This window comes from Janibacter terrae NBRC 107853 (genome assembly GCF_001591405.1).
Lineage (GTDB): Bacteria > Actinomycetota > Actinomycetes > Actinomycetales > Dermatophilaceae > Janibacter > Janibacter terrae.
In genome coordinates this window covers 333501-790380 of sequence record NZ_BCUV01000007.1, presented here as the reverse complement: position 1 = coordinate 790380, position 456880 = coordinate 333501, and the positions used below count along the sequence as shown (strand labels likewise).

The 456880-nt window shown below is 71.4% G+C and carries 451 protein-coding genes, 8 tRNA genes, 8 pseudogenes, 2 riboswitches and 1 other annotated feature (2 of these 470 only partly in view); of the genes and pseudogenes, 247 read left to right on the top strand and 220 right to left on the bottom strand.

Annotation, left to right across the window (positions count from 1 at the left end; genetic code table 11):
• On the top strand, positions 1-1060 hold the 3' portion of the coding sequence (rsgA, locus tag JT1_RS13460) for a ribosome small subunit-dependent GTPase A (protein ID WP_068327426.1). The gene continues 26 nt to the left of window position 1, outside the view; only the last 1060 of its 1086 coding nucleotides appear in the window; its start codon lies off the left edge, out of view; it ends in the stop codon at positions 1058-1060.
• Between the two features lie 7 nt (positions 1061-1067).
• On the opposite strand, the gene JT1_RS13455 is transcribed toward rsgA, so the two are convergent.
• Both JT1_RS13455 and JT1_RS13450 read right to left on the bottom strand, forming a co-directional pair.
• On the bottom strand, positions 1068-2177 hold the full coding sequence (locus JT1_RS13455) for a DUF2330 domain-containing protein (RefSeq protein ID WP_068327423.1): 1110 nt from the start codon (positions 2175-2177) through the stop codon (positions 1068-1070).
• A 66-nt stretch (positions 2178-2243) separates the two neighbouring features.
• Positions 2244-3266, bottom strand: a complete 1023-nt coding sequence (locus JT1_RS13450; protein WP_068327420.1) for a pirin family protein — start codon at positions 3264-3266, stop codon at positions 2244-2246.
• A 190-nt stretch (positions 3267-3456) separates the two neighbouring features.
• On the opposite strand from JT1_RS13450, the gene JT1_RS13445 reads away from it, so the two are divergent.
• Both JT1_RS13445 and JT1_RS13440 read left to right on the top strand, forming a co-directional pair.
• Complete coding sequence (locus JT1_RS13445) at positions 3457-4380, top strand: pseudouridine synthase (RefSeq protein ID WP_068327416.1); 924 nt, start codon at positions 3457-3459, stop codon at positions 4378-4380.
• A gap of 171 nt (positions 4381-4551) precedes the next feature.
• On the top strand, positions 4552-5661 hold the full coding sequence (locus tag JT1_RS13440; protein WP_068327413.1) for an SMP-30/gluconolactonase/LRE family protein: 1110 nt from the start codon (positions 4552-4554) through the stop codon (positions 5659-5661).
• 72 nt (positions 5662-5733) lie between these two features.
• Here the strand turns inward: JT1_RS13440 and JT1_RS13435 are convergent, their stop codons facing one another.
• The 4 genes from JT1_RS13435 to JT1_RS13420 all read right to left on the bottom strand — a co-directional run bounded on the left by JT1_RS13435 (position 5734) and on the right by JT1_RS13420 (position 9163).
• A complete protein-coding gene (locus JT1_RS13435; protein WP_082807674.1) occupies positions 5734-7356 on the bottom strand; it encodes an MDR family MFS transporter in 1623 nt (540 codons plus the stop codon).
• A complete protein-coding gene (locus tag JT1_RS13430) occupies positions 7353-7865 on the bottom strand; it encodes a MarR family winged helix-turn-helix transcriptional regulator (RefSeq protein WP_068327410.1) in 513 nt (170 codons plus the stop codon). Before JT1_RS13430 ends, JT1_RS13435 begins: the two co-directional genes overlap by 4 nt.
• Before the next feature lie 70 nt (positions 7866-7935).
• Positions 7936-8565 (bottom strand): VOC family protein, encoded by a 630-nt coding sequence (locus JT1_RS13425; RefSeq protein WP_068327407.1) that lies wholly within the window; start codon positions 8563-8565, stop codon positions 7936-7938.
• Between the two features lie 7 nt (positions 8566-8572).
• Entirely contained in the window at positions 8573-9163 is a 591-nt protein-coding gene (locus JT1_RS13420; protein WP_068327404.1) for a mycothiol transferase, read from the bottom strand.
• Positions 9164-9276: 113 nt separating this feature from the next.
• Between JT1_RS13420 and JT1_RS13415 the strand changes: the two genes are divergently transcribed.
• The gene (locus tag JT1_RS13415; RefSeq protein WP_068329268.1) at positions 9277-10248 is read left to right on the top strand and encodes a helix-turn-helix transcriptional regulator; all 972 of its coding nucleotides are present in this window, start codon (positions 9277-9279) and stop codon (positions 10246-10248) included.
• On the opposite strand, the gene JT1_RS13410 is transcribed toward JT1_RS13415, so the two are convergent.
• The 6 genes from JT1_RS13410 to JT1_RS19090 all read right to left on the bottom strand — a co-directional run bounded on the left by JT1_RS13410 (position 10245) and on the right by JT1_RS19090 (position 16414).
• Positions 10245-11003, bottom strand: coding sequence for an SDR family oxidoreductase (locus JT1_RS13410; protein WP_068327402.1), 759 nt, complete (start codon positions 11001-11003; stop codon positions 10245-10247). The genes JT1_RS13415 and JT1_RS13410 overlap by 4 nt on opposite strands.
• Before the next feature lie 29 nt (positions 11004-11032).
• Positions 11033-12097 carry a phosphotransferase family protein gene (locus tag JT1_RS13405; protein ID WP_255218326.1) on the bottom strand — a complete coding sequence of 355 codons (1065 nt, stop codon included), beginning with the start codon at positions 12095-12097 and terminating at the stop codon, positions 11033-11035.
• Between the two features lie 42 nt (positions 12098-12139).
• Entirely contained in the window at positions 12140-13042 is a 903-nt protein-coding gene (locus tag JT1_RS18465; RefSeq protein WP_068327395.1) for a diacylglycerol/lipid kinase family protein, read from the bottom strand.
• Between the two features lie 209 nt (positions 13043-13251).
• Entirely contained in the window at positions 13252-14841 is a 1590-nt protein-coding gene (locus tag JT1_RS18460; RefSeq protein WP_068327392.1) for an ABC transporter permease, read from the bottom strand.
• The gene (locus JT1_RS13390) at positions 14838-15749 is read right to left on the bottom strand and encodes an ABC transporter ATP-binding protein (RefSeq protein WP_068327389.1); all 912 of its coding nucleotides are present in this window, start codon (positions 15747-15749) and stop codon (positions 14838-14840) included. Before JT1_RS13390 ends, JT1_RS18460 begins: the two co-directional genes overlap by 4 nt.
• Complete coding sequence (locus tag JT1_RS19090) at positions 15746-16414, bottom strand: TetR/AcrR family transcriptional regulator (RefSeq protein ID WP_082807673.1); 669 nt, start codon at positions 16412-16414, stop codon at positions 15746-15748. Before JT1_RS19090 ends, JT1_RS13390 begins: the two co-directional genes overlap by 4 nt.
• A gap of 62 nt (positions 16415-16476) precedes the next feature.
• Here JT1_RS19090 and JT1_RS13380 point away from each other — a divergent pair, with 62 nt between their 5' ends.
• On the top strand, positions 16477-17319 hold the full coding sequence (locus JT1_RS13380; protein WP_068327383.1) for an SCO6745 family protein: 843 nt from the start codon (positions 16477-16479) through the stop codon (positions 17317-17319).
• A gap of 34 nt (positions 17320-17353) precedes the next feature.
• The gene (locus JT1_RS13375; protein ID WP_068327380.1) at positions 17354-18871 is read left to right on the top strand and encodes a DHA2 family efflux MFS transporter permease subunit; all 1518 of its coding nucleotides are present in this window, start codon (positions 17354-17356) and stop codon (positions 18869-18871) included.
• A 101-nt stretch (positions 18872-18972) separates the two neighbouring features.
• Here the strand turns inward: JT1_RS13375 and JT1_RS13370 are convergent, their stop codons facing one another.
• Positions 18973-19308, bottom strand: a complete 336-nt coding sequence (locus JT1_RS13370; RefSeq protein WP_068327375.1) for an MGMT family protein — start codon at positions 19306-19308, stop codon at positions 18973-18975.
• Between the two features lie 2 nt (positions 19309-19310).
• Positions 19311-19976: a peptidylprolyl isomerase gene (locus JT1_RS13365; protein WP_068327372.1), complete on the bottom strand. Its 666-nt coding sequence runs from the start codon at positions 19974-19976 to the stop codon at positions 19311-19313.
• A gap of 46 nt (positions 19977-20022) precedes the next feature.
• Between JT1_RS13365 and JT1_RS13360 the strand changes: the two genes are divergently transcribed.
• Positions 20023-20943 (top strand): NAD(P)H-dependent flavin oxidoreductase, encoded by a 921-nt coding sequence (locus JT1_RS13360; protein ID WP_068327369.1) that lies wholly within the window; start codon positions 20023-20025, stop codon positions 20941-20943.
• Between the two features lie 31 nt (positions 20944-20974).
• Positions 20975-22456, top strand: coding sequence for a hypothetical protein (locus tag JT1_RS13355; protein WP_068327366.1), 1482 nt, complete (start codon positions 20975-20977; stop codon positions 22454-22456).
• A 125-nt stretch (positions 22457-22581) separates the two neighbouring features.
• Here JT1_RS13355 and JT1_RS13350 read toward each other — a convergent pair whose 3' ends face one another.
• The 5 genes from JT1_RS13350 to JT1_RS13330 all read right to left on the bottom strand — a co-directional run bounded on the left by JT1_RS13350 (position 22582) and on the right by JT1_RS13330 (position 26924).
• Positions 22582-23220 (bottom strand): FMN reductase, encoded by a 639-nt coding sequence (locus JT1_RS13350; protein WP_068327364.1) that lies wholly within the window; start codon positions 23218-23220, stop codon positions 22582-22584.
• On the bottom strand, positions 23217-24365 hold the full coding sequence (locus JT1_RS13345; RefSeq protein ID WP_068327360.1) for an LLM class flavin-dependent oxidoreductase: 1149 nt from the start codon (positions 24363-24365) through the stop codon (positions 23217-23219). Before JT1_RS13345 ends, JT1_RS13350 begins: the two co-directional genes overlap by 4 nt.
• Before the next feature lie 69 nt (positions 24366-24434).
• The gene (locus JT1_RS13340) at positions 24435-25082 is read right to left on the bottom strand and encodes a hypothetical protein (protein ID WP_068327358.1); all 648 of its coding nucleotides are present in this window, start codon (positions 25080-25082) and stop codon (positions 24435-24437) included.
• A gap of 9 nt (positions 25083-25091) precedes the next feature.
• The gene (locus JT1_RS13335; protein ID WP_068327355.1) at positions 25092-25934 is read right to left on the bottom strand and encodes an SMP-30/gluconolactonase/LRE family protein; all 843 of its coding nucleotides are present in this window, start codon (positions 25932-25934) and stop codon (positions 25092-25094) included.
• Positions 25935-25967: 33 nt separating this feature from the next.
• The gene (locus tag JT1_RS13330; protein ID WP_082807672.1) at positions 25968-26924 is read right to left on the bottom strand and encodes a 5,10-methylenetetrahydrofolate reductase; all 957 of its coding nucleotides are present in this window, start codon (positions 26922-26924) and stop codon (positions 25968-25970) included.
• 92 nt (positions 26925-27016) lie between these two features.
• On the opposite strand from JT1_RS13330, the gene JT1_RS13325 reads away from it, so the two are divergent.
• Positions 27017-27775 (top strand): SDR family NAD(P)-dependent oxidoreductase, encoded by a 759-nt coding sequence (locus JT1_RS13325; RefSeq protein WP_068327353.1) that lies wholly within the window; start codon positions 27017-27019, stop codon positions 27773-27775.
• Between the two features lie 103 nt (positions 27776-27878).
• On the opposite strand, the gene JT1_RS13320 is transcribed toward JT1_RS13325, so the two are convergent.
• Positions 27879-28343: an aminoacyl-tRNA deacylase gene (locus tag JT1_RS13320; protein WP_068327350.1), complete on the bottom strand. Its 465-nt coding sequence runs from the start codon at positions 28341-28343 to the stop codon at positions 27879-27881.
• 87 nt (positions 28344-28430) lie between these two features.
• On the opposite strand from JT1_RS13320, the gene JT1_RS13315 reads away from it, so the two are divergent.
• Positions 28431-28928 carry a DUF4395 domain-containing protein gene (locus tag JT1_RS13315; protein WP_068329263.1) on the top strand — a complete coding sequence of 166 codons (498 nt, stop codon included), beginning with the start codon at positions 28431-28433 and terminating at the stop codon, positions 28926-28928.
• A 75-nt stretch (positions 28929-29003) separates the two neighbouring features.
• Here JT1_RS13315 and JT1_RS13310 read toward each other — a convergent pair whose 3' ends face one another.
• Positions 29004-29750 carry an enoyl-CoA hydratase/isomerase family protein gene (locus tag JT1_RS13310; protein WP_068327346.1) on the bottom strand — a complete coding sequence of 249 codons (747 nt, stop codon included), beginning with the start codon at positions 29748-29750 and terminating at the stop codon, positions 29004-29006.
• Positions 29750-30928, bottom strand: a complete 1179-nt coding sequence (locus tag JT1_RS13305; RefSeq protein WP_068327343.1) for a thiolase family protein — start codon at positions 30926-30928, stop codon at positions 29750-29752. The genes JT1_RS13310 and JT1_RS13305 overlap by 1 nt, the downstream gene beginning before the upstream one ends.
• 74 nt (positions 30929-31002) lie before the next feature.
• Here JT1_RS13305 and JT1_RS13300 point away from each other — a divergent pair, with 74 nt between their 5' ends.
• Both JT1_RS13300 and JT1_RS13295 read left to right on the top strand, forming a co-directional pair.
• Positions 31003-31317: a hypothetical protein gene (locus tag JT1_RS13300; protein WP_068327340.1), complete on the top strand. Its 315-nt coding sequence runs from the start codon at positions 31003-31005 to the stop codon at positions 31315-31317.
• A complete protein-coding gene (locus JT1_RS13295; RefSeq protein ID WP_068327337.1) occupies positions 31314-32147 on the top strand; it encodes an SDR family oxidoreductase in 834 nt (277 codons plus the stop codon). Before JT1_RS13300 ends, JT1_RS13295 begins: the two co-directional genes overlap by 4 nt.
• Here JT1_RS13295 and JT1_RS13290 read toward each other — a convergent pair whose 3' ends face one another.
• The 13 genes from JT1_RS13290 to JT1_RS13235 all read right to left on the bottom strand — a co-directional run bounded on the left by JT1_RS13290 (position 32148) and on the right by JT1_RS13235 (position 47220).
• Positions 32148-32660, bottom strand: a complete 513-nt coding sequence (locus tag JT1_RS13290) for a GyrI-like domain-containing protein (RefSeq protein WP_068327334.1) — start codon at positions 32658-32660, stop codon at positions 32148-32150.
• 28 nt (positions 32661-32688) lie between these two features.
• Positions 32689-33996, bottom strand: a complete 1308-nt coding sequence (locus tag JT1_RS18450; RefSeq protein WP_169702006.1) for a glycoside hydrolase family 15 protein — start codon at positions 33994-33996, stop codon at positions 32689-32691.
• A 76-nt stretch (positions 33997-34072) separates the two neighbouring features.
• Positions 34073-36427, bottom strand: coding sequence for a GNAT family N-acetyltransferase (locus tag JT1_RS13280; protein ID WP_068327328.1), 2355 nt, complete (start codon positions 36425-36427; stop codon positions 34073-34075).
• Entirely contained in the window at positions 36424-37758 is a 1335-nt protein-coding gene (locus tag JT1_RS13275; protein ID WP_068327325.1) for a lysine N(6)-hydroxylase/L-ornithine N(5)-oxygenase family protein, read from the bottom strand. The genes JT1_RS13280 and JT1_RS13275 overlap by 4 nt, the downstream gene beginning before the upstream one ends.
• On the bottom strand, positions 37755-39221 hold the full coding sequence (locus JT1_RS13270) for a pyridoxal phosphate-dependent decarboxylase family protein (protein ID WP_169702005.1): 1467 nt from the start codon (positions 39219-39221) through the stop codon (positions 37755-37757). The genes JT1_RS13275 and JT1_RS13270 overlap by 4 nt, the downstream gene beginning before the upstream one ends.
• 35 nt (positions 39222-39256) lie before the next feature.
• A complete protein-coding gene (locus JT1_RS13265) occupies positions 39257-40423 on the bottom strand; it encodes a serine/threonine-protein kinase (RefSeq protein ID WP_068327322.1) in 1167 nt (388 codons plus the stop codon).
• A 58-nt stretch (positions 40424-40481) separates the two neighbouring features.
• Complete coding sequence (locus tag JT1_RS13260; RefSeq protein ID WP_068327319.1) at positions 40482-41666, bottom strand: zinc-dependent alcohol dehydrogenase; 1185 nt, start codon at positions 41664-41666, stop codon at positions 40482-40484.
• 61 nt (positions 41667-41727) lie between these two features.
• Positions 41728-42519: a hypothetical protein gene (locus JT1_RS13255; protein ID WP_068327315.1), complete on the bottom strand. Its 792-nt coding sequence runs from the start codon at positions 42517-42519 to the stop codon at positions 41728-41730.
• A 1-nt stretch (position 42520) separates the two neighbouring features.
• On the bottom strand, positions 42521-43750 hold the full coding sequence (locus JT1_RS13250; RefSeq protein WP_068327314.1) for an NRAMP family divalent metal transporter: 1230 nt from the start codon (positions 43748-43750) through the stop codon (positions 42521-42523).
• On the bottom strand, positions 43747-44193 hold the full coding sequence (locus JT1_RS13245) for a hypothetical protein (RefSeq protein ID WP_068327311.1): 447 nt from the start codon (positions 44191-44193) through the stop codon (positions 43747-43749). Before JT1_RS13245 ends, JT1_RS13250 begins: the two co-directional genes overlap by 4 nt.
• Positions 44194-44367: 174 nt before the next feature.
• Entirely contained in the window at positions 44368-45354 is a 987-nt protein-coding gene (locus JT1_RS13240; RefSeq protein ID WP_068327309.1) for a DNA topoisomerase IB, read from the bottom strand.
• 36 nt (positions 45355-45390) lie between these two features.
• Positions 45391-45522, bottom strand: coding sequence for a putative transporter small subunit (locus JT1_RS18730; protein WP_211596828.1), 132 nt, complete (start codon positions 45520-45522; stop codon positions 45391-45393).
• 15 nt (positions 45523-45537) lie between these two features.
• Complete coding sequence (locus JT1_RS13235; protein WP_068327305.1) at positions 45538-47220, bottom strand: sodium:solute symporter family protein; 1683 nt, start codon at positions 47218-47220, stop codon at positions 45538-45540.
• Between the two features lie 254 nt (positions 47221-47474).
• Between JT1_RS13235 and JT1_RS13230 the strand changes: the two genes are divergently transcribed.
• Complete coding sequence (locus JT1_RS13230; RefSeq protein ID WP_169702004.1) at positions 47475-48320, top strand: hypothetical protein; 846 nt, start codon at positions 47475-47477, stop codon at positions 48318-48320.
• 2 nt (positions 48321-48322) lie between these two features.
• Positions 48323-48937: a maleylpyruvate isomerase family mycothiol-dependent enzyme gene (locus tag JT1_RS13225; protein WP_068327299.1), complete on the top strand. Its 615-nt coding sequence runs from the start codon at positions 48323-48325 to the stop codon at positions 48935-48937.
• Here the strand turns inward: JT1_RS13225 and JT1_RS13220 are convergent.
• From JT1_RS13220 to JT1_RS13205, 4 genes are read right to left on the bottom strand one after another with little or no spacing between them, the layout of a single operon-like run.
• Entirely contained in the window at positions 48921-49568 is a 648-nt protein-coding gene (locus tag JT1_RS13220; protein ID WP_439645749.1) for a class I SAM-dependent methyltransferase, read from the bottom strand. The genes JT1_RS13225 and JT1_RS13220 overlap by 17 nt on opposite strands.
• Positions 49565-50263, bottom strand: coding sequence for an iron-sulfur cluster repair di-iron protein (ric, locus tag JT1_RS13215; RefSeq protein ID WP_169702003.1), 699 nt, complete (start codon positions 50261-50263; stop codon positions 49565-49567). The genes JT1_RS13220 and ric overlap by 4 nt, the downstream gene beginning before the upstream one ends.
• 43 nt (positions 50264-50306) lie before the next feature.
• Positions 50307-50705: an RrF2 family transcriptional regulator gene (locus JT1_RS13210; protein WP_068327292.1), complete on the bottom strand. Its 399-nt coding sequence runs from the start codon at positions 50703-50705 to the stop codon at positions 50307-50309.
• A gap of 17 nt (positions 50706-50722) precedes the next feature.
• Positions 50723-51280, bottom strand: a complete 558-nt coding sequence (locus JT1_RS13205) for a 2'-5' RNA ligase family protein (protein ID WP_068327288.1) — start codon at positions 51278-51280, stop codon at positions 50723-50725.
• Positions 51281-51706: 426 nt separating this feature from the next.
• On the opposite strand from JT1_RS13205, the gene JT1_RS13200 reads away from it, so the two are divergent.
• Both JT1_RS13200 and JT1_RS13195 read left to right on the top strand, forming a co-directional pair.
• A complete protein-coding gene (locus JT1_RS13200) occupies positions 51707-52633 on the top strand; it encodes an oxidoreductase (protein WP_068327285.1) in 927 nt (308 codons plus the stop codon).
• Positions 52634-52812: 179 nt separating this feature from the next.
• Positions 52813-54210 (top strand): HNH endonuclease signature motif containing protein, encoded by a 1398-nt coding sequence (locus JT1_RS13195; RefSeq protein WP_068327282.1) that lies wholly within the window; start codon positions 52813-52815, stop codon positions 54208-54210.
• Between the two features lie 48 nt (positions 54211-54258).
• Here JT1_RS13195 and bioB read toward each other — a convergent pair whose 3' ends face one another.
• Both bioB and JT1_RS13185 read right to left on the bottom strand, forming a co-directional pair.
• Entirely contained in the window at positions 54259-55317 is a 1059-nt protein-coding gene (gene bioB / locus JT1_RS13190) for a biotin synthase BioB (protein WP_068327279.1), read from the bottom strand.
• Positions 55318-55403: 86 nt separating this feature from the next.
• Entirely contained in the window at positions 55404-56441 is a 1038-nt protein-coding gene (locus tag JT1_RS13185; protein WP_068327276.1) for a zinc-binding dehydrogenase, read from the bottom strand.
• Positions 56442-56538: 97 nt separating this feature from the next.
• Here JT1_RS13185 and JT1_RS13180 point away from each other — a divergent pair, with 97 nt between their 5' ends.
• Entirely contained in the window at positions 56539-57915 is a 1377-nt protein-coding gene (locus tag JT1_RS13180) for an MBL fold metallo-hydrolase RNA specificity domain-containing protein (RefSeq protein ID WP_169702002.1), read from the top strand.
• Positions 57916-57935: 20 nt separating this feature from the next.
• Here the strand turns inward: JT1_RS13180 and JT1_RS13175 are convergent, their stop codons facing one another.
• Positions 57936-59687, bottom strand: a complete 1752-nt coding sequence (locus tag JT1_RS13175; RefSeq protein WP_255218325.1) for a SulP family inorganic anion transporter — start codon at positions 59685-59687, stop codon at positions 57936-57938.
• Positions 59684-60661 carry a magnesium transporter gene (locus tag JT1_RS13170; RefSeq protein WP_068327266.1) on the bottom strand — a complete coding sequence of 326 codons (978 nt, stop codon included), beginning with the start codon at positions 60659-60661 and terminating at the stop codon, positions 59684-59686. The genes JT1_RS13175 and JT1_RS13170 overlap by 4 nt, the downstream gene beginning before the upstream one ends.
• A 124-nt stretch (positions 60662-60785) precedes the next feature.
• On the opposite strand from JT1_RS13170, the gene JT1_RS13165 reads away from it, so the two are divergent.
• Positions 60786-61124, top strand: coding sequence for a hypothetical protein (locus JT1_RS13165; RefSeq protein ID WP_068327264.1), 339 nt, complete (start codon positions 60786-60788; stop codon positions 61122-61124).
• Here the strand turns inward: JT1_RS13165 and JT1_RS13160 are convergent, their stop codons facing one another.
• The 3 genes from JT1_RS13160 to JT1_RS13150 form a co-directional block, all read right to left on the bottom strand.
• Positions 61125-62339, bottom strand: a complete 1215-nt coding sequence (locus tag JT1_RS13160; protein ID WP_068327261.1) for an ATP-binding protein — start codon at positions 62337-62339, stop codon at positions 61125-61127.
• Positions 62340-62418: 79 nt separating this feature from the next.
• Positions 62419-62766 carry a helix-turn-helix transcriptional regulator gene (locus JT1_RS13155; protein WP_082807670.1) on the bottom strand — a complete coding sequence of 116 codons (348 nt, stop codon included), beginning with the start codon at positions 62764-62766 and terminating at the stop codon, positions 62419-62421.
• Positions 62767-62769: 3 nt separating this feature from the next.
• On the bottom strand, positions 62770-63210 hold the full coding sequence (locus JT1_RS13150; RefSeq protein WP_068327255.1) for a hypothetical protein: 441 nt from the start codon (positions 63208-63210) through the stop codon (positions 62770-62772).
• Between JT1_RS13150 and JT1_RS13145 the strand changes: the two genes are divergently transcribed.
• From JT1_RS13145 to JT1_RS13125, 5 genes are all read left to right on the top strand, one after another.
• Positions 63211-64686, top strand: coding sequence for an NAD-dependent malic enzyme (locus JT1_RS13145; RefSeq protein WP_068327252.1), 1476 nt, complete (start codon positions 63211-63213; stop codon positions 64684-64686).
• Between the two features lie 67 nt (positions 64687-64753).
• Positions 64754-65533 carry a fructosamine kinase family protein gene (locus JT1_RS13140; protein ID WP_068327249.1) on the top strand — a complete coding sequence of 260 codons (780 nt, stop codon included), beginning with the start codon at positions 64754-64756 and terminating at the stop codon, positions 65531-65533.
• An 88-nt stretch (positions 65534-65621) separates the two neighbouring features.
• On the top strand, positions 65622-66911 hold the full coding sequence (locus JT1_RS13135) for a sensor histidine kinase (protein WP_169702001.1): 1290 nt from the start codon (positions 65622-65624) through the stop codon (positions 66909-66911).
• Positions 66908-67582: a response regulator gene (locus JT1_RS13130; RefSeq protein WP_068327243.1), complete on the top strand. Its 675-nt coding sequence runs from the start codon at positions 66908-66910 to the stop codon at positions 67580-67582. The genes JT1_RS13135 and JT1_RS13130 overlap by 4 nt, the downstream gene beginning before the upstream one ends.
• A gap of 3 nt (positions 67583-67585) precedes the next feature.
• On the top strand, positions 67586-68443 hold the full coding sequence (locus JT1_RS13125; RefSeq protein WP_068327240.1) for a DUF4097 family beta strand repeat-containing protein: 858 nt from the start codon (positions 67586-67588) through the stop codon (positions 68441-68443).
• Between the two features lie 23 nt (positions 68444-68466).
• Here JT1_RS13125 and JT1_RS13120 read toward each other — a convergent pair whose 3' ends face one another.
• From JT1_RS13120 to JT1_RS13105, 4 genes are read right to left on the bottom strand one after another with little or no spacing between them, the layout of a single operon-like run.
• Complete coding sequence (locus JT1_RS13120) at positions 68467-69111, bottom strand: LutC/YkgG family protein (RefSeq protein ID WP_068327237.1); 645 nt, start codon at positions 69109-69111, stop codon at positions 68467-68469.
• On the bottom strand, positions 69108-70574 hold the full coding sequence (locus tag JT1_RS13115; protein WP_068327234.1) for a LutB/LldF family L-lactate oxidation iron-sulfur protein: 1467 nt from the start codon (positions 70572-70574) through the stop codon (positions 69108-69110). The genes JT1_RS13120 and JT1_RS13115 overlap by 4 nt, the downstream gene beginning before the upstream one ends.
• Positions 70571-71335, bottom strand: coding sequence for a (Fe-S)-binding protein (locus JT1_RS13110; protein WP_211596829.1), 765 nt, complete (start codon positions 71333-71335; stop codon positions 70571-70573). Before JT1_RS13110 ends, JT1_RS13115 begins: the two co-directional genes overlap by 4 nt.
• On the bottom strand, positions 71332-73065 hold the full coding sequence (locus tag JT1_RS13105) for an L-lactate permease (RefSeq protein ID WP_068327231.1): 1734 nt from the start codon (positions 73063-73065) through the stop codon (positions 71332-71334). Before JT1_RS13105 ends, JT1_RS13110 begins: the two co-directional genes overlap by 4 nt.
• A gap of 171 nt (positions 73066-73236) precedes the next feature.
• On the opposite strand from JT1_RS13105, the gene JT1_RS13100 reads away from it, so the two are divergent.
• Positions 73237-73965, top strand: a complete 729-nt coding sequence (locus tag JT1_RS13100; protein ID WP_068329250.1) for a FadR/GntR family transcriptional regulator — start codon at positions 73237-73239, stop codon at positions 73963-73965.
• Here the strand turns inward: JT1_RS13100 and JT1_RS13095 are convergent, their stop codons facing one another.
• Together JT1_RS13095 and JT1_RS13090 are read right to left on the bottom strand one after the other, a co-directional pair.
• Entirely contained in the window at positions 73966-74826 is an 861-nt protein-coding gene (locus JT1_RS13095) for an Fpg/Nei family DNA glycosylase (protein ID WP_068327228.1), read from the bottom strand.
• The gene (locus JT1_RS13090) at positions 74819-75880 is read right to left on the bottom strand and encodes an App1 family protein phosphatidate phosphatase (protein ID WP_068327225.1); all 1062 of its coding nucleotides are present in this window, start codon (positions 75878-75880) and stop codon (positions 74819-74821) included. The genes JT1_RS13095 and JT1_RS13090 overlap by 8 nt, the downstream gene beginning before the upstream one ends.
• Before the next feature lie 65 nt (positions 75881-75945).
• Between JT1_RS13090 and JT1_RS13085 the strand changes: the two genes are divergently transcribed.
• On the top strand, positions 75946-76263 hold the full coding sequence (locus JT1_RS13085) for a putative quinol monooxygenase (protein ID WP_068327222.1): 318 nt from the start codon (positions 75946-75948) through the stop codon (positions 76261-76263).
• Positions 76264-76270: 7 nt separating this feature from the next.
• On the opposite strand, the gene JT1_RS13080 is transcribed toward JT1_RS13085, so the two are convergent.
• The 3 genes from JT1_RS13080 to JT1_RS13070 are packed head-to-tail and all read right to left on the bottom strand — an operon-like array spanning position 76271 to position 77906.
• Complete coding sequence (locus tag JT1_RS13080; RefSeq protein ID WP_068327219.1) at positions 76271-76627, bottom strand: ArsC/Spx/MgsR family protein; 357 nt, start codon at positions 76625-76627, stop codon at positions 76271-76273.
• A gap of 56 nt (positions 76628-76683) precedes the next feature.
• Positions 76684-77595, bottom strand: coding sequence for an exodeoxyribonuclease III (locus tag JT1_RS13075; protein WP_068327216.1), 912 nt, complete (start codon positions 77593-77595; stop codon positions 76684-76686).
• The gene (locus tag JT1_RS13070; protein ID WP_068327214.1) at positions 77592-77906 is read right to left on the bottom strand and encodes a GNAT family N-acetyltransferase; all 315 of its coding nucleotides are present in this window, start codon (positions 77904-77906) and stop codon (positions 77592-77594) included. The genes JT1_RS13075 and JT1_RS13070 overlap by 4 nt, the downstream gene beginning before the upstream one ends.
• A gap of 109 nt (positions 77907-78015) precedes the next feature.
• On the opposite strand from JT1_RS13070, the gene gdhA reads away from it, so the two are divergent.
• Entirely contained in the window at positions 78016-79371 is a 1356-nt protein-coding gene (gdhA, locus tag JT1_RS13065) for an NADP-specific glutamate dehydrogenase (protein WP_082807668.1), read from the top strand.
• A gap of 44 nt (positions 79372-79415) precedes the next feature.
• Here the strand turns inward: gdhA and JT1_RS13060 are convergent, their stop codons facing one another.
• Positions 79416-79676, bottom strand: a complete 261-nt coding sequence (locus JT1_RS13060; protein ID WP_068327211.1) for a hypothetical protein — start codon at positions 79674-79676, stop codon at positions 79416-79418.
• Between the two features lie 337 nt (positions 79677-80013).
• Between JT1_RS13060 and JT1_RS13055 the strand changes: the two genes are divergently transcribed.
• Positions 80014-81531, top strand: a complete 1518-nt coding sequence (locus tag JT1_RS13055) for a DEAD/DEAH box helicase (RefSeq protein WP_068327207.1) — start codon at positions 80014-80016, stop codon at positions 81529-81531.
• An 84-nt stretch (positions 81532-81615) separates the two neighbouring features.
• On the opposite strand, the gene JT1_RS13050 is transcribed toward JT1_RS13055, so the two are convergent.
• From JT1_RS13050 to JT1_RS13035, 4 genes are read right to left on the bottom strand one after another with little or no spacing between them, the layout of a single operon-like run.
• Positions 81616-82401 (bottom strand): acyl-CoA thioesterase, encoded by a 786-nt coding sequence (locus tag JT1_RS13050; protein ID WP_068327204.1) that lies wholly within the window; start codon positions 82399-82401, stop codon positions 81616-81618.
• A 23-nt stretch (positions 82402-82424) separates the two neighbouring features.
• The gene (locus JT1_RS13045; protein WP_068327201.1) at positions 82425-83261 is read right to left on the bottom strand and encodes a Rossmann-fold NAD(P)-binding domain-containing protein; all 837 of its coding nucleotides are present in this window, start codon (positions 83259-83261) and stop codon (positions 82425-82427) included.
• Positions 83262-83288: 27 nt separating this feature from the next.
• The gene (locus JT1_RS13040; RefSeq protein ID WP_169702000.1) at positions 83289-84026 is read right to left on the bottom strand and encodes a hypothetical protein; all 738 of its coding nucleotides are present in this window, start codon (positions 84024-84026) and stop codon (positions 83289-83291) included.
• Between the two features lie 46 nt (positions 84027-84072).
• Entirely contained in the window at positions 84073-85053 is a 981-nt protein-coding gene (locus JT1_RS13035; RefSeq protein WP_068327195.1) for a hypothetical protein, read from the bottom strand.
• 106 nt (positions 85054-85159) lie between these two features.
• Between JT1_RS13035 and JT1_RS13030 the strand changes: the two genes are divergently transcribed.
• From JT1_RS13030 to JT1_RS13000, 7 genes are all read left to right on the top strand, one after another.
• Positions 85160-85960, top strand: a complete 801-nt coding sequence (locus JT1_RS13030; protein ID WP_068327193.1) for a maleylpyruvate isomerase family mycothiol-dependent enzyme — start codon at positions 85160-85162, stop codon at positions 85958-85960.
• Positions 85961-86001: 41 nt separating this feature from the next.
• Positions 86002-87012, top strand: a complete 1011-nt coding sequence (locus tag JT1_RS13025; protein WP_068327190.1) for an aldo/keto reductase family protein — start codon at positions 86002-86004, stop codon at positions 87010-87012.
• A 136-nt stretch (positions 87013-87148) separates the two neighbouring features.
• Positions 87149-87595, top strand: a complete 447-nt coding sequence (locus tag JT1_RS13020) for a methyltransferase family protein (RefSeq protein ID WP_082807666.1) — start codon at positions 87149-87151, stop codon at positions 87593-87595.
• 83 nt (positions 87596-87678) lie between these two features.
• Positions 87679-88152 (top strand): pyridoxamine 5'-phosphate oxidase family protein, encoded by a 474-nt coding sequence (locus JT1_RS13015; protein WP_068327187.1) that lies wholly within the window; start codon positions 87679-87681, stop codon positions 88150-88152.
• A gap of 103 nt (positions 88153-88255) precedes the next feature.
• On the top strand, positions 88256-89506 hold the full coding sequence (gene egtB, locus JT1_RS13010) for an ergothioneine biosynthesis protein EgtB (protein ID WP_255218323.1): 1251 nt from the start codon (positions 88256-88258) through the stop codon (positions 89504-89506).
• On the top strand, positions 89503-90444 hold the full coding sequence (gene egtD, locus JT1_RS13005; protein ID WP_068327184.1) for an L-histidine N(alpha)-methyltransferase: 942 nt from the start codon (positions 89503-89505) through the stop codon (positions 90442-90444). The genes egtB and egtD overlap by 4 nt, the downstream gene beginning before the upstream one ends.
• 4 nt (positions 90445-90448) lie before the next feature.
• The gene (locus JT1_RS13000; protein WP_169701999.1) at positions 90449-91072 is read left to right on the top strand and encodes a hypothetical protein; all 624 of its coding nucleotides are present in this window, start codon (positions 90449-90451) and stop codon (positions 91070-91072) included.
• On the opposite strand, the gene JT1_RS12995 is transcribed toward JT1_RS13000, so the two are convergent.
• Genes JT1_RS12995 through JT1_RS12980 form a run of 4 tightly spaced genes read right to left on the bottom strand, consistent with a single transcriptional unit; the run spans position 91054 to position 94296 of the window.
• Complete coding sequence (locus tag JT1_RS12995; protein ID WP_068327181.1) at positions 91054-92403, bottom strand: cryptochrome/photolyase family protein; 1350 nt, start codon at positions 92401-92403, stop codon at positions 91054-91056. The genes JT1_RS13000 and JT1_RS12995 overlap by 19 nt on opposite strands.
• The gene (locus JT1_RS12990; RefSeq protein WP_068327179.1) at positions 92403-93413 is read right to left on the bottom strand and encodes an NADP-dependent oxidoreductase; all 1011 of its coding nucleotides are present in this window, start codon (positions 93411-93413) and stop codon (positions 92403-92405) included. The genes JT1_RS12995 and JT1_RS12990 overlap by 1 nt, the downstream gene beginning before the upstream one ends.
• A gap of 5 nt (positions 93414-93418) precedes the next feature.
• A complete protein-coding gene (locus JT1_RS12985) occupies positions 93419-93841 on the bottom strand; it encodes an organic hydroperoxide resistance protein (RefSeq protein WP_068327176.1) in 423 nt (140 codons plus the stop codon).
• On the bottom strand, positions 93838-94296 hold the full coding sequence (locus JT1_RS12980) for a MarR family winged helix-turn-helix transcriptional regulator (protein ID WP_068327173.1): 459 nt from the start codon (positions 94294-94296) through the stop codon (positions 93838-93840). Before JT1_RS12980 ends, JT1_RS12985 begins: the two co-directional genes overlap by 4 nt.
• An 86-nt stretch (positions 94297-94382) precedes the next feature.
• Here JT1_RS12980 and JT1_RS12975 point away from each other — a divergent pair, with 86 nt between their 5' ends.
• Genes JT1_RS12975 through JT1_RS12960 form a run of 4 tightly spaced genes read left to right on the top strand, consistent with a single transcriptional unit; the run spans position 94383 to position 96220 of the window.
• A complete protein-coding gene (locus tag JT1_RS12975; protein WP_068327170.1) occupies positions 94383-94709 on the top strand; it encodes an ArsR/SmtB family transcription factor in 327 nt (108 codons plus the stop codon).
• Entirely contained in the window at positions 94709-95212 is a 504-nt protein-coding gene (locus JT1_RS12970) for an SRPBCC family protein (protein WP_068327167.1), read from the top strand. Before JT1_RS12975 ends, JT1_RS12970 begins: the two co-directional genes overlap by 1 nt.
• Complete coding sequence (locus tag JT1_RS12965; RefSeq protein ID WP_068327164.1) at positions 95209-95733, top strand: DinB family protein; 525 nt, start codon at positions 95209-95211, stop codon at positions 95731-95733. Before JT1_RS12970 ends, JT1_RS12965 begins: the two co-directional genes overlap by 4 nt.
• A gap of 4 nt (positions 95734-95737) precedes the next feature.
• A complete protein-coding gene (locus JT1_RS12960; protein WP_068327161.1) occupies positions 95738-96220 on the top strand; it encodes a mycothiol transferase in 483 nt (160 codons plus the stop codon).
• A 22-nt stretch (positions 96221-96242) separates the two neighbouring features.
• Here JT1_RS12960 and JT1_RS12955 read toward each other — a convergent pair whose 3' ends face one another.
• The 6 genes from JT1_RS12955 to JT1_RS12930 are packed head-to-tail and all read right to left on the bottom strand — an operon-like array spanning position 96243 to position 103616.
• Complete coding sequence (locus JT1_RS12955; protein WP_082807665.1) at positions 96243-99869, bottom strand: transglutaminase family protein; 3627 nt, start codon at positions 99867-99869, stop codon at positions 96243-96245.
• 48 nt (positions 99870-99917) lie between these two features.
• The gene (locus JT1_RS12950) at positions 99918-100652 is read right to left on the bottom strand and encodes a hypothetical protein (RefSeq protein ID WP_068327158.1); all 735 of its coding nucleotides are present in this window, start codon (positions 100650-100652) and stop codon (positions 99918-99920) included.
• On the bottom strand, positions 100649-101368 hold the full coding sequence (locus JT1_RS12945) for a hypothetical protein (RefSeq protein ID WP_068327155.1): 720 nt from the start codon (positions 101366-101368) through the stop codon (positions 100649-100651). Before JT1_RS12945 ends, JT1_RS12950 begins: the two co-directional genes overlap by 4 nt.
• Positions 101365-102075 (bottom strand): hypothetical protein, encoded by a 711-nt coding sequence (locus JT1_RS12940; RefSeq protein WP_068327152.1) that lies wholly within the window; start codon positions 102073-102075, stop codon positions 101365-101367. Before JT1_RS12940 ends, JT1_RS12945 begins: the two co-directional genes overlap by 4 nt.
• Before the next feature lie 45 nt (positions 102076-102120).
• A complete protein-coding gene (locus JT1_RS12935) occupies positions 102121-102873 on the bottom strand; it encodes a hypothetical protein (RefSeq protein ID WP_068327149.1) in 753 nt (250 codons plus the stop codon).
• Positions 102870-103616, bottom strand: coding sequence for a hypothetical protein (locus JT1_RS12930; RefSeq protein WP_169701998.1), 747 nt, complete (start codon positions 103614-103616; stop codon positions 102870-102872). The genes JT1_RS12935 and JT1_RS12930 overlap by 4 nt, the downstream gene beginning before the upstream one ends.
• 83 nt (positions 103617-103699) lie before the next feature.
• On the opposite strand from JT1_RS12930, the gene JT1_RS12925 reads away from it, so the two are divergent.
• A complete protein-coding gene (locus JT1_RS12925) occupies positions 103700-104524 on the top strand; it encodes a hypothetical protein (protein ID WP_068327144.1) in 825 nt (274 codons plus the stop codon).
• Between the two features lie 34 nt (positions 104525-104558).
• Here JT1_RS12925 and JT1_RS12920 read toward each other — a convergent pair whose 3' ends face one another.
• A complete protein-coding gene (locus JT1_RS12920; protein ID WP_068327141.1) occupies positions 104559-105221 on the bottom strand; it encodes a 4a-hydroxytetrahydrobiopterin dehydratase in 663 nt (220 codons plus the stop codon).
• A gap of 62 nt (positions 105222-105283) precedes the next feature.
• Here JT1_RS12920 and JT1_RS12915 point away from each other — a divergent pair, with 62 nt between their 5' ends.
• The 3 genes from JT1_RS12915 to JT1_RS12905 all read left to right on the top strand — a co-directional run bounded on the left by JT1_RS12915 (position 105284) and on the right by JT1_RS12905 (position 108736).
• Entirely contained in the window at positions 105284-106723 is a 1440-nt protein-coding gene (locus tag JT1_RS12915; protein WP_068327138.1) for an HAD-IB family hydrolase, read from the top strand.
• Positions 106724-106751: 28 nt separating this feature from the next.
• On the top strand, positions 106752-107306 hold the full coding sequence (locus JT1_RS12910; protein WP_082817226.1) for a nucleotidyltransferase family protein: 555 nt from the start codon (positions 106752-106754) through the stop codon (positions 107304-107306).
• Between the two features lie 62 nt (positions 107307-107368).
• Positions 107369-108736, top strand: a complete 1368-nt coding sequence (locus tag JT1_RS12905; RefSeq protein WP_082807664.1) for a cation:proton antiporter — start codon at positions 107369-107371, stop codon at positions 108734-108736.
• On the opposite strand, the gene JT1_RS12900 is transcribed toward JT1_RS12905, so the two are convergent.
• Entirely contained in the window at positions 108681-109400 is a 720-nt protein-coding gene (locus tag JT1_RS12900; RefSeq protein WP_068327135.1) for a FadR/GntR family transcriptional regulator, read from the bottom strand. The genes JT1_RS12905 and JT1_RS12900 overlap by 56 nt on opposite strands.
• Positions 109401-109534: 134 nt before the next feature.
• Here JT1_RS12900 and JT1_RS12895 point away from each other — a divergent pair, with 134 nt between their 5' ends.
• Together JT1_RS12895 and JT1_RS12890 are read left to right on the top strand one after the other, a co-directional pair.
• The gene (locus JT1_RS12895) at positions 109535-110935 is read left to right on the top strand and encodes a GntP family permease (RefSeq protein ID WP_068327132.1); all 1401 of its coding nucleotides are present in this window, start codon (positions 109535-109537) and stop codon (positions 110933-110935) included.
• Position 110936: 1 nt separating this feature from the next.
• Positions 110937-111452: a gluconokinase gene (locus JT1_RS12890; protein WP_082807663.1), complete on the top strand. Its 516-nt coding sequence runs from the start codon at positions 110937-110939 to the stop codon at positions 111450-111452.
• 44 nt (positions 111453-111496) lie between these two features.
• Here JT1_RS12890 and JT1_RS12885 read toward each other — a convergent pair whose 3' ends face one another.
• Positions 111497-112627, bottom strand: a complete 1131-nt coding sequence (locus JT1_RS12885) for a diacylglycerol/lipid kinase family protein (RefSeq protein ID WP_068329220.1) — start codon at positions 112625-112627, stop codon at positions 111497-111499.
• 96 nt (positions 112628-112723) lie between these two features.
• On the opposite strand from JT1_RS12885, the gene serS reads away from it, so the two are divergent.
• Both serS and JT1_RS12875 read left to right on the top strand, forming a co-directional pair.
• Positions 112724-114046: a serine--tRNA ligase gene (gene serS, locus JT1_RS12880; RefSeq protein ID WP_068329211.1), complete on the top strand. Its 1323-nt coding sequence runs from the start codon at positions 112724-112726 to the stop codon at positions 114044-114046.
• Positions 114047-114144: 98 nt separating this feature from the next.
• Positions 114145-116880 carry a LuxR C-terminal-related transcriptional regulator gene (locus JT1_RS12875; protein ID WP_169701997.1) on the top strand — a complete coding sequence of 912 codons (2736 nt, stop codon included), beginning with the start codon at positions 114145-114147 and terminating at the stop codon, positions 116878-116880.
• 48 nt (positions 116881-116928) lie between these two features.
• Here JT1_RS12875 and JT1_RS12870 read toward each other — a convergent pair whose 3' ends face one another.
• From JT1_RS12870 to JT1_RS12860, 3 genes are read right to left on the bottom strand one after another with little or no spacing between them, the layout of a single operon-like run.
• A complete protein-coding gene (locus JT1_RS12870) occupies positions 116929-117729 on the bottom strand; it encodes an ABC transporter permease (protein WP_068327126.1) in 801 nt (266 codons plus the stop codon).
• A complete protein-coding gene (locus JT1_RS12865; protein WP_068327123.1) occupies positions 117726-118691 on the bottom strand; it encodes an ATP-binding cassette domain-containing protein in 966 nt (321 codons plus the stop codon). Before JT1_RS12865 ends, JT1_RS12870 begins: the two co-directional genes overlap by 4 nt.
• Positions 118692-118726: 35 nt before the next feature.
• Positions 118727-119374: a DedA family protein gene (locus tag JT1_RS12860; RefSeq protein WP_068327120.1), complete on the bottom strand. Its 648-nt coding sequence runs from the start codon at positions 119372-119374 to the stop codon at positions 118727-118729.
• 91 nt (positions 119375-119465) lie between these two features.
• On the opposite strand from JT1_RS12860, the gene JT1_RS12855 reads away from it, so the two are divergent.
• Positions 119466-120098: a TrmH family RNA methyltransferase gene (locus tag JT1_RS12855; protein WP_068327117.1), complete on the top strand. Its 633-nt coding sequence runs from the start codon at positions 119466-119468 to the stop codon at positions 120096-120098.
• Between the two features lie 15 nt (positions 120099-120113).
• Here JT1_RS12855 and putP read toward each other — a convergent pair whose 3' ends face one another.
• On the bottom strand, positions 120114-121640 hold the full coding sequence (gene putP, locus JT1_RS12850; protein ID WP_068327114.1) for a sodium/proline symporter PutP: 1527 nt from the start codon (positions 121638-121640) through the stop codon (positions 120114-120116).
• 134 nt (positions 121641-121774) lie between these two features.
• Here putP and JT1_RS12845 point away from each other — a divergent pair, with 134 nt between their 5' ends.
• The 8 genes from JT1_RS12845 to JT1_RS12810 all read left to right on the top strand — a co-directional run bounded on the left by JT1_RS12845 (position 121775) and on the right by JT1_RS12810 (position 129392).
• Positions 121775-122980: a pyridoxal phosphate-dependent aminotransferase gene (locus tag JT1_RS12845; RefSeq protein ID WP_068327111.1), complete on the top strand. Its 1206-nt coding sequence runs from the start codon at positions 121775-121777 to the stop codon at positions 122978-122980.
• A gap of 134 nt (positions 122981-123114) precedes the next feature.
• The gene (gene fbaA, locus JT1_RS12840) at positions 123115-124149 is read left to right on the top strand and encodes a class II fructose-bisphosphate aldolase (RefSeq protein WP_068327109.1); all 1035 of its coding nucleotides are present in this window, start codon (positions 123115-123117) and stop codon (positions 124147-124149) included.
• A complete protein-coding gene (locus tag JT1_RS12835) occupies positions 124149-124550 on the top strand; it encodes a DUF3151 domain-containing protein (protein WP_068327106.1) in 402 nt (133 codons plus the stop codon). The genes fbaA and JT1_RS12835 overlap by 1 nt, the downstream gene beginning before the upstream one ends.
• 203 nt (positions 124551-124753) lie before the next feature.
• The gene (locus tag JT1_RS12830) at positions 124754-125551 is read left to right on the top strand and encodes a helix-turn-helix domain-containing protein (protein ID WP_169701996.1); all 798 of its coding nucleotides are present in this window, start codon (positions 124754-124756) and stop codon (positions 125549-125551) included.
• A gap of 79 nt (positions 125552-125630) precedes the next feature.
• A complete protein-coding gene (locus tag JT1_RS12825) occupies positions 125631-126920 on the top strand; it encodes an adenylosuccinate synthase (RefSeq protein ID WP_068327099.1) in 1290 nt (429 codons plus the stop codon).
• A 106-nt stretch (positions 126921-127026) separates the two neighbouring features.
• Positions 127027-127206, top strand: a complete 180-nt coding sequence (locus JT1_RS12820) for a DUF5302 domain-containing protein (protein WP_068327096.1) — start codon at positions 127027-127029, stop codon at positions 127204-127206.
• A 98-nt stretch (positions 127207-127304) separates the two neighbouring features.
• Entirely contained in the window at positions 127305-127796 is a 492-nt protein-coding gene (locus tag JT1_RS12815) for an SRPBCC family protein (protein ID WP_082807661.1), read from the top strand.
• Between the two features lie 3 nt (positions 127797-127799).
• Positions 127800-129392, top strand: a complete 1593-nt coding sequence (locus JT1_RS12810; protein WP_068327093.1) for a phytoene desaturase family protein — start codon at positions 127800-127802, stop codon at positions 129390-129392.
• 8 nt (positions 129393-129400) lie between these two features.
• Here JT1_RS12810 and JT1_RS12805 read toward each other — a convergent pair whose 3' ends face one another.
• Entirely contained in the window at positions 129401-131605 is a 2205-nt protein-coding gene (locus tag JT1_RS12805; RefSeq protein WP_068327090.1) for a HelD family protein, read from the bottom strand.
• A gap of 417 nt (positions 131606-132022) precedes the next feature.
• Between JT1_RS12805 and purD the strand changes: the two genes are divergently transcribed.
• The 4 genes from purD to JT1_RS12785 are packed head-to-tail and all read left to right on the top strand — an operon-like array spanning position 132023 to position 136247.
• The gene (gene purD, locus JT1_RS12800) at positions 132023-133309 is read left to right on the top strand and encodes a phosphoribosylamine--glycine ligase (protein ID WP_068327086.1); all 1287 of its coding nucleotides are present in this window, start codon (positions 132023-132025) and stop codon (positions 133307-133309) included.
• A gap of 49 nt (positions 133310-133358) precedes the next feature.
• Positions 133359-133754: a hypothetical protein gene (locus JT1_RS12795; protein WP_068327083.1), complete on the top strand. Its 396-nt coding sequence runs from the start codon at positions 133359-133361 to the stop codon at positions 133752-133754.
• A gap of 22 nt (positions 133755-133776) precedes the next feature.
• Positions 133777-134673, top strand: a complete 897-nt coding sequence (locus tag JT1_RS12790) for a phosphoribosylaminoimidazolesuccinocarboxamide synthase (protein ID WP_068327080.1) — start codon at positions 133777-133779, stop codon at positions 134671-134673.
• Positions 134674-134696: 23 nt separating this feature from the next.
• Positions 134697-136247: a fatty acyl-CoA synthetase gene (locus tag JT1_RS12785; RefSeq protein ID WP_068327076.1), complete on the top strand. Its 1551-nt coding sequence runs from the start codon at positions 134697-134699 to the stop codon at positions 136245-136247.
• A 20-nt stretch (positions 136248-136267) separates the two neighbouring features.
• On the opposite strand, the gene JT1_RS12780 is transcribed toward JT1_RS12785, so the two are convergent.
• Together JT1_RS12780 and JT1_RS12775 are read right to left on the bottom strand one after the other, a co-directional pair.
• Positions 136268-136534, bottom strand: a complete 267-nt coding sequence (locus tag JT1_RS12780) for a type II toxin-antitoxin system RelE family toxin (protein ID WP_068327073.1) — start codon at positions 136532-136534, stop codon at positions 136268-136270.
• Complete coding sequence (locus JT1_RS12775; protein WP_082807750.1) at positions 136531-136827, bottom strand: type II toxin-antitoxin system Phd/YefM family antitoxin; 297 nt, start codon at positions 136825-136827, stop codon at positions 136531-136533. Before JT1_RS12775 ends, JT1_RS12780 begins: the two co-directional genes overlap by 4 nt.
• Before the next feature lie 116 nt (positions 136828-136943).
• Here JT1_RS12775 and JT1_RS12770 point away from each other — a divergent pair, with 116 nt between their 5' ends.
• On the top strand, positions 136944-137483 hold the full coding sequence (locus tag JT1_RS12770) for a DUF1697 domain-containing protein (protein WP_068327069.1): 540 nt from the start codon (positions 136944-136946) through the stop codon (positions 137481-137483).
• Here the strand turns inward: JT1_RS12770 and JT1_RS12765 are convergent, their stop codons facing one another.
• Positions 137484-139139, bottom strand: a complete 1656-nt coding sequence (locus JT1_RS12765) for an ABC1 kinase family protein (protein ID WP_068327065.1) — start codon at positions 139137-139139, stop codon at positions 137484-137486.
• A 67-nt stretch (positions 139140-139206) separates the two neighbouring features.
• Here JT1_RS12765 and purS point away from each other — a divergent pair, with 67 nt between their 5' ends.
• From purS to JT1_RS12745, 4 genes are read left to right on the top strand one after another with little or no spacing between them, the layout of a single operon-like run.
• Positions 139207-139497, top strand: a complete 291-nt coding sequence (gene purS / locus JT1_RS12760; RefSeq protein ID WP_068327062.1) for a phosphoribosylformylglycinamidine synthase subunit PurS — start codon at positions 139207-139209, stop codon at positions 139495-139497.
• On the top strand, positions 139494-140165 hold the full coding sequence (gene purQ, locus JT1_RS12755) for a phosphoribosylformylglycinamidine synthase subunit PurQ (protein ID WP_068327059.1): 672 nt from the start codon (positions 139494-139496) through the stop codon (positions 140163-140165). The genes purS and purQ overlap by 4 nt, the downstream gene beginning before the upstream one ends.
• Complete coding sequence (purL, locus tag JT1_RS12750) at positions 140162-142450, top strand: phosphoribosylformylglycinamidine synthase subunit PurL (RefSeq protein ID WP_068327057.1); 2289 nt, start codon at positions 140162-140164, stop codon at positions 142448-142450. The genes purQ and purL overlap by 4 nt, the downstream gene beginning before the upstream one ends.
• A 1-nt stretch (position 142451) precedes the next feature.
• Complete coding sequence (locus JT1_RS12745) at positions 142452-143117, top strand: HAD family hydrolase (RefSeq protein WP_068327054.1); 666 nt, start codon at positions 142452-142454, stop codon at positions 143115-143117.
• On the opposite strand, the gene JT1_RS12740 is transcribed toward JT1_RS12745, so the two are convergent.
• Together JT1_RS12740 and JT1_RS12735 are read right to left on the bottom strand one after the other, a co-directional pair.
• Positions 143118-143930, bottom strand: a complete 813-nt coding sequence (locus JT1_RS12740) for a spermidine synthase (protein ID WP_255218322.1) — start codon at positions 143928-143930, stop codon at positions 143118-143120.
• 88 nt (positions 143931-144018) lie between these two features.
• A complete protein-coding gene (locus JT1_RS12735) occupies positions 144019-146163 on the bottom strand; it encodes a bifunctional metallophosphatase/5'-nucleotidase (protein ID WP_068327052.1) in 2145 nt (714 codons plus the stop codon).
• A 148-nt stretch (positions 146164-146311) separates the two neighbouring features.
• On the opposite strand from JT1_RS12735, the gene JT1_RS12730 reads away from it, so the two are divergent.
• The gene (locus JT1_RS12730; protein ID WP_068327049.1) at positions 146312-146686 is read left to right on the top strand and encodes a sterol carrier family protein; all 375 of its coding nucleotides are present in this window, start codon (positions 146312-146314) and stop codon (positions 146684-146686) included.
• On the opposite strand, the gene JT1_RS12725 is transcribed toward JT1_RS12730, so the two are convergent.
• Positions 146683-147747 carry a Gfo/Idh/MocA family protein gene (locus tag JT1_RS12725; protein ID WP_255218321.1) on the bottom strand — a complete coding sequence of 355 codons (1065 nt, stop codon included), beginning with the start codon at positions 147745-147747 and terminating at the stop codon, positions 146683-146685. The two genes, JT1_RS12730 and JT1_RS12725, sit on opposite strands and share 4 nt — an antisense overlap.
• Positions 147748-147769: 22 nt before the next feature.
• Between JT1_RS12725 and JT1_RS12720 the strand changes: the two genes are divergently transcribed.
• From JT1_RS12720 to JT1_RS12705, 4 genes are read left to right on the top strand one after another with little or no spacing between them, the layout of a single operon-like run.
• The gene (locus JT1_RS12720) at positions 147770-148003 is read left to right on the top strand and encodes a hypothetical protein (RefSeq protein WP_068327046.1); all 234 of its coding nucleotides are present in this window, start codon (positions 147770-147772) and stop codon (positions 148001-148003) included.
• Positions 148004-148036: 33 nt separating this feature from the next.
• On the top strand, positions 148037-149563 hold the full coding sequence (gene purF, locus JT1_RS12715) for an amidophosphoribosyltransferase (RefSeq protein WP_068327043.1): 1527 nt from the start codon (positions 148037-148039) through the stop codon (positions 149561-149563).
• Positions 149560-150681: a phosphoribosylformylglycinamidine cyclo-ligase gene (purM, locus tag JT1_RS12710; protein WP_068327040.1), complete on the top strand. Its 1122-nt coding sequence runs from the start codon at positions 149560-149562 to the stop codon at positions 150679-150681. The genes purF and purM overlap by 4 nt, the downstream gene beginning before the upstream one ends.
• A 5-nt stretch (positions 150682-150686) precedes the next feature.
• Complete coding sequence (locus JT1_RS12705) at positions 150687-151283, top strand: response regulator transcription factor (protein ID WP_082807658.1); 597 nt, start codon at positions 150687-150689, stop codon at positions 151281-151283.
• Between the two features lie 7 nt (positions 151284-151290).
• Here the strand turns inward: JT1_RS12705 and JT1_RS12700 are convergent, their stop codons facing one another.
• Positions 151291-151491 carry a DUF3073 domain-containing protein gene (locus JT1_RS12700; protein ID WP_068327034.1) on the bottom strand — a complete coding sequence of 67 codons (201 nt, stop codon included), beginning with the start codon at positions 151489-151491 and terminating at the stop codon, positions 151291-151293.
• Between the two features lie 200 nt (positions 151492-151691).
• On the opposite strand from JT1_RS12700, the gene JT1_RS12695 reads away from it, so the two are divergent.
• On the top strand, positions 151692-152837 hold the full coding sequence (locus tag JT1_RS12695) for a glycosyltransferase (RefSeq protein WP_169701995.1): 1146 nt from the start codon (positions 151692-151694) through the stop codon (positions 152835-152837).
• Positions 152838-152944: 107 nt separating this feature from the next.
• Here JT1_RS12695 and JT1_RS19170 read toward each other — a convergent pair whose 3' ends face one another.
• From JT1_RS19170 to JT1_RS12680, 3 genes are read right to left on the bottom strand one after another with little or no spacing between them, the layout of a single operon-like run.
• Positions 152945-154714, bottom strand: a complete 1770-nt coding sequence (locus tag JT1_RS19170) for an ATP-binding cassette domain-containing protein (RefSeq protein ID WP_218005602.1) — start codon at positions 154712-154714, stop codon at positions 152945-152947.
• Positions 154707-155612, bottom strand: coding sequence for an ABC transporter permease (locus JT1_RS12685; protein ID WP_068327031.1), 906 nt, complete (start codon positions 155610-155612; stop codon positions 154707-154709). Before JT1_RS12685 ends, JT1_RS19170 begins: the two co-directional genes overlap by 8 nt.
• Complete coding sequence (locus JT1_RS12680; protein WP_068327028.1) at positions 155609-156865, bottom strand: nucleotide sugar dehydrogenase; 1257 nt, start codon at positions 156863-156865, stop codon at positions 155609-155611. The genes JT1_RS12685 and JT1_RS12680 overlap by 4 nt, the downstream gene beginning before the upstream one ends.
• Before the next feature lie 121 nt (positions 156866-156986).
• Between JT1_RS12680 and JT1_RS12675 the strand changes: the two genes are divergently transcribed.
• Complete coding sequence (locus JT1_RS12675) at positions 156987-158423, top strand: glycosyltransferase (RefSeq protein WP_169701994.1); 1437 nt, start codon at positions 156987-156989, stop codon at positions 158421-158423.
• Here JT1_RS12675 and JT1_RS12670 read toward each other — a convergent pair.
• Positions 158405-158953, bottom strand: coding sequence for a hypothetical protein (locus JT1_RS12670; RefSeq protein WP_068327023.1), 549 nt, complete (start codon positions 158951-158953; stop codon positions 158405-158407). The two genes, JT1_RS12675 and JT1_RS12670, sit on opposite strands and share 19 nt — an antisense overlap.
• Before the next feature lie 41 nt (positions 158954-158994).
• On the opposite strand from JT1_RS12670, the gene JT1_RS12665 reads away from it, so the two are divergent.
• From JT1_RS12665 to JT1_RS12655, 3 genes are all read left to right on the top strand, one after another.
• On the top strand, positions 158995-160131 hold the full coding sequence (locus JT1_RS12665; RefSeq protein WP_068327020.1) for a glycosyltransferase: 1137 nt from the start codon (positions 158995-158997) through the stop codon (positions 160129-160131).
• A 90-nt stretch (positions 160132-160221) separates the two neighbouring features.
• Positions 160222-161322 carry a non-hydrolyzing UDP-N-acetylglucosamine 2-epimerase gene (gene wecB / locus JT1_RS12660; protein WP_068327017.1) on the top strand — a complete coding sequence of 367 codons (1101 nt, stop codon included), beginning with the start codon at positions 160222-160224 and terminating at the stop codon, positions 161320-161322.
• Positions 161319-163439 carry an acyltransferase family protein gene (locus JT1_RS12655; protein ID WP_068327014.1) on the top strand — a complete coding sequence of 707 codons (2121 nt, stop codon included), beginning with the start codon at positions 161319-161321 and terminating at the stop codon, positions 163437-163439. Before wecB ends, JT1_RS12655 begins: the two co-directional genes overlap by 4 nt.
• Before the next feature lie 73 nt (positions 163440-163512).
• Here the strand turns inward: JT1_RS12655 and JT1_RS12650 are convergent, their stop codons facing one another.
• From JT1_RS12650 to JT1_RS12620, 7 genes are all read right to left on the bottom strand, one after another.
• The gene (locus JT1_RS12650; protein WP_068327011.1) at positions 163513-165669 is read right to left on the bottom strand and encodes a glycosyltransferase family 4 protein; all 2157 of its coding nucleotides are present in this window, start codon (positions 165667-165669) and stop codon (positions 163513-163515) included.
• Positions 165670-165709: 40 nt separating this feature from the next.
• Positions 165710-167533: a glycosyltransferase family 2 protein gene (locus JT1_RS12645; protein ID WP_068327008.1), complete on the bottom strand. Its 1824-nt coding sequence runs from the start codon at positions 167531-167533 to the stop codon at positions 165710-165712.
• A 96-nt stretch (positions 167534-167629) separates the two neighbouring features.
• Positions 167630-167703, bottom strand: a tRNA-Phe gene (locus JT1_RS12640).
• Positions 167704-167729: 26 nt separating this feature from the next.
• A tRNA-Asp gene (locus JT1_RS12635) sits at positions 167730-167803 on the bottom strand.
• A 23-nt stretch (positions 167804-167826) separates the two neighbouring features.
• Positions 167827-167899, bottom strand: a tRNA-Glu gene (locus tag JT1_RS12630).
• 97 nt (positions 167900-167996) lie between these two features.
• Positions 167997-169046 carry a PHP domain-containing protein gene (locus tag JT1_RS12625; RefSeq protein ID WP_068327005.1) on the bottom strand — a complete coding sequence of 350 codons (1050 nt, stop codon included), beginning with the start codon at positions 169044-169046 and terminating at the stop codon, positions 167997-167999.
• 4 nt (positions 169047-169050) lie between these two features.
• Positions 169051-170487 (bottom strand): GuaB1 family IMP dehydrogenase-related protein, encoded by a 1437-nt coding sequence (locus JT1_RS12620; protein ID WP_218005601.1) that lies wholly within the window; start codon positions 170485-170487, stop codon positions 169051-169053.
• Positions 170488-170527: 40 nt separating this feature from the next.
• On the opposite strand from JT1_RS12620, the gene JT1_RS12615 reads away from it, so the two are divergent.
• On the top strand, positions 170528-171784 hold the full coding sequence (locus JT1_RS12615) for a DUF445 domain-containing protein (protein WP_082807655.1): 1257 nt from the start codon (positions 170528-170530) through the stop codon (positions 171782-171784).
• Between the two features lie 97 nt (positions 171785-171881).
• Here the strand turns inward: JT1_RS12615 and JT1_RS12610 are convergent, their stop codons facing one another.
• From JT1_RS12610 to JT1_RS12590, 5 genes are all read right to left on the bottom strand, one after another.
• Entirely contained in the window at positions 171882-172985 is a 1104-nt protein-coding gene (locus JT1_RS12610; protein WP_169701993.1) for an acyltransferase family protein, read from the bottom strand.
• A 109-nt stretch (positions 172986-173094) separates the two neighbouring features.
• Positions 173095-174456, bottom strand: a complete 1362-nt coding sequence (locus JT1_RS12605) for an FAD-dependent oxidoreductase (protein ID WP_369407440.1) — start codon at positions 174454-174456, stop codon at positions 173095-173097.
• Between the two features lie 21 nt (positions 174457-174477).
• Positions 174478-175092, bottom strand: a complete 615-nt coding sequence (locus JT1_RS12600; protein ID WP_068326993.1) for an AmiS/UreI family transporter — start codon at positions 175090-175092, stop codon at positions 174478-174480.
• 67 nt (positions 175093-175159) lie between these two features.
• Entirely contained in the window at positions 175160-176368 is a 1209-nt protein-coding gene (locus tag JT1_RS12595) for an acetamidase/formamidase family protein (protein WP_082807654.1), read from the bottom strand.
• Positions 176369-176422: 54 nt separating this feature from the next.
• Positions 176423-176881 (bottom strand): MarR family winged helix-turn-helix transcriptional regulator, encoded by a 459-nt coding sequence (locus JT1_RS12590; RefSeq protein ID WP_082807653.1) that lies wholly within the window; start codon positions 176879-176881, stop codon positions 176423-176425.
• Between the two features lie 59 nt (positions 176882-176940).
• On the opposite strand from JT1_RS12590, the gene JT1_RS12585 reads away from it, so the two are divergent.
• From JT1_RS12585 to JT1_RS12570, 4 genes are all read left to right on the top strand, one after another.
• A complete protein-coding gene (locus JT1_RS12585; protein ID WP_068326987.1) occupies positions 176941-178014 on the top strand; it encodes a substrate-binding domain-containing protein in 1074 nt (357 codons plus the stop codon).
• Between the two features lie 372 nt (positions 178015-178386).
• Positions 178387-178459 (top strand) — tRNA-Lys (locus JT1_RS12580).
• Between the two features lie 24 nt (positions 178460-178483).
• Positions 178484-179683 (top strand): MarP family serine protease, encoded by a 1200-nt coding sequence (locus JT1_RS12575; protein ID WP_068326984.1) that lies wholly within the window; start codon positions 178484-178486, stop codon positions 179681-179683.
• Complete coding sequence (locus JT1_RS12570) at positions 179680-180930, top strand: MFS transporter (RefSeq protein ID WP_255218320.1); 1251 nt, start codon at positions 179680-179682, stop codon at positions 180928-180930. The genes JT1_RS12575 and JT1_RS12570 overlap by 4 nt, the downstream gene beginning before the upstream one ends.
• On the opposite strand, the gene JT1_RS12565 is transcribed toward JT1_RS12570, so the two are convergent.
• A complete protein-coding gene (locus JT1_RS12565; protein ID WP_169701992.1) occupies positions 180905-182599 on the bottom strand; it encodes a S8 family peptidase in 1695 nt (564 codons plus the stop codon). The genes JT1_RS12570 and JT1_RS12565 overlap by 26 nt on opposite strands.
• 60 nt (positions 182600-182659) lie before the next feature.
• Positions 182660-182848, top strand: a riboswitch (cobalamin riboswitch).
• 44 nt (positions 182849-182892) lie between these two features.
• Here JT1_RS12565 and JT1_RS12560 point away from each other — a divergent pair.
• The 9 genes from JT1_RS12560 (at position 182893) to pstB (ending at position 191386) form a co-directional block, all read left to right on the top strand.
• Positions 182893-183951, top strand: a complete 1059-nt coding sequence (locus tag JT1_RS12560; protein WP_068329181.1) for a FecCD family ABC transporter permease — start codon at positions 182893-182895, stop codon at positions 183949-183951.
• Positions 183948-184751, top strand: coding sequence for an ABC transporter ATP-binding protein (locus JT1_RS12555; RefSeq protein WP_068326977.1), 804 nt, complete (start codon positions 183948-183950; stop codon positions 184749-184751). Before JT1_RS12560 ends, JT1_RS12555 begins: the two co-directional genes overlap by 4 nt.
• Positions 184748-185794 (top strand): ABC transporter substrate-binding protein, encoded by a 1047-nt coding sequence (locus JT1_RS12550; RefSeq protein WP_082807651.1) that lies wholly within the window; start codon positions 184748-184750, stop codon positions 185792-185794. The genes JT1_RS12555 and JT1_RS12550 overlap by 4 nt, the downstream gene beginning before the upstream one ends.
• 14 nt (positions 185795-185808) lie before the next feature.
• Positions 185809-186531 carry an enoyl-CoA hydratase/isomerase family protein gene (locus JT1_RS12545; RefSeq protein WP_169701991.1) on the top strand — a complete coding sequence of 241 codons (723 nt, stop codon included), beginning with the start codon at positions 185809-185811 and terminating at the stop codon, positions 186529-186531.
• 2 nt (positions 186532-186533) lie between these two features.
• A complete protein-coding gene (locus JT1_RS12540; protein WP_082807650.1) occupies positions 186534-187136 on the top strand; it encodes a hypothetical protein in 603 nt (200 codons plus the stop codon).
• Between the two features lie 196 nt (positions 187137-187332).
• Entirely contained in the window at positions 187333-188451 is a 1119-nt protein-coding gene (gene pstS, locus JT1_RS12535) for a phosphate ABC transporter substrate-binding protein PstS (protein WP_169701990.1), read from the top strand.
• Positions 188452-188567: 116 nt separating this feature from the next.
• Positions 188568-189521, top strand: coding sequence for a phosphate ABC transporter permease subunit PstC (gene pstC / locus JT1_RS12530; RefSeq protein WP_068326970.1), 954 nt, complete (start codon positions 188568-188570; stop codon positions 189519-189521).
• The gene (pstA, locus tag JT1_RS12525; protein WP_068326967.1) at positions 189521-190582 is read left to right on the top strand and encodes a phosphate ABC transporter permease PstA; all 1062 of its coding nucleotides are present in this window, start codon (positions 189521-189523) and stop codon (positions 190580-190582) included. The genes pstC and pstA overlap by 1 nt, the downstream gene beginning before the upstream one ends.
• A gap of 24 nt (positions 190583-190606) precedes the next feature.
• On the top strand, positions 190607-191386 hold the full coding sequence (gene pstB, locus JT1_RS12520; RefSeq protein WP_068326964.1) for a phosphate ABC transporter ATP-binding protein PstB: 780 nt from the start codon (positions 190607-190609) through the stop codon (positions 191384-191386).
• A gap of 99 nt (positions 191387-191485) precedes the next feature.
• On the opposite strand, the gene JT1_RS12515 is transcribed toward pstB, so the two are convergent.
• The 6 genes from JT1_RS12515 to JT1_RS12490 all read right to left on the bottom strand — a co-directional run bounded on the left by JT1_RS12515 (position 191486) and on the right by JT1_RS12490 (position 198191).
• Complete coding sequence (locus JT1_RS12515; protein ID WP_281178006.1) at positions 191486-192487, bottom strand: inorganic phosphate transporter; 1002 nt, start codon at positions 192485-192487, stop codon at positions 191486-191488.
• Positions 192488-192492: 5 nt separating this feature from the next.
• Positions 192493-193119 carry a DUF47 domain-containing protein gene (locus tag JT1_RS12510; protein ID WP_068326961.1) on the bottom strand — a complete coding sequence of 209 codons (627 nt, stop codon included), beginning with the start codon at positions 193117-193119 and terminating at the stop codon, positions 192493-192495.
• A gap of 242 nt (positions 193120-193361) precedes the next feature.
• Positions 193362-194318, bottom strand: coding sequence for an NUDIX hydrolase (locus JT1_RS12505; protein ID WP_068326957.1), 957 nt, complete (start codon positions 194316-194318; stop codon positions 193362-193364).
• 2 nt (positions 194319-194320) lie between these two features.
• Positions 194321-196597, bottom strand: a complete 2277-nt coding sequence (locus JT1_RS12500) for an RNA degradosome polyphosphate kinase (RefSeq protein ID WP_068326954.1) — start codon at positions 196595-196597, stop codon at positions 194321-194323.
• Between the two features lie 5 nt (positions 196598-196602).
• The gene (gene mshD / locus JT1_RS12495; protein ID WP_068326952.1) at positions 196603-197490 is read right to left on the bottom strand and encodes a mycothiol synthase; all 888 of its coding nucleotides are present in this window, start codon (positions 197488-197490) and stop codon (positions 196603-196605) included.
• Positions 197487-198191: a response regulator transcription factor gene (locus JT1_RS12490; protein ID WP_068326949.1), complete on the bottom strand. Its 705-nt coding sequence runs from the start codon at positions 198189-198191 to the stop codon at positions 197487-197489. Before JT1_RS12490 ends, mshD begins: the two co-directional genes overlap by 4 nt.
• A 40-nt stretch (positions 198192-198231) precedes the next feature.
• Here JT1_RS12490 and JT1_RS12485 point away from each other — a divergent pair, with 40 nt between their 5' ends.
• Both JT1_RS12485 and JT1_RS12480 read left to right on the top strand, forming a co-directional pair.
• Positions 198232-199074, top strand: a complete 843-nt coding sequence (locus JT1_RS12485) for a hypothetical protein (RefSeq protein ID WP_169701989.1) — start codon at positions 198232-198234, stop codon at positions 199072-199074.
• Between the two features lie 18 nt (positions 199075-199092).
• Entirely contained in the window at positions 199093-199587 is a 495-nt protein-coding gene (locus JT1_RS12480) for a heme-binding beta-barrel domain-containing protein (protein ID WP_068326943.1), read from the top strand.
• A gap of 147 nt (positions 199588-199734) precedes the next feature.
• Here the strand turns inward: JT1_RS12480 and JT1_RS12475 are convergent, their stop codons facing one another.
• Positions 199735-200745 carry an LCP family protein gene (locus JT1_RS12475; protein ID WP_068329170.1) on the bottom strand — a complete coding sequence of 337 codons (1011 nt, stop codon included), beginning with the start codon at positions 200743-200745 and terminating at the stop codon, positions 199735-199737.
• A 55-nt stretch (positions 200746-200800) separates the two neighbouring features.
• On the opposite strand from JT1_RS12475, the gene JT1_RS12470 reads away from it, so the two are divergent.
• From JT1_RS12470 to JT1_RS12435, 8 genes are all read left to right on the top strand, one after another.
• Entirely contained in the window at positions 200801-201232 is a 432-nt protein-coding gene (locus JT1_RS12470; protein ID WP_068326939.1) for a Fur family transcriptional regulator, read from the top strand.
• Positions 201229-202248 (top strand): CAF17-like 4Fe-4S cluster assembly/insertion protein YgfZ, encoded by a 1020-nt coding sequence (ygfZ, locus tag JT1_RS12465; protein WP_068326934.1) that lies wholly within the window; start codon positions 201229-201231, stop codon positions 202246-202248. Before JT1_RS12470 ends, ygfZ begins: the two co-directional genes overlap by 4 nt.
• 73 nt (positions 202249-202321) lie before the next feature.
• Positions 202322-202948, top strand: coding sequence for a helix-turn-helix domain-containing protein (locus JT1_RS17965; protein ID WP_082807648.1), 627 nt, complete (start codon positions 202322-202324; stop codon positions 202946-202948).
• The gene (locus JT1_RS12455; RefSeq protein WP_068326932.1) at positions 202945-203571 is read left to right on the top strand and encodes a hypothetical protein; all 627 of its coding nucleotides are present in this window, start codon (positions 202945-202947) and stop codon (positions 203569-203571) included. Before JT1_RS17965 ends, JT1_RS12455 begins: the two co-directional genes overlap by 4 nt.
• Before the next feature lie 16 nt (positions 203572-203587).
• Positions 203588-204574, top strand: a complete 987-nt coding sequence (locus JT1_RS12450) for an asparaginase (protein ID WP_068326929.1) — start codon at positions 203588-203590, stop codon at positions 204572-204574.
• 10 nt (positions 204575-204584) lie between these two features.
• Positions 204585-205013, top strand: a complete 429-nt coding sequence (gene dtd / locus JT1_RS12445) for a D-aminoacyl-tRNA deacylase (protein WP_068326926.1) — start codon at positions 204585-204587, stop codon at positions 205011-205013.
• A gap of 9 nt (positions 205014-205022) precedes the next feature.
• Positions 205023-205316, top strand: a complete 294-nt coding sequence (locus JT1_RS12440) for a DUF2516 family protein (protein WP_068329167.1) — start codon at positions 205023-205025, stop codon at positions 205314-205316.
• 58 nt (positions 205317-205374) lie between these two features.
• On the top strand, positions 205375-205740 hold the full coding sequence (locus JT1_RS12435) for a phosphomannose isomerase type II C-terminal cupin domain (RefSeq protein WP_068329164.1): 366 nt from the start codon (positions 205375-205377) through the stop codon (positions 205738-205740).
• On the opposite strand, the gene JT1_RS12430 is transcribed toward JT1_RS12435, so the two are convergent.
• Positions 205728-206549 (bottom strand): methylase, encoded by an 822-nt coding sequence (locus tag JT1_RS12430; RefSeq protein ID WP_068326923.1) that lies wholly within the window; start codon positions 206547-206549, stop codon positions 205728-205730. The genes JT1_RS12435 and JT1_RS12430 overlap by 13 nt on opposite strands.
• A 60-nt stretch (positions 206550-206609) precedes the next feature.
• On the opposite strand from JT1_RS12430, the gene JT1_RS12425 reads away from it, so the two are divergent.
• From JT1_RS12425 to JT1_RS12410, 4 genes are read left to right on the top strand one after another with little or no spacing between them, the layout of a single operon-like run.
• The gene (locus tag JT1_RS12425) at positions 206610-207365 is read left to right on the top strand and encodes a hypothetical protein (protein ID WP_169701988.1); all 756 of its coding nucleotides are present in this window, start codon (positions 206610-206612) and stop codon (positions 207363-207365) included.
• 34 nt (positions 207366-207399) lie between these two features.
• On the top strand, positions 207400-208644 hold the full coding sequence (gene mshA, locus JT1_RS12420; RefSeq protein ID WP_068329162.1) for a D-inositol-3-phosphate glycosyltransferase: 1245 nt from the start codon (positions 207400-207402) through the stop codon (positions 208642-208644).
• Entirely contained in the window at positions 208641-209162 is a 522-nt protein-coding gene (locus JT1_RS12415; RefSeq protein WP_068326915.1) for a type III secretion system chaperone family protein, read from the top strand. Before mshA ends, JT1_RS12415 begins: the two co-directional genes overlap by 4 nt.
• A 22-nt stretch (positions 209163-209184) precedes the next feature.
• Positions 209185-209916, top strand: a complete 732-nt coding sequence (locus tag JT1_RS12410) for a phosphoglyceromutase (protein WP_068326912.1) — start codon at positions 209185-209187, stop codon at positions 209914-209916.
• A gap of 50 nt (positions 209917-209966) precedes the next feature.
• Here JT1_RS12410 and phoU read toward each other — a convergent pair whose 3' ends face one another.
• The gene (phoU, locus tag JT1_RS12405) at positions 209967-210644 is read right to left on the bottom strand and encodes a phosphate signaling complex protein PhoU (protein WP_068326909.1); all 678 of its coding nucleotides are present in this window, start codon (positions 210642-210644) and stop codon (positions 209967-209969) included.
• A gap of 160 nt (positions 210645-210804) precedes the next feature.
• Here phoU and JT1_RS12400 point away from each other — a divergent pair, with 160 nt between their 5' ends.
• A complete protein-coding gene (locus JT1_RS12400) occupies positions 210805-211977 on the top strand; it encodes a sensor histidine kinase (protein WP_068326905.1) in 1173 nt (390 codons plus the stop codon).
• 17 nt (positions 211978-211994) lie between these two features.
• Positions 211995-212675 carry a response regulator gene (locus tag JT1_RS12395; RefSeq protein WP_068326902.1) on the top strand — a complete coding sequence of 227 codons (681 nt, stop codon included), beginning with the start codon at positions 211995-211997 and terminating at the stop codon, positions 212673-212675.
• A gap of 95 nt (positions 212676-212770) precedes the next feature.
• On the opposite strand, the gene JT1_RS12390 is transcribed toward JT1_RS12395, so the two are convergent.
• On the bottom strand, positions 212771-213286 hold the full coding sequence (locus tag JT1_RS12390; protein ID WP_068326899.1) for a hypothetical protein: 516 nt from the start codon (positions 213284-213286) through the stop codon (positions 212771-212773).
• Between the two features lie 189 nt (positions 213287-213475).
• Between JT1_RS12390 and JT1_RS12385 the strand changes: the two genes are divergently transcribed.
• Positions 213476-213958: a CarD family transcriptional regulator gene (locus tag JT1_RS12385; protein WP_068326896.1), complete on the top strand. Its 483-nt coding sequence runs from the start codon at positions 213476-213478 to the stop codon at positions 213956-213958.
• A gap of 38 nt (positions 213959-213996) precedes the next feature.
• Positions 213997-214668, top strand: a complete 672-nt coding sequence (gene ispD / locus JT1_RS12380) for a 2-C-methyl-D-erythritol 4-phosphate cytidylyltransferase (protein ID WP_068326893.1) — start codon at positions 213997-213999, stop codon at positions 214666-214668.
• Between the two features lie 60 nt (positions 214669-214728).
• On the opposite strand, the gene JT1_RS12375 is transcribed toward ispD, so the two are convergent.
• Both JT1_RS12375 and JT1_RS12370 read right to left on the bottom strand, forming a co-directional pair.
• Positions 214729-215766 (bottom strand): IS481 family transposase, encoded by a 1038-nt coding sequence (locus tag JT1_RS12375; protein WP_068321680.1) that lies wholly within the window; start codon positions 215764-215766, stop codon positions 214729-214731.
• A 138-nt stretch (positions 215767-215904) separates the two neighbouring features.
• Positions 215905-216975 (bottom strand): NAD(P)-binding domain-containing protein, encoded by a 1071-nt coding sequence (locus JT1_RS12370; RefSeq protein ID WP_068326890.1) that lies wholly within the window; start codon positions 216973-216975, stop codon positions 215905-215907.
• A gap of 56 nt (positions 216976-217031) precedes the next feature.
• Here JT1_RS12370 and ispF point away from each other — a divergent pair, with 56 nt between their 5' ends.
• Positions 217032-217544, top strand: a complete 513-nt coding sequence (gene ispF, locus JT1_RS12365) for a 2-C-methyl-D-erythritol 2,4-cyclodiphosphate synthase (RefSeq protein WP_068326887.1) — start codon at positions 217032-217034, stop codon at positions 217542-217544.
• A 16-nt stretch (positions 217545-217560) separates the two neighbouring features.
• On the opposite strand, the gene JT1_RS12360 is transcribed toward ispF, so the two are convergent.
• From JT1_RS12360 to JT1_RS12350, 3 genes are read right to left on the bottom strand one after another with little or no spacing between them, the layout of a single operon-like run.
• Complete coding sequence (locus JT1_RS12360) at positions 217561-218277, bottom strand: type 1 glutamine amidotransferase (protein WP_068326884.1); 717 nt, start codon at positions 218275-218277, stop codon at positions 217561-217563.
• Entirely contained in the window at positions 218274-218600 is a 327-nt protein-coding gene (locus JT1_RS12355) for a hypothetical protein (RefSeq protein ID WP_068326881.1), read from the bottom strand. The genes JT1_RS12360 and JT1_RS12355 overlap by 4 nt, the downstream gene beginning before the upstream one ends.
• A 37-nt stretch (positions 218601-218637) precedes the next feature.
• Complete coding sequence (locus JT1_RS12350) at positions 218638-218955, bottom strand: transcriptional regulator (RefSeq protein WP_068326879.1); 318 nt, start codon at positions 218953-218955, stop codon at positions 218638-218640.
• A gap of 166 nt (positions 218956-219121) precedes the next feature.
• Here JT1_RS12350 and JT1_RS12345 point away from each other — a divergent pair, with 166 nt between their 5' ends.
• The 4 genes from JT1_RS12345 to rlmB are packed head-to-tail and all read left to right on the top strand — an operon-like array spanning position 219122 to position 223251.
• A complete protein-coding gene (locus tag JT1_RS12345) occupies positions 219122-220210 on the top strand; it encodes an S-(hydroxymethyl)mycothiol dehydrogenase (RefSeq protein ID WP_068326875.1) in 1089 nt (362 codons plus the stop codon).
• On the top strand, positions 220207-220836 hold the full coding sequence (locus JT1_RS12340) for an MBL fold metallo-hydrolase (protein WP_068326873.1): 630 nt from the start codon (positions 220207-220209) through the stop codon (positions 220834-220836). The genes JT1_RS12345 and JT1_RS12340 overlap by 4 nt, the downstream gene beginning before the upstream one ends.
• A gap of 40 nt (positions 220837-220876) precedes the next feature.
• Positions 220877-222310, top strand: a complete 1434-nt coding sequence (cysS, locus tag JT1_RS12335; RefSeq protein ID WP_068326870.1) for a cysteine--tRNA ligase — start codon at positions 220877-220879, stop codon at positions 222308-222310.
• Entirely contained in the window at positions 222310-223251 is a 942-nt protein-coding gene (gene rlmB / locus JT1_RS12330) for a 23S rRNA (guanosine(2251)-2'-O)-methyltransferase RlmB (protein ID WP_068326867.1), read from the top strand. Before cysS ends, rlmB begins: the two co-directional genes overlap by 1 nt.
• A 31-nt stretch (positions 223252-223282) precedes the next feature.
• Here the strand turns inward: rlmB and JT1_RS12325 are convergent, their stop codons facing one another.
• The 4 genes from JT1_RS12325 to JT1_RS12310 all read right to left on the bottom strand — a co-directional run bounded on the left by JT1_RS12325 (position 223283) and on the right by JT1_RS12310 (position 227427).
• Complete coding sequence (locus JT1_RS12325) at positions 223283-223921, bottom strand: RDD family protein (RefSeq protein WP_068326864.1); 639 nt, start codon at positions 223919-223921, stop codon at positions 223283-223285.
• Positions 223918-225168, bottom strand: a complete 1251-nt coding sequence (locus JT1_RS12320) for a DUF4032 domain-containing protein (protein ID WP_068326862.1) — start codon at positions 225166-225168, stop codon at positions 223918-223920. The genes JT1_RS12325 and JT1_RS12320 overlap by 4 nt, the downstream gene beginning before the upstream one ends.
• A gap of 65 nt (positions 225169-225233) precedes the next feature.
• Entirely contained in the window at positions 225234-225986 is a 753-nt protein-coding gene (otsB, locus tag JT1_RS12315) for a trehalose-phosphatase (protein ID WP_068326859.1), read from the bottom strand.
• 1 nt (position 225987) lies between these two features.
• Complete coding sequence (locus tag JT1_RS12310; protein ID WP_068326856.1) at positions 225988-227427, bottom strand: alpha,alpha-trehalose-phosphate synthase (UDP-forming); 1440 nt, start codon at positions 227425-227427, stop codon at positions 225988-225990.
• Between the two features lie 86 nt (positions 227428-227513).
• Here JT1_RS12310 and JT1_RS12305 point away from each other — a divergent pair, with 86 nt between their 5' ends.
• The 6 genes from JT1_RS12305 (at position 227514) to JT1_RS12280 (ending at position 233354) form a co-directional block, all read left to right on the top strand.
• Positions 227514-227942, top strand: coding sequence for a CBS domain-containing protein (locus JT1_RS12305; RefSeq protein ID WP_068326853.1), 429 nt, complete (start codon positions 227514-227516; stop codon positions 227940-227942).
• 71 nt (positions 227943-228013) lie between these two features.
• Positions 228014-229768 (top strand): serine/threonine-protein kinase, encoded by a 1755-nt coding sequence (locus JT1_RS12300; protein WP_068326850.1) that lies wholly within the window; start codon positions 228014-228016, stop codon positions 229766-229768.
• Positions 229765-231357, top strand: coding sequence for a threonine/serine exporter family protein (locus JT1_RS12295; protein WP_068326845.1), 1593 nt, complete (start codon positions 229765-229767; stop codon positions 231355-231357). Before JT1_RS12300 ends, JT1_RS12295 begins: the two co-directional genes overlap by 4 nt.
• A 122-nt stretch (positions 231358-231479) precedes the next feature.
• Complete coding sequence (locus tag JT1_RS12290; protein WP_303621117.1) at positions 231480-232247, top strand: transglycosylase family protein; 768 nt, start codon at positions 231480-231482, stop codon at positions 232245-232247.
• A 224-nt stretch (positions 232248-232471) separates the two neighbouring features.
• Positions 232472-233206 (top strand): transglycosylase family protein, encoded by a 735-nt coding sequence (locus JT1_RS19085; protein ID WP_068326839.1) that lies wholly within the window; start codon positions 232472-232474, stop codon positions 233204-233206.
• A gap of 75 nt (positions 233207-233281) precedes the next feature.
• Positions 233282-233354 (top strand) — tRNA-Thr (locus JT1_RS12280).
• Positions 233355-233374: 20 nt separating this feature from the next.
• Here the strand turns inward: JT1_RS12280 and JT1_RS12275 are convergent.
• From JT1_RS12275 to JT1_RS12245, 8 genes are read right to left on the bottom strand one after another with little or no spacing between them, the layout of a single operon-like run.
• Positions 233375-234595, bottom strand: a complete 1221-nt coding sequence (locus tag JT1_RS12275; RefSeq protein WP_068326836.1) for a tyrosine-type recombinase/integrase — start codon at positions 234593-234595, stop codon at positions 233375-233377.
• A gap of 3 nt (positions 234596-234598) precedes the next feature.
• The gene (locus JT1_RS12270; RefSeq protein WP_040880612.1) at positions 234599-234784 is read right to left on the bottom strand and encodes a helix-turn-helix transcriptional regulator; all 186 of its coding nucleotides are present in this window, start codon (positions 234782-234784) and stop codon (positions 234599-234601) included.
• Between the two features lie 38 nt (positions 234785-234822).
• Positions 234823-236301 (bottom strand): replication initiator, encoded by a 1479-nt coding sequence (locus JT1_RS12265; RefSeq protein ID WP_068326833.1) that lies wholly within the window; start codon positions 236299-236301, stop codon positions 234823-234825.
• Positions 236298-236594, bottom strand: a complete 297-nt coding sequence (locus tag JT1_RS12260; protein WP_068326829.1) for a hypothetical protein — start codon at positions 236592-236594, stop codon at positions 236298-236300. The genes JT1_RS12265 and JT1_RS12260 overlap by 4 nt, the downstream gene beginning before the upstream one ends.
• Positions 236594-236857 carry a hypothetical protein gene (locus JT1_RS17960; RefSeq protein ID WP_082807647.1) on the bottom strand — a complete coding sequence of 88 codons (264 nt, stop codon included), beginning with the start codon at positions 236855-236857 and terminating at the stop codon, positions 236594-236596. The genes JT1_RS12260 and JT1_RS17960 overlap by 1 nt, the downstream gene beginning before the upstream one ends.
• The gene (locus JT1_RS12255; protein ID WP_255218347.1) at positions 236854-237108 is read right to left on the bottom strand and encodes a WhiB family transcriptional regulator; all 255 of its coding nucleotides are present in this window, start codon (positions 237106-237108) and stop codon (positions 236854-236856) included. Before JT1_RS12255 ends, JT1_RS17960 begins: the two co-directional genes overlap by 4 nt.
• Positions 237098-238492, bottom strand: coding sequence for an FtsK/SpoIIIE domain-containing protein (locus tag JT1_RS12250; protein WP_068326824.1), 1395 nt, complete (start codon positions 238490-238492; stop codon positions 237098-237100). The genes JT1_RS12255 and JT1_RS12250 overlap by 11 nt, the downstream gene beginning before the upstream one ends.
• Positions 238492-238929 carry a plasmid replication, integration and excision activator gene (locus JT1_RS12245; RefSeq protein WP_068326821.1) on the bottom strand — a complete coding sequence of 146 codons (438 nt, stop codon included), beginning with the start codon at positions 238927-238929 and terminating at the stop codon, positions 238492-238494. The genes JT1_RS12250 and JT1_RS12245 overlap by 1 nt, the downstream gene beginning before the upstream one ends.
• Before the next feature lie 109 nt (positions 238930-239038).
• Between JT1_RS12245 and JT1_RS12240 the strand changes: the two genes are divergently transcribed.
• The 7 genes from JT1_RS12240 (at position 239039) to JT1_RS18440 (ending at position 247698) form a co-directional block, all read left to right on the top strand.
• On the top strand, positions 239039-239827 hold the full coding sequence (locus JT1_RS12240; protein ID WP_068326818.1) for a GntR family transcriptional regulator: 789 nt from the start codon (positions 239039-239041) through the stop codon (positions 239825-239827).
• The gene (locus JT1_RS17955; RefSeq protein WP_082807646.1) at positions 239824-240372 is read left to right on the top strand and encodes a GNAT family N-acetyltransferase; all 549 of its coding nucleotides are present in this window, start codon (positions 239824-239826) and stop codon (positions 240370-240372) included. The genes JT1_RS12240 and JT1_RS17955 overlap by 4 nt, the downstream gene beginning before the upstream one ends.
• Positions 240365-241567 (top strand): hypothetical protein, encoded by a 1203-nt coding sequence (locus JT1_RS18445; protein ID WP_169701986.1) that lies wholly within the window; start codon positions 240365-240367, stop codon positions 241565-241567. Before JT1_RS17955 ends, JT1_RS18445 begins: the two co-directional genes overlap by 8 nt.
• A gap of 99 nt (positions 241568-241666) precedes the next feature.
• The gene (locus JT1_RS12235) at positions 241667-242659 is read left to right on the top strand and encodes a hypothetical protein (RefSeq protein ID WP_169701985.1); all 993 of its coding nucleotides are present in this window, start codon (positions 241667-241669) and stop codon (positions 242657-242659) included.
• Between the two features lie 1209 nt (positions 242660-243868).
• Positions 243869-244864 (top strand): AAA family ATPase, encoded by a 996-nt coding sequence (locus tag JT1_RS12230; RefSeq protein WP_068326812.1) that lies wholly within the window; start codon positions 243869-243871, stop codon positions 244862-244864.
• Between the two features lie 149 nt (positions 244865-245013).
• Complete coding sequence (locus tag JT1_RS17950; RefSeq protein ID WP_169701984.1) at positions 245014-247422, top strand: S8 family peptidase; 2409 nt, start codon at positions 245014-245016, stop codon at positions 247420-247422.
• A 111-nt stretch (positions 247423-247533) separates the two neighbouring features.
• Complete coding sequence (locus JT1_RS18440) at positions 247534-247698, top strand: hypothetical protein (protein ID WP_169701983.1); 165 nt, start codon at positions 247534-247536, stop codon at positions 247696-247698.
• 113 nt (positions 247699-247811) lie between these two features.
• Here JT1_RS18440 and JT1_RS12215 read toward each other — a convergent pair whose 3' ends face one another.
• Positions 247812-248222, bottom strand: coding sequence for a transglycosylase SLT domain-containing protein (locus JT1_RS12215; RefSeq protein ID WP_169701982.1), 411 nt, complete (start codon positions 248220-248222; stop codon positions 247812-247814).
• Between the two features lie 32 nt (positions 248223-248254).
• Here JT1_RS12215 and JT1_RS12210 point away from each other — a divergent pair, with 32 nt between their 5' ends.
• The 3 genes from JT1_RS12210 to JT1_RS12200 are packed head-to-tail and all read left to right on the top strand — an operon-like array spanning position 248255 to position 250724.
• Positions 248255-249202: a glucosyl-3-phosphoglycerate synthase gene (locus tag JT1_RS12210; RefSeq protein WP_068329159.1), complete on the top strand. Its 948-nt coding sequence runs from the start codon at positions 248255-248257 to the stop codon at positions 249200-249202.
• Positions 249199-250059: a dihydropteroate synthase gene (gene folP / locus JT1_RS12205; protein ID WP_068326801.1), complete on the top strand. Its 861-nt coding sequence runs from the start codon at positions 249199-249201 to the stop codon at positions 250057-250059. Before JT1_RS12210 ends, folP begins: the two co-directional genes overlap by 4 nt.
• Entirely contained in the window at positions 250056-250724 is a 669-nt protein-coding gene (locus JT1_RS12200) for a class III extradiol ring-cleavage dioxygenase family protein (protein ID WP_068326797.1), read from the top strand. Before folP ends, JT1_RS12200 begins: the two co-directional genes overlap by 4 nt.
• A gap of 10 nt (positions 250725-250734) precedes the next feature.
• On the opposite strand, the gene JT1_RS12195 is transcribed toward JT1_RS12200, so the two are convergent.
• Genes JT1_RS12195 through JT1_RS12185 form a run of 3 tightly spaced genes read right to left on the bottom strand, consistent with a single transcriptional unit; the run spans position 250735 to position 252452 of the window.
• Positions 250735-251112 (bottom strand): GntR family transcriptional regulator, encoded by a 378-nt coding sequence (locus JT1_RS12195; protein WP_068326794.1) that lies wholly within the window; start codon positions 251110-251112, stop codon positions 250735-250737.
• A gap of 39 nt (positions 251113-251151) precedes the next feature.
• Positions 251152-251529 (bottom strand): GntR family transcriptional regulator, encoded by a 378-nt coding sequence (locus JT1_RS12190; RefSeq protein WP_068326791.1) that lies wholly within the window; start codon positions 251527-251529, stop codon positions 251152-251154.
• A complete protein-coding gene (locus JT1_RS12185; RefSeq protein WP_068326788.1) occupies positions 251526-252452 on the bottom strand; it encodes a hypothetical protein in 927 nt (308 codons plus the stop codon). The genes JT1_RS12190 and JT1_RS12185 overlap by 4 nt, the downstream gene beginning before the upstream one ends.
• A 106-nt stretch (positions 252453-252558) precedes the next feature.
• Between JT1_RS12185 and JT1_RS12180 the strand changes: the two genes are divergently transcribed.
• Complete coding sequence (locus JT1_RS12180; RefSeq protein ID WP_068326785.1) at positions 252559-253908, top strand: MFS transporter; 1350 nt, start codon at positions 252559-252561, stop codon at positions 253906-253908.
• A 6-nt stretch (positions 253909-253914) separates the two neighbouring features.
• On the opposite strand, the gene JT1_RS12175 is transcribed toward JT1_RS12180, so the two are convergent.
• Positions 253915-255075 (bottom strand): acyl-CoA dehydrogenase family protein, encoded by a 1161-nt coding sequence (locus JT1_RS12175; protein WP_068329156.1) that lies wholly within the window; start codon positions 255073-255075, stop codon positions 253915-253917.
• A gap of 34 nt (positions 255076-255109) precedes the next feature.
• Here JT1_RS12175 and JT1_RS12170 point away from each other — a divergent pair, with 34 nt between their 5' ends.
• Entirely contained in the window at positions 255110-256252 is a 1143-nt protein-coding gene (locus JT1_RS12170) for an LCP family protein (RefSeq protein WP_068326782.1), read from the top strand.
• Here JT1_RS12170 and JT1_RS12165 read toward each other — a convergent pair.
• The 9 genes and pseudogenes from JT1_RS12165 to JT1_RS12130 all read right to left on the bottom strand — a co-directional run bounded on the left by JT1_RS12165 (position 256245) and on the right by JT1_RS12130 (position 264666).
• Positions 256245-257294, bottom strand: a complete 1050-nt coding sequence (locus JT1_RS12165; RefSeq protein ID WP_068326780.1) for a sulfate/molybdate ABC transporter ATP-binding protein — start codon at positions 257292-257294, stop codon at positions 256245-256247. The two genes, JT1_RS12170 and JT1_RS12165, sit on opposite strands and share 8 nt — an antisense overlap.
• Positions 257291-258067, bottom strand: coding sequence for an ABC transporter permease (locus JT1_RS12160; protein ID WP_068326777.1), 777 nt, complete (start codon positions 258065-258067; stop codon positions 257291-257293). Before JT1_RS12160 ends, JT1_RS12165 begins: the two co-directional genes overlap by 4 nt.
• The gene (gene modA / locus JT1_RS12155; RefSeq protein WP_068326774.1) at positions 258064-258822 is read right to left on the bottom strand and encodes a molybdate ABC transporter substrate-binding protein; all 759 of its coding nucleotides are present in this window, start codon (positions 258820-258822) and stop codon (positions 258064-258066) included. Before modA ends, JT1_RS12160 begins: the two co-directional genes overlap by 4 nt.
• Complete coding sequence (locus JT1_RS12150) at positions 258819-259220, bottom strand: TOBE domain-containing protein (RefSeq protein WP_068326772.1); 402 nt, start codon at positions 259218-259220, stop codon at positions 258819-258821. The genes modA and JT1_RS12150 overlap by 4 nt, the downstream gene beginning before the upstream one ends.
• A gap of 72 nt (positions 259221-259292) precedes the next feature.
• Positions 259293-259952, bottom strand: a complete 660-nt coding sequence (locus JT1_RS12145; RefSeq protein ID WP_082807644.1) for an SGNH/GDSL hydrolase family protein — start codon at positions 259950-259952, stop codon at positions 259293-259295.
• Positions 259846-261144: pseudogene (locus JT1_RS17945) on the bottom strand (ISL3 family transposase); the annotation flags it as partial. The pseudogene JT1_RS17945 and the gene JT1_RS12145, both read right to left, overlap by 107 nt.
• A gap of 427 nt (positions 261145-261571) precedes the next feature.
• Positions 261572-262788 (bottom strand): IS3 family transposase gene (locus JT1_RS12140; protein WP_169701937.1). Its coding sequence is split into 2 segments (ribosomal slippage): positions 261572-262501 and positions 262504-262788, totalling 1215 coding nucleotides; the frame shifts between segments, so codons are not numbered across the junction.
• 455 nt (positions 262789-263243) lie between these two features.
• Positions 263244-263396, bottom strand: coding sequence for a hypothetical protein (locus JT1_RS18435; protein ID WP_019158463.1), 153 nt, complete (start codon positions 263394-263396; stop codon positions 263244-263246).
• Positions 263397-263427: 31 nt separating this feature from the next.
• Complete coding sequence (locus JT1_RS12130) at positions 263428-264666, bottom strand: alpha-D-ribose 1-methylphosphonate 5-triphosphate diphosphatase (protein WP_019481141.1); 1239 nt, start codon at positions 264664-264666, stop codon at positions 263428-263430.
• A gap of 172 nt (positions 264667-264838) precedes the next feature.
• Between JT1_RS12130 and phnC the strand changes: the two genes are divergently transcribed.
• From phnC to JT1_RS12105, 5 genes are all read left to right on the top strand, one after another.
• Positions 264839-265639 (top strand): phosphonate ABC transporter ATP-binding protein, encoded by an 801-nt coding sequence (gene phnC, locus JT1_RS12125; protein WP_019481142.1) that lies wholly within the window; start codon positions 264839-264841, stop codon positions 265637-265639.
• A 100-nt stretch (positions 265640-265739) separates the two neighbouring features.
• Positions 265740-266618, top strand: coding sequence for a phosphate/phosphite/phosphonate ABC transporter substrate-binding protein (gene phnD, locus JT1_RS12120; protein WP_245634795.1), 879 nt, complete (start codon positions 265740-265742; stop codon positions 266616-266618).
• Positions 266615-267451 (top strand): phosphonate ABC transporter, permease protein PhnE, encoded by an 837-nt coding sequence (gene phnE / locus JT1_RS12115; protein ID WP_019481144.1) that lies wholly within the window; start codon positions 266615-266617, stop codon positions 267449-267451. Before phnD ends, phnE begins: the two co-directional genes overlap by 4 nt.
• On the top strand, positions 267448-268485 hold the full coding sequence (locus JT1_RS12110; protein ID WP_019481145.1) for a phosphonate dehydrogenase: 1038 nt from the start codon (positions 267448-267450) through the stop codon (positions 268483-268485). The genes phnE and JT1_RS12110 overlap by 4 nt, the downstream gene beginning before the upstream one ends.
• On the top strand, positions 268482-269237 hold the full coding sequence (locus JT1_RS12105; RefSeq protein ID WP_245533279.1) for a GntR family transcriptional regulator: 756 nt from the start codon (positions 268482-268484) through the stop codon (positions 269235-269237). Before JT1_RS12110 ends, JT1_RS12105 begins: the two co-directional genes overlap by 4 nt.
• Before the next feature lie 56 nt (positions 269238-269293).
• Here JT1_RS12105 and JT1_RS12100 read toward each other — a convergent pair whose 3' ends face one another.
• The 5 genes from JT1_RS12100 to JT1_RS12085 all read right to left on the bottom strand — a co-directional run bounded on the left by JT1_RS12100 (position 269294) and on the right by JT1_RS12085 (position 273182).
• A complete protein-coding gene (locus tag JT1_RS12100) occupies positions 269294-271030 on the bottom strand; it encodes a type IV secretory system conjugative DNA transfer family protein (protein ID WP_068326763.1) in 1737 nt (578 codons plus the stop codon).
• Positions 271030-271920, bottom strand: coding sequence for a putative type IV secretion/conjugal transfer ATPase (locus tag JT1_RS12095; protein WP_169701980.1), 891 nt, complete (start codon positions 271918-271920; stop codon positions 271030-271032). Before JT1_RS12095 ends, JT1_RS12100 begins: the two co-directional genes overlap by 1 nt.
• Before the next feature lie 87 nt (positions 271921-272007).
• Positions 272008-272151, bottom strand: a complete 144-nt coding sequence (locus tag JT1_RS18430; protein ID WP_169701979.1) for a hypothetical protein — start codon at positions 272149-272151, stop codon at positions 272008-272010.
• Between the two features lie 39 nt (positions 272152-272190).
• A complete protein-coding gene (locus tag JT1_RS12090; protein WP_068326757.1) occupies positions 272191-272871 on the bottom strand; it encodes a uracil-DNA glycosylase in 681 nt (226 codons plus the stop codon).
• Between the two features lie 77 nt (positions 272872-272948).
• Positions 272949-273182 carry a three-helix bundle dimerization domain-containing protein gene (locus JT1_RS12085; protein ID WP_169701978.1) on the bottom strand — a complete coding sequence of 78 codons (234 nt, stop codon included), beginning with the start codon at positions 273180-273182 and terminating at the stop codon, positions 272949-272951.
• Between the two features lie 191 nt (positions 273183-273373).
• On the opposite strand from JT1_RS12085, the gene JT1_RS12080 reads away from it, so the two are divergent.
• The 15 genes from JT1_RS12080 (at position 273374) to JT1_RS12010 (ending at position 291198) form a co-directional block, all read left to right on the top strand.
• A complete protein-coding gene (locus tag JT1_RS12080; RefSeq protein ID WP_068326752.1) occupies positions 273374-274018 on the top strand; it encodes an arsenate-mycothiol transferase ArsC in 645 nt (214 codons plus the stop codon).
• Between the two features lie 9 nt (positions 274019-274027).
• Positions 274028-275386, top strand: coding sequence for a pyridoxal phosphate-dependent decarboxylase family protein (locus JT1_RS12075; protein WP_068326749.1), 1359 nt, complete (start codon positions 274028-274030; stop codon positions 275384-275386).
• Between the two features lie 146 nt (positions 275387-275532).
• Positions 275533-275823, top strand: a complete 291-nt coding sequence (locus JT1_RS12070; RefSeq protein WP_068326746.1) for a DUF3263 domain-containing protein — start codon at positions 275533-275535, stop codon at positions 275821-275823.
• A 35-nt stretch (positions 275824-275858) separates the two neighbouring features.
• Positions 275859-276320, top strand: coding sequence for a hypothetical protein (locus tag JT1_RS12065; RefSeq protein ID WP_068329153.1), 462 nt, complete (start codon positions 275859-275861; stop codon positions 276318-276320).
• A 229-nt stretch (positions 276321-276549) separates the two neighbouring features.
• Positions 276550-278184, top strand: a complete 1635-nt coding sequence (gene groL, locus JT1_RS12060; RefSeq protein ID WP_068326743.1) for a chaperonin GroEL — start codon at positions 276550-276552, stop codon at positions 278182-278184.
• Between the two features lie 97 nt (positions 278185-278281).
• On the top strand, positions 278282-279154 hold the full coding sequence (locus tag JT1_RS12055; RefSeq protein ID WP_068326740.1) for an AAA family ATPase: 873 nt from the start codon (positions 278282-278284) through the stop codon (positions 279152-279154).
• Positions 279151-280284, top strand: coding sequence for a vWA domain-containing protein (locus tag JT1_RS12050; RefSeq protein ID WP_068326739.1), 1134 nt, complete (start codon positions 279151-279153; stop codon positions 280282-280284). Before JT1_RS12055 ends, JT1_RS12050 begins: the two co-directional genes overlap by 4 nt.
• Positions 280277-281407: an XdhC family protein gene (locus tag JT1_RS12045; protein ID WP_068326736.1), complete on the top strand. Its 1131-nt coding sequence runs from the start codon at positions 280277-280279 to the stop codon at positions 281405-281407. The genes JT1_RS12050 and JT1_RS12045 overlap by 8 nt, the downstream gene beginning before the upstream one ends.
• Before the next feature lie 84 nt (positions 281408-281491).
• Positions 281492-281974, top strand: a complete 483-nt coding sequence (locus JT1_RS12040; protein ID WP_068326733.1) for a (2Fe-2S)-binding protein — start codon at positions 281492-281494, stop codon at positions 281972-281974.
• Positions 281971-284445: a xanthine dehydrogenase family protein molybdopterin-binding subunit gene (locus JT1_RS12035; protein WP_068326730.1), complete on the top strand. Its 2475-nt coding sequence runs from the start codon at positions 281971-281973 to the stop codon at positions 284443-284445. Before JT1_RS12040 ends, JT1_RS12035 begins: the two co-directional genes overlap by 4 nt.
• Positions 284442-285296 carry an FAD binding domain-containing protein gene (locus JT1_RS12030; RefSeq protein ID WP_068326727.1) on the top strand — a complete coding sequence of 285 codons (855 nt, stop codon included), beginning with the start codon at positions 284442-284444 and terminating at the stop codon, positions 285294-285296. Before JT1_RS12035 ends, JT1_RS12030 begins: the two co-directional genes overlap by 4 nt.
• A gap of 10 nt (positions 285297-285306) precedes the next feature.
• Positions 285307-286017, top strand: coding sequence for an SRPBCC family protein (locus tag JT1_RS12025; RefSeq protein WP_068326723.1), 711 nt, complete (start codon positions 285307-285309; stop codon positions 286015-286017).
• A gap of 82 nt (positions 286018-286099) precedes the next feature.
• The gene (locus JT1_RS12020) at positions 286100-287755 is read left to right on the top strand and encodes an alkaline phosphatase D family protein (protein WP_068326720.1); all 1656 of its coding nucleotides are present in this window, start codon (positions 286100-286102) and stop codon (positions 287753-287755) included.
• Positions 287756-287920: 165 nt separating this feature from the next.
• Positions 287921-288664, top strand: coding sequence for an ABC transporter ATP-binding protein (locus JT1_RS12015; RefSeq protein WP_068326717.1), 744 nt, complete (start codon positions 287921-287923; stop codon positions 288662-288664).
• On the top strand, positions 288664-291198 hold the full coding sequence (locus tag JT1_RS12010; RefSeq protein WP_068326714.1) for an ABC transporter permease: 2535 nt from the start codon (positions 288664-288666) through the stop codon (positions 291196-291198). Before JT1_RS12015 ends, JT1_RS12010 begins: the two co-directional genes overlap by 1 nt.
• Before the next feature lie 78 nt (positions 291199-291276).
• Here JT1_RS12010 and JT1_RS12005 read toward each other — a convergent pair whose 3' ends face one another.
• From JT1_RS12005 to JT1_RS11985, 5 genes are all read right to left on the bottom strand, one after another.
• Positions 291277-291573, bottom strand: a complete 297-nt coding sequence (locus JT1_RS12005; protein WP_068326711.1) for a WXG100 family type VII secretion target — start codon at positions 291571-291573, stop codon at positions 291277-291279.
• Between the two features lie 46 nt (positions 291574-291619).
• On the bottom strand, positions 291620-293539 hold the full coding sequence (locus JT1_RS12000; RefSeq protein WP_169701976.1) for a DUF2339 domain-containing protein: 1920 nt from the start codon (positions 293537-293539) through the stop codon (positions 291620-291622).
• A gap of 249 nt (positions 293540-293788) precedes the next feature.
• A complete protein-coding gene (locus tag JT1_RS11995) occupies positions 293789-295054 on the bottom strand; it encodes a S1C family serine protease (RefSeq protein ID WP_245634797.1) in 1266 nt (421 codons plus the stop codon).
• Between the two features lie 172 nt (positions 295055-295226).
• A complete protein-coding gene (locus JT1_RS11990) occupies positions 295227-296702 on the bottom strand; it encodes a sensor histidine kinase (RefSeq protein WP_245634798.1) in 1476 nt (491 codons plus the stop codon).
• A 2-nt stretch (positions 296703-296704) separates the two neighbouring features.
• Positions 296705-297421 carry a response regulator transcription factor gene (locus JT1_RS11985; protein ID WP_068326705.1) on the bottom strand — a complete coding sequence of 239 codons (717 nt, stop codon included), beginning with the start codon at positions 297419-297421 and terminating at the stop codon, positions 296705-296707.
• Positions 297422-297618: 197 nt separating this feature from the next.
• Here JT1_RS11985 and ehuB point away from each other — a divergent pair, with 197 nt between their 5' ends.
• From ehuB to ehuA, 4 genes are read left to right on the top strand one after another with little or no spacing between them, the layout of a single operon-like run.
• Positions 297619-298506 carry an ectoine/hydroxyectoine ABC transporter substrate-binding protein EhuB gene (gene ehuB, locus JT1_RS11980; protein ID WP_218005599.1) on the top strand — a complete coding sequence of 296 codons (888 nt, stop codon included), beginning with the start codon at positions 297619-297621 and terminating at the stop codon, positions 298504-298506.
• Positions 298503-299204: an ectoine/hydroxyectoine ABC transporter permease subunit EhuC gene (gene ehuC / locus JT1_RS11975; RefSeq protein WP_068326699.1), complete on the top strand. Its 702-nt coding sequence runs from the start codon at positions 298503-298505 to the stop codon at positions 299202-299204. Before ehuB ends, ehuC begins: the two co-directional genes overlap by 4 nt.
• Positions 299204-299872 carry an amino acid ABC transporter permease gene (locus JT1_RS11970; RefSeq protein WP_169701975.1) on the top strand — a complete coding sequence of 223 codons (669 nt, stop codon included), beginning with the start codon at positions 299204-299206 and terminating at the stop codon, positions 299870-299872. The genes ehuC and JT1_RS11970 overlap by 1 nt, the downstream gene beginning before the upstream one ends.
• On the top strand, positions 299856-300671 hold the full coding sequence (gene ehuA, locus JT1_RS11965) for an ectoine/hydroxyectoine ABC transporter ATP-binding protein EhuA (RefSeq protein WP_303621116.1): 816 nt from the start codon (positions 299856-299858) through the stop codon (positions 300669-300671). The genes JT1_RS11970 and ehuA overlap by 17 nt, the downstream gene beginning before the upstream one ends.
• 21 nt (positions 300672-300692) lie before the next feature.
• Here ehuA and JT1_RS11960 read toward each other — a convergent pair whose 3' ends face one another.
• Together JT1_RS11960 and JT1_RS11955 are read right to left on the bottom strand one after the other, a co-directional pair.
• Positions 300693-302327: a DNA repair helicase XPB gene (locus JT1_RS11960; RefSeq protein ID WP_068326693.1), complete on the bottom strand. Its 1635-nt coding sequence runs from the start codon at positions 302325-302327 to the stop codon at positions 300693-300695.
• Entirely contained in the window at positions 302324-302779 is a 456-nt protein-coding gene (locus JT1_RS11955; RefSeq protein WP_068326690.1) for a hypothetical protein, read from the bottom strand. The genes JT1_RS11960 and JT1_RS11955 overlap by 4 nt, the downstream gene beginning before the upstream one ends.
• A 70-nt stretch (positions 302780-302849) precedes the next feature.
• Here JT1_RS11955 and JT1_RS11950 point away from each other — a divergent pair, with 70 nt between their 5' ends.
• Positions 302850-303788 carry a hydroxymethylglutaryl-CoA lyase gene (locus JT1_RS11950; protein WP_068329140.1) on the top strand — a complete coding sequence of 313 codons (939 nt, stop codon included), beginning with the start codon at positions 302850-302852 and terminating at the stop codon, positions 303786-303788.
• A 13-nt stretch (positions 303789-303801) separates the two neighbouring features.
• On the opposite strand, the gene JT1_RS11945 is transcribed toward JT1_RS11950, so the two are convergent.
• Together JT1_RS11945 and JT1_RS11940 are read right to left on the bottom strand one after the other, a co-directional pair.
• Complete coding sequence (locus JT1_RS11945) at positions 303802-306003, bottom strand: helicase-associated domain-containing protein (protein ID WP_169701974.1); 2202 nt, start codon at positions 306001-306003, stop codon at positions 303802-303804.
• Between the two features lie 15 nt (positions 306004-306018).
• Positions 306019-307332, bottom strand: a complete 1314-nt coding sequence (locus JT1_RS11940) for an MFS transporter (protein WP_068326685.1) — start codon at positions 307330-307332, stop codon at positions 306019-306021.
• 123 nt (positions 307333-307455) lie between these two features.
• On the opposite strand from JT1_RS11940, the gene JT1_RS11935 reads away from it, so the two are divergent.
• The 5 genes from JT1_RS11935 to JT1_RS11915 all read left to right on the top strand — a co-directional run bounded on the left by JT1_RS11935 (position 307456) and on the right by JT1_RS11915 (position 312011).
• Positions 307456-307851 carry a cold-shock protein gene (locus JT1_RS11935; protein WP_068326682.1) on the top strand — a complete coding sequence of 132 codons (396 nt, stop codon included), beginning with the start codon at positions 307456-307458 and terminating at the stop codon, positions 307849-307851.
• Between the two features lies 1 nt (position 307852).
• Positions 307853-308626 carry a DUF3027 domain-containing protein gene (locus JT1_RS11930; RefSeq protein WP_068326679.1) on the top strand — a complete coding sequence of 258 codons (774 nt, stop codon included), beginning with the start codon at positions 307853-307855 and terminating at the stop codon, positions 308624-308626.
• Positions 308627-308637: 11 nt separating this feature from the next.
• The gene (locus JT1_RS11925) at positions 308638-310128 is read left to right on the top strand and encodes an NCS2 family permease (RefSeq protein ID WP_068326675.1); all 1491 of its coding nucleotides are present in this window, start codon (positions 308638-308640) and stop codon (positions 310126-310128) included.
• 165 nt (positions 310129-310293) lie between these two features.
• Entirely contained in the window at positions 310294-310731 is a 438-nt protein-coding gene (locus JT1_RS11920; RefSeq protein WP_255218319.1) for a MarR family winged helix-turn-helix transcriptional regulator, read from the top strand.
• Positions 310728-312011, top strand: a complete 1284-nt coding sequence (locus tag JT1_RS11915; RefSeq protein ID WP_068326672.1) for an MFS transporter — start codon at positions 310728-310730, stop codon at positions 312009-312011. Before JT1_RS11920 ends, JT1_RS11915 begins: the two co-directional genes overlap by 4 nt.
• 173 nt (positions 312012-312184) lie before the next feature.
• Here the strand turns inward: JT1_RS11915 and JT1_RS11910 are convergent, their stop codons facing one another.
• The 4 genes from JT1_RS11910 to JT1_RS11895 all read right to left on the bottom strand — a co-directional run bounded on the left by JT1_RS11910 (position 312185) and on the right by JT1_RS11895 (position 316862).
• The gene (locus tag JT1_RS11910) at positions 312185-313567 is read right to left on the bottom strand and encodes an ArnT family glycosyltransferase (RefSeq protein ID WP_068326670.1); all 1383 of its coding nucleotides are present in this window, start codon (positions 313565-313567) and stop codon (positions 312185-312187) included.
• Positions 313568-313650: 83 nt separating this feature from the next.
• On the bottom strand, positions 313651-314772 hold the full coding sequence (serC, locus tag JT1_RS11905) for a phosphoserine transaminase (protein ID WP_169701972.1): 1122 nt from the start codon (positions 314770-314772) through the stop codon (positions 313651-313653).
• 55 nt (positions 314773-314827) lie between these two features.
• Positions 314828-315730 carry an LppX_LprAFG lipoprotein gene (locus tag JT1_RS11900; protein WP_068326664.1) on the bottom strand — a complete coding sequence of 301 codons (903 nt, stop codon included), beginning with the start codon at positions 315728-315730 and terminating at the stop codon, positions 314828-314830.
• Positions 315731-315752: 22 nt separating this feature from the next.
• Entirely contained in the window at positions 315753-316862 is a 1110-nt protein-coding gene (locus JT1_RS11895; protein ID WP_068326662.1) for a citrate synthase 2, read from the bottom strand.
• A gap of 129 nt (positions 316863-316991) precedes the next feature.
• On the opposite strand from JT1_RS11895, the gene JT1_RS11890 reads away from it, so the two are divergent.
• Genes JT1_RS11890 through pdxH form a run of 3 tightly spaced genes read left to right on the top strand, consistent with a single transcriptional unit; the run spans position 316992 to position 321677 of the window.
• Positions 316992-318971, top strand: a complete 1980-nt coding sequence (locus tag JT1_RS11890; RefSeq protein ID WP_068326659.1) for an acyltransferase family protein — start codon at positions 316992-316994, stop codon at positions 318969-318971.
• Positions 318968-320962, top strand: a complete 1995-nt coding sequence (locus tag JT1_RS18425) for an acyltransferase family protein (RefSeq protein WP_068326656.1) — start codon at positions 318968-318970, stop codon at positions 320960-320962. The genes JT1_RS11890 and JT1_RS18425 overlap by 4 nt, the downstream gene beginning before the upstream one ends.
• Before the next feature lie 10 nt (positions 320963-320972).
• The gene (pdxH, locus tag JT1_RS11880) at positions 320973-321677 is read left to right on the top strand and encodes a pyridoxamine 5'-phosphate oxidase (protein ID WP_068329134.1); all 705 of its coding nucleotides are present in this window, start codon (positions 320973-320975) and stop codon (positions 321675-321677) included.
• A gap of 39 nt (positions 321678-321716) precedes the next feature.
• Here the strand turns inward: pdxH and JT1_RS11875 are convergent, their stop codons facing one another.
• The 3 genes from JT1_RS11875 to JT1_RS11865 are packed head-to-tail and all read right to left on the bottom strand — an operon-like array spanning position 321717 to position 324486.
• Positions 321717-323015: a hydroxyacid-oxoacid transhydrogenase gene (locus JT1_RS11875; protein WP_068326653.1), complete on the bottom strand. Its 1299-nt coding sequence runs from the start codon at positions 323013-323015 to the stop codon at positions 321717-321719.
• Positions 323015-323755, bottom strand: a complete 741-nt coding sequence (locus tag JT1_RS11870) for an SDR family NAD(P)-dependent oxidoreductase (protein ID WP_068326650.1) — start codon at positions 323753-323755, stop codon at positions 323015-323017. The genes JT1_RS11875 and JT1_RS11870 overlap by 1 nt, the downstream gene beginning before the upstream one ends.
• A complete protein-coding gene (locus JT1_RS11865) occupies positions 323752-324486 on the bottom strand; it encodes a hypothetical protein (protein ID WP_169701971.1) in 735 nt (244 codons plus the stop codon). Before JT1_RS11865 ends, JT1_RS11870 begins: the two co-directional genes overlap by 4 nt.
• Before the next feature lie 44 nt (positions 324487-324530).
• On the opposite strand from JT1_RS11865, the gene JT1_RS11860 reads away from it, so the two are divergent.
• The 3 genes from JT1_RS11860 (at position 324531) to JT1_RS19080 (ending at position 327640) form a co-directional block, all read left to right on the top strand.
• On the top strand, positions 324531-325727 hold the full coding sequence (locus tag JT1_RS11860) for an MFS transporter (protein ID WP_169701970.1): 1197 nt from the start codon (positions 324531-324533) through the stop codon (positions 325725-325727).
• A gap of 8 nt (positions 325728-325735) precedes the next feature.
• Positions 325736-326446, top strand: a complete 711-nt coding sequence (locus JT1_RS11855) for an iron-dependent transcriptional repressor DtxR (RefSeq protein WP_169701969.1) — start codon at positions 325736-325738, stop codon at positions 326444-326446.
• A gap of 112 nt (positions 326447-326558) precedes the next feature.
• A riboswitch (cyclic di-AMP (ydaO/yuaA leader) is annotated at positions 326559-326735 on the top strand.
• A 2-nt stretch (positions 326736-326737) separates the two neighbouring features.
• A complete protein-coding gene (locus JT1_RS19080) occupies positions 326738-327640 on the top strand; it encodes a C40 family peptidase (protein ID WP_068326638.1) in 903 nt (300 codons plus the stop codon).
• 83 nt (positions 327641-327723) lie between these two features.
• Here JT1_RS19080 and mnhG read toward each other — a convergent pair whose 3' ends face one another.
• Genes mnhG through JT1_RS11820 form a run of 6 tightly spaced genes read right to left on the bottom strand, consistent with a single transcriptional unit; the run spans position 327724 to position 333790 of the window.
• A complete protein-coding gene (gene mnhG / locus JT1_RS11845) occupies positions 327724-328083 on the bottom strand; it encodes a monovalent cation/H(+) antiporter subunit G (RefSeq protein ID WP_068326635.1) in 360 nt (119 codons plus the stop codon).
• A complete protein-coding gene (locus JT1_RS11840; RefSeq protein WP_068326632.1) occupies positions 328080-328346 on the bottom strand; it encodes an MrpF/PhaF family protein in 267 nt (88 codons plus the stop codon). The genes mnhG and JT1_RS11840 overlap by 4 nt, the downstream gene beginning before the upstream one ends.
• Positions 328343-328921 (bottom strand): Na+/H+ antiporter subunit E, encoded by a 579-nt coding sequence (locus JT1_RS11835; protein WP_068326629.1) that lies wholly within the window; start codon positions 328919-328921, stop codon positions 328343-328345. Before JT1_RS11835 ends, JT1_RS11840 begins: the two co-directional genes overlap by 4 nt.
• Positions 328918-330549 carry a Na+/H+ antiporter subunit D gene (locus JT1_RS11830; RefSeq protein ID WP_068326626.1) on the bottom strand — a complete coding sequence of 544 codons (1632 nt, stop codon included), beginning with the start codon at positions 330547-330549 and terminating at the stop codon, positions 328918-328920. The genes JT1_RS11835 and JT1_RS11830 overlap by 4 nt, the downstream gene beginning before the upstream one ends.
• Positions 330546-330989 carry a Na(+)/H(+) antiporter subunit C gene (locus tag JT1_RS11825; protein ID WP_068326623.1) on the bottom strand — a complete coding sequence of 148 codons (444 nt, stop codon included), beginning with the start codon at positions 330987-330989 and terminating at the stop codon, positions 330546-330548. Before JT1_RS11825 ends, JT1_RS11830 begins: the two co-directional genes overlap by 4 nt.
• Positions 330986-333790 carry a Na+/H+ antiporter subunit A gene (locus JT1_RS11820; protein ID WP_068326620.1) on the bottom strand — a complete coding sequence of 935 codons (2805 nt, stop codon included), beginning with the start codon at positions 333788-333790 and terminating at the stop codon, positions 330986-330988. The genes JT1_RS11825 and JT1_RS11820 overlap by 4 nt, the downstream gene beginning before the upstream one ends.
• 132 nt (positions 333791-333922) lie before the next feature.
• Here JT1_RS11820 and JT1_RS17920 point away from each other — a divergent pair, with 132 nt between their 5' ends.
• From JT1_RS17920 to JT1_RS11795, 5 genes are all read left to right on the top strand, one after another.
• Complete coding sequence (locus JT1_RS17920; RefSeq protein ID WP_245634805.1) at positions 333923-334996, top strand: sigma-70 family RNA polymerase sigma factor; 1074 nt, start codon at positions 333923-333925, stop codon at positions 334994-334996.
• Positions 334993-335883, top strand: coding sequence for an STAS domain-containing protein (locus JT1_RS11810; protein ID WP_068326617.1), 891 nt, complete (start codon positions 334993-334995; stop codon positions 335881-335883). Before JT1_RS17920 ends, JT1_RS11810 begins: the two co-directional genes overlap by 4 nt.
• 1 nt (position 335884) lies before the next feature.
• Complete coding sequence (locus JT1_RS11805; protein ID WP_082807640.1) at positions 335885-336262, top strand: STAS domain-containing protein; 378 nt, start codon at positions 335885-335887, stop codon at positions 336260-336262.
• Positions 336259-336570, top strand: coding sequence for a phosphatase RsbU N-terminal domain-containing protein (locus tag JT1_RS11800; RefSeq protein ID WP_068326614.1), 312 nt, complete (start codon positions 336259-336261; stop codon positions 336568-336570). Before JT1_RS11805 ends, JT1_RS11800 begins: the two co-directional genes overlap by 4 nt.
• Positions 336571-336724: 154 nt before the next feature.
• Positions 336725-337261: a hypothetical protein gene (locus tag JT1_RS11795; RefSeq protein WP_068326611.1), complete on the top strand. Its 537-nt coding sequence runs from the start codon at positions 336725-336727 to the stop codon at positions 337259-337261.
• A gap of 115 nt (positions 337262-337376) precedes the next feature.
• On the opposite strand, the gene JT1_RS18415 is transcribed toward JT1_RS11795, so the two are convergent.
• Both JT1_RS18415 and JT1_RS11785 read right to left on the bottom strand, forming a co-directional pair.
• Positions 337377-337434, bottom strand: a tRNA-Ser gene (locus JT1_RS18415).
• Positions 337435-338432: 998 nt separating this feature from the next.
• A pseudogene (locus JT1_RS11785) lies at positions 338433-338654 on the bottom strand (transposase); the annotation flags it as partial.
• A gap of 12 nt (positions 338655-338666) precedes the next feature.
• Between JT1_RS11785 and JT1_RS11775 the strand changes: the two are divergent.
• Positions 338667-339934 (top strand): IS3-like element ISTesp1 family transposase gene (locus JT1_RS11775; protein ID WP_143445633.1). Its coding sequence is split into 2 segments (ribosomal slippage): positions 338667-338970 and positions 338970-339934, totalling 1269 coding nucleotides; the frame shifts between segments, so codons are not numbered across the junction.
• Positions 338966-339100: a sequence feature (AL1L pseudoknot), on the top strand. It overlaps the preceding gene by 135 nt.
• A gap of 31 nt (positions 339935-339965) precedes the next feature.
• Here JT1_RS11775 and JT1_RS11770 read toward each other — a convergent pair.
• Positions 339966-341037: pseudogene (locus tag JT1_RS11770) on the bottom strand (IS256 family transposase); the annotation flags it as partial.
• Between the two features lie 4 nt (positions 341038-341041).
• Here JT1_RS11770 and JT1_RS18410 point away from each other — a divergent pair.
• From JT1_RS18410 to JT1_RS11740, 5 genes and pseudogenes are all read left to right on the top strand, one after another.
• Positions 341042-342586: a chymotrypsin family serine protease gene (locus JT1_RS18410; RefSeq protein WP_169701968.1), complete on the top strand. Its 1545-nt coding sequence runs from the start codon at positions 341042-341044 to the stop codon at positions 342584-342586.
• 534 nt (positions 342587-343120) lie between these two features.
• Positions 343121-343690: pseudogene (locus JT1_RS11765) on the top strand (IS256 family transposase); the annotation flags it as partial.
• 18 nt (positions 343691-343708) lie between these two features.
• Positions 343709-344771 (top strand): annotated as a pseudogene (locus JT1_RS17915) (IS3 family transposase); the annotation flags it as partial.
• 243 nt (positions 344772-345014) lie between these two features.
• Positions 345015-346160: an IS110 family RNA-guided transposase gene (locus JT1_RS11745; protein ID WP_068326595.1), complete on the top strand. Its 1146-nt coding sequence runs from the start codon at positions 345015-345017 to the stop codon at positions 346158-346160.
• 26 nt (positions 346161-346186) lie between these two features.
• Positions 346187-346414: pseudogene (locus JT1_RS11740) on the top strand (integrase core domain-containing protein); the annotation flags it as partial.
• Here the strand turns inward: JT1_RS11740 and JT1_RS11735 are convergent.
• Positions 346378-347370, bottom strand: a complete 993-nt coding sequence (locus JT1_RS11735) for a cation diffusion facilitator family transporter (protein WP_082807638.1) — start codon at positions 347368-347370, stop codon at positions 346378-346380. The pseudogene JT1_RS11740 and the gene JT1_RS11735 sit on opposite strands and share 37 nt — an antisense overlap.
• Positions 347370-347747 carry an ArsR/SmtB family transcription factor gene (locus JT1_RS11730; protein WP_068326588.1) on the bottom strand — a complete coding sequence of 126 codons (378 nt, stop codon included), beginning with the start codon at positions 347745-347747 and terminating at the stop codon, positions 347370-347372. Before JT1_RS11730 ends, JT1_RS11735 begins: the two co-directional genes overlap by 1 nt.
• A gap of 85 nt (positions 347748-347832) precedes the next feature.
• Between JT1_RS11730 and cmtR the strand changes: the two genes are divergently transcribed.
• The 6 genes and pseudogenes from cmtR (at position 347833) to JT1_RS11700 (ending at position 352928) form a co-directional block, all read left to right on the top strand.
• Positions 347833-348213, top strand: a complete 381-nt coding sequence (gene cmtR / locus JT1_RS11725) for a Cd(II)/Pb(II)-sensing metalloregulatory transcriptional regulator CmtR (protein ID WP_068326586.1) — start codon at positions 347833-347835, stop codon at positions 348211-348213.
• A 2-nt stretch (positions 348214-348215) separates the two neighbouring features.
• Positions 348216-350181, top strand: a pseudogene (locus tag JT1_RS11720) (heavy metal translocating P-type ATPase).
• Positions 350178-350822 carry a DsbA family protein gene (locus tag JT1_RS11715; RefSeq protein ID WP_068326583.1) on the top strand — a complete coding sequence of 215 codons (645 nt, stop codon included), beginning with the start codon at positions 350178-350180 and terminating at the stop codon, positions 350820-350822. The pseudogene JT1_RS11720 and the gene JT1_RS11715 overlap by 4 nt, the downstream one beginning before the upstream one ends.
• The gene (locus JT1_RS11710) at positions 350803-351435 is read left to right on the top strand and encodes a vitamin K epoxide reductase family protein (RefSeq protein WP_068326580.1); all 633 of its coding nucleotides are present in this window, start codon (positions 350803-350805) and stop codon (positions 351433-351435) included. The genes JT1_RS11715 and JT1_RS11710 overlap by 20 nt, the downstream gene beginning before the upstream one ends.
• A gap of 282 nt (positions 351436-351717) precedes the next feature.
• Complete coding sequence (locus tag JT1_RS11705; protein ID WP_068326577.1) at positions 351718-352173, top strand: TlpA disulfide reductase family protein; 456 nt, start codon at positions 351718-351720, stop codon at positions 352171-352173.
• Positions 352170-352928, top strand: a complete 759-nt coding sequence (locus JT1_RS11700) for a cytochrome c biogenesis CcdA family protein (RefSeq protein ID WP_068326574.1) — start codon at positions 352170-352172, stop codon at positions 352926-352928. Before JT1_RS11705 ends, JT1_RS11700 begins: the two co-directional genes overlap by 4 nt.
• A 180-nt stretch (positions 352929-353108) precedes the next feature.
• On the opposite strand, the gene JT1_RS11695 is transcribed toward JT1_RS11700, so the two are convergent.
• From JT1_RS11695 to JT1_RS17910, 10 genes are all read right to left on the bottom strand, one after another.
• A complete protein-coding gene (locus tag JT1_RS11695) occupies positions 353109-353534 on the bottom strand; it encodes a DUF2752 domain-containing protein (protein ID WP_169701967.1) in 426 nt (141 codons plus the stop codon).
• Between the two features lie 254 nt (positions 353535-353788).
• Positions 353789-355222 carry an NADH-quinone oxidoreductase subunit N gene (locus tag JT1_RS11690; RefSeq protein WP_218005598.1) on the bottom strand — a complete coding sequence of 478 codons (1434 nt, stop codon included), beginning with the start codon at positions 355220-355222 and terminating at the stop codon, positions 353789-353791.
• Between the two features lie 2 nt (positions 355223-355224).
• A complete protein-coding gene (locus tag JT1_RS11685) occupies positions 355225-356715 on the bottom strand; it encodes a complex I subunit 4 family protein (protein WP_068326558.1) in 1491 nt (496 codons plus the stop codon).
• A 2-nt stretch (positions 356716-356717) separates the two neighbouring features.
• Positions 356718-358628 (bottom strand): proton-conducting transporter transmembrane domain-containing protein, encoded by a 1911-nt coding sequence (locus tag JT1_RS11680; RefSeq protein ID WP_068326555.1) that lies wholly within the window; start codon positions 358626-358628, stop codon positions 356718-356720.
• The gene (locus tag JT1_RS11675) at positions 358625-358927 is read right to left on the bottom strand and encodes an NADH-quinone oxidoreductase subunit NuoK (RefSeq protein ID WP_068326552.1); all 303 of its coding nucleotides are present in this window, start codon (positions 358925-358927) and stop codon (positions 358625-358627) included. The genes JT1_RS11680 and JT1_RS11675 overlap by 4 nt, the downstream gene beginning before the upstream one ends.
• A complete protein-coding gene (locus tag JT1_RS11670) occupies positions 358924-359487 on the bottom strand; it encodes an NADH-quinone oxidoreductase subunit J (RefSeq protein WP_068326548.1) in 564 nt (187 codons plus the stop codon). Before JT1_RS11670 ends, JT1_RS11675 begins: the two co-directional genes overlap by 4 nt.
• Before the next feature lie 3 nt (positions 359488-359490).
• Entirely contained in the window at positions 359491-360408 is a 918-nt protein-coding gene (locus tag JT1_RS11665; protein WP_255218318.1) for a complex I subunit 1 family protein, read from the bottom strand.
• Positions 360409-360418: 10 nt separating this feature from the next.
• Positions 360419-361561, bottom strand: coding sequence for a hypothetical protein (locus JT1_RS18955; RefSeq protein WP_068326543.1), 1143 nt, complete (start codon positions 361559-361561; stop codon positions 360419-360421).
• Positions 361552-361893 carry an NADH-quinone oxidoreductase subunit A gene (locus JT1_RS11655; protein ID WP_218005597.1) on the bottom strand — a complete coding sequence of 114 codons (342 nt, stop codon included), beginning with the start codon at positions 361891-361893 and terminating at the stop codon, positions 361552-361554. The genes JT1_RS18955 and JT1_RS11655 overlap by 10 nt, the downstream gene beginning before the upstream one ends.
• Positions 361894-362034: 141 nt before the next feature.
• Positions 362035-362610: a YdhK family protein gene (locus tag JT1_RS17910; protein ID WP_082807635.1), complete on the bottom strand. Its 576-nt coding sequence runs from the start codon at positions 362608-362610 to the stop codon at positions 362035-362037.
• A 181-nt stretch (positions 362611-362791) separates the two neighbouring features.
• Between JT1_RS17910 and JT1_RS11645 the strand changes: the two genes are divergently transcribed.
• Positions 362792-363199, top strand: coding sequence for a four-helix bundle copper-binding protein (locus JT1_RS11645; protein WP_068326538.1), 408 nt, complete (start codon positions 362792-362794; stop codon positions 363197-363199).
• Between the two features lie 104 nt (positions 363200-363303).
• On the opposite strand, the gene JT1_RS11640 is transcribed toward JT1_RS11645, so the two are convergent.
• From JT1_RS11640 to JT1_RS11630, 3 genes are all read right to left on the bottom strand, one after another.
• On the bottom strand, positions 363304-364035 hold the full coding sequence (locus tag JT1_RS11640; protein WP_255218317.1) for a F510_1955 family glycosylhydrolase: 732 nt from the start codon (positions 364033-364035) through the stop codon (positions 363304-363306).
• Between the two features lie 158 nt (positions 364036-364193).
• Complete coding sequence (locus tag JT1_RS11635; protein ID WP_068326531.1) at positions 364194-365690, bottom strand: multicopper oxidase family protein; 1497 nt, start codon at positions 365688-365690, stop codon at positions 364194-364196.
• 34 nt (positions 365691-365724) lie between these two features.
• Positions 365725-365958: an SHOCT domain-containing protein gene (locus tag JT1_RS11630; protein ID WP_068326527.1), complete on the bottom strand. Its 234-nt coding sequence runs from the start codon at positions 365956-365958 to the stop codon at positions 365725-365727.
• Between the two features lie 187 nt (positions 365959-366145).
• Here JT1_RS11630 and JT1_RS11625 point away from each other — a divergent pair, with 187 nt between their 5' ends.
• Both JT1_RS11625 and JT1_RS11620 read left to right on the top strand, forming a co-directional pair.
• Positions 366146-366841, top strand: coding sequence for a response regulator (locus JT1_RS11625; protein WP_068326522.1), 696 nt, complete (start codon positions 366146-366148; stop codon positions 366839-366841).
• On the top strand, positions 366838-367956 hold the full coding sequence (locus JT1_RS11620; protein WP_068326519.1) for a sensor histidine kinase: 1119 nt from the start codon (positions 366838-366840) through the stop codon (positions 367954-367956). Before JT1_RS11625 ends, JT1_RS11620 begins: the two co-directional genes overlap by 4 nt.
• 441 nt (positions 367957-368397) lie before the next feature.
• On the opposite strand, the gene JT1_RS11615 is transcribed toward JT1_RS11620, so the two are convergent.
• Positions 368398-368784: a heavy metal-responsive transcriptional regulator gene (locus JT1_RS11615; RefSeq protein WP_068326516.1), complete on the bottom strand. Its 387-nt coding sequence runs from the start codon at positions 368782-368784 to the stop codon at positions 368398-368400.
• Positions 368785-368961: 177 nt separating this feature from the next.
• Here JT1_RS11615 and JT1_RS11610 point away from each other — a divergent pair, with 177 nt between their 5' ends.
• Positions 368962-370152: an MFS transporter gene (locus JT1_RS11610; protein ID WP_068326513.1), complete on the top strand. Its 1191-nt coding sequence runs from the start codon at positions 368962-368964 to the stop codon at positions 370150-370152.
• Positions 370153-370582: 430 nt separating this feature from the next.
• Here the strand turns inward: JT1_RS11610 and JT1_RS18715 are convergent, their stop codons facing one another.
• Complete coding sequence (locus tag JT1_RS18715; RefSeq protein ID WP_068326511.1) at positions 370583-370909, bottom strand: hypothetical protein; 327 nt, start codon at positions 370907-370909, stop codon at positions 370583-370585.
• A gap of 208 nt (positions 370910-371117) precedes the next feature.
• Positions 371118-372293: a zinc-dependent alcohol dehydrogenase gene (locus tag JT1_RS11600; RefSeq protein WP_068326507.1), complete on the bottom strand. Its 1176-nt coding sequence runs from the start codon at positions 372291-372293 to the stop codon at positions 371118-371120.
• A gap of 707 nt (positions 372294-373000) precedes the next feature.
• Here JT1_RS11600 and JT1_RS11595 point away from each other — a divergent pair.
• Together JT1_RS11595 and JT1_RS11590 are read left to right on the top strand one after the other, a co-directional pair.
• A complete protein-coding gene (locus JT1_RS11595; RefSeq protein WP_068326504.1) occupies positions 373001-373795 on the top strand; it encodes an MBL fold metallo-hydrolase in 795 nt (264 codons plus the stop codon).
• Positions 373796-373973: 178 nt separating this feature from the next.
• The gene (locus JT1_RS11590; protein WP_169701966.1) at positions 373974-374693 is read left to right on the top strand and encodes a GAF and ANTAR domain-containing protein; all 720 of its coding nucleotides are present in this window, start codon (positions 373974-373976) and stop codon (positions 374691-374693) included.
• 96 nt (positions 374694-374789) lie between these two features.
• On the opposite strand, the gene JT1_RS17900 is transcribed toward JT1_RS11590, so the two are convergent.
• Positions 374790-375152 carry a DUF2188 domain-containing protein gene (locus tag JT1_RS17900; RefSeq protein WP_255218316.1) on the bottom strand — a complete coding sequence of 121 codons (363 nt, stop codon included), beginning with the start codon at positions 375150-375152 and terminating at the stop codon, positions 374790-374792.
• Between JT1_RS17900 and JT1_RS11580 the strand changes: the two genes are divergently transcribed.
• A protein-coding gene (locus tag JT1_RS11580) for an IS3 family transposase (RefSeq protein ID WP_169701965.1) occupies positions 375045-376237 on the top strand; the annotation gives its coding sequence in 2 pieces (ribosomal slippage) (positions 375045-375329 and positions 375332-376237; 1191 coding nt in all). The genes JT1_RS17900 and JT1_RS11580 overlap by 108 nt on opposite strands.
• Before the next feature lie 293 nt (positions 376238-376530).
• On the opposite strand, the gene JT1_RS11575 is transcribed toward JT1_RS11580, so the two are convergent.
• The 5 genes from JT1_RS11575 to JT1_RS11555 all read right to left on the bottom strand — a co-directional run bounded on the left by JT1_RS11575 (position 376531) and on the right by JT1_RS11555 (position 379707).
• On the bottom strand, positions 376531-377280 hold the full coding sequence (locus tag JT1_RS11575; protein ID WP_218005596.1) for a DUF305 domain-containing protein: 750 nt from the start codon (positions 377278-377280) through the stop codon (positions 376531-376533).
• Positions 377277-377642 (bottom strand): ArsR/SmtB family transcription factor, encoded by a 366-nt coding sequence (locus tag JT1_RS11570; RefSeq protein WP_240312410.1) that lies wholly within the window; start codon positions 377640-377642, stop codon positions 377277-377279. Before JT1_RS11570 ends, JT1_RS11575 begins: the two co-directional genes overlap by 4 nt.
• Positions 377643-377692: 50 nt before the next feature.
• Complete coding sequence (locus tag JT1_RS11565; RefSeq protein ID WP_068326493.1) at positions 377693-378313, bottom strand: DUF4396 domain-containing protein; 621 nt, start codon at positions 378311-378313, stop codon at positions 377693-377695.
• 310 nt (positions 378314-378623) lie between these two features.
• Positions 378624-379028 carry a four-helix bundle copper-binding protein gene (locus JT1_RS11560; protein ID WP_068326490.1) on the bottom strand — a complete coding sequence of 135 codons (405 nt, stop codon included), beginning with the start codon at positions 379026-379028 and terminating at the stop codon, positions 378624-378626.
• Between the two features lie 289 nt (positions 379029-379317).
• Positions 379318-379707, bottom strand: a complete 390-nt coding sequence (locus tag JT1_RS11555) for a heavy metal-responsive transcriptional regulator (protein ID WP_007928756.1) — start codon at positions 379705-379707, stop codon at positions 379318-379320.
• Positions 379708-379812: 105 nt separating this feature from the next.
• On the opposite strand from JT1_RS11555, the gene merA reads away from it, so the two are divergent.
• The 8 genes from merA (at position 379813) to JT1_RS11515 (ending at position 388643) form a co-directional block, all read left to right on the top strand.
• Complete coding sequence (gene merA, locus JT1_RS11550; protein WP_017838447.1) at positions 379813-381213, top strand: mercury(II) reductase; 1401 nt, start codon at positions 379813-379815, stop codon at positions 381211-381213.
• Positions 381214-381434: 221 nt separating this feature from the next.
• Complete coding sequence (locus tag JT1_RS11545) at positions 381435-382022, top strand: recombinase family protein (RefSeq protein WP_007928758.1); 588 nt, start codon at positions 381435-381437, stop codon at positions 382020-382022.
• 321 nt (positions 382023-382343) lie between these two features.
• Positions 382344-384053 (top strand): TnsB C-terminal domain-containing protein, encoded by a 1710-nt coding sequence (locus tag JT1_RS11540; RefSeq protein WP_068326486.1) that lies wholly within the window; start codon positions 382344-382346, stop codon positions 384051-384053.
• Positions 384050-384982, top strand: a complete 933-nt coding sequence (locus JT1_RS11535) for a TniB family NTP-binding protein (RefSeq protein ID WP_439645748.1) — start codon at positions 384050-384052, stop codon at positions 384980-384982. The genes JT1_RS11540 and JT1_RS11535 overlap by 4 nt, the downstream gene beginning before the upstream one ends.
• Complete coding sequence (locus tag JT1_RS11530; RefSeq protein ID WP_068326480.1) at positions 384979-386250, top strand: TniQ family protein; 1272 nt, start codon at positions 384979-384981, stop codon at positions 386248-386250. Before JT1_RS11535 ends, JT1_RS11530 begins: the two co-directional genes overlap by 4 nt.
• A 77-nt stretch (positions 386251-386327) precedes the next feature.
• Entirely contained in the window at positions 386328-386987 is a 660-nt protein-coding gene (locus tag JT1_RS11525; RefSeq protein WP_068326478.1) for a recombinase family protein, read from the top strand.
• A gap of 33 nt (positions 386988-387020) precedes the next feature.
• Entirely contained in the window at positions 387021-387869 is an 849-nt protein-coding gene (locus tag JT1_RS11520; protein ID WP_218005594.1) for a phosphotransferase, read from the top strand.
• Between the two features lie 48 nt (positions 387870-387917).
• Positions 387918-388643, top strand: coding sequence for a class I SAM-dependent methyltransferase (locus JT1_RS11515; RefSeq protein ID WP_018155884.1), 726 nt, complete (start codon positions 387918-387920; stop codon positions 388641-388643).
• Positions 388644-388984: 341 nt separating this feature from the next.
• Here the strand turns inward: JT1_RS11515 and JT1_RS11505 are convergent, their stop codons facing one another.
• Positions 388985-389455: a cytidine deaminase family protein gene (locus tag JT1_RS11505; protein WP_218005593.1), complete on the bottom strand. Its 471-nt coding sequence runs from the start codon at positions 389453-389455 to the stop codon at positions 388985-388987.
• A 275-nt stretch (positions 389456-389730) separates the two neighbouring features.
• On the opposite strand from JT1_RS11505, the gene JT1_RS11500 reads away from it, so the two are divergent.
• From JT1_RS11500 to JT1_RS11475, 6 genes are all read left to right on the top strand, one after another.
• On the top strand, positions 389731-391020 hold the full coding sequence (locus tag JT1_RS11500; RefSeq protein WP_032492314.1) for an ISL3 family transposase: 1290 nt from the start codon (positions 389731-389733) through the stop codon (positions 391018-391020).
• Between the two features lie 97 nt (positions 391021-391117).
• On the top strand, positions 391118-391852 hold the full coding sequence (locus JT1_RS11495; protein ID WP_068329110.1) for a class I SAM-dependent DNA methyltransferase: 735 nt from the start codon (positions 391118-391120) through the stop codon (positions 391850-391852).
• Between the two features lie 275 nt (positions 391853-392127).
• Positions 392128-392730, top strand: coding sequence for a recombinase family protein (locus JT1_RS11490; protein ID WP_068326471.1), 603 nt, complete (start codon positions 392128-392130; stop codon positions 392728-392730).
• A gap of 35 nt (positions 392731-392765) precedes the next feature.
• Positions 392766-393590: a hypothetical protein gene (locus JT1_RS11485; protein WP_169701964.1), complete on the top strand. Its 825-nt coding sequence runs from the start codon at positions 392766-392768 to the stop codon at positions 393588-393590.
• 889 nt (positions 393591-394479) lie between these two features.
• Positions 394480-394683 (top strand): HEAT repeat domain-containing protein, encoded by a 204-nt coding sequence (locus tag JT1_RS17895; RefSeq protein ID WP_169701963.1) that lies wholly within the window; start codon positions 394480-394482, stop codon positions 394681-394683.
• Positions 394684-394694: 11 nt separating this feature from the next.
• Positions 394695-394961: a hypothetical protein gene (locus JT1_RS11475; protein WP_068326463.1), complete on the top strand. Its 267-nt coding sequence runs from the start codon at positions 394695-394697 to the stop codon at positions 394959-394961.
• Between the two features lie 105 nt (positions 394962-395066).
• Here the strand turns inward: JT1_RS11475 and JT1_RS11470 are convergent, their stop codons facing one another.
• Positions 395067-395906 (bottom strand): protein phosphatase 2C domain-containing protein, encoded by an 840-nt coding sequence (locus tag JT1_RS11470; RefSeq protein WP_068326459.1) that lies wholly within the window; start codon positions 395904-395906, stop codon positions 395067-395069.
• Positions 395882-396706 carry a hypothetical protein gene (locus JT1_RS11465; RefSeq protein WP_068326456.1) on the bottom strand — a complete coding sequence of 275 codons (825 nt, stop codon included), beginning with the start codon at positions 396704-396706 and terminating at the stop codon, positions 395882-395884. Before JT1_RS11465 ends, JT1_RS11470 begins: the two co-directional genes overlap by 25 nt.
• A gap of 118 nt (positions 396707-396824) precedes the next feature.
• Here JT1_RS11465 and JT1_RS11460 point away from each other — a divergent pair, with 118 nt between their 5' ends.
• From JT1_RS11460 to JT1_RS19165, 3 genes are all read left to right on the top strand, one after another.
• Entirely contained in the window at positions 396825-397262 is a 438-nt protein-coding gene (locus JT1_RS11460) for a plasmid replication, integration and excision activator (protein ID WP_068326453.1), read from the top strand.
• A gap of 110 nt (positions 397263-397372) precedes the next feature.
• Positions 397373-398866 carry a type IV secretory system conjugative DNA transfer family protein gene (locus JT1_RS11455; protein WP_169701962.1) on the top strand — a complete coding sequence of 498 codons (1494 nt, stop codon included), beginning with the start codon at positions 397373-397375 and terminating at the stop codon, positions 398864-398866.
• Positions 398826-399137, top strand: a complete 312-nt coding sequence (locus JT1_RS19165; RefSeq protein WP_082807632.1) for a WhiB family transcriptional regulator — start codon at positions 398826-398828, stop codon at positions 399135-399137. The genes JT1_RS11455 and JT1_RS19165 overlap by 41 nt, the downstream gene beginning before the upstream one ends.
• On the opposite strand, the gene JT1_RS11450 is transcribed toward JT1_RS19165, so the two are convergent.
• Positions 399082-400329: an IS256 family transposase gene (locus JT1_RS11450; RefSeq protein ID WP_068326446.1), complete on the bottom strand. Its 1248-nt coding sequence runs from the start codon at positions 400327-400329 to the stop codon at positions 399082-399084. The genes JT1_RS19165 and JT1_RS11450 overlap by 56 nt on opposite strands.
• Positions 400330-400591: 262 nt before the next feature.
• On the opposite strand from JT1_RS11450, the gene JT1_RS11440 reads away from it, so the two are divergent.
• The 4 genes from JT1_RS11440 to JT1_RS11430 all read left to right on the top strand — a co-directional run bounded on the left by JT1_RS11440 (position 400592) and on the right by JT1_RS11430 (position 403820).
• Positions 400592-400855, top strand: coding sequence for a hypothetical protein (locus JT1_RS11440; protein WP_068326439.1), 264 nt, complete (start codon positions 400592-400594; stop codon positions 400853-400855).
• A gap of 96 nt (positions 400856-400951) precedes the next feature.
• Positions 400952-402451 carry a replication initiator gene (locus JT1_RS11435; RefSeq protein WP_169701960.1) on the top strand — a complete coding sequence of 500 codons (1500 nt, stop codon included), beginning with the start codon at positions 400952-400954 and terminating at the stop codon, positions 402449-402451.
• Positions 402448-402678 carry a helix-turn-helix transcriptional regulator gene (locus JT1_RS17885; RefSeq protein WP_082807631.1) on the top strand — a complete coding sequence of 77 codons (231 nt, stop codon included), beginning with the start codon at positions 402448-402450 and terminating at the stop codon, positions 402676-402678. Before JT1_RS11435 ends, JT1_RS17885 begins: the two co-directional genes overlap by 4 nt.
• Positions 402679-402719: 41 nt before the next feature.
• Positions 402720-403820, top strand: a complete 1101-nt coding sequence (locus JT1_RS11430; RefSeq protein WP_169701959.1) for a tyrosine-type recombinase/integrase — start codon at positions 402720-402722, stop codon at positions 403818-403820.
• 3 nt (positions 403821-403823) lie between these two features.
• Here the strand turns inward: JT1_RS11430 and JT1_RS11425 are convergent.
• Positions 403824-403895, bottom strand: a tRNA-Arg gene (locus tag JT1_RS11425).
• Between the two features lie 95 nt (positions 403896-403990).
• Between JT1_RS11425 and JT1_RS11420 the strand changes: the two genes are divergently transcribed.
• Together JT1_RS11420 and JT1_RS11415 are read left to right on the top strand one after the other, a co-directional pair.
• Positions 403991-407620, top strand: coding sequence for a PDDEXK-like endonuclease domain-containing protein (locus JT1_RS11420; protein WP_068326429.1), 3630 nt, complete (start codon positions 403991-403993; stop codon positions 407618-407620).
• Positions 407617-407841, top strand: a complete 225-nt coding sequence (locus tag JT1_RS11415) for a hypothetical protein (protein WP_068326426.1) — start codon at positions 407617-407619, stop codon at positions 407839-407841. Before JT1_RS11420 ends, JT1_RS11415 begins: the two co-directional genes overlap by 4 nt.
• A gap of 148 nt (positions 407842-407989) precedes the next feature.
• Here the strand turns inward: JT1_RS11415 and mscL are convergent, their stop codons facing one another.
• The 5 genes from mscL to JT1_RS11390 all read right to left on the bottom strand — a co-directional run bounded on the left by mscL (position 407990) and on the right by JT1_RS11390 (position 411336).
• Entirely contained in the window at positions 407990-408352 is a 363-nt protein-coding gene (gene mscL / locus JT1_RS11410; RefSeq protein ID WP_068326424.1) for a large conductance mechanosensitive channel protein MscL, read from the bottom strand.
• A 95-nt stretch (positions 408353-408447) separates the two neighbouring features.
• Entirely contained in the window at positions 408448-408906 is a 459-nt protein-coding gene (locus tag JT1_RS11405; RefSeq protein WP_068326421.1) for a hypothetical protein, read from the bottom strand.
• Between the two features lie 41 nt (positions 408907-408947).
• A complete protein-coding gene (locus JT1_RS11400; protein ID WP_068326418.1) occupies positions 408948-409220 on the bottom strand; it encodes an FmdB family zinc ribbon protein in 273 nt (90 codons plus the stop codon).
• Between the two features lie 11 nt (positions 409221-409231).
• Positions 409232-410755: a potassium/proton antiporter gene (locus JT1_RS11395; RefSeq protein ID WP_068329107.1), complete on the bottom strand. Its 1524-nt coding sequence runs from the start codon at positions 410753-410755 to the stop codon at positions 409232-409234.
• The gene (locus tag JT1_RS11390; RefSeq protein WP_068326413.1) at positions 410752-411336 is read right to left on the bottom strand and encodes a 5-formyltetrahydrofolate cyclo-ligase; all 585 of its coding nucleotides are present in this window, start codon (positions 411334-411336) and stop codon (positions 410752-410754) included. Before JT1_RS11390 ends, JT1_RS11395 begins: the two co-directional genes overlap by 4 nt.
• Positions 411337-411359: 23 nt before the next feature.
• Between JT1_RS11390 and JT1_RS11385 the strand changes: the two genes are divergently transcribed.
• The 3 genes from JT1_RS11385 to JT1_RS11375 are packed head-to-tail and all read left to right on the top strand — an operon-like array spanning position 411360 to position 414303.
• A complete protein-coding gene (locus JT1_RS11385) occupies positions 411360-412757 on the top strand; it encodes a UTP--glucose-1-phosphate uridylyltransferase (protein WP_068326410.1) in 1398 nt (465 codons plus the stop codon).
• Positions 412754-413407, top strand: a complete 654-nt coding sequence (locus JT1_RS11380; protein ID WP_068326407.1) for a GNAT family N-acetyltransferase — start codon at positions 412754-412756, stop codon at positions 413405-413407. The genes JT1_RS11385 and JT1_RS11380 overlap by 4 nt, the downstream gene beginning before the upstream one ends.
• 41 nt (positions 413408-413448) lie before the next feature.
• Positions 413449-414303 carry a SepX/GlpR family protein gene (locus JT1_RS11375; protein WP_068326404.1) on the top strand — a complete coding sequence of 285 codons (855 nt, stop codon included), beginning with the start codon at positions 413449-413451 and terminating at the stop codon, positions 414301-414303.
• 81 nt (positions 414304-414384) lie between these two features.
• On the opposite strand, the gene JT1_RS11370 is transcribed toward JT1_RS11375, so the two are convergent.
• Positions 414385-415665: an AI-2E family transporter gene (locus tag JT1_RS11370; protein WP_068326401.1), complete on the bottom strand. Its 1281-nt coding sequence runs from the start codon at positions 415663-415665 to the stop codon at positions 414385-414387.
• Positions 415666-415752: 87 nt separating this feature from the next.
• On the opposite strand from JT1_RS11370, the gene JT1_RS11365 reads away from it, so the two are divergent.
• Positions 415753-415828: transfer RNA gene (locus tag JT1_RS11365), tRNA-Ala, on the top strand.
• Positions 415829-415886: 58 nt separating this feature from the next.
• Here JT1_RS11365 and JT1_RS11360 read toward each other — a convergent pair.
• Positions 415887-416771, bottom strand: coding sequence for a tyrosine-type recombinase/integrase (locus tag JT1_RS11360; RefSeq protein ID WP_255218315.1), 885 nt, complete (start codon positions 416769-416771; stop codon positions 415887-415889).
• Between the two features lie 56 nt (positions 416772-416827).
• On the opposite strand from JT1_RS11360, the gene JT1_RS18400 reads away from it, so the two are divergent.
• From JT1_RS18400 to JT1_RS11345, 5 genes are all read left to right on the top strand, one after another.
• Complete coding sequence (locus JT1_RS18400) at positions 416828-416971, top strand: hypothetical protein (RefSeq protein WP_169701945.1); 144 nt, start codon at positions 416828-416830, stop codon at positions 416969-416971.
• Between the two features lie 235 nt (positions 416972-417206).
• On the top strand, positions 417207-417563 hold the full coding sequence (locus JT1_RS17880) for a hypothetical protein (protein ID WP_218005592.1): 357 nt from the start codon (positions 417207-417209) through the stop codon (positions 417561-417563).
• Positions 417564-417664: 101 nt separating this feature from the next.
• Positions 417665-418036 carry a hypothetical protein gene (locus tag JT1_RS11355; protein WP_169701958.1) on the top strand — a complete coding sequence of 124 codons (372 nt, stop codon included), beginning with the start codon at positions 417665-417667 and terminating at the stop codon, positions 418034-418036.
• 1323 nt (positions 418037-419359) lie between these two features.
• Positions 419360-419926 (top strand): DUF1990 domain-containing protein, encoded by a 567-nt coding sequence (locus JT1_RS11350; RefSeq protein WP_255218314.1) that lies wholly within the window; start codon positions 419360-419362, stop codon positions 419924-419926.
• Between the two features lie 39 nt (positions 419927-419965).
• Entirely contained in the window at positions 419966-420367 is a 402-nt protein-coding gene (locus JT1_RS11345) for a DUF5655 domain-containing protein (protein WP_068326391.1), read from the top strand.
• 20 nt (positions 420368-420387) lie between these two features.
• Here the strand turns inward: JT1_RS11345 and JT1_RS11340 are convergent, their stop codons facing one another.
• Positions 420388-420642 (bottom strand): SHOCT domain-containing protein, encoded by a 255-nt coding sequence (locus JT1_RS11340; protein WP_082807628.1) that lies wholly within the window; start codon positions 420640-420642, stop codon positions 420388-420390.
• A gap of 143 nt (positions 420643-420785) precedes the next feature.
• Here JT1_RS11340 and JT1_RS11335 point away from each other — a divergent pair, with 143 nt between their 5' ends.
• From JT1_RS11335 to JT1_RS11325, 3 genes are read left to right on the top strand one after another with little or no spacing between them, the layout of a single operon-like run.
• Positions 420786-421499, top strand: coding sequence for a response regulator (locus tag JT1_RS11335; RefSeq protein WP_068326388.1), 714 nt, complete (start codon positions 420786-420788; stop codon positions 421497-421499).
• Positions 421496-422641, top strand: coding sequence for a sensor histidine kinase (locus tag JT1_RS11330; RefSeq protein ID WP_068326385.1), 1146 nt, complete (start codon positions 421496-421498; stop codon positions 422639-422641). The genes JT1_RS11335 and JT1_RS11330 overlap by 4 nt, the downstream gene beginning before the upstream one ends.
• A gap of 55 nt (positions 422642-422696) precedes the next feature.
• The gene (locus JT1_RS11325) at positions 422697-423263 is read left to right on the top strand and encodes a dihydrofolate reductase family protein (RefSeq protein WP_068326382.1); all 567 of its coding nucleotides are present in this window, start codon (positions 422697-422699) and stop codon (positions 423261-423263) included.
• Positions 423264-423303: 40 nt separating this feature from the next.
• Here the strand turns inward: JT1_RS11325 and JT1_RS19160 are convergent.
• From JT1_RS19160 to JT1_RS11305, 5 genes and pseudogenes are all read right to left on the bottom strand, one after another.
• A pseudogene (locus tag JT1_RS19160) lies at positions 423304-423798 on the bottom strand (DUF2231 domain-containing protein); the annotation flags it as partial.
• A 99-nt stretch (positions 423799-423897) separates the two neighbouring features.
• The gene (locus JT1_RS11320) at positions 423898-425133 is read right to left on the bottom strand and encodes an MFS transporter (RefSeq protein WP_068326380.1); all 1236 of its coding nucleotides are present in this window, start codon (positions 425131-425133) and stop codon (positions 423898-423900) included.
• A 47-nt stretch (positions 425134-425180) separates the two neighbouring features.
• Positions 425181-425972 (bottom strand): DUF3152 domain-containing protein, encoded by a 792-nt coding sequence (locus JT1_RS11315; protein ID WP_169701957.1) that lies wholly within the window; start codon positions 425970-425972, stop codon positions 425181-425183.
• A gap of 26 nt (positions 425973-425998) precedes the next feature.
• Positions 425999-427516 carry a TM0106 family RecB-like putative nuclease gene (locus JT1_RS11310; protein WP_068326374.1) on the bottom strand — a complete coding sequence of 506 codons (1518 nt, stop codon included), beginning with the start codon at positions 427514-427516 and terminating at the stop codon, positions 425999-426001.
• Between the two features lie 26 nt (positions 427517-427542).
• Positions 427543-429096: a dolichyl-phosphate-mannose--protein mannosyltransferase gene (locus JT1_RS11305; protein ID WP_068326371.1), complete on the bottom strand. Its 1554-nt coding sequence runs from the start codon at positions 429094-429096 to the stop codon at positions 427543-427545.
• A 58-nt stretch (positions 429097-429154) separates the two neighbouring features.
• Between JT1_RS11305 and rsmI the strand changes: the two genes are divergently transcribed.
• The 7 genes from rsmI to JT1_RS11270 are packed head-to-tail and all read left to right on the top strand — an operon-like array spanning position 429155 to position 434985.
• Entirely contained in the window at positions 429155-429991 is an 837-nt protein-coding gene (rsmI, locus tag JT1_RS11300) for a 16S rRNA (cytidine(1402)-2'-O)-methyltransferase (protein WP_245634824.1), read from the top strand.
• A gap of 18 nt (positions 429992-430009) precedes the next feature.
• Entirely contained in the window at positions 430010-430780 is a 771-nt protein-coding gene (locus JT1_RS11295) for a histidine phosphatase family protein (protein WP_082807626.1), read from the top strand.
• Between the two features lie 10 nt (positions 430781-430790).
• On the top strand, positions 430791-431384 hold the full coding sequence (locus tag JT1_RS11290) for a TlpA disulfide reductase family protein (RefSeq protein WP_068326367.1): 594 nt from the start codon (positions 430791-430793) through the stop codon (positions 431382-431384).
• Positions 431385-431425: 41 nt separating this feature from the next.
• Positions 431426-432160 carry a cytochrome c biogenesis CcdA family protein gene (locus JT1_RS11285; RefSeq protein WP_068329093.1) on the top strand — a complete coding sequence of 245 codons (735 nt, stop codon included), beginning with the start codon at positions 431426-431428 and terminating at the stop codon, positions 432158-432160.
• Positions 432157-433716 carry a cytochrome c biogenesis protein ResB gene (gene resB, locus JT1_RS11280; protein ID WP_068326364.1) on the top strand — a complete coding sequence of 520 codons (1560 nt, stop codon included), beginning with the start codon at positions 432157-432159 and terminating at the stop codon, positions 433714-433716. The genes JT1_RS11285 and resB overlap by 4 nt, the downstream gene beginning before the upstream one ends.
• Complete coding sequence (gene ccsB / locus JT1_RS11275; RefSeq protein WP_068326361.1) at positions 433713-434675, top strand: c-type cytochrome biogenesis protein CcsB; 963 nt, start codon at positions 433713-433715, stop codon at positions 434673-434675. The genes resB and ccsB overlap by 4 nt, the downstream gene beginning before the upstream one ends.
• Before the next feature lie 16 nt (positions 434676-434691).
• Complete coding sequence (locus tag JT1_RS11270; RefSeq protein ID WP_068326358.1) at positions 434692-434985, top strand: DUF4229 domain-containing protein; 294 nt, start codon at positions 434692-434694, stop codon at positions 434983-434985.
• Positions 434986-435204: 219 nt separating this feature from the next.
• On the opposite strand, the gene JT1_RS11265 is transcribed toward JT1_RS11270, so the two are convergent.
• From JT1_RS11265 to JT1_RS11255, 3 genes are read right to left on the bottom strand one after another with little or no spacing between them, the layout of a single operon-like run.
• A complete protein-coding gene (locus JT1_RS11265; protein WP_068326355.1) occupies positions 435205-436095 on the bottom strand; it encodes a 1,4-dihydroxy-2-naphthoate polyprenyltransferase in 891 nt (296 codons plus the stop codon).
• 22 nt (positions 436096-436117) lie between these two features.
• Positions 436118-437266 (bottom strand): o-succinylbenzoate--CoA ligase, encoded by a 1149-nt coding sequence (gene menE / locus JT1_RS11260; RefSeq protein ID WP_068326352.1) that lies wholly within the window; start codon positions 437264-437266, stop codon positions 436118-436120.
• A gap of 15 nt (positions 437267-437281) precedes the next feature.
• Entirely contained in the window at positions 437282-438238 is a 957-nt protein-coding gene (locus JT1_RS11255) for a 1,4-dihydroxy-2-naphthoyl-CoA synthase (RefSeq protein WP_068326349.1), read from the bottom strand.
• 96 nt (positions 438239-438334) lie between these two features.
• Here JT1_RS11255 and JT1_RS11250 point away from each other — a divergent pair, with 96 nt between their 5' ends.
• Positions 438335-438787 (top strand): DoxX family protein, encoded by a 453-nt coding sequence (locus JT1_RS11250; RefSeq protein WP_068326346.1) that lies wholly within the window; start codon positions 438335-438337, stop codon positions 438785-438787.
• Positions 438788-438846: 59 nt separating this feature from the next.
• Here the strand turns inward: JT1_RS11250 and JT1_RS11245 are convergent, their stop codons facing one another.
• Complete coding sequence (locus JT1_RS11245; protein ID WP_068326343.1) at positions 438847-440319, bottom strand: GntP family permease; 1473 nt, start codon at positions 440317-440319, stop codon at positions 438847-438849.
• Between the two features lie 147 nt (positions 440320-440466).
• Between JT1_RS11245 and JT1_RS11240 the strand changes: the two genes are divergently transcribed.
• The 6 genes from JT1_RS11240 (at position 440467) to menD (ending at position 446220) form a co-directional block, all read left to right on the top strand.
• The gene (locus tag JT1_RS11240) at positions 440467-441174 is read left to right on the top strand and encodes a hypothetical protein (protein ID WP_068326341.1); all 708 of its coding nucleotides are present in this window, start codon (positions 440467-440469) and stop codon (positions 441172-441174) included.
• Positions 441175-441202: 28 nt separating this feature from the next.
• Complete coding sequence (locus JT1_RS11235) at positions 441203-441610, top strand: VOC family protein (RefSeq protein WP_068326338.1); 408 nt, start codon at positions 441203-441205, stop codon at positions 441608-441610.
• Positions 441607-442596, top strand: a complete 990-nt coding sequence (locus JT1_RS11230) for an o-succinylbenzoate synthase (RefSeq protein WP_068326335.1) — start codon at positions 441607-441609, stop codon at positions 442594-442596. Before JT1_RS11235 ends, JT1_RS11230 begins: the two co-directional genes overlap by 4 nt.
• Before the next feature lie 85 nt (positions 442597-442681).
• Entirely contained in the window at positions 442682-442984 is a 303-nt protein-coding gene (locus JT1_RS11225) for a hypothetical protein (RefSeq protein WP_068326331.1), read from the top strand.
• The gene (locus tag JT1_RS11220; RefSeq protein WP_068326329.1) at positions 442981-444423 is read left to right on the top strand and encodes a hypothetical protein; all 1443 of its coding nucleotides are present in this window, start codon (positions 442981-442983) and stop codon (positions 444421-444423) included. Before JT1_RS11225 ends, JT1_RS11220 begins: the two co-directional genes overlap by 4 nt.
• A gap of 51 nt (positions 444424-444474) precedes the next feature.
• Positions 444475-446220: a 2-succinyl-5-enolpyruvyl-6-hydroxy-3-cyclohexene-1-carboxylic-acid synthase gene (menD, locus tag JT1_RS11215; protein ID WP_082807625.1), complete on the top strand. Its 1746-nt coding sequence runs from the start codon at positions 444475-444477 to the stop codon at positions 446218-446220.
• An 83-nt stretch (positions 446221-446303) separates the two neighbouring features.
• Here the strand turns inward: menD and JT1_RS11210 are convergent, their stop codons facing one another.
• Positions 446304-447605, bottom strand: coding sequence for an isochorismate synthase (locus tag JT1_RS11210; protein ID WP_068326323.1), 1302 nt, complete (start codon positions 447603-447605; stop codon positions 446304-446306).
• Positions 447606-447646: 41 nt separating this feature from the next.
• Between JT1_RS11210 and JT1_RS11205 the strand changes: the two genes are divergently transcribed.
• From JT1_RS11205 to JT1_RS11165, 9 genes are all read left to right on the top strand, one after another.
• Entirely contained in the window at positions 447647-448342 is a 696-nt protein-coding gene (locus JT1_RS11205) for a demethylmenaquinone methyltransferase (RefSeq protein WP_068326320.1), read from the top strand.
• A 118-nt stretch (positions 448343-448460) separates the two neighbouring features.
• Positions 448461-449771, top strand: a complete 1311-nt coding sequence (locus JT1_RS11200; protein ID WP_068326317.1) for a geranylgeranyl reductase family protein — start codon at positions 448461-448463, stop codon at positions 449769-449771.
• Between the two features lie 75 nt (positions 449772-449846).
• Complete coding sequence (locus JT1_RS11195; RefSeq protein ID WP_068326314.1) at positions 449847-450209, top strand: NADH-quinone oxidoreductase subunit A; 363 nt, start codon at positions 449847-449849, stop codon at positions 450207-450209.
• An 18-nt stretch (positions 450210-450227) separates the two neighbouring features.
• Entirely contained in the window at positions 450228-450815 is a 588-nt protein-coding gene (locus tag JT1_RS11190) for a NuoB/complex I 20 kDa subunit family protein (protein WP_068326311.1), read from the top strand.
• Positions 450812-451642, top strand: a complete 831-nt coding sequence (locus JT1_RS11185; protein WP_082807624.1) for an NADH-quinone oxidoreductase subunit C — start codon at positions 450812-450814, stop codon at positions 451640-451642. Before JT1_RS11190 ends, JT1_RS11185 begins: the two co-directional genes overlap by 4 nt.
• Positions 451642-452994 (top strand): NADH-quinone oxidoreductase subunit D, encoded by a 1353-nt coding sequence (locus tag JT1_RS11180; RefSeq protein ID WP_068326308.1) that lies wholly within the window; start codon positions 451642-451644, stop codon positions 452992-452994. Before JT1_RS11185 ends, JT1_RS11180 begins: the two co-directional genes overlap by 1 nt.
• The gene (nuoE, locus tag JT1_RS11175) at positions 452991-453860 is read left to right on the top strand and encodes an NADH-quinone oxidoreductase subunit NuoE (protein WP_068326305.1); all 870 of its coding nucleotides are present in this window, start codon (positions 452991-452993) and stop codon (positions 453858-453860) included. The genes JT1_RS11180 and nuoE overlap by 4 nt, the downstream gene beginning before the upstream one ends.
• The gene (gene nuoF, locus JT1_RS11170; RefSeq protein WP_068326302.1) at positions 453857-455170 is read left to right on the top strand and encodes an NADH-quinone oxidoreductase subunit NuoF; all 1314 of its coding nucleotides are present in this window, start codon (positions 453857-453859) and stop codon (positions 455168-455170) included. Before nuoE ends, nuoF begins: the two co-directional genes overlap by 4 nt.
• Positions 455167-456880, top strand: the 5' portion of a protein-coding gene (locus JT1_RS11165) for an NADH-quinone oxidoreductase subunit G (RefSeq protein ID WP_068326300.1). The gene runs 668 nt beyond the window's last position; the window shows 1714 of its 2382 coding nt (coding positions 1-1714); its start codon is at positions 455167-455169; its stop codon lies off the right edge, out of view. The genes nuoF and JT1_RS11165 overlap by 4 nt, the downstream gene beginning before the upstream one ends.

Below are 456880 nucleotides of genomic sequence, written 5' to 3'. Positions count from 1 at the left end.
CCTCGGCTGGGACGAAGGGAGCGCCGCTGCCCTCGACGAGATGGCGACGGGCGCCCCCTTCGTCCTCGTGCCGGGACGCGTCGGCCGCGTCGACCGCGGCCGGGTCACCGTGCACACCGCCGACGGCGCCGTGCCGGCGCTCGTCCGCCTGCCCGCCGGCAGCGCCCTCGAGGACCAGCCGACGACCGGCGACTGGGTCGGGCTCGAGCGCCGTCCCGACGGTGACGTCGTCCGCGCCGTGCTGCCGCGGCGGAGCGCGATCGTGCGCAAGACCGCCGGCGAGCGGTCCGACGCGCAGGTCATGGCCGCCAACCTCGACCACGTGCTCGTGGCGGTGCCCTTCGAGACCCGGGTCAACCTCTCGACGATCGAGCGCTACCTCGTCGTCGCGTGGGAGTCCGGGGCGCATCCGCTCGTCGTGCTCACCAAGGCCGACCTCGCCTTCGACCCCGACGCCACGGTCGCCGAAGTGCGGGCCGCGGCGCCCGGGGTGGGCGTGCTCGTCGTCTCCGCCGAGACCGGCGAGGGTGTCCCCGAGCTCGCGGCGGCGCTCGCCGGTGGCACGACCGCCCTCATCGGGCAGTCCGGCGCGGGCAAGTCGACGCTCGTCAACGTCCTCGCGGGGCAGCCGGTCCAGGCCGTCTGCGACACCCGGCAGGACGGCAAGGGGCGCCACACGACGACCGCGCGCGAGCTCGTCCTGCTCCCCGACGGGGGCGTGCTCATCGACACCCCCGGGCTGCGCTCGATCGGGCTGCACGAGGACGGCGAAGGGGTCTCCCTCACCTTCCCCGACGTCGAGGAGCTCATCGCCGCCTGCCGCTTCACCGACTGCGCGCACGAGACCGAGCCGGGCTGCGCGGTGCGCGCCGCGCTGGAGGGCGGCGAGCTCGACGAGCGGCGCTGGCACAGCTGGCAGAAGCTGCAGCGCGAGGCCGAGTGGATCGCCATGCGCACCGACCCCGTCGCCCGGGCGGCCGCCCGCAAGCGGTGGGTCGCGCTCGGTCGCGGGGGCAAGGCGCAGGCGGCGCTCAAGCGGGGGCAGGACCCCTTCGGCTGAACCGGTCTCAGCGCCGCGCGGACCGCGGTCCCCGGACCAGGCGCACGGCCAGTGCCGGCACCCCGACGAGCAGGGCCAGGACGGGCAGGACCACCACCCAGAAGAAAAAGGTCCCCCACGAGGGCACGAACACCCTGAGGTACCAGGGGTAGTCGACCTCGACGAGGGTCTGCCGGCGGTAGGTCCGGTCGGTCGCGGAGCGGGTGAGGGTCATGTCGCTCGTGACGTCGTCCGGCCGGACGTACGCGTCGAACCGCGTGACGAAGGGGGCGCCCTGCGTGAGCTCGGCCAGGGTCGAGCCCCGCGGGACATCGGCCGCACGCAGCGGTCCGGCGAAGGCGACCTCGGGCTCGATCGCCCCGAAGTCGACCTCCGTGCGGTGCTCGGTGAGGGTGTAGACCCGCAGCGTGCTGACCGATATGGCCTGCGCCTGCATCCGCATCGGGTAGACGATCTCGCGAGAGGGGAAGGTCGCCCGGATCGGCTGGAGCTCGCCGTCGAGGGCGTGGGGTGCGTCCGGGCCCGCCGTGAGGCGGATGGCGGCGATGACCCAGCCCTCGCGCAGGTACGGGCGGGTCGACTCGACGACCTCGTCACGCACGCGGTAGCCGTTGTCCTGCAACCACTGCGTCAGCGTGCCCGTGGACGTCGACGTCAGCTGGGTGGCCGTGAAGGGTCCGAGCTCCCGCTGCTCCAGGACGCGCACGCTCGGCGGCGCTCCGGCCGTGGTGCCTTCGCCGGCCGGAGCGCCGCCGATCACCGGGAGCTGCAGGCCGCGCAGCACCTTGCGCTCGACGACCTCCGGGCGGGTGGCCCGGGCCAGCTGGCCCAGGGTGTCGACGTCGGCGAGGTCGAGCTCGGCCCTCGCCGGCAGGGGCAGGATGAGCGCGACGTCCTGGGCCGAGGTGAACATGTCGAAGCTGAGGACGATGTCCTCCGTCTCGCCGTCGTGCCGCACGACCGCCGACTCCTCGTTGACGGACACGCTCTCGCCCTCCGGCGCCTCGACGCCTCCGCACGCGCAGGCCACGGCGGGCGCGGCCACGCCGACGGCCTGCACGAGCGTCACGAGCAGCGCGATCGCCAGGGCCCGCAGGCCCGTCCTCGAGATGGTCACGTCATCCCCCTTCGTCCCCGCCAGTGTGGTGCACGGGCGCGGCGGGACGAAGGGGGAGGGCTCCCCTCAGAGGACGTCGTGACCGGGGCGGTCGCCCCGGGACATGGCCTCGGCGATCTCGAGCGCCGAGCGGACCCTGGGCGTCTTGGGGATGACCCCGAGGCGCCCGGCCTGGAAGTCCTCGAAGGCCGTGACGAGCTCCTCGCGGGTGTTCATGACGAAGGGGCCGTACGCGGCGACGGGCTCGCGGATCGGGCGGCCGCCGAGCAGCACGACCTCGAGCGAGGGGCTGCGCGAGTCCTGGTTGTCGTCGGCGGCGATCTCGAGCGCACCGCCGGCGCCGAAGACGGCGAGCTGGCCCTCGCGGATCGGTCGGCGCTCCGGGCCGACGACGCCCCGTCCGGACAGGACGTAGGCGAGACCGTTGAAGTCCTCGCGCCACGGGATGTGCATCCGGGCGCCGGGCGCGATCGTCGTGTGGATCATCGAGATCGGGGTCGTCGTGATGCCCGGCCCCTCGTGGCCGTCGAGCTCGCCGGCGATGACGCGCAGCAGCGTGCCGCCGTCGTGGCTGGAGAGCAGGCCGACCTGGCCGGAGCGGATGTCCTGGTAGCGGGGGTCGGCCATCTTCTGGTGGCTCGGCAGGTTGACCCACAGCTGCAGACCGTGGAAGACCCCGCCGCTCACGACGAGCTCCTCCGGCGGGGCCTCGATGTGCAGCAGGCCGGACCCGGCGGTCATCCACTGGGTGTCGCCGTCGGTGATCAGGCCGCCACCGCCGTGGGTGTCCTCGTGGGCGAAGGTGCCGTCGATGATGTACGTGACGGTCTCGAAGCCGCGGTGCGGGTGCCAGCTCGTGCCGCGGGCCTCGCCGGGGGCGTACTCGACCTCACCCATCTGGTCCATGTGGATGAAGGGGTCGAGGCGGGCCATGTCGACGCCGGCGAAGGCACGGCGGACGGGGAAGCCCTCGCCCTCGTGGCTCTGGGGCGCCGTGCTCACCGAGAGCACCGGGCGCGAGACGGTGTCCGGCAGCGGCTGGGTCACGCGGGGGAGGGTGAGGATGTTGTCGACGGTCACGGCGGGCATCGGGTGCTCCTTCGGGGTTGCGGTCCCTTGGTCCAACAGTAGTTGAAAATCAAACATTCCGTGGTCCCTGAGGAGGTTGCGCAGCAACCGTCCCCCCCGGTCCCTGAGGAGGTTGCGCAGCAACCGTCCCCCCGGTCCCTGAGGAGGTTGCGCAGCAACCGTCTCGAAGGGCCGGTCTAGTCTCGCGTGCGTGCCCCCACGTTCACCCCTGCCTGCGCGCCACGGTCTCGCTGCCGCGTGGGTGCGCACGCTCGACCTCGACCACGGTCGTCCGCGGCCGTGGTCCACGATGTCGGCCTGGCTGCGGGGCACCTCCCCCGAGGGTGTCGACGTGGACGGGATGCTCGCCGCGGGGAGGTTCGTCTACGAGGACGCCACCCCGGTCCTGCCCGGGGACGTCTACCGCCCGCACACCTTCGTGTGGTTCCACCGCGACCTGCGCGACGAGGTCGAGGTGCCCGGCGAGCTGACGGTCCTCCACCGCGACGAGCGGCTGCTCGTCGTGGACAAGCCGCCCTTCCTCTCCACCATCCCGCGCGGCCGGCACGTGCGGCAGAGCGTGGTGGTCCGGCTGCGCGACGAGCTCGGCCTGCCCGAGCTCTCCCCGCTGCACCGTCTGGACCGGGTGACCTCGGGCGTCCTCATGCTGGCGACGGAGCGACGGTGGCGGGGGCCGTACCAGTCGCTCTTCGAGCAGCGACGGGTGCGCAAGACCTATCTCGCGCTCGCCCCGTGGCGCGAGGACCTGGCCCTGCCCGTCACGGTCAGCAACCACATCCGCAAGGAGCGCGGGGTGTGGCAGGCGCAGGTCGTCCCCGACGCACCGGTCAACGCGGAGACCCTCGTCGAGGTCGAGTCCCGCACCGGCGACCTCGCGCTCTACCGGCTGACGCCGCGGACCGGACGCACCCACCAGCTGCGGCTCCACCTGCACGACCTCGGCATCCCGATCGTGGGGGACCCGCTCTACCCCGACGTGCTCGACGTGTCCGTCGACGACTTCACCCGACCGCTCCAGCTCCTCGCCAGCACCGTGGAGCTCGTGGACCCGGTCGACGGGCGCGAGCGGAGGTTCGTCAGCGCCCGGCAGCTGCCGCTCTCCGCGCAGGCCTGAGTCGCGATCGCTGACGACGGCGACCCACCCGCCGACCGCTTGCCGAACGCCGGCATCCGTGCCACTCTCGATCTCCATGTAGCGAGTGCTACATGGAGTCTGCAAGGACGCAGGCCGACGGTGCGCGTCGTCCGTGGCGTCCCTGCACCGATGTGACCAGGAGCGCCACACATGACAGCACGCCCCAGACTCGCCCTCCTCGCCACCGCGGTCGTCGCGGTCGGCGGGCTGGGCGCCGCCGCCACGGCCACCGCGGCCCCGGCGGGACCCCCTTCGCCCGCCGTGTCCTTCTTCGACGGTCCGGCGAGCCCCGAGGACCTCGTCACCCTCCCGGGCACCGACACCGTGCTCGCGAGCGGGCTCGCCGCCGACCCGCTGTCCGACTCCTCGGTCGGCCACCTGTACGCCATCGACAGCCGCACCCGTGAGGCCACCGAGATCTGGCCCGACAGCACGTGGGGCGTCGACCACGACCGCGCGCTCTACGGCGACTGCCCCGGCCCGCCCGACCCGAGCCTCGCGTCACCGCACGGCATCGCCGCCGAGCGGGGCGAGGGTGGGACCTTCGACGTCTACGTCGTCAACCACGGCGGGCGCGAGGCCATCGAGGTCTTCACCCTCGACCCGCGCGCGGACAGCCTCACGTGGCGCGGCTGCGTCGAGATGCCCGCGGGCACCTTCGCCAACGGCGTCGCGCCGCTGCCGCAGGGCGACGGGCTGGTGGCCACCGACTTCTTCGACCCGACGCTCTCCGACCCCTTCAGCCAGATCTTCAGCGACACCGCGACCGGCAGCCTCCAGCGCTGGGAGCCCGGCACGGGCTGGTCGACGGTCCCGGGCTCGAGCACCTTCGGGCCCAACGGCGTCGTCGTGAGCCAGGACGGGTCGAGCGCCTACGTCGCCGAGTGGGGGCGCAACCGGATCCACCGCATCCCGCTCGAGGGGTCGCGGCCCGGGACGACCCGCGCGGTCGCCGACGTCGACCTCATGCCCGACAACCTGCGGTGGTCGCGCTCGGGCGAGCTGCTCGTCACGGGCCAGGACTTCACCGTCGCGGACGTGCAGGCCTGCCAGCGCGACGACCTGGCCAACTGCCCCACCGGTCTGGACGTCTACGCGATGGACCCGCGCACGATGGACGTGCGCACGGTCTGGTCCGGGGACCCCGCGGGCTTCCGCGCGCCCACCGTCGCGACCCAGGTCGGCGGGGAGCTGTGGGTCGGCGCCGTGAAGGGTTCGCGCATCGGCGTGGTCGCCCCCTTCGCCGGCCGCTCCCGCTGACCACCTGACGACGCCTTCGCCCCCACGTCACCCGGTCGGGTGGGTGGGGGCGAAGGGCGTGGTCCGGGGGCGTCAGGGGCGGCGCGCGGTAGCCAGCTGCGACTCGTCGTCGACGGCCCCCGCGTCGGAGGCGTAGGCGTCCAGCGTGTGCTGGGCGGCGTCCTCCACCGGGTGGTCCTCGTTGGTCTCGCGCAGCGGCGTGTTGGGGATGAAGAGCGTGGCGAGGAAGACGACCGCGAGGATCGGCAGGCCGAGCATGAAGGCGTCGTTGAGCTTCTCCGCCAGGCCCCAGCGCACGGCCTCGGCGACGGTCGGGGGCAGCGTGGCCAGGGCGCTCGGGTCGAGCACCGCGCCGGCGTCCATGTGGGCGCCTGCGCCCGCCGGCAGGCCGTCGGGCAGGTGCGACGCGATCCTCTCCTGCAGGCCGCTCGACATCACCGTCCCGAAGACCGCGATGCCGACGGTCGAGCCGACGTTGCGGAAGAACTGCGTCGAGGACGTGGCGACACCCATGTCGGCGCGGGAGACGGAGTTCTGCACGACGAGGGTGAACTGCTGCATCGCCATGCCGAGCCCGATACCGAGGACGACCATCGAGCCGGTGAGCTCCAGGCTCGTCGCGGTGTGGTCCAGGCGGGTCAGCATGAGGACGCCGGCGGCCATGACCACGATGCCGGTGAGCATGAAGGGCAGGTAGCGCCCCGTGCGGGTGATGAGCATCCCGGTGACGATGCCGCAGACGATGAAGCCGAGCATGAGCGGCATGAGGATCAGCCCGGAGTTGGTCGCGTTGACGCCGATGACGCCCTGGGCGAAGACCGGGATGTAGATGATCGCGCCGAACATGACCATCGAGATGCCGAAGGCCGCGACGAGGCTCAGGCTGATCGTGCGGTTGGCGAAGAGGCGCAGCGGCAGCACCGGCTCGACGGCCTTGCGCTCCACGACGACGAAGGCGACGAGGGCGACGGCGCTCAGGGCGAACAGGCCGAGCGACTGGCTCGAGCCCCAGGCCCAGCTCGACCCGCCGAAGGAGACGGCGAGCAGCAGTGCCACGAGGCCGGTCGAGAGCGTCGCGATGCCGAGGTAGTCGATCGGCGCGCGGCGCGGGGTGTGCGGGACGTGGAGGAACTTGGCGATGAAGACCAGCGCGACCAGGCCGATCGGCAGGGAGGCGAAGAAGAGCCAGCGCCAGCCGAGGTGGTCGGTGATGACGCCGCCGAGCAGCGGGCCGGCGACGGAGGTGACGCCGAAGACCGCGCCCATGAGGCCCTGGTACTTCCCGCGCTGACGCGGCGGGATGATGTCGCCGATGATCGTCTGCGACAGCGGCATGAGCGTGCCCATGCCGAGGCCCTGGACGGCGCGACCGGCGACGAGCATCCAGAAGCTCTGGGAGAACCCGGCGATGACCGAGCCGACCATGAAGACGACGATGCCGGCGAGGTAGAACTCGCGGCGGCCGTAGAGGTCGGAGAACTTGCCGACGATGGGCACGGTGACGGCGGAGACGAGCATGGCCGCGGTGGCGACCCAGCTGTAGTGCTCCATGCCGCCGAGCTCGGAGACGATGCGCGGCAGCGCGGGCCCGACGATGGTCTGGCTCACGGAGGCGACGAGCATGCCGAGCATGAGCCCGATGAAGACGCGCTGGTCCTGCGGGCTCAGCTTGTAGGGGGCGGGGGAGGTGCTCAAGAGGCGGTCCTTCCGGTGCTCTGGAGGGGCGAAGGGGGGTGCGTCGCCGACTGCGCGTCGGCGGCAAGATCGGTGGCCAGCCGGGTGAGGAGACGGTCGAGGTCCTCGAGGTCCTCCTGCGGCCAGTCCGCGAGGATCTGGCCCAGGAGGCCGGCGCGGTTGCCGCGCTCGTCGCTGAGCGTCTGCTGGCCGCTGGGGCTCAGGCGGATGGTCGAGGCGCGCCCGTCGGTCGGGTCCGGCAGTCGCTCGACGAAGCCGTGGGACTCGAGGTGGGTGACCCGGCGACTGATCGTCGACAGGTCGTGACCGAGTGCCTCCGCCACCTTGGAGATGCGGATGCCCGGCTCGCTGCGGCAGTGTTCGAGCGCGCCGAGGAGGGCGTAGTCGGTGCGGCTCATGGCCTGCGGGTCGAGCGCCTGGCGGCGCAGGACCATCTTCGAGAAGAGCCCGAAGACCCGGCCCAGCGTCTCCTGCAGGTGGACTGCGACGGCAGGAGTGGTTGCGTGCATTCCGCAACTATATACCTGCGTGAGGCAAGCAATCAAGTGAGAGTCTGCATTCCCCTAGGGCAATGCGGGATCAGGTGCCGTGCTCGATGAGCAGGGTCGGCGTGCCGAGCGCCCGGTCGCGGATCGTCGCGACCCGCGTACCCGGCTTGCGGCCGGCCCGGGCCTGCGAGACCTCGACCCCTGAGGCCATGAGCCGCTCGCGCGTCGCGTCGAGGTCGGTGGTGCGCCAGGCGAGCCCGCCGAAGCGGTCCGGGCCGTCGACCCCCTTCGTCGGGGCCACCACCTCGACCACCGCGTCGCCGCAGCGGAAGAAGAGCCCGCGGAAGCCGTGCTCCTCGAGCCGCCGGTCGAGCCGCAGCTCCAGACCCAGCCGCGCGCCGTAGTTCGCCGCGGCCCGCTCCGCGTCGCCCGTCTGCACGACGACGTGGTCGAGCACCACCTCGCCCGTGCTGCCCGGGAGGAAGGGAGCCAGTCGCCACTCCAGCCCGCCCACGTCGAAGCCCTTGGCGTCCCGGACGAGCCCGCGCCGCTCGAGCAGTCGCTCGGTCCCGGGGACGTCGTCGACGCCGAGGACGACGGCGGCCAGGCCGCTCTCGCCCACCTCGTAGCTGATCTCGCTGCCGCTCGCGCCGAGGCGCCGCCACGCGTCCTGCGCGGCGGCGACGTCGGGGGTGCTGATGACGAAGCCGGTGATCCTCACCCGCCCATCATGGCGTGGCGGGCTCCGTGGGTGTCCACGGCTGGGCGAAGGGGGTCGCCGGCCGGCCCGTGTCGGCGAGCGTCAGCTCGAGGGTGGTCGCCCCGTCGATCTGCTCGCGGATGATGTCGGCGTGGCCGGCGTGGCGGGCCAGCTCCTCGACGAAGTGCACGAAGGAGTACCTCAGGGTCGTCCGCGACGGGCTCATCAGGCCGTACCACGGGGCCGGTGGGACGGTGATCTCCTGCGCGGGGTCGCTCGCCCGGATCCACTCGACGACCGCCACGCGCCGCCGGTCGAAGACCTCGATCGTCGCGGCGAGCGTCTCGTCCTCCCGCAGTGCGAAGCCTGCCATGAAGGCCGCGTAGGCGGCCTCGGTGACCTCGCCGTCGTCCTCGACGCGCGGCCCCTTCTCCTCCGGCGGGGCGATGACATGGCTCGTGTGCTTGACCAGGCCACCGATGGACAGCGTCGAGCGGGTCGGGGTGAGCCGGGCCTGCTCCTCGGTCAGCCCGTGGGCGCTCGCCCGGATCGCCTCGAGCTGCTGGTCGACGTACTCGGCGTAGCCGGTGACCTCGTCGTGGACGGCGGGTGCGTACATGGCGTGCTCCTGGGCTTGGGTGGTCGAAGGGGGCGGTCCCTCCCTTCGTCTGCGACCCACGGTCCCGCCGATCGCGGACACCTCCTGTCACCGATCGGAGGAGACTCGTGGACATGGCCGAGACGACCGAACGCGCGCTGCGCCTGCTGGGGCTCTTCGAGACCCGGTCCGTGTGGACCGGGCTCGAGCTCGTCGAGCTCCTGGGGGTGACGACGCGGACGCTGCGTCGTGACGTCGGGCGGCTGCGCGACCTCGGCTACCCCGTCGAGGCGACGTCGGGGGTCGGCGGCGGGTACCGGCTCGGGACGGGTGGCCGCCTGCCCCCGCTGCTCCTCGAGGAGGACGAGGTCGTCGCGGTGACCGTCGCCCTGCGCGTCGGCGCGCAGGGGATCTCGGCGATCGGCGAGCCCGCCGTGCGCGCCCTCACCAAGCTCGACCAGGTCATGCCGCCGCGGCTGCGCGGCGAGGTCGCGGCGCTCGCCGACGCCACGGTGCTCCTGCCCGGCGCGACGGACGACGTCGACACCGGCGTGCTCGTGGTCCTCGCCCACGCGATCCGCGACCGGGTCCGGGCCCGCTTCGGCTACACCGGCCGCGGCGGCGAGCCCACGGAGCGGGACGTGGAGCCCTACCGCCTCGTCGCGACCGGCCGACGGTGGTACCTGCTCGCCTGGGACGGGCGAAGGGAGGACTGGCGCACCTTCCGCCTCGACCGGATGGCCGGGGTGCGCGCCTCGACCTTCCGCTTCATGCCGCGGGAGGCGCCCGACGCCGTCGAGCACGTGCGCCGCGCCGTGACGCGGGCCGGGTACGCGCACCGGGTCCGGGTGCGCCTGACCGCCGACGTCGAGGCGGTGCGCCGCCGGGTGCCCGCGGCGTACGGGGAGGCGAGCGAGGTCTCGCCCGGGGTGACCGACCTCGAGTCGCACGCCGACGACCTGGCCGACCTCGCCAGGCACCTGACCATGGCGGCGCACGACCTCGGGGCGCGCCTGGTCGTCCTCGACCCGCCGGAGCTGGCGGACGCGATCGACGAGTTCGTGGGCGCGCTGGCCGGCACGCGGGTCCCGAGGCTCGAGCCCTAGAGCAGCCTGCGCACCACGGACAGCGGCAGCACCCGCATCGCGCCGCCGACGGCGACCCACGGCTTGGCCGGCACGAGTGCCTTGGCCTTGCGGGCCTCGATGGCGGCGACCATCGCGCGCACGCCGGTCTCGGTGTCGACCATGAACTTCGTCTTCTGCTCGACCTTCTCGTTCATCTCCGAGCGGATGTAGCCGGGGAAGAGGACGGTGACGTCGATGTCGAGGTCGGGCTTGCCCATCATCTCGCTGCGGATGCCCTCGCCGAGCGCGGCGAGGAAGGCCTTGGACGCGCCGTACGTCGTCATCGACTTCGGCATGCCGCGCAGGGCGGTGACGGAGGAGATGAGCACGAGGTGGCCGGCCCGCTGCTCGCGGAAGATCGCCATCGCGGCCTCGGTCTGCATCGCGGCGCCGAGGACATTGGTCTCGATCGTCTCGCGGTTGGCGTAGTGGCTGCCCTTGCCGTACGGGGCGCCCTTGCCGAGGCCGGCGTTGACGACGACCCGGTCGAGGCGGCCGAGGTCCCCCTTCGCCTGCTCGAAGACCCGGGTGACAGCCGCGTCGTCGGTGACGTCGAGGGCGTAGGTCTCGACGCGACGGTCGGGGTGCGCCACGGCGATCTCCGCCCGGAGGGCGTCGAGCCGGTCGGTGCGCCGCGCGGTGAGCGCGAGGTCGTGGCCGAGGGCGGCGAACTGGCGGGCCATCTCGGCGCCCAGCCCCGAGCTGGCACCGGTGATGAGGGTCGTGAAGGTCATGAGTACTCCTGGGTGCGACGAAGGGAAGGTCAGCCGATGAGGGATCGGCAGCGGGCCCCGAGGTAGGTGACCATCGGGCCGAAGACGGCGAAGCGTGGGTTGGTCGTGGCACCGGCGCGGTAGCGCTGGTAGATCTGCTGGGCGATGCCCGCGAGGCGGAAGAGCCCGAAGACCTCGTAGAAGGCCCACTCGCGCTCGCTCACCTGCAGCCCCCGCGCGGCGCAGTAGCGCTCGACGACCTCGGCCCGCGTGAGCATGCCGGGCAGGTGCGTGGGTTGCAGGCGAAGGGAGCGCATCGTCTCGTCGTCGTCCGCCTGGGCCCAGTAGGCCAGCGCCCCGCCGAGGTCCATGAGGGGGTCGCCGACCGTCGCGAGCTCCCAGTCGAGGACGCCGACGACGCGCGTCGGGTCGTCGGCGTCGAGGACGAGGTTGTCGAGGCGGAAGTCGTTGTGGATCAACGCGTGCGGGCGATCGGCCGGCTCGTGCTCGGCGAGCCAGGCCATGACGTCCTCGAAGTCCGGGACGTCGTCGGTCGCCGCTGCGCGGAAGCGGCGGGTCCATCCTTCGACCTGGCGGTGGACGTAGCCGTCACCGCGGTCGAGGGCCGCGAGCTCGGGGACCGCGGTCACGTCGACCTCGTGCAGCTCGACGAGGGTGGCGAGGGCGTTGTCGCACAGGGCGGTCGCCTGCTCGGGGGAGAGGGTGACGCCCTCGGGCAGGTCCTTGCCGAGGATCGTGCCCTCGAGCTTGTCCATGACGTAGAAGTCGCTGCCGAGCACCGACGCGTCGGTGCACAGCGCGATCATGCCGGGCGCGTGCGGGAAAACGGGGCCGAGCGCGGCCTGGATGTCGTGCTCGCGGCGCATGTTGTGCGCGCTGCCGCCGAGCGCCCCGTGCGGGGGCCGTCGCAGGACGAGCGTCCTTGCCGGCCAACGCAGCTCGTAGGTGAGGTTGGAGGCGCCCGAGTCGAACTGGCGGACCTGCGGGTCGCCCTCGAGCTCGGCCGCCAGGTCCGGCGTGACCTGGGCTCGCAGCCACTGCGCCACCCTCGTCGCGTCGAAGGCGTCCTCCGGCCGCACCGCTCCGGCACCCATCGCCACTCCCTGTGCTGAATCCGAGTTCATGTCAGCCCGACCCTACCCGGGATCGGTGGACGACCCTCGGACGAGCAGGGCGTGCTGCTCGCACCTCACCCGCAGGCGGGTCGCGGGGCCGAGCACGTCACCGTCGAGCTGGACGTGCAGCGGCACCTCGCTGACCACCTCGACCTCGCGGGAGGCGCGGGTGGTCAGGCCGGCGACGTCCCCCTCGAGGCGGAAGACCCCCTTCGCCGCGACGCCGAGCCAGTGGGTCGGGCGCTGCACGACCACCTCGAGCACGTCGAGGAGCCCGTCGTCGACGAGCCCGACCGGCGCGATGTGCACGCCCGCGCGCACCCGGCCGCAGTTGGCCGCGAGCACGCTCCACACCCGCAGGTGCTCGGGGTCGCCGCCGTCGTGGCGCACCGCGACCGGCACCGGACGACGCAGCGCGCTCACCGCCGCCGGGGCGAGGTAGGCGGGCCAGCCGATGCGGTCCTTCAGCCCCGGTCGGGTCGCCGCCACGGTCGCCGCGTCGTGGCCCATCCCCGCCAGCACGACGAAGGGGAGGTCCTCCGAGTCGTCGACGCGCGCCAGGCCCAGGTCCACCGGTCGGGCGCGGCCGGTGAGCGCGACCCGCACGGCGGCGTCGAGCACGCGGGGCAGGCCGAGGTTGTGGGCGAGCAGGTTGGCCGTGCCGGTCGGCACGATGCCGAGCTCGACCCCGGACCCGGCGACGCCGTGGGCGACCGCGCGCACCGTGCCGTCCCCGCCGGCGACGACGACGAGCTCGGCGCCCGCGGCGACCGCGGCCGCGGCCTGGGCGCGCCCGGTCTCCGCGCGGGTCGTCAGGTGCACCGCGGGATCGGGCCAGCCGGCCTGCGCCGCCGCGGCGGTGACCCCGTCGAGCACGCGCTCCCAGCCCCCCTTCGCGGGGTTGAGGACGAGTGCGGTCCTCACGATGTCCTGGAGTCGTCGGAGACGACGCTCGAGCGGGCCGGCTCGTCGTAGGGCACGCCCGTCGCGACGCGCCGACGGCGGACGTGGACCGGGTCGTTGTTGATCTTCACGAGGCACCTCGGAGTCGGTTCCTGCGAACCTACGGCCGGGCGGCGAGCCTGCGGTGGAGGCGCACCGCGCACGGGCTGCGGGCCACCCGCGCGTCAGGATCAGCGGTGCGGCACATCCCGCCGGCTGAACCCGACGAGACCGAGGGCGACGAGCAACACCCCGCCCACCCCGGCGACGAGCGCGCCGGTGACATGGAGGTCCTCGGCCGGGACGTTGCCGACGAGGCCGAAGGGCGCCCACTCCACGAGCGTCGTCGGCAGGTCGAGGCCCGGTCCCATGTAGCCGATGACCGCCGCGACGGCGAAGACCGCCCAGGCGGCCGGCTGCAGGCGCGGCAGCCAGCCGAAGAGGGTCAGGCTCAGCCCGGCGAGCAGCAGCGCGACGGGGAGGTGGGCCGCAGCGGCGCCGGTGATCCGCGCGACCCAGGACGCGTCGTCGAGGACGACCGCGGTCGATACGGCGAGCGCCAGGGCCCCGACGATCCCGACGACGAGGGTGCCGATGGCGATGACGAGCAGGTGAGGGGTCAGCCAGGCGGTGCGGCTGCGTGACTCGCTCAGCTGCAGCTCGAGGCGCCCGGAGACCTCCTCCTTGCGCAGGGAGCCGAGGGACTGCAGGACGTAGCCGACGACGACCATGGCGAGCAGGAGGACGAACATCGCCGCCATCGGCTCGATGATGCCCTGCGCGCCGCCCCCGGAGAGGAAGACCTCGAGGTCCGGGTTGCCCTCGAAGGCGTCGATGACCGTCTGCGACAGCGACCCGTACGTGCCCATGAGGATGCCGGCGACGACGGCCCACCCGAGGGTGACGGTCCGGTGCTCGCGCAGGGCCAGGCCAAGCGGGGTGAGCAGCCCGCTGCTCGCCCGGTGGGGGCCGGGGCGCGCGGCGACGAGCGAGCCGCCGACGTCCCGCCCCGCGGACAGGCGGAGGGAGAGCACGACGAGGGCCGCGGTCACGACCGAGGCGAGGACGAAGGGGGTGACCCGCGGCTCCCCGAAGGGTGCCACCTCGTCGTACCACCCGTGCGGCGAGAGCCAGACGAGCCAGGTCCCGTCGACGGCACCGATGCCCCGCACGAGGTAGGAGACGACGACGACCGCCAGAGCGGCGCCCCACACGGAGCGCTGGTGGCCGAGGGCCTGCGCCAGCACGGCGGTCACGCCGACGAAGACGGCGCCGAGCATGACGACCGCCGCGCCGTAGACGAACGACCCCGTGGTCTGCGCGCCGGCCACGAGGAAGGCGGCGGTGACGAGCCCACCGAGCGCGACGAGGGTCGCCAGGGCGAGGACGACGGAGGCGACGAGCGGGGCCTGCCGGCCCACGCGGCTGGCGAGGAGGAGCTCGAGACGGCCGGCCTCCTCATCCCTTCGCGTCCCGCGGACGGTCATCGCGACCGCCATCAGCGGCACGGCGAAGGCGACCGCGAAGCCGAGCTCGTTGACGAGCACGCCGCCGAGGGTGTCGACGCCGGCGACGTCGCCGTTGAGCATCCGCAGCGCGGGCGTCGCGATCGACGCGGAGTAGCTGCGCAGCTTGTCCGGGGTGTCGTAGAGACCGGTGATCGAGGTGGTCGTCGTGAGGACGACGGCGGTGAGGCCGAGGACCCAGGCGAGCGAGGCCCGCCAACCGGTGCGCCACTGCACCCGCAGGCTCGTCCCGACGCCGCCGACGTGGACGCTCATCGCACGGTCTCCGCGACCCCACCCCGGTACTGCTCGAGGAACAGGTCGTCCAGGCTCGGCGGCGTGATCGTCAGCGTGTGCACGCCGGCGGCGTGGACGCGCCCGACCAGCTCGGCGACGGCGGTCGCGTCGACGTGGCAGCGCAGGTCGTGCCGCCCCTCGACGTCCCCGGCGACGAGGCCGGTGACCCCGGGGACGTCGGCGAGGTCGAGCGGTCGGTCGGTGACGGCGTGCAGGACGCTGCTCGTGCTGCGGCGCAGGTCCGCGAGCGTCCCGGTCGTCACCGTGCGGCCGCCGCGGATGATGCTCACCCGGTCGGCGAGCGCCTCGACCTCGCCGAGGATGTGGCTCGACAGGAGCACGGTCGTGCCGTCGGCGACGCGCTCGCGGACGACGTCCTGGAAGACCTGCTCCATGAGCGGGTCGAGGCCGGAGGTCGGCTCGTCGAGGAGGAGCAGCTCGACGTCGGCGGCGAGGGCGGCGATCAGCGAGACCTTCTGCTTGTTGCCGGTCGAGTAGTCGCGCGTCTTCTTGCTCGTGTCGAGGTCGAAGCGCTCGACGAGGTCACGTCGTCTCCCTTCGTCCAGCCCACCGTGCGCCCGTCCGAGGACGTCGATGCACTGGCCGCCGGTCAGTCCCGGCCAGAGCGTGACGTCGGCGGGGACGTACGCGAGCCTCCGGTGCAGCTCGACGGCGTCGTGCCACGGGTCGCCACCGAGGAGGCGCGCCTCTCCGGAGTCGACCCGGGTGAGACCGAGGAGGACGCGGATCGTCGTCGACTTGCCGGCGCCGTTGGGGCCGAGGAAGCCGTGGACCTCACCTGCGGCGACCGTCAGGTCGAGGCCGTCGAGGGCGTGGGTGCGGCCGTAGGCCTTGCGCAGGTCGCGGGTGCGGATGACGTCGTTCACGAGGTCTCCTCCGACGAAGGGGGCGGGGTCGCGATGTGGCTTTCTGCGGCTGTATCGGGCGGAGGCAAGATCGCGGCATAGAACCGCATCGCCTCGTCGGCCCAGCGGGCGAGGCCCGCGCCGTGGAGCGGGTCGTAGCCGAGGACCTGACGCCAGTGGTCGGCGAGGAAGAGGGTGCCGAGGTCCGAGGTCATGACCAGAGCGGCCCGGGTCTCGGGGTCGGGGCCGGCGACGAGCCGGCCGGCGGCGTCCCAGGCCGTGAAGATCTCGACGGTGCGGCGGTGCCAGACGGTGAGCAACTCGGTCCCGAGCGGGTCGCCGGACATCATCAGGCGCCGCAGGTAGGGGACGATCGGCGATCCCTCGGGCAGGGCCTGCTGGAGCACCTCGCCGATCGAGGACCACTCCCCGGCCTGCATGTCGCGCGCCATGTCGGCGTCGGCGCCCAGGTCGAAGAGCTCGTCCATCCACGCGCGCACGTGGTCGACGACCGCCTCGCGCAGGCCGGCCTTGGAGCCGAAGTGGTGGACGACGAGAGCGGGGGAGACCTCGGCGAGCTCGGCCACCTGGCGCATCGTCACCCGGTCCTCGCCGTGGGCGGCGAAGAGCTCGAGCGCGGCGTCACGCACCCTCGCCCGTCCCGTGCGGTCCTCGGCTGAACCCATGTTCAGCAGACTAAACCTGTGTTCAGCGAGTGGTCAAGGCCCGCTGACGGTAGACAGGGGGCATGGACCCCCGTGCCGCTGGCTCCGTCGCCCGCTCCCTCGAGACACTGCATGCCTTCGGGTACTTCGCCCCGGAGGTCGGCGCGGAGCTCACCGAGCTCGGGCTGCGCCCAGGTCGCATGTGCTACTTCGCCTCGCGCTCGGCGCCGATGGGGGCCGTCTCGCCGGGGACGGTGGCGGCGACCTTCTTCGTGTTCAACCCCGAGCTCGTGGAGCGCCACCTGAGCGACGCGTGGACCCTGGCGTCCCCGCACGAGGTCACGGCAGCCCGCTACCGGGGCGTCGCGAGCGCGTGGAGCCGGCTCCTCGGCGGTCTGGACCCGGACGAGGTCGCCGAGGCGGCGGAGCTGGCGCGCACCGCTGCGGTCGCCTGCTCGGTGGCTGGTCGCCCGCTCTCTGCCGCCCACGCCGGGCTGTCGTGGCCGAGCGAGCCACGCCTCGTGCTCTTCCACGCCCTGACGATCGTGCGCGAGCACCGCGGGGACGGGCACGTCGCGGCTCTCCTCGGCGAGGGCCTGTCCGGTCTCGAGGCCCTCATCACCCACACCGCCACAGGCCGTGGATTCACGGTGACCGCTGCCCAGACCACCCGTGGCTGGAGCGAGGACGAGTGGGGTGCGACGGCAGCCGACCTCGTCGAGCGTGGCGTGCTGACGACGCAGGGCGGTCTGACCGAGCAAGGGCAGGCCCTGCGACGGCGGGTCGAGGAGGCCACCGACCGGATGGCCGTGGGGCCGTGGGACGCACTGGGGGAGGACGGCGCCACCCGGCTCGCGGAGCTGGGACGCCCGTGGGTCCGACAGGCGCTGGCGAACGGTGCCTTCCCGGAAGGCGTCTTCGCCTGACAGGCTGTCCGTCCGCAGGCGTAGCGTCCTCCGTATGACTGTCGAGAGGGCGCCCGTAGGTACCGCCCGGGATGACCAGCCCGACAACCCGTGGCCGGCGCTGTGGGCCCTCGTCGTCGGGTTCTTCATGATCCTCGTCGACGTCTCGATCGTCTCGATCGCGACACCTGCGCTCATGGAGGACCTCGACGCCGGCATCGAGCCCGTGCTCTGGGTGACCAGTGCCTACCTGCTCGCCTACGCGGTGCCGCTGCTCATCACCGGGCGCTTCGGCGACCGGTACGGCCCCAAGAGGCTCTACCTCGTGGGGCTGGCGATCTTCACCCTCGCCTCGCTCGCCTGCGGCCTGTCCCCGACGATCGGCTGGCTCGTCGGGGCCCGGGTCGTCCAGGGACTCGGCGCGTCGATGATGACCCCGCAGACGATGGCGGTCATCACCCGCACCTTCCCGCCGGAGCGAAGGGGGTCGGCCATGGCGCTGTGGGGCGCGACCGCCGGTGTGGCCTTCCTCGTCGGGCCGCTGCTCGGCGGGGTCCTGCTCGACGCGCTCGGCTGGGAGTGGATCTTCTTCATCAACGTGCCGGTCGGCATCGTCGGCTTCGTCGCCGCGCTGCGGCTCGTCCCGCGGCTGGAGGTGCACGCCCACGCGATGGACTGGGTCGGCGTGGCGCTGTCGGCCGTCGGGCTCTTCTTCGTGATCTTCGGTCTGCAGGAGGGCGAGAGCCACGACTGGGGCCAGTACGCCGGACCGGTCACCGTCCCGATGCTCATCGGCGCCGGCCTGCTCGTCCTGATCGGGTTCATCGCCTGGCAGGCGCGGGGTCCGCGCGAGCCGCTCGTGCCCCTCGGACTGTTCCGGGACCGCAACTTCTCGCTGTCCAACCTGGCGATCACGATGATGGGCCTGGCCGTCACGGCGATGATGTTCCCGATGCTCATCTGGTTGCAGACCGTGCGCGGGTACTCGCCGACCGGCGCCGCGCTGTGCATCGCGCCGCAGGCAGTGGCCTCGATCCTGCTCGCCCGGCCCGTCGGCCGGCTCGTCGACCGCATCCACCCGCGCCTGCTCCCGACCTTCGGCCTCGGGGGCTTCGCGGTCACCCTCTTCGTGCTCTCGCGGCTGATGACCCCCGACGCGCCGATGTGGGCGGTCCTGGTGACGATCACCTTCATCGGCGTGACCGGCGCGTGCATCTGGGGCCCGCTCGCCACGACCGCCAACCGCAACCTGCCGGTCGAGCTCGCCGGCGCCGGTGCGGGCATCTACAACACGACCCGTCAGGTCGGCTCGGTCGTCGGTTCAGCGGCCATCGCGGCGCTGATGTCGGCGCGGATCAGCTCGCACCTCGGCCCGCAGGCGGCCACCTCGTTCGGGGGCGGCGGGCCCGAGGCCTCGTCGGCCGGCCCGGTCGAGCTCCCACCCCACGTCGCCGACGCGCTCTCGGCGGCCCTGTCGGACTCGATGCTCCTGCCCGCCGCGGTCCTCGTCGTCGGCGCCCTCGCCGCTGTGACCCTGGAGCGCATGAAGCACGTCGGCCGCCCCGGGGCCTGACCTCTGAGCAAGACTTTCGTCGCCTTCGCAGGAGTTTCAAACCCTTGCGAAGGCGAGGTTTATCGGGTGACCCGATAAACCTGGGACTCCTGGGACCAGCCTCAGGCCAGGTCGTCGGTGGCCGCGGCGTGAGCACGGCCGAGCTCGCCGAGGTCGACCCGGTACTCGGTGATGCGGCAGCCCAGCCCGTTGGGCTTGACCCCGATGCCCTCCTGCCGCCAGTGCTCGAAGACGGCGGACCGCTTGTGCTGCGGCGCGTCCCCAGAGGCGTTGACGACACGCCACCACGCGACCCCGCTGCCGTACTCACGCAGGACCCAGCCGACCTGCCGGGGCCCGGTCCCGACGAGCGCCGCGATGTCCCCGTAGGAGATGACCCGCCCACGGGGGACGAGCTCCACCGCACGCAGCACCCTCTCGACGAGGACGTCGTCCATGCTCACTCCTCGCTGACCGTCACGCTCTCGATGCGGTGGACCTTCGCCGGGGCGCCGTCACCGCTCGACCCGTCGGCCTCGATCGCCTCGACGGCGTCCATCCCCTCGGTGACCTTGCCGAAGAGGCTGTAGCTCGGCGGCAGTCCCACGCCCGCGTCGCCGGTGATGATGAAGAACTGCGAGCCGTTGGTGTCCGGCCCGGCGTTGGCCATCGCGACCGAGCCGATCTCGTAGTCCCCGGCCTGCGGCAGCTCGTCCTCGAACTCGTAGCCGGGGCCGCCGCTGCCGTCGCCCGACGGGTCACCGCCCTGGACCATGAAGTCCTTGATGACGCGGTGGAAGGTCAGCCCGTCGTAGTACCCGTAGCGCGCGAGGACGACGAAGTTGTTGACCGTCGTCGGCGCCCCCTCGGCGTCCAGCTCGATCGTCACGTCACCGGCGTCGGTGGCGAGCGTCGCCGTGTAGGTCTTCGCCTCGTCGATGCACATCGGCGGCGCCTCCTCGAAGGAGGTGGCGCGCACCTTGGCCCCGCCCTCGGGCGGGCACTCGGTCGCGCCGCTGACCGCCGTGGTCTTCGCGTCGGTGCCGCCGTCGCCGGAGCCGGAGCCGCACCCGGTGAGGGCGAGCAGGACGGCGGCGGCGAGGGCGGGCAGGGCGCGTCGGGTCATGGCCGGAGTCTACGAACCTGCCTGCTCGCAGGCGCATGATGAGGGCATGGCCTCGCTCACCCGGACCCTCGCCATCACCCACCCGATCGTCTGCGCGCCGATGGCCGGCGTCGCCGGCGGCCGTCTGGCGCATGCGGTCTCGACCGCCGGTGGCCTCGGCATGATCGGCGCTCGGGGTGCCTCCTCGCCCGAGTGGATCACGGAGCAGGCGGCGATCGCGGGGGCGGGAGGGACCCCCTTCGGCATCGGCCTCATGGCGTGGGTGGACGAGGTCGACGACCAGATCGACGCCGTCCTCGCGCTCGAGGGGGAGCGCCGTCCGGCGCTCGTGTCGGTGTCCTTCGGCGCACTCGCCGCGCCCGTCGCCCGGCTGCGGGAGGCCGGGCTGCGCACCGCCTGCCAGGTCGGCAACGCGGCCGACCTGGCGGAGGCGATCGACGCGGGCGCGGACGTCCTCGTGGCCCGCGGGGGCGAAGGGGGCGGACACGGGCGTGACGAGGTGGCCACCGCCGACATGCTCGCCCGTGCGCTCGCCGAGACCGACCGCCCGGTCCTCGCCGCCGGCGGCATCGCCACCGGGGGCGACGTGGCCCGGGCCCTCGCCGCGGGAGCCGCCGGGGTCTGGTGCGGCACCCCCTTCCTCACCTGCGTCGAGGCCGACAACACCCCGGCCGCGCGCGCCGCGATCGTCGTGGCGAGCTCGACGACGTACTCCCGGGTGCACGACGTGGCCCAGGACCTCGCGTGGCCGCGCGAGTTCGGCGGGAGGGCCGTGTCGACCCCCTTCGTCCGGCAGTGGGCGGGGGGCGAGGACGCGATGACCGCGGACGCCCGCGCCGAGCACGCCGCGGGGCGGGCGGCCGGCGACCCCGGCTACGCGCCGCTCTACGCGGGCACCGGTGTCGACCGGCTCAGCGCGGAGACCGACGCGGCCGCCGTCGTGCGGGCTCTGGCGGACGGCATTTGATGTCGTGTGACTCGTCCCACAGGATGAGGGCATGAGCGACGAGACCTCCGCGGGCGTGCACTTCCCGAGCGACGACCAGGGCCGACGGACGACGACCCCGACGACGAAGGGGGTCCTCGCGGACTCCGTCCGTGCCGTCGACCCGGCCCTGGCCGAGCGCGTCGACGGCGCACGCGACTGGCGCAAGGACTACGCCGACCTCGTCCACGCGGTGACGCTCGCCAGCGCCGCCTCGCCCGACGCCGCGACCCGCATCGCGGCCGACGGGCTGGCCTCGATGCGCCGCCGGATGGTGCTCGTCGACGCGGGCGGTGCCGAGGTGCCGCTCGAGGAGGCGGAGCCGGGCGGGGCGAGCGAGGCGACCTTCGGGACCGAGTCCGTGCGGGGCACCGCGCGGCCGGTCACCGAGCTGCGGGTGCCCTACGAGGGGCGTGAGCTCGCCGGCGATCAGCTGCGCGGTCAGCTCGCCGCGTGGGTGGACCGCGGGATCGTCGAACCCTCCTTCGCGGCGGCGGTCGAGGAGGTCGTCGACCACCCGGAGTGGCTCGCGCTGCCGGGCCACCGCGCGCTGCTCATCGGGGCCGGCGCCGAGATGGGGCCGCTCGAGACCCTGCTGTCCTGGGGCCCCGACGTGCTCGCGATCGACCTGCCGCGCAGCCGCGCCTGGCGGTACAAGAAGGGCCTGGCCTCCCGCGGCGCGGGCACGCTGACCTTCCCCGTCGACCCGGCCGGTGAGGAGGGCGGCGACGTCGTCCACCAGCTGCCGCAGGTCCTCGAGTGGGTCCGGCGGCAGCAGGGCGACCTGCCCCTGGCCGTCGGGATGCACGCGTACGCGGACTCCGGGGTGCACGTGCGCCTCACGGCGGCGGTCGACCTGCTGATGGACGAGCTGACCGCTGCCGACCCCGGCACCGCGCTCGCGTGGCTGGCGACCCCGACCGACGCCTTCGTCGTGCCGCCGGACGTGGTCGCCGATGCCCGGCGGCGCTGGGACGCGCGGGGGCTCGGGCTCAGAGGTGTCCAGGCGCCGGCGCGCGCGGTCGGGCGCGGGCGGCTCTTCGAGCCGGCCTATCGCGATGCGCCGGAGGGGCACTGCGGTATCGCCGACGTCATCGTGCCCCAGCAGGGCCCCAACTACTCGCTCGCCAAGCGGCTGCAGCGCTGGCGCGGCGTCGCGGCCGAAGGGAGCGGGCAGACCGTCTCCTTCAACGTCGCCCCCGCCACGTGGACGCGCTCGGTGACGAAGAACCCGGTGCTCGGGGCCGCGTACGGCGGTGCGCACCACTTCGGCGTCGAGGTCTTCCGGCCGGAGACGGTGCGCCCGCTCATGGCGGCGCTGCTCGTGCGCGACCTCGTCCGCGGGGTGCCGCAGCGGGCGCACCCGGAGGAGCTCTTCAGCGATGCCGCGGCCCACGGCGGCCTGTGGCGCGTGGCCTACGAGCCCAAGACCGCCCTGGGCGTCGCCGCCGTGGCCGGCCTGCCCGGCTCGGTGAGGCGGCGCCTGCGGGGCTGAGGCCGGCTGGGTACACCCGCCTCATGAATATCGGGTCACCCGATAAACCTCGGGTTCGCAAGAGTTTTAAACTCATGCGAACCCGATGAATATCGGGTGACCCGATAATCCTGGGACGAGCCCCCTCAGCCCCCGTCGTGCCCCCGCAACAACTGGCTGAAGTCCGTCACCGGCCCGAGGGGCCCCGGCTCGTCGGCGCCCTGGGCGAAGCCGGCGACCCCGGTGCGCTCGGCCACCACGAGGGCGGCGAGCTCCTCGGCGGCGCGCTGCACGCGGCGGTCGAGGTCGACCTCGCCACCGAAGTCCTCGGTCGCCGCGAACACCGCGGTCGGCACGACGACGGCCCGCAGGTAGGCGAAGAGCGGGCGCAGGGCGTGCTCGAGCACCAACGAGTGCCGGGGCGTGCCGGCGGTCGCCGCGACGAGCACGGGCGTGCCGGTGAGCGCGTCCTTGTCGAGCAGGTCGACGAAGGTCTTGAACAGACCGGAGTAGCTGGCCGTGAAGACGGGCGTGACGGCGATGATGCCGTCGGCCGCCGCGACCTGGCGCTGGGCGGCGCCCAGGGCCGGAGTGGGGCGTCCTCCGGAGACCATCGACTCGGCCATCTCGACGGCCAGCTCGCGCAGCTCGACGAACTCGACGTCGAGGGACTCGCCCCGCCCACCGACCGCGGAGCGCGTGGCGTCCGCGAGCTGGTCGGCGAGCAGTCGGGTGCTCGAGGGCTGCGAGAGCCCGGCGCTGATGACGACGACGCGGCGGCTCACCGGGCTGCCATCTCCTGCTCCTGCTGGGCGATCGCGACCGGGCTGGTCACGACCTTGCGGTGCGGGCTGTCGGGGCCCTCGGCGACGAGCGACGCGTGCGTGGGCGGCTCGCTCGGGACACCCTCGGGGCGGCGCGCCTCGAACTCCCGGCGCAGCACCGGCACGACCTCGCGGCCGAGCAGCTCGACCTGCTCCAGGGCCATCTCGAGCGGCAACCCGGCGTGGTCCATGAGGAAGAGCTGGCGCTGGTAGTCCCCGACGTGGTCGGCGAAGGACAGCGTGCGCTCGATGACCATCTCGGGCGTGCCGACGGTGAGCGGCGTCTGCCGGGTGAAGTCCTCCATCGAGGGACCGTGCCCGTAGACCGGCGCGTTGTCGAAGTACGGACGGAAGACCCGCTTGGCCTCCGCCTCGGTGCCGGCCATGAAGGCCTGCCCGCCGAGCCCGACGATCGCCTGGCTGGCGTCACCGTGGCCGTAGTGCTCGAAGCGGCGGCGGTACAGCTCGACCATCTGGGCGGTGTGCTCGAGGTTCCAGAAGATGTTGTTGTGGAAGAACCCGTCGCCGTAGAAGGCGGCCTGCTCGGCGATCTCGGTGGAGCGGATCGACCCGTGCCAGACGAAGGGGGCGACGCCGTCCAGCGGTCGGGGGGTCGAGGTGAAGCCCTGCAGGGGCGTGCGGAACTGGCCCTTCCAGCTCACCGACTCCTCGCGCCACAGGCGGCGCAGCAGGTGGTAGTTCTCGACCGCCAGCGGGATGCCCTGGCGGATGTCCTTGCCGAACCACGGGTAGACGGGGCCGGTGTTGCCGCGGCCCATCATCAGGTCCAGACGGCCGCCGGACAGGTGCTGGAGGAAGGCGTAGTCCTCGGCGATGCGCACGGGGTCGGTCGTCGTGATGAGGGTCGTGGACGTGGAGAGCTTGAGCCGCTCGGTCTTCGCCGCGATCCAGGCGAGGTGGGTCGTCGGTGCCGACGGGACGAAGGGAGGGTTGTGGTGCTCGCCCGTCGCGAAGACGTCGAGCCCGACCTCCTCGGCCTTGAGCGCGATCTGCGTGATCGCGTCGATGCGCTCGCCCTCGCTCGGCGTGCGGCCGGTCGTGGGGTCCATCGTGACGTCACCGACGGTGAAGATGCCGAACTGCATGACCGCTGCCTCCTGGGTTGTTGATGATTCAACTATACCAACAGGGGGCCCCGCGGTTCCATTCCATGGTCAACGGGTGGATCTCTGCCGGGCGGCCTGGACGTACGAGGGCCGGCGCAGCAGGGCCATGGTCCGGTACTGGCTCAGCCCTCGGGGCAGCTCGTCCACAGGGTCGAAGGGGTCCGCGGGTGCGGTGTCGCCATCGATGGTCAGGCTGCCGAAGGTGTGCCACCGTCCTCCCGGTCTCGACCACGACAGCTCCCAGGCCGTGGCGGCCGTGCCTCGTGGCGTCAGGCGCAGCAGCAGGGGTCCGGTGCCCGTGGCCATCGGCACGAGGGTCGAGCACGTGCCGGCGGACACGCGCGGCAGCAGCAGGTGGCGGCTGACGCGCCCGCTGCCGGTGCCGGCGAGCAGGAGGTCTCCTCCGGACGGCCCGTCGAGGTGTACCGCCATGCCCTCGATGTCAGGCGTCCCGGCGGGCAGCCCGATGGCGCGACTGCGTCGCACCACGCAGGTCCACGTGCCCTGCTGGTCGCACACGGCGACACCGACGGGTACCTCCGCGTCCTCGGTCACGGACCACGTCCCCCGGAAGACCTCCCCGTCGGGATGCAGGGGCCTGGCTCCGCCACGGCCGTAGATCCTGTTGATCAGCACCGACAGCGCGTGGCCGCCCAGCTCGGCACCGCCGTCACGGATGACACCCAGAGTCCTCATCGATCCAGACTAGGACCGCGGGAAGGGGGTGACCCCCTTCCCGCGCACCCCCGGGGACGCGACGAAGACCGACCCGGCGGCGGGGTCCTCGCCCGCGTCGAGGCCCTCCCGCGAGGTCGTGATGTACAGCTCGTCGAGGTCCGCGCCGCCGAAGGTGCACGCAGTCACCTGCCGCGCGCCGACCTCGACCACCGCGTCGAGCGTCCCGTCCGGGGAGCGGCGCTCCACCCGGCCGTCCCCGAAGAGGGCGGTCCAGACACCCCCTTCGGCATCGACGGTCAGGCCGTCGGGGTTGCCGTCGACGTCCGCGAAGGTCCGCCCGTCGACCAGCCCGCCCTCCGGCGTCCAGTCGAAGACCGTGATCCGTCCGGTCGCCGTGTCGTCGTAGTAGGCGAGCGTCCCGCCCGGTGACCAGTCGATGCCGTTGGAGACCGTCACCGCGGGCAGCGCGGTCTCGACGGACAGGTCGGCGCCGACGCGGTAGAGGCGCGCGGCCCCCTTCGCCTGGTCGTAGGCCATCGACCCGACGTAGAGGGTGCCGTCGGGCGCGACCCCGCCCTCGTTCATCCGGACCGCGTCCGTGGTCCACAGCGGGCGAAGGGGATCCACCCGCCAGTCCTCGTCGGCGAGCGCCAGCCCCCGCTCGACCGCGATGACCGCACCCCCGCCCACGCGGGGCCGGATCATCGCGGCGACGTCGCCGACGTGGGTGCGGGAGATCGCGCCGCTGTCGTCGAGGGCGAGGACGTCGCCGGCGAGCATGTCGACCCAGCGCAGGCCGCCCCACCCGGGCCACCAGCAGGGGCCTTCGGCGTGGTGGGCGACGGCATCGGTGAGGCGGGTGGCGCGCATGCCCTCGAGGCTAGCCGGGGGCCGTGGTCCGGCTCAGTCCCGCTCGAGCAGCTCCGCGATCTGGTGCGTCAGCTCCACGGCCGCCTCGATCTCGACCTTGCGGCTGGAGACGGACTCGATGTTGAAGCCGAAGGGGATGCCGAGGTAGCGGCAGAAGCTGGACAGCTCGCGTGCGGCGTTGAGCGCGTGGAGCTTGGACCAGGCGAGCGGGTCGTCGGCGTGGAGGATCTCGTTGCGCACCCAGCTCGGCACGTCGACCCCGAGCCACTCGAGGAACTGCAGCGTCTTGGGCGACCCGCACAGCGAGAGCGTGAAGATCAGCGGCGCCGGGTCGAGCCGGTCCTCCACGACCGCGTAGCGGTAGTCGGACGCGAGGTTCTTGGCGGCACCGATGTCGTAGACGATCTGGCTGATGAAGAAGCTCGACCCGGCGTGCTGCTTGCGCAGGATCCGCTCGTGCTCGTCGCCGCGCCCGGCGTGGCGCTCGGGGATCGTCACGCCACCGAGCGGCAGGAGGGGGCGCACCGTGCGGTGCAGCTCCACCGCCTCCGCGAGGCTGGTGCGCATCTCGGCGTCGCGGGTCGAGGACCCGACGAAGACCGTCAGCACGTTGTCTGGCGCGGACTCCAGCCAGGTGCGCAGCTCGTCCTGGGCGTACTTGCCGACCGCGCGGTAGACGATCGCCGGACGGTCCCAGCGGTGCAGCTGCCGGCACAGGTACTCGCCCGGGTCGAGCATCGCGGCGAAGGGGAAGGGCCGCGGCGCGTCGTTGCGGTCGGCCTCGTCGGTGATGTCGTAGAGCACGAGCGCGTCGACGGGCAGCGCCTCGACGCGCTCGAGCGTCCGGGCCGCGATCTCGGCGACGCGCTCGGGGGCGGTCTCGGCGCGCGGGGGCGTCAGGCCGAAGAGCAGGACCTCCCGGGGGTTGCGCGCGGGCGCGGGGAAGGCTCCGGGGGAGGGGGTGTGCGACTCCGACTCGGGCTGCTCCATGGCTGCACGCTATCCGCCCGGGAGGGGCACCCGCGGGGGCGTCCGCTGGTTAGGCTCGGCCCGAGCCATCCCGGCCTCGTCGAAGGAGAAGCATGCAGATCACGGACACCGCAGCCATCGTCACCGGCGGGGCCTCCGGCCTCGGCGCCGCCACCGCTTCCGCGCTCGCCGCGGCCGGGGCGAAGGTCTACGCCTTCGACCTGCCGACCGCCGTCGAGACCGCGCCGCAGGTCGAGGGCGTCGAGTACGTCGCGGTCGACGTCACCGACCCGGAGCAGGTCCAGACCGCCGTCGACACCGCCGCCGGTGCGGGCGTGCCGCTGCGCACCGTCGTCAGCTGTGCCGGCATCGGCCCCTCGATGCGCATCCTCGGCAAGAAGGGCCCGCACGACCTCGCCTTCTACGCCAAGGTCGTCCAGGTCAACCTCATCGGCTCCTTCAACGTCATGACGCTCGCCGCGGAGAGGATCGCGGCCACCGAGCCCCTCGAGGACGGCGCCCGCGGCATCGTCATCAACACCGCCTCGATCGCCGCCTACGACGGCCAGGTCGGTCAGGCCGCGTACGCCTCGAGCAAGGGCGGCATCGTCGGCCTCACCCTGCCCGCCGCGCGCGACCTCGCCCAGCACGGCATCCGCGTGATGACGATCGCGCCCGGCATCGTCGAGACCCCGATGCTCGCGACGGTCTCCGAGGAGTTCCGCGCGGGCCTCGCCGCCGGCGTCCCCTTCCCGCAGCGCCTCGCCCGCCCCGACGAGTACGCCCAGCTCGCGCTCGCGATCATCGACCACGACTACCTCAACGGCGAGGTCATCCGCATGGACGGCTCGCTGCGCATGGCCCCCCGCTGACCCCCGCTCCCTGAGGACGCCCCCGCTGAGCCCCGCTCCCTGAGGAGCTTGCGCAGCGCCGTCCCGCTCCCTGAGGAGCTTGCGCAGCAAGCGTCTCGAAGGGTCAGGCCGGCTCGGTGACGTCGGCGACCTGCGCGCCGAGGTGGGCGATCATCGCGTCCGCGTCGAGGGTGGCGGCGAGGCCGTGCTCGCCGGCGCCGATCGAGACGGTGCGACCGGCGACGGTCGTGTCGGCGATCACCGGCAGCGCGGTCAGGGAGCCGAAGGGGGTGATCGTGCCCCTCTCGTAGCCGGTCACCTCCTGCGCGACCTCCTTGTCCGGCAACGAGATCCTGTTGACGGAGAGGAGGGTGCGCAGCTTCGGCCAGGAGATCTGGCGGTCGCCGGGGACGAGGACGAAGAGGTGGTCGCCCTCCCCCCTTCGCACCACGAGGGTCTTGATGATGTCGCGCGGCTCGACCCCGCGGGCGGCGGCTGCCTCCTCGAGGGAGCGCACCTTGCCGTGCCGCGTGATCGTGTGCTCGATGCCGCTGTCGCTCAGGGCCTGCGTCGCCCGGGTGCCGTCCATGATCCGACCCTACGACTGGGGGACCGGGGCCGTCTCGTGCATCACAGGATGTTATGTCTGGCCAAACATGCTCTTATGCTTGACGGCATGGGCTTCTTCGACTTCCCCGACCCGGTCAACGAGAAGGCGGCGCGCACGGTCGCGACCGGCGTCGTGCTGCTGAGCGTGCTGACGCTCGTGACCGGCTGGTGGTGGCTCACCGTGCCGCTCGCGCTCGGGTTCCTCGGCCGGGTGCTGGCGGGTCCGCGCCTCAGCCCCCTCGGCTGGCTCGCGATGAAGGTCGTCGGGCCCCGTCTGGGTGCGCCCAGGTTCTCGCCCGGCCCGCCCAAGCGCTTCGCCCAGGGCATTGGTGCCGCCTTCTCGACGACGGCGGCCGTGCTCGCTCTCGGGTTCGGTCAGACGATGGCTGCCGGCATCGTCCTCGGCGTCCTCACCCTCTTCGCCATCCTGGAGGCGGCGCTCGGCTTCTGCGCCGGCTGCTTCGCCTTCGGCCACCTCATGCGCTGGGGCGTCGTCCCCGAGGACACCTGCGAGGCCTGCGCGGACATCTCCCTTCGCCGGCCCCAGCCCTCTGCATTGCCCTAGGGCAATGCAGCCTCTCGCGACCGTTCGTCTGCATGGCCCTAGGGGAATGCAGACGAACGGGCGAGCGGGAGCGGGTCAGCGACCGAGGAACTGCGCGAAGAGCGCCCGGGCCTCCTCGCCCTGCCCACGGCTGCTCAGGGTCGCGGCCTCGTCGACGGCGGACGCGGCCCGGTCCCGGGTCCACGAGGCGCGCAGCAGACGGCGGCTGTCACCGAAGGCGCCGGCCGCCCCCTTCGCGAGGCTCGTCGCCAGCTCGAGCGCGCGGGCCTGCGCGTCCTCGACGACCTCGGCCACCAGACCCTGGGCCAGCGCGTCCTGGGCCGACATCGGCCGACCCGAGAGGGCGAAGGCGAGCGCCCGCTGCTGGCCGATCGCGCGCGGCAGCAGGTACGAGGCACCGCAGTCCGGCGTCAGGCCGATCGCCGGGTAGGCGAAGACGAACTTCGTGCCCTCCTGGGCGACGACCACGTCCCCACCCAGCATGATCCCGAGGCCCCCGCCGGCGACGGCGCCCTGCACGGCCGTCACGACCGGCTTGGCGAGGTCCTCGAGCGCGATGACCGCGGCGCCGGCCTCCTCGGCGAGCCGCTGCAGGTAGGCAGGGTCCTCCTCGTCGACGAAGCTGCGGATGTCGCCGCCGCTGCAGAAGCGCTTCCCGGCCCCGGTGAGCAGGACCGCGCGCACGGCGTCGTCCTCCGCGGCCGCGGCCACCGCTCCGCGTAGGCCGGTGGCCAGCGCCATGTCGACGGTGTTGGACGCGTCGGGCCGGTTGAGCTGGATGCGTGCGACCCCGTCGGCGACGGAGTACTCGACGGCTGCCATCAGATCCGCCGGAAGAGCGCCGCGAGGGCCTGGCCGCCACCGATGCACATCGTGACGATGCCGTACTCGAGGTCCGCGCGGACCATGTGCTTGGCGGCGCGGACCGTGAGGATGCCGCCGGTCGCGCCGACGGGGTGGCCGAGCGCGATGGCCCCGCCGTAGGGGTTGACCTGCGCGGGGTCGAGGCCGGCGTCGCGGATGACGGCGACGGCCTGCGAGGCGAAGGCCTCGTTGAGCTCGATGACCCCGATGTCGGACGGCTGCAGCCCGGTCTTGTCGAAGAGGGCCTTGAGCGCGAGCGTCGGCGCGTAGCCCATGAGCTCCGGCTCCATCGCGGCGGTCGTCACGGCCTCCAGGCTGACGAGCCCGCTCAGCCCGCGCTCCTGCACGGCCGACTCGCGGCCGAGGACGACGACACCGGCGCCGTCGTTGATCCCCGAGGCGTTGCCGGCCGTGACGGTGCCGTCCTTGGTGAAGGCCGGGCGGAGCCGGGCGAGGGTCTCGAGGGTGGTGTCCGGCTTGGGGTGCTCGTCCGTGTCGGCGGTGAAGGGCTTGCGGCCACCGACCTCGACCGGGGTGATCTCCTCGGCGAAGGCGGCCCGCGCCTCCGGGGTCGCCGCGCGGCGCTGCGACTCCAGCGCGAACTCGTCCTGCTCCTCGCGGGAGACGCCGTACTTCTTCGCGACGTTCTCCGCGGTGACGCCCATGTGGATGTCGTGGAAGGGGTCGGTGAGCATGAGGACGGTGCCGTCCTGCAGCTGGCGGTTGCCGAGCCGGTACCCGTTGCGGGCGCCGAAGTCGTAGAACGGCATCCGGGTCATCGACTCGTCACCGCCGGCGAGGGTGAAGTCGAGGTCGTTCCAGCGCATCTCCATGGCCGCGGACCAGATGGCCTGCAGGCCGGAGCCGCAGAGCCGGTTGACCGTGTAGGCCGGGACATTCGCGGGCAGGCCGGCGGTCACGGCGACACGCCGCGCGTTGTAGGCGTCGGGGCCGACCTGGCCGATGCAGCCCATGACGACCTCGGAGATGTCCTCGCCCGCAACGCCGGCGCGGCGCAGCGCCTCGCGGCTCGCGGTCGCGCCGAGCTCGTGGCCCGGGACGTCCTTGAACATGCCACCGAAGCTGCCGGTGGGGGTGCGGGCGCCGTCGACGACGACGATCTTCTCGTTGCTCATGGTGGCTCCAGGGTCGGGTGCAGTGCTCACGGCAGCATCCCATCCCCCTTCGCCCCGGTCGTAGCCTTGTCCGCATGGCACTTCGTGACGCTCACCTCGTCCAGACCGCCCCCGTGACCGCCCTCGGGCTGGTCGGCGGTTACCTCACCGCGCGCGAGAGCGGCATCCGCCCGCTCGGCGGCCTCGTCCTCGGCGGGGCCGGCCTGCTCGCCGGCCGGAGCTGGCTGGCCAAGACCGACCCCGCGACCACCGCGGCGCTGTCGGCGATCTACCTCGGCGGCTTCGGCGCCTCGCACCCGCTCGCCAAGAAGGTCGGCGCCTGGCCGGCCGTCCTCGGCGTCGCCGCCCTGTCCGCCGCCGCCTCGTACGTGCTCTCCGACCGGCGATGACCCCCGTCGCCCTCACCGGCGCGACCGGTCGCATCGGTGGTCGGGTGGCGCGGCGCCTCGCGACGAAGGGGGTCCCCCTGCGCCTCCTCGTCCGCGACCCCGACCGGGCACCCGACCTGCCGAGGTCGAGTGCCGTGGTGGCCCCCTTCGCCGATGGTCCGGCGGTGCGCGCGGCGCTCGAGGGCGTCGAGACCGCCTTCATGGTCTCCGCCTCGGAGGCGGCGGACCGGGCCGAGCAGCACCGCACCTTCGTCGACGCTGCGGCTGCCGCCGGGGTGCGGCACCTCGTCTACCTGTCCTTCCAGGGGGCGAGCCCGGGGTCGACCTTCACCTTCGCCCGCGACCACGCGGTGACCGAGGACGCGATCCGGGCGTCCGGCATGACGTGGACCTTCCTGCGGGACGGCTTCTACGCCGACTTCATGCCCGGCCTCGTCGGCGAGGACGGTGCCATCCGCGGTCCCGGCGGTGACGGTCGGGTGGCCGTCGTCGCGCAGGACGACATCGCCGATGCCGCCGCAGCGGTCCTCGCCGACCCGGCTGCGCACGCCGGTGCCACGTACACGCTCACGGGGCCGGCAGCCCTGTCCTTCACGGAGATCGCGACGATCCTCGGCGAGGTCGAGGGGCGTGACATCAGGTACGTCGACGAGACCCTCGCCGAGGCCCGCGCCTCCCGGGCGGCCTACGGCGCCCCCGACTGGGAGGTCGCCGGGTGGATCTCGACGTACACCGCGATCGCCGCGGGCGAGCACGCCGAGGTGACCGGTGACGTCGAGGCGTTGACCGGGCACCCGGCCACGCCGCTGCGCGAGGTGCTGCGCGGCTGATCAGCCCTCGTACGGCAGGAACAGGTCGGTCCGCAGCGTGCTCGGGTCCATGTCGGGCCGCGGCTCGGTGACGTAGACCTCCCAGAAGGGCAGCGCCGGCTGCCGGCCGTCGGCCGCGGCCTGCTGCATGAGGCGGGACCACGCCTGTCCCAGCCCGTCGTAGCCGCCGAGGTAGGACATCGTCGCCACCTGGGTCGCGGGCAGGACCGAGGGATGGAAGGCGATGCCGCCCGCCTCGAGCTCGCCGTCGAGGGGCGCGGCGAGCGGGAAGCCCAGCTCGAAGGTCATCGTCGCCCCCGGCATGCGGCGGTGCATGGAGAAGGCGGGTCCGGCGACCTGGATCCCCTTCTCCTGCAGGGCGGGCACGAGCGCGCCGAAGCTCTCGTCGAAGATCCCTGCCAGGTCACCGGGCAGGACGTCCTCGGCCAGCCGGACGACGGTCGGGACCGCCTGGGTGCTCAGGTAGGTGACCTGCTCGTGGGGCGCGGCCGGGTGGGTGGGGGTGTCGCTCACGAGGTCCTCCTCGGGGTGGTGGGGTCCTTCACCCTCCCACGCTGGCCCCCGCCGTGAGGGTGACAGCGGCCGTCCAGGCGAGCGGTGACGGCCCGGCGGGGGACCCGTCGTCGCGCACCTTCTCCGGGAGCGACCCGGCGGAGGTGCGGTGACGGGCGAGCCAGACGAGCGTCTCGCGGGCCCGGTCCCGGGTCGCCTCCGAGGTCGCCCACGCCGCTGCGAGCACCGCGGTCTCCGGGGTCCAGGCGACCCCGTCCTCTCGCCAGCCGCCCCCGGGCGCGTAGCCCCCGTTGGGTCGGCGCATCTGCTCGGCGGCCCGGTCGAGCGCGGCCCGCAGGTCTGCGCGGTCGGTCAGGCGGTAGGGCGGCAGCATGAAGGCAACCGCGGTGTCGCTGCTCCCGCCGGCGATCTCGCGGGGCCATCCCCGCGCGCCGAAGGTCTCGTCGATGCGCGTCGCCATCCGCTCGGCCGCGGCGGCGCAGCGCTCGCGCAGCCGGCTCGGCCCGAGCAGCTGCACCGCGCGCTCGAGCCCGACGAGCAGGGGTGCGGCCGTGCCGAGCGTGAGGTGGTCGGCCTCCAGCTCCCAGTAGTCGGGCGAAGGGAGCGGCAGCCCGTCGTCGTCGAGGCGCGTGAGCAGGGTCGCGGCGCAGTGCCGCACGAGCGCCTCGACCCGCGGTCCGTGCGCATCGCCCCGCCACGAGCCGGCGGTCGTGTGCGCGGCCCACAGCACCCAGCCGAAGCCGTCGTCCTGCGGTGGCCGGTCGTCCGGTGTGCCCCCGTCGAGCGCGTAGCGCGCCTCGATCCGAGCGGCCCGGCCGACGCGGGAGGCGAGGGCGGAGAGCTGGCGGGTCGCCCCCTTCGCGTCCCCGAGGTGGTGGAGGGCGACGGCGACGTGCGCGGTGTCGCGGGGCCAGGCGTGCCGCCACATCGGCGACCACCCGGCGACGGCCATCGGCAGGCCGGCGGAGAGCACCCACACGTCGAGGGCGGCCTGGCGGAAGAGGTCGCGCGGGGTCCCCGGCACGTGGTCCGGGAGCGCGACGCTGCCGAGCCACTCCTCCTGCGCGTCGAGCAGGCGCTCCTGCTCGGGGCCGGCGAGCACGCGGGTGCCCGGGAGGAGCAGCTCGAGGCCGTCGGCGGGGACGAGCTCGCGGGTCTGCCGCCACGGGCCGCTGGTCGAGCGCATGGCCACGGTGAGCCCGTAGGACGCGGGCACCTCGTGACGGTCGCGGTACAGGGCCAGACCGCCCGTGCCGGTCGCGGCGAGGGCGACCGCGCCGAGCGAGCCGGTCACGAGGGTGCGCCGGCTCGGCGGCTGCGGCGTGTGCCCCATCACCCCGTCACGGTACCGGTGCCCAGGGGCGAAGGGAGCGTGTGCCAGCACGGGCCGCGCAGCCCGCGCCGGTGTCGGCTCATCCGGCCACGTCCCCTTCGTCGGACCCCGAACCCTGCATCGCTCTGGGGGGGTGCAGCGGGTTGGCCAGGTCGCCGACGCGGATGAGGGAGCCCTCCGGCTCGGTCAGGTCGACCATCTGCAGGGTGTTGCGCAGCTGCAACCGGTTGAGGCACGAGTGCTCGAAGCTCGCGCGCAGCAGGTCCAGGCGCGCGGCCCGGGGGTGCTCCTCCGCGTGCTCGGCGATGCACTCCGCGACGAGCGACCAGAACTGGTCGCCCGGGAGCACACCGTCGTCGGTGAGGATCTCGGCGATGAAGCGCAGCACCCCGTCCAGGACGTCCGTGAGCACCGACAGCGACTGCACCTGCGGGTCGAGGACGTGCCGGATCCGCTCGACGTCTGCGGGCAGCGGTCGGTCGGACATGACGACGACCTCCTCACCGATGTCCTTCATGAAGATGCCGGTGGGCACATGGTCCTCGAGCACGAGGATGACGTTCTCGCCGTGCGGCATGAAGGCCAGGTCGTGCACCCCCAGGCAGTGCACGACGGGCCGCAGGTAGGCCCGGAGCATCCGGCGGACCCACTCGGTGGCGCCGATCGGGCTGGCCGAGATCAGCTCGGTGATGAGCGCGCCGCCGTCGGAGTCGCGGTGCAGCAGACCCGTGAAGGACTGGAGACGTTGTCCCACGCCGAGCTTCGGCACGGGCGACTCGCGCCACAGCGCGGCGACCATCTTGGTGTGCGGGTTGGGGACCCCGAGCTGGTGGTACGCGTCGCCCGTGTAGCCGATCGCCGCGACCTCGCGCAGCACGCGGAATCCGCAGTCGGCGAGGTCTGGGTCACCCGCGACGATCCGCGCCACCCAGTCGTTGATCGCGGGCGTCGCGGCCATGTAGTGCGACGACAGCCCGCGTAGGAAGCCCATGTTCTGGATGGCCAGCGCGGTCTTGACGTAGTGCCGCTCCGGTCGGTCGGTGTTGAAGAACGTCCGGATCGACTGCTGCGCCCGGTACCGGTCGGTGCTCGGGCCGAGGTGGACGACGTCGCGCCGCGCGAGGTCCGCTGCGAAGGTCACCGCGAGCTTGTGGTCCCACTGCCAGGGGTGGACGGGCAGGTAGAGGTAGTCCGCCGGCTCCAGACCCAGCGTCTCGAGGTGGAGGGAGAAGCGCGCCCGGTCCGCCTCGTCCAGCTCACCGTCGTAGAGGTCCGCCTCGGTCACGCCGTCGGCGAGGGCGAGATGGGCGACGCTGCGGCGGACCGCGACCCACACGAGACGTACCTCGGATCCGGCCTCGGGGGAGTAGGCCGCGTGGTCGGTCGCGGAGAACCCGATCCGGCCGTTGTTGGCGACGAAGGCAGGGTGCCCCTCGGTCATCGCGCCCTCGATCGTCTGGAAGTCGGCGCCGACCAGCTCGCGGCTGGTGTGCTGCTCGTGGTGCCACTTGTGGGCCAGGCTCGCGAGGGTCCCGCTGAGCTCCTCGAGGTAGGTCGAGCGCAGGTGGTCGGGGGTACCGAGGTCCTCGTGCAGGTCGGAGACGACCGTCAGGGCGTCGACCTCGGTCGGCTCGCCGTCGAGGCTCCGCTCCAGGCTCGTCGGATCGACCCGCCAGTGCTCGAGCGCGTGCCGGGTCGCGGCGAAGGTGTAACGGGCGTCTCCCGCCGCGATCGTCCAGCGCCCGTCACCGGTCGACTCGGGAGCGAGCAGCCGCTCGTGGGCGAACTCACCGATCGCCTTGGCCGCGACGTGGCGGTGGGCACGCGCCATCACCTCTGGCTGCAAGTGGGCGACGTCGGGCGAAGGGAGGCCCCCGCCGCCTTCGAGCCGGCTCGTCGCGAAGTCCACGGCCGTGCAGAAGCTCAGCAGGGCCTCCTTGTCCGGCAACGAGATCCGCCGGTCGACGACGAACCCGGCGGCGGCGTTCTTCGAGTGGATCGGATGGTTGCGCGCGTCCGGCTCGACGACGACGCGCGTGGTCGCGGGGTGGCGAAAGCAGAAGTGCATGACCGCGCGGAAGACCTGCGAGGTCAGCCCACGCACCGGGGTGCCGGTCGGTGCGACGAGCACGTGCATGCCGAGGTCGCCCGCGGCGACGGGGTAGTGCGCGGCGAGTGCGCTGTGCGCGGGGTCGTAGGTCTCAGTGAGGAAAACGGGCTCGTCGTCGACCCGACCGAGCCAGGCGTCGTGGTGGGCGTCGGCGTCGATCTCGTCGAAGGCTGCCCGTGACTCCGCGCGCGTCGATCCCTGCATGCCCCAGAAGGCGGACCGCGGGTGCGTGACCCACGTGTGCAGCAGCGCGCCGTGCTCGGCCGGGACGACCGGCTCGATGGTGATCCGTCCGATCCGGGAGAGATGGTGCCAGGTCGTCATCGGCCCACCTCGACGAGCCGCGCACGCTCGACCACTGGTGACTCGATCTCGTGGACCCCGAAGTGCTGGAAGGCGATCCGCTCCTCCACCGGGTACACCTCGCGTCTCGCGACCGCGTTGACGATCACCGAGTTGCGGTGAGCGCCCATGCCGAGGTCGGGGGCGAGGACGGAATGGGTGTGCTCCTCCGCGTTCTGCACGAAGATCCTCCTGTCGACGTCGACGCTGTAGTCGTCGCCGGTGTCGTAGCGGTCCCGGGCGTCGCGCCGGATGCGGTCCTCGACGGGCGCGAGGAAGTGCGGTGTCCGCGGGCGGTAGCCGGTCGCGAGGACCAGGCCTGCGCTCGTGACGTGCACCGCCGCCTCCTGCTCCTCGTGGTGCACGACCAGGCGGTACCTCCCTTGGTCCTCGTCCCAGCTGGCCTCTTGCAGCTCGCTGCTGGACAGCAGGGTGGTGGGCACGGGACCTCCGGTCTCGACGCGCAGCCGGTAGAGCGTGTCGTAGATGACGTCGACGAGGTCACCGCTGATGCCCTTGTGGAGGTTGCGCTGCTCACGCGTGAGGACGTCGCGGCGCGCCATGGGCAGACCGCGGAAGTACCGGGCGTACTCGGGCGAGGTCATCTCGAGCGTGAGCTTGGTGTACTCCATGGGGAAGAACCGCGGGGAGCGCGTGATCCACGTCAGGTGGTAGCCGTGGGCCATGCAGCCCTCGAGCAGGTCGAGGTAGATCTCGGCGGCGGACTGCCCGCTGCCGATGACCGTGATGCTCTCCTTGTCCTGCAACGCTGCTCGCGCGTCGAGATAGCCCCCGGAGTGGGTCACGGGTCCGCCGAGGCCTTCGGTGACGGGCGGGACGGCGGGCTCCGTGCCGATACCCAGGACGATGTGCCGGGCGCGTAGCGGGATGAGCGTCCCGTCCCCGCGCCGGGCGGTGACGGTGTAGACCCCGTCGGTGTCGCGCTCGACCGCGGTCACCTCGTGGCCCCAGCGGATCGTCTCGAGCTGGTCGGCGACCCACCGGCAGTACTGGTCGTACTCGGCGCGCAAGGGGTTGAAGTCCTCGCGGATGTAGAAGGGGTAGAGCCGTCCGACCGCCTTGAGGTGGTTGAGGAAGCTGAATCGCGAGGTCGGATCGGCCATCGTCACCAGGTCGGCCATGAAGGGCACCTGGATCGTGGCGCCCTCGAGCAACATCCCGGGGTGCCACGAGAACTCGCCGCGGGACTCGAGGAAGACGCCGTCGACGTCCGGCAGGTCGTGGATCAGCGCGGCGAGCCCGAGGTTGAAGGGCCCGAGGCCGATGCCGACGAGGTCGTGCACCCGGCTCATCGCGCCACCTCCAGCGCCGGGAGCCGGCCCTCGTCCAGCGCGTCCTCTGCCACCAGCAGCTCACCGGTGGCGGCGATCGCCTCGAGGATCCCGCGCAGGTGGGCCAGGGTGGTCTGCGGGTTGAGCAGGGTGAGCTTCAACCACGCCCGGGCGTCGATCGTCGTGCCCGCGACCATGACGTCGCCCCGGTCGAGCAGGGCGTGCCGGATGCGGGGGTTGAGCGAGTCGGCGTCCTGCGGGTCCAGCCGCGGCGGGCGGTACCGCAGCACGACGGTGCTGAGCATCGGCTCGGCGGCGACCTCGAAGCGGTCGTCGGCGACGAGCACCGACCACACCTCGTGCGCGCGGTCGATGACCTCGTCGAACATCTCGCCGACGGCGTCGGCGCCGGTGACGCGCAGGGTCATCCACAGCTTGAGCGCGTCGAATCGGCGCGTCGTCTGCAGCGACTTGTCGACCTGGTTGGGCGTCACGGCGGTGGCTGGGTTGAGGTAGTCCGCGTGGTGGGTGACGTGGGCGAGCGTCGCCCTGTCACGGACGATGATCGCGCTGGAGCTCACGGGCTGGAAGAAGGTCTTGTGGAAGTCCACGGTCACCGAGTCCGCGCGCTCGATGCCCGTGAGCAGGTCCCGACGGCGGTGGGAGGCGAGCAGCCCGCCCCCGTAGGCGGCGTCGACGTGCAGCCAGGCGTCGTGCTCGGCGGCGAGCTCGGCGATGCCCGGGATCGGGTCGATGGCGCCGAGGTCGGTCGTGCCGGCGGTCGCGACGATCGCCATCGCGCGCTCGCCGCGCATGCCCATGCGCTCGAGCTCGCTGCGCAGGGCCGTGAGGGACATGCGGCCGCTCGCGCCGGTCGGTACGGCGATGACGTCGTCCGGGTGCATCCCCATGACCCGGGCCGCCTTGATGACGCTGAAGTGGCTGTGACCGGTGGCGAGGACGCGCAGGCGGGGGGTCGCGCCCTGCGCCTCGGCTCGACGCTGCGCCTCGCCCCGCGCCAGGAGCAGGCCCTGGAGGTTGGACTGCGTGCCGCCACTCGTGAAGACGCCGTCGGCCTCGTCCCCGAAGCCGATCCGCTCCGCCGTCCACCGCACGAGTCGCTGCTCGATGAGGGTGCCGCCGGCGCTCTGGTCCCAGGTGTCGACCGAGGTGTTGACCGCCGCGATGATCCCCTCCGCGAGCACCGCCGGCAGTGCGACCGGGCAGTTGAGGTGCGCGACGTAGGAGGGGTGGTGGAACCAGATCGCGTCGCGCAGGTACAGGTCGGTGACCTCTTGGAGGGCAGCGTCCAGGTCAGCTGCAGGCCGGTCGAGGTCGATGGCGTCCACAGCGGGGGAGAGGTCGGCGACGGTTGCGCCGCTCGAGGGGGCGTTCGTGGCCAGGTGCCGGGCCACGAGGTCGGTGACCCGGGACATCCCGGCGCGGTAGTCGTCAGCGGTGTCGTGCGTCAGCAGGGACTTCACGGAGCTCCTCGAAGTTAGGTAATCCTTAGTTAGGCTTACCTAACATAGACGCTGGCTCCGTCGCTGTCCTCCTGTGCCCACGCTCGGGGCGAAGGGGGCGAGCGCCAGCCCCTGCTCCCCGCCCCCTCGTCGGTGGTCGCCACGACGACCCGACCGTCGGGTTGCGCGGCCAGGCCGACCAGCCGACCGGGCAGGTTCGCGGCAGAGGCGTCCTCGTGGAGCTGCGCGACGTGGGTCGTGCCGCCGTCGCTGTGCGCCACGGTGTCCACCGACCCGGCGACGACGGCGATGGTCGGGGACTGGGAGGTCAGCACGTCGGCCGCCACCAGCTCGGGCGGCGCGACGCGCGTCGGCAGGCCCTCGCCGAGCGGCACCCGCCACACGACGACGTCGTCGTCGCGGCGACCGGCCGCGGCGCAGTGGTCCACGGCGCACGAGACCGCAGTCGGCCGCTCGACTCCTGCGTCGTCCGCGGGGAAGCGCACCTCCCGCCACGGTCCGGCGGGCGCGCTCGCCGTCCACAGGACCGCGACGTCGCGGATCGCCGGCTCGAGCTCGGTGACCCACCCGACCGCGAGGTAGCCACCGGGCACGGTGGTCACCGCGCCGGGTGAGGGCTGCCGGGCGTCCGAGGCCCGCAGGTCCGCCCCGGCGTCGCGCGGCTGCGACCACCGGTCACCCGACCGCGTCCACACCGCCACGTCGCTGCCGTGCTTGCTCGCGCTGACCCAGCTGCCGAGCACCACGGGTCCGCGCGGGCCGACCGCGGCCCCGACGAGCCCGCCCGCGTCCCACCCGCCGAAGGTCTCGAACCGCTGCGGCTGCTCGACCACCCGCCGGGTGTCGCCGCTCCAGATGGTCCACCGCACGTTGCCGTGCGCGCCGGCGCGATGGCCGCCGACGGCGACGGTGCCCCCTTCGCCGGAGGCCACGGTGAGCAGCTCGGCCTCACGACCGGCCCACTCCCAGCGCGTCTGCATCCCGACGGCCCGGGTCGTGTCGTCAGGCCGCAGCAGGTGGATCGAGGTGCGCTCGGTGGCGTCCTCGTCGTAGCGCCCGACGAGCACGCCCTCGGGCGTACCGGTGAGGGTGACGACCCGACCGGGGCCGGGGAGCGCGACCGGCTCCCAGGTGGGTGCGGGCGAGCCGCAGCCGGCGAGGAGGGCGACCGCGGCGGCGCCGAGCGCGGTGACCCGCCGCACGGGTCACCGCTCCTGCGCGGGGCGCGTCGGCGCGGTCATCTCCCCAGTGTGGTGCGCGTCAGGGGGAGAGCACCACCTTGATGCAGCCGTCCTCCTTGTCGCGGAAGGTGCGGTAGGCCTCCGGGGCGTGCGAGAGCGGCACGCGATGCGTCGCCAGGCCCTCGACGTCGAAGACGTCCTCCTCACGGGTCACCATCTCGAGCAGCTCGTCGCTCCAGCGCCGGACATTGGCCTGGCCCATGCGCACCGTGACCTGCTTGTCGAACATCCGCATGAGCGGCATCGGGTCGGCCATGCCGCCGTAGACGCCGCTCAGCGAGACCGTGCCGCCGCGCCGGACGATGTCGAAGCACTGGTGCAGCACCTTGAGGCGGTCGATGCCGATCGTCTCGATGGCCTTGCGGGCCAACGGCTTCGGCATCCGGCTCGTGGCACCGATGACCCGCTCGGCGATCGGGTTGCCGTGCGCCTCCATCCCGACGGCGTCGATGACACGGTCGGCACCCCGGCCGTCGGTGATCTCACGGACGGCCGAAGGGAGGTCGTCGACGGTCCGGATGTCGATCGTCTCCATGGCATGGGCCGCGGCCATCGCGAGGCGCTCGTCGACGAGGTCGACGCCGATGACGCGCTCGGCGCCCTGCAGCCGCGCGGCCCGTGCGGTCATCTGCCCGATCGGGCCGAGCCCCATGACGACGACGGTGTCCCCCTCGCCGACGTCGGCGTACCGCGCCGCCTGCCACGAGGTGGGCAGCACGTCGGAGAGGTAGAGGTAGCGCTCGTCGGACCCGCTCTCCGGCAGCCGCACCGGTCCGTACTGCGCCTGGGGGACGCGCAGGAGCTCGGCCTGGCCACCGGGGACGGAGCCGTAGAGGCTCGAGTAGCCGAAGAGCGCCGCCCCCTTGCCCTGGTCGCGCACCTGCGTCGTCTCGCACTGCGACTGCAGCCCGCGGCGGCACATCCAGCAGTCCCCGCAGGAGATGTTGAAGGGGACGACGACGCGGTCGCCGACCCGGAGGTCGCCGGCGTCGGGGCCGACCTCCTCGACGATGCCCATCGCCTCGTGGCCGAGGACGTCCCCCGGCTGGAGGTAGGGGGCGAGCACTCCGTACAGGTGCAGGTCGGAGCCGCAGATCGCCGTGGACGTGACGCGCACGATCGCGTCGGTCGGCTCCTCGATCCGCGGGTCGGGGACGTCGATGACCTCGAGGGTCTCGGGGGACTGCCAGGTCACGGCCTTCATGGGTGCCTCCTGGGGCATCGAGTGGCATCGGGTCCGCTACCGCTACCCGCCCGGGCGGCCCTCAACCGTCCCCGTGCCCGCTGGCCTCCCCGCGCAGCCGCACCCACCCCTGCGGCCACGAGATCTCGGCCAGGTCGGCGACGTCGTGCCAGTGCGCCTCCCGGTGCACGGCGTCGACGATCCAGCGGATCACCCGCGGCCCGTCCTGCTCCTCCGAGGAGTAGCCCAGGCTCGAGCCCACGACGCGCGGCCCCACGAGCACCCGCGTGAGGCGCGGGCCGGACCCGACGAAGGCGGTCCGCGCCTCCAGGTCCGTGATGTGCCGGCCCGCCTCGTGGCCCTCGTCGATGACGGCCATGGCGAAGAGCTCGGTCATGCGGTGCACGTCGCCGTCGCTGCCCCGCTGCGGGATCGGGCCGTGCCGGCCCCCCGACCACGGCGAGTCGTCGTCGAACTGGTCGCCGTCCCCCTTCGCCCCCGGGATGCGGCCGATGAGGTGGCGACGCAACCACCGCTCGAGGCCGAAGGAGGCGAGCAGCTCGGCGCCGGCCCGGTCCACCACCTGGATCGCCGAGCCGAGGTCGGTGATCTCGCGCCAGGGGACGAGGACGACGCCGGGGTCGTCGGGGTGGTTGAGCCGTCGCCAGATCGCCCAGCCCCAGCGACCGAGCACGCCGGGGTAGCGCGGTGCGAGCGCCCCGGGGCCGATGAGCAGGCCCTCGACGACGAGCCCGTCGCCGTCCTCGCGCAGGGCGAGGTCGTCGACCTTGCCGAGGAGGCGGCCCTCGCGGTCGACGACCTGGTGGTCGAGCAGGCGCTTGACGAGGCTGTCGTGGAAGGCGTGGATGGTCATGTCACTGCCCCACCCGGGTGATGAGCATCAGCGGCACGGCGGCCGCGGACGCGACGAGCACGGGGACGAGCACGGCGGTGCCGCACACGTTGGCCAACCACCCGTTGACCCGGTCGCCCATGTACGTGCGGTCGTTGGCGACGATGAGGATGGGGATGTACGTGAGCGGCAGGGCGACGGCGCTGAAGACGACCGAGTACTCCGTGACCATGATCGGGTCGACGGTCGTGAGCAGCACGCCCGGGCCGAGGATGCACAGCAGGAGCAGGATCGTGTGGAACCGGGTGGCGTGCAGCGGCTCGGCGTACTTGCCCCACTGCCAGCCGAAGTACTGGCAGACGCTGTAGCCCACCGACAGACCCGTCTCGCAGGCCGCGCCGAAGGTGGCGGCGAAGAGGCCGAGCAGGGCGATGGCGATACCGATCTTGCCCAGCGCCATGCCGACGGGCAGCACCGTCTGGCTCAGCTCGCCGACCTCGATCGACAGGGGGAGGAAGACGATGGCCGCCGACGCGGTGATCGCGACCGAGAGCACCGCGCCCAGGGGGAAGCCGAGGAAGACGTTGGCGCGCATCGTGGGGATGTCCTTGCGCGTCCACCCCTCCTCGACGCCGCCGGAGGAGAAGAAGAAGACCTCGTAGGGCGTCATGGTCGCGCCGAAGATCGCCACCGCGTAGTACCAGTAGGTCGGGATCCCCTCCGGCTGCGGCATCGTCGCCGTCGACGCCTCGTGCCACATCTGCGACCAGTCCGGCGAGAGCTGCCAGACGGCGACGGCGAAGACGACGAGGGCCAGGCCGCCGAGCCCGAAGGTGTCCTCGAGCGCGGAGAACTTCACCCGCCAGAACACCAACCAGAGCGCGGCGGCGACGACGGGGATCCACAGGTAGGGGTTGACGCTCGTCGCGAGCTGCAGTGCGAGCGCGACGCCACCGATCTCGGCGATGAAGGTCAGCAGGGTGACGGCGATGGAGCCGACGAGGTTGAGCAGCCCGACCCGTGGCCCGAGGCGCTCGCGGATGAGGTCGAAGGTCGGCCGTCCACTCACGGCCGCGACCCGGCCGCTCATCTCGGCGAAGACGCAGATGCTGAAGGTGCCGACCACGAGGACCCAGGCGAGCGACAGGCCGAAGCGCGAGCCGACGACGCCGGCGGTCACGATGTCACCGATGTCGACGAAGCCGCCGATCGCGGTCAGCAGGCCGAGGAGGAGGGCGAGGGCCTTCTTCATCCGAGGTCCTGCTCGAGCTTCTCGAACTTCCGTACCGTCGCCTCGAGGTCGTGCAGCGCCTGCCGCAGACCGCTCGTGTCGTGCCGGCGGGCGGCGATGCGGGCGTCGGCGATCGCCTCGTCCGCGTCACCGAGGGCGCTCAGCACGTCGGAGCGAAGGGGGTCGTCCCGCCTGTGCGGGGGTTGCACCTTGCCGAAGCTGTCCTCGATGGGCCCGATGGCGTCCTCGCAGCCGCTCAGGCTCGTGTCCGCGACGGCGTCGGTGACGCGGTCCTGGAGGACCTGCCGGACGACGAGCTCGGCGGTCGCGGTCTCGGAGAGCCCCGAGCCGACGGCGCCACGGGCGTTCTGCCGGAAGGCCCCCGAGTCGAACGCCGGGGTGACGCAGCCGGTGAGCGCGAGCACCACCCCGATCGTCGTCGCCACGACCGTCCGTCGCGTCATCGTCGCTCCCGGAGCACGACGTACGCGAGCAGGCAGACGAGGCCGATGAGCATCAGCCAGCCCAGACCCAGGGGCCAGCCCTCGATCATGGCGCACCGGTCGCAGCGCGGGACATGCCCCCTGCCTACCCCGTCCTGCACCGATCATGCGCCACCGCAGGGGTGCCCGCGCGTGTCAGGTCGCCCTGAGCAGCGCCACGAGCTCGCGCTCGACCCGTCGCCGCACGGTGTCGCTGTGCTCGAGCGGCTGGCCCCGCGTGGGCCGGACGTGGCGCCCCGCGCGGTGCGCCGCCAGGACGCGTGGGTCGACGTAGCTTTCGCGGGCGACCGTGAGGGTGTCACCGAGCGAGTCCGCGGCGGCCTGCAACGCCGCGCGCTCGATGTCGTCGGGGTCGCCACCGCCGCGGGCGGCGCGCGCCAGGGCCTCTGCGGCGGTGACGGTCGCCGCCCACGTGCGCAGGTCCTTGACCGTGTGCTCCTCGCCGACGAGCTCGACGAACCGGTCGGTGACGTGGCGTGGGGCGAGGTCGTGGCGCTCGCCCCCTTCGCGGTAGCGCATGAGGTGCTCGCCGCGACGACCGGCGCGGCGCAGGCCGCGCAGGGTCCGGGTCACGTCCTCGTCCTGCACCGCGACCGAGGCGGCTTGGCCCCCCTTCGCCGGGAACTCGAGGAGGACGCCGTCGCCGCGGTCGTGGAGGTGCTCGGTGAGCAGTGTGGTGGCCCCGTGCGACCCGTGCTCCGCCTCGTACGCGGTCGACCCGACCCGCAGCCGGCCGGTGTCGAGCAACCACAGGGCCAGGCCGGTGACGCGAGCGCGGGTCAGCCCCGGTGACCGCAGGTCGGCGCGCACGGCACGACGCAGGGTGGGCAGGGCCGGCGCGAGGGTGAGGACCCGGTCGAACTTGTCCCGGTCCTGCTGCTCGCGCCACCGCGGGTGGTACAGGTACTGAGTCCGGCCGGCGGCGTCGACGCCGGTGGCCAGGAGGTGGGCGTCGGGGTCGGTGCAGATCCACACGTCCTGCCAGGCAGGAGGGATGACGAGGTCCTCGATGCGGGCGCGTACCTCGGCGCCGACCCGGCGCCCGTCGGGGTGGACGTACGTGAACCCCCGTCCGGCGCGTCGCCGGCGGATGCCGGGCTCGTCGGGGCTGCTGCGTCGCATGGTCCTGTCATACCCGACGCGGGGGCCGGTGACCCGTCAGATGATGTCGCGTCCCTCGTCCCTGGCCGCCCGCCACGCCCTGTAGAAGGCGACGCAGATGACGGTGAGGACGACGGCCACGACGACGGGCCAGACGAGGATGTAGGCGGTGAGTGCGGTGATGGACATGCGGGCTCCCAGAGGTCAGGCGCGGGCGGGCTGGAGGTCGGGGTCGTCGTGCTCGGTCGCGACCTCGTCGTCGGTGAAGTCGCTCGTGCGACCCGCGATGAGCGCGAAGTCGAAGGGCGCCTGCCGCGACCGCAGCGACATGACGACGCAGACGATCGTCGAGACGGCATAGGCGCTGAGCGACCCGGACAGGGCCGGGTGCTGCGAGATGACCCCGATGGCGAAGGGGGCGACCCCCACCGCGAAGACCGTCCCGATCGTGATCCCGGCCCGTGCCCCGAAGAAGCCGAAGGCCATGAGCCCGATGACGATCCCGGCGCCGATGATGCCGATGACGTCGATCGCGAGGTCGAGCGCCCCGGACTGCGGCAGCCAGGAGAAGCGGACCGGGAGGAAGACGACGAAGGCGACGAGCACGGAGACGGTGAAGGCCGAGTTGGTGACCCGGGTCCAGTAGAAGGAGGCGATGACGGGGAAGACGAGGCAGCCCCACATCGCACCGACGAAGACGAGCAGGTCGAGGATGTTGAGCTCGAGCGCGGCGAAGAGCACCGCGGCGACCGTCGCGACCACCATCGTCAGGCGCCCGATGAGCAGCATCGTCGCCGGGTTGACGGTGCCGCCGCGGCGGGCCCGCTCCCCGTAGATGTCGGTCATGACGATCGACGACAGGGCGGCGAGGTCGGAGTCGGCGGTCGAGGAGAGCGAGCCGATGATCATGACGAAGAAGATGACGATGAGCGGCGTCGCGAGGTGCGAGGCGGCCATCTGCGGCAGCAGGTTGTTGGGGTCGCCGCCGGCCGGGGTGATGCCGGCGTAGAGGGCGAGCACTCCCATCATGCCGATGCCGATGATCGTCGCGCCGTACCCGATGGTCGCCGTGATGAAGGTCGGCTTGATGAGGTCCTCGCGCACCGCGAAGAGGCGCTGGGCGATCGTCTGGTTGCCGATGGCGTAGGCGAGGACGGCCGCGATGTACGGGGCGCCCTGGCCGAGGAAGGCCTCGGAGGAGAAGAAGCTCGACTGCTGCTGGGTGAGGTTGCCGGCGCCCTCGCGCAGCAGGTCGGGGCCGCCGAGGACGAAGAAGAAGGCCGGCACGAGGACGACGACCGAGAGCAGCATCGCGACGACCTGCGCGAAGTCGGTGAGGACGGACGCGCGGAACCCGGACCAGACGGTGTAGAGCAGCACGCCGGCGGCGATCATCAGCACGCCCTGGATGAAGCTCATCGGAGAGAGCATCGAGATGAGGGCGCCGCCCGCGATGAAGTTGGACATCAGCGAGATGACGCTGCCGAGCACGTTGGAGATCGCGAGCATCAGCTGGCTGGAGCGGCCGTGCCGGGCGCGCATGACCTCGGCGAGGGTGTGCGCGTGGGGCGCGACCCGGCGGATCCGCCGGCCGAAGGGGTAGATGAAGAGGATCATTAGCGCGCCCCACAGCCCGTAGTGGATGGGCCCGGAGATGCCGTACGTGTAGCCGGAGGTCACGGACGCGTACATCGACGACGCCCAGATCCAGGTCGCGGTCATCGAGGCCGCCGAGATGCCGAAGCCGATGTTGTGCCCGGCTGTCATGTACTCGTCGGCGTTCTCCTTGCCTCGGCTGATCCTCATCGACATGACCATGGTCAGTCCGTAGAAGAGGAGGAGCAGCAGGATGATGGTCGCGATGCCCAGGGGCGGCTGCGTCGGCATGCCTTCCTTCCGGTGTGGTGTTGTGGGTGTGGCTGGGCGCAAGGTAACCCGGGGGCGCGGCGAAGGCTAATGGCGCCAAACATGTGAAAACCGCCGCAAAGCCCATGACCACGGGCCCGTCCGCGGTTTCGGCCGGGGTCCGCGGTGTGAGCGATCTCACCGGTTCGCACGGGTGTGGCGACGTGCGGACGAAGGGGGAGACCTCCCCCGTCGATGTGCTTGCCGTGGCCCGGAAATGTCGGTTGGGTGTGCCCATGAGCTATCAGCCGCCCCCGCCGCCCCACCGGCCGCCGCCGCCCGGTCAGCCGCCCTACGGCGGTCAACCCCCCTACGGTGGTCAGCCCCCCTACGGCGGTCAGCCCCCCTACGGCGGTCAGCCGCCCTACGGCGGTGGCGCGATGCCGCCGCCGGGCGGGTCGGCGCCGCGCCAGTACAGCCCGATCGACGCCGTGAAGTACGCGTGGACCAAGTTCACGCAGAACCTCGGCCCCTTCCTCGGGGTGACGGCGATCGTCCTCGCCGTCGGCATCGGCCTGAACATGCTGATCAACCTCGCGCTCACCGGCAGCGTCCTCAGCAGCGCGGAGGCCGTCGACCCGCAGACGGGGCTGCCCGACAACTTCGTGCAGATGCAGCTGGCCAACGTGGTCGGCAGCTTCCTCACCGGCTTCGTCTCCTGGGCGCTCGGCCTGGCGCTGCTGCGCGGTGCGCTCGACGTCGTCGACACGGGCCGGACCTCGTTCGGCGAGATGTTCAGCCGGATCCCGTGGGGGCAGGCGCTCCTGGCCGGTCTGCTGGTGTGGCTCGCCACGACGATCGGTGTGGTGCTGTGCATCCTCCCCGGCCTCGTCGCGATGTTCCTGCTCTACTACACCAATGTCGCTGTGCTGGAGGGGCGCTCAGCCACCGACGCCATCGGGGCCAGCTTCACCTTCGTCAAGGACCACCTGGCGGAGAACCTGCTGCTGCTCCTCGTCGCCCTCGGCCTCGTCATCCTGGCGATCTGCACCTGCGGCCTCGGCATGCTCGTCGTGACCCCGCTGCTCACGATCGCGCAGGTCTACACCTGGCGCGTCCTGCAGGGACGGCCGGTCGCCTGACCATGACCGATGTCTGGGAACTGGTCCACGCCGAGCGGGCCGCCCTCGCCGACGACCTCGAGCGACTCACCGAGGAGCAGTGGCTCCAGCCCTCGCTCTGCGAGGGGTGGAGCGTCCACGACGTCGCGGCCCACCTCGTCGACAACGCGCGGGCGACCCCCTTCGGGGTGGTGTGGGCGATGGTGCGGGCGCGCGGCGACTTCGACCGGCAGAACCAGCGGGGCATGGAACGTCACCGGGGCGTCACCCCTCGCGAGACGCTCAGCGGGCTGCGTGAGGTCGCGGCGCGGCGGACCGGCCCGCCGGCTCCCGTCGACAGCCGGCTGGTCGAGGAGGTGCTCCACGGCGAGGACATCCGGCGGCCGCTCGGGATCTGGCACGACTACTCCGCCGAGGCCGTCGAGCGGGCGCTGCGCTACCAGGCGCGGGTCTCGCAGGGGCTGGGCGGTGGCCGGCAGCGCGCCGAGCGGGTCACCCTGCACGCCACCGACCTGGACCTGTCCATCGGCGACGGGCCCGAGGTGCGCGGCCCCGCGCTCGCGCTGCTCATGGTCATCTCGGGCCGGTCCGCCGCGCTGCCCGACCTGGAGGGACCGGGCGTCAGCCTCCTGGGCTGAGCGGCTGCAGGATGCTCACGACGAACCCGGTCGTGGGCGTCCACGGCTCGAGCGCCCACCCGCCGAGGCGCACCTGCTCCTGGAGGCCCGCTGCTGCCGCGTCCGCGACGAAGTCGTCGAGGTCGTAGCCCCGGTCGGTCCCGAAGCCGACGACCGCGCGTCCGCCCTCGGCGAGGTGGTCGGCGAAGCCGGCGAGCACCGACCGCCGGGTGCTCGGTGCGAGGAAGGTCATGACGTTGCCCGCGCACACGACGAGGTCGAAGGGGATCCTGCGCCCCTCGTCGTCGCGCAGGTCGAGGGTGGCCAGGTCGCTGACGACCCACCTCGGGCCGGGGTGGTCCTCCTGCGCCGCGGCGATGAGGGCGGGGTCGACGTCGGCCCCGGTGACGTCGTGGCCCAGCTCGTGGAGGCGGCCGCCGACCCGGCCGGGCCCGCACCCGGCGTCGAGGATGCGGGCGCCGCGGGTGGCCATCGCGTCGACGAGGCGGGCCTCGCCGTCGAGGTCGTCGCCCCGGGCGGCCATCGCGCGGAAGCGGTCGATGTACCACTGCGAGTGGTTCGGGTCCTCCGCGACGATGCGCATCCACTCGCTCGTCTCGGGTGCGGCCGACCGGCCGGCGTCGGCCGTCACGCCGCGGAGACCTGGTCGTGGAGCGCGCGCACCCGGGGGAAGAGGATGTTGTTCTCCTTGTGCACGTGCGCGTGCAGGTCCTGCTCCAGCTCCTCGAGGCCGGCGAGCATGGCGCGGTAGGAGTTGCAGCCGTCCGGCGGCGGCGTGAACCCGCCGGTGAGGTCGCGCAGCTCCGCGAGCAGGTCGCCGACGACGTCGTGCTCGTCGACGAGCCGCTGCACGAGCTCACCGAGGTCGCCGGAGGCGACGGTGACCGGAGCCCGCGTCTTCTCCAGGCGGCTGATCGCCGGGAAGACCACCCGCTCCTCGCGGGTCAGGTGCGGCTCGATCTCGGTGACCACGCGGGTGTAGGTCTCCTGCACGCGGCCGAGCTCGGGGTGCCGCTCGCCGTGGACGCCGACCACCTTGTCGACGAGCGCGGTGAGGCGCGGCATCTCCTCCCACAGGTACGCGTGGTGGGTGTCGACGATGTCGTGCGCGAGCGCCGACAGCGCGAGGTCCTTGGCGACCATCACGGGGGGCTCGCCGGGCACGTCGAGGCGCGCGCTGACGTCCGCCGGGTCCAGGCCGGCCTCGCGGGCCGCCTCGTCGAGGGGGCGGTCTCCGTTGCAGCAGTAGTCGAGGCCGAGCTGCTCGAGCACGCGGCTGCGGCGCGGGTCCTCGGTGACGAGGTCACCCAGGGTGGTGGTGGTCATGACGGCCATGGTGAGATCCCTTCGTGGTGGTGGTGCCGGGTGGTCAGGGGTGGGGTGCGGTCGCCGGGGTGGCGGCGAGGATGTCGGTCAGCGTGGTCCGGGCGCGGCTCCACGCCTCGTGGAGGACGCAGGTGCGGCCGAGCGTGCACGCGCGGTCCTCGGCCACGCACCGCCCGGTGGTCGTCGGGCCGTCGATGGCCTCGATGACCTCGAGCACGCTCACCCCGCTCGCGTCGTCGGTGAGCGAGTAGCCGCCGGTCGGGCCGGGGGTGGAGCGCACCCACCCGGCCTTGACGAGCGGGCCGACCACCTGGGCGACGAACCCCGGGGTCGCGCCGAGGGCCTCGGCGAGCTCGGGTGCCTTGAGGCGGGTGCCGGCCGGGGCGAGCAGCCCGACGGCCTGCACGGCCAGCTCCGCTCTTCGGGTGACCTCTAGTCTCATAGTCATAGACTACAAGATCAGGACGAAGGGGGGAAGCCCTCCAGGTCCCAGCGCTCCACGACGTGGCAGCGGCCGCTCTCCCACCAGGCCAGCTGCAGCTCGGCGAGCGTGCAGGCGGCCGGCAGCAGGTGGCCGAGCGAACGTCGGGTGGAGGCGATCGAGACTCCGTCGCGGGCCGCGTCGAGGGTGAGGTGCGGGACGGGGACGCGACCGAACCTCCCTTCGTAGGGAGGGAACGCGGGGAAGGCAGCGGTGAGGGCCGCCGTGAGGGCGCGCAGCGGGGCGTCCGGCTCGGGGCGCAGGTGGATGATGCCGTCGGGGAACTGGTCGATCTCGTCGAGCCGCACCGTGATCGGCGCCGTCCGGGCCGCGATCGCGGCGACCGTGGCGAGCTGGTCCGGGGTCGGTGCGGGGGCGAAGGGGGCCAGCGCCGTGATGTGCGCGTGGCCGAACGCCGGGTCCGTGGAGACGAACCCGGCGTCGTGGTGGGCGGTGCGCTCGACGACCCAGGCCTCCAGGGGTGGGACCGGGAGCTGCAGGACGGTGTGCCCCGACGCCCCCTGCGGGTTCGTCATGACGTCACCGTAGACCTGCCCGTCAGTCCTCCGGCAGCTCGGCGAAGGTCTGCTTCGTCGCGTTGTACCAGCCGAGCGCCTTGCGGGGGCGCAGCCACCGCTTCTTCATCGTCGGTCCTCTCGTGGTGGGGTCTCTCGTGGTGGTGACGACCGGGGGAGCGCGGATGTGACCGGCCGGCGGCGCAGGTCCTCCCGCCGGGTGACGCGACCGAGCACCTCGGGGTCGGCGCGGAAGGTGACGCCCCGCACCACGCCCCCTTCGATCGAGCACGGCGATCTCCCTTCGCCCGTCGATCCGCTCCGGGGTGCCGGTGGCGATCGCGGCCGCGTCCGCCGTGACCCTCGCCTGCGGCGCGAGCCCCTCGTCGCTGTGCCTCAGCCCACTGACGCACGGGACGGGTCCAGCGTGACTGGCAGGCTGGCCCCATGACACGCACCCGCGACGCCTGGTCCCTCGACCGCATGTCCGACCAGACCGGCCGGACCGTGGTGGTCACCGGGGCCAGCTCGGGGCTGGGCGCCGTCACCGCCCGTGAGCTCGCCGCGCGGGGCGCGCACGTCGTCCTCGCCTGCCGGGACACGGCGAAGGGGGAGGCCGTCGCCGCCGGTCTCGAGCGCGCGCAGGTCGTGCGCCTGGACCTGTCGTCGCTGGACTCGGTGCGCGTGGCCGCGCGGGAGGTCCGCGACCGGCACGAGCGGATCGACCTGCTCGTCAACAACGCGGGGGTGATGATGACCCCGCACGGCGTGACGGCGGACGGTTTCGAGCTGCAGGTCGGCACGAACCACCTGGGCCACTTCGCGCTCACCGCGCTCCTGCTCGAGCGGCTGCTGGTGACGCCGGGGTCGCGCGTGGTGACGGTGTCGAGCCTCGCGCACCGGTTCGGGGGCGGTCGTCTGGACGTCGACGACCTGCAGTCCGAGCGGGGCTACGACCCGATGGGCGCCTACGGACGCTCGAAGCTGGCTAACCTGCTCTTCACCCATGAGCTGCAGCGGCGGTTGTCCGAGGCCGGGGCGGGGACGATCGCGCTCGCCGCGCACCCCGGGCTCTCCCGGACCGCCCTGGCCCGACACCTGCCCGCCCCGGCCCGTCCCCTGGTCGCGGCAGGCAACGTGCTCGTCGGGCAGAGCGCGGCGAAGGGGGCCCTGCCGATCCTGCGCGCCGCGACCGACCCGGCCGCGGTCGGCGGCGAGTACTACGGTCCGAGCGGGTTTCGCGAGTTCCGTGGCCGTCCGGTGGCGGTCGGCTCCTCCCGCGGGTCGCGGGACCCGGAGGTGATGCGCCGGCTGTGGGAGGTCTCGGAGGAGCTCACCGGGGTGCCCTTCCCCGAACTCGCCCCCGCTCCCTGAGGGCCACCCGGGGGCACGCTCCCTGAGGAGGTTGCGCACCCCGACCCACGCTCCCTGAGGAGGTTGCGCAGCAACCGTCTCGAAGGGCCACCATCCCCAGACCCCCACCCGACCCGGCGCCCGTCCACAGCACCCCAACGCTCCCGACCGCTGTCGGTGGTCGAACATACGATCGATGCATGTCAGAGGCGACGGTGCGTGACGCGGACCCGGGACCGGACCCGGTCCTGCGGGACGCCCTGCGCCCGTTGCTCGACACCGACGTCGACAGGGTGTGGCAGCTGCCCGACGCCGAGGTCACCGACGGGCTGGCGGCGCTGGGCCGGGCGAGGCAGCTGCTGGCCGTGGCCGAGGTCGCGCTGGTGCGCGAGGGCATCTCCCGGGGGCTGCCGACGCAGACCTCGTGGTCGGTCCACGACTGGGTGGGCGTCAGCGAGGGGCGGCACGCCCCGCGCCCCGAGTCCCGGCACGTGTCGTCGGTGGTGCGCGTGGCGACGGCCGGCCTGCGGGCTGGCAGCGGGGTGAGCGACCCGAGCGCGGGCATGGCCCCGGAGCCCACCGGTGACGCCGGGATCGCAGGCGTCGTGGCGGCCTTCGAGGCGGGAGACCTGCCGCTGGGCAAGGCCGACCAGCTGGTGCGGTTCGAGGAGGGTGTGCGGCGAGTGGCCGACCGCGACCTCCTCGACGCGGACCTGGGGCTCATCCTGGGCGAGGCCCGCGACGGGCTCGTCGCCACGGGCCCGGACGGACGCACCCCGCAGCGGGTCTCGGGCCTCGACGAGAAGAAGCTGGCCGCGGCCATCACGATGACCACCCGGATGCTGCGTCCCGACAAGGACCTGGGTGAGGACGACGAGCGGCACAAGGCGTCGCGCTCCCTCACCTCGAACACGGATGCGTGCGGCATGACCCGGTACAAGCTCGTCCTGGACCCGGAGGGCGCCGCGATCATCGACGCGGCAGTCGCCGCGCTGTCCGCCCCCGTCAAGGGCCCCGAGGGCGAGCCGGACGATCGCTCCCCGGCCAGGCGTCGCGCCGACGCGTTGCTCGCAGTCGTCGAGCGGAGTGTCTCGGCCCCGGTGGGAGCGCCCCCCGGCGACAAGGCCAGGGTCGTCGTCACGATCAGCCTGGCCGCCCTGACGGCCCACCTCGCGCAGGGCCGCTGCGGTGCCTGTGGTCAGGACCTGCCGACCACGGCCTTCGGTGGTCATGCCGGCGGGTCCACCGCCACGGGGCAGGTCCTGCCCCCGTCCGCGGTGCGCCGGCTGGCCTGCGAGGGCGGGATCATCCCGGCCCTGCTGGGCACCGACAGCGAACCCTTGGAGCTGGGCCGCGCGGCCCGCTTCTTCACCCCGGGCCAGAAGCGCGCCCTGTACCTCCGTGACGGCGGGTGCACCTTCCCCGGGTGCACCATGCCCGCCCACTGGTCCGACGCCCACCACGTGCAGTACTGGTCCCTGGGAGGGGGCACCGACATCGGCAACGCGGCCCTGCTGTGCGAGCGCCACCACACCCGGGTCCATGCCCGCGACCTGGCCTGCACCATCACGGCGACCGGCGTGACCTGGCACGTCTAGCTGCCGCGCCCCGGACCCGGCCCGCCAGGGGCCGGGCCACAGTCGTGCTCACGCGTTCGCCGGGGCCTCGGTGCCCGCGCCACGGCGGCGGATGGTCGGGTCGGCGCCGGCGCCGGACGTGCCGTGCTCGGCGCCGAGGACGACGAAGCCGTTGTCGGCGAGCATCTCGAGGTCGGCCTGCGCGGCCTGGCCCTCGGAGGTCAGGTAGTCGCCGAGGAAGATCGAGTTGGCCACCTGCAGCGCGACCGCCTGCAACGAGCGCAGGTGCATCTCGCGGCCGCCGGCGATCCGCACCTCCCTGTCGGGGGCCACGAAGCGAGCCATCGTGAGGATCCGCAGGCAGCGAAGGGGGGTGAGCTCCCAGGTGTCCGCCAAGGGAGTGCCGTCGAAGGGCATGAGGAAGTTCACCGGGATCGAGTCCACGTCGAGGTCCCGCAGCGCGAAGAGCGCCTCGACGAGTTGTTCGTCGCTCTCGCCGAGACCGGCGATGAGCCCGGAGCAGGGTGAGAGGCCGGCGGACGTCGCCCTGCCGATCGTGTCGACCCGGTCCTCGTAGGTGTGCGTCTGGACGACGGCGTCGTGATGGGACTCGGCGGTGTTGATGTTGTGGTTGTAGGCGTCGACTCCCGCAGTGCGCAGCCGCTCGGCCTGTCCGTCCTTGAGCAGTCCGAGGCAGGCGCACACCTCGACGCCCTGGTCGGCCTCCTTGAGGGCCTCGGTCATCGCGACGACCTTGTCGATGTCGCGCTCCGAGGGTCCGCGCCCGGAGGCGACCAGGCACACGCGGGTCGCGCCGCCGCGCAGACCGGCGGAGGCCTGGTCGATGGCCTCGTCGGTCGACAGCCACGAGTACGTGAGGATCGGCGCCTGCGAGCCGAGGGCCTGGGAGCAGTAGCTGCAGTTCTCCGGGCACAGCCCCGACTTGAGGTTGACGAGGTAGTTGACCTTGACGGTGTTGCCGAAGTGCTCGCGGCGCAGCCGGGCCGCGGCCACGACCGCGGCCATGACCTCCTCGTCGTCCGTGCGCAGCACGGCGAGCGCGTCGGCCTCGGTGGCCCGGCCTCCCTCGAGGATCCGGTCGGCGAGCTGGTCGAACGTGGTGGTCATGGCGCCCCTTCGGTGAACGTCGTTCAGTGAACGACGTTCAGGCTACCCGGCCGCGCTCCGGGTGGGCGTCAGGCAGCGAAGGGAGTTCAGCGCCCAGGGGCGACGATCGTCATGCCCGCGACTGGTGCGGTGTCGAAGCCGGGCAGCAGCGCCGCGGCCTCCTCGAGACCGATGGTCCGCTCGACGAGCCGCTGGGGCTGGAGCGCTCCCGACTCGATGAGCGCGAGCATGCCCGGGTAGTCGACAGCGGCCATGCCGTGGCTCCCGAGCAGGTCGAGCTCCCACCCGATGACGCGCGCCATCGGCACCCGGGGGTGCCCGTCGACCGGTGGCAGCAGGCCGACCTGCACGTGCCGGCCGCGCCGCCGCAGGCTGTGGATCGCGGCGGCGCAGGTCTGCTCGCTGCCCACCGCGTCGACCGCGACGTGGCTCCCACCGACGGTGCGAGCCGTGACCGCTGCGCCGACGTCCCGGCCGTCGGCGAGGACGACGTGCTCTGCACCGAGATCCGTTGCGAGAGCGAGCGCTTCGGGATTGCGGTCAACCGCGACGACCCGGGCCCCGAGGGCGCGGGCGATCATCACGGCACTCAGCCCGACGCCGCCGGCCCCGACGACGGTGACCCACTCTCCCTTCGCCACTGCGGCGCGGGCGACGAGGGCGCGGTAGGCGGTGGCGAAGCGGCACCCGAGGCTGGCTGCCGTCGCGAAGTCGATGCCCTGCGGGAGCGCGACGAGGTTGGTGTCGGCAGCGTGCAGCGCGACCCGCTCGGCGAACGAGCCCCAGTGCGTGAAGCCGGGCTGCTCCTGGTCGGGGCACACCTGCGCCTCGCCGGCGGCGCACCACTCGCACCGGCCGCACCCGCAGACGAAGGGCACCGTCACCCGGTCGCCGACCCGCCACCGCTCCACGCCCGCGCCGACCTCGCTGACGACACCCGCCAGCTCGTGGCCGGGCACGTGCGGCCAGGCGATGTCGTCGTGCCCGGCCCAGGCGTGCCAGTCGCTGCGGCAGACCCCGGTCGCCTCGACCTGCACGACCACCCCACCGTCGGGGGCGAAGGGGGCCTCCACCTCCCTGACCTCTGGCTGGGCTCGGACGCTGTCGATGACCACCGCTCGCATGCGCCCATCCTGACGCACAGGGCACTTGGTCCCTTCACGATCGGTCGTCTCGCGCACACCATGGCAGTGAGGCAGTCGGACGCACATCGGAGGACCCGTGACCACGACCCTGACCTTCCTCGGTGCTGCAGGGACCGTCACCGGTAGTGCCTTCCTGATCCAGGACGGGCGCGCCGGGACACTGGTCGACTGCGGGCTCTACCAGGGTGAGCGGCGGTGGCGCCGCCTCAACTGGGACCGGCGGGACCTGTCGGTCCGGGGGCTCGACGACGTCGTGGTGACCCACGCGCACCTGGATCACTGCGGTTACCTCCCGGCGTTGGTGCGACAGGGGTACAGGGGGCCGATCTGGGCGACCGACTCCACCGCCGCCCTGGCCGAGATCGTGCTGCTCGACAGCGCCCACCTGCAGGAGGAAGACGCTCGGCAGGCCGCCGAGGGCAGGTCGCGGCACAACCCGCCCCTGCCCCTGTACACCGTCGGCGACGCGGCGAGGGCCGTTCGCCTCTTCAGGTCCCAGGCGTACGAGGAGCCCTTCACGCTCACCTCGGGGGGCACGGTCACGCTGAGCCGGGCCGGCCACATCCTCGGCTCGGCCTGCGCGCTGGTCGACGTCGGTGGTGCCACCACCTTGTTCTCGGGGGATCTCGGTCGCCGAGCGCACCCGCTGCTCAAGCCGCGCGCAGCCCCACCCCAGGCGCAGTACGTGGTGATGGAGTCGACCTACGGCGACCGCACCCATCCCCACGCGGCCGACGACGCGCACGAGATCCTCGCCGACGCCGTCCGACGCACGATCAACCGCGGCGGCTCCGTGGTCATCCCGGCCTTCGCCGTCGACCGCACCGAGCTCGTCCTCCTGGCCTTGGCCCGGCTGCGCGAGCAGGGGGCCATCCCCGACGTCCCGGTCTACGTCGACAGCCCCATGGCTCTGCGCGCCCTGGAGGTGTACTCGCGCCCCGAGTCCGCCGATGAGCTCGTCGGCGACGGACTCGGTGAGCTGGCCGCCCTTCGCGACCTCCGCACGGCACGCACGTCCGACGAGTCCAAGGCCCTGAACAACCCGGGTAGGCCGTGCATCATCGTGTCCGCCTCAGGGATGGCCACCGGCGGACGGGTGATCCACCACCTGCGCGAGCTGCTGCCCCACCCGCGCAACTGCGTGGTCCTGACGGGTTACCAGGCCGTCGGGACCCGGGGCTGGGCCCTGGTGGAGGGCGCCAGGGAGGTCAAGCTCCTGGGCGAGTACGTCCGCGTCCGCGCCGAGGTCGTGGACGACGGCGGGTTCTCCGTCCACGCCGACAGCGAGGACCTCCTGGACTGGTTGCAGGCCATGCCGGCAGAACCCGAGTGCGTCTACCTCGTCCACGGTGAACCCGACGCGAGTGCCGCCCTGGCCGCCCGGATCCGCGATGCCTTCGACTGCTCCGTCGTCGTCCCGCGCCTCGGCGAGAAGGTCGTCCTCGGCCCCTGAGCCAGGGTCTGCGCCACGGCTCAGGGCGCACCGGGCCCGGTGCCGTCACGCAGCCCCGGGGGCAGTGTCCCGTGTCGCTCGCGGTACCAGGCGGCATAGGCCTCGACGGCGGTCGGCAGGGTCATGAAGACCCGGTCGGCACCGATCCGCTCGACGAACCCGTCGCGCACCAGGTCGATGCGCAGCTCCTGCTTGACCCGGGCCAGGCCCAGCACGATGTCCCGGCGCTGCAGCTCGTGGTGGAGGTCGTTCAGGGCGTCCAGGGCGGTGATGTCGATGGTCACGTTCGCCTCGGCATTGAGGACCAGCCACTCCACGGGTGTCGGGGAGGTGTCGACGGCGCGAAGGGCGCGCCGCACGAAGTCCTGGGCGTTGGCGAAGAACAGGGGCGAGTCGTAGCGGTAGACGACCAAGCCGGTCACGGGCTGCGCCACGGGGTAGTCGGCGACGTCGTGCATGCCGGCCACCCCCGGGACGAACGCGAGGACCCCGTCGTGCGGCCGGGCCACCCGGTGCAGGAGATCCAGGACCGAGAGCCCGACAGCGACCAGGACACCCGTCAGCGGGCCGAGCAGCACGACGCCGAGGAAGGTCGCGAGGGACAGCCACAGCTCGGTGCGCCGGAAGCGGGCCAGACGCCGCACGTCGGCGACGTCGACGAGCCGAGTGGCGGCGTACACCACGACGGCACCCAGGGCAGCGGCCGGCACGACGGCGAGCACCGGTCCGGCGAGGGTCACCGCCAGGAGGACGGTGATCGTCGTCGCGACGGAGTGGAGCTGGGTCCGGCTCCCGGCCGCCGCACCGATGGCCGTGCGGCTGCCGCTGCTGCTCACCGGGAACCCGCGCACTGCGCCGGCTGCAAGGTTGGCGGCACCCAGCGCCAACAGCTCCTGGTTGTTGTCGACGACGTCACCGCGGCGCGTCGCGAACGCCCGGGCGGTGAGGACGTTGTCGGTGAACCCGACCAGGGCCACGCCCAGGGCCGCGGGGAGCAGCAGGGTGACGTCGTCCACCCCCAGGTGCGGCACCTCGAGCTCGGGAAGCGCTGACGCGACCGGGCCCACCACGGCGACGCCGCGCCCGGTGAGGTCGAGGAGGGCGACGGCTCCGGCGGCGAGCACGATGAGCAGCAGCGGCCCGGGCAGTCGCGGGGCCTGCCAGCCCGCGAGGAACACCAGGCCGAGCAGGGTCAGGGCCAGGATCCCGGTGGGTGCGTGGATGTCGCCCACGTGCCGCAGGGCGAAGGCGACCTGGTCCAGGACACTGCCCTCGGGGACGTCCAACCGGGTGAGGTTGCCGATCTGGCTCACCATCATGAGAGCAGCGATCCCGCCCATGTACCCGTCGAGCACCGGTCGGGAGAGGGCCTCCGCGACGAAGCCCAGACGCAGCACCCAGCCCATCACGCAGATGGCCCCGACCAGCACGGCCAGGGTCGCTGCGCGAGCGGCGTACTCCTGCGCGTCCTGCAGGCCCAGGGTGCCGAGGGCGACGGCCGTCATCAACGCGGTGGTGGACTCGGGACCCACGGACAGCTGGGGGGAGGAGCCGAGGACGGCATACACCGACAACGCGGCCATGGCCGCCCACAGGCCGGCCACAGGTGGGAGACCCGCCACCGCGGCATACGCCATCACCTGCGGGACCAGGTAGGCCGCGATCGTCACGCCCGCCACCAGGTCCCCTCGCAGCAGGTCTCGGTGGTAGCCCCGCATCGCGGAGACTCCGGGCGCGAGGCCACGGACGTCGAGGCGGGGTCGTTGTCTCACACCGCGACCTGCGCGGCGATCGCGAAGTAGATCGTCACCGACAGGACGTCCTGGATCACGGTCGCCAGCGGACCGGAGCCGAAGGCCGGGTCCGAGCCGAAGCGGTGGAAGACCCAGGGCAGCGCCAGCGCGACCACGGTGGCGATGCTCGAGGCCGCCACGATGGCCAGGCCGACGGCCAGGCCGACGCCTGCGTCACCCCAGATGGTGGCGACCATGCACAGGGCCACCGCACCGAGCACCAGCCCCAGGGCCACCCCGGACTCCAGCTCGCGTCGGGCGAAGCGGCGGATGCCGACACCCAGCGACAGGCCGCGGATGGCCAGGGCCTCGGTCTGGGTTCCCACGGCGTCGGCGAGGTAGACGACTCCGGGGAGGAAGTAGGCGATGAGGACCTGCTGACGCAGCGTGTCCTCGAACCCGCCGACGACTCCCGCGGCGAGCAGGGCACCCGCCAGGCCCACGACGAGCCATGGGAGGCGATGGCGCAGACGGCGCGCCACCGGTTCCAAGGTGGCGGCCAGCGCGGTCGCGGTCGAGTGGGCGAAGCCACCCAGCCGAGCCAGGTCCTCGTCGTGCTCGGCGTGCAGGACCGCGACGAAGGCGGCCGGCGTCACGATGCCCTGGAAGCGGGCGCCGCGGTCGACCACGGCCAGGACGGTTCCTCCACGCTGCACGGCCCGCCAGACCGCGGGCTCCTGTCGGGTGTCGAGCTCCACGGTGGGCGGGTCGGGGTCCATCAGCTCGCTCATCACGGCCTCGGCCGGTGCAGCCAGGAGTGACTCGATCGACACCAGACCCGCCAGGTGGTCGCCGTCGAGCACCGCCAGCACGTGGACCGTCGCGAAGTGATGCCCCAGCAGCCGCGACACCACCAGGTCTGCCCGGTCGTGGGGCGAGACCCTCGGGACGTCCGCGGTGAGGTGCTGGGCCACCGTCCCCCGAGTGCCGGCGACCCCTGCTGTCCACCCCATGTCTCCTCCTCGGGACGGCACGGCCGGGCGCGCCACCACGTGGTCCACACTTCCACCGCTCCGGCGGGGCGGGCAGGGACCAATGGCCCTGACGCCATGACGTCACCGGCAGCAGGATGGGCCCATGTCCGCACCATCAGCCCGACGGGCCCTGCGCATGCTGATGGCTCTCGTGGTGGTCGCGCTCCTGCTGTCGTCCTGCGCTGCCGGCCCCAACACCCTCGTGGACACGCAGCCGCAGAGCGGGTTCCTCATGGGTCTGTGGCACGGGTCCATCTCACCGATCACGTTCGTGGTCTCGCTCTTCGACGAGGACGTGACGATCTACGAGGTCCACAACACGGGCCACTGGTACGACCTCGGTTTCGTCCTGGGGTGCTCGGTGGCGTTCTCGGCGGCCGCCCGTTCCGGTGGGGCGGGTTCCTCCCGATCACGACGTCGAGGCCCCGGCTCCCCGAGCTGATCAGGTCTGCTCGCGCAGGTACCGCCCGAAGTGCGGCACCGTGAAGGCGATCCGCCCCCGCTCGGCGGAGTAGATCAGGCCCTTCTTGAGCAGCGCGTCCCGGGCGGGGGAGAGCGACTGCGGCTTCTTGCCGAGCGTGCTCGCGACCTCGGAGGTCAGGACGGACTCGATGTCGTCGAGGGCCTCCTCCCCCTTCGCCGCGATGCCGGCCGCGACGTCCGCCATCGCCCGCAGGTACTCGCGCTCGCCGGGCGTCGCCCGCTCGTACCGCGAGCCGAAGAAGCCCACCGCCAGCTCCGACTCGGCCTCGGGCGAGGCGACCCGCACGTCCTCGGCGCGGATCGGCGACTGCGGCGCCTGGTCCCACACCGCCTTGCCGTACGCCTGGATGAAGTACGGGTAGCCGCCCGTCGCGACGTACAGCGCGTCGAGCGCGCCCTGCTCGAACTCCGCGAGCTCGTCGGCCGCCGGCGCGGTGAGCGCCCGGTCGGCCTCCTCGCGGGCGAGCCGGCCGATCCGCTGGTACCGGAAGAGCCGCTCGCTGTACGACTTGCTCGCCGAGAGCACCGCCGGCAGGTGCGGCAGGCCCGCGCCGACGACGATGAGCGGCAGCCCCGACTGGCTCATCTCGTGGCAGGCGGCGCAGATCGCAGAGATGTCCTCCGGCCCGAGGTCCTGCATCTCGTCGATGAAGACCGCGACACCCCGCCCGAGGTCCGCGGCCAGACCCCCGACGTCGGTGAAGAGCTCGACGAGGTCGATCTCGATGTCGCCCGAGTCCGCGCGCCCCTTGATGGCGGGCGCGTCGATGCCGGGGTTCCACACCTCGCGCAGCTTGGTCCCGGGCTTCGCGTCGCGCTGGGCGAAGGACTTGATGACGCCGAGCACGTGCTCGACCTCCTCCTCCTGGGTGTGCCCGAGCTCGCGCACCGCCTGGTGCAGCGCGCTCGCCAGCGGGCGGCGCAGGCCGAGCTCGGGGCGCGCCTCGAGCTTGCCGGTGCCCCACTTCGCGCGGACGGCAGCCGAGCGCAGCTGGTTGAGCAGCACCGTCTTGCCGACCCCCCGCAGCCCGGTGAGGACGAGGGAGCGCTCCGGCCGGCCGCTGACGATGCGCTTGAGCACGACGTCGAAGCGCGTCAGCTGCTCGTCGCGGCCGGCGAGCTCGGGTGGGCGCTGGCCGGCGCCGGGGGCATAGGGGTTGGTGATCGGGTCCACGATGCGACCGTATCCGGGCCTCTAGGCAGATCCGGATATTGACGCAGATGCAGCGATCGGCGCGTCGCGGGCCACGGGCTCACCCGAGGTCGGCCAGGACCTCGCCGAGCTCCTGCCGTGAGTGGATGGCCAGCTTCGAGTACGCCTTGCGCAGGTGGTACTCGATGGTCTTGGGGCTGAGGAAGAGCGCGGCCGCGGCCTCGCGGGTCGTCCTCCCGTCGGCCAGCAGCAGGCACACCTGCAGCTCCTGCGGCGTGAGCGAGTCCGGGCCCGTCGGTGCCCTGGGCGGCACGCGCTCGCCGGTCGCGGCCAGCTCCACCCGCGCGCTCTCCGCCCAGAGCCCGGCCCCGAGGTCCTCGAAGGTCGACAGCGCCTCCCGCAGCACCGGGCGGGCATCGACGCGACGCCCCGCGCGGCGCAGCCTCATCCCTTACGCCAGACGGGTCCGGGCCGCCTCGAAGGTGTCCCGTGTCCTGGCATGGGACACCAGCGCCAGGGCGAAGGGGGCGTCGCACGCCTCGTCGGGGGCGACCAACCCGAGCGCCCGCTGCACGCGCGCCACGGTCCACGGCCGGGCGTCGGGGCCGGCGACGCTCGCGTAGCGCCGGGCGGCGCGGGTGGCGGCCTCGACCTCACCCACGCGCAGGAGCGCGTCCACGAGGTCCGGCCCGGGGTCGAGGTTCGCGTCGCCGACCCCGAGCTCGTCCAGCCGGGTCACGAGCAAGGTCAGCCGCTCGGCCGCCTGGGCCGACCGGCCCTCCGACAGCTCGAGCTCCCCCCTGGCCAGCTCGCACCAGATCTGCGCGACGCCGGGCTGGCACCCGTCGCGGGCTGTCGAGGACCATCGTTGCGACGGTGAGAGACTGGTCACATGCCTGCCGCAACGCCTTCGTCGTACTCCGTCACCATCCGCCTGCACACCTCGCCCGACTACGCCGTCGTCGGCCGCATCGCCACCGCGATCGCCGAGCAGGGCGGCATCGTCACCGCCGTCGACATCGCCGACTCGCGCCACGACCGGCTCGTCATCGACGTGACCTGCTCCGGCTTCGACGTCGACCACACCGACGACCTCGTCGAGGCCGTGGAGGCCATCGACGGCGTCAAGGTGCACAAGGTCTCCGACCGCACCTTCCTGCTCCACCTCGGCGGCAAGATCGCGGTGCAGTCCAAGGTCGCGCTCAGGACCCGTGACGACCTGTCCATGGCGTACACGCCGGGTGTCGGGCGCGTCTCCTCCGCGATCGCCAAGCACCCCGAGGACGCCCGCCGCCTGACGATCAAGGGCAACAGCGTCGCCGTCGTCACCGACGGCTCGGCCGTCCTCGGCCTGGGCAACATCGGCCCCGAGGCCGCCATGCCGGTCATGGAGGGCAAGGCGGCCCTGTTCAAGCAGTTCGCCGACATCGACGCCTGGCCGATCTGCCTCGCCTCCCAGGACACCGAGGAGATCATCCGCGCGGTCGAGATGATCGCCCCCGGCTTCGGCGGCATCAACCTCGAGGACATCGCCGCCCCGCGCTGCTTCGAGATCGAGCGCCGGCTGCGCGAGAGCCTCGACATCCCCGTCTTCCACGACGACCAGCACGGCACCGCCATCGTCGTCCTCGCCGCCCTGCGCAACGCGCTGCGCGTCGTCGACAAGTGGCTCGAGGAGGTGCGCATCGTCGTCTCCGGCGGCGGCGCCGCGGGCTCGGCGATCGTCACCCTGCTCCTCGCGGCCGGCGCCCAGGACGTCGTCGTCTACGACCGCGAGGGCCTGCTCTCCGCCGACGACGAGTCGCTGAGCGGTGCCAAGCGCGAGCTGGCCGAGCGCACCAACCCCCGCCGGGTCCGCGGCACCCTCGCCGACGGTCTGCAGGGCGCCGACGTCTTCATCGGCGTCTCCGCGCCCAACCTGCTCAAGGCCGAGTGGATCCGCGACAACATGGCGCAGGACCCGATCGTCTTCGCGCTCGCCAACCCGGACCCGGAGATCGACCCCGCCGAGGCCGCCAAGTACGCGAAGGTCGTCGCCTCCGGCCGCAGCGACTACCCCAACCAGATCAACAACGTCCTCGCCTTCCCCGGCGTCTTCCGCGGGCTGCTCGACGCGCACGCCGAGAACGTGACCGTCGAGATGCTCATCCGCGCCGCCGACGCCATCGCCGCGGTCGTCAAGGACGAGGAGATCAACCCCTCGTACATCATCCCGAGCGTCTTCCACCCCGATGTCGCCGACACCGTGGCCGTCGCGATCGCCGGCGAGGGCAAGACCTCCGCGGGCGCGACCGGCCCGATCAAGGTGGGCTCGCGCTCGACCGCGGCCCCCGTCGACGAGACGGGCGTGCTCCCGCGCGTGCGGTGATCCCTCGAGACGGTTGCCGCGCAACCTCCTCGGGGAGCGGGCCGGTGCGAGTGGCAGGCTGGCTCACGTGAAGCCTCCCCGCACCTACCGCAAGGACACCTCCGCCGCACCGCGCGGCTACTCCTCCTGGGAGGCCGCCGGGCTGCTGTGGCTCGCCGAGGCGCAGGCCTCGGGCGGTGCGCGGGTCGCCGAGCTGCAGGACGTCGACCTGGGCCACATCGACCTGCTCCAGTACGACCCGGCGCCGTCGACCAACGTCCAGGCCGACGACCTGGGTGTCGCGCTCGCCGCGACCCACGCCGCCGGCGCCCCGGCCTTCGGGGCGCCGCCGGCGCGCTGGAGCAGCCACGGGTTCATCGGCCCGGCCGACTCGCCGCTGCCCATGCCGCTGGAGCCGACCGACTCGTGGGGCGCCTTCTTCGCCGAGCAGCGCATCCGCCACCTGCTGCGCATCGGCCGGTCCAAGGACCTGTGGGCCGACGAGACCGACGTCTTCGAGCGGGTCGCGACCCGGCTCGAGTCCGGCGAGCTCGACGACGGCCGCCCGCCGGCCCGCATCCACGGTGACCTGTGGGCGGGCAACATCCTGTGGACCCGGCAGGGCGCCGTCCTCATCGACCCCGCCGCGCACGGTGGGCACGCGGAGACCGACCTCGCGATGCTGCTGCTCTTCACCGCGCCGCACATCGCGCGGATCATCGCCGCCTACGACGAGGCCGCGCCCCTCGCCGACGGCTGGCAGGAGCGCGTCGGCCTCCACCAGCTCTTCCCCGTCATGGTCCACGCGGTCGTCTACGGCGGCGAGTACGTGACCCAGGCCGTCGACATGGCCCGCGCCTACGCCTGACCGCCGGTGTCGAAGGGGGGACATCCCCCCTTCGACCTGGGGGAGGACGGGGCAGACCCGCGGCACCCGCCCTGCCTAGGTTGGTCACGTGACCACAGCAACCATGACGCCGCCCCGGGAGCGCACCGGTCTCCCCCTCCGCTGGTTCGCCGGCTGGGGGAGCGTGCTCCTCCTCCTCACGAGTGCCCTCACCTCGATCCTCGGTATGGTCCTCGTCTCCCTCGTCGTCGCCTCGGTGCTGCTCATCAGCGCCGGCGGCGTGGGGATCTTCCTGCTCGTCCCGCTCCTGTGGCTCTGCGGGGTGATCGGCCACGCCGAGCGGCACCGGGTCATCGCCCTGTCCGGGCGCAGCGTGCACCCGCCGGCGCGCGTGGAGCAGCCGCTGTGGCGCCGTCTCTTCCTCGACGTGCACTCCTGGCGCAGCACGGCCTACCTCGCGTTGCACTCGCTGTGGGGCTTCGTCACCGGCTGGCTGACGCTCGCGGTCCTCACCCAGGCGCTGCTCGTCCTCCTCCTGCCGCTCTTCGCCGGGAGCATCCCGGACCGCGGCTTCCTCGTCTTCGGCCTGGTGCGCGTCGACGGGACCATCGCGACCGCGTCCGTGTGGACCGGTGCCCTCGTCACGCTCATCCTCATGCCGCTCGTGGCGCACCTGCTCACATCGGTCGACGTCATGCTCGCCCGCTGGCTCCTCGGCCGCGACGAGCGCCGGGTCGTCGAGCACCTGGCCGCCCGCGTCGACACCCTCACCGACTCCCGCCGCGAGGCCGTGGACTCCGTCGAGGCCGAGCGCCGGCGCATCGAGCGCGATCTGCACGACGGCCCGCAGCAGCGGATGGTCTCGATCGCGATGACCCTCGGCATGGCCAAGGAGGCCATCCACCGCGACCCCGACGCCGCCGCCGAGCTCGTCGACGAGGCGCACCGCTCCGCGAAGGAGGCCATCGTCGAGATGCGCCACGTCGCCCGCGGCATCGTCCCGCCGATCCTCGCCGACCGCGGGCTCGAGGCCGCCCTGCCGGCCCTGGCCGCCCGCTCCGCCGTCCCGACCTCGGTCGACGTCCGCGACGTCGGGCGGCTCGACCCGACGACCGAGGCGATCGCCTACTTCGTCGTCAGCGAGGCCCTGACCAATGTCGCCAAGCACTCCGGCGCCGCCCACGCCGAGGTCGACGTCACCACGAACGACGGCCACCTCGTCGCCGTCGTCACCGACGACGGCCGAGGCGGTGCAGACCCCAGCCTCGGCACCGGCCTGACGGGGCTGCGCCAGCGGCTCACGGCCGTCGACGGGACGCTCGACGTGTCGTCCCCGAGCGGTGGGCCGACGCGGCTCACCGCCACCCTCCCCCTTCGCACCGGACGGAGCCTGCGATGACCGACACCCAGCCCACCCCCACCAAGGTCGTCCTCGCCGAGGACTCCGCGCTCCTGCGCGACGGGATCGTGCGCCTGCTGGGCTCGGCCGGCTTCGACGTCGCGGCCGCGTGCCCCGACGCCGAGAGCTTCCTCGTGGCGGTCGACGAGCACGAGCCCGACCTCGTCGTCGTCGACGTGCGGATGCCCCCGACCTTCACCTCCGAGGGCATCGTCGCGGCGCTGCGGGTGCGCGAGTCGCACCCCGAGACCGCGGTCATGGTCCTCTCGCAGTACGTCGAGGAGCAGTACGCGACCGAGCTCGTCGCGTCGCGGTCGAAGGGGGTCGGGTACCTCCTCAAGGACCGCGTGGCCGACACGAGCGACTTCATCGCCGCGCTGCACGACGTCGCCGGCGGCGGGACCGTCCTGGACCCCGAGGTCGTCACCCAGCTGCTCACCCGGGCCCGCCACGCCGACCCGCTCGCCGCGCTCACCCCCCGGGAGCGGGACGTCCTGGACCTCATGGCCCAGGGCCGCACCAACTCCGCGATCGGCAAGGCGCTGTACATCTCCGACGGGGCCGTGGAGAAGCACGTGACCTCGATCTTCACCAAGCTCGACCTGCCTCCGGCCGACGGCGACCACCGACGGGTGCTCGCCGTGCTCCGCTGGCTCGACCAGGAGGACTGACCCGTGACGAGCACACCCACCACCCCGCTGCCCCCTCGTCCCGGGGAGCCCACGGACCCCGAGCTGCGCGAGCGGTACCGCGACGACGCCGCGGAGCAGCGCGCGCAGCGCCGCACCGCGGCCGGACGGGCGGCCGCCGAGGCGCCGCCCTCGCGCACGCCGCGCGGACCGATCCTGGCCCTCGCCGGGCTCGTCTCGCTGGTCCTCGTCCTGCTCGCCGGCCTGAGCCTCGTCGGGCCGATGCTCAAGCAGACCGAGACGACCGAGCAGGCACTGCCCGCGGCGTCCGCCGTCCGCATCGAGGGCGACGTCGGGGCCATCCGGGTCCGCGCCGCCGAGCCGGGCGAGCGGCCCAAGGTCGTCATGACGAGCGAGTGGGGCCTGCGCAGGCCGACGACCACCGTGCGCGAGAGCGACGGCACGGCCCGGCTGACCTCCCGCTGCCCCTCGTGGGGCCCGGGCACGGTCTGCAGCGTCGACTGGCTGGTCGTCGTGCCGCCCGCGAGCGACCTGACGATCGAGCACGGTGTCGGTGACATCCAGGTCGAGGGCCTGTCCGGGGACGTCGACGTGGAGGCGGGCGTCGCGGACGTGACGATCGCCCGGTCCACCGGCGAGGACGCGAGCATCCACCTCGGGGTCGGCGCGATCGACTACGAGGCCACCGAGCCGCCACGGGAGGTCGACCTGAGCGTCGGCGTCGGCGAGGCCCGCGTCCGTGTCCCCGACACCGTGCCCTACCGGGTGACGACGCAGGGCGGGGCCTCGGACATCACCAACACCATCGGCAGCGACCCCACGGCCGAGCGCAGGATCCGGGTGGAGTCCGGTGTGGGCGCGATCATGATCGACCCGAGCTGACCTCCCCTTCGTCCCGCGGGACGTCAGGCGTCGACGAGGAGGACGACGAGGGTCCGCGGACCGTGGACCCCCTCGACCCGCTGCAGCTCGATGTCGCTCGTGGCGCTCGGTCCGCTGATCCAGGTCAGCGGCCGGGCGTCGCCGGCGTCCGGCCGCAGCCGCGCCACCGCGTCCGGTACGTCCTGCACCACCTGGTCGGCGCGCACGACGCACACGTGGGTGTCCGGCACGAGGGTCAGCGCCCGCCGGCCCTGGTCCTCGCGGTGGTCCAGGACGATCGTGCCCGTGACCGCGATGCCCAGCGCCGCGGCGGTGACCACGGCGTCGGTGGCGTCGAGCTCGGCGTGCGTGCTCGTCCGCGACTCGCGTCGCACCTCGGCCACGCCCGCGACCGACTCCACCCAGGCCGGATCGAGGCCCTCGGGGACGACGACGCTGCGGCACCCGTTGCCGCGCAGGGCCGTCGCGATCGCCTCGGTGAGTCCGTCCGCGGGCACCCGGACGACCTCGGCCCGGTAGTCCCGCACCATCTCGACGAACTGCGTCAGGCCGTCCGCGTCGACGGCGCCGCTGCCGGTCAGCCGGTCCCGGGGGACGGAGCCGGCCTCGGTGGTGACGTCGGCGGTCGCCCCGCGCACCCGGTTGAGGATCTCCTCGCGCGCGCTCATCGGTCATCGCCTCTCTCGCGGGCCCACCACTGGCGGAAGGACTCGGTCGGTGGGGTGGGTACGTCGCGCGCGTCCGTCCAGGCGCCGAGGCCAGGCAGGGACCGGATCGTCCGGTCGGCGACGGCGCGCCCGACCAGGCCGGACACCTTCTGCGCGCCGGCCAGGCGCTTGGGGTCGGAGAGCACCCAGGCGGCGGCCCGCATGGCGGCACCCTCGGCGACATGGCCCTCGGCGGTGACCCGACCGCGCAGCTCGACGAGGAGCTCGGGGATGTTGATCCGTACCGGGCAGGCGTCGAAGCACGCGCCGCACAGACTCGAGGCATAGGGCAGCGACGCGTCGATGTCACTGCTCGTGCCCCGCAGCTGCGGGTTGAGGACCGCGCCGATCGGGCCCGGGTACACAGAGCCGTAGGCGTGGCCGCCGGTCCGCTCGTAGACGGGGCAGACGTTGAGGCAGGCCGAGCAGCGGATGCAGCGCAGGGCCTCGCGGCCGACGGTGTCGGCGAGGACGTGGCTGCGACCGTTGTCGAGCAGGATCACGTGCACGTCCTGGGGTCCGTCGCCGTCGTGCGCGCCGGTCCACATCGTCGTGTACGGGTTCATCCGCTCGCCCGTGCTGGAGCGGGGGAGCAGCTGCATCATCGGGGCCAGGTCGTCCCACGTGGGCAGGACCTTCTCGATCCCGACGACGGAGACGAGGGTCTCCGGCAGCGTGAGGCACATCCGCCCGTTGCCCTCGGACTCGACGACGACGAGCGTGCCGGTGTCCGCGATCGCGAAGTTGGCCCCGGAGATCCCCACCTTGGCGCGCAGGAACTTCTCCCGCAGGTGCAGCCGCGCGGCCTCGGCGAGGCGCGCCGGGTCGTCGGTGAGGTCCTCGGGCGCGGGGCGCCCGACCTTGGCCATCTCCCGGAGGAAGATCTCGCGGATCTCGCTGCGGTTGCGGTGGATCGCGGGTACGAGGATGTGGCTCGGACGATCGTGCCCGAGCTGCACGATGAGCTCGGCGAGGTCGGTCTCCCACGCGTGGATGCCCGCCTCCTCGAGCGCCTCGTTGAGCTCGATCTCCTGGGTCACCATGGACTTGACCTTGACGACCTCGTCGACCTCCTTGGCGCGGACGATCTCCAGCACGATCCGGTTGGCCTCGACGGCGTCCCGGGCCCAGTGGACCGTCGCGCCCTGCGCGGTGAGGGACTCCTCCAGCTGCTCGAGGTAGTCGCCCAGATGGGTGAGGGCCTCGTCCTTGGCGTCGGCCCCGGCGACCCGCAGCGCCTCCCACCCCGGCAGCTCCTCGACGACCGCGGCCCGCTTGTCGCGGATCGTGTGCGTCGCGTGCCGCAGGTTGCGTCGCTGCTGGGTGTTGTCGAGGGCCTCGCGGGCGGCGTCGGGGAAGGCCGGCATCCCGACGAAGGTCGGCGAGGTCTCCTGGACCGGTCCGCCGCGGGTCTGCGTGCTCATGAGGGGTCCTCCTCCGTGGATGCCAGGATCTCCGCCAGATGCATGTGCCGCACCCCGGACCGCTGCCGGTCGAGCATGCCGCCGATGTGGGCCAGGCAGGAGTTGTCGCTCGCGACGACGACCTCGGCGTCGGTCGAGCGGATGTTGCGGCACTTGTCCGCGCCCATCGCGACGGAGACGTCGGCGTTCTTCACCGCGAAGGTCCCGCCGAAGCCGCAGCACTCCGTGTCGCCCGGCAGGTCGACGAGCTCGAGCCCGCGGACCGCCCGGAGCAGCTGCAGCGGCTTGTCGCCGACCCGCAGCATGCGCAGGGAGTGGCACGTCGGGTGGTAGGTGACGCGGTGCGGGAAGTACGCGCCGACGTCCGTCACCCCGAGCACGTCGACGAGGAACTCGGACAGCTCGTGGACCTTGGGCGTCACCCGCTGCACCCGCTCGAGCAGGCGGTCCTCGCCCGCGTGCCGGGCGATGGTGGCGTGCTGCTCACGGACGGAGCCGACGCATGAGCCCGACGGCGCCACGACGGCGTCGTACCCCTCGAAGACGTCCGCGAAGCGCTGCACCATCGGGACGGCGTCGCGGCCGTACCCGGTGTTGGTGAGCACCTGGCCGCAGCAGGCCTGCTCCATCGGGAACTCCACCCGCACGCCGAGCCGCTCGAGGAGGCGGACCGTTGCCTTGGGGGTGTCGGGCCACATCGTGTCGTTGAAGCACGTGGCGAAGAGGGCGACGCGCAGGTCGGTGCGGGCCGGGGCGGTCACGGGAGCATCCACGACAGGACCGTCGACTGGAGGCCGACGAGCAGGCACATGACGAGGATGAGGCCGATGCTCCACGGGAGCACCTTGCGCAGGATCGCCGACTCCTGCCCGACGAGACCGACGGCCGTGGCCGCGATCGTGAGGTTCTGCGGGCTGATCATCTTGCCGACCACTCCTCCGGAGGTGTTGGCGGCGACGAGCAGGGTCGGGTCGATGCCGGCCCTCTCGGCGGCGCTTTGCTGCAGGGTAGCGAAGAGTGCGTTGGCGCTGGTGTCCGAGCCGGTGACGGCCGTGCCGATCCAGCCGAGCAGGGGCCTGAAGAAGGCGAACGCGGTGCCGGTCCCGGCGATCCACGCGCCGATGGTGATCGTCTGGCCGGAGAGGTTCATGACGTAGGCCAGGGCGAGGACCGAGGCGACGGTGAGGAAGGCCCACCGCATCTTGACCGCCGTCTCCTTCATCTCGGCGAAGAGGCCGGAGAAGCCGATGCCGTAGGCGAGGGCGACGACGACGGAGCAGACGAGGAGCATCGTGCCGGGCGAGGACAGCCAGGAGAAGGTGTAGGTCGCCGACCCGTTGACGCTGCCGTCGTGGTTGAGCACCTCGCCGGCCAGACCGGGCCACGGGATCTTGGCGTTGGTGCCGGTGAGCCAGGTGTCGACCGCCGGCACGAGCTTGGCGACGGAGAAGACGGCGACGACGAGGACGTAGGGGAACATCGCCCACGCGATGCGCCGCGGCGTGAGGGCCCGGGCCTGGGCGTCGAGCTCCTCGGGGGAGATGTGGTAGTCGCCGGCGGCGCCGGACGGGGCGCCGTCGGTGCCGGCGCCGACGGTGGCCAGCTGCTTCTCGCGCTCGACCTGCAGGGACTCGGTGGCCGCGTCGCCACCGGAGGGCTGCCACACGCGCAGGAAGGCGACGGCGACGGCGAGCGAGACGAGCGAGGCGATGATGTCGGTCATCTCGACCGAGATCCACGTGGCCGAGACCCACTGCGTGACGGCGAAGGTGATGCCGATGACGACGGCCGCCGGCCAGGTCTGGCGGACCCCCCTTCGCCCGTCGACCATGAAGACGAGCAGCAGCGGGACGAAGATCGCGATGACCGGGGCCTGGTGGCCGACGTAGGCGCCGATCTCCTGGTACGGGATCCCGGTGAGGTTGCCGGCGGTGAGGATCGGGATGGCGATGGCGCCGAAGGCGACGGGGGCGGTGTTGGCGAGCAGCACGACCGTGGCGGCGCGAAGGGGGGCGAAGCCGACGGCCATGAGCATGACGCCGGTGATGGCCACCGGGGCGCCGAAGCCGGCGAGGGCCTCGAGCAGCGCGCCGAAGCAGAAGGCGATGATGATCGCCTGGATGCGGGGGTCGTCGGAGATCAGACGGAAGGTCGCGCGCAGGTCCTCGAAGTGCCCCGACCGCACGGTCACCTGGTAGAGGACGATCGCCGTGAAGACGATCCACATGATCGGGAAGAGGCCGAAGACGGCGCCCTCGGTCGCGGCGAGGCCGGCGAGGGTGAGCGGCATCTTGAAGAAGATGACCGCCACGAGGATCGCGACCGCGACGGCGGAGAGGCCGGCCCAGTGGGCCTTCCACTTCAGGACGCCGAGAGTGACGAAGATCGTCACGAGGGGGAGCAGGGCCACGAGGGCGGAGATCGCGAGGCTGTCGGCCACGGGCGAGATCTCGGGTTGGAATGAGGTCGGTAGTGCGGCGAGCGTCGTCATCTCGTCCTCCGGTGCACGTCGTCGGGCGGGGAGCCAGCAATGGTCGGACCATTGCCCGGGTGGGACGATGATAGAGCCCCGGGAGGGCCCGAGTCAATGGTCGGACCAATCTCTCTCATGAATGGTCCGACCATCTGTCCGTCGGCTGCCCGGGCGTGCCATCCTGTGCTCGTGACGGACGCTCCCGCCCCCGACCGGGGCACGCCGGGCCTCAAGGCCTACGAGGTCGTGCTCGAGTGGGTCGACGCCCGGATCCTCGACGGTCGCCTCAACGTCGGCGACACCCTGCCGGCCGAGCGGGAGCTGGCGAAGATGCTCGACGTCGGCCGGGCCGCGGTGCGTGAGGCCGTCCGCACGCTCGAGGCCCAGGGCGTCGTGCGCTCCGCCGTCGGAGCGGGCGGGGCCGGTGGTACGACGATCACCGCGGTGCCGAGTGGTGCGCTCGGGAGGCTGCTGCGGCTCCACGTGGCGCTGGCGAACTTCCCGCTGCCCGACGTCCTGGAGGTGCGCGTCGCACTCGAGACGCTCAGCGTGCGCCTGGCCGCCACCCACGCGAGCGCCGAGCACCTCGCGGAGATGGAGCGTCTGCTCGAGGCGATGGAGGACCCGCAGGTCGACCGCGGTCGCTTCAACGACTGCGACACCGCCTTCCACGTGCTGCTCGCCCGCGCGGCCGGCAACCACCTGGCCCGCGACTTCACCGCCGCGATCCGCGAGTCGATGCGCCTGCCGATCCTCGACGCCTTCCGCTCCGTCGGGACGTGGGAGGACGTCGCGGACAAGCTGTGCGCCGACCACCGGGCGATCCTCGAGGCGGTCACCGCCGGCGACCCGGACCGGGCCGCCGCGGTCACCGAGGCGCACATCCGCTCGGCGTGGCGGCTCATCACCGCGGACTGACTACTTGAGGAACTTGCTCGTGCGCCGGTCCGCGAGCGGCTTGCCGCCCGTCTGGCAGGTGGCGCAGTACTGCAGCGAGCGGTCGGCGAAGCTCACCTCGCGCACGACGTCACCGCAGACCGGGCACGCCTCGCCGGTGCGCCCGTGCACCCGCATCCCCGAGCGCTTGGCGTCCTTGAGCTCCGCCGCGGCCTTGCCCGACGCGGCGGCGATCGCGTCGGTGAGGGTCGTGCGCAGCGCCTCGTGGAGCGTGTCGACCTCCTCCTCCGTCAGCGACGACGCCAGGGCGAAGGGGGACAGCCGGGCCGCGTGCAGGACCTCGTCGGAGTAGGCGTTGCCGACGCCGGCGATGAGCGACTGGTCGCGCAGCACCCCCTTGATCTGCGTCTTGCGGCCGGCGAGGAGGGCACCGAAGGCCTCGCGGGTCAGCTCTCCGGAGAGCGGGTCGGGTCCCAGGCGGGCGATCCCGGGGACCTCCTGGACGTCGCGCACGAGGTAGGCGGCGAGGGACTTCTTGGTCCCCGCCTCGGTGACGTCGAAGCCGGACCCGTCGACGAGCCGCACCCGCAGCGCGATCGGCGACTTGCCGGGGCGCAGCGGTGTGCCGGGCAGCTCGTCGGACCAGCGGATCCAGCCGGCGCGGGCCAGGTGGATGACGAGGTGCGTCCCGTCGCAGTCGATGTCGATGAACTTGCCGTGGCGGTGGACCCCGTCGACGGGGGCGCCCTCGAGCGCCTGCGGCGGCGGGTCGAAGGTCTTGAGCACGGAGAAGGACGCGAGCTCCAGGCGCTCGACGGCCAGGCCGGAGAGCCGCTCGCCGAGCACGTCGACGAGCCGCTGGACCTCCGGCAGCTCAGGCACGGGTCGCCCCGAGGGACTCGCGCAGCTGCTCGAGCATCGTGTAGCCGTCGCTCGCGTGGCACACCGGCAGCTCGACGCCGACGTGCTGCGCGTAGTCGTCGGTCGCGATCGGCGTGAAGTGGCTCAGCAGCTGCTCGGTCGCCGACAGCGTGCGGATGCCGATGGCGCGCACCCGCTCGGGCAGCTGCTCGGCGAACTCACCGTAGATGCTCGGGTCGTGCTGCCCGTCGTCGCCGATGAGCAGCCAGCGCACGTCGGGCAGCTCGCGGGCGAGCCGGTGCAGGCAGGCGCGCTTGTGGTCACGACCGGAGCGGAACCAGCCGGTGTTGGTCGGGCCCCAGTCGGTCATGAGCATCGGGCCGAGGGGGTAGCCCGAGCGCCGGAGGAAGCGGGTGAGGGACGGCACCGCGTTCCACGCGCCGGTCGAGACGTAGACGATCGGGGCACCCGGGTGCTCGGCGAGCAGCTCGCGGTACATCGTCGCCATGCCCGGCACGGGACGGCGGGTGCCCTCGTGGCGGAAGAAGGTGTTGTACGCGGCGATCATCGGTCGCGGCATCGTCGTCGTGATGATCGTGTCGTCGATGTCGGAGACGATGCCGAAGGTCTGCCCCTGCCCGACGACGAAGACCGCCGCCGTCGTGTCCGCCGCCCGCGGGGAGACGATCTGCAGGTCGTGCCAGCCGGGCTCCAGGCCGTGGCCGGTGATCGTCAGGTCGAGCAGCCCGGAGCGGTCGGACCGGGTGCGGTACTCGCGCTCGCCGATGCGCACGGTGACCGGCTCGCCACCGGCCGGCGTGGTGAAGAAGGCGCGCCACCCCCTTCGCTCGCTGTCGGCGGTGCGCAGCTCGAGCCACGTCGCCCGGGCGTCCGCGGCGGCCGGTGCGTACGGGCGACGGGTCATCAGGACCCGGCCGAGGACGCGGACGCGCTCGGTGCTGCCGTAGCCGGTGAAGGCGAGGACGCGGGTGCCCCAGCCCCGTCGGCGCATGGCGCCGGCCAGCTGACGGTGCCAGGCGTCCTCGATGATCGCGGCTGCGTGCGGTCGCGGCATGGGGCCGAGCCTAGGGGAGGTTGCGCTCGAGCACTGCCGTCGACCCGGCGGGCTAGCGTGGGCGCATGATCCTCATCGTCGTGAAGTACCGCACCAAGCCCGAGTACACGGAGCGCTTCCCGCAGATCGTCCGGGAGTTCACCGAGGCCACGCGGGCCGAGCCGGGCAACATCTTCTTCGAGTGGAGCCGCAGCATCGAGGCCGATGACGAGTGGGTGCTCGTCGAGGCCTTCCAGGACGACGCGGGCGAGGCGCACGTGACGAGCGACCACTTCGCCCAGGGGCTCGAGGCGATGCGCCCGACCCTCGCCGAGACGCCCCGCATCATCAGCCGCACCGTCGAGGGGACCGGCTGGGACGAGATGGGCGAGCTGCAGGTCTGAGCGTCGCTCAGCCGGCGAGGAAGGGCGCGACCCGCTCCTTGGGGCGGCCGATGATCGCGACATCGCCCTTGACGAGCACCGGGCGCTGCATGAGGCGCGGGTGCTCCACGAGCACGGCGACGACCTGGTCGACGGTCGCGACGTCGGCGTCGGTCAGGCCCTGCTCCTTGAAGAAGGAGTCGCGGCGCACGAGGTCGGTCGGCTCGTCCTCGAGCTTGCCGATGAGCTCGCGCAGGGCCGCCTCGTCGAGGGGCTCCTTGAGGTACTGGACGACCTCGGCCTGCGTGCCGGCGGCGTCGACGGCCTCGACGGCGGCGCGGGAGGTCGAGCACTTCGGGTTGTGCAGCACGGTGACGTCACTCATGGGGCCAACTTAACCACCGCTCCCTGAGGAGGTCGCGAAGCAACCGTCGCGAAGGGTCAGTCCGCGTAGTCCACGACGACCGCGGCGTGGTCGCTCACCCGCTCGGGACCGCTCGCCGGGCGGTCGGTCCCGGCGGTCACGGCTCGCCGGGCCAGGCCGGGCGTCGCCAGGTGGTAGTCGATCCGCCAGCCGGTGTCCCGGTCGAAGGCCCCGCCCATCCACGACCACCACGACATCGGGCCGGACGCGTCGGGGTGCTGCGCGCGGACGACGTCGACGAGGGTGCGCGGCGAGACGATCGAGGAGAACCACTCGCGCTCCTCGGGCAGGAACCCCTCTGACCTGCTGCTGCTGCGCCAGTTGGTGAGGTCCTGGGGCGTGTGCGCGATGTTGAGGTCGCCGAGGAGCAGGAACTCCCGACCGGCGGCGCGGGCCGCCTTGCGGGAGCGGTCGAGCTGTCGGGCGAAGGAGGCGAGGAAGCGCATCTTGCGTTGGTACCTCGCGCCGCCGTCGGGGACCTCACGCCCACCGGGCTTCTGCAGGTGTGCGGGCAGGCCCCCCTTCGGCAGGTACAACGACGCGACGGTCACGGGAGCGTCGGCGAGGTCGACCTCGATGTACCGCCCCTCCGAGGCGAAGGGGGACAACCCGCGCGCCATCGTGCCGGGCGGGGAGGGCTCGGTGTGCAGGTGCTCCTCGCCGGGGGCGCGCACCAGGACCTCGCCGTCCCAGGTGCGCACGGCCGCGGGGCGGGTGCGGGTGAGGACGGCGACGCCGTTGCGGCCGGCGATGTGGCCCGGCTCGTAGGCCAGGTGGTGGTCGCCGAAGACCCCGCTCGGCAGCTGCTCGGGTGGGCAGCGGACCTCCTGCAGGGCGACGACGTCGGGCCGGCGCTCGGCGAGCCAGGTCTCGAACCCCCTGCGCTGCGCCGCCCGGATGCCGTTGATGTTGAAGGTCGCGACCCTCACGCGTCGATCGCGGCGAGGTCCGCCGGGGTGGGCTGCGAGGTGATGTCGCCGTGCTCGGGGTGCTTGCCGAGCCACTTCTTGACGTAGGGGCAGACGGGGACGACGGTCAGACCTTCCGCGCGGGTGGCCGCGACGGCCTGCTCGACGACGGTGCCGGCGAGGCCCTGCCCGCCGAACTCCTCGTCGATCTCGGTGTGGAAGAAGACCCGGCGCCCGTCGTGGTCGGCGAACTGCGCGAACCCGGCCGCCTTCCCTTCGCTCGTGATCTCGAAGCGGTCCGGACCGGACTGGCGGCTCACCTGGGTGCTCATGCCCCAACCCTGCCACGGACCCCTTCTCACCTGCAGAACGCCTGCGACCCCCTCGTGCCTGCCCGGCTAACGTGAGGTCAGACCCCCGCCCGCCTCTCGAGGAGCCCGCATGACCGCTTCCGCGCTGCACCCGAACTTCCAGGCCCACTTCGACGAGGTGATCGCCCGCAACCCGGGTGAGAAGGAGTTCCACCAGGCCGTCTACGAGGTCATGCAGTCGCTGAGCCCGATCGCCGGCCGCGTCGACGAGTACGCGCAGTGGTCGATCCTCAAGCGGATCGTCGAGCCGGAGCGTCAGATCATCTTCCGCGTGCCGTGGGTGACCGACTCCGGCGACGTGCAGATCAACCGCGGCTTCCGCGTGGAGTTCAACTCCGCGCTCGGCCCGTACAAGGGCGGGCTGCGCTTCCACCCGAGCGTCAACCTGTCGATCATCAAGTTCCTCGGCTTCGAGCAGGTCTTCAAGAACTCGCTGACCGGCATGCCGATCGGCGGCGGCAAGGGCGGGTCGGACTTCGACCCCAAGGGCCGCTCCGACCAGGAGATCATGCGGTTCTGCCAGTCCTTCATGACCGAGCTGTACCGCCACATCGGCGAGTACACGGACGTCCCGGCCGGCGACATCGGTGTGGGCGGGCGCGAGCTCGGCTACCTCTTCGGCCAGTACAAGCGGATCACCAACACCTACGAGTCCGGTGTCCTCACGGGCAAGGGCCTGTCGTGGGGCGGCTCGCAGGTGCGCACCGAGGCGACCGGCTACGGGACGGTGTTCTTCGCGCAGGAGATGCTCGCGGTCAAGGACGACTCGCTCGAGGGCAAGCGGGTCGTCGTCTCGGGCTCCGGCAATGTCGCCATCTACGCGGTCGAGAAGGTGCACCAGCTCGGCGGCACGGTCGTCGCCGTCTCCGACTCCGGCGGCTACGTCGTCGACGAGGGCGGCATCGACCTGGGCCTCCTGCAGGAGATCAAGGAGCGCCAGCGCGGTCGCCTCACGGACTACGCGGAGGCGAAGGGGGGGTCCGCCCGCCACATCGCCGACGGCACCATCTGGGACGTGCCGTGCGACGTCGCCCTGCCGTGCGCGACCCAGAACGAGCTCTCCGAGGAGCACGCCGCGACGCTGATCAAGAACGGCGTCAAGCTCGTCGCCGAGGGGGCCAACATGCCCTGCGTGCCGGGTGCGATCGAGGCCTTCCGCGCGTCCGAGGTCCTCTACGCCCCGGGCAAGGCCTCCAACGCCGGCGGCGTCGCCACCTCCGCCCTGGAGATGCAGCAGAACGCCAGCCGCGACTCCTGGGGCTTCGAGGAGACCGAGCTGCGCCTCGAGGAGATCATGCGCGACATCCACACCAACTGCGTGGCCACCGCCGAGGAGTTCGACAGCCCGGGTGACTACGTCGCCGGCGCCAACCTCGCCGGCTACATCAAGGTCGCCGACGCGATGGTGGCCCAGGGCGTCATCTGATCGACCGCCCCTCGCGCGCTACGAACTGCGGCTGGCTGTCGACGTCAGTCGTGGCAGCAGCAGGTGCACTCCTCGTCCTCGTCGTGCACGAGCTCGAAGCGCCGCCCGAGACACAGCCGCACGAGCGCGACGCTGCTCGGGTTCTGGCAGATCTCGAAGCTGCCCTGCTCGTGCCGGCGGAGCAGCTCTACGGCGGCGAGCATCCCGGCTGCCTCGAGCGGGCTCAGCTCCGGTGAGTAGAGCCTCGCGCGCAGGGCGGTCAGCTCGGCGGTGTGGTCGGGGACGGGGCGGGTCCGGTGCGTCATGTGGTCACCCTGAGCTCGGTCGAAGGGGGTGTCAGCTCACCTCGTCGGGTCGTAGCTGAACCGCAGCTGCATGACTGGTCAGGTTGTGCGTTGAACCGGTAGTCCCTCATGCCGGCAGCGCCCTCTGAGCATGCGCCGGTCCCCTCAGCTACCACTTGAACACACAACCGTCCGGCCACCCCGTGGTCAGGACCGCCCCCTTCGCCCGCTACACTCGACACAGCAGCCGCCCAGTTCTGCAGCGAGCTGCTTCTTTGATTGCACCGATGCCATCGCGCCGCGATCGTCCCCTGCGTTGCCGCAGGCTGGCTCCCGCGCCGGGCAGAACCGAAGCATCATGACTCCGTCTGGAGCACCCTTCGTGACCAACACCTTCGCCGACCTCGGCGTGCCCACCGCCCTGACCTCGATCCTCGAGCAGGACGGCATCACCATCCCCAGCCCGATCCAGGCAGCGACGCTGCCGGACTCCCTCGCCGGCCGGGACGTCCTCGGCCGCGGCCGCACCGGCTCGGGCAAGACCCTGGCCTTCGTCCTGCCGATGCTCGCCCGCCTGGCCGAGGCCAACCGGCGCCCGCAGCCCAAGCGCCCCCGTGCCCTGATCCTCGTGCCGACCCGCGAGCTGGCGACGCAGATCGATGACGTGCTGGCTCCCTTCGCCTCCGTCCTGGGCATGCGCAGCCGCACCGTCTTCGGCGGTGTCGGCCAGAACCCGCAGGTCCAGGCCATCGCGCGCGGCGTCGACGTCGTCGTCGCCTGCCCGGGCCGTCTCGAGGACCTCATGCAGCAGGGCCACGTCGACCTCTCCGGGATCGAGATCACGATCCTCGACGAGGCCGACCACATGGCCGACCTCGGCTTCCTGCCGGGCGTGAAGCGCATCCTCGACAAGACCCCGCGCGGCAGCCAGCGGATGCTCTTCTCCGCGACCCTCGACGGCGCGATCAACCAGATCGTCAAGCGCTACCTCGAGCAGCCGGTCACCCACGAGGCCGACTCGGCGCAGTCGCCGGTCGCGAAGATGACCCACCACGTCCTGCACATCAGGAACGACGACCACCTCCCGGTCCTCACCGACCTCGTCGCCGCGCCGGGTCGCAAGGTCGTCTTCACCCGCACCAAGCACCGCGCCAAGAAGATGGCCCGCCAGCTCAACGCCGCCGGTGTCCCCGCGGTCGAGCTGCACGGCAACCTCAGCCAGGGCGCGCGCACCCGGACGATGGAGGCCTTCCACTCCGGCAGCGCGCAGACCCTCGTCGCGACCGACATCGCCGCCCGCGGCATCCACGTCGACGACGTCTCGCTCGTCATCCACGCCGACCCGCCGGTCGAGCACAAGGCCTACCTGCACCGCTCCGGTCGCACGGCCCGCGCCGGTGCCGAGGGCACCGTCGTCACGCTGATGACGGACGAGCAGGTCCGCGACGTCCGCGACCTCACCCGCAAGGCCGGCATCAAGCCCACCACCACCCGCGTCGCCGTCGGGCACGAGCTCCTCGCGGAGCTGGCCCCGGGCGAGCGGACCTTCCCCGGTGGCTTCGTCGCCGACGTCCCGCAGCAGCAGGGCGGGGCGAAGGGGGGCTCCCGCGGTGGTGGCCGTGGCGGCCAGTCCCGCAGCGGCCAGGGCGGCCAGGACGGCCAGCGTCAGCGCGGTGAGCGCGGCGGTGCCGGGCGCAACCGCAACGGCGGCGGCTCCGGCCAGGGCCGTGGCGGCTCCGGCGGCGGTCAGTCGCGCGGCGCCTCGGGCGGCCAGCGTCGCTCCGGTGGCCAGGGCGGCGGGTCCGCCCGCCAGGGTGGCAGCCGCGGCGGCAGCGTCGTGGCCTTCAGCTCCAGCAGCAGCGGCCGCAACCGCTGACCCCACGCCGCACGACGAAGGAGCGCGACCCACGGGTCGCGCTCCTTCGTCGTGTCGTCGGTGGTCCCGGCGTGACCGCGCCGCTCAGCCGAAGACGGCCACCGTCTGCCGGCTGATCGCGACGAGGCGCCCGTCCGGGTGCCAGATCCGCGCGTCCGTGTGGGCGTAGCCACCCTCGGCGCGGTCGGTGCGCACGGCGTAGGCCCAGTGGGTGTCGGGCTCGGCCGCGACGTCGTCGGTGATCTCGAGCGACCAGGTCAGGCTGCTGCCGGGGGCCGGCTGCGACAGCATCTGGATGACCGCGGGCGGCCACGCGTCGGCGAGGCTGACGAAGTGCCGTTCGTCGAAGCCCGGCGGCGCCTCCCGGAAGCGCATGAAGCCGTGCAGGTGCGAGGTGTCGACGCCCGTGTACGGGAAGCCGCCGTCGGCCAACCGCATCTCGACGTGCTGGAAGAAGTCGGGCGACGCGCCGGGGACGTGCGGGAAGGGCTCGATCGTCTCCGGCGCGGGCAACGCCGGCATCGCGCCGCTCTCGTGCGGCACCGAGATCGTGGACTCGCGCTCCCGACCGAAGGCGGCGAGCACAGCCGCGACGACCTGGCCGTCCTGCACCACGTGCGCCTGCGCCTGGGTGGCGTTCTTGCCCCGGCGCAGCGTCGTCACCTCGGCCCGGGCGCTCCCCGGCGCCAGCGGCGCGACGAAGCTGACCATGAGGTGCCGCAGCGGAGGGGCGTCCGGCAGTTGCGCACGCAGCGCGGCGAGGGCCAGCCCGGCGACGAGGCCGCCGTAGGTGGCCCGTCCCTGGCCCCAGCCCTCCTCGACGTGGAGGGTGCCGGTCCCGGCCCGGTCGAGCATCTCCTGCAGATCCATGGCCGCAGCCTACAAATGCAGGATCAGCGGTCGAGCAGCAGTTGCGCCCGGTACCCCTCCCGGTACGTCGGGTACCGCAGCTCCAGCCCGCTCGACCGCAGCCGCGTGTTGCGCATCCGGCGTCCGTGCGGCTCCTCGACCCCGGTCGGCGCCGGGCGCGGCACCCCGAGCTCGTCGGCGACGAAGTCCCGCACGTCCCCGGCCAGGGCCGGCTCGTCGTCGGTCCCGACGTAGAGGTCGCTCGGCTCCGCGGCCATCGTCAGCAGGTGGGTGATCGCGGCGGCCGCGTCCTCGCGGTGGAGGCGGTTGGTCCAGCGGCCGGGGTCGGCGTTGTGGCCCTCGCGGGTCATGCGCACGAGCCGGTTGCCGGGCGCGCCGTAGAGCCCGCTGAACCGCAGGATGCTCCCGTGGTGGAGCGCCGCGCGGAAGAGGGCCTCGGACTCGAGCAGGATCTTGGGTCGATCCGCTTGCGGCGCAACGGGAGTCGTCTCGTCGAGGTCGCCCTCGAGGTCGCCGTACACGCTCGTCGACGACACGAGCACCGCTCGCCGCGGCATCCCGGCGCGCAGCACGGCGTCCAGCCCACCGCGGACCCCGTCGAGGTAGGCGCGGCGGTACCCCCCTTCGTCCCGGCGGTCGGGGGTGAGGGAGATGACGAGCAGGTCCGCGGGCAGGTCCGGGACGTCCCCGGAGGCGAGGTCGGCGGCGACGCCGTGGAAGCCCTCCGGCAGCGCGGCGACGTTGCGCCGCACACCGGTCACCTCGTGGCCGCCGGCCAGCAGGGCGGTCCCGACGCGGATGCCGAGGTCGCCGCACCCGAGCAGCACGGTACGAAGGGGGGATCCCTCGGAGTCGGTCATCCCCTGATCGTGCCAGCCGCTCGTTCCTCAGACCGTCTCGGGGACCGGCAGGTCGGCCTCCACGACCTCGGTGGCATCGGTGATCGCCCCGTCCGTCCCCACGGTCACGTCGTGCCGCACCAGGTCGCCGTCAGTCACCGTCCACAGCTCCACGGTCCACGGCCCGTCGCCCGTCACCGTGGCGGCGGAGATGTCATCGGCGTGGTCACGGCGGACGGCCTCGATCCGGGCCGTCTCCTCCTCGGAGGGCGTGGGGACGAACGGGATGTCGTCGACGGAGGACAGGCGCGCGTAGCCCTTCGTCATGTCCCGCGTGGCGTCGGCGTGGACGGCGGCGAGCTCCTCCGCCTCGTCCGCGCTGGTCACGCGGGCCCCCTCGATCACCTGCTCCCAGCGCTCGGGGAAGCCGCTCAGGACGACGACCTCACGACCGGAGTCCTTGATCCCCATGAACCACCGCTGCGGGTGACCCCCACCGCTCGGCAGGACGTCGACGACCTGCCAGTCCCCGAGGGCGGCTGCCTCGATGGGGGAGATGCTCGTGGTGTCGGCCCGGACGGCCCGCGCGATCGTCGGGCTGGTCGCCTCCAGGGTCGTGGCGATCTCTTCCTGCATGTCCTTGCCTCCTGTTGTCGTGCTCCGGGTCGGTGCCTGGGTCGTGCTCGGGTCGGTCGTGGTGTCCCCAGCGCACGCCGACACGGGCACGAGGCAGAGGGCCGCGGCGGTCATGGCCCAGACGTGCCGCAGGGGTCGAGGTCGTGACATCAGCTCCATGGTCCTTCGACGCTACCCATCTTCGACCGGTTCCTCGTCAGTTCACCGAGTCCCAGTGGGACCCGTAGTACTCGGGGTAGGTCTGACCGGTGTTGGAGGTCGTGTAGTAGCCACTGGTGAAGAGCTCGTAGATGGCGTCCTGGCCCGCCTGGTCGGCCTCCTCGGGGGACTGGCCCGCGTCGATGGCGCTCTGGCGCGCGGCGTCGTAGTCCTGCTCGGCCCTGCTGACCGGGACGTCCATCCCGGCCTCGCGCTGTTGCTTCGCATAGCTGACCTCGGTCGCCACGGCTTCGGTCTCGTCGCGCAGACGGTTGTCGAGGTACTCGTCCCGGGGCACCTCCGTGGCCCCGACGGGGCGGTCCTCTGCGTCCCACCGCGCGTGGCTGGCCTCGTGGATGATCGTCGACGAGTCGTCGTACCCGGGACCGATGACCATCGCATTCAGCCCTGCGTCGTAGATCGCGCCCTGCTGGTTGGGGTCGACGATGATCTCGATGCCGTTGCGCGCCATCCAGTCGAGGGTGGCGCGACCCTGCGGCGTCGCCTGCATCTCCTGGATCATCGGGTCGTCCGGGTCGGCGCCCTCGGGCAGCCGGCCCTGGCCTGCTCCCGGGTCCTGCGTGCCGCTCCACGGGTCGTCGCCGAAGAGCCGGCGCAGCCAGCTGCCGAACCCGTCACGCGCGTCGTTGTTGTCCGGGCTCACCGGCTCACGGGACCCACCGACGCCCCGGTCCGGGCCGCCGTCGTCGCTCGTGCGGCGCTGCTGGTCGGCCTCGGCGCGCAGGCGGTCCACGGCCTGCTGCAGGGTCTGAGCGGCCTGGGCGACCTGCTGCCGCGCCGCCGTCCACTCGTGGCAGAAGTGCTCCAGGTCGCCGCCCTGCCACGCGTCCTCGAGCACGTGCACCATCGCCGTACCTCGCTCGGCGATGTCGTCGACCCGGTGGCTCTGGCTCTGGAGGTTGCCGGCGATGTCGTCCAGGCGCTCGGCGTTGCTGCCGTGGCTCACGGTCTGGCTCATCTGTTCCCCTCGATGTCTCTCCGACGTCCTCGGCACACGTTAGGTCCGGCAGCAGCCGCGGGGCGATGGGGAGCGCTCCCCACGACCTCGCCCTACGCTGACCAGCATGACGCGACCGGACCCCTTGGCCTTGTGGGACGAGACCTCCCGCGACCTGCTCGCCGTCCTGCGCGAGCTCGGCGACGACGACTGGGACCGGCCGGCCCTGCCGGGGTGGACCGTCAAGGACGTGCTCGCCCACCTCGCACACCTCGAGTCCGAGGCGGCGGGCATGGACCAGCCCGAGGGCGGCCGCGTCGCGGTGGAGTCGGGCGCCAACCAACCGATGCCGACCGACCTCACCGGGGTGGGCGTGGCCGCCCGCCGGGAGCGCTCTGCCGCAACGCTGCTCGACGAGTTCGAGACCGCCTGCGTCGCGCGCCGCGAGGTCCTCGCCGCCCTCGACCAGTCGGACCCGGGCACCCCGGCGCCCGGCATCGTCGGTGACCTCGGCTGGGACCTGCGCACCCTCCTGCGCAACCGCCCGATCGACCTGTGGGTCCACGAGCAGGACATCCGCCGCGCCACCGGGCGACCGATGACGACGACCGGCGTCGGTGCCGCCCACGTCGCCGGCCTGATGACGAAGGTCTTCCCGATGACCCTGCGCCGCCTGCCCGTCGGCACGTCGGTGGTCGCGACGATCACCGGACCGCAGGGGCGGGTGCTCGCGGCCCGGGTGGGCGAGGACGGGAGGGCGGCCCCCTTCGACCCGAGCGAAGGGAGCGACGTCGCCCTCGAGATGGACGACGCCACCTGGCTCCTCCTCACCGGCGGTCGCATCACCCCGGAGGAGGCGGCGGTCGAGGTGACCGGCGACGCCGACCTCGCCGCGACCGTGCTCGGTCGCCTCAACGTCACCCCCTGACGGGACGACGGTCGGGGTGCGCGGGCACTAGCGTGAGCCCCATGGAGCACCGATACCTCGGCAACAGCGGTCTCAAGATCAGTGAGATCGCCTACGGCAACTGGCTGACCCACGGGTCGCAGGTCGAGGCCGACGCGGCCACCGCCTGCGTGCGGGCCGCGCTCGACCACGGCATCACCACCTTCGACACCGCCGACGTCTACGCCAACACCAAGGCGGAGAGCGTCCTCGGCGAGGCACTCAAGGGCGAGCGGCGCGAGTCGCTCGAGATCCTCACCAAGGTCTACTGGCCGACCGGGCCCGGTGGGCCCAACGACTCCGGCCTCTCGGCCAAGCACATCCGCGAGTCGATCGACGGCTCGCTGCGGCGGCTGCAGACCGACTACGTCGACCTCTACCAGGCGCACCGCTTCGACACGGAGACCCCGCTCGAGGAGACGATGCAGGCCTTCGCCGACGTCGTCCGGCAGGGCAAGGCGCTCTACATCGGCGTCAGCGAGTGGACGGCCGAGCAGATCCGCGAGGGGCACGCGCTCGCGCAGCAGCTCGGCATCCGCCTCATCTCCAGCCAGCCGCAGTACTCGATGATCTGGCGGGTCATCGAGGACCGCGTCGTCCCGACCTGCGAGGAGCTCGGGCTCTCGCAGGTCGTCTGGAGCCCCATCGCCCAGGGCATCCTCACCGGCAAGTACCAGCCCGGTCAGGCCCCGCCCGCCGGCTCGCGCGCCACCCACGAGGAGGCGGGCAAGCCGATTGCCGGCCGCGTGGGCGACGAGGCGCTGCTGACCGCCGTGCAGCAGCTGCGCCCGATCGCCGACGAGGCGGGCCTGTCGATGGCCCAGCTCGCCGTCGCCTGGGTGCTGCAGAACCCCAACGTCGCCGCCGCGATCATCGGCGCCTCGCGCCCCGAGCAGGTCGAGGAGAACGTCGCCGCCTCGGGCGTCACCCTCTCCCCGGAGGCCATGGTCGCGATCGACGAGGCCCTCGAGGGCCACATCGAGCGCGACCCGGAGATGACCACGAAGAACGCTCCGGCCACGCGCCCGACCTGACCCCCCTTCGAGACGTGGGCGATGGCTGCTATCCAGGCGCGATGGCGGCCATCGCCCGCTTCTCGGCGAGGGGCGGCGGGCAGGACCAGGTCGAAGGGGGTGTCCCCGGCCACCGCACCTCACTACCGTTGGGTGCATGGACATCCCGTCGATCCTCCGCTCACCCCCCGTGGTCGGGCTGGCGTCGCTCGCCGCGCAGCGGGTGCTGGCGCGCGGCTCGACGTCAGCCGCCACGTCCGCGCTCGGTGCGGCGGTCGCCGTCGCGGGTGTCGCCCTCATGGGCGCCGGCATCCGGCAGATCCGATCGGCCGGGACCACGCTCGACCCCATGCACCCCGAGGGGGCGACCGCGCTCGTGCGCGATGGCATCTTCAGGCACTCACGCAACCCGATCTACCTCGGGGACGCCCTCCTGCTCACGGGGCACGCCATCCATCGGCGTGACCTGCTCGCGCTCCTCCCGGTCGCGGTCTTCGTCGGGGTGATCGACCTCTTCCAGATCCCCGAGGAGGAGGCGGCGATGCTCGCGACCTTCGGGTCGAGGTACGGCGACTACGTCGCGACGGTGCGGCGCTGGTTCTGAGGCCAAGCCTCGCCAGGACGTGTCGCGCGGTGCCGGGTGGGTATGGCCTAGGGACCCACCGCACGACGACCCGAGGAGCCACGATGGCCGCAGACGAGATCGACACCGTCACCAAGATCATGGAGGACACCAGGATCGCCGTCCTCACCTACGTCGAGGGCGGACGACTGGTCTCCGTGCCGATGGGCACCCAGGACCTCGACGACCCGGGGACGGTCCACTTCATCACCGAGGCCGACTCGGACAAGATGCACGCGATCGCCGCCAACCCGCAGGTCAACGTCACCTACTCGAGCGACGACGGCTGGGTCAGCCTGAGCGGCACGGCCGCCCGCAACGACGACCGCGAGCTGCTCGAGCGGTTGTGGGACCCCTCGGCCGGCGCCTTCATGGAGGGCGACGCCGACAACCCCGCCAACACCCTGCTCACGGTGACCGCGGAGACCGCCCGCTACTGGGCCACGCCCGGCAGCATCGCGACGGTCGTGCAGATGGCCAAGGGCCTCGTCAGCGACAGCCGGCCCGACCTCGGCGACAGCGGGACCGTCTCCCTCTGAGCGGGCGCCTGTCGGGGGTCTGGCGTAGCGTCGTCCCTGTCCGAAGCTCCACATCTCCCGGTGCCCGGCGGTGGTCGTCAACCCCCGTCGCATGGAGGACAGCATGACCACGACCGCCCCACGCGCAGACGTCACGTCGCTGCTCGGACGCTTCCGCAGCGTCCGTGAGCGGACCGACCGGCTGACCCGTGACCTCAGCCCCGAGGACCAGACCCCGCAGTCGATGACCGAGGCGAGCCCGGCGAAGTGGCACCGCGCCCACACGACGTGGTTCTTCGAGGAGTTCGTCCTCGGCGCCGATCCCGGCTACCGGCCGCGCGACCCTGCCTTCCGGTACCTCTTCAACAGCTACTACGAGGCGGTGGGCGAGCGGCACCCCCGCGCCGCCCGTGGCCACGTGACCCGCCCCGGCGTCGCGGAGGTCGCGGCCTACCGGGCCGATGTCGAGCAGCAGGTGGCCGAGCGGCTCGAGGCGGGCACGCTGGAGGAGGCGCAGGTCGCCCTCGTCGAGCTCGGCTGCCACCACGAGGAGCAGCACCAGGAGCTGCTCCTCATGGACCTCAAGCACCTGCTGTCGGGCAATGTCCTGCAACCGGTCTACGTCGAGCGGGCCCCGGACGCCGACCCGGCGACCGTCCCCGACCCGCTGCGCTGGACCCACGTCCCGGGCGGGGTGACCCACGTCGGTGACGACGGTGCGGGCTTCGCCTTCGACAACGAGCGCCCGCGCCACCGGGTGTGGCTCGAGGACGTCGAGATCGGCGCCCGCCAGGTCACCAACGCCGAGTGGCTCGAGTTCATCGCCGACGGCGGCTACGCGCGCCCCGACCTGTGGCTCTCCGACGGGTGGGCGAGCGTGCAGGCCGCCGGGTGGCGCGCGCCGGGCTACTGGCGCGAGGACGACGACGGGGGATGGACCACCTTCACCCTCTCCGGCCGTCGACCGGTGGTCGCCGCCGAGCCGGTGTGCCACGTCTCGTTCTTCGAGGCCGATGCCTTCGCCCGCTGGGCCGGCCACCGCCTGCCCACCGAGCAGGAGTGGGAGGCGCGCGCGGCGAGCGGGCGCGAGGTGCGCGGGGGGCTGCTCGACCCGGAGCGCTGCCACCCCCTTCGCGCGGCCGAGGTGACCGTCGGCGACGTCTGGGAGTGGACGGCGAGCGCGTACGTGCCCTACCCCGGCTTCGAGACGGCGCCGGGTGCGGTCGGCGAGTACAACGGCAAGTTCATGAACGACCAGCACGTCCTGCGCGGCGCGTCGGCGATCACCCCGCCCGACCACCCGCGCACGACCTACCGCAACTTCTTCCCCGCCGCCTCACGCTGGGCCTTCTCCGGACTGCGCCTCGCCCGATGAGCCGCGAGGAGCTCGAGGCCGACCTGCGCGCCGGGCTGTGGGCGGACCCGCCGACGCTGCCGCCGCGCTGGTTCTACGACGAGCGCGGCAGCCGCCTCTTCGACGAGATCACCGCGCTGCCCGAGTACTACCCGACCCGCGCCGAGCACGAGATCCTGCGCCGGCGCAGCACCGAGATCGTCGCGCTCACGGACGCGCGGAGCCTGCACGAGCTGGGGGCCGGGACCGCGACCAAGACGCGCGAGCTGCTCGATGCCCTGACGGCCGGCGGCCGCAGCACGCTGTACGCGCCGCTCGACATCAGCAAGGAGGTGCTCCTGGAGGCCGCGGACCGGCTCCGGTCGGACTACCCGAGCCTGCGGGTCGAGCCGGCCGTCGCCGACTTCCACCGCCTGCCACCCCTGTCCGGCGAGCCCGGCGGGCGGCTGCTCGCCTTCCTCGGCGGGACGATCGGCAACTTCGAGGAGGAGGAGCGCGCGGTCTTCCTCCGGATGATCCACGCCGCCCTCGACCCGGGGGACCACCTGCTCCTCGGCGCCGACCTCGTCAAGGACCGCGAGCGTCTCGTCGCGGCCTACGACGACGCGGCCGGGGTCACGGCGCAGTTCAACCTCAACCTCGTCGACGTCATCACCGGCACCACCCCCGTCACCGGGCTCGACCGGGCCGACCTCGTCCACGAGGCGGCGTGGGACGAGGACTCCTCGCGCATCGAGATGCGCCTGCGGGCGGTGCGGGACGTCACCGCGGACTTCACCGCCATCGGGCGCACCTGGCACCTGCCGGAGGGGGAGCACCTGCGCACCGAGATCTCCCGCAAGTTCGACCTCGCCGCGCTGGGTGGCGAGCTGGCCGGCCACGGCTTCGAGACGGCGGCGACGTGGACCGACGACGCCGGGGACTTCTCGCTCACCCTCGCCCGCGTCACGGCGGGCTGAGCGCGTGGGCGCCCTGGTGCTCGACCGCTTCCGGGGGCGGATCCTCGGCGCCGGGAGCAGCAGCGGGCTGCGTCTGGTCATCGGTGACTGGTCGACCTCACCGCTCGGCTCCTTCACCGACGTGATGGTCGCGACGGCGGACGACCGCCGGGTCCTGCTCGCGCCGGACCGGGCCGTCGCGGAGTACGTCGCCGCGACCTACACCTTCGACGAGGTCCGGCTCTGCCCGGTGGTGCTGCGCGTCGACGGGGACACCTGGCAGCTCGACGCGGGACCGCTGGCCTGCCGCCTGGGGCTGGGCACCCGCACGCGGGTCGGCAGGCTGCTGCGACCCCTGCCCGAGAGGGTGGGCCGCAGCCGCGTCTTCGCCCACCTCGCCGACCCGGTCGCGCGGCGACTCCTGCCGGGGGTGCGGACGGTGGGCAGCGCCGGAGGGGGGCGGCGCGAGTACTACGGCGCGCACGACCAGCACCACGTGACCTCCCTGACCGGCACCTGGGAGGGCGCGGACCTCGGCGGGCTCGCCCCGGTGCGCCCGGCGCCGCGCTTCGGGTTCAGCTCGACGCCGGTCACGCCCAGCCTGACGCGGGTGACGACGACCGTCGCGCGTCAGGTCGCCGCGTCGTAGCGGGCGAGAGCCTCGAGGCGCTCCTCGGCGTGGTCGACGACCCGCTCCGGGTAGCCGTGGGCGTACCCGGAGTCGTGCTTCCACGGCTCGTGCGCGGCCGCGCCCTCGAGGTGGGCGAGCTCCGGCACCCACCGGCGCACGTACTCGCCGTCGGGGTCGAAGCGCTTGCCCTGGGTCACGGGGTTGAAGACCCGGAAGTACGGCGACGCGTCCGTCCCGGTGCCGGCGACCCACTGCCAGCCGTGGTTGTTGGACGCGAGGTCCCCGTCGAGCAGGTGGTCGAGGAAGTGCTGCGCGCCGAGCGGCCACCGCACGTGCAGGTCCTTGGTGAGGAAGCTCGCCGTCACCATCCGTACCCGGTTGTGCATCCAGCCCTCCCCGAGCAGCTGCCGCATCCCGGCGTCGACGATCGGGTAGCCGGTACGGCCCTCGCGCCAGGCCTCGATCGCGTCCTGCGGCTCGGCGTAGCGAAGGGGGAGCGGCCGCAGGTCCTCGTGGGCCGAGTCCGGGTTGGCCCACAGCACGTCGGCGTAGAACTCCCGCCACGCGAGCTCCGTGCGGTAGGTCTCGGCCCCGTCTCCGCGCGCACCGCGCAGGTCGGCCAGGAGCTGGCGGGGGTGGACCACCCCGAGGTGGAGGTCGGCGGACATGCGCGAGGTCCCCTCCACGGCCGGCAGGTCGCGGTCGTGGGCGTAGTCGGCCAGGGCCCCGTCGCGGAAGCGCTCCCAGCGGCGCCGGGCGGCGTCCTCCCCCGCCGCGGGCAGGTCGATCGGGCACTCGCGCTCGGCCCGGTCGAGCATCGCCGCGACGCGACCGTCGTCGTCGGCCTCGACCCACTCGACACCGCGCGGGGCGTCCAGCGGCTCGTCCCAGCCGTGCTCGCGCCAGGCCGCGGCGAAGGGGGTGAAGACCTTGAAGGGGGTACCCCCCTTCGTCCTCACGGAGCCGGGGTCGACGGCGTAGGGCGAACGGGTGGCGACCCCTTCGACCCCCAGCTCGCGCAGCGCCGCGACGACCCGACGGTCGCGCTCGACGCCGCCCGGCTCGCTCTCCCGGCTCACGTGCACCGAGGTCGCTCCCACTTCGCGGGCGACGCGCGGCACGACGTCGGCCGGGTCGCCGAGGCGGATGACGAGCCGCCCGTCGAGGGACGCGTCGAGCGCGCGGAGGGTGGCGGCCAGCCAGGCGGTCTTCGCGCGGCCGGCCGGCCCCCACATCGACGGGTCGACGACGAAGAGCGGCAGCACCGGCCCGCGGGAGGCGGCCTCGTGCAGCGCCGGGTGGTCGCGCAGCCGCAGGTCCCGGCGGAACCACATGAGCGAGGTGGACATCAGAGGCGGACGAGCATCTTGCCGGTGTTGGCGCCCTCGAGCAGGTCCATGAAGGCCTGCGGCGCGGCGTCCAGGCCGTCGCGGAAGGTCTCGTCAGCCTGCAGCCGTCCCTCCGCGAGCCAGCCGGCGGCGCGCTCGCGGTACTCGCCGGCGAGCCGGGGGTACTGACCGACGATGAAGCCGCGCAGGGTCAGCCCCTTGCCGATCGCCTGCATGAGGTTGCGCGGCCCGGGCGTGGGGTCGGTCGCGTTGTACTGCGAGATCGCGCCGCACAGGGCCACCCGCCCGTGCAGGCGAAGGGAGGAGATCGCCGCCTCGAGGTGGTCACCGCCGACATTGTCGAAGTACACGTCGATGCCGTCGGGAGCCGCGGCGAGCAGCCCCTCGCTGACGGGCGCCGTCTTGTAGTTGAAGGCCGCGTCGTAGCCGAGCTCGAGGACGCGGGCGACCTTGTCGTCCGAGCCGGCGGAGCCGACGACGCGCCCGGCGCCCAGCGCCTTGGCGATCTGGCCCGCCAGCTGTCCCACGGCCCCGGCCGCGCCGGAGACGAAGACGGTGTCCCCCTCGCGCATCTCGGCGACCGCGGTGAGACCGACGTAGGCGGTGAGGCCCGGCATCCCGAGGACGCCGAGGAAGGCGGACGCGGGGGCCCTGTCGGTGTCGACGACCGTGACGGACCCGCTCGGCAGGACCGCGTGCTCCCGCCAGCCGGAGCCGTGCAGGACGTGCTGCCCCACGACGACGTCGGGGGAGCGCGAGGCGATGACCTGGCCGACGGCGCCGCCGTCGAGCGGCGCGTCGACGCGAAAGGGGGCGACGTAGGACTTCACGTCGTTCATCCGGCCGCGCATGTACGGGTCGACGGACATGACGACGTTGCGCACGAGGACCTGGCCGTCCGCGAGCTCGGGCAGGTCGACGTCCTCGAGGCGGAAGTTGTCGCTCGTCGGGGCGCCGGTGGGGCGCGAGGCGAGGACGATCTGCCGGGTGGTGGTGGGGATGTCGCTCATGGGCCTCAGTCCTGGGTGACCGTGACGGTCACGTCGATGTTGCCACGGGTGGCGTTGGAGTAGGGGCAGACCTCGTGGGCCCGGTCGGCGAGCTGCTGGGCGGTCTCGGTGTCGAGGTGCGGCAGGGTGACCTCGAGCTCGACGGCCAGCTGGAATCCGCCGGCGTCGGTCGGGCCGATGTGCACCCGGGAGCCGACGGAGGAGTCGGTGACGTCGGCCTTCGCCTGGCGGGCGACGAGCTGCAGCGCGGAGTGGAAGCACGCCGCGTAGCCGACGGCGAAGAGCTGCTCGGGGTTGGTGCCCTCTCCGGAGCCGCCCATCTCCTGCGGGATGGCGAGGTCGAGGTCGAGCCGGCCGTCCGAGGTGCGGCCGTGGCCGTCCCGACCGGCGCCGGTGGCGAGGGCCTCTGCGGTGTAGATGGTCTTCATCGTGCTCCTTCGGTGGTGGGGTGGTCGAGGCGTGCCGCGGACTCGCAGAAGCGCTGGGCGAGCTCGCGCAGGGTGGCCAGCTCCTCCGGCTCCATGTCCACGGCGTCGTACAGACGGCGCTGGACCTCGGCGACCCGGGACTCGAGCGCGCGCCCGGCCGGGGTGAGGTGGACCGTCACGCGACGGGCGTCGGGGCCGGTGCGCCGGCGCTCGACGAGACCGCTCGCCGACAGGCGCCCGAGGAGGGGGGAGAGCGTCCCGCTGTCGAGACGCAGCGCCTCGCCCAGCTCGGACACCGCCTGGGCGTCGCGCTCCCACAGGGCGAGCAGCGTGACGTACTGGGTGTACGTCAGGCCAAGCTCCGCGAGGGCCTCGCGGTAGGCCGACGTGGCCGCCCGAGACGCCGAGTAGAGCGCGAAGCAGACCTGGTGGTCGAGCTGCTGGTTCGTCTGCACCCGATGAGCATTGCACGCAATTGAGTTGTGCGCAATGCATGTGAATGTCCAGCACGATATATATCGACCTGTGTATGCTCCGACCCATGGACGCCGTGCTGCACGCCTTGGCCGACCCGCACCGGCGGGTCATCGTCGAGGCGCTCAGTGCCGGCGAGGCGGCCGCGGGCGAGCTCGGCGCACTCGTGCCGATCGCCCAACCCGGGGTCTCGCGCCACCTGTCGGTGCTGCGTGAGGCGGGGATCGTCGACGTCCGCCGCGAGGGGCAGCGCCGGATCTACCGGTTGCGCCCCGACGGGCTCGTCGAGGTCGGTGACTGGCTCGAGCAGCGCCGGCAGGACTGGGAGCACCGGATGCAGGCACTGCACACCGAGGTGGCGCGGGGCCGACGAGAGCGACGAAGGAGCGAGTGATGGCACCGATGGGCAGGAGCGGGCTGCTGGGTGAGGTGTGGGTGGCCGACGGCGTGCCGGTCGTCCACGTCGAGGACGTGTACGACACGGACATCGACGACCTGTGGGACGCGATCACCGAGCCCGCGCGGCTGGGCCGGTGGGTCGCGAGCGTCGAGGGGGACCTGCGACCGGGTGGTCTCTTCCGTGCCTCCTTCACCAGCGGGTGGGACGGTGGCGGTCGGGTCGAGGTCTGCGAGGCACCGCACCGCCTGCTGCTCACGATGGAGCCCGGTGCTGCCGACGAGACCACCATCGAGGCCGTGCTGAGCGCCCAGGGCGGGGGCACGCGCCTCGTCGTCGAGGAGCGGGGGATCCCCGTCGAGCAGGCACCCGACCACGGCGCCGGGTGGCAGGCGCACCTCGAGGACCTGCGGGCCGTCCTCGACGGCCGTGTGCCCGGGTCCTGGTCGCAGCGCTGGGCCGCGCTGCGGCCGGCCTACGCGCCGGTGCAGCGCCCGTGACCGGCCCGGCGTCCCCCGAGCGCGACGGGCTCCTGGCCGCTCTCGGGGCGCAGCGGGCCAGCGTCCTGGCGATCGTCTCCGACCTCGACGAGGCCTCGTGGCGCAGCTCGGTCGTCCCGAGCGGGTGGACCCCGCTCGGGCTCCTGGAGCACCTCGGCGGGGCCGAGCGCCTCTGGGGGCAGGTCGTGCTCGGCGGCCGCGTGCCACCGCGGTCCCGTCCGCACGCGGCGGAGGCCGGCGAGGAGGAGACCGGCGAGGAACCGTCGGGGTTCGTGTCCGACCGCGAGGTCGATGACGTCCTCGCCTTCTACCGGGATCAGTGCGCGCAGACCGACCTCGTCCTCGAGGGGCTGGCCTTCGACGACCGGCCCCCCGGTGTGCGCCGACCGGACCTGCCGACGCCCGTCACCGACGTCCGCGACGTGGTCCTGCACCTGGTCGAGGAGACCGCGCGACACGCTGGGCACCTCGACATCGCCCGCGAGCTGCTCGACGGGCGGACCGGGCTCGGTCCACGCTAGGCCCATGGACGACGCCCACCTGCTGACCCACCTCGCGACCGAGCGCGCCCACGTGCTGCGGGCCGTCGACGGCCTCGACGAGCCCGCCATGGGCCGCGCCGCCGCCCCCTCCGGCTGGACCGTGACCCGGCTGCTCAACCATCTCGCCCTCGACGACGAGATGTTCTGGATCTCGGCTGTGCTCGGTGCCGACCCCACCGCGATCGCCGCCCTGCGCGACGGCTGGGCGGCCGGGCCCATGACGGGCGCCGAGGCCGTCGAGCTCTACCGGCACCGCATCGCCTGCAGCGACGAGGTCCTCGCGACGGCCGACCTCGACGCCCCGCCGCGCTGGTGGCCGCCGGCGGAGGTCTTCGGCGGGCCCCCCATGTCCGACGGGCGCCAGGTCGTCTTCCGCGTGCTGACCGAGACAGCGGTGCACGCCGGGCACCTCGACATCGTGCGTGAGCTCGTGGACGGCCACCAGCACCTCGTGGTGGGCGGTTAGCGAGCCACCCCGAGCGAGCGGGTCAGCCCCCGACCGTCCGCTGCACGGCGCCCTCCGCGCTCGTCTCCACCACCGGCGCGCCGTCCGCGGGAGGCATGCCGGCGTCGGCTGCCTCCGGCGTGGACGTCGAGAACTCGTCCTCCGTGCCGGGGGCGTGGTCCGTCCCGGGGAAGCGCCGCAGGTCGAGCGTCACGGGGAAGTCCGTGACGGCCGGGCCGAAGCCCGCTCTCGGGTCCGGCAGGGCCGACACGTCGACCGGCCCGGGGGTGTGGCCGTCGGTGACGAAGCGCGCCGCCCGCCGGGACTCGGCCGACGCCGCGTTGACCGGGAAGGAGTCGTAGGCGACGCCGCCCGGGTGGGTCACGTGGTAGGTGAACCCACCGAGGGAGCGGCCGGCCCACCGGTCGACGAGGTCGAAGACGAGCGGCCCGTGGACCCCGATCGTCGGGTGCAACGCCGACGGCGGCGCCCAGGCGCGGTAGCGGACGCCACCGACGAAGGCGCCGGTGCTCCCCTTCGCCCCGACGGGTCCGCCCCAGCCCTGCTCGGCGACGGGGACCATGGGCACGGGGACGCCGTTGCACGTGACGACGTGCCGGCCCTCGACGAGGCCGACGGCGCGGACCTGGACCTTCTCGACCGAGGAGTCGACGTAGCGGGCGGTGCCGAACTGGCTGACCTCCTCGCCGAGCACGTGCCACGGCTCGATCGCCGTGCGCAGCTCGAGCTCGACGCCGGAGATGACCGTGTCGCCGAGCCGCGGGAAGCGGAACTCGAGGAAGGCGTCGAACCACGCCGGGTCGATCCGTCCGGCGCCGACACGCTCGAGGTAGCGGTTGACGTCGTCGATGACATCGCGCAGGTCGGCGGCGACGAAGGCCGGCAGCAGGTACCGGTCGTGCAGCCGCGTGCCCCAGTGGACGAGGGGCGCGGTGTACGGCTCGACCCAGAAGCGGGCGACGAGGGAGCGCACGAGGAGCGCCTGGAGCAACGCCATCCGCGGGTGCGGCGGCATCTCGAAGCCGCGCATCTCGAGCAGCCCGAGACGCCCGCGCTCCGTGCCGGGGGCGAAGAGCTTGTCGATGCAGAATTCGGCCCGGTGCGTGTTGCCCGTGATGTCGGTGAGCAGGTGGCGCAGCAGCCGGTCGGCGAGCCAGGGGCGGGTGCCGCGCCTGGCCCGGTGGTCCTCGTCGAGCGGGTCGGTGATCGCGCTCTCGTCGTGCTCCAACGCGATGACGTGCTCGAGCTGCGCGAAGGCGATCTCGAGCTCGTAGAGCGTGTCCGCCCGGCCCTCGTCGACGCGTGGCGCCTGCGAGGTCGGGCCGATGAAGCGCCCGGAGAAGAGGTAGCTGAGGGCCGGGTGGTGCTGCCAGTAGGTGACGAGCGAGCGCAGCAGGTCGGGGCGGCGCAGCATCGGGCTGTCGGCCGCGGTCGGGCCGCCGAGCGTCAGGTGGTTGCCGCCGCCGGTGCCGGTGTGCGAGCCGTCGAGGTCGAACTTCTCCGTCGACAGGTGGATCTGGCGGGCGTGCTCGTAGAGGCCCTCGGTCTGCTCGACGAGCTCGGGCCACGAGGCGGTCGGGGTCACGTTGACCTCGATGACGCCGGGGTCGGGCGTCACCGACATCGTGCGGACGCGGTCGTCACCGGGCAGGGGGTAGCCCTCGAGCACGACCGGGTGTCCGACCTCAGCGGCCGCGCCCTCGACCGCGCTGACGATCTCGAGCGCGTCCTCGAAGGCCTCGACGGGCGGCAGGAAGACGAAGAGGTGGCCGTCGCGGTGCTGCACGGCGAGCGCCGTGCGCGGCGCCTCGTCGATCGGCAGGACGCGGGCGGGCGGGACGTCGACCGGCTCCAGCGCGGCCGGGTCGAGCGCGGGCAGCGCTCCGCGGGGCTCGAAGGGGGAGCGCTCCGGTGTCGTCGGCCCCTCCGTCCACGAGATCGAGGACAACGGCAGCCGCAGGCCGGCGGGGGAGTCGCCGGGCACCAGGGCGAGGAAGCCGCGCCGGGTGCGCCAGGTCGTCGTCGCCCAGCCCTCGCCGTCGGGCGCGGGGAAGATCGGCAGGACCCACGCAGCCGGGGTGTCCGGGTCGGCCGCGGTGTCGACGGCCGCGAGGGCGGCCGCGCGCCGGGCCTCGTCGGAGACCTCCTCGGCGTCGGGCGCGAGGTCACCGGGGGTGGGCGCCGCGCCGTCCGGGCGGCGGGCCTCGAGCACGAGCCGCTGGAGCGGGTCCTCCACGGCCGGGACGAGCTGCTCCGGCGGGACGCCGAGCCGGCGGGCGATGCCGAGGGCCAGGTCGCGCGCGGCCCCCACGGCCTCGGGGGCGTCGGACGACTCGCGGGCCGGCCCCCACGGGTCGTCGAGCAGGTCGGGGTCGCGCCACAGGGGCTCCCCGTCGGCCCGGGAGGCCAGTGCGATCTGCCAGCGCGGGAGCGGCTCGCCCGGGTACCACTTGCCCTGGCCGTGGTGGCGCAGCGTGCCCGGCCCCGACAGGCGGCGGGCGAGGGCCATGGCGAGCTGTCGCTTCTCCTCGCCGTCGGCGGCGGTGTGCCACTGCGGGTCCTTGGTGCCGCCGGCCGCGACGAAGGTCGGCTCGCCGCCCATCGTCAGGCGCACGTCACCGTCGGCGAGCAGGCCGTCGACGGCCGCACCGAGCGCGTTGATCCGGGCCCAGTCGTCCTCGGAGACCGGCCTGGTGACGCGCGGGTCCTCGGCGATCCGGGTCACGGTGTTGCTGAAGCCGAAGGTGACGTCGGTCGGAGCCGTCGCGCCGCTGATCGGCGCCGCGGAGGTCGGGTGCGGGGTGCACGAGAGCGGGATGTGCCCCTCGCCGCAGAGCAGGCCGGAGGTCGCGTCGAGCCCGACCCAGCCGGCGCCGGGGATGTAGACCTCGGCCCACGCGTGCAGGTCGGTGAAGTCCTGCGCGGGGCCGTTGAGGCTGTCGTCGCCGACGGCGCTCAGGTCGGCGGTCAGCTGCACGAGGTAGCCCGAGACGAAGCGCGCCGCGAGCCCGAGCTGGCGCAGCGCGGAGACGAGCAGCCAGGCGCTGTCGCGGCAGGAGCCGATGCCCCGGTCGAGCGTGTGCTGCGGCGTCTGCACGCCCGGCTCGAGACGCACGGTGTAGTCGACGCTCTCCCGGATCGCGCGGTTGAGCGCGACGACGAAGTCGACGATCCGCGTGCCCTCCCCGGCGGCCGCGTCCCGCGGGGCGGTGAGCAGCGACGGCAGCCGCTCCTCCAGCCAGGCGCTCACGCCCGGCGCCGGTCCGCTCCCTTCGCCCCCGTCGTCCACCGGGGTGAGGTACGGCGCGAGGTCGTTGCGCAGCTGCTCCGGGTAGGCGAAGGGGTAGGTCGCCGCCCAGTCCTCGACGAAGAAGTCGAAGGGGTTGATGACCGTCATGTCCGCGACGAGGTCGACGGTGATCTCGAGCCGGGGGACCGGCTCGGGGAAGACCACGCGCGCGAGCCAGTTGCCGAAGGGGTCCTGCTGCCAGTTGAGGAAGTGGCCCTCGGGCTCGATGCGCAGGGAGTAGCTCGGGATCGGCGTGCGCGAGTGCGGTGCCGGCCGGAGCCGGATGGTGTGCGGGTAGACCCGGACCGGCTCGGAGAACTCGTAGGAGGTGCGGTGCTCGAGGGCTACGCGGATGGTCACGTCGCCACTCTAGGTCGCCCGCTGCCGGCACGCGTGCGGGTGACGCGGCTACTGCTCGAGACGGGCGAGGACGTCGGCGGCCAGCTGCTCGACGGGCTCCATCGTCAGGGACTCGTCGGTGCCGACCTGCTGGACCGTCACGAGGTTGTGGCCGACGCGGTAGCTCATCTGGTCGATGTGGACCCGGGCGGTCTTCCCGCCCACGCGGTCGAAGGTCGTCACCCGCACCGCGAAGGCCTGCTCGCCGACCGGGGAGATGGTGCGCGGCTCGGTGAGCAGCCGCAGGTCGAAGTCACCGAGCTCGTCCCGGCCGTAGAGGGAGAAGGTGGCGCAGCCGCCGGCCGCCTCGCCCGCCGCGGTGAGGATGCCGGGGCCGACCGGGCGCGTCACCGAGGTGATGCTGACCGACATGGTGCGCAGGGCGTCGCCCGTGCCCTCGGACCAGCTGAGGTTGGCCTGGCTCGCCCGCTGCTGCCGCAGGTTGCGGTAGTGCCAGCCGAGGCGCAGGACGTCGACGCACTCGGCCGGGTCGGAGGTGCGCTGCTCGGCGCCGGTGTCGGAGGGCTGCTCGGTCGCGCCCTTCGGCAGCGGGGGCAGCGCCGCCTCGGCCTCGTCGCGGGTGAGCTCACGGCCGGCCCGCTCGAGCCCGGGGTCGGGTGGCGGCACGGGCGAGGTCGACGTCGTGGACGGTGCGGTGGACGTCCGCTCGGGGGCGAAGGGGGTCACGCACCCCGAGAGCACCAGGCAGGTGAGCGCGGCGACGGTCGCGGGCAGGATCCTCACGACGCCTCCTCGAGCCCGTCGAGGGTCGCGCGGGCGGTGCGCTCGGTGAGCGCGGTGTCGGGGGTGCCGTTGTACGTGCCGTTGACGACCGTGAAGGTGTTGTGACCGACCTTGACGGCGACGAAGTCCATGGTGAGCGTCTCCATCGTCTGGTGGATCGTGAGGCGCAGGGCGAGGGTGCGGTCGCCGAGCGCGGGGAAGGTCAGCGCGTCGGCCTCGTACGCGCTGCTGTTGCCGGTGTCGCGCTGCACGATGCTGAACTGCGAGCAGTCCGCGACCTCGGCGCCCGCCTCGTCGAAGAGCCGCACCGGGTACGGCTCGTCGTAGGAGTAGGCCCACACCGCGACGTGGCGGCGCTGCGTGCCCGGCGGGGGCTGGTTGTCGCTCGCGGCGAAGTTGGCCTGGGCCCGCCCGCGGCTGGTCTGCTGCACCTCGTCCCAGCCGGGCCCCTTGAGCACGAGCGGGGCGCACGAGGACGGGGTGACCTCGGCGGCCCGCGTCTCGAAGAGCGTGCCGGCCGGGTCCGCGCCCCACCCGTCGCCGAGGTCGCCGGGGGACGGGAGGGCGCTGCGCAGGCCCCCTTCGTCCAGCGGTCGACCGGCCCCCGTGAGCGTCCCGAGGTCCTCCGCGGGCTGCGGGTCGTCGACGAGGCCGCAGCCGGGGAGGACGAGGGCGAGCGCGGCGAGCGCCGCGGCGGGGCGAAGGGGGCGTCTCACAGGGCCTCGAGGTTGTCGACGGTCGTGCGGGCCACCGTCTCGACGACCCGCGAGTCGTACCTCGAGCCGGGGCCGGCCGCGTAGACGACGTGGACGAGGTTGTGGCCGACGGAGATGCCGGCGACCTGCACGACGCCTCCCTTGAAGACATCGCCCTCGGTCGTCGACTCGACGCGCATGGAGTAGGTCCGCTCACCGAGCGGCGGGAAGGTCACGGGGCTGAGCTTCCACGAGGACGTGCCGGACTCGTCGATGAGCTGGAAGGTGGCGCACTCCCCCTGCGCGGCGCCGGCGTCGTCGAAGAGCTGCGTCGGGACGGCGACGTCGTGGCTCGAGACGGTCACCGTCAGCGACCCTCCGACCTCCCCGGCCCAGGCGCGCTTGGCGCGGGCCGTGCGGTGCGTGCGCAGGTCCTTGCCGACGTCACCGGCGAGGCGCACGTCGAGGCAGGTGGCGGGGTAGGCCGTCGCCTGGGGGTCGTCGCCACTCGTCTCCTGCTCGACGGTGTCGCGGCGGAACCCGGACGGCATCTGGTCGTCGCCCGGCAGCACCGACGCGGCCTGCTCCTCGCTCAGCCGGCCGTGGCCGACCGGCGGCGGGGTCGAGCTCGCCGGGTCCTCGCCGCCGAGGCCGGGGACGCACCCGGCGGTGACGACGGCGAGGGCGGCGACCAGGCCGATCCCTCGGACGGTGCGTGGTGTCCCCATGTCTGCTCCCCTGTCGTCAGGCTTGTCGTCCGGCTCGTCGTCGGCTCACGCCAGGTCGTCGAGGACGCCCTCGGCGTACTCCTGGAGGATGTCCGAGTTGTCCGCGCGGAACCCGGTGAGCATGCGCACGTGGACGAGGTTGTGGCCGCTGCGCACCCAGAGGTAGTCGATGGCGGAGTCGAGCTCGCGCGAGCCCGCCCGCACCCCGAGGCTCTGCTCGCCGAGGACCGGCGTCTGGATGTTGGTCGCGGACCAGTCGCTCATCTCGGAGCCGGGCGAGACGGCCGTGCGGAAGGTCGCGCAGTCGGCGAGGGCCGCACCGGCCTCGTCGAGGAAGCGCGTCGGGAAGGCCTCGTCGTAGCTGTAGACCGCGACGGAGATGCTCGGCTGGCCGACCGAGTCGTCCTCGCCGCTGTTGCGCGTGTAGCGCACGCCCTCGCCGTCGGCGAGGTGCTCCGACTTCCAGGTGCGCATCTGCGGGGTGTCGAGGAAGACGGCCAGGCAGGCCTGCGGGTCGGCCCGGCGCTGGCTCGCCCGGCGGGTGTCGAACCCGCTGGTGTCCTGGACGAAGCCCCGCGGGGCCTCCTCACGCGTCGGCAGCGCCCGCTTGATCTCCGCCGCGGTGAGCTGCTGCTGCTCCGGCGCGGTGAGCTCCTCGACCGTCGTGGCGCTGCTGCTCGGGGTCACCTCGCCCGAGGTGCCCGAGGCGGCCGGCTGGGCGTCGCCGCCGCAGGCGGTCAGGGCGAGGGCGGCGACGGCCGTGAGCGCGAAGGGGGTGGCTCGGGTGCGAGAGGTCATGTTGTCTTCTTCAGCTCGGCGAGGGTCTTCTCTGCGTACTTCGTCATGGCGGCGCCGTCGTAGGGCTCCCCGCCCTTGATGTACCAGACGGTGACGAGGTTGTGGCCGCTGCGCACGTAGAGGCGGTCGACGGAGATCCCCTCCCCGCCCGCGCCGAAGGTGAGGCGCACGGCGAAGGAGCGGTCGCCGACGCTCGGGGTGCTGATCGCCCGCGTCGTGCGGGTCGTCGAGGAGCCGCCGTCGTCAGGCGTCGTCGTGTACGAGGCGCACTCGGCGAGGTACTGGCCGGCCTGGTCGAAGAACTCGAGGGGGTAGGGCTCGTCGTAGGACTCGACGATCGTCGTCACCGACTCGTCGGTGACGGAGCGGGGGCTGGTGAAGCGGCTGTACTCGCGGACCTTGCGGTGGGCGTCGCGGAACTTGCGCTCCTGCGGGCCGTCGAGGGTGATGTGCGCGCACACCTGCGGGTCGTAGGTCTGCCCGCCCTCGGTGAGCTTGGTCGTCCACGTGGCGAAGCCGCCTGGCGCGTCCTTGATCGTCGGCAGCGCGCGGCGCGCGGTGGCGGCGTCGATCTGCTGCTGCTCCGGCTGGTCGAGGGTCTCCGCGCCGTCGGCGGAGGTCGTGACGGTCACCGTCGTCGGCGGGGCCTCCGGCCCCGAGCCGCACGCCGCCAGGCCCAGCACGAGCGTCGCCACGGTGATGGCGGTCGCACGGGGGGAGGGGCGTCGGGACGATGGGCGCACGGGCCCAAGGTTCTCACGCGGGCCGTGCCCTCGCTCGCGAGGCCCGGCCCGTATCGTCGTCCCGAGACCCGCAAGGAGGACCCGTGGAGCAGATCTCCCGCCGTGCCCTGCTGGCCGCACTGGGTGCTGCCGGATCCACCGCGCTCACCGCCTGCGCCGAGGACGAGCCCCCGGTGGAGATCGGGTCCACGACGCACACGCCCGCGGGCGGTAGCGACCCGAGTGAGGGATCCGGCGGTGACGAGGCGCCGAGCCCGTCCGGCCCCGCCTCGATGGTCCCCGTCGACCTGGCCTCGCCGGACGACCTGCGCAACCGGTGGGCGGCCTATGCCGCCATGTGGGTCGGCGCCGGGGTCTCCGAGGGGGGCACCGGACCCCGCGCCACCGACGGCGACTGGGTCTACGAGATGGAGATCGGCCAGTGGGGCTACCTCGTGCGGCTCAAGGACGGGCGGGCGGTGCTGGCCGGCCAGAGTAACCCCGACACCCGCCGTGACGCCGCGGCCGAGAAGCGCAACCGCCAGGCCCTCCTGGGGCAGGGCCCGAGCTGGTGGGGCGTCGTCGACGACGTGCTCCCCGCGACCGCCAACCTCGGCTTCGTCATCGGCTGGGACGGCAAGCGGTGGACCCGCTCGAGCGCCGCACCCACCGGTGGCGGTTACGACAGCTTCGTCTTCTACGTCGCGACGGCGAAGGACCTCGGCCAGATCCTCGTGCGCTGGGGGAGCAACGGGCAGCAGGAGTACACCGGGACCGGTGGGGCCCGAGCGGCCGCCGACACCGTGATGGAGCAGGGGACCCGGGTCACCTCGAGCCAGCTGCGCCGGCTCGGACCGGGCATGAGGTCCTCACGGCTGCCGGCCGCGACCGCGGCCGCGCGGGCCTTCGAGGGCAGGGGCCGGCACTAGGACGAAGGGGGTCCCCCCTTCGTCCCGGCGCTGCTCAGTCCCGCCGGTCCTGCCAGGTGCACACGCAGGCCTCGTTGCCGTCGGCGTCGGCGAGGACCCACCACGCCGGCGCGAACTCGTCGGTGACGAGACGCCCGCCCGCCGCGATGGCCGCGTCGACGCGCTCCTGCGCGATGTCGTGGGGGATGTAGACGTCGAGGTGCAGCCGGTTGCGGACCTCGCGCGGTGCGCTCTCCTGGAACCAGATCTGCGGCAGCTGCCCGTCGGGCGAAGGGAGGACGTCCGGGTCCCCCTTCGCCGGCTCGTGCCCGGTGAGGGCCTGCCAGAAGGGACGGATCGCGCTCGCGTCCGCGGTGTCGATGCCGATGGTCATCGCGACGACGACGTGCGGGTCGTGCTCGGCCCCGAGCTCCTCGGCGATGCGGGAGATCTCGCCCGCCAGCTGGAGGTCGCGACTGGTCAGGCCACCCACGTCGTGGCTCACGAGGAGCAGCCCGACCCAGTTGTAGCGCAGGTCGATGTCGGGGTGGTGGTCGGCGGCGTCGGCGACCCGGGCGATGCGGGTCACGAGCTCGACCGCGGCCGGGTAGTCCGCGGTGCGCAGGCGGGTGCGGAGGGTGCCGTCGATCTCGCGCCACCCCCGCGGGGCGGCCTCGGCGACATGGCTGCTGGACAGGGTCTGGGCGTCGTCGCTCATGTGACCCACGTTAGGCCCCGCGGGGCCGCTCCGGCGGGGGATCCGCCGTTAGCCTCGAGCGCATGACGGCCGCCGCGTTCTTCGACCTCGACCGCACCCTCCTGCCCAAGGCCTCCGGGCCCGCCCTGTCCGCGGCCATGCGGCAGACGGGGGTCGTCTCGGCCCGGCTGCCGGGCGAGTCGCTCGTCTTCGGGTACTTCAACCTCCTCGGGGAGTCCCTCGGCTCGATCGCCCTCGCCCGGCAAGCCGTCCACGTCGCCCGCGGCCGGGCGGCCGACGCCTTCGACGAGGCCGCGGAGGTCGCGGCCGACGTGCTCGAGCCGCTCGTCGGGCCCTTCGCCAGGATGCTCATCGAGGAGCACCACGACGCCGGGCGGCTCGTCGTCCTCGCGACGACGACGCCCGAGCACCTCGTCCGGCCGCTCGCCGAGCGCCTCGGCATCGATGCCGTCATCGCCACCCGGTACGAGGTGGGGGAGGACGGCCGCTTCACCGGCCGCCACGACGGGCACTTCGTGTGGTCGATGGGCAAGATCGCCGCCGTGCGCGACTGGGCGGAGCAGCAGGGCGTCGACCTCGACGCGTCCTTCGCGTACTCGGACTCGATCTACGACGCGCCCCTGCTGCGCGCGGTCGGCAACCCGGGCGCGGTCAACCCGGACCCTCGCCTGCAGGCGCTCGCGGTGGCCGCCCGCTGGCCCGTCCTGCACTTCGACACCTCCCCCGGCGTCTTCAAGCTGCCCGTCATCGGCCTGGAGCTGCAGCGCAGCCTCGCGCTGCTCGCCCGCCCCGAGCTCTTCCCCTACGCTCGGTTCTCCATCCGGGGCGTCGACAACGTCCCGAGGGTCGGGCCGGCGATCCTCGTCGGCAACCACCGCTCGTACTTCGACGCCATGGCGATGCTCGTGGCCATGGGGCGCACGAGCCGCTCCGCCCGGTTCCTCGGCAAGAAGGAGCTCTTCGACGTCCCCGGCCTCGGTGCCTTCTTCCGAGCAGGTGGCGGCATCAGCGTCGACCGCCGCGGGGACGACCCGGACAGCCCGGACGCCTTCGCGGCCGCGGTCCGCGCGCTCGCCGGCGGCGAGCTGGTCGCGATGATGCCCGAGGGCACGATCCCGCGCGGCATCGACTTCTTCGAGCCGGGCATGTCCGGGTACCCCGGCGCAGCGCGCCTGGCCCAGCTGACCAAGGTGCCCGTCATCCCCTTCGCCATCACCGGCACCGAGCAGGTCTGGCCGCGCTCGTCGAGGCTGCCCCGGGTCACCCAGGTGCTCCGGCGGCCCGAGGTCACCGTGACCTTCGGCGAGCCGGTGGAGCTGAAGCGCCGATCCGTGGCGCGCGACATGGAGCGGGTCTTCGACGCCATCACCGCGCTGCTGCCGGACGAGGTCCGCCAGCCGCCCCGCCCGACGCTCGCCGAGTTGGCCCGCAGCTACCCGGACGGGCGCGTGCCCGACGAGGACCGCTGGTACGCGGTCGACGGGGACGGGGACGGGGGATGAGTGGGCGCACGGTCGGGGGCCGGCGCACGTGACGACCGTCCACGGGCTCGTGCTCGCGGCCGGGGCGGGCCGTCGGATGGGCCGGCCCAAGGCCCTCATGACCGACCCGGACGGCACATCGTGGTTGGCCCGGGCGGTCGCCGTCCTGGACGAAGGGGGTTGCGCCGCGACGACCGTCGTCCTGGGCGCCGGCGGCCCGGTCGGGCCGACGCTGCCGAGGACGACGTACACGCACTGCCCCGACTGGGCAGAGGGCCTCGGCACCTCGTTGGCGCACGGGCTGCGCACCCTCGACGACGGTGACGCGGACGCCGTCCTCATCCACCTCGTGGACCTGCCGGACGTCACCGCGGCGGTGGCGCGACGGCTGCTGGCGTCGCACGTGGACGCCGGCACCCTGCGTCGAGCGGTGTACCGCGGGCGGGTCGGGCACCCGGTGCTCGTCGGCCGGGACCACTGGGGCCCGCTCGTCGCCGGGCTCTCCGGGGACCGGGGGGCCGGCCCGTATCTGCGACGGCACGGCGCCGTCGGTGTCGAGTGCGGCGACCTGGCGACCGGGGAGGACGTCGACCACCTGCCGTGACCGGGACGCGTCGCGTGGCGCCACGTGCAGTCCGGGGCGCCGCAGCGCCGTAATGTACGTCCATGCCTGCCGATGCCGCGTTCCTCGTCGCGGGGCTGGCCCTCCTCGTCGCCGTCGTCCTCCCGGGCCTGACTCGGAAGCTGGCCGTCTCCGCGCCGATGGTGCTGATCGGTCTGGGCATGGCCATCGGCCTGCTGCCCGTGCCCGACGGCGCCAATCTCGACCCCGTGGACTCCCGGGTGATCGTCGAGCACGTCACCGAGTTCACCGTGCTCGTGGCGCTCATGGGCGTGGGTCTCGCCCTGGACCGCCCGCTGTCCCTGCGTCGGCCGGGCACCTTCCGAGCCTGGGGGGCGACGTGGGGGCTGCTCCTGGTGACGATGCCGCTGACCATCGGCGCGGTGGCGCTGCTCGGGTGGACCGTCGGTGGGCTCGCGCCCGCGACCGCGCTCCTGCTGGGTGCCGTGCTCGCTCCCACCGATCCCGTGCTCGCGAGCGACGTGCAGGTGGAGGGGCCGGCGGTGGAGACCGACGACTCCCCGGTCGACGAGCGCGACGAGGTCCGCTTCGCCCTGACCTCGGAGGCAGGGCTCAACGACGGGCTGGCCTTCCCCTTCGTCCACGCGGCGATCCTCATGCTCACCGCCGGTGCCGTGTCCGACTGGGGGCCGCGCTGGCTCCTCTGGGACCTCGTCGGCAAGGTGGCGGTGGGGGTCGTCGTGGGCGTCGCGGCCGGGTGGCTGCTGGCCAAGCTCGCCTTCCGCGCCCCGAACCCGGCGGTACGCACCGCTGACCTGGGAGAGCCGACCTTCGCGCTGGCCGCCGTGTTGGCCGCCTACGGGGCCAGCGAGCTCCTCGGGGGATACGGGTTCCTGGCCGTCTTCGTGACGGCGATGACCATCCGGTCAGCGGACCGCGACCACGTCTACCACCGCCACATGCACGAGTTCGTCAACCGGCTCGAGCACCTGCTCGTCTTCGTCATCCTCCTGCTGCTGGGCGTGGCGCTCACGCGCGGGATCCTCGGGCACCTCGACGCGCGCGGCGCACTCCTCGGCGCGGGAGTCGTGCTCGTCGCGCGGCCACTGGCCGGCGCCGCCGGCCTGTGGATCGGCCGGCGGCGCGGTGGGCGGATCCACGGGCTGGACGTCCGGGAGCGAGCCGTGACCGCCTTCTTCGGCGTGCGGGGCATCGGCTCGCTGTACTACCTGGCCTACGCGGCCGGGCACGCACCGGTCGAGGGCGAACGCTGGCTGTGGTCGACGGTCACCTTCACCATCGTGCTGTCCGTCGTCGCCCACGGCGTCCTCGTCACGCCCGCCATGAGCTGGATCGAGCGCCACCGTGAGGACGGCATCGGTCCGGTCGAGGCCCTCACTCCTTCGCCGCACCCTCCTCGGCGCCCTCCATCGCCGCCTGGGCCTCGGTGACGATGCGACGGGTGGCCTCCTCCGCGAGCTCGGCGTGACCCGCGGCGACGGCCGCCGCGACCTCGACGTGCCAGTCGATGGCCCTCTGCTCGGGGATCTGCGGCATGAGGTCGTGCTCCGTGCGGCCGGTGAGTGCCTCGGCGACGAAGGGGGCGAAGCCCGACAGCAGCGCGTTGCCCGAGGCCTCGAGCAGAGTCCGGTGGAAGGCGATGTCGTGCTGCAGGTAGGGCCACAGGTCTCCCCGTGGCCCAGTGCTCGCCATCCCCGAGGCGGCGGCGCGCAGCTGCTCGACCTGCTCGGCGGTGGCGCGCTGGGAGGCGAGCCGGGCGGCCTGCGGTTCGATGCCCCGGCGCAGCTCGCTCACCTCGCGCAGCTGGGAGAGGCGCTGCGGTCCCTCCAGGCGCCAGTGGATGATCACCGGGCTGAGCGCCTCCCAGGAGTCCTCCGGCTGGATCGTCACGCCGACGCGGCGGCGTGAGGACGCCACGCCGATCGACTCGAGCACCTTGATGACCTCGCGCACGACGGTCCGCGAGACGCCGTAGCGGGCCTCGAACTGCTCCATGGAGAACACGTCGCCGGCCGACAGGCGTCCGTCCATGAGGTCGGACCCGATCTGCGTGAGCACCGTGTGGTGCAGGCCCCCGCCCCGCGTGCTGGTCATGGAGCGGATTGTCGCAGAGGCGGGCGTCCTGGCCCCACGACGACGGTGCGCTCTTGCGCAATAAGCATACTTTTGTCACAGTGGGCGCCGCGGGCCGACGTGGGCCTGCCCCACGCCACCCGTAGGAGACACCGATGTTTCTCGTCGAGGACGCCGTCACTGAGCCTGCCTACGGCTCCGGGGTCCTGCTCGCCATCGCCGCAGCGGCCGTGGCGCTGCTGCTCGTGCTGATCATCCGCTTCAAGGTCCACGCCTTCGTGGCCCTCGTGCTCGTCAGCTTCCTCACCGCGCTCGCGACGAGGATCGCGCCCGCCGACGTCGTGACGACGATGACCGACGGCTTCGGCCAGACCCTCGCCTCGGTCGCGCTCCTCGTCGGGCTGGGCGCGATGATCGGCCGGCTCCTCGAGGTGACCGGCGGGGCCCAGGTGCTCGCGGACACCCTCATCGCACGATTCGGCGAGGACCGGGCCCCCTTCGCCCTCGGCATCGCGTCGTTGCTCTTCGGCTTCCCGATCTTCTTCGACGCCGGCCTCGTCGTCATGCTGCCGATCATCTTCAGCGTCGCGCGGCGTTTCGGCGGGTCGGTCCTGCGCTACGCCTTCCCCGCGGCCGGTGCCTTCGCCGTCATGCACGCCTTCGTGCCGCCGCACCCCGGCCCGGTCGCCTCGGCCGAGCTCGTCGGCGCCGACATCGGCCTGCTCCTCGTCTTCGGTCTCCTCGTCGGTCTGCCGACCTGGTACGTCGCGTCCTATCTCTACGGCCTGTGGGCCGGCAGCCGGTACATGGTCGACGTCCCCGACCTGCTCTCCGGGGGCGACGTGGCAGGGGCGAAGGGGGAGACCCGCCTCCCGTCCTTCGCTCTCGTGCTCACGGTGCTCCTGCTCCCGATGGTCCTGATCTTCGTCGACACCGGCCTCAACACGCTCGCCACGTCGGGTGTGGTCGACGGTGACGCCACGTGGGTCAACGCGCTGCGCATCATCGGCAAGACGCCGATCGCGCTGCTCATCACGACCCTCTTCGCGATGGTGGCCCTCGGCTGGCGCAACCGGTCCAGGGCGATGACGGAGTCGATCCTGAACGACGCACTCGGGCCGGTGTGCGCGATCATCCTCATCACGGGTGCCGGCGGCATGTTCGGCGGGGTCCTGCGCGCCAGCGGCATCGGCCAGGCGCTCGCGGGCACGCTGGAGTCGACCGGGCTGCCCGTCATCGTCGCGGCTTTCGTCGTCGCCGCCACGCTGCGCATCGCGCAGGGCAGCGCGACCGTTGCCCTGACGACCGCCGCCGGCCTCATGGCCCCGACGATCGAGGCGACGTCGGGGCTGAGCTCGATCGACCTGGTGCTCATCGTCCTCGCGATCGCCGGCGGTGCCACGGTGCTGTCGCACGTCAACGACTCGGGCTTCTGGCTCGTCGGGCGCTTCCTGGGCATGGACGAGAAGACGACGCTCAAGACGTGGACCGTCATGGAGACGCTCATCGGCGTCGTCGGGTTCCTCATCGCCTTCGCCCTGAGCCTGGTGCTCTGACGTGACCACCCACGTCGTCGTCATGGGCGTCTCCGGGAGCGGCAAGACGACGGTGGCCGAGGGGGTCGCCGACCGCACCGGATGGATCTTCGCGGAGGCCGACGCCTTCCACCCGCAGGCCAACATCGACAAGATGGCGAGCGGCACGCCGCTCACCGACGAGGACCGGTGGCCCTGGCTGAGGGACCTCGCGGCGTGGATGGCCGAGCACGCGGCCCGCGGCGAGGACACCGTCATCACCTGCTCCGCCCTCAAGCGGGCCTACCGCGACGTGCTGCGCGCGGACGTCGCGGCTCTCGGTGCAGGGCACCGGGTGGTCTTCGCCCACCTCGACGGCTCGGCGGAGGTCCTCGCCGAGCGACTCGCGGGGCGCCGGGGGCACTTCATGCCCGCGTCGCTCCTGCAGTCGCAGATCACCACCCTCGAGCCGCTCGGCCCGGACGAGGACGGTGTCCGTCTGGACCTCACGGCCGAACCGCAGGCGCTGGTCCGGCTGGTGCTCGACGCGGTGGGGTGACCCCCCTTCGCTCGGCGCCGCCCACGCAAGGCCTCGCCTCCCGGCTAGGCGCCGGCCACGCGCACGATCAGGGCCTGCGGGTCGACGCTCACCCGCAGCCGCGAGGCCTCCCCGATGACGTCGCCGTCGACCTGCACGGGGTGCGGCTCGTCGACCTCGGCGGTGTAGACCGAGCCGGAGGTGCGGATCAGCTCGGAGCCGTCGCGCATGCTGCGGCCGAGGACGCGGACCGCGACCGAGCCCCAGCCGATGAGCGTCCTCGGGGCGACGACCACGCCGTCGAGCAGACCGTCCTCGAGCCTGGCGCTCGGGACGAGCTGGATCCCGCCCTGCAGGGTGCCGCAGTTGCAGACGAGGAAGCTCCGGGCGCTCACCGGGTCCTGCTCCCGTCCGTCCACGCTCCACCGCACGCGGAAGCGGGTGACGAAGAGCTTGCGCAGCCCGGTGACGAAGTAGGCCGACCAGCCCACCCTGGCCTTGAGGTCCTCGCTCGTGCCGTCCATGATCTCCGCGTCGAAGCCCATGCCCGCCATGACGAGGAAGGGGTGGCGCTGCACCGGCGGACCCTCGACCGGGTGCTCGGCCTGCCCGGAGTCCTCGGTCGCCGGCTCCTCGGCGGGGTCGAGCTCGAGCCACGCCACGTCGATGGCCTTGTTGCGACCGTTGTACGCGACCCGGAGGGCGGGGACGAGGTCCACGCCGACGGGGATGTCGAGGTTGCGGGCCAGGAGGTTGCCCGTGCCGCGGGGGAGCAGTCCCATGGGCGTGCGCGTGCCGGCGAGGGCCACGGCGACCGCGCGGATGGTGCCGTCACCGCCGAGCGGGCAGACGACGTGGACGCCCTCGTCGAGCGCCTGGCGCGTCTGGCCGGTCCCCGGGTCGTCGATCGTGGTCTCGATGAAGAGCGGCTCGGCCCAGCCGAGCTGGGTGCTCGCGGCCGCGAGCTCGGCGCGGGTCGCGGCGACGTCGGTGAACTTCGTCGGGTTGATGATGATCGCTGCCCGCCGGGGCGTCTCCCGTGCGTCCTTGTCCTTGCGGAAGCTGCCGCGGGTCGGGCGGGGCTTGCGGTGCCGAGCGCTCGGGGCGCCGGGGCCGGCGAGCACGAGCGCAGCGGCGACGCCGACGAGTACGAGGGAGAGCGCGATGACGAGCGCCAAGAGGGTCCAGTCCGACACGCCGGTGACGCTACCGGACCGTAGGCCGTGGGCCCGTCGTCGACCGGGCCGGGGCGCCGGGCCGACAGCGTCCACATCGCGGATATCCTGCGTGTCGTGATCGACCTCAAGTTCCTGCGCGACCAGCCCGATGCCGTCCGAGCGAGCCAGCGTGCCCGCGGCGAGGACGAGTCACTCGTCGACGCGGTGGTCGCCGCCGACGAGCGGCGCCGCGCGGCGATCGGGGCCTACGAGAGCGCGCGGGCGGAGCAGAAGGCCGCGAGCAAGGAGCTCGGTCCCGTCATGGGTCGGCTCGCCAGGGCGAAGAAGGCCGGGGAGGACGTCGCGGACCTCGAGACCGAGGCGGCCGCCCTGCGGGACAAGGGGGCCGCGATGTCGGCCCGGGTCAAGGAGCTCGAGGCCGCGGCCGACGAGGCGAAGGGGGAGCTGGACACCTCCCTTCGCGCCATCGGCAATGTCATCCAGCCGGGCGTGCCCGCGGGCGGCGAGGAGGACTTCGACCTCGTCGAGGAGGTCGGTACCCCACGCGACTTCGCCGCGGAGGGCTTCGAGCCCAGGGACCACCTCGAGCTCGGCGAGCTGCTCGGCGCCATCGACATGGAGCGCGGCGCGAAGGTGAGCGGCAGCCGCTTCTACTACCTCAGCGGGGTCGGTGCACAGCTCGAGTGGGCGCTCATGGGGCTGGCGCAGCGGATCGCCGGCGAGGAGGGGTTCACGCCCCTCGTCGTGCCCAACCTCGTGCGTCCGGAGACGATGGCCGGCGCCGGCTTCCTCGACGCGCACGGCGACGAGGTCTACCAGCTCCCCGCCGACGACCTGTACCTCACGGGCACCTCCGAGGTCGCGCTCGCCGGCTTCCACGCCGACGAGATCCTCGACCTGTCGCAGGGCCCGCTGCGCTACGTCTCGACCTCGACCTGCTACCGCCGCGAGGCCGGCAGCTACGGCAAGGACACCCGCGGCATCTTCCGGGTGCACCAGTTCCAGAAGACGGAGATGTTCGTCTTCTGCCGCCCCGAGGACGCCGTCGCCGAGCACGACAACCTGCTGCGCATCGAGCGCCGGGTCCTCGAGGCGCTCGAGCTGCCCTACCGGGTCATCGACGTCGCGGCCGGTGACCTCGGCGGGCCGGCGAGCCGCAAGTACGACTGCGAGGCGTGGGTGCCGACGCAGGCGAAGTACCGGGAGCTGACCTCGACGAGCAACTGCACGACCTTCCAGGCGCGTCGTCTGAACATCCGCGAGCGCAACGCGGAGGGCGGCGGCACGCGCACGATCGCCACGCTCAACGGGACCGCGATCACGAGCACCCGTCCGATCGTCGCGCTCCTCGAGAACCACCAGCAGGCCGACGGCTCCGTGCGCGTGCCAGCGGCCCTCCAGCCCTTCCTCGGTCGCGAGGTCATCGCCCCTCGATGACGAGCACGGCGGACGCGAAGGGGGTCCCCCGGCGGCGCTCAGGTCCGTTGGCTAACTTGGAGGTGTCCGCCGACGGCGGTGGAGACGGAGGAGCTGGAGTGGATCTCGCTGCGGGGCACGCCGTGGGAACCCCCGCCCCGGTCGGTCGTGCCCGCCTCGTGGGCGCGGTGACCGCACGGGTCCTCGACGGCCAGGCGGTCGCGATCCACGGACCCCGCGGGATGGGGCGCAGCACCGTCCTCGACCTCGTGACGGCGGCGGTGCCCAACGCGGTGCCGGTGCGGCTGCACCGTCGGGGCACCCGGGGCCACGCCGCACAGGTCATCGCGCAGGCCTTCCCGGCCGAGACCCTGGACGAGCTGCCGGAGCGGATGCGCGCGCGGCTCGCCGACACCCGCCTGCTCTCCGGCAACGACCCGACGGCCCAGCTCGGGGACGCACTCACCGAGCTGCTCACCACCCACGCCGCCCGAGCCCCCTTCGTCCTCGTCCTCGACGACGCCCAGCACTTCGACCTGGTGAGCCTCGTCGCGCTGCGGACGGCCGCCAGCCGCTCGCTCGGGCCCGGCACGCTCGGGATCCTGCTGTCGGTGGGGCCGGCGGAGGTGTCGGCGCGCACCGGCTTCGTGCCGGACCCGCTCGACACCCGGGAGATCCCGCTGCTCCACATCGACCTCGCGCCACTGGCCGGCGCGGACACGGTCGAGATGCTCACGTCCGTCGGTGTGCCGACCGACACGGCCCTGTGGGCGCACCGCGAGTCGGGTGGCAACCCCGGCCTGGCGCACCAGCTCGCGGCCGCGACGGACTCCCAGAGCCCCCTGGAGATGACCCGGGCGGTCGACGCCCTCGCGCGCGGCCACGCCAACGCGCTGTCCGAGCAGGTGCGTACGACGCTGCGCCGCGTCGCGGCCATGCACCAGCCGACGGCGGCGGTCCTCGGGCGGATCTTCGGCCCGGACGCCGACGCGAGCATCGCCACGGCCCGGGCGCTCGCGATGATCGTCACCGAGGACGACTACCTGCGCCTCACGCCGGCTGCCCTGGGCGACGTGCTGCTCGAGTCGATCGACAGCGACGAGCTCGTGCGCCTGCACCGCGAGCTCGCCGAGCACGCCGACAACGACGGCTTGGTGCGTTACCACCTCGCGCTCGCCGGCGACCCGTCGACGAGCCCCGCCGACCTCGCGTCCTCCGCCGCGGGGGCCGCTGCGCGCGGCGAGCACGACCTCGCCGGCCACCTCTACCTGCTGGCCGCGGACGCCGGGACGCCCGAACGAGCCGAGTGGCTCACCTGCTGCCTGGAGAACGCGGTCATCGGCAAGGAGACCCGCGTCCTGCACCGCGCCGTCCGGGCCGCCGTCGAGCTCACCGACCCCAACCACCGGGTGCGCGCCGACCTCGCCCTCGTCGAGCTGGGCGACCCTGCTCCCGACGAGGTCCTCGTCTCCGCGATGCAGGCCTCGCGCCGGCACCCCGAGCTGCAGGCCCGCGTGCTGCTGCAGCGCGCCCGTGTCCTCCTCAGCACGCACGACCTGCGCACGGCACTCGACCTGGCCCGCCGCTCGGCGGAGCTGGCCGCCCGCGCCGACCGCCCGGACATCGAGGTCGAGGCACTCACCGCCGCGGCCTCGGTGAGCCGCACGCTGGGCGAAGGGGGGGCGCGCGAGCTCATCGAGGAGGCCGCCGCGCTCGCCGCTCCGCCGCGGCCGGGCCAGGTGCACACCTCCGCGCGCTACATCGCGGCGCGCTTCGCGCTGCACGACGACGACCTGCAGCGAGCGCGCGCGGAGTTCGTCGACATGCTCGCCGACGTCGGCCAGGACGCCGGGTACGACACCGTGCACATCCTGCGCAGCCTCGTCGAGATCGTCGCGCGGCAGGGACGAGGACGCGAGGCGCTGGAGCTGGCGGGGCGGGCGACCCGGGCGGCGACGCACTTCGACACCCCGGTCGCGACCACCTGGTACATCGAGTCGGTGGCCGAGTCGGTGGGCGGGACCTTCGAGAGGTGCGCGGTGGTGAGCGCCCGCGGGGTCGCGCTCGCCCGGGAGCAGGACGACGAGCGCTACCTGCGCCGCCAGCTCACCTGTCTGGGGCTCGCCCGGCTCCACCTCGACGACCTCGCGGGGGCGGTGGCGGTCTACCGGGAGCTGCGCGCGATCGACGCGGCGAGCGGTATCCAGGACGTGACGGCGCTGCGCTGGCACACCGATGCGGTGACGGCCCTCGCCCTCACCGGCGAGGTGGTCGAGGCCGAGGAGCTGCTGGCCCTGGTGCGCGAGAGCCTCGACTCCGGGCAGGGCGCTCCCGGCGTCGTCATCGCCGCGGACCGGGCGGCTGCCGAGATCGCGGCCGCGCGGGGTGACCTCGACGAGGCGCGCCGGCTCGTGACCCGTGCGGCCACGGCCGCCGCGGAGCGCCGGCTGCCCATCGAGCAGGCCCGCTCCCTGGTCGCGCTCGCCCACCTCGAGCGCCGGGCCCGGCGGACCGGCCGCAGCCGGGAGGCGTCCGAGCGGGCCCGTGAGGTGCTGCGGCCCCTGCACGCCGAGCCGTGGACGGCGTGGGTCCAGGCCCGGTTCCCCGAGGGCGCGGCGCTGCACAGCCTCGAGCCCGAGCAGTCGGACAGCGCCGACCCGCTCGCCGAGCTGACGCTCACCGAGCAGCAGGTCGCCGCCCTGGTCGCCGACGGCGCGAGCAACCGCGAGATCGCCCAGCGCCTCCACCTGAGCGTCAAGACGGTCGAGGGCACCCTGACGCGGATCTACCGCAAGTCCGGCGTGCGCTCGCGCACCCAGCTCGCGACCCTCGTCCTCGGCCACGGTTGGCGCTGATCGAAGGGAGGGGACCTGCTCCCACCCGACCCGCCGCCAACCTCCTCGTCAGTCCGTCGTCCGGGCGTTGAAGGCGCGCAGCGCCAGCGGCGCGATGACGAGCGTGATCGCGACGGACCAGATGATCGCCGCGAGCTCGGGGTGGTGCAGCGGCCACGGGGCGTCCGCGCGCAGGGGCTGACCGGCGACGCCCCAGTTGTCGCGCATGGCCTGGCTCAGGGCGCTGATCGGGTTCCACTCCGCGATCGTGCGCAGCCAGGTCGGCATGACGTCGGTGCGCGCGAAGGCGTTGGAGAGGAAGGTGACCGGGAAGATCGTCGTGAACATCAGCCCGTTGACCGCCTCGACGGAGCGCATGGCCGAGCCGACGAGGATGCCGATCCAGATCATCGCGAAGCCGAAGAGCAGCAGCAGCCCGTAGCCGACGAGCGCGTTGACCACCCCGTCGTGGAGCCGCCACCCGATGAACAGACCCGTCACCGACATGACCGCGACGCCGATGCTCGAGTGGATGAGCGCGGCGATGCTGCGGGAGACGAGGATCGAGGAGCGCTGGATGGGCAGGGAGCGCAGGCGGTCGACCATGCCCTTGCCGATGTCGGTGTTGAGGCCGACGGCGACGATGAAGGAGCTGAAGGCGATGGTCTGCGCCATGATCCCGGGCAGCAGCCACGGCTTGTAGTCCACGCCGGGGATGTTGATGGAGCCGCCGAAGACGTACGCGAAGAGCAGCACGAACATCACCGGCTGGATCGTCACGTCGGTGAGCATCTCGGGCTGGCGCTTGATGTGCGTGAGGTTGCGGCGCACGAGGGTGGTGATCTGGCGGGTGCGGCTCGCCCCGGTCATGCCGGTGCCTCCTGGTTGCTGGACTCCCCGGCCGTGTGACCGGTGAGGGAGAGGAAGACGTCGTCGAGGCTGGGCCGCTGCATGCCGAGGTCGTCGACCTCGATCCCGGCCCCGTCGAGCTCGCCCGCGATCCGGGTCAGCTCCGCGACGGCGGCGCCCGGGGCGGTGAGCCGCCGAGCGTCCGCGTCGACGTGCAGCTCGCCGACGATCCGGCGGACGAGCCCGGCGGCCCGGCCGACCTCGTCGTGCCGGGAGACCGTGACGACGAGGCTCGTCGCGCCGGACTGGTTCTTCAGCTCGAGCGGGGTGCCCTGGGCGATGATCCTCCCGTGGTCGATGACGCAGACCCGGTCGGCCAGCTGGTCGGCCTCGTCGAGGTACTGCGTCGTGAGCAGCAGCGTCGTGCCGTCGCGCACGAGGTCACGCAGCACGTCCCACAGCTCGACGCGGCTGCGCGGGTCGAGGCCGGTGGTCGGCTCGTCGAGGAAGAGGACCGACGGGTGGGCGACGAGGCTGACCGCGAGGTCGCTGCGCCGTCGCATGCCGCCGGAGTAGTCCCGGACCACCTTGTTGCCCGCCTCGGTCAGCGAGAACCGCTCGAGCAGGTCGTCGGCACGCCGGCGCACCTCGCGCCCGGGCAGGCCGTAGAGGTCGCCGATCAGACGCAGGTTCTCCCGCCCGGTCAGCAGGTCGTCGACCGTCGCGCTCTGGGCGGTCAGGCCCATGCTCGCGCGCACCGCGTCGGGCTGCGTCGCCACGTCGTGGCCGGCGACCCGGGCCGACCCGCTCGTGGGGACCGTCAGCGTCGTCATCATCCGCACGGTGGTCGTCTTGCCCGCGCCGTTGGGCCCCAGGAGGCCGAAGACGGTGCCACGGGGCACCGTGAAGCTCACGTCGTCGACGGCCGTGAAGTCGCCGAATCGCTTGACCAGGCCCTCGGCCTCGATCACCGGTGTCGTCATGTCGGACCACGCTAGGGCCGGCACCCGAGCGCGCACTACCGCTTTTCGAGCTCGATGTGGTCGTCGGGGTCGTGGCTGCGGCGCAGCGAGCGGCGGACCATCCACACGAGCACACCGAGGGCGGTCAGGACGATGAGCGCGTAGACGACCTTGCTGATCGGGTCCATGTACCGCTCGACGAGCTCGTACCGGTCGCCGAGCTGGAACCCGATCCACACGAAGAGGCTGTTCCAGATGAGCGACCCGGCGCTCGTGTAGCCGACGAACTTCGCCAGTGGCATCCGGTCGATGCCGGCCGGGATCGAGATGAGGCTGCGGATGCCCGGCACGAAGCGCCCGAAGAAGACCGCCTTGGCCCCGTGCCTGGAGAACCACGCGTCGGTCTTGTCGATGTCCGCGACGTCGACGAGCGGCATCCGGCGCGCGATGCCCCGCAGCCGGTCCATGCCGAGCGCAGCGCCCAGCCCGTAGAGCAGCAGCGCGCCCGTGACCGAGCCGAGCGTCGCCCAGAGGATCGCCTCGACGACGGAGTACCGGCCCTGCGCGGCGGTGAAGCCGGCCAGGGGCAGGATCACCTCGCTGGGGATCGGCGGGAAGATGTTCTCGAGGAAGATCCCGAGCGCGATGCCGGGCCCCCCGATGCTGTCCATGAGGTCGAGGACCCACTGGACGATGGTGTTCATGCGGCCCTTCCGAGGGTGGCGTCTACGGTGGGGCCCCGTGGGCACCCCGGATGATCATGCCAAGGCTACGGGCGCTCCCTTCGCGCGCCCTGTGAACCACGGGGTCGGGCCGTGGGAGGGCGACTGGCCGCAGGACGAGCGCCTCGACCCGCAGCTGCTCCGCGAGGGCGACCGGCGCAATGTCGAGGACCGGTACCGCTACTGGTCCCACGACGCGATCACCGCGGACCTGGCCACGCGGCGCCACGACTTCCACGTCGCGATCGAGAACTGGGAGCACGACTTCAACATCGGCTCGGTGGTGCGCACCGCCAACGCGCTGGGTGCGGCCGCCTTCCACGTCGTCGGCAAGCGGCGGTGGAACCGTCGCGGCGCGATGGTCACCGACCGTTACCAGGTCGAGCACCACCACCCCGACGTCGCGTCCTTCCTCGCCTGGGCGAGCACCGCGGGCGAAGGGGGGACCCCCCTTCCCGTCATCGGCATCGACAACGTGCCGGGATCGGTCCCGATCGAGACCCACGACCTGCCGCGGGGGTGCGTCCTCGTCCTCGGGCAGGAGGGCCCCGGCATCAGCCCGCAGATGCTCGCTGCCTGCGACGTGGTCCTGGCGATCAGCCAGTTCGGCTCGACGCGCTCGATGAACGCAGGTGCCGCCGCAGCCATCGCGATGCACGCGTGGGTGCGGCGGCACACCTTCGGTCAGGTACCCGGCGAGGGCTGACCCTGCGGTCGGGCGCTACCTGGTCGCGGCGAGGTCGATGTCCCCGCGGGAGGCGCCGAGCTCGCGCTCCATGCTGTCGAACTCGGCCTGGATCTCCGGGTCCGTGGACGGCTTGGCGAGCGAGACGGCGACCGTGACGAGCAGGTTGAGCAGGAAGCCGGGGACGATCTCGTACATCCGGTCGCTCAGGCTGTCGATGTTGCCCCAGACGAAGACCGTGACCGCGCCGACGACCATGCCGGCGAGGGCGCCGGTGGCCGTGAGGCGCCGCCAGTAGAGCGAGAGCAGGACGATCGGGCCGAAGGCGGCACCGAAGCCGGCCCACGCGAAGGCGACGAGCTCGAGGATCGCCGAGTCGGGGTCGAGGGCGAGGACGAGGCCGACGAGCGCGACGACGAGCACGCCGACCCGGCGGTAGAGGAGCAGCGCCTTGTCCGAGGCCTTGCGCCCGGTGAGGTTGACCAGGTCCTCGACGAGGGCGGAGGAGCAGACGACGAGCTGGCTCGACATCGTCGACATGATCGCGGCGAGGACGGCGGCGAGCACGAAGCCGGCGACGAGGGGGTGGAAGAAGATCTGCGCCAGCAGGAGGAAGACGGTCTCGGGGTCCTCGATCTGCTTCGCCGGGTCGGCACCGTTGAAGTAGGCGACACCGATGATCGCGGTGGTGATCGCGCCGAGCGCCGTGATGATCATCCAGGTGGTGCTGACGATCCGGCCGTAGTGCGCGTCGGCGGGGGTGCGCAGCGCCATGAAGCGCACGATGATGTGCGGCTGGCCGAAGTAGCCCAGGCCCCACGCGGCCGTCGAGATGATCGCGAGGACGAGCAGGCCGGTGCCCTCGTCGCCGGCGAACAGGTTGAACACGTCCGGGTTGACGGCACGGGCACCGTCGGCGATCTCGCCCGGCGAGCCGACCTCGAAGAGCGCGACGAAGGGGACGGCGACGAGCGCGGCGAACATCAGCAGGCCCTGCGCGACGTCGGTGAGGGTCGCCCCGAGGAAGCCGCCGAAGAGCGTGTAGACCAGCGTGACCGCGGCGACGAGGAGCACGCCGTGCAGGTAGGTCCAGCCGAAGGAGCTCTCGAAGAACTTGCCCGCGGCGACCATGCCGGAGGAGACGTAGAAGGTGAAGAAGGCGAGGATGACGACCGCCGCGACGATGCGCAGCAGGTTGGTCCGGTCGCGCAGGCGCCGCCCGAAGTAGCTCGGGATGGTGATCGAGTCGCCGGCGATCTCGGTGTAGGCGCGCAGCCGGGGCGCGACGAACTTCCAGTTGAGCCACGCGCCGACCGTCAGGCCGATGGCGATCCAGCTCTCGATGAGGCCGGAGGCGTAGATGGCACCGGGCAGGCCCATGAGCAGCCAGCCGGACATGTCGGCGGCGTTGGCGGACAGGGCCGCAACGGCCGGGTGCAGGCCGCGCTCGGCGAGCATGTACCCGTCGATGTTGCGGGTGCGGGTGTAGGCGTAGTAGCCGATCGCGAGCATCGCGGTGAAGTACACGCCGATGGCGATGAGCTGGTAGGTCGTCTCGGACACGACGAGGTCCTCTCCGGTTGGTGTGGCCGGGGCACACTACATCCGAAGGCGCCCGCACACACCCTGCGTCCTCCCTCGCTCCCTGAGGAGGTCGCGCAGCGACCGTCCCGAAGGGCAGTGTGAGGATGGGCCCCATGGACAGCCGTGACACCCCCTTCGCCCCGTCCGCCCGGTCCGCGGTCGCCCCCTTCGAGGTCATGGACGTGCTCGCCACCGTCGCGCGGATGCGCGCGGAGGGAAGGGAGGTCGTCTCCCTCTGCGCCGGCGAGCCGAGCCAGGGCGCGCCGAGCGCGGTGCAGGTGGCGGCGGCCAGGATCCACGCGGAGGCACGGCCGCTCGGGTACACGCCGGCGCTCGGGACGACCCCCCTCCGGGCCGCGATCGCGGGGCACTACTCCCGCTGGTACGGCCTCGACGTCGACCCGGCCGAGGTCGCCGTGACGACCGGGAGCTCCGGTGGCTTCGTCCTGGCCTTCCTCGCGGCCTTCGACCACGGCGAGCGCGTCGCGCTGGCCCGCCCCGGCTACCCGGCGTACCGCAACATCCTCGAGGCGCTCGGCTGCGAGGTCGTCGACATCGCGACCGGCCCCACGGAGCGCTACCAGCCGACCGTCGCGCAGCTCGAGGCCGTCCACGCGCAGGCCCCGCTCGCCGGCCTCGTCCTCGCCTCGCCGGCGAACCCGACGGGCACGATGGTCGACCGCGGCGAGCTCACCGCGATCGCCGCCTGGTGCAGCGCCCACGGCGTCCGCCTCGTGAGCGACGAGATCTACCACGGCGTGACGTACGGCGAGGGCCCGGACGCGAAGGGGGTGAGCGCCCGGGAGGTCGACGAGCACGCGATCGTCGTCTCGTCCTTCAGCAAGTACTGGGGGATGACGGGGTGGCGACTGGGCTGGCTGCTCGTGCCGCAGGACCTGCGGTCGGCCGTCGACGCCCTCGCGGGCAACATCGCGCTGTGCCCGCCCGCCGCGGCGCAGGAGGCGGCGGTCGCGGCCTTCGCCGAGGAGACGTACGCGGAGGGCGAGGCCGCGCGGCTGCAGTTCGCGCGGGCGCGCGAGGTGCTGCTCCAGCGTGCCCCCGAGCTCGGGTGGGGCGCGGCGGCGCCCGCGGACGGCGCCTTCTACTACTGGGCCGAGCTCGGTGACGCGCTCGCGGGCTTCGCCGACTCCGGCGAGTACGCGGCCGCGCTGCTCGAGGCGACCGGTGTCGCGGTGACGCCCGGCGGGGACTTCGACCCGGTGATCGGGTCGCGCTGCGTGCGGCTGTCCCTCGCCGCCGGCCCGGAGGCCATCGCCGAGGCGCTCGACCGGATCATCGCCTGGCAGGCGTCGCGCTGACCGCACCCCGGCCGTCTCGCTCCCTGACGCGCGGAGCTACCCGGGCGTAACGGCGGTGACCCTTGGCCGGGCGCCGGGCGGATCTGCGAGGATCAGCAGGACGACCACCGAGCCGTGCCAGGAGGCCCACCGCCATGCCCATCGCAACCCCCGACGTCTATCGAGACATGCTCGACCGCGCGAAGGCCGGGTCCTTCGCCTACCCGGCCATCAACGTCACCTCGAGCCAGACCCTCAACGCCGCCATCCGCGGCTTCGCCGAGGCCGGCAGCGACGGCATCGTCCAGGTGTCCACCGGTGGTGGCGAGTACCTGTCCGGCCCGACCATCAAGGACATGGTCACCGGCTCGCTCGCGCTCGCGGCCTACGCGCAGGAGGTGGCGAAGAACTACGACGTCAACATCGCCCTGCACACCGACCACTGCCCCAAGGACAAGCTCGACGGGTTCGTCCGTCCGCTGCTCGCCGCGAGCAAGGAGCGGCGGGACGCCACCGGGCTGCCGATCTTCCAGTCGCACATGTGGGACGGGTCGGCGGTGCCGCTGGCCGAGAACCTGCAGATCGCCCAGGAGCTGCTCGAGCTGGCCAGGGCGGCCGACATCATCCTCGAGGTCGAGATCGGTGTCGTCGGCGGCGAGGAGGACGGGGTCGCCAACGAGATCAACGAGCAGCTGTACACGACCCCCGAGGACGCGCTCGCGACCGTCGAGGCCCTCGGTCTCGGTGAGAAGGGTCGCTACATGACGGCCCTCACCTTCGGCAACGTCCACGGCGTCTACAAGCCGGGCAACGTCAAGCTGCGCCCCGAGATCCTGAAGCAGTGCCAGGACGCGATCGTCGCGAAGTACGGCAGCGACCACGGCGAGCACCCGCTCGACCTCGTCTTCCACGGTGGCTCGGGCTCGAGCGCCCAGGAGATCAGCGACGCGGTCGACTTCGGCGTCGTCAAGATGAACGTCGACACCGACACGCAGTACGCCTTCACCCGCCCGGTCGCCGGCTGGATGCTCGAGAACTACACGGGCGTGCTGAAGATCGACGGCGAGGTCGGCAACAAGAAGCAGTACGACCCCCGCGCGTGGGGCAAGGAGGCCGAGGCGTCGATGGCCGCCCGCGTCGTCGAGGCCTGCGAGAACCTCCGCTCGGCCGGGACGTCGGTGAAGGCCTGATGGACAACCTGCTCGGCATCCCTGAGACCAAGCTGCCCGAGGACCCCGCCGCGGCGCGGATCGACGGGGGCGAGGACGCGGCGAAGGTGGCGGCGGACCTCCCTTCGTCCTCCCTGCCGTGGGCCGTCCTCGCCGAGACCGCGCTCGACGGCGGCCGCTCGATCGAGGCCTACGCCTACGCGCGGACCGGCTACCACCGCGGTCTCGACGCGCTGCGCCGCTCGGGCTGGAAGGGGCAGGGACCGGTGCCGTGGGCCCATGTGCCCAACCGCGGCTTCCTGCGCTCCCTCGCCGCGCTGGCCCAGGCCGCTGGCGAGATCGGTGAGGCCGACGAGGAGCTGCGCTGCCGTACCTTCCTCAGCGACTCCTCGCTGGAGGCGGCCCGCGCGCTGCTCGGCTGACCCGGGACACACGAAGGGCGTCACGACCGTGGTCGTGACGCCCTGCGTGTCGGTCCGGTGTCCCGCAGCCCGGAGCATCCGGCGGGAGGCGCCGCTGAGAAGTCCCCTGATTTCGTGTGCGGCGCCCCCGCACTGATCACAGTTTGCACCATTCGTCCACGTGATCCCGGCACCCGACGGCCACTGGCACTAACATGCCACGCATGTCCCCGACCGCGGCACCCGACGACGAGCCGCTGCGCCGCCTCGAGCGCTACCTCGCCGCAGACACCATCCGCGTCGAGGAGGCCCGCGAGCGGCTCACCGACATCGGTGACCTCCTCATCACGCTGCGGGCCCGGATGCACAACATCGACCTCGGCGACGACCCCGGTGTGCAGGTGCTCACGCAGGACGTCGCCGCGCCGATCATCGACCGCATCGCCAGCCAGGTCGCGCGCGTCGACAACGTCGTCACCGACATCGAGCCGGGGGCGGGTCGCGAGGAGACCAGCACGCGCCACGAGCGCGACCGGGCGATGGCCGGGCAGGTGCAGCGCACGCTCGTCCACCCGATCGTCCTCGAGAGCGAGATCTCCAGCGCCGAGCTGGCCGCCGGCCGGACCGCCGGACAGCTGCAGCGGGTGTCCGACCTCGTCGAGTCCGCATTCTGCGTCCTGGGGGAGGAGGCCGTCCTCACCCTCGCCACGTGGGCTGACCCCACGTCCAACTACGTCCTGATCCACAACCCCGCGCTCGTGCACCACTTCCGGGCGTGGTTCGAGCTGCTGTGGTCGCACGCACCGGTCATCGAGGCCGCCGATGCCGACGCCGACGAGGCGCTGCTGCACATGCTCATGCTCGGGGCCAAGGACGAGATGATCGCCCGCTCGCTCCACGTCGGTCTGCGCACCGTGCGCCGCCGGGTGGCCGCGCTCATGGACCGCTACGGCGTCGCCACGCGCTTCCAGCTGGGCGCAGCGCTGGAGCGCGACGGTCGGCTGTCGGGGCCCGCTCGGTAGAGTGAGGGGGAGCAGCCACGGGCGCGCCCGTGGCTGGACTGCTGTCGAGACCCGCACCTGGTGCGGGCGAGGAGGACCGATGCCGGCGATCGTGCTGGTCGGCGCCCAGTGGGGCGACGAGGGCAAGGGCAAGGCCACCGACCTGATGGGCAACGACGTCGACTACGTCGTGAAGTTCAACGGTGGCAACAACGCGGGTCACACCGTCGTCATCGACGGTGAGAAGTACGCCCTGCACCTGCTGCCCTCGGGCATCCTCACCCCGAGCGTCGTGCCGGTCATCGGCAACGGCGTGGTCATCGACCTCGAGGTCCTCTTCCAGGAGCTCGACGGGCTCGACGAGCGCGGGGTGGACACCTCCAGGCTGCTCATCAGCGCCAACGCGCACATCATCGCGCCGTACAACCGCACGCTCGACAAGGTCACCGAGCGCTTCCTCGGCAAGCGCAAGATCGGCACCACGGGCCGTGGCATCGGCCCGACCTACGCCGACAAGATGAACCGCGTCGGCATCCGGGTGCAGGACATCTTCGACGAGGGGATCCTGCGGCAGAAGGTCGAGGCCGCCCTGGACCTCAAGAACCAGATCCTCGCCAAGGTCTACAACACGCGCGCCGCCGACGTCGACGCCGTCGTCGACGAGCTGCTCTCCTACGCCGACCGGCTGCGGCCCATGGTCGCCGACACCACCCTCGAGCTCGAGCAGGCGCTCGACGCCGGCAAGAACGTGCTCCTCGAGGCCGGTCAGGCGACCCTGCTCGACGTCGACCACGGCACCTACCCCTTCGTCACCTCGTCCTCGGCGACCGCCGGCGGTGCGTGCACCGGGTCGGGCATCCCGCCGACCCGCGTGAGCCGCGTCATCGCGATCCTCAAGGCGTACTCGACACGCGTGGGCGAGGGGCCCTTCCCGACCGAGCTCTTCGACGACGACGGCGAGTTCCTGCGCAAGACCGGCCACGAGTACGGCACGACGACCGGCCGGCCGCGCCGGTGCGGCTGGCTCGACGTGGTCGTCGGGCGCTACGCCACCCGCATCAACGGCGTCACGGACTTCGTCGTCACCAAGCTCGACGTCCTCACGGGGCTGGAGCGCGTGCCGATCTGCGTCGCCTACGAGATCGACGGCGAGCGGGTCGAGCAGATGCCCGTCAACCAGTCCGACGTGCACCACGCGAAGCCGATCTACGAGTACCTCGACGGCTGGTGGGAGGACATCACCCACTGCCGCACCTTCGAGGAGCTGCCCGCCAACGCCCAAGCCTACGTGCTGTGGGTCGAGGAGCTCGTCGGGGCGCGGGTCTCGGCCATCGGGGTCGGCCCGGCGCGCGAGGAGATCATCCCGCGGCACCCGCTGCTCGACGCCTGAGCCTGCCTTCGTCCGGCCAAATGCCGTTGCCAGCGAGGCCCGCGTGCACCATGGTGGGTGCACGGGCCCGCGGTCGCGGTCCCGGCCCCGAGCGAAGGGAGGTCCCATGAGCAACCACGAGAGCGCTCCCGAGGACGTGAAGGCGAAGTTCCGGGAGGCGCTGGAGAAGAAGCAGGCGCACGGCGGAGCCAATGTCTCGCCGAACGGGGCGCACGGCAAGGTCGAGGACGCGCACCGCGCCGAGACCAGTGCGACCCAGCAGATGTTCCGCCGCAAGAGCGGCTGACCACTCACTCCACCCGCGGCCCCCGGAGCGATTGCTCCGGGGGCCGTCGGGGTAGGGGGAACCCGTCCGACCTGCCCCAGACCCGAGGAGGCGCGCCCATGGGTGCCGACGACGCCACAGACCACGACCTGTCCGGGTCCGAACCGGTGCGGTGGACGACGAGTGCGTCCCCCGAGCGGGTGTGGGCGGTGATCGAGGACGCCTGGACCTACGGCGCCTGGGTCGTCGGGGCCTCCCGCGTGCGCTCCGTCGACGACTCCTGGCCGGCTGCCGGAGCTCAGCTGCACCACTCGATCGGCGTCTGGCCGGTCGTGCGTGACGACACGACGTCGGTCCTCGAGCACGACCCGGAGTGCCTGCGCATGGTGCTGGAGGCGCGGGTGCGGCCCCTCGGCACCCAGGTCGTCGAGCTCGAGGTGGGCCCCGGCCCGCGGGGCACCGTCGTCACGATGCGCGAGGACGCATCGGGCGGACTCGCGGCCCTGGTGCCCCGGCCGGTGCGCCAGGCCGGGCTGCGGGTCCGCAACCGTGAGGCCCTGCGCCGCCTGTGCCTGCTGGCCGAGCGGGAGACCCGGGTCGAGAGGGCCTGACGCATGGAGACAGTCGACGCCGTCGTCATCGGTGCGGGCCACCACGGCCTCGTCACCGCCGCGTACCTCGCGGACTCCGGCTGGGACGTGCTCGTCGTCGAGGAGCGTGCGCAGGTCGGCGGGGCGGTCTCGAGCCGCAGCGACGGGGGCTGGACCGAGGACGAGTTCAGCGCCTGCCACCCGCTCGCGCTGGCCTCGCCGGTGCTTCGCGAGCTGGACCTCGAGGCACACGGGCTGGAGTGGCGCCACGCGCCGCGACCGCTCGCCCACCTCTCCGGTCCCGGCGAAGGGGGCGTCGCCCTCCACGCGGACCCGCAGGACACCGCTGCGGACCTCGAGCGGGAGCACCCGGGCGACGGGGCCGCCTGGCTCGAGATGGTCGAGCAGTGGCAGCGCGTGCGCGAGCCGCTCCTCGCCGCGCTGCTCACCCGCTGGCCCCCGGTCAAGGACGTCGCCCGCCTGGTCGCCCGGCTCGGAGTGCGCGAGGCGCCGGACCTCGCGCGGCTCGCCGTGCTGCCGGTGACCCAGCTGGCGCGCGAGGGCTTCGGCGGCACGGGGGCCGGGCAGCTGCTCGCGGGCAACGCGATGCACGCCGACATCCCACCGACCGCTCCGGGCAGCGGCCTGTACGGCTGGCTGATGACGATGCTGTGCCAGGAGGTGGGCTTCCCCTCGCCGCGCGGAGGCACCGGCCGGCTCGCCGAGGCGCTCCGGCGTCGTGCCGAGGGCGCGGGCGCCCGGATCGAGACCGGCACCTCGGTCGAGCGGGTCGTCGTCTCCGGAGGGCGGGTGCACGGGGTCGAGCTCGACGGCGGACGCCGGGTGCGCACGCGGCGGGCCGTCGTGGCGGACACGAGCGCGCAGGCACTCTACGAGGACCTGCTCGACCCCGATGACGTGCCGCAGGGGCTGCGCCGTCGGCTGCAGCGCTTCACCTGGGACCTGCCGACGCTCAAGCTCAACCTGCGCCTCGACGCGCCGATGCCCTGGTCCTCGCCCGCAGCGCGCGGAGCCGGCGTCCTGCACGTCGGCCACGACGTGCCGGGGCTCGTCCGGTGGTCCGCGGACCTGGAGGCGGGAGAGGTGCCGGGGACCCCCTTCGCCCTCCTCGGGCAGATGACGACGATCGACCCGTCGCGCTCACCCGCCGGTACCGAGGCCCTGTGGCTCTACACCCACCTCCCGCGCGACCGGTACGACGACCCCGCCGCGGTCGCGGCGACCGTCGCCGGCTGCGAGGAGGTACTGGACGCCTTGGCGCCGGGCTGGTCCGCCCACGAGGTCGGCCGCTGGGTGCAGGGCCCGCAGGACCTGGAGGCGGCGGACGCCAACCTCGGCCGCGGCGCGGTGGGCGGCGGGACCCAGCAGCTCTTCCAGCAGGCGATCTGGCGACCCGTGACCGGTCTGGGTGGGCCCCGCACGCACGTCGCGGGCCTCTACCTGGGCAGCGCGGCCTCCCACCCCGGCGGCGGTGTGCACGGCGGGTGCGGGTACCTCGCGGCCCGCGCGGCCCTGCAGGACTCGCGGTGGTGGGGACGCCCGCGAGAGCAGCTGCTCGTCTCGGCGCTGCGCCGCTTCCACGACGATCCCGCCTGAGCCGGACGTCAGTCGGTCGGGCGCAGCACAGTCATCCGGTGCGCCGCGCGGGTGAGCACGACGTAGAGCACACGGGCCCCGCCGGGCGACTCCGCGACGATGGCGTCGGGGTCGACGACGAGCGTCGCGTCCCACTCCAGGCCCTTGGTCGACAGCGGGTCGATGACGACGACGCGACCCCCGTGCGAGCCGTCGAGCGGCAGGAGCGCCGCCGCGTGCCGCTGGGGCGCGATGACCGCGATGGACCCGTCGACCTCTGCGGCGAGGTCCGAGAGGGCCTGCGCCGCGAGGGTGGCGACGTCGGGTCGTGAGTCGTCGAGCGCGTCGCCAAAGGTGAGCTCGACCGGGCGTACGCCCGTCTCGCGCACCGCGTCGGGGATGTCCGCGTCCGGGACCACGGGCAGGATGACCTCGCGCGCGTAGTCGAAGATCTCCTGCGCGTTGCGGTAGTTGGTCGTCATGTGGAAGGACTGCCGCGGCTGGGTGCCGTAGGCCTCGTCACGCGCCCGCTCGGCCTCGGCCACGTCCGGCCAGGAGGCCTGCGCGACGTCGCCGACGACGGTCCACGAGGCACGCCGGCCACGACGGCCGATCATCCGCCACTGCATGGGGGAGAGGTCCTGGGCCTCGTCGACGAGCACGTGCGCGTACTCACCGGGACGGCCCACCGTGCCGACGAGCAGGCGCTCGCGGGCGGTGGTCGGGGTGAGCTCGTGCTCGACCTCGGGCGCGCGGATCGCCGAGCCCATCGCCTGCAGCTCCTCGACGCCGTCGAGCTCCTCGATCTCGTAGAAGGAGCGCTCCTCCTGCTCGGGTGCCTCGACCTGGCCGACGCGGACCGACAGCTCGTCGACGAGGGCGACGTCGGAGACGCTCCACGTGCCGAGGCGCAGCGTCTCGCGGGCGGCGTGCGCGAGGTCCGCGGCGTCGCCCTGGCTGAGGACGGAGCGGCAGACCTCGTAGGCCAGCTCGGTGTCCTCGAGCCAGAGCAGGGCCTCGCGCGGGTCGACCTGGGGCCACCAGGCGGCGACGAAGTCGTCGATGGCCAGCGACTCGTCGAAGGCGTCCATGAACTCGTCGCGGTCCCCGTGGCGCACCTGCTTCCACGCGGCCTCGGCGAGCAGCTCGCGGGCGAACCGGGTCGCTTGGTTGCGGGTGCGGTCGCGCAGCGCCTTGCGGCGGATGTCGGCGAGGGCACGCTCGTCGAGGTGGAAGGGCAGGCCGTTGACCATGGCGCGCAGGCTCGTCGGGGCGCCCGGGACGGCGCGCGCCGCGAGCCGCGACAGGACCGTGCGCATCTGCAGCGAGCCCTTGGTCGCGGCGGTGGACGGCGGGTCGTGGCGGATGGCGGTGATGACGTCGACGATGTCACCCACCGAGCGCAGGGTGACCGAGTCCTCGCCGAGCGAAGGGAGGACCCGCTCGATGTACGCGGTGTACGCCGACGACGGTCCGATGACGAGGATGCCGCCGCTCTCGTAGCGGCGTCGGTTGGCGTAGAGCAGGTAGGCGGCGCGGTGCAGCGCGACGACGGTCTTGCCCGTCCCGGGGCCGCCGCTGATCTCGGTGATGCCACGGTCGGTGGCCCGGATCGCCTCGTCCTGGTGGGTCTGGATCGTCGCGACGATGTCGCGCATCTGCTGGCCGCGGCTGCGGGTCAGCGCCGCGAGCAGCGCACCGTCACCGACGACGACCATGTCGTCGGGGGCGACGGGGACCATGAGGTCGTCCTCGACGCCGACGACCCGCTCGCCGCGGCAGCGCAGCACCCGACGGCGGATGACGCCGTGGTTGTCGCCGGGGGTCGCCCGGTAGAAGGGGGAGGCGGCGGGGGCGCGCCAGTCGATGACGAGCGGCTCGTAGTCGTCGTCGCGGACCCCGAGGCGACCGATGTAGCGGATCTCCCGGTCGGGGTCCGCCTCCTGCCCGGCGTGGTCGAGGTCGAGCCGGCCGAAGACGAGGCCCTCGTGCTGGTGCTCGAGGTGTGCGACCCGGCGGGCGGCGTTGAAGACGAGGGCGTCGCGCTCGAAGAGCCCGGACATCTCCTCGTCGCGTACGTCACCGGTGCGGTCGGTGCGGCCGCGGGACATGCCGTCGACGGCGACGAGATCGGCGCGCTTTCCGGCCTTGGTCAGTTCCGTGTAGACGCGGTCCAGGTGCTGCTGCTCAGTGGCGATCTCCGCAGCGACGGCGTCGACGTGGGTGTCGGTCACGGGTCGAGCTGCTCCCCTCCGGTTCGGGCGAAAGTGCGAGTCTACGGGGTCGGGCGGGCCGCTCGGTGACCTCCCGTGACCGTCTGGGTGTCCGCTCGGAGAGCGCCTCGACAAGTCTCATCATTCCCGTCTTGATTTCAACCTCAACGAAGTGTCACTATCTGGAGGTCGGCTTCGGCCGACGGTCGCGCGGTCGGTGTCCCCCCTGATGTCTGGACCCGCGACCCGGGGCGCAGCTCACGGCAGATACCCCCTGCCTGCCGAGAGCTGCGCCCCACTTTCATGTCCGGGCATCCGCAGGAGGCCGTCCGCGGCCGTCTTTGCTCGTGCTCCCTGAGGAGGCCGTCCGCGGCCGTCCCGCTCGTGCTCCCTGAGGAGGCCGTCCGCGGCCGTCTCGAAGGGCCGTAGGCTCGCCCCGTGAAGGTTCTCGTCATCGGCTCCGGCGCCCGCGAGCACGCCCTCGTCCGCGCCCTCACCCTCGACCCCACGGTGGACGCGGTCATCGCCGCGCCAGGCAACCCCGGCACGGACGTGCTGGCACTCAACGAGCCGGTCGACCCCACCGACCCGGGCGCGGTCGTCGAGCTGGCCCGCCGGCACGAGGTCGACCTCGTCGTCGTCGGACCCGAGGCCCCGCTCGTCGCGGGCGTGGCAGATGCGCTGCGCGAGGCCGGCATCCGCTGCTTCGGCCCGGGCGCCGAGGCAGCGCGCCTCGAGGGCAGCAAGGCCTACGCCAAGGAGGTCATGGCCGCCGCTGAGGTGCCGACCGCCATGGCCCACGTCTGCACGACCGAGGAGCAGCTCGCCGAGGCGCTCGACTCCTTCGGTGCCCCCTACGTCGTCAAGGACGACGGGCTGGCGGCCGGCAAGGGGGTCGTCGTTACCGAGGACCGCGCCGCTGCCATGCGGCACGGCCTGGCCTGCCTGGCGAAGGGGGAGGACGCGCAGGTGGTCATCGAGGAGTTCCTCGACGGACCCGAGGCGAGCCTCTTCTGCATCTGTGACGGCACCACCGTGGTCCCGCTCGACCTCGCCCAGGACTTCAAGCGGATCTTCGACGGCGACGAGGGTCCCAACACCGGCGGCATGGGGGCCTACAGCCCGCTGACGTGGGCCCCGGACGGGCTCGTCGAGGACGTCGTGGCCCGGGTGGCCCAGCCGGTCGTGGACGAGATGGCCCGGCGGGGGACCCCCTTCGTCGGGGTGCTGTACGTCGGCCTGGCGCTGACCTCCCGCGGCCCGCGGGTCATCGAGTTCAACGTGCGCTTCGGTGACCCCGAGACCCAGTCCGTCCTCGCCCGACTGGAGTCGCCGCTGGCCGTGCTCCTCGCGGCGGCCGCGGACGGCAGCCTCGACGACCACGACCCGCTGCGCTGGAGCCCGCAGTCGGCCGTCACGGTCGTCGTCGCGGCCGAGGGCTACCCGGCCTCGCCCCGCACCGGGGTCGCGATCGGGGGGCTCGAGGAGCTGACCTTCGGCGAGCTCGCGGAGCACGTCCACGTGCTGCACGCCGGCACCGCCTGCGACGATGCCGGGGAGCTCGTCTCGGCGGGCGGGAGGGTGCTGTCCGTCGTCGCGCTGGGCGACGACCTCGTGCAGGCCCGCGAGCGCGCCTACGCGGCGGTCGCGCGGATCGAGCTCGAGGGCGGCCACCACCGCACCGACATCGCGCTGCGCGCCGCGCGGGGCGAGATCCACGCCTGATCCCCTCGTCGGTGGGCGTGCCGGTCGCCCGACGGGGTAGGTGTGGTCCATGGACGAAGCACACCGCAGACCGGACGGCGTCGACGACCAGACGGTCGAGGCGCTCGGCAAGCTGTCCGAGGCCCTCGAGGTCGTCGAGGAGACCCGAGGGCACCTCTACGCCTTCCACCGTCGGTGCGGCACCGCCGACCTGACCCTCCAGGAGGCCGTGCGTCTCCTGCGCGAGGCCGGTCACGCCGAGATCGCCGAGGGCCTCCAGACCGACCTCGTGGGGCGCAACGTGCTCCCGGACCGGTGGAGCTACCAGGTCGTGGAGGAGTACGACGCCCTGTACTACGAGCCCTTCCGTGCCGCGGAGGCCGCGGCGCGCGAGGCGCTCGTCGAGGGCAAGCGGCACCTGTACGAGGCGGAGATGAAGGTGGCGGAGCGCCGCGACGGTCCCTGAGGCCGCCTGCGAGGATGAGCCCATGAGCGAGGTACCCCTGCAGCTGCCCGGTTACGCCCACGTCTACTCGGGCAAGGTCCGCGATCTCTACGCGCCGCTCGGGGCCGACGGCGCCCCGCGCGCGGACCAGCTGCTGCTCGTCGCGAGCGACCGGATGTCGGCGTACGACTTCGTGCTCGACACCCCGATCCCCGACAAGGGCGTCGTGCTCACCCAGATGTCGCTGTGGTGGTTCGACCGGCTCGCCGACCTCGTGCCGCACCACGTCGTCTCCACGGACGTGCCGGCCGCGGTCGCCGGGCGCGCCGTCCTCGTCGAGCGCCTCGAGATGCTGCCCGTCGAGTGCGTGGCGCGTGCCTACCTCACGGGTGGGGGCCTGAACGAGTACCGCTCGACCGGTGCCGTCTCCGGGATCGCGCTGCCCGAGGGTCTCGTCGACGGTTCGCGCCTGCCGGAGCCGATCTTCACCCCGTCGACCAAGGCGCCCGTCGGCGAGCACGACGAGCCGATCCCGTACGCGGGGGTCGTGGCCGAGATCGGCGAGGACCTGGCGGCCCGCGTGCGCGACCTGACGGTGCGGATCCTCCAGCGCGGCAACGAGATCGCGACCGAGCGGGGCATCATCCTCGCCGACACCAAGGTCGAGTTCGGCATGCGCGGCGACGACGTCGTCCTCGCCGACGAGGTCCTCACGCCCGACTCCTCGCGCTTCTGGCCCGCCGACCAGTGGGAGCCCGGGCACCCGCAGCCGAGCTACGACAAGCAGTTCGTCCGGGACTGGCTCACCTCACCGGCCTCGGGCTGGGACAAGGCCTCGGGCGAGGCCCCGCCGGCCCTGCCGGACGACGTCGTCGAGCAGACCCGGGCGAAGTACGTCGAGGCCTACGAGCGCCTCACGGGGCAGACCTTCCGCGCCTGAGCCCGGCGAGGCAGACTGCGGGCATGACATCGACGGAGATGGACATCGCCCGCGCCAACGGACTCGCAGAGGTGTTGCGCCGCAGCGCCGCCCGCCACCGCGACAAGATCGCGATCATCGACGGGGAGACCCGGTGGAGTTTCCGCGAGCTCGACGAGGTCGTGACCTCCGTGGCCGCCGGTCTGGCCGAGCGCGGGGTGGCGCAGGGCGACCGGGTCGCCCTGCTCAGCCGCAACAGCGCCGACTTCGTCGCGATCGCCTGGGGCGCGGCGCGGCTCGGCGCGATCCTCGTGCCGATCAACTTCATGCTCACCGCCGACGAGGTCGGCTGGATCCTCGGTGACAGCGAGCCGGTCGCCTTCGTCGCGCAGGCCGAGTTCGTCGGGACCGCGGAGTCCGCGATCGAGGGCAGCGGGCAGGAGGTGACCACGCGGATCGTCTCCGGGGGAGGAGCCGCGGGGTGGACCCCCTTCGCCGATCTCGTCGGGACCGACTCCTCCGACTGGACTCCGCCGGTCGTCGCGGACGACGACCCGATCCGGCTCATGTACACCTCGGGCACGGAGTCGCGGCCGAAGGGGGCGCTGCTCACCTCGCGCGCGCTGCAGGCCGAGTACCTGAGCGCGATCATCGACGGCGGCATGAGCGGGGACGACGTCGACCTGCACACCCTCCCGCTCTACCACTGCGCGCAGCTCGACTGCTTTCTCGGGCCGGACATCATGCTCGGCGCGACGAGCATCATCCTGCCCGCGCCGGACCCGGCGACCGTGCTCGCGAAGATCGCCGAGCACGGGGTGACGAAGTACTTCGCGCCGCCGACCGTGTGGATCGGCCTGCTGCGGCACGCGGATCTCGACGCGACCGACCTGTCGAGCCTGCGCAAGGGCTACTACGGGGCCTCGCCCATGCCCGTCGAGGTGCTCAAGGAGATCCAGCAGCGGCTGCCCGGGGTCGACCTGTGGAACTTCTACGGGCAGACCGAGCTCGCTCCCGTCGCGACGATCCTGCCGCCGCACGAGCAGCTGTCCCACGCCGGCTCCGCCGGTCGGCCCGTGCTCAACGTCGAGACCCGCCTCGTCGACGACGACGGCAACGAGGTGCCGGTGGGCGAGGTCGGCGAGGTCGTGCACCGCAGCCCGCAGATCGCCGCGGGGTACTGGCGCAACGAGGCCAAGACCGCCGAGGCCTTCGGGGGTGGCTGGTTCCACTCCGGCGACCTGGCCGTCGCGGACGACGAAGGGCGGATCACGATCGTCGACCGCAAGAAGGACATGATCAAGACCGGCGGGGAGAACGTCGCCTCCCGCGAGGTCGAGGAGGCGATCTACGCCCACCCGGACGTCGCCGAGGTCGCCGTCTTCGCCCTGCCGGACGCGACGTGGGTCGAGGCCGTCACGGCCACCGTCGTCGCGAAGGAGGGCTCCGGCCTGACCGTCGAGTCGGTCCGGGAGCACTGCGCCTCGGCCCTCGCGCCGTACAAGCGGCCCAAGCGGGTCGAGATCCTCACCGAGCTGCCCAAGAACCCGAGCGGCAAGATCCTCAAGCGACAGCTGCGGGAGATGTTCGGCTGATCGGAGGGTCTCCGCCGGGCTCAGGTCCGGTACGCATCCCTCCGGTGGGAGATCGTGACGACGTGGACGCGCACGACCTCGTCGTCGATCTCGTAGATCACCCGGAACTGTCCGCGCCGGGCGGAGTGCAGGCCGTCCAACGGTGCGCGCAACGGCTTCCCGACGCGGTGCGGGTTGTCGCTGAGCGCGCCCAGGACGAACTCCAGGCACGCGGCCGCCACGGGTTCGGGCAGGTCCGCGGTCAAGGCCCTGCGGGACTGCTCCGACCAGGTGATCTCGTAGGTCATCGCGAGGTCTGGGGCCGGCCTCGCCCGGCAGCGCGCATGGCCTCGACGACCTCGGCCGTGCTGAGGACCTCGCCCTGCCGTGCCTCATCCAAGGATGTGCCGATCTCGCGCACGAGCTCCGCGTCGGAGAGGACGTCGAGGGTCTCGATGAGGATGTCGTAGTCCTCGGCGCTCAGCAGGACCGCCTCCCGCCGCCCGTTGCGGGTGATCTCCACGCGCTGGTGCGTCCGCACGGCCTCGTCGACCATGCGGGACAGGTGGGCGCGAGCCTCGGCCAAGGGAACCATCGACATGTACATGATTCTAGCGTCTTTGGTGCCGGGGCGTCCCAGCTCGGGAACATCTCCGACTCGGCCGAGGATCGAGCGGGTGCGCACGGCGTCCGGGACACGCCGACCGATACTGGGGCATGGCCACATACATCGCCTTCCTCCGCGCGATCAACCTCGGCGCCACGCGCAGGTTCCCCAAGGCCGACGTGCAGCGGGTCGTCGAGGAGACCGGCGCGACCGACGTCGCGGTGCACCTCAACACCGGCAACGTGCGGCTGACGAGCCGGCAGCGCTCGACGGCCGCGGTGGCCGCGACGCTCGAGGCGGCCTTCCTCGCGGACCGGGGGTTCGAGGTCATGACGATCGTCCTCACGTCGGAGGAGCTCGTGCAGGTCGTGGCGGACGCGGAAGAGGTGGCGCAGCAGGCCCCCTTCGCGGTGGCGGCGCACTACGTGACGCTGATGCGGGAGGCGCCGGACCGGGCCGGTGCCGCCCTGCTGGCCCACGAGGACGAAGGGGAGGTCGCCGCGGTCCGCGGACGGGCCGTGCACCTGGTGCTCGACGGCAAGGACCGCTACCACCAGGTGAAGCTGCCGGCGGCGGCCGACCGGGCCATGGGCGTGTGGACCAACCGCAACCTCACGGTTGTGCGCGACCTGGCCTCCCGCTGGGGCTAGCTAGCCCTCGTCGCGCGAGGGGTGGCTGCGCGCGATCTCCCGGTCGGTCAGCACGATGTGCACGCCGAGCGCCACGGCGGCCAGGACGGCGACGCTGAAGAAGAGCATCGCGATCGCCGGGAACCCGAGGACCGTCACGTCGGTCTCGACGCGCATCATCATCGCCGCGCCGATGATCGTCGCCGCGATGATCAGGCCGAGCGTCAGCCGGTTGGCGACCCGCTGCAGCACGAGGTGCAGCCGCTGCTCGTCGATGGCGTCCACCCGCAGCCGCATCTCGCCGCGGGCGAGGGTGTCGAGGATGCGGTTGGCCCGCTTGGGCAGCTGCGCGGTGAACTCCTTGGTCTCGATGGCGGCGGTGAGCAGGCCGCCGGGGGAGACCTTGAGCGAGGAGACGAAGATGTCCGAGACGTTGTCCCGGATCGCCTCCGCGGGGGAGAAGTCCGGGTCGAGGTGCGTCGTCGTCTGGTCGAGGTTGAGCAGCGCCTTGCCGATCATCGCCATCTCGGCGGGCGGCCGCAGGCCGTGGACCCCGGAGAGCCGGGACAGCTCGACGAGCAGCCGGCCGGCCTGCACGTCCGAGCCGCTGGCCACGGCCTCGCTCACGAGGTGCGCCACCTCGTCGCGGAAGGCGCCCGCGTCGTGGTCCTCGAGCGGGTGGCCCATGTCGGCCAGGACCGCCGCGGCCTCCTCGCCCTCCCCGTCGTTGATCGCGAGCAGCAGCTTGGTCACGTGCGTCTGGACCCGCTGGGGCACGGTGGCGACCATCCCGAGGTCGAGCAGCGCCAGGCGCCCGTCGTCGGTGACGAGCAGGTTGCCCGGGTGCGGGTCGGCGTGCAGCACCCCGTCGTCGAGGATCATCCGCAGGTAGCAGTGGAAGAGCTGCTCGACGAGCGGGCGGGCGTCGAGGTCGATGAGCGCCAGGGGACCGAGGTCGGTGACCTTGCGGCCCTCGATGTGCTCCATCGTGAGCACCCGCGTCGTCGTCAGCTGGAGCACCGGCTCGGGCACGACGAGCCGGTCGTGCTCCTCGGTCAGCTCGATGAAGCGCAGCAGGTTGCGCGCCTCGCGGCGGTAGTCGAGCTCGTCGACGAGCGAGCGCCGGAACTCGCGCAGCAGCTGGTTGAGCCCGTAGGAGCGGCCGACGCTCGTGTGCTTGTCCGCGAGGCCGGTGATGGTGTCGAGCGCGTCCATGTCGCCGCGGACGGTCTCGCGCACGTCGGGCCGCTGCACCTTGACGACGACGTCCCGGCCGGAGCGGGTGGTCGCCCGGTGGACCTGACCGAGCGAGGCCGCCGCGAGCGGCTCCTCGTCGAAGGTGGCGAAGAGGTCCTTGATCCGCGCCCCGAGCTCCGCCTCGACGATCTCGCGGACCTGCTCGAAGGGGAACGGTTCCACCGAGTCCTGCAGCCGCGTCAGCGCCTCGGTGTAGGCCGGTGGCAGCAGGTCGAAGCGGGTGGAGAGCAGCTGGCCGAGCTTGATGTAGGTCGGCCCCATCGCCTCGAGGTCCGCGGCGAAGGCCTCGGCGCCCTCCGTCGTCCCCTGCGGGAGGTCCGCGTCGTCGGCGAGGTCGTCCTGCTGGGCTCCCGCGAAGAGGTCGCCCCGTCCGTGGCGCAGGAGGAGTCGCACGAGGTCGGAGTACCGGCTGCTGCTCATGGGCACATCCTGCCCAACTAGACTCGACGCCGGACGCACCCCCCTTCGCCAGTTCAGGAGACGCCCCGTGGGACGCATCGTCGTCGACGTCATGCTCAAGCCCGAGATCCTCGACCCGCAGGGTCAGGCGGTCCGCGGGGCGCTGCCCCGGCTCGGCCTGGACCAGTTCACCGACGTGAGGCAGGGCAAGCGCTTCGTCCTCTCCGTGGACGGTGACGTCACCGACGCGCACCTCGCACAGGCCCGGGAGGCCGCCGAGACGCTCCTGTCCAACCCCGTCATCGAGGACGTCGTGAGCGTCCACGAGCTGACGAGCGACGAGCCGGAGCAGGCGCCGATCACCGGGGCCGGCGCGTGAGGATCGGCGTCGTCACCTTCCCCGGCAGCCTCGACGACTCCGACGCCCGCCGCGCCGTCCGCATCGCCGGCGGCGAGGCCGTCGAGCTGTGGCACGGTCACGCGGACCTGCGCGGCGTCGACGCGGTCGTCATCCCCGGCGGGTTCTCGTACGGCGACTACCTGCGCGCGGGGGCCATCGCCCGCTTCGCCCCGGTCATGAGCGAGATCATCACGGCCGCGAAGGGGGGGCTCCCGGTCCTCGGGATCTGCAACGGCTTCCAGATCCTCACCGAGTCGCACCTGCTGCCGGGCTCGATGATCCAGAACGACCACCGCCGGTTCCTCTGCCGTGACCAGGTCCTGCGCGTCGAGAACGCGTCGACCGCGTGGACCACCGGTTTCGAGGACGGGCAGGAGATCACCGTCGTCCTGAAGAACCAGGACGGCCAGTTCGTCGCCGACGAGGCCACCCTCGACCGGCTCGAGGGCGAGGGCCAGGTCGCCTTCCGCTACGTCGGCGACAACCCCAACGGCTCCTCCCGCGGCATCGCCGGCATCACCAACGAGCGCGGCAACGTCGTCGGCCTCATGCCGCACCCCGAGCACGCCGTCGAGGAGGGCTACGGCCCGGGCCTCGACGGGCGCACCTTCTTCACCTCCGTCCTCGAGCAGATGGCGAGCGCATGAGTCAGCACCGCATGAGTACCCTCGACACCGTCACCCGCGCGGGCGAGAGCCCCGACACCGAGCAGCCCTGGGCCGAGCTCGGTCTCAAGGAGGACGAGTACGCGCGCATCCGCGAGATCCTCGGCCGTCGCCCCACGAGCGCCGAGCTGGCGATGTACTCGGTCATGTGGTCGGAGCACTGCAGCTACAAGTCCTCCAAGGTGCACCTGCGCCGCTTCGGTGACCTGCCGAGCGAGACCCCGCTCGGCAAGACCCTCGCCGGCATCGGCGAGAACGCGGGCGTCATCGACATCGGCCAGGGCTGGGCGGTGACCTTCAAGGTCGAGTCCCACAACCACCCGAGCTATGTCGAGCCCTACCAGGGTGCGGCGACCGGCATCGGCGGCATCGTCCGCGACATCATGGCGATGGGCGCGCGCCCGATCGCGGTGATGGACCCCCTTCGCTTCGGCGCCATCGACCACCCCGACACCGCGCGCGTCCTGCCCGGCGTCGTCAAGGGCATCGGCGGCTACGGCAACTCCCTCGGCCTGCCCAACATCGGCGGCGAGGTCGTCTTCGACGAGTGCTACCAGGGCAACCCGCTCGTCAACGCCCTGTGCGTCGGCTCGCTGCGCCACGAGGACCTGCACCTGGCCAACGCGTCGGGCGCGGGCAACAAGATCGTCCTCTTCGGCGCCAAGACGGGCGGCGACGGCATCGGTGGCGTCTCCGTGCTCGCCTCCGAGAGCTTTTCGGACGGCCCGACTGCGTCTTCTCGGCGGCCCGCCGTCCAGGTCGGCGACCCCTTCGCGGAGAAGGTGCTCATCGAGTGCTGCCTCGACCTCTACGCCGCCGGCGTCGTCGAGGGCATCCAGGACCTCGGTGGCGCGGGCCTGTCCTGCGCGACCTCCGAGCTCGCCTCCGCCGGTGACGGCGGCATGGCCGTCGAGCTCGACCGCGTCCCGCTGCGCGACTCCACGCTCTCCCCCGAGGAGATCCTCATGTCGGAGTCGCAGGAGCGGATGATGGCCGTGGTCGCGCCCGACAAGCTCGACGCCTTCCTCGAGATCACCGGTCGCTGGGACGTCGAGGCCGCCGTGCTCGGCGAGGTCACCGAGGGTGACCGCCTCACCGTCACGTGGCACGGCGAGACCATCGTCGACGTGCCGCCGCGCTCCGTGGCCCACGACGGCCCGGTCTACGAGCGTCCGATCGCCCGGCCGCAGTGGCTCGACGCGCTGCAGGAGGACGGGAGCGGCTCCCTTCCCCGTCCGAGCGACCTCGGCGCGGACCTGCTCGCGCTGCTCGCCTCGCCCAACATCTGCGACAAGTCCTGGGTCACCGACCAGTACGACCGCTACGTCCTGGGCAACACCAGGCGCGCGATGCCGCACGACTCCGGCGTGGTCCGCGTCGACGAGGAGTCCGGTCTCGGCGTCGCCGTCTCGACGGACTGCAACGGCCGCTTCGGCCGGCTCGACCCGTACGCCGGCGCGCAGCTGGCGCTCGCCGAGTCCTACCGCAATGTCGCGACGTCGGGGGCGTTGCCCCTGGCGGTCACCGACTGCCTCAACTTCGGCTCGCCGGAGGACCCGGCCGTCATGTGGCAGTTCCAGCAGGCCATCGACGGGCTCTTCGACGCGTGCCTCGAGCTCGGCATCCCGGTGACCGGCGGCAACGTCTCCTTCTACAACCAGACCGGGGAGACCGCGATCCACCCGACCCCGGTGGTCGGCGTGCTCGGCGTCCTCGACGACGTCGCGACGAGCGTCTCCTCCGGCTTCGGGGCGAAGGGGGAGACCGTCCTCCTCCTCGGCGCGACCCGCGACGAGCTCGACGGCGGCGAGTGGGCGCACGCGCTGCACGGCCACCTCGGCGGACGTCCGCCCCGGGTCGACCTCGCCGCGGAGAAGGCGCTCGCCGGCTTCTTCGGCGACGCGGTGCGCCGCGGCCTGCTCACCAGCGCCCACGACCTCTCCGACGGCGGCCTCGCGGTCGCCCTCGCCGAGTCCGTGCTCCACGGCGGCACCGGCGCGTCCGTCGACCTCGCCCCGGTCCTGGAGCGGGACGGCATCGACGCCTTCACCGCGCTGTACTCCGAGTCCACGGCGCGCGCCGTCGTCACCGTCTCCTCCGAGGAGGACCTCGCCGCGGTCGTCGGCATCGCCGAGACCCACGGGGTGCCGGTGGCGCGCATCGGCTCCACCGACGGCGGGACGCTCAAGGTCAAGGGTGCCTTCGAGCTGTCGCTCGAGCAGCTGCGCGAGGCGCACACGGGCACGATGGCGCGCTACTTCGGCTGACATGGGTGCCGACTGGCTGGTGGTCTTCGACTGCGACGGTGTGCTCGTCGACAGCGAACGCCTGAACGTGCGCACCTGGACCGGCATGATGCGTGACGCCGGGGTCGACTTCACCGAGACCGATGCGGTCGAGGCCTTCGTCGGCAAGGCCTACAAGGACAACCGGGTCACGCTCACCGAGCTCACCGGGGCGGTGCCCGACCCCGAGTGGGAGCGGGCCTGGCGGGCCGAGTTCGCGCGCAGCCAGGAGGAGCTCGAGCCGGTCGCCGGGGCGGCCGAGGCCGTCGCCGCCGTGCGCGACCTCGGCCTGCAGGTCTGCGTCGCCTCGGGGTCGCTGCTCGCGGCCATCGGCACCAAGCTCGAGCGCACCGGGCTCGACGGGTTCTTTCCGGAGGGGGTACGGTTCAGCGCCGAGCAGGTCGAGCACGGCAAGCCGGCGCCCGACGTCTTCCTCCTCGCGGCCCGTGAGATGGGCTACCCGCCGGAGCGCTGCATCGTCGTCGAGGACAGCCGCGCGGGCATCGAGGCGGCGGTCGCGGCCGGCATGCCGGTCGTCGGCTACCGCAGCGACATGACGCCGACGGGCTGGATGGCGGGCGCCAGCGCCGTCGTCGACGACCTGGCCGACCTCCCTTCGGTCCTCACCCGACTGACCGGCCTGGGCTGATCAGCGCACCCGCCAGCGCCCCGGGTCGGGAGCCGTGGGCGAAGGGCGGGACCCGGCGTCGGTGATCGCCTTCCCGGTCGCGGTGCGCCGGGTCAGCTCGGCGCCGGCCAGGACACCCGAGGGGAAGGGCCAGCGCCCCACCTGCCGTCGGATCTCGTCGAGATCGAGCGGGCGGTGCGCGGCGACGAGCACGGCGTTGCCGTAGCGGCGGCCCTTGAGGACATCGCGCATGGCGACGAGCGCCACGTGCTCGCACGTGGTGCGCAGCCCGGCGACGACGTCCGCGAGGTGGCGCCACCCCGGCTCGTCGGGGCAGTTCATGACGAGCACCCCGTCCGGTCGCAGCACCCGCGCCACGTGCCCGAAGAACTCGACGGTCTGGAGGTCCGCCGGGACCCTCCCCGCGTCGAAGGCGTCGACGACGACCGCGTGGGCCGACGCGTCCTTGAGCGCCTCGAGCCCGGGGCGACCGAGCTGGGGCCGCACCCGGATCCGGTGACCGCGCGGCAGCGGCAGCTCCTCGCGGACGACGGCGGTGAGGGCCTCGTCGGGCTCGAGGACGATCTGCGGCGAGCCCGGGCGGGTGGTGTGCACCCAGCGGGGCAGGCTCAGGCCGGCGCCGCCGACGTGCGTCACCCCGATCGGGTCGGGCCCGGGGAAGACCGCGTCGAGCACCGCGGCCATGTGCTGCACGTACTCGAAGACGAGGTGCTCCGGGTCGTCGACGTCGACGTGGCTCTGCGGATGCCCGTCCCGCATGACCGTCACCCCGCCGTGATCGTCGGGCACGAACTCGATCTGCGTCTCAGCCACCCCCAGATCCTCCCCCATGCACGATCGGCCGGGCACGACGAAGGGGGCCACACACCGGATCTGGTACGTGACCCCCTTCGTCAGGCTGCTACTTGTTGTTGCCGACCCCGGGGCGGACCTTGGTGTCATTGCCCACGCCGGGGCGACCGTCGGCAGCGCCGGGGCGCTCACCGAGCTGGTTGCCCTTGCCGGGGCGCTCCGCGGCGTTGCCCTTGCCGGGGCGTGCGGAGTCACCAGCCGTGACCGTGACGGGGAAGGTCGCCGTGGTCCCGCTCGGCGCGGCGACCAGGGTGACGGTCGCGTCACCGGTCACCCCCTCGGGGACGGTGAAGCTGATGTCGGCGGTGCCGTTGCGGGTCGGGACGCCGTCGATCAGGCCCGCGGTGATCGGGAAGGTCCCGACGGAGCCGTCGCCGACGAAGACCTCGACCTGGGTGTTGGTCGGGGCGCCGAGGGAGGTGAGGTCGAAGCCGGAGGCCGTGAAGGAGACCTCCTCACCGGCGGTCAGGGCGGTGGGCTGGTCCGTGATGGCGATGGCCTGCTTGCGGAAGTCCGGGCCGACCTCGTCGCGCGCGGAGAAGTAGTTGACGAAGGCGTCGGTGTCGATGAGGCCGGTGTCCTTGGCGTTGCTGCCCTCCTGCAGGACGGTGAAGTTGTCACCGCCACCGATGAGGAAGGACCCGGAGCTGATCGTGTACGTCGCGGCCTCATCGATGGGCGCGCCGTCGATGCTCACCGAGGTGATGTGGCTGCCCTTCGCCGCGTCGGGGTCGAAGGTGTAGGTCACGTTGTCCGACAGGCCCAGCTTGAGGAAGGGGCGCGAGGACCCCTCCGGCTGCCACTGCTGCTCCAGCAGGGTGATGACCTGGGCGCCCGTGAGGTCGACCGTCATCAGCGTGTTGGCGAAGGGGTTGATCGACGCCGCCTCGGCGTAGGTCACCTCGCCCGGGCGCTCGTCGGTGGACGGGGCGTACAGCAGCTCGGCCCGCAGCCCACCGGGGTTCATGATGCCGATGTCGGCGCCGGAGCGACCGGGCGCATTGAGGGCGTCGAGCCAGATGTCGGCGGTGAGGTTGCCGAGGGTGGACTCGCGCTGGCGGTTGTCGCGCGTGCCGTCGGTGTGGGCGGTCGTGATGTCGTCGCTCACCGAGCCGATGACCTGCTTGCCGACCTCCTCGGCCTGCGCGACGGCCTCGTCGACGATCCGCCCGGCCGAGGCGTAGGCCGGGTCGTTCGCGCACCCGGCGGTCGGGGGCGCGACCGGGACGTTGGTGGCGGAGTACTGGGTGACCTTGCCGGTCGCCGGGTCGTAGCCGAGCTCGAGCTGGCCGAGGTTGTCGGCGTAGGAACCGGTCTGGAGGACCGGGCGGGTGCCCTCGCCGCCGGGGACGGGGGCGTCCCAGGCGTACTCCTTGTGGGTGTGGCCGGTGAAGATCGCGTCGACCTCGGCGGTCGTGCCGGTGACGATCTTGGCGAAGGCCCCGCCGGCGTCGATCTGCTCCTGCAGGGTCGTCACGCCGTCACTCTCGGTCGCGCCCTCGTGGTACTCGGCGACGACGATGTCGGCCTCGCCGTTGGTGGCGTCGCCGTCCTTGAGCTGGGCGGCCACGCGGTTGACCGCCTCGACCGGGTCGCCGAAGTCCAGGCCGGCGACGCCCTGCGGGGAGACGAGGGTCGGGGTGTCCTGGGTGACCGCGCCGACGATGCCGACGTCGAGGCCGCCGATCTCGAGGACCGTGTACTCCTGCATCGCGGGGATGGTCGTGCCGCGCTCGTAGACGTTGGCGCCGAGCTGGTCGTAGTCCGCCGCCCGGTCGACCCGACCGGTGAGGTCGGAGAAGCCGCGGTCGAACTCGTGGTTGCCGACGGCGGTGGCCCGCAGGCCGACCGCGTTGAGGAACTCGATCGTCGGCAGGTCCTCCTGGGAGGCCGAGGTGAAGGGCGAGGCGCCGATGTTGTCGCCGGCCGACACGAGGGCGGTCGAGCCCTCGCCGAGTGACGCGCGGGTCGTGACGATCGTGCAGGCGAAGGCCTTGCCGAGGTCACCGGTGCCGTCGTCGTCGATGCGACCGTGGAAGTCGTTGAGGTTGAGCAGGTTGACCGTGGTCAGCGAGGCGTCGATGCCACCGGGGGCGACGGGGTCGGCGGCGTGGGCTGCACCGGCCGTGGCGAAGAGTGCGGTGGCCGCACCCGCGCCGACCAGCAGCGACAGGCCCTTCTTCGTGAGGGACATGCGGGGTTCCTCCCAGAACACAGGTGTGACGTGCCCGACAGCTGGGCATACAGGGAGGATCGTGCCTCACCCGGGATACCTCCGCAGTCCGAGCGACGACCCGTGGGTGGCTGATCGGTGAACGGTTCGACGGTGGGAGGATGGCCCCGTGCCGGCACGACGACGCATCCCCGTGGACGAAGGGTGGTCCGCCCTGCGCGCGTGGACCACGAGCGAGGACCGGGACGCGGTCGCTCGCCCGACGATCGCGACGGCCGTGCGGCACACCGTCGCCGAACTCGCGGACGCCGCCCCCGGCCGCAGCGTCGAGGTGCGGGTCCCCCCCTTCGCTGCCGCGCAGTGCGTCGAGGGACCGGTCCACACCCGCGGCACCCCGCCCGCCGTCGTCGAGACCGACGCCCGGACGTGGCTCGAGCTGGCCACCGGCGAGCTCGCCTGGGCCGACGGCGTGGCCTCCGGCCGCGTGCGGGTCAGCGGGCAGCGCACGGACCTGTCCGCGCACCTCCCGCTCGCCCGACCCTAGGGACGAAGGGAGCGGAGCAGCTCCTCGGCCACCTCGAGGATCCGCACGCTCTCGTCGAGCGGCATGAACGGGGACTCGGTCTCGCCCGCGGTGACCCGCAGCGCCACCTCGGTGGCCTCGTGGCGCAGACCCCGGTGCTTCTCGACGGGGTCGCCCGCCATCTCGTCGAGGACGACGCCGTCGGCGCCGACGAGCCGTATCGTCGTCGGCGTGTAGAACTGCGTGTCGAGCTCGAGCCGGGCCCGCGTGCCGTTCACCGAGGCGGTCGTCGGGGACGAGACGGACATGTCGGTCGCGAGCGAGGCGACCGCGCCCGTCGGCCCCTGCGTCACGAAGGCCAGGCGCCGGTCGACGCCACGGTCGGTGAGCGACCCGAGACCGGCCGCCGCGGTGAGCCCACCGAGCGCCAGCGAGGCGAAGGACAGTGGGTAGATGCCGAGGTCGAGCATCGCGCCACCGGCGAGGTCCGGGCTGGCGAGCCGCTCCGGGCCGTCCGGCCACAGCGGGATCGAGTGGTCCGCGAGGACCGTGCTCACCTCGCCCAGCAACCCCGCGTCGAGGACCTGGCGGAGGACGTCGATGTGGGGGAGGAAGCGGGTCCACATCGCCTCCATGCAGAAGATGCCGGCGGACCGGGCGGCCGCGACGATCTGCCGGGCCTCGGCCGCGGTGGGAGCCATCGGTTTCTCGACGAGGACGTGCTTGCCGGCCCCGATCGCGAGCAGCGCGTGCTCGAGGTGCTCGCTGTGCGGGCTCGCGACGTACACGACGTCGACCTGCGGGTCGGTGACGAGCGCGGCGTAGTCGCCGTGGGCCCGTGCGCCGGGCGCGTGCTCGGCGACGAAGGCCTGCGCGCGCCCGAGGTCGCGCGAGCCGACCGCGACGACCTCCTGCGAGGTGCCGCGCAGGGCGTCGGCGAGCTGGGCGGCGATCCACCCGGCACCGAGCAGACCCCACCGCAGACCGGGTGCCGAGGCCGGGTCCGGGGTCCGCGGCGCGGGCAGCGTCATGCCGGGCAGCGTCATGCCGGGCACGTCGGCAGGGGGGCGCTCGGTGCTCATGCGACCAACCTACGATGGAGGGGTGAAGCCGAACCGCCCCCGCAGCCACCCGAAGCCCCTGCCCTTCGTCGCCACGGGCGCGGTCATCGGCTTCATCGTCTTCGGGCTCGTCTCCTGGTTCGGCCCCAACCGCAACGAGGGCTTCGACATCACCTACGACCCGGGCGCCACCCTCGGGTACATGAGCGTCCTCGGACTGTGCGTCGGCGGACTCGTCGGTGCCGTCGTCGCGGCGCTCCTCACGTACCGCAGGTAGGGGTCGACCGCGTCCTGTGGGACACTGGGCCCCGTGCCACGCGGAGACGGAAAGCTGTCCCATGACCTCCTCCCAGGTGAGAAGGGACCCCAGGACGCCTGCGGTGTCTTCGGCGTCTGGGCCCCGGGCGAGGACGTCGCCAAGCTGACCTACTACGGGCTGTACGCGCTGCAGCACCGTGGCCAGGAGTCCGCGGGCATCGCGACCTCCAACGGCCACCAGATCCTCGTCTACAAGGACATGGGCCTGGTGTCCCAGGTCTTCGACGAGCGGAGCCTGTCCACCCTTCGCGGCCACATGGCCGTCGGGCACTGCCGCTACTCCACGACCGGCGGGTCCACGTGGGAGAACGCGCAGCCGACGCTCGGCGGTCACGAGACCGGCACCGTCGCGCTCGCCCACAACGGCAACCTCGTCAACTCCGCCGAGCTGCGCGAGCTCGTCGAGAGCTACGGCGAGGAGATCCCCGGCGACGACGGCCGGATCCGCCGGATCACCGACGGCGAGCTGCGTCGCGGCAACACCTCCGACACGGCGCTCGTCACCGCGCTGCTCGCCCACGACGAGGACAGCAGCCTCGAGGAGGCGGCCATGGCGCTGCTCCCCAAGCTGCAGGGCGCCTTCTGCTTCGTCTTCATGAACGAGGACACCCTCTACGCCGCGCGCGACCCGCAGGGCCTGCGCCCGCTCGTCATCGGCCGGCTCGAGCGCGGCTGGGTCGTCGCCTCCGAGACCGCGGCCCTCGACATCGTCGGCGCCTCCTTCGTCCGCGAGATCGAGCCCGGCGAGCTCGTCGCGATCGACGAGGACGGCCTGCGCACCCGCCAGTTCGCGCAGCCGCGGCGCAAGGGCTGCGTCTTCGAGTACGTCTACCTCGCCCGTCCGGACACGACGATCAACGGCCGCACGGTCCACGAGGCCCGCGTCGAGATGGGCCGCGCCCTCGCCCGCGAGCACCCCGTGGAGGCCGACCTCGTCATCCCGACGCCGGAGTCCGGCACACCGGCGGCGATCGGCTACGCCCAGGAGTCCGGCGTCCCCTTCGGGCAGGGCCTGGTGAAGAACGCCTACGTCGGCCGCACCTTCATCCAGCCCAGCCAGACGATCCGCCAGCTCGGGATCCGGCTGAAGCTCAACCCGCTCAAGCACGTCATCAAGGGCAAGCGCCTCATCGTCGTCGACGACTCGATCGTCCGCGGCAACACCCAGCGCGCCCTCGTGCGCATGCTGCGCGAGGCCGGCGCGGCGGAGGTGCACGTGCGCATCTCCTCGCCGCCGATCAAGTGGCCCTGCTTCTTCGGCATCGACTTCGCGACCCGCGCCGAGCTCATCGCGACCGGGCTCGGCGTGGAAGAGATCCGCACCTCGCTCGGCGCCGACTCCCTCGGCTACATCAGCGAGGAGGGCATGATCGCCGCGACCGAGCAGCCCGAGCACGAGCTCTGCACGGCCTGCTTCTCCGGCACCTACCCGATGGAGCTGCCGAGCGAGGACCGCCTCGGCAAGTCCCTGCTCGAGCTCGAGTTCACCCCCACCGAGGAAGCGGTACGACGCCCGTGACGACGCCGGACAAGACCCCGATCACCTACGCAGACGCCGGCGTCGACGTCGAGGCCGGTGACCGGGCCGTCGACCTGATGAAGGAGTCGGTCCGGCGCGCCACCCGGCCCGAGGTCCTCGGCGGGCTCGGCGGCTTCGCCGGCATGTTCGACGCGAGCGCCCTGCGGGGCATGCGACGGCCGGTGCTCGCGACCTCCACCGACGGCGTCGGCACCAAGGTCGCGATCGCCCAGGCCATGGACCGTCACGACACGATCGGCCAGGACCTCGTCGGCATGGTCGTCGACGACATCGTCGTCTGCGGCGCCGAGCCGCTCTTCATGACCGACTACATCGCGACGGGCAAGGTCGTCCCCGAGCGCATCGCGGCGATCGTCGCGGGCATCGCGAAGGGGTGCGAGCTCGCGGGTGTCGCGCTCGTCGGCGGCGAGACCGCGGAGCACCCCGGCCTGCTGGACCCGGACGAGTACGACGTGGCCGGTGCCGCCACCGGCGTCGTCGAGCACGACGAGGTCCTCGGGCCGGACCGCGTCGCCCCCGGCGACGTCGTCCTCGCGCTCGCCTCCTCGGGCCTGCACTCCAACGGCTACTCGCTCGTGCGGCAGGTCATCGCCTCGGCCGGCTGGGCGCTCGACCGCCACGTCGACGAGCTCGGCCGCGCCCTCGGCGACGAGCTCCTCGAGCCGACCCGCATCTACACCCGGGCGCTGCTCGACCTCGTCCGCGCGGAGGACGTCGACGTCCACGCGCTCAGCCACGTCACGGGCGGCGGCCTGGCCGCCAACCTCGCGCGGGTGCTGCCCGAGGGCACGATCGCCCGGGTCGACCGCGCGACGTGGACCCCGCCCGCGATCTTCTCGCTCGTCGGCGAGCTCGGCTCCGTGCCGCGCGCGGACCTCGAGCGCACGCTCAACATGGGCATCGGTTTCGTCGCGGCGCTGCCGCAGGCCTCCGTCGACACCGCCATCGCCCGCTCGCGGGCCGCCGGCATCGACGCCTGGGTCCTCGGTGAGGTCTCCGACGCCGCGACGACCCGCCCCGTGGCCGGCGTCGAGGTCGTCCAGGGCGCCAAGGGCGTGCACGGCGGGGCCGTGCAGGTCGTCGGGGAGCACGCCTGACCCCCGTGCGGGTGCTGGTGGCGGACGCCGAGGAGCAGCGTCGCCAGGCCCTCGTCGACGTCCTGGCCGCCGAGCCGGACCTGGAGGTGCTGACGCCCGCGGCCACGGTCGCCGAGATCGCCTCGACCCCGGAGCCGGCCGTCGTGCTGCTCGTGGGCGGCCTGCGGTTCTCCGGGCCCGTCGAGGCGCTCGGTCAGGTCCGTCACGACGACGCGCCGGCGTGGGTCGTCCTCACCGAGGACACCGACGAGCTGGCGGCGATCATCGCCGCGGGCGCCGACGGGTGCCTCGCGGAGTCGAGCACGCCGGTGCAGATCGGTGCCGCCGTGCGCGCGGCCGCCAACGGCGACCAGGCGTCGCTGGACCAGCCGGTGACCGGGCCCCTCGTGCAGCGGGTGCGCCGGGAGCGGCCACCGCTGACCGAGCGTGAGATCGAGGTGCTGCAGCTGGTGGAGGCCGGGCTGGGCAACCAGGAGATCGCCGCCCGGCTCTACCTCAGCCTGTCGAGCGTGAAGTCACACCTGTCGCACACGTACGGTCGTCTCGGGGTCCGGCGCCGTGAGGCAGCCGTCGCCGAAGCGCGTCGTCAGGGACTGATCTGACGGAGCGTCACCGCTCCGCCGAGGACCAGGGGTCGTGCTCGTAGTCCTCGTCGGTGTCCTGGGTGTCGTTGCGCGTCGCGCGACGAACCGGGTTGTCCGACTGACCGTGAAGTTCCGCCTCAAGCGCTCGCAGATCAGTGTCCGGCGAGTAGTACTTCAACTCGCGGGCCACCTTGGTCTGCTTCGCCTTCGCTCGGCCGCGCCCCATGGCGTGACCCCCTCATACGCTAGTGCGGGTCGGCACTGATCTTCCCGCCATCCCCAGGGGACGGCGGATCTACCAGAGCGGACCCGGATCTGTGTGGTTTCTCGTGAGTCCAACCGTACATGGTCCGAGTCTGTTCCGTACCATCGGTGCGAGGCGCGACCCGTAGGATCTGCCCGGACCGGCAGACGAAGGGAGCCCAGGTGGCAGCGGACGAGGTGGGGACCCCCCTTCGCGCCCTCGTGGTGACCGTCGTGCACCACCCGCAGGACTCCCGGATCCGGCACCGCGAGATCTCCGCGCTGCTCGCGGCGGGTTGGCAGGTGACCTATCTCGCTCCCTTCGTCGCCCACGGGCTCGAGGTCCCGGCGCCTGCCGGAGGGCTGGAGTGCCACGACCTGCCCCGCGCCGCCGGCCGTGACCGCCTGACCGCCGCCCGGGCCGCCCGCGCGGCCGTCCGCCGGCTCGGCCCGGAGCACGACGTGGTGGTCGTCCACGACCCCGAGCTGCTCCCCGCGACCGCCGGTCTGGGGCTGGAGCACCTGGTCTGGGACGTCCACGAGGACCCGGCCGGCGCGCTGGCGGTCAAGGAGTGGATGCCCGGTCCGCTGCGCCGCCCGGTCGCCGGGGCCTGGCGCCTCGCCGAGCGGCTCGTGGAGCGCCGGCAGCCGCTGCTGCTCGCCGAGCACGCGTACGCCGACCGGTTCCGGAGCGAGCACGCCGTCGTGCCCAATGCCGTCGTCGTGCCCGAGGAGGTCCCGCCCGCCGGGGGCGCCCGGCTCGTGCACGTCGGCAACCTCACGCTCGCCCGAGGCAGCGAGGTCATGGCCGAGGTGGCCCGTCTGGCCCACGCCGGGTCCGACGGTGCGATCACGCTGGAGGTTGTCGGTCCGGCCCGGGACGAGGGCTCGCGGACGGCGATGGAGGCCGCAGCTGCCGAGGGGGTGCTCGTGTGGCACGGCTTCCAGCCCGCGGAGCGGGCGATGGCGATGATCGACGGCGCGCTCGCCGGGCTGTCCCTGCTGCGCGACCTGCCGAACTACCGCGGCTCGATGCCGACCAAGGTCGTCGAGTACCTGGCCCACGGCGTGCCCGCCATCACGACCCCGCTGCCGCTCGCCCGCGAGGTCGTCGAGGAGGCGGACGCGGGGGTGGTCGTGCCCTTCGACGACGCGCGAGCCGCCGCCGACGCCGCGCTGCGGCTCTGGCGCGACCCGTCCGGAGCGGCCGCGATGGGCGCCCGCGGCCGCGCGCTCGTGCGCGAGCGCTACGACTGGGCGAAGGGGGGCGCCGCCTTCGTCGACGCCCTCACGCAGATCGCCGCGGCCCGCTCGCCGGGCCGCGCCTGACCCCCCTTCGCCCGACCGCTCGTCCGCATTGCCCTAGGGGAATGCAGCCTCTCGCCGCCAGGACTCCGCATTGCCCTAGGGGAATGCAGAGTCCTGGCGCGCGAACCCTAGGACGAGGTGGGGGTGCCGGGGTCGCCGGCCGCTACGATCCGGCCCAGCCCGCCACGCAGGCGCGGGGGCAGGGCGTCGACGGTCCCGACGAGCGTGATCTCGCGGGGGGCGAGGCGCACGAGGGCCTTGCGGACCTGGGCGGGCAGGCGGTCGCTGCGGGTGAGCAGGAGCGGCACCCCGGTGTGGCCCGAGGCGGCGATGGCGGTGAGCATCTCGACGCCCGTGGAGTGGACCGTGATCATCACGTCGCCGCCGGGCTCCACGGCGTCGTGCAGGGCGGCCGAGATGGCCATCGGGCCGCCATCAGGACCGAACTCGATCTCCGCCCCGGTCGCCGCGCGCAGCGCCTCGACGGTCTCGGTCTCCCAGTCCTCCTCGTCGCCCGCGAGCAGCAGCCGCTGCGGGCCGAGGTCGGCCAGCGCGGCGCGCAGCTCCTCGGGCAGGGTCTCGGACTCGCAGACGACGACCGCCCGGCCGTGGGCGGCCGCGACCTGCGAGATGACCGGCGCGCGGCCGGCGCTCGAGCCCAGCGTGACGTGGACGGTGTCGGTGTCGGCCGGGGGGAAGAGCTGGAGCAGGCGCGCGGAGACCACGGCCGCGTCATCGCTGTCGACGTGCTCGACCGGGCCGCCGGTGATCTCCTCGAGCGTCGCCCGGGTGTCGGGGTGGACGTGCTCGTCACCACCGACGACGACGACCCGCTCGGCGGCGAGCCGCTCCAGCTCCTCGCGCGCGGAGCCGGGCACGGAGCCGGGCCGCACCCACAGCAGTGGCCAGCCGAGGCGCGCGGCGATCGGCGCGACGGCGCGGGCCATGGCGGCACGCTGGACGCTGACGACGAAGACGCCCTCGACACCAGGGTCCCAGGTGCCGCGCACGGTGGCGGCCGTGACCTCGAACCGGTTGCTGCCGCCGAAGCGCCGCGTGCCCGCGACCTCGGGGTCGGGGACGGACGCGGTCTTGCGCTGCACGCGCTTGGGCAGGGTCGCCTCGTACTGCGGCAGGACCTCGTCGGTCGGGCCGTCCGCGATGAGCCGGCCCTGGTCCATCCACAGCACCCGGTCGCAGATCTGGCGGATGTTGCCGTTGGAGTGCGAGACGAGGAAGACGGTGCCGGCCTGCTCGCGGATCTGGGCGATGCGCTCGGCGCTCTTCTGCCGGAAGGCCCCGTCGCCGGTGGCCAGGGCCTCGTCGATCATCAGCACGTCGGGGGCGGCCGCGGTCGAGATCGCGAAGCGCAGCCGCGCGCCCATGCCGGAGGAGTACGTGCTCATCGGCAGGTAGACGGCGTCGCCGATCCCGGAGAACTCGACGATCTCGTCGAAACGCTCGGCGATCTCGTCCTTGCTCAGCCCGAGGGCCTGGGCGCCGATGTAGATGTTGCGCTCGCCGCTCAGCTTGCTCATGAGGACGGCGTTGACGCCCAGGAGGGAGGGCTCGCCGGCCACCCACAGCCGCCCGGCGGAAGGGGGGATGAGCCCCGCCACGGCGCGCAGCAGCGTCGACTTGCCCGAGCCGTTGCGGCCGATGATGCCGATGGACTCGCCGTGGTGCGCGACGAAGCTGACGTCCTTGACGGCATGCACCTCGCGCGTGCGCGGCATCCGCTCGGCGCCCACCATCGAGCGGAGCGAGCGCGCGCGGCCCTGCCCGGAGGGGGTGCCGCGGCGCCCGCCGCCGAAGACCTGGTACTTGACGTCGAGGTGGCTCACGACGACCGTCGGGGTGCCGATCTCGGGGCCCGTGCCCGGTGCGTGCTCAGCCACGGCCGTACTTCGCCTCGTCGCGCCAGAAGATGACCAGGCCCACGCAGGCGAGCCCGATGCCCCAGGCGGCCATCGCGAGCCAGTCGGTGAGGACGACGCCGTGCTCGGCGTCGGTGAGCAGGGCCTGGCGGCCGATCGTCAGCATGAGCGAGAAGGGCTGGTAGACGAGCAGGTCGTGCCAGACCGTCGGGAGGTTCTGCGCGTAGTGCTCGACCGGGAAGAAGACGCCCGAGACGTAGCGCAGGAGCCGCACCGTGACGGGGATGAGGTTGCCGATGTCGCGCGAGGCGTTGACCAGCCGGGCGCCGATGAAGGCGATGCCGAGCAGCGCGAGCCCCTGGAGCGCGAGCGCGACGGGGAAGAGCAGCCACTCCCAGTCGGGCGTCTCCCCGGTGACGAACATCAGGACGAAGAGCAGGAGGAAGGCCGGCAGCGCCGCGAGGAGCTCGGTGAGGGTCACCGAGATCGGCAGGATCGCGCGGGGGAAGTGCAGCGCGCGCACCAGCGAGAGGTTGCCGGTGATCGCCTTGACGCCGCGCGTGATGACCGACGAGGTGAACATGAACATCACCACGCCGATGGCGAGGAAGGCGATGAAGTTATCGACGCCACCCTGGGTGTTGAGCAGCAGCCCGAAGATGACGAAGTAGCTGCCGATGAGCATCGCCGGGTTCAGCACGGCCCAGAGCTGCCCGAGGTGGTTGTCCTCGTTCCTGGCGTACGACTCGGCGGACGACAGGGTCCACACGAAGGACCGCCGGCGCCACAGGTCCCCGAGGTACCGGCGGAGGGGCGGACGCTCCGAGAGCGTCCGCAGCCCGTGCCGAGCCGCGAGCTCCGCGGCCTCGTCGCTGCTGAGTGCCGGGGGGAGGGGGGCCCGCTCGGGGGCCTCCGTCACAGGCGCTCGACCTTGTCGCTGTCCTGGGCGACGCCGCGCGTGTCGAAGAAGCGCTGCGCCGTGCCGGCGAGCGCCTCCACGTCGAAGGTCTTGTGGTTCTGGACGAGGACGGTCAGGTCCGCGGCGGCCACGGCGGCGTCGAGGTCCTCGACGCGCTCGGCCTCGGGCACGGCTCGCCAGTCGGCGACCTTGGCGTCGAAGTACTGGACGGTCGCCCCCTTCGCGATGAGCTGCTGGGCCAGCGGGACGGCCGGCGACTCACGCTGGTCGGCGATGTCGGGCTTGTACGTCACGCCGAGCAGGAGCACCGTCGAGCCCCGCAGCGGCTTGGCGTCCTCGTTGAGGATGTTCTGCGCGCGCTGGACGATGTACGCCGGCATCGTCGAGTTGATCTCCTGGGCGAGCTCGACGAAGCGGAAGGGGTAGCCCAGCTTCGCGCGGACGTTGTAGGAGAGGTAGTTGGGGTCGATCGGGATGCAGTGCCCGCCGACGCCGGGGCCGGGGTAGAAGGCCTGGAAGCCGAAGGGCTTGGTCTTGGCCGCCGCGATGACGTCCCACAGGTCGATGTCGAGGTCGTGGCAGAAGCGCGCCATCTCGTTGACCAGGGCGATGTTGATGTGGCGGTAGGTGTTCTCCAGCAGCTTGGCCGTCTCGGCCTCGCGGGTGCCCTTGGCCCGCACGACGGTGTCGACGAACTGGCCGTAGAAGGCCGCGGCCGCGTCACCGCAGGCGGGGGTGTGGCCGCCGACGACCTTGGGGGTGTTCTTGGCACCGAACTTCTCGTTGCCCGGGTCGATCCGCTCCGGCGAGAAGGCGAGGTGGAAGTCCTGGCCCGCGACGAGGCCCTTGGCCTCGAGGACCGGGCGGACGACCTCGTCGGTCGTGCCGGGGTAGGTCGTCGACTCGAGGATGACCGTCTGTCCGGCGTGCAGGTGCTCGGCGATCGTCGCGACGGCCGAGTTGATCGGGCCGAGGTCCGGGCCGCCGTCCTCGGAGAGGGGGGTCGGCACGCAGATGACGATCGTCGTGACCTCGTCGAGGCGACCGGCGTCGGTCGTGGCCTCGAAGCCTGCGTCGAGCATCGCGCGGATGTCGTCGTCCGACAGGTCGTCGACGTGCGACCTCCCGGAGTTCAGCGCGTCGACGACGGCCTGGTTGATGTCGAAACCGAGGACCTTGACCCCGACCTTGGAGGCTTCCTGGGCCAAGGGCAGTCCGACATAGCCCTGGCCGATGATCGCGACGTCCGCCACTGTGCATCCTTCTCGGTAGTCGTGCCCCGGAGGGCATGGGTAGCCACCGGGCGTCCGGTGGCTGGCGCGATCATACCGGCCGCCCCTGCGGGGTCGCAGGGCACGCGCCTACAGTGGCGCCATGCCAGGCGCGCCCGGAACCCCCCTTCCCGTCGTCCTCGCCACGAGCAACGGCGTCGGCATGGGGCACCTGACCCGGCAGCTCACGGTCGCGCTCAGCGCGCCGGACACCCTCGATCCCGTCCTCATGTCGCTCTCGGGCGCGCTGCCGACCGTCCGCACGGCCGTCGCCGAGGGGCGCCTGCCGGAGCTGCACGGCGTGCGCACCGAGTACTGCCCGTCCCGCAAGAGCGGATGGCTGCCGAAGGGGGGACCTGCCCGGCGGTTGCGCGAGGTCCACCCCGCGTACAACTGGGAGCCGTACTTCGCCGACCGGGTCCGCGCTCTCGTCGCCGAGACCGGTGCCCGGCTCGTGCTCTTCGACGGCGTCGTCCCGTACGCCGGCCTGCGGTCCGCCCGCGAGCGGCTCGCGTCGACCCCCTTCGTCTGGATGCGCCGGGGGATGTGGCGCCCGGGCGCGGGCGAGAAGTTCCTCGAGCACGCCGCCCTCTTCGACCTCGTCGTCGAGCCGGGCGACTTCGCGCAGGCCGCGGACCGCGGCCCGACGGCCGCCCGCGGCGACGCGACTCGGGTCGCCCCGATCTCCATCGGCGAGGTGATCACCCTCCAGGACCGTGTGCAGGCCCGGCGCGCGCTCGGCCTGGACCCGGACCGGCCCGCGCTCCTGCTCACCCCCGGCACCGGGGCGCTCGAGGACGTCGGGTCCCCGGTGCGCGTGGCCTTGGAGACGCTGCGCCGCTCCGCGCCCGACTGGCAGGTCGCGGTGACCAGCCCCGCCCTCGCCCGGCACGGGATCGCCGGCGACGACGTCGTGCTCCTCACCGACGCCTACCCGCTCGCGCGCTCGCTCGCGGCCTTCGACGCGGCGGTGAGCGCGGCCGGCTACAACTCGGTCCACGAGCTGCTCGGTGCCGCGGTCCCGACCGTGCTCGTGCCGGGCCAGGCCCTGGGCACCGACGACCAGCCCGGTCGCGCCGCGGAGCTCGCCTCGGCCGGCGCCTGCCTCGCCGTCGCCCCGGACGACCCGGACGCGATGCGGACCGCGGTCGCCCGGGTCGTCGACCCGTCCGCCGCGGACGACCTGCGCGCCGCCTGCCGGGAGCTGCCGCGCGCCACGGGCGGCGCCGAGACCGCCGAGCTCCTCGTCGAGCTCGCCGCGGGCGCTCCCGTCCCGGGGAGCCTGACGGAGGGCGGGCCGTGGGGACCTCCGGCGTGGCGCCGCGCGCTGCCCGACCCGCGCACCCCCGTCGAGATCGTCTCCGAGGGCGGTACCGACGATGCGGTGCGAAGGGGGGCCCGCCCCCTTCGCGTCACGCAGGACCTGCCGGCGCACCGGGTCGGCGAGGACCCGCTCGAGCACCTCGTCGAGGGGTCCTCGGACGAGTACCGCCGGGTGCGGATGGACGTCGCGCGCTGGATCTACCGGTCCGGGCGTTGACGGCGGCGGGCGACCTCTCGGCGCGCCCGACCCACCCGACGGCGGGCCAGCCGCAGCAGCGCCACCGGTGCCGAGTGCTCGCGGGCGACGCGGCGCGACCACGCCTCGTCGTCGACCGCACCGACGCCGACGACGGCGCCGTCGACCCAGGTGCGCCAACGTCCGGCCGCCGGGTCCTCGACGGGGGTCGGGCCGTCGACGTGGAGCAGGTCGGCCGCCTCCGCGATGCGCCGGTCCAGGCCCGGCGCGTCGGCGACGAGGTCGGCGGCACCGACACCGTGCCGCAGTGCGGTCGCGAGCAGCTCGCTGCGGGCGAGGTAGCAGGGACCGGCCGCGCTGTGGACGCGCACGAGCCGGCGGTGCGGACGGTGCAGGTGGCGCACGAGGCGCTCGACCGCACCGTCGACGAAGACGGTGCCTTCCCGGTGCACGAGCACGAGCTCGGACGAGGCGACGGCCGCGACGAGGGTCTCGGGGGCGCCCGGCGCGTCGGCGTCGACGCGGACGGGCGCGGCGTGTCCGGCAGGCATGGCCTCACCCTACGGGCGGGCGCGGTGGATAGCGTGGCCCCATGCGCGCGCTGACCACGGACCCCGCGGCGGGGGACACCCCGCTCGGCCGGGTGCCCGGGCCGGACAGCGACCGCCGGGCCCGGCTCGACCTCACCGGCACGGGCTGGACCCTGAGGAGCCCGTGGCGCCGGGGCACCGGCGGCACCTGGCAGCAGCCCGGCGCGCTCGCCGACGGGCTCGCGCGGCTCGACCACGTCCACGCCCTGGTGGTCGGCGCCGAGCCGACCGGCCCCTCGCCCGACGCCGCGACGACCGCGGCCCTGGCCACCTTCGTCACCCGGGCGATCGCCCGCGGCACCTTCGTCGTGGGCGACCTGCCCGCCGTCGTCTCCCGCCGGGTGCACGCCGACGTGCCGGGCGCCGCCCACGGCCGGCCCGGCGACCTCGCCTTCGACGTCGCGTCGGTGCGCCAGCGGCGGCAGGTGCTCGCGCCCCGCGTCGGGCACTCCCTGGCCCCGACGGTCTCGGTGCTCCTCGCCACCCGCCGGCCGCACCTGCTCGACGCGATCGCCGCGATGCTGCGCGCCCAGACCTACCGCCGGCTCGAGGTCGTCGTCGCCGTCCACGGCGGCGACCCCGACGACCTGCCCCGGCCCGACCTCGGCGACCTCGACGTGCGGGTCATCGCCACGCCGGCCGACCGCAGCCTCGGGCACGCCCTCGCGCTCGCGGCCGAGGCGGCGAGCGGCGAGCTGCTCACCAAGGTCGACGACGACGACCACTACGGGCCCGACCACGTCCTCGACCTCGTCATCGCCCGCCACGTCTCGGGGGCTCCGGTCGTCGGCAAGAGCAGCACCGTCGTCCACGTCGAGTCGCTGGACACCACCGTGCGGCGAGTCATCGGGACCCCCGAGTCGCTGGTGCACCGGGTCGCGGGCGGCACGATCCTCGTCGGCGCCGACGAGCTGCGCGCCCTCGGCGGGTGGGCCGACGTGCCCCGGGCCGTGGACAGCGCCCTCATGCGGGCCGCGACCGCCGCCGGCGCGGCGATCTACCGACCGCACGACATCGGCTACGTCTACGTGCGGCACGCCGGCGAGGGCCACACGTGGTCCGCGGACGCCGGTCACTTCCTCGCCAACGCGCGCGAGCAGTGGCTAGGCCTGCTGCGCCACCCGGACTTCGGTACCTGAGGGCACGCCGGGTCCGCGTTTCGGAGCCTCGCAGGGGTGCGTGCCAGACTGATCAGCCGTACCACGCCCCCGATACGGCAAAGGACCACGATGGCTCCCCTGGTTGTGCACGTCACCGGTGCCCGCCCGAACTTCCCCAAGGCAGCGCCCGTCCTCGAGGCGCTCGGCACCTACGACGTGGAGCAGCTGCTCGTGCACACGGGCCAGCACTACGACGACAAGATGTCCGACATCTTCTTCCGCCAGCTGGGCATCCCCAAGCCCGACGTCAACCTCGGTGTCGGCTCCGGCCCGCACGGCGCGCAGACCGCCAAGGTCATGGAGGCGCTCGAGCAGCTCTTCACCGAGCGCCGCCCCGACCTCGTGGTCGTCTACGGCGACGTCAACTCCACCGTGGCCGCCGCGCTCGTCGCATCGAAGATGCGCATCACCTTCGCCCACGTCGAGGCGGGCCTGCGCTCCTTCGACATGACGATGCCCGAGGAGATCAACCGGCTCGTCACGGACAAGCTGTCCGACCTGCTGCTCACGACGAGCACCGACGCCATCGGCCACCTCGGCAACGAGGGCACCGACCCCGACAAGATCCACTTCGTCGGCAACCCGATGATCGACACGCTCCTGAAGAACAAGGACCGCTTCGACGTCGAGGCCGCCCGCCGCGAGGTCGGCCTCGAGGGCGACTACATCGTCGCCACGCTGCACCGCCCCGGCAACGTCGACGACCCGGAGGACGTCCGGGCGCTCGTCGCCGCGATGCACGCCGTCGCCGACCAGGCGCAGGTCGTCATCCCGCTGCACCCGCGCGGCCGGGCCCGCCTCGAGGAGGCCGGCTTCCTCGACCACGACCGGATGCGCGTCATCGACCCGCTCGGCTACCTCGAGTTCATGGGCCTCGTCCGCGGCGCCGCCGCGGTCGTCACCGACTCCGGGGGCGTGCAGGAGGAGACGACGATCCTCGGGGTCCCGTGCCTCACCCTTCGTCCCAACACCGAGCGCCCGGTGACCATCACCCACGGCACCAACCAGCTCGTCACCCGGGAGACCCTCTCCGACCGCGTGCGCGAGGTGCTCGCCACCGGTCCGCTGGAGACCTGGGACACCCCGCCCCTCTGGGACGGGCACGCCGGTGAGCGCATCGCCAAGGTGCTCGCCGGGTCCGTGGGCGCTCCCCGACGAGGGCAGGCGTGACCGCCGGGCCGGGGGACACCACGCTGACCGCGGACGCCAAGGAGTCGGCCGCCGAGGCGCACCACGGGGCGAAGGGAAAGAAGAACCTCCGTGGCGACATCGAGGGGCTGCGGGCGGTCGCCGTCGGCACCGTCCTGCTCTACCACGTCGGCATCCCGTTCATCCCGGGCGGCTTCGTCGGCGTCGACATCTTCTTCGTCATCTCCGGGTTCCTCATCACCTCGCTGCTGCTGCGCGAGGCGGTGCGCACCGGCGGGATCTCGATCGGCGACTTCTACGCCCGACGGGCCCGCCGACTGCTGCCGGCCGCGTCGGTCGTGCTGCTGTTCACCGCCGTCGCGGGGTGGCTCGTGCTGCCCGGGCCGGACCGGCTCAACCTCGGCACCGACGTCATCGCCGCGACCTTCTACGTCATCAACTGGGCGCTCGCGCTGCGGTCGGTGGACTACCTCGCGGAGGACGCGGCCCCCTCGGCGCTGCAGCACTACTGGTCGCTGTCCGTCGAGGAGCAGTTCTACGTCGTCTGGCCGCTCATCATCATCGCCGGGCTCTTCCTGGCCCGCCGCACGAGGATGCGGCCCAAGCCCTTGCTCTTCGGCATCCTCGGGATCATCGCGGCGGCCTCGCTCGTCTACTCGGTGCTGCACACGAGGTCAGACCCGGCGACCGCGTACTTCTACACGACGACGCGCGTGTGGGAGCTGGCGATCGGCGCGCTGCTCGCCTTCCTCGTGCTGCGCCTCACCGCGCTGCCGCGGCTCGCGGCCGAGCTCCTCGGCGGGGTCGGGCTGCTCATGATCCTGTGGTCGGCCTTCTTCCTGACCTCCAAGACCCCGTGGCCGGGGTCCTGGGCGCTCGTGCCGACCCTCGGCGCCGCCTGCATCATCGCCGCGGGCTGCTCGACGCAGGCCACGGCCACCGCGCGCCTGCTGAGCCTGAAGCCGATGGTGTGGATCGGTGGCCTGTCCTACGCGATCTACCTGTGGCACTGGCCGCTCATCACGCTCGCGCAGTCGGCCTACCCCGAGGTGCGCATCCGCCACCTCGTGGTGCTCGGCATCGTCTCGATCGTCCTCGCCTGGCTGACGAAGCACCTCGTCGAGGACCCGATCCGCTTCCACCCCGGCCTGAGCGCCAAGGCCTCCCGCGGCCTGCTCTTCGGCCTGGCGTCGATGATCGTCACCGCGCTCGTCGGCACCGCGGTCTGGGCGACGGTGCCCAAGCTCGACGAGAACGCGAAGGTGACGGGCGCGACGAGTCTCGTCGCCAACCCCGAGAGCGACGACTGGACCATCCGCGAGGACCTCGACCAGGTCGTCACGAACTCGGGGGCGGTCACGCCGGACCCGGCGGTGGCCCCCGAGGACGTGCCGAGCTACTACGACGACGACTGCCAGGTGCAGCCCGGCGACTCCGCGGTCGACACGTCCTGCGTCTACGGCGCCGAGGACGGCGACAAGACGATCGCCATGCTCGGCGACTCCAAGATGGGCCAGTGGTTCCCGGCCGTGGAGTCGATCGCGGGTAGCGAGAGCTGGCGCCTGGAGCTCTACCTCAAGTCGGCCTGCGCCTTCACCTACGACGGCGCCAAGTCCGACTGCGAGGAGTTCTCCAAGAACGCCAACAAGCACTTCGACGAGGAGGGGGCGCCCGACATCGCGCTCGTCTCCCAGGGTGCGCCCAGCTCGAAGGACCTGCGCGCCGGGATCGCCGAGGCGGTCAAGGAGCTGCAGGCCAAGGGCACCGAGGTCGTCATCGTCTCCGACTCCCCGCGCCCCGACCAGGGCGCCGTCTACACCTGCGTGGAGGAGCACCCGGACGACTTCTCGGCGTGCAGCTTCCCCGCCGCGGACAAGGGCCGCAAGGGCACCGGTACCAAGGCCCTCAAGGCCGCCGCCGACGAGACCACGGCGCCCTTCGTCGATCTCAACGAGTGGATCTGCCCGCCCGGTGACGAGTGCCCGCCGGTCATCGGCGACACGCTCGTCTACCGCCAGGGCAGCCACGTGACGGCCAGCTACATCCGCAGCCTGACGCCCATGCTCTACCGGGCGCTCGCCGCGGAGGACCTCACGACGAAGAACTCCAGCGAGATCACCGTCGACGACGTCCCGTAGCCAAGCCAAGGGCACGACGAAGGGGGGCCGCACCGGATCACCGGTGCGGCCCCCCGCTTCGTCGTCGGCGGACTCAGCCGAGCAGGCGGTGGTAGGCCTCGTCGGCGATCCGGGTGACATCGCTCCAGTCCCGCTCGGCGAGGACCCACTCGCGGGCCTGGCGGCCCATGCGCTCGCGCAGCTGCGGGTCGTCGAGGTAGCGAGCGATCTGGCGGGCCAGGTCGCTCGCGTCGCCCTTGTCGAAGACGAGGCCACGCACGTCGGGCTCGACGATCTCGGTGAGCGCCGCGACCGAGCTGGAGATGCACGCCTTGCCCATCGCCATGGACTCGAAGGGCTTGATCGGGCTGATCAGCTCGCACACCGGCAGCGGCAGGCGGGGGAAGGGGGTCACCTGGAAGATCGACAGGTAGCGCGCGACCTCCTCGTGCGGCACGCGCCCGGTGAAGGTGACGACGTCGAGGACGCCGAGGTCGCGCGCCAGGCGGTGCAGGTAGCCCTCGTAGTGGCCGTCGCCGACGATGATGACGGCGAAGTCGTCGCGGGTCGCCTTCAGCTGTGCCGCCGCCTCGAGGAGCAGGTCCAGGCCCTCGTAGTCGACGAGGCCGCCGGCGTAGCCGATGACGGTCTTGCCGCGCAGGCCGAGCTCGTCGAGCAGCGCCTCGTCGGGCTGACGGGGCTCGAACTGCGCGGTGTGGACACCGTTGGGCAGCACGGCGATCCGGTCGGCGGGGCCGCCGCGGCGGATCATCTCCTCGCGCAGCGCCTCGGTGATGACGAAGGTGAGGTCGGCGTTCTGGACGATGTGCAGCTCGAGCCCGGTCATGTACCGGTAGGCGTCGGTCGTGCCGAAGGCCGGGTTGCGCGAGATCTTCATCAGGTCCTCGAGACCGCGCATCTCGTAGACGAAGGGGATGCCCAGCCGTCGCGCGGCGCGCAGGCCGGCGAGGCCGTTGTTCTGGAAGCTGCTCGCGTGGATGAGGCCGGCGCGGTGCTCGCGGGCGACCTCCTCGACGCGGCTGGCGAAGCGCTCGATGTAGCCGGCCATCGGGGTCGTCGGGTAGTCCCGCTCGCCGGGCTCGAGCAGCCGCACGTAGGTCATCGTGTCGACGGTGCTCGTGGGCTCGACCACGCGGCGGTCGCCCTGCCCCCAGAAGTCGTACGGGAAGCCGAGGCGGGTCGCGGCGAGCATGTCCCAGCCCAGGCCCTGCAGGCCGGTGAGGATGCCGTGGCTGCGCGTGGCGTAGCCGCCCGAGCGGTGCGGCAGGGACTGCGCGAGGACGGACAGCACGGCGCGGGGGCGGGGCTCGTAGGCCCGCTCGCGGGCCTCGTCGACGGGCCAGCCGGTGCGGCCGATGTGGATCTGGTCGCTGACCTGGTCGTGGGTGGGGCGAGCCTTCTTGAGCCCGCCCTCGACGAGGCGCCCGGTGATGACCTGGGCCGTGTCGAGCCAGCCCGCCCGGGCGGCACGCTGGGCGAGGGCGAGGGAGGTCTTCTTCGGGACGTTGCCGATCGTCTCGAGGCTGCTCGCGCGGTAGAGCTCGCGCAGCTCGTCCCAGCCCCTGAGGTTGCCGAGGGCGCGCGTGGCGGAGCGGAAGCCCTCGGGTGAGGTCAGGCCCACCTCGAGTGCGGTCGCGCGCTGGGCGTCGTCGTCGCCGGCGCCGCGGATCTTCGTCTCGGTGCGCACGAGCTCGAGGGAGTGCTGGCTGTGGCTGACCCGCCACGTGGCGGCGTTGGCGAGGAAGGCCTCGGCCTCGGTGACGTCGTCGGCCGCGAACCAGCCGAGGAGCCGCTCGGCGTCCTTGGTCGTGCGGGGCTGGGTCGTCGCGGCGAGGGCGTTGGCGCGGGTGACGAGCTCGCGGTTGCGGGCGCGCTGGGCGACGGCCATCGACAGGCCGAGCGCCTCGGCGTCGGGCTCCAGGTCGAGGGCGGTGCGGGCCTCCACGAGCGCCTCGTCGAGCCGGCCCAGGGACATGTAGGACCAGGCCCGCAGGCCGTGACCGGTGGCGCCCAGGGCGGACTCCGGCAGGCGCCCGAGGAGGCGCAGGCCCTGCTCGTACTGCTTGCCGCCGAGGACGAGCAGGCGGGCCTGGGCGAAGATCGCGCGCATCCCGACCGAGCCGCCGTGGCTCGGCAGGGCGGCCAGCGGCTCGAGCGGCACGCGGCGGACGACGGCGCGCGCGGCACGCTTGCCCTGGGACTTCGCGGTGTTCTTGTCGATGGAGGCCAATGGGGGTCCTTGTCGTCGTCGGTCGCGGGGTCGCCGCGGGTCAGAGGCTCACGTGGGTCGTCGGGTCACCGTAGAAGAGCAGGCGCCCGGTCGCGGTGAGGAAGGTCGAGTCGGTGACCGTCCAGGTGTGCGAGAGGCGGTCGTCGCCGCGCACGGAGACGTAGTTGTAGCGGTCGCCGGACCACACGCGCACGCCCTGGGCCATCGAGCGGTCGAGGATGTCGGAGTCGACGGCGCGCGGGATGTCGCTGAAGCGGACCTCGCGCACGACGTCCCCGGCGAAGAGCATCGAGCCGCCCTGGATCCGCCGCTCGTAGCGGTGCTCGGAGTCGGGGTAGCGCAGCACGACGGCGCCGGTGGAGCGCAGCCACACGTAGTGGGCCCACTTGCCGACGATCCCGGCGTCGGTGTGCGCGAAGGCGCCGAGCAGGTCCGACAGGTAGCGCGGCCCGTAGATGTTGTCGTCGTCCATCTTGGCGATGTACCGGCCACCGGCCGCGTCGACGCCGAGGTTCATGCACGCCCCGAGGGTGAGCGAGGCATCGGCGTGGACGATCTGCAGGTCCGTGACGCCCGCCTCGGTGGCGCGGCGGCGCAGGTCGGCGTCGTCGGTGTCGAGGCCGTGCAGGACCAGGACGAGCTCGACGGCGGGGTGGTCCTGCCGGCCGAGGTTGGCGAAGACATTGTCCAGCTCGTGGGTGCGGTTGGTCGGCACGACGGCCGAGATCGTCGCGGGCGTGATCGCGGGGACCTCGAGCCCGGCGGCCGTGGCGAGCTCGCGGGCGCGGTGGGCGCCGGTGTGCCCGGCGAGGACCGCGCGCTGCAGCCGCAGCCCCTCGCGGGCGACGAGCTCCTCCTGGTTGACCCTGGCGACGAGCTCGCTGCGCAGGGACCTGCTGTCGGTGACGCGAGGGACGAGGGCGTCGACCTCCGCGGGCAGGTCGGCGTGCGCCTCGGTGCCGACGACCGGCGTGCGGGCGGCTGCGGCGGCGACCGTCGTCCAGGCCGCGTCGGGGGAGGTGGCCGACAGGTCGAGCAGGACGCTCGCGTCACTCGCGGTGACGGCGTCGCCCACGCGCTCGGCGAGGCCCGCGGGCAGGGTCACGACGGCGGACTTGCCCGGGCGGCGCACGAGACGCGTCTGCGAGCGCGGCATCGGGGTGAGCGCCTCCTCGACGAGGCGGAGGGAGGAGTCGTCGGCGAGGCGGGAGAGGCCGTCGACGACGGCGAGCGCGCCGGAGCGCCGTCCGGTCGTCGGGTCCTCGCGGTCGTCGCCCACGGTGCGCGGCTGGGCCGCGGGGGCCCACCGCTGCGCCTCGCGGCCGCTCGCGGAGATGGCGTCGATCGCGGCCTGCGAGGAGGCACCGACGACGGTGACGTCCTGCGCCCAGGCCCCGGGCGCGGTGTCGTCGGTGACCCAGAGGACGACGGGCAGGTCGGCCCCCTTCGCGTTCGTGAGCAGCTCGCCGAGCGCGCTGCCGTCACCCCACCCGGGGACGGAGCCGCCGCGTCCCTCGAGGACGAGCAGGTCGGCGCGCGTGAGCGCCTCGCGCCAGCTGCGGCGGTCGAGGTCACGCTGGGTCCACTCCGGGGCGAGCAGGCCGCCGAGGTGCGGGCCGGCGGCGACGGCGACCGTGAGGTCGAGCGCGGGGACCGGCGAGTGCGGGGCGGTGGTGGTGGGCGAAGGGGGCGACGCCAGCTCGGGCTGCGCGGTCGGCTGCTCCTGCGGTGCCGGCCCGGCGGTCGCGGGTGCGACGGGCGCGGCGGGGGCTGCGGGAGTGCTCGGCCGCAGCTCGCCGACCGCGGCGCGCGCGGCCCGTCGCAGTCTGGCGGTGAGGGCGGCGGGGTTCGTCGATCGGCTCACGACGGGTCATCCTTCCACGTCGGCACCCCGGTCGCCGGGAGGGGGGACGACGAAGGGCGTCACCGTGACGGTGACGCCCTTCGTGCGTGGCTCCGGTGGCCAGGGGCGGGGTCGAACCGCCGACCTTCCGATTTTCAGTCGGACGCTCGTACCAACTGAGCTACCTGGCCGAGCCGGTCCGAACCGGACCAGCGAGCGACCCTGACGGGACTCGAACCCGCGACCTCCGCCGTGACAGGGCGGCGCGCTAACCAACTGCGCTACAGGGCCTTGATGGTGCAAGGCTTCTTGCGTATCCCCAACGGGATTCGAACCCGTGCTACCGCCGTGAAAGGGCGGGGTCCTAGGCCGCTAGACGATGGGGACCCGTCTCCGAGAACCCCTCGCTACGCAGCAGGCAGCACCCGAATCCGTCGAGGACTCGGAAAGCATACGCAGACACTCGCCGGATCGCCAAAACGAGTCATTCCGGCCGTGCCCAGGCGGCCAGACGGTCGGCGTCCCACGTCGTGACGATGCGCTCGAGCGGCACCCCGAGACGCTCCGCGCGCTCCGCGCCGTAGGCCTTCATCTCCAGCTGGCCGGGGGCGTGCGCGTCGGAGTCGACGGCGAAGAGGCAGCCGATCTCCAGGGCCAGCTCGACGAGCTCGTCAGGTGGGTCGCAGCGCTCGGGCCGGGAGTTGATCTCCACGGCGACGTCGTGCTCGGCGCAGGCCTCGAAGACCGCCCGTGCGTCGAACTCGCTCTGCGGCCGCGTCCCACGACCGCCCGTGACGAGCCGGCCGGTGCAGTGCCCGAGGACGTTGACCCGGGGGTTGCTCACGGCCGCGACCATGCGCCGGGTCATCGGGCCCTTGGCCATCCTGAGCTTCGAGTGCACGGACGCGGTGACGAGGTCGAGGCGGGCGAGCATCTCCGGCGTCTGGTCCAGCTCGCCGTCGTCGAGGATGTCGACCTCGATGCCGGACATGACCCGGAAGCTGTCGCCGAGCGAGGCGTCGATCTTGGCGAGCAGGTCCAGCTGCTGCGAGAGGCGTTGTGCCGTCAGCCCGTTGGCGATCCGCAGGCGGGGGGAGTGGTCGGTGAGGACCATCCACTCCTGCCCGAGCTCGTAGGCCGTGAGCACCATCTCGTCGATCGGGCTGCCCCCGTCGGACCAGTCCGAGTGCAGGTGGCAGTCGCCGATGATCGCCTCGGCGTACGCCTCGCCGCCCTCGACGAGCGGGCCGCCGTGCTCCTCCTGCTGGCGGGCGAGGTAGTCGGGCATCTCGCCGCGTACGGCCTGCTCGATGACGCCGGCCGTGGACTTCCCGATGCCGGCGAGGTCGGTGATGGTGCCGTCCTCGACCCGCTGCGCGACCTCCCCTTCGGCCAGGCCGCGCAGGACCTTGACCGCGCCGCGGAAGGCCTCGACGCGCCGGGTGTGCTGGCGCGCGCGCTCGAGGAGGAAGCCGACGCGCCGGAGTGCCTCGACCGGGTCGACCGGGGCCTGCAGGGGCTCGAGGGACCTCATCGCGTCACCACGAGGTGTGCAGGGGCCGGCCCTCGGCGAACCCGGCGGTGGACTGGAGGCCGACGAGGGCGCGCTCGTGGAACTCCTCGAGCGTCGTCGCCCCTGAGTACGTGCACGAGCTGCGCACCCCGCCGATGATCTCGTCGATGACGTCCTCGACGCCCGGCCCGGCGGGGTCGATGTACATGCGCGAGTTGGAGATGCCCTCCTCGAAGAGCGACTTGCGCGCCCGGTCGAAGGGGGAGTCCGTCGCCGTGCGGTTCTGCACCGCCCGCGCGGAGGCCATGCCGAAGGACTCCTTGTAGCTGCGACCGTCGGCGTCGGTCACGAGGTCGCCCGGGGACTCGAGGGTCCCCGCGAACCACGAGCCGATCATGACATTGCTCGCCCCGGCGGCCAGGGCCAGCGCGACGTCGCGCGGGTGGCGCACCCCGCCGTCGGCCCACACGTGCTTGCCGAGCTCGCGGGCCGCTGCCGCGCACTCGAGCACCGCCGAGAACTGGGGCCGTCCCACCGCGGTCATCATGCGGGTCGTGCACATCGCCCCCGGCCCCACGCCGACCTTGACGATGTCGGCGCCGGCCTCGATGAGCTCGCGGGTGCCCGCGGCCGAGACGACGTTGCCGGCGACGACCGGCACCTGCGGGTCGAGGGCGCGCACGGCAGCGAGTGCCTCGAGCATCTTGGTCTGGTGCCCGTGCGCGGTGTCGACGACGAGGACGTCGGCGCCCGCCGCGAGCAGGGCCGCGGCCTTGCCGCCCACGTCGCCGTTGATCCCGACGGCGGCGGCGACCCGCAGCCGCCCGTCCGCGTCGACGGCGGGGCTGTACATGCTGGCGCGCACCGCGCCCTGCCGGGTCTGGATGCCGACGAGCTTGCCGTCGGCGTCGACGACCGGGGCCACCCGGCGGCGCGCGCGGTCCAGCTCCTCGAAGGCCGCTCGCGGGTCCGCGTCGGCCGGCAGCGTCATGAGGTCGGGGGACATGACGTCCTGCACCTGGGCGAAGCGGTCGACCTGGTCGAGGTCGCGCTCGGTGACGACACCGATGGGCCGCCCCCCTTCGACGACGATGCCCGCACCGTGGGCGCGCTTGTGGATCAGCGCGAGCGCCTCGCCGGCCGTCGCCGTCGGCGCGAGGGTGATCGGGGTGTCGTGCACGAGGTCGCGGCTCTTGACGAAGGCGATGACCTCGGCGACGACGTCCACCGGGATGTCCTGCGGGATGACGGTGAGGCCGCCGCGACGGGCGGTCGTCTCGGCCATGCGGCGCCCGGCGATGGCCGTCATGTTGGCGACGACGAGCGGGATCGTCGTGCCCGTACCGTCGCCCGTGCGCAGGTCGACCTCGTGGCGGCTCGCCACGTCGCTGCGCCGCGGCACCATGAAGACGTCGTCGTAGGTCAGGTCGAGCTGGGGCATCAGGCCGTTGAGGAAGTCCACGATGACGAGTCTAGGTGCGTCGGTGGGGGAGGATCTGGGCGTGAGCTTCCTGCACGAGACCCCCGCGGACGCCCGTCGCCGCGCCGCCCTGCGCCGCATGCGGACGGTGGCCACCGGCCTGCTCGTCCTCGCCGCCGTCGTCTTCCTCGCCACGCTCCGGCTCGACCACGACGGGGTGTGGGGCTTCGTCAACACCGCCGCCGAGGCCGCGATGGTGGGCGCGCTCGCGGACTGGTTCGCGGTCACCGCGCTCTTCCGGCACCCGCTCGGCATCCCCGTGCCGCACACGGCCCTGGTCAAGAAGCGGAAGGACGAGCTGGGGCGCAACCTGCAGGAGTTCGTCACGGAGAACTTCCTCACCGAGGAGATCGCGCGGGACCGGCTCGCCACCGCCCGCGTGGCCGAGCGGCTCGGCGCCTGGCTCCTCGTGCCGCGGCACCGTCGACGGGTGCTCGAGGAGATCGCCCGGGGCGGGACGCGGGCGCTGGAGCGGGTGGAGGACCAGGACGTCCACGACTTCCTCGCCGAGCTGCTGCTCCCGCGCCTCGCGCAGGAGCCGGTCAGCCCGATCCTCGGCTCGCTCCTCGAGGGCGTCGTCGACGGCGGCAACCACACGGGCCTGGTCGACCTGGGCATCGACGAGGTGCGGCAGTGGCTCGGCGACAACCCGCACCTCTTCAAGCAGGTCGTCGGGGACAAGGCTCCCTGGTGGACCCCCGAGTGGGTCGACGACAAGGTCATCGACTGGACCTACCGGCAGGCCCTCGGCTGGCTCGACGAGATGCGTCGCGACGCGCACCACCCCGCCCGGGTCGCGCTCGACGACCTGCTCCAGCGCCTGGCCTCCGACCTGCAGCACGACTCCGACGTCATGGCGAGCGCCGAGGCGCTCAAGGAGCGGCTGCTGGCGCACCCCCAGGTGCCGACGAGCGCGGTCGCCGTGTGGCAGTCGCTGCGCACCTCGTTGCTCGGCGCGATGGCCGAGCGGGAGTCCTACTTCTGGAGCCGCGGCGACGAGCTGCTCACCCACCTGGGTACGCACCTCGTCGAGGACGAGGCCTGGCAGCAGCGCCTGGAGACCCATCTGGGCGAGGTCGTCGCCTTCTTCGTCAACACCTACGGCGACGAGCTCGCCGAGGTCATCTCGGTGACCGTCGAGCGCTGGGACGCCGACGAGGCGAGCAAGCGGATCGAGCTCTTCGTCGGCCGCGACCTGCAGTTCATCCGGATCAACGGCACCGTCGTCGGCGCGCTCGCCGGCCTGGCGATCCACACGGTCGCCGTCCTCCTCTCCTGACGACGAGGACGAAGGGGGATCCTCCCCCTTCGCCGCAGCGGGTCACGTCATGCACTAACCGGGGGGTGATGGTGCACGACGTGACCCTCCACCGGGCTCAGCGGTGGGCGGCGAAGATCGCGCGCCGCTCGAGGTGCGCCGGGGTGTGCACGGGCAGGTCGGCGGGGTGGAGGTCGCCGCTCGGGCGGGGAGCCAGGCCCAGCCGCATCGCCGGGCGCTCGACGAGCCGCCACGAGGCGATCGCGAAGGGGAGCGTGCACGCGAAGGAGACGAGCCCGAAGACCGGCGCGGGGACGAGCGCGCCGAGGCCGAGCATGCCGAGCAGCTGCTGCACCGGCCAGCCGTAGACGTAGAGGCCGTAGGAGGCGTCCTCCCGCGCGGCGATCCGGGTGCGCCAGGTCGCGCCGGCATGGAGCAGTGCGTAGGCGAGCGGGATCGGGGCGAGCAGGTTGAGCGCGGTCTCCGAGGTGGCCGCCAGCCCGGCAACCGTGAGGGCGGCGAGCACCGCGACCGGGGTGCTCGTGCGCAGCCGGTCGCGCAGCGCGTACGCGAGCACGCCGACGGCGAAGAAGGAGAAGAGCCGCAGCGCGCTCGTGATCATGTGCGCGGGGCCGGAGAGGTCGCCGACCAGCCACGACAGCACCGGGAGGGCGAGGACCGCGACGCCCGCGCTGAGCGCGAGGTGGCGGCGGACCCAGCCGATGCCGAGGGCGGCGCCGCACAGCAGGTACGCGGCGAACTCGTGCACGAGCGTCCACAGCGAGCCGTTCCACATGCCGGGGTTGGGCGCGCCGGCGAGCGTCCCGCCGATCGTCGGGTTGGTCATCAGGAGCATCGCGTTGTCGAGCACGTAGGCGAGCGACTGGGCGGGGTCCCACCCGTGGCCGCCGAGGAGGCCGCCGAGCGGCGCGAGGACGAAGGCGGTGACGGCCAGGCAGGCCCAGAACCCGGGGAAGATCCGCTGCGCCCGGCGCCGGAGGTACGTCCCGAAGCCGTTGCGCAGCCGGCTGCCGGCGATGAGGTAGCCGGACAGCGCGAAGAACCCCCCGACGCCGATCGCCCCCAGCCGCTCGATCCCGCTCGGGCCGTAGCCGCCGAGGGGCCACGCGTGGGCGAGGATCACCGCCGCGGCGAGCAGGAGGCGCACCGCGCCCAGCGAGTTGTCGCGGGTGGACAGGGCGGCACCGACAGGGGAAGGCATCACCTCGACGGTAACGAAGAGGTAACGGCCCGTCACCTCGGGGTGGCGTGGCCTCCCTCACCGGGACCACTCGTCTGCATTGCCCTAGGGGAATGCAGACGTCGGGGGGTCAGCGCAGGGGGTCGAAGGGGGTGAGCTCGGGGGCGGGACGTCCGGTCACCATCGTCTCCGCGAGGAGCTGCCCGGTCGCGGGGCCGAGCGTCATGCCCCACATGCCATGGCCTCCGGCCACGTGGACGAAGGGGGACCCCGTCGCCCCGATGAGGGGGAGGCCGTCGGCGGTGCAGGGCCGCGAGCCGACCCACTCGTCCTGCCGGTCGTCGAGGTCGACGCCGGTGAGGTACGGGCGGCTGGCGTCGACGATCGCGTCGATGCGCCGCGGGTCGAGCGCGGCCTCGGGCTTGCGGAACTCCATCATCCCGGCGACGCGCAGCCGGCCGCCGAGCGGCGTGCAGGCGACGCGCTGGACCGGCAGGTACACCGGGCCGCGCGGCTCGTGCTCGATCGGCACGGAGAAGCTGTACCCGCGCCCGGCCTGCACGTGCTCGCGCACGCCGAAGGGCTTGGCGAGCGCGTCGAGCCAGGTGCCGGTCGCGACGACGACCCGGTCGAAGCGCTCGTCGCCGGCGCCCGAGATCGTGAGGCGGACCCCCTTCGCCTCCTCCGTGATCGCGGTGACCTCGGCGCCCTCGCGGATCTTGCCCCCGCGGGCGCGCACGGAGTCGGCGAGGGAGTCGACGAACTCGCCGGGGTTGAGGTAGCGCTGCCCGAGGAGGCGGATGCCGGCGCCGATGCGGTCGGAGAAGGTCGGCTCGGCCGCGCGGACCTCGTCGCCGGTGAGCTCCTCGAAGCCGACCTCCTGGCCGGACGCGGCGATGTGCTGCAGCTCGGTGAGGAGGAACTCGGTCTCGGCCTTGGTCTCGTAGCCGGCGATGAAGGACTTCGCCTCGTGCGCGGGGGCGGTCACCCCGCCGGCGGCCAGCACGTCGAAGGCCGGCAGGGCGCGGCCGTTGATCGGCACGAGCGCCCGCATCGAGAGCGGCCACCGGCGCATCGTGCTGTTGCGGGTGAAGGCGGCGAGGAACTTCAGCAGCCGCGGGTCCGTCGTCACCGGCACGTAGACGGGCGAGGCGGGGGAGATCACGGCCTTGATGCCGTAGGAGAGGACGGCCGGGTCGGGCAGCGGCGTCGAGATGCCCGGGGTGATCCAGCCGGCGTTGCCCCACGACGAGCCGGCGGCGACGCCGGTGCGGTCGAGGACCTCGACCTCGACCCCGTGCTCCTGCAGGAACCACGCGGTCGACAGGCCGACCATGCCGGCGCCGACGACGGCGACCTTGCGGGGGGCTGGGGTGGGGCTCATGACGTCCTCTCGGGCCGGGTGCCGCAGGGTCTCCGCGGGCTCCAGCCCACTGTGCCCCACGTCACAGGTGCGTGGCAAAGAGGGGCGAAGGGGGGAGCGCCCGGGCATGAGAACGCACTGACCCTGCCCTCAGCCAGGCGCCGAGGGGGAGGCCGGCGGCTGAACTCTTGCGTGCAGGGCGAGTGTTGCGAGGACCAGAAAGCCCCCGACCAGCAGTCCACCCGCGGCGCTCCTCCAGCTTTCCGAGAACGACCCGTGCATCAACGCCCAAGCAGGCACGGCCGCCGTCAAGATCCCTTCGACCAGGGCGACGGCCCCGGTGAGGGCCCCGAGGCGCGACCGGTCGAGGCCCAGCAGAAGGAAGAAGAGCAACCAGAGTCCAGCCCACGCCATCCAGATGACCCCGAACACGGGAGCGTTGTCTCTGAAGTTGAGGATCGCGTACCCCACGGCCGCGACCGCGACGAAGAGCGAGAACCACCCGAGGCCATGACCGGGGAGGTCAGCTAGGGCATTGATGCCCACCCAGAGGTAGGTGAAGCCGAACAGGTACAGTCCAGCCGCAGCCGCGACGACGGACTCGTCGCCGCCCGATGTCACGATGAGGTAGGTCGGGGTGAAGATCTGCATCGCTCCGACGAACAGGTTGAGTGGGGCGGCCCCTCGTGGCGAGACCCCGCCCAACAGCATGACGCCATTGACGATGAGGACGGCGCCGACGTAGAAGAGTCCGACGTTGGACATTGAAATTCACCTCCTGGTGTCCCGGTGGCCGATCGCGACTGGCGATGGGCCACCGGGACAAACGAGATCACTCGGGCTTGGGCAGGATGTCTTTGTCGAAGATGTCCAGCGGGACCTTGAGGACGACAGCCGCGTTCGGGATGTCGACGATCCCACCGACGTGCATCTCGCAAGGAGCGACCGAGATGATCGTGTACGCCTGCTCCGGGGTGTACCCGAACTTCCCGAGGTACTCGATCGCCTGCTCGAGGGCCTGGACCGCGGCCATCGTGGTGTCGAGGTACTTCTGGTCCGATCCGTTGGCCGAGAGACCGGTGAACGAGAGGTACCGGGTCCCGAACTGCGGGTCGAAGGGAGACGGTCGGAACATGGGCGTGCGGACGCCGTAGCGGGCCATGCCGTCCTTGACGACGCCGAACCGGTACCAGCCGACGCCATCCATCTCAATGGCGTTCCAGGTGACCTCCCCGTCCCCTTCGGCGAAGTGGAAGTCGCCGGAGGAGAAGAGTGCTCCGTCCACGAAGACCGGGTAGTAAACGCGTGATCCTCTCGAGAGGTTCTTGATGTCCATGTTCCCGCCGTTCTCACGAGGCGGGATGGTCCGCGCGGCTGTTTCGGCGACCCGGCGCCAGTCGTCACCCTCGAGATCTCTGAGCACCGCTTGGTCGATCGCGTCCGCCCGGGGCCCGGCGAGCCCGTCGGCAATGAGCGGGTCCTCGCGGTCATTCCAGATCTTGAGCAACTCGTGGGACGGCGCGACGCCCATGATCCCGGGGTGGCTGATGGCCGGGATCTCGACTCCTGGGATCTGGCGGCTCGTGGCATAGGTGCCGTGCAGATCCCAGACCGTCTTGTACCCCTCCGGGAACGAGGACGCGAGCGGCCCGCCCATGCCGGGGAGGATGTTCGAGTAACCGACCCCCGACAGCGGTTGTACGTCGAGGACGTCGACGACCAGCAGGTCGCCGGCCTTGACACCGTCGACGCGCACCGGACCGGTCAGTGGGTGTGTGCGCGTCAGGTCGAAGCTGTGGATGTCGCCATCGTCATCGACGTCCTGCAACTGGTAGTCGTCGTAGCCCCCTGTCTCGAGGATCAGCTCGTCACCGATGCCGACCTCCACCAGTGGCGGAATGTCCGGATGCCACCTGTTGTGACCGAGGTGCTTCTGCTCAGCCAGCGGGACACCGACCTCGCAGCTGAACCTCTTGACTCCCAGATCCCGCGTCTTGAAGCGGGAGACGCCCGAACGAGTGAAGTCCGTGTCGTCAGTCATGACGTGCCTCCTTGTCGAGTAGGTGGCACCAAAGTACTTCCACATGGAAATAAGTCAAGAGATCTTTTCAAGGAGCGCCGCCAGGGTCGCGGCCTCCCAGTCCGCGAGTGCGCCTAACTTGGGGTCCAAGGCCTCCGAGATCCGAGATGCAGCCTGACCGTGCCAGACGCGCCCGCGCTCGGTCACGCCGACCAGAACTCGGCGACGGTCCATGCCATCGAGGGTCCGGTGGACCAACGCACGGTCAACCAAGCCATCAATGATCCTTGTCAGACTCGCCGCAGGTATCCCCAATGACGAACTGAGTTCACTCATCGTGCGCCCCTCGCTCCCTCGCGCCAAGGCATTGACGACCTGCCACTGCGGCACGCCGAGGCCCTTCTCAGTCAGGGCGGAGGCTATTGACCTCTGGAGCATTCCCGAGAGGCTCAGGACACGACTGGCCAGTTCGTCGGGAGGCAGCAGGCGGCCTCCCGACGAACTGCCCTTGACGGCATCGCGCTTCCCCTGCATACTCCCCAACTATTCCATATGAGAGCGTCTCCCCCCTCGTCGACCCCTACGGAGGCCGCATGGAGCCCCTCCGGATCGGTCTTGCCATCCCCCTTCAGGGGCCAGCGGGCATTTTTGGCCCATCATGCGAGGCTGCAGCTGCACTGGCGGTCGCCCAGCTCAACGAGCGTTCCGGGATCCTTGGCAGGCACGTTGAGCTCGACGTGGTGGACGCCGGAGCTCCGATAGAAACCTTCTGCGACCTCACGACGAAGAAGGTCCGTTCGGGGGAGCTGCACGCCGTTGTGGGCTGGCACATCTCGTCGGTTCGTCAGCACATTGCCCCGGTCCTCGCTCACCATGACGTCCCCTACGTTTACACCTCCCTGCATGAAGGGGCTGGCCAAGAAGAGGTTCTGTGCTCGGGCGAGACACCAGCCCTGCAGGTCCTGCCCGGCCTGCGATGGCTGAGGGAACAGATGGGTATCCGGCGGTGGGCCGTCGTGGGCGCCGACTACGTGTGGCCCCGCCGCACCATGGGCGCCATCCGGCACTTCGCCTCTCTTGCTGGCATCGAGATCGTCCACGAGGAGACGGTGGCCTACGGCAACCGTGACTTCCGGGCAGTCTTGGGCCGCATAGCCGAAACACACGCGGAGGGGGTGGTCATGCTCCTCGTCGGACGAGACGCGGTGCTCTTCAACCGTCAGTTCGGGACCCAAGGACTGCACGAGCGGCTGCTGCGGTTCACGCCGCTGATGGAGGAAAACATGCTCCTCGCGTCCGGGGCGACCGCCACCCGCAACCTCTTCGTCGCGGCCGCGTACTTCAACACGCTCGCAACCGCTTCCGCACTCAACTTCGGGGGTTCGTACGCCGCTCGCTTCGGCTCGGCCGCGCCAGCACTGAACAACGCCGGGGAATCCTGCTACGAAGGCATTCTCGCGCTGGCTGCCTGCGCCGATGCGGCCGCCAGCCCGAACGCGAAGGCGATGCTGGCGAGGGTGGCGGACGCCGGGGTGACGTACGAAGGTCCGCGCGGGACCGTCCGGATCGGGCGGGGCGAATCTCAGCAGGCGGTGCACATCGCCAGCGCCGATGACAACGAGTTCACCGTCTTGGGGGCCCTGCCAGGTCGACCTCTCGCCGGCTGATGGTGGGAGGCGCATGTGCACGACCTGCCGCCCTCGTGGGACGTTCATGACGCGAAGGAGCCACCAAGGGTCGCTGTTCTTGTCGTGACGTGTTCCAGTCGTCATGGCGCAGTTACGGGCGCGGTCGCTGGCAGCGGTCTACTCCCGAGACGAGACAGAGCCTCGATTGAGCGAGGCCTGGATCTTCGCACCGTGGACGGTATGAACTCTGAGACCCGTCCCGACCCCTTGCACTCCGCCGACCTCCGCCATCTGTCTCCCCGAGCGCGGGACGAGCGGTCCGGTTCGGCCTGTAGCCTCCCCTCGGGGGTTTCCTGCCCGATTCTTCCCAGCTTTTCCGCACCAAAGTTCCAACTAAACTCCCCATCCCCCGGGCCTCTAGCTCAACGGTCAGAGCTGCGGACTTTTAATCCGTAGGTTGTGGGTTCGAATCCCACGGGGCCCACCCACCACGACAGGAGCGTGAGACGTGACGGCAGGCGTCGCCCTGGACCTCGTCCTCGTCCTGGCGCTCGCGCTGCACGCCGTCGCGATGTACCGGGTCGGGCTGGTCACCAGCGCCTTGTCCGTCCTCGGGTTGCTCGCCGGGGGCCTGCTCGCCCTGTGGGGGCTGCCCGGTGTCATCGACCGGCTGGGCCCCGTGGCCGACGACCCCCTGCTGCGCACCCTGTCCATGGTCGTCGGGGTCGTCGTCTTGGCCGGCCTCGGGCAGCAGCTCGGCGGCCTGCTCGGCGTGAGCCTGCGCGGGCTCGTCCGGCTGCGCCTCGCCCGCCATCTCGACTCGTTGCTGGGCGCGGCCGGTGCGCTCGTCGTGGGCGCGGTCCTCGTCTGGCTCGCGGCCGGTGCCGTGGTCGCCGCCCTGCCCGCGCCACCGGAGGTGATCACCTCCTCGCGGGTCGTCCAGGGCATCGACCGGGTCATGCCCGCCGGCGCCGACAAGGTCATGAGCAACGCCTACCGCTCGCTCGGGCCGGACGGCCTCCCTCGGGTCTTCACCGGCGTCGGCGCCGAGCCGATCATGCCGGTCGACCCGCCGTCGGCGGACGTCGTCCGGGGGCGGGGGATCGAGGCGGCTGCGGCCTCCGTGGTCAGGGTCGCCGGGCAGGCCGAGTGCGGCCGCGGGCAGACGGGCAGCGGCTGGGTCGCCGCGCCGGGCCGCATCGTCACCAACGCGCACGTCGTCGCCGGCGTCGACCACCCCTCCGTGCAGGTCGGCGGTACCGGTCCGGCGCACGACGCGACCGTCGTGGCCTTCGACCCCCGACGCGATGTCGCGGTCCTCGCCGTCCCGGGACTGGACGCCCCAGCGCTGCCGACCGGGCCGGCGCCGTCGCGCGGGGACGACGTCGTCGTCGCCGGGTTCCCGCTCGGCGGCCCCTACGACCTCGAGCCCGGCCGGGTGCGCTCCTCCCTCGAGGCGCGCGGCGCCGGCATCGACGGCAGCACCGGTGTCGTCCGTGACATCTACTCCGTCAACGTCCTGGTCGAGCACGGCAACTCGGGCGGCCCCCTGCTCACGCCTGCCGGGCAGGTCGTCGGGACGGTCTTCGCCACGTCCCGGACGCATGACCGCACCGGCTACGTCCTCACCCTCGACGAGACCCGATCGGTCATCGCGCAGGGCACCCGGTCGACCACACCGGTCCCGACCGGGGCGTGCGTGTCGTGACCGACCTCGACCTCCACCTCGAGCGGGAGCGGGTCCAGCGCCGCACGCTGCGCGTCGTCGTCGCGAGCCAGGTGCTCGGCGGCGCCGGCCTGGCCGCCGGCATCGCGGTCGGGGCGCTGCTCGCCGAGGACATGCTCGGGTCGGAGGGACTGTCCGGCCTGCCGACGGCCCTGTTCACCCTCGGGTCCGCGCTCGCCGCCTTCCTCGTCGGGCGCTCGAGCCAGCGGCTCGGCCGCCGGGTCGGGCTCGGTTTCGGCTTCGCCGCCGGCGGGCTCGGCGCCGCCGGGGTCGTCCTCGCCGCGGTCATCGACAGCGTGCCCCTGCTCTTCGTCACCCTCTTCGTCTACGGCGCGGGCACGGCGACCAACCTGCAGGCCCGCTACGCCGGGACCGACCTCGCCCCTCCCGAGGGTCGCGGGCGCGCAGTCAGCGTCGCCATGGTCTCGACGACCTTCGGCGCCGTCGCCGGGCCCAACCTCATCGAACCCATGGGCAGCCTCGCCGCCGGCATCGGGATCCCCGTGCTCGCCGGGCCCTTCCTGCTGTCGGCGGTCGCCTACCTCGCCGCCGGCGCCGTCCTGCTGCTCCTCCTGCGCCCCGACCCCTACCTCCTCGCCCGGCGCATCGAGGCGGCGAGCGCGGTGGACGACGCGGCCGGGCCGGTGGTCGTGCCGCGGCCGGGCGTCGGGGCATGGGTCGGGGCCGCGGTCATGGTCCTCACCCAGGTCGCCATGGTCGCGATCATGACGATGACCCCGGTGCACATGCGCGCCCACGACCACGGGATGGGCGCCGTCGGGCTCGTCATCAGCCTGCACGTCGCAGCGATGTTCCTCCCTTCGCTCGTCACGGGGGCGCTCGTCGACCGCGTCGGCCGCACCCAGATGGCGGTCGCGGCCGGCGTGACCCTGCTCGCAGCCGGCCTCGTCGCCGCCGTCGCGCCGACCGACTCGCTCGGGCTGCTCGTCCTGGCGCTCGTGCTCCTCGGGCTGGGCTGGAACTTCGGCCTGATCTCCGGCACCGCGCTCGTCGTCGACGCGACCGTCCCGGCCAACCGGCCGGGCACCCAGGGCACGATCGACGTGACGATCGCCCTCTCCGGTGCGGGCAGCGGCGTCATGTCGGGTGTCGTCATGGCCTCGACGAGCTACGCCGCCCTCACCCTCGCCGGCGGCCTGCTCGCGCTCCTGCTCGTCCCCGTCCTGCTGTGGGCGAAGGGGGTCAGCGCACCGCCCGTGCCGCGTTGACGACGCCCTCGCCGAAGATGCCGTTGCGCTCGGTCGTGCCGACGCAGCGGACGCTCCCTTCGTCCATGGGGCACGGCGCATCGGTGGCGCTCTGCTCCAGCTTCGCCGCGACGTCGGCAGGGGCCATCCGGTCGCCGTGGGCGCTGATGACCAGCGCGGCGACGCCCGAGGCGTGCGGGGAGGCCATCGACGTGCCCTGCAGCCAGGTGTAGAGACCGCAGCGGCCGTCGGGGTCGGGATCGGTGTCGCCGATGCCGGTCGGGCAGCCGCGCACGACGCGCCGCGCACCCTCCTCGGTCACCCGCCCCCGGTCGTCGATCGCGCCCTCCGCGAGGGCGAGGTCGCGCGGCATCGCGGACAGCACGCCGCCCATGCCGTCGGTCTCCTCGCCACCGGGTGCCGCCACGTCGACCTGGTCGCGGTCGAGCACGGAGGTCCAGTTCGAGAAGGTCGAGCGCTGCCCGTCCTCGTCGACCGAGGCGACACCGATGACGTGCTCGCCGTCGAGGGGGAGGCGCTCGCAGCGCTGCGGGTCGACGCGCCGGGAGCGGGTCTCGCCGCCGTAGTTGGGGCTCGTGTCGTCGCGGTGGGCGGCGCCGACGTCGCTCGCCTCGTTGCCGGCCGAGCTGATGAGCGTCACGCCGGCCTCGTGGGTGAGGTCGTGGGCGCGGTGCATGAGCTCGATCGCCACGTCCTGGGCGTCGGCCTGCTCCGGGGTGTCGCCGGGGGCGCCGCCCCGGCAGGCGAGCAGCCACGGGTCGACGTAGAAGCTCATGTTGACCACGTCGAGGCGCTGGTCGGCCGCGTGCGTGAGCGCGTTGACCGTGGGGCCGAGGAAGAACATCCCCGAGTCCTGACCGGCGCGCAGGTCGACGAGGGTGGCGCCGGGCGCGACGCCGGTGACGCCGAGGTCGTTGGCCGCGGCGGCGATGGTCCCCGCGACGTGCGTGCCGTGGCCGTTGTCATCGGTGCCGACGGGGTCGACGCAGCCCTTGCTCTCGCACCGCCCGTCGAGGTCGACGATGTCGGCGACGAAGCTCTCGGACAGCTGCGTGTCGAGCACCGGTGCGAGGTCGGGGTGCGTGGCGTCGACGCCGGTGTCCATGACGCCGACGCGCACCTCGCGCCGCCCCTGCGTCACCTGGTGCGCGCCGCTCGCGTCGATCGTCTCCATGCCCCAGAGGAACCCGTCGAGCGGGTCGCCACCCTCCGGCGCCGCGGGGGGCGAAGGGAGGTCCCGCGCCGGTGTCGTGTCGCCGGGCGTCGGCTCGGCGGGCGGCTCGGGCGTCCACCCGGCCTGTCGGTCGGTGACGGCCGCGCCGACCCCCTCGATCGCCTCGGCGCGCTCGGCGACGTCGTCGTCCTCGCTGCGCAGCGTGACCATGCCGACCGCGGAGTTGGTCGAGGTGAGGTCGAAGCCGTCGGCCTCGAGCGCGTCGGCGACCTGCGCGGTGTCGCCGGGCTCGTCGACGAGGACGACCCAGTCACGGCCCTGCGCCGGTGGGTCGAAGAGCTCGAAGGAGGACTGCGCCCGCGTGCTCGACGGCGTGCTGGAGCTGCTCGTGGGGTCGCCGTCGTCGGAGGAGCCCTCGAGGAGCGAGCAGCCGCTCGCCGCCAGGGCCAGCGTCGCGGCGCCCGCCGCCATGGCCCTCCACCTGCGTCGCTGCACGTCGTCCCCCTTCGTCCCTGCCGGAGGCAGCAGTCTGTCAGAGGCGTCGTCACGGCCCACCGTGCGTGGCGTAGGGTCGGCCCCGAGTCAGACGCACATCCGTGCAGAGGGAATCCGGTGCAAATCCGGAGCTGTCGCGCAGCGGTGAGGGTGACTGACGAGGCACTGTCCACTGGACCCACGTGGTCCGGGAAGGAGCCCCGTCGGGACGAACCCGAGTCCGAAAACCTGCTGGCTCGCTCGTCATCCGACCGGGCCTCGCGATCTGGGCCCCCGATGCACCTGGAGCCCTCGTGTCCCATGACCGCCCCGGCGGCCGCCGCGTCCCTGTCGTGCCGCTGCTCGCCACCCTCACCGGCCTGACCCTCGTCAGCGCCGTCGTCTCGCTCGCCCTGGGTTCGGAGCCGCTGCGCGTCGGTGGTGTCGTCGACGTCCTGCAGGCCCGGCTCACGGGGGTCCACGGACCCGACCCCACGTACGACACGATCGTCTGGGAGCTGCGCGCCCCGCGCATCGTCCTGGGCATGGTCGTGGGCGCGGGCCTGGCCGTGGCCGGCGCGTGCATGCAGACCCTCGTGCGCAACCCGCTCGCCGACCCCTACCTCCTCGGTGTCTCCTCGGGTGCGGGCGTCGGCGCGACCCTCGTCATCGTGCTCGGGGTGCTCAGCGGGTTCGGGGTGTGGGCGCTCTCGCTCGGCGCCCTCGCGGGCGCGTTGGTGGCGACGGCCCTCGTCCTCGGGGTCTCGCTGTGGCAGGGCGGGATCACCCCCCTTCGCCTCGTGCTGACGGGCGTGGTGATGTCTGCCGCCTTCTCCTCGGTCTCGAGCTTCCTCGTCTTCTTCAGCGCCGACCCGCGGGCGACGCAGTCGGTGCTCTTCTGGCTGCTCGGCAGCCTGTCCGGGTCCGTGTGGGACCAGGTGCTGCCGTCCGTGCTCGTCGTGGCCATCGGGCTGGTCGTGCTCCTGGCGCTGCACGCCTGGCTCGACGCGCTCGCCGCCGGGGGCGACGTCGCCGCCGCGCTCGGGGTGCCGGTGCGGGCACTGCGGACCGGGCTCTTCGTCCTGACCTCCGTGCTCGTCGGCGTCCTCGTCGCGGTCTCCGGCGGCATCGGGTTCGTCGGTCTCGTGGTGCCGCACCTGGCGCGCCTCCTCGTCGGCGCGCTCCACCGCAACGTCCTGCCGGTCGCCGCGGTGGGGGGCGCGCTCCTCATGCTCTGGGTCGACGTCGCCGCCCGGGTCGTCGTGCGCCCGCAGGAGATCCCGCTGAGCGTCGTCACGGGCCTCGTCGGGGCGCCGATCTTCCTGCTCCTCCTCGGCCGTCGTCACTACACCCACTCCGGGGGCGGCGCATGAGCCACCTCAGCTGCCACGGCCTCGCCTGCGCGGTCGGCGGCCGCACGGTCGTCACGGACGTCGACCTGAGCGTCGCGAAGGGGGAGATGCTCGCCCTCGTCGGCCGCAACGGCAGCGGCAAGTCCACGCTCGTCCGCACCCTCGTCGGGCTGCTCCCCGCCGTCGCCGGGACCGTCCACGTCGACGGCACCGACCTGCGTGGCCTCACCCCGCGCCGGCGCGCCGGCCGCCTCGCGTACGTCGGCCAGGAGGAGGGCCCGCCCGAGGACCTGCTCGTCGGTGAGATGGTCGCCCTGGGTCGCGTCCCGCACCGTGCACCGTGGTCGGTCGGGGCGAAGGGGGAGCACCACCTCGTCCTCGATGCCCTCACCGCCGTCGGGCTGGCGCACGAGGTCGACCGGCCCTGCCAGCACCTGTCCGGCGGCGAGCGCCGCCGCGCGATGCTCGCCCGCGGGCTCGCCCAGGGCACCGACCTGCTGGTCCTCGACGAGCCGACCAACCACCTCGACATCCACCACCAGGTCCAGCTGCTCGACACCGTCCGTGGGCTCGGGCGCACGGTCCTCGCGGCCGTGCACGACCTGTCCCTCGCGGTCTCGCACTTCGACCGGGTGGCCGTGCTCCACGAGGGTCGGCTGCACGCGGTGGGGGAGCCCACCGAGGTGCTCACCCCGCAGCTCGTCCGTGAGGTCTTCGGGGTCGAGGCCGTCCAGCTCACCGACCCGGCCACCGGTCGGGTCCACCTCTCCCTCGGCCCGGGCGCCCTGCCCGTGGCCGCCGACCGGAAGGCTCTCGCATGACCTCCCTTCGTCCGGCCCGCGCCGCCGCGGGCGTCCTCCTCGCCGGGACCCTGCTCGCCGCCTGCGGGAGCTCCGAGACCCGTGACGTCCCGCGCCCGGCCGAGGTGACGCTCGACAACTGCGGCACGGAGGCGAGCTTCCCCTCGCCGGCGCAGCGGATGTACGTCGCGGGCGACGGCAACCTGCTCGCGATGGTGCTCTCCCTCGGCGCGCAGGACCAGGTCGCCGGGGTGAGCGGCCTCGACGGCTCGCGGCGGGCGCTGTCGACGGCCTACGGTGCCGATGTCGTGGACGGGCTGCCGGTCGCGACCAAGGACTACCCGAGCATGGAGAACGTCATCGCCAGACGGCCCGACGTCATGCTCGCCGGCTGGAGCTACGGGTACTCCGAGGACAGCCGGCTCACCCCCGACCTCCTGCGTGAGCGGGGGGTCGCCGGGTACGTCCTGTCGGAGAGCTGCCGCCGGGCGGACGGCCGCCGCGGGACGATGCCCCCGTGGGAGGCGCTCGAGGCCGACCTCGACAACCTCGGCGCGATCACCGGTCGCGAGGACGAGGCGAAGGGGGTCACCGCCGACATCTCCCGCCGGCTGGCCGCGCTCGAGGAGGCCCCGCAGGCGACGGAGACACCGACGGTCTTCCTCTTCGACTCCGGCACCCAGCAGATCTTCACCTCCGGCGCCTACGGGGCGCCGCAGGCGATCATCGAGGCCGCCGGGGGGCGCAATGCCACCGCGGGCATCAAGGACACGTGGACCGAGGTGTCGTGGGAGGAGCTGGTCAGCTCGCGCCCGGACTACATCGCCTTCGTCGACTACGCCGGGCAGAGCTACGAGGACAAGGTGCGGGTCCTCGAGTCCAACCCGGCCACCCGCGACCTGCCCGCCGTCACGGAGGAGCGCTACCTCAACCTGCCGATCTCGGCGTGGACGAGCAGCCCGCTCAACATCGACGCGGCGGAGTCGCTGCGGCGCGGGCTCGAGGAGCACGACCTCGTGCCGGCGAGCCCCATCGAGCCCGAGCACGACCTGGCGGTGCGGTGACTATGGTGGATCGCGTGGGAGTCACGTACACGGCATCAGAGCGTCTGGCACGCATCGTCCTCGACCGGCCCGAGGCCGGCAACGCCCTCGACCTGGCGATGGCCCGGCAGCTGCGCGACCGGCTCGAGCGCGCCCTCGGCGACCCCTATGTCGACATCATCGTCCTGACCGCCAACGGGCCCGACTTCTGCGTCGGCTCCGACACGACGGAGGCCGAGCAGGCCGACGACCCGACCACCGCGGTCTTCGAGCTGGCGGCGGCCCTCGAGGAGCTCTTCGCGATGCTCAACTCCTCGAGCAAGCTCGTCCTCGTCGGCGTCCACGGTCGGGCCATGGGCTCCGGCCTCGGCCTCGTGCTCGCCGGCGACCTCGCCTTCTGCAGCAACGACGCGAGCTTCCGGGTCTCGCCGCAGGGCGGCACCGGGGCACCCGACCCGGGGCTGGCCTGGCTGCTGCCCCGCGCCATCGGGCAGCAGCGCGCCCTCGCCTTCGGGCTCGGCGGTCGCACGCTCGACGCGTCGACGGCCGACGACTGGGGCATCGCCGAGATCGCCCCGGACGGGGACGTGCCCGCGGCGCTGAAGGACGCCGCCGACAACCTCGGCGGCAAGCACCTGTGGGCCAACTCGGAGATGCGGCGTCTGCTGCACGCGTCGTGGGAGACCTCGCGCACCGAGCTCTCGCAGTCCGAGGCCGTGACCCTCGTGCGCGCCCTGCTCATGCGCAACAAGGGCTGAGCGTGTCCGAGCCGGGCAAGCCCCGGCGTCCGCTCCACTTCGGGCCGGACGCCATGGAGGCGCACGGCGGCACCCTGCCCGACCCCGCCGAGACGGCCGAGGCCGCGCACGCCGCCGCGCGCACCGTGGTCGACGCCGGTCGTGGCGATGCCTCCCCGGCCACGACCGACCGGCTCGTGCGCCTCGTCGACGACCTGGGCATCGACACCCTCGCCCAGCTGTGGGCCGGCCGTCCCGCCCGCAGCCTGCCGGGCGCGCTGTGGCGGGTCTACGTCCTGCGCACCTGGATCCAGCGCGCCCCCGAGGTCGCTGCCCGCGAGTACGGGGCCGGGCTGGCGGTCGCGGAGGTGAGCCACGCGATCGCCGGTGTGGTCGACCCGCCGCGTGCGGGCGAGGTGCGCGAGCTGTCCGACCGCATCCTCTCCGGCGTGTTCGACGGCGACCTCGCCGTGGCGCTGGAGCGCGCCGCGGCCTTCTGCCGGGTGGTCGCGACCGGCAGGGCCCACCTCGAGGACGGCGACCTCGTCGCGGCCGCGTCGATGGTGACGACCGCCGAGGACCTCGAGGCGTGCGCGCGGTTGTGGCGGCGCGACGCGCTGCACTGATCGGCTGTCTATCCCGAGATCGGCGGGCGCGCGACTCCAGCGGGCACTGTGCAGATGTGGTTCACCAACTGTTCACCGTTTGCGAGCCGGCCGGACACCGGGGCTACCTACCTTCGGGACGTACGACCACGGCGGTCGCGGCGGGCTGCCCTCGTCGCGCGTCCGTGTCCCACCCCTCCAGAGAGGTTCGACAGACGTGATTCGCTCCACCCGCAGCCGCAAGGTCCTGACCGCCACCGCTGCTCTTGCACTCTCGTTCTCGATGGCCGCGTGTGGCGCGGGCAACGAGGGCGGCAACGACTCCACCTCCGGCTCCAGCGAGGGCGAAGGCTCTTCCGCCGTCGGCTCGATCAAGGGCGCCGGCGCCAGCTCCATGGAGAAGGCCCAGAACGAGTGGATCGCCAAGTTCACCGAGGAGGCCCCCGACGCCACCGTCGAGTACGCCCCCGACGGCTCCGGCACCGGCCGTGAGAAGTTCATCAACGGCGCCGTGGACTTCGCCGGCACCGACTCGGCCATGGACGACGAGGAGATGGCCTCCGCCAAGGACAAGGGCTGCACCGGCGAGACCATCCAGTTCCCGGTCTACGTCTCGCCGATCGCCGTCGCCTACAACCTCAAGGGCGTCGACAGCCTCAACCTCAGCGCCGACGTCATCGCCGACATCTTCTCCGGCAAGATCAAGACGTGGGACGACCCGGCGATCGCCAAGGAGAACGAGGGCGTCGAGCTCCCCGACACCAAGATCACCCCGGTCAACCGCTCGGACGAGTCCGGCACCTCGAAGAACTTCTCCTCCTACCTGGCCGAGGCCGCCCCGGAGAACTGGAAGCACGAGCCCGAGGACGTCTGGCCCATCAAGGGTGGCGAGGCCGCCAAGGGCACGTCCGGTGTCGTCGACACCATCGGCGCGGGCGAGGGCAACATCGGCTACGCCGACGCCTCGCAGATCGGTGACCTCAAGGCCGCCAAGATCAAGGCCGGCGAGGAGTACATCGAGTACAGCCCCGAGGCCGCCGCCAAGATCCTCGAGAGCGCCAAGCGCGTCGACGAGGCGAGCAAGACCAACTACGCCGTCAAGCTGGACCGCGGCAACGCGGGCGAGGGCGTCTACCCGGTCGTCCTGGTCTCCTACGCCGTCGCCTGCACGGACTACGAGGACCCCGAGGTCGCGGGCACCGTCAAGTCCTACCTCGAGTACGCCGTGTCCGAGGACGGCCAGGCGGCCGCCTCCGAGGCGGCCGGTTCGGCCCCGCTGAGCGAGACCGCGTCCAAGAACGCCACCGACGCGCTGGGCCAGATCACGACCGACTGACTAGCGTGACCCCAGGGTCGTCTCCGATCGGCCCTGTGGCTGCTGAGCAGTCACAGGGCCGATCGGTCTGTCGCCCGCACGTCTCACCCTCCCCCTGAAGGAAGCAGCAGGAGCTCGTGACCAGCACCTCCGTGGACCAGAACTCGTCCGGCCTGACGTCAGGCCGGCGCTACGGGGACAGCATCTTCAGTGCGCTGTCCTTCTCCGCCGGCATCGTGATCCTCGCCGTCCTCGTCGGCGTCACGGCCTTCCTGTTCTTCGGCGCCAAGGACGCGATCGTCGCCGACCCGAGCGAGGTCCGCGGTGGCAACGGCCTGATCAGCTACGTCGGGCCACTGATCTTCGGCACCCTGCTCTCGGCGGTCATCGCGCTGCTCATCGCGCTGCCGCTGTCGGTCGGCATCGCGCTCTTCATCAGCCACTACGCGCCGCGGCGGCTCGCCGCCGGCCTGGGCTACGTCGTCGACCTCCTCGCGGCCGTGCCCTCGATCATCTTCGGCCTGTGGGGCATGCAGATCGCCGGCAGCGCCGTGCCGGTCTTCGAGTTCCTCTTCGACAAGCTGGGGTTCATCCCGCTCTTCTCCGGTGAATCCGTCACCACCACCGGCCGCACGATGCTCATGATCGGCATCGTCCTGGCGATCATGATCCTGCCGATCATGACGGCCGTGAACCGCGAGGTCTTCCTCCAGACCCCGCGCCTGCACGAGGAGGCCTCGCTTGCCCTGGGTGCCACCCGTTGGGAGATGATCCGCCAGACGGTCATCCCCTTCGGCAAGTCCGGCGTCATCTCCGGCGCCATGCTCGGCCTCGGCCGCGCGCTCGGCGAGACGATGGCCGTCGCGATCATCCTCTCGGCGAGCGGCGGCGGTTACTCCTGGGAGCTGCTCACGTCCAACACGCCGGGCACCATCGCCGGTGACATCGCGCTGAACTTCCCCGAGTCCTTCGGTGTCGAGCGCAGCACCCTCTTCGTCTCGGGTCTCGCCCTCTTCGTCGTCACCTTCCTCGTCAACATGTTCGCCCGGTGGATCATCTCCCGCCGTTCCGAGTTCTCAGGAGCCAACTGATGACCACGACGACCCACGACGACGTCCACGCAGAGGGGCGCCTGGAGCAGCCCGTGCGCTGGGCGATCCTCGGCGGCTCGGCCGTCGCGGCCATCGCGCTCATGGCGGTCCTCGGGGCGCTCAACCCGCTGAGCGTCGTCCTCGTCGGCGCGCTCGTCTACTGCGTCGTCATCTACGTCGCGGCCCGGGCCGTCGAGGGTCCGCGGCACGCGACCGACCGGCTCGTCACCGGCGTCGTGACGACGACCTTCCTGCTGGCGATGATCCCGCTGCTGTCGGTGATCTGGACGATCCTGTCCAAGGGCCTCGACCGTCTCGACGTCGAGTTCTTCACCTTCTCCATGCGTGGCGTCGGTTCCGGCGAGATCGGTGGTGCGTACCACGCGATCATCGGCACGCTCATCACCACGGGCATCGCGACCCTCATCTCGGTGCCGATCGGGCTGTTCGCCGCGATCTACCTCACCGAGTACGGCAACAAGAGCCTCATCTCCCGGGGCCTGACCTTCTTCGTCGACGTCATGACGGGCATCCCGTCGATCGTCGCCGGACTGTTCGCGATCGGCCTGTTCACCTGGCTGCTCCAGGACGTCGCCTACCAGGCCGGCATCGTCGGTGCCGTCGCGCTCTCCGTGCTGATGATCCCGACCGTCGTGCGCTCGAGCGAGGAGATGCTGCGCCTGGTCCCCAACGAGCTGCGCGAGGCGAGCTACGCCCTGGGCGTCTCGAAGTGGCTGACGATCGTCAAGGTCGTCCTGCCGACGGCCGTCGCCGGCCTGGCCACGGGCATCACCCTGGCCATCGCCCGCGTCATGGGCGAGACCGCCCCGCTCCTCATCACCATGGGCGCGGCCAAGGCCGTGAACTTCAATCCCTTCGAGGGGTCGATGTCCGCGCTGCCGCTCTTCGCCTACAGCTCGTACGCGAACCCCGGCACCAACAAGGAGGACAGCCTGGCCGCCGCGTGGACCGCGGCCCTGGTCCTCATGGCGATCGTCATGCTGCTCAACGTCGTGGCCCGCCTCATCTCCAAGTTCTTCGCCCCCAAGACCGGTCGCTGACGGCCACCAGATAAGGATCCCACCGTGTCCAAGCGCATCGACGTCAAGAACCTCGACATCTACTACGGCGACTTCCTCGCCGTGAAGGACGTGTCCGTCACCATCGAGCCCCGCTCGGTGACCGCCCTCATCGGTCCCTCGGGCTGTGGCAAGTCGACCTTCCTCCGCTCGCTCAACCGGATGCACGAGGTCATCCCGGGTGCCCACGTCGACGGCGAGGTCATCGTCGACGGGGAGAACCTCTACGCCAAGGGCGTCGACCCGGTCATGGTCCGCCGCAAGGTCGGCATGGTCTTCCAGAAGCCCAACCCCTTCCCGACGATGTCGATCAAGGAGAACGTCCTCGCGGGCGTCAAGCTCAACAACAAGCGCATCAAGCGATCGGACGCCGATGCGCTCGTGGAGTCCAGCCTGCGCGGCGCCAACCTGTGGAACGAGGTCAAGGACCGCCTCGACAAGCCCGGCTCCGGCCTGTCCGGCGGCCAGCAGCAGCGACTGTGCATCGCCCGCACCATCGCGGTCCGGCCCGAGGTCGTCCTCATGGACGAGCCCTGCTCGGCGCTCGACCCCATCTCCACGCTCGCGATCGAGGACCTGATCACCGAGCTCAAGGAGAACTACACGATCGTCATCGTGACGCACAACATGCAGCAGGCCGCGCGCGTGTCCGACCGGACCGGCTTCTTCAACATCGAGGGCACCGGCAAGCCGGGGCAGCTCGTCGAGTTCGACGACACGCAGAAGATCTTCAACAACCCGGGCCAGAAGGCGACCGAGGACTACATCTCCGGCCGCTTCGGGTGAGCGACCTCCCCTTCGTCACGAGGGGGAACGGCGACGGCCGGCGGACCCGACAGGGGGGATCCGCCGGCCGTTCGTCGTCTCCTCGCCCGGGTGGCGGGCTCAGACGCCGAACGCGCGGCTGAGCACCCACATGCACACGGCGGCCAGGGCTCCCGCGCCCGGGAAGGTGAAGATCCAGGCGCCGACGATGTTCTTGGCGACCCCCCACCGGACGGCCTTGAGGGACTTCGTCGCCCCGACGCCCATGATGGCCGAGGTGATCGCGTGGGTCGTCGAGATCGGTGCCCGGAGCATCGTCGCGACGTAGAGGATCGACGCCGCGGTGACCTCGGCGGCGAAGCCCTGCGGCGGGTCGAGGTGGATGATGCCGCGCCCGAGCGTGCGCATGATGCGCCACCCGCCGGCGTAGGTGCCGAGGGAGATGACGACGGCCGACATGACGAGGACCCACAGGGGGATGCTGTGGTCGCCGCCCGGCTGGTAGCCGGCGACGGTGAGGGCGAGGACGACGACTCCGGCCGTCTTGGCCGCGTCCTGCATGCCGTGGCCGAAGGCCATCGCGGCCGCCGAGGCGGTCTGGGCCATGCGGAAGCCGCGCTTGGTGCGCCCGGGGTTCGCGTCGTGGAAGATCCGCAGGATCACCTTCATGACGCAGAAGCCGAGGATGACGCCGACGACGGGTGAGATGAGCATCGGGATGATGACCTTCTCGAGGATGCCGGCCCACTTCACCGTGGCACCGGCTGCCAGCGCCGCGCCGCCGAGGCCGCCGATGAGGGCATGCGACGAGGACGAGGGGAGTCCGAACCACCAGGTGAGCAGGTTCCAGCCGATGGCGCCGAGCAGCGCCGCACCGCACAGGACGAGACCGAGGTGCCCGTCGGGGGCGTCGATGATGCCGTTGCCGACCGTCTCGGCGACCTTGGCGCCGAAGAAGGCGCCGAAGAGGTTGGCCACGGCCGCCATGGCGAGCGCGGCCCGCGGCGTGAGGGCCCGCGTCGAGACCGACGTCGCGATCGCGTTGGCGGCGTCGTGGAAACCGTTGGTGTAGTTGAAGCCCATCGCCAGGAGGGTGACGAGCGCGACGGGGAGCCACTCCACGAGGGTCAGGACTCCTTGATGGCGATGGTCTCGACCCGGTGGGCGACGGTCTCGAAGGCGTCGGCCGCCTGCTCGAGCCGCTCGATGATGTCCTTGTGCTTGATCACCTCGATGGGGTCGGTGACCGCGCCGCCGAAGAGGTCGCGCAGCAGCGTGCGGTGGATGACATCGCCCTCGTTCTCCAGGCGGTTGATCTCCACCCAGTACTCGGGCAGTTCCTTCATCGTGGCCAGCCGCGGCATGGTCTCGGCCGTGAGCGCGGCCATCCGCGTGATGACCTCGAGCTGCCGCGTGACGTCGGGCATGAGGCCGTCCATGCGGTAGAGCACGACCATCTGACCGACCTGCTCCAGGGCGTCGGTGCAGTCGTCGAGGGAGGCTGCGAGCTCGACGATGTCACCGTGGTCGAAGGGGGTGACGAAGCTCGAGTTGACCTTGTGGATGATGGCGTGGGTCGCCTCGTCCGCCTTGTGCTCGATGTCCTTGAGCCGAGGGAGGATCACCTCGCGCCCGGCGGCGTCGGAGGCCAGCAGCTCGGTGAGGACCTCTGCGGCGGCGACGGCCTGGTGGGCGCTGTCGGCGAGGAGCTGGAAGAACGCGTCGTCCCGGGAGGACGGTCGGAAGAAGCCCACGGGCGTCAGACTCCGGTTCGTGAGGGTGGGAAGGTCGCCCCCAGCGTAGGACCGATCTGTCACGTGCGCGTCATCGGCCGTTCATCCAGACGGACGAGGAGTGCACCGGGTCGGGAAGCGCCTCACGGCGCACGGCCGCTCGTGGCGGCGAATTTTGGGACCCGGGGCTACCGCGACCCGGTGCACTGCCCAAGGGTAACCGCGACGGGCGCCCTCGTGTTCCCGAGCGGGACGAAGGGGGCTCAGCCGCGGTCGAGCGGGTGGTGGCGCTCCGCGGCGATGATCCGGGCCTGCGGCCCGGTGCCGACGACGTGCGCGATGAGCGCCTCGCCCTTGGCCAGTCCCCGCGCGAGGACGTCGTCGATGACCGAGCGGGCGACGAGTCCCGGGGCGAAGGTGGGGTCGACCCGTTCGCGCAGCAGGCCCACGAGGTCCGGGAGCACCGGCCCGTGGCTGCACAGCGCCGCCGGCACCCCGCGCTCGAGGAGTCGGTCCAGGTGGTGCGCCGCGCGGCTCGGGTCCTGCGCGTGCCCCTCCTCGGAGAGGCCGGGCTTGAGCCGCAGCCTGCTGCCCGTCGCGGTGGCATAGGGGGCGAGGGTCTCGCTCGCCCGGGTCGAGGGGCTGCTCACGAGCCGCTCGATGCCGAACCCGGCGAGCAGTGGCACGAGGTCGGCGGCCTGCTCGCGCCCGTGGTCGTCGAGCGGGCGCAGCCAGTCGCTGTCGTCCCAGGAGGACCGGGGGCGGGCCTTGGCATGCCGGAGCAGCGCGAGCGGCCACGTCGAGAGGTTGCCTGCGGCGTCCGCGGCGATGATGGCCTCGACCTGCGCACGGTCGCGGCCGTAGGTCAGCCGGTCCCGGGCCCCGGTGGCCTCGAGCCAGGCGACCTCGTCGACCTCGTGGACGAGCCCGCCGTCACCGCCGGTGACCTCGGCGGCCCAGTAGCGCACCTCCTTGACCGCGGGTAGGCGACCGGAGAGCACCGTGTACGTCGTCGTCGGCAGCGGGTGCCCGAGCCGGACGCGCAGGCCCGTCTCCTCGAGCGTCTCCCGGGCCGCGGCGACGGGGAAGGTCTCGCCGGGGTCGAGCTTGCCCTTGGCCCACGACCAGTCGTCGTAGCGCGGCCGGTGGACGAGGGCCAGCTGCAGCTGCCCACGACGCCGTCGCCACGGCAGGGTGCCCGCGGCCAGGACCGTGGCCATCCTCAGCGCCGCGCCTTGCGACGACGCCTGGCGTGCTGGGCGATCAGGGCCGCCTGGATGTCGGGCAGCGGGGCGCCGTCCGCCGTCAGGTGCGCGCGGCGCCAGCGGCCGTCACCGTCGAGGGACCAGTGCGCGTAGTCGCCGGACATGCCGCGCTCGACGAGGTCGAAGACCTGCTCGACGTGACGCTCCTCCTTGATCCGCACGAGCGCTTCGACACGGCGGTCGAGGTTGCGGTGCATGAGGTCGGCCGAGCCGATCCACGCCTCGCGCTCGGGGCCGGTGCCGAAGAGGAAGATCCGGGAGTGCTCGAGGAACCGGCCGAGGACGGAGTGCACGGTGATGTTCTCGCTGAGGCCGACGACGCCGGGTCGGATCGCGCAGATCCCGCGGACCCAGATGTCGACGCGCACGCCGGCGCCGCTCGCCCGGTAGAGCGCGTCGATCGTCTTCTCGTCGACGAGCGAGTTGACCTTGAAGGCGACGTAGCCGTCGCCGGTGCGGCCCTGGCGCTGGATCTCCCGCTCGATCCGCTCGAGCAGCCCGTCACGGATGCTGCGCGGGGCGACGAGCAGCCGCTTGAACTTGCTGCGCGGTGCGAGCCCGGACAGCTGGTTGAACAACCGGGTGAGGTCCTGGCCGACCTCCGGGTCGGAGGTGAGCAGGCCGAAGTCCTCGTAGAGCCGCGCGGTCTTGGGGTTGTAGTTGCCGGTGCCGACGTGGCAGTACCGCTTGACGCCGTCGGACTCCTGCCGGACGACGAGCGCCAGCTTGCAGTGGGTCTTCAGCCCGACGATGCCGTACACGACGTGCACGCCGGCGTGCTCGAGCTTGCGCGCCCACTCGATGTTGTTCTGCTCGTCGAAGCGCGCCTTGATCTCGACGACGGCGAGCACCTGCTTGCCGGCCTCGGCGGCGTCGATGAGCGCGTCGACGACGGGGCTGTCACCGCTCGTGCGGTAGAGCGTCTGCTTGATCGCGAGGACCTGCGGGTCGGCGGCGGCCTGCTCGATGAAGGCCTGCACCGACGTCGAGAAGGAGTCGTAGGGGTGCTGCAGCAGCACGTCCTGCTTGGCGATGCGGCCGATGAGGTTGGCGGCCTTGGAGGACTCGGCGGGGGCGAGGTCGGCGTTGGTCCGGGCGACGAAGGGGGGGTAGTGCAGGTCGGTCCGGTCGATGTCGGCGATCTCGTTGAGACCGCGCAGGTCGAGCGGGGCGGGGAGGCGGTAGACCTCGTCCTCGGTGACCCCGAGCTCGCGGGAGAGCAGCTCCATGACGTGGTCGTCGAGGTCCTCCTCGACCTCCAGGCGCACCGGCGGGCCGAAGCGGCGTCGGGTCAGCTCCCTCTCGAGGGCGGCGAGCAGGTTCTCGGCGTCGTCCTCCTCGACCTCGAGGTCCTCGTTGCGGGTGACCCGGAAGGAGTAGTGCTCGTGGACCTCCATGCCCGGGAAGAGCTGGTCGAGGTGGGCGGCGATGACGTCCTCGAGCGGGACGAAGCGGGCCTCGAAGAGGTCGGCGGTCACCGACGCCCGGGCGCGGCGCACCTTGAGGAAGCGGGGGAGCGAGGGCGGCATCTTGATGCGCGCGAAGTGCTCCTTGCCCGTCTTGGGGTTGATGAGGATCACGGCGAGGTTGAGCGAGAGCCCCGAGATGTACGGGAAGGGGTGCGCCGGGTCGACCGCGAGCGGCGTGAGCACGGGGTAGATCTCGTCGCTGAAGAGCTCGCCCAGGCGCTCCTGCTCGGACGCCTCGACCTCGCTCCAGCGCACGATGCTGATGCCCTCCTCCACGAGGGCCGGGCGCACGCTCTCGTCGAAGATGCGGGTCTGCATGCGTGTCAGGTCGTGCGCGATCCGCGAGATCTGCTCGAGCACCTCGCGCGGCTCGAGGCCGGAGGGGCTGCGCACCGCGATGCCGGTGGCGATGCGGCGCTTGAGCCCGGCCACGCGGACCATGAAGAACTCGTCGAGGTTGCTCGTGAAGATCGCGAGGAAGCGGGCGCGCTCGAGCAGCGGGACCTGCTCGTCCGCCGCGAGCTGGAGCACCCGCTCGTTGAACTGCAGCCAGCTGATCTCCCGGTCGAGGTACCGGTCGACGGGCAGGTCGAGGGCGTCGACGGTGTCCGGGTCCTCATCGTTGACCACCCGGACGAACCGGCCGTTGGAGCCCCGGGGCCGCAGCTCCGGGGTGGCGCCCGGGGAGGACGAGGTGATCGAGACGTCGCCGGTCGTCGGCCGCGGGGCGACCGCGGGGCGGGGTTGGGGGGAGGAGTCCGGCATGGCCGTCATCCTGCCACTGCGGTGTGAACCTCACGTGAATACATGACGTGCAGGGCGCTGCGGGTGAAACCGGCCCGTTCGTAGGTCGCCAGGGCGGGTGCGTTGTCGCCCTCGACGTACAGCTCGACCTCGCGCACGCCCCGTCGCGCGAGGTGCGCCAGGCCCAGGCGGGTGAGCGGTCCGGCGAGCCCGCGGCCGTGGTGGTCGGGGCGGATGCCGACGACGTAGACCTCGCCGACGTCGCCGTCGGGCGGGTCGACCTTGGTCCAGTGGAAGCCGATGATCTCGCCCGCCTCCTCGAGCAGGACGAGCCCGTCGGCGTCGAACCACGGCTGGGCCATGCGCTCCTGCAGGCCGGCGGTGTCGAGCGCCCCCTGCTCGGGGTGGTCGGCGAAGGCGGCGGCGTTGACGGCGAGCAGCTCCTCGTCGTCGGCCCCGGGCACGAAGGCGCGGTGCCGGACGCCGTCGGGCATAGGCGGGTCCTGCTCGTCGCCGGGCTGCACGGGCCGGGCGAGGACGAGCAGCTCGCGCACGACGGTCAGGCCGAGCGAGGCGGCGAGAGCAGCGGCGCCGGGCAGGTTGCCGTGCGCCCACGGGCGCGCGTCCGGGCGACGCTCGAGGGCGGCGGTCAGGAGGGCGGTCCCGACCCCCTTCGCCCGCTCCTTCGGGGCCACGAAGGCCTCGACGGACCCGTCCGCGGCGATCGCTGCGTACCCGAGCACCCGGTCCCCGTCGGTCGCGAGGAGGTGCTCGCCCTCCCGCGGCAGGCCGAGGAGGAAGGCCTCGCTCAGCGGGGCCGTGCCGTCGGCGGTCGTCGCGGACCGGGCGAGGGCCCGGACCTGCTCCACGTGGTCCGGCTCGAGCCGGACGAAGGGAGTCACCGTCACCTTCACGAGATCACCTCTGCCTCTGCGTCGTCGTCCGGCTCCCGGGTGGGGACGAAGCGGTAGCCGACATTGCGCACGGTACCGATGAGTTGCTCGTGCTCGGCGCCGAGCTTGGCCCGCAGCCGGCGCACGTGCACGTCGACCGTGCGCGTGCCGCCGTAGTAGTCGTAGCCCCAGACCTCCTGCAGCAGCTGGGCGCGGGTGAAGACCCGGCCCGGGTGCTGGGCGAGGTGCTTGAGCAGCTCGAACTCCTTGTACGTGAGATCGAGCAGGCGCGACCCGAGCCGGGCGGAGTAGCTCGCCTCGTCGATGACCAGGTCGCCGGCGACGATCCGCTCGTCCGCCTCGTCCTCGTCCTCGGTGCGCGTCATCGCCAGGCGCAACCGGGCCTCGACCTCGGCCGGGCCGGCGCGGTCGAGGAGGATGTCGTCGACCGCCCACTCGGCATTGACCGCGGTGAGCCCGCCCTCGGTGAGGATCGCGATGACCGGCATCGTCGTCCCGCTCGCTCGCAGCACCCGGCACAGGGAGCGCGCCTGGGCGAGCTCGGTGCGCGCGTCGACGAGGACGACGTCGACGCTCGGGGCGTCGATGACCGCGGAGGCCTGCGCCGGCAGCGTGCGCACCTGGTGCCCGAGCAGGCCCAGCGCCGGCAGCACCTCGGCGCTCGGCGCCAGGTCGTCCGTGAGGAGCAGGAGTCGGGCCATCGGCCTCAGAATATGCGGCGGGGGCCGATACCCTCGCCACGTGACCACCCCCGTGCCCGCCGAGCCACAGACCCGCGCCGCGCGCCGGCAGACGCTGCGCGCCGGGACCCGCCCCGCGGACGCAGGAGCCCCGGTCGCCCGTCCCCGCCCCGTCGTGGCGGCCGCCACCGTCGTCACCGGGCTCCTCCTGTCAGCGGCTGCCGCGTCGGGGGAGCACCTCCTGTGGGTCGGGGTCCTCGTCGTCGCCGGTCTGGTCGTGGCGGTCGGCTGGCCGCGGCTGGTCGGGTCGCGCAGCCCCGGGGGTGCCGCGGTCGTCCTGGCCGTCACCGCCGTCGCGCTCGGTGTCGCGCTCGGCCTGCGGGACGCCGAGCCCTTCCTCGAGCACGTGCCCGCCGCGCTGGCCACCGGCATCATCGCCATGTGCCTGCACCCGCTCGTGCAGGCCTCCGCCCGGGTGGACCTCGCGCGCGCGCTCACGGGGACGGGGCTGGGCGTGCTCATCATCGGTGGCTCGGGCCTGATGCTCAGCACGACCTTCGCCGGTGACTCGGGTCCGCCCGTCGTCGTCGGCATCAGCGTGGCGGTCGCCGCGCTGGCGGACCTGGCGCTCGAGCGCCGCCGCACGAGCGCCTGGATGCTCCCGGTCGCGATGCTCGTCGGCGCGGTCGTCGGCGTGCTCGCCCACCTCGTGCTCGCGGGCGAGCTCGCCGCCTGGCCGGCGCTGCTTGGTGTGACGGCCAGCGGCACGGCGGTCGCCCTGCGGCGGGTGCTCGCGCAGCAGCCGGCCATCGATACCCTGCCCGGTGCGGCCGCAGCCGGCGTCAGCTCGGTCCTCGTCGTCGCGCCCCTGGTCCACCTCGTGGCCCGCCTGCCCCTCGGCTGACCCCTCTACGATGGGCGCGTGTTCACCCTCGACCCCACGATCCACCCGGACATCGCCCCCCTCGCCTGGCTCGTCGGCCGCTGGGAGGGCGCCGGTGTCCTCGGCTACCCGACGATCGAGTCGGCCCACTTCGGCCAGGAGGTCGTCGTCACCCACGACGGGCGGCCCTTCCTGAGGTGGGAGAGCCAGTCGTGGATCCTCGACGAGGAGGGCAACAAGCTGCGCCCCTCCGGCACCGAGCTCGGCTTCTGGCGTCCCGGGGGCGAAGGGGAGGCGGAGCTGCTCCTCGTGCACCCCACGGGCATCGTCGAGATGTACTACGGGACCGTGGAGCCCGGCCGCATCCACCTGCAGACCGACGGGGTCATCCGCAGCCCCCACGCCAAGGAGTACTCCGCGGCCAAGCGCATGTACGGCCTCGTGCAGTCCAACCTCATGTGGGTCATGGACATGGCCGCCATGGGCCAGCCCCTGACGAGCCACCTCTCGGCGGAGCTCAAGCGCATCGAGTGACCGCCGTGACCCTGCATTCCCCTAGGGCAATGCGCCAGGACCCTGCATTCCCCTAGGGCAATGCGCCAGGACGCTGCATTCCCCTAGGGCAATGCGCCAGGACGCTGCATTCCCCTAGGGCAATGCAGGGTCCTGGCGTCCCGCGGGCTACGGCTGGTAGCTCTCCATGCGGTCGGTGCGCAGGGCGTCGCTCAGCTCGCTCATGCCCTGCTCGTCGAGGACGTCGATCGACCCGCCGTCGGGCGCCGTGCCGTAGCCGCTGAAGGGCGCGGTGACGAAGTGGATGTCGCTCCCGCGCACCGAGCGCATCTTGACGGCCTCGCTGCGGATCTTGCCGCCGGTGAGCGAGTTGTCGACGACCGTGTTGGACGTGCCCGCGTCGATCACCGCGTTGAGCTTGCCCGGGTTGAGCAGCACGCCCGGGGTGAGCGTCTTGGCCATGATCCCCTTGAGCCAGGCCTGCTGGCGCTGACCGCGGGAGATGTCCCCCTCGGCGAGGGTCTTGCGCTCGCGCACGTAGAGCAGGGCGCGCTCGCCGTCCAGGTCGACCGAGCCTCGGGGGAACTGCGGGCTGGGCTGCGAGTTGTTGACCGTGACGCCCCCGAGGGCGTCGGTGAGGTTCTTGAACCCCTCGAAGTCGGTCTTGGCGACGTGGTCGACCTTCACGCCGACGAGGTCCTGGATCGTGCGGACGAGCAGCGGGGACTGGCCGTAGGCGTAGGCCGCGTTGATCTTGTCCTCGCCGCGGCCGGGGATCGGCACGTAGAGGTCACGGGGGAAGTGGATGATCCAGACCTGGCCGCGGTCCTGGTCCACGTGGACCAGCTGGATCACGTCGGCACGGCTCGCGGTCTCGCCGGGGCGCGCGTCGGACCCGATGAGCAGGTAGTTGGTGCCCTCGTCGGCGACGAGCTTCTTGCCCTTGCTCGTCGTGGTCTGCCCCGCCGCGCTGCCGAGCAGCGCCTCGTGCTTGAGGTTGCGGTCGACCTTGCTCGAGAGGAACCAGCCGTACCCGCCGACGCCGACGACGAGCAGCAGGAGGGCCAGCACCGACACGACGATGCGTCGGCCGCGTCCCAGGCGGCGGTGCCGCCTGGGGTGCTCCCCCCCGGTCCCGTCGGCGGTCTCGTCCTGGCCGTCGTCGAACTCTTCGAGCATGGCGTCATCGTACGGGCCCGACGTCGTCGGGGCGGCCGGGTCGTAGATTGGTCCCATGGACGATCCGGGCGAGGTGCTGCGCCGCGCGGGCCTGCGGATGACCGACCAGCGTCGGCGTGTCCTCGACGTGCTCACCGTGCGGTCGCACCTCACGCCCGAGGTGATCGCGCAGGTGGTGGCCGAGGACGGGGGCCCGGCCCTGCCCCCTTCGACCATCTACCGCACGCTCGACGCGCTCGAGGGCGTCGGCCTCGTCGACCACACCCACCTCGACCACCGGGCCCCGACCTACCACCTGGCCGGGCACCACGGGCACCTCCACCTCGTCTGCCGGTCGTGCGCGCGAGTCGTCGAGGTGTCCCCGGGGCTCGCCGCGTCCATGGTCGAGCAGCTCCGCACCGAGGTCGGCTTCGTGGCCGACCCGACCCACATGGCCATCCACGGCCGGTGCGCCGAGTGCGCACGGACCCCCGAAGGAGGGGCATGACCACCTCACCACTGCTCCAGGCACCCGGCGCCGTCCCCGGCGACGGCCTCGACGCCGGCGTCGCGGCCCACTACGGCGACCCGATGCGCGAGCAACGTCTCCTCGCCGAGGGGCTCGGCGTCGTCGACCTCTCCCACCGCGGCGTCATCACGGTGACCGGGCCCGATCGCCTCTCGTGGCTGCACTCGCTCACCTCGCAGCAGCTGACCGGGCTGCCGCCGCGCACCTCTGCCGAGTCGCTCGTCCTGAGCCCCAAGGGCCACGTCGAGCACGCGCTGCACCTCGTCGACGACGGCGGGACGACGTGGATCACGGTCGAGCCCGGCACCGCGCCGGCGCTCGCGGCATGGCTCGACGGGATGCGGTTCATGCTCCGGGTCGAGGTCGCCGACGTGTCCGAGGAGTACGCCGTGCTCGGCGAGACCGTCGACCGCGAGGGCGACGAAGGGGAGCCCCCCACGTGGGTGGACCCGTGGCCCCGGGTCGTCGGGGACACCGCGACCTACGGGCCGCCGGAGGAGGAGCACCCGGGGCGGGACCGCCGCTGGCGCGAGGTGATCGTGCCCGCCGGCGAGCTGTCCACCGCGGTCGGCGACCGCGAGCTCGCCGGCACCTGGGCCGCCGAGGCCCTGCGCGTCGCCGCCTGGCGCCCGCGCCTCGGTGCGGAGACCGACCACCGCACCATCGCCCACGAGGTCGACTGGCTGCGCACCGCGGTGCACCTGCACAAGGGCTGCTACCGCGGCCAGGAGACGATCGCCCGGGTGCACAACCTCGGTCGGCCGCCCCGTCGTCTGGCCTTCCTCCACCTCGACGGGTCCGGCCACACGCTCCCCGACATCGGCGCGGAGATCTCGTCGGGGGACAAGGTCGTCGGCCGCATCACCTCCCGCGCGCGCCACCACGACGACGGCCCCATCGCCCTCGCCGTGCTCAAGCGCAACACCGACGCCGAGGCCGAGCTGCTCGTCGCGCCCGACATCGCCGCGGCGCAGACCGAGATCGTCCCCCGCTGACGCGGGAGGTGAGGTCGCTCACCTGTGCTGTCCAGGGCTTGCACGTGCTAACCATGGCAAGCACAATGGAGTCATGTCGAAGAACCCGCTCGAGGGCCTGCCCGGTGCGTTGGGCAACAACCTGGGGGACTACCTGCGCGAGCAGCGCCTGCTCGCCAAGCTCTCCGTGCGGCAGCTGTCGGCACTCGCCGGTGTCTCCAACCCCTACCTGAGTCAGATCGAACGAGGGGTCAAGCGGCCGAGCGCCGAGATCCTCCAGCAGATCGCCCGGGGGCTGTCGATCTCCGCCGAGACCCTCTACGTCCAGGCGGGTCTGCTCGACCCCAAGGACGCGGCGGCGGAGGCCGGGGCGACGACCCGCGCGGCCATCCGCACCGATCCCGCGCTCACGGCGCGCCAGCGACAGACCCTGCTCGAGATCTACGAGTCCTTCGTCGGGGCGGGCGCTGCGGCGCTCGACCCGGCGGAGCCCTCCCGGCCGACCCCTCGGTCGCGGGCGACCCACAAGGCCGCCAGGCAGGCGAAGGGGGCCACCCCGGCCCCCGCGCAGAAGAAGGCCGCGTCCCCCGCCCGGGGGAAGGCGGCCGGCACCAAGGGCTCGACGACGACGTCGCGCTCGAAGACCTCGGCGGCGAAGAAGTCTGCCGGGCGTTCGACCACGACCTCGTCCCGTACGAGCACCACAAGGAGAACCTCATGAGCGTCACCACCACCGTCAAGAAGGTCGTCACCGACCAGACCTACGCCACGATCGGCGCGACCGACCTCACCGTCGAGACCGTCCGCGGCTACACCACCCAGCTCGCCGCCCTGCGCGCCGAGCTCGAGCCCAAGAAGGTCCAGGCGCGCGTCAAGTCCGCCCCGGCCGACGCGCAGGCCTACTACGCCGACCTCGCCAAGCGTGGCGAGGCACTCGTGACCCGCATCCGCAACCAGAAGGCCACCAAGGACCTCGTCGGCCAGGCCGAGTCCACCGTCGCGCTGGGCAAGGGCGCCGTCACCACGGTCAAGAAGGCCGTCGCCGACGTCGAGCGGTCCGCCAAGGCCACCCTGACCATCGGTCGCAAGGAGGCCGCCAAGGCCGCCGACGCCGTCGTCGACTCCGTGGACGTCGACGTCAAGGTCGACACCGCCAAGGCGAAGAAGGCCGTCTCCACCTCGGCCAAGCGCACCACGACCGCCGCCAAGCGCACCTCCACGACCACCAAGAAGGCCGCGGCCCGCACCCGCACCGCGACCAAGTCGACCGCGACCGCCGCCAAGACGACGGCCGCCAAGACCGCCGTGGCTGCTGACAAGGCTGCCGACAAGGTCGGCGACTGACGGTAGCCTCCGGCGGGTGACCGCCCAGGCTCCTGACCCCACCGCCCTCGACGACGCCCCCGTGCTGGTCCACGTGACCCGCGGGGGCTTCGTCGAGTCCGCCCACCGCGCGACGCTCGTCGCGACCGACGCTGCCGGGGGGACCCCCCTTCGCCACGGCCGGGTGGACGACCCCGTCCTGCCGCGCTCCTCGCTCAAGCCGGTCCAGGCCCTCGCGATGGTCCGTCACGGCCTCGACCTCCCGCCGCACCTGCTCGCCCTCGTGTGCTCGAGCCACTCCGCGGAGGAGGTCCACCGCGAGGCCGTCGCCGAGATCCTCGCGCGCGTCGACCTCGACCTCACCGCGCTGCAGAACACGCCCGCCCTGCCGCTCGGCGAGCTCGAGCACGCGCGCTGGCTCGTCGCCGGCACCGCCCCCGCACCGGTCGCCCAGGACTGCTCCGGCAAGCACGCGGGCATGCTCGTCACCTGCCGCGTCAACGGCTGGCCCATCGAGGACTACCTCGACCCCGGGCACCCCCTCCAGCAGGCGATCGCTGCGACGACGGCCGAGGTCGTCGGCCCCGTCTCGCACACGACCGTGGACGGCTGCGGCGCACCGCTCTTCGCCGTCCCGCTGTCGGGCCTGGCGGCGTCCTTCGGGCACCTCGCCTCCGCCGGTGCCGAGAGCGACGAAGGGAGGGTCGCGGCCGCCATGCGTGCCGCGCCGCACATGGTCGGCGGCACCGGTCGGGACGTCACCGCCTTCATGGAGGCCGTGCCCGGACTCATCGCCAAGGACGGCGCCGAGTCCGTCTACGCGGCAGGGCTGCCCGACGGTCGCGGGGTCGCGGTCAAGGTCGCCGACGGGGCTCCCGTCGCCCGCGCCCGGCAGGGCCTGCTCGCGCACGCCCTCCTCGAGCTCGGGGTCGACACCCCCGGTCTGCGCGCGCTCGCCGACCAGCCCGTCCTCGGCCACGGCCGGCCCGTCGGGGCCGTCGAGGTCGTCGGCCTGGGCGCGTGACGGGCACGGCATGAGGACCGTCCTGCAGCGGGTCACCTCGGCCCGGGTCACCGTCGCCGGCGAGGTCGTCGGCGAGATCGGGACCGGGCTCGTCGCCCTCGTCGGTGTCACGCACGACGACGGGCCGGAGGAGGTCGCGACCACCGTGCGCAAGATCACCGAGCTGCGGATCATGCGCGACGAGCAGTCGGTGACCGACTGCGGCGCAGCGGTGCTCGTCGTCAGCCAGTTCACCCTCCACGCCGACGTGCGCAAGGGGCGCCGCCCCTCCTGGAACGCCGCCGCCCCCGGGTCCGTCGCGGAGCCGGTCGTCGAGGCCGTCGTCGCCGGCCTGCGGGAGCGGGGGATCGAGGTGGCGACGGGCCGGTTCGGCGCGCAGATGGCGCTCGACGTCCACGGGGACGGTCCGGTGACCATCGTCCTGGACGTGCCCGCCTAGTCTGTGGCGGTGGACATCTTCGGCCAGATCCAGGGATGGATCGTCCTGGTACTCGGACTGCTCGCGCTGTGCGCGGAGGTCTTCGCCCTCGTGCACGCGGTGCGCCAGCGCCCGGACGCCTTCGTCGCGACCAGCAAGCAGACCAAGGTCTTCTGGGTCGTCGCGCTCGCGATCGCGACGCTCATGGGCCTCGCGGCCCTCGGGGGCATCGGCATCCTCGCGATCATCGGCATCGTCATCGCCGGCGTCTACCTCGCGGACGTGCGCCCCGCCATCGACGAGGTCATGGGTCGGCGTCGCTGAGTCGGGCACAATGACCGGGCACACGACCGTGCACCGCACCACCAGCCAAGGGGAATACGTGAGCCATCTGCCGGACCCTCGAGAGGGCATGTTCGTCTCGGAGCGCCCGTGGGGTGGCTTCCAGCAGTTCACCTGCAACGAGCCGTCGACGGTCAAGGTCATCACGGTCGACCCCGGCCACCGGCTGTCGCTGCAGACGCACGAGCGCCGGGCCGAGTTCTGGCAGGTCCTCGACGGCCCGATCGACGTCACCGTCGGCGAGGACTCGTGGAGCGCCCAGCCGGGTGAGCAGATCTGGGTCCCCGTGGGGGCCAGGCACCGCATGGGCAACACCTCGGACCGGCCCGCCCGGGTCCTGGAGATCGGGTACGGCGAGTTCGACGAGGACGACATCGAGCGCCTCGAGGACGACTACCAGCGCTGAGCCAGCGGACCGCTCCGCGGGGTGACGACCGCCCACGGGAGGGTCAGCTCGCCGAGGCGCCAGCGCGCCGGGTCGCCGAGGACCGCCACCCGCTCCGCGACCTCCGTGCAGGCGGCCACGGCCTGCTGCCGCGCGCCGTAGGGGGCGAAGGGGGAGGCCCGCCGCCACGCGTCGTCGAGCAGCCGGAGCAGGTCGTGCACCGGCTCGCCCGGGATGTTGCGGTGGATGAGCGCCTTGGGCAGCCGCTCGGCGACGACGGAGGGCAGGCGCTGCGCGTCGAGGTCGCGCAGCCGCCACGAGAGGGTCAGGGTGAGCGGACCGGTCGCGTCGAGCGTGATCCAGCTGCCGAGGCGCCCCAGCTCGTCGCACGTGCCCTCGACGAGGATCCCGAGCGGGTCGAGCCGGTCGATCATCGTGCGCCAGGGTCCCTCGACCTCGGTCTCGTCGTACTGGCGCAGCACGTTGAAGGCGCGCACCACCCGCGCGTCGGCGTCCCCGGGCAGCGGCACCTCGAAGCCGCCGAGTGCGAAGTCCACCCCCGACCGCGCCCACGCCTGGGCCGCGGCGACCCGCTCCGGGTCGATCTCCAGGCCGGTGACGTGCAGGTCCGGCCGCACCGGGGCCAGCCGGTCCGCCCACTCGACGGTCGTCACGCCGCTCGCGCCGTGGCCGAGGTCGACGAGGTGTGGAGGTCCCCCCTTCGTCAGGCGGTCGCGGTGGGTCGCGAGCAGCCAGCGGTCGCACCGACGCAACCGGTTGGGGTTGGTCGTGCCGCGCGTGATGTTGCCGAGGGGGCGCTGGGTGGGCACGTCGGCAGCGTAGGCGCCGCGCCGAACTAGGGTGATGGGGTGTGGCACGCGGACCGGAGGGTGAGCTGGAGCATGGTGGCCCTGCTCCTCTCCCTGAGCGGTGCCCTCCTGCTGGCCCTGAGCATCTGGGTCCCGCCCGCCCTCGGCCGTGACTCGGGGGTCCGTCCGGTGCAGCCCGGGCTGCTCGTCGTGGCGCCCGAGGCGAGCGGGGTCGTCACCCTCGGCGAGGGGCGCGCGGTCCAGCTCGACGGGAGCGGGTTGCGCCTGACCAACCGCGGCAGCCTGCTCTTCCGCACGGTGCGCGGCGGCTCGCCGGTCTCCGCGCTGCAGGGCGAGGTCGAGGGCCGCGGCACGGAGCGCCACGAGGAGATCTCGCACGCGCTGAGCAACCTCGAGATCGATCGCCTGTCGATCCAGCCGGGGGAGGCCACGTGGTCGGGCCGGCTCACCGGCGACGACCGCGAGCTGCCCGCGACCGTCACCGTCCGGTACGTCGGCTCGTACCTCACCCTCGAGGTCACGGCGAAGGGGGCCGACGCCGTCGTCGTGCACTCCGCCCAGGAGCTCGGCACGGTCGGCCGCCAGCCGGGCCTGCCGGAGCAGCCGCTCCGCAAGCGCGCGTGGTGGGTCGGGGACGGGCCGGCACCCGTGCGCGATGCGTACCGCACCGAGCTCGGGACCCTGGTCGGCATCGGTCCCGAGGGGTCGCACCGGGGTGTCGACCTGCGTCGGATGGGCCACACCGACCTGCACGCGTGGTCCCCGTCGGCGACGCTGTCCGTGACGAGCTACCGAAGGGTGATCGAGAGTGAGTGAGCACACGAGCGGCCGGGAGGTCCGCCGGGTCGCGATGATCAGCGTGCACACCTCGCCGCTGGCGCAGCCGGGTACGGGTGACGCCGGCGGCCTCAACGTCTACGTCGTCGAGGCCGCCCGCGAGCTGGCGAGGCGCGGGGTCGAGGTCGTCATCTTCACCCGGCGCACCGCAGCGGACCTGCCCGACGAGGTCGAGATGTTCCCCGGGGTCACCGTGCGCCACGTCGACGCCGGGCCCTACGAGGGCCTGGTCAAGGAGGACCTGCCCGGGCAGCTGTGCGCCTTCGCCGCCGGGATCATGCGTGAGATCGCCATGGTGCCCGCGGGCCACTACGACGTCGCGCACTCGCACTACTGGCTCTCGGGGCAGGTCGGGTGGCTCGTCGCCGAGCGGTGGCAGGTCCCGCTCGTGCACACGATGCACACGATGGCCCGGGTGAAGAACCGCCAGCTGGCCGAGGACGACGTCCCCGAGCCGGCCGGGCGCGAGATCGGCGAGTCGCAGGTCGTCGACATCGCCGACCGGCTCCTGGCCAACACCGAGCGGGAGGCGAGCGAGCTCGTCGAGTACTACGACGCGGACCCGGCGAAGGTCGTCGTCGTGCCGCCGGGCGTCGACCTCGACATCTTCACGCCGGGTGACCGGGACGCCGCCCGTGAGCGGGTCGGCATCGCCCGCGACGCGGTCGTCCTGCTCTTCGTCGGGCGCATCCAGCCACTCAAGGCACCGGACGTGCTCGTGCGGGCGGCCGCCGAGCTGCTCGAGCGCCGTCCCGGCCTGCGCGATCGCCTCGTCGTCGCCGTGCTCGGCGGCGCCTCCGGCCGCGGGCTCGCGGCCCCGGACCGCCTGCGGCTGCTCGGTGAGGAGCTCGGCGTCTCCGACGTGCTCCACCTCGCGCCGCCGTCGACCCGCACCGAGCTGGCCGACTGGTACCGCGCCGCGGACGTCGTCACCGTCCCCTCGTACACCGAGTCCTTCGGCCTCGTCGCCATCGAGGCGCTGGCCTCCGGCGCGGTGGTCCTCGCGGCCGAGGTGGGTGGCCTGCCCACCGCCGTCGGCGACGCGGGCGTCCTCGTGCCGGGGCACGACCCGCGCCGCTGGGCCGACGAGCTCCTCACCGTCCTCGAGGACCCCGAGCGGGCCGCGGACCTGCGCTCGCGCGCGCGCCGGCACGCCGAGGCCTTCGGCTGGTCGAGCACCGTCGACCGGCTGCTCGACGTCTACGGCGACGCCGTCGCCGAGCGCACGTCCGCGACCACCCTGGAGGTCTCCCGATGACCACGTCCGATCGTGAGCAGGCCCTGGCGGTCGTCACCCGAGTCGTGACCGACGCCGACCTCGAGCACGAAGGGGGTGCCCGCGACGGCGAGCTCGTCGTCACCCTGCCGGGGGACAAGAAGCTCAAGACCGTCGTCTCCCTCGTCGTCGGCGACAACGCGCTGTCGGTCTCGGCCTTCGTCATCCGCAACGCGGACGAGAACCACGAGGAGTTCTACCGCTACCTCCTGCGCCGCAACCTGCGCATGCCCCTCCTCGCGTACTCCATCGATGCCTCCGGTGACGTCTACGTCGGCGGGCGGATCCCCCTTCGCGCGGTGACCGACGAGCTCGTCGACCAGGTGCTCGGGGTGGTGCTCGAGGCGGCCGACGCACCCTTCAACGAGCTGCTGCTCCTCGGGTTCCGGTCCTCGATGCAGAAGGAGTGGGACTGGCGCGTCTCGCGCGGCGAGTCGCTGCGCAACCTCGAGGCATTCCGGGCCGTGCTCGAGCGCACGGACGGCCCCGCCGAGGCCTGACGGGCGTCGATACGCTGTGCCCATGTCGACTCTGATCCTGCTGCGCCACGGCCGTTCCGACTGGAACGAGAAGAACCTCTTCACCGGATGGGTCGACGTCGACCTCATCGACCGGGGACGCGCCGAGGCGGTGCGCGGCGGCGAGCTGATGAAGGAGGCGGGCATCCTCCCCGACGTCGTGCACACCTCCGTCCTGCGCCGGGCCATCACCACCGCCAACCTCGCCCTCGACGCCGCCGACCGCCACTGGATCCCGGTGCGGCGCGACTGGCGGCTCAACGAGCGCCACTACGGTGCGCTGCAGGGGCTCGACAAGGCCGCGACGCGGGAGAAGTACGGCGAGGAGCAGTTCATGCTCTGGCGGCGCAGCTTCGACACCCCGCCGCCGGCCATCGACGTCGACAACGAGTTCGCGCAGACGGACGACCCGCGCTACGCGGGCCTGGAGGTGCCGCGCACCGAGTGCCTCAAGGACGTCATCGAGCGCCTCATGCCGTACTGGGAGGGTCCGATCCGCGAGGACCTCGCCACCGGCCGCACCGTCCTGGTCACCGCGCACGGCAACTCGCTGCGCGCTCTCGTCAAGCACCTCGACGGCATCAGCGACGAGGACATCGCCGGGCTCAACATCCCGACCGGCATGCCGCTCGTCTACGACCTCGGCGAGGACTTCATGCCGACGCGTCCGGCCGAGTACCTCGACCCGGAGGCCGCGGCTGCCGAGGCCGCCGCCGTCGCCAACCAGGGCAGGTAGCGAGACCCGGTCGGGACCCCGTCTCGGGCGCGGGGCCGTGGGCGCTCGGCTCAGACGCCGTCGTCGACGTCGAGGGCGTCGTCGGAAGGGTGGAACTCACCGGTGACGAGGAAGCCGACCCGACGGGCGATCGTCACGGCGTGGTCGCCGAAGCGCTCGTAGTAGCGGCTGAGCAGCGCGGCGTCGACGGCCCGCGTCGTGCCGTGCTGCCAGGTGCCCTCGGCCAGCTGGGTGAACATGTCGCGGTGCAGCTCGTCGAGGCGGTCGTCGATCTGCTCGATGGCGCGGGCACCGTAGGCGTCCTGGGTGCGGATGGTGTCGGCGGCACGTGCGACGATCTCCTCCGCGGCGCGTCCCATGCTCGCGAAGGACTCGCGCACCTCGTCCGGGATCGCGTTCTCGGGATAGCGCAGGCGCACCACCTGCGCGACGTGGCGGGCGAGGTCGCCCATGCGCTCGAGGTCGCCGGAGATGCGCATCGAGGCGACGACCGTGCGCAGGTCGCTCGCGACGGGGGCCTGGCGCGCGAGCAGGTCGATCGACCGCTGGTCGAGCTCGTTGCGACGCCGGTCGATCTCCTGGTCCGCGGCGATCACCGCGTCGGCGACCTGCACGTCGGCGTCGAGGAGGGCGGCCGTCGACTGGCGGATGGCGCCCGCGACGAGGTGGGCGAGCTCGACGAGGTCGGCGGCGACCTGCTCCAGCTCGTCGTGGAAGACCTGACGCATCGGCAGCTCCTGTGATCGGTGGTGGAAGAGGGGTGTCCCGGCCCCATGAGACCTCGTCCGGGTGAACGTCGTCGGGCGAGCAGGTGAACTCCGCGGAGGACCGTGCGGTGCCCGGCCACCCGGTCCCAGCATGCCCCACCGGAGAAGTACCCTCGGTGACGTGGAGCCAACGACAGCGGCAATTCTCGGTGGCATCGCCGGCCTGCTCATCGGCTTCCTCGTCTGGGCGGCGATCGACTTCAGCGATCGCGAGCGCGCTGTGCCACCGGAGCCGGAGCCGGAGGTGCCGCGGGGCGTCGGCGACGTCCTCGCCGTGCTGCGCTCGTCCGGGGTCGTGCTCGACCGGACCGGGCGGGTCGTCACCAACTCACCCGCGGCAGTCAGCTACGGCCTCGTCCGCAACGGTCGTCTGGCCCACCCGGCGATCTCCACCATGGTCGAGCAGGTCGCGCGCGACGACGTGATCCGTGACGCCCAGCTGGAGATCGCCCGCCCGGGCCTGAGCTCCGTCGTCTACGTCTCGGCCCGCGTGGCCCCGCTCGGCGCCGACCACCTGCTGCTCCTCGTCGACGACCAGACCCAGGGCCGCCGGCTCGAGGAGACCCGGCGCGACTTCGTCGCCAACGTCAGCCACGAGCTCAAGACCCCCGTCGGTGGCATCTCGCTGCTCGCCGAGGCCGTCATGGACGCCAAGGACGACCCCGAGGCCGTCGACCGCTTCGCCCGGCGGATGCAGGGCGAAGCCACCCGCCTGTCGAGCCTGATCAAGGAGATCGTCGAGCTCTCGCGGCTCCAGGGCACCCCTGTCCTGCAGGACCCGCAGCTCGTCGACGTCGAGGACGTCGTGGCCCTCGCGCTGGAGCACCTGCGCATCGAGGCCGAGGCCAAGGACATCACCCTGACCGACAAGGTCTCCGAGGAGCTCTACGTCCGGGGCGACGAGGACATGCTCATCACGGCCGTGCGCAACCTCGTCGGCAATGCGATCTCCTACTCCGACCCCGGGACGGCGGTCGGCGTCGGCGCCCGCCTGCAGGGCGACACCGTGGAGATCGCCGTGACCGACCAGGGGCCCGGGATCCCCGAGCACGAGCAGACGCGGATCTTCGAGCGCTTCTACCGGATGGACGCCGCCCGGTCACGCGCTACCGGGGGGACCGGGCTGGGGCTGTCGATCGTCAAGCACATCTGCGCCAACCACGGCGGCGACATCCAGGTGTGGAGCGACGGCGCGCACGGCTCGACCTTCACCATCCGCCTGCCCGTCGCCCCGGAGACCCTCGAGGTCGAGCGCCCCGCGCCTCCCGTCACCCCCTCACCCACCACCCCCTGAATGAAGGAGAGCCGCTGATGACACGCATCCTCGTGGTCGAGGACGAGGTGTCCTTCTCGGACCCCCTGTCCTATCTGCTCGACAAGGAGGGATACGACGTCGAGGTCGCCGAGACCGGGCCCGACGCGATCTCGGCCTTCGACGCGGACGGTGCCGACCTCGTGCTCCTGGACCTCATGCTCCCCGGGCTGTCCGGCATCGACGTGTGCCGGGCCATCCGGCAGCGGTCCAACGTCCCGGTGATCATGCTGACCGCCAAGGACGGCGAGATCGACAAGGTCGTCGGGCTCGAGATCGGTGCCGACGACTACGTCACCAAGCCCTACAGCTCGCGTGAGCTGCTCGCGCGCGTCAAGGCGGTGCTGCGTCGCAACAGCGAGCCCGAGGAGCTGCTGCCCGCGACGATCGAGGGCGGCCCGGTGCGCATGGACATCGACCGTCACGTCGTCTCCGTCAACGGCACCCAGGTGCAGCTGCCGCTCAAGGAGTTCGAGCTGCTCGAGATGCTCCTGCGCAACGTGGGCCGGGTGCTCACCCGCGTGCAGATCATCGATCGGGTGTGGGGCAGCGACTACGTCGGCGACACCAAGACCCTCGACGTCCACATCAAGCGGCTGCGCGCCAAGATCGAGCCGGACCCGGCCAAGCCGGTCCACATCGTCACCGTGCGCGGCCTGGGCTACAAGTTCGAGGGCTGAGGGTTCCCCCCTTCGTCCTGACGCACCGGAGGCCGGTACCCGTCGCGGGTACCGGCCTCCGGTGCGTGGTGCCGAGCGGGTCGTTCGCCCGTGGGTCAGTGGCCCTCGGACTCGCCGTCGTCGGCCTTCGTCGGACCGGGGGTCGGGGTCCAGCCCTCGGGGGCGTAGTCCTCGTAGTAGCCGGCCGGGTCGAGGACGGGGACGCTCACCGGCGTGGTCTCGGAGCCGTCGGAGACCTCCGCGTCGGTCATGTCGCCGGGGCCGGCGTCGACCTTGTCGAGCGTGAGGTGCTTGTCCTCGCTGAGCGAGACCGTCTGGTGCGCGGGGATGCGGGTCCTGACCGAGGCGTCGCCGACGCTGAGGGAGAAGGTGAGCGGCTTGCCGGAGGTGTTCTCCACGGTGCCGGTGACCGTGGCCTCGCCGCCCTGGCCCCCGCTGACGAGGGCGAGGTTGCGCACCTGGGCGCTCTCGAGGTCGACGGGGACGCCATCGCCCAAGGACATGGTCTCGGCCGTCTGGAAGGGGGAGTTGACCGAGCAGCCGGCAGTGCCGGCCGCGAGGGCGAGGGCCACGAGGACGGCGCGGCTGCGGGTGACGAGGTTGCGCTTCACGGGGCACAGCCTAGCGGGGGCGTCCTCGGAGGTGGGTACCGGTGCGGCACACCCCACGCGCGCCCTCGCCTGCCCGGCCCCTAGGCGCGGAGGTGCGCGGGCGCGGAGGGCCATTGTGGTGCCGTGAGCGCCGGTGCGACCCACGACACGCCGTGATATTCTGGAGGTCGCGAAAGGGGAAATCTCCACATGGTTTTCAAGGTCGGCGAGACGGTCGTGTACCCCCACCACGGGGCTGCTCTGATCGAAGAGATCAAGATCCGAACGATCAAGGGTGAGGACAAGCAGTACCTCAAGCTCAAGGTGGCCCAGGGTGACCTGACCATCGAGGTGCCCGCCGAGAACTGCGACCTCGTGGGTGTCCGCGACGTCGTGGGCAAGGAGGGCTTGGACCGCGTCTTCGAGGTGCTGCGCACGCCGCACGCCGAGGAGCCGACGAACTGGTCCCGTCGCTACAAGGCGAACCTCGAGAAGCTGGCCTCCGGTGACGTCATCAAGGTGGCCGAGGTCGTCCGCGACCTGTGGCGCCGTGAGAAGGACCGGGGCCTGTCCGCCGGTGAGAAGCGGATGCTGGCCAAGGCGCGCCAGATCCTCGTCTCCGAGCTCGCGCTCGCCGAGAAGACGGACGAGGACAAGGCCGAGGTCATCCTCGACGAGGTCCTGGCTTCCTGAGCACACACCTGACCGACGACGCCCGCACCGCTCCCGGTGTGGGCGTCGTCGTCGTCGCGGCCGGCTCGGGGACCCGCCTCGGGGCCGACCGGCCCAAGGCCTTCGTCGAGCTCGCCGGCGCGACCATCCTCGAGCACGCCCTCCGAGGGGTGCTCGCCGCCGGACCCGCCGAGGTCGTCCTCGTCGTGCCGCAGGCGCAGCTCGCACCCGCCCGCCAGATCGTCGAGCGGGTCCCCGCGCAGGACGTCGGGGTGGCCGTGGTCGCCGGTGGCGCCGAGCGGACCGAGTCCGTCGCCCGCGGGCTCGACGCGCTCTCCGAGCGGGTGACGATGGTCCTCGTGCACGACGCCGCCCGGTGCCTCACGCCCGTCGCGGTCTTCGACCGGGTCGTCGCCGCGGTCGCGACAGGTGCTGCCGGCGCGATCCCCGGGCTGCCGGTCGTCGACACGATCAAGGTCGTCGACGAGCGCGGGGTCATCACGTCGACGCCGGTGCGCGAGAGCCTGCGCGCCGTGCAGACCCCCCAGGGCTTCGACCGCGCGGTCCTCGCCGCCGCCCACGCCGCCGGAGTCCTCGCCACCGATGACGCGGCCCTCGTCGAGGCCCTCGGCCACGACGTGGTCGTCGTCGAGGGCGACCCCCGCGCGCTCAAGATCACGACCCCCGAGGACCTCGCCCGCGCCGAGCGCCTCCTGGCCGCGTCCGGCTGAGTCCGTCCTCCCCCCTTCCTGCATTGCCCTAGGGGAATGCAGGTTCAGGCGCGCATTGCCCTAGGTGTAACTGGGCATGACCTTGGTGACACGGGTCTTGGCGCGGCTGGCTGGGGGTTGGTCCCCGATGGCGCTGTGTGGGCGATGGTAGTTGTAGTGGGTCACCCAGATCTGTAGCTGTCGTCGGCGGGCTTCTTCGGAGGGGTAGGCGTCGGCGTAGAGGACCTCGCGGGCCATGGTCTGCTGGTAGCGCTCGACCTTGCCGTTGTGCTTGGGCGTGTAGGGCTTGATCCGCTTGTGTTTCGAGGCGAAGGAGAGCACCGAGCGGGTGAAGTTCTTGGCGCGGTAACAGGACCCGTTGTCGGTGACGATGCGGGTGATGCGGGTGATGCCGTGCGCGGCGAAGAAGACCCGGGCGCGGGCCAGGAACGCGATCGCGGTCGCGGCGCTCTCGTCGTCGTGGGCCTCGGTGTAGACCATCCGGGTGAAGCCGTCCACGGCCGAGTGCAGGTAGGTGTAGCCCACCTTGGCGCCGCGGTGGTGTCCTCGCAGGCCGCGGGCCCGGTCAGCGTCCGAGCCGCGGCCGTGGACGCGCCACCCGCCCCCGGGCGGGATGCGTCCGACCTTCTTCACGTCCAGGTGGATCATGTGCCCGGGGTAGCGCGCGATGATCTTGCCGGCGGGCTGCTGGCGCAGGGGCTGCCCGTCGACGTCCAGGTCCCGCAGCCGGTTCAAGCCCTCGCGGCGCAGGATCCGGGCGATGGTGCACACCGCCACATTCGTGCCCTCATCGGCCAGCGCCAGATGGATGCGCCGCGCGGACCACTTACGGCGCCGCAGCTCGATGATCCGCTCGACCACCGGTTCGGCAGTCGCGCTCGGGGAGCGTTGTGGCCGGCTGGAGCGGTCGTGCAGCCCTTCCTCGCCGTGCTCGCGGTAGCGGGCTACCCATTTGGACAGGCACTGGCGTGAGATCGCGGCCTCGGCTGCGACGTGCGCGATCGGCCGCGGGCCGGCCTCATCATTGGCCTGACCCAGCACTCGCTCGATCAGACGTAGGCGACCACCAGGGGTCATCGGGGCATTAGCGTGGGACACAGGGCAGGTTCCTTTGGCTGGCTCGTGATGAACGGCTTTGACACCCTCATCCTGTCGCCACGGGGACCTGCCCGCCCTGTTACGCCCCTCCTCGTGTCACCAACCTCATGCCCCGCAACACCTAGGGGAATGCAGGGCTCAGGTGCGCAGGTCCGCTGGTGGGGCGGCGGAGAGCTGGCGCCGCACGGCGAGAGCCGCGGCGCGGCCGGCGCGGTTGCCGCCGATCGTGCTCGCCGACGGCCCGTAGCCCACGAGCTGCACGCGGGGGTCGACCGCGCTCGTGACGGAGGTCTGCACGTCCCGGCTGCCGGGCAGCAGGGCGATGCCGCCCGCGGCGCTGCGCAGGCGAAGGGGGGCGAGGTGCCGGATCGCGGGGCGGAACCCCGTGGCCCACAGGATCGCGTCGGCGGCGGCGAAGCTCCCGTCCGCCCAACGCACCCCGTCACGCTCGACCCGCTCGAACATCGGTCGACGCCGCCCGTAGACGCCGGTGCGTGCCGCGGTCATCTCCTGGGGGCGCAGCGCCAGGCCCGTGACGGACACGACGCTGGCGGGGGGCCTCCCTTCGCGCACTCGGCGCTCGACGAGCTCGACGGCGTCCCGGCCGGAGAACTGCGGGTTCCACACCGGCTCGCGCCGCGTCACCCAGGTGACCTCGGCGATCGGTGCGATCTCGCCGATGAACTGCACGGCCGAGGCGCCGCCACCGACGACGACGACCTGCATGCCGCGGAAGTGCTCGGCGCCCGGGTAGGCAACCGTGTGCCACTGCTCCCCGGCGAAGTCCCGCTGGCCCGGGTACGTCGGCACGAAGGGGTGCGTCCACGTCCCCGTCGCGTTGACGAGCGTCCGCGTGGTCCAGGTCCGCGCGCCCGCGTGGACGACGAGCAGGCCGTCCTCGTCGGTGACCCGGTCGACGCGGACGGGCCGCAGGACGGGCAGGTCGTGGGTCTGCTCGTACTCGTCGAACCACCGCGCGATGACCTCGTTGGCCCGGTCGGCGGAGCCGCCCGGGGCAGGGGCGTCGGGCAGGTCGGCGACCCCGTGCACGTCGTCCATCGACAGCGAGTCCCAGCGGTGCTGCCACGCGCCGCCCGCCCGCTCGTTGCCGTCCAGGACGACGTGGTCGATGCCGAGACGGCGCAGGTGGAAGGACGCGGACAGACCGCCCTGGCCGGCGCCGATGACGAGCGAGTCGAGGGTCTCCACGCTCGTGCAACGCCCGGTCGCGACGCGTTGATCCCTGCGGCTGCGACACTGCCGTCATGACTGCGAACCACCACATCGACGGCGTCGGTCGGCTGCCACGGACCGGGATCGGCGTCGACGTCCACGCCCTCGCGGCCCCCGAGTCGGGGCGCCAGCTCTGGGTCGCCGGTCTGCTGTGGCCCGGCGAGGTCGGGCTCGAGGGCCACTCCGACGCGGACGTCGCCTGCCACGCCGCGTGCGACGCGCTCTTCTCCGCGGCCGGGATCGGCGACCTCGGCACGCACTTCGGGACCGGGCGCGCCGAGCTCGAGGGCGCTTCCGGCGCAAGGCTGCTCGCAGAGGCGGCCCGGCTCGTGCGGGCAGCGGGCTACGAGATCGGCAACATCGCCGTGCAGGTCATCGGCAACCGGCCCAAGATCGGCACCCGCCGTGAGGAGGCCCAGGAGGCCATGTCGGCGGCCTGCGGCGCGCCGGTGAGCGTCAGCGGCACGACGACCGACGGGCTCGGCCTGACGGGTCGGGGCGAGGGGGCGGCCGCGGTCGCGACCGCGCTCGTCGTCCCCGCCTGAGGGCGAAGGGGAGGACTCAGGTCCTGCGGCGGTCGGCGAGCTCGCGGACGAAGGCCCCGACGACGGGACGCCAGGCCTCGGCCACGCGCGGCTGCGCCTGCTCGACCTCGGCCAGTGCGGTGGGCACGTCGGTGCCGGACACGGCCGGGGTGTCGGGCTCCTTGGCCGCCCAGCGGGCGACGACGGGGAGGTCGGCCTCCGGGTGCCCCTGCACGCCCCAGACGGTCGGTGCGAGACGGGCGAGGAGCAGGTCGCCGTGCTCGTTGTCGGCGAGGGCGACCGCACCCTCGGGCAGGGCTGTGACGATGTCGTCGTTCCACTGCGCGACGGGGGCACCGGTCGTGCTGCCGAGGACCGGGTCGCCCGCGAGGTGCCCGGTGTCGCTCACGGTGCACACGCCGATCGTGCGGCCGCGCGGGTTGCGCGCGACGTCGCCGCCGAGCGCGACGGCCGCGAGCTGGTGCCCGAGGCAGATGCCCATGGTCGGGGTCGCCCGCTCCGCGGCCGTGCGGATCAGCTCGCGCACGGTCGGCAGCCACGGGGCCACGTCGTCGTCGCGACAGCCCATCTCGCCCCCGAGGACGAGCAGGCCGTCGTGCTGCTCGAGGTCACTCGGCAGCGCGTCGCCGACGTAGGGGCGCCGGACGTCGAGCTCGACGCCGGCCTCGGTGAGCCAGGTCCCGACGAGTGCCGGTGGGCAGGTCTCCTGGTGCTGGATGACGAGGAGGCTCATCGGGTGGTCGTCGGCGCCCGCCGCCCGGTGACGGCCCCCGCGCCGAGGAGGCCGAGCCCGACCACGTTCAGCAGCAGGGCCGGCGCCGACACGAGCCAGTGGAACTGGTAGCCGCGGTCGAGCTGCATGATGAGGAAGGTGCCGAAGGCGCTCATGAGCTGCCCGATCACGAGCACGGCGGCACCACTGACGACGAGCTTCCACCAGAGACCGGCGTCGCGGCGCACCAGGGCGATCACGCCGATCACGGCCACGGTGATCATGGCCGGGAGCGACCAGCCGAGCTGCGTCAGCAGGTAGGTGAACTGGTGGTCGAGGCCCATGCGCGCCACCCTATGTCGCCGCCGGGCGCGGGGTGCGTCAGGCCGTCCTGACGCGGGGCCGCGGCGACGCGAGCCGGGCGAGCCGCTGCAGCTCGGAGACGTGACCGCACAGGGCCTCGCGGCCGGCGGGAGTGAGGGTCACTCGCGTCGTGCGCCGACCGTCCGTCAGCTCCCGCCCCACCGTGACGTAGCCCTCGGCCTCGAGGCTGCGCAGGTGCTTGCTCAGCGCGGAGTCCGACAGGCCGATCTCGTCGCGGACCTCGGCGAAGGGCAGGCCCCGCGTCGGCGCCAGCAGGGCACAGATCTGCAGCCGGTGCGGCTGGTGCACCACCGGGTCGAAGATCGGCCGAGGCATGGCACCCAGAGTAGGTGACTTGCCTCGGCGGCAAGACGCCGCTCGCCCGCCGCCGCAGGCGGATCCGCGGCCACCCCGGACCCGCGGCTGTCGTCCCCCTTCGCCCGTGGGCCACGATGGGGGCAGAGATCGGGCCACCCGGCCCACCAGCGAAGGGAGTCGCGTCGTGCCGCAGACCGTCAAGGCAGTCATCGCCCGCTCGAAGGGAGCCGACGTCGAGCTCGTCGACATCGTCGTCCCCGACCCCGGACCCGGCGAGGCCGTCGTCCAGGTGCACTCCTGCGGGGTGTGCCACACCGACCTGCACTACCGCGAGGGCGGGATCAACGACGAGTTCCCCTTCCTCCTCGGCCACGAGGCGGCCGGCGTCGTCGAGGCCGTCGGCGAGGGTGTCACCGACGTCGCGCCGGGCGACTTCGTCATCCTCAACTGGCGCGCCGTGTGCGGCCAGTGCCGCGCCTGCCTCAAGGGCAAGCCCCAGTACTGCTTCGACACCCACAACGCCACCCAGCGGATGACCATCGCCGAGACCGGCGAGGAGCTCACCCCGGCCCTCGGGATCGGCGCCTTCGCGGAGAAGACCCTCGTCGCCGCCGGCCAGTGCACCAAGGTCGACGGCGAGGCCGACGCGGCCGCCGTGGGCCTGCTCGGCTGCGGCGTCATGGCCGGCTTCGGCGCGGCGGTCAACACCGGCGAGGTCACCCGCGGCGAGTCGATCGCCGTCATCGGCTGCGGCGGCGTCGGCAACGCGGCCATCGCGGGCGCGCAGGTCGCCGGCGCGACGACGATCATCGCCGTCGACACCGACCCCCGCAAGCTCGAGATCGCCAAGGGCTTCGGCGCCACGCACACCGTCGACGCGAGCACCGAGGACACCGTCGAGCGGGTCCGCGAGCTCACCGGTGGCTTCGGCGCGGACGTCGTCGTCGAGGCGGTCGGCCTGCCGCAGACCTACGAGCAGGCCTTCTACGCCCGAGATCTCGCCGGGCGCCTCGTGCTCGTCGGCGTGCCGACCCCCGACAAGGAGGTCACCCTCCCGATGATCGAGATCTTCGGTCGCGGTGGGTCGCTGAAGTCCAGCTGGTACGGCGACTGCCTGCCGAGCCGCGACTTCCCGATGCTCGTCGACCTCTACCGCCAGGGCCGCTTCGACCTCGACGCCTTCGTCACCGAGCGGATCGGGCTGGGCGACATCGAGTCCGCCTTCGACAAGATGCACTCCGGTGACGTGCTGCGATCGGTCGTGGTCCTGTGACGGCGCGCATCGACAAGGTCGTCACCTCGGGCACCTTCGAGCTCGACGGCGGGTCCTGGGAGGTCGACAACAACGTGTGGGTCGTCGGCGACGACGCGGAGTGCATCGTCATCGACGCCGGCCACGAGGCCGCCCCGATCCTCGAGGCGATCGGCGACCGGACGCTCGTGGCCGTCGTGAGCACCCACGCCCACAACGACCACGTCAACGCGGCGGCCGAGGTCGCGGATGCCAAGGGCGCCCCGATCTGGCTGCACCCCGACGAGGCGCCGCTGTGGGAGATGACCTACCCCGACCGGGCCCCCGACGGCGCACTCGCCCACGGTCAGGTCATCACCGTCGCCGGCACCGAGCTCACCGTGCTGCACACGCCGGGCCACGCGCCCGGTGCCTGCTGCCTGCACGCCCCCGGTCTCGGGGTCCTCTTCTCCGGGGACACCCTCTTCCAGGGGGGTCCCGGCGCGACCGGCCGCTCGTTCTCCGACTTCCCGACGATCGTCGAGTCGATCCGCGAGGAGCTGCTCGTCCTGCCCCCGGCCACCGTCGTCCACACCGGCCACGGGGACGACACGACGATCGGCGCGGAGGCACCGCACGTGCAGGAGTGGCTCGACCGCGGGCACTGAGCCGTCGGCGCGGCGGCGCGTGGCGGTTAACCTTGGGCCCGTGACCCTGCAGCTCTTCGACACCGCCACGCGCACCCAGCGCGACTTCGTCCCCGTGACCCCCGGTCGGGTGGGGATGTACATCTGCGGTCTCACGACGCAGGGCGCGCCGCACATCGGCCACCTGCGCTTCGCCGTCTCCTTCGACGTGCTGCGGCGCTGGCTCGTGCGCGGCCACGGCTACGACGTGACGCTCGTGCGCAATGTCACCGACATCGACGACAAGATCCTGCGCAAGGCGGCCGAGTCCGGCGAGGAGTGGTGGGCGCTCAGCTACCGCAACGAGCGCTACACGACCCAGGCCCTCGAGCTGCTCGGTGTGCTGCCGCCGACGTACGAGCCGCGCGCCACCGGCCACATCCCCGAGATGGTCCAGCTCGTCGACACCCTCGTCGAGCGCGGGCACGCCTACCCGGCGGCCGACGGCAGCGGGGACGTCTACTTCGACGTCAAGAGCTGGGCCGACTACGGCGAGCTGTCCAACCAGGGCCTCGACGACATGGTCGCCGCCGACGATGCGGACCCGCGCGGCAAGCGCGACCCGCGCGACTTCGCCCTGTGGAAGGGCCGCAAGGACGACGAGCCCGGGACCGCCACGTGGCCCACCCCCTACGGCCCCGGCCGCCCCGGCTGGCACCTCGAGTGCTCCGCCATGGCTCGCAAGTACCTCGGCGACACCTTCGACATCCACGGTGGCGGCATCGACCTGCGCTTCCCGCACCACGAGAACGAGCAGGCCCAGTCGCGCGCCGCCGGGCTCGGCTTCGCCGGCTACTGGCTGCACAACGGCTGGGTGACGGTCAGGGGCGAGAAGATGGGCAAGTCCCTCGGCAACGCCCTCGAGGTCCAGCACCTGGTGCAGGAGCACGACCCGCTCACCGTGCGCTACTTCCTCACCGCCGCGCACTACCGCTCGATGATCGAGTACCACCCGGGCTCCCTCGAGGAGGCCGGAGCCGCCGTCGAGCGGATCGAGGGCTTCCTGCGCCGGGCGCTGCCCGGCCAGTCGGTGCTCGAGGCCGACCCGGCCGTCGAGCTGCCGGCCGAGTTCGCCGCGTCGATGGACGACGACCTCGGTGTCGCGGGGGCACTCGCGGTCATCCACGAGACCGTGCGGGCCGGCAACACCGCGCTGGACGAAGGGGGACGGGACGAGGCCGCCGAGATCGCCGCCACGGTCGTCGCGATGACCGACGTCCTCGGGATCAACCCGCTGTCGGCGACGTGGGGTGGTGCCGGGGGTAGCCGCGAGGGTGACCTCACCGTGGCCCTCGACGCGCTCGTGCAGCTGCAGGTCGAGGCCCGCGCCAAGGCCCGTGCCGCGCGCGACTTCGACACCGCCGACCAGATCCGCGACGCACTCGTCGCCGCGGGCATCACCATCGAGGACACCCCGCGCGGCGCGCGGTGGAGCCTCGCCAGGAAGGACCACTGATGACTGGTAACAGCTCACGCCGTGGAGCGGTGCGTCGCACCGGGTCCAAGAAGGGCCCGCAGGTCGGGTCCGGCGGGCAACGTCGCCGCGGCCTCGAGGGCAAGGGACCCACGCCCAAGGCCCACGAGCGCCCCAACCACAAGGCCTACAAGCCCGCGGACAAGCGCCCGGCACGCCCCTCCGCCGGTCGCAAGAAGTCCGGCTCGACCGAGATGATCGCCGGCCGCAACTCCGTCGTCGAGGCGCTGCGCACCGAGGTGCCGATCTCGACGATGTACATCGCCAACCGCATCGACAGCGACGACCGGGTCCGCGAGGCCCTGACGATCGCGGCCGAGGCCGGCATCCCGATCATGGAGACCCCGCGCGGTGAGCTCGACCGGCTCACCGACGGGGCGGTCCACCAGGGCCTCGCCGCCCAGGTGCCGCCGTACGAGTACGCGCACCCGCAGGACTTCGTCGACTCGCAGCTGCCGGGCGTCCCGCTCGTCGTCGCGCTCGACGGCATCACGGACCCGCGCAACCTCGGCGCCATCGTGCGGTCCGTGGGCGCCTTCGGCGGTCACGGCGTCGTCGTCCCGCAGCGGCGCAGCGCCGGAATGACGGCCTCCGCGTGGAAGACCTCGGCCGGCGCCGCCGCTCGCGTGCCGGTGGCGCAGGCGAGCAACCTCGTGCGGGCGCTCGAGGACTACCGCAAGGCCGGGTTCTTCGTCATCGGCCTCGACATGGAGGGTGACGTCGAGCTGCCCGGCCTCGAGCTGGCGACCTCGCCGCTCGTCGTCGTCGTGGGCTCCGAGGGCAAGGGCCTGTCGCGGCTCGTGCGCGAGACCTGCGACCAGATCGTCTCGATCCCGATGGTCAGCACGACCGAGTCGCTCAACGCCGGGATCGCCGCCGGCGTCACCCTCTACGAGGTCGCCCGGCTGCGCAGGGGGGCCTGAGCAGGCCCACCCTGCGCCACGGGGGCCGGGCTCAGGCCTTGGGTGCGTGGATGACGTGCGTCTTGCCGACGATGTCGGCCAGGGTGCGGTCGTCGTCGTCGACGAGCATCCAGATCCAGCTGATGATGCCGGCGAACTGGTGGACCAGCTCGCGCAGGGCCGCCGGGCCGAGCTCGGGGTTGGCGCCCGTCCCGGAGTTGATGATCTTCAGGCCGGTGACCTTCTTGCCGATGCTCTGACCCGTCTTCGTCACGCGCCACACGCGGTTCCACGCGATCATCGCCAGGCCGGCGAGGACGCTCAGCAGGAGCATGAGGACGCCGAGGCCCACGAGCGCGCCGGAGCCGCTGCCCGGGACCTCGCAGCTGCTGGAGGAGTAGCCGCCGCAGTCGTAGGTGTCGGGCATGCCGGCGACGATGAGCGAGATGCCGATGACCATCGGGATGACGGCCGCGGTGAAGCTGAGAGCGGCGTCGATGATCCCGGGGAGGATCCGGTCGGCGAAGGTCGCCGACCTGCCGTAGCGCTGCTCCACCCAGGCGAGCGATCCCGGCTGGTCCGGGGTGCGGCCCTGCGGGAAGGGCGGCGGCTGGGGTGACCCGGTCGGCGGCTGCGGCGCACCTCCGTACGGCGCGCCCCCGTACGGCGTGCCCTGCGTCGGATCCGTCATGTCTGCCTCTCGTCGTCGACGACGGGCAGCAGCTGGGTGTCCGTCCCCAGCACCGCCTGCTCGTCGGGCTTGCTCGGCAGGACGTCCCGCAGGTACTCCGCGATGGCGTCCTCGATGGGGACATCGTGCCCCACGCGTTCGGCCATGTACCAACGGTGCTCGAGGATCTCGTGGAAGATCTCGGCCGGCTCCAGCTTGGCGCGCAGCTGCGGCGGGATGCGTCGTGCGGTCGGCTCGTAGACGCGGTCGAGCCACTCGTGCGCGACGAGCGCCTCGTCGTCACCCTGGCGGTCCATGGCCGCCCGGTAGGAGTCGAGGTCGTTGAGCAGGCGCCGCGCCTGGTTCTCCTCGACGTCGAGGCCGGTGAGGCGCAGCAGCCGCCGCGAGTGGTGCCCGGCGTCGACGACCTTGGGCTCGATGCGCAGGTGGGTGCCGTCGAGGTCGGTCGACATCTCCAGCTCGTCGACGTCGAAGCCGAGCAGGTTGAGCCGGCGGATGCGCTCGTCGACCCGCCAGCGGTCGCCGACCTCGAACCACTCGTCGCCCGTGAGCTCGTCCCACAGGCCGCGGTAGCGCTCGATGACGTCGTGAGCGACCGCGACCGGGTCGAGCGTCTCCGGCAGGTAGCCGCCGGCGGCGAGGTCCATGAGCTCGCCGGCGATGTTGGTCTGGGCGAGGTCGAGGTCGTGCTCGCGCTGCCCGGTGCTCAGCGAGTCGTGCAGCTCACCGGTCTCGGCGTCGACGAGGTAGGCGGTGAAGGCCCCCGCGTCGCGCCGGAAGAGGGTGTTGGACAGCGAGACGTCGCCCCAGAAGAAGCCCGCGAGGTGCAGTCGCACGAGCAGCACCGCGAGCGCGTCGGCCAGGCGCACGCCCGTGTCCTCGCGCAGGTGCTGGCTGAAGAGCACCCGGTAGGGGAGGGAGAACTGCAGGTGCCGGGTGATGAGGCAGGCGTCGAGCGGGTGCCCCTCCGCGTCGGTGCGCCCGGAGACGACCGCGAGCGGCTCGACGCACGGCAGGTCGAGGCGGCGCAGCAGCCGGAGCAGCCGGTACTCGTTGCGCGCGAGCTCGGCCTTGATCTCCTTCACCGCGATGACCCCGCCGGAGAGTCGCACGAACCGCACCACGTGCCGGGAGATGCCGCGCGGGAGCGCGGCCAGGCGCTCCTGCGGCCACTCCTCGAGCGGGACCGACCACGGCAGGTCGAGCAGGGCGGGGTCCGGGCGCGCCGCCGAGATGTCCAGGGGCACGGGTGCCTCCCTCCGTCGATCCCCCCAGTGTGGCGCAGGAGGCGGGGGCGAAGGGGGCGGAGCGCTCAGCCGCGCAGCCGGGCCAGCTCGGCGAGGACGGCGGGCACGAGCGTGCAGTCCTCGATGCGCAACGTGGCGGCGGTCTCGCCCGGACCGACCTTGATGCCGAGGTCGTCCCCGGTCAGGACCGCGAAGGCGTGCTCGTCGGTCACGTCGTCGCCGAGGTAGACGGTGGCGTCGACGCCGAGCTCGGTGGCGAGCGCGCGCAGCGCGGTGCCCTTGTCGGCGCGCAGGACGCTCAGCTCGTGCACGCCCTTGCCGGCGAGATGCGTGACCCCGTCGTGCCGGGCGGCCTCCTCGGCGATCGCTGCGGCGATCGGCAGGACCTCCTCGGGCAGCCCGCGGGTGTGCAGGACGACGGCGGTCGGCTTGTGCTCCAGGCGGATCCGCGGCTCGCGGGTCGCGACGGTCGCCGTGACGTGGCCGCGCAGCGCGGCGACGGCGGCATCGGTGCCCTCCGGGAGCACCCCGCCCGAGCTGGACTCCGCGCCGTGGCTGCCGATCCGGGCGACCGCCGACCTCTCCAACCCGGTGAGGGCGGTGAGCGTGGCCAGGTCGCGCCCCGAGACCACGGCCGCCCACGTGTCGGCGGCGGCGGCGAGGGCGGTCAGGGCGTCGATGCTGCCGGGCTGGGCCCGAGCGTCCATCGGGTCGAGGACGAAGGGGGCGAGCACCCCGTCGAAGTCGGTCGCCACGAGCAGGCGCGGCACCGCCGCGACCGCGGCCAGGGCAGCGGTGACCGCCTGCGGGAGGGGCACGTCAGGCCCCCTTCGACCGGCCGGGACGCTGCGGCGCGCTCTCGAGGTTGCTGAGGAACCGGTCGGCCCACCGCTGCACGTCGTGCTCGCAGACCCGGCGGCGCAGGGCCCGCATCAGGCGCCGCTTCTCCTTGGGGTCGGTCTCGAGGGCGCGGACCATCGTCTGCTTGAGGCCCTCGATGTCGTGCGGGTTGCACACGAAGGCCTGGTGCAGCTCGTGCCAGGCGCCGGTGAACTCGCTGAGCACGAGCGCGCCGCCCTCGTCGTGGCGGCAGGTGACGTACTCCTTGGCCACGAGGTTCATCCCGTCGCGCAGCGGGGTGACGAGCATGACGTCGGCGACCTGGAAGAGCGCGGCCATCTCCTCGCGCGGATAGCTCTGGTGCAGGTAGTGCACCGCCGGTGCGCCGAGGTCGGAGTACGTGCCGTTGATCCGCCCGACCGTCGTCTCGATCTCGGTGCGCAGCGTCTTGTAGGCCTCGACGCGCTCGCGGCTCGGGGTCGCGACCTGGACGAAGGTGATCTCCGGCGGGACGAAGACGCCCTCGTCGAGCAGCTCCTCGTAGGCCTTGAGCCGGTGCCGGATGCCCTTGGTGTAGTCGAGCCGGTCGACGCCGAGCATGACGATGTCGGGGTTGCCGAGTGACTCACGGATCTCTTGCGCCCGCTCCTGCACCGGCTCGCTGCGGGCGAGCTCGTCCAGCCCCGCGTAGTCGATGCTGATCGGCACCGCGGAGGCCCGGACCACGCGCTCGCCACCGTCCGGGCCCTTGGCGGTGACCGTCTCGCCCTTCGTGGCGCACCCACCGAGCTGCCGCGCCGCCCGCACGAAGTTCTGCGCGTCGGCCTGGCGCTGGAAGCCCAGGTAGTCCGCGCCGAGGAGCCCCTCGATGATCTTGGCGCGCCACGGCAGCTGCGCGAAGAGCCCGACGGGCGGGAAGGGGATGTGGTTGAACCAGCCGATGCGCACGTCGGGCCGGCGGGCGCGCACCATCGCCGGCACCAGCTGCAGCTGGTAGTCGTGGATCCAGACCTTGGCCCCCGGCGCGGCAATCTCGCAGACCGCGTCGGCGAACCGGGCGTTGACGACCTCGTAGTCCTGCCACCACTCGCGGTGGAAGTGCGCGGGGACGATGACGTCGTGGTAGATCGGCCACAGGGTGTCGTTGCTGAAGCCCTCGTAGTAGGTGGTCTGCTCCTCCTCCGAGAGCGGGACCGGGTGGAGCCACATCCCCGACTCCTCGAAGGGGGCGGGTGCCTCGCCGGTCTCGCCGGCCCACCCCACCCACGCGCCCTCGCGGCCGCGCATGACGGAGTCCATGGCGGTGACGAGGCCACCGGGGGAGCGGTGCCACTCGCTGCTGCCGTCTGGGGCGACGACGCGGTCGACGGGGAGCCTGTTGGCGGCGATGACGAGGTCGAACGTGCGCTGGCGTGACACGGGTGCTACCTCCGGAGGGTCGTTGGGTCCACCCTATGTACCCGCCAGGCCTTCCACCGACGCGTCCGGAGCACTACCGTCGATACATGAAGATCTCGGACGTGTTGCGCACCAAGGGCACCGACGTCGTCACGGTCCCGCCCGACTCGACGGTCGCGGAGCTGCTCGGGCTCCTCGCCGAGCACCACATCGGCGCCGTCGTCGTCTCCTCGGCCGACGGGGTCGTCGACGGGATCGTCTCCGAGCGTGACGTCGTGCGGCGCCTGCACGACGTCGGCACGCAGATCCTCGACGGGCCGGTCAGCGCGATCATGACCGCCGAGGTGCACACCTGCGGTGAGCACGACGACATCAGCGATCTCGAGACGCAGATGACGGAGCGTCGCATCCGCCACGTCCCGGTCGTGCGCGACGGGCGGCTCGTGGCCATCGTGAGCATCGGCGACGTGGTCAAGCACCGCATCCGTGACCTGTCCGCCGAGCGCGACCAGCTCGAGGCCTACATCACGCAGTGACCGGTGGTGCACAGGCGCCACACAGCCGACGCTCCGACGACGCCCACCCGCGGCCTTCTACGCTGGGTGCCATGACGACACAGCGCCTCGGGCCCGAGCCCGCCCCGGAACCCCGGGGAGACGTCGCGGTGGCGCACTACGACACCATCGGCCCCTACCGCGTCCTGCAGCAGCTCGGGCAGGGCGGCATGGGCATCGTGCACCTCGCGCTCGACGCGCGCGGGCGCGCGGTCGCCGTCAAGGTCCTGCGCTCGCACGTCGCCCACGACGAGGACGCCCGCGCCCGCCTCGGGCGCGAGGTCGACACCCTCGCCCGGGTCCGCTCCCAGCGCATCGCGCCGGTCTTCGACGCTGACCTGGAGGCGGACCAGCCGTACATCGTCACGCGCTACGTGCCCGGCCCGAGCCTGGAGCAGCACGTCCGCGAGGAGGGTCCGCTCGACGCCCAGGCCCTGCTGCGCCTCGCTCGAGGCCTGACCGAGGCGCTGCGCGCCATCCACGAGGTCGGCGTCATCCACCGCGACCTCAAGCCGGGCAACGTCCTCCTGCTCGACGGCGACCCGGTCGTCATCGACTTCGGCATCGCGCACGTCGTCGAGAGCTCCCGGATGACCATGACGGGCCTCGTCATGGGCACTCCCGGGTACCTCTCGCCCGAGCTGGTCGAAGGGGGTGACGTCACGACCGCGACCGACTGGTGGGGGTGGGCGGCGACGCTCGTCTTTGCCGCGACCGGGCGCTCCCCCTTCGGTCGTGGCGGCATGGAGGCCGTCCTCGCCCGGGTCTGCCGTGGCGACGTCGACCTGCACGACGTCGACCCCGAGCTCGCCCCGCTGCTCTACGCGGCGCTCACCCCCGACCCCCGCCTGCGGCCCGACGCCGACGAGGTGCTGCTCGCCCTCGAGGCCTGGGCCGACGGGCGCCCGGTGACCGAGGTGCTGCCGCAGCGCACCCGCGCTCTCACCCCTGACGCGACCCGCGCCCTGCCGCCCGTCGCCGCGCCGCCCGCGCAGCGCAACGAGCCGCCGGCGCCGTGGGGCACCAACGACTGGACCGACCCGCGACCGGCCCCGCAGCCGGCGCCCGTGCCGCAGCCGCAGGACAACGGCTGGGGGATGCTGCCCCAACGTGAGCGGGCGCCCTGGCCCGGGACCCAGCAGCCCGGGACCCAGCAGCCCGGCCCCGGGGTCGGGATCGGCGACCGTCCGGGTGACCCGCGCATCGGGCGTCCCCGGCGCAGCGACGTCCTCGCCGCCCTGCTCGCTGCCGCGGTCGCCCTGACCGCGGCCCTTCCGTGGGTCGGCCTCGTGGTGGCGCTCGGCTGGTCCTGGCTCGCCCGGACCGTCGACCGGTCGATGACGGGCACCGTGCGCCGACGCCACCGCTACGGCCGGCGACGCAGCGACGGCTTCGCCGCCGCAGCGGCCTCGCCGTGGCACCTCGTCACCGCGGCGCTCACGACCGTCGTCGCCGCGCTGCTCCCGGTCGCCGTCGGTGGTGCGGGCCTGCTCGCGACCGCCCTCGCCCAGACCTCCGTCGACGGCCTCGGGGTTCGTCTGGACGCGCCCCTGCCGATCGCCGTGGGTTCGCTGCTCGCGCTGCTCACCGGGTGGTGGGGCCCCGGTGGCCCCGGCCTGCGTCGCGGCAGCCGCAGCCTCGTGCGCAGCGTGACCGGCGTGCCGGCCGCCCGGGGGCTCGTCGTCGCCGTGCTCCTCGTCGTCGCGCTCGGTGTCCTCGGCGCGCTCGCCGTGGGGGCGATCGACGTCTCCTGGTGGCCCGCGCTGCAGTCGCCACTGCCGACCCCGGGGCAGCTACCCAGCCGATGACGACACCCCCGCCTCCGCCCCCTTCGTCCCCGCGGCCGCGACGTCGGCCGGCCCGGCGGGCCGCCGCGACCCCGCACGACGGGACGCCGGTCCCGCAGACGGGGCCGCAGCCCAAGCCGCGTCGGCGGCCGAGCCTGCGCGGCGAGCAACCGACCGAGACGATCCCGCTGCGCGGTTCCCTGCGCGGCACGCCCTACCGTGACCCGCGGGTCACCCGCGCCGTCGCCGAGGAGCGCGCGGCCACCCACGCGATGGACCTCGCGCTGCGCGTCGCCGAGGTCATGCTCCGCTCCGGGTCGAGCGCCGCGGGTGTCGAGTCGGCCACGATCGCCGTCGGCGTCGCCGCCGGCCTCGAGGACCTCGACGTCGACCTGACGATGCAGTCGATGCACATGCAGTGCCGCACCCCGTCGGGCCAGACGATCTCCCGGCTGCGCGTCGTCCGCCAGCCGCGCCTCGACTTCGCCCGGCTGGCGCTGGTGCACGCACTCGTCGACGACCTCGTCTCGGGGGACATCGACATCGAGCAGGCCGAGTCCCAGCTGCGCGAGATCAGCCGGACGCCGCGGACGTGGTCCCGGTGGTTCGTGACCCTCGCCGAGGGTGGGGTCGCCGGTGGCGTCGCGCTGATCCTCGGGGCGAGCCTGCCCGCCGTGCTCGTCGCGATGCTCGCGGCCTGTGTGACGATCCTGCTCGCCGGCCTCATCGAGCGGCTCAACCTGCCCGACTTCTACCTCGGGGCGCTCGGCGGGGCGACCGCCACCGTCATCGCCTTCACCTCCTACGTGCTCAGCACGTACGGCATCCTCCCGATCTCCCCGGCGGACTTCGCCTTCATCGTCGCCGGTGGCATCGTCGCGCTGCTCCCGTCGCGGACGCTGATCTCCGCGATGGAGGACGTCCTCTCCGGCTTCCCGGTGACGGGCACCGCTCGGCTCTTCGCGGTGCTGCTGCACACCTTCGGGCTCATCGTGGGTGTCGCCGGGGGGCTGGGCCTGTGCCTGCAGGTCGGTGGCTGGCTCGACGTGGGCCTGACGCCACCGCCGCTCGACAAGCTCGCCTGGGCGTCGGCGGCGCTGCCGATGGTCATCTTCGGCTCGGTGCTCATCGGCCTCGCGGGGGCCGTCACCCTCCAGGACAGCCACCGGCTGCTGCTGCCCTCGGCGCTGCTGTGCGCCGTCGGCGTGAGCGTCGCGGCGGGGGTGATCAGCCTGGGCGTCGGCCGGGTCACGGCGACGGGTCTGGCGGCCGTCGTCATCGGCTTCCTCGCCCGCTTCATCGCGCTGCGGATGGACTCGCCCGCGCTCACGCTCTCGGTGCCGGCGTCCTTCGGCCTCTATCCCGGGCTCGGGATCTTCATCGGTCTGTACCACATGACCAGCCCGCCGACGATCAGCGACGGGTCGGACACGACGGCCGGTCTCTTCAGCGTCCTGGGGGCGCTCGGCGTCATCATGGCGATCGCCACGGGCAACACCCTCGGCGACCGGCTGGCCGCCCCCTTCGACGCCCCGGTGGCCCAGCGACGCCGCGTCGCCGTGGAGCAGGAGTCGGACCGCCGCGACGTCGAGGGCTGGGACATCGTCTGACCAGTGCCTGACGAATCCAGGTCACGGGATTGACTCGGTAGATCACGGGAAGGTAACGTTCCCGCCGTCCTCGAATGACGCCAGAACTGCTGGCAGCTTCACCACGAAGCCCCCTGAACTCCGTGGAAGGAACCCACACTCTGATGTTCTACTCGCCCAAGCACGCCCCCACCGTGACCACCTCGCCCGCCCGCCGCCGCATCGCCGGTGTCGCCGTGGCAGGCGCGACCGCGGCCGTCGGCTCCGTGGCCACCGCCCAGAGCTCCTCCGCCGCGACCAACGCCAACGTGTGGGACGCCGTCGCCCAGTGCGAGAGCGGTGGCAACTGGTCGATCAACACCGGCAACGGCTTCTACGGCGGCCTGCAGTTCACCAGCCAGACCTGGCAGGGCTTCGGCGGCGGCAAGTACGCCTCCAACGCGCACCAGGCCACCAAGGCGCAGCAGATCGAGATCGCGCAGGAGGTCCTCAAGGTGCAGGGTCCCGGCGCGTGGCCGGTGTGCTCGCAGAAGGCCGGCCTGACCAAGGCCAACGGCATGGTCGGTGGCGGCTCGACTGCCCCCGCCCCGACGCAGGCCCGGCAGCAGGCCCCGGAGCAGGCCTCGCGCTCCGAGGTCCGCGCCCCCGCGACCGCCGGCGCGCTCGTCGTCGACGGCATCCGCGGTCCGAAGACGAACGCCGCCATCGAGAAGTGGGTCGGCACCGCGCAGGACGGCACCCTGAGCTCCGCCGACGTCCAGGCCCTCCAGGCCAAGGTCGGCACCGGGCAGGACGGCGTCATCGGCCCGAAGACCACCTCGGCTCTGCAGCAGGTCGTCGGCGCCGACGTCGACGGCATCTGGGGCCCGCAGACCACCTCCAAGCTGCAGGCGTACCTCAACGCCAACTGATCCCAGCAGCCTCGCGAAGGGGGCCGCGCACCGACTCGGTGCGCGGCCCCCTTCGTCGTGCTCGGGGGTGCGGAGACGTGTGACACGAGGTGTCCACGGGGTCTGAGTTACAGGTCTGTATTTATGGTGCGGGTGTTGTCTGTGTGACTCCTGAGTCCTTAGCGTCGCTCTCGGACCTGCACGGGGTGCCCCTGCCCGTGCTCCGCCGAGATGAGGACTGCCACATGTTCAGCACCAATGACTTCCCCGACCAGCCGGTCTCCCGCCGCGGCCGTCGCCTGCGCGTCGCCGGCGGTGTCGTCACCGTCGGCGCCCTGGCCGCCGGTGGCATGGTCGTAGCCACCAACGCGGGCGCCGCCGAGACGGTCTGGGACCGCCTCGCCGCCTGCGAGTCGACCAGCAACTGGAGCATCAACACCGGCAACGGCTACTACGGCGGTGTGCAGTTCTCCTTCCAGACGTGGAAGGGGTTCGGCGGCCAGCAGTACGCCTACACCGCCGACCGCGCCACCAAGGGCCAGCAGATCGAGATCGCGCAGAAGGTCCTCAAGGTGCAGGGCCCGGGCGCGTGGCCGGTCTGCTCCCGCCGGGCCGGCCTGACCCTCGCCAACGGCCTGGCCGTCGACCCCTACAGCGGTGCCGAGCGCCCCTCGCGCGACAGCGACCGCACGCCCACGACCACCGTGACCTCCACCGGCGGCAAGCTCACCGTCGACGGCCTCCAGGGCCCGCGCACCAACGCCGGCATCGAGAAGTGGGGCGGTCGCCCCGTGAACGGCTACCTCGACAGCGCCGACAAGCAGGCCATGCAGCGCAAGCTCGGCGTCTCCGCGGACGGCATCGTCGGCCCGCAGACCACTCGCGCGCTCCAGGGCCGGGTCGGCGCCTCGGTGGACGGCAAGTGGGGCCCGCAGACCACCTCGCGCCTGCAGTCCTGGCTCAACCGCAACGTCCTCTGACACGACCGGTGACTCGGTGACGACCGGGGCCGCGGGCTACGATGCCGCGGTCCCGGTCTTCGCCGTCCCGGGCCCGCTGGCGTGGCGCAATTGGTAGCGCACCTGTCTTGTAAACAGGTGGTTGAGGGTTCGAGTCCCTTCGCCAGCTCTCTGAGCAGGGCAAACACCTCACCCACGACCCTGCGCCCCCTCCAAGCCTCCACTTTCGCCTCCACTTTGGCCCAGCGAAGGGGGGTGAGGATCGGCTGCTTCGAGCGCCGCGAGCACCCGAGGATCCTGCTCCCCGCGACCCAGGTAGACGTCCTGCGTCATCGACACCCGCGAGTGCCCGAGCTGGTCGGCGATGATCCGCGCCGTCACCCCCGACCCGTCGAGGATGCTCGCCGTCGTCTTGCGCCACGCATGCGAGGTCACCCACTCCAGGTCACTGTCCGAGCGCACCTCGTAGAGCCACCGGCTCACCGTGCGCGGCTCCCGGAAGCCACCATCGACCGTGCCGAAGACCGGCTCGGCCGGACCCACCCCGACCTCGGCCCGACGCCGCAGCATCGCCACGCACCACTGAGGCAGGGGGAGGAGGCGCTGCCCGGCAGCCGACTTCGTGGCCTTGCGGATCACGCCCTGACCGGTCACCCGGATCAGCGTGGACGTCACCTCGACCGTCCCCCGCTCCAGGTCGACCTCCGACCACAGCACCGCGACCACCTCACCGATCCGCAGCCCCGTCGCCAGCATGAAGGCGCACAGGTCCGGTAGGTCGTGCTCGACCGCCCGAGGATCACGGGTCACGGCCAGGAACCACGCCGCCCGCTCCTGCTCGGTCAGGGCACGAGGCCGACGACGCGGACCAGCACTCAACCGCCGCACCTCCCGCGTCGGGTTGAACCGCACCGCACCCTCACGCACCGCCCGCCCCATCGCACCCGAGATCACCGCCCGGGACGTGCGCGAGGTGGCCGACCCGACCCGCTCGTGCAGGTCCACCAAGAAGCGGTCCACGATCGGTGTCGTCACCTCACCCAGCCGCAGGTTGCCCAACGCGGGGGAGACGTGCCGCTGCCACTGGTAGCGATAGGTCTGCACCGTCCCCGGTGACCGCTCACCCATCCGCACGAGCTGATCGAGATCTGCCAGCCACTGGCGCACCGCCTCGTCCAAGGTGTCCCGAGCGGTCAACCCACCGACCCCGGACGAGGCGGCATCCTCCAGCGCCGTGGTCAACGCCCGCTGCGCCGCGGCCTGCGACGAGCCCCACCGCTCCACCCGCCGCTTGCGACCGTCGAAACCGCGGAACCACGCCCGACTCTTGTAGGTCGCCCCGGAGTCGGTGACGACGCGCACCGTCGAGATCGCGCCCCACTCACCCGGCGCGAGGCCCTGCCGTCCCACCGCTCACGCCGCCGTCTGCTCGTCGAGCCACGCGAAGACGTCACTCTCCCGGTAGCGCAGCCGCCGGCCGATCTTCAACGCGGGCGGACCCTCGCCCTGGCACCGCCAGTCGTAGAGCGCCCCCACGGGCACCCCGAGGAACGTGGCGACGTCCTGGACGGTCCACAGCGGGTCGTGTCGATTGCACATCTGAATCCCCTTCTCTCCCATTGCCTGTCATCTGTCTGTCAGTGCGTCCGTGCCCTCTCGGCCCGCCACTGGTCATAGGCCCGAGCACGATCCGCAGCGGCCAGGGCCAACGCCGTGTCCGCGTCGGTGTCCCAGCCGGTGCCGACGTAGGTCCACGAGCCGACGACGAGGGTGGTCTCCTCCTCGTCCTCGGCGATGAGGTCAGCGAAGTCGAGGACGGGCATCTGACGGCCCTCACGAGCGCAGTCGGCGGCGATCCGCTGCCACCGTTGCCGCGCCCGACGCAGGGCACCGAGGGTGATCGAGTAGCGCCGCGACTTGCTGGAGAAGTGCCCTCGGAAGCCGAGCATGTGCACCCACTTGCCCAGCAGCTCGTACTCATCACCCGCCGTCCGCTGGTCCGCGAGGTCATACAGGGTGGCCCGCAGGCGCCGGAAGTGGCTCGACTCGCGCCGAGGGTCCGTCGTGTCCGATGCAGCCTTCGTCGCGTACTTCGCCAGATAGCCGGCCACCTGCTCACCCACCAGCGGGGCGTCCGGGTCGTCCCCTCGGGTCGCCGTCACGGAGCGGGCATCGACCTGCGCGCCGAAACGCAACCGGCCCGCCTCACGGCCACCACACGGCGGGGCATCGAAGTGGACCCGAGCGGCAGCCTCCTCGAGGAGTCCCGCGAGTGTCCGAGCCGAGATCGAGTCGGGAGCCGCGGCGTACCCCTCGGGCGTCTTCGGGCCGTCGAGCCGCACGAGCGCGTGGAAGTGGACCACACCCCGCGCCTGGTACTCCGCCACCTTCGCGTACTGCAGCGTCGCCACCTCCCGCAGCCGAGAGTCCGGCACGCCCAACGCCCGGGCGATGACACGACGGGTCGTGATCGTGAAGCGCCGCCACAGCTCCGGTGCCCACCACTGCCAGATCGCGTGCCCCTCGTAGTCGTAGCAGTCCGGGCAGATCGGCGTCCCCACGTCGAGGTCGTCACCCTCGTGCGCCTGCCAGCACGCCACCGGACGACCATGCGCGCACACCACGTGCCCATCCCGAGGACGACACCGCTGGCCTCCCTTCGCCGCGTGGACGGGCCCGAAGGACGGAGCGGTCAGCGTCAGGAAGACCAAGGGGTTGGCGCTGACCCCCTCCGGCACGCTCTTGCCGCCGACCACGCCGGCCCGGATCATCTCGAAGGTGTCGCGGGCATAGATCCGCGAGCACGCCGGGCAGACGCTCGCACGTCGGTTGCCGCACCGCACGTACGTCACCCCGAAGGGCTCATGGGCCGACGAGTAGCTCCCCAGCACCTCACCCGTGGCCCGATCCACCCGAGACGAGGAGCCGACCAGCTTGATCGGGCGGGCGCAGTGCCCGACCCGAGCCGCCGCATCGGCCCACGCATGGAAGGTGCCGCCCACGAGACGATCCACGAGCCCTTGCCGAGCCGCCGCCCCGAGGTCCCCGAGGTCGAGCGGGGCGTCGTCGCTGTAGCCGGGGAACCCGACACCCGGTGCGCGGCGCTGCCCCGTCACGGCAACCGCCCCGCGACGTGCTGCCCGTCCTCACCGTCCACGTCGCGATGATCGTCGGCCGCACGATGCCGCACCACGTCGTCCAGGCACGCCGTCAGGCAACCGCACCAGGTCTCGTCCTCGTCGTGATGGAAGCCGCGGCACCGGTCATCCGGGCATCCACAGGTGTCGCCGTGCCACGTCGTCCACCCGCTGAAGTAGTGCACGTACTCCTGCAAGGTCAGACCGCGGTCCGCGATGCGCAAACGGGCCTGGATGCTCAGCCCTTTGATGACGTTGTACGGGTACGGCATCAGAACTCACCCGCAGCCGTCCGAGCACTCACGCAGTCCAGGCACACGAGGTGGTCGAGCCCGTTGCCGATGACGTAGGACCAGCCCTCGCACAAGGTCGTCGCCGCCGCGATGGCGTCCGAGGTCGTCGGGAAGATCGTCCGAGCATCGAAGCGCCGCACGAACACCACCCCGCACTCGTCACACGCAACCGCAGCACCCCGGCCCAGCGTCGAGCGAAGGGGGAGCACCTCCGAAGGGGCAGCAGCCAGCATCCAGCTCATGCCGTCTCACCCAGCTCGATGCGCTCGTGATCCGTGCTGCCACCCCACACGCCCTCGTCGTCCCAGGCCTGCGCGTACTCCCGGCACATGCGCCGCACCGGGCACGAGGCACACACCCGCAGCGCCTTGTCCGTGTCGTCACGGCCCCGCTCCGGGAACCACCAATCCGGGTGCGGATGCCCCACACAGGCCCCGTGAGTGTTGAGCGTGGCCAACGTGCGCGTCGCAGCGCGAGTGCGCTCATTCGGCATCATGACGAACCCCTTCCCTCGATGACTCCCACCGCTTCGCGGCCGGGTAATGCGCCGACGTCGCCTTGATCAGCGCGTCAGGCCAGAAGTGCGCCCGCACCCGCGCCACCGTTCCCTCCTCGGTGACGAGGTAGCCGGCGCCGCGCAGGTCGTCGGGGATGAGGTGAGCCGGTGCCTCATCGCTCATGCCGGACCCCAGGACCATCTGCACCTCCTCGACGCTCTGCAAGCGCAGCGCGACGGTCTGCGTGAAGAGCCCACGCATGGGCACGGTCTCTTTCTTCGGGTCCTGCACGAAGGCGACGACGACCACACCCATCGCCCGGCCCTGCGTCAGGATCTCGGCCAGGAGCCGGTTGCCCTCCTTCTTCACCCCGGCCTCGGCGTACGCGGTCAGCGCCGCGAGCTCGTCGATGACGAGGACGTGCAGCGGGTCACCCGGGACAGGCTGGTGAAGGCGGGACCGCCCGACCATCCGACCGGCCCGCTCATCGATGACCCCCAGCAGGTCGCGCAGCACCTCCACGGCCTGCTCGGGCTGATAGGCGGTGCGGTACATCAGCCCGTCACCCATCGCGATCTCCACCCCGCGCTTGAGGTCCACGCCGTGCACCCGCACCGTGTCCTGCCTGATCCACGGCCCCAGCGAGGCGACCGCGCCCCACAGCACCGACCCCTTCCCCGAGCCGGAGCGACCCGCGACCAGCGTGTGCCTGCCGACCAACGACAGCCGCCACGGCTCGCCCGACTCCTCCCGACCGACCTCGACCGGCTCCAACGGCGACCCGGCCTCACGATCCTGAGGAAGAGCCGCCAGCGTCGCGCCCACCAAGGCGTCACGCATCGTGAACCGCATCGACGCGACCGCAGGGGAGAGGACCGATGCCCGGAAGGCCGCAGCGCCGAAGTCAGCCGCGAACTTCTCAGCCGCCGCGACGATCTCGGAGGACGACTGCCCCCGCCGAGCCCGCACACGGGCAACGACCACGCCACCGCACGAGTCCACCCCGAGCAACTCCGGATCGACCCACCGGCGGCCCTCATGGGAGCGGACCTCCTTCGAGAGGCCAGCAGCACGCGAGACGTGCGCGAACTCGGACCGCACCATCCGCCGGCAGAACCACGCCACGACCTGATCCGGGTACGACACCGACATCACGACCGCGACGACGAAGATGACGACGGCAACCGCGCCCGTCCACCAGCCCAGCGCATGCAGCCGTGCCGCCAAGGAGGCCCGCTCCAGGGCCGAACCGACCACCCACGCGACAAGGTGCAGCGCAACGCACACCGTCAGCAGCCGCCACAGCGCAGGGCCCGCCGCCCGGACCGCGAGGGCAACCCCACGGACCAGACGACGGACCCACCACGGCAGCGCCCTCATCACGCAGCCGCCGACTCCGAGCGAACCGACGTCGAGGGCTTCGCACCCTTGCCCGGCGCGACCATCTCCTCCGCCCGGAAGGACCACGCCAGCCGAGGACGAGTGCCGTTGTCATCCACGTACGGCAGAGCCGTCAAACCGACGAACTCCACCGGAGTCCACGGAAACTGCGTCGTGTTCTCCGGAGGCACCGGCTGCACCTTCGCCGCGATCTTGATCGACAGCGCCGTCTCCTTCTTCGCCGCCTCCTCGTCCGCGTCCAGGACCGTCACCTGCCACAACGGCAGACCCGAGTCCTTGTCCAGCTGCTGCGGCCTCGACCCGTCCGCACGCTTCTCCGCGTCGAAGTCCGCCACCGGCTCCACACCCCCCTTCAAGAACGCACCCGCGGGGAAGACATCTGCGTGACCGACCGGGAACCGACGCTGCATCGCCATGACCTGCTCCTTTGGTTGAGTACTACTGGCTTAAGCCAGTACTGCGACGCTACAACTGGCTTGAGCCAGTGTCAACAGGTGGCTTAAGCCAGACCCCTACACTGGTTCGATGGACGAGAAGAAGGTGTCGCCCCAAGGGGCAGGCACAGCGAGCCGGCAGGTGGCAGCCGCACTGCGCGCAGCCATCGAGTCGGGCGAGTTCCAGCCCGGAGACCGACTCCCCTCCGAGCGAGTGCTCGCGTCAGATCACGGTGTTGCGCGCAACACAGCCCGCGAAGCAATCCGCCAACTCGCAGAGGCCGGTCTCGTGACGGCCCATCACGGCAAGGGCGTCTTCGTGCGGAGCAAGCCACGTCTCATGCGCTTCGGCCAGTGGCGGTACTCAAGGAAGTTGCGCGAGGAGACCGGCCTCTCGCCATTCCACGCAGAGTTGGCCGCACAGGATCGAGTCCCGAACGCCTTCCTCAAGGAGATCGGACGGGTTGTGCCGCCGTCCGAAGTGGCTGAGCGTCTGGGCGTCAGCGCCGGCGAGCCGAGTGTCGTGCGTCGAGAGAACTGGTACTTCGCCGACGACGAGCCGATGCAGGTCGGTGTCACCTACGTCCCGTGGTCCATCGCCGAAGGCACGGAGCTCGCTCAGGGCGACAACCTTGGAAAGGGCGACCTCTACGCAAGGTTCGCCGAGTTGGGGCACGAGATCACGTACACCCGCGAGGAGGTCATGGCGCGAATGCCGACGCTGGACGAGGCCAACGGGCTACGGCTCCCGGAGGGTGTTCCCGTCCTCGTCGTCCTTCACACCGGGCTAGACCAAGACCGACGACCCTTCGAGGTCACGCAGTTCACCATGCGAGCCGACTACTCCGGTCTCGACTACACGATGAAGGTGGATGAATGAGCGATGTAGAGATCCGCCCGACGATGTCGACTGACCTCGACGTGCTGGCGGACGTCCTAGTTCTGGTCCATGCGTGTGATGGCTACCCGGTCGAGGGTGTTGATGATGCTCGGGCGTGGGTGGAGCTGCCGGAGGCACTTGGCCAGTGGACCGCCCTCCTTCGAAATCGCCCAGTCGGGCACGTGGCCCTTTTGCGGCCAGCCCTAGAGGATGGCGCGCCTGCCTTGTTGGCGGCGGAGGGTGGGCCAGTTGATCGGGTAGCCGTCCTCGCGCGACTCTTTGTCTCTCCGAACGCGAGAGGGAAGGGGATTGCCAACGCTTTGATGGCGGCGGCTGAAAGCAATGCACACCAGATGCAACTGGGGCTCGTGTTGGACGTGCTGACCAAAGACCGTCGTGCCCTCCAGCTATACGAGGCCAGGGGCTGGAGACGCCTCGGAAGGATCGTCCATCAGTTTGGCGAAAACTGTCGCGAGGACGGATATGCGCTAGTTGCGCCCGCGGGTACTGTGAACTACTTAGGCCAAGGGTCTTCGCGTGACTGAGTGGCCCGCGCGCACTGGAGCGCGCCAAGAGATCGCCTATGGCATGAAAATGTTTGCTGTCGATTACCGGGCTGGTACGGCGACCTTCATGATGCCAGACGGTGAAATTGTTCTAGTTCCATTCGAGACGCCTAAATCGTCGGGGGCGGTGACCAGGGCGACCTTCATCCCGGCTGACGGGACATTGGAGGTCTCTACGTGCGGACAGACGTTCGCTATGGAATTGGGCCTCGGGGCGAGTCCCAGCCGGCAGCCAACGACGGTGTATCTCGACCAGAACCACTGGATTGACTTCGCGAAGTGGTGCAATGACCCAGGATCCATTCCCGTGGAAAAGTCGTCGTTCTTCGTTGAATTGGATCGAGCTGTCTCTGATGGGCAAGTAATTCTGCCGTTGTCGGCTGCGCACTTGGTGGAAACGTCAAAACGCGGTGGCCGTAGCCGAATGGACCTCGCCACGACTTTGCTGAAATACACGCGGGGTTGGCAGCTAAGGACGGTGCTTCAGCTCCGTAGAGGCGAGGTGAGGTCGCTCTTCGGTGGCGCACCACTTGCCCGACGCGACGCAATTACCTTGGATCCGATGGCTGTCTTGGACATGCCAGGGGCAGAGCTGCCCACTGCTCTGCCAATTGACTTGCAAATGCTCGAAAAGCGCTTGACCTGGGCGACGACTCTCGTGGCGATCCTGATGGAGGAGGAGGCGGCCGAAGCTGCGGGTATCGCAAAGGCCGCTGAATGGGCAAAGTCCTTTAGGCCGTTTGCCGATCACATGAGAGGCAACGCGCGCGCGAGGCCGTACGCACGGGACCTTACGCGCACTCGTTTTATTTCTGACCTTGGAAACGACTTGCCTGCAGCATCAAGTGAGTCGGGGATGACCCCTGAGACCTTTCTTGAATGGCTCAAAAACGATGCGGAGTCGGCCATATCCGCGGCACCTGGTCTCGGACGTCTCCGAGAAGTTCTTCATATGCGCTTGATGAACTCGGACGACAAGTGGGAGGCGAACGACCTCAATGACTGGATGTACCTTTCATATGCTGCTGCATATTGCGACTTGGTGGTTGGAGAGAAGAAGTCGATAAACTACTTGCGTCGCGCCGAGCGTAAAGTTCCTGTTGGGGCAGTTCTGCACCGACGCGCCCAGGATGCACTCTCTGATCTCCAGCGGTTGCTTGGCTCTCCTGACTGAGCAGGCTTTGACTGATCTATGTTGGAACATACCTGACGACTGCGCCAAGATCGCTTCGGTGCACCTGCGACAGTCGGTATGCACGCTAGCCTGCCGCTCATGACCAATGAGAAGGAGAAGCCAGGAGCGGTTGTCTCGCTCGTCTTTGAGTACGTCGACCCCTCCGTGCTGGGCGCCGATCCTGAGGCCGGGGAGTTTCCGCCTCTGCTTCGAGGCTGTGCCGCTGTGCTGGCCGCGTGTGGGGTGGACACGACGAAGACCAGGCTTGTCATCACTGGGGATTTTGTGCGCTCCGTGCAAGATCGAGGCGAACCCGGTTCGAACTACCACGAGAACTTCAACACGCGGCGCAACACCGGGATGGTGGGTGGGAAGACGATTTCCCTCCCAGACTCGAGCATCGACGTGCTCCTGCAAGCCGTGATGTTCGTTCTGCCCGAGAGCGCAGAGGATGTTCGCGACGTTGCCGAGAGCGCGCTTCACACCGTGGTGCACGAAGGCCAGCATGTGGTTATGGCTCAGCGCGGGGAAGCCAGCGAGGACTTCGAGTCATCGCCTTGGGCGAGACGTAACCTCTTGGTCGCGGCTGACCAAGTGATCGAGGAGTACCGTGCGGAGCTCGTCGCCAGTAGAGAGGTCCCGTCGGGGTGGACCGCCGACGATCTGATCTCGTCAGCGAAGACTTGGCTCAGCGATCTCCAGCGTATCGCCACCGTGGAGTACCAGTCCCATATGGACGTTGGAAAGCTGTCGGGTGATGTTCTCCAAGAGACCCACACCGTCTGGAAGCTTCTCGGATACGTCGCGGCAGAGCATCGCGTTGCCGGACTTGGGCTTCCCACGAGCGTTACGGAGCACGAACTATGGGTAGCCATGATTGAACCCCACTGGCCCGAGTTCACCCTTCTGCTTGCGAATGTTCCCGGCGCTGATGAACGGATCCCACGTAAGGATCTCGTACATCTCACGTCCGATTTGGCGGATCTGTTCTCGATGTGGCTTGTCACACTGGGATTTGAATTCACTGACACCCCAGAAGGTTCGAAGTTTTTCATCAAAGATTGGACCCTCCTCGAACTAGAAGTCGGTTAGCGTCCAGCGGCCGTGGCGAGTCGAGCAGCGCTTCCCGCGGTTCTTGCTTGCCGCCTCTGGCTCACCCGCGAGCGGGCCCTCCTGGGTGGATGGCTGCCTCACGCGCCCGCTCCTGTTGGCATAGGTCAAACATCGTGCTGCCTGCCGGCATTGCCCGTGAGGAGTTTCTCTACTGACTCAAGCGCGCCTCCGGCGCGAGCCGGCGGGCCTTCGGCCCGCCGCCGTGCCGGGCGTGCGGCCTGCGGCCGTTCCGGGCGCGGCGGCGGGCCGAGCCCGCACGGCACAAAGAAGCGGCGCCCAGGACTTGATCCCGAGCGCCGCTCCCTTCCCTGTTGCAGCTACGTGGCACCGAGAGCGATCACGTCACCCTCACGCCTCCGACCCTCCGCTTCACTCTCCGCCCACCTCCGGACCGCATCAAGGGCGCTCCGCGTCACTTCGTGATGGACTCCGTCCACCCTTGACCCGGCCACTCCGGCAGGCTCCTCTGCTCCGCTACAGGGTCGGCGGCTAGATCTGGCCAGCCCTCCACTTAAGCCTCCACTTTCGTCCCCAGATCGTCGGATCCAGGCCGATACGCCGCCTCGCATGCACGCGAAAACCGTTGGAAACACAGGGAATCCGAGTCCCAGCAGTATCCAGCCGAGGAGGCCCGCAGGGAAACAGGTGGTTGAGGGTTCGAGTCCCTTCGCCAGCTCGACGCTTGTCTGGGTCCCACGCTCGCGTGGGCGGGAGGAAGAGCGCCAGCGACCAAGTCTCGAGAGCTCCTCGGCCGCTGCCGCTCTCGCGCTGGTCGAGGTGCGGGCGCCAGCGTCGAAGCCCTGAGACAGGGAAACACGCAGTGCGGCTCTGGCGCCGGCCACCATCGACCGCGCCGACGACCGGCCCGTCCGAACCCACGTTGATGATCTGACTAGGGACACTGGCTCCGCGCCGCCCGGCGTATCGGACTGCGAGCGGCGTGTAGGAGATCAAGTGCGTAGAGCGTGTCGTTGCCGCCGGACGCGGACCCGCTGAGGTGGAGTTTGGACGTCCGGTGCGTACGTCACCTTGGTCGAGCGGCAGTTCCGCGCCGGCACCTTCCTGATGGTCCAGGTCACGGATCCTAGAGCAGGGCAAGGTCGCCGTCGCGGGTTCCACCGCGCAGGTGCACGGACAGTCGGCCCCCCGCCGCGCCTCGACCGTGACCGCGTAAGCCAGACTGTCCGCATGGCACGCGCTGATCTACTTCTGGCCTTGGTCCGCTCCGGAGGCGGGCAAGATCGGCGAGCGTTCTCGCGATCCGTTGAGGCACTCATCGCTGAGGAGCGCAGCAAGAAGCACTACATGCTGGCGCGCGACCTCGAGCAAGCCCTCAAGTCCTTTACTTCTCCGAATGGAAATCTCGCACCCCGCCAACCCGTTGAAGGGGGAACTGGCAGCGACAGCCTCCTTCTCGCGACAGAGCCTGACAGGAAACTGAACGAACTTGTCCTTCCAGATGTAGTGCGCACGGCAGTAAACGAATTAGTCGAGGAGCACTTTCGTCGCGACCTCTTGAGGTCTTATGGGCTCGAGCCGCGCCACCGTGTGCTCCTCACGGGCCCTCCGGGCTCGGGAAAGACGTCGCTTGCCGAGGCGATCGCGAGCACGCTGATGGTCCCCCTGCTGTCCGTTCGGTACGAGGGACTCATAGGCAGTTTCCTTGGTGAGACCGCAAGCCGACTCGACCGCCTCTTCGATCATGCGAGGTCGCAGCAGTGCGTCCTTTTTTTCGACGAGTTCGACACCGTGGCCAAGGAGCGCGGCGACACCCACGAAACAGGCGAGATTAAGCGTGTTGTGAGTTCCCTTCTGCTCCAAATTGATCAACTTCCGCCTCACGTGCTAGTCATCGCCGCGACCAATCATAAAGAATTGCTTGACAAGGCTGTATGGCGTCGGATGCAGCTCCGTCTCGCTCTTCCCGCGGCGTCGCGCGCGTCGATGATCCGATGGCTTGAAATGCATACTGAACGCAGCAAGCGAGGCCTCGGGCTGGCGCCCCGCACGATCGCGGAGGCTATGGGGGGCGCCAGTCTCGCCGAACTGGAAGAGCTCGCGTGGGACATCGAGCGCCGAGCAGTTCTTGCCGGCGGGGACATCCCCTTGTCACAGATCGCCCGCAGCCGGCTTGCACAATGGAAACAACGGGCGAGTTCCACTGAACTCACACAGGGGCGATGATGAGCAGCAACGCAGGGGAAACTACTGAGGCGCGCCCAATTCTTCTGTCAAGGCCCGGGCCGCGCACTGCGATAGCTAGGACGGGTGGTGGCACACCGAAGGTAGGCTTGCCGGACCGGCGCGATCAAGCCACCCGCTTGGGATCTAAAGTGCGAGCTCTGGAGAAAGCCTTCTCGAGCGCCCGTGTCGTCGCCACGCACTCCCTGCCCGAAACCGATCCCGAACTGGTAGTCGTCTTCGAGACGATCGACTCACGCGTGGACCTCACCAAGGCTGCCGAGAGGGCTGGCATTGAAATCCTTATGGAGGCTGAGGAGGAGACGGAGCCCGACGAGAATTTTCCCCGCGTCAACAAGCGCGGTGAACTCACGGGGAGTGACGCCCCCGTTCCCAGTTGCCTCCACGCGTTGTGCGCGACACAAGCGCAAGCTAAAGATCTGGTCTCTCTTTGGAACGCTTGGGTCGATCAGGGGTCAGTTGCGTGGGGTTTTGGCCCGTTCAGACAGCTATTTTCCCACCTGCACGACGTGCGACCTTGGGGCCCCCAAGACCGACTCCGAATGGCTGGGGTGGCCGAGCGTTTGGACGGCCTACTTGACGGTCAAACGATTGCGGTAGAGATCGAATTGTGGTTTCGCTCGAGCGCCGCCACTCGAAGCGCCGTTGAGGATCGTGTTTCGACGTTAGTCAGGGAGGAGGGTGGCGCCGTTCAAGGCACCGCCACTATAAAAGAGGTCGGGTATCACGCTGTTGGCGCGGCAATCCCCGTGAGTACGCTGCGGCGGCTTGCAGCAGGGGATTATGAGGACATCGCGATTGTCCGATCCGCAGATGTCATGTACCTGCGTGCGGTTCCCCAAGCATCTGCACCTGCGTCCCCAGGTGAGCAGGAGGAGTTGGTTCAGGCAGATTTGGAGCTGCCCACTGCCGAACCTGTGCTTGCAATCCTCGATGGGGTCCCAATCGCCAACCATCACCTCCTGCGCGACCGGATCATCCTTCATGACCCGGACGACCTTCAGGGCGACCCGGCATATACGGCCGATCGCCGGGTGCATGGCACCGCCATGACGTCAATCCTGATCTGGGGTGATCTGAGCGCAACGTCTACCCCCCTTCAGAGCCCTGTGGTGGTTCGACCCGTCCTGCGCCCTGATGTTCACTCCGGTGGCGAGGCTCTCGAGGGTGCATTGATTCCCGACCTAATACGTCGTTCATTTGTTGACATCTTCGGAGTTGATGGGTCGTCTGGCGCCGCTCCCAGTGTGCAAGTCATCAATATCTCGCTGGGCGACCCTGCAATGCCCTTCGACACCATCCCATCTGCTTGGGCGCGAACGATCGATTGGTTGGCTGCGGAGTACGGCGTGCTGATCGTGGTTTCGGCAGGAAACCACCCCACCTTGCCAGTTCCGGGAATCACCGGATCAAAGTTGAAGGAAACTGCGAGCGGGGACCGTATAGCGGTCATCGCCGATGCGATGGCTGTCGACGCAATGAACCGACGGCTCCTTAGCCCTGCCGAGGCGCTCAACGCTCTAACCGTGGGGGCGATGCATGAGGACGCCACGACGGACTTCTACCTTGGCAACCGCTTCGATCCCAGCGATGGGGAGCCGTCCATCAGCCCGGTGACTGCCGTCGGCCGTGGATTCAAGAGGTCGGTGAAACCCGAGCTCGCTGCCCCGGGAGGCAGGCAGTTGTTCCAAGATCCGTCGTTGGGCGGCCAGCCGGTGGTTCTGCAGCCGGCGCCGGTGACGCGCGGACCCGGAATCAAGGCTGCCTCATGGAGCGCTGCTGCCCCCAGCTCGGGGACCTCCTTTGTTACAGGAACTAGCGCAGCTGCTGCCTTGGTCTCACGGCGGGCCGCCGAGTTCGCTGAGGTCCTTCGGGATGTTGCGAGTGATGGTGGAGGCCTTACCCGGGCCCAGGCTGCGTGTGCCCTCAAGGCACTATTGGTCCACGAAGCTCGCTGGCCGGAGGGGCTGGATTCAGGATCGCTTCCCGTGGACCGCCTTTTGGGTTACGGCACTCGGGCTCTTGATTTGGTCACAGGGTGCGCCCCCAACGAAATTGCGCTCATCTTCGTCGGCGAGATTGGCGGGCAGGAACAAGTCACGCTCGAGGTGCCGCTTCCAGACGGCCTGCAAGTCAGTGGAACCAAGAGGGTGGCAGCGACGGTCGCTTGGATGTCGCCAGTCAACTGGAAGCATCGTCAGTACCGCTGCGCGAAACTGCAGTTTGCCAAGCCAGTCGGCCTTGTCGCCTCGGCGAACCTAAATACTCGGGACGTGAGCTATGCGCTTGCGGGCCGGGGGACGGTAGAGCAGCAGGTGTACGAGACGGAGCGAGCCAGTAGCGCTGGGTACGGAGACTCGATGGCCCTAACAGTGAAGTGCGAGGAGCAGGCTGGCGGGTTGGACGGGAGCCCTGTTTCGTTCGCGGCAACCGTCTCCTTGTGGGTAGCCCCCGAGCTCAATATCGACGTCTATTCCCAAGTCAGTCAGCAAGTTCTCGCCGCGGTTCAAGTACCCGCGCAGGCCACGCCCTTGCGATGAACCCTGTGAGTACTTCCGTACTGGCGTGAGGCCCCTTCGGCGCCAGTCGGCGCGCTGGTTCAGGCGCCCCACGTTCCGGGTGTCCTTCCACGGGCCAAGCGTCTCGACCAGGTGGCCGGCGTCGTGGCCGACGCGGTGGCGACGATGACCGGAGTCGATGCGGACGAGGTCGAGGCGAGCCTCAGCGCTGCCCCTCGCCCCGAGATCCAAGGCGACATCGATGAAGCCATCCGGCTGCGCCATGGGGCGGAAGCTTGCGCGAGCGTCGGCCACTGAGCAGCTCGCCCGCGCAGTCGGTGATGTCCTAGGGGAAGGGTTGACGGTGCGCGATGCCGCGATCCTGCTGCAGATCTCGCCGCAGCGTGTCTCAGGCGGCGCGTACCTGACGGTCAGCCCCGCTCGGCCAACCACGTGTTGATCGAGTCCTTGAGCGGCGTCTCCTGCTCGCCCACCAGCACCACGCCGGACTCTCCCGACGACGAGGTGGGGGTGACCCCCTTCGTCGGTCCCTCGGCACCGATGATCACGTCCACCTCACCGCGTTCGACCGCGGCGGAGAGGGCGTCGAGCTCGCCGACCTGCCAGCTGGGGTGGGCGCCGATCGAGTCCGCGTAGTCGGTGACGAGCGCAGCGGCGGGACCGCTGACGTCGCCCCCCTCGTCCGGGACGGCCGTGGGCGGGTTGTCGACGACGCCGACGTTGAGGATCCCCGTGCTCTCCGCGCGGGAGAGGGCCGAGCCGGGCTCCGAGCAGCCGACGAGCAGCAGTGGCAGCAGCAGGATCCCCAGGAGTCGTCGCACGGGACCCATGATGCCTGCATACGATGAGCGCCATGCGCCTGTCGACCCGTGAGTGGCTCTCGGCGCACGGCCACGTCCACGAGGACTTCGACGCGGGCGACCTCGCCACCCGGCTCACCGAGCGCGTCAGCGTCGTCATCCCCGCACGCAACGAGGCCGCCACCGTCGGCGAGGTCGTCGCCGGCCTGCGCCGCGAGCTCGTCGAGCGCGTGCCGCTCGTCGGCGAGCTCGTCGTCATCGACTCCGACTCCACCGACGCGACCGCGGCGATCGCCGCCGATGCCGGCGCGACCGTCCACCGCTCCGCGGACATCGCGCCGCACCTCGGCACCCACCCCGGCAAGGGCGAGGCGTTGTGGAAGTCGCTCTTCGTCACCACCGGCGAGCTGCTCGTCTTCGTCGACGCCGACCTCACGGAGTGGGGGCCGCACTTCGTCACCGGGCTCGTCGGCGCCCTGACCGCCGACCCCGGGACCGTGCTCGTCAAGGGCTGGTACGACCGGGTCATGGATGTCCCGGGCAGCGCGCCCAGCACCGAGGGCGGCCGCGTCACCGAGCTCGTCGCGCGCCCCGTGCTCGACCTGTGGTGGCCCGAGCTCGCCGGCGTCGTCCAGCCGCTCGCGGGGGAGTGGGCCGCGCGGCGCTCCTTCATGGAGACGCTCACGGTGCCCACGGGCTACGGGGTCGAGATCGCCTCGCTGCTCGACGCCCTTCGCGGGCACGGCCTCGACGGCATCGCCCAGGTCGACCTCGGCGCCCGCGCCCACCGTCACCAGCGCGACCACGACCTCGCCGTCATGGCCGCGGAGCTGCTCGCCGTCGTCCACGCCCGGTACGACGGCGAGCCGGTCCCGGTGACCGTCGCGGCGGACGAGCTCGAGCAGTACACGCGCGAAGGGGGATGGCGCACCCGCCCCGTCCCGCTCGCCCAGCGCCCGCCCGCGATCGACCAGCCGGGCTACCCGGGAGGGACCCGATGAGGCTCGGCCGACACACCTTCGCCGACGACGCGATGCTCGTCATGGCGATCGTCAACCGCACGCCCGACTCCTTCTACGACAAGGGCGCGACCTTCGCCGAGGACACGGCGATGGCGCGCGTCGACCTCGTCGTCGAGCAGGGCGCCGAGATCGTCGACATCGGCGGCGTCAAGGCCGCACCCGGTGGCGACGTCGACGTCGCCGAGGAGATCGACCGCGTGTCCGGCTTCGTCGCGCGGGTCCGTGCGGCCCATCCGCAGCTCGTGATCTCGGTGGACACCTGGCGCGCGGAGGTGGGCGAGTCCGTCTGTGCCGCAGGTGCGGATGTCCTCAACGACGCGTGGGGCGGGGCCGACCCGGCGCTCGTCGACGTCGCCGCGCGCCACGACGTCGGCATCATCTGCACGCACACCGGCGGGGCCGAGCCGCGGACGCGCCCCTTCCGCACCGGCTTCGAGCGGGACGTGGTCGAGGACGTGCTCGACGCGGTGCTCGGGTACGCCGAGCGCGCCCGCGCCGCGGGCGTCGCGGCCGAGTCGATCGTCATCGACCCGGCGCACGACTTCGGCAAGAACACCCACCACACCCTCGAGGTGACCCGCCGGCTCGACGAGATGGTCGACACCGGCTGGCCGGTGCTCGTCTCGTTGTCCAACAAGGACTTCGTCGGCGAGACGCTCGACCGCCCGGTCGACCAGCGCCTCGTCGGCACCCTCGCGACGACCGCCGTCTCGGCGTGGCTCGGTGCGCGGATCTACCGGGTGCACGAGGTCGCGGAGACCCGCCAGGTGCTCGACATGGTTGCCACGCTGCGCGGAGAGCGACCGCCTGCCCGGACGATGCGGGGGTTGGCATGAGTGCCGCCGTCGTCGTCGCCGTCGTCGTGCCGGCCGCCCCGGCGCTGCTGCCCGGGCTCGGGGGGAGCGCCGACCCCCTGGGGGGCCTACGTGCCCGTGCGGCAGCCCTCGTCGCCGAGACCGTGCGCGCGAAGGGGGCCGACCGTCTCGTCGTCATCGGCGCGGGGCGGACCACCCGCGCCTGGCCCGTCGACGCGCCCTCCGGTGCAGCGCGGTTCACGACCGGTCGGGTGCCCGAGGAGGCGCTGCCGACGGACCTCGAGATCGGTCGGGCCCTCGCCCCCTCTGGAGGGGGCGAGCTGCTCCTGCTGTCCGTTGCCGCTGATGCCTCTGCCGAGGACTGCGCCGCCGTCGGCGGCGATCTCGCTGCCGGACCCGACGCCGTCCTCGTGGTCGTCGCCGACGGGCCCGCCACCCTCACCGACAAGGCGCCGGGCCACCTCCAGCCGGATGCCGCCCCCTTCGCCGCCGGGCTGGCCGAGGCGCTGGCGTCCGCGGACGTGGCCGCGCTCGCTGCCCTCGACCCCGTGACTTGTGACCGGTTGTGGATGCGCGGGCGCGCGGCCCTGCAGGTCCTCGCCGCAGCCGCGCCCGGCCTGCGCGGCGAGCTCGTCGCGGACGAGGCGCCCTTCGGTGTGCAGTACCTGCTGGCCCGCTGGACCTAGCCGGGTGGCGCTAACGCCGTCGGGCGACCCGCTCCAGCGCGTGCGCGGCCTGCTCGGGCGTCGCGCCGAGCGCGGCAGCCCGGTCGAGGAAGGCCCCGGCCGCCGCCTCGAGCCGAGCCCGGCCCTCGGCGCCAGCAGCCTCGGGCCGCGCGGCGACGCGCGTGCCGGCCCCGCGTGCGGTCGTCACGAGCCCCGTGGCCTCGAGCTCCTTGTAGGCGCGGGCGACCGTGCCGGTCGCGAGACCGAGGTCGCTCGCGAGCTGCCGGACCGCGGGGAGGCGCTCGCCCGGGGGCAGCCGACCGGACTCGATGAGGGCGGTCAGCTGCAGCCGCACCTGCTCGAAGGGCGGCTCGCGTGCCGCCGGGTCGATCGTGAGGAGCTCGCGCACCGTTCCATCCTCCCAGCCAGGGCGCGGATCACCAGTGGGTCACGGGCGGCGGCCGACGCGCTCGAGCGCCTGCACGGCCTGCTGCCGCGTGGCCCCGAGGCCGCGGGCCCGGGCGAGGTAGGACTCGGCGGCGTCCTCCAGCAGGGACAGCGCCGCGCGCGAGGTCGGCGCCGGCCGCGGCGCGACCCGCGTCCCACCGCCGCGGCGCGTCGTGACGAGACCCGAGCCCTCGAGCTCCTTATAGGCGCGGGCGACCGTGCCGGTGGCGAGCCCGAGGTCGGCGGCGAGCTGCCGGACGGAGGGCAGGCGATCACCGCCCGTCAGCTGACCGGTCTCGATGAGCGTCGTCAGCTGCCGGCGCACCTGCTCGAAGGGCGGCGTCGGGTCGACGAGGTCGATCGTCACCGAGACGCTCACAGCGGCACCCCGACGGGCGTGGGCTCACCGCGCTGCGGCGGCGGGACGTCGTCGACGCGCACCCCGGGCCCGCTGCAGAGCCCGGCGAAGGCGACGACACCCACCACGGTGGCCGCCGCGGCCCCGACGAGGCTGAGCTCGGCGAGCAGGCCGTAGCCGCCCGGGGCGCAGTCCGAGGCGCGGGCGCCGATCGCCATGAGGACCAGGACGGGGGTGAGGGTCATGCACGCGACGAGCGTCAGCGACTGCAGCACGCCGGCGATCGACCAGCGGCGCAGCTCCGCATCGAGCCCGACGCTCTCGGCGGCCGGGCTCGGGCGCCGCGCGACGACGACGCACGTCGCCGCGGCCACGAGGACGCTCACCGCCGTCGCGAGGGCGATCGGCAGGGCGTAGTGGCTCCCGGGCCAGGGCGTGCGGGTGTGCGTCACGCCGTCGCAGACGACGCTGATCGCCCGCCCGGCGCGACCGAGGTCGTCCGCGCTGCCGTAGAGGGTCCCGACGACGAGGGCGCCGGTGAGGGCCAGCAGTGCGCCGCTCGCGGTGATCAGCCAACCCCGCGGCACGAGGTCGCCGAGCCGCCGCGGTCGCAGGTCGGCGCTGCGGGTGACCGTCATCGGCCGACGGAAGCTCGCCTCCCCGAGCCCGATGAGCACGACGACGAGGATCCCCGCGACCGCCGGGACGACGGCCGGCGCCGTGTCGGTCCCACCCAGCCCCAGCATGGGGATGGCGACGCACGCCACGACGGCCAGGGCGAGCGCGGCCAGCCGCCAGGCACGGGCGCGCCGTGCGTAGGCCACGAGGTGGACGTGCTCGTCGACGCCGACCACGAGGGCGTGGCGTCGCGCGAGGACGGCGACGAGGACCGCTGCGACCAGCCCGAGGACGAGGGCGAAGGGGAGGACGAGAGCGCCGGCCATGACCACACCTTTGTATCGGTTGACTGGGACAAGTCGAGGGTGCACCCCCTTCGCTCTTGTGTCAAGCAGCCGGTACATCGGGGGCGACGTCGCCCGCCTTCGTAGCATGTACCCGGTGACCGGGACCCGACAGCTGCACAACATCGGCCGGCGTCGCGCGTACGCCATCTGGGGCGCCGCCCTCGCCGTCTACGTCCTCGCCGTCTTCCACCGGACCTCGCTCGGGGTCGCCGGCCTGCTCGCCGCCGACCGCTTCGGCATCAACGCCAGCCAGCTCGCGACCTTCACCGTCCTGCAGCTCGCGGTCTACGCCGCCATGCAGGTGCCCGTCGGGGTGATGCTCGACCGCTTCGGCTCGCGCGCGCTGATCGTCTCCGGGCTCGTGTGCATGACCGCGGGGCAGCTGTGGTTCGCCTTCGCCGACAGCTTCGCGATGGGGCTCGGGGCGCGCGTGCTCGTCGGGGCCGGCGACGCCATGGTCTTCACCGCGGTGCTGCGCCTCGTCGCGCTGTGGTTCCTCGTGCGGCAGGCGCCGGTCATCACCCAGCTCACCGGCATGATCGGCCAGATGGGCGCGGTCGCGGCGGCCGTGCCGCTGAGCGCCGCGCTCCACGGCCTCGGCTGGACCCGTACCTATGCGCTCGCCGCCTCCCTCGGCGTGGTCCTGCTGCTCGGCGTCTTCGCCTTCGTCAAGGACTCGCCGTACGAGCGGGGCGCGGTCGAGCGGATCAAGATCCGCGCCCTTCGCCACAGCCTCACCGAGGTCTGGCGCGACCCGGGGACGCGGCTCGGGCTCTCGGTGCACTTCACCGCGCAGTTCGCGCCGACGGTCTTCGCGCTGCTGTGGGGCTACCCCTTCCTCGTCTCGGGGCAGGGGCTCAGCCCGACGATGGCCTCGACCCTGCTCACCCTCATGACCGTCGTCGCGCTCTTCGCGGGGCCGACCATCGGGCGGTGGACGAGCCGCTACCCGTACTACCGCTCCGTCGTCGCGCTCGGGGTCGTCGCCGCGATCTCGCTCGTGTGGGCGATCGTCCTCGCCCTGCCCGACCGGTCGCCGCTGTGGCTGCTCGTCGTCCTCGTCGCGGTCACGGCCGTCGGTGGCCCGGGCTCGATGATCGCCTTCGACCTGGCCCGCAGCTTCCACCGCAACGACCGCCTCGGCCGGGCATCGGGCGTGGTCAACATGGGCGGCTTCATCGCCTCGCTCGTGACGATGGCGCTCATCGGCCTCGTCCTCGATCGACTCGCCCCCGGCGGCCCGGAGACGTACACGCTCGACGACTTCCGCATCGCGATGAGCGTGCAGTTCCTCCTGTGGGCCTTCGGCGCCTGGATGATCTGGCGCTACCGGCAGCGCAGCCTGGCCCGCGTCGCGGACGTCCCCGGCGCGATGGACGCACTCCGGCGCGGTGACGCCCTGCTCCCGGGGATCTCCCGGGACCACGACGACTGACGGGGGTCAGAGCCCCGCGAGCAGGTTGCGCGAGATGACCAGCCGCTGGATCTGGTTGGTCCCCTCGAAGATCTGGGTCACCTTCGCCTCGCGGAAGTACCGCTCCACCGGGAAGTCCTGGGTGAAGCCGGCGCCGCCGAGGACCTGGATGGCGTCGGTCGTCACCTGCATGGCGGCGTCGGTCGCGACGAGCTTGGCCACCGCGGCCTCCTTGCCGAAGGCGCGGCCGGCGTCGCGCAGCCGCGCCGCGTGCAGGTACGTCGCGCGGGCGCTCGTCGTGGCGGCCTCCATGTCGGCGAGGAGGAAGGCCAGGCCCTGGTTGCTCGCGATGGTCCGGCCGAACTGCTCGCGCTCGGAGGCGTACTTCGCCGCGACGTCCAGCGCCGACTGCGCGAGGCCGGTGGCGACGGCGGCGATCCCGAGCCGGCCGGCGTCGAGGCCCGCCAGGGCCATCGGCACGCCGCGACCCAGCTCGCCGATCTGCCGGTCCCCGGTGACGGGCACGTCCTCGAAGATCACCTCGCGCACGGTGTCGCCGTGCAGGCCCATCTTCTTCTCCGGCGCGCCGAAGGAGATGCCCTCGGCATCCGCCGGCACGATGAAGCAGCTGACACCGCGGCCGCCGTCGTCGCTCGTGCGGGCGAAGGTCGTGTAGTAGTCGGCGTGGCCCGCGTGCGAGATCCACGCCTTGCGACCGCGGATGCGCCAGTCCTCCCCGTCGCGCGTCGCGCGGGTGGTCATCGCGCCGATGTCGGAGCCAGCGAGTGGCTCGGACAGGGCGTAGGCGCCGAGCAGGTCGCCCGAGAGCATGTCCGGCAGCAGCGCCTGCTGCTGCTCGGGGGTGCCGAAGGTGTGCACCGCGTACGCCGTCAGCGAGTGCACCGAGACACCGACCGCGACCGAGGCCCAGGCGGTGGCGATCTCCTCGACCACCTGCAGGTAGACCTCATAGGGCTGCCCGCCGCCACCGAGCTCCTCGGGGTAGGGCAGGGAGAGCAGCCCCGCCTGCCCGAGGGTGCGGAAGACCTCCCGCGGGAAGACCTCCTCCGTGGCCGCGCGCGCCTCGACCTCGTCGACCTGCGGCCGCAGGGTCTTGTCACAGATCGCCCGGGTGAGCTCGATGAGGTCGTCGCCGATCTCCGTGGGCATGAGCCTCGTCGCCGTCATGCGGCCCACTCTAGGAGGCGCCTACGGTGGAGGGGTGAGACCACCTTTCGCCCGTACCGCCGCGACCACCGCAGCCCTGGCGCTCGCGCTCGCCGCCTGCTCCGCCGACGAAGGGAGCGACCCGGGCGCCACGACGACCTCGCCCTCCTCCTCGGCGGGGTCGCCGTCCACGGCGAGCACGTCGACGAGCACGACGAAGCCGGCGCCGAAGGCCGCCGTCGAGGGTGCACCCGCAGCACTGAGGCAGGCGGTCGCGAAGAAGTACGGCAGCCGCCCGCTCGACGGCAAGGCCTCCCTCGGGCGCTGGCGCGGCGAGCGGGTCGCGGTCGTCACGGCCGACGACGACGTGACGCTCGCGGTGCAGCCGCGGGGCCGCACGGGGTGGAAGGTCGTCGGCGGCTGGTGGCCGAGCCTCGGCAGCGCAGGCAGGGCCGACCTCGGGGGCTCACGCCACGTCCTCGTCATCGGCTCCGACGCGCGCCCGGGTCAGGACGTGGAGCGCTCCCGGGCCGATGCGATCCAGCTCCTCGGCGTCGACGGCAAGGGTGGCGCGGGCCTCATGGGCTTCGCGCGCGACCTGTGGGTGCCGATCCCTGGGCACGGTCAGGGCAAGCTCAACTCCTCGATGGTCTTCGCCGGCCCGGGCGGGCAGACCGAGTCCGTCGCGAGCATCAGCGGCATCGACGTCGACGGCTACGTCGTGACCGGGTTCGACGGCTTCGAGCGGATCGTCGACGACCTCGGTGGGCTCAACTTCGTCGCGCCGCGCGGCCTGGACTCCCACCTCACCGGCGGCCGGATCGACAAGGGCTACAACCACCTGAGTGGCAAGGAGGCGCTCGCCTGGTCGCGCGAGCGCAAGAGCCTGCCCGGCGGTGACTTCGACCGCTCGCGCAACCAGGGGCTGCTCCTGGCCTCGGCCGCGATCCAGGCGCGGCTGCGCGGGCCCGGCGCCCTGCCGCGGGCGCTCACCGTCATCGACGAGCATGCGAGCAGCGACCTGTCGGCGCAGGAGATGCTCGTCTTCACGGCCTCGTTCTACCGGGTCGACCCCACCCGGGTCGGCGGGGCCGTCGCCAAGGGGCCCACCGCCATGCAGTCGGGCCAGTCGATCGTCCGGCTCGACGGCGCGTCCCAGGCCGCCTTCCGCGACTTCCGGGACGGTCGGCTCAGCTGACGCGCGCCGGGTGCACCCGCACCTGGGTCGCCTTGAGCGAGACCCACACCCTCGCACCGGGACGAAGGGGGAGCGCCGCCAGTGCCGCAGGGGTGATCTCGGCGCTCATCTGCGCCGGCTCGTCCAGATGCACCCGCACCCGCCCGGCGTGGGCCTCGACCCGCGCGACCCGGGCCGGCCAGATGTTGCGCGGCGACCCCTCGGGCCGCTCGCGGTGCAGCGAGAGCGCGTCCGGGGTGAAGGTCACCCAGCACGGGCCGCTCACCTCGTGCGGCCCGGTGGCGATGAGCAGGGCGTCTGTCTGCGCGCCCCCGCCCGGGACCGCTTGCGCCCGAAGGAGGTTGACGCCCGCCAGGCCCGCGGTGAAGGCGCTGTGCGGTCGGTCGAGGACCTCGCGGACCGGCCCGTGCTCGACCCGCTCGCCGAGCACGGTGAGGGTGTCCCGCGGGCCGTCGGCGACGGTGAGCACGTCGAGGACGTCGTGCGTGACGAGCACGACGACGAGGTCGTCGCGGGCGTGGGTCACCTCGGAGAGCACGGCCCGCATCGCCGGCGTCGCCTCGACGTCGAGTGCGGCCAGCGGCTCGTCGAGCAGGAGGGCGGCCGGCTCCGCGGCGAGCGCCCGGGCGAGCGCGACCCGCGCCGCCTGTCCGCCGGAGAGCTGCTCGGGCCGCTTGTCGGCGAGCTCGGCCATGCCCACGACGGACAGCCAGTGGTCCGCGGTGGCGCGGGACTCCCTTCGCCCTCGCCCGAGACTGCGTGGGCCGAAGGCGACGTTGTCGCGCACCCCGAGGTGCGGGAAGAGCCGCGTGGCCTGCGACATGAGGACGACCCGGCGGCGGTGCGGCGGCAGGTCGTCGAGGGGGCGTCCGTCGAGGAGGACGCGGGAGGTGTCGGGCCGGCCCAGACCGGCGACGACCGACAGGAGCGAGGACTTGCCCGAGCCGTTGGGCCCGGCCACGGCGTGCCGGCCCGCGGGCAGGTCGAGGTCGACGTCGAGCCCGCGCTCGGCCCACCGGGCGGCGACCTGGAGCCGGCTCACCGGGCGCGCCCGGTCGTGCGTGCGTAGACGGTGCCGACGATGACGGTCGCGAGGACGACGAGCACGAGCGAGAGCGCGATCGCCGCGTCCTGGTCGCTCTCGCGCTGGAGGTAGATCTCCAGCGGCAGCGTGCGGGTGCGGCCCTGCGCGGAGCCGGCGAAGGTCAGCGTCGCGCCGAACTCGCCGAGCGCCCGCGCGAAGGCGAGGACGCAGCCCGAGACGAGTCCCGGCGCGACGAGGGGGAGCGTGACGCGGCTCAGGCGCCGCCACGGCCCGGCGCCGAGGGTCGCGGCCGCCTGCTCGTGGTGGACGTCGAGCCCGCGGACGGCCCCCTCGAGCGAGAGGACGAGGAAGGGGAGCGCGACGAAGGTCTGCGCGAGCACGACCGCGGTGGTCGAGTAGGAGATCGAGATGCCCGCGGCGACGAGGTGCTCACCGAGCAGCCCGCGGCGGCCGAAGGTCGTGAGCAGCGCGAGACCCCCGACGACGGGCGGCAGGACGAGCGGCACGAGGACGAGCGCGCGCAGCACCGACTGGCCGGGCCACCGGCCGCGGGCGAGGAGCAGGGCGAGCGGCGCGCCGAGGAGGACGCAGAGCCCGGTCGCGACGGCGGCGGTGCGCAGCGAGAGCAGGAGCGCGGTGACCGACGCGTCGGAGGTGAGGAGCGGCAGGAGCGAGCCGAGGTCGACCGAGGTGATGAGCCCGAGCAGCGGGACGACGACGACGAGGACCGCGCCCGCCGCCGGCAGCCACAACCACCGAGGCAGCGTCACGGCGCGCCGAACCCCTTGTCCACCAGGACCTGCTGGCCCTCCGGCCCGGTGACGAAGTCGATGAACTCCTGGGCCTCCGCGGGTGAGGAGGCGTCGGCCAGCGCCGCGATCGGGTAGCGGCTCACGACCTCGTCCGCCCCCTTCGTCTCGACGGTCCCGACCTCGTCGCCGGCGCCGGCCGCGTCCGTGACGTAGACGACCCCGGCGTCGGCCTCGCCGGTCCTCACCTTGGTGAGCACGTCGGTCACCTTGGACTCCTCGCTGGCGGGGTCGAGGGTGAGGCCCTGCTGCTCGGTGAGCTCCTTGGTCGCGGCGCCGCAGGGGACCGGCTCGGCGCAGACGACGACGTCGAGGTCGGGCCTCGGCAGGTCGGTCAGGCCGGTGATCTCCTTCGGGTTGCCGGGCTCGGTGATGATCGTCAGGACGTTCGTCGCGAAGATCGTCGGGTCGCCCGTGACCGCGTCAGCGACCTGGTCCATGGTGGCCTCGTCGGCCGAGGCGAAGACGTCGAGCCGGGCGCCGTTGTCGATCTGCGAGGCCAGGTCGGAGGAGCCGGCGAACTGGTACTCGACGCTCACGTCCTCGTGCTCGGCCTCGTAGGCGTCCGCGATCTCCTCGAAGGGTGCGGTGAGCGAGGCGGCCGCGGCCACGCGCAGGGTGGTGCCGGAGGAGCCGGCGCCCTCGGCGGAGGTGCCGCAGGCGGGGAGCGCCAGGGCGAGGGCGGCGACGGAGGTTGCGGCGAGCAGGCGCGTCACGAGGGGGCTCCCGGGGTGCCGATGACGACATTGGTCGACTTGATGGAGGCGACCGCGACCACGCCGGGCTCCAGGCCGAGCTCGTCGGCGGCCTCGCGGGACATCAACGAGACGATGCGGAAGGGGCCGGCCTGCAGGCTGACCTGGGCCATCACCCCGTCGCGCTGCACCTCGGTGACGATGCCGCGCATGCGGTTGCGGGCCGACTCGTCACGCACCGGGCCGACGGGGGCGGGGTGCGAGATCTCCTGGGCCACGCGGGCCAGGTCGGCGCCGTCGACGAGGGTGGGGCCCTCCCCCTTCGTCGCGGACAGGCGCCCGCCGTCGATCCACCGCCGCACGGTGTCGGGTGAGACCGCGAGCAGCTCGGCCGCCTCCGAGACCCGCATCTGCGCCATGATCGCGACGCTATCACCGCACCTGCGCCACCGACCCTGCATTGCCCTAGGGCAATGCAGGTCCGCGGGTCGTCAGTCCTCGGGCAGGTCCGCGGGGCCGAAGGGGGTCGGCTCGCCGATCTTCGGCGTCACCGTGTCGCCGGAGGAGCGGCCGGTGAGGCGGCGGTGCACCCACGGTGCCGCGTACGCGCGGGCCCAGGTGGCGGTCTCGGCGACCTGCTGGCGGCGCGGCACCGGTGGCAGGGTCTCGAGCGGCGTCGTGTGCCAGGCCGGGTCGGCGACCGGCTGGTCGAGCGCGACGAGGGCGGCATGGGCCACCCTCCGGTGCCCCTCGGTGCTCAGGTGGATCCGGTCGGTGGCCCAGAGCCGCCAGTCCCTGAGCGCCTTGAGCCCCCAGAGGTTGAGCACGTGCGCGCCGTGACGCTGGGCGATCGTGAAGACATTGGCCGAGTGCTCGCCGTGGCGGGCGCGTAGGTGGGACAGCAACCCGGCGTCCTTGGGGTCCGCCGGGGTGGCCATGAGGACGTCCGCGCCGGTGGCCCTGATCCTCGCGACGGCCCGCTCGAGCCGGTCGGCCACCTCGTCCAGGTCGACCCGGGGCCTCAGGATGTCGTTGCCCCCGCCTGTGTAGGACGGGGCGGAAGCCACCGGCCTCCAGCAGCGACCGTGCGATGTAATTCGTAAGATTCCGGAACCCCAACGCGGACCCACGTAAGTGCTCCAACCGCCCATTGATCGCCTCGGTCGGACCGTTACTACTGCCGGGATGATCGAAGAACGCGACGACGTCCTCACGCCGACGTTTCAACGTCCGCCCCAAGGTGATCACCTCACGCAGGTCGCTCGGAACCCCGGACGCCACGTCCGTGATCACCGCGCTCATCTTCACCTTCCCCGCCTTCGGATCCGTATCCCGGTATGCGTCCACGATCCGCTGGTACACACCCCAGGTCGCCTCCACGAGCACGTGTTCGGCGGCAGCATCGAACGTCGTTCTCAACCGGTCCTTCTGCCTGTCGGTGAGCAATGACCACCCGGTCAGGAATGTCCGACGCCGCTTGTACAACGGATCGTCCTTCCTCCCCCTGCGCCCGTGCAACAGGTTCTGTACCCGGCGTCGGCACTGGTCCACCGCGTCCCCAGCGAGCCTGACGACGTGAAACGGGTCCATCACCGCCTGCGCTGTCGGGACTTCTTCGGCCGCGGCGGTCTTGAACCCGGTGAACCCGTCCATCGCGATCACCTCGAGCCCGTCTCGCCACGAGGTGGGCCGGTCTGCCAACCATGTCTTGAACACGTCCTTCGACCGGCCCGGCACCATGTCCAACAAGCGTGCGGGCCCTGATTTCTCCCGTACCGGGGTCAGGTCGATGATCACGGTCACGTACTTGCACCCATGCCGGGTATGTCGCCACACGTGTTCATCCACCCCGAGGATCTGAACACCGTCGAACCGGGCGGGATCGTCGATGAGAACCCGCTTGCCTTCGGCCAGCACAGCGGTGTTCGCGGTATGCCAGGACACTCCGAGTCCGGCAGCGACACGACTGATCGTGAGGTGATCGACCACGAGGGCTTGAAGTGCCCACCGCATCCCGACCCGGGTGAGCTTCGCCCGCTTGTCGGCGACGCAGGTGGTGTCCTCGGTGAAGAATCGTCCGCATCCGGAGCAGGTGTACCGGCGGATCCGCAGGATGACCGTGGTGGGTCGGTGTCCGAACGGAGCGTGGGCGAGCCTGCGGGTGCGAGTCCCGCGCGGGATTCCTTCACACCCGCACAAGGTGCACCACGGATCAGGGGTGGTGAGCCTGCACTCGAGGAACGCCCGCGAGGCAGTGATGCGCTGACCGGTCGCGTGCAGGCCGAGTTCGTGAAGGTTCGTGAAAGCAGCAAGATCGACTGGATCGAAGGTACCGTGGTGCATGTCGAGGTCTTTCTCGGATGGTTTGTGTAGGAACTTCCATCTTCGAGGAGACCTCGACGTCTTTCCTCTCAACGGCGCGCCGGCCGAGCCGACTACCTCGCTACACCCTCAACTGCGAAGAGCCCCAAATGAGGTTGTCATACTCAGCAGTCCCAGCGCAGTGGGAGGCCACCCCCGCCCCCCAGGGGTGGTTCTAGCGAAGCAGCCGCTAAGCGAACAGAAGGGAAGGAGCTTTTAGGACGTTCTCAGTCGAGCCCCTTGATCAGTGTGCCGTCCCCATGGGCCACCCTGAAGGACGGGGGCATCCCGCTGGTTCCTGGCGCACCGATGGCAGCAGACGCCGTCATGGCCTGCCACTCGCGCCGTTCGGGGCGTGTAGGTGTTGGGGCACGGCCGGGACTGCTGCACGATCAGGTGACAGGTTGGGTCACGCAGCCTGAGTGGCTGGCGCGGTCATGATGGTCTCGAACTCGATGGGGGTCAACCGCCCGAGAGTGGTCTGTCGACGACGACGGTGATAGGTCCGCTCGATCCAGGTGACGATGGCGATCCGCAGCTCCTCGCGGGTGGTCCAGTGCTGCCGGTTGAGGACGTTCTTCTGGAGCAGGCTGAAGAAGCTCTCCATGGCTGCGTTGTCGCCGGCCGCGCCGACTCGGCCCATCGATCCGACCATGCCGTGACGGTTGAGCGCGTGGACGTACTTCCGGCTACGGAACTGGCTGCCGCGGTCGCTGTGGATCGCGCAGCCGGCGACATCGCCCCCTTCCAGTTGCCGCCTGGCGACAGCGTTGTTGAGCGCTGTCACTGCGAGGCGGGACTTCATCCGGTCGCTGACGGAGTAGCCGACGATCCGGTTGGAGTGGACGTCCTTGATCGCGCAGAGGTAGAGCTTGCCCTCTGCTGTGCGGTGCTCGGTGATGTCAGTGAGCCAGAGCCTGTTCGGGGCATCGGCGTTGAACTCGTGCCGAACCCGACCCTTGTCGTCGACCACGGCGCACAGGTCGTCGTGGACCGGCGGGCCGGGCTTCTTGGCCTTGCCTCGCTTGGGCTTGCCGAACGCTGACCACCAGCCCAGCTGCGAGCAGATCCGCCATGCGGTCCGCTCGGCCATCGGCTCACCGGCTTCGCGCGCCTCGTCGACCAGGAACCGGTAACCGAACTCGGGATCGTCGCGGTGGGCGTCGAACAGGGCGTTGGCGCGGTAGGCCTGCTCGAGCTCGGCGTCGGTGACCGGGTTGGCGAGCCAGCGGTAATAGGGCTGGCGCGCGATCTTGAGCACCCGGCACGTCACCGTCACGGGCACCCTGATGGGCGCGTCCTTGGCGGCCAGCTCGCGGACGAGCGGGTACATCATTTTCCCGGCAGGTTCGCCTGCGACAGGTATGCGGCCGCGCGGCGTAGGACCTCGTTCTCCTGCTCCAAGAGGCGGATCCGCTTCTTCGCCTCACGCAGCTCGGCGTTCTCACTCGCTGTCGTTCCCGGCTTCACACCGTCCTCGACATCGGCGGTCTTCATCCAGTTCGTCAGGCACGACTCGCTGATGCCGAAGTCGGCAGCGATCTGCTTCAGATGAACGCCCGGCTCACGGTTCCTCGCGACACGAACCACATCGTCGCGGAACTCCTTGGGGTATGGCTTCGGCACAGTGCACATCCTTCCAGCAGCACCCTTGGGCACCACAGATCAGATGTCACCTGATCGTGCAGCAGTCCCGCCAGCGGTGAGCGTGCCCTGTCCGCGCCGACCCCGAACTCCTGGTCCTGGCGCCCGGCTCGCAACGAATGCAACCGGTCAATAGGTCGGGAAAAGCTGATGCCGGAGCTCCTGTTGCTTGCAAACGCCCGACTAATGCGACTCTTCAGTCGGCCACAGCCACGTCGGTACGTGGTCCCCGATTTCCACCCCGTGCCACAGGCAGCCGGGGTCGACGACGGTCGGGCCGACCCGCGCACTGGTGAGGTCGAGAATGCAGGTGCAGATCGTCGAACGAACAGGATTCATCCGCCGAAGCTATCAAAGTTGCAAGATCGACTTAGAGCGTTACGAACTGTAATCGACCATCGAGCGGGGGTTCGGCGAGGGCCCGGAGAGGATCCAAGTCATTCTTTGATTCTCCAGGCCTGGGGCGCTCGGCTCACGATCTGGTCGATCCCCTCCAAGTGGTGTTTGCGCTCGGGCACGATCACCGGTGTGAGCGGCCCGTCACGGTTCCGCGACGCCTGGATCTCCACCAAACCGATCTCGGTCAACACGGTCTCGAGCTAAGCCACACGTCGGACGTGTTCACACTTCAGCAGCAGTGGCGGCTCTCATCGTGATCGCCGAGGGCCACGTCTTGCTGAAATCGACGAGTACCAGGTCGGCGACCGTTCCCTCTGTGAGGGTGCCGCGGTCGTCGAGACCGACGCACGCGGCCGGTCCCGAGGTGACGAGACGCACGGCTTCTGGGAGTGTCGCGATTCTCTGGCTCACCAGCCGCACCACACTCGGCAGCAGCGACGTTGGAATGTAGTCGCTCGCGAGCCCATCCACCAGGCCAGCAGATACAAGCTCAGCCGCAGAAACATTTCCCGTGTGGGACCTACCCCGAACGACGTTCGGCGCTCCAGCGATGACGAGCATTCCCTGGTCTCGGGCGGCGCGCGCCGCTTCTAACGTCGTCGGGAACTCTGCCACCGAACATCCGAGCGCGGCCGCCGCTTCGACGTCGTCCCGCGTCGCCAAGTCATGACCGAAGAGCCGGATCAGGCCCTTCCGGGCAAGGCTTTCCAGCCATGCAAGCACGCGATCCCGCACGCCCTGTCGTTTCTCGCGGCTGCTGCGCCACCATTCGACGTGGTCGGCGGCGTCATCCTGCGACATTCCCTCGTTCAGCACGAGCCAGCGCTGCATCGTCATCGGATCTGCGAATTGCCCCTGTCCGGGCGTGTGGTCTTCATATGACACGACCGGCACACCTGCGCCCCGGCCCTCAGGCGCCGGGCTTCCGGAGCGGTCAGCAGGACGGGATAAGAGCTCGGCTCGCGGCTCAAGTTCCTTCTCGAGCAGTTCGCGGCCGTATTCGCAGCGTACGTCGAGCCGATGCAGGACCTGGTGGTCGACTTGCCTGTCGTCCGTGCAAGCGAGGGCTTCCGAAAGCTCGGACGCGGCAGGAGAGTCAATGGCGGTCCCTACAATCGATCGCTCCTGGAACGCCAGCCCGTGGAGGACCGTGGTGGTCCCCGCAGCTCGAAGGCGCGCACCAGCCGATGCAATGGCAAGACTCGGATCGAGGACGACTCCCGGCCGGGGCCTCATCTCGCGCGACAACATGTCGCTGTGGACGTCGATGAGGCCCGGCAGCAGGTATGCCCCGCGAACATCGAGGTCACAGGAGGCCCCGGGAGGATGCGGCCCGACGTGCGCAATCCGGCCACCACGCACGACTAGCCTGGCGTCCTCGATGACCACGTCCGGCAGCACGGCGGAGGCATGGCCGATCACCAGATCGCTCACTGCGCCGTCCGGGGTAAAGGGTGTCATGGCTGATCAGCCTGACATTTGCTTCTTGCCTGGATGTGTACGCCGCCTTAACTGCTGTGGGTGAACGGGCTGTTTCATCGGGGTTCACAAACCGTTGTCTCCCACAGCGCCCGGACTTCACAAGTCCTCTATACGTTTTCACTCGTACAGCGCACTCGTATAGAGGACTTTCATGATAGAGCTCGTCGATGTCAGCAAGACTTACGAAGGCGGCGTTCAAGCATTGGCCCGAACCGATCTGTCGATCGAGCGCGGAAAAGTCACCGTGCTGCTCGGCCCGTCGGGTGCCGGCAAGTCGACCTTGCTGCGATGCATGAACCTGCTCGTCAAACCCACCACCGGCTCCGTGCGGGTTGACGGGACGGCGTCACTCGACTCCCGCCGCGAATTGCGTCGACACCGCCGCCGCACGGGGATGGTATTCCAACACCACCAGCTGATCCCACGCTTCTCGGCCTTGCGCAACGTGCTCCTCGGCCGGGTCGGTTATCACAGCTTCTGGCAGAGCATCCTGCCCTCCAGTCGCGGCGACCAGCGCATCGCGCTCGAAGCGCTCGAACGCGTCGGACTGCTGGACAAGGCCCTGACCCGGGTAGACAACCTGAGCGGTGGCATGCAGCAGCGAGTAGGCATCGCTCGAGCGCTCGCGCAGCAACCGGACCTGATCCTTGCCGATGAGCCGGTCGCCAGCCTCGATCCCAACTCTGCGCGTCGCGTGATGGAGCTGCTGCGCCGAGTCTGTCAGGAGAGCGGCATCACCCTGGTTGCCAGCCTCCACCAGGTCGACCTCGCGCTCGAGCACGCCGACCGCATCGTCGGCCTGGCACACGGGGAAATCGTCTACGACGGCCCTGCAGCCGGGGTCACCGATGAGGATTTGCTGGTGATTTACGGCGGCGTGCCCGCCGACGAGCAGGCCGATGCCCTTCCACTGTCGGCACAGACCGTTTCGCTGCCGACTTCTGCTGACTAGCAAACGCTCAGGACTCAATAACCTCGACCGCCACCCCCGAGATCGACCACCTTCCGAACTGCTGAAACAGGAGTGAATTCCCATGCCTAGACCCACCCGCTTGGCGACTGCCGCGATCGCTGTAACGACTGCCTTCACCTTCGTCCTCTCCGGTTGTGGTGCCAGTTCAGAGGCAACCACCGCCCCGGAAACCCTCCGCGTTGCGCTGCTTCCCGACGAGAACGCGTCGGAGGTGATCAAGAACAATGAGCCCCTCAAGGAGCACCTCGAAAAGGAACTCGGGCTTGACGTCGAGCTCGTGGTGACGACCGATTACTCCTCGATGATCGAGGCGATGGCCCGCGGCCGCATCGACCTCGGCTACTTCGGCCCTCTGTCCTACGTCCTCGCCCAGGAGAAGGCCGACATCGAGCCCTTCGCCGCCCTGCAGGAAGTCGAGGGTGAGGACCCGACATACCAGGCAGTGTTCATCGCCAACGCGGATTCCGGCATCGAGGACCTCGCGGATGTCGCCGGCAAGACCGTTGCGTGGGGAGACCAGGCCAGCACGTCCAGTCACCTCATTCCCAAGGCCATGCTCGCCGAAGAGGCGGACCTCCGAGTAGACCAGGGTGACTACGAGGAACAGCACGTCGGCTCCCATGATGCTGTGGCCTTGGCAGTGCAGAACGCCAATGCGGACGCGGGGGGCATGAGCTTGCCCATCTATGAGCGCATGGTCGAGGAGGGGCTCATCGACTCCGAGACTGTCGTGAAAGTCCAGGAATCGGATCCCTATGCCAACTACCCCTGGACGATGCAGTCCAATCTGCCCGAGGACCTGAAGGAGAAGCTGCGGGCGGCGTTCCTGGAACTCGACGATCCCGAGGTGCTCGAACCATTCGGAGCCGCCGGCTTCGCAGAGATTGCCGATTCGGACTACGATCAGGTTCGCGACCTCGCTCCGCTGCTCGACATCGATCTCGAGGATTACCAGTGAGCAGCCCCGCGGTCAGCGTGCCGCGCGAGGATCGCAGAGAGCAGGAATACCAGCGAATCACCGACCAGGCACAATCCGGCTGGAGGCGCTCGTTCTCCATCACGGGCTTGATCCTCGTCGCGGTGATCCTGAGTGCCTGGGCCGTGGGTCTGCTCGACGCCAACCGCATGGTCACAGGCCTCGCCGACATTGCCGACCTGCTCAGCGAGATGTGGGTGCCGGACTTCACCCATCTGAACAGCTGGTGGGGGCCCCTGCTCGACTCGATGACAATGAGCATCGCGGCCACAGCACTGGCTGTGCTGCTCTCCGTCCCTCTCGCATTGCTCGGAGCACGCAACACCTCACCGCACCCGGCGATCTACTGGGTCGCGCGGCTCATCCTGAACGTGCTGCGATCAGTGCCCGAACTGATCATGGCGATCGTATTCGTCGCCGCCGTCGGCTTCGGCGCGCTGCCCGGGGCTTTGGCATTGGGGATCCATTCTGCCGGCATGGTGGGAAAGTTCTTCGCCGAAGCGATTGAGCACGCTGCCGAAGCCCCTGTCGAGGCCGCCAGGGCGACAGGAGCCGGCCCGGCCCAAGTGATTCTCCACGGCATCCTGCCCCAGGTGCTGCCGCAGATGGCCGACGTCACCGTCTACAGGTGGGAGTTCAATTTCCGAGCGTCGGTCGTCGTCGGGGTCGTCGGCGCCGGCGGCATCGGCTTCGAACTCATCGCCGCCCTGCGAACCCTCCAGTACGACGAGGTCGCCGCAATCCTGCTCGTCATCCTGGCCACCGTGACCGTAGTCGACGCTCTCGGCGGAGCGTTGCGAAAGAGGTTCCAATGAAACAACACAGTCGACGTCCGAAGGTCGTACTGACGCACCGCGTGCATGCGCCGATCCTCGAATTGCTCAGCGAAAGCTGCGAAGTTGTCGCCAACCAGAGCGACAGCAGTCTCCCGGCCTCCGAGGTGCGGCGCCGCGCAGCAGAGGCCGAAGGATTGATGGTGTTCATGCCCGACCGGGTCGATGCAGAGCTCCTCGACTCATGCCCCAACCTGAAGGTGGTCGCGGGAGCCCTCAAAGGGAACGACAACATCGACGTCGAGGCTTGCACAGAGCGAGGCATCTGGCTGACCAGGGTCGAGGACCTCCTGACCGAGCCCACCGCAGAACTGGCGGTCGGACTGCTCATCGGGCTCGCGCGGAACATCACCGCCGGGGACCGCCGGGTGCGCTCGAATTTCGCCGGGTGGCGGCCGACGCTCTACGGGAGGACCCTCGTAGGATCGACGATCGGCATCGTAGGGGCAGGCAACCTCGGCCGGGCTGTTGCACGGATGTTGCGGGGATTCGCACCCGAGTTGCTCTACTTCGACCCTGAACCGCTATCGGCGGCCGATGAAGCACTACTCGACATCCGGCGTGCGGACCTGTCCGACCTGCTGGAGCGCAGCGACGCCGTTGTGGTCTGCGCCCCACTGTCGGCGGAGACAGTCCACTTGCTCGACCGGAATCGGCTCGAGTCAATACGACCGGGGGCGCTACTCGTCAACGTCGGCCGCGGCTCCGTCGTCGACGAATCCGCGGTGATCGAGCTCCTACGCGCCGGACAGCTCGGTGGCTTCGCGGCTGACGTTTTCGAGTTCGAGGACCTGTCCCGACCGGACCGGCCCGCTGCCATCTCCGCCGAGCTGTTGGCGATGCAGGACCGCACGCTGTTCACGCCACACCTGGGATCTGCCGTGGCCGCGACTCGTCTCAAAATTGAGGAGCACGCCGCCACTGCCATACTGCAGGCCCTTGCAGGGCATGAACCACACGGAGCCGTCAACCGCCCGTGTGGCGTGGGATCTGCTGGAACGCCTACTGCCCTATGATCGGTCCTATCGATCACAGCAAGACGAAGAAGCCTGCCTCTCGCACCCCGTTGTACCTGGCCGCCGCGGACTCCCTCGCTGAGCAGATCGCTGACCAGCCCGTGGGGACTCGCCTGCCGTCAGAAGACGAGCTTGCCGGTCAGCTCGGGGTCAGCCGACTCACCGCGCGGGCAGCACTGGCTGAGCTGGAGAGGCGCTACCTTGTTCGTCGGCGACAGGGAAGCGGAACATACGTCTCCCGACGAGTCGATTACACGATCAGTCGACATCATCCGCCGTCGTGGAGTCAGAGTGTTCGTAGCGCCGGGCTCACCCCCGAGGTGCGCACCACGGGCTGGCGCCTCGAATACCCGCCACCCGAGGTCCGCCGCCGGATGAACATCGGCGCGAGGCAGCAGGTGCTGGTGATCTCACGTGACCGGTACATCGACGATGAACTGGTCGGATTCGCCGAAACCTTCCTCGATACGCACCTGGTCCCTGACTTGCCCCAAGTTCTCGAGCCGTCCGCATCGCTGCACGACGTGCTGGCTGATCACTACAGACTCCAGCCCGTACGAGGATGGTTCGGGGTCGCTATCGATCCAGCGACACCGGAAGTCGCCGAGCATCTCGGCCTCAGCGGTCGCCCGCCGGTCATCTCCATCCGCTCACGAACCGATGCCGTTGCCCAGAATAGCCGTCCAGTGGAACTCACCGTCTCGTGGCTCAGGGCCGATGTCTTTCGCATCGAGATCGACTTCGACACGTAAGGCGCCTCACGCGGTTTAGATCTAGAAGCCACTGAAGACCGCTGTAGGTGGTATTGCTATGGCTGGGCGGCGTTTCGGGCGGCCAGTTGTTCGTAGTAGTCCTTGGAGGCGGTCACGTCGGGCCCGTAGGGCTGGGTGCTGTAGTGCTCCAGCTCCACCAGCGCCGGCGGCAGACCGGATGTCGACAGCACGGCACGGCCGCGGGGCAGGGCGGCGAGGTCGCCCACGTCCAGGAGGCGTTCGCGCTGGATGGCGGTGGACACGGACCGGCCGCCCTTCTGGGTGGAAGAGGTGCGGCGGATGACGTCGTGGTCCCCGATGAGCTGGGACAAAAACGGCAGGAACGCGGAGTCCGACAAGCCCGACCCGGCGACCCGGATGTTCGCCGCACTCCAGAGCTTCTTCATGCCCTTCTCGCCGAAAGCCTCCAGGCCCTGGTCCCAGCCCTGGAAGAAGGAGGACAGCACGATCCCGCGGGAGCCGTAGTGCGAGTACACGTCCGGCAGCTGACGCCAGCGCACGACGTTGGCGACCTCATCGAGGACCCCGGTCATCGGCGGGGAGAGCCGCCCGCCGGGGTTCAGAGCGGCGATCTGTTCGGCCTCGGTCAGCACCGCCACCGCCAGGGCCCCGGCGATGGCCCGGGTGGACCCGGCACCTTCCTTGGAGATCAGGTACAGGGTGTCGGTGGAGGCCGCGAAGCGTTTCGGGTCGAACTCGGCGCGGCCGAGCACTCCGGTGTCCCGCACCCACGGCACCACCCGGTCATAGGACAGCACGTTGACCCAGGGGCGCATGGTCCCATACACGCCGTCGCGCTGCTTCGGGGTCAGCTGCTGGATCTTGGCCAGCGAGGCGGCCACCGCCGTCTGCCCATGCTCAAGCAACAGGTCCCGCGGGGTCTTGTCGTCGGGGGCCTGGGCCCAGACGAACACGTCGGTGATGGGCCTGCCCCCCACCGATGCCGCGTAGAAGAGCATGGCCAGCAGCCGGCGGCCGTCGGACTCGAAGTAGGCGTCCTGGGTGGCCCCGGCACTGGTGGCCGAGGACACGAAGATGTCCGCCAGGGCCTCGGCCCGCTCCATCCCCGTGATGAAGGACAGCGGGTTCCACCACCAGGTGGGTTCTTCCCCGATGATGCCCTGCACGTCGTGGACCCACACCACCCCGGTCCGGGACCGGGGCCCGCGGGTCAGGTCCACGAGGTCGCGCTTGTTCGAGGTGGCCACGACGGGCCCCTTGGTCTCCAGGACCTGGGGGACGCACACACTGGTGGTCTTGCCCGCCCGGGGTCCCATGAGCCAGATCTGCACCCATTCCCAGGAGGCGTAAAGCCGCTTGCCGTTGTTGACCAGCTTGGCCAGCGGCACCCCCGGCCCGGCGGCGAGGGCCCGGAGCCGCTCGGCATCCCGGGCGGCGTGGGGCTCGGTGAGGGCGTCGAACTCGCGGGCCTTGGCCATCTTCGGCGCTAGATGGTCGATGCGGGTCCGGGTCTTCTGGGTGCGGCGCACCACCACGACGAAGGCGGCCGCGACCACCAGCAGCACCACCAGGCCGAGACCGAACACGGCCAGCTGCACGCCACCGACCGGTACGTTTCCGGTGGCCTGGCCGAGCAGCAGCTCCACCGGGCCGCCGGCGGTGTGGGTGCGGGTCGCGGGGTCGAGCCAGGCCCCGACCGTCCAGAGCAGCGCCCCGCCGAGGACGGTGTTGAGGACTCCGGCGGCTAGCACCCAGCCGGTCTCGGCCGAGGCCGGCTGGGTGCGCCGGCCGGGGCGGGGGTCTCCGAGCATCACTGCACCATGTCCCAGTCGCGGTTGGTGTTGGTGTTGTCGATCTCCAGGTCGGTGAGCTGAACGTGCAGGGGCACCCCGGCCTCCTTGCCGGTCTTGAGCAGGAAGTTCCCCGCCCCGGGGCGCAAGCCGGCTTTGCCGGTCCAGGCGTCCACCGGGGCCTCGGCGATCCAGTCCGAGAGTTGGGAGACCTCGGCGCGGGAGAGGCCGAACACCTCCCGCAGATTGCCCATCTCGCCCTCGGCCAGCCCGCCGAGGAACACCATGGCGGAGCGTTCCACGAACCCCCAGGCGGTGGCCGTCAGGTGCGGTTCGGCCAGTTTGAGGTCGTTCATGGTGTGGGTGACCATCACCTGGGCCATCATCCGGCCCCTGTTGAGGCGGGTGATGGCGTCGATGAAGTGCACCATGTCGGCCGAGGCCCGCAGGATGCGCCAGAGCTCGTCCATGACCAGCAGGTAGGTCTTCCGTTGCCGTCCCTCGTCGGCGGCCAGGTACGCCTCCGCCGAGACGGTCGCGGAGCCGAGATTCCAGCACAGGGACTGCACCGCGGCCATGAGCACGTGGTCGTTCTCGTTGACCCCGGAGATGTCGAACACGGCCGGACGGCCGACCTCGATGTGCTCGGAGGTCGGCTCGGAGAACATCGTCCCGTACATCCCCGACGGGCCCAGGGAGATCAGCGCGTCGAGGACCTCCCGGACGCGGGCGTCGTAGTCGGCGTCGTTGTCGTGGGTCAGGGTGACCGCCCGCAGGGATGCCGGCCGGGCGGTGATGTGGGCGATGACGTCGCCCAGAAGCGGCGGGGAGGTCAGGTCCGGGTCCAGGTCTGTCAGGGCGGTGGCGATCACGGAGCGCTCGTGCGGGGCGAGCTCACGGCCGAGCATCATCCCCACCACCCCGGCGATCAGCGACCACACACCCGGGAGTGGGGCCAAATCAAAGCATCACAGTGGGGCCAAATGAGGTTGTCATACTCACAGCGCCGTGACCGCCTCGGTCGTCACCACCCGGTTGCCCCGGTTCAGCGCCCGTGCGGCGAGCGCGCCGAGGGGCCCGGAGGGGCCGCCCAGCTGGCGGCTCACGACCCGCCACCACGCCCTGCCCACGGGGGAACCCATGGCAGCAAGGCTAGGACCGGGCCTCCCGGCGTGTACAGGTCAGGCGGGCAGGCCCCAGTCGACCGGCTCGGCGCCCTGCCGGGCGAGCAGCTCGTTGGTCCGGCTGAAGGGCCGCGAGCCGAAGAAGCCGTTGCGCGCGGACAGCGGCGAGGGGTGCGCGCTCTCGATGCGCGGCACGTCGCCGAGCGCCGGCGCCAGGCTGCGCGCGTTGCGGCCCCAGAGGATCGCGACGAGCGGGCCGCCCCGGCGCGCGAGCACCTCGATGGCCCGGTCGGTGACCCGCTCCCAGCCCTTGCCCTGGTGGCTGTTGGCCGCGCCCGGGCGCACCGTGAGGCACCGGTTGAGCAGCATGACGCCCTGCTCGGCCCATGGCGTGAGGTCGCCGTTGCCGGGCACCGGCACCCCGAGGTCGTCGACGAGCTCGCGGTGGATGTTGACCAGGGACCGGGGGAGCGGCCGCACGTCAGGGGCCACGGCGAAGGACAGCCCGATCGCGTGCCCCGGTGTGGGGTAGGGGTCCTGGCCCACGACGAGGACCTTGACCTCGTCGACCGGGATGGTGAAGGCACGCAGCACGTGCTCGCCGGCGGGCAGGTACCCGTGGCCCGCAGCGACCTCCTCGCGCAGGAAGGCGCCCATGGCGGTGATGGAGTCGGCGACCGGCGCGAGCGCATCGGCCCACGACGGGTGGACGAGGTCGGTGAGTGGTCGCGCGGTCACGGGACCAACCTAGGACGGACGCGACGGAACCCCCCGGCACAGGGGGGTCCCGTCGCGTCAGGGGTGCGGAGCGAAGGTCAGCAGGTCGCACCTGACGGCGGCACGGGCGCGCCGGCCAGGTCGTGCAGCTCGATCTTCACGGCGTGCTCGACGAGCGGCGCGAGGAACTCGGGGTGGAGGTTGGTCGGCTCGATGCGCTCACGCGCCGTCGCGACCATCGCCTCGATGCGCTCGCAGGCCACCTGCGGGTACCGCACGCACAGGTCAGCGGCCATGTTGGCCATGACGTGGTCCATGTGAGGGCTGAACATCTGCGTCTCCTTGACGTCGAAAGGTGAACACAAGGTTAACATCACATGGACGGCGCGGGGAAGCGTTTGCCTGCGCGACGCCTCGGGGCCGGGGTCGTCAACTGTTCGCCGTCACGTCGCCGACTGTGCATCTCGGACGCACCCACGGCTCGGTGCAATGGGGGACCGGGCCGTCACCCAAGGAGGACCCCATGCCGACCACCCACGAGCGCGATCGCGAGTTCGAGCGGATCGTCGACGAGCTGCACGACCGCTACGCCGGTACCTTCACGCGGGACGAGGTCGCACAGATCGTCGGCGACTCCCGCGCCCGCCTGGAGCGCACGGCGACGGTCGACACCTACCTGCCCGTCCTCGCGCAGCGCTTCGCCAGGGACCGCCTGCGCTCGATCGCGCGGTCCCGCGGCAGCGCGGAGCGGGGCACGACCCACCTGCTCTTCGTCTGCAACGGCAACGCGGGCCGCTCGCAGATGGCCGCGGCCTTCACGGAGGCGATCGGCGAAGGGAGGTACGTCGCCTCGTCCGCCGGTCTCGACCCGCTGGACGCCGTGCTGCCCGATGTGCGGGCGGCGATGCGGGAGAAGGGGATCGAGCTGCCCGAGGCCTACCCCAAGCCGATCACCGACGACGTGTTCTCCGCGGCCGACGTCGTCGTCGGTCTCGGCGTCGCCGAGAACGACCTGCCGGTGGCCCGGCACAAGGTCCTGTGGGACATCCCGCCGGTCATCGACCGCAGCCCGGCGCAGGTCCGGGCCGCACGGGACGACATCGAGGCGCGCGTGCGCGGCCTCGTGGCAGACCTCGACCTCGACGTGGGCGGCGACGCGCGCCCCTAGAGTGCCCCCGTGCACGGATTCCCTGACGACAACACCTCGCTGGCCGAGCTGGCCCAGATCGTCCTCGACTACTCCAAGGAGCGGCTCGAGCTCGACCCGGTCCCGCTCGACGGTCCGCGCACGCTCGCGCAGCTCGAGGCGACGGCCGGGCAGACGGTGACCGCCGCGGGGCTCGGTGGCCACGCCGCGATGGACCTCTTCGCCGAGGTCCTGGCGCCGGCCTGCCTGTCCGTCGACCACCCGCGTTACCTCTCCTTCATCCCGTGCGCCCCCACCGAGGCCGCCGCGATGTTCGACCTCGTCGTCGGCGCCAGCTCGATCTACGCCGGTTCCTGGCTCGAGGGCTCGGGCGCCGTGTACGCCGAGAACCAGGCGCTCCGCTGGATCTCCGACCTCATCGGCCTGCCGGCCGAGGCGGGCGGCGTCTTCGTCCCCGGCGGCACCATCGGCAACCTCTCCGCGCTCGTCGCGGCGCGCACCGAGGCCCGTCGCACGGCGGCCGAGGGGCAGCGGCCCTTCCGCGTCGCGACCACTCGCGGGGCGCACTCCTCGATCCAGTCCGCCTGCGACGTCATGGACGCCGAGCTGACGACCGTCGAGCCCGACGAGCGCGGCCGGCTCACGGGTGAGCGGCTCCGCGAGGTCCTCCTGGAGGGCGGCCCCGAGACCTACTTCGCCGTCGTCGCGACGGCGGGGACGACGAACTTCGGGATCATCGACGACCTCGCCTCGGTCGCCGAGGTGTGCCGCGAGCTCGGCATCTGGTTCCACGTCGACGGGGCGTACGGCGGGGCGGGCCTGGCCGCGCCCTCGGTCCGGCACCTCTACGCGGGGATCGAGCACTGCGACAGCTTCATCGTCGACCCCCACAAGTGGCTCTTCGCCCCCTTCGACTGCTGCGCGCTGATCTACCGCAACCCGGCCGCGGCCCGCAACGCCCACACGCAACGAGCCGGCTACCTCGACGTGCTCACCGCGGCCACCGACTGGAACCCCACCGACTACTCCGTGGGTCTGACCCGACGGGCGCGCGGGCTGCCCTTCTGGTTCTCCCTCGCTACCCACGGCACGGAGGCGTACACGACCGCGGTCGAGGGCACCCTCGACGTCGCGTCCTTCGCCGAGGCCGAGATCCACCGGCGCGAAGAGCTGGAGCTCGTCGGTGAGCGCTTCCTCTCCGTCGTCGTCTTCCGTCGCATCGGCTGGACGGCCGCGGACTACGCGGCATGGTCCGACCGCATCCTCGAGGAGGAGTTCGCCTTCGTCGTGCCGACCAACCACGAGGGCGAGACCCTGGCGCGCTTCGCGATCGTCAACCCCCAGACGACCACGGCGGACATCGCCGCGATCCTCGACTCGATGGTCTGACGGGCCCCCGCGCGAGGCGACCGCGGACCGGTCGGGGATGTGACGGGTGGGGCGAAGGGGGCGCACGTGACAGCGGGAGGGGCGGGTGTCCAGCCGACACGCCGGGGGAATGACATTCATGTGATTCGGTCGGTACAGTGCGTCGCGTGAACCTCGCCGACCAGACCGCCGCGCCGACCCCCTCGGTCCCGCTCACGGACCGCGACCGCGAGATCCTCGCCTTCGAGCGCCAGTGGTGGAAGTACGCCGGCTCCAAGGAGCAGGCGATCAAGGAGCTGTTCGACATGAGCTCCACGCGCTACTACCAGGTGCTCAACGGCCTCATCAACAACCCGGCCGCCCTCTCCGAGGACCCGATGCTCATCAAGCGGCTGCGCCGCCTGCGCGACCAGCGCCAGCGCACCCGCAGCGCCCGCCGCCTCGGCTTCGAGGTCTGAGCCGCACGGCCGCCGCGGCTGGCAGAGTGGGTGGCATGAGCGCACTCGACTGGAGCACCCCCGAGGGACTCGCCGCGATCAAGGAGCACCTGGCCGGTCGCATCGACGGCTGGCGCGAGCCGGTCGCGTGGGCGGTCGGCATCTCGCCGGCGAGCAGCGACCCGGACTTCGAGTTCCCGCACGTGAATCTCCCCGGAGGCCGGCACGGGCTCTCGGCGGTCGTGCTCGCCTCGGTCCTGCACCACGACGGCTCGACGGCGACCCTGCCCGTCTCGACCCTCCAGCTGCAGGCCGCGGTCGAGGGCCTCGAGCCCGCCGAGGCCTCCCCGGGTGAGCACCCCAACCTCGGTGCCTGGCGCGGGTTGCTCGCCGCCGCGCGGGATAACCCGGCGCGCGAGTTGGTCGCGGTCTTCGTCGCCGATCTCGACGACCCGATCTCCTCCGACGAGGACGGCCGGATGCGGGCGGGCTTCGAGCACCACCACCCCCGTACCTGACGAAGGGGGTGCGCCCCCCTTCGTCCTCGTCCCGCCGCGCGGGGTGACGTTTGCACTCTCCCGGTGAGAGTGCCAATAATGGCGTTAGCACTCTCTCGGTGAGAGTGACAATCCTTGACCGGTCAGGTGAGGGGTGCGAACGCACGGTGACGTGAGCCGCGTGGTCGCACCTCGTCCGTCGCGGGCGCCCCCGGTCATGACCCTTCGATTCGCGTGGAGGACCACCCGAATGGCAAAGCTCATTGCTTTTGACGAGGAGGCCCGTCGCGGCCTCGAGCGGGGCATGAACACCCTCGCTGACGCCGTCAAGGTCACCCTCGGCCCCAAGGGCCGCAATGTCGTCCTGGAGAAGAAGTGGGGCGCTCCCACGATCACCAACGACGGCGTGTCCATCGCCAAGGAGATCGAGCTCGACGACCCCTACGAGAAGATCGGCGCCGAGCTGGTCAAGGAGGTCGCGAAGAAGACCGACGACGTCGCCGGTGACGGCACGACGACGGCCACCGTCCTCGCCCAGGCGCTCGTGCGCGAGGGCCTGCGCAATGTCGCGGCCGGCGCCAACCCGATGGCGCTCAAGCGCGGCATCGAGAAGGCCACCGCCGCCGTCAGCGAGGAGCTCCTCGCGATGGCCAAGGAGATCGAGACCAAGGAGCAGATCGCTGCCACGGCCTCCATCTCCGCTGCTGACCCGGAGATCGGCGCCAAGATCGCCGAGGCCATGGACAAGGTCGGCAAGGAAGGCGTCATCACCGTCGAGGAGAGCAACACCTTCGGTCTCGAGCTCGAGCTCACCGAGGGCATGCGCTTCGACAAGGGCTACATCTCCGGCTACTTCGTCACCGACACCGAGCGCATGGAGACCGTGCTCGAGGACCCCTACGTCCTCATCGCCAACTCCAAGATCGGCTCGATCAAGGACCTGCTGCCGCTCCTCGAGAAGGTCATGCAGGCCGGCAAGCCGCTGCTGATCATCGCCGAGGACGTCGAGGGCGAGGCGCTGTCGACGCTCGTCGTCAACAAGCTCAAGGGCACCTTCAAGTCCGTCGCCGTCAAGGCCCCGGGCTTCGGTGACCGCCGCAAGGCCATGCTCGCCGACATCGCCATCCTCACCGGTGGCCAGGTCATCTCCGAGGAGGTCGGCCTCTCCCTCGAGACCGCCGAGCTCGACCTGCTGGGTCGGGCCCGCAAGGTCGTCGTCACCAAGGACGAGACGACGATCGTCGAGGGTGCCGGCGACCAGGACCAGATCGGTGGCCGCGTGTCGCAGATCAAGGCCGAGATCGAGAACAGCGACTCGGACTACGACCGCGAGAAGCTCCAGGAGCGCCTCGCCAAGCTCGCCGGCGGCGTCGCCGTCATCCGTGCGGGTGCGGCCACCGAGGTCGAGCTCAAGGAGCGCAAGCACCGCATCGAGGACGCCGTGCGCAACGCCAAGGCCGCCGTCGAGGAGGGCATCGTCGCCGGTGGCGGCGTCGCGCTCCTGCAGGCGACCAAGGTGGCCTTCGAGAAGCTCTCGCTCGAGGGTGACGAGGCGACCGGCGCCAACATCGTGCGCGTCGCGGCCTCCGCCCCGCTCAAGCAGATCGCGACCAACGCCGGCCTCAACGGCGGCGTCGTGACCGAGAAGGTCGAGAACCTCCCCGCGGGCGAGGGCCTCAACGCGGCCACCGGCGAGTACGTCGACATGATCGCCCAGGGCATCATCGACCCCGCCAAGGTGACCCGCAGCGCGCTGCAGAACGCCGCCTCCATCGCGGCGCTCTTCCTCACCACCGAGGCCGTCGTGGCCGACAAGCCGGAGAAGGCCGCCGCGGCCATGCCCGGTGGCGACGACATGGGTGGCATGGGCGGCATGGGCTTCTGAGCCCACCGCTGCGCAGGACGAAGGGCGGTCCCTCCTCACGGGGGGACCGCCCTTCGTCGTCGGCCCGGGCGGGCGGACGGGTGGGTAACCTCGGCCCATGACGTCACCGCAGGAGCTGGCGGACTCGCTGGGCCGCACCGGGTACCTCGCCGACGAGGACCTCGCGACCGTCGTCTTCCTCGCCCGGGAGATGCAGCGGCCGCTGCTGCTCGAGGGCGAGCCCGGCACCGGCAAGACCGCGCTGGCACAGGCGCTGGCGCAGATCGAGGGCGTGCCGCTCATCCGCCTGCAGTGCTACGAGGGCATCGACGCCTCGCAGGCGCTCTACGACTGGGACTTCCCGCGGCAGATCCTCCACCTGCGCACGCTCGAGGCGCTCACGGCGAGCGGGCAGCCGGACGCCGCGGCGGCCGAGCGGACGCTCTTCGACGAGCGGTTCCTCCTCGAGCGGCCCGTGCTGCAGGCCCTGCGGGGTGCTCCCGCCGTCCTGCTCGTCGACGAGGTCGACCGCGCCGACGACGAGTTCGAGGCCTTCCTGCTCGAGGTGCTCTCGTCGTGGACGGTGAGCATCCCCGAGCTCGGCACGATCCGGGCGCAGACCCCGCCGACGGTCGTGCTCACCTCCAACCGCACCCGCGAGCTGCACGACGCCCTCAAACGCCGGTGCCTCTACCACTGGATCGACCACCCCGGGCTCGACCGCGAGGTCGCGATCGTCCGCAGCCGGGTCCCGGAGGTCAGCGAGACGCTCGCCCGGCAGGTCGCCCTCGCGGTGCAGCAGCTGCGCGCCGAGGGGCTGCTCAAGCCACCGGGCGTCGCCGAGACCCTCGACTGGGTGGTCGCCCTGCAGCACCTCGGAGCGGTCGAGCTCGACCTCGAGGTCGCCGCCCGTACCCTCGGCGCGGTCGTGAAGTACCGCGAGGACACCGACCGGGTCCGTCAGGCCCTCGACCGGGTGCTCGGCGGGTGACCCTACCCGCCGCGACCGGGCCAGCGGTCGACGAGGTGCTGCTGGGCTTCGCGCACGCCCTCCGCGTGGCGGGGGTGGACGTCACGCACGACCGGGCCTCCGCCTTCCTCGAGGCGGCCGCGCTCGTCGGTGCGGGCGACCTCGCGGGCGTGCGTCGAGCCGCGCGGGCCACGCTCTGCGCCGGGCCGGAGGACCTGCGCCGCCTCGACCAGGTCTTCGCCGGGTGGTTCTCCGGGGCGGAGGGCACGCCCGCGGCTCCGCGACCGGGGCGCGAGGTCACGGCGTCGTCCCCGGTGCCGCTCGACGACGACCCGGTCGAAGGGGGTGACCCCGGTGAGGTGGTGCGGGCGGCCGCCTCCCGGCATGAGGTCCTGCGCCACCGCGACGTGGCCGGGCTGGGCGCCGAGGACAAGGTCCTGCTCGACCGGCTCATCGGCGAGCTGCGGCCGCGCCTGCCCGAGCGGCGCGCCACCCGTCGCGCACCGTGGCGCCGTGGGGAGATCGACGCGCACCGCACGATGCGCACGATGCTGCGTCGGATGGGGGAGCCGAGCCGGATCGACCACCGGCGGCGCGCGCGCCGCCCGCGCCGCATCGTCGTCCTCGTGGACGTCTCCGGCTCGATGCGCGCCTACGCCGACGCCCTCCTGCGGGTGGCGCACGCGCTCGTGCAGGCGCCACGGGCCGGCCCCGCGGCCCGTTCCGTCGAGGTCTTCGCGCTCGGCACCCGCCTCACCCGGGTCACCGACGCGCTGCGCGTCCGGGACCCGGAGCGCGCCCTCGTCCGCGCGGGCGAGCAGGTGCCCGACTGGTCCGGCGGCACCCGGCTCGGCGAGGTGCTGCGGGTCTTCCTCGACCGGCCGGGCACCCGCAACCTGGCCCGCGGTGCCGTCGTGGTCATCGTGAGCGACGGCTGGGAGCGGGGCGACTGCCGGGAGCTCGGCGAGCAGGTCGCGCGGATGCAGCTGCTGGCCCACCGGGTGGTGTGGGCCAACCCGCACCGGGGCAAGGACGGGTATCTTCCGGTGCAGGCCGGTATCGTCGCCGCCCTGCCGCACGTGGACGCCTTCGTCGCCGGGCACTCGCTGCGGTCCTTCGAGGAGCTGTTGGAGGTCGTTGCCCGTGCGTGAGGTCCTGCCGGAGCTGCTGGCGTGGTGGGAGCAGGGGCACCCCGTCGGGGTCGGGACCGTCGTCGCGACCTGGCGCTCGGCGCCGCGACCGGCCGGTGCCTCGATGCTCGTCGGCCCCGACGGCACCGCGGTCGGTTCGGTGTCGGGCGGGTGCGTCGAGGGCGCGGTCTACGAGCGCGCCGAGGAGGTCCTCGAGACCCGGACCCCGGTCCTCGAGCGCTACGGCGTCTCCGACGACGACGCGATGTCGGTCGGGCTGACCTGCGGCGGCATCCTCGATGTGTGGGTCGAGCGGTTCGACCGCGAGAGCTTCCCCCAGCTCGGCGAGGTCGCGGACGACGTGGCGGCCGGGCGGCCGGTCGCCGTGGCCACGGTCATCGAGCACCCGGACCCGCAGTGGCTCGGACGCCGGGTGGTCATCCGTCCCGACGAGGAGCCGCAGGGCTCCCTCGGGTCCCCGCGCGTCGACGCGGCGGTCCTGGACGACGCGCTCGGCCAGCTCGCCCTCGGGCACAACGCCACGATCGGCTACGGCCCGGACGGGGAGCGTCGTGGAGAGGGGATGCGGGTCTTCGTGTGGGCCTTCGCCCCGCGGCCGCGCATGCTCGTGTTCGGCGCGATCGACTTCGCCGCCGCGGTCGCCCGGGTCGGCTCCTTCCTCGGCTACCGGGTCACGGTGTGCGATGCCCGCCCGGTCTTCGCCACCCGTTCGCGGTTCGCCGACGCCGACGAGGTCGTCGTCGACTGGCCGCACCGCTACCTCGCCGCCGAGCAGGCCGCAGGCCGGATCGACGGGCGGACGGTCATCGCCGTGCTCACCCACGACCCGAAGTTCGACGTCCCCCTGCTCGAGGTGGCCCTGCGGCTGCCGGAGGTCGGCTACATCGGCGCGATGGGTTCGCGTCGCACGCACGAGGACCGGGAGGAGCGGTTGCTCGAGGCGGGGGTGGCCCCGGCCGAGCTCGCCCGGCTCCGCAGCCCGATCGGCCTCGACCTGGGCGCGCGGACGCCCGAGGAGACGGCGATCAGCATCGCCGCGGAGTTCATCGCGGACCGGTGGGGCGGCTCCGGTCGGTCGCTGGCGGAGCGCTCCGGACGCATCCACCACTCCCTCGAGGACTGACCGGCCGAAGGGGGGTGACCCCAGCGGGGACGTCTGGCAGCATGAGCCGCATCACACCGTCGTGATCGCCCCCAGGAGGGTCCCATGGTCAGGATCGAGCTCGTCGTGGACGGCCAGAGAGTGGCCGATGACATCGAACCCCGGATGCTGTTGGTCCACTACCTGCGGGAGGTGGTGGGCAGGACCGGCACGGTGATCGGGTGCGACACCTCCAACTGCGGTGCCTGCACGGTCCACCTCGACGGCAGGAGCGTGAAGTCCTGCAACGTCCTGGCCGTCCAGGCGGACGGGGCGGAGGTCACGACGATCGAGGGCCTGGCCGAGGGCGACGAGCTGCACCCGGCGCAGGCCGCCTTCCACGAGTGCCACGCGCTGCAGTGCGGCTACTGCACCCCCGGCATGATCATGCAGGCCGTCGACCTGCTCCGGGACAACCCGGACCCCACCGAGGAGGAGGTGCGCGTCGGCCTCGAGGGCAACCTCTGCCGGTGCACCGGGTACCACAACATCGTCCGCGCGGTCCTGACCGCGGCCGGGTCGAGCGAGACCCCCGGAGGTGCGCGATGACCGCCGAGGCGACCGAGGCGCCGGCCCGCGAGATCGGCCGCGACCGCCGCCGCAAGGAGGACCGGCGCCTCATCACCGGGCGCACCCGCTGGACCGACAACATCGTCCTGCCCGGCATGCTGCACGTGGCGATGGTCCGGTCCCCCTTCGCCCACGCCCGCATCGTCGCCGTCGACCTGAGCGAGGCGCGTCAGGCGAGCAATGTCGTCGCCGTCTACTCCGGCGCCGACCTCGACGAGAGCGCCGGCGTGCTCATCAACGCGTGGCCGCTCACCCCCGACCAGGTCACCCCCACGCACCCGCCGATGCCGGCCGACCGGGTGACCTTCGCCGGCGAGGTCGTCGCGGTCGTCGTGGCCCGCACCGCGGCGGAGGCCCGGGACGCGGCGGAGCTCGTCGACATCGACTACGAGGAGCTGCCCGCGGCGCTGGACCTCAAGGAGGCCGCGCAGGACACGGTGCTCGCGCACCCCGACCTCGGCACCAACAAGTCGGCCCTCTGGGTCTTCGACTCGAAGGAGGCCGGGACCGGCGGCGACGTCGAGGAGGCGATCGCCACCGCCCGCGAGGGCGGCATCCTCATCGAGCGTGAGTACCGCCAGCAGCGGCTGATCCCCGCCTTCATGGAGCCGCGCTCGGTCGTCGTCGACCCGACGGGCGAGCAGCTGACGATGTGGTCGGCGACCCAGGTCCCGCACATCCTGCGCTTCGCGCTCGCGGCGACCACCGGCGTCCCGGAGTCGAAGATCCGGGTCATCGCCCCGGACGTCGGCGGCGGCTTCGGCGGCAAGCTGCAGGTGACGCCCGAGGAGTGGCTCGTCTGGTGGGTGGCCCGCCAGCTCGGCCGACCGGTGAAGTACACCGAGACCCGCTCCGAGTCGCTGATGGCCGCCCACCACGGCCGCGACCAGTGGCAGCGCCTGACCCTCGCGGCGGACAAGGAGGGGCACGTCACCGGCCTCAAGGTCGACCTCCTCGCCGACCTCGGCTCCTACGTCGCGCTCATCGGCGGGGGCATCCCCGTCCTCGGCGCGTTCATGTTCAACGCCATCTACAAGTTCCCGGCGTACCACTTCTCGATGCAGTCGGTGCTCACCAACAAGGCCTGGACGGACGCCTACCGTGGCGCCGGTCGGCCCGAGGCGACCTTCGCCATCGAGCGACTCATGGACGAGCTCGCGGCCGAGCTCGGCGAGGACCCGCTCGTCGTCCGCGAACGCAACTGGATCCGGCACGAGGAGTTCCCCTTCACCTCGGTCGCCGGGCTCGAGTACGACTCCGGCAACTACGAGGCCGCCACGGCCAAGGCCAAGGAGATGTTCGGCTACGACGCGTTGCGCGAGGAGCAGCGCCAGCGCCGCGAGCGCAAGGACCCGGTCCAGCTCGGCATCGGCATCTCGACCTTCACCGAGATGTGCGGCCTGGCGCCCAGCCGGGTGCTCGGTAGCCTCGACTACGGGGCCGGCGGCTGGGAGCACGCGAGCATCCGGATGCTCGCGACGGGCAAGGTCGAGGTCGTCGTCGGCGTGAGCCCGCACGGCCAGGGCCACGAGACGGCCTTCAGCCAGATCGTCGCCGACCGGCTCGGCGTCCCCTACGAGGACGTGGAGGTGCTGCACGGCGACACCCAGATCTCCCACAAGGGCATGGACACCTACGGCTCCCGGTCCCTCGTCGTCGGCGGCGAGGCCGTCGTCCGGGCGGCGGACAAGGTGATCGACAAGGCGCGCCGCTACGCCGCGCACATGCTCGAGGCCAACCCCGACGACCTCGAGCTCAAGGACGGCCGGCTCGGCGTGGCCGGCACCGACCAGTCGGTGGCGCTGACCGAGATCGCGACCGCGGCCTTCGCCTCGCACGACTACCCGGACGACATCGAGCCGGGCATCGACGCCGAGGCGACCTTCGACCCGGTGAACTTCAACTACCCGCACGGCACGCACCTGTGCGCCATGGAGGTCGACACCGAGACCGGTCAGGTGCGGCTGCGCAAGTACACCTGCGTCGACGACGTCGGTCAGGTGATCAACCCGCTCATCGTCGACGGCCAGATCCACGGTGGCCTCGTCCAGGGCATCGCCCAGGCGCTGTGGGAGGAGGCGGTCCACGACGACTCGGGCACGCTCGTGAGCGCGAGCTTCGTCGACTACCTCGTCCCGACGGCGGCCGACACGATCAGCTTCGACACCGCGACGACGACCACCTTGGCCACGTCCAACACGCTGGGGACGAAGGGGGTCGGCGAGGCCGGCACCATCGCCTCCACCCCGTGCATCGTCAACGGCGTCGTCGACGCCCTCCGCCCCTTCGGCATCGACGACGTCCAGATGCCGTGCACCCCGGAGCGGGTCTGGCAGGCGCTGCGGTCCGGCAGGGACGAGGAGACGACGGGGGCGGCGGCGCCCCACTTCGACCCGGACGGCGGCAACTTCGACGACATGAGCGGCACCGCGGAAGGAGCAGGGCGATGATCCCGGCGAAGTTCGACTACGCCGCCCCCGCGACGGTCGAGGAGGCCCTCGGCCTGCTCGCGGAGCACGGTGACGAGGCCAAGGTGATCGCCGGGGGGCAGTCCCTGCTGCCGGTGCTGCGGATGCGCCTCAACGCTCCCGAGCTGGTCGTCGACCTCGGTCGGATCGAGTCGCTGCGGGGCATCCGCGTCGACGGTGACACCGTGACGATCGGGGCGATGACGCCCTACCACGAGATCCTCGCCGACGAGACGGTCCGCGAGCGGTGCACGCTGCTCCACCAGGCGATCACCGAGGTGGCCGACCCGCAGATCCGCCACCGCGGCACGCTCGGTGGGGCGCTGGTCCACGCCGACCCCGCCGGTGACTGCGGCGCCCCGGTGCTGGCGATGGATGCCGAGCTGGTCGTCACCGGCCCGGGCGGTGAGCGCGTCGTCCCGGCGGCCGAGTTCTTCGAGGGGCTCTTCACGACCGCCGTCGGCGAGGACGAGCTGCTCACCGCGATCCGCGTCCCCGCCTACGACGGCTGGGGCTCGCACTACGAGAAGTTCGTGCGCATCGCCCACCAGTGGCCGATCGTCGCCGTCGCCGCGCAGGTGCGCACAGAGGGCGGGTCGATCGCCGAGGCCCGGATCGGCCTGACCAACATGGGCGCGACCCCCCTTCGCGCGTCGGCGGTGGAGGCGGGCCTCGTGGGTGCGGCCACCACCCAGGAGGCCGTCCGGGCCGCGTGCGACCGGGCCGCCGAGGGCACCGACCCGCCGTCCGACCTCAACGGGGACGCCGACTACCGCCGGCACCTCGCGACCGTGCTGACCCGACGGGCCGTCCTCGCGGCCGTCGGCGGATGAGAGGACTGTCGTGCAGCTGACCCACTCCTTCACCGTGCCCGCCGGGATCGAGCAGACCTGGGCCGCCCTCGAGGACATCGAGTCCGTGGCCGGGTGCTTCCCCGGCGCCCAGGTGACCCACGCCGACGCCAGTTCCTTCGAGGGCACCGTCAAGGTCAAGCTCGGACCGATCGCCCTCGTGTACAAGGGGTCCGGCGAGTTCGTCGACAAGGACGCCGGGGCCCACCGCATGGCGATCCGGGCCAGTGGCAAGGACAAGCGCGGCAACGGCACCGCCGGCGCCGACGTCGTCGCGACGATGACCGAGGAGGGGCCCGGGCAGACCCACGTGGAGGTCGTCACCGACCTCAACGTCACCGGCAAGCCGGCGCAGTTCGGGCGCGGGGTCATGCAGGACGTCTCGGACAAGCTGCTCGGGCAGTTCGTCGACTGCCTCGCCGACCGGCTCGGGTCCGCCGGGACGGCCGCCGAGGCGCCCGGCGAGGCGCACCTCGAGACGCCCGCCGAGCCGGTGCCCGGTGACGCCGCCCCGTCCGCCGCTGCAGCGCCAACGCAGGCCGTGCCGGCGAGCGGCCCCCGGGTCACGGACGACGCCGTGGACCTCGGCGCGGTCGCGCTGCCGGTCCTGCTGCGCACGTACGGGCCCACGCTCGCCGCCGCCCTGGGCGGGCTGGTCCTGGGCCTGCTCCTCGGGCGGGGCCGACGCCGCCGGTCGTCCTGAGCCGACACCGGCCCCTGCCCTCGCGGCACGCCGATGACCCCGCGCCCAGCCGCTTCCCACCCGCGCGGGGGAGGATGAGCGGATGACCGCACCCTCCCCGCTCGTCCTCGGCCCCCTCCTGCGCTTCGTGGGCGAGCACGACGCCTCGATCTGGGTGGAGACCGCTGCCCCCGCCCGGGTCACCGTGCACACTGACGGGCGGTCCTGGGGCGCCGCGACCTTCGTCGTCGAGGAGCACCACTACGCGCTCGTCCTGCTCGACGGCCTCGAGCCCGGCCGCGAGTACACCTACTCCGTGCGCATCGACGACGGCGAGGTCTGGCCCCTGGCGGACTCGCCCTTCCCGGCCCCGACGATCGCCACCCTCGACCACGACCGCCCGGCCCGGCTGGCCTTCGGTTCCTGCCGCACGAGCGTCCCGCACGACGCGGAGCACCACGCCAGCCACGGGGTCGACGCGCTGCGCACCTTCGCGCTGTCCCTGGCGAAGGGGGAGTCCCCCCGCCCCGACGCCCTCGCCCTCCTCGGCGACCAGGTCTACGCCGACGAGACGAGCGAGGAGATGCGCGAGTTCATCGCCTCCCGGCGCAGCCTCGAGGAGCCCCCCGGCGAGGAGATCAAGGACTACGCCGAGTACGCGCACCTCTACCACCTCGCGTGGACCGACCCGGCGATCCGCTGGGTGCTCTCGGTCCTGCCGAGCGCGATGATCTTCGACGACCACGACATCCGTGACGACTGGAACACCTCGTGGACCTGGCAGCAGGAGATCAACGCGACCCCGTGGTGGCACGAGCGTCTCGTCGCGGGCCTCACCAGCTACTGGGTCCACCAGCACATCGGCAACCTCGCGCCCGAGGAGCTCGCCGAGGACAGGATCTGGACGCTGCTCGACGGCGCCGGGCCCGGCGAGGTCGACCTGACCGCCCCCCTTCGTGCCCTCGCCGAGCGCGTCGACGAGGAGCCGGAGTCGTATCGCTGGAGCTACACCCGCCAGCTCGGCGGGTCGCGCCTGATCATGCTCGACTCCCGCGCCGCGCGGGTGCTGGAGCCGGGGCGCCGCTCGATGCTCGACGACGACGAGCTCGCGTGGCTCGACGAGCAGCTCACCGGCGACCTCGACCACCTCTTCATCGGGACCTCCCTGCCCTTCATGCTGCCGCCGGGTCTGCACGACGCCGAGGCGATCAGTGAGTCGCTCGCCGGACCCGACCGGTCGCAGCCGGTGCACCGGGCCACCGAGGCGCTGCGCCAGGTCATCGACCTCGAGCACTGGGGTGCCTTCCAGTCCGGCTTCGTCGAGGTCTTCGACCTCGTCATGTCCGTCGCCCGCGGCGAGCGCGGCACGGCCCCGACGACGATCACCTTCCTCTCCGGTGACGTGCACAACTCCTACGTCGCCGAGGTCATCGACCCGGCCGCGCACGGCGCCAGCAGCCGCATCGTCCAGGCGGTCTGCAGCCCCATCCGCAACCCGATGCCCCGTGCCCTGCGCGTCCTCATGTCGCAGATGGCCAGGGGCCTCGTGCGGCCGATGCGGTGGCTCGCCGCCCGGACGAAGGGGGTCCCCGACCCGGCCTACCCGTGGCGCGTGACCGAGGGGCCCTGGTTCGACAACAACCTCGCAGTCGCCGAGGTCGGGCCCGACGGGGTCACCCTGCGGTGGGTCACCGGCGACGTCGTCGACGGCGACGACGCCCACCCGAGGCTGCGCGAGGTCGCCTGCGTCCGCGTCTGAGGCGGGCCGCACCCTCCCTTCGAGGCTCGCTGGCGCTCGCGCCTCAGGGCGGCGCCGTCGTCGTGGTCGCCGCAGGGCCCTGACGGGGGGATACCCCCATGACTCGGGCCCCGCAGGAGCCTAGGTTTGAGGCGACACGACGGACCTACAGGGGAGCACGACGACATGGGCACACAGGTTGCCGCGAGCACGCACAGGATCACGAAGGTGTACGGCCGGGGAGAGGCGAGCGTGACCGCCCTCGACGGCATCGACCTCGACATCGGCGCCCGCCAGTTCACGGCCATCATGGGGCCCTCCGGCTCCGGCAAGTCCACGCTGATGCACTGCCTCGCCGGGCTCGACTCGGTGACCGACGGCCAGGCGATGATCGGTGACACCGACATCACCCGGCTGCGGGAGAAGGACCTCACGAGGCTGCGGCGCGACCGCATCGGCTTCGTCTTCCAGGCCTTCAACCTCATCCCGACGCTCACCGCCGAGGAGAACATCCTCCTGCCGCTCGCCATCGCGGGCCGCAAGGCCGACCCCCAGTGGTTCGACCTCGTCATCGACACCGTCGGGCTGCGCGACCGCCTCGGCCACCGGCCCGGTGAGCTCTCCGGCGGCCAGCAGCAGCGCGTCGCCTGCGCCCGCGCGCTGGTGTCCAAGCCGGAGATCATCTTCGCCGACGAGCCCACCGGCAACCTCGACTCGACCTCGGGCGCGGAGGTGCTCGGGTTCCTGCGGCGCAGCGTCGACGAGTTCGACCAGACGATCGTCATGGTCACCCACGACCCGGTCGCCGCCAGCCACACCGACCGGGTGCTCTTCCTCGCCGACGGCAAGATCGTCGACGAGCTGTGGGAGCCCGAGCGCGAGACCGTCCTCGAGCGCATGGTCGCGCTCACGGCTGCGGGGGCCCGCTGATGCTGCGCGCGACCTTCACGAGCCTGCTGGCGCGCAAGGCGCGCCTGCTGATGAGCGCGACGGCGATCATCCTCGGCACGGCCTTCGTCGCCGGGTCGCTGATCTTCACCGACACCCTCGGCCGCACCTTCGACGGGATCCTCGACGGCACCGTCGGCGATGTCGTCGTCCAGGCCGAGCAGACCGACGAGTACGGCGGGTCGGGGGGCGGCGCGATCACCGCGGCCAGGGTCGCGAAGCTCGCCGACCTGCCCGGCGCGGACCGTGCCGACGGCAGCGTCGATGCCTTCGGGGTCTTCGTCGTCGGGGACAACGGCAAGGTCGTCGGCGGGCAGGGCGCCCCCGCCCTCGCCTTCAACTACAACGATGCCCCCAACCAGCTCGGCGTGCAGCCGATCTCGCTGGTGGAGGGGCGCGCACCCGAGCGGACGGGCGAGGTCGTCGTCGACACCAAGACCCTGGAGCGGGCCGGGTACGCGGTCGGGGACACGGTCCCCTTCGTCACCACCGGCGCGACCCCGCGCCTGGAGGCCGAGGTCGTCGGCTCGATGACCTTCGGCGAAGGGGGCATGGCCGGCGCCTCGATCTCCGTCTTCGACACCGCGACCATGCAAGAGCTGTTCATGGACGGCAAGGACGAGTACTCGTCCGTGTGGGTCACCGCCGAGGACGGGGTCAGCCAGCAGGAGCTGCTCGACCAGGTGCAGCCGCTCGTGCCCGAGGGCTACAAGGGCTGGACGGGGCGGGCGCTGGCCGACGAGTCGGCCAACGACGTCGAGCAGGCGCTGGGCTTCATCACGACCTTCCTGCTCGTCTTCGCCGGGATCGCGCTCTTCGTCGGGTCCTTCCTCATCGTCAACACCTTCAGCATCCTGGTGGCCCAGCGGGGTCGGGAGCTCGCCCTCCTGCGCGCGATCGGTGCCAGCCGGCGGCAGGTCGTGCGCTCCGTGCTCGTCGAGGCCCTCGTCGTGGGAGTCATCGGCTCGACCGTCGGGCTGCTGCTCGGCGTGCTCCTCGCGGTGGGCATCCGGGCGCTCTTCGCCGTCTTCGGTCTCGACCTGTCGGGGAGCGGGTTGGTCTTCGCGCCACGCACGATCATCGCGACCTTCGCCGTCGGCATCATCGTGACGATGCTGGCCGCATGGATCCCGGCCCACAGGGCCGGGTCGGTGCCGCCGGTGGCGGCGATGCGGGAGTCGATGGACACCAACACGGTGCGCCGCCCGGTCCGGCGCGTGCTCGAGGTCGGCGTGCTCGCGCTCGGCGTCGCGGCCTTCCTCATCGGGCTCTTCGTCGCCGACACCCGGGAGATCTGGTGGATCGGCGGGGGCATCTTCGGGATGGTCCTCGGCGTCGCCTTCCTCGCGGCGCTCGTCGGGCGACCGGTCATCTCGGGGCTCGGCATGGTCTTCCGCAGGGCCTTCGGCAGCGTCGGCCACATGGCCGAGCAGAACGCCGTGCGCAACCCCGGTCGTACCGCGGCCACGGCGTCCGCGCTGATGATCGGCATGACCCTCGTCGCCCTGATGGGCGTGGTCGCCTCGAGCACCACCGCGAGCATCGACCGGCAGATCAAGGACTCCTTCCGCGCGGACTTCGTGCTGAGCAATGCGGTCGGGCAGCCCTTCTCGGCGACCGTCGCCGACCAGGTCGCGCAGGTCGACGGGGTGCGTGAGGTCTCCCCGGTGCGCTTCGTCAGCGCCGACGTCGACGGCGGCCAGATCTACGCGGTCGCGATCGAGCCGAAGAGCTTCGCCCAGGTGGAGCCGATCGAGACGACGCAGGGGAGCGCCGACCTCACCCGGGAGACGATCCTGCTCTCGACGGATCATGAGGGTGGCCGCTCGGTCGGTGACACGGTGACGGTGAAGATCGGCACCCAGACCCGGGAGCTGCAGGTGGCCGGCTTCTACGACGAGATCCCGGCACTGCAGAACCCCGAGGTCCTGCTCTCGACCGAGACCGTGGAGGGCATGGGGTCGCGGGGCACCGACAACTCGGCCTTCATCCTCCTGGACGAGGGCGCCGACAAGACGAGGGTCGAGGAGGCGATCAACGGCGTCATCGCCGAGCAGCCGCTCGTCACGCTCAAGGACCAGGAGGGTTACGCCGACGAACAGCGGGGCCTGATCAACCGGCTCCTCTTCCTCATCTACGCCCTGCTGGGCCTGGCGATCGTCATCGCCGTCCTCGGTATCGTCAACACGCTCGGCCTGTCGGTCATGGAGCGCACGCGCGAGATCGGCCTGCTGCGGGCGGTGGGTCTCTCCCGGGCGCAGCTGCGCCGGATGATCCGCCTGGAGTCGGTGACGATCGCGCTCCTGGGAGCACTGCTCGGCATCGGGCTCGGGGTCGTCTCGGGGGTCGCGATCCAGCGGGCGCTCGTCGACGACGGCATCACCGAGCTCGCGATCCCGTGGGTCTCGCTCATCGGCTTCGTCGTCGCGGCCGGCGTCGTCGGGGTGCTGGCGGCGCTGCTGCCGGCCCGCCGGGCGGCCCGGATGGACGTGCTGCAGGCGATCTCCACGGAGTGACGAGGTGGGGGAGTGACCCGAGGTCGAAGGGGGGCGGTGACCGCGGCGGTCACCGCCCCCCTTCGCCGTGCGCCGGGCTCACCGACCGGGGCGCATCATCCCCTTGACCCCCGTCTCGGTCGTGGAGTACGACTCGCTCGCCTCACCGAGGGCGCGGCTGATCTCGTCGAGGCTCTCCTTGACGGTGCGCTGCGTGGCCCGCCAGTCGTTGATGAGGTCCTGGAAGGACGTGGAGGCGTCACCCTGCCACTCGTCCTGGAGCGAGATGAGGCGGCTCATCATGCTCGCGACGGTCGTCTCGACGTCCTCGCTGATGCGGGCGACGTCGGTGGAGCTGCTCGCGACCTGCTCGGTGTTGACGGTGAACGTGGCCATGCTGGTCCCCTTCGCTGGTGGCCGGGCCCGAGTGGCCCGGTCCTCCTCAGACGGTAGGAGGGATCGGGCTCGGGACCGGCGGGTTATCCACAGCCGGCTGCTCGCGACGGGTCCGCTCGAGGGCCTGCGCGTAGCCGACGCCCATCCCGAGGAGCAGCAGCCCCGCGACGATGAAGCTCAGCACCCGCGGGATGCCGCTCAGGAAGGACAGGTCGAAGAAGAGCAGCTTGCCGACCGCCAGCGCGGCGAGGGCCAGCCCGGCGGGCACCGCGACGGCGGAGCCGCGCAGGCCCCGCAGCAGCAGGGTCGCGGCGATCGCCATCCAGAGCACGGTGGCACCGGTCTGGCCGGCCGTGAACCCGCCGCGGGCATCGTCCACGGCGCTGCCGAGGAGGGCCCCACCGAGGACGACGGCGGCCCCGGCGCTCAGCACCGCGATCGCGACGAGCGCGCGGGGCAGCGCCGGCTCGAGTGCCGGCGCGCGGCCGGTCAGGGCCCGGGCGAGCACGAGGTGGAGCGCGACGAGGCCGATCGCCGAGGCCAGCTGGGCGCCGCCGATGAAGCCGGCCTCGCCCCGCAGGACGACGAAGGGGAGCAGGCTCAGGCCGGCGATCGTGGCGAGGGCCGCGAGGCAGGACGCGACGACGAGCGTCGCGACGTGCCGGGAGACCAGAGCGGTCACGGCCCAGACGAGGGCGGTGCCGACGATCGCGAGGACGGCCCACTCGCCGCTCGTCACGGGCCGCAGCGCCGTGAGGAGCGAGGTGACGCCGGCGGTCGCGAGGGCGATCTCCTGCAGGCGCAGGTGGATCGGTGTGCCGGGGGTCTGGTCGGCCAGCACGGCGACGAGCACGAGCAGGCAGGTGGCGACGACGAGCAGGCCGGCGCCGACCCACCGGTCGTCGGCGGCGAGGCCGGCGAAGACGGCGGGCGCGATGCCGACGGGCAGCAGGACGCCGAGCTGGTCGGGCAGCCGCGCGGTGCGGGCCCCGGCGAGGGTGCTGCCGACGACGAGCAGGGCCAGGAGCACCGCCAGCAGGGCCGCGAGGCCGGCCCGCTCCGCGGCCACGGCGAGCACCGAGAGGAAGAGCGCGGTCGGGACGATGCGCGCCGCCTCGAGCACGTGCCAGCGGCGGCCGATGTGCGCCGGCCAGGTGGCCGCGGTGAGCACGAGGAGGAAGGCGCCGGTCAGCAGGCCGTGGTCGATGCCGACGAAAGGTGCCATGAGGGCCACGCCGAGCACGGCGATCGTCGCGAGCAGCTGGCTGTCCCACGCCCGGGCCAGGAGGACGCCGCCGAGCGCGATCAGGCCGGCGAGCACCATGCCGACGGCGAGCGGTACCCACGCGTAGACGTAGGTGACCGCGAGGACGTCGAGGTAGGCCGTCGCGATGCCGGTGGAGGCGAGACCGAGCGCACCGACGGTCCCGGCCGGGCGACGGCGCACGAGCACCGCGGCCCCGACGAGCGCGCCCGCGAGGAGCGCGCCGCTGACGACGCGGGCGACCGGGCCGAAGTACCCCATCTGGATGGCCAGGGCGAGCAGGAAGGCGACGCCGATGAGGGTGATGGCGGCACCGACGACGGCGAGCAGCTTGGCGACGAGCCCGTCGCGCTGCCACCACGGGATCGTAGGCGGCAGCGGGACGGCGGGTGCGGGGGGAGCAGCGGCTGCGGCGGGAGCATGGGACGCCGGCGGCGGCGTCACGAGCCCCGGCACGGGGGCGGTCTGCGCGGGCAGGTCGTGCGGGGTGGCCGACGCGGCCGGGAGCTCGTCACCGACCTCGACGACCGGGACGGAGGGGGCCGCCGTGGGGGCCCGGTGCTCGGGCGTGGCCTCGGTCGCGAGGTGGGCGCGGAGGCGGGCCAGCTCGTTGCCGACTCCGTACATGCGCGACATCGCGTCCGCGAAGTCGTCCTCGATCGCGCGCACCCTCTCGAGGACCGGGTCTCCTGACATGCTCATGCCCCCAGTGTGCCGTTGTCGGCACACCGGGGGCATGAGTTCGGCTACTCAGCGCCGCCTTCAGACGCCACACCCGAAGGCGGGGGTAGCACCCCTGTGGGAGCCAGAGGAAGTCGGTGCCGGTGTCGGGGGAGGAGACGATCGTGCACGCGTTGCTTCCCTCTCCTGTGCTCCTGCGACCATCCTGCGACACCCGGCTTGGACGCCGCTGGCATCGACCTGTGAGTCGCCTGAGCGAGGAGCGGTCCCTCAGGAGGTCGTGGTGGGCGCGGTGCCCAGGGTCGCCGTGATCGACAGCTCCTTGCCGTCGCGGATGACGGCGAGGTCGACGGTGGTGTCGATCTTGTGCGCATGGACGAGCCCGACGAGGGACTCGGCCGAGGAGACCGGCGCCTTGTCGACGGCGACGATGAGGTCGCCCTCGCGCAGGCCCGCCTCGGCGGCGGGGCTACCGCCGGAGACGGACTCGACCTTCGCGCCCGACCGGCTCGCGGCCCCCTGGGTCGCGGTGCCGTCGCTCGGGGTGACCCCGAGGAAGGCGTGCTGGGCCGAGCCGTCCTCGATGAGCTGCTGGGCGATCCAGCTCGCCTCGTCGACGGGGATGGCGAAGCCGATGCCGATGCTGCCGGACTGCCCGCCGGAGCCACCGAGGCTGGCGATGGAGGAGTTGATCCCGACGAGCCGGCCGGCAGCGTCGACGAGCGCCCCTCCGGAGTTGCCCGGGTTGACCGCGGCCGAGGTCTGGATCGCGGAGGTCACGACCGGCGCGCCCTGCGGCTGCCCGAAGGGCGACTGGCCCTGGCCCTCGCTCGAGCTCGTCGTCACGGGACGGTTGAGCGCGCTCACGATGCCCGTGGTCACGGTGCCGGAGAGACCGAGGGGGTTGCCGATCGCCATGACGGGGTCGCCGACCTGCAGCTGGTCGGACGAGCCGACGGTGATCGGCGTGAGGCCCTCGGGTGGGTCGGTGAGCGTCACCACGGCGAGGTCGGTGGAGGCGTCCTCACCCGCGATCGTCGCCTCGTAGGTCTTGCCGTCGGCGAGCGTCACCGTGATCTGGGGGTTGTCGCCGGCGCCGCTCACGACGTGGTGGTTGGTCAGCACGTGGCCCTTGGTGTCGATCACCACGCCGGAGCCTTCTCCGCCGGCCCCGTTGCCCTGCACCGTGATGGACACGACGCTCGGAGAGACGGCCGCCGTCACCGCGTTCCAGTCCGGGTTGGTCTTCGCGGCGCTGCTCACCGGGACGACGTCCGCCCCGCTCGAGGCCGTGTCGGACGCGGTCGCGACCGTGGCCGGGCCGGTGTCGGCGAGGCTGATGGCCCCCCACGTGCCACCGGTGGCGAGTGCCGCGGACAGGAGGCCGACAGCGGCCAGCTCACCGAACCGGCGCCCCCCGTGCCGCGGCAGGCGGGGCGGAGGGGGTGCGGCGAGTGCCGTCGTGTACGGGGTGGTCGGCGTGGGGCCGTCCTGTCGCGGCTGGTGCGGCGGCAGCGGCGCGGTGGGCTGGCTCATCAGGTCTCCTTGTCCGAAGCGGTGCCCTCACTCTCGCGCGCGGACTTCGGACGACCCTTGGCCCCACCTGTGGGGTTCCTGTGCGACCGTTCGTCTGCATTGCCCTAGGGCAATGCGGCCTTGCGCGACCGTTCGTCTGCATTGCCCTAGGGGAATGCGGGGTCGAAGGGGGTCAGACGCGGGCGGGGCGGACCGGAGCGCCGGCCGGCAGCTCGACGCGGAAGGTCGCGCCGCCGCCGGGGGTCTCCAGGACCGTCACCGAGCCGTGGTGCTGGGAGACGATCGCGGCCACGATCGCCAGCCCGAGGCCGCTGCCGCCCCGGGCGCGCGAGCGCGCCTTGTCGACGCGGAAGAAGCGCTCGAAGACGCGCTCTGCGACGCGCGGGTCGATGCCGGCCCCGTGGTCGCGCACCTCGATGACGGCACGGTCGCCGACCTGACCCGTGCGCACCTCGACGAGGACGTGGTCGGCGGTGTGCATGAGCGCGTTGCCGATGAGGTTGCTGAGCACCTGGCGCAGCCGGCCGTCGTCACCACGCAGCATCACCGGGGTGAGCTCGCCGTCGAGGCCGACGAGCTGGATGCGGCGGTGCGGCGCGCGGGCACGGGCGTCGTGCACGGTCTCGGCGCACAGGACGACGAGATCGACCTCGGCGAGCTCGAGCGGTCGCTGGTCGTCGAGGCGGGCGAGGAGCAGCAGGTCGTCGACGAGGCCGGTCATGCGCGAGGCCTCGCCCTCGATGCGCTCCAGGGCCTGGCTCGTCTGGGCAGGCCCCTGGACGGCGCCCTGCCGGTAGAGCTCGGCGTACCCGCGCACGGTGGCGAGCGGGGTGCGCAGCTCGTGGCTGGCGTCGGCGACGAACTGGCGCATCTTGGTCTCGGAGGCCTCCTGCACGGCGAAGCTGCGCTCGATCTGGCCGAGCATCGAGTTGAGCGACTCGCTGAGGCTGGCCACCTCGTCGTGGCTGTGCCGCACGGGTACCCGTCGGGCCAGGTCGCCCGCGGCGATCGCGGCGGCGGTGTCCTCGATGCGACGAAGGGGGCGGAAGGCCCGGCGCGTCGCGAACCAGCCGAGCAGCCCGCAGGTGACGAGGGCCGCGAGGCCGACGACCGCGGTGACGACGGCGAAGCGCTGGATGACCTCGTTGACCCCGGTCATCGGCATGCCGACGGCGAAGGTCGAGCCGTCGGTGTAGGGGCCGGCGATGAAGCGCCAGCGGGTCCGGCCGTCGGCCGAGGTGACGGTGAAGGGCTGGCGGGTCCGCACCCGAGGGTCGTCCAGGGCGAGCGACGGTACATCGGGCTGGGTCGTCTCACCGGTCGGCAGGCGGTACTGCCACGGGGAGCCGTCGGCGGGCTGGCGGACGAAGAAGAAGTTGGTCGGCCCCGAGCGCATGTCGCGCCGGTAGAAGCTCGTGTCCTCCTCGCCCTGGGTCAGGAGACCGGAGGTGTCCTCGGCGACCGGCTCGGCGACGGCCCGGAGCTGGTCGTCGACATTGGCCTTGAGGTCTCGCTGCAGGAGGTAGGCGGTCGTGAGGGAGGTCGCCAGGAGGCCGGTCATCAGCAGGGTCAGCAGGATGACGATGAGCCGCCACGTGAGCGGCATCGCCTCGAGCTTGCGCACCAGGGGCGCGGTGACCCGCTCCACGCTCACTCCGGCGGAAGTCGCAGCACGTAGCCGAAGCCGCGCTTGGTGTGGATGAGCGGTGGCAGGCCGTCGGTGTCGATCTTGCGCCGCAGGTAGGAGATGTAGGACTCGACGATCCCCATCTCGCCGCGGAAGTCGTAGTCCCAGACGTGGTCGAGGATCTGCGCCTTGGACAGCACCCGGTTGGGGTTGAGCATCAGGTAGCGCAGCAGCTTGAACTCGGTCGGCGAGACGTCGATCGACCGGCCCGCGCGGCGCACCTCGTGGCCCTCGTCGTCGAGCTCGAGGTCGGCGAAGCGCAGCACCGACTCGGCGCTCGGCACATCCTGGGTCCGCCGCAGGATGACGCGGATGCGGGCGATGACCTCCTCGAGCGAGAAGGGCTTGGTCACGTAGTCGTCGCCCCCGACCGTGAGGCCCTTGAGCTTGTCGTCGAGGGAGTCGCGGGCGGTGAGGAAGAGGATCGGCTGACGGCGCTCGGCGGCCCGCAGCTTGGCGGCGACCTCGAAGCCGTCGATGTCGGGCAGCATGACGTCGAGGACGATGAGGTCGGGCTCGAGGCGGTGCACGGCGTCGAGCGCGGCCTGCCCGTCGCCGGCGACCTGGACCTCGAAGCCCGCGAAGCGCAGCGACGTGGCGAGGAGCTCGCGGATGTTGGGCTCGTCCTCGACCACGAGGAGGCAGGGGCTCTCGTCCGGGGAGATGGCTGAGGTGCTCACCGGATCGAGTGTGCGCCCGGTGTCTGGGCGTTGGCTGGGAGATCTCTGGGGCGAGGTGTCCTCGGCAGGTCACGGACTCACAACGAAGGGGGTCCGCGCGGGCTCTAGCGCCCCCCTTCGCCCCTCGATTTGGTCGGGTGGAGGGACTCGGCGGACCGGGAGCGCCCTGGGGAAGACCCTCCGAGGGGGAGGTAGTCGTGCGTCACTCTCGCACCCTGGCCGGATCCGCCGCATTCATGCTCGCCCTGGTCCTCGCGGCCTGCGGGAGCTCAGACTCCGACAGCGAGGGGTCGGGGGACAAGCTCGCCCAGCTCAAGGAGAAGGGCAGCGTCACCGTCGCCTTCGCCGGCGAGGAGCCCTACTCCTACGAGAAGGACGGCGAGCTCACCGGCGCCACGATCGCGCTGCACAAGAAGATCTTCAAGGAGATGGGGATCAACGAGGTCAAGGGCGTCAAGACCGAGTGGGGCTCGCTCATCCCCGGCCTGAACGCCGGACGCTTCGACGTCATCTCCGCGGGCATGTCGATCCTGCCGGATCGGTGCAAGCAGGCCTCCTTCGGTGACCCGGAGATCCTCTACACGACCGCGCTCATGGTCCCCGAGGGCAACCCCAAGAACCTCAAGGACCTCGACGACGTCAAGGAGTCGGGCGCCAAGCTCGTCACGATGTCCGGCGCGATCGAGTCCGACTACGCCAAGTCCCTGGGGATCAAGGCGACCGAGGTCGGCAGCCCGCAGGACGGCATGGACGCGGTGACCCGCGGCCGCGGTGACGTCTTCGCGCTGACGGGGATCTCCCTTCGCGCGATGGCGGAGAAGAGCCCGGACGCCAAGGTCGAGGTGACCGAGCCCTTCGTCGCTGTCGTCGACGGCAAGGAGCAGGTCGGCGCCGGCGCGACCGTCTTCCGCAAGGAGGACGAGACGCTGCGCGACGCCTACAACAAGGAGCTCGCCAAGATCACCAAGGACAAGGCGTCCTACGAGGAGGTCATCGGCGAGTTCGGCTTCACCGACGCCGAGCGCCCCAAGGGTGACCTGACCACCGAGCAGCTCTGCGCGGGCGAGCTGCCCGACGCGAAGTGACCGAGAACCTCGACGCGCTGCGGGATGCCCTGCCGCGGTTGGGCGAGGGCGTGCTCGTCACGCTCCAGCTCACCCTCGGCGGGGCGCTCGTCGCCTTCCTCGTCTCCGTCCTGCTCGGGCTGCTGTCGATCAGCCGGGTCGCGCCCGTGCGGTGGCTCTCCACGGTCGTCGTCGAGTTCTTCCGCGGGACCTCCCTCGTCGTGCAGCTCTTCTGGCTGTACTACGTCATGCCGCTCTTCGGCGTGAGCTGGGACGCGGTCCTCACCGGCGTCATCGCCCTCGGGCTCAACTACGGTGCCTACGGCGCCGAGATCGTGCGCGGCTCGATCAACGCGGTCGACAAGGGCCAGTGGGAGGGCGCCACCGCCCTCAACATGTCGCCGCTGACGCGGATGCGGCGGATCATCTGGCCGCAGGCCTGGGCGCTCATGCTCTCCGGGTACAACAACCTGCTGATCATGCTCGTCAAGGGCACGGCGGTCGCGCTCTTCATCGGGCTGCAGGACCTCACCTACGAGGTCGAGGAGCTGCGCAGCAGCACGGGGGCGACGATCTTCGCCTACAGCGTCGGCCTGCTCGCCTACTACCTCATCGCGCTCGTGCTCTCGCAGGGCCTGAGGCAGCTCGAGAAGCGCGCGCGCCGCCGGCTCGGCATGCCCGTCCGGGGCACGCACGCGACAGCGGGGGTGAGCATCTGATGATGCCCGCGATCACCTTCGAGGAGTTCTGGAGCTGGGAGGCCGCCGCCGAGCTGCTGCCGGAGCTGCTCTCCGTCTTCGTCAAGGTCACCCTGCTCGTCACCGTGCTGGGCACGGCCATCGCCGCCTCGCTCGGGCTGCTGCTCGCCGTGATCACCGAGGTCCTGCCGCGGGCGCTGTCGGCGCTGCTGCGCTGGGTCATGGACGTCATCCGGATGACCCCCCTCATCGTCCAGCTGCTCTTCGCGAGCTTCCTCGTGCCGGTCAGCTGGGACCTCATGTGGGTGGGCACCGCGGTCATCGGCGTGCACTACGCGACGTACATGGCCGAGTCGTACATCGCCGGCATCGCCTCGGTCGACCGCGGCCAGTGGGAGGCGGCGCGTGCGCTCAGCCTGCCCCAGGGCCGCACCTGGCGGGCCGTCGTCCTGCCGCAGGCGCTACGGGCGACGTTGCCGGCCCTCGGGAACTGGGCGATCTCGATGTTCAAGGACACGCCCTTCCTCTTCGCGATCACCGTGCTCGAGATGGTCACCGTGGCCCAGCAGTACGGCAACAACACCTTCCGCTACAACGAGGCCTTCACCATCGCCGGCCTCATCTTCCTCGCGGCGAGCCTCGTCACGGCCGTCGCCGTCCGCAGACTGGAGCGTGCACTTGTCTACTGACACGACGACCGCGGGGGCCTCCCCTTCGTCCCCGACGCCACCGGTCATCCGCTTCGAGGACGTCGACAAGTCCTTCGGGGACACCACGGTCCTCTCCGGGCTCAGCTTCGACGTCGCCCAGGGTGAACGCGTCACGCTCATCGGGCCGAGCGGGTCGGGCAAGACGACGATCCTGCGGCTCGTCATGACGCTCGAGGAGCTCACCGGCGGCTACATCTGGATCGACGGCCGACCGCTCACCCACGACAAGCGGGACGGCAAGCGGATCCGGTTGCGGGAGAAGGAGGTCGCCGCGACCCGCAAGAAGATCGGCATGGTCTTCCAGCACTTCAACCTCTTCCCCAACATGTCGGTCATCGACAACGTGACCGAGGCGCCCGTGCACGTGCTCGGGCGCAGCAAGGACGAGGCGCGTGAGCGCGGGCTCGCCCTGCTCGACCAGGTGGGGCTGAAGGACCGCGCCGAGGAGCACCCGAGCCGCCTCTCCGGTGGTCAGAAGCAGCGCGTCGCGATCGCCCGCGCGCTCGCGATGGACCCCAAGATCCTGCTGCTCGACGAGGTCACGTCCGCGCTCGACCCCGAGCTCGTGGGTGACGTGCTGCAGGTGCTGCGCGATGTCGCCGACTCGACCGACATCTCGATGCTCATCGTCACGCACGAGATGAAGTTCGCCCGCGACGTCTCGCACAAGGTGATGATGTTCGACCGGGGCCAGGTGCTCGAGCAGGGGACCCCGGACCAGATCCTCGGCAACCCCTCGCACGAACGGACCCGGAAGTTCCTCGACTCGATCCTCTGACCCCGGGGAGGTCCGAGCGGCCTAGAGATCGTCGGCGTCGAGGATCCGGTAGGCGTACCCCTGCTCGGCGAGGAAACGCTGCCGGTGGGAGGCGAACTCCGCGTCGACGGTGTCGCGGGTGACGACGGTGTAGAAGTGCGCCGTGCGGCCGTCCCCCTTCGGCCGCAGGACCCGACCGAGGCGCTGGGCCTCCTCCTGGCGGGAGCCGAAGGTCCCGCTCACCTGGATCGCGACGCTCGCCTCGGGCAGGTCGACGGAGAAGTTGGCCACCTTGGACACGACGAGCAGGCTCGACCTCCCTTCGCGGAAGTCGGCGAAGAGCTCCTGACGCTGCTTCACGGGGGTCTCCCCGGTGATGAGGTCGGCGTCGAGCTGCTCGGCGAGCTCGTGGAGCTGGTCGAGGTACTGGCCGATGACGAGCGTGGGCTCGCCCCGGTGCTGGTCGACGATCGTGCGGACGATCCCGAGCTTGACCGGTGAGCAGGACGCGAGCCGGTAGCGGTCGTCGGGCTCGGCGATCGCGTACGTCATCCGCTCGGCGTCGGAGAGGGTCACGCGCACCTCGACGCAGTCGGCCGGGGCGATGTAGCCCTGCGCCTCGATGTCCTTCCACGGCGCGTCGAACCGCTTGGGCCCGATGAGCGAGAAGACGTCGGCCTCGCGGCCGTCCTCGCGCACCAGGGTCGCGGTGAGGCCCAGGCGCCGGCGGGCCTGCAGGTCGGCGGTCATGCGGAAGATCGGCGCGGGCAGCAGGTGCACCTCGTCGTAGACGACGAGGCCCCAGTCGCGCGCGTCGAGCAGGTCGAGGTGCGGGTAGACGCCCTTCCTCTTGAGCGTGAGGACCTGGTACGTCGCGATGGTCACCGGGCGGATCTCCTTGCGCGCACCGGAGTACTCGCCGATCTCGTCCTCGGTGAGCGTGGTCCGCTCGAGGAGCTCGTCCTTCCACTGCCGCGCGCTCACCGTGTTGGTCACGAGGATGAGCGTCGTCGCCTTGGCGGCGGCCATCGCGCCGGCGCCGACGAGCGTCTTGCCGGCCCCGCACGGGAGCACGACGACGCCCGACCCACCGTCCCAGAACCCGTCGACGGCCTGCTGCTGGTAGGGCCGCAGCTCCCACCCGTCCTGCGTCAGGTCGATCGGGTGGGCCTCGCCGTCGACGTACCCGGCACGGTCCTCGGCGGGCCAGCCGACCTTGAGCAGCTCCTGCTTGAGGGTGCCGCGCTCGGAGGGGTGGACGACGACCTCGTCGGGGGAGAGCAGCTCGCCGAGGAGGGGCTTGATCTTCTTGTGCCGCATGACCTCGGTGAGCACGGCGCGGTCGGTGGCGCGCAGCACGAGCTGTTCCCCGTCCTTCTCCAGCACGAGCCGGCCGTAGCGGTCCATCGTCTCGGCGATGTCGACGAGCAGGGCCTGCGGGACGGGGTAGCGCGAGTGGGTGACGAGGGCGTCGACGACCTGCTCGGCGTCGTGGCCGGCGGCCCGGGCGTTCCACAGGCCGAGCGGGGTGATCCGGTAGGTGTGGATGTGCTCCGGGGCGCGCTCGAGCTCGGCGAAGGGGGCGATGGCCCGCCGCGCGTCCGCCGAGCGCTCGTGGTCGACCTCGAGCAGCAGCGTCTTGTCGCTCTGGACGATGAGCGCGCCGTCGAGGCTCACGTCGAGCTCCCGGCCGCGACGACGACGACGAAGAACCCGACGACCGCCAGGACCGTCAGCAGCATGAGCGCGCCGAAGGTGATCCAGCCGATGTTGGTCAGACGCCGCGCGCCCTCGGGGTCGGTGGCGTTCTTCGTCAGGCCGAGGATGCCGAGGATGAGCGCCGGGATGCCGGCGACGCAGCAGTACCCGGACGCCATGGCCATGCCGGAGAAGACGACGAGGACGATCGCCGAGACGTTGACCGGGGCCGGCGGGGGCAGATGACCGTAGGGCGGCGGCGCGAACGGGCCCGGCCCCATCGGGGCGGGCGGCATCGGGGCCGGCGGCCGGGCGCCGGGCTCGTACGCCGGCGGTCGAGCGGGCTCGTCGTCGCGCACGTACGGGTCGGACACGTAGGGGTCCGTGCCCCGCGGGTCGGGCCGCTGCGACGGGTACGGGTCCTGGCTCATCTGTGGTGTCCTCCCTGACCCGTGGTGTCCCGGGCCCGGCACCACGGTACGTGATGGGAGCATGGTCCTCATGAGTCGTGCACTGCCGCAGACCGAGCCGATGACGGGCCTGCCCGAGCGGGTGACGATCTACGAGGTCGGGGCCCGTGACGGGTTGCAGAACGAGAAGGCGAGCGTCCCCACCGAGGTCAAGGCCGAGTTCGTCCGCCGCCTCGTCGCCGCCGGCCTCGAGACGGTCGAGACCACCTCCTTCGTCTCCCCCCGCTGGGTGCCGCAGCTCGCCGATGCGACCGAGCTGCTGGACCAGCTCGGTGAGGCCGGGCGGGGCCCCCTTCGTCCCGTGCTCGTGCCCAACGAGCGAGGTCTTGACCGCGCGCTCGAGGCCGGGGTCGGTGCCGTGGCGATCTTCGGGAGCGCGACGGAGACCTTCGCGCAGAAGAACCTCGGGCGCTCGCGCGCGGAGTCGGTCGAGATGTTCGCGCCGGTCGTGCAGCGGGCGCAGGACGCCGGGCTCTGGGTCCGCGCGTACGTCTCGATGTGCTTCGGGGACCCGTGGGAGGGCCCGGTGCCGGTGGCGCAGGTCGCCGACGCCTGCGCCGAGCTCATGGACCTCGGTTGTGACCAGCTCTCGGTCGGCGACACCATCGGCACCGGCACCGCCGGGCACGTCGAGGCGCTGCTCGCGGAGCTCGACCGGCGCGGCATCGGGACGGACCGGGTCGGCGTGCACTTCCACGACACCTACGGCCAGGCGCTCGCCAACACGCTGACCGCGCTGCGCGCCGGCGTCACCGTCGTCGACGCGTCCACGGGCGGTCTCGGCGGCTGCCCCTACGCGAAGTCGGCGACCGGCAACCTCGCGACCGAGGACCTCGTGTGGATGCTCGACGGGGCCGGTGTCGAGACGGGCGTCGACCTCGACGCCCTCGTGTCGACGAGCGTGTGGATGGCCGAGCAGCTCGGCAGGCCCTCGCCGTCGCGGGTGGTCAAGGCCCTGACGGGCGCCTGACGAAGGGGGATCCTCACCCCGGGGCGACGACCCCGGTGATCCGGTGCAGGGAGAACATCTGCAGCGTCGAGTCGACCTCGCCGATCACCCTGCCGCCCTCGACGGCGGTGGGGCGGAAGAGCATCCGCCTGGTCGCGCCGGTCGCGTCGGCGATGCCGAGCCAGACGGCTGCCCGGTCGGCGACGGCCTCGCGCAGGAGCGCCGAGCTGCTCGCCGGGTCGAGCGCAGGGATCGTCGGCGCGCCGTCGTCGTCGACGCGGCGCTGGTGCTCGGCGCGGACCTCCCCCTCGCGCAGCCGGCGCACGACGTCGGGCGAGGGCTCGGGGGCGACCTCGACGACCGGGCGCTCGCGCCGCGGCGTGATCCGCTGGCCGGGCGGCCGGACCGAGACGACGCCGCCCACGCCCTCGAGGGCGGGTGAGGCGCCGACCTCACGCAGCGCCTCGAGCAGCACCGTCGGCCCCACGGGCGAGACGAGGACGGTCGGGGCGAGCTGGCGCAGCTGCAGGTGGGTGAGGTCGCGGTGGGTCAGCAGGGTCTCGAGGTGGGTCGGGTCGTCGCTGCGCAGGTAGCTGCCCGCGGTGCCGACCCGCAGCTGCCCGTGGCGCCGGGCCACGTCGCGCACGAGGTAGTCGAGCGGCTGCGGGACCGGGGTCGCGCTGAACCGCGCGAGCGTCTCGAGCAGGTCGTCGGCGGTCAACCCGGCGTCGAAGGCCGCGCGCAGCGAGGTCTCGGTGAACCGGTGGACGCCCGCGCCCCCGCGCGACTCGAGCACCGCGCTGCGCCGCAGGAGCGTGGCGAGCTCGGGGACGGGGGTGCCCGGGACGATCGCGGTGAGGTCGGCCTGGAGGAGGAGCCGGTCGACGGGCTCGGGCACGAGGGCGGCGAGTGCCCGGGTCGCGGCGGCCTCGTCGGTACCCAGGAGCCGGCCGAAGGAGCCGAGCGCGCCGCGGCCGGTGATCCCGAGGGCCTCGCACTCCCTCACGAGCCCGGCGACGACCTCGTCGGCCAGGTGCGGCATGCGCCGCGGCCGGCGGTGGCGCAGCAGCGCGACCAGCTCGGTCGGGGTGGGCGCGGTCCCGGGCGGCAGTGCGGCGAGGATCTCGAGCAGGTCGTGGCGCAGGGCGCGGACAGGCGGCCAGACCATCCCCTCGGAGAGGGCGTTGACGCGGCCCCCGTCGTCGGGCGCGGGCACGACGCCGGCGCGCAGGGAGTGCAGCCACGGCCCGGCGAGGGAGGTCCAGCGCTCGGCGGGGGTGTGCGAGCGCCAGTCCTCGACGGCGGTCGTGAGCCGCCACGTCGGCTCCGCCGCCTGGTCGTCGCAGATGAGGTGGGCGCCGAGCGCGAGGTCGAGCAGGAAGGTCGCGCTCGGCTCGTCGACGTCGACCTTGCCGGCGAGGGAGCGCAGGTCGCGCACCGCGAGACCCCCGCTGCGCAGCACCCGGGGGCGGGCGGCCTCGATGTGGTCGAGCAGCTCGTCGACGAGGGCGAGCGCCTCGGTCGCAGAGGCCGCGGCGGCGAGGTCCACGTCGCCGGCGTCGGCCGTGCGCGCGGCGATCTCGGGTCCGGTCAGCGGGGTCTGGAGGAGGCGTCCGCCGCGCACGTGCAGGGCGACCTCGCGCGGCACGACGACGTGGTCGGCGTCGGCCGGGGCGACGAGCCCGGCGTCGACCAGGTCGGCCACGGCGAGGCCGGTGCGCCCCTCGGGGTCGCTCGGCCGGGCCGCGGTGGGTCCGTGCTGGGCGATGCGCTCGAGGACGCGTCGCGGCTCCGGGCGAAGGGAGCAGACCGCCTCCTCGAGGTCGTCCGGCAGGGCGTGGCCCAGGTCCTGCGACGTCGGGCCGAGCCCCGCGGGGTGCGGGCCGAGGACGTCGGTGACGGTCCGGGCGAGGACCGGTCCGTCCGGAGAACGCCAGAGGAGGGCGGCGACGGTGAGGTCCTCGAGGAGGGGGGCGGCGCCCCCTTCGTCCGTGCCCAGGAGGGGGGCGACGACCGCCGGGTCGGTGCTGCCGGTGAGGGCGCAGGCCTGGAGCGCGGTGAGGTGCGGCAGGTCGAGGTGGTCGACGGCGCGGGCGGTGCTGGCACGGGTGCTCGCCCGGGCGGCCAGTGCCGTCAGGTCGGCCGGCTGCGGCCGGGCCAGGTCCGGGCGCAGCTCCAGCAGGGCCACGAGCTCCTCGTCGGAGCGGTGGCGGATGTCCTCGGCGAGGGAGCGCACCGACACAACGGTAGTTCAGCCGACGGACGACCCGGTCGGCGAGGCCGTCCGGGCCACGCCGTTGACCTCGGGGCTGATGAGCCGTTCGAGCCGCAGCATGACCCAGCCGGTGAGCACGAGGCCGGCGACGATGGTCCCGATGAAGGCGCCGCCGAGGTCGCGGTCGAGCAGGAAGCCCGCGGCGAGCGGGCCGAGCACGCCGCCGGTCATGAAGGCCGTCGACTGCGCCGCGTTGACCCGACCCCGCAGGTGGTCGGGTGCCATGTCGTTGGTGATCGCCGGCAGGGTCGGCTGGAGGAGGGTCTCGCCGAGGCCGAAGAGCGCGCCGAAGAGGACGACGAGGACGGCGGCCGCGAGCGTGCCCGGCAGCAGCCCGCTCAGGCCCATCGCGCCCCACGCGCCGAGCCAGATGACGAGCATGATGAGGCCGACGCGGGTGCGGCGGTGGCCCTCGATGCGGTGCAGCACCCAGAACTGCAGGAGCACGATGACGGCCGTGTTGGCGGCGAAGAGGACGCCGATCGTCTCGGTGCCGACCTGCGAGACGGTGCGCGCGAAGGCCGGGATGCCCGCCTCGAGCTGCCCGTAGCCGACGAAGCTCGAGACGACCGCGAGCAGGAGCACCCAGCGCATGCCCGGCAGCCGCAGGACCGTGGCGTAGCTGGGCCGCGGGCCGTCGTCGTCGGGCGCCTCGGCCCGCGCGTGCACGTGGCGCAGGGGGCCGAGCAGCCAGGCTCCCGGGATGAGGACGAGCACCGCGTCGACCAGGAAGATCGCCTCGAAGGTCACCGGCCGCGTGACGTCGACGAAGGCCCCGGCGACGAGACCGCCGACGCCGATGCCGAGGTTGAGCAGCGCGAAGTTGACGCCGAAGTACCGCTGCCGCAGCGGTCCCCGCACGAGCGCGGAGATGAAGGTGTTGGCGGCGGACCAGCCGATGCTCGCCGACAGCCCCATGAGGGCCGCGCCCAGGACGGCGACGGGGACGGTGACGGCGAAGGCCATCGCGATCGCCCCGAGGCTCTGGCAGACGCCCGCGACGATGAGCATCCACCTCGCGCCGAGGCGGTCGGTGAGGCTGCCCATGGGCGCGGCCGCCAGCGCCGCGACGAGGGCGAGCAGCGCCATGATCGAACCCGCCGTGTCGAGGGCGACATGGCGCACCTCGTGCAGGTAGATGACCGTGAAGGGCAGCGTCATGCCCCGCCCGAGGTGCTGGAGGGCGACCGTGGAGAGGAGGAACCTCCCTTCGCGCGGCAGCGCCCGCCAGAAGCCGGGAAGGCCGTTGCCGATCTCGGAGGTGGGGACGTCCTTGGGCAGCGCGGTCACGAGGGGACATCCTGCCCCCGGCCACCGACAGCCGACCACCGGATTTCGGCTCCCACGCGTTAGCCTTGCGGTTGGCGCACATCCGTGCGCCCATCCAGACGCAGGACGAGCAAGAGGTGCACGGTGCCCACTGGCAAGGTCAAGTGGTACGACGCGGAGAAGGGCTTCGGCTTCATCTTCGGGGACGACGGCGAGGACATCTTCCTGCACGCCAACGCCCTGCCCGAGGGTCTGACGACCCTCAAGGGCGGCACCCGTGTCGACTACGGCATCGTCGAGGGCCGCCGCGGCGCCCAGGCGCTGTCCGTCAAGGTCCTCGACGCCCCGCCGAGCGTCAGCTCCAACATCCGCCAGCGCGACCGCAAGCCGGCCGAGGACATGGCCGCGATCGTCGAGGACGTCATCAAGCTCCTCGACGACGTGGGCAACGCCCTGCGCCGCGGCCGATACCCCGACAGGGGCCACGGCGCCAAGGTCGCCCAGGTCCTGCGTCGCATCGCCGACGACCTGGAGGGCTGACATGACCGAGAGTGCCACGCAGCCCCGTACCCGGGCCAAGGCTCGGCCCAAGGCCGACGCCGTCCTGGCTGCGGCCGTCGAGCCCGCGCGCCGCGAGCTGCTCGAGGCGACGAAGGGGGAGGGCGTCGGCGAGCACGTCGGCTTCACCCTTGACGCCGAGCGCCTCGGCACCCACTGGTTCGCCGCGACCCTGCCCGGCTACGGCGGCTGGGCCTGGGCCGTCACCGTCACCCGCGCGCCGCGCTCCAAGAGCGCGACGGTCTGCGAGTCCCAGCTGCTCCCGGGCGACGACGCCGTCCTCTCGCCCGAGTGGCTGCCCTGGGCCGAGCGCCTCGCGCCCGGTGACGTCGGCCCCGGCGACGTCACCCCCAGGATCGACGACGACCCCAACCTCGTGGCCGGCTTCGAGGCGACCGGCGAGGAGGACGTCGACGCCGTCGCGCTGTGGGAGCTCGGGCTCGGCCGTCCCCGCGTGCTCTCCGCCGAGGGCCGGGACACCGCCGCCCAGCGCTGGTACGACGGCGCGCACGGCCCGACGGCCGAGGTGGCGGTCAAGGCCCCCGCGGCGTGCGAGAGCTGCGGCTACTTCCTCCCGATGGCCGGCGAGCTGCGCCGCGTCTTCGGCGTCTGCGCCAACGAGTGGAGCCCGAGCGACGGCGGCGTCGTGAGCCGCGACCACGGCTGCGGTGCGCACTCCGAGATCGACATGGGCGCCCCCGAGCCGGAAAAGGTCGGGACCCCCATCCTCGACGACGAGGTCCTCGAGACCCTCTGAGGCGCCATACGATGGCGCCCATGACCACCCCTGCTGCGCCTCCGGTGGAGGCCTCCGCGATCGAGCGGTACTTCAAGATCCACGAACGAGGTTCGACGGTCGCGCAGGAGGTCCGCGGCGGGTTCGCGACCTTCTTCACGATGGCCTACATCGTCGTCCTCAACCCGCTGATCATCGGCACCCAGGCCGACTCGACGGGTGGCTTCCTCGGCGGGGGTGACGCACCCAACCTCCCGATGGTCGCGGCCGCCACGGCGCTCGTCGCCGGCGTGATGACGCTCCTCATGGGCGTCGTCGCCAACTACCCGCTGGCGCTCGCGGCGGGTCTGGGGCTCAACGCCTTCGTCGCCTTCGGCATCGCCAAGCTGCCGGAGATGACGTGGGCCGACGCGATGGGCCTGGTCGTCCTCGAGGGTCTGATCATCCTGCTGCTCGTCCTCACCGGGTTCCGCAAGGCGGTGCTGCACGCCGTGCCGCCGCAGCTGAAGACCGCGATCTCGGTCGGCATCGGCCTCTTCATCACCATCGTCGGTCTCGTCGACGCCGGCTTCGTGCGCAAGGCCGCCGGCGGTCCCCTCGGTGAGCTGGGCGTCGGCGGCTTCCTCGCCGGCTGGCCGCTGCTCGTCTTCGTCATCGGCCTCTTCATCATCGTCACGCTCCACGTGCGCGGGGTGAAGGGCGCGATCCTCTACGGCATCCTCGGCACGACGGTCCTCGCGATCGTCGTCGAGGCGGTCTTCGACATCGGCTCGCAGACCAACAGCAAGGGCGAGCTGGTCAACCCGACCGGGTGGGGCCTCAACGTCCCGACCATCCCGGGCTCGCTCGTCGCGGCGCCCGACTTCGGCCTGCTCGGTGACTTCAGCCTGCTCGGGTCCTTCGAGAAGATCGGCATCGTCTCGGCGATGCTGCTCGTCTTCACGATCCTGCTCGCGGACTTCTTCGACACGATGGGCACGATGGTCGCCGTCGGTGCCGAGGGCCACCTGCTCGACGAGGAGGGCAACCCGCCCAACTCGCAGCGCATCCTCATCGTCGACTCCCTCGCCGCCGCCGCCGGTGGTGCCGCGTCGGTCAGCTCCAACACGAGCTACATCGAGTCCGCCTCCGGCGTGGGCGAGGGGGCGCGCACGGGCCTGGCCTCGGTCGTGACCGGCGTGCTCTTCCTGCTCGCGACCTTCCTGTCGCCGCTCGTCTCGGTCGTCCCGTACGAGGCCGCCACCCCGGCGCTCGTGCTCGTCGGCTTCCTGATGATGCAGCAGGTCAAGGAGATCGACTGGGACGACCTGGAGATCGCGATCCCGGCCTTCCTCACGATCATCCTCATGCCGTTCACCTACTCGATCACCGCGGGCATCGGCGCCGGGTTCGTCACCTACGTCTTCATCAAGGCCGTCCGTGGCCGGGCCGCGGCGATCCACCCGCTCATGTGGCTCGTGGCCGCGCTCTTCGTCCTCTACTTCGCGATCGACCCGATCAAGGGGATGCTCGGGGTCGGCTGACCTCCCCCCTTCGTCCTCCGCGGGGTCCGACCCGCACCTGAACCCGCATTCCCCTAGGGCAATGCGGGTTCAGGTGCGCATTGCCCTAGGGGAATGCAGACGTCGTCGAGGTAGTTAGCACGGGTAATGAGTTGTGCTAACTTGTTGCGAGACGAAGGGAGACCCGTGACCCAGACGACCACGAGGGCGAAGGGAGTGGGCTCGCTCAGCGAGGACCTGCGCCTGGCATGCATGCGCATCAGCCGCCGGATCCGCTTCGAGAGCACCGACGAGGTCGCGCCGCACCACTTCTCCGTGCTGGCCCGGCTCGAGGGCGGCCCGCTCACCCCTCGCGCGCTCGCGGACGTCGAGAAGGTCTCCGCCCCGAGCATGACGCGCACCGTCGGCTGCCTCGTCGACGACGGCCTCGTCGAGCGCCATGACGACCCCCAGGACGGGCGCCGGGTGCTCATCGAGCTCACCGCCGAGGGCCGCGAGACCCTCGCCCGCACCCGTCGGCGCCGGGACCGCTGGATGTCCGAGCGGGTGGCCGAGCTGACCCGCGAGGAGCGACAGGCCCTCGAGGTCGCCGCCGAGATCCTCGGCAGGATCGCGGCCCGTTGAGCCCGACCTTCGCCTCCCTCTCGATCCGCAACTACCGCATCTACGCGACGGGCGGGCTCGTCTCCAACGTCGGCACGTGGATGGGTCGCGTCGCCCAGGACTGGGTCGTGCTCACCGAGCTGACCGACCACTCCGCGAGCGCGCTCGGCATCGTCACGGGACTGCAGTTCCTGCCGATGCTGCTCCTCGCTCCGTGGACCGGCGCGGTCGCCGACCGCTACCCCAAGCGCGTCCTGCTGCTGCTGACGCAGACCCTCCTCGGCCTGAGCGCGCTCGTCGGCGGTGTGCTCGTCGTGACCGGCAGCGCGCAGCTGTGGCACTTCTACGGCCTGGCGCTGCTCACGGGCGTCGCGACCGCCTTCGACAACCCGGCCCGACAGACCTTCGTCGCCGAGATGGTCCCGCGGGAGCGGCTGGCCAATGCCGTGGCGCTCAACTCCGCGTCCTTCAACCTCGGCCGGCTCATCGGCCCGGCCGTCGCCGGCCTCGTCATCGCCTGGGTCGGCTCGGGGGAGGCGCTGCTCGCCAACAGCCTGACCTTCGTCTCCGTGATCATCGCGCTGCTGCTCATGCGGGCGAGCGAGCTGACGCCGGCACCGCGCGCGACCGGGCGCGGCTCGGCGCTCGAGGGCCTGCGTTACGTGCGCGGGCGGCCCGACATCGTCCTCGTCATGGTGCTGATCTTCATGCTCGGCACCTTCGGCATGAACTTCCAGATCACCATCGCGCTCATGGCGACCAAGGTCTTCGACCGCGGGGCGCAGGACTACGGCCTGCTCGGCTCGATCATGGCGGTCGGCTCGCTGAGCGCCGCGCTCATGGCCGCCCGCCGCAGCGAGCCGCGGTTGCGGGTGCTGCTCACCTCGATGGTCGGCTTCACCTTCGCCGCGACGGGCGCCGCGCTGGCGCCGACCTACGTGACCTTCGCGATCGCGCTGGCCGCCTGCGGCCTGACCGCGCTCACGGCGATGACGACGGCCAACGCGATGGTCCAGATGCGCACCGACCCGGTGATGCGCGGTCGGGTCATGGCCCTCTACATGGCCATCTTCTTCGGCGGCACGCCCCTCGGCGCCCCGATCATCGGCTGGGTCGGGGACGTCCTCGGGCCGCGGTGGACGATCGGCATCGGGGCGATCGCGATGGCCATCACCCTGGTCGGTGTGTCGATCTGGCTGGCTCGGCACGAGAATGTGGAGGTGACGTACTCCAGCCAACGCCGCCCGAGGGTCCGGGTCTCCTCCGCACCCACCCACGACATCCCGCAGGCCGCCCAGTGACCCCCCGCTTCCGCCGCACGATGACCTGGCTCGTCCTCGGGTCGCTCGTCCTCGTCGCGGTGCTCTCCGCCTTCCTCTAGCCCCACGGGCGGCGAAGGGGGCGCGGCCGCGCCCCCTTCGTCCGGTCGAGGTGACACGGGACGAAGGGTGACCGACCGGATAGCCGGTCGGTATTACCTCGACCCGGCGGGGTGGGGGAGCAGGGGGAGGCAGCGCGGCGCCGGCTCGAAGGCCGGGTGCGGGTCGGCCCGGCGCACGAGGAGCAGCAGCTCGCCGATCTCGTGCTCCTCGTAGCCCACCGGTCGGCAGGACCGCCACAGGTCCAGGTCCGTCGCCGCGGAGCCGCGCGCGACGGCGGGGTCGACGAGCAGCGCCCGGGGTGCGAGGGAGCCGGGCATCCGCGTGGTCAGGTGGCGCTCGGGCAGCGCCGTCCTGACCGTCCACGGGTCCGCCCAGACGGTGAGGGTCGTGCCGGCAGGGACCTCGGCGCGCACGACGTCCGGAGCCAGCACGAGGCCGGAGGGCTGGGTCCGGGCCACGACCTCGACCTGCTCGACACCGAGCCGGACGGCAGGCAGCAGCGCCAGCGCAGCCACCACCGTCGCAGCGACGGCCCGTCTGCCCGAGCGCGAGCCCGAGCTCGGGGCCAGACCGGCGCCCGCGAGCGCCACGAGGAGCGGCCACCACACGTACTGGTAGTGCGGCAGCTGCACCGGGGAGAGGGAGAGCGCCAGGACCAGACCCAGCAGGGTCACGCCGACCGGGGTGGCCCGCAGCCCGTGCCGCACCCACCCGACGAGCAGCGCGACGACGAGACCTGCGGCGGCCGGCACCCCGAGCCGCTCCACGCTGAACCACAGCGAGGACCAGATCGGCGCGTGCTGGTGGGTCTCGCCGGCCACGACGACGGCGTGGCCGGCCTGGGCGTGCTCGAGCTGGAAGGTCACCGGCGTCGTCATCGCCGCGACGGCGTCGCCCTCCATCGGCACGAAGGGGAAGAGCCAGGCCAGCCCGGCGACGACCGCGGCCGCCACGGCGAAGGGGAGGACCCGCGCCGACCCGCGTGGCCGCCGGAGCGCGACCGCTGCCGGCACGAGCCCGAGCAGGGCGACCGCGCCGGTCATCTTGCAGGCCGCTGCGAGCCCGGTGAGGGCACCGCCGACGAGCAGCCAGCGGGTCTGCCGTCGGGCGACCGCGTGCAACCAGGCGAGCTGGGCGGCGGCCACGAAGAACCCCATGACGGCCTCGAGCGTCGCCGTCCGCCCCGGCGCGAAGGGCAGCGCCCACCACACCAGCGCCGTGACGACGCCGGCGACCGTGCTCCACCGCCCGGGCCGTCCGATCCGCCACACGAGCACGGCGATGACGATCCCGGTGAGCCACGTCGCGATCGCCGAGGGGAGGCGGGCGGCCACCAGCGTGTCACCGAGCGCCAGGTGCGCCAGGGCCATGAGCTCCTTGACGAGCGGCGGGTGCTGCGCGTTGACGAGCCAGTCGCCGTCGAGCAGCCCGAGTGCGGCCTCGTGGTAGTACAGCTCGTCGCCGCGCAGGTGCACCGCGTCGAGGCGCCACCCGACCGTGAAGGCCCCGAGCCCGCTCGCGGTGAGCAGCGCGAGATGTCGCGCCCGCGGGCGCAGGGTCAGAGTCGCTCCAGCACGAAGTCGACGCAGGCGAGCAGGGCCGACACGTCCTCCGGGTCGACGGCGGGGAAGGTGGCGATGCGCAGCTGGTTGCGCCCCAGCTTGCGGTAGGGCTCGACGTCGACGATCCCGTTGCGGCGCAGGGTCGCCGCGATCGCGGCCGCGTCCACGTCGTCGACGAAGTCGACCGTCGTGATGACCTGCGACCTGGCGGCCGGGTCGGTCACGAAGAGGCTCGTGGCATCCCCCTTCGTCGCCCAGTCGTGGATCCGCGACGAGCTGTCGGCCGTGCGGCCCGACGTGAAGGCCAGCCCCCCGGACTCGTTCATCCACCGCACCTGCTCCGCCATGAGCGCGAGCGTCGCCACGGCGGGCGTGTTGAGGGTCTGGTCCTTGCGGGAGTTGTCGATCGCCGCGGTGAGGGAGAGGAAGTCCGGGATCCACCGGCCGCTCGCCGCGAGCTCCTCGGCGCGCGCGATGGCTGCGGGGGACAGGACCGCGAACCAGATGCCGCCGTCGGCGCCGAAGGACTTCTGCGGGGCGAAGTAGTAGGCGTCGGTCTGGGAGATGTCGACGGGCAGACCGCCGGCGCCGGAGGTCGCGTCGACGAGGACGAGCGCGTCCTCGTCCGCGCCGGCCGGGCGCACGACGGGCGCCATGACACCGGTGGAGGTCTCGTTGTGCGGCCAGGCGTAGGCGTCGACGCCCGCGACGGCCTCGGGGGAGGAGAGCGAGCCCGGGTCGGCCGAGCGCAGGTCGGGATCGGCGAGGAAGGGGGCCTTGCGCGTCACCGCGGCGAACTTGCTCGAGAACTCGCCGAAGACGAGGTGCTGGGAGTGCTCGCGGACGAGGCCGAGCGCGGCGATGTCCCAGAACGCGGTCGACCCGCCGTTGCCGAGGACCACCTCGTAGCCGTCCGGCAGGGACAGGAGCTCGCCGAGTCCCTCGCGCAGCCCGCCGACGATCGCGCGCACGGGCGCCTGGCGGTGGGAGGTCCCGAGGACCGTCGAGGCGATGGAGGTCAGGTACGCGACCTGCTCGGCACGCACGAGGGAGGGACCGGAGCCGAAGCGCCCCTCGCGCGGGCGCAGCTCCTCGGGGATCGTGATGTCGTCAGCCACGACAAGGATCTTGGCGCATGACGGTGACTTCGGCCCAACCGGTCCGACGGGTGGGTCAGCCGGCCCTGGCGATCTGCGACGGCCTGGGCTTGGTGATCGTCACCGGCTCGCCCCATCTGCTGGCGGTGAGCGTGGCCTCCAGACCGTTGAGGTCGAAGGACATCTTGCGGATGAGGTCGTCCTCGTCGAGCCACACGTCGTAGACGACCGTCTCGGGCACACCGTCGCCGCGCTCCATGCCGAGCTCGGCGAAGGCCTTGTCGGTGTCGACCTGCGCGGTGTAGTGCGTGGTCGTGGTCCCGTCGACGTCCTCCTCGCCCTTGGTGCCCGCCTTCTCGACCCCCGCGACGAAGGCGTCGAGCTGGCTGCGCATGCTCAGCAGGTTGACCTGGTCGAGGGTCTGCTCGACGAGTGGGTTGCCCGAGCCCTTGGCCACGCGGACCCACTTGGGCGGCTGCTCGAGGTAGTACTGGCCGTCGACGAGCCGGTAGCCGAGCTCCTGCCCGCTGAGGTCGACGTCCATGTCGAGGGCGTCGGCCTCGAGGTCCTGCACGCCGGTCGCGGTCGTGGCCTGCTGGCCGCCGAGGGTCGCCTCGACGTCGATGTGCACCGTCGGGTTGGCCGCGACGGCCGCCTCGAGCCTGTCGGTGAACTCCCGGGCGTCGAAGGGCGTGCCGGTGTAGGTCGAGGTCGCCGTCGGGGCCGCCGTCGACGAGCCGGCGGTGGTGCTCGAGGACGTCGGCGTGGCCGAGGAGGGGTCGGCGGTCTCGGGGGTGGGCGTCGAGGAGTTCGAGCGCCCCCCGGTGGACGAAGGGGAGTCCCCGGACGACTCCGAGGTGGCCGCGTCGGTCGAGCTCGCCCCGGACCCGGCCGTCGGGCCGGGTCCGCCGTCGCCGCCGCAGGCGGCCAGGGCGAGCGCCACGGACGCAGCGACGATCGTCAGCGAGGTCGTGCGCATGTGTCCCCTTCGTCGCCCGTGGTCAGACGGTCGGCAGCGCGTCGTACCCGGGGACCTCGGTGATGTCGCGGGGGCCGGGGCCGATGTAGTTGCTGCTCGGGCGGATGAGGCGACCGGTGCGCTTCTGCTCGAGCACGTGCGCGGACCAGCCGGCGGTGCGGGCGCAGACGAAGAGCGGGGTCATCATCTCGCCCGGCACATCGGCGAAGTCGAGCAGCACCGCGGCCCAGTAGTCGACGTTGGTCTCCATCTTGCGGTCCGGGTAGCGGTCCGCGAGCTCGGCGATCGCTGCCTTCTCCAGCTCGAGGGCGACCTCGTAGCGGGGGGCGCCGAGGCGCCTGCAGGTCTCGCGCAGGACGGCCGCGCGCGGGTCGTAGGCCCGGTAGACGCGGTGGCCGAAGCCCATGAGGCGCTCCTTGCGGTCGAGCGCGTCCTTGACGTACTTCGTCGCGTCGCCGGTGCGCTCGACGCCCTCGATCATGTGCTGGGCGCGCGAGGGGGCACCACCGTGGAGCGGGCCGGACATCGCGCCGACCGCGCCGGAGAGGCAGGCCGCGACGTCGGCGCCGGTCGAGGCGATGACGCGGGCGGTGAAGGTCGAGGCGTTCATCCCGTGCTCGGCGGCGGAGATGAAGTACGCGTCGACGGCCTCGACGTGCTTGGGGTCGGGCTCGCCGCGCCAGCGGATCATGAAGCGCTCGACGATCGTCCTGCCCTCGTCGACCCGGGCCTGCGGCACCATCGCCGTGTTCTGGCCGTGGGCCGACTGGGCGATGAAGGACAGCGCCATGACCGAGGCGCGGGCCAGGTCGTCACGGACCTGGGTGTCGTCGATGTCCAGGAGCGGCTTGAAGCCCCACAGCGGCGCGAGCTGTGCGAGGGCGGACTGCACGTCGACCCGGATGTCACCGCTGTGGACGGGGAGCGGGAAGGGCTCCGCCGGCGGCAGGCCGGGGTCGAAGGAGTCGTCCACGAGCAGGCCCCAGACCCGCCCGAAGGAGACCTTGCCCACGAGGTCGTTGATGTCCACCCCGCGGTAGCGCAGGACACCCCCGGCCTTGTCCGGCTCGGCGATCTCCGACTCGAACGCGACGACGCCCTCGAGGCCGTGCTTGACATCGGTGTCGGACATGGATGCTGCCTCCCTTGGTCAACGGCTGTGCTCGTGCTCATTGAAGCACTCTCGTCGGAGAGGACCGGCCGGTAGCATGCCCGGAGCCGCTCCGGCGGCCACCTTCCCACGATCCACGAGGAGCCCGCCGTGGCACGTTCCCGCCTGGGGTACAGCCCCGCGCTCGACGGCGTCCGCGGGCTCTTCATGCTCGGTTTCATGGCCTACCACTTCGGGGTGGACCAGCTCGCGGGCATGTGGGTGTGCATCAACCTCTTCTTCGTCCTCTCTGCCTTCCTCATCGTGCGTCTGCTCGTGGAGGAGAAGGTCACCCGCGGCGACATCGACGCCCTGGCCTTCTACACGCGGCGGGCCCGGCGCCTGCTGCCGGCGCTCTTCCTCGTCCTCGCCTTCGTCATCACCTACGCCGTCGTGTGGGCCGACGACACCGTGCGGCGCAGGATCGGCGGGGACGTGCTCGCGACCCTCGGCTACGTCATGAACTGGCGACTCGTCGCCGACGGCGACCAGTACTTCGGCACCGCGGGCGGGGCGTCCCCCCTTCGTCATGCCTGGACGCTGGCGATCGAGGAGCAGTTCTACGTCCTCGTCCCCTTCGTCGTCCTCGGGCTCATGGCCGTGGCGCGCTCGCGACGCCTCATCACGCTCGTCCTCCTCCTCGCCGCCGTGGCCTCGGCCGTGTGGACCGCGGTCGTCGGTTTCCACGACGCGGGCGACTACCCCCGCGTGTACTACGGCACCGACACCCGGGCCCAGGCCCTCTTCCTCGGCGCGGCGCTCGGGGTCTGGCTCGCGCCCGGCCGCGGCGGGGTCGTCCCGACCTTCTCCCGGCCCGTCGTCGCGGTCGCGGGGGTCGTCGGTGTGGTCTCGAGCGTCTTCTCCTTCGTCGTCGTCGACCCGTACTCCGGGTGGATGTTCAACCTCGGCGGCATGTTCTTCTTCGCCGTCGGCAGCGTGCTGCTCGTCATCGCCTGCGTCGACGAGCGGCCGAGCTGGGTCCAGACCGTCTTCGGCTGGCGCCCGCTGGCCTACGCCGGGCGCCTGTCCTACGGGCTCTACCTGTGGCACTGGCCGATCTGGCTGGCCGTCGGCGACGGGCGCCTGTCCGACAACGCGATCGTCGACTTCGTCCTGTGCTCCGTGCTCACCGTCGGCATCGCGCACCTGAGCTACCAGCACCTCGAGCGACCGGTCATCAAGCACGGCGTGCGGGGGATCGCCCCGTCGCTGCGCCGCACGCCGGCCGTCGCCGTCGTCGTGCCGATCGCGCTGCTCGCCGGTGGCGGACTGGCCGTCGCCCAGAGCGCCCCGCAGGACGGCAACGACACCGAGGTCGCCGCGGTCGTCCCCGCCGGCCCGCCGCCGGACATCGTGCGCGGCCAGTCGACGTACGCGCCCGACGAGCCGGCTCGGATCGGCGTCTACGGCGACTCCGTCCCCTTCTTCCTCACCGAGCGCTTCCCGCGGGAGACCTTCCCCGGGGTCGAGCTGCACAACTACTCGCGCGAGGGCTGCGACCTGCTCTCCGAGCCGATGAGCTGGGCGCCGGGGTTCCAGATGGGCAACGAGGAGCTGTGCACGCAGATGAAGCGGGAGTGGCCCGGCCGCTTCGAGAGCGCGCAGGACGACGTGCTCCTCGTCTTCGCCTCGCCGCTGCTCGCCGTGCCGCACGTCGTCGACGGCGAGCGCCTCTGGCTCGACGACCGGGAGTACCGCGCCCTCATCACCGACCGCCTCGACACGGTGCGAAGGGAGGCCCTCGACGCCGGCGCGCAGCAGGTCCAGATCGTCAACGTCCCCTGCCGCAAGCCCAACCGGGAGTCGATCCCCGAGGAGTTCCGCGTCGTCTTCGACTCCAGCCCCGAGGTCGTCAAGGAGTACGAGGACCCCCGCCGGATCAACGCGCTCGTCAAGGGCTGGGCGGCCGGCCACGACGACGTCGAGCTCGTCGACCTGCACGGCGCGCTGTGCTCCGACGGCTACCCGGACCGGATCGAGGGCATCCAGGTCTTCAACGACTACCTGCACTTCTCGCCCGAGGGGACGCCGATGGTCTGGAGCTACCTGCTCGGCGAGGTCAGCGACAACTACGCGAAGGCGCGGCCGTGAGGTGGTCCCGTCTCACCGGTGAGCTCACGACCTCCGCCGGCACGCAGCGCCTCGCCGCCCTCGACGGGTACCGCGGGCTCTTCGTCACCCTCGTGCTGCTCTACCACTTCGGCGTCACGGCGCTCGTAGGCGGCTGGGTCGGCATCAACCACTTCTTCGCCTTCTCCGGGTACCTCATCACCCGGCTGCTCATCTCCGAGCGGGCGCAGACCGGTCGCATCGACGTCGTGCGGTTCTACAGGCGGCGGGCCGAGCGGCTCGTGCCCGCGCTCGTCGTCGTGTGCGGCGCGGTGCTCGTCGCCTCGCTCTTCGGTGGCTCGGCCCACCGGCACCGCGACGCCGGTGACGTGCTGGCCTCGCTCTTCTTCGTGCAGAACTGGCGACTCATCGGCCGGGACGACGCGTACTTCGAGCAGGTCGGCAACCCCTCGCCGCTGCAGCACGCGTGGACCCTCGGCGTGGAGGAGCAGTTCTACCTGCTCGTGCCGCTGCTCGTGCTCGCGCTCTTCGCCCTCTTCCGGACCAGCCGCACCGCGCGCCTGGTCGTCGTCGGCGCCCTCGCCGTCGCGTCCACGCTCTGGACCGCCCACCTGGCCGGGCAGGGCGTCGACTTCGCCCGGCTGTACTACGGCACCGACACCCGCGCGCAGGCGCTGCTCGTCGGTGCCGGGGTGGCGGTCCTGCTCGGGCGGGACCACCGCGGTCGACCGGGGCGGCGCCCTTCGCTCGCCGCGACCCAGGCCATCGGGGTCGTCGGCCTGCTCATCTCGCTCTCGGCCTTCTTCGTCGTCGGGCCGCGCAGCGAGTGGCTCTTCTCGAGCGGCGGCATGCTCCTCTTCGCGATCGGTGCCGCGATGATGGGCGTCTCCGCCACCGACCCGCGGCCGATGACGATCAACCGGCTGGCGAGCTGGGGACCCGCGGTCCTGCTCGGTCAGATGACCTACGGCCTGTACCTCTACCACTGGCCGATCCACCTCTGGCTCGGTCCGGTGCTCGACGGGCTGCCGCTTGCGGTGTCGGTGGCCGTGCAGCTCGCCGTGACCGTCGTCGTCGCCTTCGTCTCCTTCCGCTGGCTCGAGGTGCCGGTGCTGCAGCACGGCTTCGGCGTGCTGGTGCCGCGGCGGCCCGGGCCGCCGCGGTGGACGGTGCCGGTCGCGGCGGTCGGGGCCGTGGCGCTGCTCGCGGGCTTCGTCTTCACCCGTCCGGTGAGTCGCGACGACCTCGACGTCCCACCGCTCGTCGCATCCGACGGCGACTTCACCGCGGCCGACCCGCCGGTCTCCTTCGCGCTGCTCGGCGACTCGGTCGGCGTCTCGCTCGCCGACGGCTGGCAGGCGGACGCCTACCCCGGCGTGACGATGACCAGCCAGTCGCGCATCGGCTGCGACCTCGTCGACGCCCCGATGCTCTCCGGCGGGCAGCCCGTGCCCGAGGACGCCTCGTGCGACCGGTGGCGCGAGGAGTGGCCCGGCAAGGTGCGCGAAGCGGGGGCGAGCGACCTGCTCGTCCTGCCCGGTGCGCAGCTCATCGGGGACCACGAGGTCGACGGGCAGACCATCGGCTCCCGCAGCCCGGAGCACGCGGCGCTCGTCCGCCGCACCCTCACCGACATCGAGCGGCGGGCGCACGAGGCCGGCGTCACGCACGTGCAGGTCACGACGATGCCCTGCCGCGAGGTCGACCCCGACAGGCTCGACCCGTCGCTGCGGCAGTTCGCCGGCCCGGTCTCGGACCCCGTCAACATCGCGTGGGTCAACGAGACCGTCACGCAGTGGGCGAAGGGGGAGGGGGACGGCGCCGAGCCGACCTCCGGTGTCCGGCGCGACGTCCTCGACCTGTGGGAGCCCTTGTGCGCCGACGGCTTCACGCCCGAGATCAACGGGGTGCCGCTCTACAGCGACACCGTGCACTTCTCGCCGGCCGGCGCCGCGTCCGTGTGGACCTGGCTGACGCCGCGGGTCGTCGAGGCATCGCAGTCGTCGTCGTAGTGTGGCGCCCATGAGCGCCTCGCCCGACGGGATCATCCCCCGCACACCGCCGTCGCCGGACCACGTGGACTACTCCGGCGAGGGGCTGTCCGAAGGGGAGGTGCCCGGCGCTCCCTTCGCTCTCGTGACGTCGTGGGTCGAGCAGGCCCGGGCGCGCCAGGTCGATCGCGGCGACGTGCCCGAGCCGTTGTCCTTCGCGGTGGCCACGGTGGACGCAGACGGGCGGCCGGACGTGCGCACGGTGCTCATGCGCTTCCTGGACCCGGTGGGGCCGGGGTTCGTCACGAGCCTGGCGTCGACGAAGAGCCGGCAGCTCGAGGCGACGCCCTTCGTCGCGGCGACGCTGACCTGGCCGGCGATGTTCCGCGCGGTCCGCTTCCGCGGGAGGGCCGAGCGGGTCGACGACGCGCACCTCGACGCGTACTTCGCCGGGCGGCCGCGCGGGTCGCAGCTCAGCGCGTGGGTCTCCCACCAGTCGCAGCCGGTCGAGGGCCGCGAGCCGCTCGAGCGGGCCTGGGCCGAGGTCGAGGCGCGGTACGAGGGGCAGGACGTGCCGCGACCGACGGACTGGGGTGGCTGGCGGATCGTCGTGGACGAGCTCGAGGCCTGGGCGGGGCGCAGCAACCGCCTGCACGACCGCTTCCGCTGGACGCGGGTCGGCGAAGGGGGACTCGACGTGGCGAGCGCGTGGCGGGTGGAGCGGCTGCAGCCCTGACCCCGCCCCGGAGACCGGGTGGGCGCCGAGCCGGCCGCCTCACCAGTGGTGCATCGAGGCCCGCACCACGCCGGCGATGTCCTCCTCGGTGACCTCGCGAGGCGCCGTCGCCAGGAGCCGCTGCTGCTGCATGGTCCCCGACACGATGCCGTCGACGTCCGCCTCGCCGTAACCGATCTCGGCCAGACCGGACGGCTGGCCGATGTCGCGCATGAGGCGGCGCAGGACCGCCGAGAGGCGCTCCGGCTCGGGCACGTCCGCGTCGAGCCCCCCCGGGTCCAGCCACCCGGCGGCTGCCAGGTGTCGCTGCGGGTCGGCCTCGAAGGTCAGCGCGAAGGCAGCAGGTGCGGTCGACGCGACCGCCATGCCGTGCGGGACCATCGCCTCGTCCACGTCGTACCCGTCCGGTCGGAAGTCCGAGCCCAGGTCGTGGACCCGACCCGCGACGGGGTAGGCATTGGCGTGCGGCACGTGCACCCCCGCGTTGCCGAAGCCCATGCCCGCGAAGGTCGCCGCGAGCGCCATGTCGGTGCGCGCCGCCTCGTCGCCCGAGACGGCCCCGCGGAAGGCGCCGGCCAGGAGGCGCATCGCCTTCTCCGCGTAGAGGTCCGCGATCGGGTTGGACCCGCAGTAGGGCACCCGTTGCCCGGCGCTCTTGTGCTCGTAGCTCGTGTACGGCCGCGCGGTCCACGACTCGAGGGCGTGGCAGAGGATGTCCATGCCGGCCGACGCGGTGACCCCGGGCGGCTGGGTCGCGGTGAGCTCCGGGTCGACGACCGCGAGGACGGGGCGCAGCCGCTCGTGGCTGATGCCCGTCTTGACCTTCGCTGCCAGCACGTCGAGCACGCAGACCGTCGTGGACTCGGCTCCGGTGCCCGTCGTCGTCGGGACCGCGACGACCGGCAGCACCGGCTGCTCGGGCGCACGACCGCCACCGACGGGCGCGTTGACGTAGTCCATGAGCTCGCCCGGGTTGGTGAGGAGCAGGGAGACCACCTTGGCCGTGTCGATGCTCGACCCGCCACCCACGGCGACGACGGCGTCGAAGGGGGCCGCCCCCTTCGCCCGCTCGACAGCGGCAGCCAGCGACGCATCGCTCGGCTCCACGGCGGCGGAGTCGTGGACCTCGACGCGCAACCCGGCCGAGCGCAGGGCCTCGGCGACCCGCTCCGGGTGACCGGTCGCGGCCAGACGCGGGTCGGTGACGACGAGGGCCGAGCGCGCACCGAGCGCACCCACGTCGTGACCGATCTCGGCGATCGCGCCGGGACCGAACTTCAACCTCGGCGCGGCATAGGTGAAGACCGTCTCCGGCGTGCTCGGGGTGGGCAGCATCATCAGGACTCCCGGTGGACCTTGTGCGCAGCGGCCTGCGCGCGTGGCTTGATGACCATGAGGTCGACGTTGACGTGCTTGGGGCGGGTCGCCATCCACGTGATCGCATCGGCGACGTCCTCCGCGACGAGCGGCTCGGCGACGCCCGCGTAGACCTGGTCCGCGCGCTCGGCGTCACCCTTGAACCGCGTCAGCGAGAAGCCCTCCGTGTGCACCATGCCCGGCGCGATCTCGGTGATCCGCACCGGCTGGTCGACGAGCTCCAGGCGCATCGTCTCCGTCATCGTCGCGAGCGCGTGCTTGGCGGCGGTGTACCCGGCGCCGCCCTCGTAGGAGGTGCGTCCAGCGGTCGAGCCGACGTTGACGATGATCCCCTCACCCGCGACGAGCGAAGGGAGCAGCGCCTGCGTCACGCGCAGGGTCCCGATGACGTTGGTCTCGTACATGGCCCGCCAGTCCTCGACGTCCCCGGTGGCGACCGGGTCGAGGCCGTACGCGCCGCCGGCGTTGTTGACGAGGACGTCGAGCCGGTCGCCGACCTCGGCAGCGAGTGCTCCGACCGAGGCGGCGTCCGTGACGTCACAGGTGACCGCGCGGCCGTCGATCTCGGCGGCGAGCTCGGTGATCCGCTCGGTGCGCCGGGCTGCGCAGACGACCTCGTGGCCGGCAGCGGCGAGGGCCCGGGCGGTGGCGGCGCCGATGCCGGAGCTGGCACCGGTGACGAGGGCGAGGGGGCGGGTCATGAGGTCTCCTCGGCGGGGGCGATCCAGGTGGCGGCGGCGGAGGCGAGGACGCGCTCGCCGTCGAGCAGGGCGGTGCCGGTGTGGCGCTTGCGGCCCTCGCGCCCGGTCTCCCAGGCGATGACGACGAGCTCACGCCCGAGCGGGACCTCGGCGTGGACCGTCGAGGTGAAGGTCCCGAGCAGCAGCGCCTCCTCGCCGAAGCCGACGGTGAAGGCACCCGGGCAGTCCAGCGCCGCGAGCACCGGCGGCAGTCCCTCCTCGGTGAGGGTCACGGGGGAGGCGAGGACGTCGTCGCGGCCGGTGACCGGTCCGACGAAGACGCGCAGACCCCCTTCGGCGTCGGGCCCGCACACGTAGCACCCGGGGTAGGGGTGGCCGGCCGCGTCGAAGCGACCCCACGCAGCCCGGGCCTCCTCGTGCGACACGGGCGCGGGGATCGTGAGGTCGGGAGCAGCGCTCCGGCGGGCGGTGGCGAGCAGCGTCTCCCCGGCGAGCAGGTGCACGGCCAGGTCGGGGCCGTCCGCGACCGACCCGTCGACCTCCCACCGCAGTGGACGCTCGAGAGGCGTCGGGGCGCTCAGGCGTACCGTCGCCGAGGTCAGGTCCCCCTCGGCGGGGACGAGATCGTCGAGTCGTTCGGTGAGCAGGCCGCTGACCCAGCCGCCGTTGCCGCACCCGGGAGGGCCGGCGTGGCGCGCGGTCACGGTGGTCGTCTCGGCTGTGGTGTGCACCACCCCAACCTAGCGACCCGGGGGCGACGGAGAGGATGAGCGGGTTGGCGGGCACGGAGACCTTCGGCTGGCGGCGGATCGCGATCCCCGCCTACGGCCCCACGCTCCTGTCCGCGTCGGCCACCGGCGCGGTCGTGCCGATCGCTGCCCTGCGCGCCGACGAGCTCGGCGCGAGTCTCGGGACGGCCGCCTTCGTCGTGGCCCTCACCGGGGTCGGCCAGCTCCTCGGGGTCCTGCCTGCCGGGTCGCTCGTGGCCCGCATCGGTGAGCGCCGCACCCTCGTTCGCGCCGGCCTGCTCGACGTCGTCGCGCTCGCCGTCGCGGGCTGGGCGCCGTCGCTGTGGCTCATGGCGCTCGCGCTGCTCACCTCGGGACTGGCCTCGTCCGCCTTCTTCCTCGCCCGGCAGGGCTTCATGATCGACGTCCTGCCGCCGTCGCTCCTCGCCCGTGGCATGTCGCTGCTCGGTGGCGCGATGCGCGCCGGGCTGCTGCTCGGCCCGGTGCTGGGCGCGCTCGCGATCGGCCCGCTCGGCCTGCAGGGTGCCTACGGCGTGGCGGTCGTGCTCGCGGTCGGCTCGGTCGCCACGGTGCTCACGGCGCCCGACCTCACCGCCGACCACGAGCGCGCCCGGGCCGCCGAGCCGCACACCGGGGTGCTGCGGGTCGTGCGCCACCACGCCCACCTCCTGCTCACCCAGGGTGTCGGGGCCGCGGTGATCTCCGCCCTTCGCTCCGCGCGCCTGGTGATCCTGCCGCTGTGGGCCGTGCACATCGGTCTCGACGGGGTCGACGCCTCGCAGGTCTTCGCGGTCGCGGGTGCCGCGGAGCTGCTCTTCGTCTACCCGGGCGGCTGGGTCATGGACCGGCTCGGCCGGGTGTGGGTCGTGACCGCGCTGCTCACGGTCGTCTCGGCGTCCTTCCTCGTCCTGCCGCTCGCGGGGACGAAGGGGGGACTGCTCGCCGTCGCGCTGCTCATGGCCCTCGGCAACGGTCTCGGGTCGGGCATCGTCATGACGCTCGGCGCGGACGCGGCGCCGACGCGCGACCGGGCCCAGTTCCTCAGCGCCTGGCGGTTGTGCGGGGAGCTCGGCCACGCCGGCGGGTCGCTGGGGCTGGGTGCGGTGACGGCCCTGGTATCGCTGCCGGCCGCCGCGGTGGTGCTCGCGGCCACCGGTCTTGCCGGCCTGGCGTGGACGAGCGTGTGGATCGCCCGGGCCGACCGCGAGCGGGTCAGGGCATGATGGTGCCCGTGAAGGACCTCATCGACACCACGGAGATGTACCTGCGGACGATCTTCGAGCTCGAGGAGGAGGACATCCCTCCGATGCGGGCTCGGATCGCGGAGCGTCTGGGCCACTCCGGCCCGACCGTCTCCCAGACGATCGCCCGCATGGAGCGCGACGGCCTCGTGAGCCTCGGCCACGACCGTCGGCTGGTCCTCTCCGACGAGGGGCGGTTGCTCGCCACCCGCGTCATGCGCAAGCACCGGCTCGCCGAGCGCCTGCTCGCCGACGTCATCGGGCTCGAGTGGGAGCACGTCCACGACGAGGCCTGCCGCTGGGAACACGTCATGAGCGAGCGGGTCGAGCGCAAGATCCTGGCGATGCTCCCCGAGCACCGGGAGTCGCCGTACGGCACGCCGATCCCCGGCCTCGAGGAGCTGCTCTCCGGCGAGGAAGCCACGGTCGACTACCTCTCGGGGCTCTCGAGCCTCACGGACGTCGTCGACGGGGGCCTCGCCGGCCCCTTCCGGGTGCGCCGGATCGGCGAGACCGCGCAGGTCGACCACGAGGCCCTGGCCCTGCTCACCGAGGCGCGGCTGCGCCCCGGCGAGGTCGTCACGGTGGCGGAGGAGGAGGACCGGGTCATCGTCACGCGGGCCGGCTCGGCCGCGGCCGATGGGGTCTCGCTGCCCCGCGAGGTGGCCGAGCACGTCTTCGTGGAGTCCATCTCCTCGTGACACACCGTGACCTTGGTGTGACATTCCCGTGATCTGCAGGTACGGTTCACGGGTCCACCTCCCCTGGGTGGGCCCGTCACGCGGACGCTGAGTCCTGTCACCGCAGCGACGGTTGTGCAACACACCGCATGGCAGGAGCGGGGGACCCACTCATGGGGCATCGCGGATGCTCCTCGGGGTGAAGTCCTGGGACGCAGCGGATCGCAGGGTCGATCCGGTGTCGCAGGACCGGGCCACACCTCTGGCCCGAACCCGACAGCTGACCTCGCAAGCGGGACAGAGGTAACACACGTGTCGCACAATGTCGGACGCCACCGCGCTGCCGGTCGCTACAACCCGGTGACCGAGCTCGGCCAGATCATCCACCAGACGGGCACCCCGATCGCCAAGGGCTCGGCCGTGCTGGCCGCCTCCGGTGGTCTCATCGCCGCGATCGCCATCCCCGCCCAGGCCGCCACGCCGGCCGCCGAGCTGGACCGGACCCCCGTGCAGACCGCCTCGGCGCCGGCCGCGCTGGCCGCCCCCGCGGTGACCGCGCCGAGTGCCCCGGCCTCGCAGTCCCCGGTGGCCTCCGCCTTCGGCAAGATCGCCGTCGAGCCGGTCGCCAAGCCGACCGGCCCCACGCCGTGGCAGCTGCGCATGCGCGCCGAGCGAGAGGCAGCCCGCGAGCAGGCCGCGCAGGAGCGTCGTGAGGCGCAGGAGCAGGCCGCGCAGGAGCGGGCCGCGGAGCAGCAGGCGCAGGAGCAGGAGCAGCAGACGCAGGAGCGCACCGAGAGCGCGCCCAGCCGTTCGCAGGAGCGTCAGGCGCCCGCGCCCGCGCCCGCTCCCGCTCCCGAGCCGGCCGCGCCCGCCGCCCCCGCGGCCTCGAGCAATGTCATCGAGATCGCCAAGCAGTACATCGGCGTCCCGTACGTCTACGGCGGTACGACCCCGTCGGGCTTCGACTGCTCCGGCTTCACGCAGTACGTCTTCGCCAAGGCCGGCAAGTCCCTGCCCCGCACGACGACCGAGCAGCGGGCCGCGACCACCCCGGTCTCCAGCCCGCAGCCCGGCGACCTCGTCTTCTTCGGCTCGCCGGCATGGCACATGGGCATCTACGTCGGCGACGGCATGATGATCGACGCGCCGCGCACCGGCAAGTCGGTCTCGATCCGGCCGATCTTCGACGGTGTCTCTGGCTACGGCCGCGTCTGAGCGGACCACCCGCACGAAGGGGGCCGAGCGAGCTCGTCTCGCTCGGCCCCCTTCGTCGTCCCCGGGCGTGGTGGGGCGTTGGCTCAGTCCTGCTGCTCCCGGCGCCGCAGCGCGTCACCGAGCTCGTCGTGGTGCATGAGGTCGTCCTCGGTCACACCGGCGCGGTAGCCGGCCCGTCCGAGCATGTGCGCGGAGACGGGGGCCGTGAGGGCCTGTGCGGCGACGATGATGAGCAGGGTCGCGACCGAGGCCCAGGTCCGCACGGACAGGGCCAGCCCGAGCAGGACGAGCAGGAGCCCCAGGGTCTGCGGCTTGGTCGCCGCGTGCATGCGGGCGTACAGGTCCGGCAAGCGCACGAGGCCGATGGCGCCGACGAGCGCGAGGGCGGCGCCGAGCACGAGGCTGATCGCGCCGGCGATGTCGAGGGCGTGATCCCAGCTCACTGGTCGTCCTTCCGCGGGGCCATGAAGCGGGCGACCGACACCGAGCCGACGAACCCGGTCAGGCTGAAGACGACGAGCACGGGCAGGGTGCCCGCGTCCTCGCTGCGCACGATCTGGGTGGCGAGGATGCCGGTGACGATGACGATCATGACGTCGACGCTCAGCGCGCGGTCGAGGTTGGTCGGGCCGAGCGTGATGCGCACGAGCACGAGCGCGCCGGCCGCGAAGAGCATGCCCAGGGCCAGTCCGAGGATGATGCTCACGGGGTCACCTCCGTGCACTGCGCGATCTCCGCGCGGCTGCCGATGGCGCGCACCACCCGCAGCTCGAGCGCGAGCACGTCGCGGCGCAGCTCCTCCATCTCCTCGGGCGTCGTGATGTCGAAGCCGTGCACGTAGAGCACGTGCGCGGTGCGGCGTGCCTCGACGACGATCGAGCCGGGGACGAGGGAGACGAGCGCGGAGACGATCGTCAGGTAGAACTCCGAGGGCGTGCGCAGCTGCACCTCGACGATGGAACCACCCTTCGTCGGGACGCGGCTCAGCGTGGCCACGCTGATCTGGACCGCGGCGGCCACGAGGTCCCACAAGAAGCGGGTCCCGAGCACGAGCAGGTGCCACGGGTGGATCCGGCCGAAGTACTGGATGGACGGCAACGGGAAGACCTGCGTGACGACCGCCCCGACGATCAGCCCGTTGACGACGTTGCCGAGCGAGACGCGGTCCCACAGGAGCACCCACACCACGGCGATGGCGATGATCGCTCGTGGCTGGAACCCGCCGCGACGTCGGGCGCTGTCCGGCGGCGGGCCGTCCGGCTCGAGGATCTCGGTGCTCACGGCCCCTCCTGCGGGAGGACGGCCTTGACGTAGCCGTCCCGGGTCACCATCTGGCGCGCGGCCGCGTCGGTGTAGCTGAAGAGCGGCCCGGCGAAGAGCGAGAGGCCGAGGGAGAAGAGGACGACGGTCGTGGTCGCGCCGAGCATGAGCGGCGGCATCGGGCGTTCGACCCGGGTGACCGCCGGCGGCGGCGCGATCGGCGTGGAGGGGTATTGCTCGGCGACGGTCGCACCGATCGCATCGCTCAGGCGCCCGAAGGACGGGGTGAGCGTCGGGAACTCGAAGGTCTGCTCCTGCCCCTCCTCGGCCCGCGGCCGCCAGAACGCGTGCCCCCACGTCTTGGCGATCGCGTAGAGCGTGAGGATCGAGGTGACGACCGACCCGACGACGAGCGCCCACGCCATCCCGCTCCCTTCGTCCGCGCCGGCCTGCAGCAGGCCGACCTTGCCGACGAACCCGGAGAAGGGCGGGATGCCGGCGAGGTTCATCGCGGGGACGAAGAAGAGGAAGGCGAGGACCGGCGAGCTGGCCGCCAGCCCCCCGAGGCGGCCGATGACCGTGGACCCGCCGACCCGCTCGATGAGGCCGGAGATGAGGAAGAGCGCGGTCTGCACCGTGATGTGGTGGGCGATGTAGAAGATCGCGGCCGACAGCCCCGCCTCCGTGGCCAGCCCGATGCCGAAGAGCATGTAGCCGATGTGGCTCACGAGCGTGAAGGAGAGCATCCGCTTGATGCCCGGCTGGGCGACCGCCCCGAGGATGCCGATGACCATCGTCGCGAGCCCGGCGCCCATGATCAGGCCCTGCAGCGGGGAGTCCGGGAAGAGGAGGAACTGGGTGCGCACGATCGCGTAGACGCCGACCTTGGTGAGCAGGCCGGCGAAGACCGCGGAGACCGGCACCGGCGCGGACGGGTAGCTGTCGGGCAGCCACGCGGACATCGGGAAGACCGCGGCCTTGATGCCGAAGACGGTGAGCAGCATCAGCTGCAGCGCCAGCGCGACCGTCGAGTCGACCTCGGGCAGGCGAAGGGAGAGCTGCGCCAGGTTGACCGTGCCGGCCGCGGCGTAGGTCGCCGCGATGGCGACGAGGAAGAGGAAGGAGGAGACCATCGAGACGATGACGTAGGTCGTCCCCGCGCGGATCCGGGCGCCGCTCCCGCCGAGCGTCAGGAGGACGAAGGAGGCGAAGAGCAGCATCTCGAAGCTGACGAAGAGGTTGAACAGGTCACCGGCGAGGAAAGCGTTGGACACGCCCGCCGAGAGCACGAGGTAGGTCGGGAAGTAGATCGCGAGCGGAGAGTCCCCGTCGCCGTCGGCGACGCCCTGGCCGATGGCGAAGACGAGCACGACGAGGATGACGAAGCTGCTGACGAGCAGCATGAGGGCCGACAGGCGGTCGGCGACGAGCGCGATGCCGAGGGGCTCGGACCACGCGCCGAGCCACAGGACGATCGGGCCCTCGCGGTGGGTGCCCCACATGAGGACGACGGCGATCGCCAGGCAGGCGGCGAGCACGGTGATGCTGATCGCGACCTGGGCCCGCGGGCGGCGGCGCGCGACGAGGGTGAGCGCGGCGCCGAGCAGGGGGAGCAGGACGGGCAGCGGGAGGAGGTTGTGGAGCGTCATGCGGTGGCGTCCTCCTCGTCGGCCTCGGTCGTGGACTGGGTGTCGGGGTCGTAGGTGCTCGAGACCTCGTCGCGCTCGGCGAGCTGCTTGATGAGGTCGTCCTCGGCGTCGTCGGGGACGTCGTCGCTGCCGGTGATGCGCCACTGCCGGTAGGCGAGCGAGAGGACGAAGGCGACCGAGGCGAGCGCGATGACGATCGCGGTGAGCACCATGGCTTGGGGGAGGGGGTCGCTCATGTCCTCGGGAGGGCGGTCGCCGACGAAGGCGGCGCCCTTGGCCGGTCCGGAGACGACGAGGTAGAGCGTGGCCACGCCGTTGGACGCGAGGACGATCCCGAGGAGGAGCCGGGTGAGGGCGCGCTCGAGGAGCAGGTAGACACCGCAGGCGATGAGGAAACCCGCGACGACGACGAGGGTGAGGCTGGGGGCGATGGCGTTCATGCGGTGGCCTCCTCTTCCTCGGACTGGCGGTCGATGCCGGCGCCGAGGGAGCGCACGACGTCGAGGGCGAGGCCGATGACGATGAGGTAGACGCCGATGTCGAAGCCGAGCGCGCTGACGATCTTCACGTGGCCCCAGATCGGCAGGTCGACCTCGAGGACCGCCGACTGCAGGACGGTGCCGCCGAAGGCGAGCGGCGCCAGGGCCGACACCGCGGAGACGACGAGGCCCGCCCCGAGGACGAGGCCGGCGCTCACCGGCGCGGCCCGGTCCAGCTCCTCCCGGCCGCCGGCGAGGTAGCGCACCAGCAGGGCCAGACCGAACACGAGGCCGCCGCTGAAGCCGCCACCGACCTGGTTGTGGCCGGAGAAGAGCAGGTAGACCGACAGCGCGAGCATGACGTGGAAGACGAGGCGGGTCGCGGTCTCGAGGATGACCGAGCGGCGCTCGCGGGCCAGCGGCGTGATTTGCCCCTGGTTGCGGCGGCGGGTCCAGGAGCGATCGACGTCCTGGGTCCGCACGAAGACGAGGGAGGCGATGCCGGTCGCGGCGGCGACGAGGACGCTGATCTCACCCAGGGTGTCCCAGGCGCGGATGTCGACGAGCGTCACGTTGACGACATTGCGGCCGTGGCCGAAGTCGTAGGCCTCCCGGGGGAAGGCGCGCGAGATCGGCTCGTGGATGCGTGCGTTGGCGGCGGCGACGACGAGCGCCGAGATCGCCAGGCCGATGGCGCCGGAGAGTGCGACCTTCCAGTGGCGGCGGTGCGTGCGTGGGCGGCGGCGGAAGTCCTGGGGCAGCTTGCGCAGCACGAGGACGAAGAGCACGAGCGAGAAGGTCTCCACGAGCACCTGGGTCAGGGCGAGGTCGGGCGCGCCGTGCAGGTGGAAGAGGAGCGCGAGGCCGTAGCCGGTCAGGCCGACGAACATCACCGACTGCAGCCGGTTGCGGCCTCGGATCGACAGGATCGCCGAGACGATGACGAAGAGGCCGACGGCCGCCTGGCTGGGGGTGTCCCACAGCCGCACCTGCGACCCCGGGAGCGCCGAGGTGGCGACGACGCCGGGCAGCAGGATGACGACGAGGAAGATCGTGCCGAGGTAGGTCGGCAGGGAGCCGCCCTGCGACAGCGCGGTGACCTCGACGGCGAAGCGGTCCAGCGCCCGCATGAACCGCTGGTAGACCCGCTCGGCGTCGACGACCTGCGGCACCCGCCCCTGGAGCTCCGCGAAGGGCCCGCGGACCGCGAAGAGGGCCAGGCCGCTCGTGATCGCGAGCAGGGACAGGCCGAGGGCCGGCGTCAGCCCGTGCCAGAGCGCCAGGTGCTCCGGCTCCGCGCCCGGCAGGGTCGTCGCGTAGGGCTGGAAGAGCTCGGTGAGCGGGTCGCCGAAGAACCCCGACGCGAGCGTCGTCAGGGAGAGCAGGGCCGGGGCGATGAGCAGGGCCCTGGGCGCGGCGAAGGGGGTGGGGCTCGGCGCGGCGCGGGATGCCCCCTTCGTCACGAAGGCACCCCAGACGAAGCGCGCGGAGTAGGCCACCGTGAGCGTCGAGCCGGCGACGAGGCCCACGACGGTCAGCCACCCCGCCGTCGTCGACAGGGGGCCGTGTGCGGACTCGATGGCCGCGGTGAGCGCCGACTCCTTGGCGACGAAGCCGACGAGGGGTGGCAGGCCGGCCATCGAGGCCGCCGAGAGCGTGGCCGCGACCGCGAGGACCGGGGCGCTGCGCGCGAGGCCGTTCAGCTGGGTGAGGTCACGGGTGCCCGTGCCCTTGTCGATGATGCCGACGGTGAAGAAGAGGACCGACTTGAAGAGCGCGTGGGACAGCACGAGGGCCAGGGCGGCGAGGCCGGCGGACTTGGTGCCGATGCCCGAGAGCACGGTCATGAACCCGAGCTGGCTCACGGTGCCGTAGGCGAGCAGGAGCTTGATGTCGTCCTGGCGCAGGGCACGCCAGCCGCCGAGGACCATCGTCCACAGGCCGAGGACGACCAGGACCGGCCGCCAGCCGGGGGCGTCGGCGAAGATCGGCTCGAGCAGCAGGATGAGGTAGATGCCCGCCTTGACCATCGACGCGGCGTGCAGGTACGCGCTCACGGGCGTCGGGGCGGCCATGGCGCCGGGCAGCCAGAAGTGGAAGGGGATCTGCGCGGACTTGGTGAGCGCGCCGAGGAGCATGAGGAGTGCGGCGGTGGTCGTGAGCGTCCCCGCCGGGGGCGGCGAGACGAGGACCTCGCTGATCGTGTAGCTCGAGGTCTGGCCGATGATCACGGTGCCGACGAGCATCGCGAGCCCGCCGAAGGTCGTGACGAGCAGGGCCTGCATCGCGGCGCGGCGGTTGGCCGAGCGCACCGGGTTGTGCCCGATGAGCGTGTAGGAGAAGACCGTCGTCAGCTCCCAGAAGACGTAGAGCGCGAGCAGGTTGTCGGCGAGGACGAGCCCGAGCATCGCGCCGGCGAAGGCGGTGAACACCCCGGTGAAGCGCCACAGGCTGGGGTCGCCCCGCCGGAAGTACCAGGCGCAGTAGACCAGCGCCAGGGCGCCGACGCCGCTCACCAGCAGACCGAGCAGCCACTGCAGGGTGCCCAGCCGCAGGTCGAAGTCCATGCCGAGGGTCGGGACCCAGGAGACGTGCTCGACGACCGGGTGCCCGTCGGTGATCCTCGCGGTCTGCGCGAGCAACCAGCAGAAGGTCGCCGCCGGGACGAGCGCCAGCACGAGGAAGGAGCGTCGGTCGAGCAACTTGGTGAGCCCGGGCGCAGCTGCGGCCGCCACGAAGTGGGCAAGCAGCAGCAGGGTCACGAGGTCCTCTCGACGGGTCCGGGGACGAGGGGCCAGTTTACCGGCCGCTCGCCCGCCGGCCGTCGGCGGGGCGAGGGTGGCCACCGCGCGCGCCGCCTCCAATTCATCCCCGTCGGGCGTACCGTCATGCTCGTGAGTTCGGTCCGTGTGGACGGTCCCGAGGAGCCAACCGACGAAGATGTCGAGGCCCTCGTCCCTGTGCTGCGCCGTGTCGTCGGGGCCCGGGTGGGCAACCACCCCTCCGCGGAGGACCTCGTCCAGGAGACGATCGTCCGGGTGCTCGCGGCGCGTCATCGGATCGAGCCCGGGATGCTCGAGCCCTACGCGATCACCACCGCGCGCAACGTCGTCGCCTCGATGTGGCGGCAGGGGGCGCGGGCCGACCGCAACGCGCACCGGCTCTTCGACCCCAGCGTGCCCGACGCCGCCGACGAGCTCCTCGTCGCCCAGGAGCAGTCGGACGCGATGTCGACGGCGCTCGGACGGCTCACCGAGCGCGAGCGCCAGCTGCTCCTCGCGCACGAGGTCTCCGGCGAGGACACCCGCTCGCTCGCCCGGGGCACGGGCTCGACCGCCGGTGCGGTCGCCGCCCAGCTCAAGCGCACCCGCGCGCGCCTGCGGGTGGAGTACCTCCTCGCCCTCGACGACGTCGAGCCGCCCACCGACCGATGCCGGCCGGTCCTCGTCGCCCTCTCCAGCTCCGACCGCCGCCGCCAGGAGGAGCTCGACGCCGCACGCCACCTCCTCGAGTGCGAGCTGTGCGAACGGCTGGGTGCGCCCCTGCGCCAGCGCGGGCCGGAGCGCCCCGACGAGGCCCATGTGCCGATCTCGGGCGACCCTGACATCGTCACGGCCCGTCAGGCCGCCCGCGAGCTGGCGGCCCGGGCCGGCTTCACCGGCGTGGACCTCACCCTCCTCGCCACCGCGGTCTCCGAGATCACCCGCAATGTCGTGCGCTTCGCGGGCAGCGGAGAGGTCCGGGTGCAGCTGCTCACCAGTCCTCGTCCCGGCATCCGCGTGGTGGCCCGTGACACCGGTCCGGGGATCCCGGACGTCGAGCGGGCGATGCAGGACGGCTACAGCACCGACGAGGGGCTCGGGCTCGGGCTGCCAGGGGCCCGCCGCCTCATGGACGAGCTCGTCGTCGAGACCGAGATCGGCAGGGGCACCACCGTGACGATGACCAAGTGGATCGAGAAGGGATGACGATGGCACCCGAGGAGATGCAGGACGGGTACGAACCGGACCTCACGAGGGCCGACCAACTGCTGCCGCAGCTCGTCGCGCACCTGCGCGAGCACCGCGCCCGGCTGAGCGAGGAGTGGGCGTCGCGCATCCGCGACGCGCACCTCCTCGAGGCGATGACCCCGCAGGAGATGGTGGCCGAGACGACCGCCGTCTACGACAACTACGTCGAGGTCCTCGAGACCGGCAGCGTCGAGGCGCTGCAGCACTACGCCCGTGACCTCTCCGAGCGGATCATCCCCCGGGGCGTGGAGACCCACGAGGTCGTCGGCATCGTGCTCCTGCTGCGCGACGTCCTCGCCCGCTCGCTCTTCGAGAAGTACGACGGCGACTTCCGGCTGCTCAACCAGGTGCTCGACGCGTACGAGCCCGCGGCCAACCGGATCGCCAACACCGTCGCCGTGAGCTTCGTCGACGAGCGGGAGCGGGTGATCCGTCAGCAGCAGGACTCGATCCGCGAGCTGTCGACACCCGTGCTGCCGGTGCGCGAGCGGCTGCTCGTCCTGCCGATCATCGGCGTCCTCGACAGCGACCGTGCCCGCCAGCTCACCGGTCAGCTCCTCGCCGGCATCCGCACCCACCGGGCGAAGGTCGTGGTCATGGACGTCACCGGCGCACCCGAGGTCGACCAGACCGTCGCCAACCACCTCGTGCAGACCGTCGACGCGTCACGTCTGATGGGCGCGAGCGTCATCATCACCGGGTTGTCACCGACGATCGCGCAGACCCTCGTGACCATCGGCGTCGACCTGAGCAAGATGAACACCATCGGAGACCTCCAGGGAGGTCTCGAGGAGGCCGAGAGGCTGCTCGGCTACTCCGTGATCCGGAAGGAGCCGTCGACCTGACGTGAGCACCGGTCCCGCACTCGTGTCGATCCTGCGACAGGGCAGCACCCTCGTCGCGTCGATCCACACGGCCCTCGACGACACGGAGATGGTCCGCTTCCGCGGTGACCTCGTCCGGCAGATCGGCGTGCACCGGGCCAGCGGGGTCATCATCGACGTGGCCGCGCTCGACGTCCTCGACAGCTTCGCCACCCGGACCCTGCGCGACATCACCGAGATGGCGCGCCTGCGTGGGGCGCGGGTCGTCGTCGTGGGGGTGCAGCCCGACGTCGCCTACGCCATGGCCCAGCTCGGCATGGGTGTCGGCCAGCTGACCACCGCGTTGGACCTCGAGGACGGCCTGGCGAGGCTCGCCGAGGGGTCGGACCGGCTGCGATGAGCGACCGCGAGCCGCTGGTGCGGGACTACCGCGTGGCCTTCTTCCGCTACCTGCCGCACGAGGACGAGGCCGCGCTCGCCCAGGCGTACGACATCGGCCGGCGCGCTCTCGGCGAGGGGACGAGCGTGCTCGAGCTCGCCGAGATCCACCACGTTGTCCTCGCCGAGGTGCTCACGACCGTCCCGTCGCCCGACCTGCCGCGGATCTCGACGGCTGGCGCGGCCTTCCTCATGCAGGTCCTCGCGCCGTTCGCGATGACTCAGCAGGACCACTCGGACCGACCGGACGCCTCCACCCCCGTCGCATGACGCGAGATCCGGCTCCCGGGGCCCACGCCGTCCCCCGGGTTGTCGGGCGGCCGCCCGTGGCGAAGGGGGAGACCGCCGCGTCATCGACGGCGCCCTGACGACTCTTCACTCCTGCACGGTCCGCACACGGGCACCCCTTCGCAAGGAGTCAACGATGACCACTCGACGCACCCTCATCGGCACCGCTACCGCCGTCGCGCTAGCCGGCGCACTCGGCCTGGCTCCCGCGGCGACCGCCGCGCCCCAGGCTGCCGCAGCCCCGACGGTGGCCGCTGCCCAGCCGGCCGCCACGACGCAGGCGGTGACGGGCACCCTGCCGGACGGCAGCGCCTTCACCGGTCAGATCAGCAACCTCACGGCACGCACCGTGGACGGCGTGATCACGCTCACCGGCACCATCACCGGCACGGGTCTGCCCGCCGCCGGCACTCCCTTCACGACGACCGTCACCGATCTCGCCGTGAGCGGTGGTTGCACGATCCTCGACCTCGACCTTGGGCCGTTGAATCTCGACGTCCTCGGTCTCGTCATCGACCTCAACCAGGTCCAGCTGGACATCACGGCCGTCCCCGGAGCAGGCAACCTCGTGGGCAACCTGCTCTGCGCGGTGGCCGGTCTGCTCGACGGTGGCGGCCCCCTGCAGGGCATCGGGGCGCTGCTCAACCGTCTGCTCACCGGTCTGGGTCTCTGACCGACGTCACCACAGTGCCGCGGCCGGTACCGGAACCCCCCGTTCGGTGCCGGCCGCACCTGTGCCTGCAGCTGGGCCGGGCCCCCGCACACCTGACAGGCACGGGGTCTAGCGGTGCCCCCGGCTGGATTCGAACCAGCGACACCTTCTTTAGGAGGCTGTGCCGTCACGGCAAGGCTGCGGGAGACCACCGGAACTAGCGGGGACAACCGTGTCAACGGGACCCGGCCGGGGTGGTCGGCCCGGTTGTCGTACGGACGAAATCCGGGCGAGTGCCCACGGAGATCCATCGCCCCGATAGCGGAGCAGAGAAGAGCTCGGAGAGGTTCGGTCAAGGCCCCGGTCATCGCGAAGGCTCGTGCCGCATGTCCGGGAGGACATACCTGGACCACGCGAACACCTGGGCCTTGACGGGTTCTCGGAGAGTTCGGATCGTTGCCGCCGGGGGATGGAACGTACTCAAGCCCAAGTGCCTTTGCGCAGCCGACAAGCGTGCGGAGGTGGGGGTGCGCGGAGGGCGAGGAACGAGCCCGGAGCGCGGGGGCCCCTACCGGAGCGCGCGCCGGAGGCGTGCGCGCGGGCCGGAGGCCCGCCTTGAGTCAGTAGGGAAAGTCATCACAGGGATGCCGCGATGGTCAGTGCGGGCGCTCGTCTGGGAAAACTTTGGACACGGTCGAGGGTGGTCACTGAGACACCGCCTCGGGGCAGGTTTCGATGTCCGACGCAGCCACGCGACAGCCAGGCGCTCGTCGCGGTCCGTGAGCGCGTGCGTCGCGGGCAGCACGTGGTGGGTCACGTCGGCCCCCAAAGTTGCCAGCCCCTGAGCACAGCGGAACCCGTCACCGGGCGACCGCCGCTCGTCAGCCGCACCGTCGAGGACCAGCACTGGGAGGCCGTCAAGATTCGCGAGGGGCAGGGTGACGAAGGGAGACAGCGGCCGGAAGAGCACCGCGCCGCTGAGCAGGTCCGGGTGCAACATAAGCAGGGCTGCCGCCGTGATCGCTCCGTTGGAGAACCCCACGGCGACCGGCCGGACGTCGCCAAGGTCATCGTGCCTGGCCCGGATGAACGCCTCCAGCCCGGGAATCCTCGCCCTGAGAACGTCCTCGTCGATACGGCGGTCGGTCAAGTCCCGGGTAGTGGTGCGCGCCTGCGTGTTCCTTCTGGTGGTTCAGGCGGTCAATGCGGGCAGGTTGTCGCCTCCGATCTTGGGGTCGAGGGCGGGGACGATGTTGACGCGGCAGCGGGCCAGGACGTCGAGGCCGAGGTAGCGCCGACCTTCGGCCCATTCGTCGGTTTGCTCGGCCAGCACGGCGCCGACCAGGCGCACGATCGCGGCCCGGTTGGGGAATGAACCGCACTGGGTTGGTTGGAGTCTCCATCGTTTGGAAACGAGGATGTACTCATGCCGAAGGACACCACCCCGGGGAAGCCGACCACGCGTCGCTACAGCCCCGACGAGAAGGCCGCTGCGGTGCGGATGGTCAGGACTCTGCGCGCAGAGCTAGGCACAGAGCACGGCACGGTCCAGCGCGTCGCCCAGCAGTTGGGGTACGGCACCGAGTCGGTGCGGTCCTGGGTCCGTCAAGCTGATATCGACGAGGGCCACGTCGCGGGCATCAGTACCAGTGACGCGGCGAAGATGAAGGCTCTGGAGCAGGAGAACCGTGAGCTCAAGCGGGCCAACGAGATCTTGAAGAGGGCCGCCAGTTTCTTCGGGGCGGAGCTCGACCGCCAGCACAAGAAGTAGCCGCGTTCATCGACGCCAACCGCGACGACGTCGTCGCGGGTCGGCGGCTGGGGGTCGAGCTCATCTGCAGCGTGCTGCAGGTGGCCCCCAGCAGCTACTACCAGGTCAAGAGCCGGCAGCCATCGGCCCGTGCCCGACGTGACGCGGTGATGGGCCCGGTGGTGCGGCAGCTGTGGGAAGCCAACTACCGGGTCTACGGGGCACGGAAGATCTGGAAGGCCGCGCGACGCTCTGGTCACGACATCGGCCGCGACCAGGTCGCCCGGCTGATGCGCGCCGAGGGTATCGAGGGCGTGCGGCGCACCAAGCGGGTGCGCACCACCACGCCAGACCCGGGCATGCCGCGGCACCCGGACCTGGTGGGCCGCGACTTCACCGCCACCGCGCCGAACCAGTTGTGGGTCACAGATCTGACCTTCGTGCCGACCTGGGCCGGCGTCGCCTACGTCTGCTTCATCATCGACGCCTACTCCCGCACGATCGTCGGGTGGCGAGTCGCCTCGCACATGAGGACCACGATGGTCCTCGACGCCATCGAGATGGCCAGGTGGTCACGCGGCACCCAGCTCGACGGGCTGCGGTGTCACAGCGACGCGGGCAGCCAATTCACGTCGATTCGCTACGGAGAACGACTGGCTGAGATCGGTGCGGTGCCCTCGATCGGCACCGTCGGGGATTCGTACGATAACGCCCTTGCCGAGACCGTGAACGGCTACTACAAGGCCGAGCTAATCCGCGGCCCCGCACGCCAGGGACGGCCCTGGAAGAGCATCGAGGATGTCGAGCTCGCCACCCTGTCCTGGGTCCACTGGCACAACCACGACCGCCTCCACGGCTACCTGGGCGACGTCCCGCCAGCAGAGTTCGAGGAAGCGTTCTACGCTACGCAACGGTCCGACCACCCCTTGGTCGGAATCCAATAGCCCGAGCCTCCATCAGACCCAGTGCGGTTCAGAAGATGCCCACGGAGTCGGTACGGCGTCGGATTTCGCGGTTGAGGCGTTCGGCGGGGTTGTTCGACCAGATCTGGGTCCACACGTCTTTGGGGAAGGTGGTGAAGGCCAGGATGTCCGCTCGCGCTGCGTCGAGGTGCTCGTGGACATCGGGCAGCTTGCCGTCGACGTAGTCCAGCAGCCGGTCGAACTGGGCCTGCACGGCGTCCTTGTCGGGCTGGTCGTACACCGAGTGCAGCATCGCTTTGACGGCCGGCCACATGCTCTTGGGTGTCACAGACATCAGGTTCGCGGCGTAGTGCGTCCTGCAGCGCTGCCACGCGGCGCCGGGCAGGTTCGCCGCGACAGCTTCGACCAGACCGGCGTGGGCGTCGGAGGTGACCAGCCGCACCCCGCTCAGCCCGCGGGCGCTCAGGTCGGCGAAGAACTCGTTCCACGCCGGACCTGTCTCGGACGTGGCCACGCGCAGGCCCAGGACCTCGCGGTGCCCGTCAGCGTTGACACCGACGGCGATCAGCGCGACGGCGTTGATCACGCGTCCGCCCTCGCGGACCTTCATCGTCAACGCGTCCGCGGACACGAACGTGAACGGCCCGGCATCGGCCAGCGGCCGGTGGCGGAAGTCCTCGACGATCTGGTCCAGATCAGCGGCCATCCGCTACACCTGGGACTTGCTCAGCGAGTCGATCCCCAAGGTCTTGACGAGTTTGTCCATGCGGCGGGTGGACACGCCGGCGAGGTAGCAGTCCGCGACGACGGTGATCAGCGCGGACTCCGCGCGCTTGCGGCGCTCGAGGAGCCATTCGGGGAAGTAGGTCCCGCTACGCAGCTTCGGGATCGCGACGTCGACCGTGCCGACGCGGGTGTCCAGGTCGCGGTGGCGGTAGCCATTGCGCTGCGCCGTGCGAGTCGCGCTGGGTCGGCCGTACTCGGCTCCGACGACGGCGTCGGCGTCCGCGGACAGCAACGCGTTGATCATGGTCTGCAGCAGGGAACGCATCAAGTCCGGGGAGGCTTTCGGACAGGGCTTCACCCAGCAGGCCGGCAGGGTCGACAATGTGTGGTGCGGTCATCGTGATGACTCCATTCGAGAGTGCTGTGGAAGGTTCGCTCGAAGGATCACGCGGTGGCCGCACCCACGTCCACAACCAAGACCATGTCGGCGACCGCGCTACACCACTATCGGGGACTCAACTTGCGCAAGTGTTCGGACGACCTATCGACGAGCAAGGGGTGTTCATGAGTTCGACATTTTCGAGACGAGCGTGTGTCGGCATTTTCGGGGGTGCCGGTCTTCTGGCTATCTCGGCAGTGCCCGCGAGTGGCAGTAGCGCTGCGGAAGATCTTGGCGCCAAGGCGGTGTTCACAAGTGTGGCAAACCCCACGGACGACGTAGTGGCTGAAAGCATGCGAATTCGCGGTGAACTTGGACTCGACGGAACTCGATCCGCCGTAGAGCGTGCATTGGCGAGCGAGGGCGTTTCTCGCACCGCCTCGGACACAGTCCTTGCTGATGAGGTCAACCAGTACGGGTTTATTGGCACCGCAGCAGAAGAAGCCGAGATCACGCAACGAGAAAAGCTGGTACAGGCGGTCGAGAATGGTATTCCCACCTTGACTAGCGAGGAAGGTTTCGCCGGTCACTATCTGGATGTAAAGAATGGCGGGAGCTTCGTCATCCAGTTCAAGAACGGAATGGTCCCGGATACTCTCCGCGCCAGACTCGACCAGGTCGCTGAAGCCGCCGGTTCGTCGAAGGATAGTATCGAGGTACGAGAAGTCGCCAATTCTTCCGCTGAATTGACCTCAGCCATGAAGTCTTGGTGGTCCAGTAGCTCGTCTAAGCTCGTGAAGTCGATCGGTGAAGATCCTGCTCGGAACGGCCTTGTGATTGATGTCGAGACGACGGACGATGCCAATCGGTTGGCCGCTGAGCGGAATTCTGCGACGGCGCGCAGCTCATTGAGTGCCATCGATACGAGGTTCAGAGTTACCCGGAGCATGGGTGATCTTGCTTGCACCGCTCGAAACGGCTGCAACGATCCCCAGCGAGGGGGTGTGGGTATCACCCGTTGGGATAGTGCGTGCTCGACGGGCTGGGTAATGTATCGCCCTGGTGGCCGCGGCGTGCTCACGGCGGGGCATTGTTGGCATGCTGAAAATGGCGGGGTGGTGAAGTCTACGTGGTCACTTGGCAACCTTAACTCGCTGAATGCTCTCAAGGACGGAACCCATGCCGATATCCGATGGATCGTCGCGTCCGACGCAAGGCCTTGGGTGTACGGCGACAGTTCTCACAAGGCTCGAGTGGTTCAGCAGAAGTCTGCAGGCACGGTGGGCGGCCCAGCGTGCGTCTTCGGCAGGAACGATGACTCCCCTCGATGCGGGACCATTTCTTCGACGAACGCACAGCATCAGAGCAGTACAACCGGGGACCGTGTGTACGGACAGTACACGGCCACCTTCTCTGCTACCGGCGGAGACAGCGGAGGCGCGGTGGCCGGATCCACCTTGGGCGCCACGGCACGAGGGACCGTGAGCGCTGGAGGGCCCGGCGCTGTGAACTACAGCTGGATCGGATACGCCGACACGTACGACATGGGGAATCTGGTCACCGAGTAAGCGTTTGCGACCTTTGGCCGTCCTAGACGCAGGTGCGTTCAGGACGGCCATTCCTCAGGAATCGGGGACGTACTGCTGCTAATCGGAACGACGCCTGGCGTGCCCTCGACGAGCTTTTCGACACCGCCGTTCTTGTCAGTAATGTATGCCACCCATTCGCCTTCTTGAAGGTCCTGCGGTGAGCAGTCGTTCAATTGAAGTTCAATTGTTCGCGCCACGAAGTCGGCTGGGGTGTAGTTGGTGCCCCCATCCGTACTTAGAACCAACTTGCCCTCACCAACTTCGACGATTCGAGCAGTTCCTGCGAGGTGGCCCTCTGCAAGCGCGGCAGCAGACGGTGTCGCGTACGCTCGACAGTCGTCATTGGTCGAGCAAGCGGGAAGTGTCGGAAGGGCGAGCCCGACTAGGCTCGCTGCGGTGAATAGTCTCCGACCGTTGTGCAAGGTCGTGGCCTCTCCAGTGTCAGTGCAGAACCGTCCGGATCACGTCTGAACGGGATTTAAGGTCAAGAGTGGACCCTGTACGGCCGGTTTCGCAACGTGGAACGAGTTCTTCGCCGACCTGAGCGCCCGCGGGCTGAGCGGGGTGCGGCTGGTCACCTCCGACGCCCACGCCGGTCTGGTCGAAGCTGTCGCGGCGAACCTGCCCGGCGCCGCGTGGCAGCGCTGCAGGACGCACTACGCCGCGAACCTGATGTCTGTGACACCCAAGAGCATGTGGCCGGCCGTCAAAGCGATGCTGCACTCGGTGTACGACCAGCCCGACAAGGACGCCGTGCAGGCCCAGTTCGACCGGCTGCTGGACTACGTCGACGGCAAGCTGCCCGATGTCCACGAGCACCTCGACGCAGCGCGAGCGGACATCCTGGCCTTCACCACCTTCCCCAAAGACGTGTGGACCCAGATCTGGTCGAACAACCCCGCCGAACGCCTCAACCGCGAAATCCGACGCCGTACCGACTCCGTGGGCATCTTCCCCAACCGGGCCGCGATCGTGCGCCTGGTCGGCGCCGTGCTGGCCGAGCAAACCGACGAATGGGCCGAAGGTCGGCGCTACCTCGGCCTCGACGTGAAGCGCCCCAGGTTTGATGCCGCTCCTGTTTGAGTCCAGGAGGATGAGCACATGCCGAAGAAGATTGATCCCGAGTTGCGGGCTCGAGCTGTGAGGTTGGTGATCGAGCACCGGCAGGAGTACCCGTCGATGACCGAGGCGATGGTCGCGGTGTCGAAGCAGCTGAACGTTTCGCGGGAGTCGGTACGGCGCTGGGTCGCCCAGGCGGACATCGACGCGGGCCGTCGGGAGGGGACCACGACGCAGGAGTCTGAGGAGATCAAGAAGTTGAGGGCCGAGAACCGGCGGTTGCGCGAGGACGTGGCCGTGCTGAAAGCGGCGACGACTTTCTTCGCGGGGGAACTCGACCCCCGCAACCGCTGATCATGGGATTCATCGACACCATGAGAAGCCAGGGCCACGCGGTCGAGTCGATCTGCCGGGTGCTGCGCGAGCAGGGCTGTCAGGTTGCCGCGCGGACCTACCGCAGCTGGAAGAGCGTCGGGCGGGCCGTAGCCACACGGACCGTCACCGACGCCCAGGTCATGGACGCGGTGCGCGATATCGCTTGGACCACCGACCAGCCGACCAGCACGGCCGCAGCAAGTTGACTCCGGAGGGGCTGTACGGGCGCCGGAAGATGAGCGCCTACATACGTCGCACCGTCATCGCCGACGCCTCGTTCGGGTCGGTGGATCGGGCGATGCGCACCCTTGGTCTGGTCGGCGTGCGGCGTGACAAAGGCGTTCGGACCACGATCCCGGCCAAGGACGGCATCCGGGCCGGTGACCTGCTCGATCGTGACTTCACCGCCGAGGCACCCAACCGGGTGTGGGTCACCGACTTCACGTATGTCAGGACGTGGGCGGGCTTCACCTATGTCGCGTTCATCGTCGATGTCTACGCCCAACGGATCGTGGCCTGGCACGCTGCGACGACCAAGCAGACCGATCTGGTGATGGTCCCGCTGCGGATGGCGATTTGGCAGCGCGGCCGTGAGGGACGCCTGGCGGATCCCGGCCAGTTGATCCACCACTCGGATGCCGGGTCGCAATACACGAGTCTGCGGCTGACGGAACATCTTGCCCTTGAGCAGATCCGCCCCTCGATCGGGTCGGTCGGCGATGCCTACGACTGCGAGCATCGTGACTGCGCCACCACCTGGGGTCTGACCCTTGCTTATGACCGGCCCTGCGGGTGCCCTCGCGTTGACGTGTCGGCCCCGGGTGGTGGCGTTCACCAGGCTGCTGGCCGGGTGGGCAGTGACCTGATAGGAGCCTGACTCGACCAGGGCCTCATCGCAGTCCTGTCCGCCCACTCCGGCCAGCTGAGCCATGGACAGCCCGCCCGGAAAGTGCGAGAGAGGATCCACAGCCCGATGCCCAGCATGCAGCTTCGGCGTGACGATGTCATCGTCGGCGTCGACACCCACAAGGACAACCACGTAGCGGTCGCGATCGACGGCTTTGGCGGCCGGCTCGGCGACATCGTCGTGCCCACCACCATCGCCGGGTTTGAGGAGCTCCTCGCCTTCTGTCTGGCCTTCGTCGGGTCGGCCGGTCGGCTGATCGGGTTCGGCGTCGAGGGCACCGGCTCCTACGGGGTCGGCTTGGCGCGCTACCTGCGCAACCACGGTCACGACGTCCACGAGATCGCCCGCCCAGCACGGGCCGCGGAACGTCGACTCGCAGGGAAGAACGACACCATCGATGCCGAGCACGCTGCACGCCAGCTCCTGGCTGGGCACGGGCTGTCGACACCCAAGACCGCCGACGGCGCGGTCGAAACGATCAGGCTGGTCAAGATCGCCTACGACGGTGCCGTTCAAGCGCGGACAACCGCGATGATCACGCTCAAGGCGACCCTCGCGACCGGGAGCGAGGCGTTGCGGGCGGAGCTGGAGACGCTCACCGACCACAAGCTGATCCTCGCGTGCGCGGCGCTGGAGGGTCCGACTCCACTGCCGCCCGTGCGCCGTGGCGCACCTGCCGTTGTTGTGCCGGGCGACCCGGATGTGGCGATGCGACACGTGCTGTCCTCGATGGCGAAGCGTTGGCTGGCGCTGCACGAGGAGGCCAAGGCTCACGCCGCATCAATGAAGGCACTCACTGCGGCCGCTGCGCCCCAGCTCGTCGAGGCCGTCGGCGTCGGCTACGACACTGCGGCACAGATGCTGATCACCGCCGGCGACAACGCCAACCGGATCAAGTCCGAGGCAGCGTTTGCCAAGATGTGTGGCGCGTGCCCGATCCCGGCTGGATCCGGCAAGACCAACAGCCGGCACCGTCTGTACCGCGGCGGGAACCGGCAGGCCAACGCCGCGCTGTATCGCGTGGTCATCGTGCGCATGCGCTGGCATCAGCCGACGATCGACTACGTGGCCCGTCGCACCGCCGAGGGCATGTCGAAGCGGGAGATCATCCGGTGCCTGAAGCGGTACCTCGCTCGCGAGCTCTTCCGCCTGCTGCCGGCCCCGGACGCCATCGCCAAGCCCGTTAATGGAGAGCTCGAAATCGCGGCCTGATCGACTTGACGATCTATAGGAGCATCAACGCGCTGATGGAGACGATCAACGGCTTGTACAAGGCCGAGTGCATCCGCACCACCGTCTTCCACGACGGGCCGTTCAAGAGCATCGCGGACGTCGAGTACGCCACCGCCGGCTGGGTCGACTGGTACAACGCCCGACGGCTCCACAGCTCGCTGGGCCACATCCCGCCCATCGAGTACGAGCACGCCCACTACGCTGCCCTCAACCCCGAGCCGCAGCCCGTATGAGAGCGGCAGAGAACCTGGGGCGCTTCACGTTGAACCGAGGTACATGCTCGCGCTCGTACTGCGGCCGTCTCCAGTTGGATGGTGGCATGCTCGAAGGAAACGGGAAAGTGCTCCTTCACGCACGAAGTGATCTGCTCCAGAATCTGTGGTGCGTGGCCCGACTCGAAGCACTCGTCGTCGATCACGACGTGCGCGGAGATGACGGGCAGGCCAGTGCCGATCGTGGAGGCGTGCAGGTCGTGGACCTCACGAACATGCTCCAGCTCAAGGATGTGTGTCCGCACGGCGTCCAGGTCGACGTCCTTCGGGGTGAACTCCATCAGCACCCGCACGGTCTCGCGTAAGAGCTTGTAAGCGCGGGGGAGGATCAAGGCCGCGATGAACAGCCCGGCGATGGTGTCCGCTCGTTGGAACCCCGTGGTGGCGATCACGATGGCGGCCACGATCACCCCGAGGGAACCCAAGGCGTCGTTGAGCACTTCGAGGAACGCCGCGCGCATGTTGAAGTTCGCGTCGCGGCTGGAGGACAGGACCACCATCGCAGCGATGTTCGCCGCGAGTCCGATGATGCCGAAGAGCAGCAGTTCCCTGGCTTGGACCTGCGTGGGCTCAACCAGTCGGCGGACCCCTTCGATGGCCGCGTAAGAACCCACCAGCAGCAGCAACACCGCTTGGCCTAGGGCAGCGACGATCTCGATTCGCGCGAAACCCCACGTGCGCTGGCTGCTGGGGGGCCGCAGCATCATGGTGGCCGCGATGACCGCGACCAGCAGGCCGGTGGAGTCCGATAGAGCGTGGGCGGTGTCCGTCAGGAGCGCCAGGCTGCCGGTGATGACGCTTCCGATCGCCTGCGCGATGACGATGAACGAGGTGATGCCAAAAGCAATCAGAAGGCGGTTGCGCAAGCCGCTGCCCGCTTGCCCATTTGCCGGGCCGTGGTGGTGGTCGGATCCCATCAGACCTCCTCGGTCGCAAGTTGGTCGTGGTCACGGTGCTCGCGCAGGGACAACGACGCGCCCGACGCTGCCAGTAGCGCATCCGCGCTTTCGAACAGGTCAGACAGTCGGGACGGATCGGTCAACGAGATCCACGACGCGCGGCCCTCGGTCCGCACCCTCACCAGCCCACAGTCCCGCAGGCACGCCAAGTGCTTGCTCACCGTCGACTGAGCAAGGTGCATGTGGTCGACCAGGTCACGGACCCGATGCTCCCCACTGGAGAGGTGCTTCAGGAGCGCCAAGCGCGTGGGCTCGGCCAAGGCATGGAACAAGGCAGCGCAGGCGTCAGACACTTCCATCGCAGCCGGACCTTCAGGCTGGCTATTGATCGTCATGAAGCGATGCTACCGCCATGGAGCGATCAGTTGGCATCCGTTGCTCGACTGGCCCACAAGTCAGTCTTCAATGTATGGTCACTGAATGCTGAATAGTGCTGCTCGACTGGACGTGCTCAATCGATTGGGTAGGGCGATGGCGGACCCGACTCGAGCGCGGATCTTGGTGTCGTTGTTGCAGGACGCGAGCTATCCGGCGCAGTTGGCCCGCGATCTCGATCTGAGCCGCACGAATGTCTCGAATCATCTCGCGTGCCTGCGTGGCTGCGGGATCGTGATCACCGCGCCGGAAGGCCGTCGGACCCGTTACGAGATCGCCGATGCGCATCTGACTCGGGCGTTGGAGTCGTTGATGGACGTGGTTTTGGCGGTCGACGACGGGGTCCCCTGCATGGACGCGAACTGTGACGTGCCGTTGTGTTGCGGGACTGCACCTGCGCTGGTTGCCGATGAGCAGAGGGTCTGACGATGAGTGATGTGTGCTGCGGAACGGACGGGCCCGTGACTGAGGATCTCGCGCCGTGGTGGCGTGATCAGGGCTTGGCACTGCCAGCCTCCGCTGGAGTGCTGTGGCTGACCGGACTGCTGCTGGAATTCGGCGGCGCCGAGGGCCTGAGCGTGCTGTCCTACGCGATCGGCTTGGCTGCGGGTGCCTGGACCTTTGCTCCGGCTGCCATCCGCCGCCTAGTCACGGGGCGTGGGCAGGGCCGGCTGGGTGTGGGCCTGCTGATGACGATCGCCGGTACGGGTGCCGTCCTGCTGGGGCACCTGGGCGAGGCAGCAGCTCTGGCCTTTCTGTTCTCGATCGCCGAGGCGCTTGAGGACCGCGCCATGGACCGGGCCCGTCACGGGCTGCGGGCGTTGTTGTCCCTGATCCCGGAAACCGCTGTCGTTTCACGAGCGGGAACGGACGAGCGGATCCCCGCCGAGCAGGTCCGGCGGGGCGATGTCCTTCTCGTCGGCGCTGGCGACCGGGTCAGCACGGACGGCGTCGTCGAGGCGGGTCACTCGTGGATGGACACCTCGGCAATCACCGGCGAGTCGATCCCCGTCGAAGTCGCGCCTGGCGACGAGATCGCGGCCGGATCGGTCAACACCTCGGGCACGTTGCGCATCACAGCAGTCGCCGACGGGCGCGACAACTCCCTGACCCAGATGGTCGAGCTCGTCGAGCAGGCTCACGCGGACAAGGGCGAGCGTGCGCGCCTGGCTGACCGCATCGCCCAACCACTCGTCCCATTGGTGCTGCTGGCCGCGGCTTTGATCGCGGCGTACGGGTTCGTCGTGGACGACCCAGAGACGTGGATCGAGCGTGCGCTGGTGGTGCTGGTCGCGGCCTCACCCTGCGCCTTGGCGATCGCGGTCCCGGTCACGGTGATCTCAGCGATTGGCTCGGCCAGCAAGTTCGGGGTGATCATCAAGTCCGGAGCAGCCTTCGAGCAACTCGGGACGATCCGCACGGTCGCCTTCGACAAAACAGGCACCCTGACTCGCAACGAGCCCCGGGTGGTGGCCACGCACGCGGCCAACGGTCACACCGACGCGGAGGTGCTCTCCTTGGCAGCGGCACTGGAGGCCACCAGCACCCACCCCCTGGCGGCGGCAGTGGTCGCTGCCTCACCAGATCATCCTGCGGCGAGCGACGTCCACGAGCACGCCGGACACGGCGTCACCGGGTTGGTGGACGGACTCCGGGTACGCGTTGGCAGCCCCCGCTGGGTCGCCCCGAACGACCTGAGCGGGCAGGCCGACGCCATGGCCACCCAAGGCATGAGCCTCATTGTGGTCGAGGTCAACGATCAAGCATGCGGCGTGATCGGCATCCGCGACGAGCTGCGCCCTGAAGCGGCCCAGGCCATCTCCGCCCTGCACCAGCAGGGGGTGTCCACCGTGATGCTCACCGGTGACAACACTCGCACTGCGCAGGCCATCGCCGGTGAAGCCGGCATCCGAGAGGTTCACGCGGAGACCCTGCCCCAGGACAAGGCCGACCACATCCGCGCCTTGATGGCCACGGCCCCGACGGCGATGATCGGCGACGGCATCAACGACGCGCCCGCGCTGGCCACGGCCACCGTCGGTATCGCGATGGGCGCCAGCGGTTCCGCCGCTGCAGTCGAGTCCGCAGACGTTGCCTTCACCGGCCACTGATCTGCGGCTGCTGCCACAAGCCCTCGCACATGCCCGCCGCGGACGAGCGATCATGACCCAAAACGTCGTCCTGTCCGTGGCCCTGATCGCGGTCCTCTTCCCGCTCGCTCTGTTCGGCGTGCTGGGTTTGGCCGCGGTCGTGCTGGTCCACGAGGTCGCCGAGGTCATCGTCATCGCCAACGGTTTGCGAGCTATCCGCACCCAGCGCCATTCCCAGCCTGAGGCCAGAAACGATGACTACTCTGCGCGCCAGCAGCGCCCTTCGATGATTGGAACCCGATGAGCAAGAGCCTGAAACTGTCCATGGCCATGATCGTGGCGGTCCTGGTGGCATTGGTCGCTGCGGTGACGTTCAGCCGGGCCAGCGAAGAAGCGGCACCCACGGGGTCCGGAAGCGGGGCGTCCGCGCCCTTGGTGCGCGATGACAGCCCCCGCCTGACCTCCGGCAAGAAGGCAGTGTTCGTGGAGTACCTCGACTTCGAGTGCGAGGCCTGCGGCGCAGCCCACCCCGTCATGACAGACCTGCGAGAGAAGTACGGCAACGACGTGACCTTCGTGGTGCGCTACCTCCCCCTCCACGGAAACTCGATGAACGCGGCACTGGCTGCCGAGGCCGCCCGTGAACAGGACAAGTTCGAGGAAATGCACGACAAGCTCTTCGAGACGCAGGCCGAGTGGAGCCACTCTGAGTCGTCCAAGGAGAAGACCTTCGAGGGATATGCCCAGGAGCTGGGGCTGGACATGAAGCAGTACCGCGCCAGCCTGAAGGACCCCGCCGCCGCGAAGCGCATCGAGCAGAGCACGAAGGACGCCCAGACACTGGGCGTCACCGGCACACCCACGTTCTTCCTCGACGGCAAAAAGATCGAGCCGACCACCATCGCCGACTTCGAGACCAAGCTTGATGCCGCAATCGAAGACTGAGCCGGCCGTCGTCACCCCGGCGACTGCGGTCAACGCACGTGGACTGGGCTGGCTGTACCTCGTCGGGGGCCTGGTCGGGCTGCTCTGCGCCGTCGTGCTGCTCGTGGAGAAGATCGAGCTGCTCAAGAACCCGGACTACGTCCCCTCCTGCAGCATCAACCCGATCCTGTCCTGCGGCTCGGTCATGGTCACCCCGCAGGCAGACGCCTTCGGTATCCCCAACCCGCTCATCGGAGTCGCCGGGTTCGCGGCCCTTGCCATGCTCGGAGCAGTCCTGGTCAGTGCCACGAGCCTTCCTGCATGGTTGTGGGTGGCGACCCAGGCGGCGGTAACCCTCGCGGTGACGTTCATCCACTGGCTGATCTTCCAGAGCCTGTACGTCATCGGCGCCCTGTGTCCCTACTGCATGATCGTGTGGGTCGTGACCATCGCCGTCTTCTGGCACACCACCATCCACACCCTCCAGCGTTGGCGAGCCACCACAGCTCGGCACGTTCCCGGGGTGGTAGCAATGCTCATCGAGTACCGCGCAGCAGCACTGACCGCCTGGTACCTCGTGATCATCGTGCTCATCGCTATCAGGTTCTGGGACTACTGGGTCACGCTCCTGTGATCACTGACCCGTGGACCGAATCGCCATCACGCCGAGAGGCCGAGCGGAATCCTCCAGCCGCTTCGGCACTGATGAACGACGACCCCGATACCTTTCCGCGCATCCACGTACGCGCGGCGACAACCTCAGGAGCATGAGACCCGAATGACCGCACGCTGTCCCTCCCGCCGAAGTCTCCTCGCCGCGGCCGGTGCTGTCGCTGCCACCGGTGGTCTCGCCGCGTGCTCCTCCTCCGGTGCCAAGGATGAGCAAGACCTCGGCTATCGATCCGGGGACGGCAGCGTGACCGCCTTCGACGAGACCCAGCGCGGCGAACCCGTCGAGCTCGCCGGTGAAACGCTTGACGGCCAGACGTGGGACAGCGCCGATCACCGCGGCCAGGTCGTCGTCGTCAACGTCTGGGCCAGCTGGTGCGGACCCTGCGCCAAAGAAGCCCCACACCTCGTGGCGCTGAACAAGGAGCTGAAGGGGGAGGACGTGGAGCTTGTCGGGATCAACTTCCGGGAGTCCTCCGTGGAGACCGGCAGATCACAAGCCAAGACGTGGGGCTTCACCTGGCCCTCGATCTACGACAAGTCCGGCGCCACCTCGATCGCCATGCAAGGCAAAATGACGACCCAGCCCTCCACCGCTGTCCTCGACCGCCAGGGTCGTATCGCTGCGGTTGTCCTCGGAGCGACCACGCAGTCGACCCTCCAAGGCTTGATCGAGGACACCCTCGCCGAGGAGGGCCGATGATCGTCGCGTTCACGACCGGGCTCAGTGACCAGGTCGCCAGTGGGGCTCTGCCTCTCGCGGCGCTCGTCGCGGCCCTCGCCGGGCTCGTCTCCTTCGCCACGCCCTGCGTGTTACCCCTCGTACCGGGCTACCTCGGCTACGTCACCGGCCTATCCGACGTAGCACTGGAGAAGCGCAGCCGCGGCCGGATGGTCGTGGGCGCGCTGCTGTTCATCCTCGGCTTCACCCTCGTTTTCGTTCTTGCCTCGATGTTCGTGGCCACCGCCGGCCGCGCGCTCGTTGAGCACCGAGAGCCGCTGATGCGCATCGGTGGCGTAGTGGTGATTCTCATGGCCCTTGTCTTCCTCGGCGCCGGTTCGCAGCGGACCTTCCGGCTGCCGATCAAGCCCGCCACTGGCCTGGCCGGGGCCCCTGTCCTCGGGGCCGTCTTCGGTCTGGGCTGGGCGCCCTGCATGGGCCCGACACTCGCCGCGGTCCTCGCGCTCAACCTCGCCAGCGACGCCTCGATCACCCGAGCTGTCGTTCTCGCCGTGGCCTACTGCCTCGGGCTCGGCCTGCCCTTCATCCTCATCGCCGCGGCCTACGAGCGCTGGGCGCCGGTCTCGTCGTGGCTGCAACGACACCAGCGCGCGATCCAGGTCGTCGGCGCAACCCTGCTGATCATCGTCGGGACACTCCTGCTCACCGGCGGCTGGGATGCGATCGTCCAGCGGCTGCAAACCAGACTTATCAGCGGCTGGGAAGTGCCCCTCTGATGTGAAGGAGCGTGGCCCACTGATGTCCGGTTCCGGGCCGTCCGTGATTGTGGGGTGATCATCGCCACTCGATGCGCCCATTCACGATGGGGATCATCCGAGCGCGGCTGCGCCACCGCATCAATTTCCCGCACTGCACTCTTGCAAGGACGAGCCTGGTATGGACGCGCCGTCCTCGACTCACGAGACGACCAGCGCGAAGTACTCCTGCCCCATCCCGATACTGACCATCCTCACGACGGAGTACCCGATCCACATGGCCACGAGGCCCAGTGCAAGTTTCGGGCTGACGACGTCGAGCAGTCGTTCCGGACGCCGCCGCCGCACGAGCGCGACCGCTGTGTACGCCACAATGCCGACCGCTACCGCCATGCCCGGCGGCCCGAACAGGTTGTACTCGAACGCCGTAGCGACGTCCCCGTGGGCCAGGTGGACCCAGGAGCGAGTCATCCCGCAGGCTGGACAGGGCAGCCCTGTCAGGATCCGAAACAGGCACGTCGTCGGTCCGGAGTCCACGGAGTACACGGGCCACAGACGCGCGATCACCAGCGCCGTCGCGCTGAGCGCCGCGAGCCCGAGCACGACGATGCGCGAAGCGAGTTGCACCCCCCGAGCGTGGTGCACCCGGCGTCGGTACGGGAACGTCGCACCGCTCATCGCACCGCGCGCCTGCTCGCGTCGATCCTTGTTCGCATCGCCAAGAGAATAGCATCGACGATCATCCAGATGCCCAAGCTTTCGCAGGTGATGAACGCGTCCCCACCTTGTTGACGCGATAGACGACGGCGAGTTCCTTGGACTTGTCTTCCGCGGTCCTCGTTGGCCTTGTGAGATCCCGTCACGGAGGCGATTACTGGCTCTTAGAGCAGCGACGGGCCGTCCAAGGCTGCCCACAGAAATCCTGCACCGATGCCGAGCCCCAGGCTCGCGGTGGCAGCGACAGCGGCGGTCGCCGCAGGCCAAGCCGCGACCTCGTCCGTTCGAGAAGTCTCCGGACAGGGTTGGGTCGGGGGTGCGAAAGCGGGGCCGAGCCAGCGCAGGTAGTAGAAGAGGCTGAGCAGACTGTTGATCATCACGATCAAGGCAAGCCATCCGTGTCCGCCGTCCCAGACGGCGGTGGCAGCGGCGAGCTTGCCGACGAACACGGCCGTGGGCGGGGTGCCGACCAAGCCCAGCAGGGCGACGAGCAGTGCCAGTGCGAGCCCGGGCCGGGTCCTGGCCAGCCCACGGTAGGTGTCCAGTTCGCGGTGATCGGGAAGCGTCGCAGTCACTGCGAAGGCGGCAACGTTGGTCAGGGCGTATGCGGCCAGGTAGAAAAGGAGCGAGGGCAGGGCAAGATCGCTGCGGCCGGCGGCGGCCACGGGCACGAGCAGGAACCCGACTTGGGAGACCGTCGACCAGCCCAGCAGTCGGCGAGGATCGCGCTGCCAGTAGGCGGCCAGATTGCCCAGGAACATCGATGCCGTGGCCAGCACCGCCACGACGACCAGCCAGGACTCGTTCCCGGCAGAGACCATGGCCATGAGCCGGTAAACGGCCACCAGCGCTCCGATCTTGGGCACGGTGGTGAGGAAGGTCGCGGCGGTCACACCGGCACCTTGTGCGGCGTCGGGGATCCAGAAGTGGACGGGCGCTCCGCCGGCCTTGAACAGCAGCCCGGTGAGCACGCACAGCACGCCCGCGCCCACGGCTGCGGCCGGGGCGCCAGGTAGTTCGTCTTTGAGCTGGGCGTAGTCGGTGGCGCCGGTCAGGGCGTAGAGGAGGGTGACCCCGAGCATGAGCAGGATCCCGGACAGCGCGCCCATGAGGTAAGTCTTCATGGCGGCCTCGGCCCCGGAGCGACCGCCGGTCAGGCCCACGATCCCGTACAGGGGGATGCTGGCCAGCAGGAATCCGACGATGAGCACGAGCAGGTCGGTGGCCGCGGCCAGAACCATGACCCCGGTGGTGGCGAAGAGCAGCAGGGCGTAGGTGTCGGACTCGCGCGGGGAGTTGGCGATCTCTCCGGAGGCCACGCCCAGGACCAGCAGGGTGGCCAACGCGGCGATCACCCGGGCGGCGCTGGTGGCGGTGTCCGCGGCGAAGGTTCCCGAGAATGCGGTTTGCGCGGGCCCGGCCATGGCCATGGCCGCCGCGGTCGCGGCAGCCAGTAGCGCCAGGGCGGCCACGGCGCGGGCGATCCACTGCCGGTGTCTGGGCAGGAACGAGCCGCCCAGCAGGACAATCAGGCCACCGAGGAAGGTGATGATCTCTGGGAGCAACAGTTCGGGGCGCATCTGCATCGAGGCGTCCACGGTTACCTGCCGACCAGGTCGACGAGGGCGGCCGAGGCCGGCTCGATCACCCCGAGCAGCACCTGCGGTAGCACCCCGATGAGCAGGGACAGGGCCAGCAGTGGGCCGATCGACCACAGCTCTCGACCGTGCAGGTCCGCGAACCCGGGTGACTGGCCCTGCGTGGGGCCGGTGAAGACTCGCTGCAGCGCCAGCAGGAACAGGGTGGCAGTGAGCAGGATGCCCGGCAGAGCGATCGCGGTGACCGGGGCGACGGCGATGCTGCCGGCAAAGATCTGGAACTCAGCGATGAACCCGGAGAACCCGGGCAGGCCCAGTGAGGCGAAGGCCGCGATCGCGAACAGTGCCGCGAAACGCGGCGCGGGTGTAGCCAGGCCACCGTAGGCACCCATGTCGTAGGTGCCGGCGCGGGTGCGCATCACCCCGGCCAGGAGGAAGAGCGCGGCAGTGATCAGCCCGTGGCTGATCATCTGCACAACCGCGCCGGTGACTGCCACGGATCGGGCCTGGGCGGTGTCACCGGCGATGAGGCCGACCGCGCCCAGGGCCAGGACGATGTAGCCCATGTGGTTCACGGAGGTGTAGGCGATCATGCGTTTGAGGTTGGTCTGGGCCAGTGCCACGAATGCTCCATACAGCACCGAGACGATGCCGACCACCACGATCACCCAGGCCCATGCCCGCCACGCCTCGGGCAGGATCGGCATGGCGATGCGCACGAAGCCATAGGTGCCCATCTTCAGCAGCACCCCAGCCAGCACCGCCGAACCGGTGGCCGGGGCGTCGGTGTGGGCGGGGGGCAGCCAGGTATGGAAGGGCACGGTGGGGGTCTTCACGGCCAGACCCACCAGGATCGCCGCCAGCACCAGTCCTCCGGCCAGCGGGCTGTCCTCCAGCGGGGCGGCCGCGACGAGCTCGGGGATGTCGAAGGTGTGTGGGTCCGAGGCCACGTACAGGCCGATGAAGCCCAGCAGGAGGGCGAGGGACCCCAGGAAGGTGTAGAGGAAGAACTTCAGTGCCGAACGGGCGGCATTCCCGTGACCCCACCCAGCGATGACGAAGTACATGCCCACGATGGACAGATCGAAGAAGACGAAGAACACGATGAGGTCGGCAGCCACGAACACCCCGAGACTTACGGCCTGCAGGAACAGGAAGAGAGCCGTCTGCGCACGGGGCCGCTCACCGTCCCGAAGAGCGAAGACGGCACACGCCAGGAAGATGACCGCCGTCATGGCCACCAGCGGCAACGAGAGCCCGTCCACGCCGACGTGGTAGCTGCTGCCGACCCCCGGGATCCACGGCACCTGCTCCTCGAACGCCAACCCGTTCGGCCCCGGATCCTCATACCCGGCCCAGAGGACGCCGACGAGCACCAGGTCCACGGCGCTGACCGCGACCCACACCCACCGCGCAGCCGCGGCGCCGAGCGAGGGAACCGTAGCCACGACTACGGCGACGACCAGGGGAAGGAAGACGATCAGACTCAGCATGCTCAACCCATCACGGCGTAGACGGACCAGACCACGGCGCCGGCGGCGAGGACGGCGACGGTCTGGAGAAAGTATTGGTGGATGGCCCCTGTCTGCGGGGCCCGCGCCAGGTGCCCGAGTCGGCGAACCCGGCCAGCGATAGCCGACACGACCCGGTCCAGGACGTGGTCATCGACGCGGGCAGCTGACCGCGCCAGCATGAGGACCGACCCGGCCACGGCTGCAACGGTCCGGTCCAAGACGTGGTCATCGACGCGGGCAGCTGACCGCGCCAGCATGAGGACCGATCCGGCCACGGCATTCACGGCCCGGTCCAGGACGTGGTCGTCGAACCGCGCCAGAGCGTGCGCCACGGTCAAGGACGGGCGCACCACGACGGCCTGCGCCGCCGCTTCCAGCCCCAGCCACCGCCGAGCCCACCTCGGCGCGGGGGCACGCACTCGCAGCATCAGCAGCACCACGACCACTGCGGTCACGGCAGAGACGGCCAGCTCGACGGTCGGGATCTGAGCGTGGCCGCCCAGGGTGCCGACGAGCATGCCACTGATCGGAGGCAGGACGAGCACACCCAGCACGACCGCGCCAACGGCAAACACGACCAGCGGGGCCTGCTCCCAGGCGCCCACCTCGCCGGCGTGGTCGGCCCGCGCTTCGGCGCGGGCACCGCGCCACCAGATCGCCCACAGGACCTTGCCGGCATATGCCGCCGACAATGCCGCGGCCAGTAGCCCTGCAGCGTAGAGCCACGGGGATGACTCGAGCGCGGCCGTGAGCACGGCATCCTTGGTCGCCCACAGGGACAGCGGTGCGATCCCGGCCAGAGCCAGCGCCGCCACGCTCGCGGCCACCCCCACGACCGGCCACCGACGGGCGACACCCCGCAGTTTCGTCAGGTCCTCGCTCCCCAACGCGGTCAGCCAGGCGCCCGCAGCCAGGAACAGCAGTGCCTTGACCGAGGCGTGCGCCACCAGGTGGCCAACGCCGCCACTGACCGCGCCGACACCGGCGGCGAGCACCACGAAGCCCAGCTGGGCGGCCGTGGAAGCGGCCAACAACTGCTTGAGATCCCGCTGCGCCAACGCCACCAGCCCCATGAGCACCGCCGTGAGCACGCCGACCCACGCGGTCAGCGGACCGGCCCACCCGGTCGCGGCCAACAGGGGCTCCACGCGCAACAGCAGGTAGCCACCCATGGCGACCATCGCAGCGGAGTGCAGCAGCGCGCTGACCGGGCTGGGCCCTTTCATCGCTCCGGAGAGCCAGAAGGAGAAGGGCAGCTGCGCTGCCTTGCCCAGTGCCGCCACCAGGATCCCGGCGGCGGCGACATCCCGCCACGGCCCCTGCGCGGACGGCAGGTCAGCCAAGGCCATGCCCGCCCCACCGGCCAGGGCAGCGCCCGCAGCGACGTAGAGGCCCAAGTCAGCTGTGCGCGTCGTGATGAAGGCCGTCAGCCCCGCTGAGACACGCTCGGAGTCGCGCCACCAAAACCCGATCAGGGCGTAGGAGGTCGCGCCCATCACCTCCCAGGCGAACAGCAGCGCCGGGATGGTCGCGGCGGTCGCCGTGACCAGGGCGGCCGCCGCGAAGATGAGCATCAGCCCGTGGAATCGAGCCCGGGACTCCCGGATGTTTCCCGCCGCGAAGATCAGCACCAGGAAGGTCACGGTGGCGACCATCGGCACGACCAGCGCCGCGAGGGCATCGACGTCCAGGGCAAAGTCGGCGCCGGCGACGAAGGGGTAGGACACGGCCGGCCGCGCCAGCGCAGTGGCGAACGCCAAGACAGTCGTGAGCCCGGAGGTCACCAGCGCGATCGGTACCGCACCACGGTGCGGGCGGGCGAGGGCGAGCACGCCACCCACGGTGGCCGGGAGTACCACCATCGCCAGCAGCGCAGTTTGGGGCCCGCTCATCCGGACAGCTCCTCGGCCATGTCGGTCATGTCCGTCTGTGCCCGTCGGTGCAGCAGCGTGGCCACCGCGAAGCCCATGGCCATCTCCACCGTCATCGCGGCTAGCACCACCAGCAGCAGGACCTGCCCAGTCGGGTCCGGGGCCAAGAAGAACCAGAACCCGGCGGCAGCCAGGAGCACCCCGTTGATCATCAGTTCAAGGCCCATCATCACCATCACGACGACCTGCTGAGACAGGGCGCCATACAGGCCCACCGCAAACAGGGCGGCAGCCACCACCAGCACAGCCTCGAGGGTCACTGGCCGACACCTCCTTGTCGGGGGTCGTTGGCCGGGTGGCGGCGCAGATCGTCGCCGAACCGCTCATAGCGGGTGCGGTGGGTAGCCAGGACCACCCCGGCCACGATGGTCGCGACCATGACCGGTCCCAGCACGGCCATGACCAGCATCTTCTCGCCCATGATCTCCAGACCGAGCGCGCGAGTGAGATCCTCGGAAGCGGCGCCACGGCGCTGCGGCCAAGGGATGAACAGCGAACCACTGGCCAGCAGCACGAAGGCTCCGACCGATGCACCGATAGCGGTCTTCTTCCCGTGGGTCATGTCCATGGGCATAAGCGCAGGATTCATCCCCATGAACATCACCATGTAGACGGCCATCACCGCCATCTCCATCACCATCATCAAGATTGTGATCAACCCCAGGTAGCCCTGCTCCAGCAGAAGGATCTGCACTCCCACGGCGATGAACGACAGGGCTAGGGCATACGTGGCTCGTGCCATGGAGTTCACCACGAACACGGCCACGCCCGAGGCCACGGCCATCACGGCCACCACCCAGAACGCCACTCCGATCAGCACGGGTCACCCTCCCCGGACGACGATGAGGGACACCAATAGGTCCTGGGCCACGACCGCCGGGAGCAGCACCATCCACCCGATCTCCATGAACCGGTCCGGGCGCAACAGTGGAACCTTTCGGCGCAGCCATACCAGCACGGCCAACACCACCACGGTCTTGACCAGCACCCAAGCCCAGCCGGGCAACACCGGCCCGGCGCCACCGCCCAGGAACAGCGGCACTGAGAAGGCCGCTCCAGCGGTTAGGAACAGGTAGCGCCCAGCCTGAAAGACGAGACGGTCCACGGCCGAGAGCTCGGCCAGCACCCCGCCGGCGATGTCCGCTGCCAGCGCGGGAGCAAACGGTCCCCACACGGAGAACCCCGTCACGCCCACCAGGTAGACGAGGAAGGCGACCGGCATCCACACCACGAACCACGCGCCGTCCTGGGCGGCCACCACGTCCCCGACACCCAGGCTGCCGGCGGCGATCGCCGGAGCGACCAGGGCGAACATCAGCGGCAGTTCGTAGGCCAGTCCATGGGCCAGGAAGCGATAGCCGCCCACCAAGCTGTGGGCGGAGTTTGCGCCCCACCCGGTCAGCCACACCAGGGCCCAGACCATGACGTCGACGACGTTGAACCACACGATGCCCACATCGGGATCGGCCAGCACCCACCGGCCCATCGGAATGACCGCGACCGTCAAGAACGCGCCGATGAACATCCCGGCGCCACCGATCCGCCACAGCAGAATGTCCGCGGCCACGGGGGCGCGTCGCCGCTGCCGCAACAGCCGCGCAGCGCGGCTCAGCGGCGCGGCCCACCCGCCGCCAACGCCGCGCTCACGGGCCGAAAGCACCGCGTCCAGCGCCACCGCGAAGTAAGCCAGAGCGCACAGGACGATGCCGGCCAGCACGGCCCACCCCACGGGAATGGTCACCAGCACACCTTCAGGCATGCCCCACCCCCTGGGCGAGCGTGAACGGTTCCAGACCCAAGCTGGCCACGGCCAGTCGCGCGGTGGCCAGCTCCAACCCGACCACCAGCTGCGGCACAGCCTCCCACGGCACTGTGCCCGTCACGGCCGACACCACACCTGCGCCGCCGATCTCGGTCCGAAGCGCCTCCACCATGGACGACAGGCGGTCGTGGGCGTCTCCTCGGCAAACCTCCGGCAGGTCGTGCCGTGCCAGATCGGACTGATCGAGGACCAGTACCCCCCGCAGGGACCAGCGCAGCATCCAGGACCTCAGGATCGTGCGGTGCAACCGCTCGACGGCATCCCGGGCGGCACCCTGATCGCCACGCACCAGGGCGTCCCGAGCCCGGCGAGCACGCGCGGCCGCATCATCCGCCCCGGCCAACGCCAGCAGCGCCATGACTCCATCGCACCGCACTGCAGACGCAGGCACCGGTGAGGTCTGGGGCTCCTTGCTGTTGGCTGCCTGGCCCGCACCGTCGACGACGGACGCCACGGCATCGACCACGACATCACCCTGTAGCGAGCAGAGCAGCACCAGTCCAGCCGGCCAAAACGGAAGCACAGGACCAAGTGGGAGATGCAGGACATCCATCTCCAGACCGTCCCGGTCCTGACCACCTTCGGCCAGCGCGATCCCGGCCGGGGCCATGTCCATCCCGCCGTGGTCCCCGTGGTCCATGCCTTCGTGCCCGCCGTGGTCCCCGTGGTCCATGCCTTCGTGCCCGCCGTCGTCCATCTGGCCGTGATCGTCCGGAATCTGAGGCTCTCGCACCCGTGCTTGGGCGTCCATCCGCTGATGCGGGATGTCGAGCAAAAGCGTTGCGGCGGCATCGAGGGCATCGCCCACAGCTATGGGCGACAGGACATCGGCGCGCGCCCGCGGGCCGGGCATCTGCTCCCACAGGCGCTCCGCGAGTTCTGCCAGCTCGGGACCTGGCACACCGCAGACGGCCAGCACGTCCGCATTTGCCGGCGTCCATGCCGCACGCCAGCCTCGGAGCGCCATCTGCTGCTCGAGCTCCACGCGCGTGAGCCAGTGACCCGGTGCCTCGACGATCAGGACACGGGTGGAGTTGACCGCCAGATGGGCGAGGACCCGGATCAGGCCCATCGGAAGACCCCCTCCCGCCAGACCCACGTCACTGCGATGAGCAGGGCTCCGAGGAAGAGGAACATCTCCACCACCGCAGTCATCCCTTCCTCGGCCACGATCACTGCCCACGGGTACATGAACAGCATCTCGACGTCGAAGGCGAGGAAGACGATGGAGGCGGGATACCAGCGGGCGTGGAATCGGGAGAGCGCATGCTCCTGGGGCAACCACCCCGACTGCGCCGGGAGCACCGTCAGTGGCTCGGCCAGCACACTGACAGTCCGGTGAAGCGCATACAGGAACGCCACAGCGAACACAGCTACCAGCGCCATAGCCACGATCCCGTACACCGCGATCCGCCCTTCTTGACCTGGAGACAACAAACTTCTGTGAGGCAGCAGAGGATCAACGCAAAAAGGGCGTCGTCTGCCACTGCCTGCGCACTCAGCAGCATCTCACCGTTCAGGTCACTTGAGTGGCTGGATCTCGCTCTACACGACCCATTTGTGATTGGTCATCTTCATGCCATCCATCGTGAAGTCGACCATGTACGACGTCTCGTCGGTCGAGCTGTCGATCGTCGCCTCGGCGCCATCCATGCCGGCCATGTGATCGGCGTCCAGGACGACCTCGGTACCCTCTTCCAGCGGCGCGTTGCCGGGGTTCTCGAGCTCTTCACGAACGACCCACTTGTGGTTCGTGACCCGCTCACCGCCGTCCGTGGGTGTATAGCTGACGGAGTAGGCGGTTGTGTCGAAGGCGCCCGAGATGGTCGCCTCGCTTCCCTTCATTCCCGGCATGTGGTCAGCAGTCAGCGTCACCGTGGTGCCGACGGGATACGTCGGCGAGTTCGCCTTCTCCATACCCTCCGGAGGAGGCCCGCCCTCGGGCTTGTGGGCATGGCCTCCCATTGCCCCACTCGTTTCACTGCCGGACGCAGACGAGTGGGACGTCATCGACGACTGCGGCGAGTCGTCCTCAGCAGCGCCTCCGCACCCTGCAAGCAGCGCGACTGCTGCAGCAGCAGCAATCGCGACCGCGCAAACCTTCCGATTGGCCGTTGTCATACCCTCTCCCTTCACTTGTGTCTTCTCAACCGTATACCCCTTCGGGGTATCGTGAATCGTGCTGGTGAGTGGCCAGCGAACCGGCCGCGTGTTTCGGGATACCTCGCTCGGGTACTTCCCGAACTCGCTACGCGCCGCAAGGTCGGCCTTCGCGTCGCTCGACCGTATGAAGGAGCCAAGCATGCACACCGTGGAGCAAATGCTCGAGGCCTACCCGAAGGACTTGGGGAACATCGACAGGGCCAAGTGGACCGAATGCATCCAAGCCTGCTTCGAATGTGCCCAGACCTGCACTGCCTGTGCCGATGCCTGTCTGAGCGAAGACACGGTCGCGGACCTCACCAAATGCATCCGCGCCAACCTCGACTGCGCGGACATCTGCACGACCACCGGATCGGCGCTCTCGCGCCACACCGGCTATGACGCCAATGTCACGCGGGCCCTTCTTGAGGTCTGCGCAACAGCGTGCACGTCGTGCGGCGACAGCTGCGAGAAGCATGCCTCGATGCACGAGCACTGCCGCATCTGCGCCGAGGCGTGCCGGCGGTGCGAGCAGGCGTGCCGCGAGCTGATCAACTCACTCAATTGACTGTCCACCGGGCGCGAATCGTGCGCCACCCCCGGTCCGGCCAGACGGACCATCAAGGTCTGGATGAAGGCCACCCGATGATGCACAGGGACGGCGACGACGGGTCACTGAACCAGTGTCTGAGTGGTCGTTCCTGCATCCGTGGTGCTGATCACGCGCCCATCGACAGACGCGATGATCTCCAGCTGCCCGTCGCTGGTGCGGCCCGCCCACAGCGCTTCGGCCTGACCGATGCTCTCGGGATGAAGGGTCCAGGTCTGGCCGGCGTCCCTGCTGGTCGCCAGTCTTCCTTCGGCTGACGAGGTCACGATGGTCTCTTCGTCGGCCCAAGCGACGAGGACGGCGGTCTGCGGTGGGTCGAGAGAGCTCCAGGTCGCCCCTTGATCCTGGCTCATGAGCAGGCCAGCGCTCGTGGTGGCCAGCACCTTCCCCGACGTCGGAGCAGCGGCCAGTACTCGTGGCGGCGAGGGGATGTCCCGCGTGGTCCAGGTCGTGTTGTCGCTGGTGTGTCGGAGCGTTCCGTCAAACCCGATGACGCCGTCTGGGCCGACCGTCAGGGCGTGGAAGTCCGAGCGTCCACCGAGTGAAGCGACCTGCCAGGTCCGGCCTGTGTCCTGGGATGTGATGAGACCGACTGGCTGGGGCAGATCGGTGCCGGGCGCTGGGTGGCCGGAGGCGTACAGGGTGCCGTCGTCGTCGATGGTGAAGCCCATGAGGTCGATGGCAGGCCCTATGCGGGCGAGTTTGCCATCGACCTTCTGGAACAAGCCTTGGTGTGAGGCCACGAGAAGGTCGCCGGTGAGCGGATGTCGGGCGATCCCGTGAACATGAAGCATGGGTGTGGGCTGTTCGGCCGCAGCGCCTCCTGCAGGGGTCGACGACTGGCTACCGGCGGACTGGGGCGTCCCGGTCTCGGAGGTGGACGAACAGGCGGCCAGCAACGCCACGACAGCGGCGGTAGCGACACCAAGGACAGCACGTCGTCGAAGGGGCCTCATGTGGTGTACTTCAGGGCGATCATCATGCCAGCCTCGGCGTGGTAGATGTTGTGGCAGTGGATCATCCAGTCACCTGTGTTGTCAGCGTCGAGGTCGATGGCGAATGACTGCATCGGGGCCATGAGGACAGTGTCCTTCCTGAGCCCGGAGGGCAGGGCGAAGGTGTGCCCGTGCACGTGCAGCGGGTGGGTCATCATCGTCATGTTGGTGGCGTTGATCCGCAGTCGTTGCCCGGCCTGGACGGTCAACGGTTCGTTCTCGCCGAACGGCGCCCCGTTCATCCCCCACGCGTAGGGCTGCATCGATTCGGTGAGGGTCAGCCGCGTGGTCGCATCAGCAGTCCTGCTGGGTAGCTTGGCAGCCTGGGTGGGTCGGAGGTCGGAGCCGATGAGGACCTTCCCGGACAGTTCTCGTGGGTTGGCGCCCTCACCGGGTGCACTGCCGCTTCCGGTGCGGATCAGGGCCATGGCCTGGCCACCGCTGGTCTTGCCGACCGGCTTGGCCACCAAGGGAAAGGCCCCGTCGCCAAGGGTGACGATCGCGTCGTACCGTTCACCCATCCCGATGTAGAACGCATCTGTCTCGGTCGGTTGGACAGGGAATCCGTCGCTGTGCGTGATCGTCATCCGATGCCCTCCGAGAGCGACGGCGAAGATGGTGTCGGAGGCGGCGTTGATGAATCGCAGACGAACCTTCTGCCCAGGCTTGGCAGTGAGCGTCTCAAGGTCTGCGGGCGGGCGCCCGTTGATGAGGAAGTAGGGATAGGTCACATCTCCGGCGTCACCCCAAGGCCCGGCCTCGTCCGTGGTGCCTCGGCTCATGCCATCCATCTCGCCGTGGTCCATGCCATCCATGCCACCGGATCCGGAATCATTGGCCACGAGCTCATCCAGGACCTGCTCGGGTGTGGTGCCCGTTCCGTCGATCCAGTCATCGAGGACAAGGACCCACTCGGTGTCGTAGTCCCCTGGCTCCTTCGGATCGTCGATGATCAACGGGGCGTACAACCCACGGTCGAGCTGGACGCCTACGTGGGGGTGGAAGAAGTACGTGCCCGGGTCGGGCGCAGTGAACTCGTAGACGTAGGAGGCGTCTGGCTTCACCGGGTCCTGGGTCATGCCGGGGACCCCGTCGGCTTGGTTGCGCAGACGAATACCGTGCCAGTGGATGGTGGTCTCGTCCGGCAGCTGGTTGTCGAGAGTGACGCGCAGGAAGTCGCCGGCGTTGGCTCGCAGAAGCGGGCCCGGCACGGCGTCGCCGTATCCCCAGGTCGAGACGGTGCGGCCCGCCAGGTCGAGGGTGATCGGCTTGGCGGTCAACGTCTTGGTCACCACCGCCTGGCCACGGTCAGGTGAGACAGGCGTCGGGGCACCGAACGGGCCCTTCGGTGTACTTGGACTCGATCCCTGGGTGGCGGCATAGGCTCCCAAACCGACTGTGCCGGCGGCACCGAGGCCGCCGATCAGCAGGCCACGGCGAGTGATGGTGTTCATAGTTCCCTTCCAAGTGTCGATGTGCCGACGCACGTCAGCGGCCGTGAATGATCAGATGACGTCGCTTCTCGTACTCATCGACGCTCAGGTCACCGCGGGCCAGCCCTTCGTCCAGAAGCGTCAAGGCGTCAGGTCGAGGGGGCTCTGAGCCGGCCCTCTTCTGCCCGGGGAAGAGGGCACGCACGGCGAGTACGACGATCACCCAGAAGGTGAGGACCCCCGCGGTCATGCCCAGCCACATCATGTCGCAGCCCTGGTTCCACATCATCGGGAGACTCCTTCCTGGCGCCGACCTTCAGCCGGCATACGGACAGACTCTCGGAGGAACGTCATGGATTGGTGGTCTCCGCGTTGAGGTTTGACGAAGATCGTCGTCAATTCACCGCTGATGTCTGTCGCGGCGAGGCCCTCGGGCGAGACTGTCTGTCGTGAGCACACGACCCCCTGTTGAGCCGTTGGCGAAGGTGCTCGTCATCGAGGACGAGAAGACGCTGGCTGAGATGATTGCCGCCTATCTCGCCCGTAGCGGGTACCAGACCGCCGTGGAGAACGACGGCGTTGCCGGAGTGCACGCAGCACGAGAGCAGTCCCCAGACGTGGTGATCCTCGATCTGGGACTACCCGGACTGGACGGCATCGAGGTCTGCCGCCAGATCCGCACCTTCAGCGACTGCTACGTCATCGTCGTCACTGCCCGCACGGACGAGGTGGACACCCTGATCGGCCTGTCCGTGGGCGCCGACGACTACGTCACCAAACCCTTCAGCGTGCGCGAGCTGGTGGCACGCGTCCAGACGGTCCTGCGTCGCCCCCGGGGCGGGAACCCCGGCAACTCCACCGCTGCGGCAACCCCATGGGTGTTCGGCGATCTTCAGGTCGACCCGCTCGGGCAGCAGGTTCACCTGAAGGGGGAGCCAGTGTCGCTGACCCCTACAGAGCGGGATCTGCTGATGACCATGGCCCAACGACCCTCGATGGCCTTCACCCGCACGCAGCTCATCGAGGACGTCTGGGGTGGCGGCTGGGTCGGCGACGAGCACCTGGTCGACGTCCACATCGCTCACCTGCGACGCAAGCTCGGAGACAACCCCGATCTGGCTCGTTACATCGCCACGGTGCGCGGCATCGGTTACCGGATGGGGTCGGGATGAACAAGCGCGTCAACACACTCTCCAGAGGCTTGGCGCCGCGGTTGCTCGTGGGACAGATCCTGGTACTGCTTGCGGGGGCACTGACCGCTGGGCTCGTCGCCGCGGTCATCGGCCCCCCGATCTTCCACGACCACCTCCTTCAGGCCGGGCACCAGCAGAACACACCCGAGCTGGTCCACATCGAGATGGCCTATCGGGACGCGTCGCTCATCGCCCTGGGTGTGAGCCTGTTCATCTCTTTGACGGGGGCCACCGCGGTGGCCTGGTTCCTTGCCCGACGGCTGCGCCAACCGCTGGCGTTGATGACCGACGCCGCCCGCGAACTGAGTCGTGGCCACTACTCCACCCGGGTGCCACACGTCGGTGCGGGGACAGAGCTGGAGACCCTCGCCGGCGCCTTCAACGTGATGGCGGCCCGGCTGGAAGGGGTCGAGGACACCCGACGAAGGATGCTGTCCGACCTCGCCCACGAACTGCGCACGCCGATCGCGACCCTCAGCGCCTACCACGAGGGACTCCACGACGGCGTCGTGGCACTCGGTGATGACTCTCGGCTCGCGTTGACCGCTCAGACGGAACGGCTGGCGCGACTGGCCGAGGACATCACCGCGGTCTCCACAGCCGAAGAAGGCCGCCTCGCCCTCGACGTCCAGCACCACAAGATTGCTGACCTGTTGTGGGCGGCCTACGGGGGGGTGCGTGAGAGCTACTCCGAGAAGGGCCTCGACTTGGTCCTGGACGTTGGCAAGGCAACAGGACTCGAGACCCTCGTCGATCCGGTCCGATTCGCCCAAGTCATGAGCAACCTCCTCACCAACGCACACAGGCACACCCCTGCGGGTGGAACAGTCACCCTTGCGGCGGGACGCGAAGGCGATGAGGCCATCATCACCGTCACCGACACCGGCGACGGCATGACCCCGGACCAGGTACAGCACGCATTTGAACGCTTCTATCGCGGCGACTCGGCACGCACAAACGACCGGCGAGGATCGGGCATCGGACTCACCATCAGCAAGGCCATCATCGACGCCCATCGCGGAGGACTCACCGCTTCCAGCCCCGGCCTGGACAAGGGCTCGTGCTTCACCATCTCCCTCCCGCTCGTGCGCTGAAAGAAACGAATTCGCCGAAATCCTGATGCAGTGCTGCATATGACCCACGGGCCCGCCCGTCATCTCCGCCCACGTGGTGATTGACGACGCATGCTTCGGAATCCGGACACGCACCGCAGATCCTCGAGCAGATCCGCTCCTGCATGAAGGAACACTTCCCGATCTCCTTCGACCACTCGCCACCATTCGACTAGAGACGATGTACGGCGGATCATTAGGCGGGACAAGGGCCCGTGATTTCGTCACCGCAAGCCGACGGCGACGATCACATACGCAAGGCCGGGACGCTTCTCCAGCGCCTGCGACCTGCAGATTAACGGCACCCTCCGCTGGATTTGAGGGAGCGGACGGTGCTCGGCTTACTGAGTTCGATTCTCAGCCAGTGATGGGTGTGTGGTGACATTCCTCTTGCGGGCGTGCCACGGGTGGGCACCGGTGCCGTCACAGGAAGCGGCAAACTCGAACGGAGTCGCTGCGGTCGGGTCCCGCGGCAACGCTGTCGTGCAACTGGGACACCGTGTCACGGAGGTCCTGCAGGGCGGTGATTTGAGCATCTAAGCCGGCCAGCCTCTCCGCGAGCAGGCCCTGGACGTGCTGGCACGGGACATCGCCGGCGTCTCGGATCCGGAGGACCTCGCGGATCTGCGCCAGGGCGAGACCGGCGGCGCGCCCGCGGCGGATGAAGTCCAGGCGGGCGATGCTCTCCGGGGTGAAGTTTCGGTAGCCGTTGGCAGTACGCGCGGCTCGGGGGAGCAGGGCGTTGGCCTCATAGAAGCGGATCGTCTTCGCCGTCGTGCCACTCACCGCAGCTAGTTCTCCGATCAGCATTGCCGCCTCCCCACGTGCTCGACTTCCTCGACTTGACCTTGCCCTTAACTGGAACCCCCAGTGTGTCTTACGTGAGCTCGGGTGTCTTACGCGAGTTCGAACCGGACAGCGGGCATGAGCGGCGACTGCGGTACGAAGCAGAGAGGGCAAGGGGCCACAGTGGCGAGGCGGACAACGGTGACAGCGCTGCTGCGGCAGGCGCGGTACCGGCGGCTGTGGGTGGCGCGGACGGTCTCGCAGTGGGGAGACGCGTTCAACACTGTCGCACTGGTTCTGCTTGTCTACTCCCTAACCGGTTCGGGCTTGGGCGTCTCGGGCGTGGTGATCGCGGAGATCATCCCGGTGCTCATGTTGGCTCCGATCGCCGGCGCAGTGGTCGACCGGCTGCCGCGGATCCCGGTGATGATCGGCGCCGACCTGATGCGCGCCGGGTTGGCCTTCGCGCTGCCCTTCGTCCAAGGGCACGTGGCCGCGGTGTACGCAGTCGCGGTCGGCCTGTCGGCGGCGGCGGTGTTCTTCAACCCCGCCGCGCAGTCCGTTCTCCCCGCGATTGTGCGCGAACGGGACCTGGTCGCCGCCAACAGCGGGCTGTGGACCGCCGCGGTCATCTCGCAGGTCGTACTCGCGCCCCTCGCTGGGATCGTGGTTGTCAGCTTCGGCTACACCTGGGCGTTCTGGATCAACGCCGTAAGCTACCTGCTGTCCGCGCTGGCCCTGCGACGCCTGACCATCCCTGCCGCGCCAGCGGTGGCTACGCGCACCTCGTGGTACGCCGATGCCACCGCCGGGATTGCGGCCATGGCCGGGCACCGGCTGCTGCGGGCCCTGGCCGCTGGCCAGTTCTTGGCGGCGCTGTCCGCGGGGGCCACGGGTGCTCTGCTCGTCGTGCTGGCTCGAGCGCACTTGGCCCTGCGCCCTAGTGACTATGGGCTGCTACTGGGCGCGATCGGGGTTGGTGCGGCCCTCGGCCCGTTGCTGTTGTCCCGACTGACCGACGACCCGCGCCACCCGGTCTACGTCCTCGGACCCTTCGTCCTGCGGGCCGCCGTCGATGCAGTACTCGCCACCGTGACCGGCCTCGTCGCCGCCATGAGCGCCCTACTCGCCTATGGCATTGGCACCTCCACGGGTGCCGTGACCTTCAACTCCCTGCTCCAGACCGAGACCCCGGAGAAACTGCGTGGCAGAGTGTTCGCCGGCTTCGACATGCTGTGGCAGTCCGGTCGGCTCATGTCCCTGCTAGCCGGCGGGCTGCTCGCCGACACGCTTGGTATCCGCGCCGTCTACTACCTCGGCGCCACCCTCCTCCTCGCTGCGGCGACCGCAGGATGGATCGGCCTACGCCAAACGACCAATATCGATGAATGAGACTATCTCGTTCACCGACAAGTCACGCGGCGCCAGAGGCTGGATAGGTGGGCCCGACTCGGTGACGTCAGGTTCCGGGCTGTCGAGATGCATCGAAGACTGCACACGACACGCGGCCTACATTGCACAAGGCCCTCGCGGATGGCGTCGTGCAAAGTACCGCGGCGGAGCTGCTACTTGACCATCTCAGGGCCATGGCCGCTGGCCCTGGCCCCGCAAGGGGATCGGCGTGCGGCGCTCCGTCTGGCTATCGCCGTGTCGGCGACGCTTGAAAATGAGGCCATAGCGACGGGCATGACCACCTCGGTGATGTCGGGCGAGAATCGGGCGACCTTGGTCGGGTAAGACGGATCGAACCCTGCCGGATGCCGGAAGGGGCAGGTGCGCTCCCTCTGGAGGTGCGGTGCGACCGCTGTCTCGATAGGAGTCATCACTTGCCTCCTGCGACGTCGGCCAGAATCTGTTCGGTCGACTCGTCTGGCTGCAGCTCGGTGCCGTGGGGAGCCTCGATTCGAAGGGCACCGTCGATGAGCGTGCGCCCTTCGGTATCCGCCGCAGGCGTCAGCTGTCCGTCATCGCGGCTCGGACTCCCCAGGGTTCCTGGTTCACGCCACTCGTACGCAGGCGCGGTGTTCGCCGTGTTGAGGTGCAGCGCGTAGACATCCGGTCGAGCGTAGTGCCCGACAGGGTCGGCCGACTGCTTTGCCAGCGCGATCATGGCAAGGTCGATGTCCGCGTAGAGGATCCGTGGCAACACGCCCCTCAGAGCACTATTCCGGCCACTGACTTCGCCCGATGAATCCCCGCGCCCCCCTGCGCTGCTGTGTGCGATCGACCCCGGTGCTGGCCGTGAACGGTGAACGCACCACGCGGCCACCCGGTGTGGGCGCGGGCCACGGACGGGCCCAAGACACGCCAGTGCCCGGTCTCGAGATGGAGACCGGGCTCCGGCGCGTACTGGGAGGCTAGGGCTTGAGGACAACCTTGATGCAGCCGTCCTCCTTCTTCTGGAACTTCTCGTACATCTCCGGCGCCTCGTCCAGGGACGCGGTGTGTGTCTTGAGGTCCAGGACGCCGAGCGGGTCTGAAGGGTCATCGACCAGCGGCAAGAGGTCATCGGTCCACCGCTTCACGTTGCATTGGCCCATGCGCAGCTGGATCTGCTTATCGAACATCGTGAGCATCGGCAGGGGGTCCTTCATGCCGCCGTACACCCCGCTGATCGAGATCGTCCCGCCTCGCCGGACAGCCTCGATCGCGGTGTACAGCGCATCGAGCCGGTCCACCCCGGCCGTCTCCATCGCCTCGCGTCCCAGCGCGGAGGGCAGTAGCCCTACCGCCTGGTGGACCGCCCCGGCCACCGGGGAGCCGTGGGCCTCCATCCCGACCGCGTCCACCACCGCGTCCGGGCCGCGCCCGTCGGTGAGGTCTTTCAGCTGCTCCGCCACCTCGCCGGACGAGTCCAGCGTCTCGATGCCGTGGCGCTCGGCCATGGCACGCCGCTCGGCGACCGGGTCCACCGCGAGTACCCGGTAGCCCAGGTGGCGGCCGATCCGGGCGGACATCTGGCCGATCGGGCCCAGGCCCAGCACGGCCAGGGAACCGCCCTGAGGGGGCGCGGCGTACTGTACGGCCTGCCAAGCGGTGGGCACCACGTCGGAGAGGTACAGGTAGCGTTCGTCCTCACCGGTGTTGGGGACCTTGATGGGTCCGTAGTCCGCGTGCGGGACGCGCAGGTACTCGGCCTGCCCGCCGGGCACTGAACCGTAGAGGCGGGAGTATCCCAGGAAGACTGCACCGCTGTTGTACTCCCGGACCTGGGTGGTCTCGCACTGGGACTGCAGGCCCTGCCTACACATGAAGCAGTGGCCGCAGGAGACGTTGAAGGGAATCACCACGCGGTCCCCGGCCTTGATCTGGGTGACGGCGGAGCCGACCTCCTCCACGATGCCCATGGGCTCGTGGCCGATGATGTCGCCCTTATCCATGAACGGGGTGAGCACCTCGTACAGGTGCAGATCCGAACCGCAGATCGCGGACGAGGTGATCCGCACGATCGCGTCCGTGGGCTCCTGGATAACCGGATCCGGGACCTCCTCCACACTCACCGTCCGCTTCGCCTGCCAAGTCAAAGCCTTCATGCGTCCTCCTCTCCGAGGGCCGCCGCCCCGACCGGAACGACAGCCTGCTGATCTGATCGGTCGCAACGACCCTACTCACGCCATTTTAGGCGCAGGCGCGTGTTCACCGCCAGAGAACGACGAGACTCACATAAAGTCCCCGCGTAGCAGGGGCCGTGCCTCACATGGTTTTCCCCGCGAAATCTTCCGTGGTTTCGGTGGCACGGCGACGATGGGGTATGGCTGACAGGGACGTGTCGATGACCCTCCCTGGCCACACCCTCGCCTCGGCCGATGTGACCGACTCAGTGACGTCAAGTTCTGAGTCGCAAGTTGTTGCGGGGGACGATCGACGCGGCCATGGTTGCGCGGTGATGGTCATCTCTCACCCGCCAGCGAATGAGCGAACGTGCCGATTCGCCTCCTTGCGTGCGTCCCGGATGACGTCACGCGGCCGGTCCACCACTGCGACCAGGGGTCTGAGCGTCAGTTCGCTGTCGGCGCCCGCCGTCACCGGTACGTGGTTCAACGCGAAGGAAGAGGGTCGTCACGGCGAAGCTGTCGCCGTGACCACCCTCAAGGGTTGAGCCCGACTCGTCCTCAGCCGTGCGGTCTCGCGGTCTCATGGATAGGCTCTTCGCGTCGGAGAAGGAACCACGTGGAGTGCTCTATCAACAGGCAACGCCTGCAGGGGTGCGAGACGGATCGTCGACCCGGAGGAGGAGTCCATGGCCACTGCGACCCTGGAGTTCATCGGCACAGCGACCTCGCTGGTCCGGTTGGGGAAGTTCACTCTGCTCACCGATCCGAATTTCCTCCATCACGGACAGCGTGCCTATCTGGGCAAGGGACTGTTCTCGAAGCGGGTGACCGATCCCGCGCTTGGTCCAGAGGATCTTCCGAGCCTGGACGCCGTGGTGCTTTCTCACCTGCACGGCGACCATTTCGACCGGATCGCGCGGCGCAGTCTGGACACCTCGCTGCCCATCCTGACGACGCCGCATGCCGCCCGGCGGCTGGAGTCGTGGGGGTTTGCCGGGGCTGAGGCGATGGCGACGTGGCAGTCACGTGAGCTCGTCAAAGCCGGTGAGACGCTCACAGTGCACTCTGCCCCGGGGGAGCACACACCCGGATGGGCATCGTGGTTGTTGCCGCCGGTCATGGGCAGTGTGCTCGAGCATCGCGTCGCGGGCGCCGGGCGGTCGCTGCGGGTCTACATCACGGGAGACACGCTGTATCGACCGTGGCTGCGTGAGGTCACTGATCGGTTCGGTCCGCTCGACGCGATGGTCATCCACCTCGGGGGCACACGTGCGCTCGGGCTGCTGGTGACCATGGACGCCGAGCAGGGCATCTCGTTGGTCGACCTCCTCGAGCCCGCCGTGACAGTGCCTGTGCACTACGACGACTACACCGTCTTCCGGTCACCGTTGAGCGATTTCGTGGCCCGGTGGCGAGCGGTCGATCCCCCCGGTGAGCTCCGGCTCGTCGAGCGCGGAGCCACGGTCTCCCTCGCGCCGTGACCGCGTGGTCACCAGCCCTGAAAAGGATGGGGTGAGCCGCTCAATCTCTTCTCCGAAGGACAGATACGCTGGTGCGGTCGGGCTGGGTTCCAGTTTGATCGGTCGTACATCGGACACCACGTCCTGACATCTCGTCGTCGGGTTGTTCGGCCTTCTCGTCTACCTCTGGAAGGCCACCATGGAGAACCAGATCACCATCGCGGATGCCCTCGCCCAAGCTGCTCGGGACATCAACACCCCCCAGGACCTGGAGGGCACCCTCGACAGCATCGTGGTCGCCGCCGCCCGCTCGCTGCCAGGGATCGACCACGTCGGGATCTCGATCGTCACCCGCAAGGGGGAGGTCGAGACCAAGGCCGGCACTGATCAGCTGGTGTGGGAGCTCGACGCACTGCAGTACTCCCTCGGCGAGGGACCCTGCCTGCACGCCATCGAAGACGAGCCGGTCACGCTGGCCAACGACCTGCGCCACGAGCAACGATGGCCGAATTTCGTACCTCGTGCCGTGCGCATGGGGGTCAAGGCCCAGTTGGGCCTGCGGTTGTACATGGACGAAGAGACGCTCGGCGGGCTCAACCTCTACGCCACCGAGACCGACCACATCGACCCTGACGTCGTCCACACCGCTGAGCTGTTCGCGACCCACGCGGCCGCAGCCCTCGGTCGCGCCCGGCGGGAGGACCAACTCAACGAAAGCCTGACCACCCGCAAGACGATCGGCCAAGCCATAGGGCTCGTGATGGAGCGGTACGAGATCAACGAGGAACGCGCCTTCCAGTTCCTCGTGAGAGTTTCCACGACCAGCAACATCAAGATTCGCGACATCGCGCAAGAAATCATCGACATCGCCAACACCAAGTACAGCCTCCCCGGAACGGGCCCCGAGCGAGACTCGTGACCGGAAGGCCTGACAGGCACTACAGCCCGTCAGACCTCCATCGCCGCCCCGGTCGGGGCCCAAGGTGAACGAGCGCAAGACGATGACCCTGCGTGCTCAGCCCTTCGGCGGGTTGGGGTCGTTGCCATACGAGTTGCGTTCCCCAATCGTGCCGTCCTTCTTGTGCACGAGATGCTCCACGCCATCCTTCTTAGCCGCCGCACGGCCTGCCTCTTGCGCTTCGGCTTTCGTGGCGTGGGTGCTCGATGCGCGCTCTGCGTCCTCACGACGGTTTGCCCATCCGGGACTGCTGCACGAATAGGTGACAACTGAACTGGCTTGCCCGACGGGCAGGCTTGAGAGGATGTCGCTGTGCCCAAGCCCTACCCCCGCGAGTTCCGTGACGACGTTGTTCGTGTCGCCAGGAGCCGGGATCCGAAGACCCCGCTGGAGCAGATCGCGAAGGACTTCGGGATCCACCAGACCACGTTGAACTCCTGGATGCGCGCCGCCGACGTCGAAGACGGCACCAAGCCCGGGATGACCGAGGACCAGAACGCCCAGCTACGCGAGTTGAAGCGGCGCAACCGGCTCCTCGAGCAAGAAGTCGAGGTGCTGCGCCGGGCGGCTGCCTACTTGTCGCAGGCCAATCTGCCGGGAAAATGATGTACCCGCTCGTCCGCGAGCTGGCCGTCGACGGGATCCCCGTCACGGTGACGTGCCGGGTACTCAAGATCGCTCGCCAGCCCTACTACCGCTGGCTCCAGGCGCCGGTCACCGACGCAGAACTGGTCGAGGCCTACCGCGCCAACGCGCTGTTCGACGCCCACAAGGACGACCCGGAGTTCGGGTATCGGTTCCTGGTCGACGAGGCCGCTATCGCAGGTGAGGCGATGGCGGAGCGGACCGCGTGGCGGATCTGTTCCCAGCTGGGGTGGTGGTCGGTGTTCGGCAAGCCCAAGCACGGCAAGGCGAAGAAGCCCGGTCCACCGGTCCACGACGACCTGTGCGCCGTGGTCGACAAGCACGGCGTCGTCCGGCACGAGTTCAAGGCTGATGCCGCGAACGAGTTGTGGCTGTCGGACATCACGGAGCATTGGACCGCGGAAGGCAAGCTCTACGTCTGCGCGATGAAGGACGTCTACTCCAACCGGATCGTGGGCTACTCGATCGACTCGAGGATGAAGTCGCGACTGGCGGTCGCGGCGCTGAACAACGCGGTCGCCAGGCGCGGCGACGTGGCCGGCTGTGTGGTTCACACGGACAGAGGATCGCAATTTCGAAGCAGGAAATTCGTCCACGCACTCAACCGGCACGGCATGGTCGGATCCATGGGCCGCGTCGGTGCGGCCGGGGACAACGCGGCCATGGAGAGCTTCTTCTCACTGCTCCAAAAGAACGTCCTCGACCGCCGCGCCTGGGCCACCCGCGAGGAGCTCCGGATCGCGATCGTGACCTGGATCGAGAGGACCTACCACCGACGCCGACGCCAGGCCGGCCTCGGACGATTGACCCCTGTTGAATACGAAGCCATCATGACCACGCCCGCCACTCAGGCTGCGTGACCCAACCTGTCACCCGTTCGTGCAGCAGTCCCTCCATCGTTGGTCGGCACTGTGTGAATGTTCTTCTTCTCAGCCATCGCAGTTCCTTTCCTTGGGTCCCATAGGAGAGACGGAAGACATCGTCATCGTCTCAGCCCTGATCCACCGATGAGGGTGGTGGATCAGGGCTGAGTGCACCCGCTGCGGTCGTGGCAGACGGTGACGACGGACTCCGACTGACCCTCGGCGCCGCCGCTCCGCCTGACCGAGCTCGTCGGAGGCAATGGGCGCATCGTCTTACGAACAGCGCCAAGCTAGTCGGCCGGTCTCCCGACCCCAGCGCTCGACGTCCATCCTGCGGACCCGAGCCGGAGCACGCGCTCCAGCGCCGCGGTGACCCGGCGATCGTCAGCTTGGGAGGCATCGCCGGCGGCGGTTGCCTCGAAGTCGGGGATCGGGCGGGTCTTCGCCTCTTCGTCGGTGGTGGCGAGGCCGTTCTCCTCGATGTCCTCGAGCAGCCACTCCATCTCCTTGATCTCGAGTCGCTGGGTCTTGATGATCTGGTCGGCCAACTGTCGGACCCGGACGTCTTCGATGTCGGCGCGTTCGCTGGTGAGGATGGCGATCGAGTGGTGGGGGATCATTGCCTTCATGTATCTCTCATCATCGATGAATAGCTGGGTGCGGGAGGCGTAGAAGGCGCCGAGACCCACGATGAGGGCCGCCACCACGATGACGATGTTCAGGGCCCGCTTCTTGTACATCATCGTGGCCATGAACGCGAGCATCACCAGCGCCATCGCTCCGGTGGAGGTGAGCGCCATGTAGAGCCGCTCCTGGCTGTAGTGGATGTGCCCGACGTCGTAGACGCTGCTGTACATGAGCACGAACATCACGGCAGCCGAGGTGGCGATCATGGCGGTGAACTTCAGGTACATCTGGCGCTCGTGCTTCTTCTTCATCTGCTGGTCGTCGCCGCCGTCATGTCCCCCGTCATGTCCGTTGTCGTGGCTGGGGGCATCCTGGTGCTGCTGGTCGTTGGTTCCGTGAGATGAGCTGTTCATGGTGTGCCACCTTCTGGTTGCGGTGTTGGGTCGTCGTCCACGGGCCTGCGAGTCATCTCGATGAGCTGGTGCAGGCAGTGTTCTCGTAGTGGTTCGGGGAAGCCCTCGGCGAGCCGGTAGTAGACGACCCTGCCTTCCTTGCGTCGGGTGACGAGTCCCGCGGTGCGCAGGATCCGCAGCCCGTAGGACACGGCGTCCTCGCTGGCCGAGAGGACCAGGGAGAGGTCGCCGACGCAGAGCTCCTCGGCGACGTCGAGGGCGTACAGGAGCCTGGCCCTGGTCGGGTCGGCGATCACCGACAGCACGTCGGTCAGCCGGTCGCCCTCCTCACCGGTCGGAACCCGTGCGCGGGCTCTCGCCACGCGTTCCGGGTCGACGGGATGCCGGTGATCCGAGGTCCCGGCCTGGTCCATCAAGACGCTCCACCCCCTTCCGAAGCCGGAGCGTCACCGGGCGCGGCGGCGTGCCCCGCGCCGCCCGCAGTCGACTCGCCTTCCGCGGCGATCGAGACGACGAGGCCGCCGAGCATGAAGGCCGCGATGACGGCGACCAGGGTAGGCGTCGAGAACGTGGGGATGTACCGGCGGGCGCCGGTGACCGCGCCGCCGGCACCGTGGTGGTACTGGTGGGTGAGGGCATGTCCCTTGCCGCGCTGGAGCAGGTACCGGTTGACCGGGTATGCGGCGAAGAACGCGACGGTGAGGGCGATGGCCATGCCGACCCAGAAGACCCAGTTCACCAACCCCGCGTCCATGGCGTTCGGGATGAGCGCCATGACGGCGTTGTCGACGATCTCCATGACGGCGATGGAGAGCGTGTCGGCCGCGAACACGACGCTCAGCGCCGCCCCCAACCCGAGACCGGTCTTCACCAGCGGCAGGGTGGAGAGCAGGTAGCCGAAGAAGAACGCCAGACCGACCGCGAGCGCGATCGTCCACCCCGTGCTCAGGCCGATCGCGGTGCCGATCATCAGGCCGCTGATCTCACCCACCGCACATCCAGACAGACAGTGCAGCGTGGCACTAGCGGCCATGGCCCTGCCGCCGGAATCCGCATGCCCACCGTGCCCGTCATGACCCCCGTGTTCGCTTCGACTGCCGTGGTCGCCGTGGTCGCCGCTGTCCGTGTGCTGTCCGGCATGGTCGCCCGCCCCACGCATGATGGAACCGGGACCGGCGCGGCCCGTGTGCGACTGCGTCTCTGTCGGTCGTTCGTGGTCGTTTCCGTGTTGGTGACTCATGCTTGATCTCGTTTTCCGAGCAACTCGGTGAGTTCGGTGAGGCCTTGGACCGGGGGCGGCCCGCTGCCTGCCTGGGGCAGCGGGCCGCCGAACGACCCGCTGGTCAGCTCAGTGCGGCGAGCAGCTCGCGGCAGGCGTTCTCGCACTGGCGGCATGCCTCGGCGCACACCGCGCAGTGCTCGTGCTGGTCACCGTGCTCGGCGCACTCGTCGCCACATGCCTTGCACGCGGCCGCGCAGGCCTCCAGGATTGTGCGAACAACGTTGGCGTCACCCGCGGTCTGGCGCGAGAGAACAGCTCCCGTTGCCGCGCAGACGTCGGCACAGTCGAGGTTGTTGCGGATGCACGAACGGAGCTCGGTCACCATGTCCTCGGCCAGGCACGCGTCGGCGCACGCCGTGCACACCTGAGCACACTCGAAGCACGCGGCGATGCACGCCGCGAGCTTCTCTTGGTCGATGGTCCCGACGTCTCCCGGGTAGGTCCTCAGCATCTCCTGGTGCTTCATCTGTCCTCCTCGTCGACGCGTGAGCCGCTCCGGTGGCGACCTGGACACGCGTCGTTCCTTGGACCGTACCCAGGTTGCCGCCCATTTACCCGCACAACCGTACGGGTATTTAACGGCGGTCCTGGACAGCACGCCACCGTCACCGTCGCGTAGGCGATCGTCAACCGCGACACCACGCCCAGTGCGACCGCTCACCGATTCGATGTGGCTTTCGCCGTTATATGGCGGGGTTCTGTCGACGCTCTGTGGCGGCATCTGCTCATGGCGATACACGCGAGCACCGGTCTGGTCACAGATAGCGGCAGACGGTCGTGGTGTCGCATTTGGTGGGGTCGCTGGTGGTGGCACTGTGGTGAAGGTGCGCGACGGTGTGTCGCAGTGCTTGCAGGTCGGCGATTTGGCGGTCCAGGTCGCCCAGGTGGGCTTCGAGCAGGGCGTGCACGTGCTGGCAGGGTGCGACTCCGGCGTCGCGGATGTCGAGGATCTCGCGAATCTGGGCCAGGGTGAGCCCAGCGGTGCGGCCGCGGCGAACGAAGTCCAGGCGCGCCAGGGCCGCAGGGGTGTAGTCGCGGTATCCGTTGGCGGTGCGCTCAGGCGCAGGTAGTAGGCCGGCTTCTTCGTAGAAGCGCAGCGTCTTGGTTGTGGTGCCGCTGGCCACGGCCAACTCACCGATGCGCACAGTGGCCCCTTTCTCGGCTCTCGTCCATGTTCGCCTTGACCTTCCCCTGCGCTGGAACGTCCACTATGGACGCTGAAGAGGGGTCACGCGAAGGAAGGTGGGCAAATGGGTGTGGACTACGACGTCGATCTGGCCGTGATCGGCTCAGGAGGCGCGGCGATGTCCGCCGCCATCGCGGCCAGCCAGGCCGGTAAGAGCGTCGTGCTGGTTGAGCGCGGTGTTCTGGGCGGGACGTGCGTGAACATCGGCTGCGTGCCGTCCAAGACGCTCCTGGCGGCCGCCGGGGCCCGGCACGCCGCGCTCACCAATCCCTTCAAAGGTGCCCCAACGTCAGCCGCACCGGTGAACCTCGGCGATCTGGTGGCCCAGAAGGACGCACTCATCGAGCGCCTGCGTGATGCGAAGTACGCCGATGTGGCCGCTGCCTACGGCTTCCAGGTCCGCCCAGGCCAGGCCAGCTTCCTGGACGGGGACACCCTGGCCGTCGACGGCCAGGCGCTGCGGGCCCGGGCCTATCTGGTCGCCACCGGTGCCACCCCCGCCATCCCGGAGGTGGTCGGTCTCGACTCTGTGGACCGGCTGACGTCCACCACCGCGATGCAGCTGACCGAGCTGCCTGAGTCCCTGGTCGTTATCGGTGGCGGGTACGTCGGGATGGAGCAGGCCCAGCTGTTCGCTCACCTCGGCACCCGGGTCTCTGTGGTCGGGCGTCTGGCGCCGCACGCCGAGCCGGAGCTGGCCCAGAGACTTCGGGAAGTCTTCACCGACGACGGCATCACCGTGGTCGAAGAGCGCGCGACCACTGTGGCCCGCGAACCAGGCCCCGCAGGAGAGGTGGTGGTGACCACGGACTCGGGCGAACAGGTGCGCGGCGCGCAGGTCCTGGTGGCCACCGGACGCCTGCCCCGCACCGACGGCCTGAACCTGGCCGCTGCCGGTGTGGACGTGGACGAGCGCGGCTTCGTCGTGGTCGACCAGACCCAGCGCACCTCCAACCCGCGCGTCTGGGCCGCCGGTGACGTCTCGGGGGCTCCCCAGTACGTCTACGCCGCCGCCGCCGGCGGTCGGGCCGCCGCGCTCAACGCCCTGACCGAGGACAGGTACCCGCCGGCAGCTCGGGTCGACTACGCCGGCTTTCCTGCGGTCGTGTTCACCCGGCCCCAGCTGGCCTCGGCGGGGTTGACCGAGGACGAGGCCCTCACCCGAGGGCACGCGTGCGACTGCCGCGTCCTGGACCTGTCCGATGTCCCCCGGGCGCTCGTCCAGCACGACACCCGCGGGGCGGTGAAGCTCGTCGCCGACGCCGTGAGCGGCAAGGTTCTGGGCGTGCACGCTCTGGCGGACGGGGCCGGGGAGATCATGCTGGCGGCCACCTACGCCATCAAAAGCGGCATGACCGTCGACGATCTGGCCGACACCTGGGCGCCGTACCTGACCATGAGCGAAAGCCTGCGCATCGTGGCCGGCCTCTTCCGAAACCAGATGCCGACGTCATGCTGCGCCTGAAACCCGCGGCCCCAGCGGGGTGGACGAGGGCTCCCGCGGCGGCCCGCCTGGCGCCGTGAATGTGCCTTAAAAACCTACAGGTTGATGAGACACGATCTAACGTCGCTGCCGAGGACCGAGCTCTCGCGGTTCTGCGGCTGCAGGCGTGTCTCGGAAAAGTGTCTCGACGAGAAACGTCTCAGACGACATCACCGGAAGGGTTTCTGAGGCAGGATGGGTGGGTGAGACTTCTGGGGTACACGAGGATCAGCACGGCCAGTCAGGACGCGCAGTTGCAGTTGGACGCGCTGACCACGGCCGGGGTCGAGGCTCGGGACGTTTTCTCGGACGTCACCTCGGGCAGCAAGAACGCAGCGCAACGTCCAGGGATGCGCCGACTCCTGGAGTACGCCACCGCTGGAGACACGGTCGTGGTCTGGCGAGTGGACCGGCTGGGACGCTCACTGATCGACGTGCTGAACACGGTGACCTTGCTGCGCGAGTCCGGCATCGGCATCCGCTCCATCCAAGACGGCATCGACCCAGCCACCACCAGTGGACGGCTGATGCTGAACATGCTCGCCACCTTGGCTGAATACGAGCGGGAGCTGATCACAGAACGGGTCAATGCCGGCATCGCCGCAGCCAAAGCCTCCGGCACCCAGTTCGGGCGACCCCGCGTGGAGCCAGCCGTGATCGCCGAGAAGCTCGCGATCGTCAACGACGCACGCGCCAAAGGACGCACCGCCACAGACGCGGCCCGACTCGTGGGCTGGTCCCGCGCCACGTTCTACCGCCACAACGCCACCGCCCAGTCACAGGACTCCTGACCGCGCCAGATACCCGCCAGGGCTGAATATCAACGAGCCATCGGCCTTTGACAGCCAGTAGCGCCGACCACCTTGGCTGGACGCGACATCATGCCGCACGGCCTCAGCGGCGGAGTGTGCCCAACCAGAATCTTCGCATCTTAGATAGAAATCGCGTTGCTCCAATTTAGAGCGCTTCTCGACACCAGCCGACCACTCTGTCATTGTTCGAAGTCGACTGCACCGGGCGCTGTGACTTTCTGGACTGAGTGCACGCGGGTGTGAGTTCGCGGCGTGTCCGTACCCCTGTGCACGGGCGGTGCGCGGTGGTTCCATAGTCGTGTGCACGACGATGCAGTCGATGAGGGCCAGGTTGCCGAGCGCGGTCTGCTGACCGTCTCCGATGAGGTGTGGGCGCTGGCGGTTCGCCGAGCCGAGGTGATCGGCCCATTGGCAGAGGCGGGGACGGCCGGTGGATCCGTCGCCGCAGAGGTGGCGGCCGAGCGGCTGGGTATCTCGCGGCGGCAGGTGTATGTCCTGCTGCGTCGGTGGCGCGAGGGGCGGGGCGTGGTCTCGGACCTGATCCCGGGTCGTTCCAGCGGTGGGCGGGGAGGGCAGCGACTGCCGAGCGCGGTCGAGGTGGTCGTCCGGGAGGTGCTGCGCAAGCACTACCTGACCCGGCAGCGGAAGAAGATCACCGCGATCCACCGAGAGGTCATCCGGGTCTGCCGTACGCGGGGACTGCCGGCCCCGTCACGTGGCGCGATTGTGCGCCGCATCGCCGCCCTGGATCCGCTCGCCGCGATGAAGGCGCGCGAGGGGGCAGATGCGGCCCGGTCGCTGGAGTCGGCCGGTGGCCGGGTCCCACCGGTGACCGGCGTGCTGGAGCAGGTGCAGATCGATCACACCGTGGTGGACCTGGTCGTGGTCGACGAGCGGCATCGCCTGCCGATCGGGCGGCCGTACGTGACGGTCGCGATCGACGTCTTCTCTCGATCCATCGTGGGTCTGGTGGTCACGTTGGAGGCGCCCTCGGCGCTGTCGGTTGGGCTGTGCCTGGCGAACATGGTCACCGACAAGCGGGCCTGGGTCGAGCGGCTGGGGATCGAGGTGGACTGGCCGATGGCGGGCAAGCCGGGCGAGCTGTTTCTGGACAACGCCGCGGAGTTCAAGAGCGAGGCTCTGCGTCGGGGCTGCCAGGAGTACGGGATCACGCTGGACTACCGGCCAGTGGGGCGCCCGCACTATGGCGGGGTTATCGAGCGGGTCATCGGCACGCTGATGGAGATGGTCCACGAGCTGCCCGGCACGACGTTCTCCAACCCGGCCCAGCGCGGCAGCTACGACTCCGACGCCAAGGCTGCCCTGACGGTCGCGGAGCTGGAGAAGTGGTTGGCGCTGGCGGTGGCGAGTTATCACGGGCGAGTGCATGGCACGACGGGGCAGACCCCACAGGCCCGCTGGGTGGCCGGCGCTGCGGAGACGCCTGCGGTGACGGTGGCCAACGAGAGCGCGTTCCTGGTCGACTTTCTGCCGGTGTTCCGCCGGAGGCTGACGCGCACCGGGTTCGTCATCGACCACGTGCACTACTTCAGCGACGCGCTCAAGCCGTGGATCGCCCGCCGCGACCGGCTGGACCGGTTCGTGATTCGCCGTGACCCGCGCGACATCAGCCGCATCTGGGTCCTTGACCCCGAGGGCGAGACCTATCTGTCGGTGCCCTACCGGACGCTGTCGCGTCCAGCGATGAGCGTGTGGGAGCACCGCGCTGCGCTTGAGCGACTCCGCCACGAGGGCCGGGCGCAGGTCGACGAGCAGGCGCTGTTTCGGATGGTCGAGCAGATGCGCGCCATCACCGTCACCGCGCGGTCGAGCACGCGCAAGGCCCGCCGCGACGCCGAACGCCGCGACAAGGCCGGTGCCGCGCCGCGCTCACGGGCCGCACCTGCCGCGTCAGTCCCGCCCGAAGATCTCCCGGCCACCGCGCTGGAGCCGGGCAGTGCTTCCCGGGTGGGCTCTGCGGCGCCGTTCGAGGTGATTGAGCAATGGTGAGCGAAGCCCAGGACTGGGCCAGCGAAGACGTCGCGAATGGCGGACTGGAGCATCTACACGCCAGCGCACGGTCGATCGCGCGGCTGCCGGCACAGGAGCGTGTGCGGCACGTGCGCGCCGACCGGTGGATCGGTTACTCCCGCGCCACGGAGGCGCTGGAGCGGCTGGAGACCCTCTACACCTGGCCGGGCAAGCAGCGGATGCCGAACCTGTTGCTGATCGGCCCGACGAACAACGGCAAGTCGATGATCATCGAGAAATTCCGCCGCCTTCACCCGCCCACCTCCCACCCCGAACGGGAGCAGGTGTCGGTGCTGGCCGTGCAGATGCCCACCGAACCCTCGGTCAGCCGGTTCTACGTCGCCCTGCTGGCTGCCCTCGGTGCACCGCTACGCCCCCGGCAACGGGTGGCCGAAATGGAACAAGCCGCCTTGCGCCTCCTGCGGGCGGTCGGGGTGCGGGTCCTGGTCATCGACGAGTTGCACAACGTCCTGGCCGGACAGGCCCACACCCGGCGGGAGTTCCTCAACCTGCTGCGCTTCCTGGGCAACGAGCTGCGCATCCCGCTGGTCGGGGCCGGCACTCAGGAGGCCTACCTGGCGATCCGCTCCGATGACCAGCTGGAGAACCGCTTCGAACCACTCACCCTGCCCCGGTGGGAGGCGGGCGAGGAGGCCTGCTCGTTGCTGGCCAGCTTCGCCGCGTCCTTCCCGCTGCACCGGCCCTCACCGATCACGACCGAGGACATGGCCCGCTACCTGCTCACCCGCAGCGAGGGCACCATCGGCGAACTCACCCACCTGCTCACCGATGCCGCGGTGGCCGCCATCGAGTCCGGCGAGGAGGCGATCAACCAGCGCACCCTGCGCATCGCGCCCTACGTCGGTCCCACCGAACGACGCCGGACGTTCGAGCGCGAACTGACATGACGCGCCGCTGGCCGCTGCACCCGCCACCACGCGAGGGAGAGGCCCTCTCCTCCTGGGTGACCCGGCTGGCCAAGCCATACGGCATGACGGTCGAAGAGCTGCTCCGCCACGACGTGGCCCCACCCGGCACCGACACGACCAGCCTGACCCGCGCTGGCCTGGACCTGGACCCACCCGCCGGGGCGCTGCTCATCTTGGCCGACCGCACCGGCGTCTCACTCGGCGACATACGCCGGATGACGATCGCCGGGCACGTGCCTTGGCTGCTGGACACCCTCGGCCCGGAGCCAGAGCCCGGGGTGGGGTTCGAGACCTACGTCCATCAGGACTCGCTGCTGTGGGCAACCGGACTACGAGACCGACGGCCAGTGCCCGGCTGGCGGGCCTGGCTACCCACAGCAGGTCCGATGCGCCGAGCCTGCCCGCTGTGTGTGGCGACCGCGCCGTTCTTCACTCTCGCCTCCCAGCTCCCGCTGACGCTCAGCTGCCCCGAGCACGGCTGCCACCTGGCGCCGACCCTCGGCGCCGCCGGTACTTTCCTCGGGTGGGAAGAGGCGAACACCCACACCACGCCCGCCTCAGCGGCCGTCCGCGCCATGGACGTGCGCACCCACCAGGGCCTCTCCACCGGCGCCGTCACCCTGCCTCGCCGCGCAGTGCATGTCGGCGTCTGGTTCCGGCTGCTGCGCACGCTTATCGACGAGCTGTCCACCCCCGTCTCGAAGCTGGATGCCCACTCCCGGCGCACCCTCGAACACATCTGGCACTCGACCGGCCACCCCGTCCGCGCGGGGATCGTCGGTGCCTGGCGGCCCTACGAAGACCTGGCCTGGCCGCACCAGCAGAAGTTCCTCAAGGCCGCAGCCACCGCCGTGCACCTGATCGAAACCGGCGAGATCGGCGCACACGGCACCCTCGCTCCGCTCCTGACCCCCGAACCGTCTGTTCCCGCCGACACACGAGCGGTCCCCGGACCGGATGACCACTGGCAGAAGGCCAAGGATGCACTGCACGAGGCGATCGCCCTCGCCCGCGACGACCCGGCAGCCGCCCGGAAGCTCCTGACCGTCCTCACCGCCTGGACCGATAGCGAGGCCGCCTTCGTGCGGGCCCGCGCTGACCTGATTGCCCTCGGCATCCCCCACGACAACCTCCCACTGACGCCTTCCGAGGCGAGGTGCGCGCGAGACTCAGCTCAACCCAACGTCGACTGTTCCATATTGGCTCCCGCGGGCCCTTCGCGTGACTTAGACTGGGTGACGGATTAAGTGACAAGTGCACCCGGGCGAGCAGACGGGGATATCGATGTCACGTAATCGGTCGTATAAGTGATGGAGTTGGGAAAATGCTGGTTGGGTACGTGCGGGTCTCGAAGGCCGACGGGTCGCAGACCACCGACCTGCAACACGACGCCATGACCACGGCCGGCGTCGACCCTGAGCGGGTGTATGAAGACCACGCCTCCGGCGCCAAGGATGACCGGCCCCAGCTGACCGCCTGCCTGAAGGGGCTACGCGAGGGGGACACCCTGGTGGTGTGGAAGCTGGACCGCCTCGGGCGCAACCTGCGCCACCTGGTCACCATCGTCGATGACCTCACCGCCCGCGGCGTCGGGCTGCAGGTCCTCACGGGCCAGGGCGCGGCGATCGATACCACCACGGCCGCGGGCAAGCTCGTGTTCGGGATCTTCGCCGCCCTGTCCGAGTACGAACGGGCCCTGATCTCCGAACGCACCGTTGCTGGGCTGGCTTCCGCCCGGGCGCGGGGACGCACGGGCGGGCGCCCGTTCAAGATGACCCCCGCCAAGGTTCGTCTCGCCGCGGCGTCCATGGGGCAACCCGATACCAACGTCGGCGCCCTGTGCAGAGAACTCGGCGTCACTCGGCAGACTCTCTACCGGCACGTCTCACCCGCTGGCGAGCTCCGAGACGACGGCAAGAAGGTGCTCGGCCGACAGTGGAACGAGCCAAGTGGTTGGTGCCGCATGTCGGCCCGGTCCCGGTGAAAGCTCCGGACGGGTCAACCGGGACACCGACAAGTGGCGGCGCGCGAGGCCGCCTCTGATGTGCCCCACCGGTACCGGCGCCCGTTCCTCGTATGGCACCGTGACCAGGTGGCACGCAGCGTAGACGAGGAGCAGCTCGCCGGAGGTAACACCGGCACAGCAGTGGTGCGGATCGGCAATACCGTCCGCCGGCCCAGCGGTCCCTGGTCCCACTCGGTCTATGCGCTGCTGCACCACCTCAACGAGGTGGGATACCCGTCCGCACCCCGCACTCTCGGCTTCGACGACCTCGGCCGCCACGTCCTCGAGTACGTCGAGGGCGAGGTCACCATGCCCTTCGCGCCGCGCGACCACCTCACCGCGATCCGACGAATCGGGTCACTTATCCGCGACTTCCACGATGCTTCTGCCGAGTTCACCCCACCCGCAGACGCACACTGGAACGTCGTGATCCCCCCGGACGCGCACGACCTGATCATCCATCACGACCTCGCGCCGTGGAACCTGGTCCTTGGCAGTCAGCGCTGGGTCTTCATCGACTGGGACAACGCAGGCCCGGGCTCACGCCTGTGGGACCTTGCATACGCAGCCCACGGATTCGCCCCTCTGGAACCCGCCACCGCGGCCACCACCGCCTCGCGACGGTTAGCAGCACTTGCCGAGGGCTACCGCCTCGACCAGAACGGACGCGATCACCTCGTAGAACTCCTCATCCCCCGCATCATGAGCATGTACGACCTGCTGCGCGACGGTCACGAGACAGAGGCCCAGCCATGGGCGCGACTCTGGGACGAAGGCCACGGTCAGGTGTGGCTCGACCACGCTGAATACACCCGACGACACATAGGCCTCCTCCGAGAAGCCCTGGTGCACTCCGCGTAGGGATCGGCTATCGGCGCCAGCTGAAGGGCTGGACTACGGTGGGCAGTCGTGATCGACGCCATCTTCAGCGACCCACGCCTGGCGGCGCTTTATGACGTATTCGATGGGCCGCGCGACGACCTCGACCACTACCTGGACATCGTCACCGAGTTCGATGCGACCCGTGTGCTGGATATCGGGTGCGGCACCGGGTCCTTGGCCTTGCTGGCGGCCGCACGCGGCGTTAGCGTTACCGGCGTCGATCCCGCGTCCGCCTCGTTGGATGTGGCGCGCGGCAAGCCGGGAGCTGACCAAGTCGAGTGGCTGCACGGCGATGCGACCTGCTTGCCCGACATGCAGGTCGACCTTGCCGTGATGACCGGCAATGTCGCGCAGGTCTTCCTTACCGACGCGGCATGGTCGGCCGCTCTCGCCGGTATCCGAGGCGCGCTGCGCCCGGGTGGCTACCTCGTCTTCGAGACGCGACGACCCGAGTCCCGTGCCTGGGAGGGCTGGCGACGCGATCCGGCCGAGGTCATCAGGCATGTGCCCGCGGTGGGGCGCGTCGAGCACCGACGAGTGGTGACCCGCGTCGACCTGCCGTTGGTCTCCTTCCGGCACACGTACACGTTCCCCGACCACACCACGATGTCCTCGGACTCCACGCTGCGGTTCCGCGACAGGGCCGAGGTCGACGACGGTCTCATGCAGGCCGGCTACACCACCCTCGAGGTCCGACAGGCACCAGATCGACCCGGCGCGGAATTCGTCTTCATCGCCGAACGCGGCCACTGATCGACTGGACTGCCCACTGAGAGCTGCCCGGCGTGTGGCTCACCCCGCTTCTTCACCGCGACGAGGTTCGAGCCAGTGTCCTGCGCGAGGCCGGCCCGGCGCTCCTCGTGGGCGGGAGCGTTGACGAATCGTGGGACTCAGACCTAGCGCACAAGACCGGGCACGTGGTCTTGGAACTTCCCGGGGGGAACCACGGCCTCCAGCTCACAGGGGACGCGGTTGGTTCTGCCCGTTTCCTCGTCTCTCTTGTCGAGCAGGCGCGCACGTTTCTCGCTGGACTTACTTGAGGACCTCCAGCCTTCCCGCTCTGTTCCAGCTGGGGATCGGGTGCGGGACACGACTCACTGATGAGGAAACAGCGCCGAATCGTACGGTTGCGTGCCACCCTCAACGGTCCAAGGCGCTGCCAGCGGCATCAGATCGGTGATCAACATGCTGCGTATGCCGTTCTCGGTCGGCAGGATGACCCGAATGACCGGGTGGTAGTCAAACAGCACTTGACGGTCCCGTCCGCAAGGGCCGACCGGGCCGCGTCCGTGGTTGCCGACGGCCACGATGGTGGTGAGCTGTCGAGCTCCGCCCGCCCGTGCGGTGCCGAGGGCTACCAGCTCCGCGCAGGGGCCGCCGGTGAAGTGGTAGAGGTTCACGCCGGCAAACATGCGTCCATCGGAAGCGAGTACAGCCGCGCCCATCGTGTGAACGCCATCCTCGTCGGGTCCAGCATCGGTGCTGACGTCGATGGTGGTGCGGGCCACCTCCACGAGTTGCCACTCCTCGTCGGTGAGCTCGCGGGCAGACACAGGCAACGTCATGGCCTCACGATGGCACGCGCCGCTAGGTCGACAGTTCTGCCACTCCCAGTCGTTCGAAAGCAACCGCTACAGGATCGGCCGGCGGAGCATGCGGCGCCATCCTCCTGGGTGACGCTGTCCGAGGGCGCGGCAGCTTGCGCCCCATACGGAGAGACGTTTGACGGCTCTCCGTGGTTCGTGGTGAAGGAGAGGTCCGCGTCGTAGCGGCGTAGGAGCTCGTGGCCCTGCTGTGATGGGTGTTGTCGAGACATCCCAGAACAGAGGACCACGAGCCTGTGAACGAGCCTACGGTCTCGCGGCGTGATGCTGCGAGCACGATCTTCAATCTGCCTGACTACCGCGTCATCGACGCCGTCGACCTGCCCGAAGGCGGCCGGCGGGTGACGGTCGCCTCGACCGATCCACCCGGCTGTCCGGAGTGCGGCGTGATCGCGACGAAGGCCCACTCCCGTCGTCTGCAACGGGTCCGGGACGTCCCGGTCGCCGGCGCCGTGGAGGTGCTGTGGGCCAAACGACGCTGGTTCTGCTCCGAATCACGCTGCAGCAGAGGCACGTTCGCCGAGGCCACCACACAGGTTCCGCGGTTCGCGCGCTCGACGAGGCGGTTGAAGGAGCAGATCGTGGCGGCGGTCATCGACTCCGGCCGTGCTGCCGCGGAGGTCGCGCGCGCCCACCGGATCTCGTGGTGGCTGGTCCAGACCGCCCTGACCAGCGCGGCAGCGGCTGTGCTGCCCGACGTCGACGACATCGCGGTCACCCGGTTGGGCATCGATGAGCACCGCTACCGCTCAGTGCGCTTCTTCCGCGACGAAGCTGGCGCCGGGCGCCGGTACGAGCCGTGGATGACCACGCTGGTCGACCTGGCCACTGGGCAGGTCCTCGGCATCGTCGACGGGCGCGACTCCACCGCCGTGGGCGCCTGGCTGGCCGAGCGCTCACCCGCGTGGCGCGAGCAGGTGCAAGTCGTCGCGATCGACCCCTCGGCGGCGTTCCGCAAGGCGCTGCGCGAGCACCTGCCCCGAGCGGCGGTCTCGGTGGACAAGTTCCACCTGGTCAAGCTCGGCAACGACATGGTCACTCGGGTGCGGCAGCGCCTGACCCGCGCTCAGCACGGCCGGCGCGGCCGCAAGAACGACCCGGCGTGGGCGCACCGCTTGCTGCTGCTGCGCGGCGCGGACACCCTCTCGCAGCGGGCCTGGGCCCGGTTGGATCGGGTCTTCGCCATCGACGACCCGACCGACGAGCTGTCCGCAGCGTGGGCGATCAAGGAACAACTACGCCGCCTGCTGGCCGTCGACACGCTCGCCGACGCCTGGAACGAGCGGATGCGCCTGGGCTACTACGCGGTGGTCGCGGACATGCCCGAGACCACCGCGCTGTACGAGACCGTCGTGGCATGGTGGGACGCCATCGAGGTCCTCGTCGTCACCGGCGCGACCACCGCGAAGGTCGAGGCCGCGAACACCGGCATCAAGCAAATCAAGCGCACCGGACGAGGCTTCCGCAACCCGCACAACTACCGCACCCGTATCCTGCTGAGCAGCGCCTCCCGAACAGCGGCGTGAACACCGATCACACCCGGCCGTTCACCACGAACCGCGAAGAGCCCGTTTGACCGAAATTCGGTGGCGCGGCTGGGGTGAGTGCGAGACAGTGCCCGGCATGACCAGCAGCGACATGTGGACCCTCGAGCAGGCCCGGCGATACGACGACGAAGGGGGCATGTTCAGCCCCGAAGTCCTCGCGCCGACGGTCGATGCTCTGGTCGCCCTCGCCGATGGCGGGCAGGCTCTGGAGCTGGCGATCGGTACCGGACGGGTGGCCGTGCCCCTCAGGGCGCGAGGAGTGCCGGTCAGCGGAATCGAACTGTCCGCAGCGATGGTCGAACAACTGCGCACCAAGGTCACACCCGACCAGATTCCGGTGACCATCGGCGACATGGCAACCGCCCGGGTTCCGGGCGAGTTCTCGCTCGTCTACCTCGTCTACAACACCATCGGGAACCTGTGCACGCAGCAAGAGCAGGTCGAGTGCTTCCACAACGCCGCACGGCACCTGTCCGCAGGCGGACGCTTCTTGGTGGAGGTGGGCGTTCCCTCCCTTCGCCGGTTGCCGCCCGGCCAGGCAGCTGTGCCCTTCGACGTCTCTGACGAACACCTGGGCTTCGACACCTACGACCTGGTGAGCCAACGGGCGATCTCGCACCACTTCACCCGACAGGAGGATGGAACCTACCGCCGCGGGAGACACAACTACCGCTTCGTCTGGCCCAGTGAACTCGATCTGATGGCGCAACTGGCCGGAATGACACTCGAGCATCGTGCGCAGGACTGGATCGGGACACCCTTCACCTCCCAGAGCGAAGGCCACGTCAGCGTCTGGCGACTGGCCCCCTAGCTGCGCCGCCTCGACAAGACCGTCCGCGTGCGCACCGTCCACCTCGTGACCTATGCGTAATGGATCGCATCGAGAGGCTGCGGACCCGCGAGCCGCGCGTGCCCCGAGGGGATCCTCATATGGAGTCCGGACGGCCATGTGCAGAGGACTTCGGACACTTGTGCAGCCGACTTCGGAAACTGACAGCCCAGCACGCGGCCCCTGATTTTGGATGTCGCATTTGCCTAGTTCGCGATAGAATCGCGTAAACGCCCCACGAATGCGAGGAAGGTCGAGTGCTCATCGGATATGCGCGGGTGAGCCGCGACAAGCAGGACCTCACCGCCCAGATCGAGGCTCTGGGGCGGCTGGGTGTGGAGCCCGACCGGATCTACACCGACAAGCTGACCGGCCGGACCGCGACGCGTCCTGGGCTCCAGGCAGCGATTGCCGCCACGCGGAAGGGGGACACCTTCGTGGTGACCAAACTGGATCGGCTGGGCAGGTCGGTGCCAGACCTGCGCGACATCACCCGCGACCTTCACGAGCGGGGAGTGGCCCTCCAGATGGCCGGGGCGACTTACGACCCGGCCGACCCCTTCGGGAAATTTTTCCTGACGACGCTCGCGGCCGTCGCTGAGTTCGAGGCCGACATGATCTCGCTGCGCACCAAGGAAGGCCTGGCCGTGGCCCGGGCTAAGGGCCGTCTCAACGGCAAACCGCCCAAGCTGTCGAAGCGCCAACACCTCAAGGTGCTGGCTGAGTACGAGTCCGGCGAAGTCACAGTCGGCGAGCTCGCCGAGGACTACGGCGTCAACCGCGCCACGATCTACAGGACCGTGGCCCGGGCCAAGGCCATGACGAACGAGCCGGGGAGGGCATCCCAGTGCCCACGCTGAGACCTCCCAAGGTGCGTGGCTTAGCGCTGATCCCTGTGAAGTCTGAGCGAGATATGGGTTTGGAACGGGCTGGGCGCTGGCTTCTCGACCATCCTGGCTGGTCGGTCGGAGTTCTGTTCCTCGTAGCCTTCGTCGTCGAGCTGCTGCAGATGTGGCCAGAGTGGGTACCCGGTGGCCACGCCGTGGGCGAGATCGTGCGCAACCTTGCATACGCCCTCGCGGGGGCGCTGTTGTTCCACTGGATCGTCGTGAAGATCCCGGAAGAGCGACGTCAGCGAGCGGCCTATCAATCCCACGAAATGGCCTTCAAGACACTCGTTTCGTGCGGAGTTGGGCCACTCGGGCAGTACCGCGCCTTCCTCGAGGCGCTGACTGAGATGACGGGCGAGAACCTTGGTGGGGTAGACGCTCACGATCGGGCGAGCGTTTGGGCGGCCGCAGAGAGGATCAAGCGGCACGCCCCGATCTTCTTCACCGACCCGCGACACCACTTCAATCTCATGGGATCGACCATCATGGGAGTGAAGGTTTCCCTAGAAGGACTTGCCGCTTCGACGAGCTTCTTTCATCCAGATGTGGCTCATGCGCTCGGCTCTTTCCCCGCGACGACGGGGCTGCAGCAACTTCAACTGCCACCGCCCGACGCCGACCTCGAACTGAGAGTGAACCGCAGCGCCCACATAGCTTGGGAACTGCTTGAAGGGGCTCGGCGTCTGGTAGGCGCCCTCGACGAACACGCACCATACGTTGACCTCGGTATCGATGAGATACGAACCGAAATCACGGTAGGAGGGAAGGCCTACTTCACGCAGGGGTCCAGGGCGGACCTGACATGCGAGAGCAGGGGAGAGTCTCAGTGAGCACGGACGACAGCTTTTGGGGTGGGCTCTTCGCTGGGCACCCTAACCCGGGGGTGCCCAAGGTGTATGGATGGCTGGGGACGCTGAGCACCACCGCAGGTGAGGTCGAGATCTTCGAGACCACTTCACCGATTCCCTCATGGTCTTTTCTCCACGCCTACGTTGTGCTCCTCGACGGGAGTCCCGTCATGTTCGTCACGAGCAAGTGGGATTCGGATGACGTCAAGTGGGTCCATCTGGTCTGGGCTCACGAGGGCGTGCGGGGCGGAGACGCGGGCCGCGGCGCTACCTTCTCGGTGCAGGTGGGCCGCTGGCTATTCGCCCGCGGCCACCTGACTGACCACTCACCAGATCGGACGCCCGCTGGCGATCGCTGGGCTCGGCAGGTTGGAGGCAACCTGCCGGAAAGGGACCCCCATGGCACCCCTGGGGGCACAGCCAGAACCGGGGAGCGCGCCTTCGACTTGATTTGTCAGGTCGACTGGCCGGCGACGATAGCCGATCTCTCCACGTCCGGCCCTGAGGTGTCTTAGTGACCACGATCTACCGAACCGTCCACCGAGCCAAGGAGGTGAGGGGGGGTCTTAGTGACCGCCGACCACGTGCCGACGTTCATGGACCGCCGAGGTGGGCTGGTTGGCAGGAGCGGCTACGGCGATAGTTGCCGCCGGGGGTCGGGGGAATCGCACCCAGGGCCGACGGTTTTCGATCAAGGGACGCTGGCCAACAGCTCATAACCTTCAACCCCATGCCCCGTCCCGCCTTGGTGCTTTACCCCGAGCGGCACTAGACATGCGCAAATTGAACGCATCTCTGCTCTATCAGACGGAAGTAGTCAGAGACCTCCGCCTCGCTGCATGCGCTCAGCGATCCCAAGGGAGGCGAATTCTTGAGATTACGCGCCGTAAACTCGCCGGAGGCCGGCGAGGTGCTCACCGAGCTGCTCGATGACCCCGTCGTCGGTGGTCATGCGGTCGCGGCCCTTCGGAAGCTCAAGGTGCCAGCGGCCCGCGCGGGTTTGGAGCGGATGCTGGACGATGACCGGGCGTGGGTGCGCAAGGAGGCGCAGCGCGCGCTGGCGGCGTTGAACTAACTGGCGGCCAAATGAAGGCGGCAGCCGCCCGCGACGAAGGTGCCTTCGCCGGGCTGCTCGGTGACGCGAAGGTCTGGGACGTGGAGGAGGCGACCACCGGGGACGTACTCCTGCTCGAGATCCCCAAGGGCCGACGCGTGTCGCAGGAGGACGTCGACGAGATCGAAGCCCTCCTTGCCCGGTGCGCAGGGCGATTCGAGGTCTACGAGACCCGCACGGCCGATCTGTTCGACCAAGAGGAGCTCGGGGTGTGGTGGGAAGAAGCCCAAGAGGAGTAGGAGCCTCCTCTGGGCTCCTGGCGACGTCCAAGCCGCGATAGCCAGCAGCGCCCGAGCGTTATATCCCGCGGCTGCTGGCCTTCGATGCGAACATGCCGGCCACGTTCAACGGGACTGACGCTGGTACGTAGTGCCGAAGTCGATGACAAGTAGCGTCTTGTCGTCGTGCGCTTTGCTTCGAGGCCAGGTGATCGCCTGCTGGTCCGACTCCTCGGCTTCATGTAGCGCTTCGAGAAGCGGACGAAGATCGGAGCGAGCGAAGGCAGCCCACGAGTCCACCGTCCCGTACTCGAGCGCTGAGGCTGCGCCATCCGTCGCCAAGACGATGGCGTCGATCTCGGACAGGGGCAGTCGGTCACCAATTGCGTGATGGGCGGCTTCTGGCTCCGCCCCTGCGATCCAATAGCCGCCGCCTTGATTGCGGGCTGCTTCCTGACGCGATTGCAGCTGCTGCAGTAGGGCTCGGTGTTGGCTGTCGAAACCGTGGCCATCGGCCAAACGCGATCGGTACTCAGTTCGGAGGTCGGGAGCGATGGCTGCCAGTCGTGAGTCTGTGACGGCCGATTCCTGCTCGGAGTGGATGAGAGCCGCGGTGCTGTCGCCGAGGACGTATACCTCGACCGCTTCGTTGGTCCACCGCGCTATCGCGAGGGTGCTTGTGGGGCAGCTCTCGGGGTCGTCATGGGCCGCAGATGCGCTCTCGATCGCCTTCGACACGATGTCCGTCGTGGCATCGACCGGGCGTGCAGTCAGTTCGTCAACGAGTTTGTTCTTGAGACGCTCGGCGTACCAGGCTCCGTCGTGCTCGGGCCGCGTTGTGTCGAACGATGACGCTCCATCGAGGACGAAGGCCCATCCGTCGCCGTAGGCAAAGCGGTCTTGGTTCTTCTCTCCGCCGGCGAGCGTGGCTGCTCGAACGGTTACCAGTGGACCACCGGGCCCCATGCGGCCTCCTTCGTGGTTGGGAGCAGTCCGTCGAACTGAGCGCGGACGACCATCGAGAAGTCCTGCGCTCCCACAGCATCGTGAAGGGAACGCAGATTCTCTGCAACGTAGGAGACTGCTCCGATCGAGCCCAGGGCATGGATCCCAGCGATGACCAGGACTGTCTTGGTCCCTCGTGTGACCCGCCCGACGTAGGCGAGGTCTTCCCCCTTCGCGCCGTTGTCGAGCGGTGACTCGAATCGCTGGCCGGTCTTCCGGTCCTCGATGGCCCACCGGCCGTCTTCGGTCTCGTGGAAGGCCAGGACTGGGTCGTGGTTGAGGATCTCGGCCGAGACGTGGGAGGACTTCGGGCCGCAGATCACTACCGCCTCGTGAGCCGGCGTCCACGAACCGTCGATCGGGATCGCCACCGGTCGGACTTCAAACGTAAGGTCCCGCAAGACATCCGAGATGATCCGGGCGGACTCCGCGTCCTCCAGGGCCACGACACCCTCCGGGCGATCGCTGCTGTGACGCGTCGGTGTGGCGACGTCGATAGGACCGACCCCGAAGAAGGCTCGTTCCGTGGCCGGTGCGTCCTTACGAATCTGCGAGATCCGTCCCCTCGTCAGTCCGAGCTCTGCACCAACAGCGCTGAAGGTCCCGCCGCGCTGCTCGACCACGCGGTTGATGGCGTCGCGCCGGATTCGGGCAAGCTCGTAGCCACGCTGGCGGTACAGCGCCATGAGGTCGCCGGCCATGCGTGCTTGCTCTAGTGGGTCCGACTCGCGCCGGACCGCCTCGAAGGGGTCGTTGTCCACAGAGTCAGTTTAGAAGGTCTTGACGGAGGACTGCGCAAGCCCTACTTTGGGGACCAGCCCTACGTATAGGGCTTCTAAACACATCGGGTGTTTAGGCCTACTAGACAGGAGAAGAGTCATGGCTGTTAGCCGTCGCATGGAGGTTGTGTTCGGATCGGTCTTCCCGAACGGGGCGTACCTCGTCGGTGATGTCGAGCCGGTACAGGACTTCAACCAGGAGAAGCGCGCCGACGGAACTCGCCCGCAGCAGACGGACCCCGACACCGGGGAGCTGATCTGGACCGTCCCGGTCCTCGATGCCGACCCCGAGGCGCGCAAGAACGAGAAGACGATCAACGTCAAGATCTCAGCGCGTCAGCAGCCTGTCCCCCCGGCCAACACGGGGGACTTGCCCTTCGTGCCGGTCGAGTTCGAGGGCCTGACGGTGACGCCCTGGATCGACGACAACGGCGTGCGGCCCAAGCTCGCGTGGTCCTACCGAGCCAAGGGCATGGCCGCCCCGGGCAAGGTGTCCAAGTCCTCTGGCGTCGGTCGCTCGGAGTCGGCGGCTGCGTGATGACTCTTCTGGGTGCGTGGGGCGGCCGTCTGGCGCGTGGGCTGGTGCTTGCGGGTCGGGCGGCTGCCCCCGCGGTTTGCAGACTCGTTGCGATCTGGGTCGCGCTCATCGTGCTGGCCGAGGCCGTGGAGTCCCTGCCGGCGGAGATCGGTCCCTTCGCCTTCTTGGCTGTCGGGCCGTGGGAGACGAGGGAGCTTGCTTCGTGGGTGGGGCCGATGCGAACCGGGGCCGGCGCGGTCGTGTGGGCAGTCGTCGGCCTCGTCGGGGCGGTCTTTGTCGTCTCGGTCTACCTGCCCGACGCAGTCTCCGCGTGGATCGGACGGCGGGACGTACGGCGATCCTTCATCGCTGTGGCCCGTTCCTGCGGTCTGTCGGAGCGCGTGGACGAAGGCGGTGAGCCGACGTGGACGGACCCGCGGCTGCTCCGCGTGACCTCGCAGGGCGGAGTGGTCATCGCACGCATCAGATCGCGTCGTGGCCAGGCATCGACTGACCTCGTTGCCGGTGCCGAGAAGCTGGCGGCTGGGGTCGGGGCCGTTGCCTTTCGGTCCTCGGTCATCTCCCCGTCAGTCGCTGACGTGCGCTTGACGATGGCGGACGCCTTGGAGTCGGCGACCACGGCGGCCCTGCCAACTGACCGTACGGTCGGAGCGACGCTCGAGCCGATGGAGGTCGGCCGGGAAGAGTCCGGGATGCCATGGCGTCTGTCGCTCGTGGGAAAGCACACCCTCGTGGCGGGTCGCTCCGGTTCGGGCAAGGGCTCGGTGCTCTGGGGCGTCGTCGCTTCCCTCGCCCCATGGATCGCCCAGGACACCGTCCGGGTGCACGGCGTCGACTTGAAGCGTGGCGTTGAGATCGCCATGGGGGACGGGCTGATGTTCCGTACCGCCTACCGCCCCGAGCAGGCGTTGGCGGTCCTGCGAGACCTGCTGCAGATCATCGACGAGCGAGCCGGCCAGATGGTTGGGCAGTCGCGCTTGCACGAGCCCCTCCCGGGAGACCCGCTGCACCTCTTGGTGATCGACGAGCTCGCGGCGCTGACTGCCTACGCGGACGCCGAAGTGAAGAGGGAGGGAAACCGGCTCCTGGCCGAGATCCTCACGCAGGGGCGCGCGATGGGCGTCGTGGTGGTCGCCTTCGTGCAGGACCCCAAGAAGGAGACGGTGCCGGCCCGGGGCCTGTTCACCCAGATGATCGCTCTTCGTCTCGCGTCAGCGGATGAGGTTCGGATGGTTCTGGGGCAGGGGATGAGTGACGAGGCTCCGGCCCACCGGATCCCCATGGACATGCCGGGCGCGGGCTATCTGGTCACCGAGGAGGGCTCGGTCGCGCGGGTGCGGGCTCACTACTGGTCCGACGCGCTGATCAAGGCCACTGCGGCTCACTACCCGGCTGCGGTGCGTTGGGTGCCCCCGCTGGAGGAGATCGCCGCAGCCGGCGTCCAGTTCGTGCCGTCCGCTGAGGCGATCACGGCGTCTGAGGGCGAAGGGGGCGAGCAGCCGCGACCACGTGAACGTCGTCCGCGCTCACCTCGGAAGAAGACCAACAACCACGAGACGACGAATGTCATTGCGCTGGAAGGGGTTCGACATGATTCTGAATGACAGGCCGCGTGAGGTGCGGCTGACGTTGGCGACGCTCAACACCCACGGTGCATGCGCGGGTCATCCGCACCCGGACTGGTGGTTCCCAGAGCGTGGATACGACGACGCGGTCAAGGCACTGCTCGTGTGCGCATCCTGTCCTGTGCGCGAGATATGCCGCGAGTACGGTCAAGTCCCGGGTGGTGGTGTAGCGGCGTGTTCTCCTTCGCTAGGGGTTAGGCGGTCAGTGCTGGCAGGGTGTGGTCTCCGATCTCGGGGTTGGTGTCGGTGACGATCGTGATGCGGCAGCGGGCCAGGACGTCGAGGCCGAGGTAGCGCCGTCCTTCGGCCCATTCGTCGGTCTGCTCGGCCAGCACGGCGCCGACCAGGCGCACGATCGCGGCCCGGTTGGGGAAGATGCCCACGGAGTCGGTGCGGCGTCGGATCTCGCGGTTGAGGCGTTCGGCGGGGTTGTTCGACCAGATCTGGGTCCACACGTCCTTGGGGAAGGCGGTGAACGCCAGGATGTCCGCTCGCGCTGCGTCGAGGTGGTCGTGGACATCGGGCAGCTTGCCGTCGACGTACTCCAGCAGCCGCTCGAACTGCGCCTGGACGGCGTCCTTGTCGGGTTGGTCGTACACCGAGTGCAACATCGCCTTCACGGCCGGCCACATGCTCTTGGGGGTCACGGACATCAGGTTCGCGGCGTAGTGCGTGCGGCAGCGTTGCCACGACGCGCCGGGCAGGTTCGCCGCGATGGCCTCGACCAAGCCCTTGTGGGCGTCGGAGGTGACCAGCCGCACCCCGCTCAGTCCGCGGGCGCTCAGGTCGGCGAAGAACTCATTCCACGCCGGACCTGTCTCGGAGGTGGCCACGCGTAGCCCGAGGACTTCGCGGTGCCCGTCGGCGTTGACCCCGACCGCGATCAACGCGACGGCGTTGATCACCCGCCCGCCCTCGCGGACCTTCATCGTCAGCGCGTCGGCGGACACGAACGTGAACGGCCCCGCATCGGCCAGGGGCCGGTGGCGAAACTCCTCGACGATCTGGTCGAGGTCGGCCGCCATGCGGCTGACCTGCGACTTGCTCAACGAGTCAATCCCCAAGGTCTTGACGAGCTTGTCCATGCGCCGGGTCGACACCCCGGCGAGGTAGCAGTCCGCGACGACCGTGATCAACGCGGACTCGGCGCGCTTCCTACGCTCGAGGAGCCACTCGGGGAAGTAGGTCCCCGAGCGCAGTTTCGGGATCGCGACGTCCACGGTCCCGACGCGGGTGTCCAGGTCGCGGTGACGGTACCCATTGCGCTGCGCCGTGCGAGTCGCGCTGGGTCGGCCGTACTGGGCTCCGACGACGGCATCGGCGTCCGCGGACAACAACGCGTTGAGCATGGTCTGCAGCAGGGAACGCATCAAGTCCGGGCTGGCTTCGGACAGGGCTTCACCCAGCAGGCCGGCAGGGTCGACAATGTGTGGTGCGGTCATCGTGATGACTCCGTTCGAGAGTGCTGTGGAAGATTCGCTCGAAGGATCACGCGGTGGCCGCACCCACGTCCACAACCGGGACCATGTCGGCGACCGCGCTACACCACTATCGGGGACTCAACTGCGAGTACGCGCGTACGTGGGAGGACGAGGGCGTGTGGGGTGGCACCACGGAGGAAGACCGCGAGGAACGCCGAGTCGTCACCCTGCCCCCGGAGTGCGCGGACCTGACCTTGCCCGGGCTCGAGCTGGGGGAGACGGCATGAGCTGGATGCTGGCTGTCGCGCCGTCGCAGGTGCTGCCCCTTCGCTCCGCGCTGGGCCGTGGTGCTGCCGTCGCCTGTGACGAGTGCGGGACGGTCTTCGTGCGACGCACCGACGGCCGGGTGGTGTTTCCGACGACCTCGGACGCCATCGCCGCGGCCACGACCTTCTGCGAAGGCTGGTCATACGTGATCGGCAACGGGCGGGACCACCTCGTCTGTGTCGACTGCGTCGCGTCGCGTGAGGCTGCGGGCGAGTTCTGATGCACCAGCGGACTCGACGTCGGATCTCGTGGATCACACTCGCCTTCCTCGTGGTGGCCGTGGCTCGACTCATCGCCCACGTGACGGGTGGCTGACATGACCCTCACGCTGAACCGCCAACAGGGCCTCGACGGGTTGACCGATCGGGCAAGCACCGCAGTCCGAGAACTGATCGCCCGCGGAGAGCTGGACAACTTCACCCAGGCGGCCAGCCGGGTCGGGTTCTGCCAGAGACCGATCCGCTTGGCAGGGCGCGGACTGACCGTCGACAGGCGCACCGGGGAAGTCGTGTCGAGCTACTCCTCCGAGGATGCCCCGATGGGGGTGCTGCTGACGCGATGCGGCAACCGACGGGAATCGGTGTGCACGTCGTGCTCGCGTGTCTACGCCCGCGACACCTTCGAGATGATCCGGTGCGGCCTCGAAGGGGGCAAGGGCGTCCCCGAGCGGGTCGCGGAGAACCCCCTCGTCTTCGTCACGGTCACCGCACCTTCGTTCGGGCCCGTGCACTCCATCCGTGGCGGACGCATGTGCCACCCGAGAGGCGCTCAGAAGTGCCCGCATGGACGGTCGCTCTCATGCACCCGCCGGCACGAGAAGGACGATGCCGTGGTGGGGTCACCGATCTGCCCGGAGTGCTACGACTACCTCGGACACGTCGTCTGGCAGTACCACGCACCCGAGCTCTGGCGGCGCGCCGTGCAGGACGTCAGCCGCCAGCTCGCCGCGCTCCTGGACGTGACGACCTCGTCCGTCTCGAAGGTCGTGTCCCGACAGTTCGGGCGAACCGCTGAGATGCAGGCTCGTGGAGCCGTCCACTTCCACGCGCTGTTCCGTCTGGACGGTCCCCTCAACCAAGGGATCGGGGCAGCCTGCGACGTCGGAGTCGAGGTCATGGTCGAGGCGATCCGCGCAGCCTTCTCGCGGGCCAAGGTCATCGCTCCACCGACCTATGACCAGGACGAAGCGCGGGTCCTTCGCTGGGGCGAGCAGCTCGACATCCGGGTGGTGCGGGACGGCCACCGCACCGACGACCCCGATGCGCCCATCACCGGTGAGCAGGTAGCGGCCTACCTCGCGAAGTACTCCACCAAGGACACGTCGCTGGCCGTGCCAGACAGCGCTCACGTGCACCGGATCAAGCAGGCATGCCGAGACGTCCACGACGAGGCAATCCTGCGTGCGGAGCGACGTCGAGCGGGGGAGGACGTTGCGGTCCCTGTCGACGCCGAGGGCCGGGATCACTACGTGCTCATCGGGAAGTGGGCCAAAGAGCTCGGCTACCGCGGGCACTACTCCTCCAAGTCCAGGTGCTACTCGGTGACTTACCGGACCCTGCGCCGCCGAAGGGCCCGGTTCCAGCAGGTCATGCAGGACGAGACCGAACGTGCCCACCGCGCTGGGAAACCCGTCGACGTCGAAGCAATCGAGCGGGCCCTGCAGGTCGAGGAGGACGAGTCCGAGACCTCGGTGGTCATCGGCATGTGGGAGTTCGTCGGGGTCGGCTGGTCCAGCGAAGGGGAAGTCGAGATCGCCACGGCCGCGGCTGCCCGTGCGCGCGAGTACGCCCAGGAGCGAGCAGGAACGGGGACATGAACACACGCGAGGGGAAGGTGAACGGGATGAGCCAAGCAACGACGGTCGAGTTTCCGGAGCTGTTGACGGTCAAGGAGGTCGCGCAGATCTGTGGCGTACCTGTCTCGACCGTGTACCACTGGGTGGCGCTGGGGGAGGGGCCTCCATCGTTCAAGCTGGGCAAGCATCGACGCTTTGATGCGGCAGAGGCTCGAGCGTGGCTGGACGAGGCGAAGGCACGACGATGATCTCCCGTCGAGTGGGACGCACCGGGCGTGTCAGGTGGCAGGTGCGCTATTACGCTCCCGACGGTCGAGAGCGAGCCAGGACCTTCGACAGGCGGGTCGACGCAGTCGCTTACGAACAGGAGATCGCGACCCGCAAACGTCGTGGTGACTGGGTGGATCCCCGGCGCGGGGACGTGCTCCTGACGACTGTCTGGGAGGAGTACGACCGGTCCGGGTCGGGCCATCTGAGGGCGACGACACGGGCGAACTACCGCCGGGGCTGGAAGCATGTCGACCAACAGTTCGGCAGATGGCCTGTCTCGAAGATCGAGCACGCCGACGTCGCGGACTGGGTGACGGACCTGTCCAAGATGAAGGGGCCCGACACCGTCCGGCAGGCACATCGAGTTCTTGTCCAGGTGCTCGACCATGCGATGCGGACGCGGCGGGTGCCGGTGAACGTTGCTCGAGGGATCCGCCTCCCATCGCGGCCTCCGGCGCGCGACGTCATCCTTACGGTCGAGCAGGTGCACTCGCTGGCGGAGGCGATGCCCAAGGACGGAGACATCGTCCTGGCCATGGCGTACTTGGGGCTGCGGTGGTCAGAACTCGCGGCGCTTCGTGTTGCGGACGTCGATCTCGCCCGGCGCCGTGTGCACGTCGTCGAGCGGGCGACTGAGGTGGATGGTCGCCTCGATGTGAGTCAGCCGAAAAGCAAGGCATCCAACCGCTACATCGGGATCCCGGCCATGGTTGCGGACCTGCTCGAGCAGCGCATTCACGGCAAGCAGCTCGAGGACCTGGTCTTCCCATCTCCCGAGGGCAGCCACCTACGGGTACGGAACTGGCGACGCCGGTCGGGGTTCGACTCCGCGCGTGACGAGCTCGGAATCGTCGCGACCCCGCACGACCTGCGCCGTACCTTCGGAAGCCTCGCGCGGATGGCGGGCGCGGATCTGCGCTTCATCCAGAAGGCGATGGGCCACGGTTCGATCACGACGACGGCACGCATCTATGCGCACCTCTACGACGACGAGCTCGACGCGGTCGCGTCGGCCCTGGACGGCCTGGGAAGTGCCCGCATGGAGCGGGTCATGCGGGCGAAAAGCGGGCGACCTGACCCGCTCAACCCCTCACCGGGCACCGAGAACCCCGGGATCTAGCGGTGCCCCCGGCTGGATTCGAACCAGCGACACCTTCTTTAGGAGAGAAGTGCTCTTCCCCTGAGCTACGAGGGCTTGGCACCGCAGCGCCAGAGGACAGGGTACGCGTTCGAGCCGGTGCGGCCACGCTGGTGCCGCCCGAGGGGTCCACGGATTGTTAGCGTGGGTAGGTGACCGAGCCGCCGACGACCCCTGCCCCGGTGCCGGCCTCCCTGACGGCGCTGCGCCGGGAGCTCATGGAGCTCGGCGGTCCCAACACCCTCCTCTGGCCGGCCCGCGACCCCAACGTCGTCGACCTGACGACCGCCCACCCCGGCGGCGTCGCGATGCTCCTGTCCGGGCGCCCGGCGCGGCTGTCCGACCTCGTCCGCGAGCCGGGTGCGCTGCTGCGCGCCCAGCGGCACGCGGCACACCTCGCCGAGCACGTCGAGCGGGTCGCCGAGGAGCACGGTGTCGAGACGTGCTTCCTCGCGATGGGGGCGGCGTCCTGGCAGGTGCCGGGGGAGGACGAGCGTCCGCTCGCCCCCGTGATCCTGCGGCGGGCCTCCCTTCGTCGGCTGCGTCCGGGTCCGGACTTCGCGCTCGACCTCGCCGCGCGGGTCGAGGTCAACCCCGCGCTCCTCACCTACCTGCGGGGCGCGCTCCGCCGCGACATCGACGGCGAGGCGCTCGCCGACCTCGGCCGCGGCGACGGCCACGGGTTCAACCCGACCCCGGTCCTCGACGCGCTGCGCGAGCAGTGCGCGGACCTGCCCGAGCTCAACATCAGCCCGCGGATCGTCGTCGCGTCCTTCCCCTACGGCAAGGCCGAGGCGCTCGCGGACCTCGCCGCGCTCGACGCGGCGGGCCGCTTCACGCAGGGTCCGGCCGCCGCGCTCCTCGCCGGCGACCCCCTTCCCGAGGACGAAGGGGAGGTCCCGAGCGTCGCCGAGTCGGCCGTCCTCGACGTCACCGCCGACCAGCAGGGCGTCCTCGACCGCGTCGCTGCCGGTCACGACCTCTACGTCGACGCCCCGCCCGGGACGGGCGTCGCGCGGCTCGTCGCCGCGACGATCGCCCAGGCGGCCGGCGAGGGCCGCAGCGTCCTGCTCCTCACCGAGAAGCGTGCGGCCATCGAGAGCGCCCTCGCCGAGCTCGGTCTGGCCGGCCTCGAGGACCTCGTCGCGCACGTCACCGACCCCGCGGCCGAGGTCGACACCGCCCGGATCACCGGCCGCTGGCCGAGCCGCCCGCCGGAGTCCCCGCGCTCCTTCGACCTACCGGGCCAACGGGCCGCCGAGGCCGCCCGCGTCCTCGACGGGCACACGAGGGCGATGCACCAGCCACGCGAGCCGTGGGGCGTCTCGATCGCCGACGCGCAGGACGCGATCGTCGGCCTGGGCGCCCGTCGCCCCGCGCCGCGCTCCCGGGTCCGTCTCGACCGTCGGGTCCTCGCCTCCCTCGACACCGAAGGGAGGGACGCCCTCGTCGGGCAGCTGACCGGCGTCGCCCACCGCCGTGCCTGGCGGCCCGGACGCGACCACGAGCCGTGGGCCGGCGCCGAGCTGCACTCCCAGGACGACGTCGACGAGGTGCTCGCCGCCCTCGAGCGGCTGCGCGGGAAGGGCGGCAGCCTGGCCTCCCTGCGCGCCACCGTGCGCGACGTCTTCCGCGACATCGCCGAGCCGCGGGCCGCGTGCCCCGCCGACCACGGCCGCTTCCTCGCGGGCATCGAGGAGATCCGCGACACCCTCGAGGTCTTCCGGCCCGAGGTCTTCGACACACCGCTCGAGCACCTGCTCGCGGCGACCGGGCCCAAGGGCACCGACCCGGAGGGCGAGCCGCTCGGCGTCATCGAGCGGCGCCGGCTGCGCGCCCAGGCCCGCCGGCTGCTCCGCCCGGGCCGTCCGCCGGAGGACCTCCACGCCGCCCTTCGTCTCGCGGCCGAGCAGCGCCGCAGCTGGTCGCGGCTCACCGGGGGCGGCGGTCGCCCGCGCATCCCGGCCGAGATGGACCGGGCGCACACCGCCTACGAGCGCGTGTACGCCGACCTCACGCACGTCCGATCCGTCGTCGGTGGCGACGACCTGCTCGACGTCCCGTGGGACGACCTCACCGCTCGACTCGACGAGCTGGCCAACGACGTCGCCGGCGCCCGGGTGGTGCCCGAGGTCATCGACGACCTCGACGACCTGCGCAGGCGCGGCCTCGGGCCCCTCGTCGACGACCTCGCCACCCGCACCGTCGAGCCGCGCGCCGTCGCGGACGAGGTGCTCTTCGTCTGGTGGACCTCGGTGCTCGCCGAGGCGGGCCGGGACGAGCGCTTCGCCTCCGTCACCGGTGCGGGCCTCGACGAGGCGCTGCGCACCTTCGTCGAGGCCGACCGGGCGAGCCTGGGAGCCAACGCCGCCCGTGTGGCCACCCGTCAGCGTGAGCGGTTCCACCTCGAGGGCCGCCGGCACCGGCGGGCCGCCCGTGAGGTCGCCGCGTGCGAGCAGGGTCTCGCCGCGCCGCCGTCGTGGACCCAGGCGTTCGCGCAGTGGGGCGGGCTGCTGCGGGCGGCGGCGCCGGCGTGGGCGATGTCCCCCTTCGTCGTCGGTCAGGTGCTGCCCCGGGAGGAGCGGTTCGACCTCGTCGTCGTCGACGACGCCTCCCGCACGACGCTCGCCCGCACGATCGCGGGCATCTCCCGCGGTGGGCAGCTGCTCGTCATCGGCGACCACGGCCAGCTGCCCCCGGACACGTGGACCGCCGACGCCGGGGTCGCGGCGCCCGCCCGCCCGCGGACCTCGCTCGCCGTCCTCGCCGGCACGGTCCTGCCGACCGTCGCTCTCCGCGACAGCGCCTACCCGCGCCCGCGCGTCGCGCGGCTGCTGGGTGCCGACGCGACCGCCGGCGAGGTCGTGCACCCGCCCGAGCCGCTCACCCGCGAGGGCATCCACCACGTCCGCGTCGAGGGCCTCGGGGTGCTCGACGAGCGCACCGGCCTGGTCGAGACGAGCGCCGACGAGGTGGCCGCCGTCATCGAGCGCGTCCGCCACCACCTGACCCGCCACCCGCGCCGCTCGCTCGGCGTCGTGACCTTCGGGCAGCTGCATGCCGAGCGCATCCGCGATGCCGTCGCCGACCTCCTCCAGTCCGACCCCGAGCTCGCCGCGGCCATCGCCGCGCTGCCCGAGCCTCTGGTCATCAAGCCCGTCGACCGCTGGCAGCGCGAGCAGCGCGATGCCGTGGTCGTCAGCCTCGGGTTCGGCCGCACCCCGCAGGGCCGGGCCGTCCAGCGCCTCGGCGCGCTGAGCGGTGACGTCGGCGCCGAGCTCGTGCTCCTCGCCGCGACCCGTGCCCGCCGCACCGCCATCTGGGTGACCGCGCTCGACGCCTCCGACCTCGACGGCGAGCGCGCCGGCCTGCCCGGCCACGCCGCGCTGCGCACCCTCCTCGCCGGTCTCGCCGACACCGCGCCCGCCGAGGAGGGCGACGACGGCGAGCTCACGCCGCTGCTGGCCGGGTTCGTCGAGCGGCTGCGGGCCGCCGACCTGGTCGTGCGCACGCACGTCGGCGTGGGAGAGCACTGCGTCGACATCGCGATCGCCGACCCCAGGGACCGCTCGCGCATGCTCGTCGCGGTCGATGTCGACGGCCCGGGGTACGCCGGGCTGGCGTCGACCCGGCAGCGCGACCGGATCCTCGTCGAGCGCCTCACCGACCTCGGGTGGCACCACCTGCGACTGTGGGCCACCGACATCTTCGCCGACCCCGCCCGCCAGGAGGCCCGGGTCCAGCGCGCCGTCCGAGAAGCCCTGGCGATGGAGGAGTCATGAGCGAAGACCCGCAGGAGCACGAGGACGAGCCCCGGGACGACGAGGCCCGCGCCGAGGAGGCACAACAGCTCGAGCACGAGCAGGCCGAGGAGGACGACCCGCGCTCGCGCCGCCGCCCCGAGCAGACCCGTGACGACACCGACCGGGGCTGGGGCGAGCGCCCCGACGAGTCCGAGCACGACCGCTGGCTGCGCGAGCAGCGCCCGCCCCACTGGGAGTGACGCCGGACGTCGCCACCGAGACTCGGGGGATGGCCGCAATCCACCCCGGATAGGGGCCATCCCCCGAGTCTCGGCGCGGGGGAGCACGCCGAAGGGGGTCGGTCACCGTGACGGTGACCGACCCCCTTCGGGTGTGGCGTGGCGTGACTCAGGCGCGGCCGGCGCGCAGGGAGTCGCGGATCTCGCGGAGCAGCTCGACGGACTCGTCGGTGGTCTCCTCCTCGGCAGCGACGAAGCGCTGACGCATGTGCGTGTAGGGCTTCACGACGAAGAAGTACACGACGAAGGCGAGGATGAGGAAGGCGATGACGGCGGTGATGAAGACACCGACCGGGAGGCCGCCCGGCTTGTAGGCGGAGAAGTCCGGGTTGGCGCCGATGACCTTGGCGATGGCCGCGAGCAGCAGCTCGGTGAACGTCGCGACGACCGCGCCGAACGAGGTCGCCATGATCAGACCGACGGCGATCTCCACGAGGTTGCCGCGCATGAGGAAGTCCTTGAAGCCCGACATGAGGGCCTCCTTTCGGATGGGTTTACAGGGGTCGCGACGGGGTGGGTCCCGCCACTCACCCCCAAGTCTGGACCCTGGACCATGATCCTGCGGTTTCATCCCGCCTCGGTCGTGTCGTGTCGTGCGCTCCCGACGAGCACGAATCCGCCACCGCCCGCGCCGTCCGGGGCCATCTGGCGCAGCAGCGGACCGACGTCCTGGTCGCGCAGGGTGATCCGCGCCATGGACCCACCCGAGGGCGCCTCGGACGTGCCGCCGAACCGGGTGCTGGCGACGACCGGGGACTCCCGGCCCGGCAGGTAGACGCCCACCTCGTCACCGGCCGACAGGTGGTCGGCGGGCAGGGCGAGCGGCAGCGAGAGCGTCGGCCCCGTGGTGGCGTCGGCCTCCGGCGTCGGGGACGAAGGGGGCGCAGCCGCACCGAGCGTGAGCTGCAGCGCCAGCAGCAGGGCAGCCGCGGCGAGCCCGCGGCGCACGAGCGAGAGCCGCCAGGCGGCCCGGCGTCCCGGGCCGAAGAGCGAGGGCAGGTGCTGGGCGAGCGAGGATGAGGCCATGCCCCGACGCTAGGGACGGGGAGGGCCTGCCGGCGGGGGCCTCAGTCCGCGGTGGACGACGCGGCAGCCGCCGCGGGGGCTGTGGACGAGCCGTCGGACGAGCTCGAGCTGCTCGACGAGCTCGAGCCGTTGCCCGAGGAGCGGGAGTCGTTGCGGTAGAACCCGCCTCCCTTGAAGACGACGCCGACGGCGTTGAACTGCTTGCGCAGGGTGCCCCCGCACTGGGGGCACGACGTCAGCGCGTCGTCGCTGAAGGACTGGACGATGTCGAAGGCGTGGCCGCAGTCGGCGCAGGCGTAGGCATAGGTAGGCATATCGACGCATATCATACGTCGCCGCGCCACCCCGCCAGACGCCCGTGCCGGGAGACGGAACGCAGCCGGGCCTCGACCGCCTCTCGCTCGCTGCCCGGGGTGACGACGAGGAGCCGGTCGTGGGTCCACAACCGGGTGTGCGCGTCCGGGACGAAGGTGGCGTCGCCGCGGACGACGAGCGAGATGTTCGCCCCCTTCGGCAAGCGCAGCTCGTAGACCTCGACGCCGGCCAGCCGCGAGCCGGGCGGGACCGCGACCTCGAGCAGCTCCGCGCCGAGCTCCTCGAGCGGCATCGCCTCGACGATGACACCGGAGGCACGGGCCGGCTCGGTGACCCGGAGCACGCGGGCCACCCACGGCATGAGCGGGCCCTGCACGAGCGTGAAGATCACCACGAGCATGAAGACGAGGTCGAAGACCCACTCGATGCCCGGCACCGAGTTGGTGATCGGCACGGTGGCGAGGACGACGGGCACCGCCCCGCGCAGGCCCGCCCAGGAGATGAAGGCCTGCTCCCGCCACGGCACCCGGAAGGGGGTGAGCGAGACGATGACCGACAGCGGTCGGGCGAGGAGGAGCAGGACGAGCCCCACGAGGACCGCGCGCGGCACCTCGTCGATGAAGCCGGACGGCGTCGCGAGCATGCCGAGCATGACGAAGAGCCCGATCTGCGCCAGCCAGCCGAGCGCCTGGGCGAACCCGGTCACGGCCTGGCGGTGCGGCAGGTGCATGTTGCCCAGCACGAGCGCGGCGAGGTAGCAGGCGATGAACCCGGAGGCGTGCACCGACGCGGCGCTCGCGTAGGCGAGGACGCCGATGGCGACGACGCCGAGCGAGAAGAGCCCCGACGTCCCCGTCGCCAGCCGGCTCATGAGCTTGCCGCCGAGCCACCCGACGGCCAGGCCGACGAGCGCGCCGCTGGCCAGCTCGGCGACGGCGAGCAGCCCGATGCGCCACCACGGCTCGGCCTCGGCCGGCTGGGCGATCTGCAGCGACAGGGCCGTCACGAGGAGCACGACCGGCGCGTCGTTGAACCCGGACTCCGCCTCGAGCATCCCGGACAGCCGCCGCGGCAGGGGCACGACGCGCAGCACGGAGAAGACGGCCGCGGCGTCGGTCGAGGCGAGGATCGCGCCGATGAGCAGGCTGATCCGCCAGTCCGTGTGGAGGATCTCGTGGAGCGCGACGGCGACGACCGCGACGGACACGAGCACGCCGACGGTGGAGAGGGCGAGCGCCGGGGCGACGGAGCTGCGGATCGAGGACCACTTCGTCGTGAGGCCACCCTCGACGAGGATCAGCACGAGCGCGCAGTACCCGAGGACCTGCGCGACCTGGTCGGAGTCGAAGGGGATGCCCAGCCCCTCCTTGCCGACGGCGAGCCCGATGGCCAGGTAGAGCAGGAGGGTCGGCAACCCCGCCCTGGAGGCGAGGCGCACAGCGGCGACCGAGACGACGATGACGAGCGAGCCGGCGAGCAGCACGAGCGAGAGCTCGGCCAGGCCGAACCCGGTGGCCGCGTCGGCCGCGGTCACGGGGGCCCCGACCCCTCGGTCGCGGGGGAGAGCCCGCCCGCCGTGAGGACCCACCGGACCGGCACGTCGTGCGGGTCGCGGGGGAGGGGGGCGTCCGTGTGCTCCCCCGGGTGGAGCAGCACGAGCACCGGCGTGGACGAAGGGAGCGCCGGCAGCACCCGGTCGTAGCAGCCACCGCCCTGCCCGAGGCGCGTGCCGGTCGTGTCGACGGCCAGGGCCGGGACGAGCGCGAGATCAGCGCCCGTCGGGGCGTCGGTGCCGAGCGGGGTGCGGCCCGCGTCGGCGAGGTCGCACCACTCGAGACGCATGTCCGGCAGCGTGATCGGCACGAGGACGCGGAGGCCGAGCTGCTGCAGCCGGGCGTTGAGCGCGGCGGTCGGCGGCTCGTGGGGGAGCGACTCGTAGGACAGGACGGTCGCGCCCGTCGGCAGACCGGCGAGCGGCTCGCCGCCGAGCGCGGACTCGAGGACGGCGGCGAGGGCCGCACCGTCCGCGGCGAGGTCCCGCGCGGCGGCCAGCTCTCGACGCTGGGCGCGCAGGAGGCGACGAGCATCTCCCTTCGCGCTGCTGCCCCGTCCCATGACGGCATCGTAGGGTGACGGGCATGACAGCGAAGGGGCCCGAGTCCGCCGTGCTGAAGATGACCGAGCGTGGGGTCGACCGTCGCGCGATCGCGGTCTTCGAGGACTACTGGCGCCAGCTCGCCGATGGTGCGCAGGGCACGATCCCCGAGGAGACCATCGAGCCGCTCGTCGAGCTGCCGGAGCTCGCCGCCATCGAGGTCTCCGACGACGAGCGTCGACAGGCACTCGCGCAGGTCGCCGTCATCAAACTCAACGGCGGGCTCGGCACGAGCATGGGCATGTCCGGGCCGAAGTCGGCGCTCGTCGCCCGCGACGGGCTGACCTTCCTCGACGTCATCGCCCGCCAGCTCGTCGGGCTGGAGGAGCGCTACGGCAGCCGGCCGCCGCTCGTGCTGATGAACTCCTTCCGCACCCGCGAGGCCTCCCTCGAGATCCTCGAGCGGTACCCGCAGCTGGCCCGCCAGGCCCTGCCGCTGGACTTCCTGCAGAACATGGAGCCCAAGCTCGACGCCGCGACCCTCGAGCCGGTGCAGTGGCCCGACGACCCCGAGCTCGAGTGGTGCCCGCCGGGGCACGGCGACGTGTACGTGGCCCTCGCCGCCTCCGGCCTCCTGCAGCAGATGCGCGACGCCGGCATCCGCTACGCCTTCATCTCCAACGCCGACAACCTCGGCGCGACCTGCGACCCCGACATCGCGGCCTGGCTGATCGCCGAGGGCATCCCCTTCGCGGCCGAGGTCGCCGAGCGAACCGTTAACGACCGCAAGGGCGGTCACGTCGCGGTCCGCAGGAGCGACGGCCGGCTCATCCTGCGCGAGTCGGCGATGGTCGTCGAGGAGGAGCAGGACCTCTTCCAGGACACCGGCCGCCACCAGTGGTTCAACACCAACAACCTGTGGGTGGGGCTCGACGAGCTCGACGCGCTGCTCACCGCGCGCGACGGCGTCCTCGGCCTGCCGATCATCATCAACCGCAAGACCGTCGACCCGACCCGGCCCGACTCGCCGCGGATCATCCAGATCGAGTCGGCGATGGGTACGGCGGTCGAGGCCTTCGAGGGCAGCGTGGCGCTGCGCGTGCCGCGCTCGCGCTTCCGCCCGGTCAAGACGACCAACGAGCTGCTGCTGCTGCGCAGCGACGTCTTCGAGCTCGACGAGACCTCGCGCATCGTCTCGCGCATCGACCACAAGGAGCCGCGGGTCAGTCTCGACGACGCCTACAAGTTCGTCACCGACTTCGATGCGCGCTTCCCGTCGGGTGTCCCTTCGCTGCGGCAGTGCACCTCCTTCGCCGTCGAGGGTGACGTGACCTTCGGCGCGGACGTGAGCGCCGTCGGGGACGTCGTCGTCGAGGCCACGGAGCCGGCTCAGGTCGCCGACGGCACCCGGCTGGAGGGCCGGGTCCGGTTGTCGGAGTGAGGCGCTCGCGCGAGGTCGTCCTCGTCGGGACCACCCCGTCGGGTGAGTCGATCACCCTTCGTCCCGTGCGAAGGGGGGACCGCGACGAGTTCCTCGGCCTGCGCGCCCGCAACGCGGCCTGGCTCACGCCGTGGGAGCCGACGGTCCCGCCGGGCGGTCCCCCGCGCCGGGACATGGCCGCCGACTGGCGCGGCTACGTGCGGGCGCTGCAGCGCGAGGCGCGCTCCGGCTCCGGCCTGAGCCTCGTCATCGTCGTGGACGAGCGGATCGTCGGGATGGTCTCCGCGAGCAGCATCGTCGAGGGTGCGCTGCGCTCGGCGAGCATCGGCTACTGGGTGGCGCAGGAGGCTGCCGGGCGCGGGTACGCGCCGACCGCGACCGCGCTCCTCGTCGACCACCTCATGGACCCGAACGGCCGTGCGCTGCACCGGGTCCAGCTCGAGATCCGCCCGGAGAACGCAGCGAGCCTGGCGGTCGTCGCCAAGCTCGGCCTGCGCGAGGAGGGGACCAAGCGGGCCTTCCTCCACCTCGACGGGGCGTGGCGCGACTGCCGCTCCTTCGCGGTCGTGCGCGAAGAGGTCGGCCCCGGAGGGCTGCTCGCGCGTTTGTCACACCCACAACACCCGTCACGTGCGCGACACACCGAGTAGCCTGCGCCACGGTTGCGCTCCGACTGCCTAGCGTTGGGTCCGTGCAGCCGAGCAGCCTGATCTTCGTCCTTGTCGTGGCGATCTGGGCTGTCTACCTGCTCCAGTACTGGATCAAGCGCCGCGACCACCTCGCCACCGTCCGATCCGTCGACCGCTTCTCCGCGGCGATGCGCGTCCTGGACGACCACCGCTTGCGGCGCACGGCCGACCCGGTGCCCCGCTCCTACGCCGTGGCGCCCACGCGCGCCGCGCGCCCCCAGGTGACCGTCAAGCACGCCGAGGCGCCGCAGCGCGCCCGGGTCGTCGAGCCGGTCGTCGGTGCCCCGCGCCGGGTGCGGGGCCTGGTCCTGCTCGCGATGGTCGTCCTCCTGCCCGTCGTCGCGCTCGTCGCCGCTCTCGGCCCGCTGCCCTGGTGGGTCGGCGTCGCCTGGCTCGTGGGCACGGTCGCCTCCTTCGGCTGGCTGCGTCAGGCCGTCCAGGCCGAGCGCGCCTCCCGGGCGCACGCCCGCAGCGAGCAGCGCCGCGCCGCCGCCCCCCTTCGCACCGATGCCCCCCGTCCCGCTCGCGCCGCGCGTCCCGCGATCCAGGCGCAGACGCCGACCGCCACCGACCCGGAGCCCGCCCCGGTCCACCGTCGCGCCGAGCGCGTCTACGACGTCGCCGCCACCACGCGCACCGCGCCGGTCACCGTCGAGGTCGAGGAGCCGGTGGAGTCGGCGCCGCCGGCGCCCGGCACCTGGGAGCCGACGCCGGTACCCCGGCCCATGTACACGATGAAGGCCCGGGCCGAGCGTCCCGCGCCCGCCCCGATGCCCGCGGCCCCCGTCGCCGACGAGGTCCCGCAGGTCATCGAGGTCGAGGACGAGGAGCTGCCGGCCATCGCCGGCTGGCGCTGACCTCCCCCTTCGTCCTCCGTCCCTCACGGCCGGGTCGAGGTGATGGCGACCGCCTGCCCGGTCGCTCGCCCTTCGACCCGTTCAGACGTCGAAGGGGGATTCCCCCGGCTCGAGCCGTGACCGCTCGTCCGCTTCGGCGATGTCCTCGTCGATCTCGGCCTCCTGCGCGGGGGTCGTCAGGTCGTCCGGGTGGTCGACGTCGTCCGGCACCGGCTCGAGCAGGTTGTGGCCCACGGCGTTGAGCACCGCGGCGAGCGGGACGGCGACGAGCGCCCCGATGATCCCGCCGACGATGATCCCGGTGGCGATCGCGAGGATCACCCCGAGCGGGTGGACGCGCACGGCGCGGCCGAGCAGCAGGGGCTGGAGCACGTGCGACTCCAGCTGCTGCACCGCGATGACGACGCCGAGCATGATGAGGGCGGTGATCGGCCCCTTGGCGACGAAGGCGAGCGCCACGGCGACGAACCCGGACAGCAGTGCTCCGACGATCGGGATGAAGGAGCCGACGAAGACGAGCAGGGCGACGCCGGAGGCGAAGGGGACGCCGAGGACGAGCGCGCCGAGCCCGATGCCCAGGGCGTCGGTGCCGGCGACGAGGACGGTCGCGCGGGTGAAGGCCTTGAGCTGGTTCCAGGCGATCGCACCCGAGGAGAGGATCTTGGTGCGGGCGCCGCGGGGGAAGAGACGCACGACCCAGGCCCAGATGCCGGCGCCGTCGTAGAGGAAGAAGAAGAGGGAGAACATCGCGAGGAAGAACCCCGTGAGCATCTGCCCGATCGTCAGGCCGGCCTGCGCGGCCCGGCTCGACCACTGGTCGCCGGCGGACACCTTGCCCCACTGGTCGCTCAGCCAGGTCGTGATCTGGCCCTCGGTGAGGCCGAAGGTGTCGACGATCCAGCGACGGGACTCGTCGACGCCCTGGGTCACCTGCCGGGTCATGTCGGGCAGCTGGTCGGCGAACTGGTTGCCCACGAAGCTGAAGAGCGCGATGAGACCCGCGAGCGTCCCGAGCACGGTGACGCCGGCCGCCGCGCCGCGTGGCAGCACGTACCGCAGGTGCTGGAAGACCGGCTCGAGCAGCGCCGCGAGCAGCAGCGCGACGATGACCGGGAAGACGACGTCGGTGAGCTTGGAGGCGACCCACAGCAGGGCGAGGATCCCGGTGCCGATGACCAACGAGCGCCACACCCACTCGGAGGCCGCGCGGAAGGTCGGCGGCACGGTGGCCGACCCGGTCGGCGGCGGCGGGACGGTCTGGATGATGATCCGTCGATCGTCCGGTGGCGCCGCCGGCAGCTGGGGAAGTCGGCGAGGAATCCGGGGCAGCCGCACCCCTCGCAGGCGACGATCGTCGGTCATGCGACTCCTCACGGTCCAGGGTCTTCGACTCTAACCGCCCGGATTGTGGCGCCGCGTCATCACGGTGTTATGGTTACCGACGTTCTTGGGGCTGTGGCGCAGTTGGTAGCGCGTCTCGTTCGCAATGAGAAGGTCAGGGGTTCGAATCCCCTCAGCTCCACCACCGGAGATCCCCGGCACAGCAGCGGAAACGCTGGTTCTGTAGCCGGGGTTTTCCTTTGTCATTCCGATCTCGCTTCCCGATCTGCCCCCCGGGTGCCCCCCGGCGTCGAATTGAGCCGGTCGAGGCCGGCCCGGTCAGCGCCCGTGCCGAGGAAGTGCAGGTACCGGTTCGTCGTCGCGATGGACTCGTGGCCCATCCATGCCTGCACCGTGCCGGGGTCGACTCCGTAGCTCAGCCAGAGGCACGCAGCAGTGTGCCGCAGGTCGTGGACCCGGCGACCTCGACCGGTCGTGGACCAATTCATGGTGCGCAGCACGGCCGAGCGATGCAGTTGCGATCCGCGCTCGGTGGTGAAGAGCAGGTCCCCCTGAGCCTTGCCGTCCGAGAGTCGAAGCACGATCGGCAGCACTTGGTTGGACAAAGGTACGCGTCGAGATCGTCGCCCCTTGGTCGCCTTCATCGACTGACCCTCCGGCTGGGAGCGACGGACGAGGAGGCCGGGCGTGGGCACCTCCATGACGTCCTCGACTCGCATCGCCCGGGCCTCGGCCCAGCGCAGCCCCGTCCATGCCAGCACCAACAGTAGGTCCGCCAGGTGCGGGGAGACGGTGGTCCATTCGGCATGGACCTCCGCGAGCAGCTCCTCACTGAAGGGGTCCATCTCCTCGACCTCGCCGGACTGCTTGGGCACGGTCACACCCATGACCGGGTTGGCCAAGACGAGCTTCTCCCGCACGCACCAGGCGAAGAACGAGGACAAGCTGGCCCGGTACCGCCTGACCGAACTCTCCGCCAGCCCGTCCGCGAGGAGTGCCTCAAAGGAGCGTGCGACCTCACGCCCGGAGACCGCAGACACGTGCAACGCCAGCATGCTTGTCGGCATCAGCCGCAGCAGGTCCTGATCCGCCCGGTAGGTCTTCGCCGCGACCGTCGTGCGTCGCACCCCGAGCCACTGCACGACGAGCAGGGGTCAGACTCGCAGCATCTCCGCTGCTGGGCATGGCGAAACTACTGATGACGGATAGCGGGATCGACTTCGATGGCGTTCTTGCTGCTGGTCGTACCGCGATTGATGTCACCGACGACCTGGTGACGGCGGCAGATCAGGTGGGGTCGGGGGCGCTGCGCGCCAGACCCAGTTAGTCATTGACCGAACCCCGGGCCCTCCCGGCCTGAGCAACACGCCCAACCGAAGGATCAACTTCGTACACCACTGTCCGGAAATTGACCCAGGCAGTACCCTGAGTCACCCGAGTCAAAAGTAGGTCGCGCTATGAGCAAACGGGTTGTAGGGGCCATTGGCCTAGCGGTCGTGGGACTGGTTGGAGGAGTGGCTGCGGCATCAGCGGGGGGGTCGTCGACGGCCGCGGACCCTCCCGTGACGGCCTACAGTTCGGGCGCGCCGGGAGTTCCTCAGGAGGACTTGGACAACCCGCCGCCCCAAGAGGGTGCCCAGGCCGAGGCGACCCAGGGTGTCAATGCGCGAGGCGAGAGCTACGGATCGGGGCTTCCTGCTCTATCCCCCGAGGAAGAGCCTGACCTGATCGCCGCCGTTGCGACCAACGGTCAGTCGGGATACGTCAGGGCATCGGAGCTAGAGGCTGCCGATCCTGGCGTTGAGCGCCCAGCGGATGCGGCCAACTACAAGGGCCCTAACCGTGCGTCCGTTCCCGTGTACAAGTCGGACGGCGTCACTGTGATCGGCCACTTCGACCTGACAGGCGATGAGAGGTGAAGAGGTCCTGGCGTCGGGCACTTGGGGGAGCGTGCCTTGTGGGGCTAACACTGGCCGTGCCACAGACGGCCGCAGCCGACGCTCCGAACACTTACTCGGACATGAACGAGTTCATGGGTGGCAATCGTCACTACGAGACCTGGGCGTCCATGGACACGAACTACATCGGCTACGTCTGTCCGCGGTTCGCCGCTGCAGTTCGCACCAAGGCGGGCGACTACGTGCCCGGTGGCTGGCTGGCCGTGAAGCCCCGGCTGTATAACTGGAAGAGCGAACTGGTCAAAACTAGTCCCTGGTCATACAGCGCAGGCAGCCAGAAGTCTCTGCAGGTGTGGCACGAGAAGATGCCGGATAACGGCGCCACTACGTACCGATCCAAGGGCCTCGCCCAGGGATGGAGTTCGACGTCCCAGGATTACGCCCTGGGCTATACGTACTGGACGCCATTCATGTCCCATTACAGTTGCGGTTAACCCGATCTGGCCCGGGTCGTTCACTGCGCTCGTGTGTGTTCGGCGCGTGGAAGGCACGGAAGTGCCTTCCACCTCGGAGAACTTGGGACGTCGCAATCCTCCTCGATGGGTGGGCCGGCCCGGGCCAACCGCAACCCGCCGCCCCCGGCAGTACCTCGGCGTCGACATCAACCCAATCGACCACGACGCAGCCGCGCAGCGGCTCCAGAGGTGTCTCAGTGACCACGACTCTCAGTACTCTCAGCTTGACCTCGCAACAGGCTTGGACCGCACTGTTCGACCGAGTGGTCAAACCACCGCCGGCCATCGCGGCCTGACCACCCAGCAGCGACCTCTGCGCGACCAAAGGACAAATTGGAACACCCGGACAGCGAGGTCCGGCGGACCACCACACCCTCAACTACGCACGGCCCCACCACCTCGAAAGCCGCGGGTGTCACCAACCCATCGGTGGATCCGGGCTAAGCGTCCAAATTAGTCTAGAGCCATGGAAGACCACGGCTTCAGCGGATACACCCAATTTGGGATGAATCCAGAAAGAGCTCGCGCCCTGTGCTTCTGCGGGTTCACAACCAAGCCGTATCTAACCACTGTCGAGGCTGCTCAGGCCATGCTTACCGAACACGGTGTGAGAGCGCCTCTGGAAGGTGAGATCAACTGCCCAGAGGACTGCTGCGCTGAAGGCTCAGACCCCGAGGACTAGGGCGTCAGTCTCGCCATGCCCCTGAGACTGTTGCCTCTCGATCCGGTGAGAACTTTCTCTACTGACTCAAGGCGGGCCTCCGGCCTGCGCCCGGCGGCATGGCCGCTCCGGTGGGGACCCCCGGCGCTCCGGGCTCGTTCCTCGCCCTTCGCGCACCCCCACCTGCGCGCCCTTCACCGCCGGTCGAGCACAAGCGAGGGCACGCGATGATCACCTCACCGCGTGCCGAGCACCTTGCGAACCGTCGACCCGGCGCTACACCATCCGGTCTCCACGAGCACGGCTCAAGCGGCCAGCGCCCAGAGCATCCGGGACGCGCTCCGCGCCTGCGAACCACATCTGACCGCACGAGCTGGCCGCTTGCCCCGCACCCGCTCTGACCGGCTCTGCTCCGCTATCGGGTCGGCGGATCTTCGTGCCCCCCTGATGCCCCCCGACGCCACAAGTCAGGTCCTGATGGCACGCATGCACTGCCGCCGATGCTGCAATGCCGGGGCTCGCCCGTGGCAGCACGCCTTCGCAATGAGAAGGTCAGGGGTTCGAATCCCCTCAGCTCCACCAGCAAGGCCCCCGGCATCGCTGGGGGCCTTCGTCGTGCCTCACGTGCCACGATGGCCGCCGTGAGCCACCACGCCCTCTCGCCCGGCCAGGCCGAACGACTGCGGTCGGCTGACCTGACGTACCCGTCGCTCGGCGGGACCCGGACCGGTGAGGTGCCGGACGGGTACACCGAGCTCAGCCGCAGCCGCCTCGTAGGGACAGGACAGGCGCGCTTCGACCAGGCCGCCCGGGCCCTGCTCACGTGGGACATGCATCGTCGGGCCGGGCTGGGTGTGCGGACCTCCCCGGACGTCGTGGTGCCGGGCGCGGTGGCCGTCCTGCGGCTGGGAGTCGGTCCGCTGGCGATCTCGGCGCCCGTCCGCGTCGTGTACGTCGTGGAGGAGCCGCGGCGCCAGGGCTTCGCCTACGGCACCCTCCCCGGACACCCCGAGAGCGGGGAGGAAGCCTTTGTCCTCGAGCTGCAGGAGGACGAATCGATCGTCTTCGCCATCACCGCCTTCTCCCGACCCGCGACGTGGCCCGCGCGCGCAGCGGGTCCGGTCGGGCGCCACATCCAGTCACGGGTCACAGAGCGGTACCTGCGGTCCGTCGGTGACCTCCGAGCTGAGGGCACCAGCTCGGGCTGAGGCTTGCCGGTGCACGACGCAGGCGCGCACCATGCCCTCATGGACTTCGGTGAGTATCTCGCTGCGCATGAGGACTCCCGCAGGATCCTCGACGCACTGCGCCCCGTCATCCTCCGCCTCGGTCCGGTGACCGAGCGCCACTCCACGAGCCAGGTCGCCTACCGGGGCCGTCGGACCTTCGCCCTCGCCTGGGCGCCAGGGCAGTACCTGGGAGAAGGTCGAGCGCCACTGGTGCTCTCCCTGGTGCTCCCGGAGAGAGACCTCGACCCCCGCTGGAAGGAGGTCGTCGAACCCCGGCGCGGGGTGTTCATGCACCACCTCGAGCTCCACGCCGTGCGCGACATCGACGACCAGGTCGAGAGATGGCTGGCGAGGGCATACGCAGCGGCGCGCGGGTCCACTCCGACGCCAACGGCTCCAGCCGCGGAGGGAGACGAGTGATGCCCCGTCGTGCCCGGACCTCAGGTCCTGTGGGCCGAGGTGCGCAGGATCTCGGAGCGGGCCCGGTACTCCGGCTCCTCGATCTCGCCCCGGGCGAAGCGCTGGTCGAGGATGTCGATCGCCTCCTGACCGCGGGACCGTTGGCTCTGGTCGGTCCGGCCGAACCGGAGCAGCGCGACCACCACGTAGACCACGAGCGCCCAGAACGCGATCATGCTGAACGACATCAGGATCCAGCCGAACCAGCCCATCCCGTCGTTGTACCAACCCATCATCACCCTCAGCTCCTTCGTCGTCCTGACACCTCAGCCTCCCGCGACCGTCCGGCACGTCCGGTCGTCGTTCCATGAAGATCCTGTGAAGAAGGCGCGGTGTGCCGGGCCGTCGACGCGATCCACCCGGGGTGCCACGATGAGACATGGAGTCACGCCCACCATCGGGGCTGCGGGCCCTCGTCGTGGAGGACGAGGTGACGATCGCCCAGCTGATCGGCAGCTACCTGGAGCGCGATGGGTTCGACGTGGTGCAGGTCCACGACGGGCTCGAGGCGGTCGACGCGGCCCGGGCGACGGACCCCGACGTCGTGGTGCTCGATCTGGGACTGCCGGGCCTGGACGGGGTGGAGGTGTGCCGCCGGATCAGGACCTTCTCGGACTGCTACGTCCTCATGCTGACCGCCCGCGTCGACGAGGTCGACACCCTCATCGGGCTGTCCGTCGGTGCCGACGACTACATGACCAAACCCTTCAGCCCGCGCGAGGTCGTCGCCCGGGTCGCCGCGATGCTGCGGCGTCCCCGGGCTCCGTCGGGACCCACCGACGAGGCCCGGGGACACTCCTTCGGGAGCCTGCGGATCGACGCGCTGGGCAGGGAGGTGTGGCTCGACGGGCGGCCGATCGCCCTGACGCGTACCGAGTTCGACGTCCTCGACGCCCTCGCCCGGCACCCGGGGACGGCCTTCTCGCGACGCCAGCTCGTCGAGCGGGTCTGGGGCGGGACCTGGGTGGGCGACGAGCACCTCGTGGACGTGCACATCGCCCACCTGCGCCGCAAGCTCGGCGACGACGCCGGCCGGGGGAGATACGTGCGCACGGTGCGCGGCATCGGCTACCGGATGGGGACCGGCGAATGAGCGCCGGCACGGTCCGCCGGACGGGGACGACGCGGTGGCAGGGCGGCTTCGCCACCCGCCTGGTGCTGGCCCAGGGACTCGTGCTGGCTGCCGGAGCCCTCACCACGTGGTTGGTCGCCTCGGCGGTCGGGCCGAGCATCTTCCACGACCACCTCGACCGAGCCGGCGTCCCCCACACCGCGTCGGAGACGCAGCACGTCGAGCAGGCCTTCGCGTCGGCGCTGCTCATCTCGATCGGGGTCGCCCTGGCCACTGCGTCGGCTGCGGCCTTCGCCGTCACTTGGTACCTCGGTCGGCGGGTCCGCCGCTCCCTCGCTCGGATCGCCGACGCCTCCACCGAGATCGCCGCAGGTCGCTGCTACGCCCAGATCGCCGACCCCGGCCTGGGCGCGGACTTCGCCGTCCTCGCGGACAGCTACAACGCCCTCGCCGCCAGGCTGGAGTCCACCCGGGCCACCCGACGACGGATGCTCGCCGACCTCGCCCATGAGATGCGCACGCCACTGGCCACCATCGACGCCCACCTGGAGGCGGTGGAGGACGAGGTGCGTGATCTCGACGACGAGACCCTGTCGGTGCTGCGCGATGCCACCCGTCGCCTGCGCCGGCTCGCCGAGGACGTCGGGACCGTCAGCCGCGCCGAGGAGGGCAGCCTCGACCTCCGGCCGCGGCGCGTCGAATCCGGTGCACTCGTCACGGCGGCCGTGGCTGCCGCCGCCGACCGGTACGCGGCGAAGGGGGTGTCGCTGCACGGCGACCTCGGGCCGGCGGGGTCGCTGACGGTCGACCCCGAACGGATGGGGCAGGTCCTCGGCAACCTCCTCGACAACGCCCTGCGCCACACGCCGCGCGGTGGTCGGGTGCTGGTGGCGGCTCGACGGGTCGGCGACTGGGTGGAGTACACGGTGACGGACTCCGGCGCCGGGATCGCCCCCGAGCACCTGCCCCGCCTCTTCGACCGCTTCTACCGCGTCGACCCGGCGCGCAGCCGAGACGGTGGTGGGTCGGGCATCGGTCTGGCCATCGCGCGTGCCCTCGCCGAGGCCCACGGGGGTGGGATCTCGGCGAGCAGCCCCGGCCCCGGTCACGGCGCGACCTTCACCCTGCGCCTGCCGGTCGACCGGGAGCACCGACAGGGGTGACGGGCGCCCCCCTTCGGCAGTAGCGTCGTGGACCCACGACCTCCGGGAGGCGACGATGCGCCAGGTGACCTACTCGATGGGCTGCTCGCTCGACGGCTATGTCGTCGGGCCGGACGGTGGCTTCGACTGGTCCGAGCCCGACGAGGAGGTCTTCGCCGCGCACATCGAGGAGCTGCGGGGGACCTCCGTGCACCTGCTGGGACGGCGCCTGTACGAGACGATGCTCTACTGGGAGACCGTCGACCAGGAGCCCGGGACGGACCACTCCACGACCGAGTGGGCCCGGATGTGGCGCGAGCTGCCCAAGGTCGTCTTCTCGTCGACGCTCACCGGGCTGACCGGCACCAACACCCGGCTCGCCACCGGCTCGCTCGCGGATGAGATCGGCCGGCTCCGCTCGGAGCCGGGCGAAGGGGAGATCGCCATCGGTGGCGCGGTGCTCGCCGCGGACGCCGCGGACGAGGGCCTCATCGACGAGTACCGGCCCTTCGTGTACCCGGTGCTCCTCGGCGGTGGTCGACCGTACTTCCCCGAGCTGGAGCGGCGGGTGGACCTGGAGCTCGTCTCGAGCCGTGCCTTCGCCTGCGGCGTCGTCGCGTGGCGCTACCGCGTGGTGCGCTAGCCACGTCACCCCTGCCCAGCACCATCTCTGCCAGATGGCCGCCGAGGTAGCCGCCCGCGCCACACACAGCAGCGCCCACGAGCGCCAGCCGCGTCGCGCTCTCGTGCCGACCGGACCTTCTGGCGAACCACGACGCGGCGTAGGTGCCGACCGCAGCGGCATTGGTGACCGCGTGGACCACACCGACCCGCTTGGCGCGCGGCGAGGCGTCTGCCCACTGGGCCCACCCCGTCCAGGCCGTCGGGCCGAAGGCGAGCAGCCCGGTCCCGACGAGGGTGTTGGCCGGTGCCGACCACCGACCCCTGCCCGTCAGGTCGAGGACGCTGGCCGACAGCCACGTCCCGAGGACGACGTCTGTCAGCACCGGGTGCAGGGCGTGGCCCAGCCAGTCACCGCGCAGCACGGCACCCCGGGTCCCGGAGGCGAAGAGGGCGCGCACGTGCGGGTCAAGCGTCTGGACCGCTCCGTCGAGCGCGGTGGCTTCCTCGAGCCGTCGGGTCCAGCTCAGGATCGCGGGAGGTGCAGCGGGGGGCATGGCGGTCTCCTCGGTGGTACTCGTCGCGGCGTCCTCGCCACACTTCCCACCTTGCTCCGCGCGACGGAGAGGCGCAACCGCCCTGCGCCAGTCGGCGTCCTAGGCGGTCGGGCGCTCCACCACCAGGCGCCGGACCGGGCCGAAGGTCAGCGCGAGGGTCAGGGCCGCGGTGATCGCGAGCAGCCACAGCCCGATCGCGTAGGAGTCGGTGCGGCCGTAGACGTAGCCCATGAGCAGCGGCGGCACGAAGCCGCCCAGGCCGCCGGCCGCGCCGACGATGCCGGTGACGCCACCGACCCGGGCCGGGTCGGTGACCTGCGCGATGAGGGCGAAGACGGCACCGCTGCCGGCACCGAGGGCCGCGGCCATCGCGAGGAAGGCCACGGTGCCACCGGCGTGCAGCGGGGGGTTGCCCGCGGCCATGGCGGCGCACACGGCGGTGACGGCGAAGACCACCCCGAGCACGGGGATGGCGCCGAGCTTGTCGGCCATCGCTCCGCCGACGGGGCGCATGATGACCGCGACGACGACGAACCCGGCCATCCGGTAGGAGGCGTCGGCCGCGTCGAGGTCGTGCGCGGTGATGAGGTACGCGGGCAGGTAGACGGAGAAGGCGACGTACCCGCCGAAGGCCACGGCGTAGAGGATCCCGGCCATCCAGGTGACCGGGAGGGTGACGTTGGCCCGCAGCCGCTGCCCGAGGCTCGTCGTCGGCGCGACCCGGCCGGGGGCGTCCCGCATGATCAGCCACGCGGCGACGGCGTAGACCGCGAGCAGGGCGGCGGTGATGACGAAGGGGAGGGCCGCCCCCTTCTCGAAGAGGCGCACGGTGGTGAGCGCGCTGATCGCCGTCCCGCCCATGCCGGCACCGAAGATGCCGATCGCCAGGCCGCGGCGGGCGGGCGGGAACCAGGCGTTCACGAAGGGCACGCCGACGGCGAAGATCGTGCCGGCGATCCCGAGGAAGAAGCCGGCGAAGATCAGCAGCGAGTAGGAGTCGATCGCGATGAAGGCGATGAAGAGGACCGGGAGGATCGTCAGCGCCGTGATGATGGGGAACATGACCCGACCGCCGTAGCGGTCGGTCATGGCGCCGGCGATGATCCGTCCGAGGGACCCCACGACGACGGGCACGGCGACGAGGAGCGAGACCTGCATCTCGCTCAGCTCCCCGAGGTACCCGGTCTTGCGGAAGAGGGGCCCGAGGGGGCTGATGAGGGCCCACGCCCAGAAGTTGATGGCGAACCCGAGGGTCGCCATGGCGAGCATCACCCAAGGGGTTGCCGCCCCCGCCCGCGCCTCGCCCGATCGAGTCGTCTCTCCGAGAGCAGCCATGGGGCAGACGATGCCGACATTTTGCGGATCCGTCCACTCCGGGCGTGTCAGAGGGACGGTCCGGTGACGAGGCGGCCGGACTGCGAGCGCGGCCACGGGTTGGGGCGGCAGCCGCGCAGGCCGAGCGTCTGCTGGAGCATGACGGGCGCCGTGCGGCCCGCGCCGGTGCAGCCCTGGTGCCCGAGCCCGAGACCGTGACCGACCTCGTGGTTGACGAGGTAGTGGCGGTAACCGGTGAGGCTCGGCACGTGCGGCACGCCGACGTGCCACCGGTCGAGGTTGAGCATGATGAGGTCGCCGGCGCGGCACGACGTGTAGCCGTCGGTGTCGGCCCCGGCGGCCGCGCAGGCCCGGTCGACCGTGTCCGGCGTCGCGAGCCGGATCGTCAGGGAGGGGTGGGCGCGTACGACCCGCTGGAAGCGCCAGTGCCCGCGGGCCGTCCAGCCGCGTGGGTGGCGCAGCGTCGCGTCGACGACGTCCGCGAACTCCCGCGTCGTGACGCCCGAGCCCTGCTCGACCTCGACCCGGTAGGTCACGAGCCGGCCGGACGTGCCGCGCACCGGGGTGCCGGTGCGCATCCGCGTGTACCGGCCGGACGAGGCGTACGCCGGCAGCGTCGGGCCGGATCTGGCCGACGTGGGCGTCGGGCCGGTCGAGGCGGGAGACGGCTGCGCGGAGGTCGTCGCGGTCGGCTCGGTGAGGGGCTCCCCCGGGTCGTCGGCCGTGCGGACCCCGAGCAGGACCGTCAGCAGGACGGCCACGGCGACCGTGGCGGCCCCGAGCCGGCGGCGCCGCGCCTGCGCAGGCCCCGAGGGGGCCGACGACCGAAGGGGGAACACGTCACCCAGCGTAGATCGCCCCGGCCTCAGTCCGCGTGGGTCAGCAGCCAGTCGCGCAGGCGGAGCGTCGAGAGGCAGTCGTACTCGTTGTAGGCCCGCAGGGCCTCGAGCCGGGCGGCGGCGTCGGCGTCGTCACCCGCGGCGACGGCCTCCCGGTAGCGCTGGTACTCGATGATCGAGTCGCCGCCGGCGGTCACGCCGTCGGCGTCGCGCAGGTCGTCGCCCATGTAGAGCGGCTCGAGCCGCTTGATGGAGTACGAGGCGCTGCCGACGCGCACGGCGGACTTCACCACGGCGTAGAGGTCGACGAAGACCCCGTCGGCGATCAGCTGCGCGACCTCCGCCTCGAGCACGCCGTGGCGGGCGGCGAGCCTCGTGAGCGCCGACTTCTCGTAGTCCGCGTAGTGGTAGACCCGCAGGGCCGGCCAGCGGCGGCGACGCTCCTGCAGCCACGCGACGAACTCGATGAGCGCCGCGCGCTCCTGCTCCCGGTCGTGCGCCCAGAAGGCGACGAACTCCTCCTGCGGCGTCAGGCAGCCGAAGAGGTACTCCAGCCCGACGTGGTCCGCGGGCCCGTCCCGCCACACGGGGTCGCCCTCGAAGTCGAAGAAGACGTCCCCGTCCGTCGGCGCGGGCATCGCCGCGAGCGCGGCCGGGTCGTGGACCTCGTAGGCGAGCGGCTGGGCGTCCGTGGGCTCCGTGAGCTGCAGTCGCGCCTGGCTCGACAGCGCGACGAGCGTCTCGGGGGCCACGCCCTCGACGGGTTCGGTCCGGGCAGCGAGGTCGGCCATCGAGCGCACGCCGGCGTCGATGAGCAGCAGGCGGGTCGGCGGCCGCACGCCGCGGACGAGCCCGACGTCGCCCCGCGCCTCCATCTCGGCGCGGCAGGCGTCGCAGTGCAGGCACGCCTTCCACCGCGGGTCGCCCCAGACGACGGGGCCCGGTGCGTCCTGGTGGGTGTCGAGGATCTCCCGCAGCCGGCCGGTGACGCGGGCCAGGTGCTCGGCGAGGTCCTCGCGGGGGATCTCGACGACCGACCCGTCCCCGAGGTAGAGCCGGACGAAGGGGGCGACCGCCACCCCGTCGTCGGCGAGGGCTTGCGCGTAGGAGGCCACCTGCAGCTGCGCGAAGAGCTTGGCCGAGGAGGCGAGCTTGGTCTCCGCGACGACCCACCCGGCCTCCTCGCGCAGGAGGTGGTCGGCCCGGCCGGCGAAGCGCTCGCCGCGCACCGGCGCCTGGTGCACGAGGCGGGTCGCCGGGTCGGCGAGGAGCGCGGGCAGGTCCTCGGGTCGCAGTGTGTCGGCGCGGACGACGCCCTCGCCGACCTCACGGCTCAGCACCTCGGTGACCTCGGCCTCGCGCTCGCGCCCCAGGTCGCCGAAGCGCTCGCGCACCGGGTCCGGGGCCGCGAGGACGATCTCGCGACGGCCCAGCAGGACGTCGGCGGTGACGAGCACCCCGAACTCGCAGGTGAGCACCGAGCGCAGGTCACCCGCGGTGGTGATCGCGCGCTGGGTGGTGCCGCCGACGGTGGGGAAGTGCATGGCCCCGACCCTACGAGGTACCCCCGTCAGACCCAGCTCGGGAACCACATGCGCCAGCGCCAGTGGTCGTAGGGGATGACCTGGGCCGTGTAGAGCGGCCAGTAGAAGGCGAAGTTGGCGAGCACGACGAGCAGGTAGACCCCGACGACGAGGTGTCCGACCCGTCGGCGCCGGGCGCTCGCACCCCGTGGCCCGAGCACGAGCCCGATGACGAAGACGACCGCGAGGACCACCCAGGGCTCGAAGGAGATCGTGTAGAAGGTGAAGATCGTGCGGTGCTGCAGGAAGAACCACGGCAGCCACCCGCCGACGAAGCCGGCGAGGATCGCGCCCGCGCGCCAGTCGCGCCGCAGCGCCCAGTGGTAGAGCAGGACGAACAGGGCGGCGGTCGCCACCCACCAGATGGAGACGGAGCCGAGCGACGTGATCGCCTTGGAGCACTTGTCGACCTCGCAGCCGGTCATGCCCCGGGTCGGCGCCTCGTAGAAGAAGGACGTCGGCCGCGACTGGATCATCCACGACCAGGGGTTGGACTGGTACGTGTGCGGCGAGGTCAGGTTGTCGTGGAACTGCAGGACCTGCACGTGGTACTGCCACAACGAGCGCAGGGCGGGTGGCAGCCACTGCACGCCCTCACCGGGGTTGTCCTGCGCCCAGGTGCGGTTGAAGCCGGTGCGGGTGAGGAACCAGCCGGTCCACGACGCGAGGTAGGTCGCGAGGACGACGGCGGTCATCGAGACGCCGGCCCAGACCCCGTCCTTGAAGATCCCGGCGCTCCACCAGTGCCGGGCGCCGGCCGCGCGGCGGGCACCCATGTCCCAGAAGACCGTCATCAGGCCGAAGGCCGCGAAGAAGTACAGGCCGGACCACTTGGTGCCGCATGCCAGACCGAGGCAGAGCGCGGCGACGAGCCGCCATGGCCGCCACCACAGCCACGGCCCGGTCCCGAACCCACCAGCGGGGAGCCCGGCGACCTTGCGCGCCAGGCGAGCTCGTGACCAGTCGCGGTCGACGAGCAGCGCGCCGAAGGCCGCGAGCGCGAAGAACATCAGGATGATGTCGAGCAGCCCGGTGCGGGAGTGGACGAAGTGGTGTCCCTCGAAGGCCATGAGGAAGGCCGCGATCGCCCCGAGCCAGCTCGAGCCGAACATCCGGCGCGCGATCCGCCCGACCATGAGGATCGAGATCGTGCCGAGCAGCGCGACGGAGAAGCGCCAGCCGAAGCTCGAGGTCGAGCCGAAGACCCACTCGCCGAAGGCGATGACCCACTTGCCGACCGGCGGGTGGACGACCATGTCGCCCTCGGTGGTCTTGAAGACGGCGGTCGTGCCGTGGGTGAAGAGCGGGTCGACCTCCTCTCCCTTCCCCTTCCACTGCATCTCGACGCCGTGGTCGAGCATCGAGACGCCCTGCTTGACGTAGTACGTCTCGTCGAAGACCAGCTGGTGCGGGCGGCCCAGGGACCAGAAGCGCAGGATGCCGCCGAGGACGGCGAAGAGGAGGGGGCCGAGCCAGCCCCACAGGACGTCGGTGGGCCGGAAACCGAGCAGGCGCTCGCGCAGCTCGATCCCCCGGTCCATGGGCGCCATCGTAGGTGAGGGGGGTGGGCGCGGCGGACGTGCTGGGATGATGGCAGGCATGCCTCTCGTCCTCGCTGCCACGCCCATCGGAGACCCCCGCGACGCCAGCCAGCGGCTACGGGAGGAGCTCGCGGGAGCCGACGTCGTCGCGGCGGAGGACACCCGTCGCCTGCGGCGCCTCGCCGGCGAGCTCGGCGTCGAGCTCACGGGGCGCGTCGTCAGCTACCACGAGCACAACGAGGCGTCCCGCACCGCAGACCTCCTCGAGGCGGTGACGAAGGGGGAGCGCGTGGTCCTCGTCACGGACGCGGGCATGCCCTCGGTCTCGGACCCCGGGTACCGCCTCGTGCGGGCCTGCATCGACGTCGACCAGCCGGTGACCTGCGTGCCGGGGCCGAGCGCGGTCCTCATGGCGCTCGCGGTCTCGGGGCTGCCCGTGGACCGCTTCTGCTTCGAGGGGTTCCTGCCGCGCAAGGGCGGCGAGCGCCGCTCGGTCCTCCAGGAGCTCGTGACCGAGCGACGGACCATGGTCTTCTTCGAGGCACCGCACCGCATCGCCACCTCGCTCGAGGCGCTCGCCGAGGCCTTCGGGCCGGAGCGCCCGGCGGCCGTCTGCCGCGAGCTGACGAAGACCTACGAGGAGGTGCGCCGCGGCGGGCTCGCCGAGCTCGCGGCCTGGGCCGCCGACGGGGTGCGCGGCGAGATCACGATCGTCGTCGCGGGAGCGGAGCGCGTCGCGATCCCGATCGAGGACGCGGTCGCCGAGGTCCTCGCGCGCCGCGACCACGGCGGCCGGCTCAAGGACGTGTGCGCCGCGGTCGCCATCTCGACCGGGCACGGCAAGAAGGCGCTGTACGACGCCGTGGTGGCCCACCGCAGGTCCCTCTCAGACTGAGGTGGGACAATCCGCGGCATGACCGAGCCGATGCCCGACTCCGGCACCGACCTGCCCTTCGACCAGGAGTCCGCCGCCCAGGCCGAGGGCGCCGCCAGCGAAGCCGCCGCTGGTGCCCGCGAGGCCCACGCCCAGCACCCCTCGACCGCAGACGGGACCGAGCGGACCGTCGTGCACCTCCTGCGCCACGGCGAGGTGCACAACCCCGACCGGATCCTCTACGGCCGGCTGCCCGACTTCCACCTGTCCGACCTCGGTCGGCAGATGGCGCAGGTCGTCGCCGAGCACCTCGCCGACGCCGACCTCGCGCTCGTCGTGCACAGCCCGCTGGAGCGGACCGCGGAGACCGCGGCCCCGACCCTGAAGCACCACGGCCTCACCGCCGTCGTCGACCCGCGCATCATCGAGGCGGGCAACAAGTTCGAGGGGCGCCGCTTCCGCAAGCGCCTGCTGCTCGACCCGCGCCGCTGGTGGTGGGTCCGCGACCCCACCAAGCCCACGTGGGGCGAGCCGTACCGCGGCATCGGCAAGCGGATGATGGCTGCCGTCGAGGACGCCCGCGACCACGCGCGCGGCCGCGAGGCCCTCGTCGTGAGCCACCAGCTGCCGATCTGGACGCTCCGCAGCGTCCTCGAGCGTCGCCCCCTGTGGCACGACCCTCGTCGCCGGCAGTGCAACCTCGCCTCCCTGACCTCCGTCACCTTCGTCGGCGACCGCGTCACCGACGTCACCTACAGCGAGCCGGCCGCGCACCTCTACGCGCACGCCGTCACGACCCCTGGAGCCTGACCCCCTTCCGATGAAGAGCACCCGCGTGATCCGCACCCTCGTCGCCGCCGTGAGCGCCCTCGCCCTCGCGGGCGGCGTCGCCGCCTGCTCCGGCGAGTCCGCCTCCGAGAGGGCCGCCCAGGAGGTCGGCTCCCGCAACGGCGACGGGTCGGCGCACCTCGTCGCCGCCGAGGACCGTGGCGAGCCGGTCGAGCTCGCCGGCGGCACGATCGACGGCAGGACCTGGGACAGCGCGGACCACCGCGGCAAGGTCGTCGTCGTCAACCTCTGGGCCAGCTGGTGCGGGCCGTGCGCCAAGGAGGCCCCGCACCTCGTCGAGGCCTACGAGGAGACGAAGGGGGAGGACGTCGAGTTCGTCGGCATCGACTACCGCGAGTCCTCCGAGGCGACCGGCCGGGCGCAGGCCAAGGAGTGGGGCTTCGTCTGGCCCTCCGTCTACGACAAGACCGGCACGACCGCCCTCGACATGCAGGGCACCATGACCGCCCAGCCGTCGACCGCCGTGCTCGACCGCGAGGGCCGGATCGCCGCGGTCGTCCTCGGCCCGGTGACGACGACGACGCTGGTGGGGCTCGTCGAGGACACGGCGGCTGAGCAGGAGTGACGCCCGCCGCACTGTCCCCGCTCGCAGCCGTCCCCGCCGCGCTGAGCGACCAGGTCACGGACGGCGCCCTGCCGCTCGCGGTCCTCGTGGCCGCGCTCGCGGGGCTCGTCTCCTTCGCGACGCCGTGCGTGCTGCCGCTCGTGCCCGGCTACCTCGGCTACGTCACCGGCCTGTCCGACGTCGCGCTCGAGCAGCGCTCGCGCGGGCGGATGGTCCTCGGGACCCTGCTCTTCATCCTCGGCTTCAGCGCCGTCTTCGTCCTCGCGTCGATGTTCGTCGCGACGGCCGGCCGGGCGCTCGTCGAGCACCGCGAGCTGCTCATGCGCATCGGCGGCGTCCTCGTCATCCTCATGGCGCTCGTCTTCCTCGGTGCCGGGTCGCAGCGCACGCTCCGCCTGCCCATCAGGCCCGCGACCGGGCTGGCCGGGGCGCCGGTGCTCGGCGCGGTCTTCGGCCTCGGCTGGGCGCCGTGCATGGGCCCGACGCTCGGTGCCGTCCTCGCGCTCAACCTCGCCGGGGACGCGTCGACCACCCGGGCCGTCATCCTGGCCGTCGCGTACTGCCTCGGGCTGGGTCTGCCCTTCCTGCTCATCGCGGCCGCCTACGAGCGGTGGGCGCCGGTCTCCGCGTGGCTGCGCCGGCGGCAGCGCGCCATCCAGGTGCTCGGCGCGGTCCTGCTGATCGCGGTCGGGCTCCTCCTGCTCACGGGCGGCTGGGACGCGATCACCCAGTGGCTGCAGGTCCACCTCATCTCGGACACGGAGGTGGTCCTGTGACGTCCGGCGACGACGTGACCCAGCCCAGGCTTGGGCCCGTCGGCTACCTGCGGTGGGGCTGGCGGCAGCTGACGAGCATGCGCACGGCGCTCTTCCTGCTCCTGCTGCTGTCCGTCGCGGCCGTCCCCGGCTCGGTGTTCCCGCAGCGCAGCCTCGACCCGGCCCGCACCGCCGACTGGCTCGCGCGGCACGAGACCACCGGGCCGTGGCTCGACCGGCTCGGAGCCTTCGACGTCTACTCCTCGCCGTGGTTCTCGGCGATCTACCTGCTGCTCTTCATCTCGCTCATCGGCTGCATCGTCCCGCGCACGGCAGTGCACTGGCGGGCCATGCGGGGCCGGCCGCCGCGCGCCCCCAGGCGACTGGCCCGGCTCGAGGCGCACGCCGACGGCGTCGTCGAGGGCTCGCTCGAGGACGTGCGCGAGGCCGCGGTCCGGGTGCTGCGCGGACGGCGCTACCGCGTGGCCAGCCACGACGACGTGTCCGTCTCCGCCGAGACCGGGTACCTCAAGGAGACCGGCAACCTCGTCTTCCACTCCGCGCTCGTCACCCTGATCATCGGCGTCGCCATCGGTCACCTGTGGGGGTGGAAGGCCGATGTCATCGTCCCCGCCGGCGACTCCTTCGTGAACACCGTGACGCGCTACGACACCTACGCCCCGGGGCCGCTCGTCGACGAGACGAAGCTGTCCCCCTTCGTCGTGAAGGTCGACGAGATGACCGCCGACTTCAACGACCGCAAACCGGGCACCCAGACCTTCGGCCAGCCGCGGGACTTCGAGGCCCGCGTCTCGGTCGCCGACGCGGACGGCACGGAGTACACCGACGTCGTCAAGGTCAACCACCCGCTCGAGATGGACGACGCGACGGTCTTCCTCCTCGGCAACGGGTACGCGCCCGTCGTCACGGTCAAGGACGCCGACGGCGAGGTGCTCTACGAGGGGCCGACGCCCTTCCTCGCCCAGGACGGCAACTACCGCTCGACCGGCGCGATCAAGGTCGGCGCGGCGAGCACGCCCGAGCAGTTCGGCTTCGTCGGGCTCTTCCTGCCGACCGCCTACATCGACCCCCAGCAGGGACCGATCTCGCTCTTCCCCGACACCCGGGAGCCGAAGCTCGCCCTGAGCCTCTACACCGGCGAGATCTTCCCCGACGGCCGCCCGCAGTCGGTCTTCACGCTCGACACCGCGTCGATGCAGAAGGTCGAGACCACCGACGGCAAGGACCAGCTGCGGCTGTGGCTCTCCCCGGGCGAGGGCGCCAAGCTGCCCGACGGCCGCGGCACGATCACCTTCGACGGCATGGAGCGGTGGGCCGGGTTCTCGGTCCGCCACGACCCGGGCAAGGAGCTGACGCTCGTCTCCGCGCTGGCGGCGCTCGCCGGCCTCATCGTGACGCTGACGATCAAGCGGCGACGGGTCTTCGTGCGCCTCACCCAGGGTGCGGACGGCGTGCGGGTCGACGTCGGCGGGATGAGCCGGGACGACGACGAGGGCCTGGCGGACGTGGTCACGGAGGTCCGGGACGAGCTCGTGGGAGAATCGAGGACATCATGACGAACGAGATGCTGGCCCAGTACGCCAACTACGCGCTGGCCTCGGCCGCGCTGGTGATCACGGTGGCGATGCTCTGCTTCGCCCTCTACCTCGCGCAGGCCGTGCCCGTGCGCGAGCGGGCGCAGGCCGAGACGCGCGCCGGTGCCAAGGTGCCCGCTGGCGTCGGTGCCGGTACAGCGAAGGGGGAGGAGCCCCCTTCGCCCGAGGTCGCGGAGACGCCGGCACGCGCCCGCAAGGCCGCCGGCATCGCCGGGTCGCTCTCGTGGCTCGGCGCGCTGCTGCTCCTCGTCTCCTTCGCCTGCCGCGGCTTCGCGGTCGAGCGCTTCCCGCTCGGCAACCTCTTCGAGTTCAGCGTCGCGGGCGCCTTCTTCGCGATGGCGACCTTCTCCGTCGTCGGGCTGCGGCGCGACGTGCGGTGGCTCGGCGTCTTCGTCACCGCCTTCGTCGTGCTGCTGCTCATGGTCGCCTCGACCGCCTGGTACGTCGAGGCCGACGAGGTCGTGCCCTCGCTGAAGTCCTACTGGCTCCCGATCCACGTGACGGTCGCCACCTTGTCGGTCGGCATCTTCGTCGTCGGCGCGATCATCAGCGCGCTCTACCTCATGAGCGACCGCGGGGTCGGGGGCGAGCGCTTCTGGCGCAAGCTGCCGCCGGCCGCCGCGCTGGAGAAGCTGTCCTACTCCCTGCACATCATCGGTTTCCCGCTGTGGACCTTCACCCTGATCGCCGGAGCGATCTGGGCCCGCGAGGCCTGGGGCGCCTACTGGAACTGGGACCCCAAGGAGGTGTGGACCTTCGTCATCTGGACCGTCTACGCCGCCTACCTGCACGCCCGCGCCACGAAGAACACCTCGCGCCGCACCGCGAACTGGATCGCCATCGCGGGCTTCGCGTGCATCGTCATCAACTACACGGTCGTGAACTTCTACTTCATCGGCCAGCACAGCTACGCGCAGTGAGGCACTGAGTCACCCCATGGTCCGCTACACCCTGCTCCGTTTCCTGATCTTCTTCGGCTGCCTGGCGCTGCTGTGGCTGCTCGGCCTGCGCGACGGCAATGAGCTGCCCTGGCTCGTCGTCATCGCCGCCCTCGCGTCGATGGTCATCTCCGCGATCGTGCTCCGCCCCTTCCGCGTCGAGATGGTCGAGCAGATCCAGGCCCGCCAGGCCGCCAAGGCCCGCGCCCGCTCCGAGCGCACCGACACCGACGAGGCCGTCGAGGACGCCGCGCGCGGGTCCTCGGACGAGGGGCCTGAGTCCTACCGCTGAGGTCGCCTCAGGGGCCTCAGGTTTATCGGGTGACCCGATAAACCTCGCCTTCGCAGGAGTTTCAAACTCTTGCGAAGGCGAGGTTTGTCGTGCAGAGCGTGGGGCGAAGGGGGAGCCGCCTCACCGTGCGTGCACAGGAGGTCGTCCTGCTGCACACGGTGGCAGATCCAACCACGAGATGCACGAGGACGACCGGTTGTGCTCGCGCGCGGCAGGGGATCAGCGGGCGAGCGGCGCGAAGAGCCAGACCGCCCACATGACGTCGGCGAAGCCGGTGAGGCCCAGCGCCGGGATGAGCGCCCTGCCGGTGGCGCCGGAGCGGACGGCCTGGATGCCGGGCCAGGCGATGACGAGGCCGAGGAGGCCGATGGGCGCCCACGGCCGCCAGAAGGCCATGAGCAGCGTGCACACGATGGCCACGCCGAAGAGACCGACGTAGAGCTGGCGCGTGCGCGCGTCGCCGAGGCGCACGGCGAGGGTCTTCTTGCCGGTGACCGAGTCGGTCGGGATGTCGCGCAGGTTGTTGGCGACGAGGATCGCGGTGGCCAGGGCGCCGACGCCGACCGCGCCGAGGACCCCGACCGGGGTGATCATGTTGAGCTGGGTGTACTGGGTGCCGAGCGTGGCGACCAGGCCGAAGAAGACGAAGACGTAGAGCTCGCCGAGCCCGCGGTAGCCGTACGGGTTGTCGCCGCCGGTGTAGCGCCACGCGGCAATGATCGCGAGGACGCCGACGGGGATGAGGATCCACGTCTGGCTCAGGGCGACCAGGGCGAAGCCGGCGAAGGCCCCGATCCCGAAGAAGGTGAAGGCGGCGATCTTGACGTTGCCAGGCTCCGCCAGGCGCTGCCCGACGAGGCGGACCGGGCCGACCCGGTCCTCGTCCGTGCCGCGGATGCCGTCGCTGTAGTCGTTGGCGTAGTTGACGCCGACCTGCAGGCAGCAGGAGACGATCATCGCGAGGAGCGCGAGACCGAGGTTGGCCCCCTTCGTCCCCTGCTCGAGGTCCCGGTGGGCGGCCGCTGCGGCGGTGCCGACGATGACGGGGGCGATTGCTGCGGGGAGGGTCCGTGGGCGTGCGCCCGCGACCCACTGCTTGAAGGTGGCCACGACAGGCGATCTTACGAGGCGCTCAGCCCCCGAGCAGACGCGCCACGGCGGCGCGGTCGGGCTTGCCCGGCCCGCGCATCGGCAGCTCGGCGACGACGTGGACCCGTCGGGGGAGCGCGGCCGGCTCGAGGTGGGGGCGGAGCATCTCGCGGATCTCGGCGACGCCGGCCTCGGGGACGGGCCCGACCGGCGGGCCGCCGGGGGAGGTGACGGCGGCGAGGGCCACGGACTGCCCCCACTCCGGGTCGGGGAGGCCGACGACGACCGCCCCGGTGACGGCCGGGACGTGCGCGAGCACGGCCTCCTCGACGACGCGCGGCGCGATCTTGAGGCCGCCGGTGTTGATGACGTCGTCGGCGCGGCCGGTGATGCTCACCCGCCCCTGGCCGTCGACCGAGCCGAGGTCGCCGGTGCGAAACCAGCGCTGGCCCCCTTCGCTGCGGAAGGCGTCCGTCTCGAGACCGAGGTACCCGTGCGCGACGACCGGACCGCCGAGCTCGAGCACCCCGTCGGCCCCGGTGCGCGCCGCGACGCCCTTGAGCGGCGCGCCGTTGTAGACGCAGCCGCCGGCGGTCTCGGACATGCCGTAGGTCGTCACCACGCGCACACCGAGGGAGCGCGCGCGGTCGAGCAGCGTCGCGGGGGTGGCGGCACCGCCGACGAGGATCGCGTCGAAGCGTCGCAACGCCTCCAGCCCGAGCGGGTCCTCGACGAGCCGGCCCAGCTGGGTCGGGACGAGCGAGGTGTACCGGCGGTCGCCGTGCATGCCCGCCGTGGCCTCGACGAAGGCGAAGGCGCCGCCTGCGGCCGGGTCGAGGACGACCGGAGTCGTGCCGGCGGCGATGCTGCGCAGCAGGACCTGCAGGCCGGCGACGTGGTGCGGCGGCAGGGCGAGCAGCCACTGCCCCGGACCGCCGAGCCGCTCGGCGGTCGCCTCCGCGCTCGCGATGAGGTTGGCCGCGGTGAGCAGCGCGAGCTTGGGGGTGCCGGTCGAGCCGGAGGTCGCGATGGCGACGGCGAGGTCGGGCGGCAGGTCGCCCCCGGGCAGGCTCGGGATCTCACCCGGTGCGTGGGGGTGGATCGGCGCGGTGCCGGTCAGCGCGCGCTCGAGCGAAGGGAGTACATCAAGGATCGCTGGTCCGGCGGGGAGGGGCAGGGGTGTGATCGGCACGGGGTCATCGCCCGATCAGAAGTACCAGGGGAAGGGCGACCAGTCCGGGTCCCGCTTCTCCAGGAACTGGTCGCGCCCCTCGACCGCCTCGTCGGTCATGTACGCGAGGCGCGTCGCCTCGCCGGCGAAGACCTGCTGGCCCATGAGCCCGTCGTCGGTGAGGTTGAAGGCGAACTTGAGCATGCGGATCGCGGTCGGGGACTTCGCCATGATCTCGCGGGCCATCGTCAGCGCCTCGGTCTCGAGCTCGGCGTGGTCGACGACCGCGTTCACGGCGCCCATCTCGTACATCTCCTGGCCGGTGTACGCGCGGCCGAGGAAGAAGATCTCCCGGGCGCGCTTCTGCCCCACCATCTTCGCGAGGTAGGCGCTGCCGTACCCGCCGTCGAAGGAGCCCACGTCGGCATCGGTCTGCTTGAACCGCGCGTGCTGGCTGGCGAGCGTCATGTCGCACACGACGTGCAGCGAGTGGCCGCCGCCGGCTGCCCAGCCGTTCACGAGCGCGATGACGACCTTGGGCATGGTGCGGATGAGGCGCTGGACCTCGAGGATGTGGAGGCGCCCCCCTTCGGCCTTGACGCGGCGCTCGTCGATGCCCGCGACGCTGTCGTCGCCGGTCGGGTCCGCCGCGTACTGGTAGCCGGAGCGGCCGCGGATCCGCTGGTCCCCGCCGGTGCAGAAGGCCCAGCCCTCGGTCGTCGCGCTGCTGCCCTCGCGCGGGGTCGGACCGTTGCCGGTGAGCAGGACGACGCCGACGTCGGGGGTGCGTCGGGCGTGGTCGAGGGTCCGGTAGAGCTCGTCGACGGTGTGCGGGCGGAAGGCGTTGAGGATCTCCGGCCGGTCGAAGGCGATGCGCACGCACCCGACGTCCTTGGCCCGGTGGTACGTGAGGTCGGTGAGGTCCTCGAACCCGGGGACCACCTCCCAGGCCTGCGGGTCGAAGGTCTCGCTGACGTTGTCCAGTGCGCTCACGGGGGCGAGCCTACTGACCGTCGGTTTGGCGAGCGGACCCGATGATGATTAAAGTAACAACTGTTGTAGTTGCAATCAATTGGAAGGACGCGACGCATGCGCCGCACCCAGATCGACCTCGCCCTCGTGATCCTGCGGATCGTCATGGGCCTGACCATGTTCCTGCACGGCTGGCAGAAGCTCACCGCCGCCGGCTTCGGCGGCGTCGGTGAGATGTTCGCCGGGATGGGTGCACCGCTCGCCGGCGTCACCGGTCCGCTGACCCTGCTCGTCGAGCTCGTCGGCGGCGTCCTGATCGTCCTCGGCCTCGGCACCCGCGTCGTCGGTGCCGTCTACGCGCTCGTCATGCTCGGCGCGCTCTTCGTCGTCCACCTGTCGGCGGGCTTCTTCGTCGGGGAGGGCGGCTACGAGCTCGTCCTCCTGCTCGCCGGCATCGGCGCGGCCCTCGCCGTCGCCGGCCCCGGCGCCTGGTCTCTCGACGCGGTCCTCGCCGGTCGTCGCGCCGTCACGCAGGTCGACGCCCCCGAGCGGGAGCGCGTCGCGGCCTGACCGTCGCGCACCGCCGCCGGGGAGCCCCCTTCGTCACGACGACGAAGGGGGCTCCCGCGTCAGGCGACGATGCTCGCCAGGAGCACCAACGGCAACGACACGACCGCGCCGAGCGAGGTCGCGAGCGTCAGCGTCTTGAGCGCGCCCTTGGTCGAGAGACCGAGCAGGCTCTTGAACATCCAGAAGAAGTTGCTGTTGACGTGCAGCGCGAACATCGCGCCGGACCCGATGGCCAGGGCCACGACGACCGGCTCGACCCCGGTCGAGGCGACGACCGGGCTGATGATGCCCGACGCGGTGATCGCGCCGACCGAGACCGACCCGATCGCGAAGTGCAGCAGCGCGGCGATGAACCACGCGAGCAGCACGGTGATGAGGACGGGGGCGCTGGCGTCGGCCGAGAAGAGCTGCTTGAGGGACGCGTCGAGCCCGGTCTCGGTGATGACGGCCCCGAGCGAGCCGCCGATGCCGGTGATGAGCAGGATCTCGCCGGTGGTCCGGAAGCCCTGCGAGAGAGCCGCCTCCGTGCCGTCCCCGCCGAGCGCGCCGCGCCCGATGAGGAAGGCGATGAGCAGGCCGATGAACAGCGCCATGTTGGCATTGCCGAGGAAGGCGATCGTCGCGTTGCTCTTGTCGAAGAGGTCCATGAAGGCGCCGAAGGCGATGAGCACGAGCGGCACGAGGATCGGGGACAGGCGCAGCAGCAGCGGCAGGCGCAGCGCGCGGTCCGGCACCGCGTCGGGGTCCTCGAGGTCGGCGTCCACGCCGTCGACCGTCGGTGCTGCGCCGGACCCCGCTGTCGCACCGGACCCGGCGCCGGGACGGGCCGCAGCGGCCTCGGCCGCGGCGCGGGCGAGGTAGGCGCGGTGCCCCGGGTTGTCGGGGTGCTCCTCCTCGTCGGCATCGATGTCGGTGGTCTCGTCCCAGAAGCGGGTCTGCAGGAGCAGCCGGAAGAGGAAGGTCGTGATCAGCGCGGTCGCGACGCCGATCGGGGCGCCGAAGATCAGGTACTCGCCGAGCGGCAGCTTCAGCTGGCCGGCGATGGCCACGGCGGCCAGGCCCGGCACGAAGAAGACGTACCCGGCGAAGATCCCGATGCCGATCGCGCCGGCGAGCCACGGCAGGCCGCGCTTGCGGTCGACGACCGGCGCCGCCTGGCGGGCCATGGGGGAGGCGAGGACGACCTGCACGTCGACGTAGATGGACGGGAAGATCGCCGACAGCGCCGCGGTCATCGCGTACGGCAGCTTGCCGCCGACCCGGCGCGCGATGATCTCGACGAGCGCCCGGAAGGTGCCGGTCGCCTGCAGCAGCGACCCGATGAGCACGCCGAAGCCGATGAGCAGACCGACCTCGCCCATGATCTCGCCGAAGCCGGTGGTGATGGCCGTGACCGTGCCCTCGGCCCCCACCCCCGCGGACAGACCGAGGAAGACCGAGGAGATGATCAGCGAGATCACCGGGTCGACCTTGAAGCGGATGATGAGCACGATCGCGACGGCGATCGCGATGAGAGTCAGGGCGATGTCCACGGGCAGCGACCCTACGCCCGTCCCCAGCCCCCCGCCGCGCTCGGCGCCCGTCCACAGCCCGACGAAGGGGGTCCCCCTCACCTCCCGCAGCCGGTGGGGTGGACCCGTGGCCGGTCACCCGGACCGTCACGGGCGAGAGGACGCGACATGACGGACCGATGGCTGTACGGGATCGACGGCGGTGGCGGCGGCCCGGTCATGGGCGATGAGTGGGGGCCGGTCCCGCCGCCGGGTGAGGACCTGACGTACGGGCTGCGCGAGCCGGTGCCGCAGCAGACGATGCGTGGCTGGCTCCAGCGGGTGGTCGGAGGGCCGGAGGAGCTCGAGCGACTCGTCGGCGACCCACTGCCGGTCGACGAGCCACTGCACCCGGACGCGCTCGCCGGCCCGGTGCCGCCCGGGTGGGTGCGCTCGATCGACGCGGTCCTCATGGCGTCCGGGCCGCCACCGCTGGCGGCCGCCGAGCTGCCCACCGTCTACCGGCGGCTGCTCGCCGCGAGCGCCCGGGCGCGGCTGCTCGAGCGGTGGCGGTCGGCCGAGCCGGCCCGGGTCGCGGCGGGGATCATCCACTGTGCGGCCAAGGCCAACGGCCTCGTCGGGGGCGCGGCCGTCTTCAGGGTGCGCGACTACCTGGCGGGGGTCCCCGTGCAGTCCTACCAGGACCGCTCCCGGGCACTCGCGATCACGCTCGGGGGTGACGCCTGGTGCCACGGGCAGCGGCCGCCGGGAGTGCCGGACGTGTACGTCCTGGGTGACACGGCCTTCCTCGTCAGCCGCTTTCGCCTCGACCTGATGAGCCTGCGCGACGTGCTCCTCGAGACCGAGGCGGCCCGGGCGGCGGCGACGGCCGGCTGAGGGCCGAGCGCGGGTTACCGTCCTGTGCATGGCACTGCACTGGTACCAGACGGCGATCGACGCGCGTGACCACCGAGCCCTTGCGCGGTGGTGGGCCGACGTCCTGGGGTGGCGGATCGGCTACGAGGACGAGTACGAGGCCAATGTCGTGCCGCCCGAGCACACCGAGGACCCGGTCGACGACCTGGCGACCTGGCAGGGCCTGCGCACCTCGCTCGTCTTCGTCCCCGTGCCCGAGGGCAAGACGATCAAGAACCGCCTGCACCTCGACCTGGCGCCTCACGTCGAGCAGGAGCGCGACGCCGAGATCGAGACGCTCCTGGCCCAGGGCGCCACCCGCGTCGACGTCGGCCAGGACGAGCAGGAGGTCACCTGGACCGTCCTCGCCGACCCCGAGGGCAATGAGTTCTGCGTGCTCTCGAGCCGGGACCGATGACCGCGCTCGCCTCCGTCGAGGAGCTGCTCGACGGCCTACACGTGGTCACGCTGCCGCTCAACACCCGGTTCCGCGGGGTCACCGAGCGCGAGGTCGCGCTGGTGCGCGGACCCGCCGGGTGGGGGGAGTTCGCGCCCTTCCTCGAGTACGGGCCGACCGAGGCCGCGCGCTGGCTGGACGCGGCTGTCGAGGCCGCCTGGGACGGGTGGCCGCAGCCCGTGCGCGACGAGGTTCCGGTCAACGCGACCGTCCCCGCCGTCCCCGCTGCCGACGTGGCGACCGTGCTCGCCCGCTACGACGGCTGCACGACCGCCAAGGTCAAGGTCGCCGAGCGGGGCCAGGACCTGCGCGACGACCTCGACCGGGTTGCCGCCGTCCGCGACGTCATGGGGCCGGACGCGCGCATCCGCGTCGACGCCAACGGCGGCTGGTCCCTGACGCAGGCCGCCGACAGCCTGTCCCTCCTCGCGCAGTACGGCCTCGAGTACGCGGAGCAGCCCTGCGCCGACGTGCGCGACCTCGCTCGTCTGCGCGTCGAGCTCGCCCACCAGGGCGTCGACGTCCGGGTCGCCGCCGACGAGTCCATCCGCAAGGCGGAGGACCCGCTCGAGGTCGCCCGCCTGCGCGCGGCCGACGTCATCGTCGTCAAGGTCGCGCCACTCGGCGGGGTGGCCTCCGCGCTGCGCGTCGTCGAGCAGTGCGGCCTGCCGGCCGTGGTCTCCTCTGCCATCGACTCGAGCGTCGGCCTGCGCGCCGGTGTCGCCCTCGCCGCCGCGCTGCCCGAGCTCCACCACGCGTGCGGGCTCGGCACCGGCGCCCTGCTCGCCGCCGACGTGACGGGTGAGCCCCTCCTCCCCGTGGCCGGTGCCCTGCCGGTCCGCGACGTCGCCCCCGACCCGCGACTCCTCGCCGCGCACGCCGCGTCGCCGGCCCGGGAGCACTGGTGGCGCGAGCGGGTCCGCGCGGCCTGGGCGGCGCGCGTCTGACCACAGGCCCGGTGGTGGCGCTCCCTTCGTCCACAGGAGCGCGAAGGGGGTCCCGCCCGCCCTGCCCAAGGGGTGGGGTGGACCCATGGACACGGGGATCGACAGGCTGCTCCCGGGGGAGCTGACAGCGGTGGCGGTGCGGCTCGAGCGCCACGCCGACCGGCTGGACGCGTGCGCCGTGCAGGCGCGCAGCGCGACGGCCACGAGCTGGCAGGGGGAGGCGGCTCGGCTGCACCGCGACGTCGTCGGCGAGCACGCCGACACCCTCGCCACCTACGCCCGTCGCGTGCGCCAGGCCGCCGCCGACGTGCGGCACCTGCAGGCCGTCGCCGAGTCGCGCCTGCACACGGTCGGCGCCGTCGACCTCACGGCCCGGGTGCTGCCGTGAGCGGGATCAGCGTCACCGGGGGCGCGGCCGGGCTGTCGGTCGGGCTCGACGAGCTCGAGGAGTCCGCGGGACGCCTGCGGCGGATCGCGCTGGACGTCGGCGAGGTGGGCCTCGCGATCGGCCTCGCCGCGGTGGACCCGGGGCTCGCGCTCGCCGGGCTGCTGGCCCCGGTGGAGGCCGTGACCGCCGAGCTTGCCATCGGCCGGTGCACCGGGGTCGTCGCCGTCGGGGTCGAGGTCGGCACCACCGCGGCCGCGACGACGGCGGCCCTCCACGCCTACCGCGACGGCGAACGCAGCGTCCAGGCCCTCACCGACGGCATCGCGACGAGCGCGGGCGCGTGGGTCGGCCGATCGGTGGCCCCGGTCGTCCTCGGGGCCGGGCTGGCGAGCGTGCCGGTGGTCGCGGCCGTGATGACCGTGCCCGGTGCGCGTGGGGCGGCGATCTCGGTCGGGCTGGGGCTCGGTCGGGAGGTCGACGAGATCCTCTTCGACCACCCCTGGCTCGTCCCCGCCGCGGCCGACGGCCTCGACGGGCTGCTCCTCGGCCTCGGCGAGGGGGTGCCGGTGCTCGGCCTGTGGCTCGGCTGGCGCAGCAGCCGGGCCGGCGTGCCCTACCCGCCGCGCCACCACGCCGACGCGCTCGCCGTGGTCATCGCCGCGACGAAGGGCGTCGCCCTCGACGAGTCGGGCCGCCGGGTCGACCTGCGGCCCCGACCGGCAGGCGTCGGTCGGGCGCCCCGCGGCGTCGCCGACCTCGTCGCGGCCGACGGACCCACGTCGGGTGGGTCGCGGCTGCGCGTGACCGGCATCCCCCAGGCCGACGGCACCTGGGCCTGGGTCGTGGACATCCCGGGGACGCAGACCTTCGACCCACGGGCCGGCGCCAACCCGTGGGACCTGACGAGCAACGCGTTGCTCCTCGCGGGGGAGACGACCGCCTCGATGCTCGCCGTCGAGCGGGCCGTCACCGACGCCCGCCGCCGCGTCGGGGACACCGGACCGCCGCGCGTCATGGCCGCCGGGCACAGCCACGGCGGGATCACCGCGGCGGCACTCGCCGCGAACCCGCACCTGCGACGGCGGCTCGGGATCACCCACGTCGTGACCTCCGGAGCCCCCGTCGCCTCCCTCGGGGTGCCGGAGGACGTGTCGGTGCTGAGCCTCGAGCACACCGAGGACCTCGTGCCCGGTCTCGAGGGCGCGGCCAACCCCGACCGCGCCGGCTGGGTGACCGTCGAGCGCTCCCTCGCCGACGACCTGGGCCGGGACGCCCGCGCGACCCAGGCGCACGACAGCGGCCGCTACGCCGAGACCGCGCGCCTGGTCGACGCGAGCGAGGACCCCTCCCTCGCGGCGTGGCGGCAGGGGGCAGCCCCCTTCGTCGGGACGGCCGGGACGCCGACCGTGACGATCGACTACGACGTCGAGCGGATCTGAGGGGAGCCCGCCCGCCCGACACCGGCCCTGCGGGGTGGCAGGATCGGGTGGGTGAATCCCTCGACGACCGGTGCTCGTGTGCTCCTCGACGAGCTCGCGCGGCTCGGCGTCCGCGAGGTCGTCCTGTGCCCCGGCTCGCGCTCGGCCCCGCTCGCCTACGCGGCCCACGACCTCGAGCTGGCAGGGCGGCTGCGCCTGCACGTGCGGGTCGACGAGCGGAGCGCGGCCTTCCTCGCGCTGGGCCTGGCCAAGACCTCCCGCCGGCCGGCCGCCGTCATCACGACGAGCGGGACGGCCGTGGCCAACCTCCACCCCGCAGTCCTCGAGGCCCACCACGGCGCGGTCCCGCTGCTCCTCCTCACCGCCGACCGGCCCCCGGAGCTGCGCGGGGTCGGCGCCAACCAGGCCACGAGCCAGTACGGCGTCTACGGCGAGCACGTCCGGCTGGCCCTCGAGCTCGAGACCCCCGCCGACCCCGCACGCCAGGCCGCGGGCTGGCGGACTGCCGCCGCCCGGGCCGTCGCCGCCGCGACCGGCGCCCTCGCCGGGCAGGGGAGTGCCGGGCCCGTCCACCTCGACCTGCCCTACCGCGACCCGCTCGCCCCGACGGCGATCGCCGCCCCCGCGACGGGTCGAGGGCACAACGACCGCCCACCCGGTCGCGGACACCTCGACCCGGTGGTCGGTCGCGAGGGCGACCACCCCTGGGTCGCCGTGACCGGCCCCGCCCCCGTCACCGCCGGGCACGCAGTCCCCCTCGAGCACGACCCCGACACCATCGTCGTCCTCGGTGAGCTGCCCACCGCCGACCACCGGGCCGCCGCGCTCGCCTGGGCGAGCCACCACGGCGCACCGGTCGTCGCCGAGCCGGGGCCCGGCACGAGCGACCTCGTCCTGCCCCACGGCGACCTCGTCCTCACGGCGACGGACTGGGTGGCGGCGCACCTCCCTTCGCGCCTGCTCGTCGTCGGGCGCCCCACCCTCGGCCGCTCCGTGCCGGCGCTCACGCGCACCCCCGGGGTCCGGGTCGAGGTGGTCACCACCGGAGAGCCGGGCGCCGACGGCTGGGCCGACGCGACCCACGCGGCGGCCGCGGTGCACCCCTTCGCCGCGCTGTCGCTGGAGGGACCCGGGTGGGAGGAGAGCGACCTCGCCCGGACCTGGCGCGAGGCCGGCGAGCGCCTCGCCGCTGCCGTCCCCACCGATGCCGCCGGCCCCGTGGTCGCCCGGGCCCTGCACGACGCACTGCCACCGGACGCCGCCCTCTTCCTCGGCAGCTCGAGCGTCGCCCGCGACCTCGCGCACGGCGTCGCCCACCCGCGCGTCGACGTCGAGGTCCTCACCAGCCGCGGGCTCGCGGGGATCGACGGCTGCGTCTCGACCGCCGTCGGCATCGCGTTGTCCCGCCCGGGGCCGACCGTCGCGCTGCTCGGTGACCTGACCTTCCTGCACGACGCCAACGGCCTGCTCATCGGGCCCGCCGAGCCCCGCCCGGACCTGACGATCGTCGTGCTCGACGACGACGGGGGCAGCATCTTCGGCACGCTCGAGTACGGCGCGCCGGAGCTGTCGGGGCCGATGACGCGGTTGTTCACGACACCCACGGGCAGCGACATCGGGTTGCTCTGCGCGGCCCACGGGGTGCCCTCGACCACGGCGCGCGGCCCGGACGATCTCGCCGGCCTGCTGCACCACGGCAGCCCGGGGATCCGCGTCATCCGGGTGCCGGTCCCCGGCCACGCCCGGCGCGCGGCCGGTCAGCGAGTGCGCGCGGCTGTCGCCGCCGCTCTGGCCTGACTCGGGCAGTCCACGTCGCCGAGACTCGGGAATTGGCTCCTGTCCGGCCGAAATTGCGGCCATGACCCGAGTCTCACGCAGGGTCAGCCGCCGAGCGCCGTCCGCATCGGCAGCAGCTTGGCGACGGACTCGGCGACCTCGTCCCCGGCGACCGACCCGGCCACGATCCCGCAGCCCGCGTACAGGCGCAGCGAGGTCGCGTCCTCGTACCAGCCGCAGCGCAGCGCGATGCCCCACTCGCCGTCGCCCGAGGCGTCCATCCAGCCCACCGGCCCGGCGTAGCGCCCGCGGTCCATCTGCTCCAGCTCGGCGATGACCCCGTCGGCGACCGGCGTCGGCGTGCCGCACACGGCGGCCGACGGGTGCAGCGACGCGGCGAGGGCGAGCGAGGTCGAGTCGTCGTCGACGACCCCCGCGACGTCCGTCGCGAGGTGCATGACGTTGTTGAGATGCAGGACGAAGGGGGAGTCCGGCACGTTGATCGAGGACGTGTGGTCGGTCAGGGCGTCCGCGACCGAGCGCACCGCGTACTCGTGCTCCTCGAGGTCCTTGCTGCTGCGGGCCAGCGACCCGGCGAGCGCGAGGTCGTGACTGTCGTCGCCCGTGCGCCGGATCGTGCCGGCGAGCACGCGCGAGGTGACGAGGCCGCGCTCGAGCCGCACGAGCATCTCGGGGGTGGCGCCCACGAGGCCGTCGACCGCGAAGACCCACGTCGTGTCGTAGTCCGCGGCGAGCCGTTGCAGCAGCCACCGCGGGTCGATGCGCTGCTGCGCGGTCGCCTGGACGGCGCGGGCGAGCACGACCTTGTCGAGCGAGCCGGCGTTGATCCGGCGGACCGCCTCCTCCACGGCCTCGGCCCAGCGCTCCGCGGTGAGGTCCCGGTCGGCGAAGGCCACCGGTCCCGGGTCGTGCGGCGCGGGCTGGCGAGCGAGCACCTGGTCCGCGGGGGGCACCGTGGCGTCGGTCGTGATCGTCGTGACCCACGCGAGGTTGCCGCGACGGCCGACGACGACCTCGGGGACGACGAGCACCGACTCGGAGAGGGAGCGGCGCGAGTAGGCCATCGACCCGAAGGCGATCGGCCCGGTCCCCGGCTCGTCGACGTCGTCGCGCACGATCGCCTCGGCGGTGACCTCGCGCCACCACTCCTGCGCCTGCTCGAAACGGTGCGGACCCGTCGCCCGGAAGGTGGCGACCCGGCCCCAGCCGACGAGGCCCTCGCCCTTGCGGACCCAGGAGACGATGTCGCCCGCGTCGCCCGGCTCGGGCAGCAGCCCGAGCAGGTCCGTGACGCGGGGGAGGGGGACGGACACCGTCCGCACGACGAGCGCGGGGTGCGGGACGCCGGAGGTGGAGGGGACGTCGGCGGGCGATGGAGAGGTCATGTCGCGGTCCAGCGTACGACTGCGGGTGCGAGGATGAGCACATGAGCCGCGCCACCCTCCAGAAGGACCCCAAGGACGTCGCCGCGATGTTCGACGAGACCGCCGCGAAGTACGACCTGATGAACGACGTCCTGTCGCTGGGGCAGACGAGGCTGTGGCGTCGGGCCGTGGTCGCCGCCATCGACCCGAGGCCGGGCCAGCGCATCCTCGACATCGCCGCCGGTCCCGGCTCCTCCTCCCTCCCGCTGCGCGCGGCGGGCGCCCACGTGGCCTCCGCCGACTTCTCCCTCGGGATGCTCCGCCAGGGCCTGAAGCAGAGCCCCGAGCTCGACTTCACCGCCGCGGACGCGACCCGCCTGCCCTTCGCCGACGCGTCCTTCGACGTGGTGACGATGTCCTTCGGGTTCCGCAACGTCGTGCAGCCCGAGGTGGCGCTCGGCGAGTTCCTGCGCGTGACCCGACCGGGTGGGCGCCTGCTCGTCTGCGAGTTCAGCCAGCCGGTCAACAAGACCTTCCGCACGGTCTACAGCGAGTACCTCATGGCAGCCTTCCCGCCCGTCGCCCGCCGGCTGAGCTCCAACCCGGACTCCTACGTCTACCTCGCCGAGTCGATCCAGAGCTGGCCCGCGCAGGAGCCGCTGGCCCGGATGATCGAGGGCGCCGGATGGTCGGGGGTCGAGTGGCGCAACCTCACGGGCGGGATCGTCGCCCTGCACCGCGCCGTCAAGGCGGGCTGAGTCCCCCTTCGTCCGGATGCGCCCGCAGGTTAGGTGAACCTGTGTCCGCCTCGTTGTTCCCGAAGAGTAGGCTTCCCGGCGATCGTGAAATGCTTCACAAGCAGCTGAGGGAAGTTTCGTGACCAGTGCACTGCCGGCGGCCGAGGGTGGCCGCAGCGTCGACGTCATCGTCGTCGGGGCCGGACCGGGTGGCAGCGCCACCGCGGCCTGGTTGGCGAAGGCCGGCAAGGACGTCGTCCTGCTGGAGAAGTCCCGCTTCCCCCGGGACAAGATCTGCGGGGACGGGCTCACCCCCCGAGCGGTCCGCCAGCTGATCAACCTCGGCATCCCGCTGTCGGAGACCGACGGCTGGGCGCGCAACAAGGGCCTGCGGATCATCGGCGGCGGCATGCGGCTGCAGCTCGACTGGCCCGATGTCACCTCCTTCCCCGGGTACGGCATGGTCCGCGCCCGCCAGGACCTCGACGAGGTCCTCGCCCGCCACGCCGCGTCGAGCGGGGCCGAGCTCCTCGAGGGACGCAATGTCTCCGAGCCGCTGCGTGACGAAGGGGGGCGCATCGTCGGCGTCGTCGCGAAGGTCGTCGACGAGCGCGGTCGCGCCACGGGCGAGACCGAGACCTACCGGGCCCCCGTCGTCGTCGCCGCGGACGGCGTCTCCTCCCGCCTGTCGGTGAAGATGGGCCGCGAGAAGCGCGAGGACCGGCCCATGGCCGTCGCGGTGCGCGCGTACTACGAGACCCCGCGCCACGACGACGACTACCTCGAGAGCCACCTCGAGCTGTGGTCCACCACCCCCGACGGCGGCCGGATCCTCATGCCGGGCTACGGCTGGCTCTTCGGCCTGAACGACGGCCGCTCCAACATCGGCCTCGGCGTCCTCAACACCTCCGAGGCCTTCGGCCGCACCGACTACAAGGACGTCATGCGTCGCTGGGTCGAGACGATGCCGGCCGAGTGGGGCATCAACGAGGACACGATCACCGGCGAGATCACCGCGGCCGCGCTGCCGATGGCCTTCAACCGCCAGCCGCTCTACGCCGACGGCCTCATGCTCGTCGGTGACTCCGGCGGCATGGTCAACCCCTTCAACGGCGAGGGCATCGACTACGCCCTCGAGGCCGGTCACGCCGCCGCCGAGACGATCGTGCAGGCCCTCGCCCGCCCGACCGCCGCGGACCGCGAGCGCGTGCTCCAGTCCTACGTCGGCCGGATGAAGGACATGCACGGCGGCTACTTCACCCTCGGCGCGCAGTTCGCCAAGCTCATCGGCAAGCCCGAGATCATGCGGCTGGCGACGAAGTACGGCCTCCCGCGCCAGACCCTCATGAAGTTCATGCTCAAGCTCATGGCCAACCTCCCGGAGGAGAAGGGCGGCGGTCTCGACGACCGGCTCGTCCAGCTCATGACCAAGGTGGCTCCCAATGCGTGAGCCCGGCGTCGGCGTGCTGCCGGCCACCCCTAGGATCGGTGGCGTGCATCACATGTCAGAAAGCGAGGCGCAGCGATGAACCCGTACATCCCGCTGCTCATCCTGTTCCTGCTGGGGCTCGGCTTCGCCATCGTCTCGGTGGGCACGAGCCTGGTCGTGGGCCCGGCCCGCTACAACGCGGCGAAGGCCCAGGCCTACGAGTGCGGCATCCAGCCGACGCCGCAGGCATCCGAGGGTGGTCGCTTCCCGGTGAAGTACTACCTGACCGCGATGCTCTTCATCATCTTCGACATCGAGGCGCTCTTCCTCTACCCCTTCGCTGTCGCGTTCGACGAGCTCGGGGCCTTCACCCTCGGTGCCGTGGTGCTTTTCCTGTTCAACGCGTTCTTCATCGCCGACGCCTACGTGTGGCGTCGCGGTGGGTTCGAGTGGGACTGACGAGGACGGAGACAAGACATGGGACTCGAGGAGAAGCTGCCCGCGGGCATCGCCCTCACGACGGTCGAGCACCTTGCCGGCTACATGCGCAAGGCCTCGATCTGGCCGGCCACCTTCGGCCTGGCCTGCTGCGCCATCGAGATGATGGCCGTCGGCACGCCGCACTACGACCTGGCGCGCTTCGGCATGGAGCGCTTCGCGGCGACGCCGCGCCAGGCCGACCTGATGATCGTCGCCGGCCGGGTGAGCAACAAGATGGCCCCGGTCGTGCGCCAGGTCTACGACCAGATGGCCAACCCCAAGTGGGTCATCTCGATGGGCGTGTGCGCCAGCTCCGGCGGCATGTTCAACAACTACGCGATCGTCCAGGGCGTCGACCACATCATCCCGGTCGACATCTACCTGCCCGGCTGCCCGCCGCGACCGGAGATGCTGCTCAACGCGATCATCACCCTCCACGAGCAGATCCAGAGCACGCCGCTGGGCGTCAACCGGGTCGCCGCGGCCCGTGCCGCGGAGCAGGCGGCGCTCGGCGCCACCCCGACGGAGCTGCAGCCCCCGACGCACGACCACGAGGGCCTGCTCGGAAGGAACCTCCTGGCATGAGCGACGAGAAGAAGGACGTCGGCACGCCGGCGCCCGACGGCGTCCACCCCACGGGTCCGGGCCTCGGCGGCACGGCCAACAAGGGCTTCCCCGACACCTCGGGTCTCGTCGGCGGCAACCGTCCGGTCGAGTACACCAACGTCCGGCCCGAGGGCGAAGGGGAGGTCCCGCCCGAGCGCGCACCCGTCGTCCGGGACGAGCGCCGGGGCATGTTCGGCGCCCGCGAGGGCCAGGACACCTCTGGCTACGGCGGCCTGAAGCGCACGATCGCCTTCCCCGGCGCCGCCCAGCGCCCCTACGGCGGCTGGTACGACGAGGTCGTCGACCGTCTCGCCGACGCGACGGGTGGTGACCTGCTCGAGCGGGTCGTCGTCCACGCCGACGAGCTGACCCTGCACGTGCACCGCGACGACCTGCCGGTCGTCATGCGCGCGCTGCGTGACCGGCCCGACCTGCGCTTCGAGATGTGCATGTCGGTCTCCGGCGTGCACTTCCCTCACGACGAGGGCGCCGAGCTGCACGTCGCCTACCACCTGCTGTCGATCACGCACGGCGGCCGCCGGCTGCGCGTCGAGGTCACCGCACCCGACGCCGACCCGCACGTCCCGAGCGTCGTCGCCACCTACCCGGCGGCCGACTGGCACGAGCGGGAGACGTGGGACATGTTCGGCGTCGTCTTCGACGGGCACCCCGCGCTCACCCGCATCCTCATGCCCGACGACTGGGCCGGGCACCCGCAGCGCAAGGACTACCCGCTGGGTGGCATCCCGGTGGAGTACAAGGGCGGCACCGTCCCGCCGCCCGACGAGCGGAGGTCGTACAGCTGATGGCCACGTACACGCACAGTGCGGGGGTGCACTCGACCCCGGGTGCCGACGACCTCGCCGAGGGCCACGTCGTCAACGTCCAGGGGGGTGACTGGGACCAGGAGATGGGCGAGCTCGGGATGAACCCCGAGGAGCGCATCGTCCTCAACATGGGTCCGCAGCACCCCTCGACCCACGGCGTGCTCCGCCTGATCCTCGAGCTCGACGGCGAGACGGTCACCGAGGCCCGCGCGGGCATCGGCTACCTGCACACCGGCATCGAGAAGAACATGGAGTTCCGCACCTGGACGCAGGGGGTCACCTTCTGCACCCGGATGGACTACCTGACCCCGATGTTCCAGGAGACCGCGTACTGCCTGGCGATCGAGAAGGTCCTGGGCATCACAGCCGACATCCCCGAGCGGGCCAGCGCGATCCGCGTGCTGATGATGGAGCTCACCCGCATCTCGAGCCACCTCATCTGCCTGGGCACCGGCGGCATGGAGATGGGCGCGACGACGATCATGACGATCGGCTTCCGCGAGCGGGAGCGGATCCTCTCGGTCATCGAGAACATCACCGGCCTGCGGATGAACAACGCCTACGTCCGCCCCGGCGGCGTGGCCTCCGACCTGCCGCACGGCGCGATCGACAAGATCCGCGAGACCGTCCCGCAGGTGCGCCGGGGCATCGGCGAGCTGGAAAGACTGCTCCTCGAGAACCCGATCCTCAAGGGTCGCACCAAGGACGTCGGTGTCCTCTCGCTCACGGGCTGCACCGCCCTGGGCATCACCGGCCCCGTCCTACGCTCCACAGGGCTCCCGCACGACCTGCGCAAGCTCAGCCCGTACTGCGGCTACGAGAAGTACGACTTCGACGTCGTCACCCGCACCGGCGCCGACGCGTACGACCGCCTCTGCATCCGCCTGGACGAGATGCGCGAGAGCCTGCGGATCGTCGAGCAGGTGACCGACGAGCTGCAGCGCAACCCCGGCCCCGTCATGGTCGCCGACAAGCGGATCGCGTGGCCGGCGCAGCTGGCCGTGGGCGGCGACGGCATGGGCAACAGCCTCGACCACATCCGCGAGATCATGGGCACCTCGATGGAGTCGCTGATCCACCACTTCAAGCTGGTGACGGAGGGCTTCCGCGTCCCGCCGGGCCAGGCCTACGTCGCGGTCGAGTCGCCGAAGGGGGAGCTCGGCTGCCACGTCGTCGCCGACGGCGGCACCCGCCCCTACCGGGCCCACTTCCGGGACCCGAGCTTCAACAACCTGCAGGCCGTCGCGGCCATGTGCGAAGGGGGCAACCTCGCCGACGTCATCGTCGCCGTCGCCTCCATCGACCCGGTGATGGGAGGAGTCGACCGATGAGCTCAGGATTCGGTGAGCAGACCGCCTCGGGGCACCTGCACGTGCCCTCGGAGAGCAAGGAGCCGTACCCCGCCGACGTGCTCGAGCGGCTCTCCGTCGAGGCCGAGCAGGTCATCGCCCGCTACCCGCAGCCGCGCTCGGCGCTGCTGCCGCTGCTGCACCTCGTGCAGAGCGAGGACGGGTACGTCACGGGTCGTGGCATCGACTTCTGCGCGACCACCCTCGGCCTGACGACGGCCGAGGTCTCGGGGGTCGCGACCTTCTACACCCAGTACAAGCGCCACCCCAACGGCGACTACACCGTCGGTGTCTGCACCAACACGCTGTGCGCCGTCATGGGCGGCGATCAGATCTGGGACACGGTGAGCGAGCACCTCGGCATCGGCCACGACGAGACGACCGAGGACGGCAAGATCACCCTCGAGCGCATCGAGTGCAATGCCGCGTGCGACTACGCCCCGGTCGTCATGACCAACTGGGAGTTCTTCGACAACCAGACGCCCGAGTCGACCGTGCGGCTCGTCGACGACCTGCGCTCCGGCGTCCCGGTGGCGCCGACCCGCGGACCGAGCCGGGTGTGCACCTTCACCCAGGTCTCCCGCGTCCTCGCCGGCTTCCCCGACGGCCTGGCCGACGAGGGCGTCGGCGCCGGGCCCGCGTCCCTGCGCGGGGTGGAGCTGGCCAGGCGCGAAGGGTGGACCGCCCCCGGTGACGACGCCGTCGCCACGAGCCCGGACGCCGCCGGCGCCTCCCTCGACGGCATCGCCGTCGGCGAGCAGGGCTCCGTCGACACCCCGGTCAACGAGCCCGACGAGCGTCCCGGTGGCCAGGACGCGCAGGAGCAGGCCAAGGAGGACGACAAGTGACGACGCTGACGCCGATCCTCACGAAGTTCTGGGACCACCCGCAGTCCTGGACCCTCGGGACCTACGAGGACAACGACGGGTACGCCGCCCTCCGGCAGGCGCTGCAGACGGACCCGTCGGACCTCGTCCAGTCGATGAAGGACTCCGGCCTGCGCGGCCGCGGCGGCGCCGGCTTCCCGACCGGCATGAAGTGGGGCTTCCTGCCCCCGCCGGACGGCGGCCCCCGCTACCTCGTCGTCAACGCCGACGAGTCCGAGCCGGGTACCTGCAAGGACATCCCACTGCTCATGGCGGCCCCGCACTTCCTCGTCGAGGGCGTCGCGATCACCTCCTTCGCCATCGGCTGCAACCACGCCTTCATCTACCTGCGCGGCGAGGTCGTGCACGTCTACCGCCGCCTCATGCGCGCGGTCGAGGAGGCCTACGCGGCGGGCTACCTCGGCAAGGACGTCCTGGGCACCGGCTTCGACCTCGACGTCACCGTGCACGCGGGTGCCGGCGCCTACATCTGCGGCGAGGAGACCGCCCTCCTGGACTCCCTCGAGGGGCGACGGGGCCAGCCGCGGCTCAAGCCCCCCTTCCCCGCCGTCGCCGGCCTGTACGCCCGCCCCACGGTCGTCAACAACGTCGAGTCGATCGCCTCCGTGCCGCTCATCGTGCGCAAGGGCGCAGAGTGGTTCTCCGACATGGGGACCGAGAAGTCCCAGGGCTTCGGCATCTTCTCCCTGTCCGGGCACGTGAAGCACCCCGGCCAGTACGAGGCGCCGCTCGGCATCACGCTGCGCGAGCTCATCGACATGGCCGGCGGCATGCGCGACCCGGGCCACCCGCTGAAGTTCTGGACGCCCGGTGGCTCGTCGACGCCGATCTTCACCGACCAGCACCTCGACGTCCCGCTGGACTTCGAGTCCGTCGCCGCCCACGGCTCGATGCTCGGCACGCGCGCGCTGCAGATCTTCGACGACACCGTCTCGGTCGTGCGCGCCGTGAGCCGCTGGACCGACTTCTACAAGCACGAGTCCTGCGGCAAGTGCACCCCGTGCCGCGAGGGCACGTGGTGGCTGGCCCAGATCCTCGAGCGCATCGAGCACGGCAAGGGCACCCCCGAGGACATCGACAAGCTCGTCGACATCTGCGACAACATCCTCGGTCGTTCCTTCTGCGCTCTCGGTGACGGCGCCACGAGCCCGATCACCTCCGCCGTCAAGTACTTCCGTGAGGAGTTCGAGGCGGGCTGCCACACGCCGGCCGCGGAGCTCTTCCCGCCCGCCGCCTCGACGCTCTTCGCCAAGGAGCAGGTATCCGCATGACCGCCACGAGCGACAAGGACCAGACCGTGGCCGAGGCCCGGCCCGAGCTGGTCAACCTCAGCATCGACGGCATCGCCGTCTCGGTGCCCAAGGACACCCTCGTCATCCGCGCCGCGGAGGAGGCCGGGATCGAGATCCCGCGCTTCTGCGACCACCCGCTCCTCGAGCCGGTCGGCGCCTGCCGGCAGTGCCTCGTCGAGGTCGCGACGCCGGACCGCGAGGGCAATGTCAAGCCGATGCCCAAGCCCCAGGCGAGCTGCACCATGACGGTGAGCGAGGGCATGCAGGTGCGCACCCAGCACACCTCGCCCGTGGCCGACAAGGCGCAGCAGGGCGTGATGGAGATGCTCCTGATCAACCACCCGCTCGACTGCCCCGTCTGCGACAAGGGTGGCGAGTGCCCCCTGCAGAACCAGTCGATGAGCAACGGCCGGGCCACCTCGCGCTTCGAGGACGTCAAGCGCACCTACCCCAAGCCGATCAACATCTCCTCGCAGGTCCTCCTCGACCGCGAGCGCTGCGTCCTGTGCGCCCGCTGCACCCGCTTCTCCGACCAGGTCGCCGGCGACCCGTTCATCGCGCTCGTCGAGCGCGGGGCGCTGCAGCAGGTCGGGATCTACGAGGAGCAGCCCTTCGAGTCCTACTTCTCGGGCAACACCGTCCAGATCTGCCCGGTCGGGGCGCTCACCGGGGCGGCCTACCGCTTCCGGTCGCGTCCCTTCGACCTCGTCTCCACCCCCGACGTCTGCGAGCACTGCGCCGACGGCTGCTCCCTTCGCACCGACCACCGCCGGGGCACGGTCCTGCGGCGCATGGCCGGCAACGACCCGCAGGTCAACGAGGAGTGGAACTGCGACAAGGGGCGCTGGGCCTTCGCCTACGCCAACCTGGGTGACCGCTTCGAGCTGCCGATGGTCCGCGACGAAGGGGGCGTGCTGCGCGTCGTCTCGTGGCAGGAGGCCCTCGCCACCGCCGCGGCCGGCCTGCGCGCCGCGCAGGGCCACGGCGTCCTCGTGGGTGGCCGCGTGAGCGTCGAGGACGCCCACGCCTACGCGACCTTCGCCCGCTCGGTCCTGGCGACCGACAACATCGACCACCGCGCCCGCCCGCACTCCGCGGAGGAGCGCGACTTCCTCCTGCGACACGTCGCGGGGACGACGCCCACCAGTGGCGGCGTCACCTACGAGCGGCTCGGCCGGGCCGGGTCCGTGCTCCTCGTCGGCCTCGAGCCGGAGGAGGAGAGCCCGATCCTCTTCCTGCGGCTGCGCAAGGCCTACCGCAAGGCCAAGACCTCGATCCACGCGATCGCGCCCCTGGCCACCCGCGGTCTCGACAAGCTGGGCGGCACGCTCATCCCCTCCGCCCCGGGGACCGAGACCGAGGTCCTCACCGCGCTGGCCGGCGCGAGCGCCCCCGGCGCCGAGGGCGACCCGATCGCCACGGCCCACGCCGCGCTGCGCGGCGAGGGTGCCTTCATCCTCGTCGGCGAGCGCATGGCGACCGTCCCCGGCGCCCTGGCCGCGGTCGCCGAGCTGGCCGACGCCACCGGCGCCGAGATCGCCTGGGTCCCGCGCCGCGCGGGCGAGCGCGGAGCCATCGAGGCCGGCTGCCTCCCCGGCGAGCAGGGCCTCGACACGGCTGGCATCGTCCGGGCCGCGGCCGACGGCACGCTCGGCGGACTCGTCGTCGGCGGCGTCGACGCCCACGACC

Coding starts and splice junctions, on each gene's coding strand:
- JT1_RS13450 (WP_068327420.1), bottom strand. CDS start 3,266: ATGCCCGCCGTGACCGTCGACAACATCCTCACCCTCCCCCGCGTGACC.
- JT1_RS13440 (WP_068327413.1), top strand. CDS start 4,552: ATGACAGCACGCCCCAGACTCGCCCTCCTCGCCACCGCGGTCGTCGCG.
- JT1_RS13430 (WP_068327410.1), bottom strand. CDS start 7,865: ATGCACGCAACCACTCCTGCCGTCGCAGTCCACCTGCAGGAGACGCTG.
- JT1_RS13420 (WP_068327404.1), bottom strand. CDS start 9,163: ATGTACGCACCCGCCGTCCACGACGAGGTCACCGGCTACGCCGAGTAC.
- JT1_RS13415 (WP_068329268.1), top strand. CDS start 9,277: ATGGCCGAGACGACCGAACGCGCGCTGCGCCTGCTGGGGCTCTTCGAG.
- JT1_RS13410 (WP_068327402.1), bottom strand. CDS start 11,003: ATGACCTTCACGACCCTCATCACCGGTGCCAGCTCGGGGCTGGGCGCC.
- JT1_RS13405 (WP_255218326.1), bottom strand. CDS start 12,097: ATGGGTGCCGGAGCGGTGCGGCCGGAGGACGCCTTCGACGCGACGAGG.
- JT1_RS18460 (WP_068327392.1), bottom strand. CDS start 14,841: ATGAGCGTCCACGTCGGCGGCGTCGGGACGAGCCTGCGGGTGCAGTGG.
- JT1_RS19090 (WP_082807673.1), bottom strand. CDS start 16,414: ATGGGTTCAGCCGAGGACCGCACGGGACGGGCGAGGGTGCGTGACGCC.
- JT1_RS13380 (WP_068327383.1), top strand. CDS start 16,477: ATGGACCCCCGTGCCGCTGGCTCCGTCGCCCGCTCCCTCGAGACACTG.
- JT1_RS13375 (WP_068327380.1), top strand. CDS start 17,354: ATGACTGTCGAGAGGGCGCCCGTAGGTACCGCCCGGGATGACCAGCCC.
- JT1_RS13370 (WP_068327375.1), bottom strand. CDS start 19,308: ATGGACGACGTCCTCGTCGAGAGGGTGCTGCGTGCGGTGGAGCTCGTC.
- JT1_RS13365 (WP_068327372.1), bottom strand. CDS start 19,976: ATGACCCGACGCGCCCTGCCCGCCCTCGCCGCCGCCGTCCTGCTCGCC.
- JT1_RS13360 (WP_068327369.1), top strand. CDS start 20,023: ATGGCCTCGCTCACCCGGACCCTCGCCATCACCCACCCGATCGTCTGC.
- JT1_RS13355 (WP_068327366.1), top strand. CDS start 20,975: ATGAGCGACGAGACCTCCGCGGGCGTGCACTTCCCGAGCGACGACCAG.
- JT1_RS13345 (WP_068327360.1), bottom strand. CDS start 24,365: ATGCAGTTCGGCATCTTCACCGTCGGTGACGTCACGATGGACCCCACG.
- JT1_RS13340 (WP_068327358.1), bottom strand. CDS start 25,082: ATGAGGACTCTGGGTGTCATCCGTGACGGCGGTGCCGAGCTGGGCGGC.
- JT1_RS13335 (WP_068327355.1), bottom strand. CDS start 25,934: ATGCGCGCCACCCGCCTCACCGATGCCGTCGCCCACCACGCCGAAGGC.
- JT1_RS13330 (WP_082807672.1), bottom strand. CDS start 26,924: ATGGAGCAGCCCGAGTCGGAGTCGCACACCCCCTCCCCCGGAGCCTTC.
- JT1_RS13325 (WP_068327353.1), top strand. CDS start 27,017: ATGCAGATCACGGACACCGCAGCCATCGTCACCGGCGGGGCCTCCGGC.
- JT1_RS13320 (WP_068327350.1), bottom strand. CDS start 28,343: ATGGACGGCACCCGGGCGACGCAGGCCCTGAGCGACAGCGGCATCGAG.
- JT1_RS13315 (WP_068329263.1), top strand. CDS start 28,431: ATGGGCTTCTTCGACTTCCCCGACCCGGTCAACGAGAAGGCGGCGCGC.
- JT1_RS13310 (WP_068327346.1), bottom strand. CDS start 29,750: ATGGCAGCCGTCGAGTACTCCGTCGCCGACGGGGTCGCACGCATCCAG.
- JT1_RS13305 (WP_068327343.1), bottom strand. CDS start 30,928: ATGAGCAACGAGAAGATCGTCGTCGTCGACGGCGCCCGCACCCCCACC.
- JT1_RS13300 (WP_068327340.1), top strand. CDS start 31,003: ATGGCACTTCGTGACGCTCACCTCGTCCAGACCGCCCCCGTGACCGCC.
- JT1_RS13295 (WP_068327337.1), top strand. CDS start 31,314: ATGACCCCCGTCGCCCTCACCGGCGCGACCGGTCGCATCGGTGGTCGG.
- JT1_RS13280 (WP_068327328.1), bottom strand. CDS start 36,427: ATGACGACCTGGCACCATCTCTCCCGGATCGGACGGATCACCATCGAG.
- JT1_RS13275 (WP_068327325.1), bottom strand. CDS start 37,758: ATGAGCCGGGTGCACGACCTCGTCGGCATCGGCCTCGGGCCCTTCAAC.
- JT1_RS13260 (WP_068327319.1), bottom strand. CDS start 41,666: ATGAAGGCCGTGACCTGGCAGTCCCCCGAGACCCTCGAGGTCATCGAC.
- JT1_RS13255 (WP_068327315.1), bottom strand. CDS start 42,519: ATGACCATCCACGCCTTCCACGACAGCCTCGTCAAGCGCCTGCTCGAC.
- JT1_RS13250 (WP_068327314.1), bottom strand. CDS start 43,750: ATGAAGAAGGCCCTCGCCCTCCTCCTCGGCCTGCTGACCGCGATCGGC.
- JT1_RS13245 (WP_068327311.1), bottom strand. CDS start 44,193: ATGACGCGACGGACGGTCGTGGCGACGACGATCGGGGTGGTGCTCGCG.
- JT1_RS13240 (WP_068327309.1), bottom strand. CDS start 45,354: ATGCGACGCAGCAGCCCCGACGAGCCCGGCATCCGCCGGCGACGCGCC.
- JT1_RS18730 (WP_211596828.1), bottom strand. CDS start 45,522: ATGTCCATCACCGCACTCACCGCCTACATCCTCGTCTGGCCCGTCGTC.
- JT1_RS13235 (WP_068327305.1), bottom strand. CDS start 47,220: ATGCCGACGCAGCCGCCCCTGGGCATCGCGACCATCATCCTGCTGCTC.
- JT1_RS13230 (WP_169702004.1), top strand. CDS start 47,475: ATGAGCTATCAGCCGCCCCCGCCGCCCCACCGGCCGCCGCCGCCCGGT.
- JT1_RS13225 (WP_068327299.1), top strand. CDS start 48,323: ATGACCGATGTCTGGGAACTGGTCCACGCCGAGCGGGCCGCCCTCGCC.
- ric (WP_169702003.1), bottom strand. CDS start 50,263: ATGACCACCACCACCCTGGGTGACCTCGTCACCGAGGACCCGCGCCGC.
- JT1_RS13210 (WP_068327292.1), bottom strand. CDS start 50,705: ATGAGACTAGAGGTCACCCGAAGAGCGGAGCTGGCCGTGCAGGCCGTC.
- JT1_RS13205 (WP_068327288.1), bottom strand. CDS start 51,280: ATGACGAACCCGCAGGGGGCGTCGGGGCACACCGTCCTGCAGCTCCCG.
- JT1_RS13200 (WP_068327285.1), top strand. CDS start 51,707: ATGACACGCACCCGCGACGCCTGGTCCCTCGACCGCATGTCCGACCAG.
- JT1_RS13195 (WP_068327282.1), top strand. CDS start 52,813: ATGTCAGAGGCGACGGTGCGTGACGCGGACCCGGGACCGGACCCGGTC.
- bioB (WP_068327279.1), bottom strand. CDS start 55,317: ATGACCACCACGTTCGACCAGCTCGCCGACCGGATCCTCGAGGGAGGC.
- JT1_RS13185 (WP_068327276.1), bottom strand. CDS start 56,441: ATGCGAGCGGTGGTCATCGACAGCGTCCGAGCCCAGCCAGAGGTCAGG.
- JT1_RS13170 (WP_068327266.1), bottom strand. CDS start 60,661: ATGGGGTGGACAGCAGGGGTCGCCGGCACTCGGGGGACGGTGGCCCAG.
- JT1_RS13165 (WP_068327264.1), top strand. CDS start 60,786: ATGTCCGCACCATCAGCCCGACGGGCCCTGCGCATGCTGATGGCTCTC.
- JT1_RS13155 (WP_082807670.1), bottom strand. CDS start 62,766: ATGAGGCTGCGCCGCGCGGGGCGTCGCGTCGATGCCCGCCCGGTGCTG.
- JT1_RS13145 (WP_068327252.1), top strand. CDS start 63,211: ATGCCTGCCGCAACGCCTTCGTCGTACTCCGTCACCATCCGCCTGCAC.
- JT1_RS13130 (WP_068327243.1), top strand. CDS start 66,908: ATGACCGACACCCAGCCCACCCCCACCAAGGTCGTCCTCGCCGAGGAC.
- JT1_RS13120 (WP_068327237.1), bottom strand. CDS start 69,111: ATGAGCGCGCGCGAGGAGATCCTCAACCGGGTGCGCGGGGCGACCGCC.
- JT1_RS13115 (WP_068327234.1), bottom strand. CDS start 70,574: ATGAGCACGCAGACCCGCGGCGGACCGGTCCAGGAGACCTCGCCGACC.
- JT1_RS13105 (WP_068327231.1), bottom strand. CDS start 73,065: ATGACGACGCTCGCCGCACTACCGACCTCATTCCAACCCGAGATCTCG.
- JT1_RS13090 (WP_068327225.1), bottom strand. CDS start 75,880: ATGCCGCGACCGCACGCAGCCGCGATCATCGAGGACGCCTGGCACCGT.
- JT1_RS13085 (WP_068327222.1), top strand. CDS start 75,946: ATGATCCTCATCGTCGTGAAGTACCGCACCAAGCCCGAGTACACGGAG.
- JT1_RS13080 (WP_068327219.1), bottom strand. CDS start 76,627: ATGAGTGACGTCACCGTGCTGCACAACCCGAAGTGCTCGACCTCCCGC.
- JT1_RS13070 (WP_068327214.1), bottom strand. CDS start 77,906: ATGAGCACCCAGGTGAGCCGCCAGTCCGGTCCGGACCGCTTCGAGATC.
- gdhA (WP_082807668.1), top strand. CDS start 78,016: ATGACCGCTTCCGCGCTGCACCCGAACTTCCAGGCCCACTTCGACGAG.
- JT1_RS13060 (WP_068327211.1), bottom strand. CDS start 79,676: ATGACGCACCGGACCCGCCCCGTCCCCGACCACACCGCCGAGCTGACC.
- JT1_RS13055 (WP_068327207.1), top strand. CDS start 80,014: ATGACTCCGTCTGGAGCACCCTTCGTGACCAACACCTTCGCCGACCTC.
- JT1_RS13050 (WP_068327204.1), bottom strand. CDS start 82,401: ATGGATCTGCAGGAGATGCTCGACCGGGCCGGGACCGGCACCCTCCAC.
- JT1_RS13045 (WP_068327201.1), bottom strand. CDS start 83,261: ATGACCGACTCCGAGGGATCCCCCCTTCGTACCGTGCTGCTCGGGTGC.
- JT1_RS13040 (WP_169702000.1), bottom strand. CDS start 84,026: ATGTCACGACCTCGACCCCTGCGGCACGTCTGGGCCATGACCGCCGCG.
- JT1_RS13035 (WP_068327195.1), bottom strand. CDS start 85,053: ATGAGCCAGACCGTGAGCCACGGCAGCAACGCCGAGCGCCTGGACGAC.
- JT1_RS13030 (WP_068327193.1), top strand. CDS start 85,160: ATGACGCGACCGGACCCCTTGGCCTTGTGGGACGAGACCTCCCGCGAC.
- JT1_RS13025 (WP_068327190.1), top strand. CDS start 86,002: ATGGAGCACCGATACCTCGGCAACAGCGGTCTCAAGATCAGTGAGATC.
- JT1_RS13020 (WP_082807666.1), top strand. CDS start 87,149: ATGGACATCCCGTCGATCCTCCGCTCACCCCCCGTGGTCGGGCTGGCG.
- JT1_RS13015 (WP_068327187.1), top strand. CDS start 87,679: ATGGCCGCAGACGAGATCGACACCGTCACCAAGATCATGGAGGACACC.
- egtB (WP_255218323.1), top strand. CDS start 88,256: ATGACCACGACCGCCCCACGCGCAGACGTCACGTCGCTGCTCGGACGC.
- egtD (WP_068327184.1), top strand. CDS start 89,503: ATGAGCCGCGAGGAGCTCGAGGCCGACCTGCGCGCCGGGCTGTGGGCG.
- JT1_RS12995 (WP_068327181.1), bottom strand. CDS start 92,403: ATGTCCACCTCGCTCATGTGGTTCCGCCGGGACCTGCGGCTGCGCGAC.
- JT1_RS12990 (WP_068327179.1), bottom strand. CDS start 93,413: ATGAGCGACATCCCCACCACCACCCGGCAGATCGTCCTCGCCTCGCGC.
- JT1_RS12985 (WP_068327176.1), bottom strand. CDS start 93,841: ATGAAGACCATCTACACCGCAGAGGCCCTCGCCACCGGCGCCGGTCGG.
- JT1_RS12975 (WP_068327170.1), top strand. CDS start 94,383: ATGGACGCCGTGCTGCACGCCTTGGCCGACCCGCACCGGCGGGTCATC.
- JT1_RS12970 (WP_068327167.1), top strand. CDS start 94,709: ATGGCACCGATGGGCAGGAGCGGGCTGCTGGGTGAGGTGTGGGTGGCC.
- JT1_RS12960 (WP_068327161.1), top strand. CDS start 95,738: ATGGACGACGCCCACCTGCTGACCCACCTCGCGACCGAGCGCGCCCAC.
- JT1_RS12940 (WP_068327152.1), bottom strand. CDS start 102,075: ATGGGGACACCACGCACCGTCCGAGGGATCGGCCTGGTCGCCGCCCTC.
- JT1_RS12935 (WP_068327149.1), bottom strand. CDS start 102,873: ATGACCTCTCGCACCCGAGCCACCCCCTTCGCGCTCACGGCCGTCGCC.
- JT1_RS12920 (WP_068327141.1), bottom strand. CDS start 105,221: ATGAGCGACGACGCCCAGACCCTGTCCAGCAGCCATGTCGCCGAGGCC.
- JT1_RS12915 (WP_068327138.1), top strand. CDS start 105,284: ATGACGGCCGCCGCGTTCTTCGACCTCGACCGCACCCTCCTGCCCAAG.
- JT1_RS12905 (WP_082807664.1), top strand. CDS start 107,369: ATGCCTGCCGATGCCGCGTTCCTCGTCGCGGGGCTGGCCCTCCTCGTC.
- JT1_RS12900 (WP_068327135.1), bottom strand. CDS start 109,400: ATGACCAGCACGCGGGGCGGGGGCCTGCACCACACGGTGCTCACGCAG.
- JT1_RS12895 (WP_068327132.1), top strand. CDS start 109,535: ATGTTTCTCGTCGAGGACGCCGTCACTGAGCCTGCCTACGGCTCCGGG.
- JT1_RS12870 (WP_068327126.1), bottom strand. CDS start 117,729: ATGACCGGGGCGAGCCGCACCCGCCAGATCACCACCCTCGTGCGCCGC.
- JT1_RS12865 (WP_068327123.1), bottom strand. CDS start 118,691: ATGACGACACCGGTGATCGAGGCCGAGGGCCTGGTCAAGCGATTCGGC.
- JT1_RS12860 (WP_068327120.1), bottom strand. CDS start 119,374: ATGAACACCATCGTCCAGTGGGTCCTCGACCTCATGGACAGCATCGGG.
- JT1_RS12845 (WP_068327111.1), top strand. CDS start 121,775: ATGGACAGCCGTGACACCCCCTTCGCCCCGTCCGCCCGGTCCGCGGTC.
- fbaA (WP_068327109.1), top strand. CDS start 123,115: ATGCCCATCGCAACCCCCGACGTCTATCGAGACATGCTCGACCGCGCG.
- JT1_RS12835 (WP_068327106.1), top strand. CDS start 124,149: ATGGACAACCTGCTCGGCATCCCTGAGACCAAGCTGCCCGAGGACCCC.
- JT1_RS12830 (WP_169701996.1), top strand. CDS start 124,754: ATGTCCCCGACCGCGGCACCCGACGACGAGCCGCTGCGCCGCCTCGAG.
- JT1_RS12825 (WP_068327099.1), top strand. CDS start 125,631: ATGCCGGCGATCGTGCTGGTCGGCGCCCAGTGGGGCGACGAGGGCAAG.
- JT1_RS12820 (WP_068327096.1), top strand. CDS start 127,027: ATGAGCAACCACGAGAGCGCTCCCGAGGACGTGAAGGCGAAGTTCCGG.
- JT1_RS12815 (WP_082807661.1), top strand. CDS start 127,305: ATGGGTGCCGACGACGCCACAGACCACGACCTGTCCGGGTCCGAACCG.
- JT1_RS12810 (WP_068327093.1), top strand. CDS start 127,800: ATGGAGACAGTCGACGCCGTCGTCATCGGTGCGGGCCACCACGGCCTC.
- JT1_RS12795 (WP_068327083.1), top strand. CDS start 133,359: ATGGACGAAGCACACCGCAGACCGGACGGCGTCGACGACCAGACGGTC.
- JT1_RS12790 (WP_068327080.1), top strand. CDS start 133,777: ATGAGCGAGGTACCCCTGCAGCTGCCCGGTTACGCCCACGTCTACTCG.
- JT1_RS12785 (WP_068327076.1), top strand. CDS start 134,697: ATGACATCGACGGAGATGGACATCGCCCGCGCCAACGGACTCGCAGAG.
- JT1_RS12780 (WP_068327073.1), bottom strand. CDS start 136,534: ATGACCTACGAGATCACCTGGTCGGAGCAGTCCCGCAGGGCCTTGACC.
- JT1_RS12775 (WP_082807750.1), bottom strand. CDS start 136,827: ATGTCGATGGTTCCCTTGGCCGAGGCTCGCGCCCACCTGTCCCGCATG.
- JT1_RS12770 (WP_068327069.1), top strand. CDS start 136,944: ATGGCCACATACATCGCCTTCCTCCGCGCGATCAACCTCGGCGCCACG.
- JT1_RS12765 (WP_068327065.1), bottom strand. CDS start 139,139: ATGAGCAGCAGCCGGTACTCCGACCTCGTGCGACTCCTCCTGCGCCAC.
- purL (WP_068327057.1), top strand. CDS start 140,162: ATGAGTCAGCACCGCATGAGTACCCTCGACACCGTCACCCGCGCGGGC.
- JT1_RS12745 (WP_068327054.1), top strand. CDS start 142,452: ATGGGTGCCGACTGGCTGGTGGTCTTCGACTGCGACGGTGTGCTCGTC.
- JT1_RS12735 (WP_068327052.1), bottom strand. CDS start 146,163: ATGTCCCTCACGAAGAAGGGCCTGTCGCTGCTGGTCGGCGCGGGTGCG.
- JT1_RS12725 (WP_255218321.1), bottom strand. CDS start 147,747: ATGAGCACCGAGCGCCCCCCTGCCGACGTGCCCGGCATGACGCTGCCC.
- JT1_RS12700 (WP_068327034.1), bottom strand. CDS start 151,491: ATGGGGCGCGGCCGAGCGAAGGCGAAGCAGACCAAGGTGGCCCGCGAG.
- JT1_RS12675 (WP_169701994.1), top strand. CDS start 156,987: ATGCCAGGCGCGCCCGGAACCCCCCTTCCCGTCGTCCTCGCCACGAGC.
- JT1_RS12670 (WP_068327023.1), bottom strand. CDS start 158,953: ATGCCTGCCGGACACGCCGCGCCCGTCCGCGTCGACGCCGACGCGCCG.
- JT1_RS12665 (WP_068327020.1), top strand. CDS start 158,995: ATGCGCGCGCTGACCACGGACCCCGCGGCGGGGGACACCCCGCTCGGC.
- wecB (WP_068327017.1), top strand. CDS start 160,222: ATGGCTCCCCTGGTTGTGCACGTCACCGGTGCCCGCCCGAACTTCCCC.
- JT1_RS12625 (WP_068327005.1), bottom strand. CDS start 169,046: ATGAGGTCCCTCGAGCCCCTGCAGGCCCCGGTCGACCCGGTCGAGGCA.
- JT1_RS12610 (WP_169701993.1), bottom strand. CDS start 172,985: ATGCCTTCCCCTGTCGGTGCCGCCCTGTCCACCCGCGACAACTCGCTG.
- JT1_RS12605 (WP_369407440.1), bottom strand. CDS start 174,456: ATGCCCGGGCGCTCCCCCCTTCGCCCCTCTTTGCCACGCACCTGTGAC.
- JT1_RS12600 (WP_068326993.1), bottom strand. CDS start 175,092: ATGTCCAACGTCGGACTCTTCTACGTCGGCGCCGTCCTCATCGTCAAT.
- JT1_RS12595 (WP_082807654.1), bottom strand. CDS start 176,368: ATGACTGACGACACGGACTTCACTCGTTCGGGCGTCTCCCGCTTCAAG.
- JT1_RS12590 (WP_082807653.1), bottom strand. CDS start 176,881: ATGCAGGGGAAGCGCGATGCCGTCAAGGGCAGTTCGTCGGGAGGCCGC.
- JT1_RS12585 (WP_068326987.1), top strand. CDS start 176,941: ATGGAGCCCCTCCGGATCGGTCTTGCCATCCCCCTTCAGGGGCCAGCG.
- JT1_RS12555 (WP_068326977.1), top strand. CDS start 183,948: ATGAGCCACCTCAGCTGCCACGGCCTCGCCTGCGCGGTCGGCGGCCGC.
- JT1_RS12550 (WP_082807651.1), top strand. CDS start 184,748: ATGACCTCCCTTCGTCCGGCCCGCGCCGCCGCGGGCGTCCTCCTCGCC.
- pstA (WP_068326967.1), top strand. CDS start 189,521: ATGACCACGACGACCCACGACGACGTCCACGCAGAGGGGCGCCTGGAG.
- JT1_RS12505 (WP_068326957.1), bottom strand. CDS start 194,318: ATGGCCACGGTCCTGGCCGCGGGCACCCTGCCGTGGCGACGGCGTCGT.
- JT1_RS12500 (WP_068326954.1), bottom strand. CDS start 196,597: ATGCCGGACTCCTCCCCCCAACCCCGCCCCGCGGTCGCCCCGCGGCCG.
- JT1_RS12490 (WP_068326949.1), bottom strand. CDS start 198,191: ATGGCCCGACTCCTGCTCCTCACGGACGACCTGGCGCCGAGCGCCGAG.
- JT1_RS12475 (WP_068329170.1), bottom strand. CDS start 200,745: ATGCTCGAAGAGTTCGACGACGGCCAGGACGAGACCGCCGACGGGACC.
- JT1_RS12470 (WP_068326939.1), top strand. CDS start 200,801: ATGGACGATCCGGGCGAGGTGCTGCGCCGCGCGGGCCTGCGGATGACC.
- ygfZ (WP_068326934.1), top strand. CDS start 201,229: ATGACCACCTCACCACTGCTCCAGGCACCCGGCGCCGTCCCCGGCGAC.
- JT1_RS17965 (WP_082807648.1), top strand. CDS start 202,322: ATGTCGAAGAACCCGCTCGAGGGCCTGCCCGGTGCGTTGGGCAACAAC.
- JT1_RS12455 (WP_068326932.1), top strand. CDS start 202,945: ATGAGCGTCACCACCACCGTCAAGAAGGTCGTCACCGACCAGACCTAC.
- dtd (WP_068326926.1), top strand. CDS start 204,585: ATGAGGACCGTCCTGCAGCGGGTCACCTCGGCCCGGGTCACCGTCGCC.
- mshA (WP_068329162.1), top strand. CDS start 207,400: ATGATCAGCGTGCACACCTCGCCGCTGGCGCAGCCGGGTACGGGTGAC.
- JT1_RS12415 (WP_068326915.1), top strand. CDS start 208,641: ATGACCACGTCCGATCGTGAGCAGGCCCTGGCGGTCGTCACCCGAGTC.
- JT1_RS12410 (WP_068326912.1), top strand. CDS start 209,185: ATGTCGACTCTGATCCTGCTGCGCCACGGCCGTTCCGACTGGAACGAG.
- phoU (WP_068326909.1), bottom strand. CDS start 210,644: ATGCGTCAGGTCTTCCACGACGAGCTGGAGCAGGTCGCCGCCGACCTC.
- JT1_RS12395 (WP_068326902.1), top strand. CDS start 211,995: ATGACACGCATCCTCGTGGTCGAGGACGAGGTGTCCTTCTCGGACCCC.
- JT1_RS12385 (WP_068326896.1), top strand. CDS start 213,476: ATGGTTTTCAAGGTCGGCGAGACGGTCGTGTACCCCCACCACGGGGCT.
- ispF (WP_068326887.1), top strand. CDS start 217,032: ATGACTGCGAACCACCACATCGACGGCGTCGGTCGGCTGCCACGGACC.
- JT1_RS12360 (WP_068326884.1), bottom strand. CDS start 218,277: ATGAGCCTCCTCGTCATCCAGCACCAGGAGACCTGCCCACCGGCACTC.
- JT1_RS12355 (WP_068326881.1), bottom strand. CDS start 218,600: ATGGGCCTCGACCACCAGTTCACCTACCTGCTGACGCAGCTCGGCTGG.
- JT1_RS12350 (WP_068326879.1), bottom strand. CDS start 218,955: ATGCCTCGGCCGATCTTCGACCCGGTGGTGCACCAGCCGCACCGGCTG.
- rlmB (WP_068326867.1), top strand. CDS start 222,310: ATGACTGGTAACAGCTCACGCCGTGGAGCGGTGCGTCGCACCGGGTCC.
- JT1_RS12325 (WP_068326864.1), bottom strand. CDS start 223,921: ATGACGGATCCGACGCAGGGCACGCCGTACGGGGGCGCGCCGTACGGA.
- JT1_RS12305 (WP_068326853.1), top strand. CDS start 227,514: ATGAAGATCTCGGACGTGTTGCGCACCAAGGGCACCGACGTCGTCACG.
- JT1_RS12300 (WP_068326850.1), top strand. CDS start 228,014: ATGACGACACAGCGCCTCGGGCCCGAGCCCGCCCCGGAACCCCGGGGA.
- JT1_RS12295 (WP_068326845.1), top strand. CDS start 229,765: ATGACGACACCCCCGCCTCCGCCCCCTTCGTCCCCGCGGCCGCGACGT.
- JT1_RS19085 (WP_068326839.1), top strand. CDS start 232,472: ATGTTCAGCACCAATGACTTCCCCGACCAGCCGGTCTCCCGCCGCGGC.
- JT1_RS12270 (WP_040880612.1), bottom strand. CDS start 234,784: ATGTGCAATCGACACGACCCGCTGTGGACCGTCCAGGACGTCGCCACG.
- JT1_RS12260 (WP_068326829.1), bottom strand. CDS start 236,594: ATGCCGTACCCGTACAACGTCATCAAAGGGCTGAGCATCCAGGCCCGT.
- JT1_RS17960 (WP_082807647.1), bottom strand. CDS start 236,857: ATGAGCTGGATGCTGGCTGCTGCCCCTTCGGAGGTGCTCCCCCTTCGC.
- JT1_RS12255 (WP_255218347.1), bottom strand. CDS start 237,108: ATGCCGAATGAGCGCACTCGCGCTGCGACGCGCACGTTGGCCACGCTC.
- JT1_RS12250 (WP_068326824.1), bottom strand. CDS start 238,492: ATGAGGGCGCTGCCGTGGTGGGTCCGTCGTCTGGTCCGTGGGGTTGCC.
- JT1_RS12245 (WP_068326821.1), bottom strand. CDS start 238,929: ATGGCGATGCAGCGTCGGTTCCCGGTCGGTCACGCAGATGTCTTCCCC.
- JT1_RS12240 (WP_068326818.1), top strand. CDS start 239,039: ATGGACGAGAAGAAGGTGTCGCCCCAAGGGGCAGGCACAGCGAGCCGG.
- JT1_RS17955 (WP_082807646.1), top strand. CDS start 239,824: ATGAGCGATGTAGAGATCCGCCCGACGATGTCGACTGACCTCGACGTG.
- JT1_RS12235 (WP_169701985.1), top strand. CDS start 241,667: ATGACCAATGAGAAGGAGAAGCCAGGAGCGGTTGTCTCGCTCGTCTTT.
- JT1_RS12230 (WP_068326812.1), top strand. CDS start 243,869: ATGGCACGCGCTGATCTACTTCTGGCCTTGGTCCGCTCCGGAGGCGGG.
- JT1_RS12210 (WP_068329159.1), top strand. CDS start 248,255: ATGCGCCTGTCGACCCGTGAGTGGCTCTCGGCGCACGGCCACGTCCAC.
- folP (WP_068326801.1), top strand. CDS start 249,199: ATGAGGCTCGGCCGACACACCTTCGCCGACGACGCGATGCTCGTCATG.
- JT1_RS12200 (WP_068326797.1), top strand. CDS start 250,056: ATGAGTGCCGCCGTCGTCGTCGCCGTCGTCGTGCCGGCCGCCCCGGCG.
- JT1_RS12185 (WP_068326788.1), bottom strand. CDS start 252,452: ATGGCCGGCGCTCTCGTCCTCCCCTTCGCCCTCGTCCTCGGGCTGGTC.
- JT1_RS12180 (WP_068326785.1), top strand. CDS start 252,559: ATGTACCCGGTGACCGGGACCCGACAGCTGCACAACATCGGCCGGCGT.
- JT1_RS12175 (WP_068329156.1), bottom strand. CDS start 255,075: ATGACGGCGACGAGGCTCATGCCCACGGAGATCGGCGACGACCTCATC.
- JT1_RS12150 (WP_068326772.1), bottom strand. CDS start 259,220: ATGGCGCAGATGCGGGTCTCGGAGGCGGCCGAGCTGCTCGCGGTCTCA.
- JT1_RS12145 (WP_082807644.1), bottom strand. CDS start 259,952: ATGGGCGGTTGGAGCACTTACGTGGGTCCGCGTTGGGGTTCCGGAATC.
- JT1_RS12130 (WP_019481141.1), bottom strand. CDS start 264,666: ATGACACCCTTTACCCCGGACGGCGCAGTGAGCGATCTGGTGATCGGC.
- phnC (WP_019481142.1), top strand. CDS start 264,839: ATGATAGAGCTCGTCGATGTCAGCAAGACTTACGAAGGCGGCGTTCAA.
- JT1_RS12110 (WP_019481145.1), top strand. CDS start 267,448: ATGAAACAACACAGTCGACGTCCGAAGGTCGTACTGACGCACCGCGTG.
- JT1_RS12105 (WP_245533279.1), top strand. CDS start 268,482: ATGATCGGTCCTATCGATCACAGCAAGACGAAGAAGCCTGCCTCTCGC.
- JT1_RS12100 (WP_068326763.1), bottom strand. CDS start 271,030: ATGCTCGGAGACCCCCGCCCCGGCCGGCGCACCCAGCCGGCCTCGGCC.
- JT1_RS12095 (WP_169701980.1), bottom strand. CDS start 271,920: ATGATGCTCGGCCGTGAGCTCGCCCCGCACGAGCGCTCCGTGATCGCC.
- JT1_RS18430 (WP_169701979.1), bottom strand. CDS start 272,151: ATGGGTTCCCCCGTGGGCAGGGCGTGGTGGCGGGTCGTGAGCCGCCAG.
- JT1_RS12085 (WP_169701978.1), bottom strand. CDS start 273,182: ATGTTCAGCCCTCACATGGACCACGTCATGGCCAACATGGCCGCTGAC.
- JT1_RS12080 (WP_068326752.1), top strand. CDS start 273,374: ATGCCGACCACCCACGAGCGCGATCGCGAGTTCGAGCGGATCGTCGAC.
- JT1_RS12065 (WP_068329153.1), top strand. CDS start 275,859: ATGAGCGCACTCGACTGGAGCACCCCCGAGGGACTCGCCGCGATCAAG.
- groL (WP_068326743.1), top strand. CDS start 276,550: ATGGCAAAGCTCATTGCTTTTGACGAGGAGGCCCGTCGCGGCCTCGAG.
- JT1_RS12055 (WP_068326740.1), top strand. CDS start 278,282: ATGACGTCACCGCAGGAGCTGGCGGACTCGCTGGGCCGCACCGGGTAC.
- JT1_RS12040 (WP_068326733.1), top strand. CDS start 281,492: ATGGTCAGGATCGAGCTCGTCGTGGACGGCCAGAGAGTGGCCGATGAC.
- JT1_RS12035 (WP_068326730.1), top strand. CDS start 281,971: ATGACCGCCGAGGCGACCGAGGCGCCGGCCCGCGAGATCGGCCGCGAC.
- JT1_RS12030 (WP_068326727.1), top strand. CDS start 284,442: ATGATCCCGGCGAAGTTCGACTACGCCGCCCCCGCGACGGTCGAGGAG.
- JT1_RS12020 (WP_068326720.1), top strand. CDS start 286,100: ATGACCGCACCCTCCCCGCTCGTCCTCGGCCCCCTCCTGCGCTTCGTG.
- JT1_RS12015 (WP_068326717.1), top strand. CDS start 287,921: ATGGGCACACAGGTTGCCGCGAGCACGCACAGGATCACGAAGGTGTAC.
- JT1_RS12010 (WP_068326714.1), top strand. CDS start 288,664: ATGCTGCGCGCGACCTTCACGAGCCTGCTGGCGCGCAAGGCGCGCCTG.
- JT1_RS12005 (WP_068326711.1), bottom strand. CDS start 291,573: ATGGCCACGTTCACCGTCAACACCGAGCAGGTCGCGAGCAGCTCCACC.
- JT1_RS12000 (WP_169701976.1), bottom strand. CDS start 293,539: ATGAGCATGTCAGGAGACCCGGTCCTCGAGAGGGTGCGCGCGATCGAG.
- JT1_RS11995 (WP_245634797.1), bottom strand. CDS start 295,054: ATGAGCCAGCCCACCGCGCCGCTGCCGCCGCACCAGCCGCGACAGGAC.
- JT1_RS11970 (WP_169701975.1), top strand. CDS start 299,204: ATGATGCCCGCGATCACCTTCGAGGAGTTCTGGAGCTGGGAGGCCGCC.
- JT1_RS11955 (WP_068326690.1), bottom strand. CDS start 302,779: ATGAGCCAGGACCCGTACCCGTCGCAGCGGCCCGACCCGCGGGGCACG.
- JT1_RS11950 (WP_068329140.1), top strand. CDS start 302,850: ATGAGTCGTGCACTGCCGCAGACCGAGCCGATGACGGGCCTGCCCGAG.
- JT1_RS11930 (WP_068326679.1), top strand. CDS start 307,853: ATGACCGAGAGTGCCACGCAGCCCCGTACCCGGGCCAAGGCTCGGCCC.
- JT1_RS11925 (WP_068326675.1), top strand. CDS start 308,638: ATGGCGCCCATGACCACCCCTGCTGCGCCTCCGGTGGAGGCCTCCGCG.
- JT1_RS11900 (WP_068326664.1), bottom strand. CDS start 315,730: ATGCGCACGACCTCGCTGACGATCGTCGCTGCGTCCGTGGCGCTCGCC.
- JT1_RS11895 (WP_068326662.1), bottom strand. CDS start 316,862: ATGTCCGACACCGATGTCAAGCACGGCCTCGAGGGCGTCGTCGCGTTC.
- pdxH (WP_068329134.1), top strand. CDS start 320,973: ATGAGCGCCTCGCCCGACGGGATCATCCCCCGCACACCGCCGTCGCCG.
- JT1_RS11875 (WP_068326653.1), bottom strand. CDS start 323,015: ATGATGCTGCCCACCCCGAGCACGCCGGAGACGGTCTTCACCTATGCC.
- JT1_RS11870 (WP_068326650.1), bottom strand. CDS start 323,755: ATGACCCGCCCCCTCGCCCTCGTCACCGGTGCCAGCTCCGGCATCGGC.
- JT1_RS11830 (WP_068326626.1), bottom strand. CDS start 330,549: ATGACGCTCCACAACCTCCTCCCGCTGCCCGTCCTGCTCCCCCTGCTC.
- JT1_RS11825 (WP_068326623.1), bottom strand. CDS start 330,989: ATGAACGCCATCGCCCCCAGCCTCACCCTCGTCGTCGTCGCGGGTTTC.
- JT1_RS11810 (WP_068326617.1), top strand. CDS start 334,993: ATGACGATGGCACCCGAGGAGATGCAGGACGGGTACGAACCGGACCTC.
- JT1_RS11800 (WP_068326614.1), top strand. CDS start 336,259: ATGAGCGACCGCGAGCCGCTGGTGCGGGACTACCGCGTGGCCTTCTTC.
- JT1_RS11795 (WP_068326611.1), top strand. CDS start 336,725: ATGACCACTCGACGCACCCTCATCGGCACCGCTACCGCCGTCGCGCTA.
- JT1_RS18410 (WP_169701968.1), top strand. CDS start 341,042: ATGACTCCATTCGAGAGTGCTGTGGAAGGTTCGCTCGAAGGATCACGC.
- JT1_RS11745 (WP_068326595.1), top strand. CDS start 345,015: ATGCCCAGCATGCAGCTTCGGCGTGACGATGTCATCGTCGGCGTCGAC.
- JT1_RS11735 (WP_082807638.1), bottom strand. CDS start 347,370: ATGGGATCCGACCACCACCACGGCCCGGCAAATGGGCAAGCGGGCAGC.
- JT1_RS11730 (WP_068326588.1), bottom strand. CDS start 347,747: ATGACGATCAATAGCCAGCCTGAAGGTCCGGCTGCGATGGAAGTGTCT.
- cmtR (WP_068326586.1), top strand. CDS start 347,833: ATGCTGAATAGTGCTGCTCGACTGGACGTGCTCAATCGATTGGGTAGG.
- JT1_RS11715 (WP_068326583.1), top strand. CDS start 350,178: ATGAGCAAGAGCCTGAAACTGTCCATGGCCATGATCGTGGCGGTCCTG.
- JT1_RS11710 (WP_068326580.1), top strand. CDS start 350,803: ATGCCGCAATCGAAGACTGAGCCGGCCGTCGTCACCCCGGCGACTGCG.
- JT1_RS11700 (WP_068326574.1), top strand. CDS start 352,170: ATGATCGTCGCGTTCACGACCGGGCTCAGTGACCAGGTCGCCAGTGGG.
- JT1_RS11685 (WP_068326558.1), bottom strand. CDS start 356,715: ATGCTGAGTCTGATCGTCTTCCTTCCCCTGGTCGTCGCCGTAGTCGTG.
- JT1_RS11680 (WP_068326555.1), bottom strand. CDS start 358,628: ATGAGCGGGCCCCAAACTGCGCTGCTGGCGATGGTGGTACTCCCGGCC.
- JT1_RS18955 (WP_068326543.1), bottom strand. CDS start 361,561: ATGGGCCTGATCCGGGTCCTCGCCCATCTGGCGGTCAACTCCACCCGT.
- JT1_RS17910 (WP_082807635.1), bottom strand. CDS start 362,610: ATGACAACGGCCAATCGGAAGGTTTGCGCGGTCGCGATTGCTGCTGCT.
- JT1_RS11645 (WP_068326538.1), top strand. CDS start 362,792: ATGCACACCGTGGAGCAAATGCTCGAGGCCTACCCGAAGGACTTGGGG.
- JT1_RS11640 (WP_255218317.1), bottom strand. CDS start 364,035: ATGCTTCATGTTCACGGGATCGCCCGACATCCGCTCACCGGCGACCTT.
- JT1_RS11635 (WP_068326531.1), bottom strand. CDS start 365,690: ATGAACACCATCACTCGCCGTGGCCTGCTGATCGGCGGCCTCGGTGCC.
- JT1_RS11630 (WP_068326527.1), bottom strand. CDS start 365,958: ATGATGTGGAACCAGGGCTGCGACATGATGTGGCTGGGCATGACCGCG.
- JT1_RS11620 (WP_068326519.1), top strand. CDS start 366,838: ATGAACAAGCGCGTCAACACACTCTCCAGAGGCTTGGCGCCGCGGTTG.
- JT1_RS11615 (WP_068326516.1), bottom strand. CDS start 368,784: ATGCTGATCGGAGAACTAGCTGCGGTGAGTGGCACGACGGCGAAGACG.
- JT1_RS11600 (WP_068326507.1), bottom strand. CDS start 372,293: ATGAAGGCTTTGACTTGGCAGGCGAAGCGGACGGTGAGTGTGGAGGAG.
- JT1_RS11595 (WP_068326504.1), top strand. CDS start 373,001: ATGGCCACTGCGACCCTGGAGTTCATCGGCACAGCGACCTCGCTGGTC.
- JT1_RS11590 (WP_169701966.1), top strand. CDS start 373,974: ATGGAGAACCAGATCACCATCGCGGATGCCCTCGCCCAAGCTGCTCGG.
- JT1_RS11575 (WP_218005596.1), bottom strand. CDS start 377,280: ATGAACAGCTCATCTCACGGAACCAACGACCAGCAGCACCAGGATGCC.
- JT1_RS11565 (WP_068326493.1), bottom strand. CDS start 378,313: ATGGCCGCTAGTGCCACGCTGCACTGTCTGTCTGGATGTGCGGTGGGT.
- JT1_RS11560 (WP_068326490.1), bottom strand. CDS start 379,028: ATGAAGCACCAGGAGATGCTGAGGACCTACCCGGGAGACGTCGGGACC.
- merA (WP_017838447.1), top strand. CDS start 379,813: ATGGGTGTGGACTACGACGTCGATCTGGCCGTGATCGGCTCAGGAGGC.
- JT1_RS11530 (WP_068326480.1), top strand. CDS start 384,979: ATGACGCGCCGCTGGCCGCTGCACCCGCCACCACGCGAGGGAGAGGCC.
- JT1_RS11525 (WP_068326478.1), top strand. CDS start 386,328: ATGCTGGTTGGGTACGTGCGGGTCTCGAAGGCCGACGGGTCGCAGACC.
- JT1_RS11505 (WP_218005593.1), bottom strand. CDS start 389,455: ATGACGTTGCCTGTGTCTGCCCGCGAGCTCACCGACGAGGAGTGGCAA.
- JT1_RS11495 (WP_068329110.1), top strand. CDS start 391,118: ATGACCAGCAGCGACATGTGGACCCTCGAGCAGGCCCGGCGATACGAC.
- JT1_RS11475 (WP_068326463.1), top strand. CDS start 394,695: ATGAAGGCGGCAGCCGCCCGCGACGAAGGTGCCTTCGCCGGGCTGCTC.
- JT1_RS11470 (WP_068326459.1), bottom strand. CDS start 395,906: ATGGGGCCCGGTGGTCCACTGGTAACCGTTCGAGCAGCCACGCTCGCC.
- JT1_RS11460 (WP_068326453.1), top strand. CDS start 396,825: ATGGCTGTTAGCCGTCGCATGGAGGTTGTGTTCGGATCGGTCTTCCCG.
- JT1_RS19165 (WP_082807632.1), top strand. CDS start 398,826: ATGTCATTGCGCTGGAAGGGGTTCGACATGATTCTGAATGACAGGCCG.
- JT1_RS11450 (WP_068326446.1), bottom strand. CDS start 400,329: ATGACCGCACCACACATTGTCGACCCTGCCGGCCTGCTGGGTGAAGCC.
- JT1_RS11440 (WP_068326439.1), top strand. CDS start 400,592: ATGAGCTGGATGCTGGCTGTCGCGCCGTCGCAGGTGCTGCCCCTTCGC.
- JT1_RS11435 (WP_169701960.1), top strand. CDS start 400,952: ATGACCCTCACGCTGAACCGCCAACAGGGCCTCGACGGGTTGACCGAT.
- JT1_RS17885 (WP_082807631.1), top strand. CDS start 402,448: ATGAACACACGCGAGGGGAAGGTGAACGGGATGAGCCAAGCAACGACG.
- JT1_RS11415 (WP_068326426.1), top strand. CDS start 407,617: ATGAGCGAAGACCCGCAGGAGCACGAGGACGAGCCCCGGGACGACGAG.
- mscL (WP_068326424.1), bottom strand. CDS start 408,352: ATGTCGGGCTTCAAGGACTTCCTCATGCGCGGCAACCTCGTGGAGATC.
- JT1_RS11405 (WP_068326421.1), bottom strand. CDS start 408,906: ATGGCCTCATCCTCGCTCGCCCAGCACCTGCCCTCGCTCTTCGGCCCG.
- JT1_RS11400 (WP_068326418.1), bottom strand. CDS start 409,220: ATGCCTACCTATGCCTACGCCTGCGCCGACTGCGGCCACGCCTTCGAC.
- JT1_RS11390 (WP_068326413.1), bottom strand. CDS start 411,336: ATGGGACGGGGCAGCAGCGCGAAGGGAGATGCTCGTCGCCTCCTGCGC.
- JT1_RS11385 (WP_068326410.1), top strand. CDS start 411,360: ATGACAGCGAAGGGGCCCGAGTCCGCCGTGCTGAAGATGACCGAGCGT.
- JT1_RS11370 (WP_068326401.1), bottom strand. CDS start 415,665: ATGACCGACGATCGTCGCCTGCGAGGGGTGCGGCTGCCCCGGATTCCT.
- JT1_RS18400 (WP_169701945.1), top strand. CDS start 416,828: ATGGCGAAACTACTGATGACGGATAGCGGGATCGACTTCGATGGCGTT.
- JT1_RS11355 (WP_169701958.1), top strand. CDS start 417,665: ATGAACGAGTTCATGGGTGGCAATCGTCACTACGAGACCTGGGCGTCC.
- JT1_RS11345 (WP_068326391.1), top strand. CDS start 419,966: ATGGACTTCGGTGAGTATCTCGCTGCGCATGAGGACTCCCGCAGGATC.
- JT1_RS11340 (WP_082807628.1), bottom strand. CDS start 420,642: ATGATGGGTTGGTACAACGACGGGATGGGCTGGTTCGGCTGGATCCTG.
- JT1_RS11335 (WP_068326388.1), top strand. CDS start 420,786: ATGGAGTCACGCCCACCATCGGGGCTGCGGGCCCTCGTCGTGGAGGAC.
- JT1_RS11330 (WP_068326385.1), top strand. CDS start 421,496: ATGAGCGCCGGCACGGTCCGCCGGACGGGGACGACGCGGTGGCAGGGC.
- JT1_RS11325 (WP_068326382.1), top strand. CDS start 422,697: ATGCGCCAGGTGACCTACTCGATGGGCTGCTCGCTCGACGGCTATGTC.
- JT1_RS11320 (WP_068326380.1), bottom strand. CDS start 425,133: ATGGCTGCTCTCGGAGAGACGACTCGATCGGGCGAGGCGCGGGCGGGG.
- JT1_RS11310 (WP_068326374.1), bottom strand. CDS start 427,516: ATGCACTTCCCCACCGTCGGCGGCACCACCCAGCGCGCGATCACCACC.
- JT1_RS11305 (WP_068326371.1), bottom strand. CDS start 429,096: ATGGACCGGGGGATCGAGCTGCGCGAGCGCCTGCTCGGTTTCCGGCCC.
- rsmI (WP_245634824.1), top strand. CDS start 429,155: ATGCCTCTCGTCCTCGCTGCCACGCCCATCGGAGACCCCCGCGACGCC.
- JT1_RS11295 (WP_082807626.1), top strand. CDS start 430,010: ATGACCGAGCCGATGCCCGACTCCGGCACCGACCTGCCCTTCGACCAG.
- JT1_RS11290 (WP_068326367.1), top strand. CDS start 430,791: ATGAAGAGCACCCGCGTGATCCGCACCCTCGTCGCCGCCGTGAGCGCC.
- ccsB (WP_068326361.1), top strand. CDS start 433,713: ATGACGAACGAGATGCTGGCCCAGTACGCCAACTACGCGCTGGCCTCG.
- JT1_RS11270 (WP_068326358.1), top strand. CDS start 434,692: ATGGTCCGCTACACCCTGCTCCGTTTCCTGATCTTCTTCGGCTGCCTG.
- JT1_RS11250 (WP_068326346.1), top strand. CDS start 438,335: ATGCGCCGCACCCAGATCGACCTCGCCCTCGTGATCCTGCGGATCGTC.
- JT1_RS11240 (WP_068326341.1), top strand. CDS start 440,467: ATGACGGACCGATGGCTGTACGGGATCGACGGCGGTGGCGGCGGCCCG.
- JT1_RS11235 (WP_068326338.1), top strand. CDS start 441,203: ATGGCACTGCACTGGTACCAGACGGCGATCGACGCGCGTGACCACCGA.
- JT1_RS11230 (WP_068326335.1), top strand. CDS start 441,607: ATGACCGCGCTCGCCTCCGTCGAGGAGCTGCTCGACGGCCTACACGTG.
- JT1_RS11225 (WP_068326331.1), top strand. CDS start 442,682: ATGGACACGGGGATCGACAGGCTGCTCCCGGGGGAGCTGACAGCGGTG.
- JT1_RS11210 (WP_068326323.1), bottom strand. CDS start 447,605: ATGACCTCTCCATCGCCCGCCGACGTCCCCTCCACCTCCGGCGTCCCG.
- JT1_RS11205 (WP_068326320.1), top strand. CDS start 447,647: ATGAGCCGCGCCACCCTCCAGAAGGACCCCAAGGACGTCGCCGCGATG.
- JT1_RS11195 (WP_068326314.1), top strand. CDS start 449,847: ATGAACCCGTACATCCCGCTGCTCATCCTGTTCCTGCTGGGGCTCGGC.
- JT1_RS11190 (WP_068326311.1), top strand. CDS start 450,228: ATGGGACTCGAGGAGAAGCTGCCCGCGGGCATCGCCCTCACGACGGTC.
- JT1_RS11185 (WP_082807624.1), top strand. CDS start 450,812: ATGAGCGACGAGAAGAAGGACGTCGGCACGCCGGCGCCCGACGGCGTC.
- JT1_RS11180 (WP_068326308.1), top strand. CDS start 451,642: ATGGCCACGTACACGCACAGTGCGGGGGTGCACTCGACCCCGGGTGCC.
- nuoE (WP_068326305.1), top strand. CDS start 452,991: ATGAGCTCAGGATTCGGTGAGCAGACCGCCTCGGGGCACCTGCACGTG.